414 protein-coding genes, 5 tRNA genes and 3 pseudogenes (2 of these 422 running past the window's edge) are annotated in these 461,373 nt (G+C 31.4%); 194 read left to right on the forward strand and 228 right to left on the reverse strand.

What is annotated here, in order from left to right; translation table 11 throughout:
• The 4 genes in view from MHM83_RS00555 to truB are tightly spaced (at most 7 nt apart) and all read left to right on the forward strand, a layout consistent with a single transcriptional unit that may run on beyond the window.
• Window positions 1-743, forward strand: the 3' portion of a protein-coding gene (locus tag MHM83_RS00555; protein ID WP_073182105.1) for a cell division protein FtsX. The gene continues 136 nt to the left of window position 1, outside the view; only the last 743 of its 879 coding nucleotides appear in the window; its start codon lies beyond the left edge, outside the window; the stop codon is at window positions 741-743.
• Window positions 744-750: 7 nt separating this feature from the next.
• Window positions 751-993 carry a DUF3098 domain-containing protein gene (locus MHM83_RS00560; RefSeq protein WP_047789969.1) on the forward strand — a complete coding sequence of 81 codons (243 nt, stop codon included), beginning with the start codon at window positions 751-753 and terminating at the stop codon, window positions 991-993.
• Between the two features lie 2 nt (window positions 994-995).
• The gene (locus tag MHM83_RS00565) at window positions 996-1,790 is read left to right on the forward strand and encodes an undecaprenyl-diphosphate phosphatase (RefSeq protein WP_239178112.1); all 795 of its coding nucleotides are present in this window, start codon (window positions 996-998) and stop codon (window positions 1,788-1,790) included.
• Window positions 1,791-2,474: a tRNA pseudouridine(55) synthase TruB gene (gene truB / locus MHM83_RS00570; protein ID WP_239178113.1), complete on the forward strand. Its 684-nt coding sequence runs from the start codon at window positions 1,791-1,793 to the stop codon at window positions 2,472-2,474.
• On the opposite strand, the gene MHM83_RS00575 is transcribed toward truB, so the two are convergent.
• The 3 genes from MHM83_RS00575 to MHM83_RS00585 all read right to left on the reverse strand — a co-directional run bounded on the left by MHM83_RS00575 (window position 2,469) and on the right by MHM83_RS00585 (window position 4,708).
• On the reverse strand, window positions 2,469-2,948 hold the full coding sequence (locus MHM83_RS00575; RefSeq protein ID WP_159493499.1) for an ABC transporter ATPase: 480 nt from the start codon (window positions 2,946-2,948) through the stop codon (window positions 2,469-2,471). The genes truB and MHM83_RS00575 overlap by 6 nt on opposite strands.
• A 92-nt stretch (window positions 2,949-3,040) precedes the next feature.
• Window positions 3,041-3,631, reverse strand: a complete 591-nt coding sequence (locus tag MHM83_RS00580; protein ID WP_047789965.1) for a thioredoxin family protein — start codon at window positions 3,629-3,631, stop codon at window positions 3,041-3,043.
• A 111-nt stretch (window positions 3,632-3,742) separates the two neighbouring features.
• Entirely contained in the window at window positions 3,743-4,708 is a 966-nt protein-coding gene (locus MHM83_RS00585; protein ID WP_167712971.1) for an NAD-dependent epimerase/dehydratase family protein, read from the reverse strand.
• A gap of 183 nt (window positions 4,709-4,891) precedes the next feature.
• Between MHM83_RS00585 and MHM83_RS00590 the strand changes: the two genes are divergently transcribed.
• Entirely contained in the window at window positions 4,892-5,416 is a 525-nt protein-coding gene (locus tag MHM83_RS00590) for a hypothetical protein (protein ID WP_239178114.1), read from the forward strand.
• Here the strand turns inward: MHM83_RS00590 and MHM83_RS00595 are convergent.
• The 5 genes from MHM83_RS00595 to MHM83_RS00615 all read right to left on the reverse strand — a co-directional run bounded on the left by MHM83_RS00595 (window position 5,403) and on the right by MHM83_RS00615 (window position 12,656).
• Window positions 5,403-5,873 carry a regulatory protein RecX gene (locus tag MHM83_RS00595; RefSeq protein WP_047789963.1) on the reverse strand — a complete coding sequence of 157 codons (471 nt, stop codon included), beginning with the start codon at window positions 5,871-5,873 and terminating at the stop codon, window positions 5,403-5,405. The genes MHM83_RS00590 and MHM83_RS00595 overlap by 14 nt on opposite strands.
• A 70-nt stretch (window positions 5,874-5,943) precedes the next feature.
• Window positions 5,944-9,411 carry an efflux RND transporter permease subunit gene (locus MHM83_RS00600; RefSeq protein ID WP_239178115.1) on the reverse strand — a complete coding sequence of 1,156 codons (3,468 nt, stop codon included), beginning with the start codon at window positions 9,409-9,411 and terminating at the stop codon, window positions 5,944-5,946.
• A gap of 22 nt (window positions 9,412-9,433) precedes the next feature.
• Window positions 9,434-10,618, reverse strand: coding sequence for an efflux RND transporter periplasmic adaptor subunit (locus MHM83_RS00605; RefSeq protein WP_047789961.1), 1,185 nt, complete (start codon window positions 10,616-10,618; stop codon window positions 9,434-9,436).
• Window positions 10,619-10,629: 11 nt separating this feature from the next.
• Window positions 10,630-12,042, reverse strand: coding sequence for a TolC family protein (locus MHM83_RS00610; protein ID WP_159493496.1), 1,413 nt, complete (start codon window positions 12,040-12,042; stop codon window positions 10,630-10,632).
• 5 nt (window positions 12,043-12,047) lie between these two features.
• Window positions 12,048-12,656 (reverse strand): TetR/AcrR family transcriptional regulator, encoded by a 609-nt coding sequence (locus MHM83_RS00615; RefSeq protein ID WP_047789959.1) that lies wholly within the window; start codon window positions 12,654-12,656, stop codon window positions 12,048-12,050.
• Between the two features lie 126 nt (window positions 12,657-12,782).
• Between MHM83_RS00615 and MHM83_RS00620 the strand changes: the two genes are divergently transcribed.
• The 9 genes and pseudogenes from MHM83_RS00620 (at window position 12,783) to MHM83_RS00650 (ending at window position 18,034) form a co-directional block, all read left to right on the forward strand.
• Window positions 12,783-13,754 (forward strand): polyprenyl synthetase family protein, encoded by a 972-nt coding sequence (locus tag MHM83_RS00620; protein ID WP_082118667.1) that lies wholly within the window; start codon window positions 12,783-12,785, stop codon window positions 13,752-13,754.
• Between the two features lie 53 nt (window positions 13,755-13,807).
• A tRNA-Ile gene (locus MHM83_RS00625) sits at window positions 13,808-13,881 on the forward strand.
• A 98-nt stretch (window positions 13,882-13,979) separates the two neighbouring features.
• Window positions 13,980-14,843: a hypothetical protein gene (locus MHM83_RS00630; RefSeq protein WP_239178116.1), complete on the forward strand. Its 864-nt coding sequence runs from the start codon at window positions 13,980-13,982 to the stop codon at window positions 14,841-14,843.
• Between the two features lie 104 nt (window positions 14,844-14,947).
• Window positions 14,948-15,241 carry a helix-turn-helix transcriptional regulator gene (locus MHM83_RS00635; RefSeq protein WP_239178117.1) on the forward strand — a complete coding sequence of 98 codons (294 nt, stop codon included), beginning with the start codon at window positions 14,948-14,950 and terminating at the stop codon, window positions 15,239-15,241.
• A 3-nt stretch (window positions 15,242-15,244) separates the two neighbouring features.
• A complete protein-coding gene (locus MHM83_RS00640; protein WP_239178118.1) occupies window positions 15,245-16,138 on the forward strand; it encodes a hypothetical protein in 894 nt (297 codons plus the stop codon).
• Window positions 16,139-16,204: 66 nt separating this feature from the next.
• Window positions 16,205-16,465: pseudogene (locus tag MHM83_RS16200) on the forward strand (Arm DNA-binding domain-containing protein); the annotation flags it as partial.
• 69 nt (window positions 16,466-16,534) lie between these two features.
• Window positions 16,535-16,801, forward strand: a pseudogene (locus MHM83_RS16205) (phage integrase SAM-like domain-containing protein); the annotation flags it as partial.
• Window positions 16,802-16,861: 60 nt separating this feature from the next.
• A pseudogene (locus tag MHM83_RS16210) lies at window positions 16,862-17,443 on the forward strand (tyrosine-type recombinase/integrase); the annotation flags it as partial.
• 105 nt (window positions 17,444-17,548) lie between these two features.
• Window positions 17,549-18,034 (forward strand): HAD domain-containing protein, encoded by a 486-nt coding sequence (locus tag MHM83_RS00650; protein WP_239178120.1) that lies wholly within the window; start codon window positions 17,549-17,551, stop codon window positions 18,032-18,034.
• A gap of 338 nt (window positions 18,035-18,372) precedes the next feature.
• Here the strand turns inward: MHM83_RS00650 and MHM83_RS00655 are convergent, their stop codons facing one another.
• Genes MHM83_RS00655 through MHM83_RS00670 form a run of 4 tightly spaced genes read right to left on the reverse strand, consistent with a single transcriptional unit; the run spans window position 18,373 to window position 27,822 of the window.
• On the reverse strand, window positions 18,373-19,809 hold the full coding sequence (locus MHM83_RS00655; protein ID WP_239178121.1) for a hypothetical protein: 1,437 nt from the start codon (window positions 19,807-19,809) through the stop codon (window positions 18,373-18,375).
• Entirely contained in the window at window positions 19,806-21,461 is a 1,656-nt protein-coding gene (locus tag MHM83_RS00660; RefSeq protein ID WP_239178122.1) for a DUF6035 family protein, read from the reverse strand. Before MHM83_RS00660 ends, MHM83_RS00655 begins: the two co-directional genes overlap by 4 nt.
• On the reverse strand, window positions 21,451-24,240 hold the full coding sequence (locus MHM83_RS00665; protein ID WP_239178123.1) for a TrlF family AAA-like ATPase: 2,790 nt from the start codon (window positions 24,238-24,240) through the stop codon (window positions 21,451-21,453). Before MHM83_RS00665 ends, MHM83_RS00660 begins: the two co-directional genes overlap by 11 nt.
• Before the next feature lie 3 nt (window positions 24,241-24,243).
• Window positions 24,244-27,822, reverse strand: coding sequence for an AAA domain-containing protein (locus MHM83_RS00670; protein WP_239178124.1), 3,579 nt, complete (start codon window positions 27,820-27,822; stop codon window positions 24,244-24,246).
• A gap of 310 nt (window positions 27,823-28,132) precedes the next feature.
• Between MHM83_RS00670 and MHM83_RS00675 the strand changes: the two genes are divergently transcribed.
• Both MHM83_RS00675 and MHM83_RS00680 read left to right on the forward strand, forming a co-directional pair.
• Complete coding sequence (locus MHM83_RS00675) at window positions 28,133-28,510, forward strand: hypothetical protein (protein WP_239178125.1); 378 nt, start codon at window positions 28,133-28,135, stop codon at window positions 28,508-28,510.
• Between the two features lie 111 nt (window positions 28,511-28,621).
• Complete coding sequence (locus MHM83_RS00680) at window positions 28,622-29,056, forward strand: JAB domain-containing protein (protein ID WP_239178126.1); 435 nt, start codon at window positions 28,622-28,624, stop codon at window positions 29,054-29,056.
• A 76-nt stretch (window positions 29,057-29,132) separates the two neighbouring features.
• On the opposite strand, the gene MHM83_RS00685 is transcribed toward MHM83_RS00680, so the two are convergent.
• Window positions 29,133-29,375: a helix-turn-helix domain-containing protein gene (locus tag MHM83_RS00685; RefSeq protein WP_239178127.1), complete on the reverse strand. Its 243-nt coding sequence runs from the start codon at window positions 29,373-29,375 to the stop codon at window positions 29,133-29,135.
• 95 nt (window positions 29,376-29,470) lie between these two features.
• On the opposite strand from MHM83_RS00685, the gene MHM83_RS00690 reads away from it, so the two are divergent.
• From MHM83_RS00690 to MHM83_RS00715, 6 genes are all read left to right on the forward strand, one after another.
• Window positions 29,471-30,049 (forward strand): hypothetical protein, encoded by a 579-nt coding sequence (locus MHM83_RS00690; protein WP_239178128.1) that lies wholly within the window; start codon window positions 29,471-29,473, stop codon window positions 30,047-30,049.
• A gap of 512 nt (window positions 30,050-30,561) precedes the next feature.
• Window positions 30,562-31,719, forward strand: coding sequence for an OprO/OprP family phosphate-selective porin (locus MHM83_RS00695; protein ID WP_239178129.1), 1,158 nt, complete (start codon window positions 30,562-30,564; stop codon window positions 31,717-31,719).
• 19 nt (window positions 31,720-31,738) lie between these two features.
• A complete protein-coding gene (locus MHM83_RS00700; protein ID WP_239178130.1) occupies window positions 31,739-33,355 on the forward strand; it encodes a BCCT family transporter in 1,617 nt (538 codons plus the stop codon).
• Window positions 33,356-33,358: 3 nt separating this feature from the next.
• The gene (locus tag MHM83_RS00705) at window positions 33,359-34,228 is read left to right on the forward strand and encodes a universal stress protein (RefSeq protein WP_239178131.1); all 870 of its coding nucleotides are present in this window, start codon (window positions 33,359-33,361) and stop codon (window positions 34,226-34,228) included.
• A 156-nt stretch (window positions 34,229-34,384) separates the two neighbouring features.
• Window positions 34,385-34,846 (forward strand): hypothetical protein, encoded by a 462-nt coding sequence (locus MHM83_RS00710; RefSeq protein ID WP_159614306.1) that lies wholly within the window; start codon window positions 34,385-34,387, stop codon window positions 34,844-34,846.
• Between the two features lie 6 nt (window positions 34,847-34,852).
• Window positions 34,853-35,176 (forward strand): hypothetical protein, encoded by a 324-nt coding sequence (locus tag MHM83_RS00715; protein ID WP_073182128.1) that lies wholly within the window; start codon window positions 34,853-34,855, stop codon window positions 35,174-35,176.
• A gap of 20 nt (window positions 35,177-35,196) precedes the next feature.
• Here MHM83_RS00715 and MHM83_RS00720 read toward each other — a convergent pair whose 3' ends face one another.
• Together MHM83_RS00720 and MHM83_RS00725 are read right to left on the reverse strand one after the other, a co-directional pair.
• Window positions 35,197-36,741 carry a patatin-like phospholipase family protein gene (locus MHM83_RS00720; RefSeq protein ID WP_239178132.1) on the reverse strand — a complete coding sequence of 515 codons (1,545 nt, stop codon included), beginning with the start codon at window positions 36,739-36,741 and terminating at the stop codon, window positions 35,197-35,199.
• Window positions 36,742-36,770: 29 nt separating this feature from the next.
• Window positions 36,771-37,361: a riboflavin synthase gene (locus MHM83_RS00725; protein ID WP_159614310.1), complete on the reverse strand. Its 591-nt coding sequence runs from the start codon at window positions 37,359-37,361 to the stop codon at window positions 36,771-36,773.
• A 63-nt stretch (window positions 37,362-37,424) separates the two neighbouring features.
• On the opposite strand from MHM83_RS00725, the gene pdxA reads away from it, so the two are divergent.
• The 9 genes from pdxA to MHM83_RS00770 all read left to right on the forward strand — a co-directional run bounded on the left by pdxA (window position 37,425) and on the right by MHM83_RS00770 (window position 44,637).
• The gene (gene pdxA, locus MHM83_RS00730; RefSeq protein WP_159614312.1) at window positions 37,425-38,459 is read left to right on the forward strand and encodes a 4-hydroxythreonine-4-phosphate dehydrogenase PdxA; all 1,035 of its coding nucleotides are present in this window, start codon (window positions 37,425-37,427) and stop codon (window positions 38,457-38,459) included.
• Window positions 38,460-38,533: 74 nt separating this feature from the next.
• On the forward strand, window positions 38,534-39,070 hold the full coding sequence (locus MHM83_RS00735) for a YceD family protein (RefSeq protein ID WP_159493489.1): 537 nt from the start codon (window positions 38,534-38,536) through the stop codon (window positions 39,068-39,070).
• Between the two features lie 8 nt (window positions 39,071-39,078).
• Window positions 39,079-39,273, forward strand: a complete 195-nt coding sequence (gene rpmF, locus MHM83_RS00740) for a 50S ribosomal protein L32 (protein WP_047789948.1) — start codon at window positions 39,079-39,081, stop codon at window positions 39,271-39,273.
• A gap of 150 nt (window positions 39,274-39,423) precedes the next feature.
• Entirely contained in the window at window positions 39,424-40,419 is a 996-nt protein-coding gene (locus MHM83_RS00745) for a beta-ketoacyl-ACP synthase III (protein ID WP_239178133.1), read from the forward strand.
• 24 nt (window positions 40,420-40,443) lie between these two features.
• Window positions 40,444-40,926, forward strand: coding sequence for an acetyl-CoA carboxylase biotin carboxyl carrier protein (gene accB / locus MHM83_RS00750; protein ID WP_047789946.1), 483 nt, complete (start codon window positions 40,444-40,446; stop codon window positions 40,924-40,926).
• Window positions 40,927-41,013: 87 nt separating this feature from the next.
• Complete coding sequence (accC, locus tag MHM83_RS00755; protein WP_239178134.1) at window positions 41,014-42,354, forward strand: acetyl-CoA carboxylase biotin carboxylase subunit; 1,341 nt, start codon at window positions 41,014-41,016, stop codon at window positions 42,352-42,354.
• Window positions 42,355-42,423: 69 nt separating this feature from the next.
• Window positions 42,424-43,662, forward strand: a complete 1,239-nt coding sequence (locus MHM83_RS00760; RefSeq protein ID WP_239178135.1) for a 3-deoxy-D-manno-octulosonic acid transferase — start codon at window positions 42,424-42,426, stop codon at window positions 43,660-43,662.
• Window positions 43,662-44,222 (forward strand): YeeE/YedE family protein, encoded by a 561-nt coding sequence (locus MHM83_RS00765; RefSeq protein ID WP_239178136.1) that lies wholly within the window; start codon window positions 43,662-43,664, stop codon window positions 44,220-44,222. Before MHM83_RS00760 ends, MHM83_RS00765 begins: the two co-directional genes overlap by 1 nt.
• Window position 44,223: 1 nt before the next feature.
• Window positions 44,224-44,637 carry a DUF6691 family protein gene (locus MHM83_RS00770; protein WP_167712919.1) on the forward strand — a complete coding sequence of 138 codons (414 nt, stop codon included), beginning with the start codon at window positions 44,224-44,226 and terminating at the stop codon, window positions 44,635-44,637.
• Window positions 44,638-44,675: 38 nt separating this feature from the next.
• Here the strand turns inward: MHM83_RS00770 and MHM83_RS00775 are convergent, their stop codons facing one another.
• The 10 genes from MHM83_RS00775 to MHM83_RS00820 form a co-directional block, all read right to left on the reverse strand.
• The gene (locus tag MHM83_RS00775) at window positions 44,676-45,983 is read right to left on the reverse strand and encodes a hypothetical protein (protein WP_239178137.1); all 1,308 of its coding nucleotides are present in this window, start codon (window positions 45,981-45,983) and stop codon (window positions 44,676-44,678) included.
• Between the two features lie 68 nt (window positions 45,984-46,051).
• Window positions 46,052-46,852, reverse strand: coding sequence for a helix-turn-helix domain-containing protein (locus MHM83_RS00780; protein WP_239178138.1), 801 nt, complete (start codon window positions 46,850-46,852; stop codon window positions 46,052-46,054).
• 26 nt (window positions 46,853-46,878) lie between these two features.
• Window positions 46,879-47,481: a DUF4230 domain-containing protein gene (locus tag MHM83_RS00785; protein ID WP_239178139.1), complete on the reverse strand. Its 603-nt coding sequence runs from the start codon at window positions 47,479-47,481 to the stop codon at window positions 46,879-46,881.
• A gap of 44 nt (window positions 47,482-47,525) precedes the next feature.
• Window positions 47,526-48,116 (reverse strand): lipoprotein signal peptidase, encoded by a 591-nt coding sequence (locus tag MHM83_RS00790; protein ID WP_047789939.1) that lies wholly within the window; start codon window positions 48,114-48,116, stop codon window positions 47,526-47,528.
• A 124-nt stretch (window positions 48,117-48,240) separates the two neighbouring features.
• Window positions 48,241-50,136 (reverse strand): M61 family metallopeptidase, encoded by a 1,896-nt coding sequence (locus tag MHM83_RS00795; protein WP_239178140.1) that lies wholly within the window; start codon window positions 50,134-50,136, stop codon window positions 48,241-48,243.
• Window positions 50,137-50,211: 75 nt separating this feature from the next.
• Window positions 50,212-50,793: a DUF4097 family beta strand repeat-containing protein gene (locus MHM83_RS00800; protein ID WP_239178141.1), complete on the reverse strand. Its 582-nt coding sequence runs from the start codon at window positions 50,791-50,793 to the stop codon at window positions 50,212-50,214.
• 113 nt (window positions 50,794-50,906) lie between these two features.
• On the reverse strand, window positions 50,907-51,284 hold the full coding sequence (locus MHM83_RS00805) for a TraR/DksA family transcriptional regulator (protein WP_047790047.1): 378 nt from the start codon (window positions 51,282-51,284) through the stop codon (window positions 50,907-50,909).
• A gap of 4 nt (window positions 51,285-51,288) precedes the next feature.
• Window positions 51,289-54,696, reverse strand: a complete 3,408-nt coding sequence (gene ileS / locus MHM83_RS00810) for an isoleucine--tRNA ligase (protein ID WP_239178142.1) — start codon at window positions 54,694-54,696, stop codon at window positions 51,289-51,291.
• Window positions 54,697-54,814: 118 nt separating this feature from the next.
• Window positions 54,815-56,728 carry an OmpA family protein gene (locus tag MHM83_RS00815; protein WP_239178143.1) on the reverse strand — a complete coding sequence of 638 codons (1,914 nt, stop codon included), beginning with the start codon at window positions 56,726-56,728 and terminating at the stop codon, window positions 54,815-54,817.
• 52 nt (window positions 56,729-56,780) lie between these two features.
• Window positions 56,781-57,542, reverse strand: coding sequence for a TerB family tellurite resistance protein (locus MHM83_RS00820; RefSeq protein WP_073182153.1), 762 nt, complete (start codon window positions 57,540-57,542; stop codon window positions 56,781-56,783).
• A gap of 117 nt (window positions 57,543-57,659) precedes the next feature.
• On the opposite strand from MHM83_RS00820, the gene MHM83_RS00825 reads away from it, so the two are divergent.
• Complete coding sequence (locus tag MHM83_RS00825) at window positions 57,660-58,070, forward strand: BrxA/BrxB family bacilliredoxin (RefSeq protein ID WP_073182156.1); 411 nt, start codon at window positions 57,660-57,662, stop codon at window positions 58,068-58,070.
• Between the two features lie 66 nt (window positions 58,071-58,136).
• Here the strand turns inward: MHM83_RS00825 and MHM83_RS00830 are convergent, their stop codons facing one another.
• From MHM83_RS00830 to MHM83_RS00850, 5 genes are read right to left on the reverse strand one after another with little or no spacing between them, the layout of a single operon-like run.
• Window positions 58,137-58,595 carry a LexA family protein gene (locus MHM83_RS00830; RefSeq protein ID WP_073182158.1) on the reverse strand — a complete coding sequence of 153 codons (459 nt, stop codon included), beginning with the start codon at window positions 58,593-58,595 and terminating at the stop codon, window positions 58,137-58,139.
• A gap of 25 nt (window positions 58,596-58,620) precedes the next feature.
• Entirely contained in the window at window positions 58,621-59,877 is a 1,257-nt protein-coding gene (locus MHM83_RS00835; protein WP_239178144.1) for a Y-family DNA polymerase, read from the reverse strand.
• Between the two features lie 28 nt (window positions 59,878-59,905).
• Window positions 59,906-60,112, reverse strand: coding sequence for a helix-turn-helix domain-containing protein (locus tag MHM83_RS00840; protein ID WP_047789930.1), 207 nt, complete (start codon window positions 60,110-60,112; stop codon window positions 59,906-59,908).
• A 2-nt stretch (window positions 60,113-60,114) separates the two neighbouring features.
• Window positions 60,115-60,618: a DUF2975 domain-containing protein gene (locus MHM83_RS00845; RefSeq protein ID WP_047789929.1), complete on the reverse strand. Its 504-nt coding sequence runs from the start codon at window positions 60,616-60,618 to the stop codon at window positions 60,115-60,117.
• Between the two features lie 9 nt (window positions 60,619-60,627).
• A complete protein-coding gene (locus tag MHM83_RS00850) occupies window positions 60,628-61,188 on the reverse strand; it encodes a DUF2975 domain-containing protein (RefSeq protein WP_239178145.1) in 561 nt (186 codons plus the stop codon).
• A gap of 104 nt (window positions 61,189-61,292) precedes the next feature.
• Here MHM83_RS00850 and MHM83_RS00855 point away from each other — a divergent pair, with 104 nt between their 5' ends.
• From MHM83_RS00855 to MHM83_RS00880, 6 genes are all read left to right on the forward strand, one after another.
• Window positions 61,293-61,754, forward strand: a complete 462-nt coding sequence (locus MHM83_RS00855) for an Lrp/AsnC ligand binding domain-containing protein (protein ID WP_047789927.1) — start codon at window positions 61,293-61,295, stop codon at window positions 61,752-61,754.
• A 9-nt stretch (window positions 61,755-61,763) separates the two neighbouring features.
• Entirely contained in the window at window positions 61,764-62,345 is a 582-nt protein-coding gene (locus MHM83_RS00860; RefSeq protein WP_047789926.1) for a HupE/UreJ family protein, read from the forward strand.
• Window positions 62,346-62,410: 65 nt separating this feature from the next.
• Window positions 62,411-62,842, forward strand: coding sequence for a deoxycytidylate deaminase (locus MHM83_RS00865; protein WP_047789925.1), 432 nt, complete (start codon window positions 62,411-62,413; stop codon window positions 62,840-62,842).
• Window positions 62,829-64,400: a S41 family peptidase gene (locus MHM83_RS00870; RefSeq protein ID WP_239178146.1), complete on the forward strand. Its 1,572-nt coding sequence runs from the start codon at window positions 62,829-62,831 to the stop codon at window positions 64,398-64,400. The genes MHM83_RS00865 and MHM83_RS00870 overlap by 14 nt, the downstream gene beginning before the upstream one ends.
• Before the next feature lie 207 nt (window positions 64,401-64,607).
• Entirely contained in the window at window positions 64,608-65,198 is a 591-nt protein-coding gene (locus MHM83_RS00875; RefSeq protein ID WP_239178147.1) for a TetR/AcrR family transcriptional regulator, read from the forward strand.
• Window positions 65,199-65,268: 70 nt separating this feature from the next.
• Window positions 65,269-66,024, forward strand: coding sequence for a nitrile hydratase (locus MHM83_RS00880; protein ID WP_239178148.1), 756 nt, complete (start codon window positions 65,269-65,271; stop codon window positions 66,022-66,024).
• 13 nt (window positions 66,025-66,037) lie between these two features.
• Here the strand turns inward: MHM83_RS00880 and MHM83_RS00885 are convergent, their stop codons facing one another.
• The 9 genes from MHM83_RS00885 to thiL all read right to left on the reverse strand — a co-directional run bounded on the left by MHM83_RS00885 (window position 66,038) and on the right by thiL (window position 73,854).
• Window positions 66,038-66,580 (reverse strand): MOSC domain-containing protein, encoded by a 543-nt coding sequence (locus MHM83_RS00885; protein WP_239178149.1) that lies wholly within the window; start codon window positions 66,578-66,580, stop codon window positions 66,038-66,040.
• A 9-nt stretch (window positions 66,581-66,589) separates the two neighbouring features.
• Window positions 66,590-68,086, reverse strand: a complete 1,497-nt coding sequence (locus tag MHM83_RS00890) for a GH3 auxin-responsive promoter family protein (RefSeq protein WP_239178150.1) — start codon at window positions 68,084-68,086, stop codon at window positions 66,590-66,592.
• A 13-nt stretch (window positions 68,087-68,099) separates the two neighbouring features.
• A complete protein-coding gene (locus MHM83_RS00895; RefSeq protein WP_047789919.1) occupies window positions 68,100-68,963 on the reverse strand; it encodes a M23 family metallopeptidase in 864 nt (287 codons plus the stop codon).
• A gap of 48 nt (window positions 68,964-69,011) precedes the next feature.
• Window positions 69,012-69,596: a nicotinate (nicotinamide) nucleotide adenylyltransferase gene (gene nadD, locus MHM83_RS00900; protein WP_239178151.1), complete on the reverse strand. Its 585-nt coding sequence runs from the start codon at window positions 69,594-69,596 to the stop codon at window positions 69,012-69,014.
• A 24-nt stretch (window positions 69,597-69,620) separates the two neighbouring features.
• Window positions 69,621-70,223, reverse strand: a complete 603-nt coding sequence (gene gmk, locus MHM83_RS00905) for a guanylate kinase (protein ID WP_047789917.1) — start codon at window positions 70,221-70,223, stop codon at window positions 69,621-69,623.
• Between the two features lie 2 nt (window positions 70,224-70,225).
• Window positions 70,226-71,092 carry a YicC/YloC family endoribonuclease gene (locus MHM83_RS00910; protein ID WP_231128374.1) on the reverse strand — a complete coding sequence of 289 codons (867 nt, stop codon included), beginning with the start codon at window positions 71,090-71,092 and terminating at the stop codon, window positions 70,226-70,228.
• A 31-nt stretch (window positions 71,093-71,123) separates the two neighbouring features.
• On the reverse strand, window positions 71,124-72,023 hold the full coding sequence (locus tag MHM83_RS00915) for a DMT family transporter (RefSeq protein ID WP_073182167.1): 900 nt from the start codon (window positions 72,021-72,023) through the stop codon (window positions 71,124-71,126).
• A gap of 153 nt (window positions 72,024-72,176) precedes the next feature.
• Entirely contained in the window at window positions 72,177-72,647 is a 471-nt protein-coding gene (gene lysM / locus MHM83_RS00920; RefSeq protein ID WP_047789914.1) for a peptidoglycan-binding protein LysM, read from the reverse strand.
• A 157-nt stretch (window positions 72,648-72,804) separates the two neighbouring features.
• Complete coding sequence (gene thiL / locus MHM83_RS00925; protein ID WP_047789913.1) at window positions 72,805-73,854, reverse strand: thiamine-phosphate kinase; 1,050 nt, start codon at window positions 73,852-73,854, stop codon at window positions 72,805-72,807.
• A 139-nt stretch (window positions 73,855-73,993) separates the two neighbouring features.
• Here thiL and MHM83_RS00930 point away from each other — a divergent pair, with 139 nt between their 5' ends.
• From MHM83_RS00930 to MHM83_RS00970, 9 genes are all read left to right on the forward strand, one after another.
• On the forward strand, window positions 73,994-75,202 hold the full coding sequence (locus MHM83_RS00930) for a choice-of-anchor B family protein (RefSeq protein ID WP_082118666.1): 1,209 nt from the start codon (window positions 73,994-73,996) through the stop codon (window positions 75,200-75,202).
• Window positions 75,203-76,528 (forward strand): hypothetical protein, encoded by a 1,326-nt coding sequence (locus MHM83_RS00935; RefSeq protein WP_167712892.1) that lies wholly within the window; start codon window positions 75,203-75,205, stop codon window positions 76,526-76,528.
• Window positions 76,529-76,531: 3 nt separating this feature from the next.
• Window positions 76,532-77,290, forward strand: coding sequence for an MbnP family protein (locus MHM83_RS00940; protein WP_073182169.1), 759 nt, complete (start codon window positions 76,532-76,534; stop codon window positions 77,288-77,290).
• Between the two features lie 2 nt (window positions 77,291-77,292).
• Complete coding sequence (locus tag MHM83_RS00945; protein ID WP_239178152.1) at window positions 77,293-78,360, forward strand: cytochrome-c peroxidase; 1,068 nt, start codon at window positions 77,293-77,295, stop codon at window positions 78,358-78,360.
• 136 nt (window positions 78,361-78,496) lie between these two features.
• Window positions 78,497-78,826, forward strand: a complete 330-nt coding sequence (locus MHM83_RS00950) for a HesB/IscA family protein (protein ID WP_047789909.1) — start codon at window positions 78,497-78,499, stop codon at window positions 78,824-78,826.
• Between the two features lie 33 nt (window positions 78,827-78,859).
• Window positions 78,860-80,308: a Fe-S cluster assembly protein SufB gene (sufB, locus tag MHM83_RS00955; protein WP_073182171.1), complete on the forward strand. Its 1,449-nt coding sequence runs from the start codon at window positions 78,860-78,862 to the stop codon at window positions 80,306-80,308.
• Between the two features lie 91 nt (window positions 80,309-80,399).
• Entirely contained in the window at window positions 80,400-81,152 is a 753-nt protein-coding gene (sufC, locus tag MHM83_RS00960; RefSeq protein WP_047789907.1) for a Fe-S cluster assembly ATPase SufC, read from the forward strand.
• Between the two features lie 96 nt (window positions 81,153-81,248).
• Window positions 81,249-82,562 carry a Fe-S cluster assembly protein SufD gene (sufD, locus tag MHM83_RS00965; RefSeq protein WP_073182172.1) on the forward strand — a complete coding sequence of 438 codons (1,314 nt, stop codon included), beginning with the start codon at window positions 81,249-81,251 and terminating at the stop codon, window positions 82,560-82,562.
• A 232-nt stretch (window positions 82,563-82,794) separates the two neighbouring features.
• Window positions 82,795-83,487: a LytTR family DNA-binding domain-containing protein gene (locus MHM83_RS00970; RefSeq protein WP_239178153.1), complete on the forward strand. Its 693-nt coding sequence runs from the start codon at window positions 82,795-82,797 to the stop codon at window positions 83,485-83,487.
• A gap of 3 nt (window positions 83,488-83,490) precedes the next feature.
• On the opposite strand, the gene MHM83_RS00975 is transcribed toward MHM83_RS00970, so the two are convergent.
• Entirely contained in the window at window positions 83,491-84,093 is a 603-nt protein-coding gene (locus MHM83_RS00975; protein ID WP_239178154.1) for a hypothetical protein, read from the reverse strand.
• A gap of 6 nt (window positions 84,094-84,099) precedes the next feature.
• Window positions 84,100-84,909, reverse strand: a complete 810-nt coding sequence (locus MHM83_RS00980) for an alpha/beta hydrolase (protein ID WP_239178155.1) — start codon at window positions 84,907-84,909, stop codon at window positions 84,100-84,102.
• 227 nt (window positions 84,910-85,136) lie between these two features.
• Here MHM83_RS00980 and MHM83_RS00985 point away from each other — a divergent pair, with 227 nt between their 5' ends.
• Both MHM83_RS00985 and MHM83_RS00990 read left to right on the forward strand, forming a co-directional pair.
• Window positions 85,137-85,340, forward strand: coding sequence for a hypothetical protein (locus MHM83_RS00985; protein ID WP_239178156.1), 204 nt, complete (start codon window positions 85,137-85,139; stop codon window positions 85,338-85,340).
• A gap of 131 nt (window positions 85,341-85,471) precedes the next feature.
• A complete protein-coding gene (locus MHM83_RS00990) occupies window positions 85,472-86,191 on the forward strand; it encodes a DUF547 domain-containing protein (protein ID WP_239178157.1) in 720 nt (239 codons plus the stop codon).
• A 42-nt stretch (window positions 86,192-86,233) separates the two neighbouring features.
• Here MHM83_RS00990 and MHM83_RS00995 read toward each other — a convergent pair whose 3' ends face one another.
• The 3 genes from MHM83_RS00995 to MHM83_RS01005 form a co-directional block, all read right to left on the reverse strand.
• Window positions 86,234-86,605, reverse strand: coding sequence for a VOC family protein (locus MHM83_RS00995; RefSeq protein WP_047789902.1), 372 nt, complete (start codon window positions 86,603-86,605; stop codon window positions 86,234-86,236).
• Between the two features lie 203 nt (window positions 86,606-86,808).
• Window positions 86,809-88,017, reverse strand: coding sequence for a 2-oxoglutarate dehydrogenase complex dihydrolipoyllysine-residue succinyltransferase (gene odhB, locus MHM83_RS01000; protein WP_206337263.1), 1,209 nt, complete (start codon window positions 88,015-88,017; stop codon window positions 86,809-86,811).
• A gap of 117 nt (window positions 88,018-88,134) precedes the next feature.
• Window positions 88,135-90,861: a 2-oxoglutarate dehydrogenase E1 component gene (locus tag MHM83_RS01005; RefSeq protein ID WP_173358896.1), complete on the reverse strand. Its 2,727-nt coding sequence runs from the start codon at window positions 90,859-90,861 to the stop codon at window positions 88,135-88,137.
• 272 nt (window positions 90,862-91,133) lie between these two features.
• Between MHM83_RS01005 and MHM83_RS01010 the strand changes: the two genes are divergently transcribed.
• Both MHM83_RS01010 and MHM83_RS01015 read left to right on the forward strand, forming a co-directional pair.
• Window positions 91,134-91,207, forward strand: a tRNA-Asn gene (locus MHM83_RS01010).
• Window positions 91,208-91,267: 60 nt separating this feature from the next.
• Window positions 91,268-91,341, forward strand: a tRNA-Asn gene (locus MHM83_RS01015).
• 114 nt (window positions 91,342-91,455) lie between these two features.
• Here the strand turns inward: MHM83_RS01015 and MHM83_RS16215 are convergent.
• The 16 genes from MHM83_RS16215 to tssD (MHM83_RS01095) all read right to left on the reverse strand — a co-directional run bounded on the left by MHM83_RS16215 (window position 91,456) and on the right by tssD (MHM83_RS01095) (window position 104,928).
• Window positions 91,456-91,584, reverse strand: a complete 129-nt coding sequence (locus MHM83_RS16215; RefSeq protein WP_196781615.1) for an RHS repeat-associated core domain-containing protein — start codon at window positions 91,582-91,584, stop codon at window positions 91,456-91,458.
• Between the two features lie 475 nt (window positions 91,585-92,059).
• Window positions 92,060-92,563 (reverse strand): SMI1/KNR4 family protein, encoded by a 504-nt coding sequence (locus tag MHM83_RS01020; RefSeq protein ID WP_239178158.1) that lies wholly within the window; start codon window positions 92,561-92,563, stop codon window positions 92,060-92,062.
• A gap of 10 nt (window positions 92,564-92,573) precedes the next feature.
• Entirely contained in the window at window positions 92,574-93,320 is a 747-nt protein-coding gene (locus MHM83_RS01025; RefSeq protein WP_370641864.1) for an RHS repeat-associated core domain-containing protein, read from the reverse strand.
• A 124-nt stretch (window positions 93,321-93,444) separates the two neighbouring features.
• On the reverse strand, window positions 93,445-93,966 hold the full coding sequence (locus MHM83_RS01035; protein ID WP_239178159.1) for a hypothetical protein: 522 nt from the start codon (window positions 93,964-93,966) through the stop codon (window positions 93,445-93,447).
• A gap of 41 nt (window positions 93,967-94,007) precedes the next feature.
• Window positions 94,008-94,202 (reverse strand): hypothetical protein, encoded by a 195-nt coding sequence (locus MHM83_RS01040; protein WP_073182181.1) that lies wholly within the window; start codon window positions 94,200-94,202, stop codon window positions 94,008-94,010.
• A 43-nt stretch (window positions 94,203-94,245) separates the two neighbouring features.
• Complete coding sequence (locus tag MHM83_RS01045; protein WP_073182182.1) at window positions 94,246-94,443, reverse strand: hypothetical protein; 198 nt, start codon at window positions 94,441-94,443, stop codon at window positions 94,246-94,248.
• 48 nt (window positions 94,444-94,491) lie between these two features.
• On the reverse strand, window positions 94,492-94,872 hold the full coding sequence (locus tag MHM83_RS01050; protein WP_073182183.1) for an immunity 22 family protein: 381 nt from the start codon (window positions 94,870-94,872) through the stop codon (window positions 94,492-94,494).
• Window positions 94,873-94,874: 2 nt separating this feature from the next.
• Window positions 94,875-95,348 (reverse strand): hypothetical protein, encoded by a 474-nt coding sequence (locus tag MHM83_RS01055; protein ID WP_239178160.1) that lies wholly within the window; start codon window positions 95,346-95,348, stop codon window positions 94,875-94,877.
• 315 nt (window positions 95,349-95,663) lie between these two features.
• Window positions 95,664-96,284, reverse strand: coding sequence for a hypothetical protein (locus tag MHM83_RS01060; RefSeq protein WP_239178161.1), 621 nt, complete (start codon window positions 96,282-96,284; stop codon window positions 95,664-95,666).
• A gap of 1 nt (window position 96,285) precedes the next feature.
• The gene (locus MHM83_RS01065) at window positions 96,286-99,639 is read right to left on the reverse strand and encodes an RHS repeat-associated core domain-containing protein (RefSeq protein WP_304650996.1); all 3,354 of its coding nucleotides are present in this window, start codon (window positions 99,637-99,639) and stop codon (window positions 96,286-96,288) included.
• Window positions 99,640-99,660: 21 nt separating this feature from the next.
• A complete protein-coding gene (locus tag MHM83_RS01070; protein WP_047790812.1) occupies window positions 99,661-100,248 on the reverse strand; it encodes a hypothetical protein in 588 nt (195 codons plus the stop codon).
• A gap of 6 nt (window positions 100,249-100,254) precedes the next feature.
• Complete coding sequence (locus tag MHM83_RS01075; protein ID WP_239178162.1) at window positions 100,255-101,583, reverse strand: hypothetical protein; 1,329 nt, start codon at window positions 101,581-101,583, stop codon at window positions 100,255-100,257.
• 11 nt (window positions 101,584-101,594) lie between these two features.
• Window positions 101,595-103,355 (reverse strand): type VI secretion system Vgr family protein, encoded by a 1,761-nt coding sequence (locus MHM83_RS01080; RefSeq protein WP_053056793.1) that lies wholly within the window; start codon window positions 103,353-103,355, stop codon window positions 101,595-101,597.
• Window positions 103,356-103,367: 12 nt separating this feature from the next.
• Window positions 103,368-103,970, reverse strand: coding sequence for a hypothetical protein (locus tag MHM83_RS01085; protein ID WP_239178163.1), 603 nt, complete (start codon window positions 103,968-103,970; stop codon window positions 103,368-103,370).
• Between the two features lie 3 nt (window positions 103,971-103,973).
• On the reverse strand, window positions 103,974-104,471 hold the full coding sequence (locus MHM83_RS01090) for a hypothetical protein (RefSeq protein WP_047790808.1): 498 nt from the start codon (window positions 104,469-104,471) through the stop codon (window positions 103,974-103,976).
• Window positions 104,472-104,529: 58 nt separating this feature from the next.
• Entirely contained in the window at window positions 104,530-104,928 is a 399-nt protein-coding gene (tssD, locus tag MHM83_RS01095) for a type VI secretion system tube protein TssD (RefSeq protein ID WP_073182189.1), read from the reverse strand.
• A gap of 280 nt (window positions 104,929-105,208) precedes the next feature.
• Here tssD (MHM83_RS01095) and MHM83_RS01100 point away from each other — a divergent pair, with 280 nt between their 5' ends.
• Genes MHM83_RS01100 through bioA form a run of 5 tightly spaced genes read left to right on the forward strand, consistent with a single transcriptional unit; the run spans window position 105,209 to window position 109,722 of the window.
• Window positions 105,209-106,336, forward strand: coding sequence for an aminotransferase class I/II-fold pyridoxal phosphate-dependent enzyme (locus tag MHM83_RS01100; protein WP_239178164.1), 1,128 nt, complete (start codon window positions 105,209-105,211; stop codon window positions 106,334-106,336).
• A gap of 8 nt (window positions 106,337-106,344) precedes the next feature.
• Window positions 106,345-106,725: a putative signal transducing protein gene (locus MHM83_RS01105; protein WP_047790664.1), complete on the forward strand. Its 381-nt coding sequence runs from the start codon at window positions 106,345-106,347 to the stop codon at window positions 106,723-106,725.
• Complete coding sequence (gene bioD, locus MHM83_RS01110) at window positions 106,722-107,330, forward strand: dethiobiotin synthase (protein ID WP_047790665.1); 609 nt, start codon at window positions 106,722-106,724, stop codon at window positions 107,328-107,330. The genes MHM83_RS01105 and bioD overlap by 4 nt, the downstream gene beginning before the upstream one ends.
• A complete protein-coding gene (locus MHM83_RS01115) occupies window positions 107,331-108,479 on the forward strand; it encodes a hypothetical protein (RefSeq protein ID WP_239178165.1) in 1,149 nt (382 codons plus the stop codon).
• The gene (gene bioA, locus MHM83_RS01120; RefSeq protein WP_239178166.1) at window positions 108,457-109,722 is read left to right on the forward strand and encodes an adenosylmethionine--8-amino-7-oxononanoate transaminase; all 1,266 of its coding nucleotides are present in this window, start codon (window positions 108,457-108,459) and stop codon (window positions 109,720-109,722) included. Before MHM83_RS01115 ends, bioA begins: the two co-directional genes overlap by 23 nt.
• Here bioA and MHM83_RS01125 read toward each other — a convergent pair.
• Window positions 109,708-110,145, reverse strand: coding sequence for a cytochrome c oxidase assembly factor Coa1 family protein (locus MHM83_RS01125; RefSeq protein ID WP_047790668.1), 438 nt, complete (start codon window positions 110,143-110,145; stop codon window positions 109,708-109,710). The two genes, bioA and MHM83_RS01125, sit on opposite strands and share 15 nt — an antisense overlap.
• 88 nt (window positions 110,146-110,233) lie before the next feature.
• Between MHM83_RS01125 and MHM83_RS01130 the strand changes: the two genes are divergently transcribed.
• Together MHM83_RS01130 and bioB are read left to right on the forward strand one after the other, a co-directional pair.
• Window positions 110,234-111,397 (forward strand): beta-ketoacyl synthase N-terminal-like domain-containing protein, encoded by a 1,164-nt coding sequence (locus MHM83_RS01130; RefSeq protein ID WP_239178167.1) that lies wholly within the window; start codon window positions 110,234-110,236, stop codon window positions 111,395-111,397.
• 106 nt (window positions 111,398-111,503) lie between these two features.
• The gene (bioB, locus tag MHM83_RS01135; protein WP_073182195.1) at window positions 111,504-112,601 is read left to right on the forward strand and encodes a biotin synthase BioB; all 1,098 of its coding nucleotides are present in this window, start codon (window positions 111,504-111,506) and stop codon (window positions 112,599-112,601) included.
• Window positions 112,602-112,639: 38 nt separating this feature from the next.
• On the opposite strand, the gene MHM83_RS01140 is transcribed toward bioB, so the two are convergent.
• From MHM83_RS01140 to MHM83_RS01155, 4 genes are all read right to left on the reverse strand, one after another.
• Entirely contained in the window at window positions 112,640-113,221 is a 582-nt protein-coding gene (locus MHM83_RS01140) for an SAM-dependent methyltransferase (protein ID WP_125064421.1), read from the reverse strand.
• A 111-nt stretch (window positions 113,222-113,332) separates the two neighbouring features.
• Window positions 113,333-113,920, reverse strand: a complete 588-nt coding sequence (locus tag MHM83_RS01145) for a porin family protein (protein ID WP_239178168.1) — start codon at window positions 113,918-113,920, stop codon at window positions 113,333-113,335.
• Window positions 113,921-113,944: 24 nt separating this feature from the next.
• A complete protein-coding gene (locus tag MHM83_RS01150) occupies window positions 113,945-114,718 on the reverse strand; it encodes a membrane metalloprotease (protein ID WP_239178169.1) in 774 nt (257 codons plus the stop codon).
• A gap of 115 nt (window positions 114,719-114,833) precedes the next feature.
• Entirely contained in the window at window positions 114,834-115,886 is a 1,053-nt protein-coding gene (locus MHM83_RS01155) for a hypothetical protein (protein ID WP_159610950.1), read from the reverse strand.
• A gap of 128 nt (window positions 115,887-116,014) precedes the next feature.
• On the opposite strand from MHM83_RS01155, the gene MHM83_RS01160 reads away from it, so the two are divergent.
• The 4 genes from MHM83_RS01160 (at window position 116,015) to MHM83_RS01175 (ending at window position 120,969) form a co-directional block, all read left to right on the forward strand.
• Window positions 116,015-116,524, forward strand: a complete 510-nt coding sequence (locus MHM83_RS01160) for an RNA polymerase sigma factor (RefSeq protein WP_047790673.1) — start codon at window positions 116,015-116,017, stop codon at window positions 116,522-116,524.
• A 49-nt stretch (window positions 116,525-116,573) separates the two neighbouring features.
• On the forward strand, window positions 116,574-117,485 hold the full coding sequence (locus tag MHM83_RS01165) for a FecR family protein (protein WP_173358910.1): 912 nt from the start codon (window positions 116,574-116,576) through the stop codon (window positions 117,483-117,485).
• Window positions 117,475-120,003: a TonB-dependent receptor gene (locus tag MHM83_RS01170; RefSeq protein ID WP_239178170.1), complete on the forward strand. Its 2,529-nt coding sequence runs from the start codon at window positions 117,475-117,477 to the stop codon at window positions 120,001-120,003. The genes MHM83_RS01165 and MHM83_RS01170 overlap by 11 nt, the downstream gene beginning before the upstream one ends.
• A 96-nt stretch (window positions 120,004-120,099) precedes the next feature.
• The gene (locus tag MHM83_RS01175) at window positions 120,100-120,969 is read left to right on the forward strand and encodes a cupin-like domain-containing protein (protein ID WP_239178171.1); all 870 of its coding nucleotides are present in this window, start codon (window positions 120,100-120,102) and stop codon (window positions 120,967-120,969) included.
• A gap of 502 nt (window positions 120,970-121,471) precedes the next feature.
• Here MHM83_RS01175 and MHM83_RS01180 read toward each other — a convergent pair.
• From MHM83_RS01180 to MHM83_RS01215, 8 genes are all read right to left on the reverse strand, one after another.
• Window positions 121,472-121,753 (reverse strand): Sec-independent protein translocase subunit TatA/TatB, encoded by a 282-nt coding sequence (locus MHM83_RS01180; RefSeq protein WP_047790677.1) that lies wholly within the window; start codon window positions 121,751-121,753, stop codon window positions 121,472-121,474.
• A 102-nt stretch (window positions 121,754-121,855) separates the two neighbouring features.
• Window positions 121,856-122,149, reverse strand: a complete 294-nt coding sequence (locus MHM83_RS01185) for a F0F1 ATP synthase subunit epsilon (RefSeq protein ID WP_047790678.1) — start codon at window positions 122,147-122,149, stop codon at window positions 121,856-121,858.
• Window positions 122,150-122,192: 43 nt separating this feature from the next.
• Entirely contained in the window at window positions 122,193-123,704 is a 1,512-nt protein-coding gene (gene atpD / locus MHM83_RS01190) for a F0F1 ATP synthase subunit beta (protein WP_047790679.1), read from the reverse strand.
• Window positions 123,705-123,874: 170 nt separating this feature from the next.
• Window positions 123,875-125,230, reverse strand: coding sequence for an OmpA family protein (locus tag MHM83_RS01195; RefSeq protein WP_047790680.1), 1,356 nt, complete (start codon window positions 125,228-125,230; stop codon window positions 123,875-123,877).
• A gap of 119 nt (window positions 125,231-125,349) precedes the next feature.
• Window positions 125,350-126,543 (reverse strand): glycine C-acetyltransferase, encoded by a 1,194-nt coding sequence (gene kbl / locus MHM83_RS01200; RefSeq protein ID WP_047790681.1) that lies wholly within the window; start codon window positions 126,541-126,543, stop codon window positions 125,350-125,352.
• Window positions 126,544-126,589: 46 nt separating this feature from the next.
• Complete coding sequence (locus MHM83_RS01205) at window positions 126,590-129,718, reverse strand: UvrD-helicase domain-containing protein (protein WP_159610924.1); 3,129 nt, start codon at window positions 129,716-129,718, stop codon at window positions 126,590-126,592.
• 89 nt (window positions 129,719-129,807) lie between these two features.
• Complete coding sequence (locus tag MHM83_RS01210; protein ID WP_073182202.1) at window positions 129,808-130,644, reverse strand: ZIP family metal transporter; 837 nt, start codon at window positions 130,642-130,644, stop codon at window positions 129,808-129,810.
• A 26-nt stretch (window positions 130,645-130,670) separates the two neighbouring features.
• A complete protein-coding gene (locus MHM83_RS01215; protein WP_239178172.1) occupies window positions 130,671-131,330 on the reverse strand; it encodes a metal-dependent transcriptional regulator in 660 nt (219 codons plus the stop codon).
• A 133-nt stretch (window positions 131,331-131,463) separates the two neighbouring features.
• On the opposite strand from MHM83_RS01215, the gene MHM83_RS16140 reads away from it, so the two are divergent.
• From MHM83_RS16140 to MHM83_RS01245, 4 genes are all read left to right on the forward strand, one after another.
• Window positions 131,464-133,794: a TonB-dependent receptor gene (locus tag MHM83_RS16140; protein WP_255724748.1), complete on the forward strand. Its 2,331-nt coding sequence runs from the start codon at window positions 131,464-131,466 to the stop codon at window positions 133,792-133,794.
• A 134-nt stretch (window positions 133,795-133,928) separates the two neighbouring features.
• Window positions 133,929-136,745: a TonB-dependent receptor gene (locus tag MHM83_RS01235; protein ID WP_239178173.1), complete on the forward strand. Its 2,817-nt coding sequence runs from the start codon at window positions 133,929-133,931 to the stop codon at window positions 136,743-136,745.
• Window positions 136,746-136,788: 43 nt separating this feature from the next.
• Window positions 136,789-137,988, forward strand: a complete 1,200-nt coding sequence (locus tag MHM83_RS01240) for a multidrug transporter (RefSeq protein ID WP_239178174.1) — start codon at window positions 136,789-136,791, stop codon at window positions 137,986-137,988.
• A 150-nt stretch (window positions 137,989-138,138) separates the two neighbouring features.
• A complete protein-coding gene (locus tag MHM83_RS01245; protein ID WP_239178175.1) occupies window positions 138,139-139,515 on the forward strand; it encodes a thrombospondin type 3 repeat-containing protein in 1,377 nt (458 codons plus the stop codon).
• A gap of 111 nt (window positions 139,516-139,626) precedes the next feature.
• On the opposite strand, the gene MHM83_RS01250 is transcribed toward MHM83_RS01245, so the two are convergent.
• The 5 genes from MHM83_RS01250 to MHM83_RS01270 all read right to left on the reverse strand — a co-directional run bounded on the left by MHM83_RS01250 (window position 139,627) and on the right by MHM83_RS01270 (window position 142,631).
• On the reverse strand, window positions 139,627-140,268 hold the full coding sequence (locus tag MHM83_RS01250) for an O-methyltransferase (RefSeq protein WP_159610934.1): 642 nt from the start codon (window positions 140,266-140,268) through the stop codon (window positions 139,627-139,629).
• A 111-nt stretch (window positions 140,269-140,379) separates the two neighbouring features.
• On the reverse strand, window positions 140,380-140,640 hold the full coding sequence (locus MHM83_RS01255; RefSeq protein ID WP_047790690.1) for a hypothetical protein: 261 nt from the start codon (window positions 140,638-140,640) through the stop codon (window positions 140,380-140,382).
• A 4-nt stretch (window positions 140,641-140,644) separates the two neighbouring features.
• Entirely contained in the window at window positions 140,645-141,217 is a 573-nt protein-coding gene (locus MHM83_RS01260; RefSeq protein WP_047790691.1) for a sigma-70 family RNA polymerase sigma factor, read from the reverse strand.
• A 15-nt stretch (window positions 141,218-141,232) separates the two neighbouring features.
• Window positions 141,233-142,153, reverse strand: coding sequence for a TolB family protein (locus MHM83_RS01265; RefSeq protein WP_239178176.1), 921 nt, complete (start codon window positions 142,151-142,153; stop codon window positions 141,233-141,235).
• 4 nt (window positions 142,154-142,157) lie between these two features.
• Window positions 142,158-142,631: a nuclear transport factor 2 family protein gene (locus MHM83_RS01270; protein ID WP_167712830.1), complete on the reverse strand. Its 474-nt coding sequence runs from the start codon at window positions 142,629-142,631 to the stop codon at window positions 142,158-142,160.
• A 168-nt stretch (window positions 142,632-142,799) separates the two neighbouring features.
• Between MHM83_RS01270 and panB the strand changes: the two genes are divergently transcribed.
• Genes panB through MHM83_RS01295 form a run of 5 tightly spaced genes read left to right on the forward strand, consistent with a single transcriptional unit; the run spans window position 142,800 to window position 145,803 of the window.
• Entirely contained in the window at window positions 142,800-143,618 is an 819-nt protein-coding gene (gene panB, locus MHM83_RS01275) for a 3-methyl-2-oxobutanoate hydroxymethyltransferase (RefSeq protein WP_159488605.1), read from the forward strand.
• 52 nt (window positions 143,619-143,670) lie between these two features.
• Window positions 143,671-144,609 carry a 2-hydroxyacid dehydrogenase gene (locus MHM83_RS01280; protein WP_239178177.1) on the forward strand — a complete coding sequence of 313 codons (939 nt, stop codon included), beginning with the start codon at window positions 143,671-143,673 and terminating at the stop codon, window positions 144,607-144,609.
• A 24-nt stretch (window positions 144,610-144,633) separates the two neighbouring features.
• On the forward strand, window positions 144,634-145,092 hold the full coding sequence (locus tag MHM83_RS01285) for a DUF1801 domain-containing protein (RefSeq protein ID WP_239178178.1): 459 nt from the start codon (window positions 144,634-144,636) through the stop codon (window positions 145,090-145,092).
• A gap of 1 nt (window position 145,093) precedes the next feature.
• Window positions 145,094-145,486, forward strand: a complete 393-nt coding sequence (locus MHM83_RS01290) for a VOC family protein (protein WP_239178179.1) — start codon at window positions 145,094-145,096, stop codon at window positions 145,484-145,486.
• A gap of 35 nt (window positions 145,487-145,521) precedes the next feature.
• Window positions 145,522-145,803, forward strand: a complete 282-nt coding sequence (locus MHM83_RS01295) for a TM2 domain-containing protein (protein WP_159488561.1) — start codon at window positions 145,522-145,524, stop codon at window positions 145,801-145,803.
• 34 nt (window positions 145,804-145,837) lie between these two features.
• On the opposite strand, the gene MHM83_RS01300 is transcribed toward MHM83_RS01295, so the two are convergent.
• The 4 genes from MHM83_RS01300 to rimP form a co-directional block, all read right to left on the reverse strand.
• Entirely contained in the window at window positions 145,838-146,260 is a 423-nt protein-coding gene (locus MHM83_RS01300) for a hypothetical protein (RefSeq protein ID WP_239178180.1), read from the reverse strand.
• A gap of 364 nt (window positions 146,261-146,624) precedes the next feature.
• Complete coding sequence (gene infB / locus MHM83_RS01305; protein WP_047790700.1) at window positions 146,625-149,480, reverse strand: translation initiation factor IF-2; 2,856 nt, start codon at window positions 149,478-149,480, stop codon at window positions 146,625-146,627.
• Window positions 149,481-149,617: 137 nt separating this feature from the next.
• On the reverse strand, window positions 149,618-150,874 hold the full coding sequence (nusA, locus tag MHM83_RS01310; protein ID WP_047790701.1) for a transcription termination factor NusA: 1,257 nt from the start codon (window positions 150,872-150,874) through the stop codon (window positions 149,618-149,620).
• 12 nt (window positions 150,875-150,886) lie between these two features.
• Window positions 150,887-151,348 (reverse strand): ribosome assembly cofactor RimP, encoded by a 462-nt coding sequence (rimP, locus tag MHM83_RS01315; RefSeq protein ID WP_239178181.1) that lies wholly within the window; start codon window positions 151,346-151,348, stop codon window positions 150,887-150,889.
• Window positions 151,349-151,512: 164 nt separating this feature from the next.
• Here rimP and MHM83_RS01320 point away from each other — a divergent pair, with 164 nt between their 5' ends.
• Window positions 151,513-152,340, forward strand: a complete 828-nt coding sequence (locus MHM83_RS01320) for a universal stress protein (RefSeq protein WP_159610954.1) — start codon at window positions 151,513-151,515, stop codon at window positions 152,338-152,340.
• 38 nt (window positions 152,341-152,378) lie between these two features.
• Here the strand turns inward: MHM83_RS01320 and MHM83_RS01325 are convergent, their stop codons facing one another.
• On the reverse strand, window positions 152,379-153,371 hold the full coding sequence (locus MHM83_RS01325) for a glycosyltransferase family 4 protein (protein ID WP_239178182.1): 993 nt from the start codon (window positions 153,369-153,371) through the stop codon (window positions 152,379-152,381).
• Window positions 153,372-154,310, reverse strand: a complete 939-nt coding sequence (locus MHM83_RS01330; protein WP_167712822.1) for a hypothetical protein — start codon at window positions 154,308-154,310, stop codon at window positions 153,372-153,374.
• Window positions 154,311-154,411: 101 nt separating this feature from the next.
• Between MHM83_RS01330 and MHM83_RS01335 the strand changes: the two genes are divergently transcribed.
• The 3 genes from MHM83_RS01335 to mscL are packed head-to-tail and all read left to right on the forward strand — an operon-like array spanning window position 154,412 to window position 156,575.
• The gene (locus MHM83_RS01335) at window positions 154,412-155,026 is read left to right on the forward strand and encodes a thymidine kinase (protein ID WP_073182215.1); all 615 of its coding nucleotides are present in this window, start codon (window positions 154,412-154,414) and stop codon (window positions 155,024-155,026) included.
• Window positions 155,019-156,122 carry an alanine racemase gene (gene alr, locus MHM83_RS01340; RefSeq protein ID WP_239178183.1) on the forward strand — a complete coding sequence of 368 codons (1,104 nt, stop codon included), beginning with the start codon at window positions 155,019-155,021 and terminating at the stop codon, window positions 156,120-156,122. The genes MHM83_RS01335 and alr overlap by 8 nt, the downstream gene beginning before the upstream one ends.
• A gap of 51 nt (window positions 156,123-156,173) precedes the next feature.
• Entirely contained in the window at window positions 156,174-156,575 is a 402-nt protein-coding gene (mscL, locus tag MHM83_RS01345) for a large-conductance mechanosensitive channel protein MscL (RefSeq protein ID WP_196781614.1), read from the forward strand.
• A 69-nt stretch (window positions 156,576-156,644) separates the two neighbouring features.
• Here mscL and MHM83_RS01350 read toward each other — a convergent pair whose 3' ends face one another.
• Window positions 156,645-157,235 carry a carboxymuconolactone decarboxylase family protein gene (locus MHM83_RS01350; RefSeq protein ID WP_239178184.1) on the reverse strand — a complete coding sequence of 197 codons (591 nt, stop codon included), beginning with the start codon at window positions 157,233-157,235 and terminating at the stop codon, window positions 156,645-156,647.
• A gap of 120 nt (window positions 157,236-157,355) precedes the next feature.
• On the opposite strand from MHM83_RS01350, the gene MHM83_RS01355 reads away from it, so the two are divergent.
• From MHM83_RS01355 to MHM83_RS01365, 3 genes are all read left to right on the forward strand, one after another.
• The gene (locus MHM83_RS01355; protein ID WP_120186037.1) at window positions 157,356-157,781 is read left to right on the forward strand and encodes an OsmC family protein; all 426 of its coding nucleotides are present in this window, start codon (window positions 157,356-157,358) and stop codon (window positions 157,779-157,781) included.
• Window positions 157,782-157,802: 21 nt separating this feature from the next.
• On the forward strand, window positions 157,803-159,488 hold the full coding sequence (recJ, locus tag MHM83_RS01360; RefSeq protein WP_239178185.1) for a single-stranded-DNA-specific exonuclease RecJ: 1,686 nt from the start codon (window positions 157,803-157,805) through the stop codon (window positions 159,486-159,488).
• 66 nt (window positions 159,489-159,554) lie between these two features.
• On the forward strand, window positions 159,555-159,899 hold the full coding sequence (locus MHM83_RS01365) for a hypothetical protein (protein ID WP_047790766.1): 345 nt from the start codon (window positions 159,555-159,557) through the stop codon (window positions 159,897-159,899).
• A 32-nt stretch (window positions 159,900-159,931) separates the two neighbouring features.
• Here MHM83_RS01365 and MHM83_RS01370 read toward each other — a convergent pair whose 3' ends face one another.
• On the reverse strand, window positions 159,932-160,984 hold the full coding sequence (locus tag MHM83_RS01370) for an endonuclease/exonuclease/phosphatase family protein (protein WP_239178186.1): 1,053 nt from the start codon (window positions 160,982-160,984) through the stop codon (window positions 159,932-159,934).
• Between the two features lie 188 nt (window positions 160,985-161,172).
• On the opposite strand from MHM83_RS01370, the gene MHM83_RS01375 reads away from it, so the two are divergent.
• On the forward strand, window positions 161,173-163,923 hold the full coding sequence (locus MHM83_RS01375; protein ID WP_239178187.1) for a TonB-dependent receptor: 2,751 nt from the start codon (window positions 161,173-161,175) through the stop codon (window positions 163,921-163,923).
• 13 nt (window positions 163,924-163,936) lie between these two features.
• Window positions 163,937-165,904 (forward strand): DUF5689 domain-containing protein, encoded by a 1,968-nt coding sequence (locus tag MHM83_RS01380; protein WP_239178188.1) that lies wholly within the window; start codon window positions 163,937-163,939, stop codon window positions 165,902-165,904.
• Between the two features lie 106 nt (window positions 165,905-166,010).
• Here the strand turns inward: MHM83_RS01380 and MHM83_RS01385 are convergent, their stop codons facing one another.
• The 6 genes from MHM83_RS01385 to tssD (MHM83_RS01410) all read right to left on the reverse strand — a co-directional run bounded on the left by MHM83_RS01385 (window position 166,011) and on the right by tssD (MHM83_RS01410) (window position 171,163).
• Window positions 166,011-166,595 (reverse strand): hypothetical protein, encoded by a 585-nt coding sequence (locus MHM83_RS01385; RefSeq protein WP_239178189.1) that lies wholly within the window; start codon window positions 166,593-166,595, stop codon window positions 166,011-166,013.
• A 102-nt stretch (window positions 166,596-166,697) separates the two neighbouring features.
• Complete coding sequence (locus tag MHM83_RS01390) at window positions 166,698-167,255, reverse strand: hypothetical protein (RefSeq protein WP_239178190.1); 558 nt, start codon at window positions 167,253-167,255, stop codon at window positions 166,698-166,700.
• A 71-nt stretch (window positions 167,256-167,326) separates the two neighbouring features.
• The gene (locus MHM83_RS01395) at window positions 167,327-167,488 is read right to left on the reverse strand and encodes a hypothetical protein (protein ID WP_239178191.1); all 162 of its coding nucleotides are present in this window, start codon (window positions 167,486-167,488) and stop codon (window positions 167,327-167,329) included.
• Between the two features lie 60 nt (window positions 167,489-167,548).
• On the reverse strand, window positions 167,549-168,112 hold the full coding sequence (locus tag MHM83_RS01400; protein WP_239178192.1) for a hypothetical protein: 564 nt from the start codon (window positions 168,110-168,112) through the stop codon (window positions 167,549-167,551).
• 297 nt (window positions 168,113-168,409) lie between these two features.
• Window positions 168,410-168,982 (reverse strand): hypothetical protein, encoded by a 573-nt coding sequence (locus MHM83_RS01405; RefSeq protein ID WP_239178193.1) that lies wholly within the window; start codon window positions 168,980-168,982, stop codon window positions 168,410-168,412.
• A gap of 72 nt (window positions 168,983-169,054) precedes the next feature.
• Window positions 169,055-171,163: a type VI secretion system tube protein TssD gene (gene tssD / locus MHM83_RS01410; RefSeq protein ID WP_239178194.1), complete on the reverse strand. Its 2,109-nt coding sequence runs from the start codon at window positions 171,161-171,163 to the stop codon at window positions 169,055-169,057.
• Window positions 171,164-171,435: 272 nt separating this feature from the next.
• Here tssD (MHM83_RS01410) and MHM83_RS01415 point away from each other — a divergent pair, with 272 nt between their 5' ends.
• Entirely contained in the window at window positions 171,436-172,170 is a 735-nt protein-coding gene (locus tag MHM83_RS01415) for a hypothetical protein (RefSeq protein WP_047787857.1), read from the forward strand.
• A 267-nt stretch (window positions 172,171-172,437) separates the two neighbouring features.
• Here the strand turns inward: MHM83_RS01415 and MHM83_RS01420 are convergent, their stop codons facing one another.
• Window positions 172,438-174,444, reverse strand: coding sequence for a M20/M25/M40 family metallo-hydrolase (locus tag MHM83_RS01420; protein WP_239178195.1), 2,007 nt, complete (start codon window positions 174,442-174,444; stop codon window positions 172,438-172,440).
• A 269-nt stretch (window positions 174,445-174,713) separates the two neighbouring features.
• Between MHM83_RS01420 and MHM83_RS01425 the strand changes: the two genes are divergently transcribed.
• The 3 genes from MHM83_RS01425 (at window position 174,714) to MHM83_RS01435 (ending at window position 179,404) form a co-directional block, all read left to right on the forward strand.
• The gene (locus MHM83_RS01425; RefSeq protein ID WP_239178196.1) at window positions 174,714-175,598 is read left to right on the forward strand and encodes a metallophosphoesterase; all 885 of its coding nucleotides are present in this window, start codon (window positions 174,714-174,716) and stop codon (window positions 175,596-175,598) included.
• A gap of 269 nt (window positions 175,599-175,867) precedes the next feature.
• Window positions 175,868-177,070, forward strand: coding sequence for a porin (locus tag MHM83_RS01430; RefSeq protein ID WP_159488587.1), 1,203 nt, complete (start codon window positions 175,868-175,870; stop codon window positions 177,068-177,070).
• Between the two features lie 72 nt (window positions 177,071-177,142).
• On the forward strand, window positions 177,143-179,404 hold the full coding sequence (locus MHM83_RS01435) for an inorganic phosphate transporter (protein WP_167712808.1): 2,262 nt from the start codon (window positions 177,143-177,145) through the stop codon (window positions 179,402-179,404).
• 63 nt (window positions 179,405-179,467) lie between these two features.
• On the opposite strand, the gene MHM83_RS01440 is transcribed toward MHM83_RS01435, so the two are convergent.
• The 7 genes from MHM83_RS01440 to MHM83_RS01470 form a co-directional block, all read right to left on the reverse strand.
• Window positions 179,468-180,337, reverse strand: a complete 870-nt coding sequence (locus MHM83_RS01440; protein ID WP_239178197.1) for an acyl-CoA thioesterase — start codon at window positions 180,335-180,337, stop codon at window positions 179,468-179,470.
• Window positions 180,338-180,366: 29 nt separating this feature from the next.
• Window positions 180,367-181,335, reverse strand: coding sequence for a peptidogalycan biosysnthesis protein (locus MHM83_RS01445; protein WP_239178198.1), 969 nt, complete (start codon window positions 181,333-181,335; stop codon window positions 180,367-180,369).
• Window positions 181,336-181,619: 284 nt separating this feature from the next.
• Window positions 181,620-182,576 (reverse strand): hypothetical protein, encoded by a 957-nt coding sequence (locus MHM83_RS01450; RefSeq protein WP_239178199.1) that lies wholly within the window; start codon window positions 182,574-182,576, stop codon window positions 181,620-181,622.
• A gap of 106 nt (window positions 182,577-182,682) precedes the next feature.
• Complete coding sequence (locus MHM83_RS01455) at window positions 182,683-183,150, reverse strand: hypothetical protein (protein WP_047787864.1); 468 nt, start codon at window positions 183,148-183,150, stop codon at window positions 182,683-182,685.
• A gap of 82 nt (window positions 183,151-183,232) precedes the next feature.
• Complete coding sequence (locus MHM83_RS01460) at window positions 183,233-183,685, reverse strand: hypothetical protein (RefSeq protein WP_125064420.1); 453 nt, start codon at window positions 183,683-183,685, stop codon at window positions 183,233-183,235.
• Between the two features lie 107 nt (window positions 183,686-183,792).
• The gene (locus tag MHM83_RS01465) at window positions 183,793-186,849 is read right to left on the reverse strand and encodes a leucine--tRNA ligase (RefSeq protein ID WP_239178200.1); all 3,057 of its coding nucleotides are present in this window, start codon (window positions 186,847-186,849) and stop codon (window positions 183,793-183,795) included.
• A gap of 163 nt (window positions 186,850-187,012) precedes the next feature.
• The gene (locus tag MHM83_RS01470) at window positions 187,013-187,663 is read right to left on the reverse strand and encodes a hypothetical protein (RefSeq protein WP_047787867.1); all 651 of its coding nucleotides are present in this window, start codon (window positions 187,661-187,663) and stop codon (window positions 187,013-187,015) included.
• A gap of 205 nt (window positions 187,664-187,868) precedes the next feature.
• Here MHM83_RS01470 and MHM83_RS01475 point away from each other — a divergent pair, with 205 nt between their 5' ends.
• Complete coding sequence (locus tag MHM83_RS01475; protein WP_239178201.1) at window positions 187,869-188,867, forward strand: phytanoyl-CoA dioxygenase; 999 nt, start codon at window positions 187,869-187,871, stop codon at window positions 188,865-188,867.
• A 77-nt stretch (window positions 188,868-188,944) separates the two neighbouring features.
• Here the strand turns inward: MHM83_RS01475 and MHM83_RS01480 are convergent, their stop codons facing one another.
• The 6 genes from MHM83_RS01480 to tyrS form a co-directional block, all read right to left on the reverse strand.
• Window positions 188,945-189,487, reverse strand: a complete 543-nt coding sequence (locus MHM83_RS01480) for a DUF2911 domain-containing protein (RefSeq protein WP_073182232.1) — start codon at window positions 189,485-189,487, stop codon at window positions 188,945-188,947.
• Between the two features lie 122 nt (window positions 189,488-189,609).
• Window positions 189,610-190,596, reverse strand: coding sequence for a transporter (locus MHM83_RS01485; RefSeq protein ID WP_239178202.1), 987 nt, complete (start codon window positions 190,594-190,596; stop codon window positions 189,610-189,612).
• Window positions 190,559-191,590, reverse strand: a complete 1,032-nt coding sequence (locus tag MHM83_RS01490; RefSeq protein WP_239178203.1) for a cytochrome-c peroxidase — start codon at window positions 191,588-191,590, stop codon at window positions 190,559-190,561. Before MHM83_RS01490 ends, MHM83_RS01485 begins: the two co-directional genes overlap by 38 nt.
• Window positions 191,591-191,688: 98 nt before the next feature.
• Complete coding sequence (locus MHM83_RS01495) at window positions 191,689-192,483, reverse strand: MbnP family protein (RefSeq protein ID WP_239178204.1); 795 nt, start codon at window positions 192,481-192,483, stop codon at window positions 191,689-191,691.
• 163 nt (window positions 192,484-192,646) lie between these two features.
• Window positions 192,647-193,015, reverse strand: coding sequence for a hypothetical protein (locus MHM83_RS01500; protein ID WP_239178205.1), 369 nt, complete (start codon window positions 193,013-193,015; stop codon window positions 192,647-192,649).
• A 431-nt stretch (window positions 193,016-193,446) separates the two neighbouring features.
• A complete protein-coding gene (gene tyrS, locus MHM83_RS01505; protein WP_073182235.1) occupies window positions 193,447-194,751 on the reverse strand; it encodes a tyrosine--tRNA ligase in 1,305 nt (434 codons plus the stop codon).
• A gap of 62 nt (window positions 194,752-194,813) precedes the next feature.
• Here tyrS and MHM83_RS01510 point away from each other — a divergent pair, with 62 nt between their 5' ends.
• The gene (locus tag MHM83_RS01510; protein ID WP_239178206.1) at window positions 194,814-195,815 is read left to right on the forward strand and encodes an SDR family oxidoreductase; all 1,002 of its coding nucleotides are present in this window, start codon (window positions 194,814-194,816) and stop codon (window positions 195,813-195,815) included.
• Between the two features lies 1 nt (window position 195,816).
• Here the strand turns inward: MHM83_RS01510 and MHM83_RS01515 are convergent, their stop codons facing one another.
• From MHM83_RS01515 to MHM83_RS01530, 4 genes are read right to left on the reverse strand one after another with little or no spacing between them, the layout of a single operon-like run.
• Window positions 195,817-196,308 (reverse strand): DUF4296 domain-containing protein, encoded by a 492-nt coding sequence (locus MHM83_RS01515; protein WP_239178207.1) that lies wholly within the window; start codon window positions 196,306-196,308, stop codon window positions 195,817-195,819.
• On the reverse strand, window positions 196,309-197,649 hold the full coding sequence (locus tag MHM83_RS01520) for a dihydroorotase (RefSeq protein WP_239178208.1): 1,341 nt from the start codon (window positions 197,647-197,649) through the stop codon (window positions 196,309-196,311).
• 6 nt (window positions 197,650-197,655) lie between these two features.
• Window positions 197,656-198,117, reverse strand: coding sequence for a GNAT family N-acetyltransferase (locus MHM83_RS01525; protein ID WP_159610994.1), 462 nt, complete (start codon window positions 198,115-198,117; stop codon window positions 197,656-197,658).
• 4 nt (window positions 198,118-198,121) lie between these two features.
• Complete coding sequence (locus MHM83_RS01530) at window positions 198,122-198,877, reverse strand: polyprenol monophosphomannose synthase (protein WP_231128370.1); 756 nt, start codon at window positions 198,875-198,877, stop codon at window positions 198,122-198,124.
• A 45-nt stretch (window positions 198,878-198,922) separates the two neighbouring features.
• Here MHM83_RS01530 and MHM83_RS16220 point away from each other — a divergent pair, with 45 nt between their 5' ends.
• The 9 genes from MHM83_RS16220 (at window position 198,923) to MHM83_RS01570 (ending at window position 211,189) form a co-directional block, all read left to right on the forward strand.
• Window positions 198,923-199,561, forward strand: coding sequence for a DUF4271 domain-containing protein (locus tag MHM83_RS16220; protein ID WP_047787880.1), 639 nt, complete (start codon window positions 198,923-198,925; stop codon window positions 199,559-199,561).
• A 14-nt stretch (window positions 199,562-199,575) separates the two neighbouring features.
• A complete protein-coding gene (locus MHM83_RS01535; RefSeq protein WP_047787881.1) occupies window positions 199,576-200,322 on the forward strand; it encodes a uroporphyrinogen-III synthase in 747 nt (248 codons plus the stop codon).
• Window positions 200,323-200,432: 110 nt separating this feature from the next.
• Complete coding sequence (locus MHM83_RS01540; protein WP_239178209.1) at window positions 200,433-201,134, forward strand: TIGR04282 family arsenosugar biosynthesis glycosyltransferase; 702 nt, start codon at window positions 200,433-200,435, stop codon at window positions 201,132-201,134.
• Window positions 201,135-201,234: 100 nt separating this feature from the next.
• Window positions 201,235-204,450: a SusC/RagA family TonB-linked outer membrane protein gene (locus tag MHM83_RS01545; RefSeq protein ID WP_239178210.1), complete on the forward strand. Its 3,216-nt coding sequence runs from the start codon at window positions 201,235-201,237 to the stop codon at window positions 204,448-204,450.
• Between the two features lie 11 nt (window positions 204,451-204,461).
• Window positions 204,462-205,886, forward strand: a complete 1,425-nt coding sequence (locus tag MHM83_RS01550) for a SusD/RagB family nutrient-binding outer membrane lipoprotein (protein WP_173358943.1) — start codon at window positions 204,462-204,464, stop codon at window positions 205,884-205,886.
• A gap of 38 nt (window positions 205,887-205,924) precedes the next feature.
• Window positions 205,925-207,274, forward strand: a complete 1,350-nt coding sequence (locus MHM83_RS01555; protein WP_159611001.1) for a sodium:solute symporter family transporter — start codon at window positions 205,925-205,927, stop codon at window positions 207,272-207,274.
• The gene (locus MHM83_RS01560) at window positions 207,250-208,086 is read left to right on the forward strand and encodes a metallophosphoesterase family protein (protein WP_159611003.1); all 837 of its coding nucleotides are present in this window, start codon (window positions 207,250-207,252) and stop codon (window positions 208,084-208,086) included. The genes MHM83_RS01555 and MHM83_RS01560 overlap by 25 nt, the downstream gene beginning before the upstream one ends.
• A 34-nt stretch (window positions 208,087-208,120) precedes the next feature.
• The gene (locus tag MHM83_RS01565; RefSeq protein WP_167712784.1) at window positions 208,121-209,005 is read left to right on the forward strand and encodes a sterol desaturase family protein; all 885 of its coding nucleotides are present in this window, start codon (window positions 208,121-208,123) and stop codon (window positions 209,003-209,005) included.
• A gap of 90 nt (window positions 209,006-209,095) precedes the next feature.
• Window positions 209,096-211,189 (forward strand): S46 family peptidase, encoded by a 2,094-nt coding sequence (locus MHM83_RS01570; protein WP_073182248.1) that lies wholly within the window; start codon window positions 209,096-209,098, stop codon window positions 211,187-211,189.
• Between the two features lie 112 nt (window positions 211,190-211,301).
• On the opposite strand, the gene MHM83_RS01575 is transcribed toward MHM83_RS01570, so the two are convergent.
• From MHM83_RS01575 to MHM83_RS01585, 3 genes are read right to left on the reverse strand one after another with little or no spacing between them, the layout of a single operon-like run.
• The gene (locus MHM83_RS01575) at window positions 211,302-212,600 is read right to left on the reverse strand and encodes a POTRA domain-containing protein (protein WP_083574778.1); all 1,299 of its coding nucleotides are present in this window, start codon (window positions 212,598-212,600) and stop codon (window positions 211,302-211,304) included.
• A complete protein-coding gene (locus MHM83_RS01580) occupies window positions 212,584-213,594 on the reverse strand; it encodes a glycoside hydrolase family 113 (protein ID WP_073182249.1) in 1,011 nt (336 codons plus the stop codon). The genes MHM83_RS01575 and MHM83_RS01580 overlap by 17 nt, the downstream gene beginning before the upstream one ends.
• A 21-nt stretch (window positions 213,595-213,615) precedes the next feature.
• Window positions 213,616-214,485 carry a transporter gene (locus MHM83_RS01585; protein ID WP_167712782.1) on the reverse strand — a complete coding sequence of 290 codons (870 nt, stop codon included), beginning with the start codon at window positions 214,483-214,485 and terminating at the stop codon, window positions 213,616-213,618.
• Between the two features lie 140 nt (window positions 214,486-214,625).
• Here MHM83_RS01585 and MHM83_RS01590 point away from each other — a divergent pair, with 140 nt between their 5' ends.
• The 6 genes from MHM83_RS01590 to MHM83_RS01615 are packed head-to-tail and all read left to right on the forward strand — an operon-like array spanning window position 214,626 to window position 221,598.
• Entirely contained in the window at window positions 214,626-215,969 is a 1,344-nt protein-coding gene (locus MHM83_RS01590; RefSeq protein ID WP_167712781.1) for an NAD(P)/FAD-dependent oxidoreductase, read from the forward strand.
• A 1-nt stretch (window position 215,970) separates the two neighbouring features.
• Entirely contained in the window at window positions 215,971-217,593 is a 1,623-nt protein-coding gene (locus tag MHM83_RS01595; protein ID WP_159611011.1) for a 4Fe-4S binding protein, read from the forward strand.
• Entirely contained in the window at window positions 217,583-218,059 is a 477-nt protein-coding gene (locus MHM83_RS01600) for a toxin-antitoxin system YwqK family antitoxin (protein ID WP_047787893.1), read from the forward strand. Before MHM83_RS01595 ends, MHM83_RS01600 begins: the two co-directional genes overlap by 11 nt.
• 3 nt (window positions 218,060-218,062) lie before the next feature.
• Complete coding sequence (locus MHM83_RS01605) at window positions 218,063-218,755, forward strand: glycosyltransferase family 2 protein (RefSeq protein ID WP_239178211.1); 693 nt, start codon at window positions 218,063-218,065, stop codon at window positions 218,753-218,755.
• Window positions 218,755-220,245, forward strand: coding sequence for a cellulose synthase family protein (locus tag MHM83_RS01610; RefSeq protein WP_167712775.1), 1,491 nt, complete (start codon window positions 218,755-218,757; stop codon window positions 220,243-220,245). The genes MHM83_RS01605 and MHM83_RS01610 overlap by 1 nt, the downstream gene beginning before the upstream one ends.
• Window positions 220,246-221,598 (forward strand): mannosyltransferase, encoded by a 1,353-nt coding sequence (locus MHM83_RS01615; protein ID WP_239178212.1) that lies wholly within the window; start codon window positions 220,246-220,248, stop codon window positions 221,596-221,598.
• A 123-nt stretch (window positions 221,599-221,721) separates the two neighbouring features.
• Here the strand turns inward: MHM83_RS01615 and MHM83_RS01620 are convergent, their stop codons facing one another.
• The 8 genes from MHM83_RS01620 to MHM83_RS01655 all read right to left on the reverse strand — a co-directional run bounded on the left by MHM83_RS01620 (window position 221,722) and on the right by MHM83_RS01655 (window position 234,783).
• Window positions 221,722-222,303, reverse strand: a complete 582-nt coding sequence (locus tag MHM83_RS01620) for an acyltransferase (RefSeq protein WP_073182254.1) — start codon at window positions 222,301-222,303, stop codon at window positions 221,722-221,724.
• Between the two features lie 48 nt (window positions 222,304-222,351).
• Entirely contained in the window at window positions 222,352-223,095 is a 744-nt protein-coding gene (locus MHM83_RS01625; RefSeq protein WP_159611017.1) for an energy transducer TonB, read from the reverse strand.
• A 105-nt stretch (window positions 223,096-223,200) separates the two neighbouring features.
• On the reverse strand, window positions 223,201-223,923 hold the full coding sequence (locus MHM83_RS01630; protein WP_047787899.1) for an energy transducer TonB: 723 nt from the start codon (window positions 223,921-223,923) through the stop codon (window positions 223,201-223,203).
• A gap of 56 nt (window positions 223,924-223,979) precedes the next feature.
• Window positions 223,980-224,363: a VanZ family protein gene (locus MHM83_RS16145; RefSeq protein WP_082118582.1), complete on the reverse strand. Its 384-nt coding sequence runs from the start codon at window positions 224,361-224,363 to the stop codon at window positions 223,980-223,982.
• Window positions 224,329-224,709 (reverse strand): glycine cleavage system protein GcvH, encoded by a 381-nt coding sequence (gcvH, locus tag MHM83_RS01640; RefSeq protein ID WP_047787900.1) that lies wholly within the window; start codon window positions 224,707-224,709, stop codon window positions 224,329-224,331. Before gcvH ends, MHM83_RS16145 begins: the two co-directional genes overlap by 35 nt.
• Before the next feature lie 26 nt (window positions 224,710-224,735).
• Window positions 224,736-231,836 carry a T9SS outer membrane translocon Sov/SprA gene (sprA, locus tag MHM83_RS01645; RefSeq protein WP_239178213.1) on the reverse strand — a complete coding sequence of 2,367 codons (7,101 nt, stop codon included), beginning with the start codon at window positions 231,834-231,836 and terminating at the stop codon, window positions 224,736-224,738.
• Window positions 231,837-231,842: 6 nt separating this feature from the next.
• Window positions 231,843-232,424, reverse strand: coding sequence for a Holliday junction branch migration protein RuvA (gene ruvA / locus MHM83_RS01650; RefSeq protein WP_047787902.1), 582 nt, complete (start codon window positions 232,422-232,424; stop codon window positions 231,843-231,845).
• Window positions 232,425-232,488: 64 nt separating this feature from the next.
• Window positions 232,489-234,783, reverse strand: a complete 2,295-nt coding sequence (locus MHM83_RS01655; protein ID WP_047787903.1) for an NADP-dependent malic enzyme — start codon at window positions 234,781-234,783, stop codon at window positions 232,489-232,491.
• Between the two features lie 237 nt (window positions 234,784-235,020).
• On the opposite strand from MHM83_RS01655, the gene MHM83_RS01660 reads away from it, so the two are divergent.
• A complete protein-coding gene (locus MHM83_RS01660) occupies window positions 235,021-235,638 on the forward strand; it encodes a PAS domain-containing protein (protein WP_047787904.1) in 618 nt (205 codons plus the stop codon).
• A gap of 299 nt (window positions 235,639-235,937) precedes the next feature.
• Entirely contained in the window at window positions 235,938-236,576 is a 639-nt protein-coding gene (locus MHM83_RS01665; RefSeq protein ID WP_047788346.1) for a PAS domain-containing protein, read from the forward strand.
• Between the two features lie 41 nt (window positions 236,577-236,617).
• Here the strand turns inward: MHM83_RS01665 and queG are convergent, their stop codons facing one another.
• Window positions 236,618-237,541 (reverse strand): tRNA epoxyqueuosine(34) reductase QueG, encoded by a 924-nt coding sequence (gene queG / locus MHM83_RS01670; protein ID WP_239178214.1) that lies wholly within the window; start codon window positions 237,539-237,541, stop codon window positions 236,618-236,620.
• Window positions 237,542-237,660: 119 nt separating this feature from the next.
• Between queG and MHM83_RS01675 the strand changes: the two genes are divergently transcribed.
• The 3 genes from MHM83_RS01675 to MHM83_RS01685 all read left to right on the forward strand — a co-directional run bounded on the left by MHM83_RS01675 (window position 237,661) and on the right by MHM83_RS01685 (window position 243,107).
• Window positions 237,661-240,258: an AsmA-like C-terminal region-containing protein gene (locus MHM83_RS01675; protein WP_239178215.1), complete on the forward strand. Its 2,598-nt coding sequence runs from the start codon at window positions 237,661-237,663 to the stop codon at window positions 240,256-240,258.
• A 131-nt stretch (window positions 240,259-240,389) separates the two neighbouring features.
• Window positions 240,390-242,855 (forward strand): DUF5686 and carboxypeptidase regulatory-like domain-containing protein, encoded by a 2,466-nt coding sequence (locus MHM83_RS01680; protein WP_239178216.1) that lies wholly within the window; start codon window positions 240,390-240,392, stop codon window positions 242,853-242,855.
• Window positions 242,856-242,891: 36 nt separating this feature from the next.
• On the forward strand, window positions 242,892-243,107 hold the full coding sequence (locus tag MHM83_RS01685) for a MoaD/ThiS family protein (RefSeq protein WP_239178217.1): 216 nt from the start codon (window positions 242,892-242,894) through the stop codon (window positions 243,105-243,107).
• 27 nt (window positions 243,108-243,134) lie between these two features.
• Here the strand turns inward: MHM83_RS01685 and MHM83_RS01690 are convergent, their stop codons facing one another.
• The 3 genes from MHM83_RS01690 to recO are packed head-to-tail and all read right to left on the reverse strand — an operon-like array spanning window position 243,135 to window position 246,618.
• Window positions 243,135-243,416, reverse strand: coding sequence for a DUF3817 domain-containing protein (locus MHM83_RS01690; protein ID WP_047787909.1), 282 nt, complete (start codon window positions 243,414-243,416; stop codon window positions 243,135-243,137).
• A gap of 12 nt (window positions 243,417-243,428) precedes the next feature.
• Window positions 243,429-245,894 carry a TonB-dependent receptor gene (locus MHM83_RS01695; protein ID WP_239178218.1) on the reverse strand — a complete coding sequence of 822 codons (2,466 nt, stop codon included), beginning with the start codon at window positions 245,892-245,894 and terminating at the stop codon, window positions 243,429-243,431.
• 1 nt (window position 245,895) lies between these two features.
• Complete coding sequence (gene recO, locus MHM83_RS01700; RefSeq protein WP_239178219.1) at window positions 245,896-246,618, reverse strand: DNA repair protein RecO; 723 nt, start codon at window positions 246,616-246,618, stop codon at window positions 245,896-245,898.
• Between the two features lie 92 nt (window positions 246,619-246,710).
• Here recO and MHM83_RS01705 point away from each other — a divergent pair, with 92 nt between their 5' ends.
• Entirely contained in the window at window positions 246,711-247,181 is a 471-nt protein-coding gene (locus MHM83_RS01705) for a CYTH domain-containing protein (RefSeq protein WP_047787912.1), read from the forward strand.
• A gap of 49 nt (window positions 247,182-247,230) precedes the next feature.
• Here the strand turns inward: MHM83_RS01705 and MHM83_RS01710 are convergent, their stop codons facing one another.
• The 3 genes from MHM83_RS01710 to MHM83_RS01720 form a co-directional block, all read right to left on the reverse strand.
• On the reverse strand, window positions 247,231-250,377 hold the full coding sequence (locus tag MHM83_RS01710) for a M43 family zinc metalloprotease (protein WP_239178220.1): 3,147 nt from the start codon (window positions 250,375-250,377) through the stop codon (window positions 247,231-247,233).
• A gap of 146 nt (window positions 250,378-250,523) precedes the next feature.
• Window positions 250,524-251,165 carry a PAQR family membrane homeostasis protein TrhA gene (gene trhA / locus MHM83_RS01715; RefSeq protein WP_159509159.1) on the reverse strand — a complete coding sequence of 214 codons (642 nt, stop codon included), beginning with the start codon at window positions 251,163-251,165 and terminating at the stop codon, window positions 250,524-250,526.
• Entirely contained in the window at window positions 251,146-251,928 is a 783-nt protein-coding gene (locus MHM83_RS01720) for a lysophospholipid acyltransferase family protein (protein WP_370641868.1), read from the reverse strand. Before MHM83_RS01720 ends, trhA begins: the two co-directional genes overlap by 20 nt.
• 177 nt (window positions 251,929-252,105) lie before the next feature.
• Here MHM83_RS01720 and trpS point away from each other — a divergent pair, with 177 nt between their 5' ends.
• Complete coding sequence (gene trpS, locus MHM83_RS01725; RefSeq protein ID WP_159611041.1) at window positions 252,106-253,074, forward strand: tryptophan--tRNA ligase; 969 nt, start codon at window positions 252,106-252,108, stop codon at window positions 253,072-253,074.
• A 139-nt stretch (window positions 253,075-253,213) separates the two neighbouring features.
• The gene (locus tag MHM83_RS01730) at window positions 253,214-253,468 is read left to right on the forward strand and encodes a hypothetical protein (protein WP_047787916.1); all 255 of its coding nucleotides are present in this window, start codon (window positions 253,214-253,216) and stop codon (window positions 253,466-253,468) included.
• 182 nt (window positions 253,469-253,650) lie between these two features.
• Here the strand turns inward: MHM83_RS01730 and MHM83_RS01735 are convergent, their stop codons facing one another.
• Both MHM83_RS01735 and metG read right to left on the reverse strand, forming a co-directional pair.
• Window positions 253,651-255,102, reverse strand: a complete 1,452-nt coding sequence (locus MHM83_RS01735; RefSeq protein WP_239178221.1) for a hypothetical protein — start codon at window positions 255,100-255,102, stop codon at window positions 253,651-253,653.
• Between the two features lie 74 nt (window positions 255,103-255,176).
• A complete protein-coding gene (gene metG, locus MHM83_RS01740) occupies window positions 255,177-257,231 on the reverse strand; it encodes a methionine--tRNA ligase (protein ID WP_239178222.1) in 2,055 nt (684 codons plus the stop codon).
• 115 nt (window positions 257,232-257,346) lie between these two features.
• Here metG and MHM83_RS01745 point away from each other — a divergent pair, with 115 nt between their 5' ends.
• Window positions 257,347-258,333, forward strand: coding sequence for a S66 peptidase family protein (locus MHM83_RS01745; RefSeq protein ID WP_159611049.1), 987 nt, complete (start codon window positions 257,347-257,349; stop codon window positions 258,331-258,333).
• Here the strand turns inward: MHM83_RS01745 and MHM83_RS01750 are convergent.
• A complete protein-coding gene (locus MHM83_RS01750) occupies window positions 258,330-258,539 on the reverse strand; it encodes a YgaP family membrane protein (protein WP_159611051.1) in 210 nt (69 codons plus the stop codon). The two genes, MHM83_RS01745 and MHM83_RS01750, sit on opposite strands and share 4 nt — an antisense overlap.
• A gap of 39 nt (window positions 258,540-258,578) precedes the next feature.
• On the opposite strand from MHM83_RS01750, the gene MHM83_RS01755 reads away from it, so the two are divergent.
• Window positions 258,579-258,938: a YraN family protein gene (locus MHM83_RS01755; protein WP_159611053.1), complete on the forward strand. Its 360-nt coding sequence runs from the start codon at window positions 258,579-258,581 to the stop codon at window positions 258,936-258,938.
• A gap of 54 nt (window positions 258,939-258,992) precedes the next feature.
• On the opposite strand, the gene MHM83_RS01760 is transcribed toward MHM83_RS01755, so the two are convergent.
• A complete protein-coding gene (locus MHM83_RS01760; protein WP_082118598.1) occupies window positions 258,993-260,375 on the reverse strand; it encodes a TlpA disulfide reductase family protein in 1,383 nt (460 codons plus the stop codon).
• Between the two features lie 124 nt (window positions 260,376-260,499).
• Here MHM83_RS01760 and MHM83_RS01765 point away from each other — a divergent pair, with 124 nt between their 5' ends.
• Window positions 260,500-261,294, forward strand: coding sequence for an SDR family oxidoreductase (locus MHM83_RS01765; protein WP_159509225.1), 795 nt, complete (start codon window positions 260,500-260,502; stop codon window positions 261,292-261,294).
• Here MHM83_RS01765 and MHM83_RS01770 read toward each other — a convergent pair.
• Complete coding sequence (locus tag MHM83_RS01770; protein WP_159611055.1) at window positions 261,291-261,647, reverse strand: hypothetical protein; 357 nt, start codon at window positions 261,645-261,647, stop codon at window positions 261,291-261,293. The genes MHM83_RS01765 and MHM83_RS01770 overlap by 4 nt on opposite strands.
• Window positions 261,648-261,728: 81 nt before the next feature.
• On the opposite strand from MHM83_RS01770, the gene MHM83_RS01775 reads away from it, so the two are divergent.
• On the forward strand, window positions 261,729-262,259 hold the full coding sequence (locus tag MHM83_RS01775) for a CvpA family protein (RefSeq protein WP_159611057.1): 531 nt from the start codon (window positions 261,729-261,731) through the stop codon (window positions 262,257-262,259).
• 195 nt (window positions 262,260-262,454) lie between these two features.
• Here MHM83_RS01775 and MHM83_RS01780 read toward each other — a convergent pair whose 3' ends face one another.
• Together MHM83_RS01780 and MHM83_RS01785 are read right to left on the reverse strand one after the other, a co-directional pair.
• Window positions 262,455-263,495 (reverse strand): NADP(H)-dependent aldo-keto reductase, encoded by a 1,041-nt coding sequence (locus tag MHM83_RS01780; RefSeq protein WP_159611059.1) that lies wholly within the window; start codon window positions 263,493-263,495, stop codon window positions 262,455-262,457.
• 126 nt (window positions 263,496-263,621) lie between these two features.
• A complete protein-coding gene (locus MHM83_RS01785; protein ID WP_239178223.1) occupies window positions 263,622-264,809 on the reverse strand; it encodes a phosphoglycerate kinase in 1,188 nt (395 codons plus the stop codon).
• Between the two features lie 112 nt (window positions 264,810-264,921).
• Between MHM83_RS01785 and MHM83_RS01790 the strand changes: the two genes are divergently transcribed.
• On the forward strand, window positions 264,922-265,344 hold the full coding sequence (locus tag MHM83_RS01790) for a molybdenum cofactor biosynthesis protein MoaE (RefSeq protein ID WP_239178224.1): 423 nt from the start codon (window positions 264,922-264,924) through the stop codon (window positions 265,342-265,344).
• A 218-nt stretch (window positions 265,345-265,562) separates the two neighbouring features.
• Here the strand turns inward: MHM83_RS01790 and MHM83_RS01795 are convergent, their stop codons facing one another.
• The 4 genes from MHM83_RS01795 to MHM83_RS01810 form a co-directional block, all read right to left on the reverse strand.
• Window positions 265,563-266,822 carry a tyrosine-type recombinase/integrase gene (locus MHM83_RS01795; RefSeq protein WP_239178225.1) on the reverse strand — a complete coding sequence of 420 codons (1,260 nt, stop codon included), beginning with the start codon at window positions 266,820-266,822 and terminating at the stop codon, window positions 265,563-265,565.
• The gene (locus MHM83_RS01800; RefSeq protein WP_239178226.1) at window positions 266,819-267,154 is read right to left on the reverse strand and encodes a helix-turn-helix domain-containing protein; all 336 of its coding nucleotides are present in this window, start codon (window positions 267,152-267,154) and stop codon (window positions 266,819-266,821) included. The genes MHM83_RS01795 and MHM83_RS01800 overlap by 4 nt, the downstream gene beginning before the upstream one ends.
• A 65-nt stretch (window positions 267,155-267,219) precedes the next feature.
• A complete protein-coding gene (locus MHM83_RS01805) occupies window positions 267,220-267,942 on the reverse strand; it encodes a DUF5131 family protein (protein ID WP_239178227.1) in 723 nt (240 codons plus the stop codon).
• A 341-nt stretch (window positions 267,943-268,283) separates the two neighbouring features.
• Window positions 268,284-268,985, reverse strand: coding sequence for a recombinase family protein (locus MHM83_RS01810; protein ID WP_239178228.1), 702 nt, complete (start codon window positions 268,983-268,985; stop codon window positions 268,284-268,286).
• Between the two features lie 245 nt (window positions 268,986-269,230).
• Here MHM83_RS01810 and MHM83_RS01815 point away from each other — a divergent pair, with 245 nt between their 5' ends.
• Together MHM83_RS01815 and MHM83_RS01820 are read left to right on the forward strand one after the other, a co-directional pair.
• Window positions 269,231-270,133 carry a DNA cytosine methyltransferase gene (locus MHM83_RS01815; RefSeq protein WP_239178229.1) on the forward strand — a complete coding sequence of 301 codons (903 nt, stop codon included), beginning with the start codon at window positions 269,231-269,233 and terminating at the stop codon, window positions 270,131-270,133.
• A 728-nt stretch (window positions 270,134-270,861) separates the two neighbouring features.
• Complete coding sequence (locus MHM83_RS01820; RefSeq protein ID WP_239178230.1) at window positions 270,862-272,076, forward strand: BT4734/BF3469 family protein; 1,215 nt, start codon at window positions 270,862-270,864, stop codon at window positions 272,074-272,076.
• A gap of 63 nt (window positions 272,077-272,139) precedes the next feature.
• Here MHM83_RS01820 and MHM83_RS01825 read toward each other — a convergent pair whose 3' ends face one another.
• Both MHM83_RS01825 and MHM83_RS01830 read right to left on the reverse strand, forming a co-directional pair.
• Window positions 272,140-273,486, reverse strand: a complete 1,347-nt coding sequence (locus tag MHM83_RS01825; protein WP_239178231.1) for a hypothetical protein — start codon at window positions 273,484-273,486, stop codon at window positions 272,140-272,142.
• Between the two features lie 20 nt (window positions 273,487-273,506).
• Window positions 273,507-273,971 (reverse strand): hypothetical protein, encoded by a 465-nt coding sequence (locus MHM83_RS01830; protein ID WP_239178232.1) that lies wholly within the window; start codon window positions 273,969-273,971, stop codon window positions 273,507-273,509.
• 92 nt (window positions 273,972-274,063) lie between these two features.
• Between MHM83_RS01830 and MHM83_RS01835 the strand changes: the two genes are divergently transcribed.
• The 3 genes from MHM83_RS01835 to MHM83_RS01845 all read left to right on the forward strand — a co-directional run bounded on the left by MHM83_RS01835 (window position 274,064) and on the right by MHM83_RS01845 (window position 275,923).
• Entirely contained in the window at window positions 274,064-274,306 is a 243-nt protein-coding gene (locus tag MHM83_RS01835) for a helix-turn-helix domain-containing protein (RefSeq protein WP_239178233.1), read from the forward strand.
• Between the two features lie 21 nt (window positions 274,307-274,327).
• Window positions 274,328-274,732 (forward strand): hypothetical protein, encoded by a 405-nt coding sequence (locus MHM83_RS01840; protein WP_239178234.1) that lies wholly within the window; start codon window positions 274,328-274,330, stop codon window positions 274,730-274,732.
• A gap of 87 nt (window positions 274,733-274,819) precedes the next feature.
• Window positions 274,820-275,923: a hypothetical protein gene (locus tag MHM83_RS01845; RefSeq protein WP_239178235.1), complete on the forward strand. Its 1,104-nt coding sequence runs from the start codon at window positions 274,820-274,822 to the stop codon at window positions 275,921-275,923.
• Between the two features lie 137 nt (window positions 275,924-276,060).
• Here the strand turns inward: MHM83_RS01845 and MHM83_RS01850 are convergent, their stop codons facing one another.
• Window positions 276,061-276,258 (reverse strand): hypothetical protein, encoded by a 198-nt coding sequence (locus MHM83_RS01850; protein ID WP_239178236.1) that lies wholly within the window; start codon window positions 276,256-276,258, stop codon window positions 276,061-276,063.
• A 488-nt stretch (window positions 276,259-276,746) separates the two neighbouring features.
• On the opposite strand from MHM83_RS01850, the gene MHM83_RS01855 reads away from it, so the two are divergent.
• Window positions 276,747-277,067, forward strand: coding sequence for a hypothetical protein (locus MHM83_RS01855; protein ID WP_239178237.1), 321 nt, complete (start codon window positions 276,747-276,749; stop codon window positions 277,065-277,067).
• A gap of 67 nt (window positions 277,068-277,134) precedes the next feature.
• Here the strand turns inward: MHM83_RS01855 and MHM83_RS01860 are convergent, their stop codons facing one another.
• Window positions 277,135-277,464: a YegP family protein gene (locus MHM83_RS01860; RefSeq protein ID WP_239178238.1), complete on the reverse strand. Its 330-nt coding sequence runs from the start codon at window positions 277,462-277,464 to the stop codon at window positions 277,135-277,137.
• A gap of 312 nt (window positions 277,465-277,776) precedes the next feature.
• On the opposite strand from MHM83_RS01860, the gene MHM83_RS01865 reads away from it, so the two are divergent.
• Window positions 277,777-278,778, forward strand: a complete 1,002-nt coding sequence (locus tag MHM83_RS01865) for an AAA family ATPase (RefSeq protein WP_239178239.1) — start codon at window positions 277,777-277,779, stop codon at window positions 278,776-278,778.
• Here MHM83_RS01865 and MHM83_RS01870 read toward each other — a convergent pair.
• A complete protein-coding gene (locus MHM83_RS01870) occupies window positions 278,775-281,198 on the reverse strand; it encodes a S8 family peptidase (RefSeq protein ID WP_239178240.1) in 2,424 nt (807 codons plus the stop codon). The genes MHM83_RS01865 and MHM83_RS01870 overlap by 4 nt on opposite strands.
• A 278-nt stretch (window positions 281,199-281,476) precedes the next feature.
• Between MHM83_RS01870 and MHM83_RS01875 the strand changes: the two genes are divergently transcribed.
• Together MHM83_RS01875 and MHM83_RS01880 are read left to right on the forward strand one after the other, a co-directional pair.
• Window positions 281,477-281,550, forward strand: a tRNA-Ala gene (locus MHM83_RS01875).
• Window positions 281,551-281,633: 83 nt separating this feature from the next.
• Window positions 281,634-282,098, forward strand: a complete 465-nt coding sequence (locus tag MHM83_RS01880) for a GNAT family N-acetyltransferase (RefSeq protein ID WP_239178241.1) — start codon at window positions 281,634-281,636, stop codon at window positions 282,096-282,098.
• Here MHM83_RS01880 and MHM83_RS01885 read toward each other — a convergent pair.
• Window positions 282,095-284,851 carry a PD-(D/E)XK nuclease family protein gene (locus tag MHM83_RS01885; RefSeq protein ID WP_239178242.1) on the reverse strand — a complete coding sequence of 919 codons (2,757 nt, stop codon included), beginning with the start codon at window positions 284,849-284,851 and terminating at the stop codon, window positions 282,095-282,097. The two genes, MHM83_RS01880 and MHM83_RS01885, sit on opposite strands and share 4 nt — an antisense overlap.
• Before the next feature lie 68 nt (window positions 284,852-284,919).
• Between MHM83_RS01885 and MHM83_RS01890 the strand changes: the two genes are divergently transcribed.
• On the forward strand, window positions 284,920-285,708 hold the full coding sequence (locus MHM83_RS01890; RefSeq protein ID WP_239178243.1) for an amidohydrolase: 789 nt from the start codon (window positions 284,920-284,922) through the stop codon (window positions 285,706-285,708).
• Between the two features lie 100 nt (window positions 285,709-285,808).
• Here MHM83_RS01890 and MHM83_RS01895 read toward each other — a convergent pair whose 3' ends face one another.
• The 10 genes from MHM83_RS01895 to MHM83_RS01940 form a co-directional block, all read right to left on the reverse strand.
• Entirely contained in the window at window positions 285,809-286,789 is a 981-nt protein-coding gene (locus tag MHM83_RS01895; protein WP_239178244.1) for an acyl-ACP desaturase, read from the reverse strand.
• 37 nt (window positions 286,790-286,826) lie between these two features.
• On the reverse strand, window positions 286,827-287,555 hold the full coding sequence (locus MHM83_RS01900; RefSeq protein ID WP_239178245.1) for a lysophospholipid acyltransferase family protein: 729 nt from the start codon (window positions 287,553-287,555) through the stop codon (window positions 286,827-286,829).
• A gap of 139 nt (window positions 287,556-287,694) precedes the next feature.
• Window positions 287,695-288,117, reverse strand: a complete 423-nt coding sequence (locus tag MHM83_RS01905) for a hypothetical protein (protein WP_239178790.1) — start codon at window positions 288,115-288,117, stop codon at window positions 287,695-287,697.
• A 102-nt stretch (window positions 288,118-288,219) separates the two neighbouring features.
• The gene (locus MHM83_RS01910) at window positions 288,220-290,985 is read right to left on the reverse strand and encodes a TonB-dependent receptor (protein WP_159611069.1); all 2,766 of its coding nucleotides are present in this window, start codon (window positions 290,983-290,985) and stop codon (window positions 288,220-288,222) included.
• A 206-nt stretch (window positions 290,986-291,191) separates the two neighbouring features.
• Window positions 291,192-292,775, reverse strand: coding sequence for a glucose-6-phosphate isomerase (gene pgi / locus MHM83_RS01915; protein ID WP_239178246.1), 1,584 nt, complete (start codon window positions 292,773-292,775; stop codon window positions 291,192-291,194).
• Window positions 292,776-292,777: 2 nt separating this feature from the next.
• Window positions 292,778-294,058, reverse strand: coding sequence for a peptidoglycan DD-metalloendopeptidase family protein (locus MHM83_RS01920; protein WP_239178247.1), 1,281 nt, complete (start codon window positions 294,056-294,058; stop codon window positions 292,778-292,780).
• A 94-nt stretch (window positions 294,059-294,152) separates the two neighbouring features.
• Complete coding sequence (locus MHM83_RS01925; RefSeq protein ID WP_073182275.1) at window positions 294,153-294,929, reverse strand: DUF3108 domain-containing protein; 777 nt, start codon at window positions 294,927-294,929, stop codon at window positions 294,153-294,155.
• A gap of 102 nt (window positions 294,930-295,031) precedes the next feature.
• On the reverse strand, window positions 295,032-295,949 hold the full coding sequence (locus tag MHM83_RS01930) for a tryptophan 2,3-dioxygenase family protein (RefSeq protein ID WP_239178248.1): 918 nt from the start codon (window positions 295,947-295,949) through the stop codon (window positions 295,032-295,034).
• A 96-nt stretch (window positions 295,950-296,045) separates the two neighbouring features.
• On the reverse strand, window positions 296,046-297,206 hold the full coding sequence (gene hppD / locus MHM83_RS01935; RefSeq protein WP_047787932.1) for a 4-hydroxyphenylpyruvate dioxygenase: 1,161 nt from the start codon (window positions 297,204-297,206) through the stop codon (window positions 296,046-296,048).
• A gap of 84 nt (window positions 297,207-297,290) precedes the next feature.
• The gene (locus tag MHM83_RS01940; RefSeq protein ID WP_047787933.1) at window positions 297,291-298,448 is read right to left on the reverse strand and encodes a homogentisate 1,2-dioxygenase; all 1,158 of its coding nucleotides are present in this window, start codon (window positions 298,446-298,448) and stop codon (window positions 297,291-297,293) included.
• Window positions 298,449-298,807: 359 nt separating this feature from the next.
• On the opposite strand from MHM83_RS01940, the gene MHM83_RS01945 reads away from it, so the two are divergent.
• The 7 genes from MHM83_RS01945 (at window position 298,808) to MHM83_RS01975 (ending at window position 308,247) form a co-directional block, all read left to right on the forward strand.
• Complete coding sequence (locus MHM83_RS01945) at window positions 298,808-301,165, forward strand: TonB-dependent receptor domain-containing protein (RefSeq protein WP_239178249.1); 2,358 nt, start codon at window positions 298,808-298,810, stop codon at window positions 301,163-301,165.
• Between the two features lie 50 nt (window positions 301,166-301,215).
• Window positions 301,216-301,944: a DUF4198 domain-containing protein gene (locus MHM83_RS01950; protein ID WP_239178250.1), complete on the forward strand. Its 729-nt coding sequence runs from the start codon at window positions 301,216-301,218 to the stop codon at window positions 301,942-301,944.
• A gap of 100 nt (window positions 301,945-302,044) precedes the next feature.
• Window positions 302,045-304,450 carry a TonB-dependent receptor gene (locus tag MHM83_RS01955; protein WP_073182277.1) on the forward strand — a complete coding sequence of 802 codons (2,406 nt, stop codon included), beginning with the start codon at window positions 302,045-302,047 and terminating at the stop codon, window positions 304,448-304,450.
• Between the two features lie 88 nt (window positions 304,451-304,538).
• Window positions 304,539-304,868 carry a hypothetical protein gene (locus tag MHM83_RS01960; RefSeq protein ID WP_047787937.1) on the forward strand — a complete coding sequence of 110 codons (330 nt, stop codon included), beginning with the start codon at window positions 304,539-304,541 and terminating at the stop codon, window positions 304,866-304,868.
• Between the two features lies 1 nt (window position 304,869).
• A complete protein-coding gene (locus tag MHM83_RS01965; protein WP_047787938.1) occupies window positions 304,870-305,172 on the forward strand; it encodes a hypothetical protein in 303 nt (100 codons plus the stop codon).
• A complete protein-coding gene (locus MHM83_RS01970) occupies window positions 305,172-307,235 on the forward strand; it encodes a PepSY-associated TM helix domain-containing protein (protein ID WP_073182279.1) in 2,064 nt (687 codons plus the stop codon). Before MHM83_RS01965 ends, MHM83_RS01970 begins: the two co-directional genes overlap by 1 nt.
• Before the next feature lie 49 nt (window positions 307,236-307,284).
• The gene (locus MHM83_RS01975; protein ID WP_239178251.1) at window positions 307,285-308,247 is read left to right on the forward strand and encodes a helix-turn-helix domain-containing protein; all 963 of its coding nucleotides are present in this window, start codon (window positions 307,285-307,287) and stop codon (window positions 308,245-308,247) included.
• Window position 308,248: 1 nt separating this feature from the next.
• On the opposite strand, the gene MHM83_RS01980 is transcribed toward MHM83_RS01975, so the two are convergent.
• The 20 genes from MHM83_RS01980 to MHM83_RS02075 form a co-directional block, all read right to left on the reverse strand.
• The gene (locus MHM83_RS01980) at window positions 308,249-309,079 is read right to left on the reverse strand and encodes a crotonase/enoyl-CoA hydratase family protein (RefSeq protein WP_239178252.1); all 831 of its coding nucleotides are present in this window, start codon (window positions 309,077-309,079) and stop codon (window positions 308,249-308,251) included.
• 12 nt (window positions 309,080-309,091) lie between these two features.
• The gene (locus tag MHM83_RS01985) at window positions 309,092-310,021 is read right to left on the reverse strand and encodes a sterol desaturase family protein (RefSeq protein WP_196781600.1); all 930 of its coding nucleotides are present in this window, start codon (window positions 310,019-310,021) and stop codon (window positions 309,092-309,094) included.
• Window positions 310,022-310,028: 7 nt separating this feature from the next.
• The gene (locus MHM83_RS01990) at window positions 310,029-311,054 is read right to left on the reverse strand and encodes an alpha/beta hydrolase (protein ID WP_239178253.1); all 1,026 of its coding nucleotides are present in this window, start codon (window positions 311,052-311,054) and stop codon (window positions 310,029-310,031) included.
• A 2-nt stretch (window positions 311,055-311,056) separates the two neighbouring features.
• Window positions 311,057-312,166 carry a heparan-alpha-glucosaminide N-acetyltransferase domain-containing protein gene (locus tag MHM83_RS01995; RefSeq protein ID WP_047787941.1) on the reverse strand — a complete coding sequence of 370 codons (1,110 nt, stop codon included), beginning with the start codon at window positions 312,164-312,166 and terminating at the stop codon, window positions 311,057-311,059.
• A gap of 3 nt (window positions 312,167-312,169) precedes the next feature.
• Window positions 312,170-312,754 (reverse strand): nitroreductase family protein, encoded by a 585-nt coding sequence (locus MHM83_RS02000; protein WP_159508839.1) that lies wholly within the window; start codon window positions 312,752-312,754, stop codon window positions 312,170-312,172.
• 1 nt (window position 312,755) lies between these two features.
• Complete coding sequence (locus tag MHM83_RS02005) at window positions 312,756-314,576, reverse strand: IucA/IucC family protein (RefSeq protein ID WP_159611087.1); 1,821 nt, start codon at window positions 314,574-314,576, stop codon at window positions 312,756-312,758.
• Window positions 314,566-315,156 carry a GNAT family N-acetyltransferase gene (locus MHM83_RS02010; protein ID WP_159611090.1) on the reverse strand — a complete coding sequence of 197 codons (591 nt, stop codon included), beginning with the start codon at window positions 315,154-315,156 and terminating at the stop codon, window positions 314,566-314,568. The genes MHM83_RS02005 and MHM83_RS02010 overlap by 11 nt, the downstream gene beginning before the upstream one ends.
• A gap of 2 nt (window positions 315,157-315,158) precedes the next feature.
• A complete protein-coding gene (locus tag MHM83_RS02015; protein WP_239178254.1) occupies window positions 315,159-317,576 on the reverse strand; it encodes a GNAT family N-acetyltransferase in 2,418 nt (805 codons plus the stop codon).
• Between the two features lie 3 nt (window positions 317,577-317,579).
• On the reverse strand, window positions 317,580-318,773 hold the full coding sequence (locus MHM83_RS02020) for an MFS transporter (protein WP_239178255.1): 1,194 nt from the start codon (window positions 318,771-318,773) through the stop codon (window positions 317,580-317,582).
• Window positions 318,760-320,082, reverse strand: a complete 1,323-nt coding sequence (locus MHM83_RS02025; RefSeq protein WP_239178256.1) for a lysine N(6)-hydroxylase/L-ornithine N(5)-oxygenase family protein — start codon at window positions 320,080-320,082, stop codon at window positions 318,760-318,762. The genes MHM83_RS02020 and MHM83_RS02025 overlap by 14 nt, the downstream gene beginning before the upstream one ends.
• Window positions 320,083-320,087: 5 nt before the next feature.
• Window positions 320,088-321,596 carry a pyridoxal phosphate-dependent decarboxylase family protein gene (locus tag MHM83_RS02030; protein WP_239178257.1) on the reverse strand — a complete coding sequence of 503 codons (1,509 nt, stop codon included), beginning with the start codon at window positions 321,594-321,596 and terminating at the stop codon, window positions 320,088-320,090.
• Window positions 321,597-321,764: 168 nt separating this feature from the next.
• On the reverse strand, window positions 321,765-322,097 hold the full coding sequence (locus tag MHM83_RS02035) for a 2Fe-2S iron-sulfur cluster-binding protein (RefSeq protein WP_073182284.1): 333 nt from the start codon (window positions 322,095-322,097) through the stop codon (window positions 321,765-321,767).
• A gap of 6 nt (window positions 322,098-322,103) precedes the next feature.
• Entirely contained in the window at window positions 322,104-323,000 is an 897-nt protein-coding gene (locus MHM83_RS02040; protein WP_239178258.1) for a sterol desaturase family protein, read from the reverse strand.
• A gap of 2 nt (window positions 323,001-323,002) precedes the next feature.
• Window positions 323,003-324,058, reverse strand: a complete 1,056-nt coding sequence (locus MHM83_RS02045) for an NAD(P)/FAD-dependent oxidoreductase (RefSeq protein WP_239178259.1) — start codon at window positions 324,056-324,058, stop codon at window positions 323,003-323,005.
• Between the two features lie 182 nt (window positions 324,059-324,240).
• The gene (locus MHM83_RS02050; protein ID WP_047787951.1) at window positions 324,241-324,477 is read right to left on the reverse strand and encodes a NifU family protein; all 237 of its coding nucleotides are present in this window, start codon (window positions 324,475-324,477) and stop codon (window positions 324,241-324,243) included.
• Between the two features lie 6 nt (window positions 324,478-324,483).
• Window positions 324,484-325,614 (reverse strand): Mrp/NBP35 family ATP-binding protein, encoded by a 1,131-nt coding sequence (locus tag MHM83_RS02055; RefSeq protein WP_239178260.1) that lies wholly within the window; start codon window positions 325,612-325,614, stop codon window positions 324,484-324,486.
• Window positions 325,615-325,789: 175 nt separating this feature from the next.
• The gene (locus MHM83_RS02060; protein ID WP_239178261.1) at window positions 325,790-326,335 is read right to left on the reverse strand and encodes a DUF4269 domain-containing protein; all 546 of its coding nucleotides are present in this window, start codon (window positions 326,333-326,335) and stop codon (window positions 325,790-325,792) included.
• Window positions 326,332-326,655: an MGMT family protein gene (locus MHM83_RS02065; RefSeq protein WP_239178262.1), complete on the reverse strand. Its 324-nt coding sequence runs from the start codon at window positions 326,653-326,655 to the stop codon at window positions 326,332-326,334. The genes MHM83_RS02060 and MHM83_RS02065 overlap by 4 nt, the downstream gene beginning before the upstream one ends.
• Before the next feature lie 200 nt (window positions 326,656-326,855).
• Window positions 326,856-327,527 (reverse strand): tRNA (guanosine(46)-N7)-methyltransferase TrmB, encoded by a 672-nt coding sequence (trmB, locus tag MHM83_RS02070; RefSeq protein WP_173358985.1) that lies wholly within the window; start codon window positions 327,525-327,527, stop codon window positions 326,856-326,858.
• Between the two features lie 12 nt (window positions 327,528-327,539).
• Window positions 327,540-327,761, reverse strand: coding sequence for a DUF6341 family protein (locus tag MHM83_RS02075; protein ID WP_047787956.1), 222 nt, complete (start codon window positions 327,759-327,761; stop codon window positions 327,540-327,542).
• A gap of 42 nt (window positions 327,762-327,803) precedes the next feature.
• Between MHM83_RS02075 and MHM83_RS02080 the strand changes: the two genes are divergently transcribed.
• Window positions 327,804-328,709 (forward strand): DUF6427 family protein, encoded by a 906-nt coding sequence (locus tag MHM83_RS02080; protein WP_167712710.1) that lies wholly within the window; start codon window positions 327,804-327,806, stop codon window positions 328,707-328,709.
• 1 nt (window position 328,710) lies between these two features.
• Here the strand turns inward: MHM83_RS02080 and upp are convergent, their stop codons facing one another.
• Together upp and MHM83_RS02090 are read right to left on the reverse strand one after the other, a co-directional pair.
• Window positions 328,711-329,364 carry a uracil phosphoribosyltransferase gene (upp, locus tag MHM83_RS02085; RefSeq protein ID WP_073182290.1) on the reverse strand — a complete coding sequence of 218 codons (654 nt, stop codon included), beginning with the start codon at window positions 329,362-329,364 and terminating at the stop codon, window positions 328,711-328,713.
• 42 nt (window positions 329,365-329,406) lie between these two features.
• Entirely contained in the window at window positions 329,407-330,180 is a 774-nt protein-coding gene (locus MHM83_RS02090) for an alpha/beta fold hydrolase (RefSeq protein WP_167712706.1), read from the reverse strand.
• A 39-nt stretch (window positions 330,181-330,219) separates the two neighbouring features.
• Here MHM83_RS02090 and brnQ point away from each other — a divergent pair, with 39 nt between their 5' ends.
• Window positions 330,220-331,506, forward strand: a complete 1,287-nt coding sequence (brnQ, locus tag MHM83_RS02095; protein ID WP_239178263.1) for a branched-chain amino acid transport system II carrier protein — start codon at window positions 330,220-330,222, stop codon at window positions 331,504-331,506.
• 81 nt (window positions 331,507-331,587) lie between these two features.
• On the opposite strand, the gene MHM83_RS02100 is transcribed toward brnQ, so the two are convergent.
• From MHM83_RS02100 to MHM83_RS02115, 3 genes are all read right to left on the reverse strand, one after another.
• Window positions 331,588-332,091 carry a DUF3575 domain-containing protein gene (locus MHM83_RS02100; RefSeq protein ID WP_047787961.1) on the reverse strand — a complete coding sequence of 168 codons (504 nt, stop codon included), beginning with the start codon at window positions 332,089-332,091 and terminating at the stop codon, window positions 331,588-331,590.
• Window positions 332,092-332,309: 218 nt separating this feature from the next.
• Window positions 332,310-334,415 carry a ferrous iron transport protein B gene (gene feoB / locus MHM83_RS02110; protein ID WP_047787962.1) on the reverse strand — a complete coding sequence of 702 codons (2,106 nt, stop codon included), beginning with the start codon at window positions 334,413-334,415 and terminating at the stop codon, window positions 332,310-332,312.
• Between the two features lie 3 nt (window positions 334,416-334,418).
• Window positions 334,419-334,643 carry a FeoA family protein gene (locus tag MHM83_RS02115; protein WP_047787963.1) on the reverse strand — a complete coding sequence of 75 codons (225 nt, stop codon included), beginning with the start codon at window positions 334,641-334,643 and terminating at the stop codon, window positions 334,419-334,421.
• 119 nt (window positions 334,644-334,762) lie between these two features.
• Here MHM83_RS02115 and MHM83_RS02120 point away from each other — a divergent pair, with 119 nt between their 5' ends.
• The 4 genes from MHM83_RS02120 to MHM83_RS02135 are packed head-to-tail and all read left to right on the forward strand — an operon-like array spanning window position 334,763 to window position 338,640.
• Window positions 334,763-335,914 carry a DNA polymerase III subunit gene (locus MHM83_RS02120; protein ID WP_047787964.1) on the forward strand — a complete coding sequence of 384 codons (1,152 nt, stop codon included), beginning with the start codon at window positions 334,763-334,765 and terminating at the stop codon, window positions 335,912-335,914.
• 2 nt (window positions 335,915-335,916) lie between these two features.
• A complete protein-coding gene (locus MHM83_RS02125) occupies window positions 335,917-336,387 on the forward strand; it encodes a hypothetical protein (RefSeq protein ID WP_047787965.1) in 471 nt (156 codons plus the stop codon).
• Window positions 336,388-336,437: 50 nt separating this feature from the next.
• The gene (locus MHM83_RS02130) at window positions 336,438-337,850 is read left to right on the forward strand and encodes a sensor histidine kinase (RefSeq protein WP_073182294.1); all 1,413 of its coding nucleotides are present in this window, start codon (window positions 336,438-336,440) and stop codon (window positions 337,848-337,850) included.
• A 7-nt stretch (window positions 337,851-337,857) separates the two neighbouring features.
• Window positions 337,858-338,640 carry an enoyl-CoA hydratase/isomerase family protein gene (locus MHM83_RS02135; protein WP_073182295.1) on the forward strand — a complete coding sequence of 261 codons (783 nt, stop codon included), beginning with the start codon at window positions 337,858-337,860 and terminating at the stop codon, window positions 338,638-338,640.
• Window positions 338,641-338,839: 199 nt separating this feature from the next.
• On the opposite strand, the gene MHM83_RS02140 is transcribed toward MHM83_RS02135, so the two are convergent.
• Window positions 338,840-339,493 (reverse strand): HD domain-containing protein, encoded by a 654-nt coding sequence (locus tag MHM83_RS02140; RefSeq protein ID WP_173358989.1) that lies wholly within the window; start codon window positions 339,491-339,493, stop codon window positions 338,840-338,842.
• A 66-nt stretch (window positions 339,494-339,559) separates the two neighbouring features.
• Window positions 339,560-340,567: an aspartate-semialdehyde dehydrogenase gene (locus MHM83_RS02145; protein WP_239178264.1), complete on the reverse strand. Its 1,008-nt coding sequence runs from the start codon at window positions 340,565-340,567 to the stop codon at window positions 339,560-339,562.
• Window positions 340,568-340,793: 226 nt separating this feature from the next.
• Here MHM83_RS02145 and trhO point away from each other — a divergent pair, with 226 nt between their 5' ends.
• From trhO to dinB, 4 genes are all read left to right on the forward strand, one after another.
• The gene (gene trhO / locus MHM83_RS02150; RefSeq protein WP_159611113.1) at window positions 340,794-341,825 is read left to right on the forward strand and encodes an oxygen-dependent tRNA uridine(34) hydroxylase TrhO; all 1,032 of its coding nucleotides are present in this window, start codon (window positions 340,794-340,796) and stop codon (window positions 341,823-341,825) included.
• On the forward strand, window positions 341,825-343,072 hold the full coding sequence (locus MHM83_RS02155; RefSeq protein ID WP_173358990.1) for a peptidase U32 family protein: 1,248 nt from the start codon (window positions 341,825-341,827) through the stop codon (window positions 343,070-343,072). The genes trhO and MHM83_RS02155 overlap by 1 nt, the downstream gene beginning before the upstream one ends.
• A complete protein-coding gene (locus tag MHM83_RS02160) occupies window positions 343,072-343,302 on the forward strand; it encodes a ferredoxin (protein ID WP_047787972.1) in 231 nt (76 codons plus the stop codon). Before MHM83_RS02155 ends, MHM83_RS02160 begins: the two co-directional genes overlap by 1 nt.
• 73 nt (window positions 343,303-343,375) lie before the next feature.
• Window positions 343,376-344,458 carry a DNA polymerase IV gene (gene dinB, locus MHM83_RS02165; protein WP_159611115.1) on the forward strand — a complete coding sequence of 361 codons (1,083 nt, stop codon included), beginning with the start codon at window positions 343,376-343,378 and terminating at the stop codon, window positions 344,456-344,458.
• Here the strand turns inward: dinB and MHM83_RS02170 are convergent.
• From MHM83_RS02170 to rplU, 4 genes are all read right to left on the reverse strand, one after another.
• On the reverse strand, window positions 344,455-346,377 hold the full coding sequence (locus MHM83_RS02170) for a tetratricopeptide repeat-containing sensor histidine kinase (RefSeq protein ID WP_239178265.1): 1,923 nt from the start codon (window positions 346,375-346,377) through the stop codon (window positions 344,455-344,457). The two genes, dinB and MHM83_RS02170, sit on opposite strands and share 4 nt — an antisense overlap.
• Complete coding sequence (locus MHM83_RS02175) at window positions 346,378-347,115, reverse strand: LytR/AlgR family response regulator transcription factor (RefSeq protein ID WP_239178266.1); 738 nt, start codon at window positions 347,113-347,115, stop codon at window positions 346,378-346,380.
• Between the two features lie 377 nt (window positions 347,116-347,492).
• On the reverse strand, window positions 347,493-347,753 hold the full coding sequence (gene rpmA / locus MHM83_RS02180; RefSeq protein WP_028891690.1) for a 50S ribosomal protein L27: 261 nt from the start codon (window positions 347,751-347,753) through the stop codon (window positions 347,493-347,495).
• A gap of 22 nt (window positions 347,754-347,775) precedes the next feature.
• The gene (rplU, locus tag MHM83_RS02185) at window positions 347,776-348,261 is read right to left on the reverse strand and encodes a 50S ribosomal protein L21 (RefSeq protein ID WP_047787976.1); all 486 of its coding nucleotides are present in this window, start codon (window positions 348,259-348,261) and stop codon (window positions 347,776-347,778) included.
• 206 nt (window positions 348,262-348,467) lie between these two features.
• Here rplU and MHM83_RS02190 point away from each other — a divergent pair, with 206 nt between their 5' ends.
• Window positions 348,468-349,784: a M16 family metallopeptidase gene (locus tag MHM83_RS02190; RefSeq protein ID WP_073182303.1), complete on the forward strand. Its 1,317-nt coding sequence runs from the start codon at window positions 348,468-348,470 to the stop codon at window positions 349,782-349,784.
• 21 nt (window positions 349,785-349,805) lie between these two features.
• Window positions 349,806-351,860, forward strand: a complete 2,055-nt coding sequence (locus tag MHM83_RS02195) for an insulinase family protein (protein ID WP_239178267.1) — start codon at window positions 349,806-349,808, stop codon at window positions 351,858-351,860.
• A gap of 82 nt (window positions 351,861-351,942) precedes the next feature.
• Here MHM83_RS02195 and MHM83_RS02200 read toward each other — a convergent pair whose 3' ends face one another.
• The gene (locus MHM83_RS02200; RefSeq protein WP_239178268.1) at window positions 351,943-352,815 is read right to left on the reverse strand and encodes a DMT family transporter; all 873 of its coding nucleotides are present in this window, start codon (window positions 352,813-352,815) and stop codon (window positions 351,943-351,945) included.
• Window positions 352,816-352,904: 89 nt separating this feature from the next.
• Between MHM83_RS02200 and MHM83_RS02205 the strand changes: the two genes are divergently transcribed.
• Complete coding sequence (locus MHM83_RS02205; protein ID WP_231128367.1) at window positions 352,905-353,273, forward strand: cation transporter; 369 nt, start codon at window positions 352,905-352,907, stop codon at window positions 353,271-353,273.
• A 115-nt stretch (window positions 353,274-353,388) separates the two neighbouring features.
• Window positions 353,389-354,408, forward strand: coding sequence for a COX15/CtaA family protein (locus MHM83_RS02210; RefSeq protein ID WP_239178269.1), 1,020 nt, complete (start codon window positions 353,389-353,391; stop codon window positions 354,406-354,408).
• Window positions 354,409-354,430: 22 nt separating this feature from the next.
• On the opposite strand, the gene MHM83_RS02215 is transcribed toward MHM83_RS02210, so the two are convergent.
• The 5 genes from MHM83_RS02215 to mutY are packed head-to-tail and all read right to left on the reverse strand — an operon-like array spanning window position 354,431 to window position 358,318.
• Window positions 354,431-354,907: a hypothetical protein gene (locus tag MHM83_RS02215; protein ID WP_239178270.1), complete on the reverse strand. Its 477-nt coding sequence runs from the start codon at window positions 354,905-354,907 to the stop codon at window positions 354,431-354,433.
• Between the two features lie 27 nt (window positions 354,908-354,934).
• Window positions 354,935-355,489: a gliding motility lipoprotein GldD gene (gene gldD / locus MHM83_RS02220; RefSeq protein ID WP_073182305.1), complete on the reverse strand. Its 555-nt coding sequence runs from the start codon at window positions 355,487-355,489 to the stop codon at window positions 354,935-354,937.
• Window positions 355,482-356,783: a gliding motility-associated protein GldE gene (gene gldE / locus MHM83_RS02225; RefSeq protein ID WP_047787983.1), complete on the reverse strand. Its 1,302-nt coding sequence runs from the start codon at window positions 356,781-356,783 to the stop codon at window positions 355,482-355,484. The genes gldD and gldE overlap by 8 nt, the downstream gene beginning before the upstream one ends.
• Window positions 356,784-356,802: 19 nt before the next feature.
• Complete coding sequence (locus MHM83_RS02230) at window positions 356,803-357,240, reverse strand: single-stranded DNA-binding protein (RefSeq protein ID WP_047787984.1); 438 nt, start codon at window positions 357,238-357,240, stop codon at window positions 356,803-356,805.
• 37 nt (window positions 357,241-357,277) lie between these two features.
• Window positions 357,278-358,318, reverse strand: a complete 1,041-nt coding sequence (gene mutY / locus MHM83_RS02235) for an A/G-specific adenine glycosylase (protein ID WP_159611119.1) — start codon at window positions 358,316-358,318, stop codon at window positions 357,278-357,280.
• 211 nt (window positions 358,319-358,529) lie between these two features.
• Between mutY and MHM83_RS02240 the strand changes: the two genes are divergently transcribed.
• The 6 genes from MHM83_RS02240 to MHM83_RS02265 all read left to right on the forward strand — a co-directional run bounded on the left by MHM83_RS02240 (window position 358,530) and on the right by MHM83_RS02265 (window position 367,745).
• Window positions 358,530-361,865 carry a SusC/RagA family TonB-linked outer membrane protein gene (locus MHM83_RS02240; RefSeq protein ID WP_239178271.1) on the forward strand — a complete coding sequence of 1,112 codons (3,336 nt, stop codon included), beginning with the start codon at window positions 358,530-358,532 and terminating at the stop codon, window positions 361,863-361,865.
• Window positions 361,866-361,877: 12 nt separating this feature from the next.
• Window positions 361,878-363,365: a RagB/SusD family nutrient uptake outer membrane protein gene (locus MHM83_RS02245; RefSeq protein WP_159611121.1), complete on the forward strand. Its 1,488-nt coding sequence runs from the start codon at window positions 361,878-361,880 to the stop codon at window positions 363,363-363,365.
• A 10-nt stretch (window positions 363,366-363,375) separates the two neighbouring features.
• The gene (locus tag MHM83_RS02250) at window positions 363,376-364,236 is read left to right on the forward strand and encodes a substrate import-associated zinc metallohydrolase lipoprotein (RefSeq protein ID WP_239178272.1); all 861 of its coding nucleotides are present in this window, start codon (window positions 363,376-363,378) and stop codon (window positions 364,234-364,236) included.
• Between the two features lie 5 nt (window positions 364,237-364,241).
• The gene (locus MHM83_RS02255; RefSeq protein ID WP_239178273.1) at window positions 364,242-365,480 is read left to right on the forward strand and encodes a DUF4302 domain-containing protein; all 1,239 of its coding nucleotides are present in this window, start codon (window positions 364,242-364,244) and stop codon (window positions 365,478-365,480) included.
• A gap of 136 nt (window positions 365,481-365,616) precedes the next feature.
• Window positions 365,617-365,907: an HU family DNA-binding protein gene (locus MHM83_RS02260; protein WP_047787990.1), complete on the forward strand. Its 291-nt coding sequence runs from the start codon at window positions 365,617-365,619 to the stop codon at window positions 365,905-365,907.
• A 293-nt stretch (window positions 365,908-366,200) separates the two neighbouring features.
• Entirely contained in the window at window positions 366,201-367,745 is a 1,545-nt protein-coding gene (locus tag MHM83_RS02265) for an Rne/Rng family ribonuclease (RefSeq protein ID WP_047787991.1), read from the forward strand.
• A gap of 58 nt (window positions 367,746-367,803) precedes the next feature.
• Here the strand turns inward: MHM83_RS02265 and MHM83_RS02270 are convergent, their stop codons facing one another.
• A complete protein-coding gene (locus tag MHM83_RS02270; RefSeq protein WP_047787992.1) occupies window positions 367,804-369,993 on the reverse strand; it encodes a patatin-like phospholipase family protein in 2,190 nt (729 codons plus the stop codon).
• The gene (gene uvrC, locus MHM83_RS02275) at window positions 369,990-371,786 is read right to left on the reverse strand and encodes an excinuclease ABC subunit UvrC (protein ID WP_239178274.1); all 1,797 of its coding nucleotides are present in this window, start codon (window positions 371,784-371,786) and stop codon (window positions 369,990-369,992) included. The genes MHM83_RS02270 and uvrC overlap by 4 nt, the downstream gene beginning before the upstream one ends.
• Window positions 371,787-371,852: 66 nt before the next feature.
• Here uvrC and moaA point away from each other — a divergent pair, with 66 nt between their 5' ends.
• The 5 genes from moaA to MHM83_RS02300 all read left to right on the forward strand — a co-directional run bounded on the left by moaA (window position 371,853) and on the right by MHM83_RS02300 (window position 376,113).
• Window positions 371,853-372,842 carry a GTP 3',8-cyclase MoaA gene (gene moaA, locus MHM83_RS02280; protein ID WP_159488617.1) on the forward strand — a complete coding sequence of 330 codons (990 nt, stop codon included), beginning with the start codon at window positions 371,853-371,855 and terminating at the stop codon, window positions 372,840-372,842.
• 69 nt (window positions 372,843-372,911) lie between these two features.
• Complete coding sequence (locus MHM83_RS02285; protein WP_239178275.1) at window positions 372,912-374,108, forward strand: molybdopterin molybdotransferase MoeA; 1,197 nt, start codon at window positions 372,912-372,914, stop codon at window positions 374,106-374,108.
• A gap of 34 nt (window positions 374,109-374,142) precedes the next feature.
• Window positions 374,143-374,382: a four helix bundle protein gene (locus MHM83_RS02290; RefSeq protein ID WP_370641873.1), complete on the forward strand. Its 240-nt coding sequence runs from the start codon at window positions 374,143-374,145 to the stop codon at window positions 374,380-374,382.
• A gap of 143 nt (window positions 374,383-374,525) precedes the next feature.
• On the forward strand, window positions 374,526-375,002 hold the full coding sequence (moaC, locus tag MHM83_RS02295; RefSeq protein WP_239178276.1) for a cyclic pyranopterin monophosphate synthase MoaC: 477 nt from the start codon (window positions 374,526-374,528) through the stop codon (window positions 375,000-375,002).
• Window positions 374,995-376,113 carry an NTP transferase domain-containing protein gene (locus MHM83_RS02300; RefSeq protein ID WP_239178277.1) on the forward strand — a complete coding sequence of 373 codons (1,119 nt, stop codon included), beginning with the start codon at window positions 374,995-374,997 and terminating at the stop codon, window positions 376,111-376,113. Before moaC ends, MHM83_RS02300 begins: the two co-directional genes overlap by 8 nt.
• Before the next feature lie 99 nt (window positions 376,114-376,212).
• Here MHM83_RS02300 and katG read toward each other — a convergent pair whose 3' ends face one another.
• Window positions 376,213-378,495, reverse strand: coding sequence for a catalase/peroxidase HPI (gene katG / locus MHM83_RS02305; protein ID WP_173359004.1), 2,283 nt, complete (start codon window positions 378,493-378,495; stop codon window positions 376,213-376,215).
• 183 nt (window positions 378,496-378,678) lie between these two features.
• A tRNA-Leu gene (locus MHM83_RS02310) sits at window positions 378,679-378,762 on the reverse strand.
• A 111-nt stretch (window positions 378,763-378,873) separates the two neighbouring features.
• Between MHM83_RS02310 and MHM83_RS02315 the strand changes: the two genes are divergently transcribed.
• The 3 genes from MHM83_RS02315 to pth all read left to right on the forward strand — a co-directional run bounded on the left by MHM83_RS02315 (window position 378,874) and on the right by pth (window position 381,116).
• Window positions 378,874-379,815, forward strand: coding sequence for a ribose-phosphate pyrophosphokinase (locus tag MHM83_RS02315; RefSeq protein ID WP_047787999.1), 942 nt, complete (start codon window positions 378,874-378,876; stop codon window positions 379,813-379,815).
• A 21-nt stretch (window positions 379,816-379,836) separates the two neighbouring features.
• On the forward strand, window positions 379,837-380,412 hold the full coding sequence (locus MHM83_RS02320) for a 50S ribosomal protein L25/general stress protein Ctc (protein WP_047788000.1): 576 nt from the start codon (window positions 379,837-379,839) through the stop codon (window positions 380,410-380,412).
• 137 nt (window positions 380,413-380,549) lie between these two features.
• Window positions 380,550-381,116, forward strand: coding sequence for an aminoacyl-tRNA hydrolase (gene pth / locus MHM83_RS02325; RefSeq protein WP_082118604.1), 567 nt, complete (start codon window positions 380,550-380,552; stop codon window positions 381,114-381,116).
• 31 nt (window positions 381,117-381,147) lie between these two features.
• Here the strand turns inward: pth and MHM83_RS02330 are convergent, their stop codons facing one another.
• The 3 genes from MHM83_RS02330 to MHM83_RS02340 form a co-directional block, all read right to left on the reverse strand.
• Complete coding sequence (locus tag MHM83_RS02330) at window positions 381,148-381,597, reverse strand: 6-pyruvoyl trahydropterin synthase family protein (RefSeq protein ID WP_047788002.1); 450 nt, start codon at window positions 381,595-381,597, stop codon at window positions 381,148-381,150.
• A 267-nt stretch (window positions 381,598-381,864) separates the two neighbouring features.
• Window positions 381,865-382,410 (reverse strand): hypothetical protein, encoded by a 546-nt coding sequence (locus tag MHM83_RS02335; protein ID WP_073182319.1) that lies wholly within the window; start codon window positions 382,408-382,410, stop codon window positions 381,865-381,867.
• Between the two features lie 3 nt (window positions 382,411-382,413).
• Window positions 382,414-382,788, reverse strand: coding sequence for a lipocalin family protein (locus tag MHM83_RS02340; RefSeq protein WP_167712632.1), 375 nt, complete (start codon window positions 382,786-382,788; stop codon window positions 382,414-382,416).
• 155 nt (window positions 382,789-382,943) lie between these two features.
• On the opposite strand from MHM83_RS02340, the gene MHM83_RS02345 reads away from it, so the two are divergent.
• Complete coding sequence (locus tag MHM83_RS02345; protein WP_239178278.1) at window positions 382,944-383,813, forward strand: AraC family transcriptional regulator; 870 nt, start codon at window positions 382,944-382,946, stop codon at window positions 383,811-383,813.
• 266 nt (window positions 383,814-384,079) lie between these two features.
• Complete coding sequence (locus tag MHM83_RS02350) at window positions 384,080-384,949, forward strand: sterol desaturase family protein (protein ID WP_047788005.1); 870 nt, start codon at window positions 384,080-384,082, stop codon at window positions 384,947-384,949.
• Between the two features lie 73 nt (window positions 384,950-385,022).
• On the opposite strand, the gene MHM83_RS02355 is transcribed toward MHM83_RS02350, so the two are convergent.
• From MHM83_RS02355 to MHM83_RS02365, 3 genes are all read right to left on the reverse strand, one after another.
• Entirely contained in the window at window positions 385,023-385,790 is a 768-nt protein-coding gene (locus MHM83_RS02355) for an enoyl-CoA hydratase/isomerase family protein (protein ID WP_159488631.1), read from the reverse strand.
• Between the two features lie 24 nt (window positions 385,791-385,814).
• Window positions 385,815-387,149: an MATE family efflux transporter gene (locus tag MHM83_RS02360; protein ID WP_073182322.1), complete on the reverse strand. Its 1,335-nt coding sequence runs from the start codon at window positions 387,147-387,149 to the stop codon at window positions 385,815-385,817.
• A gap of 71 nt (window positions 387,150-387,220) precedes the next feature.
• The gene (locus MHM83_RS02365) at window positions 387,221-387,598 is read right to left on the reverse strand and encodes a Fur family transcriptional regulator (RefSeq protein WP_159488636.1); all 378 of its coding nucleotides are present in this window, start codon (window positions 387,596-387,598) and stop codon (window positions 387,221-387,223) included.
• A 79-nt stretch (window positions 387,599-387,677) separates the two neighbouring features.
• Between MHM83_RS02365 and MHM83_RS02370 the strand changes: the two genes are divergently transcribed.
• Together MHM83_RS02370 and folE are read left to right on the forward strand one after the other, a co-directional pair.
• Complete coding sequence (locus MHM83_RS02370) at window positions 387,678-388,079, forward strand: MerC domain-containing protein (protein WP_159488638.1); 402 nt, start codon at window positions 387,678-387,680, stop codon at window positions 388,077-388,079.
• A gap of 12 nt (window positions 388,080-388,091) precedes the next feature.
• Window positions 388,092-388,751 carry a GTP cyclohydrolase I FolE gene (folE, locus tag MHM83_RS02375; protein ID WP_239178279.1) on the forward strand — a complete coding sequence of 220 codons (660 nt, stop codon included), beginning with the start codon at window positions 388,092-388,094 and terminating at the stop codon, window positions 388,749-388,751.
• Window positions 388,752-388,759: 8 nt separating this feature from the next.
• On the opposite strand, the gene mutS is transcribed toward folE, so the two are convergent.
• Window positions 388,760-391,369: a DNA mismatch repair protein MutS gene (gene mutS / locus MHM83_RS02380; protein WP_239178280.1), complete on the reverse strand. Its 2,610-nt coding sequence runs from the start codon at window positions 391,367-391,369 to the stop codon at window positions 388,760-388,762.
• 104 nt (window positions 391,370-391,473) lie between these two features.
• On the opposite strand from mutS, the gene MHM83_RS02385 reads away from it, so the two are divergent.
• The 8 genes from MHM83_RS02385 (at window position 391,474) to MHM83_RS16150 (ending at window position 398,299) form a co-directional block, all read left to right on the forward strand.
• Window positions 391,474-392,004, forward strand: coding sequence for an RNA methyltransferase (locus tag MHM83_RS02385; protein WP_159488644.1), 531 nt, complete (start codon window positions 391,474-391,476; stop codon window positions 392,002-392,004).
• A gap of 74 nt (window positions 392,005-392,078) precedes the next feature.
• The gene (locus MHM83_RS02390; RefSeq protein ID WP_239178281.1) at window positions 392,079-392,270 is read left to right on the forward strand and encodes a hypothetical protein; all 192 of its coding nucleotides are present in this window, start codon (window positions 392,079-392,081) and stop codon (window positions 392,268-392,270) included.
• Between the two features lie 288 nt (window positions 392,271-392,558).
• Window positions 392,559-392,702: a hypothetical protein gene (locus MHM83_RS02395; RefSeq protein WP_159611142.1), complete on the forward strand. Its 144-nt coding sequence runs from the start codon at window positions 392,559-392,561 to the stop codon at window positions 392,700-392,702.
• Window positions 392,703-392,932: 230 nt separating this feature from the next.
• Complete coding sequence (locus MHM83_RS02400) at window positions 392,933-394,657, forward strand: tetratricopeptide repeat-containing sensor histidine kinase (protein ID WP_239178282.1); 1,725 nt, start codon at window positions 392,933-392,935, stop codon at window positions 394,655-394,657.
• Window positions 394,626-395,303: a response regulator gene (locus tag MHM83_RS02405; protein WP_159488648.1), complete on the forward strand. Its 678-nt coding sequence runs from the start codon at window positions 394,626-394,628 to the stop codon at window positions 395,301-395,303. The genes MHM83_RS02400 and MHM83_RS02405 overlap by 32 nt, the downstream gene beginning before the upstream one ends.
• A gap of 710 nt (window positions 395,304-396,013) precedes the next feature.
• Window positions 396,014-397,498, forward strand: coding sequence for a glycerol kinase GlpK (glpK, locus tag MHM83_RS02410; protein ID WP_159611146.1), 1,485 nt, complete (start codon window positions 396,014-396,016; stop codon window positions 397,496-397,498).
• Between the two features lie 11 nt (window positions 397,499-397,509).
• The gene (locus MHM83_RS02415) at window positions 397,510-398,064 is read left to right on the forward strand and encodes a pyridoxamine 5'-phosphate oxidase family protein (RefSeq protein ID WP_159611148.1); all 555 of its coding nucleotides are present in this window, start codon (window positions 397,510-397,512) and stop codon (window positions 398,062-398,064) included.
• A gap of 100 nt (window positions 398,065-398,164) precedes the next feature.
• Window positions 398,165-398,299 (forward strand): hypothetical protein, encoded by a 135-nt coding sequence (locus MHM83_RS16150; protein WP_255724753.1) that lies wholly within the window; start codon window positions 398,165-398,167, stop codon window positions 398,297-398,299.
• Between the two features lie 84 nt (window positions 398,300-398,383).
• Here MHM83_RS16150 and MHM83_RS02420 read toward each other — a convergent pair whose 3' ends face one another.
• Window positions 398,384-399,562, reverse strand: a complete 1,179-nt coding sequence (locus MHM83_RS02420) for an acyl-CoA dehydrogenase family protein (protein ID WP_047788017.1) — start codon at window positions 399,560-399,562, stop codon at window positions 398,384-398,386.
• 111 nt (window positions 399,563-399,673) lie between these two features.
• Between MHM83_RS02420 and rnpA the strand changes: the two genes are divergently transcribed.
• From rnpA to purD, 4 genes are all read left to right on the forward strand, one after another.
• Complete coding sequence (rnpA, locus tag MHM83_RS02425) at window positions 399,674-400,093, forward strand: ribonuclease P protein component (protein WP_239178283.1); 420 nt, start codon at window positions 399,674-399,676, stop codon at window positions 400,091-400,093.
• Window positions 400,083-401,708, forward strand: coding sequence for a S41 family peptidase (locus MHM83_RS02430; RefSeq protein WP_239178284.1), 1,626 nt, complete (start codon window positions 400,083-400,085; stop codon window positions 401,706-401,708). Before rnpA ends, MHM83_RS02430 begins: the two co-directional genes overlap by 11 nt.
• 40 nt (window positions 401,709-401,748) lie before the next feature.
• Window positions 401,749-403,428, forward strand: a complete 1,680-nt coding sequence (locus MHM83_RS02435) for a DUF6909 family protein (protein WP_239178285.1) — start codon at window positions 401,749-401,751, stop codon at window positions 403,426-403,428.
• 160 nt (window positions 403,429-403,588) lie between these two features.
• Complete coding sequence (gene purD / locus MHM83_RS02440; protein WP_239178286.1) at window positions 403,589-404,863, forward strand: phosphoribosylamine--glycine ligase; 1,275 nt, start codon at window positions 403,589-403,591, stop codon at window positions 404,861-404,863.
• A gap of 39 nt (window positions 404,864-404,902) precedes the next feature.
• Here purD and MHM83_RS02445 read toward each other — a convergent pair whose 3' ends face one another.
• Window positions 404,903-405,949, reverse strand: a complete 1,047-nt coding sequence (locus tag MHM83_RS02445; protein WP_073182334.1) for a sensor histidine kinase — start codon at window positions 405,947-405,949, stop codon at window positions 404,903-404,905.
• Between the two features lie 145 nt (window positions 405,950-406,094).
• Window positions 406,095-406,793, reverse strand: coding sequence for a response regulator transcription factor (locus MHM83_RS02450; protein ID WP_047788022.1), 699 nt, complete (start codon window positions 406,791-406,793; stop codon window positions 406,095-406,097).
• Window positions 406,794-406,965: 172 nt separating this feature from the next.
• Between MHM83_RS02450 and MHM83_RS02455 the strand changes: the two genes are divergently transcribed.
• The 3 genes from MHM83_RS02455 (at window position 406,966) to MHM83_RS02465 (ending at window position 409,702) form a co-directional block, all read left to right on the forward strand.
• Complete coding sequence (locus tag MHM83_RS02455; protein WP_239178287.1) at window positions 406,966-408,735, forward strand: DUF4153 domain-containing protein; 1,770 nt, start codon at window positions 406,966-406,968, stop codon at window positions 408,733-408,735.
• Window positions 408,725-409,441, forward strand: a complete 717-nt coding sequence (locus MHM83_RS02460) for a 3'-5' exonuclease (protein WP_239178288.1) — start codon at window positions 408,725-408,727, stop codon at window positions 409,439-409,441. The genes MHM83_RS02455 and MHM83_RS02460 overlap by 11 nt, the downstream gene beginning before the upstream one ends.
• 63 nt (window positions 409,442-409,504) lie before the next feature.
• Window positions 409,505-409,702, forward strand: a complete 198-nt coding sequence (locus MHM83_RS02465; protein ID WP_125066290.1) for a hypothetical protein — start codon at window positions 409,505-409,507, stop codon at window positions 409,700-409,702.
• A 66-nt stretch (window positions 409,703-409,768) separates the two neighbouring features.
• Here the strand turns inward: MHM83_RS02465 and MHM83_RS02470 are convergent, their stop codons facing one another.
• From MHM83_RS02470 to MHM83_RS02490, 4 genes are all read right to left on the reverse strand, one after another.
• Window positions 409,769-411,631: an ABC-F family ATP-binding cassette domain-containing protein gene (locus tag MHM83_RS02470; RefSeq protein WP_239178289.1), complete on the reverse strand. Its 1,863-nt coding sequence runs from the start codon at window positions 411,629-411,631 to the stop codon at window positions 409,769-409,771.
• 75 nt (window positions 411,632-411,706) lie between these two features.
• Window positions 411,707-415,954: a GEVED domain-containing protein gene (locus tag MHM83_RS02475; protein ID WP_239178290.1), complete on the reverse strand. Its 4,248-nt coding sequence runs from the start codon at window positions 415,952-415,954 to the stop codon at window positions 411,707-411,709.
• Between the two features lie 240 nt (window positions 415,955-416,194).
• Window positions 416,195-419,680, reverse strand: coding sequence for a M4 family metallopeptidase (locus MHM83_RS02480; RefSeq protein WP_239178291.1), 3,486 nt, complete (start codon window positions 419,678-419,680; stop codon window positions 416,195-416,197).
• 67 nt (window positions 419,681-419,747) lie between these two features.
• The gene (locus MHM83_RS02490) at window positions 419,748-422,444 is read right to left on the reverse strand and encodes a GEVED domain-containing protein (protein WP_304650997.1); all 2,697 of its coding nucleotides are present in this window, start codon (window positions 422,442-422,444) and stop codon (window positions 419,748-419,750) included.
• A 305-nt stretch (window positions 422,445-422,749) separates the two neighbouring features.
• Here MHM83_RS02490 and MHM83_RS02495 point away from each other — a divergent pair, with 305 nt between their 5' ends.
• From MHM83_RS02495 to MHM83_RS02520, 6 genes are read left to right on the forward strand one after another with little or no spacing between them, the layout of a single operon-like run.
• Window positions 422,750-424,411, forward strand: a complete 1,662-nt coding sequence (locus tag MHM83_RS02495) for an ABC transporter ATP-binding protein (RefSeq protein WP_073182340.1) — start codon at window positions 422,750-422,752, stop codon at window positions 424,409-424,411.
• 57 nt (window positions 424,412-424,468) lie between these two features.
• Window positions 424,469-425,485, forward strand: a complete 1,017-nt coding sequence (locus MHM83_RS02500) for a sugar phosphate nucleotidyltransferase (protein WP_239178292.1) — start codon at window positions 424,469-424,471, stop codon at window positions 425,483-425,485.
• Window positions 425,463-426,461 (forward strand): tetratricopeptide repeat protein, encoded by a 999-nt coding sequence (locus tag MHM83_RS02505; RefSeq protein ID WP_239178293.1) that lies wholly within the window; start codon window positions 425,463-425,465, stop codon window positions 426,459-426,461. The genes MHM83_RS02500 and MHM83_RS02505 overlap by 23 nt, the downstream gene beginning before the upstream one ends.
• A gap of 20 nt (window positions 426,462-426,481) precedes the next feature.
• Window positions 426,482-427,249: a DUF4292 domain-containing protein gene (locus MHM83_RS02510; protein ID WP_047788031.1), complete on the forward strand. Its 768-nt coding sequence runs from the start codon at window positions 426,482-426,484 to the stop codon at window positions 427,247-427,249.
• Window positions 427,250-427,251: 2 nt separating this feature from the next.
• On the forward strand, window positions 427,252-428,469 hold the full coding sequence (locus MHM83_RS02515; protein WP_239178294.1) for a murein hydrolase activator EnvC family protein: 1,218 nt from the start codon (window positions 427,252-427,254) through the stop codon (window positions 428,467-428,469).
• Between the two features lie 54 nt (window positions 428,470-428,523).
• Window positions 428,524-429,558, forward strand: coding sequence for an AI-2E family transporter (locus tag MHM83_RS02520; protein ID WP_073182341.1), 1,035 nt, complete (start codon window positions 428,524-428,526; stop codon window positions 429,556-429,558).
• Between the two features lie 6 nt (window positions 429,559-429,564).
• Here the strand turns inward: MHM83_RS02520 and MHM83_RS02525 are convergent, their stop codons facing one another.
• Entirely contained in the window at window positions 429,565-430,077 is a 513-nt protein-coding gene (locus tag MHM83_RS02525; RefSeq protein ID WP_047788033.1) for an acyl-CoA thioesterase, read from the reverse strand.
• A gap of 59 nt (window positions 430,078-430,136) precedes the next feature.
• Window positions 430,137-431,027: an SPOR domain-containing protein gene (locus tag MHM83_RS02530; RefSeq protein ID WP_047788034.1), complete on the reverse strand. Its 891-nt coding sequence runs from the start codon at window positions 431,025-431,027 to the stop codon at window positions 430,137-430,139.
• A 95-nt stretch (window positions 431,028-431,122) separates the two neighbouring features.
• Between MHM83_RS02530 and dprA the strand changes: the two genes are divergently transcribed.
• Together dprA and MHM83_RS02540 are read left to right on the forward strand one after the other, a co-directional pair.
• Window positions 431,123-432,220, forward strand: coding sequence for a DNA-processing protein DprA (dprA, locus tag MHM83_RS02535; RefSeq protein WP_239178295.1), 1,098 nt, complete (start codon window positions 431,123-431,125; stop codon window positions 432,218-432,220).
• 12 nt (window positions 432,221-432,232) lie between these two features.
• Window positions 432,233-433,318, forward strand: coding sequence for a hypothetical protein (locus MHM83_RS02540; RefSeq protein WP_047788036.1), 1,086 nt, complete (start codon window positions 432,233-432,235; stop codon window positions 433,316-433,318).
• Here MHM83_RS02540 and MHM83_RS02545 read toward each other — a convergent pair.
• The 9 genes from MHM83_RS02545 to MHM83_RS02585 form a co-directional block, all read right to left on the reverse strand.
• Window positions 433,315-434,175, reverse strand: a complete 861-nt coding sequence (locus MHM83_RS02545; RefSeq protein WP_239178296.1) for a DMT family transporter — start codon at window positions 434,173-434,175, stop codon at window positions 433,315-433,317. The genes MHM83_RS02540 and MHM83_RS02545 overlap by 4 nt on opposite strands.
• Window positions 434,176-434,454: 279 nt before the next feature.
• Window positions 434,455-434,748, reverse strand: a complete 294-nt coding sequence (locus tag MHM83_RS02550) for a GIY-YIG nuclease family protein (protein ID WP_239178297.1) — start codon at window positions 434,746-434,748, stop codon at window positions 434,455-434,457.
• A gap of 346 nt (window positions 434,749-435,094) precedes the next feature.
• The gene (gene mfd, locus MHM83_RS02555; RefSeq protein WP_239178298.1) at window positions 435,095-438,469 is read right to left on the reverse strand and encodes a transcription-repair coupling factor; all 3,375 of its coding nucleotides are present in this window, start codon (window positions 438,467-438,469) and stop codon (window positions 435,095-435,097) included.
• A gap of 99 nt (window positions 438,470-438,568) precedes the next feature.
• On the reverse strand, window positions 438,569-438,979 hold the full coding sequence (locus MHM83_RS02560) for a hypothetical protein (RefSeq protein ID WP_239178299.1): 411 nt from the start codon (window positions 438,977-438,979) through the stop codon (window positions 438,569-438,571).
• A 461-nt stretch (window positions 438,980-439,440) separates the two neighbouring features.
• Window positions 439,441-440,358: a hypothetical protein gene (locus MHM83_RS02565; RefSeq protein WP_239178300.1), complete on the reverse strand. Its 918-nt coding sequence runs from the start codon at window positions 440,356-440,358 to the stop codon at window positions 439,441-439,443.
• Window positions 440,359-440,878: 520 nt separating this feature from the next.
• Entirely contained in the window at window positions 440,879-441,127 is a 249-nt protein-coding gene (locus MHM83_RS02570) for a GIY-YIG nuclease family protein (protein ID WP_370641874.1), read from the reverse strand.
• Window positions 441,128-441,276: 149 nt separating this feature from the next.
• The gene (locus MHM83_RS02575) at window positions 441,277-442,506 is read right to left on the reverse strand and encodes an RNA methylase (RefSeq protein ID WP_239178301.1); all 1,230 of its coding nucleotides are present in this window, start codon (window positions 442,504-442,506) and stop codon (window positions 441,277-441,279) included.
• A 244-nt stretch (window positions 442,507-442,750) separates the two neighbouring features.
• The gene (locus MHM83_RS02580; protein ID WP_239178302.1) at window positions 442,751-446,320 is read right to left on the reverse strand and encodes a hypothetical protein; all 3,570 of its coding nucleotides are present in this window, start codon (window positions 446,318-446,320) and stop codon (window positions 442,751-442,753) included.
• 367 nt (window positions 446,321-446,687) lie between these two features.
• A complete protein-coding gene (locus tag MHM83_RS02585; RefSeq protein WP_173359039.1) occupies window positions 446,688-447,185 on the reverse strand; it encodes a nuclear transport factor 2 family protein in 498 nt (165 codons plus the stop codon).
• A gap of 404 nt (window positions 447,186-447,589) precedes the next feature.
• Here MHM83_RS02585 and MHM83_RS02590 point away from each other — a divergent pair, with 404 nt between their 5' ends.
• Window positions 447,590-448,024, forward strand: a complete 435-nt coding sequence (locus tag MHM83_RS02590; protein WP_047788045.1) for a hypothetical protein — start codon at window positions 447,590-447,592, stop codon at window positions 448,022-448,024.
• Window positions 448,025-448,080: 56 nt separating this feature from the next.
• The gene (locus tag MHM83_RS02595) at window positions 448,081-448,674 is read left to right on the forward strand and encodes an outer membrane beta-barrel protein (protein WP_047788046.1); all 594 of its coding nucleotides are present in this window, start codon (window positions 448,081-448,083) and stop codon (window positions 448,672-448,674) included.
• Window positions 448,675-448,726: 52 nt separating this feature from the next.
• Here the strand turns inward: MHM83_RS02595 and gltX are convergent, their stop codons facing one another.
• The 4 genes from gltX to MHM83_RS02615 all read right to left on the reverse strand — a co-directional run bounded on the left by gltX (window position 448,727) and on the right by MHM83_RS02615 (window position 451,807).
• Complete coding sequence (gltX, locus tag MHM83_RS02600) at window positions 448,727-450,244, reverse strand: glutamate--tRNA ligase (RefSeq protein ID WP_073182349.1); 1,518 nt, start codon at window positions 450,242-450,244, stop codon at window positions 448,727-448,729.
• A gap of 104 nt (window positions 450,245-450,348) precedes the next feature.
• Complete coding sequence (locus MHM83_RS02605) at window positions 450,349-450,501, reverse strand: hypothetical protein (protein ID WP_167712604.1); 153 nt, start codon at window positions 450,499-450,501, stop codon at window positions 450,349-450,351.
• A 97-nt stretch (window positions 450,502-450,598) separates the two neighbouring features.
• Window positions 450,599-451,444 (reverse strand): hypothetical protein, encoded by an 846-nt coding sequence (locus MHM83_RS02610; RefSeq protein ID WP_159488689.1) that lies wholly within the window; start codon window positions 451,442-451,444, stop codon window positions 450,599-450,601.
• 129 nt (window positions 451,445-451,573) lie between these two features.
• Window positions 451,574-451,807 carry a hypothetical protein gene (locus tag MHM83_RS02615; RefSeq protein WP_073182351.1) on the reverse strand — a complete coding sequence of 78 codons (234 nt, stop codon included), beginning with the start codon at window positions 451,805-451,807 and terminating at the stop codon, window positions 451,574-451,576.
• Window positions 451,808-452,007: 200 nt separating this feature from the next.
• Here MHM83_RS02615 and MHM83_RS02620 point away from each other — a divergent pair, with 200 nt between their 5' ends.
• From MHM83_RS02620 to MHM83_RS02635, 4 genes are all read left to right on the forward strand, one after another.
• Complete coding sequence (locus tag MHM83_RS02620) at window positions 452,008-455,301, forward strand: DUF4175 family protein (protein ID WP_239178303.1); 3,294 nt, start codon at window positions 452,008-452,010, stop codon at window positions 455,299-455,301.
• A gap of 87 nt (window positions 455,302-455,388) precedes the next feature.
• Window positions 455,389-455,805, forward strand: a complete 417-nt coding sequence (gene ybeY, locus MHM83_RS02625; protein ID WP_159488693.1) for an rRNA maturation RNase YbeY — start codon at window positions 455,389-455,391, stop codon at window positions 455,803-455,805.
• A gap of 30 nt (window positions 455,806-455,835) precedes the next feature.
• Window positions 455,836-457,713 (forward strand): tRNA uridine-5-carboxymethylaminomethyl(34) synthesis enzyme MnmG, encoded by a 1,878-nt coding sequence (gene mnmG, locus MHM83_RS02630; protein WP_239178304.1) that lies wholly within the window; start codon window positions 455,836-455,838, stop codon window positions 457,711-457,713.
• A gap of 61 nt (window positions 457,714-457,774) precedes the next feature.
• A complete protein-coding gene (locus MHM83_RS02635; RefSeq protein ID WP_239178305.1) occupies window positions 457,775-458,668 on the forward strand; it encodes a class I SAM-dependent methyltransferase in 894 nt (297 codons plus the stop codon).
• Between the two features lie 143 nt (window positions 458,669-458,811).
• On the opposite strand, the gene MHM83_RS02640 is transcribed toward MHM83_RS02635, so the two are convergent.
• Entirely contained in the window at window positions 458,812-459,210 is a 399-nt protein-coding gene (locus MHM83_RS02640; RefSeq protein ID WP_047788053.1) for a hypothetical protein, read from the reverse strand.
• Window positions 459,211-459,341: 131 nt separating this feature from the next.
• On the opposite strand from MHM83_RS02640, the gene MHM83_RS02645 reads away from it, so the two are divergent.
• Together MHM83_RS02645 and MHM83_RS02650 are read left to right on the forward strand one after the other, a co-directional pair.
• A complete protein-coding gene (locus tag MHM83_RS02645; RefSeq protein ID WP_047788054.1) occupies window positions 459,342-460,268 on the forward strand; it encodes an SPFH domain-containing protein in 927 nt (308 codons plus the stop codon).
• Between the two features lie 2 nt (window positions 460,269-460,270).
• The gene (locus MHM83_RS02650) at window positions 460,271-460,588 is read left to right on the forward strand and encodes a heavy metal-binding domain-containing protein (protein WP_167712597.1); all 318 of its coding nucleotides are present in this window, start codon (window positions 460,271-460,273) and stop codon (window positions 460,586-460,588) included.
• A 64-nt stretch (window positions 460,589-460,652) separates the two neighbouring features.
• Here MHM83_RS02650 and MHM83_RS02655 read toward each other — a convergent pair whose 3' ends face one another.
• Together MHM83_RS02655 and MHM83_RS02660 are read right to left on the reverse strand one after the other, a co-directional pair.
• A complete protein-coding gene (locus MHM83_RS02655) occupies window positions 460,653-460,844 on the reverse strand; it encodes a Sec-independent protein translocase subunit TatA/TatB (RefSeq protein WP_047788056.1) in 192 nt (63 codons plus the stop codon).
• A 33-nt stretch (window positions 460,845-460,877) separates the two neighbouring features.
• Window positions 460,878-461,373 carry the 3' portion of a head GIN domain-containing protein gene (locus tag MHM83_RS02660; protein ID WP_239178306.1) on the reverse strand. Its footprint extends 182 nt past the window's final position, so the window shows 496 of its 678 coding nt (coding positions 183-678); the start codon falls outside the window, past its right edge; it ends in the stop codon at window positions 460,878-460,880.

The following is a 461,373-nucleotide window of genomic DNA, read 5'->3' on the forward strand; positions in this document are numbered from 1 at the left end:
ATCATTTTAAGGAAAAAGTAGTTATGACACTTTTCTTAAAAGATGAAGTTGCTGATAAAAATATTAAAAGTCTTAAAGAGTCTATTAAAAAAGAAGAATTTGTTAATAAGGTGGTTTATATTTCTAAAGAAGATGCCGCCAAAGAGTATAAAAAAGATTTAGGTGAAGATTTTTTACAATTTTTGGGAGATAATCCTTTAAAAAATGGAATAGACATTTATCTGAAAGCAGATTTTGTGACTCCTGAAAAAATGAGTGAGCTTGAAAAATCTTTTGATAAAAACAAGTTTGTAGACGAAGTAAGTTACGACAAACCGTTAGTACAATTACTTACCAAAAATATTCAACGTATTAGTTTTTGGCTCTTAGTATTAAGTGGTTTTTTCGGGTTGGTTGCTATTATTTTAATAAACAGTTCTATCCGATTATCGATTTATTCAAAACGATTCAATATAAAAACCATGCAAATGGTAGGTGCTACAAAAAGCTTTATTCGTAAACCTTTTATTTGGCAAAGTATAAAACTAGGATTACTAGGAGCTTTTATAGCAATAAGCGGGTTAGGTATTTTAATTTATTATGTAGATAAATACATACCTACATTAGAATTACTCACAGATTACGTTGCATTAGGTTATGTAGCTGGTGGAGTTATATTGGTTGCATTTTTTATTACATGGATTAGTACCTTCTTTGCTACACAACGATTCTTAAATTTACAAACTAACGATTTGTATTACTAAAATATTTATGAAAAAAGACAATTCACCAAAACAAGAATTTCTATTTGGTAAACGAAATTATATCATTATGCTTATTGGTATCGCTGTAATTGCCTTAGGATTTATTTTAATGGCAGGTGGCGGTAGTGATGATCCTAATGTGTTCAATCCAGAAATATATAGTTGGCGTAGAATTCGTTTAGCTCCTACCTTAGTAATTATCGGATTGGGTATAGAAATTTATGCTATTTTTGCCAATCCTAAAAAATAAGCATGGATTTATTAGAAGCAATTATCCTTGGAATTATCCAGGGTCTTACTGAATTTTTACCTGTATCCTCTAGTGGTCATTTAGAATTGGTAAAAGCTTTATTTGGAGACACTTCTGTACCTCAAGAGAGCTTAACTTTTACCGTCGTATTACATGCTGCAACAGCATTAAGTACTATCGTAGTGTTTAGAAAAGAAATTGCTGAAATTTTTAGAGGTTTATTTCAGTTTCAATGGAATGAGGAAATGCAGTTTTCTGTAAAAATTGTGCTGTCTATGATTCCTGCTGTGGTAATTGGTTTAGCCTTTGAAAAAGAATTGGAAAGTTTTTTTGGAGGAAAAGTTTTATTAGTAGGTTTTATGCTTTTGGTAACTGCTGTGTTACTTTTATTGGCTGATAAAGCTAAAAACACAAACAAAAGTGTTTCTTTTAAAAGCTCAGTAATTATAGGAATCTCTCAAGCTATTGCCATGTTACCTGGAATTTCACGTTCAGGAGCTACTATTTCAACATCTGTATTATTAGGTGTAGACCGAACTAAAGCTGCTCGTTTTTCTTTTTTAATGGTGGTACCTTTAATTTTAGGAAAAGTTGCTAAAGATATTTTAAGTGGAGATATTAACTTTCAAAGCTCAGAGATCGTTCCATTATCTGCTGGATTTGTTGCTGCTTTTATCTCTGGATTATTAGCGTGTACTTGGATGATAGCCTTAGTTAAAAAGAGTAAATTATCATATTTCTCATTATACTGTGCTATTGTAGGTTTAATTGCCATTGGCTATTCTTTATTTTTCTAGATGACTGCAGAAGATTACAAAAACGGACAGGTTTTACTAATTGATAAACCTTTAGAATGGACTTCCTTTCAGGTAGTGAATAAACTTCGCTGGCATATTCGTAAGCATTTTAATATCAAAAAAATTAAAGTTGGACATGCTGGAACTCTTGATCCTTTAGCTACTGGCTTGTTAATTATTTGTACTGGAAAACAAACCAAAAACATTAACGAATATCAAGGGCAAGTAAAAGAATACACAGGTACATTTATTGTGGGTGCTACCACACCTAGTTATGATTTAGAAACTGAAATTAACGAAACATTCCCTACAGAGCATATAACAGAAGAGTTACTACACAAAACTACTGAGCAGTTTATTGGTAAAATTCAGCAAAAACCACCAATTTTTTCAGCTATTAAAAAAGATGGAAAGCGTTTATATGAATTAGCTCGAAAGGGTGAAACTACTGAAATTAAGGCTCGCGAAGTGGAAATCAACGAGTTTGAAATCACCAAAATTGATTTACCTAACGTAGAATTTAGAATTATGTGCAGTAAAGGAACTTATATTCGCTCTATTGCCAACGATTATGGGGAAGCGTTAAATTCTGGAGCACATTTATCTGTATTACGAAGAACCAAAATTGGAGATTTTTCTGTTGATAACGCACAAAGTGTTGATGAGTTTATCAATAGCCTATAAAAATCTACTATACCAGCTTTCTGTAATAGGTACTTCCCAATAATTTTCTAATTCTATTTTAGTTTGCACTAAATTATCAAAAACTATTGTTTTAGCTGATACAGACTTCTTTTTAAGCAGCTTTTTAAACTCTTTGACGTCTTTGTACTGAATAAATTCTCCTTGCTTAAAACACACATTCATTTTATCTAACAACTCCACTTCATATTCCTTTTGTAGTTGTAAAATAAATGCCACTTGTTTATCAATATCTGCATTCGTTAATACTAAATCTTCTTCAACAGAAAAAATAATGAAACGATTGTATTTTAACTCAAAAGAAGCTTTGAAATCAGTATTTTCAGACTTCCACTCTTCTACAAAATGGTGTAATTTTTCTTTTAGCCCGTCAATTTCTTGTGGGTAAAATTTTCGACTTGATGGGTATACCCAAACTTTTGCCTCTTCTGATAAACTACTGAATTCTACAAACATATTTATTCATTATGAGCGCAAAGATACAGAAAACAATTCCCCTTTTTGATGAAAAACAAAAAGGGGAATTTCTAGCTTGATTATACACTTTATTACTGAAGCATTGATATAAGATCTTCTTGTGTATTTTCTCCTTTATTTTTATTGTACCAAACTTGTAAATCTGTTTTAAAATCAGCATCTAAACTACCATGTTTTTCTTTATAATCAACAACCATTTTTGTTGCTTCGGTAGGTCTTGGTCCCCAAGTATTGATTACTTCGTTCTCTTTATTTAAAGCAATTAATTTAGGAATTGATCTTCCTCCATTTGTTAAAAATTCGTCCATCAATTCTAAGTTTTCATCTCGTAAAACTAGTTTTAAATTGATGTTTGGATTTTCTTCTGCTATTTTATTTATTACCGGTAGGTTTTGTGCTGCATCACCACACCATCCTTCAGTTAACACTAACCAAGTTTGCGGTTCTTTTACATCTTTAATTTTAGCAAGTGTTTCTTCGGTTAATTTTACCGTTTTGTCTAAACGCTTCATACGTTTATCATTTAACTTACTATAGTTTAATAAATCATCTGATTGATTAGGTCCTGTAGATTTTCCTTGTGCTATTAAGTCACTTACTAAATCTCTATATTCACTATAAGAGAATGCCTTTTCTAAGCTATTTTGAATAATTTTTTTCATCGTAAATGTATTGTTATTACAAAAGTATTTTATCTATAATAAATCTTAGGTAACCTAAGTTACAATTCATTATAAAACTTGAATAACATAGACGAAAACATAAATACAACCTTACACTTTTGCTGATTCTTCAGTCTTAGCTTGTAAATTGGTAATAATATCTTTAGTCATAGAAGCTAAGTCAAACTGATGTCTCCATCCCCAATCTTTTCTTGCTGCTGAATCATCAATTACTTGAGGCCAACTATCAGCAATGGCTTGTCTAAAGTCTGGATTATAGGTGATGGTAAACTCTGGAATGTATTTTTTAATTTCTGCAGCTATTTCAGCTGGTGTAAAACTAATTGCTGCTAAGTTGTATGAAGTTCTTGTTTTAATATTTTCTTCATCTGCTTGCATTAACTGGATAGTTGCATTGATAGCATCGTCCATGTACATCATTGGTAAACGTGTATTTTCTGACAAAAAGCACTCAAAAGTTCCTTTTTTCAATGCATCAAAGTAAATATCAACAGCATAATCAGTCGTTCCTCCACCTGGTAACGTTTTCCAGCTTATAATTCCTGGGTAACGAATGCTTCGTACATCTACCCCATATTTATCGTGGTAATAATTACACCAGTGTTCTCCTGCTACTTTACTTATTCCATAAACCGTAGAAGGTTCCATAATGGTTTGCTGTGGCGTATTCATTTTTGGTGATGTTGGTCCAAAAGCAGCCATTGAACTAGGCCAGTATATTTTTTGAATATGTTTTTCTCTTGCTAACTCTAACACCGCTAATAAGGAAGTCATGTTTAAATCCCAACCTTTTAATGGGTACTTTTCAGCAGTTGCTGATAACATTGCAGCCATTAAATACACTTGGGTTACTTTATATTTTTGAACAACATTTAAAATTTGCTCTTGATTAGTAGCATCGATGATTTCAAAAGGCCCTAAGCTCATCATTTCTGCATTTCCTTCTCTAATATCGGAAGCTATTACATTATCTGCTCCATAAATAGCACGTAATTTTTGGGTTAATTCTGTTCCTATTTGCCCGCAAGCTCCTAAAATTAATATCGTTTCACTCATTTTAAATTATTCAAAAATAGATGTTTGCAAAGTTATTAAATTTAAGATTTCGCAAAAAGCATTTGCTCTTTTTTAACTATCTACAAAAGGGATAGCTAATTTACTGATTTCAAACTTCTAATTTAATTCTGTAAAGAATACCAAGTAAAATATGTACTTTTATCGCTTAATTATTTTATTAAAATGAGTCGTTTTTTATTTGTTATTACTTCATTATTAATTTCAGTTACTTCTTGTAAAAAAAAGAATGAGCAAAAAGAAGAGTTACCTACCAAAACTGAAATGAACATTTCGGTTGAGCATACTGATTACTCTAAAATAAATGAAAAGTACGTTGACGAAATTAAGCCTTGGAAAGAATATTTTATTGTTGAAGATTTTTTGCAAGAGTTGAAAAACACAACTCCCACTGAAGCTTTAAACAATGCTTTAGAGTTAAAAACACTTACAAAACAACTAAAGGACAGTTTAAATATAGAAACTCTAAAAACACCTGCCTTTAAAGCTCGTATTAATGTTTTTGAAAATGAAACTTTACGTTTAGCAGATATGACCTTTATTCCATCGATTTCTGCCAATCAGGTTAACAGTCAGGTTGAAAAAATTATGATGCTTTTTAGCAGTGTTAACGATAAGATTAATACAGTTTACACTAAGAAAAAGTTTGATAGTGAAATAAATCTTGATAGTCTATTTAAGAATCAATAGTTTTTAAGGCTTCGTATATTAAACTACTTTCAAACCCTCTGTATAAAAGGTAGTCAACAATTTTCTTTTTTCTTTTGAAGTGATTTGTTTCAGAGACTGATACATTCTTTTTTTCGACCAAATTATACAAGGTTTTGATATATTCCTCTTCGTCGATTTCTTTCAGAGCTGATTTAATATTATAAGTAGAAATATCTCTAAACTTCAATTCTCTAACTATTCGATCTTTCCCCCATTTTTTTATTCTAAATTTCCCTCTTGCAAAGCTTTTTGCAAAGCGTTCTTCATTTAAAAAATTATGCTCTAGCAAGTGTAATAAAATATGTTCTCTTGCTTCTGGAATTAACTTGTACTCTTTTAATTTCTGTTCTACTTCTTTATGACATCGGTCTTGATACACACAATACTGCTCAATCTTTCTTTTTATTTCTTCAACTGTAAAAACGGATTTATTCATAGCACGAAAATATAAAAAAGGGTTAAAAGCAACTCACTTTTAACCCTTTTTACAGTTAACAAAAAATCAATTATAAAACGCTACGTAACCACATTTTAAACTTAGTGATTAAGTAGAATAATATCGGTACAACAATTAATGTTAAGAAGGTTGCTATGAATAATCCATAAATAACTGTCCACGCTAATGGACCCCAGAAAATCACATTATCTCCTCCAACATATATATGCGGATTTAATTCACTAGCTAAAGTAAAGAAATTAATATTCAACCCTGTTGCTAATGGAATTAGTCCTAAAATAGTTGTTATTGCTGTTAATAATACTGGGCGTAAACGTGCTTTACCTCCCCTAATAACAGCTTCCCCTAAAGTATCTACATCTACAAATTCATCAGAAGATAAACCATGCTCTACTTTTTTTCTATCTATTAGTAATTGAGTATAGTCGAGCAGTACTACCCCGTTGTTTACAACAATACCCGCTAAAGATATAATTCCCATCATGGTCATCATAATTACAAACGGCTTAGCTGTTATAATTAATCCTCCAAATACACCTATTAAACTTAAGAAGATTGCTAGCATGATGATTGCTGGCTTAGAAACTGAGTTAAACTGGAAAATTAAAATCAAGAAAATTAATCCTAACCCTCCAAAAAATGCTTTCATTAAGAACGCCATTTGCTTGTTTTGTTCTTCAATTTGCCCAGTATAATCTACTTTTACTGAATCTGGTTGTTCAGTAAACGTCTTCATTTCATTTTGAATTTTTGATACAATTGCAGCTGCATCTGTATATCCTGGAGCTAAAGCTGAATATACCGTTACTACTCTTTTTACATCTTTATGTTTAATAGCGCTAAACCCAGAAGTATTTGTTTGTTCTGCTACTGCAGATACAGGAATTTCTTTAATCATCCCTGAAGACATGTCTCTAAAAGTAATTTTTTGGTTAAAAATTGCACTTTTATTATACCTGTTTTCTTTATTAAAACGAACGTAGATATCAAAATCATCACCATCTTCTTTATAAATTCCCGCTTTAGAACCAAAAATAGCATTACGCAATTGGTTTCCTACTTGCGATGAACTTACCCCTAATTCTCCTGCCTTTTTACGATCGACGTTTACTAACATTGATGGTTTAGATTTGTTTACATCAATCTTTAACTCATCAATACCTGCAATACTTTTTGAGTTGATAAAGTCTCGCATTTTTTCAGCAGTGTTGATTAATTCTGCGTAATCTTCTCCTTCCAATTCGATATTAATTGGATATCCTGCTGGTGGACCTACTGCTTCTTTTTCTACAGAAATTTCTAATCCAGGGTAAATTCCTCTTAGTGCTTCGGTTACTTTTCTTTGTAATTCTTTACTATCTGCTCCTCTACGGAATTTATATTCACGCATAGAAGCCGTAATTTTTCCTCTATGAGGCATTTCTGCGGTTGAACCTCCATCAGTTTGTGGATTTCCCGATCCCGCTCCTACCTGAGAAACAGCACTTTCTACTAAGAAATTATAACCATTATCAACATATTCTGGTGAGTTTAATACTTTATATACACGCTCTTCCAAATCTTTCATAATCAGATTTGTCTTTTCAATGTCAGTTCCTTGAGGGTACTCGATATACACGATAATCTGATTTGGTGTATTATCAGGGAAAAACTCAACTTTAGTACGTTGACTTCCTATTGAGGCTCCAAAACCTCCAAAAGCAATAAATAATAAAACTAACGTACCTAACGAAATAATGTAAGGTCTCCAACCTCTTAGAGCTCCTCTTAACATTTTTTCATAAAAACGTTCCCAACGCGGTAACACCGTATTTTGAAAACGATTTGCCCAAGGACGTAGAGCTAATCGATACACCCACAACATAATAGCTGTAAATATCATTACCGTTCCTAACGCCCTATACGTTCCTCCTAAAAGTACTATCAATAACCCTATCACCGCCATTACTGACGACAAGATTATAATACGTCTTAATGGCATATTTTTATCTTCAACACTCATAAATTGTGATACTAACACTGAGTTAAAAAATATTGCCACAAATAATGACGAACCTAATACTACAGATAATGTTACAGGGAAATAAATCATAAACTGCCCCATGGTTCCTGGCCACATTCCTAATGGAACAAAGGCTGCCACTGTAGTTAAGGTTGAGATAATAATTGGAAATGCAATTTCTCCAATTCCCTTTTTGGCAGCTTCAATTCTAGGCATCCCTTCATCCATTAAACGGTATACGTTTTCAACAACAACAATTCCGTTATCTACTAACATTCCAAGTCCCATAATTAATCCGAAAAGAATCATGGTATTCATGGTATATCCTAGCCAACTCAAAATCATTAATGACATAAACATTGACATTGGTATTGCAAATCCAACAAATAGGGCATTTTTGAACCCTAAAAAGAACATTAATACTAAAACTACTAGGATAACCCCAAAGATGATGTTATTTACCAAATCATCTACCTGACCAATAGTTTTTGAAGATTGATCGTTAGCGATGGTTACTTTTAAATTACTCGGAAATACATTGGCTTTGGTATCTTCTACTATTCTTTGAATTTTCTCAGCAGCCTCCACCATGTTTTTTCCTGAACGTTTTTTAACATCCAGCATCACTACTGCTTCTCCAAACTCTCGTGCATAGGTAGTTTTATCTTTATCTTTAAAAGAAACCTTTGCTATGTCTTTAAGGTAAATTGAGTTTCCTTTTTCTGATTTTACGACAAAGTCTTGTAATTCTTGTGGATCTTCAATCTCTCCTAAAATTCTAACAGTACGTCGCTGTCCACTAGCAATTAAATTACCGGCCGACATTGTTAAGTTACCTCCATTTATCGAATTGATAACATCTTGGAAACTTACTTGTGCTGCCATCATTTTGTAAATATCAACAGCTACCTCAACTTCTTTTTCTTCTGCACCACGGATATCTACTTTTTTTATCTCTTGTAAATCTTCAATTTCATCTTCTAAATACTCACCAAATTCTTTTAATTTATCTACTGGATAATCTCCCGAGATATTAATGTTTAAAATTGGCATTTCTTCAGAGATACTTAGCTCAAAAACATTTGGCTCTACTTTAGCTCCATTAAATGTAGGCCAATCTTCACCTGAAGTTTCTTGATCTATTTCATCTTTTACCTTTTGTTTAGCTTGATCTACTGATATGTTTTCATCAAACTCAACAATTACCATTGAGTAATCTTCTTGCGATGTAGATGTAATTTCTACTACATTACTTACCGTTTTAAGTCTATCTTCTAACGGATCAGTTATCAACTTCTCAATGTCTTCTGCTGTATTTCCTGGATAGAGAGAACTTATATAAATTTTGGTTTCTCTAATTTCTGGGAAATTTTCTCTTGGCATACTTAAAAAGGCAGAAATACCTGTTATAAGTATCATAACCATCATTACATAGATAGTTGTTTTATTATTTATTGCCCAAGAAGATAAACCAAACTCTTTATCTACTTGCTTTTTTTGTTTTTTATCAGTCATTAGACGAATAATTTTTGGTGTCTTATTTTGCTTCTTCTGAAAGAGTTAATACCTTAACCTCTTGTCCGTTTTTTACACTACGAGCTCCCTCTTCAATAATTTTTGTTCCGCTTTCAATTCCGCTTAAAACTTCAATAATATCTCCTTGCGTTTTCCCTGTAGTTATAATTGTTTGCTTAGCTGTTCCTACCTCATCTTTGATATCTTCTACCACATACACATACTGTTCTCCATTAGCATTTTCTGAAATAATACTTTGAGGAATTAAAATTGCTTTCTCATTAGAGTAATCGTTGATTTTTAACTTTGCTGTTAAGTTAGGTTTAATTTTACCCTCATGATTAGGTACACCTACTTCTACCTTGAATGTTCTATTTGCTGGATTAATAAAGTTACCTGCTTGACGAATTTTAGATGTTAACTTTTCTCCTAATACTGGGAACTCTACCTCTACATTTTTTCCTTTTTTAATAGAAGTAATATAACTTTCAGGTACATCTGTTTCGATGTACATGTTTTTTAAGTTTACAATTCTAAAGACTTCTGACCCCATTCCTGGAGCAACTACAGTTCCTTGCTCTTTAATTACATCATCAATTACTCCTGAAAAAGGTGCAGTAATTACCGATTTTGCTAATTGTCTTCTTAATTGACTAACCGCATTGGTTTGTGCTTCATAATTAGTTTTTGCCTGTAAAAACTGAATTTCAGATCCTATTTTTTGATCCCACAAACGCTTTTGGCGTTTATATGTTGTTTCCGCTAATGCTGCTTGTGCTTCAACTTGCGCTAATTGATTAGCCAAACCTCCATCGTCAATTTTTGCTAAAGCTTGTCCTTTTTTAACATACTGTCCTTCTTTCACATAAATGCGTACTAGAAGTCCAGGCATTTCTGGATAAATTAACACATTTTGTTTTGTTTGTACAGCTCCTTGCAATTCTAAATAATGATCAAAAACCTCTTCTTTTGCTGAAAGAACTGTAATTAATGGAACTTTTTTATTCGTGTCTAACTCTGAAATTTTATCATTTAAAACCTTAATTTCATCAGATAGTGTTTGCATTTGTGTATCTAACGACGCTTTTTTCTCTCTAATTTTAGCTAAATCGTTAGATGCTATTACGTCTTGTACAGATTGCTCTTTTTTACCTCCACATGAGGCTAAAAGCAATGTAATTGCGAATAGTGAATATATTTTTCTCATTATAGTTGATTTTATTTTAGTGGTATGTTTAATGCGTTTTCTAATTGTGCTTTCTTAGCAATTACGTTCAACATTGATTGTACATAATTGTTCTGTTGTGTGTATAACTGATTTTGTGCTTGTAGTAAATCGAAGCTTGAAGAAATCCCTTCAAAAAACTTTACTTGTTGCTTTTTTTCTATTCGTTCAGCTAATGCTAAGTTTTTCTTCGCTGTTTCGTAATTTTCAATTCCTAATTGATACTCGCTTTTAGCTCTTTGTACTTGTAAGTTTAACTTTTGCTTTGCTTCTTCTAATCGAATGTCTGCATTTTCCAATGCTATTTTTGCTTGCGCTGTTCTTGAACTTCTTCCCAAACTACTAAAAATAGGCACATTCAAGGTTACTCCAAATAACGAATAGTCAAACCACTTTTGATTACTCTCTAAGAAATTAAAATCGTCTGAATTGGCATTAGCTCCATAGTTTATAAACGCTGATAAGCTTGGTAAAGCTTTACTCTGCTCCAACTTCATTAGCAAACGCTTACTTTCTCTATCATTTTGAGCAATTTTAAAATCTATATGATTATCAATATTAAATTGAGTAGCTAATAAACTTAAATCGGTATTATCAATAACCAGATTATCTAAGGAAGAAGTTAGTGTTAATTTTGTTTCAATCGAGTTTCCTAAAGAAACATTCAGCATTTGGTATGCTATTTCTTTTAATCGTTCAGCGTTTCTTAAGTTACTCTCAACATTACCTAAAGTAATTTGTAATTGCTCTACGTTTTCTAATTCTGTTAACCCATTGTCATAGGTTTTTTGGGTTTCATTCAAGTTTTTCTCTAATATCTTTTTGTTATTTTCTAAGATTTCAATTGACTTTTCTGTAACTAATACATTTCCATAAGCATTAATAACAGCTTCGCGTGTTGCTAACTCTGTTTTTACCTTTGCTTGTTCTGAAATTTTCAAGTATGTTTTTGCTGATTGCAGCCCTACTAAATATGACCCGTCAAATAACAGCTGTGTTAACGTTACTGAAGCATTCATTGTTTGTTTTGTTCCAAACCTTAAAGGAACGAATCCTGTTGGAGTTACAACTTGTTTTCCGTTTCTAATTACTCCATCAAAATATTCCTCTACCACATCTATTGTGCTTTGAGTATTATCAAAAGCTGCTACTGGTAATAAAGACACCTGTTGTTTTAGCCAATTTTGATATTCTACTTTCCCGTTTATTTGTGGTAAACCAATAGTAGTAGTTTCCCATTTTTTCTTCTTAGCTGCTTCAATATCGTTTAAAGATACTTTATTATCGTAACTGTTCTTTATAGCATAATCAATTGCCTCTTGCATTGATAAACTCATTTCTTTTTCTTGAGCAATTATATACCCTGTAAAAAAGAACACAAATACACTATATATGTATTTCCTCATTATTTTTAGTTTTTGTTTATGTTTTTTAATTGTTTCTCTAATTCTTTTACTCCTTTTGGAGTCGCTATCGCTCTAATATGATATTCTAAAATTTCATATTCAATTTCCATAACCTCTTGCATATCGTTGCTGTACAATTCACTTTCAAACACACCAAAAACTAATGTAAAGTAAAAATTTACTAAAAGGTCTCCTTTTATGTTTGTTCGGTACAAACCTTGTTCAACTCCCTTTTTTAAATTATCTACGTTACAATCTCTAAACATACAAACTTCTCGTTCTATTAGTTTTGTATAGGTTTCTGGATAGTATTTTTTTAGTTGGTACATAGGGGAAGTTTTTGCATTTTTAAACATTTCTTTAAAAATTGCCTTCACAGCAAACTCCTCTTCTACAGCATTGTAATTTTGGCTTTTGACCATCTCAATCGTTTCACTTATTGTATTATGAACCGATTCTGTGCTAGCATCTACCAAAGCTGTTTTATTTGAAAAGTACTTGTATAATGTTTTTTTAGACATGCCAAGTTCTTTCGCTATATCATCCATCGTTGTGCTTTTAAACCCTAAGGTTAAAAACATTTCTCCTGCTTTATTAATTATTTTATTTCTCATAATCGGATGCAAATGTACAACAGGAAACTTCAGAAACAAAAAAAGTTTCCAAGGTTTTAAACTTTTTTAACATGTAGGTTATAGTTAAAATTTATCTTTACCTTATTTTTACAAAAATTTTCAGATTTGGACATATTATCATATCAATCAGACTTTATAACTTTTTTAGAATCTCAGAAGTTTACAAAAGAACCTAAAAATCTTTATCAACCAATAGATTACATCTTGAGATTAGGAGGAAAAAGAATTCGCCCAGTCTTAACTTTAATTGCTGCTGATATTTTTTCTAATAACTATCAAAAAGCTCTACCTGCTGCATTTGCTGTTGAAGTTTTTCATAACTTCACTTTAGTACATGATGACATAATGGATGATGCTCCTTTAAGAAGGGGAAAGGAAACTGTACACGAAAAATGGAATATAAATACAGGTATTTTATCTGGTGATGCTATGCTTATTTTAGCATACCAATATTTTGAAAATTATGAGCCTGAAGTTTTTCAAAAGCTTGCACAATTATTTAGCAAAACTGCTTTAGAGGTTTGTGACGGTCAGCAATTAGACGTTGACTTTGAAACTAGAAATGATGTAACCATTAATGAGTACATTGAAATGATTACATTAAAAACATCTGTTTTAGTTGCTGCTGCTTTAAAAATGGGCGCTATTGTTGCTAAAGCTGACGAAGAACAAGCTCAACATTTATACAATTACGGTTTAAATTTAGGAATCGCTTTTCAACTACAAGACGATTATTTAGACACCTTTGGTGATCCAGATTCTTTTGGAAAACAAGTAGGAGGAGATATTATCGAAAATAAGAAAACATATCTTTATTTAAAAGCTTTAGAAGTTGCAAATAGTTCTGACAAAGAAAATTTACTAGATCTTTACAATAGAAAGCAAAAAAATAACACTGAAAAAGTAGCTATTGTTTCATCTATTTTTAGGAAAAACAACATCCCAGAAGAAACACACAAACTTATTGAGTACTACACAGATAAGTCTTTCGAAAGCTTAAATCACCTTAACATTTCTGATCAACATAAAGAAGGGTTACGTACTTTTGGAAAAAATTTAATGAGCAGAAAAGTGTAAAAAAATAGGTGTTTATTTAAAAAAAGTTTTATTTTTGCAATCCAAATTTAACAGGTCCTATAGCTCAGTTGGTTAGAGCACCTGACTCATAATCAGGGGGTCCATGGTTCGAGCCCATGTGGGACCACCTTTATTTTCAAGCACTTACATATTATTTGTAGGTGCTTTTTTATTTTGGGTCAAACATAGGTCAAACATTTCACCTTTTTTATATTTTTATCAGCTATGAAAAGTACACTTGCAAATCCATTTATATTTTTTGACGAATACTTAGAAAAAGGAGTTTATGATGATTTAAAAAACTTCTACGATTTAAAAGATGACTTTTTAGTCCAAGACGGTTTAATATCTGTAGAGTTTGATAAGCAAAATCACATTATTACTTTTATTAATAGCGGTATGGTAGATAAGCTTCCTGATACATACATAAAAGACTTTAAGTCTATTTTAAAATCCAAGCTTGATGAAGAAACATCAATAACAATTCAATTTATAGAACAAGGATTTGAAAAAAGGTTTTCAGACAAAAAAGAAGTAAAAGCATATCAGAATTTTTTAAACATTAAACTTAATACGTTATCCGAAAAAAAAGCTTTTAATGAGTTTCCTTTACTTCAAACTCACATCAACAAGCTAACCACCATAATTAATAAGTACACTACACACACAAACAATTATCAATTTATACCTTCCTTTAATATAGTATCAGAAAATAAGGAGCAACAAATAGAACTAATTAATAAATTATTTTTATTACTCACTGAAAATCCTAGTATGATTAATTGTTCCAAAGAAGAATTTAAAAACGCTTTTACTGGGCAAGAAATTGAAAGTGGAATACATTGGCTAGTACTTGGTAAAAATAAATCATATAGCAAACCATCACTATTCTACTTAATAAATGCTCTCATTGATGCTGAATATCTTAATAAAAGTATCATTAACGACCTCAATAAGTTTGTAGCTTATGTATTTAGAGACAACAAAGGAAATTATATAAAAAACATCAAACAATCAAAAGCTTATATCTCCAAAAACCCAACCTCTAAAGACAGGATTGACGACATTATTTCTTCACTAAAAATATAGCTTTACCTATACAGTAAAGGTATAGTATACCTATGTAGGGCTTTAATGACAGTTTATTTGTTTCATTATTAATCAGGATGTGCACATCCATAACACTAAACGTTATGGAATTTATCCAAAATGAAATAAAGGAGCTTAAAAAATTAGTATTAGCCCTAAACATTCAACAAAAAGAAATTCTTACTGTAGAAGACGCTACAGTTTATTTACAATTGTCAAAATCTTGCTTGTTCAAGATGACCAGCAAAAGGGAAATCCCTTTTTACAAACCTGGTGGTAAAAAAATATTCTTCAAAAAAGAAGAATTAGACCAGTGGGTTTTTAACTCTAGAGTAGAATCTACAAGTGATATAGAAAGCGATGTTGAACACTACTTAGGTAGAAGTAAAACGCTTTAAGTCATGGTAGATTTTGTAAGAATGAATTACAATGACAAAAGTGCTATTGAAGACTTTATCTGTAATAGTAAAAACTTCCCTGAACTAAGAGTTGTCCTCGAAAAACACTCAGGTGTAATAGAATATCCATATAAAACCAAATTAGAAAGTATGGATATAACAATCACCGAAAAAAAAGTTTGCATAATGAACTCTATTCATAAACTCAACAATTACAGAAAACATAGAGTAAACAGAAACCATGATGATTTTAAATATTCTGAAATTATCGAGAATATAAATTTTATAGAGTCTAGGCTTATCAATATTGAGAAAGCTACCCTGTCAAAGTTAGAGTTTGGTTTAAACATTGAAATTGATTTCCCAGCAAAGTTCATCATCAGAAACAACATTATGATGCACAAAAAGAAAATTCATAACCATAATAAAAAGTTTGAAGGAAGAGGTGAATTAAAACAATTTGACCATTCAAATTATGACTTTAAAATATATGACAAGGCTAAACAATATAATTTACCTAAAAATGTAATACGATTTGAAATTAAACATAAAAGAAGTAAAAGTTTTAACCCTTATGGTATACACAACATTTTAGATTTAACCTCAAAAGAAAACCTGCAAATGTTATTTGAAAATCTAATGCATAGGTTTGAAGAACTAACTATCATTGATAACTATAGAGATAACCCCAACATTCCTGAAGAAGTTAAAAACGAAATAGAGCAGTATACAAGTTATAATTTTTGGGAAACACTATCAGACAGAAAATTCAGAAATAAAAAATCAGAGTTAAAGAAGAGGCTTAAACAGGTTTTAGACGAAAACAATCTACTAACAATAAAATCAGATTTAAGGAATAAACTTAAAACAAAGTTTGAATACCTAATCAATAATTAAATATAAAATGACAAAATCCTTAATCTCTATATGGGGATTTTGTCACTCTCTAAAATTTAAAGCATCATGGCAACTATCAATATAACTTTAAGAAATAAACCAAACAAACATGGAGAAAGCCCAGTAGTTTTGAGAATTACAAAAAACAGAAAGTCAAAAATAATTTCTCTTGGACTTACTTGTAAAAATAAAGATTGGGACACTAAAAAGAATGAATTTAAAAGAACATACCCTAATGCTTCTCAGAGAAATAGAGTATTATTAAAACTAAATGAAAGAGCTTTAAGAATTATAGACGAGTTCTCTCTAGAAGAGATAGACTTTACTCTTAATCAATTTGAAGAAAGATTTAGAGGTAAGTCATCAAAATCTATTTCAGCTTCAGAGTTTTGGTTAGAAAAAATAGAAGACTTAAATATTGCAGGTAGAACAGGTAATGCAAATGCTTATAAAGACGTTTATAATTCGTTTTTTAAGTTTAGAAAAGATAAATCAATTTTATTTAGAGATATCACTCCTGCCTTACTAGACAAATATGAAACTTATCTAAGAAGTAACAACAATACTGATGGCGGTATAGCTTTTAAAATGAGAGAAATTAGAGCTTTATTTAATGACGCAATTAGAAAAGGAATTGTTCAAGAAAAGTATTATCCATTTAAAAAATATAAGATATCTAAGCTTAAAGGACGAAATATAAAAAAGGCTCTCACTAGAAAAGAAATGAGATTATTAGAAACTATTGATACAAATATAAACCCTCATTTAATTGACACAAAAAACTATATGATATTTAGTTATTACACTGGTGGAATGAATTTTATTGATATGTTAAAGCTTACTTGGAATGATATTGATGATGAAAGAATTAATTATACAAGGTCAAAAACCAAAAAGAATTTTTCAATTCAAATTCTAGAACCAGTTAAACAAGTATTAGAATATTATAAAAAGCAAAATAGAGCAACTAAATATGTTTTCCCTATCTTATTAAAAGAAAACCTAACACCTAAGCAAATAGATAATCGAAAACATAAAACATTAAGGAAGTTTAATAGAGACTTAAAAGAGATTGCCTATATTCAAGGTGTAAATAAAAATGTTTCAAGCTACACCATCAGACATAGTTTTGCTACCAACTTAAAGTTTGCAGGTGTATCTACTGATGTAATTAGTGATGCCATGGGACATAGCAACAGCGAAATAACCAATGCTTATCTTAAGAGGCATACAAATGAAACTGTAGATAACGAAATGAAAAAATTATTAGAAGAACCTAATATTGAATACAAAATAGCTAGTTAAAAAGTAAGGTTAGTTGCCAAAGGCAACTAACCTTTTAAATTTACAAGTGTAATACATTCAGAGAAAAGTGAATTATAATTCATTCTTATTTTAAAACCACCAAAAATGAAAATTATATTTCTTGATATAGATGGAGTCTTAAACAATTCTACATTCTTCAAATCTGAAGAGTGTAAAGCTTGTGGTACTTCAATTAAAAGATATTTTGACCCTAAATGTGTTCAACTACTCAATAACATTACATTAGAAACTGGAGCAAAAATTGTAGTATCTTCTTCATGGAGAATAACTCGTAGTTTAGTTCAACTACAAGACCTATTTAAATTAATAGGAATTACTGGTAAAGTTTATGGAAAAACACAAGATTTATCACTTTATGAAACTGATAGTAAAAACCTAAGAGGTTTAGAAATTAAAGATTGGATTACCACCAATAAAAAAAGAATTAAAACACCTATCCAATATATTATTTTAGATGATGAAGATGATTTTTTAGCAGAACAAAAACAGTGTTTTTATAAAACTAATCCTGAAATCGGATTAGATGCTTCAGTAAGCAACAAAATAATTAATCTTTTAAAACAATTTTGACATATCTATTCCTTTTTTATTTCTTCTACTTTGTGGATGGGATTTTTAAGTCAATATAGCAAGTATGAATAAAAATGTAGACACCAAAATTAATATCCAAGTTTGGATTTTCTGAAATCCTCGAGCAAATAAAAAAACAAGAGAAATTATTAAAAACAAACTAGTCCCAATAATCCCAGTAGACAAAACTCTTTAGCAAATGAAAAAGAAGGAATACTCGCTAGAATAAAAGCAATAATCGCTGTGAACACCTCTATTATTTCAAGAGTTTTAACTTGAGTATTCTTAAGCTTCTTTTATCATGAAAAACTCCTATTCTTTATTATCTAAAAGGAAGGCTAAACTTTTCTGTAGTAATCTTCATTTACTACATAACCAGTATTTTTCTCATAAATCTTAGGAAAGTTTATAACATAATTATCATACCCGACATACTTGAGAATTAACATATTCAAAAGAGTATATATTCTTATTGAAGTATAGTACATATCTAAATCCTTATCATTTATAGACCTGTTTTTCTTTTTTCTATAATTAGGTATATCTCCATGTAAAAATATGTTTCTAGCTTTAATCACTTCCCTATCAGAACTCAATAAATTAATATTTAACTTATTAAAACATGACTTTAACTTATCATTATTTGTTCCTTGATTAAGGTTATCAATCCTATTTTTTATCGGAGATAAATCATCATCCTTTTTAATTCTTGTGTTTTCGTATTTGATGACAACATTCTGTAACCCGGTTTTTAAATATTTAAAATCCTTCTTATCTTTTATTGGCGGTATAGGTTTATCTTTAATAACGATGCCACTAAATTGCTCTAAAGCTACAAAATATGTTATGGGACTTATTAACAAACTATTCTTTCCTGTTTCAATCATCAATAATAAAATACCTAAAAACCTATCATTATTAAAACATACTTTGAATAATGAAGAGAACTCAGTTTGCGTTAATGTTCTTAACTCATGTTTATTATATATGCTCTTTGCTTTTTTTCTGTTTTGCACTGAATGTAGCCAAGCATAAGGGTTTGAGTTTACAGGTTGGTAAAAACTCTTCATATCTTTTCTTAATGTTTGATATAATACCCCAACAATTTTATTTCTTTTTTTATTCCTATATGAAAACACATAAGCTTTGTTGCCTCTAAAATCTCCTGTAATGTAACCAAGAGCAACTCTAACAGAAAACACTTTTTTGTTAAACTCTGAAAACAGTTGTTTCTTATTAGATTCAATTATTAAATAATAATAATCCTCACCTTTTAATTTTACTTTTTCTTGAAGTATGTATATATCTTCGTCTTCTAGATTAATTGAACTTGCATTTCTTGACCAACTTACATACTCACTTTTAAAATTCAGTCTTTCTAACTGATAGTGAAAATCTATTCTCTTTTTCAAAGGAATTATAAACTTAAAATATTTTCTTTTATCATTTTTAAACCCTTTGGTATAAATTAAATTAGTAAAACCAGAATAGTCCCAACTCCAACAATATAATTTTTCTACAAAAAAATCATATTTAGGAATTTTAAATGTTACATCTCTAAACACTCTATCATTCCAAACAATAGATTTCTTTGCTTTCTTATTTATAGTTTTAAAATCTAAAACTACTTCATCATTTTCTAATTTTAGGTCAACATTTTTTAAATTATTTAAATAACTTGAACGAGATTTTAAATCCCCAGAATATCCTTTTTCAAATTTTTGTATAAATTCAATAGGAGCTTTATTGTAAAAGTGCTTGTATTTAGACTTCATTCTTTATAAATTAATTCAGGATATAAGTGATTAAATAGATAAGCAAAATCTTTATTATACTCTTTTCTTTCATTTTTATGATTCTCTAACTTTTTTTGAAAAGTTTTCTTTTTATCTAATAAAATTACTTTCTCAAACAAATTAGTAGTTTTTAAGGCTAATTGAATATAACCCCAATAAGAAGAATAATGATGTATTGCATAGTTCATTAAAGCTACCCATTCTTTAAATTTGAAACCAATTATTTCATTTCCCAGGCAACTTTCTATAATACAAATAACTCTTTGTGATTTATACTCAAATAAAGTATTCATTAACCAACTAGGTAAATAACTAGCTGATTGACATACTAAAATTATTCTTTGTTGCTCATCAATTGAGTTATAATGTTTCTTTAACAATACTTCATCTTCTTTTGCAAACTTAAAATCATTTTTAAAGAATAGCTGTAAAAATTTCTCTTTGGAATAAATGGAAGCATTATTAAATAAATACCAACAAATAGAGTTTCCTTCTTCATCTTTTTTGTTAATATTTTTATTAATCTGTGTCGAAGACAATAAAAAATCAAAAAACTCATAATCAGAATCCCCTCCTTCATTTAGCCAAGAAAACAATCTACCTTTTTCATCTATTGCTAAGCTAGAATTTAACTGTTTCAATTCTTTTTCATTAAAAGAACTTAATTCATCATTCAAACTACTAAAATCTGAATTATACTTTTCTTTTTCAGACGCAATACGTTGAAAAAAATCATATATCTTATATCCAATTTTATCCTCCTCTCTTTGTTTTTTCTTCTCCTGAATACGTTTATCTATAGTTTCTTTATTCTTCTTTTGAACAGCTAGTTTTTCTTCTTTATTTTTTAAAAAATTATAAAAATATACTTCTGTACTTTCTTTATCAAACTTCAATTTATCTAATGTAATATCAACCTCTTTCCATTCATCATAAAACTGATTTTCGGTATTTAGATGAGTTTGTTTAAACTTACAGTTCAATTGAAAAATATTAGCTTCTTTAAACCTAAAGTAATTTTGATGTTTAGATAAATACTTTATATCTAACTCCATAGTTGTTTTTCCTTCTACATCAAAATTATCTAGAACCCATATTAAGTAAATACCTTGTTCTTTATAAAAATCATACCTTCCTAAAATATACTTTTGAGACAGGCTTGACAACTGTATTTCAAATACAACTTCTTTATCTAAATATTCACAATAAACATCAGGTCTCCTTTTTTCTCCATTTTCATTAAAAACCCAATAATCATCAATCTTAACATTTGAAATATTTTCAGTTTTCTTTAAAAGTTCTCCAATTTTGTTTTTAAGATAAATGTGTCTAGGAGATTCTTTAGCAATTAATATTTGGGTGTAAATTTCTTGTTCTTTACTTGACAACAACTCTTCTTTTAATTCACAGTATTTTGAATTAGGAAAATGTTTTAAATAAAAAGTGCGTTTATTACTTTTTGAAAGACTTAATTTTTGCCTACAATCTAAACAAAGAAAAGTGATATTACCTCTATTGTATTCAGTTCTTATTTCATCACCTTGTTGTTTGTTTTTTAAATATTCATCTGATTGAATAACCTCACCTGTCTCCTCAATTATAGCTGATTTTATACTTCTTTCAAAAGCCATATTTTTCTTCTCTCTTTTTAAAGGCTTCCTCTCCCCCTTCAAGCAAATCAGTAATATGTTCTCTAATTCCCATAGATTCTAGAACCCCAACTTTTTCAGACTCCTCTTTTTCTAATCTGAATGTATCCTCAATAGCTCCATTTATATACTCAAACTTATATTCTAAATTCTCTCTATCTTTATCTTGGTCTTTCTGATTTGCTATTATTATATTTTCTGAATCTGTAGCAACAACAACATTAGGGTTATGACTCACAATTAACATCTGTCTATCTACTTTCCTTCTTCTTATAAATTTCACTAAATCATTGTATATAGACCTATTATCTAAGTTATCTTCAGGTTGGTCAATAAGAATTGGGCTATTTGCTTCACTTAATTCAATTAATAATTTAAGTATTACTAAATTGGCTTTTCCTGGTGACATATTAGCCATTTCATCATTACCTACCTTTAATTCCCAATAGTCAAAAAAGTCATCCTTCAATAATGCTTTAACACAATCTTTTTTATCTTTATATTTCTTTAGGACAAATTCATCGTTTACAATTTTATTGAAAGTATTTTTAATTTCTTCAATATGTTTTTCAAATACAACATCTGGTAATCCCTCTACAGTTTCTTTGCAAATACTTAATGTTTTCAAATCTTTATTAGCTGTTGAGGATAAATTAAAAAAAGATAAATAAAAATTATTTCTAAACCTTGAATAATTAAATTTCACCGCTCCAATAAGTTCTATATCGCTAAAATCTTCCCCTCTTTTGTTTAGTGATTCAATAATTTTCACATACTCATTATATGCATCTTTATAATAAGAAAACAGTTTCTCTTTTGTTTGTATTTGTTTTTCTCTTAATTCATTTTTAATTCTAATATCTATTTTTTCAATTATAGATAATTTCTCTTTTTCTAATTTCAATGAATTTTCTATTGCTTCTATTTTTCCTCTATCCTTTATTTTTAACCTTATTGGTTTAATTAAATCTTCGTTCTGAGTAACAACATCCTTAAGTTTTTTCTCAACCTTATTCTTTTCTTTTGGTATCTCATTATATAAACCTGACAACTCTGTTTTAGCTACATTTAATATAGAGTTCATCTTATCTATTAAAGCTTTGGAAGATTTTAAATTGAAGTTTTTTCTTTTATACTTATTACTATCAATAGTATTATTTAAGTTGTAAATAAAATCATTAACATTATTTGAAATTAGATTAAGTTCTTCTGTCAAATATGATTTAATATTATTCGCTTTTTCTATCCTGGCTTTAAGATTGCCATATAATTTTAAATCTTCTTCATCTATATTTGATTTCTTCTTTAACTCCTCTATTAATTTAATCTGTGTTTTAATAAAATTCTCTATCCCTGTTTTATCTCCAATTTCTCTTTTTTTCTTATGTAATTTTATTATCTCACTTTCAATTCTAAAATATTCGTCTATTAAATTATCTCTTAAACCATCTAATTCTTTAACATTATCAATAAATTCCCCATATGAAGAATTACTTTCTGGTTCCTGTAATAAAATATCTCTTATGAACTTCCCTAAGATTTTTCTTGACTTTTTTTCAATGTTTTCAGTTAAACTCAAAATATATGACTGAGGGATATAAACTATATTCCTATCTTTAACGGTCTGTCTTTCTGAAAATTTATAAACTACACCATCATTCCATTTAATCTTAAATTCAAAATCTTCTTTTTTTGAGAATCCATATTTATCATAACAATTTAAAATGTATTCTTTTAATAGATTAGAATTAGTAAATTGTTGTTTTAAAGCATATTTATAATTAATTGTATTAGCTAAATAATGTAGCAACAATGATTTCCCAGATGATTTACCTCCAATAATTGTATTTAAATCATTACTAAAATGAATAACTTTATCTGTAAACTCACCCTCAGAGTCAATAAACTGGACACTTTCAATACATTTATGAGCTAATTTTTTATCTGGATTTTCTCCTGATATTCTACACCTTATTTCTGGTTCATAAATTATCTGCTTTAAACCTTCAAATGTTAGCTTAGCTTTAACCCATGTATAATCACCTATCTTTTCTAACTCATGAGCATCACTACATTTTATAGTTGGTTTAACTTTAGTTTCTATATAATTAATTACATTATCTTCATCATCTTTCAATTCATAAATTCTATCTTTTGAAAAAACATCCTTGGCTGAATTATTCCCTAAAATTAAATGAGTTTTTTTATCATACTTCATTTCCATTTTAATACTTCGAGGTTTATTATCCTGCCTAAAACCACCATAACCATAATAAGGAGTTGCTATTACAAAATCATCTATTTCATTAAAATCTTTATTTATTTCTGTTAATAGACTTCCAAACTCTACATAAGTAGACTCTAAACCAACAGCCTTAATGTCATCTAAATTACAATACCTAGACTCTTCATTACATAAAGCTACTCTAGCTAAAGCTTTATGTATATCAGAAATTGGAATTTTAGGATTAAAAAGGATATGAAGATTAATGTATTGTCCTTTTTTATTTTTGTCTCTTACACGAAATTCAAAATTCGGAATAACTAGGCATTCATTACCCAAGTTTTCTTTAATTTCTTTATACTCTTTTTCTAAAACAATAAAGTAATTTGTTAAACCAATAACTTTAATTTCTTTTTCTTTTATTTTCTCACAAAACTCTTTTATTGTTATCCCATTATACTTATTAGAAGTACCAAGTGAGTATGGTGAATGAATATGTAAATCCCATTTATTCCATTCAGAACCTCTTTCTTTCATAACTTATATTTTAAAACTTTCTTTTATCTTTTTTATATCTTCATTTACTTTTCCTCCTTGTAGAATTACAGAGGTCTCTTTTCTATAATAGCTACTATTCTTATCTCTCACAGCTGAAAGCCAATTAAAAGACCCTTCAACTATTACTTTATCATCTATGCAAATAGTTTTATTATGAATTCCATTAACTTCAATCAAATTTGATTTTGTAGCTTTTAAAGCTAATCTTCCTAATTCACTATTTTCTTTCAGTTTGTTTCTAACTCTATCAAGATATTTGTCAGTAAGTATAGTAACCTTAACACCTCTACTAATTGCTTCCTTTATCAAGGATATAACATTATCTTCTTCAATAGCTTTTATAGATATGAATGGAGAAAATATTATTACTTCCTTTTGTGCTATTTTAAAACACTTTTGTAAAACCTCTCTATGCTGTTCTAAAGTATCAACTCTATTTACAGTATTAGGTTTATAAAGTATTTCTGATTCATAAATGAAAGTATCATTTAGCGCATAAGATTCTTTAGCAAACAGCTTGGCTCCTAACCTTCCTGATGGAGAGCCTTCTGTAGGATTCAATATTGACATGTTGCCCACAACTATAAAAGAATGTTTAGCTCTAGTTAGAGCCACATTTAACATATTGAATTTACCCTGATAGTTAAAAAACAACATTTTATCTTTTACATCATGTACTGTAGAGAATAATATAATAGGTCTTTCAGCTCCTTGTAAAGCATGAACAGTACCGACAATTAATTTGTTTGAAATACTTTTATCAAAGTATCTCCTTAAAACTTGTTTTATAATTATTTTCTGAGCTGAAAAAGGAGTAACAATAGCAACTATTTCATCTAAAGGTTTTTCATAAGCTATTTCTAATTTTTCCTTTTGATTTATTAACCATTGAGCTATAACATTTGCTTCTTTTACATTTTTTCTACTACTTCCATTATGCTTTTCTGAACTCCCATCTATATGAATATATCCAAGAGGTGGTAAATCATGCTCTTTATTATGCTCTTTACCTACCATTAGTTTTAATGACCCTTTGTAAACATTGTCTTTTGAATACTCTATGATAGCATCCAAACATCTTCTATGCTCCAATAAATAAGCTCCTTTTTCTATTTCTCCATTCTTATGACTAAAAGAAAAAGGAGTAGACTTTTTAACTAACTTCATTAAGTTTCCATTAGAAGCCGTAAAACCTAAATCACTTATAGTCTCAAAATCTTTTTCATTATTTATTATATTATATTTATCTGCGTTTACATAATCTACACCTTTAGTTACATTCCAAACTGGCTCTATTTGATACACATCACCTACTGCTAATATTTTTTTCGCAAAAGTTATAGATGGAATTGCTACTTCAGGTGAAACCTGACCTGACTCATCGACAATCATCAAGTCAAACAGCTCTTTATAAAACTTAGTCCCTACAGGAGGTTTGTAATATGTGCTAAATTTAGGAAGAGTATGAAAAGTTGAAATAAACAGTGGTGTTATCTTAGCTAATCTTCTTAGTTTATTTACATAGGCACTTTCTCCTCTTTCCCTACTCTCTATATTTTTTGTTTTTAACTCCTGTATATATTCCCATTCTCTATAATGGACACATAACCAAAACAATTCATTTCTATAAGAAATATCTAATTTTACAGCTGTATCTTCTAACACATCTAAGTTATCATATTCCTCACCTGTGTTCTTAATAAGTCTTATCCACTTTTTCGAATAGATTTTATTCCAATCAAAAACTAAATTATTATACTCATTAGTTCTAAAATCTATCTCTTTCCTTAATACTTTTAAATTACCTAAGTTTTCTTTTAATTTTTTCTGTTGGTTAATAGTTTCAAACAACAACTTTTCTAATTTTGAATAAACTAAAGAGTATTTATAAAATTTATAATCACTAGGGTATTCTTCAAAAAAAGGTTCAACAACCAATTTATATGCATTTTCTCTAATTCTTTTAAAGCTTTTAAAAGGTAAGAGCTTCACATAAAATGGAATTATCTTATTCCTTTCTATCAAGCTTTTTTGTGTTTGTTTTAAAAGATTTTGCCTTAATGTATTTTCTTTAATCTTTTTTTCATTTATCTCTATTGCTAGAACAAGATTAGCATAAGAACTAAATCCTTTTACCCTAAGAATCTCAGTAGTTTCATACTTTTTTAAAGCTACTCTTAAAGTATTTTGAATAGTCGATTTTAATTTTTCTATTTTTTCAAATAGAAAACCTTTAACATCTAAACCCTCTAAGATTATATCATCTTTAAAAAAGCTTTTTAGTTTATCTAAAAAGAAATCCTCATAATCCTCTATTTTAGAAGTATCATCTAAATCTCTAATAAACCCATCATTTAAAAAACTAGTAGATGTAATCTGATATTTTTTTGATGCTTCATTTTTTTTAGAAGATGAGGCTAAATACAATCCAAAAGATTTAACATTAGGTAGCCATCTACTTGGTAATAATTCATCTGTCTCTTCCAAGTTCATACTATCTAAAATATTAGTAATAGCTTGATTATTAGTAGAACATCCTATAATCAATGGTGTTGGTTTCCTCTCTAATACAGATTGGGCTATTATATTTGCTATAAAACTCTGAAGAATCGTTGTCTTTCCAGTACCAGGAGGACCATTTATAGCGAAAGCTTGTTTATTATATTCTGAATTAAATTGAGCAAAAGCTTCTCTTTGAGACAATGATAAAGGAAATGCTCCATTCATTTGCCCAAAATGATTAGAGTTTAGGAAAACACTAACTTTATCTAATCTATGGTTTTGAAATTCAACACTCTCATCCAGTATCTTATCAAGTAATGAATAATCTTGTTTTTTAGCATTCTTACTAAATATTAATTCATTATACAATGCTAAAATATTTCTTGTTGCATTACTTTCTTCTAACCTACTAAGAGTAAATTGATGATACTCATCGTCTTGATAATAGGCAAAAGCTTTCCCTGTAACTTCTGTAAAAAAATGTTCACAGTCATTCCAATACTGTTTCCAATTATTTTTCTTGAAGTCTCTATTAGACATTTTTTCATCTAAAACTTCCATACTTGCTACAGTAGGTAAGTTACTTGGGTTAGGAGCCAGATAATTCCTTACAAACAATGGTAATTCACCTTCTTTGGGAGGATATAGATTTCCATATTTATCTACATAAGCTGGTATCCAAAAAGGATAATGAAGTTTTGTGTCAGCTATTTTCCCTCCATGCTCTACAACTGAAGTAATATACAAAGGTGCTATTTCTATTTTATTGACCTCAGTTAAAACCAACTCTTCTTCCTCCTTATCACTATTTTCTATACCAAGTAGAAAATCATCATATGCTTTTTCATTATCAATTTTAACAGGTAATCTCTGAGATGAAAAGTTAAACTTAAATATCTTTTCATTATCCCAAATTTTGACTACCTCTTCTTTAGTCAAGGAAGATATATGACTATAATTTCTTATTAATACTTCAGGAAAAACATTACTCTTTTCTCCTCTACTTCCATCAATTAATGAAGCTCTATAATACTTCAACCAATCTAAAACTTTAGGCATTTTGATTGTATTTAGTATTAATACTTCTTTCTGTGAACTTAATCATTTACATTTTTTAGATTTCGGGGTTATAAGCTTTAAATGTAGGAGTAAAATTTTTTATAAAAAAATTTTTCACTACTTCTATAATGAGTATGCTGAGTACCCTATACAACACCCCCACCTATTTCTTGGGAGAAAAACTCCCCCTCCCTTTTATATGTGTAATAAAATTTAAAGCAGTATTATAAATACAAGTTGATAGCTGTATTTTCTACTTCTCGATTTATTGTTTCACAAAGGGATACTTCAACTTAAAAATTCAAAAAGAATGGTAACAATTATCAACTACAAGGAAAGACAAAAAGAAGATGGAACTACATTTTATGTTTTGGAAGTGCAAGGAGGCATTGAAATGATTAGGTCAAAATCTACAGGGAATTTCTACGCTACAGCAAAAAAGGCTTATGTTCCTTCAACATTTGATGAAGCTATTTGCAAAGGTTTAATTGGCACTCAAATGGATGGCACTATAAAAAAGCAAGAGTGTGAACCTTATCAGTATACTATTAAGGACACAGGAGAGGTTATTGAACTAGCTCACACTTTTGTGTTCTTACCTCCTAAAGAAGTAGAACATATTCCTCAAGAAACATTTAAAGCCGAAAACATTTTCAGTCAGAATGGAATACTAGAACCAACCATGTAACATTTTATCTTACCACCAGAAAAATAAATTATAATAATCTTAGCCTTTTTCTACGAGCTTGGGTAATGAATATATTATTTGTTTTGGTGGTATTACAAATCTCTTACAATTATGAATATAGCAGAAGTAAAAGTATCATATACTACCAATAACACAGAAAAACTTAGAGTAACTAACAGTAAAACTTCCTATGATGTTTTATTAGCTTGTTGGAACAAAAACACATTGGAATTGCAAGAAGAATTTAAAGTTTTATTACTTAATAGAAATAATCAAGTATTAGGTATTTATCCTTTATCCAAAGGAGGCACAACAAGTTCAATTGTCGATGTTAAATTGTTATTTTCAGTAGCATTAAAATGTAACGCTCATGGAATTATATTAGCTCATAATCACCCCTCAGGTAATTTAAACCCCAGTAATCCTGACAAAAGCATTACCACCAAAATAATAAATGCTAGTAAACTATTAGACGTTAAAATATTAGACCATATAATAGTATCAAAACAGAGTTACTATAGTTTTGCAGACAATAACCTCATGTAGACTTACTTAAATTACACTAAAAAATATTAGTTTGAAAAAATTATTTTAGAGTAAGATAGGTATTAATAGCGAAAATTTAAGAAAGCATCATAATTTCAGATAAAGGGACTTCGAGTGCTTCACTAATTCTATATAAAGTAAATAATGTTGGATTTGTTCTACCAGACTCAATTCTTGAAATATTTGTAGTATCAAATTTACCCATCATTTTACCTGCCAAATCCACCTGTGACAAGCCCTTTTTTTCTCTGGTGGTCTGAATATTTTCACCTATTTTCTTCTGAATAGAAACCTGAATTTTTTTTAATTCTTCACTCATTTTTAACTTGCCTTATTTGACAAGTCAAGAAAAGAGTTATATTTACCGTAATTAATGCCATATATGACAAGTTTGAATAAATTAAAATTATACCTATGAAAAACAAACTCTTAATACTTTTGATTTTAACATTTAGCTTAAATGCTTGTAGCCAAAAAAAGACAAATAATAAAGATTATAATCCCTTGGATTATATAAACATGGATGCATATCTAGAAAACGAATACAAAAAATATTACGACATCTGTAATACACAAAAAACAATTCAAAGCTTTAAAGAAAATAAAAATGTACTTGTCACTGACCATGAAAAGTTTATAATATCTATAATTGATTTCTCATCTAAAAAAGGAAGAAAAACTACAAGTGACCTTATAAAAAGACAATTCGAATATCATCTTACTTTCTTAAATAAGGTCAGTGAAGATAGAGATAATAAGGACATTGATTTAAAATTCCTTTCAATAAATAATAGAAACGCTACAGTTGTAGATTACTATAAAGTAATAGACGGTATAATATTCTATCACAAAAACATCAACCTATTTGAAAGAGGTGATTTTAATGGCAAGGATAAACTATATAAAATATCTTTTATGAATACTAATCTAGATAAATTAAACGAGGATTATAACTATTTTAAAAAATGCTTTAGAATAATAAAACCTATCTAGGTCAAACATAGGTCAAACATTTTTTCTTTTAAATGAAATCAAAAACAATAAAATGAAACATCAAATAGTGTCAAAATACACTTCAAGTAAGAAAAAACAAACAAAAGAAATCAAAGGAAAATATACTACCATAGACTCATAATCAGGGGGTCCATGGTTCGAGCCCATGTGGGACCACCTTTAAAGCTTCACTTTTTGTGAAGCTTTTTTTGTTTACACAAAACACATAAACAAGCACTTACACATCATTTGCAAGTGCTTTTTATAAAATTTTTCTTTTACCTCCCCTTTTTAATCAGTACCTTTGCGGCCTTATGATAAAAAAACTCAAAGACAAAAAGAACAAACGAGTATTCAGTTTTAACTTTTTAGTTTTTAGGAATCAATCAGACAAATTCATTCCCCCTTCAAGATAACCATCATTCTTTTAAGCTAAAAGAGAACTCTCTTCTCCTTTCACTTGAGCATGTACTTTTACAAGTACACTTCCTTTACATTTATCAATATTAATAATGAATTTCACAAAAAAAAGCCTAATCTTGGTTGCTTTTTCTTTTGTTACAGTTATGTTTTCACAAGAAAAGCCTGAGGTTAAAATTGGCGGAGCACTACGATTTAACTATAACCTATCTTCTTGGAAAGATGGTCAAAAAAAACGCGGAGGCGATTTCGGTTTCGACGTCTTCAGAATTAACGCTAAAGCAAAATACAAAGGAATAAAACTTAATGCTGAGTACCGTTTTTATTCTCAAAGTTTTGGAGGAGGTATGCTCAAACAAGGTTGGCTAGGGTATGATTTTAATAAAAAAAACAACATTCAATTAGGATTAACGCAAGTACCTTTTGGTATTACTCAATACAATTCTCATAGTTGGTTTTTTGGTATTAACTATTACCTTGGTTTAGAAGACGACCATGATATGGGTTTAAAATTCACACACAAAGGCGAAAAATGGGAATATGCTTTAGCTTTTTTTAAAAACGCTGAAGAACTTAATTTTGGAAGCAACTCTGATGTTTCTAATAGTCGATACTCATACGATGTTGCCTCTATAGACATTAATGGAGACGGCACTTTAGACTTAAGATATAAAGAAACAAATCAATTAAATGGTAAAGTAAATTATCACTTCAGAAATAAAAACACACAACACAAAATAGGTTTTTCTGCACAATATGGCGGTCTCTATAATTTAGACACCGAAGACACCTCTAGTCATCATGCCTTTGCCTTACACTATCAATTAAACGTGAAAAACTTTGATGCTAAAGCACAAGTATCTACTTATAAATACAACACAAAGAATACTACTTATAAAGATCTTATAGCCTTAACTGCTTATGGAGCTCCTTACCTTACTGCAACAGAAGCAACAACATATACTTTAGGCGCTGCTTATACTTTCCCTGTAAAATGGAAGCCTATTTCTAGTATACAAGTTTATAATGACTTTGGTTATATGGATAAAACAGCTGAGAATTTTGAAGACAGTATTATGAATGTTTTTGGGCTCTTGGTAACAGCTGGTAATGTTTATACCTATATAGACTTTGCAGCAGGAAAAGATCATCCTTGGTTAGGACCTGTATGGACAAATGCTTTAGCCAACGGAACTCCTAATGCTAATTGGGGCATGAGATTTAACATAAATATTGGATATTATTTTTAATAGAACAAAACATTAACACATGAAGAAAGCAAAAAAAATAATTAGAAGTGACGAACGGAAATCAATTTTTGGACTCAATGTTAACGGACCTGTATTCTTCACATCTTCAATTGTAATTATACTTAGTGTAGCTTTAACTTTGCTTTTTAAAGAAAGAGCTCAATCATATTTTGATATAACACAAAATTTTATAGCTAACAAAACTGGTTGGCTATTTATCTTGGCGGTAAATATTTTTGTTGCGTTTATGCTTTACTTAGCTTTTAGTAAATACGGAAGCTTACGTATTGGTGGAGCAAAAGCTAAACCAGAGTTCTCAACCACTTCTTGGTTCTCAATGCTCTTTAGTGCTGGTATGGGTATTGGATTACTCTTTTGGAGTATTGCTGAACCTGTTTATCATTTTTCTTCTCCTCCTTTAGCTGACCCTAATACAGCTGCTGCTGCAAAAGAAGCCATGAATGTTACTTTTTTACATTGGGGATTACATGCTTGGGGTATTTACGCTTTGGTGGGGTTATCTTTAGCTTATTTTACGTATTCCAGAGGACTTCCTTTAACAATCCGCTCTGTTTTCTACCCATTTTTAGGAGATAGAATTCATGGTAGAATTGGTGATATTATAGACATTTTTGCTGTTTTAGCTACTGTTTTTGGTTTGGCAACCTCTCTTGGCCTAGGTGTTAAACAAGTTGCCGCTGGTTTAGAGCATGTTTTTGGTTTAGATTCAGGAATTTCGCTACAAATATGGTTAATAGTTGGAATTACATTAATTGCTACCATTTCTGTAATCTCAGGAGTTGATAAAGGTGTTAAATTTTTAAGTGAAATGAATATGCGTATTGCAGTACTTTTATTACTTGCTGTAGTAATTCTAGGGCCTACTATTTTCATTTTAAAGTCATTTGTACAAAATACAGGTAGTTATGCAAATGATTTAATTAGCCTTTCCACATGGGCTGAAGCTTATACTGGAACAGAATGGCAAAACTCATGGACTATTTTTTATTGGGGATGGTGGATTGCTTGGTCTCCTTTCGTAGGTATGTTTATTGCCCGTGTTTCTAAAGGAAGGACTATTAGAGAGTTTATTCTTGGAGTATTGATTGTTCCTACATTGATTACCTTATTTTGGATTACGGCTTTTGGAGCAACCTCGTTACATGAGATTTTAGGTGGAGATACAACTATTGCAGACGGTGTAAATGACAATGTTGCTACCGCTCTTTTTGTCTTCTTAGAAGATTTCCCTTTTTCCATGGCACTAAATATTATCGCTATTGTACTTATTGCTAGTTTCTTTGTTACCTCATCAGATTCTGGTTCTTTAGTGGTAGATAGTTTAACTTCTGGAGGAAAAATTGACGCCCCAGTAGGTCAACGAATATTTTGGGCACTTGCAGAAGGTGCTGTGGCTGCCGTTTTATTATTAGGAGGTGGCTTAAAAGCTCTTCAAACAGCATCTATTGCAACCGGACTTCCTTTTACCTTACTTTTGTTATTAATGTGCTATTCTCTTTTTAAAGGATTAAAAGAAGATTATAAAGAACATCTCAAACGTCTAAACCAAAAAGAAAAGGAAGAATACCAGGAAACTGTGAAAAGATTAATAGATTCGAAAAAACAAAAATCTTAAATTATGAAAATTAAAAATATACTAGTTGCCTTAGATCTTTCCGTACTAGATGTTACACTTATTAAGTATTGTAGCATGCTTGCAAAAAACCATGAAACAGAGAATGTATATTTTATTCATAATGTAAAAAAGTATGAAATAAGCAACTTATTTTCTGAACAGTTAGAAAACATTAGTATTGAAGATATTATTGAAGAGGAGTTAGACAACAGCATCAACAAACATTTTGATGCCGATTGTAATTATGAGTTATTAGTTTCTGACGATGCTTATACAGAGAGCTTAATTAGCTATGTTGCTAATAAATATCATGCTGATTTAATTATTCTAGGTAATAAAAACACCTACAAAGGATCTGGATCGGTTTCAGGAAAACTATTACGAATGGCAAAATGCAATATTCTTTCCATTCCTAAAGAAGCCAATCTAAATCCAGAAAACCTAATGATTGCAACCGATTTTTCTTCGGCCTCTCTTAAAGCTTTCAACACCGCTTCTTCCATTAACAAAAAGAAAGAGCAACCTACATTAAAAGTATTAAATGTTTTTAAAATCCCTCAGTTATTTTTTCCTTACATTAAAATAGATAAAGCTCGCGAAAAAGTGGAAAAACACGTTAGCTTGCAATTTGAGAAACTACTTAATAAAACAAAAGCTTCAAACGTAGAAACAATAAAAGCTTCTGCTGGTGATGACAGTATTCCTGAAAAAATAAGAGCTATTGCAGAAAAAGACAAAACTGATATTTTATTTGTAGCAGATAAAGGGCATAATAACTTCACTTCTCTTTTAGTAGGAAGTGTAACAGAAGAGTTATTTACACAAGATTTACATATTCCTTTATGGGTTGTAAAACACTATATTGCCTCATAAAAAAGGGAGTTGAAAATTCAACTCCCTTTTTTATAATACTATTCAAGTTTATTTTTAAAAACATCTACCATTAAAACCCTATGAAATTTTCAGGGTTTTATCTCTAATTCTTTTTTTATAAATTATTAAATTTATTCGGTAAAAATTAACTTAACTATGAAAACTAACAAACTCTTCTTTATTTTAATCCTCATTACTGCTTTTCTTTCTTCTTGTAGTATTCTTAAAACAGCTCCATACGATCAATACTCATTTCAAAAAACTATTGAAATAAAAATAGATGCCACTCAACTTATAGATAAAGCTGAAAACTCTTATAAAGAAAACAGTAAAGAAATTGAAAAACTACAAAATGAAATTGCTAAAATTGTTGAATACGAGAAATACAAGCCCAACAACGAGATAACCTATAAAATGTGGTTGTTATTAGCTGACCAAGACAAAAACTTACTTGCTGGTTTTTTAAAACGATGGAAAGAAAAGGATAAGCTTTCTCCTTTTTTTATCACGGAAGCTAAAGGGCAAATAACTGAGGCATTTAATCTGTTACTTGAATACGAAAGTAAAAAAGAACCTGCTACAAAAAACAAATTACTACAACTTCTTTCAAACAATTAATACGCTATGGATTTCGAAAAAATATTACAAGAATTAAAAAAATCACTAATCTCTTTATTTAGTGATAAGTTTAGTGAATTTTCACAAGAATCTAAAAAAGACATTGAACTATTCTTGAATGATTCAAAAGACAAACTAGAAAGATGGACGTCTTTATTAGCACAAGGAAAACTTACCGTAGAAGATTTTGAATGGCTTGTAAAAAGCCAGAAAGACTTATTTCAAATGAAAGCTTTACAAGCCGCAGGTATTTCAAAAATAAGCTTAGGTCATTTTAAAAATAAAGTTCTTAATACTATCGTAAGCACAATAAAAACTTTAATTTTTTAAAACTAGAAAACGATGAATATTTACCCTTTCATCGTTTTTAATTTTTCTTGACGCTCCTCTACTAAAAAATGGGGGTTTTCTTGAAATTTCTTCCAAAGAGATAATAATTTTTTAAAAATTAGCATTTCAGTAGCTCTGTCACCATATTGAATAATTAGATATGATAACAAATTATAACAAGCAGTATACTCCCCACATGCAATAACACTGTTTAACATACCATTTGCCTTATCTTTTTTCGTGAACCATAAAGTTGTGCCAAACGATGCGCTTTTATTTGAATTTTTAATAATTGCTTCGCTTATACCCCCTGTATATTTCTTTATTTCCTCCCAACCTCTCTCGTTCTCTGGTCGGGTTGTTTGATTTCCTGAAGCATCTTTACATCGTAGCTCATACACTGTAGATGTAATTATTTTATTTGGAAAAGTACTATAAATCGCATTTGCATGTTGCCTCCTATCATTTTTAAGAAAAACTACACTTGCCATGCGAACCAACGATTTTGCTCTGTTAAGTATATAAAAACCAACTCTTCTTGGCGGTAAATATAACCTTTGATCTACACCTGTTTCATTTTGCATTAATTTAGATAATGAAAAAAACAGAAAGTGAATAAACACCAAAAAAGCTAATATTACAACACTCACTGTGTACCAAACCATCATCTTTTGTACTCCAAAAAACACGGTAACTATCAACATAAACAATAAGGTAAAAGCGCTAGACACATAGGACACATACTTACTAAACCAAGAATCAGAAGCAAATTTAAAACCCTCTCCTGGATATGGTGATGAAACATCACACAAAAAATATAAGTCATGAAGTTCAGGTTTTCCTTCACATTGATTTTGCGCTTCAGACACAAAAACAGAAGCACCTTGATTATCTACAATACCTCCATCCATCAATCCTATTTCCTCTAAATCATTATGCTTCGGAGTAAAATCGTACGGAAAACCTATAGGCTCAAATCCTCCCGGAAATGCTGTAGAAGCAGCTATTACATCTCCTAATTTTATATCATTAATAACTCCTTTATATTTGCTATGTGCTTTTCCATTTCCAAACCTTTTTTGATTTCCTTTTATATTTTGAAACCTAAACTGATGTGTACTATCAAAATCTGTAGCATTAAAAATCACCCTTTCTAAATGCGTTTTTCCTTCGCTAATTGCATCTTGAACCTCTCCCAAAGTTGCATTATTTGTTAGCTTATTATACTCTATAGCAAAAGCATTAATCGGATTTTTTCGCTTGTGCTTATTTTCGGGCTGATTCCAAATTAAAGGCCATCTCAAGTGACTAAGTGCATTACTTGTTAACTCATCCTTTGCTAACCACGCATAATACTCATCAAAAAAAGTTTGAAACTCTTTTCCTTCAATTTGAGATTGTGCATACTTAACTCCGGTAATTGTTCCTCCAGAAACGGTAGAAATTGCTTTTACATTTTCTAGTAAACCTACTTTTTCTAATAAAGACAATGTTCCTAATGAAAAACAAGCAGCTCTATATCCTCCTCCAGAAAAACATAAGGCAATAGACTTAAATAGTTCCATGGTTTTCATGCAATTTTTATAATTTTATCTTATCCTCTTAAAGCATGTAATCTAGCCACATATTTCCCAATCACATCAAATTCTAAATTCACTTTGGTACCTATTTTAAAGTTTTTAAAGGTTGTATGCTCGTAAGTGTATGGAATAATAGCCACGCTAAATTCATCTTTTTTTGAGTTAACCACCGTTAAACTTACACCGTTTATAGTAATTGAACCTTTTTCAATAGTGATATTTGTTCCATCAAAATCATATGAAAGAGTAAAAACTGTACTCCCTTCAGCATCTTCTATATTTTTACAAACCCCTGTTCCATCTACATGTCCCTGTACTATGTGCCCATCTAATCGAGCCCCTAACTTCATTGCTCTTTCAAGGTTTACCTCATCTCCTACCTGTAAATCACCTATATTCGTTTTATCTAGTGTTTCTTTTATAGCTGTAACTGTATACTCATCCTTATCAATTGCAACAACTGTTAAGCAAACACCATTATGTGCTACACTCTGATCTATTTTTAATTCATTGGTTATTGTACTTTTTATTGTAAGGTGTAAATTCTCTTTTTCACGCTCAATGCCTTTTACAATTCCAAGAGTTTCTATTATTCCGGTAAACATTCTATAAAAATTTAGTTACTTTTGTTAGCATCAAAAATACAACTTTACCTACGAAAGTAAACTATGGATAAAGCAAACAAAATTATTGTCGGAATTTCGGTTGGGGACATTAATGGAATTGGTATCGAAATTATTTTAAAAACATTTGAAGACAAACGAATGCTTGATTTTTGCACTCCAGTTTTATTTGCTTCAAACAAATTGATTTCATATCATAAAAAGACTTTAAGACTTAACACCAGTATTCATGGAATTACTTCTTTAGATAAACTTGTTCATGGTAAAGTTAATTTATTAAACAGTTGGAAAGAAGAGGTTAAGGTAGACTTAGGTAAAACTACTGAAGAAGGTGGTAAATTTGCCTTAAAATCATTACAAGCAGCTGTTGGGGCTTTAAAAAAGAATCAAATAGATCTTATTGTTACAGCTCCTATTAACAAAGAAAATATTCAATCTGAAGAATTTAAGTTCCCAGGGCATACAGAATACTTAGAAGAAAACTTTGATGGAAGAAGTTTAATGATTTTAATGACAAATGAATTACGTATTGGTTTAATAACTGGTCATATTCCTGTTTCTAAAGTTTCTGAAGCCATTACTCCTGAGCTTATAAAATCTAAAGTTGAAATTATGTACAACTCTTTAAAACAAGATTTTAATATTAGCAAACCTAAAATAGCAGTATTAGGGCTAAATCCACATTGTGGCGACAATGGAATTATTGGCACTGAAGATGACGAAATTATTCGCCCAACTATTACTGAAATAAAAGAGACTGGTAAATTAGTTTTTGGCCCGTATGCAGCCGACGGTTTCTTTGGTTCAAAAACCTATGAACAATTTGACGGAGTTTTAGCCATGTATCACGACCAAGGTTTGGCTCCATTCAAAGCTTTATCGTTTGGAAATGGTGTAAATTTCACTGCTGGTTTGAGCAAGGTAAGAACCTCTCCAGACCATGGAACTGGATTTGATATTGCTGGTAAAAATAATGCTAATCCCACATCTTTTAAAGAAGCCTTATTTACCTCATTACAAATATTTAAGAACCGAAAAGAGTATCAAGAACTTACAAAAAACGCATTAAAAGCAAAATAGTTCATTTTTTTTACTCAAAACATAAAAGTAAAAACATTTTTTATATCTTTGCACGCTCAAATTGATAGTTGTAGATGAAAGACTTAAAACAATTCAACATACCTTTTGTAGGTTTAAAAGAAGGAAGTCATTTGTTTGAATATCAAATTGACAAAACGTTCTTTGAAGCATTTCAGTTTGACGAGTTTAACAACGCTAACATAAAAGCTGATGTTACATTTGTTAAAAAAAGCACTTTATTAGAGCTTGCTTTTAACATAAGCGGAACAGTTAATGTTCCTTGTGACATTACTAATGAATTATTTGATTTACCAATCAATGGTAATTTAGATTTAGTTGTTAAGTTTGGACCTGAGTTTAATGATGAACACGATGAAATCTTGATACTTCCACATGAAGCTTATCAAGTAAATGTTTCTCAATATATATATGAGTTAATTGTGTTATCAGTACCGAGCAAAAGAGTACACCCAAATGTTGTTGATGGTACTATGCAATCAGATGCTTTAAGAAAATTAGAGGAATTAAAAATAAACGAAGAAAAAACTGTTGAAGAAACATCAACAGACCCTAGATGGGATAAATTAAAGGATTTACTAACAGATAAATAAGACATAAAATGGCACATCCAAAGAGAAAAATATCTAAAACTAGAAGAGATAAAAGAAGAACTCACTATAAAGCTTCTGTACCTCAAATAGCTGTTGATCCTACAACTGGAGAAGCTCATTTATACCACAGAGCTCACTGGCATGAAGGAAAACTTTATTACAGAGGTCAAGTAGTATTAGAAAGTGCTGCTGCTGAGGCTTAAAAACTAGTTTAAAAAATAAAAAAACCCTCTACTTTGAGGGTTTTTTTATGTTTTTACATCAAAAAATACTCTTTTTGATGTTTTTTTCTATAAAAAAGTGAAATAATTTTCATTACTTTGAAAACTCGTTTTACTACAAAACAAACAACTATGACTAAAATAACTGCAGCTATAACAGCGGTAGGAAAATATATTCCAGAACATGCTCTAACTAATAAGGAGCTAGAAACAATGGTAGACACCAATGATGAGTGGATTACTACGAGAACAGGAATCAAAGAAAGAAGAATTTTAAAAGGCGAAGGTCTTGGAACTTCTTTCATGGCAATAAAAGCAGCAGAAGATTTACTTCAAAAATCAAATACAAACCCTGAAGATATCGACATGGTTATTGTAGCGACTGCTACTCCAGATATGCCCGTAGCTTCAACAGCAGCTTATACAGCTTCTAAAATAGGAGCCATAAATGCTTTTTCTTATGATTTACAAGCGGCTTGCTCTAGTTTTTTATACGGTATGTCAACTGCCTCTAGTTATATTGAAAGTGGGAGATATAAAAAAGTATTGTTAATTGGTGCCGATAAAATGTCATCAATTATTGATTATAGCGATAGAGCTACTTGTATCATCTTTGGAGATGGGGCAGGTGCTGTTTTATTTGAACCTAATAACGACGGTTTAGGGTTACAAGATGAGTATTTAAGAAGCGACGGAATTGGTCGAGAATTCTTAAAAATCGATGCAGGTGGATCAATTTTACCAGCATCAGAAGACACTGTTAAAAACAAGCAACATTTTGTTCATCAAGAAGGAAGAACTGTATTTAAGTTTGCTGTTTCTAACATGGCAGATGTTTCTGAAAAAATGTTAACCAGAAACAACTTAACAAAAGATGACATTCAGTGGTTAGTACCACACCAAGCTAATAAAAGAATCATCGAAGCTACTGCTAATAGAGTAGGCTTAGAAGATGATAAAGTAATGATGAACATTCATAAGTATGGAAATACAACGTCTGCTACTTTACCGTTGTTACTTGCTGACTATGAAAAAGAGTTGAAAAAAGGAGATAATTTAATTTTTGCCGCATTTGGTGGAGGCTTCACATGGGGAGCTATCTATTTAAAATGGGCCTATAACTCATAAACTAAACAACTAAAATTTAGGAAAATGGACATTAAAGAAATTCAAAGTCTTATAAAGTTTGTAGCTAAGTCAGGTGCAAGTGAAGTAAAGCTAGAGATGGAAGATATTAAAATCACCATTAAAACTGGAAGTGACACTCCTGAAACTACTATTATTCAAGCCCCTGCTCCTGCAGCAGCTACACAAATGATGGCTCCTGCACCAGTAGCACAACCAGCTACACCAGCTGCAGCCCCAGTAGCAGCTGAATCTACTGACGACTCAAAATATGTAACTATAAAATCACCTATCATTGGTACTTTCTACAGAAAACCTTCTCCAGATAAACCTAATTTTGCTGAAGTAGGAACAGAAGTAAAAGTTGGTGATACTGTTTGTATCATTGAAGCAATGAAATTATTTAACGAAATTGAATCAGAAGTATCTGGTAAAATCGTTAAAGTATTAGTGGATGATTCTTCTCCAGTAGAATTTGATCAACCATTATTTTTAGTAGACCCATCATAATTTTTGGTTTAGAAGTTTTAAGTTTAGAAGTTTAGCTATGCTAAACTCTTAAACAACTAAACCCAATAAACTCATAAACTAAAAGACATGTTTAAAAAGATATTAATTGCCAATAGAGGCGAAATCGCGCTACGTGTAATTAGAACCTGTAAAGAGATGGGGATTAAAACAGTAGCTGTTTACTCAAAAGCAGATGCTGAAAGCTTGCACGTACGATTTGCTGATGAAGCTGTTTGTATTGGACCTGCTCCAAGTAGCGAGTCTTATTTAAAAATGGATCGCATCATAGCAGCTGCAGAGATTACAAACGCTGACGGAATTCACCCAGGATATGGTTTCTTAGCTGAAAACGCTAAATTCTCAAAACTATGTGAAGAGCACGAAATTAAATTTATCGGAGCTTCTCCTGAGATGATTGATAAAATGGGAGACAAAGCGAATGCTAAAGCTACCATGAAAGCTGCTGGAGTACCGTGTGTACCAGGTAGTGACGGTGTAATTACCACATTTGAAGAATGTGAAAAAGTCGCTTTAGAAACAGGATACCCTGTAATGTTAAAAGCATCTGCTGGTGGTGGTGGTAAAGGTATGCGTGCTGTTTGGAAAGCTGAAGATTTAAAAGATGCTTGGGATTCTGCAAGACAAGAATCTAAAGCTGCTTTTGGAAATGACGATATGTATATGGAGAAGTTAATTGAAGAACCTCGCCATATTGAAATCCAAGTAGTAGGTGATGCTTATGGTAAAGCTTGTCACTTATCTGAAAGAGATTGTTCAGTTCAACGTCGTCACCAAAAATTAACTGAGGAAACTCCTTCTCCATTCATGACAGAAGAATTACGTGATGCTATGGGAGCTGCTGCTGTTAAAGCTGCTGAATACATTAAATATGAAGGTGCTGGTACAGTTGAGTTCTTAGTAGACAAACACCGTAACTTCTACTTTATGGAGATGAATACTCGTATTCAGGTAGAGCATCCAATTACTGAAGAAGTTGTTGATTACGATTTAATTCGCGAGCAAATTTTAGTTGCGGCTGGTGTGCCTATTTCAGGTAAAAACTACAAGCCACAATTACACTCTATTGAATGTAGAATTAATGCAGAAGATCCTTATAACGGATTTAGACCTGCTCCAGGAAAAATAACTTCATATCACGCTCCAGGTGGTCATGGTGTTCGTATCGATACTCACGTGTATGCTGGGTACGTGATTCCACCAAACTATGACTCAATGATTTCTAAGTTAATTGTTACTGCACAAACTCGTGAAGAAGCGATTAACAAGATGAAGCGCGCATTAGATGAGTATGTTATTGAAGGTGTAAAAACAACAATTCCTTTCCACAGACAATTAATGGATCATCCAGATTACGTAGCAGGTAATTATACCACTAAGTTCATGGAAGATTTTGAAATGGAATCATAACATATTTCAACATAGAATAAAAAATCAGTGAGTAACTTCACTGATTTTTTTATTTCATAAATTCGCATAATGAATTTTTTATACAATTTACTTCTTTCTGTAATATCTATATTACTCCCATTAACAGCTTTATTCAATAAAAAAATAAAGTTATTTTATGAAGGGAGAAAAGAAACATTTTCAAGACTAAACAGTATTTCCAAAACTGATAAAGTAATTTGGTTTCATGCTGCTTCTTTAGGAGAGTTTGAACAAGGAAGACCTATTATTGAAGAGTTAAAACAGCTTTATACAGGTTATAAAATAGTTGTTACTTTTTTCTCCCCTTCTGGATATGAGATAAGAAAAAACTATCCATTTGCTGATGTTATTTGCTATTTACCATTAGACACAAAATCGAACGTTAAAAAATTCATCAAAAAAGTACATCCAGATATGGCTATTATGATAAAGTATGAGTTTTGGCCTAACCTTCTTTCAGAATTAAAAAAGCATAATGTTCCTACGATTTTAATTTCAGGAATTTTTAGAAAAAAACAATCCTTTTTTAAATGGTATGGAGGTTTTATGCGTGAAAAACTAACTGTTTTTAATCACTTTTTTGTACAAAACAAAGCTTCTAAAGACTTATTAAATTCTATTAATTTTAATAACGTAACCATTGCTGGTGATACTCGATTTGATCGCGTATACGATATTTTACAACAAAACAACTCGTTAGATTTTATTTCTGAGTTTAAAAATAATAATTACACTGTTGTTGCGGGAAGTACTTGGAAAGAAGATGAAGAACTTATTGTAGATTATTTAAATAATCACGCAACTGATGATGGAAAGTTTATTATTGCTCCACATAACATCAATAAAAAACAGATTAAAGAGTTACAAAACTCAATCAATAAAAAAACTGTTCTTTACTCTGAAAACCTAAACAAAGAGTTATCAGGATATCAAGTTTTTATAATTGACACTATTGGCTTACTTACAAAAATATATTCATACGCTGATGCTGCCTATGTAGGTGGTGGACTCGCTACTGGTTTACATAATATTTTAGAACCAGCGACATATGGTGTTCCTGTTATTTTTGGTGGTAATAAATACAGTAAGTTTCAAGAAGCAATTGATTTACTAGAAATAGGAGGTGCAAAGACCGTTACAAATACTAATGAATTTTCCAGTAATTTTGCTTTATTACAATCAGACAAAAAACTAAGAGAGCAAATGGGGAAAGTTAACCACAATTATATTTTAAAAAATGTGGGAGCAACAAAAAACATTATCACTTATTTAAAAAACACATTATAATGGATTTTATATTACAACCATGGTCGTGGTATGTATCTGGGCCACTTATCGCCTTTATACTATTTTTATTCTTTTATTTCGGTAAAAATTTTGGAGTATCAACTAATTTAGAAACCATGTGTACCATGGTTGGAGCAGGTAAAGTATCTGATTATTTTAAGAAAGATTGGAAAGAACGTGATTGGGCTATTGTTTTTTTAATTGGTTTAGTAATTGGAGGATATATAGCCATTAACTACCTCTCTGCTACACCAAAAATTGATTTAAACCCAACAACTGTAAATGAATTAGCTAATTTAGGTTTTCAAAATGCAGGAGAAACCTATGTACCTAATGAAGTTTTCAGCATTGAAAACATGTTAACCTTAAAAGGTTTTACAATTTTATTAATTGCTGGAATTTTAATTGGATTTGGAACTCGTTATGCAGGAGGATGTACCTCAGGACATGCCATTACAGGACTAAGCAGTTTTCAATTACCTTCTTTAATTGCAGTAATTGGTTTTTTTATTGGTGGTTTAATAATGACTTGGGCTCTATTCCCTTTAATATTTGGTTAAGATGAAGAATATAAAATTTTTAGTTATTGGTATAGTTTTCGGAATTATTTTATCTAAATCAGAAGCTGTTTCTTGGTATCGAATTTATGAAATGTTTAAATTTCAATCTTTTCACATGTATGGTATTATTGGTTCTGCCGTAGCTATTTCTGCAATACTTATGTATTTCTTTAAAATCGGAAAAATTAAAGATTATTTAGGGAACCAAATTAACATTAGAGAAAAGAAAAAAGGATTTATTAGAACTTTAGTTGGCGGCACTATATTTGGGTTAGGTTGGGCACTAGCAGGCGCTTGTCCTGCTCCTATTTTTGTTTTGATTGGACAAGGAATAATCCCAATGATTATTGTACTCTTAGGAGCTCTTATAGGAGCTTTTATTTATGGTTTATTGGGTAAGAAGTTACCTAATTAATATAAAAAACCTTGGATAATTTAGTCCAAGGTTTTTTGTTACTTCGTCGTTATATCTATAAGGTATGGTTGTAATGGATATCCTTCTTTAGATTGATAAAAATCAGTTACTAAAATTTGTTGTTTAAGTTTTGGTTTTAACTCAATTTCATAAAACAATTTAGTTCTATCTTCCGACCATCCTTTAAAACTTGTCACACTTAACAAATTTGATTCTCCTAACGGACCTAATCTTAGATTCATTATTTTTTCATTCATTGGTTTAGAAAATTCAATAGTTAGTGTTTTTATAGCTGGGTCTACATCAGTATCATTATTCTTAAATTCTTTTATAGAAACGACATAAGGTCTATGCTTTTCATTTTCTTTTCTTATTTCAGAAATTGGTTTATCAAAAAATTTAACTGAATCTACAAATTCAATGATGGTTTCGTTATTACCATAATCTAACTCTATAAGATTTTTTATTGCTAAATTTTTATCTTTATCAAAATCATCATAGTATTTTTCAGCAATTTTATATCCAATAAAATACCCTAAATCTCTCTGATTAAATTTATTTGACATCGAACTCCACAACCAATAAGAATAAGCTTTGTTGAACATTTCTATTTCAAATTGATCTTTAATAACTTGAGTATTTTTCTTACCGTATTCTATACCTTCCATACTAGACTTTTCTCCTAAAGCTTTTTCAGCAACAAACTCTGCTACTCCTTCATATAGGCTTGCTACTAATAAACTCTCTCTTGAAAAAGGTTTTTGTTGTGTATGAACAAACTCATGAACTCCTGTAAACTTTACATTATTGATTGGATTTGTTTTTTGAAAATTTTTTACATTATCTAGGCTTTTTTTGAACTCAGAAGTATTAATATTCTCATCCAACATTTGCATATCTACACCAAAAATCACTAAACTATCTACGGCTGTTCCTCCAGTTCTAAATGCTCCAACAGTAAAGTACACTTTTGCTGGTTTTAAATCTGGATAAAATACTTTTAACTTTTGTACCCCATTCTCTATCTCTGTACTGAAATCTTTACTTTTTAAGGTGTTTTCTCTAATGGAGTGCCAAAATTTCGGGTAATTATTAATGTTTTCTATGTACTCTTGAGGAGTGCAGTTTCTAGCTTTAAACATTGCTTTTTGCCCAATAGAAGCTTTGTTTAAAAATTCTTCTTTTAAATATTTTAATTGTAAAACTGAATCTTTGGTAGAAGTTATCTTATCGTACGCTTTCCAATAATTGTCTACATCTTGGGTATAAATTAGTTTTTCTTTTTCTTCTTTTTTACATGCCATTAATACCAAAAATAGCATAGCAATTCCATATATTTTTTTCATAACTTATTTTTAATAATTATGACAAATATATATTTTGAAAATTTATAAAAATTGTAAAAAAATTACCCTCAATCATACATCCAATTTATTTCTCTTTTCTCTTTACTAACCTTTTTAAAAAATTCTCTTGGAGTATAGCCAGATAATGAACGAAAATCTTTAATCATGTGAGATTGATCAAAAAAATTCGCTATTAAACTAAGGTTTGTTAAGTTAAAATTTATTTTTTCTTTCTTTTTAAACTCCTTTAAGGCATTATGAAATCTAACAACTTTTTTAAACTCGGCAGGAGTTCGTTTTAAATACAGTTTACTGTACTTAATAAATGTCTTTGGGCTTACTTTATTTTCTATTGAATATTCTAAAACTGTTTTATCAACCCCTTTGTATACATCCCGAACAAAACCTTCTAAAAGAGGATAATCAAATCTATTTAATTTAGAAAGTAAATATTCTTCAATATTATCTATAAAAGAATTGGAGTTTACATCAAAAAGTTTATCTAACCTAAGACTTCCATCTCTAATAAAACTTTCTAATGATGAGTCGTTATGATTTTTAAGAAAAGACTGGAAACCTAAAGGCTTAAAAACTATTGTTACCTCTTTAAAACTACCAAAACAATTTACCCTTATTGGTTTGGTATACGAAGTTGTTAAATCAAAACTTATTGTCTCTTTTAAACAAGACCTAATGTTTATATTGTTTTTTGAATACTCAAGACTTGCACCTTTTACAATAGATAGTACAGTATAAGGAAGCGGGAATATTAAATAAGAAGTTTTCTTGTTAATTTCTTTTTCTTCAAAAAAATAATAAAACTCTATGTATTCTCTTAGCTTTTCACTTTTGGGTTTAAAAATTTTCAAAACTCTTTTAACAATTTTATTTTAAATTAATCCTCAATAAATAGCTGTTCAAACATCTCTGAGTTGGTATTATCCACCACTTTCCAATTGTAAATTTTAGAAAGTTGGTAAACCTTAGACAGTTCTTCAAATAAACGTATTTTAGCGTCTTTTTGTAGTCGAGACACTGTAATTGTTGATTTAATCTTTTCAACAGCTTTAGCATTGAGCTTATTTAGTTCTTGCTTAGAAAAAGTATTAAACTGGCTTTGTTGTAAATCGAAGTATTTAATATCTGGAGAAATCAGAATTTCTTCCTCAGGAATTTTTTTAATAATAATTTGTTTATCAACACTATCTATTTGAATTTCTAATTTCGATAAGTCGTAACCAACCTCAACCTTTGCATTCACAGAAAGCATTGCTTTTTTTTCAAATGTAAGATATCCATAAAAGTATTTTTTAGCATCCGTAAAACTGTACATTTCAGAGAAATTTCCTTCTGAAACTACTAATTTACTTAGGTTTTGGATTCCGTTTAAAACCACCTGAATTTCTTCTTGCTCGTACTTTTCTTCCTTCTTTTCATACCAGAATTTTGCAATTAAAAATCCTAGTACAAAAACAGCAAGATATTTTAATAAACGCATGGTTTTCTTTTTCTATAAATATAGGAAAAGTATCTAAAGTACTTTTATGAAGCTTGTTTTGTTTCTTCTTCTTTTGGAAATGCTTGCTTATTAAATAAAAATAGTAAAGCTACTCCAATCGTTATCCAAGAATCTGCACCATTAAAAATAGCATTAAAAAAGGTAAAGTTTTCTCCTTCGTAAATAGGAAAGTATAACATATCTACTACTTTTCCATGAAATAATTCTCCGTAAGGATTATCTGAAAAAAGTGTAGCAACATTATGGTAAGAAGAGTCGAAAATTACACCATAAAAAACAGAATCGATGATATTGCCTACTGCTCCTGCTAAAATTAATGCAATAGCGACAATAACAGCGGTATGTGCCTTTCGTTTTATTGTTTGCCATAACCAATACACAATACCTGTAACTGCAACAACTCTAAATAAAGTTAAAAACAACTTCCCTGTTTTCCCTCCAAATTCAAAGCCCCATGCCATACCATTATTCTCGGTAAAATGGATTCTAAACCAATCATTAAAAACAACTACTTCTTCTCCTAGCTGAAAATGTGTTTTGATGTAAATTTTACTAATTTGATCAATTAAAATTGCCAGAATTACGGTAAGTATTGCGATGTGTTTTTTAGACATTTTTTTTATTTAATGGAAACAAAAATAAGAAAACTATTTTTATGTTTTTCTTCTGATTTATAGAAAGAAAAAGACCAATAGACTTTTAGTCATACTGGTCTTAATTTATATTAATAAAAAGAAACTATCCTTTTAACCAAGCTTTTCTTAGTTCTTTTTGCTTTTGTGTTGCATTAGGATCATCTTTTAAACTAGTTCCTTTTGTATATGATTGAGTTAAAGTTGTTTTAATAACCACCTCTTTACCATCTCTTTCTAATTTTACTTCAACTTCGTTTCCTGGTTGCCACATAAACATTTTCGTAAAAATTTGATTTGCACTTTCCTTTGTCACAGCCACTCCATCAACTTCTTTGATTGCATCATTAGGTTGTGCTCCATTTTCAGCCCAAAAGCTGTTGTCTTTTACAGCTTCTGTAAATCGGATAGTTTGTGTCGCTTTATCTGGTCTAACAATCATAGCTCCATCATTTTGGATATAATTTGTTTTCACTTTTGATTCATCTAACACTAATCCTGCTTTAGCAAAAAACTCATTATAATTAATTGGTGTACCTCCTACTACGTGTGTGTTTAAAAATGCTCCTATTGATGGATAGGTCATTTCAGTAATTTCTCCAATTAACTTATCATCTTCAAATGGTTTGTTTTTCCCATATTTTAATGACAACTCTTTCATTAATGATAACACACCTCTATTTCCATTACTTTCTTCACGCATTAAAATATCAATACACATACCTATTAAAGCTCCTTTTTGGTAAACATTGTAATACTGAGAAGCATAAGGCTCGTCTAATACATTTTCACTCATTTTAGTAAAACTCATAGCATCATTCATAGAAGATGCAGTTTTAATTTTACCCATAATTTTACTGTAAAATTCATCTTCTGTTACCAAACCTTGGTTTACTTGAAATAATGTAGCAAAGTATTCTGTAATTCCTTCATACATCCATAAATGTTTAGAGAATGTTGGTTGGTTGTAATCGAAGTAATGTACATCTTCTGAATGTACACTTAACGGAGTTACAATATGAAAAAACTCATGAGATACTACATCTATCATGCTTTTTGCTAATGCTTCATCTGGCATTGCTTCTGGTAATACTACTACTGTTGATGTATGATGTTCTAAAGCTCCAAATCCTTTAGGTGCTTTTTCAGTTCCGTCAGATAAGTATAAATAAATATCATAACGTGCCGTACTATTAATGCTTCCTAAATATGCTTTTTGCGCTTGCATCATTTTTTCCATTACAGCTTTAATTTTTTCAGCTGAGTGTTTTTTGTTTGGAGAATATACACTTAATACAATTTTAATATCACCAACCTTGAACTCTTCTACATCTAATTCTCCATAAAACATAGGGTTATCTGTAATATCAAAATAACGTGGAGCAAAATAGCTCGACGTTAAAGTTGAACCGTCTTCACTTGTTTTTGTTCCAACTTCTTGTAAAGCGGAAGTTCTTTTAAAATTGGTAGGCGAAACAACATCTAACTTATATTGATTGTTTTTTAAAGAATCAAAATACCCCACAAATCCGTGAAGGTTAAGCACATAATTTGTAGACTCTATATTTGTTCCTGCTGGTGAAAATGGGGTTTCTCCTCCAATTCCTCCTGAAACTTCCATATCAAAAGTATCGTTTACTAAATACGTTACTTTATCTAATTTTTCAGCATTTGTAATTTCCCAAGTATTCGTATCAACTTTTGTTACCTCTAGTTCATTTCCTTCATAATCTAAAGCCTTAAAGCTGTCTACATATTTACCAAAATCACTCACAGAATAGGTTCCTTGGACAACTCTTGGCAATCTATATGTTACTTTTTCAATTGTAAACCTGCCTGGATTAACAGTTACTGGTACTTTATCATTGTCAACTTTTGTTAAATCTAAAGTCGTTACAATGGGGGTTTGAACAGCTAAATCATTTGTTGTTTTTTTAGTAGAATTACAGCTTGTTAATAATAATGCTGCAATGGTTGCTGTGGTTAGTATGCTTTTATTCATTTCTTAGTTTTTAATTAACCATTAGACAAAATGAAACTTCTTTTGTTACGTCTAATTTTTATAATTTTTTGTTAATTACTTTAATTCAATATTAATATTCGCATGAATAGAATTTATAGTAAGTATTTTAGAAACAGGTGTCACTTCTTTAGAAAATGGAGATATTTTTCTTTTTCCATTTATAAGGATTGTTCCGTTGTTAGTTTTTAAACCCAAACCTGTTTGTTTATCAATATTAGCAAAAACATTGCCTTGGAAAAGATCTATATTTGAGTTTCCTTTAACTGTATTTAACTTTATATTTCCTCTTTCTATATAAATATTTACATCTCCTTTATAACTTTTTGAAGTTATTCCGATAGTTTTTCCATGAATGCTTATATGTTTGTTTTTGGGAACTTTTATAACTGCCCTGGCTCTTTCTAGCCTCCTCGTTATATATTTTCGAAAGACTTCGTTTTTTAATGTTGGAATATTTAATTCAAATGCTATTGTAAAGACTTCACCTTCTTTTTTGAATAGGATATTGTGTGTATGTGGATTTTCATCTAATAAAACTACTTCGAGTTGTTCATCTTTTGAATTTTCAATTACAATATCGTCCAAGCCGAAAGTAATGACTTCGAGTTCGTTTACTAACATTTTTCTTTTCTGCATTACTTTTTCTTGACAGTAAAGAAATTGGATGCTTAGCATAAGTAATAACAATAGATATTTTTTCATACAAAAAAAGCCTCTAAAAGAGGCTCTATTTATTTTAACTTTAAAAGTTATTGTTTTCGTTTTGCTTCGATACTTAAAGTAGCATGTGGTACTAACTTTAAACGTTCTTTTTGAATTAGCTTACCAGTAACTCTACAAATACCATAGGTTTTATTTTCAATACGAACTAAGGCATTTTTTAAATCGCGAATAAACTTTTCTTGACGAATAGCTAACTGCATGTTTGCCTCTTTAGCCATTGTATCAGATCCTTCTTCAAAAGATTTAAATGTTGGCGACGTATCATCGGTTCCGTTATCTGAACCGTTTTTATATGATGCTTGTAGCAACCTTAAATCTTCTTCTGCTTTTTCAATTTTCTTTTGAATGATTTCCTTAAACTCTTGTAAATCACTGTCTGAATATCTTATTTTAACATCATCCATAATGCTATATTTTTTCAATTAACATTCTACTTTTAATGGTATCAAACTCAATTTCTGTACCATTACTTAAAACATCAACAAAAACTAATTCGTTTGTTAATGTTTCTGCTTTAATGTAGTTTTCATTTGCCAATACCGATTCTTTTAAATCATCAGCGTGCAAAATGGTTAATTTTATTTTATCGGTTACTTCTAAACCTGTGTCTTTTCGTGCGTTTTGAATTCTATTAACTAATTCTCTTGCCACACCTTCTTTGCGTAATTCGTCGTTTATTGTAACATCTAAAGCTACAGTTAACCCTTCTGCGTTGGCTACCAACCACCCTTCGATATCTTTCGATGAAATCTCCACATCAGCGGTTCCTAAAGTAATCATTTTATCGTTAATTTCCACAGAAATTTCACCTTCTTTTTCTATTTTAATGATATCTTCTTGTGTAAATCCTTGTATCTTATTAGCTATCAACTTCATTTCCTTACCAAATTTAGGCCCTAATGCTTTAAAATTTGGTTTGATTTGTTTTACTAAAATTCCTGAAGCATCGTCCAATAATTCGATCTCTTTAACGTTTACTTCTGACTTGATTAAGTCTGCAACTGCTAAAATTTCTTCCTTCTGAACTGCATCTAATACAGGAATCATTATTTTTTGTAACGGCTGGCGCACTTTAATTTTCTCTTTAGCCCTTAGAGATAGAACTAATGACGAAATTGTTTGTGCATTTTCCATTTTACGCTCTAACGACTTATCAACTAGATCAGCATTGTATTTTGGAAACTCTGCTATATGTACACTTTCAAAACTTTCTTTTCCTGTAGCATTCACTAAATCTTTATATAAACGATCCATAAAGAAAGGAGCTACTGGAGATCCTAATTTAGCTACCGTTAACATACAGGTGTATAACGTTTGGTATGCAGAGATTTTATCTTGTGCATACTCTCCTTTCCAGAAACGTCTTCTACATAAACGCACATACCAGTTACTTAGGTGATCTTGCACAAAATCGGAAATAGCTCTGGTTGCCTTAGTAGGCTCATATTCAGCATAGAATTTATCTACTTTTTGAACTAAGGTATTTAATTCAGATAAAATCCAACGATCAATCTCTGGTCGTTCATTAATAGCTATTTCAGCTTCACTATACGTAAAGTTGTCAATATTTGCATATAAAGAGAAGAATGAATAGGTGTTATATAAAGTTCCGAAGAATTTACGTTTTACCTCTTCTATTCCTGCAATATCAAATTTTAAGTTATCCCATGGGTTCGCATTCGAAATCATATACCAACGCGTAGCATCTGGACCGAACTCTGACAATGTTGTAAACGGATCTACCGCATTTCCTAAACGCTTTGACATTTTTTGCCCGTTCTTATCTAACACCAATCCGTTAGATACAACATTTTTATAAGCTACAGAATCAAACACCATCGTTCCAATTGCATGTAACGTATAGAACCATCCACGAGTTTGATCTACTCCTTCTGCAATAAAGTTTGCAGGGTAACTTTCTTTATCTTCTATTAATTCTTTATTTTCAAACGGATAATGCCACTGTGCATAAGGCATAGAACCAGAATCGAACCAAACATCAATTAAATCACTTTCGCGCTTCATTGGTTTTCCTGATGCCGAAACTAACGTGATTTTATCGACTACATTTTTATGTAAATCGATTTTATCGTAGTTATCTTCAGACATATTTCCTACTTCAAAATCAGCAAAAATATCTTCAGACATTACGCCTGCATCAACTGACTTTTGAATCTCTTCTTTTAATTCAGCTACAGAACCAATACAGATTTGTTCTGTTCCGTCTTCTGTTCGCCAAATAGGTAATGGAATTCCCCAAAAACGAGAACGTGATAAGTTCCAGTCATTCGCATTTTTTAACCAGTTACCAAAACGTCCTTCTCCTGTTGATTTTGGTTTCCAGTTTATCGTTTCATTTAAATCGAACATCTTATCCTTTACATCGGTTACCTTGATAAACCAAGAATCTAATGGATAGTATAAAATTGGTTTATCGGTACGCCAACAATTCGGATAACTGTGTACATATTTTTCAACCTTAAAGGCTTTATTTTCTTCTTTTAATTGAATCGCTAACTCAACATCTACTGATCTTTCAGGAGCTTCTCCATCAGCATAGTACTCGTTCTTCACATATTTACCTGCAAATTCTCCCATTTCTGGACGGAACTTCCCTTGTAAATCTACTAAAGGAACTGGATTTTCATTTTCATCTAACACTAACATTGGCGGCACTTCTGGGGTTGCTTGTTTTGCAACTAACGCATCATCAGCTCCAAAGGTAGGTGCTGTGTGTACGATACCAGTACCATCTTCGGTAGTAACAAAATCTCCTGAAATTACCCTAAAAGCATTTTCTGGATTTTGATATGGTAAAGTAAATGGTAATAACTGTTCATATTTGATACCTACTAGGTCCTTTCCTACAAATTCTTTTACAACTGTGTAAGGAATTTGCTTGTCTCCTTCAGCGTAGTTTGCCAATTCAGCTACATCTTCAACTTCATTAAACTTCTTCCCTACAAATTGTTTTGATACTAAGTTTTTAGCTAATACCACTTGAATTGGTTCAAAGGTGTATTGATTGAATGTTTTTACTAAAACATACTCAATCTTTGGGCCAACCGTTAATGCTGTATTTGATGGGAGTGTCCATGGAGTTGTTGTCCAAGCTAAAAAATGTACATCTCCTTCAACTTGTAAAAACTCTGGTAACGTTTCTTTGATTGTTTTAAACTGAGCTACTACTGTAGTATCTGTAACATCTTGATACGTTCCTGGTTGATTTAACTCATGCGAGCTTAATCCTGTTCCTGCTTTTGGTGAATACGGTTGAATAGTATATCCTTTGTACAGTAAATCTTTATCATAAATTTGCTTTAACAACCACCAAACCGACTCCATATATTTTGGTTTATAAGTAATATATGGATCTTCCATATCTACCCAATACCCCATTTTTTGAGTTAAGTCATTCCAAATATCAGTGTAACGCATTACAGCTTTTTTACAAGCTTCATTGTATTCTTCAACCGTAATTTTTGTTCCAATATCTTCTTTGGTGATTCCTAATTCTTTTTCAACCCCTAATTCTACAGGTAAACCGTGTGTATCCCAACCTGCTTTACGCTTAACTTGGTATCCTTTTTGGGTTTTATAACGACAAAAAATATCTTTAATGGCACGTGCCATTACGTGGTGAATTCCTGGCAAACCGTTTGCTGAAGGTGGCCCTTCAAAAAACACAAATGGTTCGTTTCCTTCACGTGTAGTAATACTTTTTTCAAAGATGTTGTTTTCTTCCCAATAGTTTAATATTTCTTCAGCTACTTTTGGTAAATCCAATCCTTTGTATTCAGTAAACTTCTTACTCATTTTGTCGGTTTATTAATTGAATGTGCGAAATTACGTATTTTCTTGTAATTGTTGAATTTGAGATATAAAAAAACACCTCAAAATTGAGGTGTTTTTGATACTTTATAGGTTATAATTGTTATTTTTTAACTATATAAAAATAAGATCTTCTATTTTTTTGATGCTCTTTTGTAGAGCAGCTTGTTGTATCGTCACAATTATTTAATAGTTTTTCTTCCCCATAACCTACTGCTTTTTCTATTCTTTCTGAAGAAATCCCTCTAGAAACAATGTAAGCTTTTGTTGATTTTGCTCTTTTATCAGATAGCTTTTTATTGTATTCTTTCGATCCTCTACTATCTGTGTGTGATTCTATTCTAATTATCATTTCTGGGTGATTTTTCATTACCGAAACAATATGTTCTAACTCATATTCTGCATCTTTTCTTATTGTATGTTTATCAAAATCAAAATAAATAGGACTAATCACAATTTGATCTTCTATAATCAATGGTTTTAACGATAAATTTACTGTAACAAGCTGTTTATTTACATCAAGAGTTTGTAATTGTTTTGGGTAAGCTTTATAATCTTCTTTTTCTGCTATAACTGTAAATTTTTTCTCACAATCAACTTCAACAAACCTATAGTCTCCATTTTTTCCCGTTACTTGTTGTGCTTGAACCTTACCATTAGAATCAATTAATTTAACTGTTGCTCCTAATATTGGTTTATTGCTTTTTTCTTCTGATACTACACCTGTTATATCTTCTTTACAGTTATATAAAATAAAGCTATAAATGTCATCGTCTCCTTTTCCTCCTTTTCTATTAGAAGAGAAGAAACCTTTGTTCTTTTCATCGTCTATCACAAAAGCAAAATCGTCATACGATCCATTTATTGGAGCACCTAAATTATTTGGTTTTTGATAAGTACCTGAATTATTTTTTGATTCAAAAATATCAAGGGCACCTAAACCTAGATGTCCGTCTGAAGCAAAATACAAGGTATTATCTTTAGCGACGAAAGGAAACATTTCTCTTCCTTCAGTATTTATTTCTTTTCCCAAATTTACTGGTTCTCCGTAAGTGCTATTTTCTAAAAGTGCAACCTTGTATATATCTGTTTTCCCAAAACCATTTGGCATATCTGAAATAAAATACAATGTTTTCTCATCTGCGCTTAAAGTTGGATGTCCCGCAGAATAATTATCATTATTAAATGGAAGTTCCTTTATATTTCTCCACTCTCCATTTTCAAACTCTGCTTTATATATTTTAAGATATGCTATTTGATTATCTCCTCCTTCTAATTTCTTTCCATTGAAATTTGTTCTGGTAAAGTACATTGTTTTACCATCTGAAGTAATTACAGCATTGGATTCGTGATATTGTGAACTTAATGATGAAATTATTTCTTCTTTTTCTAAATCTATTAATTGTTTTTCTTCATTATAAACTTCATTTGCTTTGTAGATATTTAAATGCGGTTGATTGTTCCATTTATATAGTTTGTCATTTTCTCCAACAGGTTTTGTAGAGGCAAAATAAAGTTTATTATCATAGGTAAACCCACCAAAATCAGAATACTGAGTATTGACTGAGAGATTGGTTATATTTATAAATGTTTTCTTTTTTCCATTACTATATTTATTAAAATAACCTTCATTTTTCTCTAAAGCTTGCCCTCTTGAGTCATTCTCTTTAATTTCACTAAACTTTAAAAGCCATTTATCAGACTCTTTAATTTTTCCATTACTTTTTAAAGATTGTGCATATCTAAAAAAATATTCTGGCTCTGTAATACTCTCATAGTTTTCCATTAAAATTTTATACCATTTCTCTGCTTCTAAAAACTCTGAGTTATAATAATGAGAGTCTCCTAAACGACTAACAATTTCGTACGAATTATTTCCTTTATCATAAATTTTCTCATATAGTTCTGCTGCCTTTTTATAAGCAAAAACTTCAAAATATTTGTCGGCTGTGTATTTTCTTTGCCCTAAGCAAATTCCACTAAGAAAAATAAATATTACTACTAACTGTTTCCCCATGTCTCTTATCTTTTGTAGTTAAATAACACTAAAATAATTATCTTTTTTTATTCTAGCTTATTCCTCGCTCTTTTTTTATCTGTTCATAAGCTGCTTGTATTTTTTGGAATTTTTCTTTAGCTCCTTTTTTATGTTCTTCTCCTAAATTTTGAAGTTTATCTGGATGGTATTTTTTTGCCATTCTTCGATATGCTTTCTTTACCTCATCGTTAGTGGATTCTTTTGTTATTTCAAGCATTTTATAAGCACTATCAGATTCGTCATAAAACATTGCCTTTATTGAAGAATAATCATATTCGTTAATATACAAGTAACTTGCTATCTTTCTAATCTCTTCTTCCTCTACACTAGTTACTTGTCCATCTGCTTTTGCTATTCCGAATAAAAAATGTAGTAACTGTAATCGTGTAGCATGTGACATATACTGACGTATTTGTAAACAAACTTGTCGCGTAGATACTTGTTTCTTAATAATACCGTTGAATAATTTAAACGCATGATTTGCTCGTTCTTTACCATACATTTTCACAAAATACATACGAACATAGTCCAGTTCACGCCTATCTATTTTTCCGTCAGATTTAATAACTACCGAAGCTAATATTAACAAGCTTATTTCAAAATCTCCTGATGTAGCTCTTCCTCTTCTTGGTTGTCCCCCTGTCTTTTTTTGATATTCTTGCTGTTCTTGTACAAAATCTTCTACAGAAATTCCATCAATAAGACTTCCTACAGCAAACCCTATAATAGCTCCTATTGGACCTCCTAATGTAAAACCGGCTCCTGCTCCAAGCCATTTTGCAAATTTTCCCATTGTTTGTTTTTTAGAGGCCACAAAGATAAAACATTACCAATCTATCTACCATACTTATTTCGGGTTGATTGTTGGCACTAAAAGAAGTATCTTTGCCTTAAATTTTAATTCAAAAATATGTATCCAGAAGAATTAGTAAAACCAATGCGCGATCAATTAATTGATGCTGGTTTTGAAGCTTTATATACTGCTGAAGATGTTGACAATGCTTTAGCCAAAGAAGGAACTACGTTAGTAATGGTAAACTCTGTTTGTGGATGTGCTGCTGGTACAGCAAGACCAGGTGCTATCGCTTCTTTAGGAGCAGATAAGACTCCTACTAACTTAACTACTGTATTTGCAGGTGTAGAAAAAGAATCTACAGCGAAGGCAAGAGAATACATGATTCCTTTCCCTCCATCATCACCTGCAATTGCTTTGTTTAAAGATGGTAATTTAGTGCACATGTTAGAACGTCATCATATCGAGGGGCGCTCTGCACAAGCTATTGCTCAAAATTTAGCAGCTGCTTATGACGAATTTTGTTAATCTTTTTAAACAAAAGGTTTCAAAACAAAAAACAACTAAAAAATCCAGTAATTTTACTGGATTTTTTTATACTTTCTTAATTACATTAGTTACAACTCCCCAAATAATAAAATTATTTTCTTCTGTAATTTTTATGATTGGGTAGTCTGGATTTTCAGGCTGCAACCAAACTTCACTTCCTTCAACTCTTAATCGTTTTACCGTAAACTCTCCATCTAAAAAGCAAACCGCTATCTTATTATTTGTTGGCGGAATACTTCTATCAATTACCAGTAAATCATTATCATCTAAACCTGCACCAATCATCGACTGACCACTTACTCGTGCAAAAAAAGTGGCTTCTTTATTTCTAATAAGTTCTTCATCTAATGAAATACGCGTTTCCCTGAAATCATCAGCAGGAGAAGGAAAGCCCGCAGAAATACCTGTATCCATAAAGATAGCTCCCTCGCTTTCATTTAACTCTTTTGGTAAGAAAAAAGTCAATGCTTCTGATGCTTTTACTGGTTTTAATTTTCGTAACATCTTATTATTTGTTATTTAACTAAGCTTATTTTACTTTAATAATATCGTTAATATTTGTAGTATATTTTGGTGATAATCGCTCTTGACGCATCTTCCAAGTACGTTGTAAATCTTGGTTTGCTAATTTAACCTTATCTGCTTTATAAGTCTGATTAATTTTATCTATTACACTCATTAAAGAAGCATGCTTCGGGTCTTCCTTTGCAAACATATCTAATTGATAATTGTCTGAAGGCACCAACCCTGTTACAATTACTCCTGCTCTTTTATACTTTATTCCCTCCTTAAAAATAGTAGTTACAGCTTGTACTGCACTTTTACTTATTGTTAATGTAGAGTTTGTCGGATATGGAAGTACAATAGTTTTACTTGCTCGATGTTGTTTAGTCTCTTTTTTATGATAATCACTACGCAATAATACTATTACCATATGGCAACTTGAGTTTTGCTTACGTAATTTTTCTGCACAACTTACAGCAAACGTTGAGATTCTTTCTTTAATATTATCTAGATCCGAAAATGTATATTCAAAACTTCGGGTTGTTGCTATTGCTTTTTTGTTAGTAGGCTCATCTAGTTGTATTTTAGGATCTCCTTCTAAATCTTTTTTCAACTTCCAACCTGTAATCGATAAATTTTTCAGCACCCAATCGTCATTTAACTGTGTAAAATCATACGCTTTTATACATCCTTTAGCTTGTAGTCTTTTTTGTATACCTCTTCCAATTCCCCAAACACTTTCTATAGAAGTCCATTTTAATGCTTTAACCCTTTTTTCTTCGGAATCAATCACACACACTCCACCTGTTTCTTTCAAGAATTTTCGAGCAATTTTATTAGCTACTTTACTCAATGCTTTTGTTGGTGCAATTCCTACACAAGTTGGAATACCCGTCCATTGTAAAATTCTACTTCTTATTTCAGTTCCGTAAGAATTAAAATTATATTCATTAAAACCTTTGAATTGTAAAAATGCTTCATCAATAGAGTATACTTCCACATCTGGAGAAAATTGTTCTAAAATTTTCATCACTCTAGCGCTCATATCACCATACAACGGATAATTTGACGATAGCACTGAGATATTATTGTTTTTACAAAACTGATCCCACTTAAAAATTGGAGCTCCAAATGGAAGTTGCAAGTCTTTTGCTTCGTCACTCATTGAAATAACACACCCATCGTTATTACTTAAAATAGCCACAGGTTTTCCTTGCAAATTCGGATTAAAAACCCGTTCGCAAGAAGCATAAAAGTTATTACAATCTACCAACGCATACATAACTGTAAAGGTACAGAATCTTCTGTTTTTACTCCTCTACAAATTCTAAAATATCTGCGGGTTGACAATCTAATGCTTTACAAATAGCTTCTAATGTTGAAAAACGAATCGCTTTAGCTTTTCCTGATTTTAAGATGGACAGGTTTGCAGTAGTAATTCCTACAATTTCTGCCAATTCTTTACTTTTCATCTTTCGTTTGGCAAGCATTACATCTAGGTTTACAATAATTGGCATACTTATATGGTTAAATCGTTTTCTTGTTTTAATTCTTTTGAAACTCTAAATACCTCTGAAAGCACCAAAAAGAAAAGTCCAAAACAGATACTTAAATAATGAGCTCCAATTCCAAAATCAAAATTTATAGTTGATGTTGTTGTTAGCTTTAAACCAATTCTAGCAACAATCATCAAAATACCTGAGATAAGTAATAAATTTCCTGTTCCCTTTAAGTTTGTAATTACTTTATCTGAAAACATCTTAGTTCTAACAAATTCTGTTAACACTACTCTAAATTTATAAATTGCATTATAAACTAGTACATACACCAATAAAAAAATCGCTACAAATACTTTTGAAATTATACTTGTGCCTACATTAAAGTCTAACCCCATAATTTTAAAATTGCCTTGTTCTGTTACAAAAAATATAAGAGGAATACCTATAGCAAGAAAAGGAACCATAAGACTATATACAATAAAAATCAAGTCTATTAAGCTTTTTAAAATTTTTAATTTTCTCATAATTATTTTTTAGATGGTTAAATCGTTTTCTTCTTTCAGTACATTTCCTTTTCCCACAATGAAAGAAATAAATTGCACAAATAATGCTATAACAAATATTGGTAGTACTTTATTTATTGAAGCCCCTACCGTATACCCAAATATATATCCACTACTATAAGCTGGGTCTGAACCTGAGCTTAAAGTTGAACCACCTTCAATTATTAAACCTAGTACTGTTGTAAAACACAAGACTATAATTCCGTAAATAATTAACCCTTTTCCCACTTTTCGTAGTCGGTCACTATTCTCCTTTGTAAAAACACTATTTTTTGAAAAATTAAAAATTACTTTTCTAAATTCAACAAGTAAAAACATCACATACCCCATTAATACTAAAGCTGTCAGAGACAAAAAATAATAATATTCATCGCTCCAGTTTTCTGGAATTGTCAATTTAAATATCTTCGTTTTACTTCCTCCATAAATGGTATAATGAACTATCTTATAAAATATTTCAAAAAGTTTTACACCTACACTAATTACCAATAGTGTACAAAATACTTTTAAAATGTTTAATGTTGATTTCATATTCAATTTTGTTATTTTGATGATGGTTCAAATATAATAAAATTACCGAAAAACAATAATTTATTATTTTTTATTGGTAATTAAACTTTCCTTATTTTTGTTTTATGGTTAGAAAATTAAAAATTGACGGAATTGATAAAATAATTATTAAACGTCTTGTAAAAGATGCTCGTACACCTATTTTAAGTATTGCCCGAGAAGTAGGTATATCTGGTGCTGCCATTCATCAACGATTAAGAAAGTTAGACGAATCGGATTTAATTGATGGTTACAAAATGATATTAAATCCAAAAGCATTAGGCTATACCACTACCGCTTTTGTTGGTGTATTTTTAGATTCTTCTAGCCTATACTCTTCTGCAATTAAACGTTTAAAAGAAATTCCTGAGATCGTAGAAAGTCATTACACTACAGGTAACTATGCTATTTTCATTAAAATACTGTGTAAAAACAACGAAGACTTAATGCATTTGTTAAATAAGGATATTCAAACCATAAAAGGAGTTTCAAGAACCGAAACTTTTATATCTTTAGACCAACAAATAGATCGACAAATAAAAATTTAAAAACCCCTAATGAACGATTTTATCTTCTACTTTAAAATGGGCTTGTTTCATGTATTAGACTTTAAAGCCTATGACCATATTTTATTCTTAATTGTATTAGCTGTTGTGTATCAATTTAAACAGTGGACAAAAGTTTTATGGTTAATTACTTTGTTTACTATTGGACACTCAATAACTCTAGCGCTTTCAGCATACGGAATTTTAAATGTACGAGCAGATTTAATTGAGTTTTTAATTCCGTTAACTATTTTTATTACGGGATTAATGAATGTATTAACCGCAAAAAAAGCATCGGTAGGAAAAGAAAACCAAAATTTATTTTTTGCTTTGTTTTTCGGGTTAATTCACGGACTTGGTTTTTCTAACTATTTTAAAATTATGATTGGAAAAACTTCTGATAAATTTTTACCTTTATTAGAATTTGCCTTAGGTGTAGAAGTAGCACAAATTATTATTGTATTAGGTATTTTACTAATTGGAGCACTAGTGCAATCAATCTTTAGTGTAAATCGTCGTGATTGGATTTTAATCATGTCATCAATCGTAATTGGTTTTGCTTTACAAATGATGTTTGACCGTGTTTTTTGGTAAAAAATTAACGCCTAACTAACACAAATCTAACTACCTTAGCTTATCTAAGAAAAATCGTACTGAAAATTTTGAAGAAAAAACAATTAAAATATGACATTGCCTATTTAAAAATGGCAAATGAATGGGGACAACTTTCACACTGTATTCGTAAAAAAGTAGGCGCCTTAATTGTTAAAGATCGAATGATTATTTCTGATGGTTATAATGGTACTCCTTCTGGTTTTGAAAATTATTGTGAAGACGAAGAAGGGTACACCAAATGGTATGTGTTGCATGCCGAAGCCAATGCTATTTTAAAAGTAGCTTCTTCTACACAATCATGCAAAGGAGCTACTTTATATATTACACTTTCTCCTTGCCAACAATGCAGTAAATTAATACATCAAGCAGGAATAAAACGTGTAGTATATGCACAAGCATACAAAGACCGATCAGGATTAGATTTTTTAGAGAAAGCGGGTGTTGAACTGACTTATTTACCTTATGAACAAGAATAATTTACCTATATATTTATCTATTGCAGTTATTTTCGGTATTCTTATTGGGACCTTTTTTAGCAACGGAAAATCAAGCAATCTTATTGGGAAAAGCTCATCAAGTGAACGAAAAATAAAGCGTTTAATTGACTACATTCAAAGTGATTATGTTGATGCTGTTAACACAGATGATTTATTAGATGGAGCCATTGCAGAGATGTTAGGTAAATTAGATCCTCATTCAGTATACATTCCTAAAGAAAACTTACAATTGGTTACCGAAAACATGCAAGGTAATTTTGTAGGAATAGGTGTTCAATTTCGTATGATTGGTGATACTATTACCGTTATAGAACCTATTAAAGGAGGACCAAGTATTGAAGCAGGAATTAAAGCAGGTGATAGAATTTTACTTGCAGACAAGGATACACTCTATGGGAAAAAACTGCAAACTTCCCAAATAATGAAAGCTTTAAAAGGAAAGCCAAACACTAAAGTTGATTTGCAAATTTATAGAAAGACCAATGATAGTATTTTTAACATTACTATTAATCGTGGTAAAGTAAATATTAAAAGTGTTGATATTGCTTACATGTTAAACGATAGTATTGGCTATATAAAACTAGATCGTTTTGCACGTAACACCTATATTGAGTTTAAATCTTCTCTAAACAAATTACTTACAAAAGGAATGACTGATTTGGTCTTAGATCTTCGCGGAAATGGTGGTGGTTTTATTGATATTGCTAATGATATTGTTGACGAATTCTTAGAAGATGAAAAACTGATTGTATTTACAAAAAATAACAAAGGTGATATTGTAAAATCTTTCGCTACTGATAAAGGTGATTTTGAGCACGGTGGGTTATATGTACTAATTGATGAAAACTCCGCTTCTGCTTCTGAAATTGTAGCTGGTGCCTTGCAAGATAATGATAAAGGTATTATTATTGGACGTCGTTCTTTTGGAAAAGGGCTAGTACAGCAAGAAATGGACTTAGGAGATGGTTCTGCGGTTCGATTAACTACGGCTAGGTATTATACTCCAACAGGGCGTTCTATTCAAAAGCCTTATAAAAAAGACGCAGATTCTGAAGAATATAGTCATGATTTTGAACATCGACTAGAAAATGGGGAGTTATTTACCAAAGACAGTATTAAAACTATTGATAGTTTGAAGTATACGACTCCTAAAGGTAAAGTAGTATATGGTGGCGGTGGAATTATTCCTGATTATTTTGTAGCGGTAGATACCTCAGCTTATATTCCTACAATTTTCTTCCGTCCTTTAAATGATTTCGCTTTTTCATATGTAGATGATAATCGTAAAAAACTCGCTTCATTAACCGTTGAGGATTTTATTAATGATTTTGATAAAGACAATAAGATTTCTAATAAATTCTTAGCAGAACTCAAAGATTTTAGACTTCCTGAAAGAACAAAAAATCAACTTCGCAATAACTTAAAAGTATTGATAGCTCGTGAACTTTTTAGTGACGAAGGTTTATACAAAGTAGATCAGCGAGATGATAAAATGCTGCAAAAAGTATTTGAGTTAGAACAAAAGCAAAATGAATAAGAAAATATTTAAAGTAATCATAACGCTTTTTATAATAGTGTTGACTTTTAAATTCTTCAGTTTTATTACTGAGAACTTCATACACGGATGGAATACTCCTAACTAAAACTTCTTTTTAACCTAAATTGTAGTCTTTACACTACTTTGTTATATACATAATAGTAAATTTGTGCTGTATGTAAATTAATAAAGAGCAAGCTACAACAAATGAAGAAATCTGCGAACACCAGAGCAACTATTTTACAACAAGCTTTTGAACTTATTTATAAGAAAGGATATCAATCTACAAGTATTGATGAAATTATAGCGAATACTAAAGTAACAAAAGGTGCTTTTTATTATCATTTTAAAAATAAAAAGCAAATGGGAATTGCTGTTATTAAAGAGGTAATACAATCCAAAACCATTGATTTTTCTGTAAGTTTTCTTTCTTCTTCTACCAGTTTACATGATTCTTTATATACAATGATTGAAGAATTACTTTTACAAAATTCTTTTTTAACCATAGAATATGGTTGTCCTCTAGCTAACTTAATTCAAGAAATGTCGCCTTTAGACAATGATTTTAAAGAAGCTCTTGATGAAGCAAAGTCATTATGGACAAATGCTATTGCTACTTCTATTACCAAAGAACAGCAAAATAATACTTTTAACTCAAGTATTAATGCTGAAGAAGTTGCTGATTTTATTATAGCTAGCTATTGGGGAGCTAGAGCTTTAGGAAAATTAAGTAACAAGACAGATACTTACACCCATCATTTAAATCAATTAAAACTTTACTTAACTACTTTAAAATAATCTTAAGCTTAAAAAACATACCAGTTAGTATGTTTTTGTTTTATCTTTGCTTTGTTCTAAAAAACAAGCAATGCAAATACATAATAATTATAGTCCATCTGTACTCAACAGAAAAGAAATCCAACAGTTTAAAAAGCTTTTAATTACCTCAAAATTAAAAGAGAGTTTCACTAAAACATTATATAAAATCGGTATTAAATCTAAAATAAAGTTTGATCTTGATACTATAAAAATTCCTGACTCTAAGCTATCTAAACTAGCTTTAGAAGAAGCAAATGATTTATGTAACCCTATATTACTTTACCATTCTTATAGAACCTTTTTTTGGTCTGCTGGTATTGCTCTTTCAGAAAAACTACACTATGATGAAGAGTCACTATTTGTTTCCTCAATACTACATGATATTGGTTTAACAGATACCCACAACCATGTGTGCAGTAAACAATGTTTTGCCAATTACGGAGGCTCTTTCGCAAATGAATTTGTGAAGAAAAACGATAGTGAAGATAAAGCTTCCACTATTAAAACTGCTATTGATATGCACTTATACCCTACTGTCGACAAGAAGAAGTTTGGTAACGAAGCTTACCTACTTTCAAAAGGTACAGCTATGGATGTAATTGGTTCACACTATTTTCAAGTTCCAACTTCTTTTATTAAAGAAGTTCATAAAACATATCATAGAAATGGTTTTAAGGAAGATATTATTGAAACTATGGAAACATTAAACCATAAAGAAAATACTAGAGCCGATATTTTATATAAAATGGGATTTGCCTCTATGGCTTCAAAAAATATTTTAGATTCTAAAAAATTTATTTTTTAGAGGTAAACTTAGCTTACCTCTTAGTCTTATATACCTCTTCGATGGTTGGATTTTGAGGGCAGCTTTTTATTTGCTCAAACTTATCACCTGACTTTACATAACCTGTTTGCAATATTTTAAAGTAAACTCCTGGTATGTTTTGTTGCCAAAATTGTTTTACGATTTTCATATCATTAAAACGCACTCCTAGCTTCATGCATGGTTGACGTGGTTTAGTTACTTCAATAATAACCTCTCCTACTTTAAAAGTATCTCCCACGTGCAATTGACTTTCCTCTAAATCTGAAACAGTCAGATTTTCACCAAACATTCCATGTTTCCAATCTAAACTTGGGTATAACTCTTTCCAATATGCATAATGCTTCTCTGAATAGGCATAAACTGCTTGATCTATTCCTCCATGATGTTCTCTATCACAAATAGCATCATCTTTTACTTTTTCAACATCTAAAAAGATAGGTTTCTCAACAGGAAACTTAAAAATACCTGTAGTAACAGTTTTTCCTTTCCAATCGATTTCTTTTCTTTCTCCAATGTTAGTGGCTACAATTTTCATTTTACTTTTTTATTCAATTAAAAAATTCTGCAATACATCCGCAATTTTTCGGTTGTCTGATAATTGTGGAATCTTATTCTGACCTCCAAACTTTCCTATGGATTTCATATATTCATGGAAACCTCCTTTTTTCACTTTTCTAATGATAAGAGGACGTAAAATTTTACCTTCAATTAAATCGAAATAATATACATTCTGCTCTTGCATCGATGTATCTATTTTAGATGCTAACTCATCCAAATTCTCAGGTTCATTTTCAAACTCAATAAACCACTCATGATATGGTAATCCACTTTCAGGATTTACTTGCGGTGCTACTGTAAACTCGCTTACATTCACATCAGTTCCTTTTATAGCATCATTCAACGCTTTTTCTACCTCTTTCCCTATTACATGCTCACCAAAAGCAGAAATAAAGTGTTTTATACGTCCTGTTACTTTTATTCTGTAGGGTTTTAAAGAAGTAAATTCTACAGTATCGCCAATATTATACCCCCATAAACCCGCCGAGGTGTTTAAAATAATAACATAATTCACCCCTAATTGAACGTTTTTTAATGATATTCTTTTTGGATTCTCATCAAAAAATTCATTTGCTGGAATAAATTCATAAAACATTCCTGAGTTTAACTGCAACAACATTCCTTTTTCGGTTTGTGAATCTTGATATGCAATAAACCCCTCAGATGCTGGATACAATTCTACATAGTCTATTTTTTTCCCAATTAACGCTTCAAACTTGTTCTTGTATGGTTCAAAATTCACACCTCCATACACAAAGAAATTGAAGTTTGGGAAAATTTCGGAAACTGTCTTTCCAGTTTTCTCTATCAATCGTTCAAAATACATTTGTACCCATGATGGAATTCCGCTAATTACCGTCATGTTTTCTGGTAAGGTTTCTTCAACTACTTTATCTACTTTGGTATCCCAATCTTCAATACAGTTGGTTTCCCAACTTGGTAAACGATTTTTTAAGAGATAATTTGGAACATAATGCGCTGCTATTCCACTTAACCGCCCTAGTTTCACGCCGTTTTTATCTTCTAAAACTGGACTTCCCTGTAAAAAAATCATCTTCCCATCAACAAAGCTAGCATCGTTTATTTCTGTGATATAAAACAACAAAGCATTTCGAGCTGCTTTAATATGTGTGGGCATAGATTCTTTACTTATAGGAATATATTTGGCTCCTGAAGTAGTTCCTGAAGTTTTGGCAAAATACAAGGGCTTTCCTTTCCACAAAACATTCTCTTCTCCTGCTACAACTCTATCTACATAACTACGTAAACCTTCATAGTCGTTAATAGGCACTCTTTTTTTAAAGTCTTCGTAATTGTTGATTGATACAAAATCATGATCTTTTCCAAATGCTGTTTTACATCCTTCTGTAACCAAATATTGAAAAACTTTTTCTTGTGTTTTATGTGGGTTGTTTGCCCATTTATATACTTGTTTACGGACAATTTTTGCAAATGGAATTGCTAATATTGATTTTATACTCATGTTCTTTTTCTATTTACTGAAAATCTATATAGTTTGTTGGGTTAACAGGAAATCCATTATTCCACAACTCAAAATGTAAATGAGGTCCGGTAGTTAATTCTCCTGTGGAACCTACACTTGCTATTGCTTCTCCAGACTTTACGACGTCTCCTTGTTGTTTTAACAAAGTTCCGTTATGTTTATATACTGATATAAATTCGTTAGAATGTTGTATCGTTATTACATACCCTGTTTCTGCTGTCCATTCTGCTAAAATAACTGTACCGTCGGCTACGGCTTTTACAGGCGTGCCAGTTTTAGCTACAATATCGATCGCATAATGTTTGTCATTAACGTCGAATGGTTGTGATATGTTTCCTGTTAAAGGTGAAAAGAATACATTTTTAACTCTATTTGCCCCTCCGTTATGCAAAGGAAATAAGTCTTTGCTCTCTACTTTTTCTCTAAATAAAGAATCCTCCTTTGATGCTTGTAATTTACTTTCATCAAAAGCTATTGTTTTCATTTCTTTTGTTATAGAGTCTATCTTTTCAGGCTCAATTTGACCTGTTAAAACTGGCTTTAAAGCTTTAGTGTAACTTTCAATAACTGACAATCTAGTTTTTAAAGAATCTGCTTCATATGTTAATCTGGTAGCTTTTCTTTTTAAGGCTGTTGATGAATACCCTGGTATATATTCACGTATACCCGTAAAAGCAATTAACAAAGTGGTGAGTACTATAAGAAGTATAGAAAACACTCCTCCAAATACAAAAACATTTAATCGTGATAGCTTTAAAGAAAATCGTTCTTGAAACGTATCTTCATTAATTATTACTAGACGATACTTATCGGTAAGTTTCTGTTTAAGTTTTCGTTTTTTTTTATTTTTTGCCACGTTTTATACTTGTTTGGATTTCAAATATACAACGAAAAAACGGCGAAACTATTTTTTATAAAAATTCATCTCATCAATATACTTCCAAACCTTTTGAGACAACAAAGGTTTACAGTTTTTTTCTTCTTTTATGGCTTTGCGAATTATGGTTGAAGAAATTTCTATTATTGGAGCTTCAACTCTATGAATTTTTTTGTGATTTTTAAACTGGCTTTCAACAATTCCTTCAGAAACCCTAGGATAAACATAAATATTATAATCTTCTAAAATTGCCTCATAGTTTTTCCATTTATGCAAACTTTTCAGGTTGTCTTCTCCCATAATTAGGCTAAAGTTATAACTAGGGTGTTTTTCAGAAATATGTGCTAAGGTATTTATAGTATAATTTGGTTGAGGAAGCCTAAACTCTATATCTGATGGTTGAATCTTCTCATATTCTTCTGTAGCCAAATATACCATATCTAAACGATGATGGTTATCTAACAGTGAGCTTTTCTTTTTAAAAGGGTTATGAGGCGTAACCACCATCCAAATTTCATCTAAATCAGAATACTCAACCATATGATTGGCTATAATTAAATGCCCAATATGAATTGGATTAAAAGTTCCGAAGTATAATCCGATATTTTTCATATTTATAGATACTAGACTTATTCTTTATCCGTTTTTCACTTTCTTTTTTATTCCTAAAAAATCATCTACTAAATCTTCCGCTTCTTGTAATGCTACAGGTAAGTCGTAGTTTTTAATGATTTTATCAAACTGTGGTGCTGTTGCTAATTCTACCGAAGCTTTAGCAATACGCATGTTAATCTTGTCTTCGCTTTCGGTACTTCTTTTCTTTAAACGAATTTTTAGCTCATCAACACTTGGTGGCTTTACAAACACAGCTAAGGTTTCTTCTGGAAATTTCTTCTTAATACGTAAACCTCCAACAACATCAATATCAAAAATTACATGTTTTCCTTGCGCCCAAATTCGTTCAACTTCTGTTTTTAACGTTCCATAAAAGTTATCACGATACACTTCTTCCCACTCTAAAAACTCGTCATTTTTTATTTTTTGCTTGAATTCTTTTGCAGAGATAAAATAATAATCTTTTCCATCAACTTCTTCTCCTCTTGGAGCTCTTGAAGTAGCTGAGATTGAAAACTCCAAATTAAAACGTTCTTTTGCCAACAAATGACGTACAATAGTAGTTTTACCTGAACCTGATGGTGCTGAAAACACAAATAATTTCCCTTTAAACTCTTTCGACATTTTTATAAAACGTTTAAAATTTGTTCTTTTATTTTTTCTAACTCGTCTTTCATTTGGATGACTAATTTTTGCATTGGTGCAAAATTAGCTTTTGATCCTGTTGTGTTGATTTCTCTTCCGATTTCTTGTACGATAAATCCTAATTTTTTTCCATTGGAATCTTCTGTTGCTAATTGCTGTAAAAAATACTCTAAGTGATTAGCTAAACGTACTTTTTCTTCGTTAATATCTAACTTTTCTAAATAATAAATCAGCTCTTGTTCAAAACGATTTTCATCAACCTCAACTTTTAAATCTGTTAATGCTTTTTGTAAGCGTTCTTTAACATGCTCTATTCTATCACCATCTAACTTTTTAACTTCTTCTAAAGCAGATTGAATATTTAGTATTCTTGTTTTAAAATCTTCTTCTAACGATTTTGCTTCGTCAGTTCTATATTGAATAATTTCTTTTAAAGCTTCGTCAATATGAGTATCTATTTGCTTCCACTCTTCTTCATCTAACTCTTCACGCTCTGTTTTTAAAGCATCTGGCATTCTAACAGCCATTTTCATTAACTCAACATCATCTGAAGTTCCTACTTGAGTTACATTTCTTAATTGCTGCATGTACTCTCGTACCACACCTGTATTCACCGTAGTTGAAGTTTCATCTGCAGTCATTTCCACATAAATAGAAAAATCCACTTTACCTCTTACCAAGTTACTTGCTAGTTTTTTTCGAACATTGAGTTCTTTTTCTCTGTAATATGAAGGAATTCTAGTATTTAAATCTAAGTTTTTACTGTTTAAAGATTTAATTTCGATTGTTACTTTTTTAGAGGGTAAATGTAGTACGGATTTACCGTAACCCGTCATTGACTGTATCATAACTTCGGTTTAATAATCCGCAAAGATACGTTTATTTATTGGGAGTTTCTGTTGGACGTTTGGTTACCAAAAATACTCCTAAAAAGATTAATAATGCAGCTCCTATTTTAACCAAATCTAAATGATCACTACCTACAATCAATGCGTAAATAGCTGCTACCACAGGTTGTAAATACATAAAAACACTTACTGTGGTTGGTTTTAATTTTGATAATGCAAATAAGTTAAACAAGTAAGTAATACAAGTAGTGAATAATACTACAAAACCTACTTTTAAGAAAATTGAAACAGGCATTGTTTGCCACTGTACCTCTAACAGTTCAGAAAAACCAAAAGGTAGTACCATTATCAATCCAAAAAGATATAACCACTTAACAAAAACAATAGGGTTGTATTTTGCTATTAGTTTTTTTACAACCACCAAATACATACCATACGATGCTGCATTAATGAATACTAAAAAGTTTCCTAGCACCATATTAGTTGCATCTCCTTTAAGTGGATTCCCGTAAGCTATTAAAATTATGGCTCCTACCATACCAACTATAACTCCTGCTATTTTTCTTAAAACTAATTTCTCTTTTAAAAGAATACTAGCAAAAATTAATACTAAAATAGGAGTAGTTACCATCATAACTGATGCATTGATTGGTGTGGTATAACTTAACCCTTTAAAAAACGTAAGCATATTGAAAGCAATGCCAAAAAAAGCTGCCATCGCTACTTTTTTATAATCTGCTTTCTCAATAGATGGTGCTTTTACAAAAAGTCCTAACAGCCAAAAAATCATAGTAGCCCCACCAACACGAAGCAATATAAAACCAAATGGTTGAATATATCCCTCCATCACTTCTTTAGCTACTGTAAATGTAACCCCGTAAATAAGTGTTGCGATTGAAGCTGCTGTAAGTGCTAACGCTCTTTGATTCATTTTTATGGTTTTAAAAACAGGTGCAAATATGATGATAATTTTATTCTTTTTTACTACTATTTTACCTCATACCAATCTTTAAATATCACTTTTACTTAAACTAAAAAAGCACTGCAAATGCAGTGCTTTTCCCTTTGGCTGATTAACTTTTGATTAGTCCACTAAAGGTGGTATTCTTAATACTTGTCCTGGATAAATTTTATCAGGGTGTGTTAACATTGGTTTATTTGCTTCGAAAATTACTGGATACTTCATAGCATCTCCATAAAATTCTTTTGCAATTTTACTTAATGAGTCTCCACTTACTACAGTGTGAAATTGTGCCATAGCAGCTTCTTCGATAACTTCAACTTCTTTAACGGTCATATTGTCTTCTACAGAAGCAATCCCCTCCGTATTACCCACTACTAAAACTACTTTTTCTTTAGTAGCTAAATCTGCTGCTTCTCCTGTTACTGTGGCCTTATCATCTTCCACATTAACAGCTAAGTTTTCAACAGAAAGCTCTAATTTATTTACTGCATCTACTAATTTTGCAGCTTTCTCTGTAGCTTCTTCTTCAGTTGTTTTCCCGATACCGAATACTTTTGCCCCGGCATTTTTAATAAATGAAAAAATTCCCATTCTCTTTTTTGATTTTTTGTTAATATTCTTTTTACTGTCTGACTAATATACAATTTTTATACCAAAACTCGTATTCCAAAATAATTAAAAAAAAGCCTCTTTAAAACTAAAAAAGCACCCAAACATGGATGCTTAACCTATTATATCTTGTTCTCCTCTACTCTTTATTAAAAGAATTCCAACCTTGTGCTTTTAATTCAATTTCTTGGTTTGCACGTGTTACTAAGTTTATCCCTTCATTTTCTTCAGTAATATGACCTATAACTGTTAAATTAGGATTTCCTTTTATTTTATCATAATCAGCAATAGAAACCGTAAATAACAACTCATAATCTTCTCCTCCACTTAAAGCTATCATCGTACTATCCATATTAAATTCTTCAGAAGTAGAAATAACCTGTGGGTCTAATGGTAATTTATCTTCATATATTTTACATCCTGTTTTACTTTGCGTACAGATATGCATAATTTCAGAAGATAATCCATCAGAAATATCAATCATCGAAGTTGGCTTTACCTCTAATTCTTCTAATAACTTAGGAATGTCTTTACGTGCTTCTGGTTTTAATTGACGTTCGATTATATAAGTATACTTATCCAAATCTGGCTGATTTTGAGGATTCACTTGAAACACTTGTTTTTCACGTTCTAATACTTGTAACCCTAAATATGCTCCTCCTAAATCTCCCGAAACTACAATTAAGTCAGTAGGTTTAGCCCCATTTCTATAAACAATTTTCTCTTTATTAGCAGTACCAATAGCTGTAACAGAAATTAATATTCCTCTTGTTGAAGATGTAGTATCTCCTCCCACTAAGTCTACCTTATATGTATCGCATGCTAGTTGTATTCCTGCATATAATTCCTCAATAGCTTCTAACGGAAAACGATTAGATACAGCGATAGATACGGTTATTTGTTCCGCATTAGCATTCATTGCATAAACATCTGATAAATTAACCATTACCGCTTTGTACCCTAAATGCTTTAAAGGCATGTAACTCAAGTCAAAATGCACTCCTTCAACCAATAAATCAGTTGTAATTACAGTTTCTTTATCCGATGTATTAATCACAGCTGCATCATCTCCAACCCCTTTCACAGTTGAAGAATGATACATTTTAAAATGTTTTGTTAAATGGTTTATTAACCCAAACTCTCCTAGCTCAGCTAACGAAGTTCTTTCTTGATTTTTATCTTCTAACATGCTGCAAAGATAACGACTAACAAACAAAAAGAAGTATTCTGCTTAAGCTAATCTATACAAAATAAAAATAGGGTTTTGCTATTTTTATATGTTATATAAATAGTTAATTACTTAATTTAGTGATTTTAAACCCCAATTTATGGAAAACTTTAAAACCTTATTCGTTTTAGTTGGAATGCTGTTTTTAGCTTCTTGCACATCCTCTTCTAGCGAAACTCCAATAAAAACCAATAAAACTGCGTGCTCTAATGGAAAAGCAGGAATTTATTCTTGTGATGGCTATGATTTACTATTAAACATACCTCTAAGCACATTTGATGCTGTTAGCGGAAGTGACTGTTGGGGATGGACAGATCCAACAACCAACAAAGAATACGCTATTATGTGTGTAGATAATGGAACTACTTTTGTTGATATTACCGATACAGAAAACCCTATTTATTTAGGCAAACTTCCAACTGCAACTACGAGTAAAAGTTGGTGGGATGTGAAGGTATATAACAACCATGCTTTTATTGTTAGTGAGGCTACAAATCATGGTATGCAAGTATTTGACTTAACAAAACTTAGAAATATTACAAACCCTCCAAAAACGTTTGTAGCTGACAAGCATTTTACTGGTTTTGGTAGCGCACACAACATTGTTATTAATGAAAATTCAGGATACGCATACCCTGTGGGTACAAATAGATCTGGAACATATAGAGGAGGTCCTTTATTTATCAATATACAAAATCCTCTAAATCCAATAAATGAAGGTGGATGGGGAATGGACAATTATAGTCATGATGCACAAGTGGTAACCTACAATGGACCAGACACAAATTACATAGGTAAAGAAATACTAATAGGAAGTAATGAAAATGAGGTCGTAATTGTTGACATTACTGATAAAGCAAACCCTGTAAACATTTCTAAAGTTTCATATGCAAACGTTGGTTATACACATCAAGGTTGGTTTACTGAAAATCAAAAATATTTTATTTTAGGAGACGAGTTAGATGAACAAAATTTCGGTCACAATACAAGGACTATTGTTTTTGATTTTTCTGATTTAGAGAACCCTAAACAACACTTTATATACACAGGACCTACTTCGGCAATTGATCATAATGGATATATTAAAGGAAGTACTTTTTATTTAGCAAACTATAATGCTGGTGTACGTTTTATTGACATTTCAAATATAGAGAGTAAAACTATTACCGAAACAAATTTCTTTGATACACACCCTGAAAATGATAATGCTGATTTTAATGGTGTTTGGAGCGTATACCCCTACTTTAAAAGCGGAAAAATTGTGGTAAGCGACATTAATAGAGGTTTATTTATCCTTAAAAAACAATAAATGCTTAAAAAACTCCCATTATTAATTTTCTTATTAATTATTTACAGCTGTAATAAAGATGATGGTATACAACTTAATTCTACAACCAAAATCCCTAAAGTTAGTTTGGTTCAAACTTTGGGCGGTTCTATAAATGAAAGCGGTAGAAGTGTAATTAGCACTACTGATGGAGGCTATATTATAGCTGGTTATACTCAAAGTATTGATGGAGATATAGAAACCACTAAAAATATAATTCAATACGACTTTTGGATTTTAAAGTTTGACTCCAATGATAACCTTATATGGCAAAAAACCTATGGCGGTTCAAAAGATGACAAAGCATCTAAAATTATTAAAACAAAAGATAATGGTTTTGCTATTGTAGGTTACGGAAAAAGTGATGATGGAGATGTAAATACAAACGAAGGGTTTGATGACGTTTGGGTATTAAAACTAGACAACAACGGCACAATAGTATGGAAAAAAACTACTGGTTTTTCTGGAGCTGACCAAGGTTTTTCAATTATTCAAACTTCTGACGGAGGTTATTTTGTTGGAAGTATTCTAGATGTTACAGCATCTGGAGGCTTAGGTAATTCAAAACAAGCAGCCAAACATGCCGGTGGAGACTATTGGGGAGTTAAACTCAATATTAACGGAGATATTGAATGGAGAAAATACTTTGGAGGCACAAATACTGATACTTGTTACGACGTAGCAGAAGCAGCTGACGGCTATTTATTAATTGGTTCTTCAGACAGTAATGATGTAGATATAAAAAACAACAAGGGCTCTTATGACTTTTGGGTTGTTAAGATTAATAAAAGTGGAAATTTACTTTGGGAAAAATCTTTTGGTGGTACAGAAATTGATGAAGCTAGAGCAATAACAAAAACCAATGATGGAAACTTCATTATAGTAGGAGATACACGTAGCTCTAATCAAGACATTTCTCAAAATAATGGTGGTGCCGATTTATGGGTTGTAAAAATAACAAGTCAAGGAGCATTGCTTTGGCAAAAGAACTATGGCGGTTCGAGTTTTGATGTTGGCAGATCGATTAAAAAAACATTGAACGGAGATTTTTTAATCTCTGGAAGTTCAAGAAGCGCTGACAACAATTTCATCAATAAAGGTCAAAATGACGCATTGATTATGAAAATTGATACAGATGGAAATCTATTATGGCAAAAAACCGTTGGAGGAACAGAAATAGATTTTTGCTACGATGCTGTAGAATTAACAAATGGTAGTATTATAGCTGTAGGCGATAGTAGCAGCAATAACCAAGATATAACAACAAACAAGGGGTTTTCAGACCTACTAATTATCAAACTAAAATAATAAATGAAATACTTTTTAACTTTTTCCCTTAGTCTATTACTATTTTCTTGTAGCTCAGATAATGATGAACCTATCAAAGAAGTTTCAGTAAAACTAAAATTTAGTCAAAATTGGGATGGTACTTTAATTGAAAAATCTGACTTAGAAAGCACTGAATTCACTAATAAAAAAGGAAGTAAACTCTCTATAAGCAGATTACGCTATTTAATCTCACGTATTAGCCTTGTTAATGGTGCAGGAGATACAACTAAATTTGACAGTTACAAACTAATTGACCTAAGTAAACCAGACAGTTTAACCTACGCTCTTTCTAAAAAAATATCAGAAGGAAGCTATAAACTACTTTTTACCTTCGGTTTTAATAATAGTAACAATTTAAGTGGAACATATCCAGATTTAAACTCTGCTGATTGGAATGTACCAGATATGATGGGAGGAGGATACCACTTTATGCAATTAGACGGTAAATACAAAGACACCTTAGGGGTAGAAAACCCATATAATTTTCATGCTGTAAGAGCTTATGACAAAGAAAAAGATTCTATTTTAGATACTTCTTTTGGAATTGAAACTGGCTCTATCCTCTTAAAAAACAATGCTACAATAGAAATTAAAATGAATGTAGCTGGATGGTTTAAAAGTCCTAATGACTGGGATTTAACCAAAAAAAGTGTTGACTTAATGATGGATTTTGAAGCTCAGAAAGAAATTTCTGAAAATGGGAAAAGTGGTGTATTTAGTTTAGGAAATATTTCTCAATAATAATGATGCTAAAAAGTATATATCTTTCTTTTCTACTGTTTCTTTTACTTAGTTGTTCTTCTAAAGGAGAAGAAGAAAGTATATATACTCCTGTTCCTACTAGTTTAGAAATCCCTAAATTATTTCAACAAAAATTAATAGCTCCTGTTATTCCAGCTAACAATCCTCTAACAAAAGAAGGAATAGCTTTGGGTAAAAAATTGTTTTTTGACCCTATTTTATCAAAAGACAACACACAATCTTGCGCTAGTTGTCACGACCCTAAAAACGCTTTTACCGATGACACTCGTTTTAGTGAAGGAGTCGATGGTAAATTCGGAACGCGAAACTCAATGCCGCTTTTTAATTTAGCTTGGAATTTTGATGAACGTTTTATGTGGGACGGAAAAGAACTCAGTATTGAACGTCAAGCATTCTCTCCTGTTCGTAATCCAATTGAAATGCACAGTGACTGGAAAAATGTATCTAAAAAACTACAAGAACACGCTGAATACCCGACCCTTTTTCAACGAGCTTTTGGAGCATCAAAAATAGACTCAACATTAGTTACCAAGGCAATCGCTCAGTTTGAAAGAACTCTAATTTCTGGAAATTCAAAATTTGACCAACACCTTTTAGGTAAAGTAGAGTTAACTCCTGAAGAACAAAATGGGTTTAATGTGTTTATGGACGAAACTAGAGGAGACTGTTTTCATTGTCATGGAAGCGACAACAACCCTTTATGGACAGATAACAAATTCCACAACAACGGTTTAGATGAAAATTTTACCGATTTAGGATTAGGCACCGTTACAGGTGACCCTAATGATAACGGAAAGTTTAGAAGCCCCTCTCTACGAAATTTAAAATTTTCCGCTCCTTACATGCACGATGGACGGTTTACTACTTTAGAAGAAGTTATAAACCATTATTCTGAAGGTTTAAAATTATCTTCTACAATAGATCCCTTAATGAAGAAAGCCAATCAAGGAGGAGTACAACTCTCAGATAAAGATAAAGCAGACTTAAAAGCTTTTTTGCTAACCCTTTCTGATGATGATTTTGTAAACAATACTGATTTCAAACAATAATCTTCTAACAATCAACCTGTAGATTTAAAGTATAAACAATTTTTATTGCTTAATAACTATATTCATTTCAAAAAATGATATAAATCATATTTTGTCATTATCTTTGCAGTCACTTAGATTTAATCTATTTAAAACGATGATAAAAGTTTCAGACACAGCAAAAAAGAAAGTCATTGAACTAATGACTGATGACGGATTTGACACTACAACTGACTTTGTTCGTGTTGGGGTAAAAAGTGGCGGTTGTTCAGGATTATCATACGACTTAACTTTTGACAAAACCCAACAGGAAAACGACAAGGTTTTTGAAGACAACGATGTAAAAATTATTGTTGATAAAAAGAGTTTTTTATACCTAGTTGGAACAACTTTAGAATATTCTGGAGGTTTAAACGGTAAAGGATTCGTATTTAACAATCCTAATGCTAACAGAACTTGTGGTTGCGGAGAGAGTTTCTCTTTATAAACCTATACATCACAAAAAGAATACAAAAAACTGATGAGTAAATACACCGAGGACGATTTAAGAGAAGAATTAAAAACCAAAGAGTACGAATATGGTTTTTATACTGATATTGAAAGTGAAAAGTTTCCTAATGGAATAAACGAAGATATCGTTCGTGCCATTTCTAAAAAGAAAAATGAGCCAGAATGGATGACTGAATGGCGTTTAGAAGCTTTTAGAATTTGGGAACAAATGGAAGAACCAGAGTGGGCTAATGTTACCTACAAAAAACCAAGTTTTCAAGATATTTCTTACTACTCAGCTCCTAAACAAAAACCTAAATTAAATAGTTTAGATGAGGTAGACCCTGATTTATTAGCAACTTTTGAAAAATTAGGAATTTCTTTAGAAGAACAAAAAAGGTTAGCAAATGTAGCTGTTGATATTGTAATGGATTCTGTTTCTGTTGCTACTACTTTTAAAGAAACCTTAGCTGAAAAAGGAATTATTTTTATGCCAATTTCTGAAGCTATTCAAGAGCATCCAGAATTAGTACGAAAATATATTGGTTCTGTTGTACCACCAACTGACAACTTTTACGCTGCGTTAAACTCGGCAGTATTTTCAGATGGATCTTTTTGTTATATTCCAAAAGGAGTTCGTTGTCCAATGGAATTATCTACTTACTTCCGTATTAACGAAGGAGGAACAGGACAGTTTGAGCGTACGTTAGTAGTTGCAGATGAAAGTAGTTACGTTTCTTACTTAGAAGGATGTACTGCTCCACAACGTGATGAAAATCAATTACACGCAGCAGTTGTTGAGCTTATTGCTTTAGACGATGCTGAAATAAAATATTCAACAGTTCAAAACTGGTTTCCTGGAGACTCAGAAGGTAAAGGAGGAGTATATAACTTTGTTACCAAAAGAGGTTTGTGCGAAACCAATGCTAAAATTTCTTGGACGCAAGTTGAAACAGGGTCAGCAATTACATGGAAGTACCCAAGTTGTATTTTAAAAGGAAATAATTCTGTAGGTGAATTTTATTCAATTGCTGTAACAAACAATCATCAACAAGCCGATACGGGTACTAAGATGATTCACTTAGGAAAGAATACCAAATCAACTATTATATCAAAAGGAATTTCAGCAGGTAAGTCGCAAAACAGTTATCGTGGTTTAGTTCAAATAAATTCAAGAGCAGAAAATGCACGTAACTTCTCTCAATGTGATTCTTTATTAATGGGTAATGAGTGTGGTGCTCATACTTTTCCTTATATCGAAGCTAAAAATAAATCGGCTCAAATAGAACACGAAGCTACTACTAGTAAAATTGGTGAAGATCAATTATTTTACTGTAATCAACGTGGTATTGATACTGAAAAAGCTATTGCATTAATTGTTAATGGGTTTAGTAAAGAAGTATTAAATAAGCTTCCAATGGAATTTGCTGTAGAAGCTCAAAAATTATTAGAAATTTCGTTAGAAGGTTCTGTAGGATAATTAACCTAATGTGTTAATTATAAACACAACAATTATTAAAAATTAAACGTACGCTTATAGTCAACAGCTTAAAGCCAATAGTATAAGAACAATGTTAAAAATAGAAAACTTACACGCACAGGTAGAAGACAAAGATATTCTTAAAGGAATTAACTTAGAAGTAAAAGCAGGAGAGGTTCATGCAATTATGGGACCAAACGGTGCAGGTAAAAGTACCTTATCATCTGTAATTGCCGGTAATGAAACTTACGAAGTAACTTCTGGTTCTATTGAATTAGAAGGAGAAGATATTAGCGAATTAGCTCCTGAAGAAAGAGCCCATGCTGGTGTATTCTTATCATTCCAATACCCTGTAGAAATACCTGGTGTTACTGTTACAAACTTTATTAAAACAGCCATTAACGAATCTCGAAAAGCCCAAGGTTTAGAAGAAATGCCTGCTAAAGATATGCTTAAAAAGATTCGTGAGAAATCAGAATTATTAGAAATCGATCGTAAATTCTTATCTCGTTCTTTAAACGAAGGATTTTCAGGAGGTGAGAAAAAACGTAATGAGATTTTCCAAATGGCTATGTTAGAACCTAAATTAGCTATTTTAGATGAAACTGATTCTGGTTTAGATATTGATGCTTTACGTATTGTGGCTAATGGAGTTAATAAGTTAAAATCTAAAGATAACGCTGTAGTAGTTATTACCCACTATCAACGTTTATTAGAATATATCGTTCCTGATTATGTACACGTTTTACATGATGGAAAAATTGTTAAAACTGGAGATGCTTCTCTTGCTTTAGAGCTTGAAGAAAAAGGATACGATTGGATTAAAGCAGAGGTAAATAGTTAAAAAGTTGAAAAGTAAAAAGCGAAAATTTGCTCATAAGATAAGCCATTTTTCAGTTTTACAAACTTTTATACTTTATAAACTTTACAACTAAAAACAATGGAGTTGAGAGAAAAAATATTATCATCATACGTAGCTTTTGAAGACAATGTAAATATTAATTCAGATTTACATGAAATAAGAACAAAAGCACTACAAAATTTTGAAAAATTAGGCTTTCCTACAAAAAAATTAGAAGCTTGGAAATACACTTCTTTAAATTCAGTTTTAAAAGAAGATTATAGTATTTTTCCTGATAGAGATGCTTCTGTAGAGTTTGCTGATGTAAAAAAATACTTCATTCATGAAATAGATAGCTATAAAATAGTTTTTGTGGATGGTAAATACAGTTCTTTTTTATCAACTACTACTCATGATGGAAAAGATATTTGTTTATTATCTGCTGCTTTTTCTAAAGAAAAGTATAAGCCTATTATTGAAAAATATTTTAACAAAATTGCTAAACAAGACAATTTAACGTCTTTAAATACAGCTTTTGCTACAGAAGGTGCATTCATTCACATCCCAAAGAATGTTGAAGTTGAAAAACCTATTCAGATAATTAATTTTACTACAGGTAAAGAACATGCAACCATGTTACAGCCTCGTAACTTAATTATTGTAGAGCAAAATGCACATGTTCAAATTATAGAACGTCATCAAAACCTTAACAATAATGCTGTATTAACAAATGCCGTAACTGAGATTTATACAGATACACATGCTACAGTAGATTATTACAAGATTCAGAATGACAATAATGATGCTTCTTTAGTTGATAATACATATATCGAGCAACAGAAAGAAAGTACATGCTCTGTACATACTTTTTCTTTTGGTGGCAATATTACTAGAAACAACTTAAACTTCTACCAAAAAGGAGAATATATTAACTCTATTTTAAAAGGAATTACCATTATTGAGGGGAAACAACACGTTGACCATCATACTTTGGTAAACCATATAGAGCCTAACTGTGAAAGTCACCAAGACTATAAAGGTATTTATACCGATCGTTCTACTGGTGTGTTTAATGGTAAAGTTATTGTTGAAAAAGAAGCTCAAAAAACAAATGCTTACCAACAAAACAACAATGTTTTAATAAGTGATAAAGCAACTATAAATGCTAAACCTCAATTAGAAATTTTTGCTGATGATGTAAAATGCTCTCATGGTTGTACCATAGGTCAATTAGACGATCAAGCTTTATTTTATATGCAGCAAAGAGGTATTCCAAAGAAAGAAGCAAAAGCTTTACTTATGTACGCCTTTGCAAATACTGTTTTAGAGAGTGTTAAAATACCAGAGGTTAAAAAAAGAATTACCAAATTAATTGCCAACAAATTAGGGGTTAATATTGGTTTTGAACTATAAAACAAACAAAAGGCATTATATTTAATAATGCCTTTTTAATTCTTTAAATGTTATGAAATATAAGTTTTTAAAAAGCTTATCAACCCCTTACCCATATTTATTTCATACCAAAAGAAATCTTATCATTGCTTGTATACTAAGTATTGTAATATTCTTAGTTAACTATTACTTTTCTCAAAATACTGTTACAAACAATTTTTATCCTTGTCTAACGGCTAGTATAGTTACTTTTTTGAGCATCTTATTTTTTACTGAATTGGTGCCCAACGTTTTTTTCACTTCTGAAATTAAAGAAAATTGGAATACTTTAAGAGAATTTTTCTTTACTCTTGGTATTCTTATTTCAATAGCTCTTTTTCAAAATAGTTTTCTGTACCCTATTAAAAATAGTGTTAATAGTAATTTTTTTTTAAGTTTTATTAATACTTTCTCTTATGTTATTTTAATCGGTACTACACCTATACTCATTATTATTTGGATAAACTATGTGGTTATTTTAAAAGAAAATTTAAGAAGTGTTAAAGCGTACAATAAAGAGCTCGAGAAAGAATTAAAACAAAAAAACAAAGAGATTGTTTTATCTATAAAAACGAATAATATAAATGAGACATTAATTCTTGATTTGGCTACTTTTTTATTCGCTAAATCCGAAGGGAATTATGTAGACATATACACTAAGACTCTTAACTCTGTAGACATTAAACCATACAGAATATCTATTCAAAAATTACTTAATAATTTATCTGATTACCCCTTTATTTTAAGTACACATCGTTCTTATATAATTAATATTAAAAATATTAGAAGAACCTCAGGAAATGCGAGGAACTATAAAATTTCATTTCCTAATGTTTCCCATGAGGTTCCTGTATCTAGAAATAAATTTAAATTATTTAAAGAGAAGTTTGACAAGTTTTATAAATAGAATTTATAATGTATATCCTACTCCCATTCCAAAAAACAATCTTGAATCAAAATCACCTGGTCTAAACCTTCCGCTATCAACAATTCCTTTTAATGAACTCCAAACATCAAAGGTTATAGTTATTCTATTAAAAGTATAACCTAGAGAATTTATCATTCCGTAATTAAAGTAAGAATGTGAGTTTTTATACTTTTCATATACACCTAAGTGATCTATATATAAACTTCCTTTTGATTTTAAGTTAGTATAGCCAAGAAAAGGTTGAATTGACATGTAAAATCTTCTTTTATTAAAAGGATAAAAACTAAAATCTACCAAACCAACAACAGATAAGTCTCTTGTGTAGCCATCAACAAAACCTGTAAACATATTTTCGTCTTCATTAATAAAACTGTTTTGATAGGCTGCTCCTACCATTAAGGTAATCTTCTTACTTTCCAACAATTTCCTTTTCGCTTTAAAAACAAAACCATAATGCTTTCCAAAACTTGTATTAATTATATCAGTCGTATAGCCCAATTCTAATTTCCACTTTCTTGTAGTATCATGTTCTTGAGCATTCATAAAAAAACTACTTAACAATACTATATATAAAATTTTCTTCATTTTTTCTTATTCAATAATTTGTAATCCTTTTTTAAACCCTTTAATTGGACTATTTCTATGAGAGGTGTTTTCTAATCTTTCGTAACTGAAATTAAAATCATTATAGTTACTCAATTTTAGTCGTTTAACCATTGCATCAAATGATGCGTTCATACCAACTCCCTCTATGTCTCCCATAGCCATGTAAAAAGATTTGCCATCTAACAAACTTAATTCCTTAGCTTCTTCCTCTAAATCGAAAATAAATGAGTTATACCACATTAAATTAGGGCTTACCACAATTGCATTATCAAAAGGGTTTTCTTGTTCTTCTTGCATCATAACATATAAAGCAAAATAACCTCCAAGTGAATGTCCATAAATTGTTTTTGTTAAACTCTTTATTTGATAATCTTCTTCAATCACAGGGATTAACTCAGAATTTAAAAAGCTAATAAACTTCTTTGCTCCTCCTGAATCTCCATCAAAATCTCTGTCATATGGGTAAGAATAATCTGTACCTCTTTCATTATCGCCCGCATAACCTATGCTCACTATAATGGTATTTTCTTTTTTTTCTAAACTTAACATTTGCATACATTCATTATAATAGTCGTCACCATCTAATAAATAAATCACGTGATAATCTTTAGTTACATCAACTTCTTCAATACTCCCTATTTTAATAGTATACTTAAAATTTGTTGAGTTCGATTTTAGAGTAAATTTTTGCTGTTTAATGTTAGAAGGTAAATCTTCTTCAGTACAACTCATAAAGAAAAAGAGTATAAAACTTAAAAATACAAAAGGGCTTTTTGTGTAAGAATGCGTAATCATTTTTTATGTTTTTTATTAATCCGCATCAAAAATATCTCTCTCACTTGCCTTTAAATATTGTAAAAAGATATATGGTATGAAATGTTCTTTATTTGTGACAAATGGACTCTTCATAATATCGTTTAAATAGTAACACCCCTTTAATAAATACTCTTTAAACCTGATGGAAGAACCTTCTTTATTAAAACTGAAATATTATTTTTCTATATTTATAAAAACTCTTTATTATGAATAAACCTATTAAATCGGTATTACTAATCGCTGGTATTGTAATTCTTGTGTATGGAATTTATACACTTATTCAACCAGAAACACAAACTTCTATTGGTGATATAGACTTGGTCAAAGCACAAAACAACACTAATTCTTACCTTAGCATTACTATAGGTATTGTTGCTATTGTTATAAGCTCATTTGCTGGTAAAAAATAATAATCTCTATTTCTCAGTTTAAAAACCACCCTAACAGGTGGTATTTTACTTCTATAAAATTTTATGTAATGAATTAAATTTATCTACGTCAAAAGTATCGTAAACTAATTTATTTACTTAAAATTTAAAAAATGCGAAAAACAATTACTCTCACCTTTACCTATTTACTAATTTTTGTGAGTGTTCAAACACAGGCACAAACTGATGTATATGATGCTTTATTAAAAACCTATGTTGATTCTCAAGGTAATGTGGATTATAAAGGGCTAAGAAAAAATCGGGCGGTTTTAGATATATATATAAAGCATTTGAATAACACCATACCTAGTAATAAATGGTCGCAAAATAAAGCAAAAGCTTTTTGGATTAACGCTTACAATGCTTATACAATCAAATTAATTTTAGATAGTTATCCTTTAAAAAAAATTACCGACATTAAACGTAAAGGAAGAAATGCTTGGAAGATTCCTTTTGCTTCTGTTGGTAAAAAACTATACTCGCTAGATTATATTGAGCATAAAATACTTCGTAGATGGCATGATGACCCTAGAATTCATGTTGCCTTAAATGCAGCATCTAAATCTGGACCTCGATTTGTAAATTTTGCTTTTACTAAAGAGAATATAGAAGAAGCGTTGGAAAACTTAATGAAAGCTTTTATAAACGACTCCACAAAAAATAAGATTACGTTAACTAAAGTTGAAGTTTCAAAAATATTTCAATGGTACCAAGAAGACTTTACCTCTCGTAATACTTTAGTAGATTATATAAATAAGTACTCTCACATTAAAGCTAATGATAATGCCGAAGTGCTATATTTGGACTACGATTGGAGCTTAAACAACAAATAGATTACGTTTAAAAGATGAAAGACACATCTTGTTTTTCATCTTTTAAACATGCTGGTCTATTAAAATCATGTTTCCATCAGGATCAAAGAAAACGATGCTAGAAGGGCCCGAAGTCTCTTCATCTGCCTCACTTTTCAATTTGATGTGATTTTCTTTTAAATGTTGTTGAATGGTTCTTACATCGTCAAAGTCATCTAACTCATTGGCATTTTCATCCCAACCTGGATTAAAAGTAAGAATATTATTTTCAAACATACCTTGAAACAACCCAATTAACGAATTACCATTTTTCATAATCAAATAATTGCTTTCTATTTGACCTGCAAAAACAGTGAATCCCAACGTTTCATAAAATTCTTTCGACTTATTAATATTTTTCACTGATAAACTAATTGAAAAGGCTCCTAGTTTCATAATTTTATAGCTTTAATTTTTTTCTTCAAAAAATATAATACTCCCTTTTTACAAATAAATTTTTAGTCTGTTTAATAACAATTTATGACAGTAAGAAGAGTGTATAAGATAATCATTTTATTCAATTCATCCTTTTAAAAATAAATAAAAAAATCCCACACAAGTTGTGTGGGATTTTTTTATTTATCTGTATAAACTTTATACTACATTTCTAAAGCTTTGGTAGGGTTATTATTCATTAATAGCTCTACAGGATTTTCTAACGCTTCTTTTACAGCTACTAAGAATCCAACAGACTCACGACCATCAATAATTCTGTGATCGTATGATAATGCTACATACATAATTGGTTGAATCACTACTTCGCCATTAACTGCCATTGGGCGATTTACAATATTATGCATTCCTAAAATCCCACTTTGTGGAGGGTTGATAATTGGTGTAGATAACATAGAACCAAATACACCACCATTCGTGATAGTAAACGTACCTCCTGTCATTTCATCAACTGTAATTTGTCCGTCACGTGCACGTAATGCTAAACGCTTTACTTCGCTCTCAACTCCTCTAAACGTTAAATTTTCAGCGTTTCTTATTACTGGCACCATTAATCCTTTAGGACCTGATACTGCAATAGAAATATCTTGGAAATCGTGACTTACTTTGTAATCTCCATCAATCATAGAATTTACATCTGGATACATTTTTAAAGCTCTTACTACTGCTAAAGTAAAGAATGACATAAATCCTAAACCTACACCGTGTTTTGCTTTAAACGCTTCTTTATATTCGTTACGTAAGTCGAAAATTGGTTGCATATTAACCTCATTAAAAGTAGTTAACATCGCTGTTTCGTTCTTTACAGAAACTAAACGTTGCGCTACTTTACGACGTAACATTGATAACTTTTTACGCTCTGTACCACGAGATCCCATTCCTGGAGTTCCCATTGAAGGCACTGCTTTTACAGCATCTTCTTTTGTTACACGACCGTCTTTACCAGTTCCTTTAACATCAGATGGATTCATCCCTTTTTCAGCTAATACTTTCTTAGCTGCTGGAGATGCTGTACCAGTTGCATATGTTTCTTTTGCTGGTTCAGCCTTAGGTGCTTCTTTTTTCTCCTCAGTTTTTGGTGCAGCTGCTTTTGGTGCTCCAGCTTCATCTGGCTTTGCAGCATCCATATCAATATGACAAACTACTGCTCCTACTGCTACTGCATCACCCTCTTCAGCTTTTAAAGTGATTATTCCGCTTTCTTCCGCAGGTAATTCTAACGTTGCTTTGTCAGAATCTACTTCGGCAATTGGTTGATCTTTCTCAACGTAATCACCATCTTCAACTAACCAAGTTGCGATTTCTACTTCTGTAATTGATTCCCCCGGAGAAGGAACTTTCATTTCTAAAACCATCAGTTCTAAATTTTATATATCTGAATTATTTTATTTCTTTTATTTGGGCGTTTCCCTATCGGGTCGGGCTTTTCGCACTACACGGTAGTTTGCTTCTATCCCTAACGCATTTATTTTTTAATCAAAAACCTTATCTATAATAGCTTGATGACGTCTTTTAAAACGTGCACTTGAACCTGCTGCTGGCGCCGAACGGTACTCTTCCGAGGCACATTCTAACCTAGCTAATTCAAAACGTTCTAACATATAACTCCAAGCTCCCATATTTTTAGGTTCTTCTTGCGCCCAAACATAACGTTCTACATTTGGATACTTGTCCATTACTTCTTTAATTTTATCATTATGTAATGGGAACAATTGCTCTATACGAACTAAAGCTACATCTTCTCTTTCTAACTTTTCACGTTCTGCTAATAAGTCATAATAAAATTTACCTGTACAGAACACCATTTTCTTAACTTTTGATGTATCGATAGTATCATCAATCACTTCTTGGAAAGTTCCGTTTGCTAAATCTTCAATAGGGTTTACTGCTTTTGGTAAACGTAATAAACTTTTTGGTGTGAAAACAATTAATGGTTTTCTAAAATCACGCTTCATCTGACGACGCAAAATATGATACATATTTGCTGGTGTAGAACAGTTTGCTATTGTCCAGTTATCAGTTGATGACGATTGTAAGAAACGTTCAATTCTACCTGATGAATGCTCTGGTCCTTGACCTTCATACCCGTGAGGTAGTAACATTACCAATCCGTTTTGTAACTTCCATTTATCTTCTGCTGAAGAAATATACTGGTCGAACATAATTTGTGCTCCGTTGGCAAAATCACCAAACTGAGCTTCCCAAATGGTTAGGGTATTTGGAGCTGCCATTGCATATCCATAATCAAAACCTAACACTCCATATTCTGATAAGTGAGAGTTGTAAATAGTCATCTCTCCTTTATTCTTAGGGTTTGTGTTTAATAAATTTACACGCTCTAAAGTTTCTTCATCACGCATAATTGCATGACGGTGAGAGAATGTTCCTCTTTCTACATCTTCTCCTGAAATACGAACATCGTATCCTTCTTCTAACAACGTACCGTATGCTAAGTTTTCAGCTGTACCCCAATCTAATAAGTTATCTTCAAAAACCATTTTTTCACGACCTTTTAAGATACGTTCTGCTTTACGAACAAACTTGTGTCCTTCTGGTGTTTTTGAAATAACTCTTGCAATGCCTTTTAAACCATCTACTGAATAGGTTGTATCTACAGGCTGTAACATATCTTGTAATTGCTTACGTACAAACCCATCCCATACATCAGGCATGAACTCTTGAATTTTAGACGTTTCTTTCTTTTTAGATTCTGTAAATTCAGCCTCTAAATGCGCCTTAAATTCATCTGTTATTTTCTGTAAGTAGTCCGTTGTTATACTTCCTTCTTCTATTAATTTATTAGCATAAATTTCTCTTGCATTTTTATGCTTAGAAATTGCCTTATATAATTTTGGCTGAGTAAAACGTGGTTCATCTCCTTCGTTATGACCGTATTTACGGTATCCTAATAAGTCAATAAAAATGTCTTTGTTGAATTTCATACGATATTCAACAGCCATTTCCATAGCGTGACAAACAGCCTCAGCATCATCAGCGTTTACGTGTAATACTGGAGATAACGTTACTTTAGCTACATCAGTACAATACGTACTTGAACGAGCATCTAAATAATTGGTTGTAAAACCAACTTGATTATTTACTACAATGTGTATAGTACCTCCTGTTTTGTATCCGTTTAATTGTGCCATTTGCACAACTTCATACACAATACCCTGAGCCGCAACGGCCGCATCACCATGTACTAGAATTGGGAGTATCTTATTTTCGTTTCCTTCGTAGTCTTTATCAATTTTAGCTCTAACTATTCCTTCAGCAACTGCATCAACAGTTTCTAAGTGAGATGGATTTGGAACTAAATTCATCTTCATTTTTTGTCCACCTTGATACGCTTTGCTTAAGGTTAAACCTAAATGATACTTAACATCTCCATCTATATCTTGATCTTCAAAATCTTTTCCTTCAAACTCACTAAATAAATCGCGAATAGGTTTTTTAAAGATGTTTACCAAAGTGTTTAAGCGTCCACGATGTGCCATTCCTAACACGCATTCTTCCACTCCATACAATTCAGCCGCGTCTCTAAGCGCTACACTTACCCCTGGAATTAATGTTTCTCCTCCTTCAACAGAGAATCGTTTTTGACCTACATACTTTGTTTGCAAAAAGCTTTCGAAAGTTGATGCTTGATTTAGCTTCGTAAGAATATACTTCTTAGACTCTACATCATAACTTGGATGGTTAGCATTCTTATTCAAACGCTCATTCCACCACTTTAACTCCTCAGGGTTGCGTACATACATATACTCAACTCCAATGCTTTCGCAGAAAACAGACTTTAAATAGTTTATAATTTCTGCTAAACTTTTAGGTCCTATTCCTAAAATCTCTCCTGCATTGAAAACAGTGGATAAATCTGATTGATTTAATCCAAAATTTTCAATATCTAATGTTGGAGTATATGTTCTTCTATTTCGTACTGGGTTTGTTTTGGTAAACAAATGGCCACGGGTACGGTAACCGTTAATTAAATCGATTACTAAAAATTCTTTACGTACTTCTTCAGGGACTTCTACCGAAACTTCTTCATCTGTTAATGAGTATTTCTCGTTAGCCAAATCATATCCTTGAAAAAAACTTCTCCAACTTGGTTCTATCGCATCAGGATTTTTTTGATATTGTTCATACAAATCACCTATAAAACCTGCATGTGCTGCGTTTAAGAACGAAAACTTGTCCATATATTTTGTTATACTTTTCTATCAATAAGAATAATGGAGACAAAAGTACAACTTTTACGAAAAATACCATTCCTTTTTAGTCTAATTTTAAACTCTTTAACGAGTATTAGCTTTTTGTTAAATTTCAGTTAAAAACATAATTCCCTTAAAAAATAAACAACTGAAATCCAGAGATAAGTAATTTTAATCTTACTTTTTTTAAAAAATAATTTGCAGATATAAAAAATCCCCTTAAATTTGCACTCGCATTTTAAGACAAGTATGTTTTAAATTCCTCCTTAGCTCAGTTGGTTAGAGCATCTGACTGTTAATCAGAGGGTCCTTGGTTCGAGCCCAAGAGGGGGAGCAAAGGCAAGGTAGAAGCCGATAATTTCTACAGTACATATATATTGTTCTACATGAACATTCCTCCTTAGCTCAGTTGGTTAGAGCATCTGACTGTTAATCAGAGGGTCCTTGGTTCGAGCCCAAGAGGGGGAGCAAAACAAAAAAAATCAATCTTTTTTAGATTGATTTTTTTGTTTTAATGATTTTCACCAACTGCTCTATTCATTACATCTTTTTTTATATTTATCTTCTCTATAAATGTCTTTTTCACCTCAAAATACACAACATTGTAATACAATCTAAGAATACTATAGTATCAGATAAATAACACCTAAACCTATTGTAATATAATCCCGTTTCTTCATCTTCATACTGCCCTTGGTAACGAAATAGGATAAAAGAACGTTTTTTCTACCTTAAAACTACGAGCTTTTCCGTATATATCCAACTCACATTCCCATACTTTTTTACCACTACTATGATATGCTTGTATAGGTGTACCTATAAGTTTTTTTGAAATTTTATAAGCGAAGCAGATAGCATAATGCGAAAAAACTACAGCATCGCTGCTGTGCTTTATATTTTCTTGCCCCTTTGCCGCTTACTCATACACGACACGAGCGTGACGCTCGCGCTAGCGGGGGGAGATATCTAACTATAATAAAGCTGTTTTGCAACGCATTAACGATATAGAAAAATTAGATAATAGCACTAAAAGTATCTTATTTAACCTTATTGATACCCACATACAAAACTTTAAAACTAAACAAGCATTTGCGCAATAAAAAACCACAGCTTAAAACTGTGGTTTTGATTTTTTGAATGTTTTTTATTAAAAAATGAAAAGTGCCAATTTAGGACACTACCGATTCTAATCATAAGCATCACCATAATTAGAAAAACTTTGTAGAGTCCAATACCATTCTTTTCCTTTTGACTCATATATTCTTTCTAATAACTCTGTAAAACTTTTAGCTATAATCATACTGTCTTCAGGATGCGAATGAGTTTCAATAAAACTATCATAACAATAACCTTTTTTTTCACCCTGAGACAAATCAATACTAATATACTGCCCTAATCCTTCTGACGATGCTATTAGATACCAATTATTACTTATATCACCCTCTAATTCTTCCCAAATTATATCATCTTCTGGAAATAATACAGTGTTTGTAACTTTAAATTCCTGATAAGACACTATTTTTATTCCAAATGATTCATTCTTATAGAAGTCTATCCCATCGTAATTTTGATAAAAATACTTTAAGTCTTCAGGCAGTAGAATCTCCTTATCCAATTCTTTTCGATTAACGCGAATCAATTCACAGTTTGAATCTCTCTCAATCAATTCTAAAATATTGACTATACTCATAATAGTTTGATTATGTACAACTCTTAATTGCTTTAGCTAAATTGTCTTTTACAGCTTCAGTAATATTTTTATTTGTATAAATATACTTATGAAATTCTTTATAGAATTCTCTTCTTACTGATTTTGGTACTTTGGCTGCATCAAACATAGTTTCTGAAAGTTCTTGCATTTGTTTAGCTGAAATATTTTTCCAATTACCTCTTACTTTTCCAAAGTTATCCTTCATCCATTGTCTTTCAGCCCTATGTGCAGCATCATGTAAATCCTTTGTTAATTGAATTGTAGGTTGAGAAGATTGTCTACTTACATAGCCTGGAATATTATGTTTAGCCCAAGCATCCATAATATTATGATGATTAAAAAGTCCTGGACTTTTATTTCCATAATTAACTATATCATACAAATTCCCTGCCAACCCGAGTGAGTCTATCCACATATTGCTATCGTGAACATAAGCATAAAAATTAGGCTCTCCAGAAAGTAACCCAATGGGATCTTTACTTATGTAAGTTCCTGACTCTGGAGAGTAGTATCTAAACCTATTGTAATACAACCCCGTTTCAGCATCTTCATACTGCCCTTGGTAACGAAAAGGAATGAACGTTTTTTCTCCCGTAAAACTACGAGCTTTTCCGTATATATCCAACTCACATTCCCATACTTTTTTACCACTATTATGATATGCCTGTATATGTGTACCTATAAGTTTTTTTGAAATTTTATAAGCGAAGTGGATAGCATGATGCGAAAAAACCACAGCATCGTTGCTGTGCTTTATATTTTCCTGACTCTTTGCCGCTTACTCATACACGGTACGAGCGTGACGCTCGCGCTAGCGGGGAGGATATGCAATAAGTTACAAATTAGTTCCAGCGGAATATTTATACCACCTTTATAATAGGCGATTTATCTTTATATAAATCAACTTTAAACATCTTACTACCCACTAAATCTTTTTGATAGAAAAAATTTTTATGTAATGAAGAACTCCCTTTTACTCCTACACCTACTGACTCATCACTCTTTAACTTACTCTTAATTTTATTAAAAACTCTTTTTATTGACTTATCGGGTGTTTTTGATATAACTCTTAAAGAGATTCTCTCTATAATTTCTTCTGTTTCTCTTCCTCCAGTGCCCTCTATTACATAATTACAAATAGTCTCATCATACAAACTACCGTTCTCATTATCTATTTTTTTGGTAGAAAGATAAAAATTCAAATTCCTACCTCTTTTATTAGCTATGACAGTAGATAAATTATTAGAGCCTATTTCAACTTTAACTATTGAATTATCATCAACTCTTTTTTCTAAATAAAATACACAATCTTCCTTTTCTATAACTTCTAAAATAAAAGAATAAAAATTCGACAACGACATTACTAAATTTATTCGAGACATTAATTACAACTTGTTTTTACTTTTGAACGATAATCAGAATCTTAACCATAAGCTTCAAAACTAACATCTTCACCTACATCCAAAACGTCCTTTAAAACTTCTCTTTCTCTTATTGTACCAGTTTTACCATCTGCAAGACTCCTTCCTACGTTTATGTGATATACACTACCATCTGCCCTTTTAAAAGAAGCATCCATACGTCTAATATCTTTTAAACCTCCCGTAGTGTCAATCATAACTTCTGTTTTTGAGCCACCTCCAATGCGTTCAATACCTGGTTTAGCTTTTTTCTCTAGCTATAATCTCATCTATTTTAGCATTGTGGTCTCCCGTTCCTTTAGCTTTAGGACCTGGTTTTCTATAAGGTGTTCCATCACTTTTTGTCTTACTCATCCACCTTTGACTAGCTAAACCTAAAACATCAACATAACTATTGCTATCGTGAACATATGCATAGAAGTTATCACCACCAGCCAATCCAATGGGGTCTTGATATTGGTCAGGTTAAAGTATACTGTAATTAAATCAATCCCAATCAAACACCCCTAAATATTTCAACCCTTTAAAACTATCATCTAAATCATTAACACTTAAATCTTCATCTCCATAATACAAAATAGCATTAGGTTTTAAAATATTTTCTTCTTCACATTTTCTCAAAACTTTTTCTGCTAAATCAGAATCTGGCAACGTATTAAATAACAACTCTTTAATTCCAATATCCCCTATTTCAAAACCAATAAAATCATTATCATAGGAGTCATCATCTATGTATTTACAAAATTCACAACGCTCAAAATTATTTCCTGACTCATAATTGTTATAAAAATCTGTTAAGTCAAAAAATTTCTCAAATGTTTCTAGTGAGCCCTCAAAACTACCAACCCACACATGTAATTCATCCATAGTTATTTACAGTTTATTTTTTTTAATTTCTTCACATATTTACCATGCATTTCAGATATAATATTCTTTGCCTCTTGCTTACTTGTTGCTGCCTTCAACTTGGTTATTAATTCCTTATGAAAACGAGCAGAAGCTGGAGAATTATTAACTCCTGATGAAACATGAGGCCCTGAGAGCAAACTTCCTTTCCCATCAGGTACATTTTCAAAGAACACATCTGAAGTTTTGATTGTCCTTTCTGACAACTCATCATAAGAAAATCCTAGTTTTTTTGCTTTCACCGCCTGAGAAACAGGAAACATTTCATGATTTCCACCACCATGCATTGCTCTCATTGCATTTTTAACAGATTTCAAATTATCTTTCACATCACTTTCTGATGCTGTATCCCACCACTTTTTAAACCCTCCTCTCTCCCAAGGAGCTAATCCAAAAACATCAACCCAAGAGTTAGAATCACCAACATAAGCATACATATTAGGATTGTTCCCTAATAGTCCAATGGGGTCTTGATTTACATAAAGCTTCTAATTGTGCTGCGGTGGGTTGCCCGCCAAAATCTTATTGTGCCACTGTACAAACTCCTACCATGACTATCGGGAGAGCCTTTACTGCCTGTGTGTTTAGGATGCTATTTCTCGGCACTTTTACTACCCGCTGCTTCTAACAGCGTCTTGGCTTTGTTGTAATCTCTGTCTTTGATTGGCATATCTTTGGTTTTAAGGTTGTTTTGTTTTTTATACCATGCTTACTCTTTGACGGCACGAGCGAGACGCTCGCGCTAGCAGGGGCTACCACTCTCTTTCCATACTACTAAGTACTTCTTTTTTTTGTTCCTCGGTTTCAAGTTGAGAATTGCTAAACCATGAGATAGCATATTCTTTGCCTTTTTCTATACAATAAATAGCCGCTAGCCTTATAGATTTTCTAAAATCCAAAAACTTCGAATAATCTTTCAGCCATTCATCGTTTTTTTCTATACCAGAAATAATACTTTTTAAATCAGGGTAAGTATTAAAGAGATTAAATGCACCTTGTTCAATGTTTGCAATGATAATTTCAGAAACTTCATCTGTTTGCTCAAAAGAATTCATAGGAATAGATATAAAACCCGAATCTGAATCTTTGTAATACCCAATTGACCCTGAAATAATCGGATAAGAATTTAAAAAATCTTTGATAATCTTTTTATCTAATGCATTAACTTTTCTATAGTAAATACTCGATGTTACTCCAATATAGACATAATTAGAAAAGTTTCCTCTACCTTTTCTTTCAGAAAAAGTAATTATCTCTTCTCTACCATTTTCTTTAGCCTTTTTGATAAAACTATCTTTCCCTTTTTTTGAATATTCTTTATCCAAGAGGAATATACCTACTTGCTCTATTACTGATTTTAATAATTCACTCATGTTAAGTACATCTTATAACTCTTACATTATCAATTTTAGTTACCCCTGCTGCTTTTGCCTTTCCTCCCGTAGGATTAATCTTGTGATTCCCACTATTTACTTTAGCATCAAAAGCTTTTTGTTTTTTACCATAACTAGCAGTTTGGGAGTTTTTCACTTCTATTCCTGTTACCTTTCCTGTTTCAACATCTTGTGTAACAATATCATACCTTCTGATTTGTCCAGTTTCTGAATCTTTGAATGAGATTTCCTCTCCTAACACTTTTGTTTTAGGGTCAGATTCTAACTGGTTTAAAACATCACTTACAGCATCACTACCAGGAACTGAATCACCAGGATTCTTAGGTAAAAATTTCCCTAGAGCATCTCTACCTTGTTCTACCCATCCAAATGGGTCTATCCAACTATTGGAATCATGAACATAGGAATATAAACTCATACCCCCCTTTAACCCAATGGGGTCTTGGGAAATGTAAGTTCCTGTATCAGGTGAATAGTATCTAAATCTATTGTAATACAAGCCCGTTTCCTCATCTTCATACTGCCCCTGATATCTAAAAGGAATGAACGTTTTTTCTCCCGTAAAACTACGAGCTTTTCCGTATATATCCAACTCACATTCCCATACTTTTTTACCACTACTATGATATGCTTGTATAGGTGTACCTAAATGATCGGTAATAATAGAATAAGTTTCATTGTTTTGTATTTTTGCTTGTGGTACAAAGCTATCTTCTTCAAAAATCCAAGTAACTAAATCTTCCTTTTCCGACAGACTCCATTCGTGTAAAGGCACATTTTTATCGTACACCCAATAGGTTATTTTTTGGTCGTTGTATTGTTTACTTATACGCCTGCCTAAAGCATCATACGTAAATGAAATAACATCTTTATTAGGTTGTATTACCTGAGAGAGCATTCCGTTTTCTTCCCATGTATAACGCCAAACCTCAACACTTTTTTTAGCTCTTTTTTCTACTAAATTACCATTAGCATCATAGTTATATTCAAAATCTGGGCACGATAGTAACTGACCTGCTTTACCATAGGTTCGTTCGTTTTGGGCTTCGGTTTGGTATAAATTACCTACTGCATCGGGTAGTTTATAGTCAAAACTACCATCTGAATACCCTGCTTTGGCTAAGTTATTAAAAGCGTCATAACTAAAAGCAACTCCTTTGTTTGCTATATTATCAAAAATTCGGGTAAGCTTGTCGTTTATATCCCAACTATAGCGCCTATGTGTGGTTTGTTTTTCATTTACTGAAACCGCATGTACTTCAGGTTTTCCGTCGGGTCTTCTTTGCCAAGTATTGGTTACTCCTCCTGGTAAGTTACGTTCTATTTCTAAACCTAAAGCATCATAGGTATATTGTGCTTGCCAACTCGCTTCTTCTGTTTTGGCTAATGTATTGGCTATTGAGTTGTCTTTATTACGAGTAATAACTATGTTTGCTCCTAAACTACTTTCTAAATGGGTACGATAACCCATGGCGTTATAGGTGCTTTTTACCTCAATACCGTTTTGGGTTTCGGTTATTATATTTCCTGTTTCATCTCGTTTAAAAACAACAGTAGCGTTTTTATTTATAGCCTGAACTAAAAGTCCGTTTTTATCGTATTGATAAGTTTCTTTATCTCCGCTTGGGTAAACTACTTCGCTTACTTTTCCTAAACGATCGTATGTTATTTTGGTACTTACTCCTAAAGGGTCTATTTTTTCAACTACATTTCCTACTGGATTTGTTAAATAACGTTGAGTTTTTCCATCAAACCCTATTTCTTTAACAATGTGTCCTGCTGCATTGCGCTTAAAGCTATATACGTTTTTTTCTTCGTTAACTATGGCTTTTAAGTTATCGGCTCTGTCGTATTTAAAAAGTATTTCTGTATTGTTTTGTTTGCGACTTAAGAGTTTGCCTGCAGAATTGTATTTAAAATTTATATTATGTTGAGCGTCTTTTAGTTGTATTAAATTACCTAGGGCATCATATTTTAAGTTAATACGGTTGGCTTCCATAGTAACAATGCTTGTTACGCGCCCTAAACTATCGTATCGATAATTTTCTGCTATATTTTCGCTGTTTTTTATCGTTAGTACTCTACCTAACTCATCATATTTCCACTCGGTTACTACTTTATTATGATCGGTTATGGTATTTAATTGATAGTTTTTAGTATATGAGATATAGGTTCGTAAACCATTGGGGTTAATAACCGTGGTTAGTAAATTGTTTTCGTATTCGTAACGTGTTATATCGTTAGTATATCCTATTTGTGTTACAAGTTGCCCAATTTCGTTATATTCTAACAACATAACAGCTCCCATGGCATTGGTTACGCTTGTTAGTTTATTGTTTTCATAAGTATATAAGAGTTCTGCTCCATTTGGTAACCGAATATGAGTTTGGTTTCCGTATACATCGTAACCGTAATAGGTGTTTTGCCCAAGAGCATCTGTATAACAAATTAGGTTATCGTTTAAATCATACTCCCAATATTCGCTGTGCCCTAAGGGGTTTTGTACTTCTACTATTTTTTCGTCATTAATATAATACGTAGTCGTGTTTCCTTTTCCATCTGTTATTTTAGTAATGCCTTTTTCGTATGTAAACTTTTCTACACTTGTACCATCTGTAAATCCTCGTTTGATACATTTTGGTTCGTCTGTTTTATTTTCATATTGCCAATAAAATACGCTTCCATTACCATCTATTTTTTTCGTTAAAAAGTTGTTATTGTATTCGTATTGCTCTGTAATGCCTTCACTATTTGTTACCGAAGTTAATCTATTTTCTTCATCGTATTCATAGCTCACCAACGTATGCATTTTTCCTTCTGCCAGCACTTGCACCTGTACTATAAGATTATTTTCGTTACGTAAAAAGGTAATTTCACGATTGGCGGTATCGGTAATAAGCGTTAACATTCCGTTTGTATAATTCAAATCAATACTAAATTGATATTTTTGAACATTCGTTAGCTTATAATGGTTGTTTCCTAAAAAATTATCTTTGGTAAACACATACCATAAGTCTTCTTCGTAATTTTCTAGAATAATTTGATTTCCTTTACGTTGATAACTAATTTTTTCGTCTTTAAATACGTTTTCTTCTCCGTCTTCTACATAAGGTATGGATACAATGCTTCCATTGTTTTTTTTCCAGTTAATATATTGTTCGTGAACAACTAACTCTAAATATTGGTCAAAATTATGTGTCCAAATAGTACCTAAATCACTTTTATTATAGGTTACCCAAGATTGGTTATTTCGTTTCCATTCAAACGGAATAATTCCTGGCAATTCAAAATCGGTATTTTGGATGTTTAACTGTCCGGTTGGGATGTGTAACATAGCTTTTTTCTTTTTTAGGTTTTATGATGGGCAATTACAACCTTTCTTTAATTTTTTAGCAAGTTTTTTAAAGGTTTTACCTCCAAATTTCATTAAAAACTTTAGGCCTCCTAGCATTGCGAGTTTCATAACAACTCCCATTAAATCGGGTACTTGAGGTCCACCTACAATAACAGGAGGTCCTGCTGGAATAGGTATTGTGGTAGTGGTAGGTGTGTACATATTTGGCGATCCTAAAGGAATCCCTATACAACTACAAGTCATCATATTATAACTTGCAACACTAAAATAAGAGCTATCTACTTCTACTGTTTTACTACCAAAAAAGTGCAATCCTTCATGGTCTATTAACGGCATAGTAGCAGGATAAAATCCGGCTCCTAAAGGAAAGTGTTTTATGGTTCCTAAAGTAGCCATGGTACCTGCATTTGCTCGTTTTTGATTGTTTACATACACATTGGTTCCTATAACAGGAATATAATCCATTGGGTCGAAAATCATTCCTATAAAAGGGTGTGGTATAGGAATTGGTGCTGGTGATGGTGGTATAGTTACAAAATGAATATCTATACCCATTGCTATATTTGTATGTTTTGATGCTGGTTGCATATTCTTTTAGGTATTTGTTATCATACTAACTGGTTGTATCATTTCTTCTGGCTTAGGTTTTTTCCAATGTTCTCCCCAAATACTCTTTGCCAAATTTTCAACTGTTATTACTGCATCTTTCTCATTGTTTACATGGTATTTATCATACAGTTTTTCGCACACTAAAAAAAAAGTTGTGTAACGTAACATTGTTTTATCCAATTCTTTTACCGTTTCAAAACAGTTGTTAAGTAACTTGTAGGCTTCTTTACTGTTAAATTGTTTTACAGATAATTCGGAAGCTAACCTGATTGATTCTATATAAGTTGGATATACTTGATAGCTTTTAGCTGTTTCTGCTGTTTTTAAATAGTATTCAATAGCTTCACTTTTATTTCTTTTTACATGGTAAGTGGCTGCTGTAAAATTGTATCCTTGAATTAATAAACTCTCACAAACTGTATCGTCTTGAGCAATTCCATCATAGCAAACTGTTAAAGCGTTTTTAAATTTAACCAATGCTTTATCGTACTTTTTAAGCTGAAAGTATGCACTACCATAAGTAATAAGCACCGTTGCCTCTAAACTTTTATTGGCTGCTTCTTTAGCTACTTCAATACCTTTATTTCCCCACAATTCAACTCCACGTATGTTTTCTTTTTGAAGCTCTTCAAATATGTTTAAAAGACAGGTATTTATAGCTATTCCTGGTTCATGAGCATCTCCAGAAGAAGCTACTATTTCTTTCATAGCCTGAAACATCTTTAAATTGGCTTCTATACTTACTTCTTTTACCTCGTTTGGTATATACCTAAAAGCTTTACTATCTTTATAATCTACAACCATTATTTGTAAATTATCTGGAAGCTTTTCAGTTAAAGACAACACCCAATTTCCCCATTGTTTTCCTAATTGTTTTAAATTTTGAGGTAATAAAACTAGCACCAACCTAGCATTATTAGAAATAGCTTGTGCAAAAGAACTCATACACTCCAAGAACTCTTGTTCTCTATTCTTTACAGCTGTATTCTCATAAGGCTGACTTTGCCATTGTGGTAAAAGTTTTTTAGGAACTTCATCTCTATACTGTTTATTATTCCATGTGTCAATCCAAGCATTTTTTAGGTTTAAAGCAAAAGATTCCTCTTTATTATCGAAAAAAGGTATTGTAAACGGGAAAAAGAATTCTGACAAAACTCCATGTTCTCCCGATTCTAACAACACAAAAGCTTCTAACATTCTATACTCATTTTCTTCAATAAGCCATCTTACCAGTTTTGTGTCTTCTTTTACTTTTCTATACCATTTTGTTTGTAGTTGTGTAATTCTATGTGTTATAGCATTATTCTCCTGCATAGCTAATTAATTTAGTTTAAGCTTAGCTTAACATTTCCTTTTACACTAGTATTCATTCCTTGAATATCTACACTTTTCCCTTCTACACTATATTTACTCGACTTAGTTTCTTGTGTTTTAGATTCTATTTTAAGGTTCGATTTTGTTTTTATTTCTACTAAATCACTTCCCTCTTGTACTATTTTCTTAGAGTTTACAGAAACTTCGTCTTTACCATCTATAGTTACAGATTTACTAGCTTCTATTTTAATTTCTTCTGAACTTAACGTTATACTTTTAGGTGCACTAATGCTAATGGTTTCATCTCCATTCAATGTAACCGTGCTTCCACTTGGATCACTAACTGTTATTTTTCCTTTTCCTTCATCATCATCAAACGTTATGGTACTTCCACTACGAGTTGTAATGCTTTTTATTTTATTGTTATCACTTCCTCCTGCTCCTGTTTTTCCATTAAAAAAACTTCCCATTACAAATGGACGATTAGGAGTATTATACCTAAACCCTATCATTACTTGATCTCCTTCTTCTGGTACAAAAACAAACCCTCTATTAACATTCACTTGATCACTTTTACCACCATCGGGAGTTAGTACTGGTATCCAACTAGATTTCATATTATCTACTTGCCACTGGAATTTTACTTGAACTCTTCCTTTATTTTCTGGATCTTTGTTGGATACGACTGTAGCTAGCTGTGGTTCAGCAATTGGGAAATTAACTTCAAAATTGGTAGGTAAAACTTCTACACTAGAAGCTATTGCGGTAAAGCTATTTTCATATCCATCTTTAAAGGCTTCATGCTCTATTTCAGTTATAATATACTCTCCATAAGGCTTCTGCTCTTTTGCTCCCTCTCCATCTTTAAACCCTGTTGCTAAAACTTTAATTATAGATCCTACAGTTAAACTTTGTTTGTTTGATTTACCTTTAATTACATGACTATTTGCCATTTTTGACGATCGTAAAGCTTCTATCGCTTTTTCTATTTTAGATTTGTCGTTAAAAACACCATTTAAATGTTGATTAGACGCTAATTTAAACACGTCTTTAGACGCTTTAAATGAATGAGCTCCTAATTCGTTAAGACCTTTTACATTTCCTTTTACTTTTTCTGAATGTTTTTCATCTAATAAACTGTTATAGGAAAATGCACTAAAATTATTTGGTTTTGTTTCAATACCTATATGTAAAGAAGGTAAATCTTTTCCATAAATAAGCTCTATAGCTGCTTTTTGAGAAGAAGGCTTGCCAAATAATAGTTTTTGACCATCGTAATATAACCATTCATTATATTGTTTTGCTAAACGTTTAATTAGTGTATAATGACTTTCGTTATATTGACATTCATATTCTATCTCTTCTTTAAAAACTGGGGTTACCTCAGCTTTAACACTAGCTTGCTCTGTTACATCTTTTATTATGGTAGATAACTCTTTTTTTAACCAAGACTGCAAGTGTTTACCTGCCTCTAACAAAATGGTTTTTGAATAGCCTGATACATGCAACCTACTCTCAAACCCGTTGTTATGTACTAACTCTATATTAGTTATTACTCCTGAAAAGCTATAATCTTCAAAAACAATCATCATATCTTTTCCTAGCCATTTTTTAGAAGCATCTATTGTATGTGTTCCTAACTTTTCAATAACTTGATAATCTAATTCAACACAGAAAAAGTGATGATTATATATTTGTTGCGCCAAGCTTATTGATTCATAATAATCAATAAACTGCCCGTCTATACTAATTTTAGTATCAAATTTTTTCATAATTTATTTTTTTTATTCGTAAAAGGCAAAATCTTTAACATTACCTTTCTTTTTTAATAAAGACGTTAAACTTTTTTTTACTCTAACCATCTCCTCATTAGTAACACTATGATTATCTGAACTAATCCTATAAATACGATTATCATAAGTTACCCATATCCAATTTATTGTATTGAATTTTATTTCTTTTTCTCTGTACTTTTTTAGATTATTAAAAACTGTGTGTGCATCGCTAATTTTATCAAAATCCCATTCTTCAATACTTATACACAAATCATTGTATTCTTGTTTTTCTTTTAACGATAAAACAGAAAGCGTTTTTAAACTTTTAACTTTTAAAAAAGACGTGTTTTCAAAACTTCGTGCTAATTCTTCTAAAAAAACTTTAGGATATTTTTTATAAATCTTTTTTTGAGATTCAGTAACCTCACAAAGATTAAAATCATCTTTTAGCTCCTTAAACAATTCATTAAGATAGCTATTGTCTTCTTTCAATTCAGAAAACACTGTATAATACTTGTTGTCTTTCTTTTGACCTAACAATGATGTACTTTTACATGCAAACAAGAAAAACAATAAGATATATATGTAACTATATGATTTTTGAAAAATCATTTATTAAGGTATTAGTTTTAGTATCGGTCTAGTAGCTTTTTTATAAATAACTTTTGCCAATTTATTCAAACTAACTTCTTCTTCACTACTACACTTTGTAATTTGCTTAATTAAAGTATTGAATCTTTCCCATTCTCCAACTCCACATATTTCAACACAACCTATTGAACCAAAACCCGCTAAAGGGTTAGCAGGACCTCTATGTATAAAAAAGCCTGAATAAACTCTCCAAGCCATTTCTCGCATTGTAGTTATATAACTCCACTGCAGTGTATATTCTTGATTATCTTGAAGACCTACAACATGCGCTGCTTTAAGTTTTGTACGTTTTACACCAAACCTAATAGCTTTAAATTCATGTGTTTTTTGAGTTTCAAGATTTTTTACATACACTTTATATAAAGGAACCTCATATCTTTTTTTATCAGGACGATAAGGATAACTAGTGATTCTAGCTAATCCTTCTTTTTCATTTGTAACAACTATCTCTACCTTTTTCATATAGCTTAGGTATTAAAAAAGGCAATACCTAAGTTTAAAACTTAGGCATTGTTTTATATTAAGCTACTGGCCAACGATTGTCTAAGTTAGCGTTACCAATTAATAATTCTTCAGCTGAGAAAGTAACTGTTAATTTCATTGGAATTTCGTTGTTTACATCTAAATCTTCTTTGAAATAAACGATATAAGCGTTTTTAAACTCCACTTCTTTCATTTTTGAATCTTCTTCTGTTTTCTTGAAAACAATTTTTCCATCTACAGACTTAAATTGGCTATTCACCATTGCCTCGATAACAGAAGTATCTGATGTAGATTCAATAGTTAAAGTAACTCTTCCTCCGTTTACACTTGAAGATGGCTTACCTTTTGTGTCTGTGTTTCTGTTTAAGCTGTACTCAGCTTGTAATACGTCGAATTCTTTTCCTGCGAATTCGAAACTTGCTCTAAATGATCCCATAGTTTCTTTTTTTTGGGTTGAATAATTAATTTAAAACACTTTTAGAGCTTTCTCAATAAAAAAAGAGAAAGCTTTAAACAATATAAAACCTTCTCTTTTTTTATTTTTTGGCGCCATTCTATAAGAAGAAAGAAGATAACAAATATTGCCTTGTGTCGTAACAAATATAAAACTAAATAACTAACTTCCAAACGTTTCATTTAAAAAAATAATTGTTTTTTAGTAATTTTAATATAAAAACTAGTTTTAAAGACATATTATTTTCCTCTATTTTTGCACTATGCAGCTCCCTAATAAACTTAATAAAAAACTCAATCAACGAAAAATAAATAACGCTTTAAGAAACCTCGGTAAAGAGAATTCTTTTGTCGATTTTTCTTCCAATGATTATTTAGGATTTGCTAAATCAGAGATGATCTTTGATAAAACACATCGGTTTTTAGTTGATAACAATCATAAGGTTAACGGAGCTACAGGATCTCGCTTACTTTCTGGAAATCACAAACTATATACAATAGTTGAAAAACAGCTAGCTAAACTTCATAATTCTGAAACTGCTTTAGTTTTCAACTCTGGTTACGATGCTAACATCGGTTTTTTTGCTTCGGTACCTCAACGTGGTGATATTATTTTATTTGATGAACTTATTCATGCTTCTATAAGAGATGGAATTCAATTATCTAATGCTAAATCTTTTAAGTTCAAACATAATGACACAAAAGATTTAGAAGAAAAAATACTTCGGTTTACTCAGAATAACGATTCAGAAATTTATGTGATTACCGAATCTATTTTTTCTATGGATGGAGACTCTCCTGACTTGACAGCAATGTCACAAATTATCAAAAAATATAGAAATGTACATTTTGTTGTAGATGAAGCACATGCTTTGGGGGTATTTGATTTTGGGCTCATTCAAAAATTACATTTAGAAGATGTGGTTTTTGCCCGAATTATTACCTTCGGAAAAGGTTTAGGCTGTCATGGAGCAGCCATTTTGGGAAGCAAGCAACTACAACAGTATCTTATTAATTTTTCTCGTAGTTTTATTTACACTACTGGTTTACCGCCACATGCCCTAGCTACAATAAAAATTGCTTACGACGAATTAATTATTAGCGATTCTAAAGCACAACTTCAACAAAATATTCAACATTTTATTTCAGAATCCAATAGGTTGCGATTAAACTTCATTCAAAGTACTTCTGCCATTCATTGCTGTATTATCTCTGGCAATGAACATGTAAAAAATATGGCTTTGCAATTACAACAACATGGTTTTGAAGTAAAGCCTATTCTATCCCCAACCGTTCCTACAAACCAAGAACGATTACGTTTTTGTTTACACGCTTATAATTCTAAAGAAGAAATTACAAATGTTTTAGAGAACCTTGCTACTTTTGTTTAAAAAATACAATGCAAGATAATTATACCATTTTAGCTGTGTTTGAATACTCTACTGAAGCACAAGTTGTAAAGGCTAAATTAGATTCAGAAGATATTAGAACCATGTTAATGGATGAAAAAACAATTGATTCTGATCCTTTAATTAGTCAAGCCATTGGTGGAGTTAAGCTATTGGTACACAATAATGATTTAGAAAAAGCTGCTACTGTTTATAACGAAATAAGAACTTACGTAAAGGATGAAGAAGGAAACGACATTCATTGTCCAAAATGTAATTCTACAAAAATATTAGTTGCCGATTTACAACGTAAAAACATCTTTTTTATGCTCTTTCCTTTTTTTGAAAGTAAGAAATTCATCTGCAACGATTGTAAAACAATTTTTAAATGAAAAAATATTTTATTACTGGAATCTCTACAGAAGTAGGAAAAACCGTTGCTGCTGCTATTGTCACAGAAGCTTTGCAAGCAGATTACTGGAAACCTATTCAGTCAGGTGACCTAGAACATTCTGATACTCATAAGGTAGAAAAACTAATTTCTAACTCAACCACTGTTTTTCATCCAAACGCATATGCGCTACAAACACCAATGAGTCCACACGCATCCGCAGAAATTGATGGAGTGACTATTGAAATTGACAACATAAAAGAACCTTCGACTAAAAATAATTTAGTTATTGAAGGGGCTGGTGGATTGTTAGTGCCTCTTAATGATAAAAACACCTTGTTAGACATTATCAAACCTGATTATAAAGTTGTTGTTGTGTCTCGTCATTATTTGGGAAGTATCAATCACACCCTATTAACAGTTAACTTATTAAAAGAAAAAGGATTTGAAGTATCGTTGATTTTTTCAGGAAACGAACATAAAACAACGGAAGACATTATCAAAAAAATGACAGATGTTCCTGTAATTGGACGGATTGAAGAAGAACCTTATTTCGATAAGAATGTGATTAAAGAATACGCTGAATTATTTAAAAGTAATTTATAAATGAAACCTGTTACCGCAAAACATCTTTGGTCTTTTCCTTTAATTTTTGGTTTTTTAGGAGGAGTTATAGGGCTGGTTTTGCGTTATGCTTTTACAGGAAGCATTGCTAACTTTCCGTTTAAGTTTGTATTGCACTCCCATTCTCACATTATGTTATTGGGTTTTGTTTTCAATGCTTTAATTCTACTCCTTTTTACAAGGTTTACGAATGGAATTGATAACACTTCTTATCGATTATATCTTGCTTTACAGGTTTGTGTTGCCATTTTGTTAGTAGGGTTTATCATTCAAGGGTATGCATTGGTTACTATTACATTCTCTACCTTACACTTGTGGATTAGTTACTGGTTGGTAATTAGACTATGGAAACGATTAATTGGTAAAAAATCAACTTTAACATTAATAAAAGTAGGAATTATCTTTCATTTTATTTCTTCCATTGGTCCGTATGCACTTGGACCTTTAATGGCAATGAAAATGCAAAGTTCCCCTTGGTATCAACAAGCTATTTTTTTCTACTTACACTTTCAGTATTTCGGTTCCTTTTTTCTTTGGATGCTTGCCATTCTTTTTCAAAGAACAACTGTTGAGCTATCAAAAAAACAAATCATCTTAATTATTAGTGCTCTTGTACTATTATATACACACTCATTAAAATATAGTTTTAATCATCTGGCTATTCAAATTATAGGAGGTATTAGCTCAATAATTTTGACACTATTTTTCCTAAAACTAAAGAAATCATTTTCAAAACAAAAGCTTACATACCAATTGTTTTTTGGGATACTACTATTTATCGGAATTATAAATTGCTTTGGCAGTATTCCTTACTTTTCTAACTTAGTTATAACGAACAGGTTTATGCTCATAGCTTGGTTACATTTACTATTTTTAGGAATGTACCTGCCTTTTATTTGGATGGAATTGGAGACAAAAACCCATACAAGTACCTGGATTGCTTATACCTTTTTCTTACTCACTTCAGAAGCTTTTTTAGTTTTTCCTGCATTTTTTTCTGAATTGTTTTCGGCCTCAATTATGTGGCTATTGTTTATTGCCTATTTCGGAGTGGTTTTATGTATTTCTATTGTACATTTGACAGCTCTTTTTCAAAAGAACGAAACCTATGAACTTACAAGAACGCGATAAAAAACATTTGTGGCATCCGCTAAAACAACATCAAACACATCCAAATAGTTTAGGAATTGTAAAAGCAAAAGGATGCATACTAACCGACGAACACGGTAACGAATATATTGATGCTATTTCATCTTGGTATACCTGTATGTTTGGGCATTGTAATGATTACATTACAAGTCGCGTATATGAACAAATGCAAACATTAGATCAAATAATGTTTAGTGATTTCACCCACGAACCCGCCGTAAAATTATCAGAAGAATTGATTAAAATTCTTCCTGAAAATCAAAATAGAATCTTTTTTAATGATAATGGATCTACTGCTGTAGAAGCGGGAATTAAAATGGCTTTACAATACTATTTTAACAAAGGGGAAAAACGTAACACGTTTATTGCTTTTGAGGATGGTTTTCATGGAGATACCTTCGGAGCGATGTCTGTTTCTGGATTATCAGTATACAATGGCCCATTTGAAGATTTTTTAATGGATATTCAACGTATTCCTGTGCCAAACGGTGAAAATAATGAAACTATCGCACAAAAATTGCAACAGATTATTTCAGAACATAATGTTGCCGGATTCATATACGAGCCTTTAGTTCAAGGAGCAGCTGGAATGAAAATTCATAAAGCAGAAGATTTAAATAACATCTTAGCAATTTGCAAAGAAAATAACATTTTAACTATTGCTGATGAAGTAATGACTGGTTTTGGAAAAACTGGTAATCATTTTGCTTCTGATGAAGTCGCTACCAAACCAGACATCATATGCTTAAGTAAAGCATTGACAGCTGGATTGGTTCCTATGTCAATTACTTCATGTACCGAAGAAATTTATAGGGCTTTTTTAGATAATGATATTGCCAAAGGTTTTTTCCACTGCCATACCTATTCTGCAAATCCAATAGCTTGTAGTGCTGCATTGGCTAGTATTGAGTTATTACAAACCAAAGAGATTCAGGACAACATCCAATTTATTGAAAACTCTAATATATCTTTTTCCGAAAAGATAGAAAATCACCCAAAAGTAAACACCACAAGATGTAAAGGTGTCATTTTAGCGATTGATTTAAACACCAATTCTGGTCGTTATGGAACGCTTCGAGACCAACTTTTAAAGTCTTTTATGGATGAAGGCGTTTTCTTACGTCCGTTAGGAAACACTATTTACATTCAACCACCTTATGTAATTACGAAAGAGCAACTTGAAAAAATATATACAACTATTGAAAAAGTTCTAGATAGTCTCTAGAACTTTTTCCTTTTCTAATAAATTAATCTCTTCTTGAGTTTCTTTAATATGAACGTATAAATCTTCGTAAACCCATTCTCCATCTATCTTAATTCCTCTAACAATAAGAGTTCCTTCTCCTTTATCTCCTCTTATCGGAATAGAAAAATCTACATTTCCATCGTCATTGGTAAGAGAAATATTTCCTGATGGAATTCCATATTTTTCAATAGGTTGTCCCAAGTTTTCAATAACCAACTCGTTTTTAGATGCCTGCTCAATAGCATATTCAACAGGAGTAGAACTTGTCATTATTTTCGACACTCCAAAAAATGCTGCACCTACACCTAAAACAATTAATAAAATAAACCCTAAACATCCTGTTAATGGTATAAACCACAACCAATTTCTTCCAAACCAACTTTTTTGACGTTGCTCACTCATAACTTCAATAATTTTATCCCAAGATAAATATTTTTATTTTCTTTAGAATACTTGATTTTACTTTTATTTTTGCTGAAATTTTATCGTGTTGAAAGAACTTATCTCTATAACATCATTTGCATCTGTTTCAGCCTTAGGAAGCACTACTGAAAAAATTTGGAAAAACTACCTAAATAAGCAACATTTTTTAAGCTCTAAAGAGTTTGAAGATTCTAAAGCATGGGTAGCACAATTGACTGATGAGGATATACACGCTATTGAGGAGGTTCAAAATTCAGATAATAAATATAAAAATTTAGATCCATCTGTTTTATACACGCTCTTTGTTGCTAGAAAAGCAATGGAACAAACAGACTGGAAATCTTCGGATAACTTTGGAATTAACATTGGTTCTTCTCGCGGTGCTACTTCTTTGTTTGAAAAATATCACAAAGAGTTTTTAGCTACAGGAAAATCATCTACCTTAAGCTCTCCAACTACTACTTTAGGAAATATTTCTTCTTGGATTGCGCATGATTTACAGAGTAACGGACCAGAGATTTCACATTCTATTACTTGTTCTACTGGCTTGCATTCGTTACTTAATGGTGTAGCTTGGTTACAATCGGGAATGTCAGAGAAATTTATGATTGGCGCTAGCGAAGCTTCACTAACTGATTTTACCATCGCTCAAATGCAGGCATTAAAAGTATATTCTAAAGAAAATGATGAATATCCATGTAAGGCTTTTGACCTCAACAAAACCAAAAACACCATGGTATTGGGAGAAGGTGCTTCTGTATTTTGTTTAGAGAGTGGAAGTAAAGAAAATGCTATCGCTTTTATTGAAGGGGTTGGATATGCTACTGAAGTTTTGAAACACAATACTTCTGTAACAACAGATGCAGAGTGTTTTCAAAAATCAATGAAAATGGCATTGGGTACTATTTCACCAAATGAAATTGACGCTATTGTAATGCATGCTCCTGGAACTATTAAAGGAGATCAATCGGAAATTAATGCGATTCAAAAAGTATTTTCTAACAAAGTACCTTTTTTAACTACCAATAAATGGAAAATCGGTCATACGTTTGGTGCTTCTGGCTTGTTAAGTTTAGAATTAGCCGTACTAATGCTACAACACCAACAAGTTATTGAAGTTCCCTTTGCTGAACCTCAACACACTCCAAAAAAACTCAATAAAATACTGGTAAACGCTGTTGGTTTTGGAGGAAATGCGGTTTCTGTTTTAATCATAACGAAGAACACTTAAAAACAATCGATAAGAGAGATTCTCTTGACAAAGAAAAATAAGAGTCATAAAATTCCGCTTTCGAAGCGGAATTTTTTATTTTTACCTCCACAAACAACTCGAATTTATGACTGAAATTAGACACGATTGGACGAAAGAGGAAATTCTAGAAGTATACAATAAGCCTTTAATGGAGCTTTTGTACGAGGCTTCAACTATGCATAGAAAATATCACGACCCAAATACAGTACAGGTAAGTACCTTAATTTCTATAAAAACTGGTGGGTGTTCTGAGGACTGCGGGTATTGTCCGCAGGCAGCACGTTATCATACCAATGTTGAGGGAAATGATTTGATGACTGTAAACCAAGTTAAGGCACAAGCTTTACGTGCCAAAGAAGGTGGATCATCAAGAGTTTGTATGGGTGCAGCTTGGAGAAACGTAAAAGACGGACCAGAATTTGACCAAGTGTTAGAAATGGTACGTACTATTAACAAACTAGACATGGAGGTTTGCTGTACCTTAGGTATGGTTACCGAAAATCAAGCAAAACGTTTAGCGGAAGCTGGTTTGTATGCTTATAACCACAATATTGATACTTCAGAAGATTATTACGATGATGTAATTTCTACACGTGCTTTTAAAGATAGAGTAGACACTATTGAAAATGTACGTAAAACAAATGTAACTGTTTGCTCAGGAGGTATTATTGGTATGGGAGAATCTTTAGAAGACAGAGCTGGAATGCTTGAAACTTTAACTCGCTTCTCTCCACACCCAGAATCTGTACCTATCAATGCATTAGTTGCAGTTGAGGGAACTCCGTTAGAAGAGCAACCTCCTGTAAACATTTTTGAAATGGTTCGTATGGTAGCTACTGCTCGTATTGTATTACCAGATTCACAAGTACGTTTATCAGCAGGTAGAACGCAAATGAGTAGAGAAGGTCAAGCAATGTGTTTCTTTGCTGGTGCAAACTCAATTTTTGCAGGAGACAAATTATTAACTACTCCAAATCCTGATATTAATGAAGACATGAAAATGTTTGAAGATTTAGGTTTAAATACACAAAAGCCTTTCTTTAAGCATGAACAAAGAGAATCTGTTGAAGCAGAAAACTCACAATACCAATCGTTAGGTGAAAAACCAAAATGGACAAGACCAGACCATAAAATTGAGCGTAACGAACAAAAGAAGCAAGAGGCTAAAGAAATAAGAGCCTAATATCAAATAAGAAATAACCGTTGAATTAAATTTAACGGTTATTTTTTTATCATTTTCACAAACAGCTCCATACCTTTTCTTCCTCCTGATGAATTGTAACAAGGTTCCATACTTCCTGTAAAATAGGGTGCGAAGTATTTTTCATATTCATTTTTATTCCCTCCAAAAGGTGGATGGTCTTCATTTAGTACTGCATCAAACAGCAAACCAACTAGTTTACCTTTATTAGTTAGTAATTCATGTGCTTTTTGTGCATACTTTAGTCTTAACCCTGGATTGATAGCGCAGAAAAAAGTCTGTTCTATAATCAAATCAAAAGTGCCTTTTAATTCAAAAAAATCAGCATGAATTAAATTTTCCTTTGGGAAGTTAGGAACTCTTTTTTGAATTCTTTTTAACGGTGTTGAAGCAATATCTACTACAAAAACATTCTTAAATCCTTTATTAAATAAACACTCCGCCTCGTATGAGTTTCCTCCTCCAGGTATTAAAACCTGAATACTTTTATCTTCTAATTGATCAACATATTCTTTTAACGGGTTGGATATCTTTCCTAAATCCCATCCTGTTTTATTATGTAAGTACTTATTATTCCAAAATGTTTCTGACAACTCTATCATTTCTTCTTACTTTTATTTTTACAAATTTAAAAATAAAGCTTATTTAATTTAACTACTGTTAAGATGATAACTTAATATCAAAAAAAGCGATGCTTAAACATCGCTTTTTTACTAGAAGTCAAACCCTATGTAAAATTGCCAGACTCTATTTTTGGGTTTGTCTTCATCATAAATATCATTCAATCCTAGATGGTACCTTACTCCTAAACTTACTCCACTATTTGTTTTAAAACCTCCACCAAAATTTAATCCCCAATCAAAATTCCTAGGATCAAACTCTTTTGAGGTATCATACAGAATAAAGCCACTATCAAAGGTTTCTTTATGTGCTATTGAAAGTCCTATTTGAGGCCCTGCCTCTAAAAAAAAGTTTTCAGAAGGATACAGTTTTACCATTAAAGGAAGATTTATATAATCTAGCTCTTGCTTATAAGTACCTCCTCCATCTATAATTTTATACCCTTGTTGTGAGTATAATAGTTCCAATTGAAGTGAAACACTATTTCCTATAAATGACTCTCCATAAAAACCTATATGAAATCCATGTAGCTGCTCTGTTTCCGAACCTCCATTAAAACTCACTGCAGACAAGTTATATCCTCCTTTAATACCAGCTTTGGACTTTTTACTACTATCTTGTGCAACTATAGATGCACTAATCATTGTTATAAATACTATTACTAACTGAATTTTTTTCATCTTTTATTGATTTAATTTTACGATCTACTTTCCACCATTAGCTTGTAAATCTGCTATACATTGGCTATCTAATGTTGGAATTTTATTTGATGAGAATACGTTTCCAATACCATGACTAGTTTCTGCTGCCCAATACATTAAACAACTTTCTTCGTTACAATGTTTTGGATGATCTACATCTTCATGGTCTATTTGTAAAGGGGTTCCTAAATTTGTAAGTCCTAAAATATGTCCGAATTCATGATGGATTACACTAGACTCTAATAAGCTTCTTTCTGGCTCAAATGTTCCATTGCTTAGTTCTCTAATAGTTTCTTCAAAAATTACAAACGATGTATTATAATATGCAGTGCCTAAAACAAAAGAAGAATCGGAATCTTTTGAAGATTTACCATTTATAAACAATGCCCAAACCGCTATGGTATTTTGTGTGTTATAATAAGTTCTATGCTCGTTTTCAATCGTTACAATATCATTGATTGTATATACTTCTTTTCCTATAGTAGGTATTGATTTCGTATATAATTCTACACCGTTTGGTTTGAAAGTTCTTTCTTCAATAAAGTTTTTAAAGTTATTCTTTGCCTCTTCAGTTGGTTCAAATCCTTCAACATAAGCTAACTCTACAATCATTTTTTTATAAACATTGTCTGATAATAACTCATTTGCTGATGCTCCCGTAGGTTTTCTATTCTCTTTTGCAACCTCAACACCATCATTAATTATTGGTTCACTTTCTTTGGAACATCCCCAAATCAAAACACTGAATAGTAAAACTGTAAAAAACTTTTTTCTCATTATTCTTTCTTTATCTTACTTACGTAATTTGAATATCATTGGTTTTTTAAAACTTTAGGCTACTACTAGCGTAGCCATAAAGTTCCAAAATCAACTAGCTTAAAAGATTTTTTCTTTATATCTTTTTAAATGTTAATGTTATTGAAGTATCTGTTGTACTTTGTAATGTAAGTAAAGTGCTTGTATAAGTAGTTACAACCCATTCATTACCTAAAGCGCTTACAACAGTTCCCGCTTCAAACTCAACTTCTAAAAGGACTCTTGTATCTGATTCTACATCATATTCTCCTTCGATATTTTCTAAAGTTGTGTTTACTATATTTCTTGCTATTAATTTCCCTTCATTTGTAAATTCTATAGTATATGCAGCATATTCGTCAGCTTTTTCTACTCCTGCCTGAATAAAGCTTTCTACCTTAAATTTAGCTTTACTGATAATGGTTTCTAACTCGTCGGCTGCTACTTCTGCTGCTTCCTCTTCTTCTTCATAAGAGGTACACTCTTCAATAGCGTCTTCAAATTCAGAATCACTATTAACTTTCACAGAACTGCCGTTATTTAAAGTTATAGTTATTGGATACTTAACAGAGAATAATTCGCTTGAATCTAAGCTATCTACAAAGTTGTACAACTGTTTTTCCGATTCGATTACAACAGTACCTGTTTGTTCTAAATTAACATCATAAGTGAGCATTGATATTGGATATTCTATTTTTGCACAAGAGATAGCATCCTCCATTTCATCTGATGCTTCATCACATTTTCTATTTAATTCTTCCAATTCTGTTTGCGAAGTTATAGTTACTTCTGTATAGTTATTTAACTTTACTGTTATTGGAAAATTAAAAACTACGGTATCATCATCATCATTAAACTCATCCATTATTTCAAGAACTAAACTATAGTCTAATTCATTTATAATAGTCACTTCTTTACCGTTTATAGTTGCTGTTATTGGAAACAATAACTCAGCACATGAATTTCCATCCAAAAAATCATCTTCTGATCCATCGTTCATACCTGTTCTTTTATACTTCTTTGCCGTTTCAGAAGTTGGGGTATTTGCATTTGGATTTGTACCTACTTGTTCATTTTCTTCTGATTGACATGAGGTAAAAATTGTCAAAGTAGCTAATGCAAGTATGGTTATTAATTTTATCGTTTTCATCTTAATAAATTTTAATTTTTTAAACATTTGTTTTTTGAGCTCTTTCTGTCCTTTAGAAAACTATAAATCGTTTTACCCTACCTTTGTTTTCGATTTTTTTTCTATTTTAACTCTATAAAAGCATTCATATGACTAAAAAATCACTGTGTAATGAGGAAGACTTTAATGCGTTTTACAAATCTAATATTCAATTCGTTACTAACTTCTCATCTTATAAATCTAACGATAAAGATACTGCCCTAGATTTAATACAAGAAGCTTTTTTAAAAATGTGGGAAAAATGTTCAGAAATATCATATGAAAAGGCAAAATCGTACTTATTTACTAGTGTAAACAACCTTTTTTTAAACAAATTAAAGCATGAAAAAGTTGTTTTAAACTATGCTAAAAGCGCTCCGTATTTGGATATAAATAATCAAAGTCCGGAATATTTATTAGAAGAAGAAGAGTTTAAAAACAAACTAAAAAATGCTATTGAAAATTTAACAGAGGCTGAACGAGAGGTTTTTTTAATGAATAGAATAGACGGTAAAAAATATCGAGAAATTGCTGAGTTACTAAATATCTCGCAAAAAGCTGTTGAAAAAAGGATGTCTTCAGCATTAAAAAAATTGAGATCAAAAATAGAATTATTGTAAGGGTAGGGAAATTTACTTCTTTATTGTCTAAAAGTTAGTTAAGCACAAAATGAAAGATGAACAATACATATTAAAATGGTTAAACGGAGAAATCTCCGATGAAGAACTGTTTCTATTAAAACAAGATAAAAACTTTAAAAATCTTGAAAAAATAGCGCATTATTCTTCTCACATAGAAACTCCTAAAGTGGATATTGAAAAGGCTTTTAAAGAATTTGAATTGAAAAAAGCTACTACTAAAAAAAGTAAGGTTGTTCCATTAAACTACAAGAACTTTTATAAATATGCTGCCGCAGTTATTGTTTTACTAGTTTCTTCTTATTTCTTACTTTTCAATAATTCAGTAAACTTTAGTACCCAATATGCAGAAACAAAAACCTTTAACTTACCAGATGAATCTGAAGTGATTTTAAATGCAAATTCCACTGTATCTTTCAACAAAAAGGATTGGAAAAATAGTAGAGATATACAACTTAAGGGAGAAGCTTTTTTTAAAGTCAAAAAAGGAAAATCTTTTACCGTAAATACTTCTATTGGAAAAGTTACTGTTTTAGGAACCCAATTTAACGTTAAAGAAAGAAAGAATTATTTTGAAGTAAAAACTTACGAAGGTTTAGTTAGTGTAGACTATAACAACTCATTAATTAAATTAGCTAAGGGAAAAATATTTAAAGTTGTAAATGGTAAAATTGACACTTTAAATACTTTTAATATTAATAATAAATCTTGGTTACAAGATGAGTCTAATTTTAAAAGTACTCCTTTACAATTTGTATTAGACGACTTACAAAACCAATATGGTTATGTTATAAAAACTAAGGATGTTAATTTAGAACAGCTTTATACTGGTGGTTTTACCCACAAAGACATAAATGTAGCTTTGCAAGCAGTTACAATTCCTTTACAATTATCATATAAAATAGAAGAAAAAAGCATTACTATTTACAAGAATGGTCAATAAAAAAACTACTTTTTTATTTCTCTTCCTATTTTCCTTTGCTATCAAAGCACAGGACATTATTACCAAAAATTTACTGAAAGATGTCTTGGTTGAAATTGAAAAAAAACATCAGGTAACTTTTACGTATTCTGATAAGGATTTAGAAAGTGTATACATTGACAAACCTGATGATAGTTTATCATTATCTGAAACTATAAACTACTTAGAATCTGTTACTATCTTTAATTTTAAAATTTTAGATAATCGGTTTATTACTGTATCGTACTTAAAAAAGAAAATTCCTATTTGTGGAACAATAGTAAACAGTAATACACTTGAACCATTGGTTTTAGCTACCATCTTAGTTAATAATACTAGTAATGGAACTACATCTAATACTAACGGTGAATTCAACATCAACTCAGTTCCTGCAAATGCAAACATTACTATTTCTTACATTGGATACAAACCTATTATACTACCAGCCAAAGATTTATTCTCTCAAAACTTGTGTAAAGAAATATATCTAGAAAGTTTGTCAGAAGAGTTATCAGAAGTAATTATTCCTAACTTTTTAACTACTGGTCTCCAAAAGAACATCGATGGAGGTACCGTTTTAAAAACTAAAAATTTCGGAATTCTTCCAGGGTTAATAGAACCAGACATTTTAAAAACGATTAAAGTACTTCCTGGTGTAGAAAGTGTGAATGAAAGTGTATCGAACATTAATGTGCGAGGCGGAACAAACGATCAAAACTTAATGCTTTGGGATGGAATTAAGATGTACCACACTAGTCATTTTTTTGGTTTAATTTCTGCATATAATCCATATTTAACAGAAAAAGCTACAGTGACCAAAAATGGTACTAGTACAAAGTTTAGCGATGGTGTTTCCAGTACCGTAAACATGCAAACCAACAACAAAATTACTGACACATTCTCTGGAGGTGCTGGTTTTAATTTGCTAAGTGCAGACGCTTTTTTACAGGCTCCTATAACTAAAAAACTCGAAATTCATGCTTCAGCAAGGAGGTCTTATACCGATTTTTTTGATACCCCAACCTACGACAAATATTTTAGTAGAAGCTTTCAAGAAAACTCTATAGCTTCCAATAAAGAAAGTGAAGCCTCTACTGATTTCTACTTCTATGATTACTCTTTTAAAGTGTTATATGACATCAATAAAAATCATTCATTAAGAGCTAATTTAATAAGTATAAAAAACAACTTAGAATACACAGAAGAATATACAAACAATGGTTCAACAGTAGAAGAAAACAGTAATTTAAAACAAGAGAATCTTGGAGCTAATATTAGTTGGAATGCCAATTGGTCGCCCAAATTTTCTACAGAACTCTCTACTTTTATTTCTGATTATACAATAAATTCATCAGACTTTAACAGAGAAACTGATCAATTTCAAACTCAATTTAACAAGGTTTTAGAGTCTGAAATTAGGCTTATTACTAATCATCATTTTTCAGATGTTTTTCAACTTACAAACGGTGCTGTTTTTAATGAAATAGGTGTTTCTAACAAAACAACAGTTAATGCTCCTACATTTTCTAAATCTGTAAAAGAAGTTTTACTTAAATCTGCTCTTTTTTCTGAGGTAGTTTATCGTAAGAATAACACTTATGCTAGAGTAGGTTTTCGTGCTAATTATTTTCACGATTTTAATAAACTTATCATAGAACCAAGGATTAACTTAAGACAACAACTTTATAATAGTCTATTTTTAAAATTAAAAGGAGAGTTTAAAAATCAAACAACTGCACAGAAGATAGATTTTCAAGACAACTTTTTAGGTATAGAAAAAAGAAGATGGATTTTGGCTGACAATGATAAAACGCCTATTATTAAAAGTAAACAAGTATCTTTTGGAGCAGAGTATTCAAAAAATAACTTACAAATAGATCTTACTGGTTTTTATAAATTTGTTGATGGTATAACTGTTGCCAATCAAGGTTTTTATAACAATGTTCAAACACTAAATTCTATAGGAAACTATAAGGTAAAAGGTATTGAATTTTTAATTAATAAAAGAACTAAAAAACTTAGTAGTTGGTTAAGCTACTCCTTTACGGAAAATAATTATACATTTGAAACTTTTACTCCTGATACTTTTCCTAGTAGTTTAGATATCACACACTCTTTTAGTAGTGCCATTAACTATAACATTACCAATAATTTTAAGCTCTCTTTAGGTGCTATTCTACGTTCGGGAACCCCATACACAAAACCTGTAAAAGACAATGAAACCATTCAAGACGGTAATAGAGTTATTGTAAATTATGATACTCCAAATAAAGAAAGGCATTCTAATTTCTTCAGAATTAATGCTTCTGGAAGCTATAACTTTAATTTCACAAAAAATCTAAAATCAACTATAAGAGTTGGTTTCACAAATATTAGCAACAGAAACAATATAATAAACACCTATTATATTGTTGATGAAAATAATACAGATAATGTAAAAGAAATAAATACGTATTCTTTACCATTCACCCCCAACCTTAGCTTTAGAATTAACTTCTAAGATTATTAATTATAAACTTCATTTAATTTTTAACATTATTCACTTCAAAAAACATCGTAACATTTTCTTAACTTTGCTCCTCTAAAAATTGAATGTATGGGATTACAGTTGCAACAAATAGACAGAGTAGAAACCATTACTAAAGAAGACTTTATTAAAAATTACTTCAAGCCTCAAAAACCTGTGGTTATTGAGCGTTTTATTGAAGATTGGCCAGCTTATAATAAATGGTCTTTAGATTATATGAAGCAGATAGCAGGAGATAAGACTGTTCCGTTATATGATGACAGGCCTGTAGATTATAAAGATGGTTTTAATGAACCTCACGCAACAATGAAAATGAGTGAATATGTAGATTTACTAAAACGCGAACCTACTAAGTTTAGAATTTTCTTATGGAATATTTTAAAGGAAGTACCTCAGTTACAAAAAGATTTTACCTTTCCTGATTTTGGTTTACGTTTAATGAAAGGCTTACCAATGCTGTTTTTTGGTGGGCGTGATTCGTATACATTCATGCATTATGATATTGATTTAGCCAATATCTTTCACTTTCATTTTGAAGGAAAAAAGAAATGTATTTTGTTTGATCAAAAGCAAAATAAATTCCTGTATAAGATTCCTCACTCATTAATAACCCGTGAAGATATTGATTTTAACGAACCAGATTTTGAAAAATGGCCTGCGCTTAAAAATGCCAAAGGACATGTTACAGAACTTGAGCACGGGAACGTTTTGTATATGCCTGAAGGATATTGGCATTATATGCGTTATGTAACACCTGGTTTTTCAATGAGTTTACGTGCTATTGCTCGTAATCCTAAAAACTTAGGAAAAGCTATTTATAATGTTTTTGTTATGCGTACTATAGATAATATTATGCGCCGTATTAAAGGACAAAAATGGATTGATTGGAAAAATGAGCAAGCTATAATTAGAACAAATAAAGCTAATAAGATTGTATAAATCTCTTATAAACTATGTAAACTTTTACATGCGTTTATCTATATATATCAATTTAGTTTTACAAAAAATTTATTGAAGAGTTATTTCTACAGCTTAAATACTCTAAAAATGATATTTTTAGTAAAAATCATAAAACTTACTTAAAAAAATAGAAACATAGACATCAAGAGGGCTTAATAGCTTCACTACATCTTTTTATACTTACTCGTATTTAAATAGTTCCAAATTGAATGTTATTGTGTTTTTTATTGTATTGGATGTTATTTGGTTAAACACACCTTGATATTTTGTCATCCCAAAACTTAATTAAAAAAACTTAAAGAGAGCCTTAAAGGAATAAGCTCTCATTTTTCACAAATGATGTAGTAATAAGAAAATCTAAGCTGTTAATAAAACACTAAAAACAATGTTTAACGTATTATACGCTGTGGAACTAAACTAAGTAAGTTAACTAACCATTATGCCTATTTAAATAACCCTTTAAAAGGGCTATAAAGCAGTTTTAACGACTTCTTTTTATTGGCCCTGTAAAATCGTCAATATTATCTTTTACTTCGTTTACTTCTCTATTTATATCTTTAACAAAGTCTGTATCTATACCTTGTTTTTTGGCACTGTCATTAATCTCTCTTTTTATATCATTCGTAGCGTCTTTAATTTGACGCATACCCTTTCCTAACCCTCTGGCTATTTCAGGAATTTTATCTGCACCAAATAACATAACCACTATTAATAAGATTACAAAAATCTCAGGTCCACCAATAAATAAAAATATTCCATTCATTACTGCAAAGATAATTAATTTAAGCTTCTTATATTTTTTTGAATTAAAAAAAAGCAACCAAAACTTGGTTGCTTTTAATTGTATAATGATAAAAGTATTTTTTTAGTCTGCTAAAATAATTACTTTATTATCTTTCATTTCAATAGTACCAGATTTTATTTTCATAATTAAAATCTTATCATCTTCTGGTAGTCTTTCTATACTTCCATGTAAATCATCAAAAACTAGGTGCTCTTGAGTATGGACGTGCACTTTAATTTTACCTTGACTTAAAATAGATACTACTGGTGCGTGGTTATCTAATATTTGGAACTCTCCATTTATACCCGGAACTGCTACAGAATCAACTTCTGATGAAAATAAGATAGCTTCTGGTGTTACAATTTCTAAATACATATTTTAATGCTTTAGGCTTTAAGCTTTTGCTTAAAGCAATTAATTATGCTTCTGCTAACATTTTTTCTCCAGCATCAATTGCTTCTTGAATTGATCCTTTTAAGTTGAATGCTGCTTCAGGATATTTATCTAATTCACCATCCATAATCATGTTGAATCCCTTAATAGTGTCTTTAATATCTACTAATACACCTGGAATTCCTGTGAATTGCTCAGCTACGTGGAATGGTTGAGATAAGAAACGCTGTACACGACGTGCTCTATGAACTACCAACTTATCTTCTTCAGATAATTCTTCCATACCTAAGATTGCAATAATATCTTGTAATTCTTTATAACGTTGTAGTATTTCTTTTACTCTTTGTGCACAGTTATAGTGCTCATCTCCTAAAACATCAGCAGTTAAAATTCTTGATGTAGAATCTAATGGGTCTACCGCTGGATAAATACCTAACTCAGCAATTTTACGAGATAATACTGTAGTAGCATCTAAGTGAGCAAACGTTGTTGCTGGTGCTGGATCCGTTAAATCATCCGCAGGTACATAAACCGCTTGTACAGATGTAATAGATCCTTTCTTAGTAGAAGTAATACGCTCTTGCATTGCTCCCATCTCTGTTGCTAATGTTGGTTGATATCCTACCGCTGATGGCATACGTCCTAATAAAGCCGACACCTCTGAACCTGCTTGTGTAAAACGGAAAATATTATCTACGAAAAATAATACATCTTTCCCTTGTGCTTCACCAGCTCCGTCACGGAAATACTCAGCAATTGTTAATCCAGATAAAGCTACACGAGCACGTGCTCCTGGTGGCTCATTCATCTGACCGAATACGAAAGTTGCTTTAGAATCTCTCATTCCTGGTTTATCAACTTTAGATAAATCCCATCCTCCATCTTCCATAGAGTGCATAAAATCATCACCATATTTGATAATTCCAGACTCTAACATTTCACGTAATAAATCATTACCTTCACGAGTTCTTTCACCTACACCTGCAAATACAGATAAACCTCCGTGTCCTTTTGCAATATTGTTAATTAACTCCTGAATTAAAACTGTTTTTCCTACTCCTGCTCCTCCAAATAATCCAATTTTACCTCCTTTTGCATAAGGTTCAATTAAATCAATTACTTTAATCCCTGTAAATAGTACTTCGGTAGAAGTTGATAATTCTTCAAATTTTGGTGCTTGACGGTGAATCGGTAAACCAGCTTCACCTTCTTTAGGTAAATCTCCTAATCCATCAATTGCATCTCCTGTTACATTAAATAAACGACCGTAGATATCATTACCTATTGGCATTTGAATTGGGTTACCTGTAGCAATTACTTCTTGCCCCCTTTGTAAACCATCAGTTGCATCCATAGAAATGGTACGAACTGTATCTTCACCAATGTGTTGTTGAACTTCTAAAACTAAAGTTGAACCGTCTGCTTTTTTAATTTCTAACGAGTCATAGATCTTTGGTAATTCAGCATTTTCTGTATTAAACTCAACATCGATTACTGGACCAATAATTTGAGAAACTTTACCTGTTATTGTAGACATTACTATATGTAATTAAAGTTATTTTATTTACTATATGAGTTTTAACTCATTTTTTCAAGGTGCAAAGGTAATTTTTTTAGTGGAATTTAAAAAACCTTTCGTAAGTATTTTTACATAAAAAAAAGCCTCACATTTGTGAGGCTTTTATTGATATTGTGATTGTAATTAAATTACTTTACTAATTTAATCTCAACACGTCTGTTTTCAGCTCTACCAGCTCTTGTTTTGTTATCAGCGATTGGATAATCTTCACCAAAACCTGCAGAAGTTAATCTTTTTGAATCAATTCCACCTTTAGTGATTAAGTAATCTAAAACAGCCTTAGCTCTTTTTTCTGATAATCTTTGGTTTAACTTGTTTGACCCTGAACTATCAGTGTGACCTTGAATGCTAAAGTTAGCTTTTGGGTACTCCTTCATAATTCCTGCGATTAAATCTAATTTACCAGTAGTACCAGTTCTAAAAGAAGTTTTTCCTGAATTAAAATAGATAGCTCTTGCAAACTCGTTTAATTTCTTAACAGCTTCTTCCTTAATTACTACTTCAGGACATCCGTTGTTAGATGCTACACCTGCTTCATTTGGACATTTATCGTCTTTGTCTAATACTCCGTCTCCATCAGTATCTGGCCAAGGACAACCATTGTTTGCAGCTGGACCAGCAGTATTTGGACACTTATCTTTTCCGTCTACAACACCGTCTCCATCAGCATCTGGACATCCGTTGTTAGCTTTAGTTCCTTTTTCAGTTGGACAAGCATCATCTTTATCAGCGATACCATCTCCATCAGCATCAGGACAACCATTTAAAGCAGCTAAACCAGCAACTTCTGGACATGCATCGTCAGAATCTTTAATTCCGTCTCCGTCAGTATCAGGACACCCGTTGAATTCTTTTAATCCAGCAACTTCTGGACATGCATCATCCTTGTCATATACACCATCTCCGTCAGTATCTTTTCCTCCGAATTTAAATACTAAACCAATAGAGTGTTGGAAGTGATCTTGCACCTTATCAGCAAATTCTTTTTTCCCTCCAGATTGGAAGTTTAACCCTAAGTTATCGTTAAACCAAGTATTAAATCCTAAACCAGCATTTAACATTCCTTCTCCTTCGTCAGCTAAAGAAGTATAACCTCCACCAACATATACATAAGGATCGAACCATCCTGTTTCACCGAATAAGTTGTTTAAGTCATACTTTACGTTAGCATCGATAGCCCAGTAAAGCTCATCCATATCATCCTCCTCACGGAAAGTTTCAATTTTATTTAATGATCCTGCTAATTGTAATGTAAACCCATCGTTTAAGTATCTATCAACAGTTACTCTTGAAATTGATGGTAAGATATTCCAGTCACTAGTACCGATGTAATCTTTAGCATAATCTCCAAATTTCGTAGGAATCCTAACGTCTACTGCGTTAACTCCGAAACCAACCGCCCAAGGGTTGTCTGAATCCTGTGCGCTAACGTTTACAGCAGCAAACGCAAATAAAGCCATCACAGCTAATTTTAATTGTTTCATTATTAAAAATTTAAATTAAAAGTTCGTTTATATATTACGCAAATGTAAGTTGTTCAAACTTATTTACAAAAACAAATCTACAAAAACTTACAATAAATACAAGTTTTTGAAGGACTAATTTATATCACTTTCAGCTCTTTCCCAACCTTTACAAATGCTTTTATAGCCTTGTCTAGATGGTCTTTATCATGAGCTGCAGACAACTGTACTCTAATTCTTGCTTGTTCTTTTGGAACTACTGGATAAAAGAAGCCAATGACATAAATGCCTTCTTCTAACAACCTATTTGCCATTACTTGTGATAATTTAGCATCGTACAACATAACTGGAACAATTGCAGCATCAGCTCCTACTAAATCAAACCCTGCTTTTTCCATTTCAGTACGGAAATAGTTAGTATTCCACTCTAGTTTATCACGCAATGTAGTATCATTAGCTAATAAATCAAATACTTTTAAAGATGCTCCTACAATAGCAGGTGCTAATGAGTTTGAAAATAAATATGGACGTGAACGTTGGCGTAAAATTTCTATAATTTCTTTCTTTCCTGTGGTATATCCTCCCATGGCTCCACCAAGTGCTTTCCCTAAGGTTCCTGTAACAATATCAACACGATCCATTACATTTTTTAACTCTACAGTTCCTCTACCTGTTTTTCCAATAAACCCAGCTGCATGACATTCATCTACCATTACCATAGCATCGTACTTATCTGCTAAATCACAAATTTCATCTAACTTCGCTACGATTCCGTCCATAGAAAAAACTCCATCAGTTACAATAATTTTAAAACGATGTCCTTGCTTATTTGCCTCAATTAATTGCTCTTCTAATGATGCCATATCGTTATTATCATAACGATAACGTGCTGCCTTACACAAACGCACTCCATCAATAATAGATGCATGGTTTAAACTATCAGAAATAATAGCATCTTCTTTGGTTAATAATGGCTCGAAAACACCTCCATTGGCATCAAAAGCTGCTGCATATAAAATAGTGTCCTCAGTAGTATAAAAATCAGCAATCTTTTTTTCTAGTCGCTTGTGAATATCTTGCGTTCCACAAATAAAACGTACGGATGACATTCCAAAACCATGCGTATCCATTGTGTCTTTTGCTGCTTGAATTACTTCTGGATGATTTGACAACCCTAAGTAGTTATTAGCACAAAAGTTAATCACTTCTTCTCCTGTAGATATTTTTATCACTGCGTCTTGTGATGAAGTAATAATTCGTTCTGACTTATATAATCCAGCATCTTTTATATCCTGAATTTCTTGTTGTAATTGTTCTTTTATTTTTCCGTACATAATTTATGTTTGAAAGTTGTTTGCTATAATGGGTCAAAGTTAGTTGTTAAACTTCTTCAACCAAAATTTCTTCGTCAATATATACAAGTAGTTTTTTCAACACCTTAAAATTCAATGCTTGTAATACTCTTCCATATCGCAATAATTGCTGATGATATGCTTTAGAGGGCTTCCCTGTTTTGTAATCTATAATCACGACTTCGTCTTTCGAATAAAAAACTAACCTATCTGGAATTACTATTTGCCCATCAATATCTACAATTTCTCTCTCGTTAAACACTACAACTTCTTCAGAAAAATATTCTTTTAACTCAGAGTGATTTGCTATTTGTTGTATATTTTTTATTACTTCAGATGATTTTTCTCGTGGCAATACTCCTTGCTGTTCATAACGATAAACCACTTTCTCAACATCTTCTTTCGTCTTTATTTCTGCCATCATTTCATGAACCAAATTACCAAACTCAATAGCTTTTCCTTGTTCTGTATCCCATAATTTTGATGCACTTGCCAGCATATGTATATTATGTTCTTTCCAAGGTGTAGATATAAAGCACTCTTGTATTTGAACTCCTGATGCTTTCTCTTTTAAAATACTTACCCTTTCTTTATTTCCAAAGGAATACTCCAAAACTTCATCATTCCATTCACCTACCTTTTTTAGGTAGTTAATAAATACTCCCGAGTAAAAATTCGTATTTTCTTCTCCTTTGGATGAAATTTTATTTTCTGTTACAATATATAATTGCTCAACAGCCCTAGTGAGTGCTACATATAATAAATTGAAATTATCTAATTCCAGCTCTTCTCTTTGTTGTTCATAAATCTCAAAACCTCTATCATTCACATAATTCAACTCTTTATTAAAAGGAACGAGTAATTCTTTAAACTTGTCGTAATTCTCTGGTAATTCATTTAACCAAACCTTAGGATTTACTTGTCGGTAAATGTCCAAATCGTATGGAAAAATAACTACTGGAAATTCTAAACCTTTTGATTTATGAATTGTCATAACCTGTACCGCATTTCCACTCTCAGGAGCTACAATGCTCAGCTTATCTTTTTTTTCCGACCAATAATCTAAAAATTCTTGAATACTTGTTCCTTTTCGTTGTTGTTCTAAAACCACATCTAAAAAGAATTGCACATAGGCATCTGATGAAGCTATTAGCTGAAAACTTCTAATAATTTCCTCTATTTTCTCGTAAAAAGGTAACTGATGAAATGTAGATAAATCAAAAGATGTTCCATATTCTTTTAACTCTAAAAAGAGTTTTTCATTTGGTTGATGTATTAAACTATCGATAAACAAGTGCTTATCTTTAGCTACTTTTAAATGTTCTTGCAAAAAATAAAGCATTTCCAGACAGGTTTCCTTATCATTTGGATGCTGAATTACTTGCAAAACATTTACTATAAAATTGACTTTAGAACTATTTTCTAACAGTAATGTTTCCGAGGAAACTATATCAATTCCGTTTTCAGATAAGTAATTTGCTACTGCAATTCCATCTTTCTTTTTACGAACTAAAATACAAATCTCATTCAGCGTAAAGTCAGCTTCTAAATTTTTAACAAGCTCTAAAACTTTCTTTGGATACTTAATTCCTTCCTCTTCTTTATTTTCTTCTTTCCTTAAAAAAGAAAGCGAGACATATCCCCCTTTTTTAGCAGTTGTTAATTGTTTATTTCCTTCAATAAATAATTGTTTATATGATTCGTTTTGAAGAAAATTTGCTGTATGTTGAAAGAACTGATTATTAAAATTAATCACCTCAGCATAACTTCTAAAATTAGTTTCTAAAGTCCTTACTTCTTTAGAAATTTGAAACGGATTATCTTTTTCTGAACCCAATCCTATAAATTGTTCTGATTTACCTCCACGCCAACGATAAATTGCTTGTTTTCCATCACCTACCAACAACAAATTACTATTTTCTTGTGCTAGCGCATTATCTATTAACGGTATTAAATTTTGCCATTGTAAGGTTGATGTATCTTGCATTTCATCAATAAAATAATGCATAAATCGTTGCCCGATTCGCTCGTAAATAAACGGAGCAGGTTGGTCTTTGATGTTTTCAGAAATTAAATGATTGAACTCTGCATTCAATCGTAAATTATTTTCTTCTTTTAAGTGTGTTAATTCTTGATTGATATTGTTTAAAACTGCTAATGGAATAATACTTTTCAACGCTAGCTTATTCATTGAAAACTGTTGATATAACTTTTCCGATTCAGTGTACAAACTCAATAACTTTGGCAAAACCCCCTCAATTGCAGATTTTATATCCTCTGATTTTGATTTTGAATAAAAGTTACCCTCCTCAATTCGTTCCCTTAATTTACTTTGATCAAAAAACTTTGCTTTTTCAGGATTTTTAGACAGTGCTACAAAATGATTTGGCAACATTGATCGGTAAAAATCTTTATGATCTAGCTGTACTGATTGAATAGCTTGCAAAGCTTCTTCTCCAATTTCTTTCCAACGTTTTTTTATTTGCGTTTGATGTTTTGACAACTTTGTTTTTAGATTAGTAAAATCGGCAAGTTCGTTATCAGCTAGGTTTTTAAAATGCTTGGTATCATCTTCATTCAACAAAATTTTAGCAAACTCATTTAATTCACGAGAGATATCCCATGATTTATCATCATCTGCTTTATCTAGAGAAAAATCAATAAGTAATTTAGTCAACGCTTCATCACTTCCTATTTTTGAAATCAGTACATCTACTGCTTCATTTAGCAAAGAAACAGCATCCATTTCCACTTCAAAATTAAGTGGTAGCCCTAAATCATAAGCAAAACTCTTAATAATTTTATGTGTAAAACTATCAATCGTAGTAATTGAAAAAGCAGAATAATTTCGAAGAATTTCATTTAATATTTTTTTACTTCGGTCTTTTACAACACTTCTATCAAGTGAAGTTTCTTCTATTATAATTTCTAGTAAGTCATTTGCTTCTCCTTCTGCAAAAGCTTGTAAGTTATTTAATACACGCTCTTTCATTTCACCAGCCGCCTTGTTGGTAAACGTAATTGCTAATATTTTTTGAAAGCGAAAAATATCTTCAGATTGGAGTAACACCTTGAGGTATTCTTTTACTAATGTAAAAGTTTTACCACTACCAGCAGAGGCATTGTATACTTGAAAAGTTGACGGGTTTTCTAACAAAGTAAAATATAATTAGGTAAGCAATTTAACCAAAAAAAGATTCCCGCTTTTGCGGGAATTGTACTTTTATGTTTCATACGAGGTTTTTTCTATCCTAAACCAACATCTAACGACATCATTACTATAAACCCACCAATAAAACCTAAGGTAGCAATATCAGTATATTTATCTCGTTGGGTTTCAGGAATTACTTCTTCAACTACTACAAAAATCATCGCTCCTGCAGCAAATGCTAATGCATAAGGTAAAATTGGCGTAAAAAAAGATACCGCTACTGCACCTAGAACTGCTGCCATAGGCTCAACGATAGCTGATAATTGTCCGTACCAAAAACTTTTAAAACGACTTACGCCTTGTCTTCTTAATGGCATTGCAACTGCAAATCCTTCTGGGAAATTTTGAATTCCAATACCAATAGCTAGCGAAATAGCAGCAATTATCATTTCGGTTTGCTCTACCCCAACCATGGTTGAAGCTGCTCCAAACAACACTCCTACTGCCAAACCTTCTGGAATATTGTGTAAGGTAATTGCCAAAACCAACAAAGTTGTTTTATGCCAATTTGTTTTAACTCCTTCAACTTCGTCTTCTTTAAAATTAATATGCAAATGTGGCAACCATTTATCCATTCCAAAAAGCGCCAAAGCCCCCAGAGCAAACCCTATTGCCGAAGGAAGTACTTTTACAAATCCTTCACCCGGACTGTTATCAATTGCAGGTGATAGCAAACTCCAAAAACTTGCTGCCACCATTACTCCTCCTGTAAAACCAAGCATTCCATCTAAAACAGCTCTATTCATTTTTTTAAAAAAGAATACTAAACTTGCTCCTAAAGCAGTTAAGCCCCAAGTAAATAACGAGGCATACAATGCTGCTTGAATTGGGTGTTCTTTACCAAAACTTACTAGTTGATTAAATAAATCCATTTATAAAATTATTTCTTATTATTTGCTTAACGTGGTTTTTGAATATATAGATTGCTTGCTATTTTATTAGATACTGTAAGAGTTTTCCCATCCATTTCTATGACTAAAGAACCATCAAAAGGCTCTTTTTCTACCACTTTTATTTGTTTCCCTAATGCTATTTCTTGCTTATCTAAAAATCGTAAAAACTCTGAAGAACTATCATCAACACCAACGCAAACACCTATTTCATTTTTCTTTAAAGTAGACAACAAACTTTTTTCTATTATTTGCAAGTTTCCTTCTTTGTCTGGAATAGGGTCTCCATGCGGATCTCTTTTTGGATAATCTAAAAAAGCATCTAATTCGTTAATTAATTTTGGAGATTTAATATGCTCTAACTGTTCTGCTACTTCATGCACTTCATCCCAAGAAAAATTAAGCTTATCTACCAAGAAAACTTCCCATAACCTATGTTTACGAACAATATTTACTGCTATTTTCTTTCCAAAATCAGTTAATGTTACTCCTTGGTATTTTTTATAGCTAACTACGTTTTTTTCTGATAATTTTTTAACCATATCAGTTACTGAAGAAGCTTTTGTATCTAACTTCTTTGCAATCGCATTCGTGCTAATTCCTTTTTTGTAATCAGCAGCTAAATGATACATTGTTTTTATATAGTTTTCTTCAGATTGACTAAACATTATATTTTTTTTAGGTATGCAAATATATAGTTTTTGATTTAATTAAACATATTTTTAGCCAAGACTAAAAATTAATTTATATTTGCAAAAATATTTAATTTCAAAAACTGTTTAACAGTAAACTATTTTCAACATGAAAAATCATATTACCTTAGTAATTATATTATTATCAACTATTGTAAGCGGACAAACAATTAAAGGGAAAGTCACTTCATCTTCAGGAGAAACTATACCTTTCGCTAATGTATTTATAAAGGGAACAGAAAACGGAACAACTACAGATGAATCTGGAAACTACACATTAAAAACAGCTAAAAACAAATTTGTTTTAGTTGCTTCATCTATTGGTTTTTTATCAGAAAGAAAGACTATTACAATAAACTCTAACGAAGAGAAAACTGTAAATTTCATACTGACTGAAACTGCAGAAATTCTAGATCAAGTTACTGTTACTGGAACACGTACTGATAAACGCAGAACTAACAGCCCAGTTATAGTTAATGTTATCAATAGTCAAACCTTATCAGATGTACAAGCTTGTAACTTATCTGAAGGGTTAAAATTCCAAACTGGTTTACGTGTAGAAACAGATTGCCAAACTTGTAACTATACCCAACTTCGTATGAATGGTTTAGCTGGCGGGTATTCACAAATTTTAATTAATGGTCGTCCTATTTTTAGTCCGTTAACTGGGTTATATGGTCTAGAGCAAGTACCTACTAATATGATTGAACGTATAGAAGTAGTCCGCGGTGGTGGCTCTGCCTTATATGGTTCAAGTGCCATAGGAGGAACTGTAAATGTAATTACAAAAATTCCGAAGAAAAATAATTACAGCATTGGTTATACTTATCAAAATATTAAAGGAGTTTCAGATCACATAATTGCTGGAAATGCTACAATAGTAAATGAAGACAGAAATGCTGGTGCTTCGTTTTTTATCAATAATAGAAAAAGAGACCTGTATGATGCTAATGGTGATAATTTTTCTGAATTACCTGAATTGAAAAATAATTCCTTTGGAACTAATTTATTCTTCCTTCCAACAGATAATCAAAAAATAGAGGTTAACTTTAGTAAAATGAATGAATATCGTTATGGTGGTGAAATGGTAGATAAAGCTCCTCATTTTGCGCTACAATCAGAAGAACGTGTGCATGATGTTTATGTAGGAAATATTGATTATCAAATTAATTTTAATGATGACAAAAGCTCTATAATTTCCTATTTAGCTACACAATATACCGATAGAGAACACTACACAGGAATTCGCCCTGACACAAACACTCCTGAAGACACAGAACATTTAGCTAAACCACCATATGGTAACTCTACGACAACGACTTTTCAAGGAGGTTTACAATTCAATCATAAATTAGAGAAATTTTTAGGTGGAAATAATGTACTGACTTTAGGTGGTGAATTTGTACAAGATGATGTTTTTGATGTTATAGAAGCATACGAGTACAAAGTAGATCAATTAACACAAAACTTCGGATTCTTTTTTCAAAGCGATTGGGAAATCAACAAGCAATTAAATTTACTAACAGGTATTCGTTACGACAACCATAAATTAAACGCTTTAAAGCAAGACGGAACAGAAAAAACTATTGTAAACAACGTAGCTAGTCCACGAGTATCTTTACTATACAAGCCTTTTGAAAACACACAAATTAGAGGAACTTGGGGAACTGGTTTTAGAGCTCCACAAGCTTTTGACACCGATTTACACATAGCTTTTGCTGGTGGTGGAATTTCTCGAGTATTATTAGCAGATGATTTAAAAAGAGAACGCTCTAACAGCTACACACTTTCATTCAACTACGACAAGCCTACTGAAAATTATATTTACGGATTTACTTTTGAGAGTTTTTACACTAACTTAAAAGATGCTTTTTATTTAGAGTCTATTGGAGAAGATGAGTTTGGTGAAGTTTTTGAAAAAAGAAATGGTGATGGTGCCGTAGTAAAAGGAATTACTTTAGAAACACGATTAAACTACGATGGAATTCTACAGCTAGATGCTGGGTTCACCTACCAATCTAGTAAATACAACTCAGCTGTAAACAACTCAGACGAACTACCCTTAAAAAAAGAATTTTTACGTACACCAAACACTTACGGATATGCTACTGCGACTTATACTCCAAACCAAAAATTTAAAACAGCTCTAAATTTAGTATATACTGGAAGTATGGAAGTACTACATTTAGCTTCTCCCAAAAATTTAACAGAAGACGAATACTTTAGTTCTCCTTCTTTTTTTAATTTAGGGGTTAACGCTAGCTATACATTTAATTTAGAAAAACTAAACACGAACCTAGAATTTACTACTGGAATCAAAAATATTTTTGATGAATACCAGTCAAAGTTTGATATAGGTAAAGAGCGTGACAGTAATTTCATTTACGGTCCAGCTACACCGAGAACCTTTGTTTTTGGTATAAAAATCTCTAGTAATTAATATTAAGATAACATATTGCTTTTGAGTTAACATTTAAGAAACATTCTAATAATAGAATAGTAATTTCTAACTAACATTAGGTTTACAATACCACATCACTTTTGCAGGGTATTTAAGAACACAAGTTAGTTAGAATGAAAAAAATAATAATTATTACTCTTTTAAGCCTTTGCAACTTTGCTTTTTCGCAAAATAAAGGTACTGTAACAGGAACTGTAACAGATAAAGAGATGAGTGGTGAAGCATTACCTTTTGCTAATGTCTTTATTAAGGGAACTTCAATCGGGGGGACAACCGATATGGACGGTAAGTACACCCTTAGTGTACCTGCAGGAAACCAAACTATTGTTTTTAGTTTTGTTGGTTATCAAACAATTGAAAAACCAATATTAGTAAAAGCAAATGAAACAACAACAGTTAATCAAGAATTAGGCGCAAATGAAGGGGTTGCGTTAGATGAAGTTGAAATTAAAGCTTCTACGAGTAAGGATAAAGCAAGTGCTTTATTATTAGAACAAAAAAAGGCAACAGTTATTAAAGAAAGTATCGGAGCAGAAGAGCTTTCTTCTAAGGGTATCTCTGATGCTGCAGGTGCTGTCTCAAAAATATCTGGTGTTTCTAAACAGGAAGGATCAAGTAATGTATATGTACGTGGTTTAGGTGATAGATATTTAAACACGACTATGAACGGTCTTTCATTACCTTCTAATGATATTGCCAAGAAAAATATAGACCTAAATTTATTCCCTTCTGATATAATTCAAAATGTATCAATTAGCAAAGCGTATTCATCAAACTTTTACGGAGACTTTGCTGCTGGTAATATTGACATCTCTTCTAAAGAATATAGAGGAAATGGTTTTGTAGAAGTAAGTATTGGTTCTGGTGTTAATTCTAGAGCTATGGGAGAAGACTTCAGAAAAAGTGAAGGGACAGGAAATTTTGGTTACTACAATCGCTTTAAACACAACCCATATGCTATAGTTCTTTCTCATGGAGTTGACCCTGTAAACGCAGGAAGTCCAATTAATAACTCTATTGGTTTAAACACTGGTAAATCATTCGATTTTGAAAATGGTAGTAGGTTAAGTCTTTTCGGTACAGCATCATTTAGCAGAGCTTTTGAATACAGAGAAGGACCTGTTGTAGACTTTACAAACGTATTTAAGAAAGAATACCCTAACGCAAAAGAATATGAGTACTCTACTTCAACAACCGCAATGTTAAGTGCTCTATATAGAATTGATGATAGCAACAAAGTTAAGTTTACATCTTTATTTTTAAATAACTCTGGTGACGAGGTAGGTTACTATGGTTTTAAAGGATTAGGTAAAAACAGAGATGCTTTAAATAATACTGATGAAGGTTTTTATCAAATGAACGTTCAATACAACCAGGATTTAGTATTTGTTAACCAATTAACTGGAGAGCATAATTTTGAGGATAATAAATTAAAAGTAAGCTGGGGAATTGGTTATAACAATGTATTTGCTCATGAACCAGATAGAAAGAGAATAAGCTTAGAAAATTTTCAAAATACTTTAGATAACGATCCTAATACAAATGCCATATTTTATACAAATAACTCATTTGACAACCAACGTTATTTCCAAAAAATTATTGATGAAGAATTAAACAGTCGAGTTAATTTAGCTTACCAAGCTACTGACAACCTAACTTTAAATTTTGGTTATAATGGTAGAATTAAAGAAAGAGACTTTAATAATATTAGGTATGGTTATGATATTTTAGATTCAAAATATGAAGTTTCTGATGTAAATAATTTTAACAGTATTTTCAATATTAATAATGCTCAAATTTTTAAAAACCAAACAGGAAAAATATTTAAACTAGATGTTTTCAGAAAGTTACCTGGTTTTGAAAACAGCAACATCGCTAGTTTACCTGGTTTATATGAAAACACTTACAATGGTACATTAAAAATACATGCAGGATATGTTTCAGGAGAAATTAAGTCTGGTGAAAAATGGGTGTTTGTTCCTGGTATTAGAATAGAGTCATTCAACCAAGAAGTTACCTACGACGTAATCAACATTAACCCTAATGACCCTGGTTTTAGAAATGCATCAGAAACATTTTTCTTACCTAGCTTAAACATAAAATATGCTGTAAACGAAGATCAAAACTTACGTTTCAATTTCAGTCAAACTGTATCTGTACCAGAATTTAAAGAAGTTGCTCCTTTTATTTACGAAGGAATTGGACAAAGAATTGGAGGTAATCCAGATTTATTAGATAACCCTTCATTTTCAAAAATCTTCAACTTAGATTTAAAATACGAATGGTTTATTTCAAGAGATGAATTATTATCTATCGGAGCTTTCGGTAAACAAATCAACGACCCAGTAAACTTAGTAATTGCAAATAGTGCCGCTGGTAACCAACGTTACTTCAGAACTGGAGATAAGGCTACTGTAGCGGGTATTGAAATTGAAATGCGTAAAAACTTAGTTAAAGACGAAGATGATGATACTGTAATGTCTGCAGGTGTTAACTTTACTTATATGCATACTGATCAGGACTTAAAAAAAGAAATTAAAGGAGTATCAGGATACGCTACAACATTTAACAGAGATAGTGATGAACTACAAGGAGCCTCTCCTTTCTTAGTTAATGCTAACTTAAACTACACTCCAACTCAGTTTAAAAACTACAAGCCTATCACATCATTAGTGTTTTCTTACTTCTCAGATAGAATTCATGCTTTAGGAGCTGGTGAATTAGGGAATATCATTGAAAAAGGAGTGCCTACAGTGGATTTTGTTTGGAAAAACAAATTCGGTGAAAACTGGGAAGTTGACTTAAAGGCTAAAAACTTACTAGACCCATCTATAAAAAGAGTTAGAGAAAATACTTCAATTGGAGACGTAACTCTATCTGAATACAAAAGAGGAACTAATATAAGCTTAGGACTTAAATACAAATTTTAACAAAAATAAACTCAATAAAAGAATACAATTAAACTTTAAAACAATGAAAAATAATTTTTTATTAGGATTAGCTTTAGCAGCTACGTTATTTGCTTCATGTGGGGATGATGATACAGCAGATATTATTATTAATGATAATAGTGTTACAAATAACACAAATAACAGTGGAGGTGACTCAGACAATGATAATGTTGTTGAATTAAAAGGAAACTATACTACTGATTTAACATTAGATGCTTCTAAATCATACACAATAACAGGACCAACTATATTTGAAGATGGTACTACTTTAACAATTCCTGCCGGAACAGTTATAAAAGCTGCAGCTACTGGTGCAGATGTTTATTTAGCTATTTCTCAAGGAGCAAAGATTATAGCTGATGGAACTTCTAGCCAACCAATTATCTTTACTTCTAGTGCTACTACTCCTAATGCAGGTGACTGGGGAGGGTTAATCTTATTAGGTAAAGCTCCTATTAACTCTGTAGCTGGTGGTACTGCTACTTCAACTTCTGAAATCGCAAGTTTACCTTACGGTGGTGATGCAGCTGATGACAATTCTGGAACTTTACGTTATGTAAGAGTTGAATATTCAGGAGGAAAAGCTGATGGACAATCAGAAAACAATGGATTCTCTTTCTACGGAGTTGGTAATGGTACAACTGTAGAGTACATCCAAATGTTTGAAGGAAAAGATGATGGTGTAGAGTTCTTTGGAGGAACTGTAAATGTGAACAATGTATCTGTTGTTAATGCTGAAGATGATTCTATCGACTGGACTGAAGGATACTCTGGTACTATTACAGACGCCTATGTAAAGCATGGTACTGACCACGATAAAGGAATTGAAGCTGATGGTTACAATACTGATATAGGAAACTTATCTAACCCTAAGTTTTTCTCTAAGCCAACAGTAACTAACTTAACTATTGAAGGATTAGGTTCTGGAACTGCAAATGAAGCTATCCGTTTAAGAGCAGGTACTCAAGGTATTTTTAACAATATTTTATTAATCGGTTTTGCTGAAGGATTTGATTTAGATGGTGATGCTGCTGACAACCCAACTGGTAATGGTGTTACTTCTGGTGACTTAAAAGCTACTGATGTAAAATTTGAAGATGTTACTGTTAAAGTAAAAAATGATACAGGTGTTACTTTTACTGATGCTGATTTTGTTACTGAAAACGCTACTGCAACTGGCACAGACTATGCTACCTGGGGGGCTGGATGGACTAGACAATAAAACTTACATCCCCTAACAATAAAAAAAACCGAGCAAATTGCTCGGTTTTTTTGTTTTATAGTTTATTTACTTTTTAGTAATCTGTTGTTAACTCATAAACAAGAAAAAATCTTGATTTTTATAAGTGATTAATTATAAAATATATAAACTATGAAAAAAAAATTATTCCTTTTAGCATGCCTATTGTCACTACAAGCTTTTTCTCAATCTTATAATTCTCACGTTTTCTATTCAAGCTCTAAAGCTTTAGGTACTTTCAATAAAGAAATGGTTGAAAACATTCCTTGTGAAGAGACATTTGATTTTCAAGATTTAATTGGTAGGTTTTATGTGAACATTCAAGACTCAACACCTTTAGAACCAAACAAGTTCTACTTTTTAGATTTTGGTCAGGGCTTCAATTACTATTATTTAACATCTTCAAGAGTTGGTGAACATTCAGATGAAGATTACAGATTAAGCCTTCCTCATTCAATAACTCAAATATCATGTAGAAGCACTCCTTTACCAAAACAAATAAAAAGTTTTAAAGTAAATCAAGCATACTATAAAAATTTTTCAAGAAATACTACTTTTGAATACGAATACGAAATTCAAGGTGATTATAGAAGTAAAAATAATAGTGGTAATAATGATATTACTATCTCTATATACTACAACAGTATCAATCAAAGTAACCTGATAACAAAAACTGTATGGGAAATGGATGAAGAGTTCTTCCCCATTTTAACCAAAAGAGAACCATGGGGAACTAGCTTTATTGACTATGACACCGACCCTAAAAGAAAATTTTATTTGAAATTTGAATATGCTGGTAATTCAGAGATACTTACTTATACGGTTCCTAAAGATACTAGAGATTTTGATGGTGATGGGGTACAAAACTGGCAAGACAACTGCCCCAACCAAGCAGGTCCTTCTTCTAACAATGGATGTCCTGTTGGCAATCCTGATTTTGTAATTGTAAGCATATCTATTGATGCAGGTGGTTTAACCACAAATACGAACGATGATAATTCATTAACTCTTAGAGAAAATCAAGACCATAAATTCTGTGTGAATATTAAAAACACAGGTGCTGTAACTGGCACAATCAACAATACAGCTTTAATCTTAACAAATAATTCCGACTTAAGTAAAGCTAGTATTGTATCAAACCTTCCATATCCTAAGTCATCTTTAACTATCTCTCCTAACCAAACAGGAAAAATGTGTTCAGAAACACATATAACAGATACTTATTTAGGAAATAATCTCACCAATTTTTATTATTTACATGCTATAGCTGACTATGATAATAACACCTCTGAATCTAATGAGAATAACAATCAGGCTTACACTAGTGTTAACTCCTCTTCTTCAAAAACACCTACTCAGTTGACTATTCATGATGTAAACGGGAATAAGGTTAAAGATACTACTATCAACAATGAAACAGAAGAAACTGACGTTATTAAAAGCCTGCCCAAAGGTTTCTATTTTATTAATAAAGACGGTAAAAAAAGTAAAATTTATAAAAAGAATTAATATCCTTTCTTTAAACAAAAAACCGAGCAAATTGCTCGGTTTTTTTATTTATTCTTTTGGTGGGTTCCCTGCATCAAATGTACTTGAGCTATATTCCTTATCAACTATTTTTTAAACAATTCTACTAATAGTTAATCCATCTCTTATAGGCAGTAATACAGTTTCTAAACGACTATCTTCATTTAAAAGTCTATTATACTCTAAAAGAACTTTAGTGTCTATATCTTTAGGATTTAACTTCTCAACTACCTTTCCGCTCCAAAGTACATTATCAGATAAAATAACACCTCCTTTATTCATTTTTTCAATAATCAAGCGAAAATAGTTTACATAGTTAGATTTATCTGCATCGATAAATACTAAATCAAATTTGGAATTTATAGTTGGAATTATATCTAAAGCATTACCAACATATTGAGTTATTTGGTTTTTATGGTCAGATTGCTGAAAGTATTTATGTTGGAGCTCCTCTAACTCTTCATTTTTATCAATCGTATGAATCATTCCATCTTTTGAAAGTCCTTCAGCCAAGCATAAAGCAGAATACCCTGTGTATGTACCAATCTCTAAAATTGATTTAGGTTGAATTAATTTTGAAATCATAGATAAAACTCTTCCTTGAAAAGCTCCACTTAACATGCGAGGGTTTAAAACCTTTTGCCAAGTTTCTCTACTTAGTTCTTGTAGTATTTTTGGTTCAGCTTGAGAATGTTTAACAACATAATTATCTAATTCTTCAGGTAAAAAGTTCATGTAGGTTGTTTTTAATGGGCAAAATTAAAAAAACGGAATTTATCACTATAATAAATTCCGTTTCAATCTAACAAAAAATCAAAAAATGGTTCTTTAAAAAACCAAAATTGTCTAATTAAATTTACTTAACTGTTCTTTTAATTTTTCTTTGTCTTTACTTGATAAACAAGCGGTATGTTTTTTACAATCTTCTGATTTTAACTTGAAGATATCAGACATTTTTCTATTTTGTTTTGTATACAAGGCACAAATCTTACAAGTTAATAAATGCCAAGTAAGTTGCATTCTTTCATATATAGAAGCTTCTCCATATTGACTTTTGTCACAAATGGTAGTAGCTTCATCACATGTAATTTTTAAAAATTTAAACATTTTTTTACTTATTAAACCAGTTCTTTTCCATACAGCTTCTTAACTGTGTTCTTGCTCTATGTATTATAACCCATAAATTGGACGGAGAAATATCTAACTCCTTACAAATATCTTCAGTTTCAAATTGTTGAATTGTTTTCATTTTAAAAACCATGGCATATTTTTCAGGAAGGCCATCAATACATTTATCTAATTGATTTTTTAACTCTTCATTTTCAATATTCCTATCAGCATCATTATCCCATGTTTGTGGTACTCGCTCCTCAATCCAGTTTCCTTCATTTTCTCCGCTATCATAAAAACTCATTCTAACTTCAGCTTGTCCTTTTTTAGAATTTATTTTTCGATAATAATCGATTATTTTTCTCTTTAAGATTGAAACTAGCCATGTTCGTTCTGTAGACTTTCCTTCAAAGTTTTTAGCAGATTTTAATCCTGCAAAAAAAGTTTCTTGCACTAAATCTTTAGCTATGTTTGAATTATTTACACGAACAACAGCATAATTGAATAAATAATCTGCATAATTGTCTACCCATTTATCAGGAGATAAAGTATTTGAAGGATTTGTTAGATTCATTAAATCAAAGATAAGTTATTTTTTGTGGAAATAAGTAACATAAATTCTACTTAGTCCATTAGGAGTATTTTTAATAAAATTAATTATTTCATCTAAACTTTTCTTTTTACTTAACTTATTTGAAATTTTACTTTTATTTGTTGTATAATAAATTTTATTACTTGAAAGGTCTACAAAAGGGCAATAATCTAATTTGTTAGAGTTAATATTTGTTAAATGCCTAGAAGCTAACCATTCGTTATTTCTTCCTTTTTTACTTATGTATAGGTCACCTCTACCTAAATCATCTTTTCTTCCATACGAAGTGAAAATGATAAAACTTTCATCTGGAGCAACAAAGGCATTAAACTCGTATTTTTCAGAATTTACTCCAGGACCAAGAGAAACAGGTTTGGAGTAAACACCATTAATAAGTCTACTTACATAAATATCTTCTTTACCTTTAGAGTTTTCATATTCTGCAGTAAAAAATAAGTCTCCTTTTTTTGTCACTGACGGATAAAATTCATCCGCAGGAGTATTAACTAGCGACCCAATATTTATAGGCTTAGACCAATCATGAGAAAAAGACTCACGTGTTACATACCAAATATCCATGTCTTTCTTTACCTCACCAGAGGTATTATTCTTTCTGTTAGAAGCAAAGAAAAGCTTCAATCCGTCAGGAGACAAAAAGGGCTCTAAGTCTTTATGCCTACCAGAAAAGTTAACAACTTCAGGTTTCTGCCATTTTCCATTTACTTTTTTTGAAAAAGCTATAAACGAATATTCTTTCAAGTAGCTTTCAACAGTGAAATAAAATTCATCTTGATTTTTGCTTATTGAAAAATCTCTGACGTTTGGTAAATCACTAAATAACTCTGGATGAAATAATTCAGGCTCTTGAGCAAAACTAAAGCAAGAAACAAATAAAAAAAGAAATCCAATTTTTTTCATAAAACTATTGTTTAAGGGCTTTACAATTGTTTCTACGTCTCATATCAACTAAGTATATAATCTCCCATTTTCCATTATTATTAAAAAGTTGGAAAGAATTTGCTCCACAATGACTAAACTTATCATTTAGGTAAAATTCGTATAGAGTCCATACAGAAGCTAAATTACCATCCACTTTAATATCCCATGATACTAATCTTTCTAAATAAGTATGTTCTGGTTTTTTATTAGCAATATTAGCAAGCAGTTTAGATTTACTTTCTGTAACTAAAACTTTTTTACCTTCCTTATTAGTAAAAGTAGTTTGAATGTTAATTGTAGAATTAAGAGTTGAGCTTACTAATGTACTATCACCTTTATGAAGTCCTTCAAAAAAAGTTTCAATAGTTTTTTTAATGACTTTTTTTTCTGAGCTTTCTTGTGCACTTATCACAGTTGTAAGAGCAAAAACAATTAATAAAGTAAAAACCTTTTGCACGTTAGTTTGATTTAGTTAGGTAAAGCTATTAAAAAAATAAAAGGCTAAAATTTAATTAACAGAAGATTAACGGCATTAAAAAAAGTAAATTAAAGAGATTATGAAAATATAATAAATAAAACAAGTGAATAATAATTATGTATTTTTACAATCCATAAAAAAAAAGAAATGTCAGTAGCAAAAAAACAATATAAAAGAATTACCACTAAATCTCTTGTTGAGATGAAAGCAAATGGAGAAAAAATCTCAATGCTTACGGCTTACGATTATACTATGGCAAAAATTGTTGATGGTGCAGGAATAGACGTAATCTTAGTGGGAGATTCAGCATCAAATGTAATGGCTGGTCATGAAACTACATTGCCTATTACATTAGATCAAATGATATATCATGCAAGCTCTGTAGTAAGAGGAATAGATCGTTGTTTAGTAGTGGTTGACTTGCCTTTTGGAAGTTACCAATCAGATCCTAAAGAAGCATTACGTTCGGCTATTCGAATTATGAAAGAAAGTGGAGCACACTCAATAAAACTAGAAGGAGGAAAAGAAATAAAAGACTCTATTAAACGAATTTTAAATGCAGGTATTCCTGTAATGGGTCACTTAGGGTTAACTCCTCAATCTATTTATAAGTTCGGAACTTATACAGTAAGAGCAAAAGAAGAAGCTGAGGCAGAAAAGTTAATGACAGATGCTTTAATGTTGGAAAGATTAGGTTGTTTTGCTATTGTGTTAGAAAAAGTTCCTGCTAAGTTAGCACAAAAAGTTGCTGAAGCTTTAACAATTCCAGTTATAGGAATTGGAGCAGGTGCAGGTGTAGATGGACAAGTATTAGTAACTCACGATATGTTAGGAATGACACATGAGTTTAATCCTCGTTTCTTACGTAGGTACTTAGATTTATATACAGGAATGACAAATGCATTTGAACAGTACATTACAGATGTTAAAAGTCAAGACTTTCCAAACGAAGAAGAACAGTATTAATGTAAAAGTCTTCCTTTTGGGAGACTTTTTTGTTTAAGATTATATTTTTAAAATGAAAATACTTCATTTAGACACTAATCACTCTCTGTTAATAAATAAATTAAAGAATTTAGGTTTTGAAAACTATGAAGATTATATCTCTTCAAAATCAGAAATTGAAGCTAAAATTCATTTGTATGATGGAGTTATTATTCGTAGTCGATTTACCATTGATAAACAATTTTTAGATAAAGCAACAAGCCTTAAATTTATAGGACGAGTAGGAGCTGGATTAGAAAACATTGATTGTGATTATGCTGAAAAGAAAGGAGTACACTTAATATCAGCACCAGAAGGAAATCGAAATGCAGTAGGAGAGCATACGTTAGGAATGTTACTTTCTTTGTTTAACAAGCTTAATAAAGCAGATAAAGAGGTACGAGAAGGTAAATGGTTACGAGAAGAAAATAGAGGTGTAGAATTGGATGGAAAAACTGTTGGAATCATCGGTTATGGTAATATGGGGAAAGCCTTTGCTAAAAAACTCCGTGGTTTCGATGTGGAAGTAATATGTTACGATATTAAGCCGAATGTTGGTGATAATAATTGTAAACAAGTTTCTTTAGAAGAACTTCAAAAAAGAACTGATGTTTTAAGTTTACATACTCCACAAACAGAATTAACGATGAATATGGTTAATTCAGACTTTATTAATGGTTTTTCAAAACCATTTTGGTTGTTAAATACTGCCAGAGGAAAATCAGTAGTAACAAAAGATTTAGTAGTCGCTTTACAATCAGGAAAAGTTTTAGGAGCAGGATTGGATGTATTAGAGTATGAAAAAAAATCGTTTGAAAACCTATTTACAAACCAAGAAATGCCCGAGGCATTTCAGTATTTAATAAAAGCAGAAAATGTGTTGCTTTCTCCTCATGTTGCTGGTTGGACCATAGAAAGTAAAGAAAATTTAGCGCAGACTATTGTAGATAAAATTAAAGAAAAATTTTGTTAACTTAATGCTTCAAAATCATGTAACATGAAATATGAAGCAGCTACAGTAGAAGAATATATTTCTCAAGTCCCAGAAGAACGACAAGAAGTTTTACAAAAGCTTCGTAACCTTATTAAGGAAAACCTACCTAAAGGATTTGAAGAAGGAATCAATTATAATATGATTGGGTATTATGTTCCACATTCAAAATATCCCGATGGTTATCATTGTAATCCAAAATTACCACTTCCTTTTATGAATTTAGCTTCACAAAAAAACTCAATAAATCTATATCATAGCGGAATTTATGCTAAAAAGGAACTACACGATTGGTTTATAGCTGAATACCATAAATACTGTAAAAGAAAGCTAGACATGGGTAAAAGCTGTATTCGTTTTAAAAAGCTGGATGATATTCCGTATGAATTAATTACTGAATTATGTACAAAAATGACTGTAGATGAATGGATTTCTATCTACGAATCAGCTGTAAAAAAGAAATAAAATGAAGAAAAAAGGTAAAGTAATAGGAATAGGAGGAGTTTTTTTTAAAACAGAAGACCCTAGAGCAACGAAAGACTGGTATAAAAATAACTTAGGTTTTAATACTGATGATTGGGGATGTACGTTTTGGTGGAAGGATAACGAAGGTAAGAAGGCATCAACACAATGGAGTCCGTTTGCGAATGATACAAACTATTTTGAACCGTCTAAAAAAGATTTTATGTTTAACTATCGAGTTGAAAATTTAGTAGAGTTATTAGAAGAGTTAAAAGAAAAAGGAGTTACCGTGATGGATAAAATAGAGGAGTATGATTATGGTAAATTTGGATGGGTTGTAGATTTAGATGGAAATAAAATTGAATTATGGGAGCCAAAAGACGAAGCTTTTTTATAAATTTAGCACCGTCTAATAAATAAAAAAATAAAAAAATGGATGTAATTGATGAAAACGGGAATACTGTTCCTAATCAAGAAAGTAAACGTGTATTAGCTGGTATTTTAGGAATAATCATAGGGGTATTTGGAATTCACAAATTTGTGTTAGGATATACAAAAGAAGGAATAATAATGCTATTGGTAACTGTGTTAACTTGTGGTTTTGGTGGCTTTGTAAGTAGTATTATTGGTTTAATTGAAGGAATTATTTATCTAACAAAATCAGATGAAGAATTTGTTGAAACCTATCAAGTAAATAAGAAAGGATGGTTCTAATCATCATATAAAAAAGCGCCTTGAGGCGCTTTTTTTATTTCAATTCAGAAAGGTTGTATAAAAAACCTTCCAGCTTTTTTAATTCTTTTGGTGGGTTACCTGCATCAAATGTACTTGACCTATATTCCTTATTAGCTATTTTAATAGTAAACTTCGCATGCAAAGCTGCGTCTGTTATTCTTTTTTCACTTGGTACTTCTAAATCGCTTATTTGTTTTAAATTCAACTCATTTACTATAGTGTTTAATTCTTCTAATTGTTCTTTAGTTACTTTTTTAATCCCTTCTTTTTGATTTATTTTGTACGATAAGTTATTTCCTTCAATAGTTAACTGCACTATACTTCCTCTTGTTTGAGCTTCATAAGCTATTTTATCAAACTCTTTTATTTTATTTTGTGCTGCACAGTTCATCATTAATAAAAATACTACAGGAGTTATTATTTTTAGGTATTTCATCTATTCTTACTTTCTAGTTAATCATAATAAAAAGACGCTCTTTTAAATAAAGAACGTCTTAATATATGAATTTCGCATTAAAATAAAGTTAGTCTGTTATAGTAGACTCTAAATTCTACTGGAACAAATACTACACACCTATTCTAGTTTTTTATCTTCTGTAAACACATATATACAGGTATCATTAAAATAATAATCCACAGAGGGTTTATAATCTTTGCAAACATTTTAAAAACATTAATTATGAATAATAATTAACACTTTAAAAACAACTAGTGATAAACAAGTAAAATATCTGCTTAATTACCAAATATAAAAAGACACCTAAATTAGGTGTCTTTTTATACTATGTTATATTAAATAACTATTTAAGCTTTTTCTTAACTGCTACTTCAGTATATGCTTCTAATGTATCTCCTTCTTTAATATCGTTATATCCTTTAATTTGAAGACCACAATCGTATCCTTTAGTTACTTCCTTAACATCGTCTTTAAAACGTTTTAACGAAGCTAACACACCATCATGAACTACAATTCCATCTCTAATTACACGAACTTTAGAGTCTCTTGTAATTTTCCCTGTCATCACCATACATCCTGCAATGTTACCAATCTTAGAAATTTTATAAACTTCTCTAATTTCAACATTACCAAGAACTTCTTCTTTCATTTCAGGAGACAACATTCCTTCCATTGCATCTTTCAGGTCGTTGATAGCGTCATAAATGATTGAGTAAGTTCTGATATCAACTTCTTCTCTATCTGCTACCGAACGCGCATTTCCTTGCGGACGTACGTTAAATCCAACGATAATTGCATCTGAAGCTGTTGCTAATAATACGTCAGATTCTGTAATTGCTCCAACTCCTTTGTGAATAATATTCACTTGGATTTCTTCTGTAGATAGCTTTTGGAACGAATCTGTTAACGCTTCAACCGAACCATCAACATCTCCTTTTAAGATGATATTTAACTCTTTGAAGTCTCCTAATGCAATACGACGACCAATTTCTGCAAGTGTTAATGTTTTTTGTGTTCTAACAGATTGTTCACGTTGTAATTGAGAACGTTTTGCTGCTATTTGCTTAGCTTCACGCTCATCTTCAAATACATTGAACTTATCACCTGCTTGTGGTGCACCATCTAAACCTAAAATTGATACTGGCGTAGAAGGTCCTGCCTCTTTTACTTTCCTTCCTTTATCATCAAACATAGCTCTTACTTTACCACTATGCTTTCCGGCTAAGATATAATCTCCAATTTTTAATGTACCTGCTTGTACCAATATTGTAGATACATATCCTCTACCTTTATCTAATAAAGCTTCTACTACAGCTCCGTTTGCGTTTTTATTAGGGTTTGCTTTTAACTCTAATACTTCCGCTTCTAATAATACTTTTTCTAATAACTCATCAACCCCTTGTCCTGTTTTAGCAGAAATTTCTTGCGACTGAATGTTACCTCCCCAATCTTCTACTAATAAATTCATAGAAGAAAGTTGTGTTTTAATATTATCTGGATTCGCGTTAGGCTTATCTATCTTGTTTATTGCGAAGATAATTGGCACTCCTGCTGCTTGTGCGTGAGAAATCGCCTCTTTTGTTTGTGGCATTACATCATCATCTGCAGCTACTACAATAATAACTAAATCCGTTACTTGAGCACCACGAGCACGCATTGCTGTAAAGGCTTCGTGACCTGGAGTATCTAAGAAAGCTATTTTATGTTCTCCTACCTTCACTGCGTAAGCACCAATGTGTTGTGTGATACCTCCTGATTCACCTTCAATAACATTCGCGTTACGGATGTAATCTAACAACGATGTTTTACCGTGATCTACGTGTCCCATCACTGTGATAATAGGTGCACGAGTTATTAAATCTTCTGGCTTGTCTTCAACTTCTTCTATAGATTCCTCAACTTCAGCTCCAACAAACTCTACAGTATAGTTAAATTCTTCTGCTACAATTTGTAATGTTTCAGCATCTAATCGTTGATTCATCGTTACCATCATTCCTAACATCATACATGTAGAAATAATTTGGGTAACGGGAACATCCATCATAGTTGCTACTTCACTAACCGTAACAAATTCTGTTACTTTCAACACCTTACTCTCTGCTTGTGCTGCCTGTAATTCAGCTTCACTTTGCTGGCGGTGGGCATCTCTTTTATCTCTACGGTATTTTGCTCCTTTTCCTTTTTTAGATTTACCCTGAAGTTTTTCTAAAGTTTCTCTAACTTGTTTTTGGATTTGTGCTTCTGTTAGTTCTTCTTTTGGAGCAGCTGCTGGTCTTCTACCTCTTTGACCTCCTCGGTTACCACCTCTCTGGCCTCCTCGGTTTTGACCTCCTCGGTTATTTCCTTGAGGTTTAGCGCCTGTTCCAGGACTTCCTGGTTTGCTAATTCTTTTACGCTTCTTTTTATCTCCATCAGCCTTATTAGCTTCAGGTTTCTTCTTTTTTGGTCTTTCAAATTGTTTTAAGTCAATTTTTTGACCTGTAAAATTAGGACCTTCTAATTTTTTGTACTGAGTTTTAATTTTCTCAGCATTTTCTGGAGTTATTTCTACCTCCTTTACTGGTTGCTTCACCTCTTTAACCTTATTTTCAACAGTCTTTTTAACTTCTTTAGGCTGTTCTTTCTTCACTTCCTTTTTAGGAGTATTAACTGTTTGTTCCTTTGGTTTTTCAGTTTTAGGAGGCTCTGGCTTTTTCTCTTCGACCTTAACTGGTTCTTCAACTTTTTTAGTTTCTTGAACTGGTTTAATAGGCTCTTCTTTCTTTGGTTCCTCTATTTTCTCCTCTTTTTTAGTAGGCTCCGGTTTTACCTCTTCAGCTACTTCTTCAATAGCCTTACCAGTTTCAACATCTATTTTACCTACTGTTTTAAGTTCTAACTTTTCAGCTTTGGCTTTTAAAACTTCTTGTTTTTTAGCTTCCTCTTCTAATCTCTTTCTTTCTTGCTCTTGTTCTAATTGCTGACGAATTGCCTCTTTCTCTTTTTTCTTTTCTTCGCTCACTTCCTTAGAGGCCACCTTTTTAGATTTATCAGTTTGGAAACCATCAAATAAAATTTGATATTCTGCATCTGATATTTTGGTAGTAGGGCGAGCTTCAATCTCATAGCCATTTTTAGCTAGGTGTTCAACAGCTCTATCTAAAGAAATGTTTAGTTCTCTTAAAACCTTATTTAGTCTTAATTTTTTGCCTTCAGCCATATATTATTTTATACTTTTTATTGAAAAAACACACTTTACACGTCTCTAGTACGTATAGTTATGCTCTTTTTCTTCTTTTTGCTAGATTTTATACAGTTTCCTATATTAGGACACTAGCTTCCTTTTTTGTGTTATATTTAGTCTTCGAATTCTTCTCTTAAAATTCGTTGAACATCTAAAATTGTTTCTTCCTCTAAATCTGTTCTTTGTACTAACATTGATACATCTTTTTCCAAGACACTCTTTGCTGTATCTAAACCTATTTTCTTGAATTCTTCAATTACCCAAGCTTCAATTTCATCAGAGAATTCTGTTAATTCAACATCTTCTTCTTCAATACCTTCTCTTTGAACGTCAATTTCGTAACCTGTCAACTCACTTGCTAAACGAATATTTACACCAGCTCTACCAATTGCTTTTGATACTTCTTCTGGTTTCAGCAAAACATTAACACGTCCTTTCTTACCATTCTTTTCTTCATCAAACATTTCAATGTCTACTGAAGTTACTTTTGCAGGACTTAAGGCTCTTGCTACAAATAACTGTTCGTTCTTTGTATAGTTAATTACATCAATATTTTCGTTTCCTAATTCACGAACAATACCATGAATACGAGATCCTTTTACACCAACACAAGCTCCAACAGGGTCTATTCTATCATCGTAAGAATCTACTGCTATTTTTGCTTTATCTCCAGGAATCCTTGCTACGCCTTCAATAGTAATTAAACCATCGAAAACTTCAGGAATTTCTTGTTCAAATAATTTCACTAAGAACGCTGGTGAAGTTCTTGATAAAATAATAGCGGGTTTATTACCTCGTAACTCTACAGATTTTATCACTCCTCTAACTGCATCTCCTTTTCTAAAGAAGTCTGAACGAATTTGTTCACTCTTTGGTAAAACAATCTCATTTCCTTCATCATCCAACAAAATTACAGCATTATGACGAATATGGTGTACTTCTGCACTATAAATTTCTCCTTCTAAATCTTTAAATTGTTTAAAAACGTTTGTACTATCGTGCTCGTGAATTTTAGAAATTAAGTTTTGGCGTAATGCTAAAATAGCACGTCTACCTAAATCTACTAGCTTTACTTCTTCAGAAACATCTTCTCCAATTTCAAAATCTGGTTCAATTTTCCTTGCTTCTGCAAGTTCTATTTCCTCATTATCATCTTCAGACATTCCATCTGCCACCACCACTCGATTTCTCCAAATCTCTAAATCTCCTTTATCAGGGTTTATAATGATATCAAAATTCTCATCTGACCCAAATCTACGCTTTAAGGCTGCACGAAATACTTCTTCTAAGATAGACATTAATGTTACTCTGTCTATACTTTTATTATCTTTAAACTCCGAAAATGATTCTATTAACGCAATATTTTCCATTTCATTCTCTAATTAAAATATGATCTTCACTTTTGCTTCTTTAATATCCTGATACGCTAGTATTTTTGTTTTTTCTACCGTATGCTTTCCTTTACCTATTAGCTTAGGCTCTCTTGCCTTCCAAAATAGAGTAATGGTATCTTCTGTTACCTCAGTTAACGTTCCTTCAAATTCTTCTGTTGCTGTTTTAACTTTTAGAATTCGGTTGATATTCTTTTTATACTGACGTTTTACAGCTATTGGATGTGCAATATCTGGTGTTGTCACTTCTAACGAAAAATCTTCTTCTTCTCTATCTAAATTATGCTCTATATTCCTACTAATACGAATACATTCACTTAGTGGCACACCTGAATCTCCATCTACTATTACCTTTATTTTGTTATCCGACAAGAATTGTAAATCTATTAAATATAAAGATTTGTTTTCTTCCAAGGCTTCTTGTAATAATTCTCTAACTCGTTCTTGATTCATCTTAGGTATAAAAAGAGGGGACTAACGTCCCCTTCATCTATCTGATTAATAAATTTGGTGCAAATATAGTAAGTTATTCATTAACACACAAATATCAACCCTCTTTCTTTATAACATTGTTTTTTGTATCTTTAAGAAACTATCTCTCTTAAAACTTTCTTATTATGAAAAAAATATTAGTACCTACTGATTTTTCGAAGTCTTCTGAATATGCTTCGAAACTAGCTTCAAAAATAGCTAGCAAAGCCAACAGTGAAGTACACTTACTTCATATGGTTGAACTTCCTACAGGAATCGTTGACATGGGGGCTGGAACTAACTTTAGTATTCCAGAAAGCATGTTATACATTAGAAAGGTTCGTGACAGACTCCTGGATTACAAAAAGGATTTTTTTCCTAAAATTAAAAATGTTAAACATGCTATCAGATTTCAAAGTCCATTTGAAGGTATTAGAGATTATTCTAAAAAAAACAGTACAGATTTAATCATTATGGGATCTAAAGGGCATACAAACCTTGAAGAAATCTTAATTGGGTCTAACACTGAAAAAGTTGTACGAAACTCTGAAATACCTGTCATTGTTACAAAAAAGAATAACGACAGTTTTACACCAAAAGATATCGTCTTTGCATCTAGCTTTAAACCTAAAAAAAATAAGGCTTTTGAACGATTTCTTGATTTTAGTAATAATTTTGATTGTACAATACATTTACTAAAAATAAACACTCCCCAGAAATTTGAAAACTCTCAAGACACTAACGAAAGAATTAAAAAAATTATAGACACATATGGTTTAGAAAATTACACTATTAATATTTACAATGACTCTTCTGTTGAGAAAGGAATTCTTCATTTTGCTAATAAAATTAACGCAGATATAATTGCTTTAGCTACGCATGGAAGAAGTGGCTTATCTCATATTTTTAATGGCAGCATTACTAAAAGTCTCTCTAAAAGTGCTATGCGACCAATGCTAACATTTAAAATTTAACAAAAAGGTCAAGGTTTTCCCTTGACCTTTTTTTTTCATTAATTATTTTCATATACCTTTAGCAAATTTATAGCTTCCTTTTTTGCACTCCAATTTTCTAGAATTTCTTTCCGAGCACTACTTCCTAAATAAGCATTTTTTTTACTCATTAGATTTACCATTATTTTTTGAAGTTCTGGTACACTTCCTGATGTAAATAAATATCCTGACTTCAAATGTGTTACTAGTTCAGAGTGAACTCCAACATCTTTTGTTGCTACTACTGTATTTCCACACGCCATTGCTTCTGCACAAACTAAAGAAAAGCCTTCTGTAAAAGATGGTACTACTGAAATTTTAGCTGCTTGGTAATAAGAAACAATATCTGAGGTTTCATCAATAAAATAAATCTGGTTTTCTACTTTATTTTTTTCCACTATTGCTTTTAATTCTTCTAAAAACAATGGTTTATCTACTTTACCAACAACAACCAGCGCCCAATCTTTATTTTCTTTTAATTTAGGAGCTACAGCTTCTAACAATATTTTTTGTCCTTTTGCTTTTCTTACTCTACCTGCACAAAGAATAATATTCTTTTGAGCAATATTACTTAACTTTTTTTCTGGATTAGGAATAAAAAGGCTTGTATTTACACCATGAGGTACTTTAACGTTTGAAACACCTAGTTTTTTATGCATTGAACTTGTTAACGTAATAACTTCATCTGATTTTCTTAGTAAAAATCGTGTAAAATTAGAAGGATCTGTTTCTGCATGTCGCGTAGTTATTAATTTAAATTTTGCTCCTAAAAAACGATACCATAACATTTTTAAAACTTCATTATTTCGATGACAATGAACAACAATACTCTTTTTTGAGAACAACAACTTTTTTAACTCAGAAGTTGTCATTTTTTCACCTTTGATACCATAACCATAAAGATATGTTGTACACAGTTTTTTTAACTGAGGTAATACATTTTCAATACTTCTTGTAACACCTGTTCTTCGTTTATGAAAGTGAGTATGTATAACTATAAGATCAGAACTCATCTAAGCAAATCTTCTTTCTATGATTTGAAATAATCTATTTTCATATTCTTCTTTATCAGACCAATCATAATCTGGTTTAATCATTTTATTAATAAATTTTTTTGCTTCTTTTTCTGTTTTAAAAGTATTTAATTGAGAAATAACCCTATTAAAATCATTTTGATTTCCTTCAAAAAGGTGTTTTACAAAAGCAATTCTATCGTTTAAATCAATTTGAATTGTATTTAGAAAGTGATCATTAATTGTTTTCTTAGGTGCCGCCTTAGTAAATAAATCTGTAATTACATCAACTGATATAGTATCTTGCAACTCATCTTCTAAAGTAGGAGTTTTCCTATCCCCAACATCTTTTACATCATTTTTTACGTCCTCTCCATCACTATGTAACAGTTCTTCTAATTCATCAAAAGGCTGTTCAATGATTTCATTAGTAATTATTTCTTCATTAATTCCTTCTATTACTTTTTCAACTATTTCATCTGCTTCTTGCTCAAAACCTTCTTTTAAGTCTTCTTCTAAGTGATGTACTTCCCTACTTTCTATAGACTCTTGTTCCTCCTTTTGTATCTTTTCTTCTGTAGACTTCTCTACTTTTACCTCTTCTTGAATTGGTTCTTTCTTTTTTTCAACCTCAGCATCCAAATCATCTACAACTTCTTTCTTTGTCTCTAAACTTACCTCTTCTATCTTAGGTAAAATTTCTTCAACAGCTTCAGCTTGCTTTTTTTCTTCGGCAAGTAAAACATCTTTTAACAGTTCCTCTTTAGTTTTTGTAGGATTAGGAGTATTATTTATGTATTCTTCTACATACGCTAAAACCGAAAGTTTTTCGTAAACCTCATATGCCTTTTGCTTTAACTCAAACACATCTTCTCTATTTTTCATCTGTAAAATACTGTGTGCTAAACTGGTTAAATCTGATGCTAGTTTTTTGTGCATAAGTTGTTGTTTGATATTAATTTTTGCTCTTAAATTTTAATAAATTTGTTCCTCATTCGAAAGTAATACAAAAATCAATAATTAGAGCTTAAAATTACAAAATGTTTCTTGAAAATACAGTAAATCACACAGAACAATTTGGTTGGATTGAGGTAATTTGTGGCTCAATGTTTTCGGGGAAAACCGAAGAATTAATTCGTAGACTTAAACGTGCTCAGTTTGCTAAACAACGTGTTGAAATTTTCAAACCTGCAGTTGACACAAGATACGATGAGGAGGAAGTAGTTTCCCACAATAAAAACAGTATTCGTTCAACACCTGTTCCTGCATCTTCTAATATTAGATTATTAGCCAATGATGTTGATGTTATTGGAATAGACGAAGCCCAATTTTTTGACGACGAAATTGTAGCTGTTTGTAACGACTTAGCAAATAGAGGAGTTCGTGTTATCGTTGCAGGTTTGGACATGGATTTTAAGGGTAAACCTTTTGGACCAATGCCTGCGTTAATGGCTACTGCAGAATATGTTACTAAAGTACATGCCGTATGCACTCGTACAGGAAACTTAGCCCATTATAGTTATAGAAAAGCACAAAGTGAAGATCTAGTTTTTTTGGGCGAAACTCAAGAGTATGAACCACTAAGCAGAGCTGCTTATTACAAAGCCATGAAGGAACACGAAACACAAAATAAAAAAGAAAGCACTAATGAATAACAATCATGTTACCGTATTAGAAATTAATACTAAAGCTGTACTACACAATTTAGCTTATTTTAAACAGAAGCTACAACCTACTACAAAAATTTTAGTTGTTGTCAAGGCTTTTGGTTACGGAAGTGAGTCTACTGAAATTGCTAAAATTGCACAAGACTATGTTGATTATTTTGCTGTTGCTTATTCTAATGAGGGAATGGCATTACGTGAGGCTGGAATTACAAAGCCTATCTTGGTTTTAAACCCTCAAATTCAAAACTTAAAAGATATTGTTAAATATCGCTTAGAGCCTAATCTATATAATTTTAAAATCTTCGATGCTTTTTTAAAACTTGCGGATGAAGAGCCTTTAATGAATTACCCTATTCATTTAAAATTTAACACAGGATTAAATAGAGTAGGCTTTTGGCATACTGACGTTCCAACTATTGTAGCAGAGCTAAAAAAATCAAACAATGTAAAAGTTGAATCTATATTTTCTCATTTAGCAGCTAGTGAAGATTTAAACGAACAAGAATTCACCATAGGTCAAATAAATAACTTTGCTTACATAGTAAAACAAGTTTATGAGCACTTAGGATACCAACCTATGATACATATCTTAAATACATCTGGTATTATCAATTATCCACAAGCTCAATTTGACATGGTTCGCCTAGGCATAGGCTTATATGGTTTCGGAAATGATGAACAAGAAACAGCTCAACTTAAAAACACACATACGCTTAAATCTATAATTTCTCAAATTAATATAGTTCAACCAGGTGAAACTGTTGGATACAATAGAGCTTTTGTTGCTAGTCAACCTACAAGAAGCGCTACCATTCCTATAGGACATGCAGATGGTATATCAAGAAAACTAGGAAATAAAAATGGATTTGTGTTCATTAATAATCAACCAGCTCCTATCATTGGAAATGTTTGTATGGATATGATAATGGTTGATGTTACTAAAATTGATTGTAATGAAGGTGACGAGGTCATTATTTTCAACCATCAACAACACGTAGAATATATGGCTCATAAGTGTGAAACTATTCCGTATGAAATACTTACTGCCTTATCTCAACGTATAAAAAGATTGGTTAAAAGCTAATTTTTTTATATTTTTCAGTTCAATTAACTATTAAAAATCAAAAATATGGGAATGCTCAAAGAGTTTAAAGACTTTGCAATGAAAGGAAATTTAGTAGACATTGCAGTAGGTTTTGTAATGGGTGCTGCTTTCAAACAAGTAGTAACCTCTTTCACTGGAGGAATTGTTTCTCCTTTAATTGGACTTATTTTTAAAGCTGATTTTAAGGACATAAAGTATGTAATTAAAGAAGGAGTAACTGATGAAGCTGGTAAAGTAACAGGCGAAGTTGCTATAATGTATGGTGAATTTTTAACCAATGTTATTGATTTTATTATTGTAGCTTTTGTTATGTTTATGGTGGTAAAAGCAGTAAATGCTATGAAGAAAAAAGAAGAACCTGCTCCAGAAGCTCCAAAGGGACCTAGTCAAGAAGAACTATTAGCAGAAATTAGAGATTTACTAAAAAAGTAATCCGATTAAATATTAAATAGAAAAGCTCGCAATTGCGAGCTTTTCTATTTTCTAATAGTTCTATCTAATTTACACATGCTTTCCTTTCTCCCAACCATGTTTTCCTAAATACTGTTCACCACTTTCAACCGCACCATCTTCAATACTTGTTCCCATAGAATCATTCCAACGATTTAAATACCCGAAGAGGGAAATTACTCCTAACATTTCAACTATTTCTCCTTCATTCCAATATTTATATAATTCCTCTTTAATCTTTTCATCCACCATATTTGGAATCATTGAAGCTGCCAATGAAAAATCTAACGCAGCACGTTCAGCATCAGAAAAGGCAGAGTGTGTTTTATATTCCCATATATTATCTAATTGTTCTTGTTCTGCACCATAACGCTCAGCAGCACGAATTGCATGTGCTTGACAATAACGACAACCTGTAGCATTGCTACTTACCCAAGCAATCATCCGTTTTAAAGCAGAAGTTACACGACCGTGATTAGCCATTACTGCTTTGTTTAAATTGATAAATGCTTTGGAAATTTCTGGTCGTCGTTGCATGGTTAACACTGAATTCGGACAAAAACCTAAGGTTTCATTATAAAAATCAGATAATTGTTTCGTTTCCGCATCATGATTCGGATCTAAAGGAGTTACTAAAGGCATAGATTTATTTTTTAAGTTTTTAATACTAACTTTTTACTGTAAGTTTGTGTTACTATTTAAATGTACTAAGTCGAAATACACACAGACTTACTTACGCAATAAACAAAAAATTATCAAGATATGGCAACAAACACAGTTACAACCGTTTGGAAAGAAAACATGCAATTTGAAAGTGACAACCCTAGTGGACACTCAATAGTTATTGATACTTCTGAAGAGCATGGAGGAAATAATACTGGTTTACGACCTAAAGCTATGATGCTTTCATCGTTAGCAGGCTGTTCTGGTTTAGATATCGTACCTATGCTAGAAAAAATGCGTGTAAAAATTGATGATTTTAAAATTGTTGTTACTGGTGAATTAACTGAAGAGCACCCAAAATATTACCATAAAGTTTTAGTGGATTATCATTTTTACGGTAGTGATTTAGACGAAAAAAAAATTAACAAAGCAGTAGATTTATCGATAGAAAAATACTGTGGTGTTATGGAAATGTTTAGAAAATTTGCTGATGTAACTACTGCTATTCACTTACATAATAACTAATCTATTTTCGATAAAATTGCTATGCGCTGGACATTAAAACCGCAACCAGACACCTTTAAAGTAAAACAGTTAGCCAAAGAATTATCTATCGATACAACCTTGGCTAAAATTTTAGTACAACGTGGAATAGAAACCTTTGATGATGCAAAACATTTTTTTCGTCCTTCGTTAAGTGATTTACATGATCCTTTTTTAATGAAGGATATGGAAATCGCTGTGCAACGTATAGAAAAAGCTATAATAAACAACGAGAATATCTTAGTTTTTGGCGATTACGATGTTGACGGAACTACAGCTGTTTCTTTACTATCTTCTTACCTAAAAACAATACATCCTAATATTGCAACCTACATTCCTGATCGTTATGAAGAAGGATATGGTGTTTCTTTTCAAGGAATTGATTTTGCTGAAGACAATGGGTTTTCTCTCATCGTAGCTTTAGACTGCGGAATTAAAGCTATTGATAAAGTTGCCTATGCTACTGAAAAAGGAATTGATTTTATTATTTGCGATCACCACAAACCTGGAAGTGAAATTCCAAAGGCAGTTGCTATTTTAAATCCTAAGCAAATGGATTGTAACTATCCATATGATGAACTGTGTGGCTGTGGTGTTGGTTTTAAATTAATTCAAGCATTAGCTTCAAAAAGAAATCAAACAATTGAAGACTTACTTCCGTATTTAGATTTAGTAGCTACTGCAATTGCAGCTGATATTGTTCCGATGACTGGGGAAAATAGAGTTCTAGCTTATCATGGATTACAAGTCATTAATTCACAACCTAGAAATGGTATTAAGGCTATTATTCATCAATTGCAAAAAAAAGAACTTACCATTACAGACGTAGTTTTTATCATTGCTCCGCGGATAAATGCTGCTGGACGAATGAAACATGGAAACTATGCTGTCGAATTATTAACCGAAATGGATTTTGATTCAGCAGTTGAGTTTGCTGCTGCAATTGAAAAGTTCAATTCTGACAGAAAGGAGCTGGACAAAGCAATTACACAAGAAGCCTTACTTCAAATTGAAAATAACAACGAGCAAGAGAAATACACCACAGTAGTTTTTGATGAAAATTGGCACAAAGGAGTCATTGGTATTGTAGCTTCTCGTTTAACAGAAACTTACTACAGACCTACCTTGGTTTTTACTAAAAGTGGTGAAAAATTGGCTGCCTCAGCTCGTTCAGTAAAAGGATTTGATGTATATAATGCTTTAGAAGAATGCTCAGAATTTATTGAACAGTTTGGTGGACATAAATATGCAGCGGGTTTAACTTTATTACCCAAGCAATATCAAAATTTTAAAAATAAGTTTGAAGAAGTAGTGAAAGCCACTATTGATAAAGACTTGTTAACTCCAGAAATCACTATTGATGCTGAGCTTGACCTATCAGAAATTACACCTAAGTTTTTCCGTATAGTCCAACAAATGGTACCTTTTGGTCCGCTAAACATGAAACCAATTTTTACTACTTCAGCAGTAAGAGATAATGGATATGGTAAACAAGTTGGCGCAGACAAAAGTCATTTAAAACTAAACCTTATTTATGGTTCAGACCAAAAAACATATAATGCCATAGGTTTTGGTCTAGGAAATAAAATAGCCATCGCTCAAAACGATTTTGACATTGTATATACTTTAGATGAAAACACATGGAACGGACACACAACTATACAATTGATTTTAAAAGACTTAAAATAGCCGCTACTTTTATTTAGAATAATTCCAAATAATCTTATATATTTGTTACGGTAATAAAATATAGTTATGGACGGAATTACTAAAATATACGACAACAACATAGGTATTTCATTTCACTGGAAAGATAACAACTCTAAGCTAGTTCAATTAATATTTAGAGATACAGGGTTTCATTTAACTGAAGAAGAAATTGAATTATTTTTAGAAAAAGTTACTGATTCAAAACTTCAAAAAAACTGCGCTACTTGTAGTAAAGGTAAAGACTGTAGATCCATTCTACTACAAACACCTTCTAATAAAGTTAGCATGGCAGTTTCTTCAGTCGAACTGTGGCAGATAGACGACCTTTTAAAAGGCACACTATTTCAACTAAGAATGAATAATTATCTAAATGAGCTATGTAGAAATTAAGAAGGCTTGCAAAATTAGCAAGCCTTCTATAATTATTTATCTTCTTTAATTAAGTACATATATACCGGATAGTGATCACTATATCCTCCTGTATACTTTCCATAAGAGAAACTTCTGAAAGGATACCCTTTATAACGACCACTTTTTTGTGTTAAAAAACGTTTATTAAAGATTCCTGATTTAAACATTTTATAGGTTAAAAAATCTTTTTCTCCCTTATCTAATAGTGGAGAAGTAAACATAATTTGATCAAATAAATTAATATTATCTCTATACCCTAATGTATTAAATCCACGACGGAACATATCTTCATAAGGATTATAAATATCTCCCTCTTTAACGTTTTTCTTCTTACTTTTAGTTTGCAAAACAGATTTAAAGCTAGAGTTAATAGGATCATCGTTAAAATCACCCATAATTAACACTTTTGGATTTGGGTCGTTCAGCTTAATTTTTTCTATAATTTGCTTCACTTTATAAGCGGCTTTTTCACGCAATGGTCTACTCTTCGCTTCCCCTCCTCTTCGAGATGGCCAGTGATTTACAATAACATGTATTAATTCGTCATCTAAATAACCCGATACTAATAAAATATCGCGTGTATATACCTTTCTGTTTTGACTGTAAATATTAGGATTAAATACCTCAAAATGAATTGGCTTAAAATAACGTGGTTGATACAACAACCCAACATCAATCCCTCTTTTATCAGGAGAGTCAAAATGAATAATACTATAACGCTTCTTTTTTAACCTTTCCGATGCTACTAAATCTTCTAAAACTTTCTTGTTTTCAACCTCAGCAACGCCTAAAATTACTGGACTCGTTTTTGTCTTTTCAGCTCCTAACTGTGAGATAACTTCTCCAAGTTTATCTATTTTATCTATATATACCTCTTCTTTATCTCCTTTCATTTCCATGATGGGACTTGCTTCATCATTCTTTTCAAGATCATTTTCGGTATCAAAAAGGTTTTCTAAATTATAAAAACCAACAGTTCTTATTTTATATTTTTTTGCTCCTTGTTGCGCATATGAAGAAAAAACAACAAGAGTTAAGACTAAAAATAAAGCTATATTTCTCATTTAATAAATTTTACGCAACAAAAGTAAAAACAATTTTCAAGCCAAAATCTATAATTTACATAAAACCATTTTTAGTAACTTTAACTTAATATTAACACAATTAGAATTTTCGTAGTTTTGCCTCCCTTTCGCTTTATTTTTTAGCTATGGGAAACAAATGTATTTAAATATTTTACAAACAATCATTTATGAAAAATTTTACGATAACAATGTTATTGCTTTTTTCAGGTTTATTTGGCTTGAATGCACAGAACATTGTAAAGGGGATTGTAATAAACGGCGATTCTGAAAATCCTATGCAAGGTGTTTCTGTAAGTATAAAAGAAGTAAGCGTCTCGAGTACTACAGACGCCAGCGGGGCTTTTACACTAAATGGTTTACCAAACGGAAGACAAATTGTAACGGTATCATTAAACGGGTATGAAACCCAAAATTTTCCAGTTGAACTATCTGGAAAAACAGTAAATTTAGGCACAATCTTTATGTATGAAGATTTATCTGAAGATCAAGATTTAAGCACCATCACTATTACAGATGATGAGTTAAATGATGATACTAGTGCTGCTGATAACATTTCTGGTTTACTACAAGCCTCTAGAGATGTATATTTACGTACTGCCGCTTTTGAATGGAGTGGCTCTTTTTACAGAGTACGTGGTTTAGATTCTGAAAATGGTAAAGTTTTGATTAATGGAATTGAAATGAACAAACTATACAACGGAAGACCTCAATGGAGTAACTGGGGAGGTTTAAACGATGTATTGCGTAACCAAGAGTTTAGTAATGGACTAACTCCTTCAAACTATGCTTTTGGTGGTGTTTTAGGTTCTACAAATATTAACACAAGAGCTTCTGAATATAGTGAAGGTGGACGTATTTCTTATGCTTCTTCTAATAGAAGTTACAACCACCGTCTAATGGCAACATATTCTTCAGGTTTATTAGCTAATGGATGGGCAATAACTGTTTCTGGTAGTAGAAGAGCTGGTAACGAAGGGTATGTTGATGGTACTTTTTACGATGCCAACTCCATCTTTTTGTCACTTGAAAAGCAAATTAACGATGCTCATAGCTTAAACTTAACTGTGATTGCTGCAGAGAACGAAAGAGGAAAATCTTCACCAAATACTCAAGAGGTTTTTGATATTAAAGGAATTCGTTATAACTCATATTGGGGAAAACAAGGAGACAAAAACAGAAACTCAAGAGTTAAGAGATTATACGAACCAATTGTTATGTTGAACCACTATTGGAACCTTTCTGAAAACACTACATTAAACACTAATATTGGTTTTCAGTTTGGAGAAATAGGTAACAGTCGTTTAGATTATAACGGTGCTAACAATCCTGATCCTACGTATTATAGAAAGTTACCAAGCTGGTATTTATCAGATCCTAATGGACCAGATTATGAAAATGCATACAAATCATTAACTGGTTTCCAAAATGATGGACAAATTGATTGGGATGAATTGTATATTGGAAACGAAGGTAGTCCAGAAAATGCTCGTGTAATTTTATATGAAGATAGAAACGATGATCAGCAATTAACAGCTAATATGATTTTATCTTCAGAGTTAAATGAAAATATTACACTAACTGCAAGTGGTGAGTATAGAAAGTTAAAGTCTGAAAACTTTGCTTCTCCAATAGACATGCTTGGAGCTGTAGGTTATTTAGATGTAAATACTTTTGGTGATAATTTTAACCAACAACAAAGCAATCTTTTAACTCCTAATAGAACAATTGGACTAGGAGACCGCTTTAAATACAACTATATCTTCAATTCTGAAGTATATGGCGGTTTTGCTCAGTTACAGTTCAAATACAACAAAGTTGATTTTTATATAGCAGGACAAGCGAACAATACTACACACCAAAGAGAAGGTTTATTCCAAAACGGATACTTTCCAACTAACTCTTACGGAAAATCAGATAAGTTAGATTTCTTTAACTATGGAGCTAAAGGAGGATTAACCTATAAAATTTCTGGTCGTCACTTAATTGATGTAAACGGAGGTTATATTACAAAAGCACCTTCTCTGCGTAACTCTTTTGCCAACTCAAGAGCTAACAATGTTACAGTTGCTGATGTTGCTGAATTAAATAGTGAAAAAATATTATCTGGAGATGTTAGCTATGTTTTTAGAAGCCCTTTAATTACTTCAAGAATCACAGGTTATTATACAGACATTAAAGATGCTACAGAAATTTCATTCTACTTTGCTGACGGTATTGGAGGAGATATTCAAGATAATTCTTATTTTATCCAAGAAATCTTAACCGGTATTGATAAAAGACACTTTGGGGTTGAGTTGGGTATCGAAGCACAAGTTACTCCTACAATTAAATTAAAAGGGGCCGCAAACATTGGTCAATACACATATAATAATAATCCTGATATCGTCTTAAAATCTGACGATCCTTCGTTCAGTTTTGAAAGTAGGAAATCTAATTTAAAAAATTATAAACTAGCTGCAGGACCTCAAAAAGCATACTCTTTTGGTTTTGAATATAGAGACCCAGATTATTGGTGGTTTGGTGCCACTTTAAATTATTTAGATGAGGCTTATATTGATGTAGCTCCACTTACAAGATCATCTAACTTTATTGAAGATGTAGACGGTGCTGCTTTTGCAGATTATGACCCAATATTAGCTAGACAACTATTACAACAAGAACAATTTGACGACTACGTTGTAGTAAATATTATTGGAGGAAAATCATGGAAAGTAGGTGATGGTAAATATATCGGCTTATTTGCAAGTGTAAATAACCTATTCAACCAAGAATATAAAACAGGAGGTTTCGAACAAGGAAGAAATGCAAATTACCGCGAACTACGTAATGATAAATCTCGTGAAAAACCTATTTTCGGGAGTAAATATTGGTACGGTAGAGGCACTACTTATTTCTTAAACTTAAATTATAGATTCTAAAAAAACACTTAAAATGAAAAAAATAAATTTATACAAGATTTTTGCAATACTTTTTATTGCAATTTCTGCTTCATGTGTTGACAATAATGATTTTGAATTACCAACTATTGGACCAGATAAACAATACGAGAACTTAAAGTCTTTAGACGAAGTCATAGCACAATATAACGGTAATATAGTTGAATTTAATGACGACACCACTATCTTTGGTTATGTTGTTTCTGACGACAGAGAAGGAAATTTCTATAAAGAATTAGTTATTCAAGACAAGCCTGAAAATCCCACAGTAGGAGTTGTAATTAAAATTGATGATGCTAACTTAGGTGCTAGATATAATATAGGAAGAAAAATATATGTAAAACTAAAAGGTTTAGCCTTAAGCAAACCATATTCAGCTTTTGAAATAGGTATCAAAGGTACTGGTAATCGTACTGATAGAATAAGCGCTAACGATTATATAAGTAAAATAGATAGGTCTTCTGAAATCGTTGATATTATACCAACTACTTTAACAATTGGTGAGTTAACTGAAAATCACATCAATACCTTAGTTAAAATTGAAAACCTCCAATCTGAAACAAAAGGATTACAATATGCTTACCCTGAAGACAATAGTTATATTACAAGAACCATGACTTCTTGTGAAACTTTTGAAAAAATTGATATTTCAACAAGTAAATTTGTTAGCTTCAAAGAATACTATATCCCTGATAACAAAGGTAGCATTACTGCTATTTTAGATGAATTTGCTGGTAACTATCAATTAATTCTTAGAAACACTAATGATATTAACTTTACTGATGAATATGGTTGTAACGCACCTCCTATTGACGCTACTTTAAATGAAGTTAAAGCCTTTTATAAAGGTAGTGGAGAAGCAACAATTACAAAAAACTTAAAAATAAAAGTAGTTATTACTTCTGATTTAGCTGCTGGTAACTTACACCCCTTAAGTGCATTTGCTCAAGATCCTACTGCTGGTATTGCTTTACGTTTTAGTGGAGATCATAACTTAAACTTAGGAGACGAAGTAGAAATCGCTGTTGGAGGAACTAAACTAAGTGAATATAACGATTTATTACAATTAAACATTTCTCCTTCTAGTATTATTAAATCTACAGCAGGTACTTTGCCAACCCCTGAAACTATCACTTTCGCTCAGGCTTTAACCGGTGATTACGAAAGTAAATTAGTACAAATTAATGGAGTACAGTTTAAAGACAATACCAAAATTTATAATGGAAATAACGAGTTAATCACTGAATGTGATGGTACTCCTTTAACCACTTATGTTAGAAAAGAGGCAACTTTTGCTAACAATAATGTAAATGATAAAAAAGGGGCTATAACAGGTATTATGACTGTTTTTGAAGGTACTCCTCAAATCTATTTAAGAAACGAAACTGATCTTAATTTTACAGAAGACTATGTTACATGTGGAGGTACTACTACTAATGCTATTTTCTTTTCTGAATTAGCAGACCCTAACAATAATGCTAATGCTAGATTTATAGAGTTATATAATTCTGGAACAGATCCAATAGACTTAACAGGTTGGACAATTAGAAGATATACAAATGATGCTACTTCATCAACATCTTCAATTGACTTATCTGGTAAAACCATAGCTGGAACTAGTACTTTTGTAATTGCCAAAAATGCTGCAGAACTCTCAAGTATATATGGTGTTACTGCTGATATGGAGTCTACTTCTGCAGCAGCAGATTCTAACGGAGACGACCAATTAGAGCTAGTAGATCCAAGCGGAACTGTAATCGATATCTTTGGAGTTATTGGGGAAGATGGATCTGGTACAAATCACGAATTTGAAGATGGTAGAGCTTACCGCAAAGCTTCAGTAACACAAGGAAACCCAACATATACATTTGCAGAATGGGATATTTGGAATGACACAGGAGATGCAGGTACTACAAATGCACCTCAAGATGCTCCTGGTGCTTTTACACCTGGAGTAAGATAATCTCTTTTTTGATATAAACAACCCAAGGCTTAAACCTTGGGTTGTTTTTTTTAGCTAAGTGACACTAGATTCATGCTCTTAGTTTTTAATAAACACAAAATATTTATCAAAATGTAAGTAGACGGGTTTTCCACACGCTTTTCTTTTGATTATAGTTATGTAACGTTAAAAACACCTTTTCTTCCTTTCCATTTATTAATCGACCATTATTCCCTTTAAAGTTTTTCCCTAGAAAACTATAATAATCCTCTTGCGTTAATTCATCTATAGGCTTTTTTAATTCAACTGAAAACATACTACTATTAAACAAACTAGTCCCCATAAGCTCTTTGCTATAACAATATAGTTTATTACTATTTGAGTCTTCTATATATAAATAGTCATATATACTCATAAAAAAAGGTTTTGGCTTGTTTTCTAGCCTTAACCCTTTTGCTGTTTTTACAATTGTATTAACCCCATTATTTATCTTAATTCGTAATTCTTCATTAAAATATATATTCCCAACAGAATCTTTTATATGATAAGAGGGGTTCAAATCTTTATTATAAAGACTTTCCCATATACAAAGTAGTAAAGTGCTAAAAAAATATAAATCATACTCAGGGTTTGATTTACTTAAACCATCTATTCTTAAAACCACGGATGGATTAATAAGTTTCTCTATTTGTCTATCTATATTCTTTTTCACAGAGATGTGTTATATTTTTAGGTTAAATATTTAATCAATTTGATAAAAGCACATTTAAGTATTACATTTTTCGTTTCAATGCTTCTCTTCTATTAATATTACTTAATTACCTATAAACTCTAAATCTCTTCGTTTAATTTCTTTTCCTGTTTTCCCATCAAGTGTAACTTCTATATACTCATCCGTTTTAGGTTTGTAATAGCTTATTGTCCATACCTTTTTACCTTCTTCTTCATTCTTGTAAATTTCAGTTTTAATACCACCTCGTTTAGGATACCCCTTTTCTAATTGAATATCTTTTTTATGGCAATATTTTATAACATCTAACCAACCAAAATCGTAACCTTCATCTATATTTTCTTCTTCAGTTAAATTTCCTTTTTCATCGTAATGATACCATGTTCCATATTCTGAACCATTATTAAATCGAACCCCTTTAATTTCAATATTACCATTTAAGTAGTAATTATTCACCACACTAAATGCGTTTTTGTCATAATACACTGATTTACTATAACCATTTGAATAATCAAGAAGAATTATTAATTTATCATCTTCTTTTTTACGAACTTCTTCATTTAGTTTTTTGGTATTAAATTCTTTAATATCAAAAGTTTCAAACTCTTTAGTTATTTCTGGTATAATAATTTCTTGTTCCATTTTTAAGTTTTTTTGAGCTATACAGCTAGTGAAGCTTAGTATTATAAATATAAATACGAGTTTTTTCATTTTTAAATAGAATTATTAGCTTTAATCCATTGCCAATGAAATAGGCTACAACGATTATTGTTATTTCTTGGATTATGATGTGAATAGTCTAACAGATTATCTGTTTTACTATATTGATAGGTAAATTCTGCATTAGTAGAAATACTATTTGTAAAAGTATGCACTAAATTTAATGAATGTGAAAATTCAAAATAAGACTCAGTTGATAGCAGAAAACATATTACTTAATTGCCTATAAACTCTAAATCTCTTCGCTTAACTTCTTTTCCTGTTTTTCCATCAAGTGTAACTTCCATATACTCATCTGTTTTAGGTTTGTAATAGCTTATTATCCAAACCTTTTTACCTTCTTCTTCATTCTTGTAAATTTCGGTTTTAATACCACCTCGTTTAGGATAACCCTTTTCTAACTGAATATCGTTTTTATGGCAATATTTTATAATATCTAACCAACCAAAATCATAGCCTTCATCGGTATTAATTTCATTAATTAGTTTTCCTTTTTTGTTAAACTTATAAATAAAACCTATAGGGTAACCATTATTAAATGAAATCCCTTTTTGTTTAATATTTCCATTTTCAAAGTATTTTTTAGAAACCATAAAATAAGAGTTATTTAAATAAATTCTACGTATGTAACCATAACTTTGAGATTCTTCTTCTAAGTATTCTTTTTTAGTTACAATAATTCTTTTACCTGAAATACTATCTAATTCTCTATTAAAAAGATTTATATTGAAAGTTTCTGACTTTTTAGTTATTTCAGGTATGATAATTTCTTGTTCCATTTTTAAAGATTTTTGAGCCATACAGCTAGTGAGGCTTAATATTGTAAATATAAATATGAGTTTTTTCATTTGTTAAATAGAATTATTAGCTTTTATCCATTGCCAATGAAATAGGCTACAACGATTATTGTTATTTCTTGGATTATGATGTGAATAGTCTAACAGATTATCTGTTTTACTATATTGATAGGTAAATTCTGCATTAGCAGAAGCTTCTATATTCGTAAAAGTATGCGCTAAATTTAATGAATGTAAAAACTCAAAATAAGACTAAGTTGATAGCAGAAAATATATAACTTAATTACCTATAAACTCTAAATCTCTTCGTTTAATTTCTTTTCCTGTTTTCCCATCAAGTGTAACTTCTATATACTCATCTGTTTTAGGCTTGTAATAGCTTATTGTCCATACCTTTTTACCTTCTTCTTCATTCTTGTAAATTTCAGTTTTAATACCACCTCGTTTAGGATACCCCTTTTCTAATTGAATATCTTTTTTATGGCAATATTTTATAACATCTAACCAACCAAAATCGTAGCCTTCATCTGTATTAATTTCATTAATTAGATTCCCTTCTTTGTTAAACTCATACCATGTTCCAAATTCTGAACCATTATTAAATGAAATTCCTTTAATCTCAAGCCCTCCATTTGGGTAAAAGTTTTTAGTTATAGAAAAATAGCTGTCTTTTAAATAAATCCCCTTACTATATCCAGATTTAACTTTTGTTTTTTTTGTATCTCCTGTATAAACTATATGCCCTTCATCAGCTTCTTCCACTACTTTAGAAAGGTTTTTAATTTGGAATTTTTCTATATTGAACTTCTCAAATTTTTTAGTTATTTCTGGTATGATAATTTCTTGTTCCATTTTTAAGTTTTTTTGAGCTATACAGCTAGTGAAGCTTAGTATTGTAAATACAATTAAGAGTTTTTTCATTTTTTAAATTGAATTATTAGCTTTTATCCATTGCCAATGAAATAGGCTACAACGATTATTGTTATTTCTTGGATTATGATGTGAATAGTCTAACAGATTATCTGTTTTACTATATTGATAGGTAAATTCTGCATTAGCAGAAGCTTCGATATTGGTAAAAGTATGTGCTAAATTTAATGAATGTAAAAACTCATGCGCAGCCGTTTGGTCGTTAGCCGACTTAAATACTACGACATAGTCTGCATTAGCAGCAGAGAAGCCACTTAAATTACCGTTGGGATGGTAACCATGCTCAGCAAAATAAAAAGCTTTAAAAAAGTCAGGGTTATCATATTTAGCATCTATACTTTTTAGTTTCTTTTTTAAATAACTAACAATACTTTCTCTAGGAATCGCAGGCTTTGCAGGAGTGGTAGCTGTTGCAGGTATTGCAGCTACTGGAGTACTTACATTTTGAATTTTATTGTTTTTAATAAACCTTGAAAAATCAGGATCAGACCTTAAGTCTATGTCAACTATTACAGAATCTGGATGTAATTGTATATAAGCTTGTTCTAAATATTTATTAATTCTACCTTTTTCTCTTGAAGCATCTGATGTATTAACTCTTGAATTTCTATTTAATTTTGTTGTTATCTGTACAAACACCACTTTTTTCTGTTTGTGTTTAGACGCATCGTTCGCCCATACATTAATTTTACCTGTCACAACACCTTCTTGCTGGTTTTCTTTATACGCTTTTATAATTATTTCTTGGCTGGTTGTAAACTCCTTATCGCATTTTATGGTAACAATATCGCTTAGCTTTTTCTTTCCGCCTTTATTTTTAATATCTACTTTTTTAGGAGTAATGGTAAAATGTTCATTGTCTTCAAATAGTAAATAATCTCCTTTTTCGGTAACATCTATATGAATTTTAACCTTAGCTTCTTTACCTTTTTTTAAACTCATCCATTCTGTATAGTGCGTATAGTCAACTTGCTTACCACTAGCATCTGTAACCTTCTTCCATGGTACTTTGACAGAACCGTAATTTTTCTCTTTTAATTTTTTAAACTGATTGGGGTCTTTTTTAAAGTGTCCCTTGTATTGGTTTGGATTTTTCTCTAAAATAGTGTGTGCACTATCCTTATATTGTTTAGATATAATATCTTCAAATTTAGTATCTCTAAATAAACTAGTATCATTTTTTCTAATCCAATCAAACCCAAACTCTCCTTTCCAATTATCATTTGGTCTAAAGCTTACTAATATTTTAGGTTTTGGTTCTATCTTTAATTGTGTACTTTCTTTAGTACTATTAAAATAGGTTGCAGTAGCAACCAGTTCATCTATCTCTACATTTTTAAAATCTTCCCACTCTTTCTTTATTTTAAAGTCGGTTATAGTTACTTTATTACCAGTAACATGTTCTTCTAAAACTATTTCTTTAGTATTATTATCAAAATTGGTATTATCTTTTTTTGCAATACTAATTTTTATCTTTCCTCCATTAGGATTATTTAAATCTATTTCAAGACCCAAGTTTTCTTCGTAATGACTACTATTTACAACTTCATTACTCTTATTAATCCAGTTTACTTTTACAACACGAGGTGTTGTCTCTTCTTGTGCCTTATAAGGAGTATCTTCTATAGGCGGTATAAAACTCTCTTGCCATGGTTTTATATAACGAGTTGGGCTTTTTCTACGCCAATCGGTACTATTATTAAAAAAACGATAATCTTGCATTGCAGGCGATATGGTTAAGGTAACCTGCATACCTTTTTGATTATCAAAAACCTCATGGTAGTTTATAAGTACACCGTCTTGAAAGTTGTATTGGAATAGTTCTACTCCGTCAAAATCATCTTCATAAAAAACTACTTTACCATCTCTTAATAGATAAAGATTAAAAGGATGACGTATTTTTTTATTGTCTTTTCTATCCGCTATGATCCATTCAATAAAGGTATCATCGTACATTTCTGGTTTAAAAGTAACGGTAAAAGCACCTCCCATTAGGGCTGATGTAGGTTTGCCGTTCCAATCGGTAAGACGAATGTAATTTAAACTAGTAGAGATTAATTCTCGTTCCTCTCCACACACAAAGAGTTTGGCTTTTATATTCATAGTAATTTTCTTTATAGCTAAACACTGTTATACAGAAACTTAACAGCTTCTACATAAAAACATTGATAACAAATTTAATAGAAATAAAATAAGAGCAAAAAAATAGATAGAAAAATAATTTTAAAAAAACTACTATATTTAAAGCGCTTAACAAAAAGAAGTTATAAAAATTGCTTTTGTATTTAAATTGCTGTATACAATAAAAAATTAACATCCTTTATAACCCATAAGGTTAAGCAAAAAACAATACAATAACTTAAAATTACAATCTTATGGCATCAATTTCAGAAACAGGTCATGCAAAAAATGTAGCTAACTTTCAAGAACTAATATCTTTTTGTAAAGGATATGCAGAAACGTATAACCCTGTAAATACACGGTTAACTATTACTGAATTAGAAAAACTATATACCACTGCCTCAGAAAAATTAGAAGAAGTAGCCACTGCAAAAGCAGCGTATAGTAACGCAGTGAACAATCGTAAAAATGCTTTTGCAAACTTAAAATCACTAGCAACAAAAACACTTAATAGTTTTATAGTATCTGGCGCAGATGCGTTAGCTATTCAAAATGCAAAAACAATTAACAGAAAACTACAAGGGTCGTCAAAAAAAACAACTGTAGAAAAAGAAAAAACAATAGAAGAGTCAACAAACAAAACAATTTCCACCTCACAACAATCTTACGATCAGTTAATCAACCACTTTGCAAACCTCATACAAGTTTTAGTACAAAATACCATTTACAACCCAAACGAAGAAGAACTAAAAACAACTTCGTTACAGGCTAAACTTAACCAATTACAAGAAAACAACACAAAGCTAATTAATGCCTATACACAGTACAGCAATGCTATGATTCAAAGAAACAATACACTATACAATCCATTAACAGGCTTAGTACAAACATCAAAAGAAGTAAAACTTTACGTAAAAAGTATATTCGGTACCAAAAGCCCTAAATACAAACAAATAAGTGGGTTAGAATTTAAAGTTATAAGAAAATAACTAATAGCTTTATTATTAAAGCAAACTGCAGTTACACTTTGTGTAACTGCAGTATTTTTTTTTATAAATGGTAAAAATAGTTAAGCTAACTGAATTTATTATTTTATATACTTCAATTATACTTTTTATAACTTCTTTAATATTTTTACTTACTGCAATATTATTTTTATCATAAACATTTATAAAACTATAAACTCAAATAACATATAAAGAAGTTGCAATAATAATTCTACTAACTTAAAGTTTTATTTTTACACTTTGTAAAACCTACTTTTTAACCAATTGTTTAGTATACCTTTTCCCTGTATCATCTAAAGACACAAAATAAATTCCTGCTGATAGTTTTGAAACATCTATATTACTATTTCTAGAACTCATTTTTACTTTTGTAAGCAACCTTCCGTTAGCATTATAAATAGCAACTTCTCTATTTTTCCACAACTCATTATTTACTTGTAAAACTATAGAATTTCCTTCAATAGGGTTAGGTGAAAAGACAATTACATCTTTATCATTTACTAAAACTTGCCTTACATTTAAATTATCGGTTTTAGCACTACCACAATTTCCTATATTATTCCATCCATTTGAAGTTCTCTCATACAAAACATTAAAATAAACAACCTTATCACCAACCTGATAGTTTTGGGAAGGATCATATTGAGGCACACCATCACAAATATTAGTATTAGTACCTCCATCACCCTCAATAATAGTTATAGTATAATCTTCAACCTCACCATAATCAAACGAACCACAAGAAGAAGGAGTATTATTGTATCGCATAGACACTCTCATTCTTGTAACACCTAATTTTGCAGTAGTAGGTACAGTAAAGCTTCCATTAACTGAATTATCAGTAGAAGCACTTTTAACCCACACTTGCTCTCCGTTATCTTCAAAATCAGAATCCTGATTATAATCAATCCAAACAGTATATCCTTCTTTATAAACTGTACCTGTCCATTTTGGAGTAACGGTAATTGTGTTGGAACTCCCTTGTTCTAAATCAGTAGAAATACTAGTAAAATCTTGATATCCATTTGTAGCTCCTGAATTATTATTAATTGACCCAAGTGTTACATTCTGAATATATTCATCATTTACATTATTTCCTTTTGATTCACAATACGTTGGTACACTAACGCTTCCTTTACTTTTAGCTACTTCAATTAAATACTCCAAACCAAGTTTCGCAAATTTTGCCGCATGCGTAGCATTTGCAGTTGGAAATCGGTCAGACGTATCGTTCACTGTATGAATATATGGACTCGAACCATTAAATGAAGCTTCAAAAGGAAAAGCTGCATCATACCCTTGTTGTGCCCAACTATAATGATCTGAACAACCATAATTACATCGTGTATAATCGTAAGTAAATTGATGACTTCCTGAAGCATTGTAATGATCCATAAGGCTAGCTAAAAAAGCATTAAGGGTACTGCTATTATAACTATCATCAGAAATATAAACATCCTTTGGTGACCCTTTGTAATTCGTCATATCAAACTGCACATACGACAACACATTAACATTTCTATTTTTATAATCCTGAGCAATTTCTTTTGAACCTCTTAAGCCAACTTCTTCAGCAGCAAATGCCATAAACTCTATAGTTCTTTTTGGTTCAAAATTCATTTCAAAAAGTACTCTTGCCATTTCAGTAATCGTAGCAATACCAGAAGCATTATCATCAGCACCAGGAGCATTCGTTTCTCTTTCTGGACTAACAGAATCAATATGACCACCTATTATTACGTATTCATTTGGAAGATCACTTCCTTGAATAGTCATAACAACCGAAGGCATTGTGGTACTATTGTGATTAACTATTCTCACACTAACATCAGACCTGCCACTAGCCATGGTTTCCCATTTCTGTTTTAAATCCAGAACAGCATCTTTTGCCTTTTGTGTAGTATGATATCTAGTACCATAGTTTTCAAGCTCTACTATTTGATTCGCAATATTTGTATTATTCACCAAACCCAAACTTTGATTTACAAGTTGGTCTTCACTAATAGTGTAAGAAGCTCTTTTATAATGCGATTTTTTACTTTGTAACTTTTGAATAGTTTGTAAAGCATCTTTTTCAGAAGACTCATAAATAAACCCAGGACCATGAGTTAAAATCATATGGTGTAACTTTTCTGCCGCATAATCACTTAACTTAACAGCACTGAAGCCATTAGCAGAGGAAATAATTTTAATATCAGAAGGAGCAACTTCTTGCAGTTTTAAGGCGTCTTTAGTTTCAATGGTACCATAAAACATCTTTTTTTGGCTGTAAATAGTAGAAAAACTAAGGCACAGCAATAGTAGCGAAAGTAGAAAATACTTTTTTTTCATTTTTGAAGGGTATTAATATTAATTTAAAATTTTACGTAAGTTATTAAAAATTAACATTATAGAGTAATAATTGTTTTTTTAATTATCTTTTAGTTATAAACTTAATTCTAAAATTTATTCATTCTATCGCTCAACCAGTTTTGCAGTATATTCCTTTTTTTGCATCTTTATATACACACAAATTTTTGCTACAAATGTTTTCAAAACATAGAATAACCAGAGCTTTTAAAGAAGCAAAAGAACTACCTTTAAACAAGTATTCTAAATACATTTTATTTTCTGATTGCCATAGAGGTGATAACAGTTTTGCTGATGATTTTGCTCATAATAGAAAAATATATCATTATGCCTTATCTCAATATTTACAAAAAGAATTTACTTATATAGAATTAGGAGATGGTGATGAGCTTTGGGAAAATAAATTTGCAAATATTTTCAATGCAAATAAAAACATCTACTTATTACTTCAAAAGTTTCATCAACAAAACAAACTACATTTTATTTGGGGGAATCATGATATGAATTACAGAAAACCTAAAAACGTTGCTAAAAACTTTAACTCTTATTACGATACCATTGACGGAAAAAAGAAAGAATTAATGCCCAATGCTTCCTTTTCAGAAGCAATTAAATTGATACAAGAAAATGGGAAATCTATTTTTTTACTTCACGGTCATCAAGCAGATTGGTTTAACTATACTTTTTGGAAATTAAGTAGGTTTTTAGTTCGTTTACTATGGCGACCACTACAAATACATGGAATTAAAGATCCTACAAGTCCCGCTCAAAACTTTAAAGAGCTCATAAAGGTAGAGAAACGTTTGGAAAAATGGATTAAAAACAATAATAACCAAATGATTGTTACAGGACACACACACCGTCCTCGATTTCCATCAGAAAACGAGCTTCCACATTTTAACGATGGTAGTTGTGTACACCCAAGATGCATTACTGGTTTAGAAATTGAAAACAATGAAATAACTCTTATTAAATGGCATGTAATTACTAATAAAGATGGTACCATGCAGATAACAAGAACAGTTCTTGAAGGGCCTAAAAAAATAACTAACTACATTTAAAGCCTTAACTCTTTCTTAACTTCAGGTATTACATCTTATAACAATTTATTAAATTACACTTAATATTTACATTAAAAAAGAGAAATACTTTTGAATTACCTCTAACTTGAGGTGTATGGTCAATATAAATTTATTAGTTTTTGTCGACTATTTATTTGACTTACCATATACTGCCTTGAAAACAAGGCAGTTTTTTTAATATTTGCTTAACTTTAAGTTAACATTAGGGTTAGTAATTTGTCTCGACAAAAACTAATAAATTATCCTTAATGTATTACAAAAAAATACTTACAGCTGTAAGTATATTTATGTTGACGCATATATATGCACAACAAGGAAAAGACTCAAAATTTGGTAATGGCTTATTTAATATCATAGGGAAAGATAGTACTTGGTCTATGAAAATGAGTGCCAGAATGCAATTCTTAGCAACTGCCGAATGGGATTCTAACAAAGATGGTTTATACAACCCAACATCTTCAATGTTAGTAAGAAGAGCTCGTTTAAAATTTAAAGGATTTGCTTTTTCCCCTAAATTAAAATATAAAATGGAGCTTGGGTTATCTAATAGAGATATTAGTGGCGCTTCTGAACATACAGGAAACGCACCAAGATATATTTTAGATGCTGTTATAAAGTGGAATTTCTTTCAAAATTTTGAATTATGGTTTGGGCAAACCAAACTACCTGGCAACCGTGAGCGTATTATTTCTTCAGGTGATATGCAATTAGTAGATCGCTCTCTATTAAACAGCCGTTTTAATATTGATAGAGATATGGGAGTACAATTAAAACACCATTTTAATTTATCTGACAAGTTTATTGTAAAAGAAGCACTAGCCTTTTCTCAAGGTGAAGGAAGAAATGTTACTGTAGGCAACCTAGGAGGACATCAATATACCGCTCATCTAGAACTTTTACCTTTTGGAAAGTTTGAAGGTAAAGGAGATTATGTAGGTGGTGACTTAAAAAGAGAACAAACACCTAAACTTGCTATTGGTATGAGTTACGACTTTAATAACAATGCCGTAAAAACTAGAAGTAACCAAGGTACTTATATGGTTAATGATGAAGGATACTATCAAACAAACATATCAACCTTTTTTATGGATGCTATGTTCAAGTATAAAGGATTCTCTTTTATGGGAGAATATTCATACCGAGACGCCGAAGATCCTTTCGCAAAAAACTCAGACGGCACACTTACTGGAGAAATTGTACAAGTAGGAAGTGGTTTAAACCTTCAATCAGGATATTTGTTTTCTAAAAACTGGGAAATATCTGGTCGTTTTACTAATATTTCTTTAGATAAAAAAATCACAGGAAAAGGAACTGAAAATCAATATACAATAGGATTATCAAAGTATATTGTTGGTCATAAATTAAAAGTACAAACCGACATTAGTTACTTAGATATAGCGACAGCTACTAATCAATTAATGTATAGATTACAGGTCGACATACACCTTTAAATGATAACATAAACATAACATGAGAGCATTCTTGTGTAACTAAATTTGCAAAACTTAATTAAAAACTAAAAAATGGGAGATCCATATATTTTGATGCTAGTCGCTTTGGCTGTTTTAGCTATTGTAGACTTGGTTGTTGGAGTTAGTAACGATGCTGTAAACTTTTTAAATTCAGCAATCGGTTCTAAAGCAATTAAAGTAAGAAATATTATGATAATTGCGAGTGTTGGAGTATTTTTTGGAGCAGTTACTTCAAGCGGAATGATGGAAGTTGCGCGTAAGGGGATATTTAATCCTAACATGTTTATGTTTCAAGACATCATGTTTATTTTTATGGCAGTTATGATTACTGATATTTTACTATTAGATATCTTTAATTCATTGGGTATGCCTACATCAACTACTGTTTCTATTGTATTTGAATTATTAGGAGCCGCAGTTTGCATTTCGTTAATTAAAATATCTGCTAATGATTCACACTCAATTTCTGATATATGGAATTATATAAATCATAAAAAAGCAGTTCAAATTATAAATGGTATACTACTCTCTGTTGTAGTAGCATTTTCTGTTGGTGCTATAGTACAGTTTTTTTCTCGTTTAATTTATTCATTTAACTTTGAGAAAAGACCTACCTATATCAACTCTTTATTTGGTGGTTTTGCTATTACTGCAATTACTTATTTCATAATTATAAAAGGGATGAAAGGAACACCTTTTTATAGTGATGTTAAACATTTAATTGAAGGAAATACATTGCTCATTATTACTGGAAGCTTTATTTTTTGGAGTGTAATATCTCATATATTAATACAGTTTTTAAAAGTTAATATTTTAAAATTAATTATTGGTATTGGTACTTTCTCTTTAGCTATGGCTTTCTCTGGTAACGATTTAGTAAACTTTATTGGTGTACCAATTGCTGCTTGGAACTCATACCAAGCTTGGGAAGTATCTGGTGTTGCTCCTGATGCTTTTTCTATGGGGATTTTAGCTAAAAAAGTACCTTCTAACGTATGGTTATTATTGTTAGCTGGAGCTATTATGGTGGTTACTTTGTGGACTTCTAGTAAAGCGAGAAATGTTATTAAAACTGGTATCGATTTATCACGTCAAGGAGATGGGCATGAAAAGTTTCAACCAAATCCATTATCAAGAATTGTAGTACGAAGTGCTATGGGAATTAATGCGGTTGTTAGTTTTATTGTACCTAAGAAAACTTTAAACTTTATAGATTCTAAGTTTCAAAAACCTGTAATTGAGTTACCTAAAGACAAAACGTATGAAATGCCTGCTTTCGATTTAGTAAGAGCATCTGTAAACTTAATTGTTGCTGGTATTTTAATTTCTATTGCAACCTCTATGAAGTTACCTTTATCAACTACTTATGTAACGTTTATGGTAGCAATGGGTACTTCTTTAGCTGATAGAGCTTGGGGGCGTGAAAGTGCCGTTTATAGAGTTGCTGGTGTAATTAATGTTATTGGAGGATGGTTCTTAACAGCCATTACAGCTTTCTTAACTGCTGCTTTAGTAGCTTATTTAATTAGCTGGGATATGGTAATGATTCCTGTATTGTTATTGGTGGTTGCTCTTTTAATTGCAAGAAACACATTACAACACAGAAAGAAATCTAAAGAAGAAAAGAAACAAGTACATATGGAAAGAGCAGAATTAATCACTATTAACGGAGTGATTGAAGAAAGCTCAGATCATATTGCTGGTGTTGCTCATCGTATTAACAAATTATACTCAAGCGTTGTAAAAGATCTTGCTACTCACGATTTAATAAAATTACGTAAAACTGATAAGCACGTTACTAAGTTAAACGATGAAATCGATAACTTAAAAGACGGAGTTTTCTATTTTATTAAGTCGTTAGACGATACTTCAGTACAAGCAAGTAGGTTTTATATTTTAATTTTAGGGTATTTGCAAGACGTTGCTCAGTCTATTAGTTATATATCTAGAGCTACTTATAAGCACGTTAACAACAATCACAAACACCTTAAAAAAGGGCAAATTAAAGATCTTAAGAGTATTGATAATACACTTTCTAAGTTATTAACTGATATTGGAGATACTTTTGAAAATAGAAGCTTTGATAATTTAGAGCATATTATTAATGAAAAGAAAGAATTATTAAAGGATGTATCTAAATCTATTGAAAAACAAGTAGATCGTATTAGAACAGACGAAACAAGTCCAAAAAATACTACATTATACTTTAGTATTTTAATAGAGACACAAGATTTGGTTTCTGGATTAATGAGTTTACTAGAAACCTACGAAGAGTTTCATATTAGTACAAAATCAGCAGAAATAGAAGCTTAATCAAACAAAAGTCGAGGGATCACCTCGGCTTTTTTATTTCTCTATTTTTATAAACTATAATTATTACTTCTTCTTCATGGGGCGCATTAAACCTTCTTGTGCTACCGAAGCAATCAGTTTACCTTCCCTTGTATAAATATTTCCACAAGCAAAACCTCTTGCTCCATTTGTATTAGGGCTTTCTACCGAGAACAACATCCAATCGTTAAAATCAAAATCGCGGTAAAACCACATCGAATGATCTAAACTTGCCATTTGTGTGTTTCCGAAATTAGCTACACTTGCATTTGGGTTTAAACAAGCCGTTAAAATATTATAGTCTGATATATACGTTAATATTTGTTGTTTAATTCCTAACGATAAATCAGAAGCTTCTCCTTTTAATTTAAACCAAACATCTACTACTGGAGGTAAATCTTTTCGGTCTAACGGATTTACGATCTGCACTGGTTTAAAATCAATAGGTCGCTCAATACTTAAAAAATCTTTCATTTTCTTTGGTAAAAAAGCTCCAAATTGATCTAACATATCTGTCCAACTCAACAACTCTTCAGGTTGTTTTAAGTCTTTTTTTATAGGCATTTGATGCTCATATCCTTCTTCTTCTTTATGAAAAGAACAAGACAGTATAAAAATCGTTTTATCTTTTTGATGTGCTGTAACTCTACGTGTAGAGAAACTACCTCCATCACGAATAGTTTGCACGTTGTAAGTTATAGGCAACTCTAAATTTCCTGCCTCTAAAAAATACGAGTGTAGCGAATGTAATATACGTTCTTTAGGTGTCGTTCTATACGCTGCATTTAGTGCTTGTGCTAATACTTGGCCTCCAAAAACATTTGGACTTCCTATATCTCTACTTACTCCATTAAAATTCCCTTCACCTAAATCGTCAAGGGTAAGTATATTTAATAATTCTTGTGTGTTTTTCATTTGTTAATACAGTAAAAAGGGTTAATTCTTTATACTTGTTTTGTTTTAAAAGGCTTTATTAACCTAAATTCTGTTGGTTGAATTCTGTTCAAAAATAAGCTTAAAATACGATTTGGAATGCTTTTTCTATGTCGTAAATAAATTGTTAAGTCCTGTGGTGTTGCTCCTACTGAACTTTTTATTTCGCTAGCTGTTCTTCCAAAATTTATCGTTTTTATATTATAGTCTATACCCAATAATATATAATCATATAGCATTCGTTGGTAAATAGCATAGGTTTTATTTACGGAATAATCAATTCCTACAAAATGGGCATCTAATGAGTTTTTATTTTTTATTCCTGACAAAAAACCAACTAACTTGGTTCCTAACCAATATACTTTAATAACATAGTTATCTTTTAAATTTTCTTTTAAAGATATATACGTTTCTATATTAAAATACCCTAAATTAAAGCTTGCCTTGTTTGATACATTTTTATACAATGACGTCACACTTGGCAATAATTGTTTCAAAACATCAATACTTACTTCTTCCGTTCGTAAGTCTTTACTCTTCTGTAACGCTTTTTTTGCTTTTACTCTATACTTTGTTTTTAATGCTGCTAAATAATCATCAAAAGTATTCCAATTATCATCTAACGTTAACATCATATTTGGATCTACATTAAACGAATTATATCCTACACTATGTAAAGCATCAGTAATAAAAAGCGATTCGTTTACAAAATCTTTCAACATAAAAGCATCAATTGTTTCTTTTGAAATGTCTTTTTCAAAGGCTACAATAGCTTTAGCTAGCTGTTTTACAATTCGCTTTTTATCTTTATTTGGTTTAATAAATATTCCGTGCTCTCCACTTACAAAAGTATTACCGCATGTAAGTATTTTAAATGGTTTTTGAGGAGACAACAAATGTAGTTTCCTCCCTATACATCGTATCCATTCTACAACCGATTGTAAATTATTTTGAACACTTTCTAAATAAAAATCTACCAATTGAATAGTAGCAAAGGCTATTGATTCTTTGTTTTCATCAAATAATAAAATATAAGAAAACTGTATTTGTTGATTGTTCTTTTCTAAAGCTTCTAAATACGCTGGCTGAAGGTATAAATTATCTACACAGTCAAGCTCTTTCCAAACATTTTCAGGTATTTCCCTTACTGAAGAAAAGTAGCGTATGTTGGATGATTTTTTTTTACAGGATAAAATAATAGTGTTCTTTACGGTTTCTATTCGTGTAAATTAGTAAAAGTTTACTAATTATTCTATTAATTGTTTTAAACGACACCATTATTCCAAACAGGCACTTTTAAAAATCTACTTATTTTTACCATATCGCTCAACAAGTATTCTTTATCTCCATGATTTAACAAGTTATAACGTTCTCCACTTTGAGTAACTAAATTCACCTCGTAACAATGGTAGCCTCCAGACTTGTTTCCTTGAATAAATTTTGATAAAACTTGTAAAGCATATACTTGCTGAAAAGGTATAATTTCACCATCTACCAATACCTTTCTTTTTTGTGAGTTTAAAAAAGCTTTAGCTCCAAATGAAAACAATAAAAAAACTCCTATTAATACAAAGGGACCTCCTGAGATGAAAAACATTTTTCCTCCTTGCATAAAGGTTAATGGCTCTTTTGAAAACTCAAAAAACTCTATATAAGACCAAGCCACATAATTTAATCCCATCAAAAAGAAACTCCAAGCCATAAATTTCATATAAGTACTCGAAGTAATTTTATATCCAGAACTCGTTTTTCGTAAACGTTCGCTTAGAAAATTACTCCCTGACCCTTTAACTGGATCCCAAGAAATGTATTGCCCTATAGCGTCTGTTGTAAAATCTTCAAAAGAAAATTCTATCTGTTTATTATTTGACGAGTTTTTCTTTCTTTTTGCCCAGTAACTAGAACCAAACATACCAATAAACATAAAAGCTAATACTGCCAGCATTCCGCCTGTTTTATAATAGGTGTACCGTTGTTTATCTATACTCAACTGATGAATTGGAACTGTAATTTCTAGACGTTTTATATTGTTTAAATCTTCTCTTGTAGGTTTAGTAAGTTGTTGTAATGAGTCCAGTTTTCGTGCACTTTGTTGTACTTCAATTTCTCTCTTATGAAATGATTCATACATGTTTTGTAACTGAGGAAATACTACAAAAAAGAAAATTCCGATTGGAATTATTGCAAAAACCCAAGAGCTGGTGAGAGATACTTTTTTCATGTTTTATTTTTTGGAAAGCAAATTTGAGAAAAGTTTTTGGTTTTGTCGTATAAAAAAAGACCTTTACATAAATGTAAAAGTCTTTCTAAATTATATTTTAAAAACTCTATTTGCAGTATTCTACTTCAAATGAACCAGATACTTTATTTTGTTTATCGATTGATTTAGCTTCTATTTTTAAATTAATTTTAGAATCTGAAATACTTACAACTTCAACATTTGATCCCAAAACATTAACTAAGTTTCCTTCTCCATCTTTGAAAACAACATTTACATCATTATACGTTCCTACTTTACCTTCTACTAATAAAGAAACTTCTAACTTATAATCAAAAATATCTGAATCACAACCTACCTCTTCGTTTGTAATATTAATTGAAACTTCTCCATCTTTTCCTGATGCAAATGACTTCCCTCCTTTAGCAGTAAAATCTTTTCCATATACCTTTCCTTTTAAAATAGTACTGGGTATTGGAGTACCTATGTTGTCCGTATTATCATCATCTGAACAACCAGTCATTACCAATGTTAAACATACTAAAGTTACATAACTAATTTTGAAAAAATTTTTCATTTATTGAATATTTATTATTTTTTAATAAGCGCTAATATAACCTAAAATAAAAAAGCACTAAATAAATAGTTTATTGTTATTGTTACTCACAAAAAGGAACCGTAAAAAAGCCTTCTATTGAATTATCTGAACTTGAATTTGCTTTTATTTTTAAGGTAACTTCATTACTTGTTAACCTTACAACCTCAACAGCTCCTTGAAGGTAATTTAAAGGATTCGCTCCTTTCTTATTAAAAACTACATTCACGTTATTATAAGTTCCTAACTCTGCTTTCACATAAGTTGTAATTTTTAATTCGTAGTTGAGAACATCAGAAGTGCAATCTGCTTGAATGTTGGTTACATTTACTGAAAGTTCATTATTTCCAGACATAAATGCTTTACCTCCTTTGGCCGTAAAACTTGTTCCTAATACTTTTCCTGATAATTTTGTGTTTGCGATTCCTTCTGGATCATTATCGCTATCAGAACAACTACTCATTACTAAAGTAAGACACATCAAAACTGCATAGCTAATTTTAAAAATCTTTTTCATTTGTTTAAATTTTAATTTGTTTTTATAGGTTGCGAATTTAGCTTAAAAATAAAAACCCACAAACAAATTAATTGCTTGTGGGCTTTCTATATTTATTTAAGGTTAACTTACCCTACAATGTTGATAATTTTTCCTGGAACAATAATTACTTTTTTAGGCTCTCTTCCTTGTAATTGTTGTTGTGTTTTTTCATGTGCCATGACTGTTTTCTCAATTTCATCTTTGCTCATGTCTAACGGTAATTCTAAAGTAAAACGCATTTTTCCATTGAAAGAAACTGGATAGTTCTTTGAGCTTTCAACTAAATGTTTTTCTTCAAATTTCGGAAAAGCTACAGTTGCAATAGACTCATTGTGCCCTAACTGACTCCATAATTCTTCTGCAATATGCGGAGCATACGGAGAAATTAGCACTAATAAAGGTTCTAATATTTGTCTCTTATTACACTTTTGAGCAGTTAACTCGTTTACCGCAATCATAAAGGTAGAAACTGACGTATTGAACGAGAAGTTCTCAATATCTTCTTCTACTTTTTTAATGGTTTTATGTAAGGTTTTTAACTCGTCTTTAGTCGGTTCTGCATCAGAAACATTGATACCGTTTTCATCAGTAAATAATTTCCATAATTTCTTTAGGAAAGAATACACTCCTGAAATACCAGATGTTTTCCAGGGTTTGGTTTGCTCTAACGGCCCTAAGAACATTTCAAATAAACGTAAACTATCCGCACCGTATTCTTCACAAATCAAATCTGGATTTACCACATTGTATTTCGATTTCGACATTTTTTCTACCTCACGACCTACAATATATTTCCAAGTATTATCAATTATATCTTCACTTAAATCAACAACAAATCCATCTTCTAATATAAGAAACGCTTTATTAAATTCTTCATACTTTTTATCTTCAATAAACTTTTCTATATCTAATTCATCTGAAGTTCCTTTAAGTAAAGAAACATCAACGTGAATAGGAAGACACCTCCTAAGGTTAATTTTTAAATCAATCTTCTCAATATCAATGCTATTATTCAAAAATCTAGAATCTAATTCATCAGAAAGTTTATCTTTAATAAAATTATAATACTTTTTAGTATAATCTTCTGATTTATTTAATAACTCCACTTCTGATTTAGAAACTAAAATAGGTCTTTTAGAAACATAATCATAAATTTCTTTTACCTCTACTTCTTTATCTGCATAAATAATAGGTTTAACATCCACTCGATATACAAAAGCAGAAGTTCCTAAAATCATACCTTGGTTAATCAGTTTTTTAGCAAATTCATCCACAGGTAACAATCCTCTATCAAATAAGAATTTTTGCCAAAAACGTGCATATAATAAATGCCCTGTAGCATGTTCAGAACCTCCAATATATAAATCTATTTGTTTCCAATAGTCAACCGCTTCTTTGCTTACAAACTCTCCTTCGTTATTCGAATCCATATAACGGTTAAAATACCAAGAACTTCCTGCCCACCCTGGCATTGTGTTTAACTCTAATGGGAAAACAGTTTCGTTGTCTATCAACTCATTACTCACTACTCTATTCTCAATACTATTCCACGCCCAAACCTCAGCATTTCCTAACGGTGGTTTTCCGTCTTCAGTAGGTAAATATTTCTCTACTTCCGGTAATACGATTGGCAAATGCTTTGCATCAATCATTTGTGGCATTCCGTCTTTGTAGTATACTGGGAACGGTTCACCCCAATAACGCTGACGGCTAAATACTGCGTCTCGTAAACGATAGTTTATCTTTCCGTAACCAAATCCACGTTTTTCCAATTCATAGATTACGGTTTTCATTCCTTTTTTATAGTTTAAACCGTCTAAAAAATCAGAATTGGCTAATTTGATTCCATCTTTAGCATCGTTTGCTTTTTCAGAAATATCAACATCTGCAAAAATATTCGGAATCTCTAATCCAAAGTGTTTTGCAAAATCATAATCACGTTGGTCACCACATGGTACCGCCATAACAGCCCCTGTTCCGTAGCTTGCTAATACATAATCACCAATCCAAATTGGCACTTGTTTTCCTGTAAACGGGTGCAACGCATACGCACCAGTAAACACTCCTGAAATAGTTTTTACATCTGCCATACGATCACGCTCTGAACGTTTTGCTGTAGCTTCTACGTAAGCTTCTACAGCCTCTTTTTGTTCTGCAGTGGTAATTTTCGCTACTAAATCGTGCTCTGGAGCTAAGGTCATAAAAGACACTCCAAAAATAGTATCAGGACGTGTTGTAAATACATCTATTTTAGCATCGTGACCATCCACATCAAAAGCAACCATCGCTCCTTGCGAACGACCAATCCAGTTGGTTTGAGAATCTTTTAATGGTTGTGGCCAATCAATATTTTGTAATCCGTCTAACAAACGTTCTGCATAGGCAGAAATTCGCATAGACCATTGGGTCATTTTTTTACGAACTACTGGATGTCCACCACGTTCTGAAACTCCGTTTACGATTTCATCATTAGCTAGTACTGTTCCTAAAGCTGGACACCAGTTTACTTCGGTATCAGATAAGAATGTTAAACGGTATTGTAATAGTATTTCTTGTTGTTCTTTGTCAGAGAAGCTTTTCCACTCTTCCGCAGAAAAAATAGTAATATCTTCATCAGAAACGGCATTTACATTCGCGTTTCCTTCTGCTTCAAACTTAGCTACTAAGGTTGCAATATCTTCTGCTTTATCAGTGTCTTTATTATACCAAGAATTAAATAGTTGAATAAAAATCCACTGTGTCCATTTGTAGTACTTAGGATTTGAAGTACGAACTTCGCGAGACCAATCAAATGAAAACCCAATGTTATCTAACTGACGACGGTAAGTTTTAATATTCGTTTCGGTAGTAATTGCTGGATGTTGTCCTGTTTGAATCGCATATTGTTCAGCAGGCAACCCGAAAGAGTCATATCCTTGTGGATGCAATACATTAAACCCTTTATGACGCTTGTAACGTGCATAAATATCAGATGCGATATATCCTAACGGATGCCCAACGTGTAATCCTGCTCCTGATGGATAAGGAAACATATCTAACACATAATATTTTGGTTTATCAGAATTATTTTCAGCTTTAAATGTACCTTGATTTGCCCAGTACTTTTGCCACTTTTTTTCTATCTCTTGGTGATTGTATTGCATTTGTAATCGCTTGTTTTAAAGGATGCAAATTTACAGTTATTGTTGATAAGTAAAAAGTTTAGTTCTTTTAATACAGCATGAAAACTTAAATAAATACAAAAAACCTCACAAGCCTTATAAGGTTTGCAAGGTTTAAAATTGAAATAAGAGAGAGTTTATTATATTATCCTAATGATGTATCTGTTAAAATTACTTTTAATGTTCCCCCACGTTCCGATCGCTGAATGTTACATATCCTTTCTTTTTGAGGTGGTCCATAAGGTAATGTAGGGCATGGTTTATCGCCTTTTAATTGAATACAATCGGTGCAGTTTACAGGAAACACTCCTGGATTACCTGAATTTTTCTGTAACTTTTTATTATAAATTCTACTAATAGGTGTTTTATTTGGTCCGTAATTCCACCCCCCATCCTTGTCTACCTCCATGGCAATAAAGCTATTTATTCCATTAACACAGCTTATATCAAAAGCTTCAGCACATGAGGTATTTGGGTTTAATGTAAACTCTGCAATACTCGTTCCTTGTGCTCCGTGGTTAAAGTCTGCTCCTTTTACAGGACACTGTGGTTCTATATAAAAACAAATATTTCCACTAAAACATTCTCCTTTCGGATCAAACTCTTTAGTATCCTTAGCTCCTAATTCAAATTTTCCCATGAGTTTATTCACTTTGGTTAAAAAACTAAAATCTGACACTCCAACAGGAGATGGACAGCATTTATTAGCAGCATTTGATGCTGCAAAAGTTACGTAAACCTCTACTGGTTTTGAGGTTTGATTTGTAACGGATAGCGTTGTGTAATTTGTAGACATTTTTTAAAGTTTAAAGTTAATTGTAAACGTATTGGTAAAATACTTTCTGGAAGATATTAATTGTATGTTTATAAACATTTTAAAATGTCTTTACTGATTGTTTTTGAGTAATGAGCGATTTAATTTAAGTTTCAAAAAAGCTTGGTGTAGCTAGCCTTACTTGGCTATATTTTTATAATTTAGGAAACTTAACAACTAACCTACTATGAACGAAAATATAACGGCTTTAGATATTAAAGAAAAAGTATCTACTTTACTTAAAGACTCTATTGAACAATCTGAAATTGAAAATTTAATAAACGAAATACATACTTACTTTAAAGAATTAACTCAGCTCACTGGATTTGACAATCATATAGAGCACTTAGCAGCTATAACAACTTCAAAAGGAAAGGCTTTAGGATTAAACCATGCTGCACAGTGTTTGTTAGATTATAAACGAACTGTGAAGTTTTTAAAAGCTATGGTGATGGCGATTAAAGAAAAACAACAAGACCATCCTAATGAAACAATTCATATTTTTTATGCTGGTTGTGGACCTTATGCTCCGTTTGTTACTCTAATTGCTCCGCTTTTTAGTCCTGAAGAAATACAGTTTTCTTTACTAGAAATTAATGATAAGTCTTTAAAATATGCGAAAATCCTTATTCAAAAATTAGAACTTACCAATTATGTAACGAACTATTATACTGCAGACGCTGTTACTTTTAAAATACCTGAACCTGAAAAGTTTCATATACTCTTTAGTGAAACATTGGATGCTTTGTTGTACAGAGAGTGTTATGTTCCTATTTTATTTAATCTACTACCTCAACTATCAGAAGATATTGCTGTAATTCCAGAAAATGTTTTGATAAAAATGAGCTTATCGGTTAATTCAATTACAGATTCTAAACATATAACTGAAGAAATTGACACCATTATAAATGTTAGAGAGGTTATTTCATTAAACAAATCTGATATTATTTCTACTCAACTACCCGATAAAAAAGTAGCTGTAAAATCATTAAATATAGAACAGTACAATTACTTACTATTAGACACATTGGTGCATATTTATGATAATATCTGGCTAACAAGAAACGAGTCTTCTTTAACAATTCCTCTTGAAATGGGAATTGAACATCCTTTCCTATTTAATTCAATTGTTTACACTTACCAAATGCATCCAGATATTGAGCTAAAATACAAACTAGAGCAATAATATTTCTTAGATTATTTTAAACAAAAAAAGCATAACCAAATTAGTTATGCTTTTCTTATTTCTGAAATTTCTTTTGCTTATCCTTTTATAGGAACAGTAACAATAATGTTGTCCCAACCAATGTACATGTTAAATGTATCATCTTCTCCTTCAAAAACAATTGAAAAAGCTTCAATTGTTTCGTCCGACTTAGAAGTAGGAGCAGTAACTCTAGCTACATCTTCACTTTCGTTATAAAAGTAAGACCCCCAAACATTTTTAGCTGTATTTAAAATAAGAGTCCATTCTTTTTCCCCTGGAATTGTAAATAAGGTATAGGTTCCTGCTTTTACTTTTTTACCTCCAAAAGTTATATCTTTATAAAATGTAATTTCAGCTGCTTCATTCGCTCCTGTTCTCCATACTTTTCCCATAGGAGCTAGTTTTGCTAACGATCTTCCTTTTAATTGTGGACGGCTATAAACAACTTTTACTTTTTTATCTGAAATTCTATAACTACTAGGAAAAGCAGCTGCATCCATTGGACTTTTATCTAAATTCGCAAATTTTTGAGCTGTTACTTCGTTTGAAAAAACTAAAGCTACAGCGAGCACGATAATTGATAAAATTGATTTTTTCATGTTCTTATTTTTAATTATTAATTGAGGGTTTTGTCATCAAATTTAAGAATCCTTACGTAAAATTCACTCTTTTTTTAAAACAATCCTATTTTTTGACTCTAAACAAGCAAAGAATAATTTTCTTAAAAATTGTAATTCAAGTAAATAGATGTTCTATATTCTACTTCTATAGTTCCTTGTGCTAAATTTTGCTGTATTGGATACATTGCTAAGGCTCCTACTGTTAATTTTTTTGCATTATACTCGGCACCTAAGCTAGAAAACAATGCATGACCTTCAGTATTTTTAACTTTTAATCCAATCATTTTATTACTTTCATAGAATTCTCCTGAAACTCCTATTGAAGGCACAAAACTATTTTGCTTACTATCTTTAAAAGCATAAAAGAAAGTACTATTGAAATTAAATTGATTTCCAAATCGATATTCTTCTTTATTTGTAGTTTTTATGTAATAATTAAGATAATTTGTAACTCCAAAATTATTTCTCTTAAATACGTACTGAAGGTTCGTTATTACATCAACACTTCCTGTTCCTAATTGAAAACTAGGGTTTATTGAATTATTAATTGCTTCGTTGTAAGTTCCTGTTGGTAACTTTAACCCTCCACCAACTTTTAATAAATGATTAGAAGATATAACCTTATCTTTTTCTTCTTTATAACTTCCTGTATTTTTATTTAAAACGGTATAATTAATTAAAAAAGATATATCTCCTAAACCTTCAATAGCCGTTGTTTTATCAACATAGTCTCTTGAATGAAAATGAAAAGGAACAAAAACTTGGGCTTCTAAATACTCTTTAATAATTGGAATTCGAGACCAAACTTGTACTGTATTAAAATACTCATTTATAATTGGAGAGTTATTAAAAATCCCATCTTTTGATTGGTATTTTTGGTGTAAATAACGTACACCAACAAAATTATTATCTATTATTCCTCCCATTCCTAAACTACCTCCGCTGTTACTACAACCACAAGCATCGCAGTCTAAAAATAGCTCATATCGCTTAGGGAATGTGTCCGCTTGTATTTGTCCTGAAATTAATAATACTAATATGAGTAGTACTTTATTCGGTAAATCTTTTATCTGTGATAAATTCTTCATCTGTTAATGTTTTTAAAAAGGCTATAATGTTTTCTTTTTCTTGCTCGTTTAATGCTATTCCGATTGTTCCATTCTCATTTTTAAGAATTGGATCTAGGTTTTGGGTTTCTTGAACTCCTGTTGCATAAAAATTCAATACCGATTTTAAAGACCCAAATCGACCGTCATGCATATACGGAGCAGTAAGTTCAATATTTCTTAGACTAGGCACTTTAAACTTGTATTTATCTTCTTCTAATAAGGTAACCGTCATTCTTCCTAAATCGTTAATTTCTGGGTTTATTGGTAAACCATTATTTCTAAAAGCATCATCTGTAAACAAGTCAGATGTATGACAAGAAGCACATTTTGATTTAAAAAGCTCTAATCCTTTTTTTTCTTGCTCAGAAAACTCTCCTCCTTTTTCCACTCGAACATATTTATCGTACTTTGAATTGGCTGAAACCATCATTAACATAAATTGAGACATCGCCTTAAACGTGTTGTCAGCATTGATTTCTCCATCTTCAAAAGCTTGACTAAACAACTTTCGGTAAGCTGTATCTTGTTGTAGTTTTTCCAAAATATTGGTTACTGTTTCGTCCATTTCAACGGGATTGGTAATTGGTATTATTGGAAATATATCTAAGTGAAAAGCAGCTCCATCCCATGAAAACTGTTTTTGGAAAGCCATATTTTGAATTGGAGGCGTATTTCTAGTCCCTACTCTATCTTCTACACCGTGACTTAATTGATGTCCATGGTGTGTAAATGCAAACTTTTGCTGATGACAAAAAGCACAAGAAACTACTCCGTCTGATGATAGTTTTCCTTCATAAAAAAGCTTTTTCCCTAACTCAAATCCCTTTTCTGTAATTGGGTTTGAGCTTAAATTATAATGAGGTTCAGGAAAGTTGCTCGGTTGTTCAAAAGCTAATTCAACATTAGTATACACATCTTCCTGCTTACAACTAAAAAAAGAACATACTAGCAAGACAATCATTATTTTTTTCATTACATACGGTATTAATAGCTAATTTTTTTCAATTAGCCTATTACACTTAAAAGAATAGAGTGAACTTTCACCCTATTCTTTTTGATTAGATGTGTTAATTAATGATGGTTTGTATGATGTACATGGTGAACCATGAACATCTCAGTATAGTTTTCTGCTATGGTAGCTGCTTTATCTCCCCCCATAATAGTTGCACCTTCTGAAAGTTTAATTTTAGATTTACCGTCTAACATTGTATTGGCATCTACTTTAATATGCAACTGTGGTGATTGTTCTTTACTCACAATAGCAGCATCCATAGGTAATTCTACTTCCTTATATAAATCTACTGTTGTTCCTCTACTTGCAATATGAAGCATATATTGTTTTTCATCACTAGTAGTGTTTTCTTTGTAATTTCCTTCTAAAACCACAAACTTATAACCCGCTTGCCAACTCCAAGTTAAATTGTATTTTTCTGCTAAAGTCCAGAAATCTTGCTGAACAGCTTGTCCTTCTTTAAATCGTTCTTGATCTACACCAATTCCGAATTTAACTTTTGTATACTTTCCTGCTGGTACGTCTTTAAGTGATATTTGAATTTTCTTAGGTTTGTCTCCTCCTCCTTCACTAATTATAAAGTAACTTTCTTCTTTAGGGTATACAAATTCTTCTCCTTCTTCTGTTACAAGCACAAAGTTACTTACGATATAATCGAAAGAATTTACAGTTAATACTTCTCCATTTCCGTTCGTGTATATTGAAGTCCCTAATAAAAGCTTGTCTTCAGCAAAACCGTTATCGAATTCTATTACTACTTCGTTTTTTCCTTCTAATTTATCATTAATTATTTCATCGTCACTACATGAAGTGAACACCATAGCAAAAGCTATGATAGCTAATATTTTTTTCATCTTTTAATTTTTATATACTACAGTACTTCTTTAACAATGCTGAGCATCATTAAAGTTTTTGCCTGTAAATTGTGTTTTAATCTTGTTTTTATTTTACAATAGTCTACTCTTTTGATTACGTTATTTGTAACCAATTAGTAGTAATTTTAGCCAATTATGAAGATTAAATAATAGGAGGATGAAATACTTCTTTATTAAATAAGTAGTGATAGTTTTTTTTATAAGAAAATGTTCCTTTCTCTTTTACAAACTGTTTTTCTTCTAAATTTATATTAAGAATAGAAACAAACCCAATAGGATATTCTTCCATCGAGATTCGTAGCGATTTAAAGTCGTCGTCTTGTTGTTTTTCAAGCTCCATCATTAACTGACACTTACCGTTACAGTTTAATTCTGGCTTATCTTTATTAATACATAAAACTTTTGATATATAATCATAATTTATTGCATACTCAACAAAAGGAGCTATTGGGCGCAACATGGCTATCATGTAGAGTGCAACAAAAAAATATATGCTTAGTTTTTTTATCAAAAAAAGGACTTTTTTCTCACGCAAAGATACGATTATCCCTACTTATAATCAATAATAAAAATACATGTTTTTTGTTTTATTTTAATTTGTTCTAAATAAAAAACTTATCTTTGCAAAGATTTTATTGAAGAATAATGATTGTTTTTTATACTGAAACCAAGAAAGTTACCTCTAAAACTTCTATTAAGAGACTAGAAAAAGTTACTTTTTGCAGCTCCGCATGTACAAGTAATTGTATTAAGCCTAAAAGTAAATGCTGTAACAAATATCAAAAGAAAGGTGTTAATTGTAAAAGGTGTCCTTTAACATTTGATTTAAAAGCAGTTTCGTAATTAATAACTATTTTCTCACGTTTGTTTATATATTATAAACAAAAGCCCTTAAAAGAAATTTCTTTTAAGGGCTTTTTTAGTTTTTGCCTACGATTTTCTTTATGCTACCTTTAATAAAAAGTAATTTTTCTTACCTCTTTGTAATAACACGTATTTATCAGCAATAAGGTCTTTTGAAGTGATAACAAAGTCTTCACTTACTTTTTCTTTATTTACTGATATTGAATTCTCTTTTAAAGCTCTTCTTGCATCACCGTTTGATTTTAAGAATCCAGTTTTAGCGGCTAAGGCTGCAATCATATCTAAGCCTTCAGCTATGTCTTCCGATGTTACCTCAGCTTGCGGTACACCATCAAACACATCTAAAAAGGTTTGTTCATCTAAATTCTTTAAGTCGTCAGCTGTTGACTTTCCAAATAAAATATTTGAAGCAGCAATCGCTTTATCTAACTCTTCTTTAGAATGTACGAAAATTGTTACTTCTTCAGCTAACTTCTTTTGTAATGCTCTTTGGTGTGGTGCTTCTTTATGTTCAGTAATTAAAGCATCAATAGTTTCTTTATCTAAAAACGTAAATATTTTAATATACTTTTCAGCATCTTCATCCGAAGTATTTAGCCAAAATTGGTAAAACTTGTAAACTGACGTTTTATCTGCATCTAACCAAACATTTCCTCCTTCAGACTTTCCAAATTTAGAACCGTCAGCTTTTGTTATTAATGGGCAAGTAGCTGCAAATGCTTTTGCATCCTCTCCTGGTGTCATTCTACGGACTAGTTCAGTACCTGTGGTAATATTACCCCATTGGTCAGAACCTCCCATTTGTAATTTACAGTTTAAGGTTTTATATAAGTGATAGAAATCATACCCTTGAATTAATTGATACGTAAACTCTGTAAAACTCATCCCGTTACCCGCTTCTCCTGTAATACGTTTTTTTACAGAATCTTTTGCCATCATGTAGTTCACAGTGATTCTCTTACCAACATCACGTACAAATTCGATAAATGAAAAGTCCTTCATCCAATCGTAATTGTTTACTAATAAAGGAGAATTTTTAGTTCCGTTATCAAAGTCTAAAAAGCGACCTAATGTTCTTTTTAAACCTGCTACGTTTTTAGCTAAAGCCTCTTCATTTAATAAATTACGCTCATCTGATTTTCCTGTTGGATCACCGATCATACCTGTTGCACCTCCTACTAAAGCTACTGGCTGATGCCCTGCTTTTTCAATGTGAACTAGTAAAATAATTGGAACTAAACTACCAATGTGTAACGAATCTGCAGTTGGATCAAAGCCAATATAAACCGACGTCATTTCTTTTTGAAGTTGTTCTTCGGTTCCTGGCATAATGTCGTGAATCATTCCACGCCATTGTAATTCTTCTACTAAATTCTTGGTCATTTTATTCTATTTTTAAAGAAGCAAAGATAAGTTTATCAACCAAAATAAACTAAATTCGCTTTATGATTTTAGTTACAGGAGGAACAGGTTTAGTAGGCTCACATTTATTATATCATTTAAGCCAAAAAAACGACAAGATTCGAGCTATTTTTAGAACTGAAGAAAAGCGTGAATATGTTAAGAAAATCTTTTCTTTTTATACAGATAATGTGCAACAGTATTTTTCTAAAATTGAGTGGATACAAGCTGACATTACTGATATTCCTTCCCTAGAACCTGTATTTGATAACATCACACAGGTTTATCATTGTGCTGCATTGGTTTCTTTTAACCCAAAAGATTATAGAAAAATGCGTCAGGTAAACATTGAAGGAACTGCCAACTTAATCAACTTTGCTATTGATGCTAACGTAGATAAATTCTGTTTTGTAAGTTCCATCGCTGCGGTTGGTAACGCTATTAATGGAAAACCGATTAACGAAGAAAACGAATGGCTTGATACTGATGAAAATCATGGGTATGCAATTACCAAGTATGGTGCTGAAATGGAAGTTTGGAGAGGTAGCCAAGAAGATTTAAGTGTAGTAATTGTGAATCCTGGTGTAATTTTAGGAGGAGGTTTTTGGAATGAAGGCTCTGGTAAAATGTTTACTCAAATAAGTAATGGATTTAACTTTTACACTGAAGGTGTTACTGGCTTTGTTGGAGTAAATGATGTGGTGAAGGCTATGATAGATCTAATGAATTCTAACATAAAAAATGAACGTTTTATTCTTGTTTCAGAAAACAAATCGTTTAAAGATGTTTTATTTAGTATTGCTGATAACCTAAATAAAAAAAGACCTTCAAAAAAAGTAGGACAGTTTGTTACCTCAATATTTTGGAAAATCGACTGGCTTTTAACAAAGCTTACTGGTAAGGAACCTTTACTAACTAAAAACTCTGCAAAATCTGCTCACAACAAATCGTTCTATACTTCTAAAAAAATTATAGAACAACTTGATTTTGATTTTGAACCTGTTAATGATGTAATTGCTAGAGTTTCTAAAGAGTTTAAAAAGTAAGTTACTTAATTTTCTTTAAGTCCTTTTTTTCAAACTCTCTATCTGCTCTTTTTATTAATTCTTTAGGAAGGTCATTCAATAATAGTTCTTTATCTAAAACTGTATCTCTTTTTAATTTTCCTTCCTTTTTAATTCCTTTTATTGAATCTTGAACCTCTTGCTTTTTTCTATATAAAACGTCTAATGAATCAATGTTCTTTTTTACTTTATTTAAAATTTCAGTATACTCATCAACCATAGAAGTGTAATATGTATTACTAGCATCAAAGCGAGTACTATCAATTCTATACTTTTCGTATACCAAAAACATATAGTTTTTTTCTCTCTTTAAAAACTTATTTTTTTGATTTTTGGCAGAAGAAGCAATATACATATCGGTTAATAACGAAATCATAGAATCTTTCGGAATTAAATTATCAGGCTTTTTGTATATCGTATTACTTGTACACGACACCAAAAACAAACCAATACATATGTAAAAAAAAGACTTCATTTATCTGTTAAATAATAATCGTTTCCCTTTAATTTCTTCGTTAAAAATTCCCTCGTTATACATTAAGTTACCATTTACAAAAGTGTGCGTTATTTGATTTGAAAACTCAACACCTTCAAACGGAGACCATCCGCATTTATATAACACATTTTCTTTATCAACAGTCCATTTCTTATCTGCATCAATTAAAACCAAGTCAGCATAAAAACCTTCTTTTATAAATCCTCTTTTTTCAACTTTGAAAATTTTTGCGGGATTGTGGCTTATCTTTTCTACTGCTTTTTCTATTGACAGCACTCCTTCTTTAACCTTTTCTAGAATAGCTGGAACTGCATGCTGTACTAATGGACCTCCACTAGGTGCCTTTGTATACACATTATCCTTTTCTTCTAAGGTATGCGGTGCATGGTCGGTTGCAATGATATCAATCCTATCATCTAACAACGCCTTCCATAATCCATCTTTATCTTTTTGTGTTTTCACAGCAGGATTCCACTTAATGTGTGTTCCTTTTTTATCATAATCTGCATCGGTAAACCATAAGTGATGTACACAAACCTCTGCCGTAATTTGTTTTTCCTCTAACGGAATATCATTTCGAAATAAGTGCGTTTCTTTTTCTGTAGATAAGTGGAAAATATGTAAACGTGCTCCTGTTTTCTTTGCTAATTCAATTGCTTTTGAAGATGATAAATAACAAGCTTCTTCACTACGAATTAACGGATGGTATTTTACAGGAATATCATCACCATATTTTGCTTTGTACTCTTCTGTATTTTTCCTAATGGTTGCTTCATCTTCACAATGCACGGAAATTAACATCTTAGTTGATGAAAATATTTTTTCTAATACTTCTTCATTATCAACTAACATGTTTCCTGTTGAAGAGCCTAAGAATAGTTTAATTCCCGCAACGTCTTTTGGATTCGTTTTTAACAATTCTTCTAAGTTGTCATTAGTTCCACCAAACATAAACGAATAGTTAGCATACGATGTTTTACTTGCAATTTCAAACTTGTCTGCTAATAATTCTTGAGTTGTTGCTTGAGGTACTGTATTTGGCATTTCAATAAAAGAAGTAATTCCTCCTGCAATTGCTGCCTTACTTTCTGTAGCTATATTTGCTTTGTGTGTTAAACCTGGCTCACGAAAATGTACTTGATCGTCAATCATACCAGGAATTAAAAACTTTCCTTCTGCATCTACCATTAATACATCACCTGTAGGAATTATGTTTTCTCCTATTTCCTTAATAAATTCTCCTTCTATTAAAACATCGCCTTTAAAAACCTTGTTTTCGTTAACGATTTGTGCGTTTTTAATTAAATATGATTGTTTCATTTTCTACTAAATTTCCATTTTCATGTTAATCAAACTTTTGTTAAAACCAAAGCGTTCGTACGCCTTTATTGCTGATAAATTGTCGTTGTAAACATCAAGTCTTAACTCTCGTATTTCTTTGCTTTTTGCCCAATTTTTTAACGAATTCAAAATTAAAGCACTTATTTTTTTACCTCTAAAATTAGGTTTTACATATATAAAACCAATATATCCATTATGTTCATTTTTACGATAACTTCTAGATTTTTCTATTCTGAGATAACCTGACCCCACAATTTCATCTCCAGATACTGCCACAATTAAATGTACATTGTCAGCAAAAATCATTTCTTTCAGATTATAGTAACTAATTTTTCCTTCCTTCAGTGATGAATCAAAAGGTCTTTCAGCTTCTATTACACCCTGTTCAAACCCTAACAAGATTTCTAAATCTTCTTTTTTTGCTTCTCTTGTCGTAATTGTGGTCATTCTCCTATTTCGGTAATCCGTTAATTCTCATTTTTATCACTCCAAAAACAGCTTCTTTGATTATGCCTTTACTTAATTTAGACTTTCCTAAGACTCTATCAGTAAAAATAACTGAGACTTCTTTGATATTGAATTTGTGCTTCCATGCCTTGTATTTCATTTCAATTTGAAAAGCATATCCTACAAATTTAACTTTATCTAACTTAATTGTCTCTAAAACTTTTCTTTTATAGCATACAAAACCAGCTGTCGTATCATGAATAGGCATTCTGGTTATTAACCGTACGTATTTTGATGCAAAATAAGACAATAACACTCTGCTCATTGGCCAATTAACAACATTTACCCCTACTGAATATCTTGAACCAATAGCTACATCTGCTCCATTATTAACACATTCATTGTATAATTTGATAAGATCTTTTGGATTATGTGAAAAATCAGCATCCATTTCTATAATATAATTGTATTTTTTGGAAATTGCCCATTTAAAACCATGAATATACGCAGTTCCCAATCCACTTTTCCCTTTTCTTTTTTCAATAAAAAGCTGATTAGGAAATTCTTTTTGTAACTTTTCTACAATTATTGCAGTTCCATCAGGGGAACTATCATCTACAACCAACACATGAAACACCTTTTCTTGACTAAAGGCTGCTCGAATAATAGCTTCAATGTTTTCTTTTTCATTATACGTAGGAATTATGATTAAAGCGTCTGACTTCATGTAATTTTCATATAAATCTGGGCAAAGATACATTTATTTATTACTAATTTTGTGTTAATTAAAAAAGTATAAAAACAATTGAAAGCAATAGAAAGAGTTATATATAATGATAATTGGATTACTTTAGTTATCATACTAGCTATTGTATTATTGGCTATGATGAAGCTACTAAAACCTACTAAGTTATATGGATATACTATTGCTTTTGTAACTCCTGGTTTTTTTCATAAAAGAATGGAAGAAGGTGTTTCTTTTTTCACACCTTTTAAATTGTTACTGTTTTCTTTTTCTATAATTGTTATTTCTTTATTTTTATTTTTCACTTTAGTATCAGAAATATATTCTCATAGTTTTCTAGCTTTTTTAGGACTCTTCTTGTTTGTTTCTGTATATTTTTCTGTTCGTTTTTTTTTAGATTATGCATTGGCAAATATTCTTGGTTTATCTAAAACCGTAAGCTATTTTTTATATACAAAATCGGGTTATTTATATGTTCTTAGCATTTGGTTATTTCCCATTATCATACTGTATCAATACACTTTTACAAATAAACTTTTCTTAATTTATTCTTTCTGTATCTTGCTTGTTTTTAGGGTCTTTTTAATTTTAACAAATAATAAAAAACTTGTAATTAGTAAGTTGTTTTATTTTATTTTGTACTTTTGCACCCTTGAAATAGCACCGCTATTAATTCTTTATAAAACAACAACTACGTAATAAAGAGAAAGTTTATGAAAGTTAAAACTATTTTAGTCTCTCAACCAAAACCAAAAACAGAAACATCGCCATATTTTGACTTGGCAGAAAAGCAAAAGGTTAAGGTTGACTTTCGATCGTTTATTCATGTCGAGGGAATACCTGTAAAGGAAGTAAGAGCTCAAAAAGTTGATTTAAACAATTACACAGCCATTATACTTACCAGTAGAAATGCTGTTGATCATTTTTTTAGAATCGCTGAAGAAATGCGTTTTACTGTCCCTGATGATATGAAGTACTTCTGTCAATCTGAAGCTGTAGCCTATTATTTACAGAAATACGTTGTGTACCGTAAACGTAAAATTTATGTTGGTAATAGAACATTTCCTGAGTTAACTAAATTAATCAAGAAACATAAAGACGAGAAGTTTTTACTTCCTTCTTCTGATAAATTAAAATCTTTAATTCCTGAAGAATTAGATAAATTGGGAGTTAACTGGAAACGTGCGGATTTATATAGAACTGTAGTCAGTGACTTATCTGATTTAGAAAATGTTTTTTATGATATTTTGGTATTCTTTAGTCCATCAGGGATTGATAGTTTATTTGAAAACTTTCCTGATTTCAAACAAAACAATACTCGAATAGCTGTTTTTGGAAACACTACTATTAAAGCTGTTGAAGATAGAGGTTTACGTGTAGATATTGCTGCTCCGACACCAGAAACACCTTCAATGACTATGGCTTTAGAAAAATATATTAAAGAAGCTAATAAAAAATAAATAGCCTACTTGCTTTAAAAAGCCGCTAATTAAATTAGCGGCTTTTTTTGTAATGCAAATATATTTCTTTCGACTTTTCCATTTTATTCTAATTAATGGAAAGTCCATAAATGTCAAAACAACCCAATATAGCTATTCTTATTTTTGCAAACTCTTCTAAAAGAGAGGCTGAAAATAAGTTTTTAGAAAAAGGGGAACAGTTATTTGACTATTTAAATAAAAAGATTGTTTTTGAAGCTTCAAAAACAAACGCTCAAATATGTATTTGTAATGAAACTCACCAAATAGGAGCTACTTTTGGTCAGCGTTTTACAAACGCTATAGAAAACACTTTTGCCAAAGGGTTTCATAACATAATTGTTGTAGGAAATGACAGTCCAAATTTAAACGCTTCCCACTTACAAAAGGCTATTGACCATCTTCAAAACGACCTTCCTGTTTTAGGTCCTTCAATAGATGGAGGCATTTATTTACTCGCCATTAATCAAAAACATTTTAACAAGAAAAGTTTTGCAACACTTCCTTGGAAAACTCCCGATTTATTTAGTACGCTAAAAAAAATACTTGAAAAAAACGAACATTCTGTATCACAACTCGCATACTTAAAAGATATTGATTCAGAAAACGATTTAATCTATTTTTTAAATCGTTATTCAACGAACAGTTTCCTAAAATACCTAATTAATAAGATACTTCTCTTATTGAGAAAAAGTTTTTACAACACCTCATACACATACAGATATCAATACACCTCAGTACTTTACAACAAAGGTTCTCCTACAACTTCACAAAGAACTTCCATTTTTTCTTAAGTACAACAATATCATAACAATCATTCATTTAGTAGTAAAATGCTTCGCTTTTTATTTACTCTTTGATGATTCTCAATATGAAACAAAATTTATAAAATACATGAAACAAATCTTACTGGGGTTGTTATTATGCCTAACCACCTTTGCGAATGCTCAATATACAATTAGAGGAAAAGTAACCTCAAAAAACAATGGAACTCCCATTCCTTTTGTTAACGTAACTATCAAAAACACCACGAAAGGAACGGTTACAGATAATAGCGGCAATTACTCTTTAAAAATAAAGAGCAAAAACGATATACTAATTTTTTCTTCTATAGGCTATAAAACAGCAGAAATTAAAGTTGGGAATCAAAAGAGTATATCTATTTATTTGCAAGAAGAAAATACAGGGTTAGACGAAATAATTATTACTGCTTTAAATAAAAAAAGAGAGTCTAAAGAGCTAGGATATGCTATTCAAAGCATCCAACAGAAAGATATTTCAGAAGTTAAATCGGTAAATTTTTTAGATAATTTATCAGGAAAATTAGCGGGTATTAACATTACCAGTGGTGGGGCTACTGGCGTTGGCTCATCTTCAAAAATCGTTATACGAGGCGAACAATCTTTCACCAATAACAATCCACTTTTTATTGTAGACGGTACCCCCATAAACAATAATACTATTTTTAATAATACTAATGAGGCAGCTGCAGGTTTTCAAGAAGCTGATTTTGGTAACGGTGCTATGGAAGTTAACACCGATGATATTGCCTCTGTTTCTGTATTAAAAGGAGCTAGTGCTGCTGCTTTATATGGTACTAGAGCTTCTAATGGAGTTATTATCATCAACACAAAAAAAGGAAGCAATGCTTTTCAAATGAGTGTTAATTCTTCTTTATTTATTGACACAGCTTTCCAACTTCCTCAGTTTCAAAACGAATACGGACAAGGAAATTCTGGACGTTTTGAATTTGTTAATGGGTTAGGTGGAGGAACTAACGACAATATTTCCTACAGTTGGGGACCAAGATTAAACCAAGGTACTTTAATTCCTCAATTTGACAGTCCAGTATCTCTACCCGATGGGACTACCGTTAGAGGAGGTGATACTGCTTTGTACAATGGATTTCCTATCACCCCCACTCCATTTATAGCACACCCTAACAACTTAATAAATTTTTATAAAACAGGTATTACAGCGATTAATAACATTGCCATAGCATCGGGATTTAACAAAGGGAATTATCGTTTGTCATTGACCGATGTTAACAGTGAATCAATTATACCAGGTGTTAATTTACATCGTAAAACAATTGCTACTAATTTGCAATTCATCCCTTCAAAAAACACTACCATTACTTCGCATGTTAATTATGTAAATAGCAATAGTGATAACAGACCTTCTAATGGATACGGATCTGAAAACGTAAATTATTCATTAGTAGCTTGGGGGCCTCGATCGTTAAACATTAACAGTTTAAAAAATTATTGGCAACCAGGATTGGAGGGTAAACAACAATATTCGTTCAACTATACTTTTTTTGACAACCCATATTTCATATTACACGAAAATAGAAATGAATTTAACAGAGACCGTGTTTTTGGTAATATTTCAGCAAAACAACAAATTACCAATAACCTAAACCTAACACTAAGAACAGGAATGGATTACTCTAGTGAAAACAGGCGTTTTTTAAGAAACTTTAGTTCCAATCGGTTTAGGAATGGTGCATATGCTGAACACAAAGTAACCTATAGAGAAATTAACACCGATTTTTTAATTAATTATACCCCTAAAGTTAATAATATTACTCTTGACATTTCCTTAGGAGGAAATCGTCTTGATCAAAAAGCTAGTACACAACAAACACAAACTACACAATTAGCACAACCCGGTATTTTTAGCTTTAACAACGCTGCTTCTCCCATTGAAACTTTTAATTTTTTATCAGAAAAAAGAATCAACAGTTTATATGGCTTAATAAAATTAGGGTATAAAAATATTTTCTTTTTAGACATTACAGGTAGAAATGATTGGTCTAGCGCGCTTGCTACTCCAATTACCACCACTAATACTTCTTTCTTTTATCCTTCGGTTTCTACCAGCGTCATTTTAAGCAAATTATTTCCCCTTCCTACAACGGTTTCATTTGCAAAAGTTCGTGCAAGCATTGCTCAGGTTGGTAACGACACCAATCCATATCAAACTTCAAGAACCTTTATCCCCACAACAAATGTACATGCACAACCCGCATTTACAAGTCAAGATTTTATTGCCAATCCTAACTTACGCCCAGAAAAAACAACTTCTTTTGAAATAGGGGCTGATCTTCGTTTTTTTAATGATCGCTTAACTTTTGATATTACTTATTACAACGCACTTACCAAAGATCAAATTTTATCACTTCCAATTCCTATTTCATCAGGTTTTAAACAACAAGTAGTTAATGGCGGAAAAGTACGTTCTGAAGGGGTAGAACTTGTTATAAATGCCACTCCTTTTAAAACCAATAACTTCAAATGGAATACTACTGTGAACTTTAGTAAAAATGTTGCCACCATTGAATCGTTACCTCAAAACAGTGGACGAATTACATTGGCGTATTCAAGAGTATACAACAATCCAGATCAAACAGTTTGGTTTCAAGTAGAAGAAGGCGGACGCATCGGTGATTTTTACGGAACTGGTTACTTAAAAAATGAAAAAGGTGATTTTGTCTTAACATCAGAAGGAAATTTTATTGCAGACCCTACACTTAAAAAACTAGGAAATTACAATCCTGACTTTACAATGGGACTCAACAATAGTTTTTCGTACAAAAACTGGAATTTAAACTTCCTTTTTGATTGGCGACAAGGGGGAGAATTAGTTTCAAGAACCTTAGCTTTAGCAGGAGTTGCTGGTCAGTTAAAAGAAACAACTTACCGACCAACATCGGGTATTATTCCACAAGGGGTTGTAAATACTGGTACTCCAGAAAACCCAATATACACCCCAAATACAACTGCAATAACTCCCGAAAGTTATTACAGACAATTTTACGACAGAAATCATGAAGAAAACAATGTCTATGACGCCTCTTATTTAAAGTTACGACAATTTGCCTTCAGTTATACCTTCAATTTAAAAAACAATGCCTTTGGTTTCGTTAAAAATGGAGCTGATGTAACTCTTTCTTTTATAGGTAAAAATGTATTTGCAATTAGTAACATTCCTCATTTTGATCCAGAGCAACTAGCAGTGCAAGGAAATAGAATTGTTAGTGGTGTCGAAGATATGTCGTATGCTACCACCAAAAGCTTCGGATTTAAACTAGGTGTAAACTTCTAAAAAACAATATCATGAAAAATTACATATCTCTCTTCCTATTAGCACTTATAACAAGTTGTACTAGTGATTTTGAAAAAATAAATACAAACCCTAACTTTCCTGTTGATGTAGAACCCAGTTTATTATTTCGTAAAGTTATTTACAATTATGGAGAGGCAATGTCGTATGAAGGTTTTGTTGCAGGTAATTTATTAAGTCAACAACTTACTGCTTTAGATTTTAATTTATTTGATCGTCATGCTTTAAAATCACCACAATTAGGAGGGAATCCATGGCCTGTATTTTACACTAATTTAAGGGACAATGAAATTATCCTAAACAAAGCCAAAAATAATCCAACATTTAAAGTGTATGAAGGCCCTGCTTTAATTTTTAAGGCATATATGGCTATGGCTTTGACAGATCTTTTTGGAGATGTTCCCTATAGTGATGCTTTTAATGGAGATAACAAAACTGTTACTCCCAAATACGACACACAAGAAGCTATTTACTTAGCAGATGGAGGTATTTTAGATAGTTTAAAAAAGGGAATAATAGCAATTAAAAATTACACGGGTAATTTACCGCTAACAGGCGATGTTTTATACAACGGAAATCTAGATAGCTGGATTTTATTTGCCAACTCATTACGAATAAAAGCACTCATCCGTATTTCATCAAAACAAGATACAAGAAAAGAACTTCAAGAAATTGTAACCGATGGCAACTACATTGCCAACAATGCTCAAAATGCTGTTTTTAATTTTACAGACGGAGAGCCTAATAACTTTAGAATGGCGCGTTTACGAGTAGGAGATTTTAACAACTTTGTAATGTCTAAAACTATTGAAGAAATTTTAAAAGAGCTAAATGACCCTAGAATTCAAACTTTTTTTAGACCTTCCAGTACTCCTCCCAACAATTACAACGGGTTAATTAACGGAATAGATGCTTCAAAAACCACTATTTCATTGGGAAATTATTCATTAGCTGGCTTCATTTTTAGAGAACATTCCGGAAATTTGCAAGCCAATTATATGACCGCTTGGGAAACTAATTTTTTATTAGCAGAAGCAGCTCATAAAGGTCTTATTACCCACGATGCCAAATTACTATACGAATTAGCTACCGAACAAGCCTTTAGTTACTGGAACACCAACATACCTAATGATTACCTTACAACAACTGCTAGTTTTGACGACGCAAAAGCCCTTGAGCAAATTATTACACAAAAATGGATTGCTAATATTATTAACGGCTATGAAGGGTGGATAGAATATCGTAGAACTGGGTTTCCTAATCTGAACCCTATTTCAGCAAGTTTAAATAACAATTTAATTCCTGTAAGAATGCCCTATCCTGCAGAAGAAGCCTCTTTAAATAAGATAAATTACGAATTAGCTGCTCAAGCTACTAATGGTAATAGTATTAATTTTGGTGTTTGGTGGAATAACTAAAGTAAGAAATTAAAATTTTCTCAGAACATGTACAACCAATGAAAGAAATAATATACATTTGGCAATGGGGTTTGCTACTTAGTACCAGCTTAGTATTTTTAATATTAGCACCTTTTGCCCAAACCAATCAAACTTTCTTTAAAGCTACACACAATAAAAAAGCACCTAATACATTATTACTCACAGGTAGCTTAGTCATCTCTTGGATTTTTGCTAAAAGTATTACCAATGCCGCTAATTTAGGCTTACAGTTTGGACTTGTAGGAGGGGTTGCGTATGCACTGTATTACCTTTCGTTTGCCGTTGCTGGAATAATTATATATCAACTACGTACCAAAGGAGGTTTTAAAAGCATTCATGACTTTTTAGGTATTCGATTTGGTAATACCGCTATTCTTGTATTTTCAATTTTAATTCTCATTAGACTATTTAACGAAGTTTGGTCAAACACCATGGTTATTGGTTCTTATTTTGGAGCTGTAGGTAGCTCTTCATACTACACTTCTATTGTGGTTTTTACACTTTTAACCTTGACTTACGCTTTAAAAGGAGGTTTGAGTAGTAGTATTTTTACCGATGCAATTCAAATGTTATTTTTCTCTGTACTTTTGGCAATTATTCTTTGGAATATTTACTCTACTAAAGGTATAAATTACGAAACCGTTTCAAATTCTGGTAAGTGGACGATGGCTTTAGGAGGGAACTTAGCTATCGCTGCTTTTTTACAATCGTTTAGCTATCCTTTTCACGACCCAGTGTTAACCGATCGTGGTTTTATAAGTAATCCGAAAACAACCCTAAAAAGCTTTCTTTGGGCTACTGTTATTGGGTTTTTATGTATTGTTTTATTTAGTTTTGTAGGTATCTTTGGAAAAATCAATGGCCTTAATGGTCAAGCAGCTGTTGCTTTTAGTAAAACCTTAGGTGTTGGAATGTTATTAGTTGTTAATTTTATTATGATTACCTCAGCTGCATCTACCTTAGATTCTACATTTTCATCAACAGCTAAGCTTTTTGCTATTGATTTAAACATTAACCCCTCTGTTTCATTTGGTAGAATAATAATGCTACTCATTGCTATTATAGGAACTCTTCCTGTGTTCTTAAACGCTTCAATTTTATCAGCAACCACTATTAGCGGTACTATGGTTATTGGACTAGCTCCAGTTTTTATATTATGGAAGTTAAAACCTCCTAAAATTAGTTACTACTTATCTGTAGGCACTGGTATTATCATTGGATTTTTATTAGTTTTTGATGCCTTTCCTTCTTTGTTAATTTTTACTTCTGGCAAGTATGCCAATTTACTTTGGAGCAATGTTTGGGGAAGTATTCTTTGTTTTACTCTTTATTTAATTCCGTTATGGATACAAAAACAACATACATAAATACCGTTAAAGGAAAAGTACTTTTGTTTGGGGGTATTTACAGTAATCTACAAGCTTTAGAAGCTTTAATTAAAGTCGCTGAAAAGGAAAATATAGCACCTGAAAACTGTTTTTGCACAGGTGATATTGTTGGCTATTGTGCACAACCAGAAGAAACAGTACAAACCTTTATAAACTGGGGAGCACATAGTATTATTGGAAATGTAGAACAACAGTTACGAAATAGAGAGGTTAATTGTGGTTGTGATTTTACAGAAGGTTCTCGTTGTGATGTTTTTTCAAAAGCGTGGTATCCTTTTGCTCAAAACCAACTTTCGGAAGCTTCAATTAATTGGATGCAAACCCTACCCAATTATATCTCTTTTACTTATGCAAATAAAAAGATTTTCATGGTACATGGTTCATACCATTATATTTCTGAATTTATTTTTAAATCTACTCCATGGAAAAATAAAATTTCATCATTCAATGAAACTAATTGCGATGTAATTGTTGCTGGACATTCCGGACTTCCTTTTACAGATGAAAAAGACTCGCTTCTTTGGTTAAACCCAGGAGTTATTGGCATGCCTGCTAACAATGCAAAACCACATGTTTGGTATGCCATTTTAAATGACACTAATGGTTTTTCATACTCTTTTCATACTCTTTCTTATAATTATAAAAAAGCAAATACATTAATGACTGAACAACAGCTACCTCCTGCTTATGCACAAACATTACTTACAGGTTTTTGGGACAATATGGAAATTTTGCCCCAAGAAGAACGACTATGGAAAGGACGAGATTTATTTAAAATTATAAATCATTAATTCATTATTTTTATTGCTGAAATTTATAGCTCCTATGGAAAGATACCTAGAAATCGTAAAAAACTCCTACACTGGTTATTGGAACTACTTAAAACAATCTGTTTTGTTTGAAATTCAATGGGAAAATTATTTTTATGGTTTAATTATAATTTCTCTTATTGTTTGGGGATTAGAAATTATCTTTCCTTGGCGCAAAAACCAACCTTTATTTCGTAAAGATTTTTGGCTAGATACTTTTTACATGTTTTTCAATTTCTTTTTACTAAACCTCATCGTTCTTATTGCCTTATCAAATACAGCAGAGCAGTTTTTTAATGATATTTTAGGTTTGGTTGGATTATCGGTTGCTAATTTTCAATTATTCGACATCAACACATTTCCTTATTGGGCGAGACTCTTAGTATTTTTTATTAGTATTGATTTTGTACAGTGGTTCACTCATACATTATTACATCGATATGAATTTTTATGGAACTTTCATAAAGTGCACCATTCCGTAAAACAAATGGGGTTTGCTGCCCACTTACGTTACCATTGGATGGAACCCGTAGTATATAACTCTATGAAGTATATTCCGCTTGCTATTATGGGCGGATTTACAGCACAAGACGTTGCTATTGTTCATTTTTTCAACATTACTATTGGTCATCTTAATCATGCCAATATTAACTGGGATTACGGTTGGTTAAAATATATTCTGAACAATCCAAAAATGCATATTTGGCATCATGCAAAAGAGCTTCCTGAAGGCAGAAAAATGGGAGTAAACTTTGGAATTACGCTAAGCATATGGGATTACATTTTTAAAACTGACTACATTCCTTACAATGGGCGTGATATTGAATTAGGTTTTGACGGGGATGAAAAATTCCCTAAAGACTTTATTCACCAAGAAATATATCCAATAGGAAAAAAATAACATTTTAAGTCTTTTTTAACCTATTACTTAATACTTTCAATTAGCTGTTTTGCTGCCAATTTGTATCTTTAGCTTTTTAAAAATAAACAGATGAAGTATATAAAAATTCTATTCTTATTTATTGTCGTTCAAGTTACTGCACAGCAAGGAGGTATGTGGATTCCTTCTCTTTTAGAAGGAATGAATGAACAAGAAATGACCTCTTTAGGAAGTAAACTTACCGCTAAAGACATTTATGATGTAAATAACTCAAGTTTAAAAGATGCTATTGGGCATTTTAACGGAGGTTGTACTAGCGAAGTGATTTCTCCTGAAGGATTAATTTTAACCAATCACCACTGTGGTTTTGGGCAAATTCAATCACACTCTTCTTTAGAAAATGATTACCTAAAAGATGGTTTTTGGGCGATGAATAAAAAAGAAGAATTACCTAATAAAGGGCTATATGTTGAATTTATTGTTCGTATTGATGATGTAACTACCAAAGCATTGAATGGGGTTACTGATACTATGACTGAACGTGAAAAACAATCGACTATTGATAAAAACATCAACGAAATTCAAAAAACAGTACAAAAAGAAACATGGCAAGGTGTTAAAATAAAGCCATTTTACAAAGGCAATCAATATTTCTTATTTGTTACAGAAAAATTTGAAGACGTTCGTTTAGTAGGTGCACCACCAAGTAGTATTGGAAAATTTGGTAGTGATACCGATAACTGGGTTTTCCCTCGTCATACAGGAGATTTTTCATTATTCAGAATTTATGCTGATAAAAACAATCGTCCTGCTAAATACAGCAAAGACAACGTTCCTTACAAACCAAAGCACTTTTTACCAGTTTCTTTAGATGGAATTGAAGAAGGTGATTTTACTATGGTTTTTGGTTTCCCAGGTCGTACTAATGAATATTTACCCGCTGTTGCTATTAAACATATTACACAAGAGTTTAATCCGAGTAACATTGCTATTCGTGAAGCTGCATTAAAAGAAATTGATGCACAAATGAAAGCTAGTGATGCTGTTCGTATTAAATATGCTTCAAAACAAGCACGTATTGCAAATGCTTGGAAAAAATGGATTGGTGAAAACCTAGGAATTAAAAAGAGTAATGCTATCGCAGAGCGTCAAGCTTTTGAAGCTACTTTCAAAAAAGCATTAAAAGAAAAAGGATTAGAAAAAACCTACGGAAATATTCTTCCTGAGTTTGAAAAATTATATATAGACTTTGCTGATATTAATATTAAAAGAAGAAACTTTATTGAAGTTTTCTTAGTTACCAACGAGTTGATGCAAATGACTTTTAGAGCGTATCAGTTAGAACAAGTAGCTTTAAATAAACCTAAAAAGTTTGAAGAAGCTAGAACTTCTTTGGTAAATCGAATTAAAGGAATTCATAAAAACTTTGATGTAAATGTTGATAAAGGAGTGTTTAAAAATGTAATGCCTTTATACAATCCTACTAATGTAGATGCTTCTATTTATGACAAAACAAATTTTACTGATTTAAATAAAGCTTTACAATTATTAGAAGGAGACGCTAAAAAGGTGGTAAAAAACTTAAACAAAGATGCTGCTTACCAATATGCTAAGCCTATGATTGAAGAGTTTTACACAAAAATAAATCCTGAGTTTCAACAGAAAAACCAGCCAATTACAGCGTTACAAAAAACATACATGAAAGCATTAATGGAAGCATTACCAAATACACGCTATTTTCCTGATGCTAACAGCACTTTACGTGTTACTTACGGTCAAGTTCGTGGATACTCTCCTAGAGATGCTGTATACTACAATCCTGTAAGTTATTTAGATGGTGTTATTGAAAAATACGTTCCTGGTGATTATGAATTTGATGTACCTCAAAAGTTACGCGATTTATACGACGCTAAAGATTTTGGACAATACACTGATAAAAACGGAAAAGTTCCTGTTTGTTTCTTAGGAACCAATCATACCACAGGTGGTAACTCTGGTAGTCCTGCTATTGATGCACACGGAAACTTAATTGGATTAAACTTCGACCGTGTATGGGAAGGAACGATGAGTGATATGAATTACGACCCTGAAATTTGTAGAAATATTATGGTTGATGTTCGCTATGTATTATTTATTGTAGATAAATATGCAGGAGCAAAACACTTAATTGAAGAAATGAAGTTAGTACACCCAAAGAAAAAATAAAACGTTTTTCTACATAAGAATAGCTTAAAAAGCGAGGTTTGTATTTCACAACCTCGTTTTTTTTTATGCAAATAAACAACTCATTCGAGATTAAACTCTAGGCTATCTGTGATTAAAAATATTGACCTATACCAAACACAAATCCTTTTGATCCATTCTTTGTAAGCCCATGCCCATAATCAATTCTAAAAATTGCATTGAATATTTTTTTATTAATGAAACGTAAACCTATACCTGAATAAACTTTCATATTATCACTATTGATAAAATCATCAAAACTTCCTCCTGGATTACGCCATGTTCCAGCGTCTACAAACACATTACTTTGAATAACAAACCATTTTTTTTCATACAGCGTATGCCTATATTCGGTATTCCAAACAATACTTCCAGTACCTCGATCAACTAAAATACCAACTCCTCGTAAATTCAAATTATTATCTAAAGCAAATGGAGCAAATGGAGTATCATCATTAGATGACAAACCAAAACGCAATCTGTTTGCCCAATTTCCTTTTTCACCTATTCTTTTAAAGTAAAAAAAGTCATTCCAAAAAATTAAAAAATCATTCTGATATTCATTTTCAGAAGTTACATATTGTCCATGAAACTCATTTTTTATTCCGTTAATGTATTGATAATTATAATCTAGATTATCAAAAACATAAATTAGCTTCAGTAGCTTTTTATCTACATTTAACTCAGTAGGAACATCCGATGAAGTACTTCCTCTTAAATAATTATACTTTTCCTCAAAAAAATTAATTCCAAATTGAAACTGATTTTTAAAATTGTGTTGGTATAAAGCCAAAGCTTCATAAGAGATATTCTGATACTTATAATTGGCTGATTCACTACCAAAATAAAGTGGTTCTTCACTCGTCCAGTTTTGATGACTTAATGACACTCCCCATTTTGCTGAAAATAACGTAGGAGCCCTAAAGTTAATTCCATAAGAATCAAAACCATTGTATTGGTAAAACGCACCTAAGGTCATGTTCCTTCCCAAAAAGTTATACTCACCCACTCCTATTCTGTAGGCTAATTTTTGATTGATCGTTTTGTGAAAATTAACTTCTGGAATTATTGTAAAGTTCTCTTCTACAGTTACAACAACATTACATTTACCCTCAGAACATGATGCTTTAAAATACGCATTAGAAATTGCTGGTAAGCGCTTCAAACGAATCATATCTTCTTTTAATACCATTGAATCAAGCACTTTATTTTCTTTTGATTTCAGTATTTTCTTTAAAACATGTGCTTTCGTTTTTTTAGCTCCTGAAAAAGTAATTTTTTCTATACTTTTTTCTTGTGAATAACAGTTTACAGACAACCAAAATGTTGCAAGAATTATTGTCTTCAAGAAAAATAGATACTTATTTTTATATTTTTCATTTACTATTTTCATACATCTTTTTTATAGTCAATTCTGCTGGTTTGTTTTGAGGTGTAAACCTATTGTTATCTTCCCCTCCAACTTCTTTATGATTATGAAACCATTTCCAAACAAAACCACCAGCAAACCAATCTTCTTTCCAAAATTGATTATACAAAGCTTGTAATGCTTTTTGTTGGTTTTCTAAATTGATATCTCCTTCTATTCTATCTGATTTCCATGGCTCTTTTCCAGTAAAATTTACACTTCTGTACCCATACTCGGTAAATAAAACAGGCTTATTAAACTTACTTTGAACCTGAATAATTTCATTTTTGTGAGGTTGCCAACCTTTTTCAAAATCTTTAAGAGTTGGGGATTTTTGATCACTTAACGGAAAATAAGCATCAATTCCTATAAAGTCTAAATCCTCCCAAAAGTCTACTCGCTTAAATTCGTCCCAATTTGCTGCATAGGTCAATTTTCCAGAGTATACCTTTCTAATTTTTTTAATGAGTTTTTTCCAGTATTCTGGTCTGTTTATTACAAACTGCTCCAATTCTGTTCCAATACAAAAAATTTCTGCATTAATTTCTTCTGCTACTTTGGCAAAAACGAGGATAAAATCTTCATACGATTGTTCTAACTCTCTCCATTCATCTTCAGATTTCATTTTTATAGTTCCTGTATACACCCCATTCCAAACCCAAATTTGTGGTTTCAACATAATCTTTATTTTACTTTGTTGAAACTCTTTGGCATATTGTTTTACACCTTCTTTTGTCTCTCCAAACCATTGCTTTTTGGAGTCATAAATTACATTTGGAGAAGACAAGCTTTTAACAAAAGCAAAAGGCATCAACGTTACATAATTTGCTGATACCTTTTTTACATCATTAATATGTTTACTTGTTATCTTCTTTGAAGAAGCAACAAAACTAACACCGTTTATCTTTTTTGATTGGCTCGTACAAGAGCTTACCAAAAAAACACAACTTATTATAAAAAGGAGTTTTAGAGTTTTCATTACTCCTCTAATTTACTATTTTTAAAATAATGCCCTTAATCCTACATTAAAACTTTGTCCTAGCCCATTGTTGTTTCCTCTAACAAAGTTACTGTACAAAACCTCCAAGTTTAAAACACTGGTTAATTGATATTTTCCTCCCAAACCTAAAGCTGTATAATCTTGTGTAAAATCTCCAAATCTTTGTGAATGTTGAGAAAACACTAATACGGTAGACTTTTCGTTGGGAAAATAACTAAAGAAAACACCAGGAGTTAACAAAAAAGTATTGTTCGCAAAGCTATCCTCATCACCAAAATTGTACTCCGTATTTAACTCTGTAAATAACTGCCATTTTCCACTAGAAAAAGTATAATCGTAAAAAAATCGATTCTGAAAAGTCCACGCTGTTTGGTCTAAAAAGACACCATTTTCTGTTTCATTACTCACCAAAGGAATATGTATTGCTGATTGAACGGAAAAATTTCCTACATTTTTTAATGGTTGAAACTTAATAGCTGGTGCAATTGATGTAATTCCTTTTCTTTCAGAGTTTGGATTATCTTCTAAACTAAATACTGATAATGCTTGACGTCCTCCAATTGTGTTGGAACGAAACTCTACAATTGCTCCTACGTTAATACGGTTATTTTTAGAAATTCCAGTGAAAGCTTCCAACGTTGAAGTAAAGTAATTCTCTCTTGCTTTCGATTTGGTATTACCATCTGCATCGGCAAATTTTGTTTCTGTATATAGGTTATTAAACCATTTAATATCCCACTGACCATTATTTAAAAGCTTAGATGGTGTATATGTTTGAATATTTGATTTTTCTGCTTTATCATCTTGAGCATTTGAAAGTTGCACTACAAAAAACAGTAAAACTGTAAGGCTTACTAATTGTCGTTTCATAAGGTTAATTTTTTATATAGATCTTAAGTCGCTTAAAAAAAACTTCTCTTACAAAGCCCTTTTATTTAAAATCATTCTAAATTCAATTCCTTTATTAAGTTCTTAACTTTAGCAACGACCTAAACAGCAAATCAACATTTATGGAGCACGTTGTTATTATTGGTAATGGAATTTCTGGAGTTACAGCCGCAAGGCATATCAGAAAATTATCAGACAAAAAAATCACCCTTATTTCTTCTGAAACTGATGAGTTCTTTTCAAGAACAGCTTTAATGTATGTGTACATGGGACACATGAAATTTGAACATACACAACCTTACGAATCTTGGTTTTGGAAAAAAAACAGAATCAATCTCAAAAAAGGTTTTGTTTCAAAAGTACATTCATCAGAAAAAGAAATAGCCTTTAGCACTGGAGAAAAACTGTCTTACGATAAGTTAATTATAGCCACTGGCTCTAAACCTAACAAGTTTGGTTGGCCTGGACAAAACTTAAAAGGTGTTATGGGAATGTATCATAAACAAGATTTAGAGGCTCTTGAACAATATGCTCCAAACAACAAAGTATGTAAAAGAGCTGTTATTGTTGGTGGAGGTTTAATTGGAATTGAACTTGCCGAAATGCTTCATAGCAGAAATATCCCTGTTACCTTTTTAGTTCGTGAAAATAGTTTTTGGGACAAAGTGTTACCCAAGGGAGAATCTGCCATGATAAATCGTGAAATTATAGAAAATCATATCGATTTACGCTTAGGTGTAAACCTAAAAGAAATAAAATCAGATAAAAACGGGCAAGTTACATCTGTAATTGTTGAAGAGACTGGTGAAGAAATACCGTGTAATGTTGTTGGTTTGACTGCTGGTGTTTCTCCTAATATTGACTTTTTAAAAGGCTCTGAAATTGAACTTGGTAGAGGAATTAAAGTCAATCGTTTTTTAGAAACCAATATCAAAGATGTGTATGCAATTGGAGATTGTGCAGAACAACATGAAGCAATTGGTTTACGTCGTCCTATTGAAGCTGTTTGGTACACTGGTAGAATGATGGGAGAAACTGTTGCACAAACTATTTGTGGCAATCGAATTCAATACAAACCAGGGCACTGGTTTAACTCAGCAAAATTTATTGATATTGAATACCAAACTTATGGTTGGGTATGGCCGCAACCTAAAGCAAATGAAGCTCATTTTTACTGGGAGCACGAAAGTGGTAAAAAATGTATTCGAATTAACTATGATAAAAACACGCAAGAATTCCTTGGTATAAATACATTAGGGATACGAATGCGTCATGAGTTTTTTGACAAAATTTTGAATAAAAAGCAGTCTGTAACTTATACTTTAGAACATTTAGCAGATGCAAACTTCGACCCAGAATTCTATAAACTTCACGAATCAGAAATTGTAGCAAAATTCAACAAAGAAAACAACACCAATATTCAATTAAAAAAGAAAAGCTGGAAACGAATTTTCAGCAGAGTTTAGGATGAAAATAATAAAACAAACAGGTCTACTTCTATTCTTAATAGGGTTAATCATTTTTTCAGGAGTAATTTTTACGGGTTCTTTTAATTTAAATCAATCAGAACTAGATTCATTTATTACTGAAAAAGGATATAAAAGTGAAATCATAAAAGAGAAACTCAGTAAAGCTATTGTTACCGATGAAAGCTTTAATATTTTTGAATTTTCTAGTCGGGTTAGAAATGCTTATGAAGCATCTAACAATCATTATAATACTCTAATTGCTAAATACGACGCTGAAAAAAATTGGGATAAAAAAGGTGAACAATACCAATATTTAATTTATGGGAAACCCCATACCTTAAGTTATGAGTTAGCTAAAAAAGCTGGAAATGGTTTTGTTAGAAACAACTCAAGTTTGCTATGGTTACTCACTTTTGGTTTAGGTATTTTGGGAGCACTGTTATTTATACTTCCTAATTTTATTTTACTTGGTCCAAAAGGAATAAAGAACAATGGTATTTATTTAGAAGCTAGTACAAACCGAGGATGGATAGCTTGGTTAGTTTTAATTTACTTAGTTGTTTTTTACTTGTTGCTTTATTTTTTTCCTGATTATGTGGTTAACTGGACTTTTATATTAGATCCTATCAGCAAATTTTTAAACGGTGGCGAAGCAAGTCAGTGGTTCGTATATGGTTTTTTATACTGTGTAATTATGCTTACAATGGGAGTAAGAATGTATATAAAATACAGACATAACAAATACCAAGTTATAAGGACAACTTCTGTTTTATTTTTTCAGATTGTATTTGCCTTCCTTATTCCAGAAATCATGACCAGTTTAAATATGCCTGGGTATGATTTTAAAAATGCTTTTCCGTTAGACTATGATTTCTTTTTTGAATGGAATTTAGATAGTTTAAGAAATAGCGGAGCTATTGGTTTATTTATTTTAGTTTGGGGTATTGTGCTTACGCTTATCATTGTTCCTGTAATGGTATATTTCTTTGGAAAAAGATGGTATTGCTCTTGGGTTTGTGGTTGTGGTGGTTTAGCTGAAACTTTAGGTGATCCATACCGTCAGCATTCTAACAAAAGTATGAATGCATGGAAACTAGAGCGCTGGTTAATACATAGTGTTTTGGTATTTTCGTTAATAATGACCGTTGTAACGTTATACTGTTACTTTACTGGAGCTCAATCTTTCCTAGGAATCAACTCTCAATGGATTAAAGATACTTACAGCTTTTTAATAGGAGCTTGGTTTGCAGGAGTTATTGGTACCGGGTTTTATCCAATTTTTGGAAACCGTGTTTGGTGTCGTTTCGGTTGTCCGTTAGCCGCTTATTTAGGAATTGTACAACGTTTTAAATCTCGATTTAGAATTACTACCAATGGCGGACAATGTATTTCTTGTGGAAATTGTTCTACATATTGTGAACAAGGTATTGATGTACGTGCATATGCCCAAAAAGGAGAAAATATAGTGCGTGCAAGTTGTGTTGGTTGTGGTATTTGTTCGGCAGTATGCCCTAGAGGAGTATTGAAGTTGGAAAATGGTCCGGAAAAAGGACGTATCAACCCAACAGAGGTTTTATTAGGTAACGATGTTGATTTAATGAAATTGGTAAATGAAAAATAATGTTTTCATACTATGCTTTTTTATTACTTTCTCTTTAGTTGGGCAAAAAACATATCATAAATCATTTTATGAAGAAGGAACATTAAAAGAAGAAGGCTGGCTTGAAAATAATAAAAAAACCGATTATTGGATTTTTTATTACAAAAATGGAAACATTAAAAAAGAAGGAAGTTTTAAAAATAACCTTCCTGTTAAGTATTGGCATTTTTATTATGAAAACTCTTTTAAAAAAAAGGAAGGACATTTTATTAATGGATTACCAAACAAATGGTGGGTCTTTTACAATAATAAAGGAGGTATTTATCAAAAATGTCAAATCAAAAACAATAAAAAAAACGGTTACTGTTTATTATACAAAAAACATAAGGTAACAAAAGCTATAAAGTTTAAAGAAGGACTAAAGCTAAAAGAATGGAATAATTTGTCTTCTTTTGCAAAAGAAAACAATCTCAACGACTTAAAATAATTAATGAATCCACTTATAAAAGTTATCATCCCCGCATATAACGAACAAGATTCCATTGCCCATGTAATCAATGACATTCCTTCCATAGTAGACGAGGTAATTGTTATTAGTAACAATTCAACAGATAATACTGAAACCATTGCTAAAAACGCAGGAGCAACAGTACTTTCTGAAAATAGAAAAGGTTACGGATATGCTTGTTTGAAAGGGATGGAATATATTTCTATTAAAAACGAAAAGCCAGATATCGTTGTTTTTTTAGACGGAGATTATTCTGATTATCCTGAACAACTTACTGAGCTTGTTGCTCCAATAATGAATGATAACATTGATTTTGTAATTGGTGCTCGTGTACAACGACTACGTGAAAAGGGCTCTATGACTCCTCAACAAGTTTTTGGTAATTGGCTAGCAACTACTTTAATGAAGTTGTTTTTTGGTGCAAAATTCACTGATTTAGGCCCTTTCAGAGCAATAAAATATGATAAACTACTAGCTTTAAACATGAAAGACAAAACGTATGGTTGGACAGTAGAAATGCAATTAAAGGCTTTGAAACAAAAATTAACTTATACAGAAATTCCTATGAAATATAGAAATAGAATTGGCGTTTCAAAGGTTTCAGGAACTGTAAAAGGTAGTATATTAGCCGGCATAAAAATTTTAGGTTGGATCTTTAAATATAGCTTTAAATAATGGTTTTAGAATATATAATAATTACGCTATACACTATATCATTAGTACTTATATTGTTATACGCTATAGCTCAGTTAAACCTGCTTATCAACTATTTGAAAGCTCAGAAAAAAAAGGAAAGCACACCCAAATTAGATTTATCTGACATTAACAAAGTTCCGTATGTAACAATACAGCTACCTGTTTATAATGAGCTATATGTAATGGAGCGTTTATTACACAACATTGCTCAATTAGAATATCCACGCGAAAAGTTAGAAATTCAAGTATTAGATGATTCTACCGATGAATCAATTGAGAGCACAGCTAAACAAATTAAAGAGCTTCAAAAAACAGGTTTAGACATTCAACATATTAGACGTGAAAACCGTCAAGGATTTAAGGCTGGCGCCCTAAAGGAAGGACTTAAAACGGCCAAAGGTGAGTTTATTGCTATTTTTGACGCCGATTTCTTACCTAAGGAAAATTGGTTATTGGAAACCGTTCCGTATTTTAAAGATCCTGAAATAGGGGTAGTTCAAACTCGTTGGGGACATATTAATAGAAATTATTCAACTTTAACAAAAATTCAAGCGTTTGCTTTAGATGCTCATTTTACGTTAGAACAAGTAGGCAGAAATAGCCAAGGACATTTTATTAATTTTAATGGTACTGCAGGTATTTGGCGTAAAGAGTGTATTTACGATGCTGGAAACTGGGAGGGAGATACTTTAACAGAAGACTTAGATTTAAGCTACCGTGCACAATTAAAGAATTGGAAATTCAAATATTTAGAAAATGTTGTTACTCCTGCTGAATTACCTGTAGTTATTAGCGCTGCTCGTTCGCAACAATTTAGATGGAACAAAGGAGGAGCAGAGAATTTTCAAAAAATGTTGAAGAGAATTATTACAAGTTCTACTATTCCCTTTAAAACAAAACTTCATGGAACGCTACACTTACTAAATAGTTCAATGTTTACTTGTATCTTTTTAGTAGCTGTTTTAAGTATACCTATGTTGTATATTAAAAATGAATATGCTCATTTAAAAATTTATTTTATAGTCATGAGCTTTTTTATTGTAAGCACCTTTATTTTCTTTATCTGCTACTGGTTTATGTATAAAAGGACTTACGGAGGAGGTTTCTGGAATTTTATCAAATATATTGGCGCCTTTTTCGCTTTTTTCTCTATTGCCATGGGCTTCTCTTTACACAATACAATTGCTGTTTTAGAAGGTCATTTAGGTAAAAAAAGTGAATTTGTAAGAACCCCTAAATTCAATATTAAGTCGTTAAAAGATAGTTGGAAAAACAATAAATATATTCGTAAAAGACCCTCTTTACATGTAATCATAGAAGGTTTATTAGCTTTATACTTTGCTTTTGGTATGTATAGTGCTTTTACTGTTGGTGATCAGGGTGGAGACTTTGGTTTGTTTCCTTTTCATTTAATGTTATTTGTTGGTTTTGGATATGTCTTTTTTAAATCGATTTTCTCAAAAGCTTAAATGTCTTTTTTTAAAAAATATAGCTCAATTATACTAACCTTTGTTAGTGTTCTTCTTTATTTTTTATTTGCTTATACAATTGAACGTACCGAATTTAACAAGTTACTTTTTCTCTGGATTAGCCTATTTACTTGTTATTTTGCTCTTTTACGAGATAAAGAATTATCGTTTGCTCATTTAGCTGGAATTTCGGTCTTATTTCGATTGGTTTTCTTTTTTTCTATTCCTAATCTATCTCAAGATTTCTATCGTTTTATTTGGGATGGACGTATGATTTTAGAAGGAATAAATCCTTATTTATCATTACCTCAAACATTTATTGAGCAGCATAACTACCCTATTAACCAAGCTAAGGATTTGTATGAAGGAATGGGAGCCTTAAATGGTAGTCATTACACCAACTATCCTCCAGTTAATCAACTTTGCTTTTTAATAGCCGCCTTGTTTGCTAAAAACAGCATTATTTGGAGCGTTATTGTAATGCGAACACTTATTATCTTGGCTGATGTTGGTATTTTATACTTTGGTAAAAAGCTTTTAGAAAGATTACAATTACCCGTTAAAAACATTTTTCTATATGTTTTAAACCCATTTATTATAATTGAACTTACTGGAAACTTACATTTTGAACCTGTTATGTTATTCTTTCTGGTTTGGAGTATTTATACACTACATAAACAGAAGTGGTTTTTAGCAGCTATACTAATGGCTTGTTCAGTTTCTGTAAAACTCATTCCTTTACTCTTTTTACCTTTATTTTTTCAATGGTTTGTAAAAAATGATTTTTCACTCCTTAAAGGATTACAAAAATTAGCATTTTTTTACGGAACTGTAGTTCTAACAATTGTGTTACTTTTTCTTCCTTTCTATTCTCCAGAGTTAATTTCAAACTATACTAACTCTGTTGGTTTATGGTTTAGAAGCTTTGAGTTTAATGCTAGTTTTTACTATTTAGCTAGAGAAATTGGTTATCAATTTAGAGGCTATAATGAGATTGCCATTATTGGTAAAATAATACCTATTCTTACCGTTTGCTTTTTATTAATTCTTACTTTTTTCAAAAAGAACAAGTCAACAAAACAATTAATTCTAAGTATGCTATTTGCTTTGTCGTTCTACTATTTTTCAACAACAACAATGCATCCTTGGTATATAGCAACGCTTTTAATTTTATCTGTATTTACTCAATATCGTTATGCTATTTTGTGGAGTTTAGTTATTATTCTAAGTTATCAGGCATATGCTAATTCTCCATGGAAAGAAAATCTTTGGTTAATTACTTTAGAATACATTATTCTATACAGTTACTTTATTTGGGAAGTTTTTATAAAAAGAAAACCCACTCAAAATTGAGTGGGAAAAATTGCTATGAAAAAGAAAAAGAAAGTGGTTTAAAAACCACTGTTCAAATATAAATAAGATTTTTCTTTTCACAAATATTTTTTTTAAGTTTTTTCACTTTTTTTAAACTTTAACTTAAAGTTTTCTTAACTCATTGTTTTTCAAGATATATTTATCTCCACTTTCTGAGCAAGTAGCCAAACCTTCATCATCAAAATTTAACCGATGTCCGTACTCACTAATCCACCCTATTTGTTTTGATGGGTTTCCTACAACTAACGCATAAGGTTTAACTTCTTTAGTTACCACTGCTCCTGCTCCTATAAAAGCGTATTCTCCAATATTGTTACCGCATACAATTGTTGCATTTGCTCCTATACTCGCTCCTTTTTTAACAATTGTTTCTAAATACTGATCTTGTCTTTTTATGGCGCTACGTGGATTAATTACATTGGTAAAAACCATAGAGGGTCCTAAAAAGACATCATCTTCGCATCTAACACCCGTATATATAGAAACATTATTTTGAACCTTTACATTATTCCCTAAAACAACCTGAGGCGACACTACTACGTTTTGTCCAATATTACAATTATTACCAATGTTACAATTAGGCATAATATGGCTAAAGTGCCATATTTTAGTTCCTTCTCCAATTATGCAACCATCATCAATAACTGCTGTCTCATGTGCAAAAAACATTTTATCTGTATCCATATATAACAAAAATAAAAAAACTCAACCAGTTGGCTGAGTTTTTACTTTTTATTCCACTCTAAAAGTAATTGGTAGCGTATATTTTACTTTTACTTCTTTATTATTCTGTTTTCCTGGAGTAAATTTTGGAATTTTATTTACTACTCTGTTTGTTTCCTTTTTTAATTTAGTATGTGGTGCCCTAATTTGAATATCCGTAACATTACCTAACTTATCAATAACAAACTGTGTCAATATTTTATATTTACCAGAATTTAATTCTACATCTTGCGCCAATTCAGAATTAAAATTACGTTGTATATGCTGTTGTATTTTTCTTTCAAAACATTTTATGTTTTCTTCTTCTGAGAGTCCTTCACAACCTTTAAAAACCGGAGTGTTTTGGACATTCTTAATTGAAATTGGATCATCACTATCTTCTATAGTTTCAGTTTCTTTTAACTCTGGAATTTGATTTAAATCAATAGGTGCTTCATCTACAGGTAAATCTATTACAGTGGTATTTTCTGTATTATTATCTACTACTTCGGGTTTAAATATTTCTTTAATTACACGCTTCTTCTTTGGTTTTACAATTTCTTTTACTCTGCTTCTTATAATAACAGGGGTATCAAAAGTGTAAACTTTCTCATAATCTTGTACATTAGTAGGTTCAACTACCGCTGTATCTTTAACTGTTTCGTGCTCTAAAACAAGAAAAACGACAAACAAAGTTAGCACTAAGCCTAATTGTGTAAAAATAGTTGAAAATTTTTCTAATTGCTTTTTAGCATGCTTCTTAGGTGTTTTCATAGTATTTGTTTTTTGTGTTAATACTATGTTAAAAACAAGAAACGTGCCAATAAAAAAAGACAATCCGTTTTGGATTGTCTTTTTTTATCTTTTAGTAAGTTTCTACTACTCTACATTAAATGTAATAGGTAACGTATAACCTACTCTTACTGGTCTACCTCTTTGTCTACCTGGTTTCATTTTAGGTATTTTCTTAGCAACTCTTTCTGCCTCTTTTTTTAATCTTGGATGAGGAGCTCTTGCCGCTACACTAGTAATAGTACCGTCCTTATCAATTTTAAACTGTACATAAATTCTTTTCTTACCTGGAGATAAACCTAATTCATTTGCTAGTTCTGCATTAAAGTTACGTTGAATATGCTTCTGTAACTTTTTATTCAAACATGCTTTCTTTTGAGCTTTTGTTCCACTACAACCAGGAAATACAGGAACTTCCTCAATAATAGCGAATGGTACATCTTCTACCACTTCTTCAACCTCTTCAACCTCTTGAATATCTTCTACCTCTACAGCTTCAGATTCATCAGTTTCAGTTGATTCGATAACTGTTTCTTCAATCTCTTCTTCGTCTTCTACTACTTCAATTTTTTCAGGAGCTGGTGGTGGAGGTGTATTTGGTTTTGGCTTTGGTGGCTCAATTTGAAGCTCAATAGTTTCTTCTTCAATATCAGTAGCCATGTTAGCCATACCTAACTCTCCATACTCTTTATCATATGTCTTATTCTCAATAGCAACATACGTTACAAATAAAGCTAAAACCAAACCTATTTGCATAAATAGTTTACTATAGTTCTCTAAGTTTGATTTTGGATTTTTCTTGATTTCCATCCTAAATGTTTTTAATAGTTCGCTAATTTAATTAATTTATTTCAACTTTTACAAGCTTAATCTTTAAATAGCTTTATTTTTCTTAAAAAAAAGTTATAAACTATGAAAGCTATTAAAATACCCGTCGTGTTTGCCATTATATCTAAAACCTCTCCTGATCTATATGACGTTGTTGTAACTTGTAGAACCTCAATAATTATGCCGTAAAAAAAACAACAAAAAACAGTAATATATTTATTAATTTTTGTTGTTTTTAAAGCTAACAACCATACCAAACTTAACACGAAATAAGCAAAGGTATGTTCTAGCTTATCTATATGGTTAATTTGTATAGGAGCTTTTTCTATTTTTACTAAACTAATAATAGCAATACTTAAAGTTATTAGTATTGCTATTATGGTTAGTTTATCCTTTAATAAGTTCTTGATATGCTTCAGCACTTAATAAATCTGCTACTTGTGAATCGTCAGATAATTTTACTTTTATCATCCACCCGTTTCCATAAGGGTCAGAGTTTACTAATTCTGGTTCATCTTCTAAAGCTTCATTAAACTCTACTACTTCTCCTGATAAAGGCATAAAAAGGTCTGAAACTGTTTTTACTGCTTCTACAGAACCGAAAACTTCTTCAGCATCTAATTCCTCATCTAATGTATCTACGTCAACGTATACGATATCTCCTAACTCTCCTTGTGCAAAATCAGTAATACCAATAGTTGCTACACCATTTTCTACTTTAACCCACTCGTGGTCTTTGGTGTACTTTAATTCTGATGGAATGTTCATTGTAATGATTTTTTATTGTGTTTGTTTTAATTTCCTAAGTTGTATACTAAATTAATTCCTGCATTAATAGATTGTCTTGGAAAAGTGGTAGAAACTGCATATTCAAATGTTTGGTGATTGTAATAAAAAGATGCTGTTAAATTGCTGCTTAAATTATAGTCGGCAATAAATTTTAATCCAAATAATTTCTCCCCTCCTGTAATCTGACTATTTTCTTCATCTACACTTCTTATCAATGTTAAGTTATCTCTTAACGATATATCAGCTCTTAAATTTATATCTCCTTTTAAAGTTTCTTTTTTTCCTGTAAATCTAGTGACAAATTTAACATCTCTTATCTTGTATCCAAACCCTAAAACATATTCTGTTCCTTTAACATCTGTTAAAGTATTATTATTAAAGTTTAATGTTAAAGATCTGTCTCTTCTTATCTCTCCTTTGAATGAAACTGAATTCTTCATTCTAAAATCTACTTTTATTAATGGTGAAAACTCATCAATTAAAGTTGCGGACGAAATTAAGAGTTCTGGTTGATAATTACCAGAAGTATTTGTATTTGTTTCTCTATTATTTGAATCATACTGTAAATTATTAGAATAGTTACCTATTGTATACGATGATTTGTAACCATGTGATAGAGTAAACGAAGAAAAGTTTTTCTTAAACCATTTATATTTCATAAAACCATTATAACGTAATGTCCAGTTAGGAATCGGAATATTTTTAAAGATTCCTGTACTTACCGAATTCGGACTATTACCAGAATATGCAGCAATAAATGCTGGAAGCATTGCTTGCTGTCCGTTTGTTTGATACGCTGCTGTACCTGTATTAGGCAAGCCTGTTTCTGCCGATAGTCTATTTGAAATAGTGCTTCTATAATCTAAGAAGTTTTGATATAATGTTTCATTATCAGTAAAAATAGTTCCTAACATAAAATGGCTAATACTATAATTACCTGTTTCAAAGGGCTTTATATTCGGATCTTGCTCAAAACCTCCACTACCATTTGAAACAACATCTAACTGCTGTGTTAAGTTACTTGTTTGAATTCTGTTCCCTCGTAAATCAATAGTTAAATCTCTAAAAGGTTTTACAGACACATTATAATCTAGTTTTTTATATCTTGTTTTAGAGTAATTCTTACTGTAATACTCATCTCCAGCGTTTCTAGTAATTAACCATCCATTTTCAATTGCTGTATTTAAAATATCTGTTTGACTACCAAATACAAATCCTAAAGTTGGAGCTAAGCCTCCATCAAAACCATTTCTTCCTAAAAATCCAACTGAAGGCTTATATCCTTGTAGTAAAGTTCCATTATTTTGAGAGTAACTAATTTTTGCTCTTTTTACCGATGTTAACACATCATATACTCCCTTTCCTAATTTTTGACCAAAAGTAGCTTTCTTTTTAAGCTTTGGCTTTTGGGCTACTTGATTTCCTCCTAATGTAGCTGTTCCTTTTTGAGTTGGTTGCTTTTTTGTTCCTTTTAACAATAGTTTATCTACACCAACAATTTTATAAAAACGACCGAAATCTATATTTGTGTTTAAGTTATGTGTATTGGCATTCTGAATCATGTTTCCAACTTGCTCAATATAACTTTGTGAACCTGCTTTCCAATCAAAATCAGCTGTATATCCGTAATCTGCATTGATAAAATTCAAGAATGGAAACTTATTTAATGGTAATTTATAAGTTGTATTTAACTTTTGATGGTAATTATCTGGTCTTCCTATACTGAAAAATTGATCGTAAACTTCTAATTGTTCATCTTCTCCGAAACTATCGTATATATAATTGTTTGTCGCATTAAAGTTTAATTGTAATGACTTAGTTAAGTCGAAACCGATTGTATAATCCCAATTAAATAAAAATCTTCTTTGTATGAGTTCTGGTTGAGCAGGTAAAGGATTCACTGGGTCAATAATCAAGTTTCTTGACTGTTGACTATTATAGTTTCTGTTAATTCTTGAGTTTAATGCTATTGTTTTAGGTACTGGGTTAAAGTTTAAATCTTTTATAAATTGTAAGTACCTACTTTTAAATCCTTCTGATTTTTTAAATGGCTCTATACTAAAAGGAACAAAAGTGAAATTATAACTAGCACCAGCCATTACATTTTTGTTTACATAACTTTCAATATTGTAATCTTTATGAAACTCCTCGCTATGTGAATATGAGGCTGAAAAATTCTCTACATCATAAAATTTAGGTTTCTTCTTACTTTCTGGGTTTCTATTCTTTTTTACATTAATGAAACTAATACTTTTCCTTCTTGTATAATCTTGAGCATTTTTACTATTTGGGTTTTTATCAATTGCGTCTTCTAATTCTACATCTTGAAATTGTGGATCGTATTTTGGGTCTCTAAACTCTTCTCCATAACTATAATTCATAGGTACTTGCATGTTCCATTTTTTTGGCATCATTTTACCTAACTGAATATTGGTAGCTACACTATATTGTTTTATTTCTTCAATACTTCTTTGTTGTACACGATCTTCTACATTACCAAAACCTATGGTTGACATTCTTCCAGCTAAAGAGACATCCATTACATCAGCCATATTAGCATCTGCATTTACAACTGCTGCCCATCCTCCTTTGTTATCAAAGCCTACTGCACGTAATTCATTAAACCAAACTTCAACAGTTTTATTATCGCTAACTGTATTTTTAACCCCTAACATCACCGTTCTTACTTGAGCTAAGGTTGGGTTTCCTCTCACAGAAATTTTTAATCCATTAGAGCTTATCGACGAATACACATCAGTAAGATTGCTTCCTGTTGGTCTTTCAATTTTTAGGTTAGCTAACTCTTCTAATGGAATATCTAAATTATTTTCCTGAGGCCAAACATCTAAAGATGAAGCGTTTGATGTAGATATTTTTAATGGCTTTTCTACTTGGTAATAGTTATCGTTTAAATCGGTACCTAAACGTATAATTGCTACCATTTCATCATCATTTGCGCCTGTAACGCTATTTTGATTTTCAGCATGTAAAAACATACGCAGCTTTTTATACCTACGCATATCAATACTAATATTTTTATAAATAGTTCTAACCTCGTCAGCTTCTAAGTCAGTTACCTTTAACGTTACAGATTGCTCGTTTTGACGTTGAATTCTATTGGTTCCTTGCAAACGTTCTCTTTGAATTCCTGGTGGCAGTTTATAACGGTCTTGATTTTGTTCAATGCTAACTACTCCTACTTCAAACTTGTTTAATTTATTTGAATCTAAATCCTCAGGAGGAGTGTTTGTATCTGGTAATGTTTTTGTATAACGTCTCCAATCTCCTCTTACCAATTCTAATTCTCCAAAACGTAATACTACTGGCATTTTGAATTGCGTTAAAAACATTCGTATAAAACGAATGCTATTAAAATCAGTAATTCCATTAATTTTTTGAGCATCGGTAACATTTCTAACAGGTATTCTAAATTGATACCATTTAGTGGTTCTTGTTGCTCCGTTTAAAAGTGTTACATTTTGTGTTTTTACATCAATAATATTATTTTGACCTAATACTAAATCTGTTTTATTTAGAGAAACCTCATACTCAAAATAACTATTCACAGGATTCATTGTTTGATCCTTATTGATGTCTTCTGTATCTGGGTAGGTGGTTGATGATGTTGGATATGATTCGTTTGACTGACTCGCTGTTGGTGAGTTACCTTCTGTACCGTTAAAGTTTTTATATCTGGATAAAACTGATGGATTGGTGTTTTCTATTTCTCCTCCTCTAAAAAACTGGAAATTATCTCCCGCTGGGTCATCTAGTCCAGCAAATGCAGGGAATTTTATTCTTTCTTCTTCATCACTTAAACCGTCTAAACCAATATCTTGATTCGTTCTTGCATCATTACTAGAGTCAAAAGCATATAAAATAGAAGGATTTATAGGGGTATCTCCCCAAATAGAAGTTTGGATATTACCTCCGTCAGCTTTTTGTCCATCGGCAGGGAGCCCATTTTCATATTGCTTTCTTCCATCTTTTAATATATCTTCAGAAACATTACCTAAGTTTATAAATAATTTCCCTACTTGATTTGTTGGGTCATTTGGGTTAATTCCTGCAGGCAAACCTTCTTCAGTTGTAATTGAATAGTTTTCATACGGATCCATTAACCAAAATTGAATATACTCAACATTTGCTTGCTCAAAATTATTCGTGGTTAATGCTCTCATAATACCTCCCCAGCGCTCTTCAGCTGTTACACTGCTTGCATTTTCATTATAGTTATATGGTCCTCTTTCTGCAGGGTAATAAGCTAAATCTAAGGTTCTAACTAAGTTTTGTTGTGTAATATCTAAATCTGTGTTAGGAAATAATTCATTATATCGAATTTGACGTACCTCATCTCTAGACAATTCATTCTCATCAATATTACTTGGTCTGTTTCCACTTCCGTAGAATAGTTGATCAATATTGTACCAAGCTAATTTCCCTCTTTTGTAATTGTATTCTAAACCAAAAGTTCCTCCATCAAAACCTTGAGATTCTGGCGTACTCGCTAAAAACCATTGCTGTGGTGAGTTTAAGTTAATTGGTATTTGTGAAGCTTCAAAATCATCTAAATATGAAGTTGCAGTACCATCTACATTAATTCCACTAGGAGATCCTGGTAACAAATATGCCATGTCAGCTCTAACCGAAACATTTGACGGAGCTTCAGTTTCAACGAAAGGCAATTTGTTTGCTAGTTTTGTTAAATAGGGTACTTCTGAAGAATAGTCTAAGTTCAAACCTAACATAATATTATCTATAGGCTCTCCTCCTAAATTTACCTTAGGTGTAATTGGCTTTTCACTAACATTTAAAAAAGTTCCCCCTAAAATAAAATCTTCAGAAAAACGATGTTCAACATCAATTCCTATAAATGTTTTTCGTTGCTGATTAAAAAATGTATTATTTTCTACAGATGCGTTAATTGGAATTCCTGAAGCTTCTAAACCTGGGTCTAAAATTTGCACACGACCTAATTGATAATCTACCACATAATCTATCCCTTCAACCAATTGTCTTCCTCCAGCTGTAACGCGAACTGACCCTCTTGGAACATTGAAAGCCCCCAAAGAGATCCCTCTACTTGTTTCTGATTTAAAATATCCTTTTAAGAAGAATTTATCTAAGTTCTGATACTCGTTTTTAGCTTGAATTTTAGTAGTTAAATATAATTCTTCGAAACCGTATTTTGTTTGATCTGTTGGATTGGTTAATTTCAGTAATAAATCTTCACCAAATGGTTCTGGCTCAGGAAACAAAATGTATCCTCTTTCAGAATTTACCGTAATTCCTTCTATATAATCAAAAAAACCATCTCCATTTGTAACTGCATATTCACTTTGGTCTAATTTATCTAAATTCAGCAACCTTAATAATGGTTCATTCTTTAACGCTGTATTTGCTGCATTTTGTAAAGTGTTTTGTAAGGTTCCTGTTTCATCATCACGATACAATAACTCAAAACGAAAACCTTCACGTTGTAATGGAAATGCTCCTAAAGCATATACGTTTTTCATCATTAAGCGCCACGTAGGAAAAGGCTCACCGGGACTATTTGCTGTAGCTGTTCCTGGTCGAACTGTATTTAAAATTTCACTACGTAATAATTTTACTGCTAGGTTTGCTGGTGCAACAACTCCATCGTTTGAAAACTCTCCTACTCTAAAAACTGTTTCACTATTAGAGGCTCCTACCACAGTATATTCAAAAGCTACTGCTAAAACTTCTCCGTCATTTAATCGTCTATTTAACGAGATAAACCCTAACTGTGGATGTAGTTTGAATTCATTAGGTTGTAACTTACGAGCATTTTGTAAGTATGTATAGTTAAAGCCTTGTCTCGCTGGAACACCAATACCATTAATTGCAGCATCAATAGTTGCAACATCTCTAATCCCACCTGAATTTGCTGTTAATAAAGAACTTAAATTATTCACTCCATTATAAGGTATAATTTCAGAATTAACTGATATAGCTCCAGGTGTTGTTGTTATTTCAGCTGGATTCACTTCATTTGCATCATCAGATTCTCCTAAATCGGCAAAAGCTACAATACTACGATAATCGGTTACGTTTTGATTTCTATTAGTTACCCAAACCTCAACTCTAGTAATATTTATAGGACTGTTAATTAAAGGATAATTCTCTAAAGCTTCTTTGTAATTTTCTCTAAAATATTGTGATAAAAAGAAATGTCGATCATTATCATAGTCAGATGCTCGTAATTCAAATGGTTCTATGGTTGCTCCACCTTCAGCAACTACTGTTTTAGATTGTGAATTTTGCTGTGAGAATGCAGCTGTAACATATGTTTTACCAAACTGTAATTCTGTTTTTACCCCAAATAACGATTGTGCTCCATTAATAAGTGAGTTTTTAATCGGCATACTAATATTACCCGCCTCGATATTCCTAATAATATCATCTTCGGTTGGAGTATATTCTAATTTAATAATATTTTGAAAATCAAAAGTAGATTGGGTATCATAATTTGCCGTTACCGTTAATCGTTTACCTACTTTTGCTTGTAAACTCGCACTAATTTGTTGATCAAAATCAAATGTAAAGCTGCTTTGATTTTCAACAGAGATTTGAGGGTTTTCATTGTTTTGATATACACCTCCAAGTTTAATATTTATTTGTCCTGTTGGGTTTACCTCAACAGTGTTACCTCCAAAAACAGATTCGAAAAACTTAGAATTTACATAGTATTTAGGTAATAAGTTTTTACGAGCAGCCTCACTGCCCTTCTTTTTAGGATTAGTAGCGTCTACTTTTTCTTTAAAATAATCTTTTAAATCATTTTTTAAGCGGTATTCATTATACTCTTTAGGTGTCATAAAAATAGGGGTACCTACATAGTAATCTCCTATTTTTTCAACAATCATAAACTTATTCAACACCTTATCATAAGTTACTACTTTTTGAGAAGGGTTGTTTAAATAAAGTGTTCCGTTTTGGTTATATTTAAAATTATACTTAAGGGGAATAACAGTATCCTGTTTAGCATTACTTGTCTTATTTTTTTGAGTATTTTGTGAAAACGAAACAACACTTACTAAAATAGCAAGTGCTGTAAGTAGTCTATTAATAACTGCTTTTTCCAACCTTTTTTATAAGTTTTTTAACGCCTGTTTTATAAGTTTTTCAACACTAGCATCAGGTGTTTCTTTTAATATATTCCCTATTACCTTGTCAGCTTGTTTTCGTGCAAACCCAAGAACTTCTAAAGCAGATAACGCTTCTTCTTTATTTGTATTGTTCTGTACCACAGAAACTTCATCTATATCAAAAGTTTTTAAGACTTTGTCTTTTAAATCAACAATAACTCGTTGTGCAGTTTTAGCTCCAATACCTTTAACCGTTTGAATTAATTTTACATCTCCAGAAGCTATTGCCTGTGAAACCTCTTGTGAAGTCATAGAAGACAACATGGTTCGTGCAGTACTTGGTCCTACTCCTGAAACCGAAGTTAGCAACCTAAAAACTTCTCGCTCTGTTTTTGTTGAAAATCCATATAACGTATGAGCATCTTCTCTAATGGATAAGTGTGTATATAACAACACATATTCATCGTTTGGTAATAATGAATATGTGTTTAAAGAAATATGCATTAAATATCCTACTCCATTGCAATCTACAACAGCGTATGTAGGATTTTTTTCCACAAGTTTTCCCCTTATTTGTGTTATCATCTAGCTATTTTTTTCTATTGGTCTAAAATAGAAAAAATTATCTTTTAAAAAAATTTCTCTTATCTTATTGAGAAACTTTGTTTTTTGCTTTCATTTCCTTGTTTTGAGCATCTACAACTGCTACTGCAGCCATATTTACCATTTCATCTACACTTGCCCCCAATTGCAAAATGTGTACTGGCTTACTCATTCCAAGTAAAATTGGCCCTATAGTTTCTACTTCATCAACAGCTTTCATTAACTTATAGGTAATATTAGCCGATTCTAAATTTGGAAAAATTAATACGTTTGCTCTTTTTCCATTTAGTTTAGAGAAAGGAAACTCTTTTGCTAATAGTTCTGGATTTAAAGCAAAATCTGCTTGCAACTCACCATCAACTACAACATTTGGATAATGACGGTGGATGTAAGAAACTGCTTCTCTAATCTTAGTTGAACTTTCAGATTTTGATGATCCAAAATTTGAAAATCCTAACATTGCAACGTTTGGTTTCATCCCAAACATTTTAGCCAACACAGATGTTAACTGTGTAATTTTAGCTAAATCTTTTGCTGTTGGATTGATATTAATTGTGGTATCTGCTAAGAACATAGGCCCTTGCTTCGTTAACATCATATTTGTTGCTGCAACTCTTGTTACTCCATGATCCTTTTCAATCAATTCTAACATAGGTTTCACTACTGAAGGATAAGGTCTTGAATATCCTGTAATCAATGCATCTGCCTCCCCAGAATTCACCATCATTGCTGCAAAATAGTTGCGTTCACGCATCCATTTTTGTGCCTCTAAAAACGTAACTCCTTTACGTTGTCTTGATTTCCAAAATATTTCAGCATATCGGTTTCTTCTTTCTTCTTCCTCATCTGTTTTAGGATCAATAATTGGCACATCAGCATCAAATCCTAACTCAGTTTTCAGTTCTAAAATAATTTCTCTTCTTCCTAATAAAATCGGTTTTCCAATTTTTTCTTCATAAACTCTCTGTGCTGCTTTTAAAACATCTAAATGATCTGCTTCAGCAAACACTAATCTCTTAGGATTCTTTTTAGCTCTGTTGTGTAATAAGCGTACTTCTTTACTTCCTGTTCCTGAACGATCCATCAACTCCTCTCTATACCTATCCCAATCATCGATAGGTTCTTGAGCAACTCCTGAGTCCATCGCTGCTTTTGCTATTGCTGGTGGAATTTCATAAATTAACCTTGGGTCAAATGGTTTGGGTATAATATATTCTTTTCCAAAAGAAAGGCTTACTTCATCATATACAATATTTACCTGTTCTGGCACTGATTGTTTTGCTAAATCTGCTAATGCATGTACAGCAGCCATCTTCATTTCTTCGTTAATTTTTTTTGCGCGTACATCTAATGCTCCACGGAAAATAAAAGGAAAACCTAATACATTGTTCACCTGATTAGGGTGATCTGACCTTCCTGTTGCCATGATAATATCGTCTCTTGTCGCTATAGCTAAATCGTACTCAATTTCTGGTTCTGGATTTGCCATTGCAAAAACAATTGGGTTTTTCGCCATTGACAAAAGCATTTCAGGAGATACCACATTTCCTTTTGACAAACCAATAAACACGTCGGCATTTAACATTGCTTCCTCTAAAGTATTTACATCTTGATCTGTAGCAAATTCCGCTTTTTGTGATGTTAGATTATCTCTATCTTTTCTGATAACCCCTTTACTATCACACATAATTACGTTTTCACGACTCGCACCTAAAGCTAGATACAAACGCGTGCATGATATTGCTGCGGCTCCGGCTCCGTTCACAACAATTTTTACATCCTTAATATCCTTTTCATTAATCTCTAATGCATTTTTTAAGGCTGCGGCTGAAATAATTGCTGTACCGTGCTGATCATCGTGCATTACAGGAATATCCAACTCCTCTTTTAATCTTCTTTCAATTTCAAAAGCTTCAGGAGCTTTAATATCTTCTAAATTAATTCCTCCAAAAGTAGGAGCTATAGCTTTTACTGTTTCAACAAATTTATCAACATCAGTAGCATCTACTTCAATATCAAAAACATCAATATCAGCAAAAATTTTAAAAAGTAACCCTTTTCCTTCCATTACTGGCTTGGATGCTTCAGGACCAATATTACCTAACCCTAAAACTGCTGTTCCGTTTGAAATAACAGCCACTAAATTGCTCTTTGAAGTATATTTATAAACGTTGTTTTTATCTTTCGCTATTTCTAAACAAGGTTCAGCAACACCTGGTGAATACGCTAATGATAAATCGTGTTGTGTTGCGTATTTTTTGGTAGGTACTACTGCTATTTTTCCTGGCTTCGGTTTGGCATGATAAAGTAAAGCTTCATGCCTTTTTCTAGAATCTCTCATAGGTTCGTTCTTGTTTGTTTGAACTTACAAATATACATTTTGTTTGTTAAGTAAAAGTAACTTGCTTACCTATAAAAGTTATATTATCTCATTAAACTCCTTTGGCTATTAACCCTAACTTTTGAGAATTATAAACATCATGAATAAAATTATTAAAAAATAATTAACAACCTGATAAAAGTCATATTTAGTCTTTCTTTTTCTTCTCAAATTTGCCCTAACCTTAAACCAATAGAAATGGAAACTACACAAAGACACATTATTAACGAAGAAGTACAATGGGATAAAACAAAAACCATTGTAAGCAAAACTGATGTTTACGGAACTATTTTATATGCTAACGATGTTTTTTCTAACACCTGTGAATACAGTACGATTGAGTTAGTTGGCGAACCTCATAATATTATCCGTCACCCAGATATGCCCAAGGTAGCTTTTAAAGTTTTATGGGACGCTCTTAAGAAAGGTGAAAACTTTCATGCAATTGTTAAAAACCTAACAAGAACCGGCAGATATTACTGGGTTATTACTGACTTTACCATTGATAAAGATGAAGAGGGTAAAATTGTAGGGTATACCGCTAGAAGGAAAGCCGTTCCTGATGGAGTTGTAAAAAAAATTGAACCTATATATAAAACACTTTTAGACATTGAAAAACTTAAAGGTGAAAAAGCTAGTGAAATGTATTTTGATGCCTACTTAAAAGAAGAAGTTGGTAAAACATATAATGAATTCGTAGTTGATTTGTTTAACGAAGAGCTTTCTAAAGAAGAAGCTGAAAAAATTAAGAATGAAACAAACCCTTTAAAGAAAGGATTAAATTGGTTTTTCTTTGGAGAAACAAACCCAACATAAATTTACTACCCCTAAATAATCCCTCTTAAAATGTTTTTTAAAAGGATTGAAACAATTGTTTCAATCCTTTTTTTTTCACATTTACTCCTTATTGTTAGTTAATAATACAATTCTATTATCAAAAAATAAAAAACTAACATAATTCTATTATTATATAACTAATATTTTAGACCAAATAAAAATTACATTCTCTTACCGTAACTAAAAATCCTTTCAAAGCAAACTCCTACTTCAAAAACCTTATATTTGTTGATTATTTTTTGAGTAAACCACCCCGAATAACTATTAAAACAAAAAAAATGCACACAAACAATTCTCTTAGACCTTCTAAAGTTATAGATGAGGAAATAAAATGGGACAAATCAAAAACAATTATTAGTAAAACAGATCCCGCAGGGACTATTTTATATATGAATGACACCTTTGAAGAGGCTTCGGAGTATAATAAAGTAGAACTCATTGGAGAACCTCATAACGTTATTAGGCATCCTGACATGCCTAAGGTAGTCTTTAAAATTTTATGGGATAACCTAAAGCAAGGAAATAATTTCCATGCTATTGTTAAAAACTTAACAAGAACAGGTAGGTACTACTGGGTTATTACTGATTTTGATGTAGAAAAAGATGATAACGGAAAAATCACTGGATATACTGGAAGGAGAAAATCTTTACCTGAAAACGTTATAAAAAAAATTGAACCTTTATACAAAACGCTATTAGAAATTGAAAAAGTTAAAGGTGAAAAAGCAAGTGAATTATATTTTAATTCTTTCTTACAAGAAGAGGTTAACGCATCTTATGAAGATTTTGTTGTAAAATTATTTGAAGGAGAAACTGTCAACGCAAAAGAAACAGAAAAACAAACTCCTGTAAAAGAAAGTGGAATGCTAAAAAAAGGACTTAATTGGTTTTTCTTTGGAGAGACGAATCCTAAATAATCTTTAAAACATAAATAAAACCGCTTTTCTAAGCGGTTTTATTATTTTATAAAGTCAATATTTCTTAATAACCCTGAAAACTTAGTACGCTTTACTGCCGATTTTTTAAACACTTTACTAAAGGTTTCTTGTGTTAACTCTTGCCAATCACGTTTTGTCATTTGCAGTAAGTTTTCTTGAGGCGTAAATAGACTTTCTTCGTGCGGTTGTGAAAAACGATTCCATGGGCATACATCTTGGCACACATCGCAACCAAACATCCAATCTTGCATTTCTCCTTTAAATCCTGACGGAATTGCATCCTTTAGCTCAATTGTTAAATATGAAATACATTTACTTCCATCAACTGTATTATTAGGCAAAATAGCTTGAGTTGGGCATGCATCAACACAACGAGTACAACTACCACAATGATCTGTTTTAAAAGGGTCGTCGTATTCGAGTTCTAAATCAATAATTAATTCCGCTAAAAAGAAAAACGACCCTTGTTGTTTTTGAATTAACAACGAGTGTTTCCCGTTCCAACCCAACCCTGATTTTTTTGCCCAAGCTCGTTCTAACACAGGAGCAGAATCAACAAAACAACGACCAGAAACTTCTCCTATTTCATCATTAATCAACTGTAATAATTCTCGTAATTTATCTTTGATAATGTGATGATAGTCTTGTCCGTAAGCATATTTAGAAATCTTATAACTCCCTTCTTGCTGAACTTCCGAAGGAAAATAGTTGTACGACAAGGAAATTACTGATTTTGCACCATCTACCAGCAGTCGTGGATCTAAACGTTTATCAAAGTGATTTTCCATATAATGCATTTCACCGTGATATCCATTTTGCAACCATTGCTCTAAACGAGGTGCTTCTTCTTCTAAAAAATCAGCTTTTGCAATACCACAACCTAAAAAACCCAAGCGTTTTGCTTGTGCTTTTATAAAATTTGAGTATTGCTGTTTCTTATTCAAAATACATGGTTTTATCGCCACAAAATTACCAAAAGAAAAATTATAATTTTATTCACTTTCTATTTACAAATAAATGTTGAAATTTGTTCGTTAGTATTACATGACAAACTTTATTCATAATGAAAAAGATATATAAAATAGTATTAGGTATTATAGTTTTTTTCTTCATCCTTTTGGTTAGTATTCCCCTACTATTTCAAGATAAAGTGATGAACTTGGTAAAAACTACTATTAACAACAACGTAAACGCCAAAGTTGATTTTAGCGATTCTAGCTTAAGCCTACTTAGAAATTTCCCAAATGCATCAGTTCAATTATCTAACCTAACAGTTATTAACAACACTCCTTTTGAAGGTGATACTTTAGTATATGCTAAAGAAGTAAACTTAGCATTAAAACTTACAGAACTTTTTAAAGCTTCATCTGAGCAGCTAAACATTAAATCATTTACTATTGATGATGCTCTAGTAAACGTATTGGTTGATAAAAAAGGAAATGCTAACTACGATATTGCAAAACCTTCTGAGACAGAAGAGACAAAAGATGAAGAACCATCTACTTTTGGACTGTCTATTAATTCATATGCTATTAATAATGCTACGATAAAATACAATGACGAGCAAGGTAAACTAAACCTTGAACTAACCGAGTTAAATCATAGTGGAAGTGGTGACTTTTCTCAATCAAACACAGAACTAGATACCCAAACATCTACTTTAGTATCTTTTGGAATGGACGGTAATTCATATGCCAAGAACCAAAAAATAGAATTAGATGCTATTTTAGGAATGGATTTAACTAATATGAAGTTTTCTTTCTTAAAAAATGAAGCTAAACTAAATAGTCTTCCATTGGTTTTTGACGGTTTTGTTCAAGTTAACGATAAAAACCAAGAGGTTGATATCAACTTCAAAACTCCGTCTTCTGACTTTAAAAACTTTTTAGGTTTAATTCCAGAAGCCTATACCAAAAGTATTGCTGGCGTAAGCACTACGGGTAACTTTAGTGTAAATGGAAAGGTAAACGGAATTATTGACGATAAACATATTCCGAAGTTAGATATATCTATGAAGTCAAATAATGCTTCATTTAAATATCCTGATTTGCCTAAAAGTGTTCAAAACATTAATATTGATGCGCAAATAAAAAACACTACTGGTAAAACCGAAAATACGTTTGTTACTATTAATGGTCTTTCTTTTAAGATTGATCAGGATACTTTTTCTGGAAAAGGAAATATTTATAATCTAACTACCAATCCAAAGATAAATGCTAGTTTAAAAGGTGTTTTAAACCTTGCTAATATTAATAAAGCATATCCTATTGATTTAGAAAATGATTTGAGCGGAATTTTAAAGGCTGATTTGCATACGGAGTTCGACATGAAAGCGATTGAAAACAACACTTTAAGTCGTATTAAAAATAATGGAAAAATGGAGGTGAGCGACTTTATTTTTTCTTCAAAAGATGTTGTAAATCCACTTCATATTAAAAATACAGTGGTTAATTTTACACCTGGTACCATTACCTTAAGTAAGTTTGATGCTACCTCAGGAAAAAGTGATTTAAATGCTACAGGAACAATTAAAAACCTGTTAGGCTTTTTACTTTCTGACAAAAAACTACAAGGAAACTTCAAGCTAAACTCAAACAATTTTTATGTTAGCGATTTTATGCAAGAAAGCCCTGAAGCTATTGAAAAAAAAGAGGAAACATCTAAAAAAGACACACCTAAAGAGTCTTTAAAAATTCCTGCATTTTTAGACTGTGCCGTTTCTGCAAACGCTCAAACTGTATATTACGATAATTTGACTTTGAAAAATGTAAGAGGAACATTGCTTTTAAAAGACGAAAAAGCCATTTTACAAAACATGAATGCCGGTATTTTTAATGGTCAAATTGCTTTAAACGGAGAAGTTAACACAAAGCAAAAGAAACCTACATTCGATATGAAGTTAGGCATCAAATCTTTTGACATTGCTCAATCATTTACTAGCTTAGACTTATTACAATCATTAAGCCCTATTGCCGGAGCTATGAATGGTAAATTAAATTCTGACATTGATTTAATGGGAAGTTTGAATGACGATTTTACTCCAAACCTTACCTCAATTTCTGGTAATGCTTTAGCTGAACTATTGACAACTAGCATTAATCCTGAAAAAACAAAAGCACTTAGTTTATTAAACAATAAATTGTCTTTTATTGATTTAAAAAAACTAGATTTATCTGATATTAAGACATATTTATCTTTTAAAGAAGGTAATGTAATTGTAAAACCATTTGATTTAAAGTATAAAGATATTGGTATTACTGTAGGAGGTAACCATGGATTTGATAAAACAATGAACTACAACGTTACACTTAATGTTCCTGCTAAATATTTAGGTAATGAAGCACAAGGATTACTTGCAAAATTAAGCGCGAAAGAACAACAAAACATAACAGTTCCTATTACTGCTAATATTACAGGTAACATGACAAGTCCTTCTGTAAAAACAGATTTATCTTCATCGGTTACTAAGTTAAGTCAGAAGTTGGTTCAGCAGCAAAAAGACAAGTTAGTAAACAACGCTATAGGTGGTTTATTCGGAAACAAAAAGAAAGATAGCACTAGTACAACCAACAAAAAAGAAGAAACCGTTAAAAAAGTAACAGATGTTTTAGGTGGTTTGTTCGGAAAGAAGAAGAAAAAACAAAAAGATACTGTTAAGTAATCTTTTGTAACATTATTTCTTTTTCATAGTCTTACATTATATATTAAGAGAACTTTGTAAGTTATTTAACACTTCTTAAATACAATTTACAAAGTTCTTCTTTTATGTTTGTCACCAACAACTAACTGACTATGAAAACCATAACTACATTTTTATTTTTAGCATTCTCTTCAATTGTTTTTTCTCAAATTACAGGAAAGGTTACCGATATTAAAAACCAACCTATCTCTTTTGTAAGTGTATATTTAGAAAATACTATTACAGGTGCTACAACCAACACAAACGGCAACTATGAATTAGCTTTTAACTCAACAGGACAGCACACTCTAGTATTTCAAATGTTAGGTTATAAAACTGTTAAAAAAACAGTTGAAATTAACTCTTTTCCTTTTATCTTAAATATTGTTTTAGCTGAAGAAGAAGTTTCCTTAGATGAAGTCTTAGTATCTTCTAAAGAAAACCCTGCTAACAAAATTATTAGAAATGCTATTGCTAGTAAAGCAAAAAATACTGATAAATTTGCTGAGTATACTGCCGATTTTTATTCTCGTGGTTTATTTAAAGTAAAAGATTTACCGAAGAAGTTTTTAGGACAAGATATTGGTGACATGGGTGGTGGATTGGATTCTACTAGAACAGGCATCGTTTACCTGTCTGAAACCGTATCTAAAATCTCATTTCAAAAAAGACCTAAAAACTTTAAAGAACATATTATAGCTTCAAAAGTTAGTGGACAAGACAACGGAATTAGTTTTAATCAAGCAGAAGAAGTAAATTTTAACTTCTATGAAAATTCTTTTGATTTAGCTGATGTTAAAGTTATTTCTCCTATTGCTAATGGTGCTTTTGGATACTACAACTATAAACTCACTGGTGTTTTTTATGATAAAAACGGAAAACTCATTAACAAAATTCAACTTTTACCAAAACGTAAAAACGATCGTGTTTTTAGTGGCTTCATCTATATAGTTGAAGATGATTGGGCTATTTATGGTGCCGATGTTATTGTCACTGGTGCACAAATAAGCCTACCAATTGTAGATTCACTACACATTAAACAAAACTATAATTTCTCTACTAAAAACAAAGCTTGGGTACCTGTTACTCAAACTATAGATTTTAAAGCTGGTTTATTTGGATTTCATTTTAATGGACGTTTTTCTGCTGCTTATTCTAACTATAATTTCAACCCTAACTTTACCGAAGATACTTTTGGTAACGAAGTACTTTCGTTTGCTGAAAATGCTACAGAAAAAGATTCGGTATATTGGAATGAAATTCGTCCCGTGACTTTAACTTCTGAAGAAATATCAGATTACAAATTAAAAGACAGCATAAAAACTATTCGAAAATCGAAGAAATATTTAGACTCTATAGACACTAAAAATAATAAGTTTAAACCGTTAGATATTCTTTCTGGGTACACTTACCGAGATTCTTACAACAAGTGGTCGTTAAGCACTTCTTCCCCCATTGAAAGCCTTAACTTTAATACGGTGCAAGGGTGGAATTCTTCTTTAGGTGTTAACTATCGAAAATCACTTAACAAAAAAGGAAAACGTTTTAGTATTGGGGCTAATGTTAATTATGGTTTTTCAGAGAAAAAAGTGCGTCCTACAGCCAACTTCAACTATCGTTGGAATAACACTACACGACCTATTTTAACAATTTCTGGAGGAGTTGCCACACCACAATTCAACTCTAAACAACCCATTTCTAAATTTTGGAACACAATAAGTTCTATTGGTTTTGAACGAAACTATTTAAAAATTTATGAAAAAACATTTGCTAAAGGAATCTTTTCACAAGAAGTAACTAACGGAATACGCATGTTCTCTTCTTTAGAATTTGCAGACAGAAAGCCACTATTTAATACAACCGATTATGTAATGTTTCCGCAAGACGATGTAGACTACACTTCTAATAATCCGCAAGATCCTACTGATTTCTCAACAGGTTTTACACCGCATCAAATGTGGACTTTTTCTTTAGGAGCAAATATTAGTTTTGGTCAAAAGTACTTATCATATCCTGGTGGAAAATATAATATCCCAAGTCGTAAGTATCCATCGCTATATATTGGTTATCAAAAAAACTTTGGGTCAGGAAACTCTGAATGGAACTCTGATGTGGTTTTTTCTCAATTGTATCAACAAATAAATTTAAGTAATTGGGGTGAGTTTGCTTACAAAGCAAAAGGAGGTGTGTTTTTAGAGAAAAAAGATATTCCGTTTATAGATTATGCTCATTTTAACGGAAATCGCTTGTTAATAGCTCCAAAAGACAACTATTTGAACAACTTTTATATGCTTCCGTATTATAAGTTAAGCTCTAATGATAAATATGCTGAACTTCATGGTGAATATAACTTTAAAGGAGCATTATTAAGCAAAGTTCCTTTGTTAAATAAACTTAACTTTCATTTAGTTACTGGTGCAAAAGGATTATTTACAGCGGGTAACAAACCTTATTCTGAGTTTGCTATTGGTTTAGATAATGTTGGTATTGGAAAATGGCGCTTTTTACGTGTAGATTTTGCTCGCTCTTACTTTAATGGAAAATCTGAAAATAGAGTTGTTTTCGGGATAAAATTGTAGATTTGTTATATGAAAATAACTCTACTATTTTTCGGTATGTCAACAGATTTAGTTGATAATTCTTCATTAGAAATTGAACTACCTAACAAAATTACGGTTGCTAGTTTTAAAAAATTTCTTATGGCAGAATTCCCTGAACTACAAAAAATGAGTTCGTATGCGGTAGCTATTAACGAAAGTTACGCTACTGACAACATACTAATAAAAGAGAATGATGTAATCGCTATTATTCCTCCAGTAAGTGGAGGATAATTATTTTCTTCCTAATAAAAGAAACTATTAAGCCTTAACCTTTTTTAAGTATTTTCCAACGAAAAATGTTCCGAAAGGTAGAATAGACAGTAAACAAACGATTCCGAAAGTTTTACCATTCCAATTTAGCTCGTACTTTAACATAATAGCTAATACAATATAGCCAACAAATAGTAATCCATGAGGCATACCAAGCATTTTAACATACTCTGGATTTCCTTGTAAATATTTAATTGGCACAGCAATAAAAAGTAATAAAATATAAGATATCCCTTCTAATAAACTTACTAATCTGAAAAAATTAATCATTTGGATTTTCACTTAAAAATTGGTTAGCAAAGATACTGAAATATTACGTCCTGCAGCTGAAACCCCTGAAGCAAATTCTTTATAATGTTCATCAAACAAATTAGACAATTGCGCTTGCAAAGCAATGTTTTTTGTGAACTGATATTTCCCATACAACCCAACAGTCATCCAACTAGGGCTTCCGTAGTATTTATCAATATCCTCAGTCGCATCTGCATTTACAATTGGTGTTTGTTCATGGTTATCAATACCCTCAGTTATATTATAATCTGAAATATCTTTTTTTGCATTAAAAACTAAGTTGGCTCCACCTTCTAACTTCTTGCTTACATAACTTACATCAAAACGACCAAATAATGGAGGAATAGACGACATTGGCTCGTTGGTATCATAAGTTTTTCCATACGTATAAGTAACAAATCCTGAAGTATTCCAATTTCTATGTAACTTTCCTTGATAACTAACTGTAGCACCCGTAACATAAGCTGTTCCTTTATTAACATTAGCTACAATAGCTCCGTCTTCTTCGTCATACTCAATAGTTGAACTTCCATTTAGTTCAAAATTTTCTCTATAAATGTAATTATTCAACAAAGTGTAATACACATTTGCCCCAACCCTAAATTTTCTATTGTTAAAATATTTTTGAGCTCCAATTTCAGCATTGTATGCATGTTCTGGTTTTAAACTTGTATTCGGTATAGTTACCTTACCGTTCTTCTCTCTTATTTTTCCTACATCATCAATATTTGGTGATCTAAATCCAGAGGATAACACCGTGTTTAATTGCCAAGTTTTATTTGGCTTATATACATACCCTATCGTTGCTGTTAGCGATTGATTATCTAGCCTTATATCATTTTGAGGAATATCTATAAACGTTTCATCTAACCATTTTGCTTTCAATATTGTATTAGTGCCTCTAATTCCTGTATTTAATGTTGATTTATCATTGATATCTTGACGATAATCTACATAAAAAGCTGAACTTAAGTAACTGCTTCCTCCATCAGGATATCGAGATTGTACAGTAAAGTCATTATCAAAACCAACAATTTTATTACCATTAACACGTAATGTTTTTCCGTAAGAGTTTGATGCTACATCATTGTAAGTAACTTCTACTCCATACCCTAAATTCCTTCTTTTAGCTAAGGGTATTGTAAAGTCTCCATTTAAACTAAAAACATCAACTTTTTCTTCTCTGTAAGACCTATCTAAGCTTCCAAACTTTCTTTGTATGCGACTTTCTTTTATATTTTGGTATGCTAAAGTAATAGTTCCATTATCCATCCATTTTTTCTTAGGATTTATAATTAACTGTGGAGATACTAACAAACGTTCTTGTGGACCATAATACCATTCAGCAAACTTTAAATTTCCATTTTTTAACTCTGTTAACTTATCAAAACGAGGAATGTTTGAAGAGGTTGAATACTGTAAGTTTAGTTTAAAGTCTGTGTTTTTTGAAAAAGGAACATAAAACTTTTGTAATACATCTGTTTGACTATAGCCTGTATTTCTTTGTAAGTTTTGATTAGAATTAACAACCGGTGTCTCGTTATAAAAAGTATTAGTATTGTTAGAGTAAAAAGGCAATTTACCCCAATTTTCAAAACCATGAGAACGGTTTTCTCCCATCTTTAAATCTCCAAAATTACTATGAGCTACACTTGTAAAAGACGCCCATTTTTTAAATCTTAATTCAGCAGAAGCTACATTAGTTATTTCATTGTTTGCTGAACTATATCTTAAAAATGTATTTCCTTTAATTTCACTTCCTTTTTCTGATAACTTCGGGGTTTTAGTATAGTAGTGAATTACACCACCTAATGCATCTGAACCATAAATTACTGATGACGGACCAAAAACAACCTCTGTTCTATCTAATAAGTTTGGAGCTACTGTAATTGAGTTTTGTAAGTGTCCTTTTCTATAAATTGCATTATTCATACGAACACCGTCAACCACCAAAAGAACTCGATTACTTTCCATTCCACGTAAAACAGGACTCCCTCCTCCAAATTGTGATTTTTGAACTTTAATTCCAGGTACACTCGCTAATAAATCTGCTGAAGTCTGTGGAGATAGTTTTTCTATTTCTTTTGAAGACACCATTGCTATTTGCTCTGCTATACGGTTGGTTTTTTCTCTGTTCTTAAAAACAGAAACAACTACCTCATCTAACTGTTCTGAGTTTTTTGATAAATATACGTGGTAATTATTCTTTTTTATTACAGATATTTTTTCTTGGTACCCTGCATAAGATACATGAGCAAACGTAAGCAATTCATTTTTTTTAAAATTAGAAACATCAATTTTACCTAATTCATTACTTATTGCAGATGTTGTTTTGTTTTTATTAAAAACTGCCACAGCTTCTACAGGTTTTCCTGTTTCAGCATCAATTACAGTAATAGTTTGAGAAAAGATTGTAACAGTTAAAAGTAAAAAAAATACAGTAATTATGTTTTTCATATTAATTAAACACGGTTTCTAAAACATCTAATGATTTAGGTTTTCTAAATCCTTCCAAATGTAATTCATAATATTGAACTATAATTCGGAGAATAATTTGTCTTTCTTTTTTTGAATAAGAAATTGAATTTATTGCATCAAAATTTATGCCTAATATACCTTTAAAAAGAAGTAATTTTTTTCCCGATAGAGTTAGATTTTCATATTCCGTATCGGTAAAACCTCCTTCTAACAAATTAAATGCTGTTTTATCAATATTGGTTGTATCTGGATAAAAACCTAAATACCTAGATAAATTTAATAAAAATAGTAAATGAAAGTTTGCAACCTCATTATGTGTATCTAACCAAATTATAGAAGTTTCAATATAACTGTATAAAGGATTATTTTCTTCCTCTTCTTGTAGAATATATGATAACACTTCAGATAAAAATAATACAATTGTTTGCTTAACAACAGAAGTATAAATAGTTTCATAAGGATGAATCACTTGCACTTCTTTAATAGAATGCAATGAGCTTTTATTACTATGGTTTGCCGTAAGGTTTAGCTGTGTTAATGGTTGAAAGTGCGCAGGTTTTAACTTTCCTTTTTTTGATTTTAGCACTCCTTTTATCATGTACGATTTTACTCCTTCTTGTAAAGTAAAACATTTTACTATCAAACTAGTATCTCCATATTTAAGAGAACTCAAAACAATGGCTTTTGTAGTAACTACTGCCATTTAACCAAGTTTAACTATTAAAATCATTAATCAAAGATATACCAATAATACCAACAAAAATAGTACATTCGTATAAAATTGATTCCTTTAGTATGGCAACAGAGATAGAGCGAAAATTCTTGGTAAAATCTACAGACTTTAAACAAGAAGCTTTTCAAAAAAACTACATAAAACAAGGTTTTTTAAATTCAGATAAAAAAAGAGTAGTACGAGTTCGCTTAAAAGATAATACTGGTTTTTTAACTATCAAAGGGGCATCAAGTGCTAATGGAACTACTCGATTTGAATGGGAAAAAGAAATTGATAAGAAAGAAGCTGAGAGTCTTTTTGATTTATGTGAAAAAGGTAGTATTGAGAAATATAGATATTTAGTAAAAATTAACAATCATATTTTTGAAGTAGATGAATTTTTAGGGGATAATGATGGATTGCTTATTGCTGAAGTTGAGTTAGAAAATGAAAATGAAAGTTTTACAAAACCTGAGTGGTTAGGTAAGGAAGTTACTGGAGATGCTAAATACTATAATTCTAACCTAAGTAAATTACCGTATAAAAAATGGTAAAACCATCTAAAAATAGATGGTTTTACCATTTTTTATTTTAATAATCTTTTTATTTTTTTAAAATACTAAGTGTTTTTATTTCTTCTCCTGATTGTATTTTCAACAAATACATCCCCTCTTTTTTTAAGATGCTTTCATCAATCACTACATATGTTGAGGAGGAATTAACCTTTTCAGTATAAATATGTCTCCCCAATAAATCGTATACATGTAATTGTATATCCTCTTTTTTAGAAAAACCTGAAAGGTTAATTTTTGTTTGTGATTCAAAAGGGTTTGGTGCAGCATAAAGCGTAACATTTTTACTTAACTCATTATAACGAGCTCCAACAGCTCCAATTCTATTTACGGTTGTAATTGGCAAGTTTGCCGCTTTATTATAGGCATAATCTGTTAGTGTGTAAGATTGCCCATTACTTGCTACTGAAACATGAAACCATCCATAATGTGTATTTCCATTTATTTTAAAAGAAAAACCTATAAATCCTGTTTTTCCATTCCATAGAGTATAATCAGAAGAACTAACTAAAAAACTATGTGAATCTGTTACGAAATTACTTGAACTTCCAATTACTACTCCTTCTTCTAAATACGACACTTCATTACTCACTCCATTACATACCAATTCTTTACCGTAAGTTACTAATCGTAAAGTATTACCTGTATACCAAGCACCATAATCTGTATCATCACCTGATTCGATTCTAAAAAATTTCCAAGTATCATTTGATCTGACTGTAAGGTCATCTATATCAACATATACAATATTATCTGTGGTATCACAAGGCAAACATGAACCTCCACAATCAACACCAGTTTCATCACCGTTTTGAACACCATCATTACATGTTGGCAAAGAATTCTCAGATATTATTATTTTATAATCCTCAACCTCTCCATAACTAAAAGACTCACAAGATGTTGCTATACCATTATACTTCATTGAGACCCTCATTCTAGTATCTCCTAATACTGCCGAGTTAGGCACAGTAAATTGTCCAGAAACTATATTATCTTTAGACGCTGATTTACTCCAAACCAGTTCACCTGGATCTGTAAAATCTCCATTTTTATTATAATCAATCCAAACACTATAACCTTCAGAATATTTTGTTGTTCTCCAACTCGGAGTTATTGTTACTGAATAACTATCTCCCCTTAATAAATTAGTAGATATAGAAGCTGTATAATCAGCATACCCATTGCTTGAACTAGAAGAACTATTATCTATTGTATGTAATTGTACTCTACTAATAAATTCATCGTTAGCATTTTTACCATTAGAATCACAGTAAGTAATAGCTACGTTACATGGCTCACAAGTACCACCACAATCAACACCAGTTTCATCTCCATTTTGAACACCATCATTACACGTTGGTTGACCTCCATAAACTTTACTTCCTGCTTTAATTTCTCCATAGGGTTCTGTACTATACGCATAATCTAGAAGTGAATAGGAAGAACCATTATTATTCACTTGTACTCTAAACCATCCATAATTTAACTTTCCTGGATATAGTTGAAATTGAAACCCTATATATGCCGTTTTACCATCCCAAGCTGTATAATTTACATCTCTAATCACATGCAAATCGGGGTAAGCCCCTCCTGACACCCATGAACTTTGCTGGTTAATTTCAGTATTGAGTGTTAATGGTATTGGGTTTCTTGTTCCTGGTTGACATACCAACGCTTTTTGATACGTTTCCAATTTTAGTGCGTTGTTTTCAAAAAAAGTTCCGAAAGCATTATCATTTTCTGCTCCTTCTATCCTAAAAAACGTCCAAGTACTACCTGAGTTCGCGGTATAATCCTGGTTATCTACATATACTATTTTGTAAGGGTCATAAAAACTAAACTCAAAAGCTACTTTATTTGAGTTTAAGGCTGTTGTACCTCCCGAAATTGCAGCATCTTTAAATGTTATAATTCCGGTTGAATTATTTGCTTTTACATGGTTCAGAGCTTTACCTGTAAAATTTACACTTAACTTTCTGTTATTAACTACCGAAATTTGTGCTGATATTCCTTGTGGAAGATTTAAGTCAAAATGAGTACCAAGAGACAGGTTTCCAGATCCAACAGCAAATGTTCCTCCCTCTAATGTAATGTGCTTTGCTTCATTAACAATTGTACCGTTATTTGTTAGTGCTTCTTCAACTTTATTATTATCTACCACAAGTGAACCTCCTGACAAATTAACTCCTGTAGCTACTAAGTTAGATGGTTGCCATAAGGGTTTACGAGCTGGATGATCTAATGCTACTAACATTCTATTTATTTGCCCTTGTGTAAACATTTTTGCACAACCTGATGCGGAATCATAGCCCATATAGTTTTCATAGTTAATTAAATTACCACAATCACTCGCACCAACATTACAACCATCATCTCCTGAGTTAGTGTCTTCTTTTGGAGTATCATCTACATAATCTCCATTGGGATCATTACAACCCCCTTCAAATGTATGAATAAGATTTAACCAGTGACCAAACTCATGGGTTAATACTGATGCAAACTCTTTATTGGTATTTCCATGAATATAACGTCCATTATAAACTACTCTTGCTGTATTATTATTAGACATTGCTGTGTTAGGATACCATGCAACTCCTGAGTTTGTCGAACTTCCATCTGCATATAAGTCTCCCATAATATATACATTCATGTACTTATAATTATCCCATGCATCTGCAGCTATTTGAGCATCATAACCACCTCCATTCCCATAACCAGCCTTTTCTGGGTGGAATACAACACCATTAGTACTCCCTCCATTAGGATCTATCTTAGCTAATGCAAACCGTATACTAAGTGTACCTCTTCTACCAGAAAAAACAGGGTCTACTGTATTAAAGTCATCATTTAGTCCATTAAAATCTTCATTTAACTTATCTAATGCTACTTTTATCTTATCGTAAGTTACAGTTAATCCATGCTGAGTAGCACCATAAACATGTACTACTACTGGAATGATGTACGTTTCTCCCGCTCTATTTGATTGCGAAATTTGCTTTTTACTAACTACTTTTTTTGTGTAGTGATTGAACCTCTCAAACTCTTTCTTTGATTCAGGGTATTTTGAAAATACCTTTTGATTTTCAATTGTAACTTTACAGTCTTGAGCCAACATAACCTCAACACAGAAAAACAACAAAAAGAAGAAGGGGAACAAAATATTTTTTTGTTTCATAATTGATTGATTTTAAATTACTTAACAAACCTACAACTACAAAACAAATTAAATTAATACAATAGTAACCAATATAAATAATAAATTACCAATTAATATAAATTTAACTTTAAAATGATTTTTTATTTATTTTTTTAACATTAAAACTAAACAAAAAACAAAACGCATATGAAATGAGATAAACTTCCAAGCAAAACAAAAACATGAAATGTTGCGTGATTATAGCTCAATTTTTTTATAGAATAGAAGATAGCTCCAACGGTATAAAAAACACCTCCAAGAAAAAGATACATTACCCCATCTTCATGCAACCTTTCCATTAATGGTTTTATCAAAAAAACTACTTGCCAACCCATTAATAAATACAATGCTGTAGAAAGCCTATCAAACTTCCCTGTAAAAAAGAATTTTAATATAACACCTATAAATGCAAACACCCAAACAAAGATAAACATATACCAACCTAATTCTCCTGACAAAGTAACCAGACAAAAGGGAGTATAAGTTCCTGCTATTAACACATAAATAGCTGCATGATCAAAAATATTTAGTTTTCGTCTTAGCTTAGGTTTTTTAGCTGCATGATAAAAGGTAGATGCTGCATATAGAATTATTAAACTAAATCCATAAATTAAAAAACTGACCATCTGCCATAAGCCATCGTAATTGAATGATTTATGTACCAGAAAAGGTAAGGCTATAATACTTAACAATAGCCCAAAACCATGAGTAAGTATATTTAATCTTTCCTCTTTTTGGCTGTAATGGTTATTTAAACTTTCTTTCATGAATGGAACGATTTGTGTCTTTCATATACAACTCATCATTAATTAATTCATTGTATATTATATTATAAGTCTGCTCCCTTAACTTGTTCTTATCTTGAGCAATTAAATTTTTTGTCTCTATGAATTTACATTGTTTTACTCTTAGTACACCTGGTGACCCTTTAAAGAAATCCCATGAAAATAAACGCTTCCCGTCATAATAAACTTGGGGCACAATAGGTATTTGATGCTCAATAGCCAAACTGAATGCTCCATTTTTAAAAGGCGCTAAAACTACATCTTCTGTTGGCACTAAACCTTCAGGAAAAATAGCAATACTTGTTCCATTTTTTAATCTCTTATGGGCTTCTTCATATACTTTTTTTCTACTTTCTAAATCACTCCTATCAACTACAATAACGACTTTTTTATAAAAAAAACCAAAAATTGGAAATTTTGCTAATTCTTTCTTCCCTACAAAAACTATTGGATTTTTACTCATTGCTATTAACACCCACGGATCAATAAATGATGCATGATTACTACAAAACATGTAACTCTCATTACAGTTTATTTCCTGTTCTCTTTCTATATTTAATCGAAATCCCATTCCATAAATTAAAAAGAAAGCCCAAACTCTAACCATTTTCCAAAAAGCAGGGTAATACTTCTCATCTGAAGTTAAGACTAGTAAGAAAGGTAACATTATTAGTATGGAAACTACTATTAACGTGTAAAACCAAACACGCCAAATAAAACGAATAGGAAAATATATGTATTTCAAATTTTTAAAATTTATAATTAACCAACTAACTTTATTTTTCTTTTTCTTTTTTTGAGGAATTTAAAAACCTAAACTCGTTTAAAATGCGAAAGTAGTAATTTCTTTTGTTTGATAAATTTTAAGCTTATTTTTGTTGACTTAAGCAAGCACTTATTAATAATATTTCAAAACAGACTTATGTCAAGAATTTTAACAGGAGTACAAAGTACAGGAACCCCACATTTAGGAAATTTATTAGGAGCAATTTTACCTGCAATTGAAATGGCTAATGATTCTAAAAACGAATCATTTATATTTATTGCAGATATGCACTCTTTAACCCAAATTAAAGATGGGAATGAATTACGCGAAAACACTTATAGTGTTGCAGCTACTTGGCTTGCTTGTGGTATTGATATTAATAAAACCGTATTTTATCGTCAAAGTGACATTCCTGAGGTTACTGAATTAACTTGGTATTTAAGCTGTTTTTTTCCATACCAACGTTTAACCTTAGCACATGGTTTTAAAGACAAAGCTGATCGTTTAGCAGACGTTAATGCTGGTTTATTTACCTACCCTATGTTAATGGCTGCAGATATTTTGCTGTACGATGCTGAAGTTGTTCCTGTAGGAAAGGATCAGTTACAGCATTTAGAAATGACACGTGATGTAGCTAATAGATTCAATAATATTGTTGGTGAAACTTTGGTTCCACCTCAAGCCAAGATAAATGAAAACACAAAACTAGTACCTGGTGCTGATGGTGAAAAAATGAGTAAATCTCGAAATAACTTTATCAATATTTTCTTACCAGACAAAAAGTTACGTAAGCAAATTATGTCTATTCAAACGGATAGTAAAGCGTTAGAAGATCCAAAAGATCCAGATAGTGACAATGTTTTTGCTATATATAGATTGTTAGCTTCAGAGAAGCAAATTAGCGAAATGCGTGCTAATTATGAAAATGGAGGTTATGGATACGGACATGCAAAACAAGCTCTTTATGAATTAATTGTAGAAAAATTTGCTGATGTACGTACTAAATATAGCCACTATATGGAAAACCGTCATGAAATTGATGAAGCTTTAGCTGTAGGAGCAGAAAAAGCTCGTTTAATTGCCAAAGATGTGCTACAAAGAGTTAGAGGAAAAATAGGATACTAATTATATCATCTAGTAAATAAGTCATTTTATCCTTAAAAAATTAGGAGTATATCCCCTATGAAAAACGGGGAATAGGTAACCTTTGTTAGTTGTGTTTTTTGATAGTTTTACACTACTATTAACCTCAAACTAACATATTATGCCACATTATGCACAAGGAACAACAGGATGGACAAAACTAAAAGAATATCAAGCTTTATGGGATCCTAAAATTGATTTGGGTAAGTTTTACTTTACGACATTTCAGGGAAAAAGACAGGAAACTCCATATATGACTGCAGATAATTTTGCTAGAGTAATTGACATTTTAAGAAATGAAACTCCTGTATATGGAAACGCAACTACTGGCTCTGTAACCACACAAGGAGAACTTGTAGGCGAAGAAGAAAGCTAGGAAATTCAAATATAATAACTAAACCCAGAATATATATTCTGGGTTTTTAATATAGGATATCAATAAAAAATATTCATATAAAATTTACAAAAGTACTGTAATCTTTTTTTTTACTTTTACTTCTCAAAAGGTATTAAAACCTCGCATGAATAGCAAGGTTACAAATATAGTAAAAGGTTAATTTATCTTGTGAATTTTCTTAAGTGATATGTTTTGTCGCTAGGGGTATAATCACTTCTAATATAAAAATCTTTATATTTGAAAATAGTGTAGGCAATATCGCTTTTTCTAGGGGTACTTTTTATTTTATCAAAAATATTCCTAGGTATTTTGGTGTCTTTAATGTGCTCAAAACCTGTATCAAATAAACATTCAATTTGAGTTGATTTTGTATTGGTGAAAGAATTATATGCAAACATGGTAGGGTTAAAGAAAAGGTTCACATTTACACTTCCTAGGCTAGCTATTGGTCCACCTATTCCTCCAAAACCTGCCATCATCATTGGAGCAGCAGACCTTTGTTCAACATACCCCCCTATAGTAAACAAGTAACTGTTTTTATTTTTAATGACTGAAACACCAATTTTACCAGTAGTTATTTTACGTAAAAATTTCTTAGTTTTTTCTAGCTCTCTATAACCGTTATAAAAGCCTCCTTTTTGAATGATTGGAGAGTTTTTAAAGAGTATTTCCTCATCTTTACTAGCAGCATATTCTTTTATAAAATTCCCAGTTGCTAAGTCTAAGATGTACATTGATAAAACATCCTTCGTAGCTGCTACTATTGCTACTTTATTATCAAAAATAAAAGAATTAGTTTTTTTTCTTCCTGATTTAATATTAGAAAGAGGTTTGTTGAAAGTTGCTGTTGAAACTTTATAGTTTGTTAAGTTTACAGTAAATAATTGAGTTATATTTTTATTATTATCAAAAGAAATAATAAAGTTATTACCTTTTAAATACATTTTGGCAGTCTCAGAAACTGATTCAATTGAGTTAGGTGTATTTTCTTCAAACTTTTTGATAGGTGAGTAGTTAAAAGGTAACAAAAGATCTACAATTCTTACTTTTTTATTCTTTTCGTTAAGAAGTCTTAGCTCAGAAATGTCTAGTGGAATATATTGTAAGTTACCATCTTCATTAAGGTAGTTTAAATATATACTACCATCTACTTTATTTCCAGAAATAATATAAAATTTGTTTTTTAAAGAGACTGTTTGGATAAAAGTTTGTCCAGAAGGAAGTAAAAACTCTTTTACTGTGTTTTTTTTATTATCAAAAGAAAAACTTACAGCAGCAAATTGTGTGTTACTTTTATTGGTTAAAAATATTTTATATTCATTATTGTAAATACTGCTTCCCAAAAGTATTTTATACTTCCTTTTCTTAGTTTCAGATGAAAGTTGACCGGTTAATTTAAAATCGTCATTAAATTTATATGCGTACACATTTTTAGCATCAGCAATTAAAATAGCCAAGTCATTATTTTCAGTATTTACAACAGGAATTACATCTTTAATGTCTGTTGAGTTTTCTTTTAAAAAGTTTTTAAAACTAGCAATTTCTGTTTGAGCAAATAAAGAATTACACATAAATCCTATTAAAAACAGGATGTTGATACAATTTTTTTTCATTTTTAGTTATTAAGAGGTATAAAAAACCTCGCATTTAAGCGAGGTTGCGAATATAATAAAAGCTTGTTTTTTGTTTAGGCTATAAACTCTCCGTTATTTACCTTTTTAGAAGGTTGAACAAAAGCTAATTTACCCTCAGGAGTATCTGTCATTAAAATCATTCCTTGGCTTTCTACACCACGTAATTTTCTTGGAGCTAAATTACACAATACAGATACTTGCTGACCAACGATATCTTCTGGTTTAAAGCTTTCTGCAATACCAGAAACAATCGTACGTGTATCAATACCAACATCGACGGTAAGCTTCAGTAGCTTTTTTGTTTTAGCTACTTTTTCAGCAGCAACAATAGTCCCTATTCGAATATCCATTTTTGTGAAATCATCAAATTGAATAGTTTCTTTTTGAGGCTCAACTACTTTGTTAGCAGCTTCATTTGCTTTCTTGGTAGCTTCTAACTTGTCTAACTGTGTTTGAATTGTAGTATCTTCAATTTTAGAAAATAATAATTCAGCTTTGTTTACTTGATGGCCTTCAGGTAATAAAACATCTTTTTCAGCTACATCATTCCAAGCAAGCATAGTATCAATATTTAAAATTGACTTTAATTTACTTGAAGTAAACGGTAAAAAAGGTTCTGATAACACTGCTAAACCTGTTGCGATTTGCAAGGCAACGTTCATAATAGTTTTGGTGCGCTCTTCGTCAACTTTAATTACTTTCCATGGCTCTTCGTCAGCTAAGTACTTATTACCTAAACGCGCTAAATTCATCATTTCTTGAGAAGCTTCTCTAAAACGATAACGTTCTATAGACTTTGCAATAATATCTGGAAATTGCTGTAATTGCTCTAAAGTGTCTTTGTCAATTTCTAATAATTCCCCCGCAGGTGGTACCTGTCCGTTGTAGTATTTGTTTGTTAACACTACAACACGGTTAATAAAGTTTCCGAAAATAGCAACTAACTCGTTATTGTTCTTTGCTTGAAAATCTTTCCAAGTAAAATCATTATCTTTATTTTCAGGAGCGTTAGCTGTTAAGGTATAACGTAACACATCTTGTTGGTCAGGAAATTCCTCTAAGTACTCATGTAACCAAACAGCCCAATTTTTAGAAGTTGATAGTTTATTTCCTTCTAAATTTAAAAATTCGTTAGCTGGTACATTTTCAGGTAAAATAAAATCACCATGAGCTTTTAACATAGCAGGGAAAATAATACAATGAAATACAATATTATCTTTACCAATAAAGTGTACTAATTTGGTATCGTCTTTTTTCCAATAATCTTCCCAGTTTTTACCTTCACGAGCAGCCCATTCTTTAGTAGAAGAGATATAACCAATAGGCGCATCAAACCAAACATATAAAACTTTTCCGTCAGCACCTTCAACAGGAACAGGAATTCCCCAATCTAAATCACGGGTTACTGCACGAGGACGTAGTCCGTCATCAATCCATGATTTACATTGCCCTAATACGTTAGGTTTCCAATCATTTTTATGTCCTTCTAAAATCCATTCGCGTAAGAAAGCTTCGTGTTTATCTAAAGGTAAAAACCAATGTTTAGTTTCTTTTAAGGTAGGAACATTTCCAGTAATAGCTGATTTAGGATTAATTAAATCTGTAGCATTATGACTTGTCCCACATTTTTCACATTGGTCTCCATAACTTTCTTCGTTTCCACATTTAGGGCATGTACCAATAACAAAACGATCTGCTAAAAATTGATTAGCTTCTTCATCATACAATTGTTGCGTAACTTCTTCAACAAATTCACCATCATTGTATAATTTGATAAAGAAATCTGAAGCTGTTTTATGATGAATTTCAGCCGAGGTACGCGAGTAATTATCAAAAGAAATACCGAAATCTTCAAACGATTTTTTAATGATTCCGTTGTACTTATCAATAATAGCTTGTGGAGTAACACCTTCTTTTTTAGCACGCATTGGTATCGCAACTCCGTGTTCATCAGAACCACAAATATAGGCTACGTCTTTTCCTTTTTGACGCAGATAACGGGCATAAATATCTCCAGGAACATACACTCCTGCCAAATGACCAATATGGATTGGTCCATTTGTATAAGGTAATGCTGCTGTAATTGTATATCTTTTTGGTGTACTCATGTTTTTCTACTAAAATTAAAGCGCAAAAGTACGAAAAAGCAATTTTTTATACTGTTATAAATTAGGTACATTTGATGGACTTTAGACTTTTAAAGTCAAGAAAAGAGACTTGTTTATGGAAAAAAGAATTTTTACCTTATTTTTTATACTGATAATTATATCAGGTTATGCACAAAATAAAACAATGAAGTTAACCACACCACCCTATTTGCAAAAAGGAGATACGATTGCAATTGTTGCTCCTGCTGGAATTTTAAAGAACCGTAAGCATACTATTGATAAGGCTAAAAGTTTAGTAGAAAGCTGGGGGTTAAAGGTAGTGTATGGTAAGTATGTGTTTAATCAGAATGATCATTTTGCTGGTACCGATGAAGAGCGTTGTCAAGATTTTCAAGACGCGTTAGACAATCCTAATATTAAGGCTATTTGGAGTGCACGCGGAGGATATGGTTCTGTGAGGATTTTAGATAGATTAGATTTTACTAAGTTTAAAAAACATCCAAAATGGATTATTGGATATTCTGATGTTACAGCATTTCATAATCATATTCATAATTTAGGTATTGAAACAATGCATGCGATGATGGGAACAAGTATGGAAGAAGATCCAAATGATCTTGTGCAAACAATCGCTACTTTTAAGAAAGCATTATTTGGAGAAAAATTACGCTATGAAGTTCCTGCTTCACAAGAGAATAAAGTAGGTGAGGTTTCAGGAGAATTAGTGGGTGGTAATATTGCTATTTTGGCTTCGATGTTAGGGTCGGACAGTCAAATTTCTACAGATGGAAAAGTTTTGTTTATTGAAGAAATAGGAGAATATAAGTACTCGATAGATAGAATGTTACAAAGTTTAAGGCGAGCAGGGTATTTTACTAAAGTTAAAGCGATTATTGTGGGAGATATGACTAAGATTAAGAGAAATACCACTCCTTGGGGAAGTTCAATAGAACAATTAATTTTGGACGTTGTTCCTAAAGATATCCCTATATTATTTAATTTTCCTGCAGGTCATGAACCAGATAATAGAGCATTGATAATGGGTAGAGAAGTTAAATTATCGATAAGTAAGAATAAGCAGTGTTTGGTAGAATTTAATTAACTGTTTTTTGTTCTACATGTGTTTATTCCTAACAACTTGTATAATGGGCAAAAATTTATTAAACTAGTAACCAAAAGTATAATTGCTAATACAAGTAAGATATTACCAAAAATTCCTGTAATAAATTCAAAGTAAGATAGCATAGCTATTATAAGAGCAATGAAAGTTCTAATAGCTTTATCAATGTTTCCTATGTTTTTTTTCATGATAAAAAGACTTACGGTTACTCAAATATAAGTTTTTAAATGGCACAACACAATGAACTTGGTAAGAAGGGAGAGCAACTAGCAATAGATTATCTTGTTAAAAATGGGTACACTATTGTTGAAAAAAATTACTATTTCCAAAAAGCAGAGGTTGATATTATTGCTCAAAAAAAAGATGTATTGGTTGTTATTGAGGTTAAAACAAGATCTACATCTTATTTTGGAAATCCACAAGACTTTGTGAACTCAAAGAAAATAAAGCTATTAGTTACTGCTATTGATAATTATGTAAATGAACGAGGGTTAGATGTTGAAATACGGTTTGATATCATTGCTATCATTAAACAACGAAATGAGTTTGTAATAGAGCATATTGAAGATGCATTTTTATATTTTTAAAAAAGAAAAAGCTCAACAAATTTGTTGAGCTTTTTCTTTACGTTATATTGATATTTATTTCTTATCGCTATTGAAGTATTTTTCTACATCTTCAACATGATCAGGCATGGCGATAATATTCTTGTCTTTGTCTAATACGAAGTAAGATGGAGTACCAAGTAGATTGTACTTTTTTACGGTTTCGTTGTCAAATTTATATTCAGGATGTGTTCCAATAGCATTGTGCCATCCTGGTAAATTCTTAACAAACTCGTCCCATTCATTTTCTTCATTTTCAATACCAAAAGAAACTACCGATACTTCTTTATGAGTTTGCATAAACTTATAAAGTTCTGGAATTTCTTTTATACAGTGTGGGCAACCAGTACTCCAGAATACTAACAAATACTTGTTTCCATCATTTAATGTTGATAATTTATATTCTTTATCTCCTTCTTTCCAAGAAAAATCAGGTGCCACTCTACCTACTGTTGCAAGTAAGATGTCTAGTTTTTCCTTTTTAAAATCAACATCTTGATCTTCAGCAGGAAGTTTGTCATAATATTCAGCAAACATCCAGTCTACTGCAGGCCCGTTACGTTTTTCAGTAAGAGCACTAATTAAATAATCGATAACTGCTTTTTCTAACTTGTCAGAAGAAATTTTCTTCATAACATTGGTAATAGATTCCTTTATTAATTTTTGTTGAACATCCTTATCTTCAGAATAATTTAGGTAAAAAACATAATCGTTAATTCGGTCAATCAAAAAAGAAGAATTGTATAGTTTGTCACTTTTAAAATCTACATACTCAAAAAAGTTTTCACTAGTAGCAGATAAATAATCTTGAACATTATCATGAGGGTTAGATGAATTATAACGGCGAGAGGCTTTTATAAAACTATTTACTAACATTCCTTCAGACTTATTTTCATACATTTCTTGAACATCTTCTAACTCTTTAAGCTCTTTTTTGTATGCTTTTTTTGTGTCTTTTGATTTAGTTTCAATATAAGAAGCTTGTAATGAATCTATCTTTTTTTGAACAGCATTATATGCTTGTAAGTATTCATTGTATAATTTGTTTTCTCTAGAGCTAGTAAATAAAACCGATTGGTCCGGATATTTTGGATTAAAAACAAATTCAACATTTTCTTTATTAAAGAAAAAATCAACAAAACCTGCACCAGAATTTCTATAAGTAGCTCTGTAAGCACCTGGAGTTGCTGTATTAGGTAGTTCAAAACTAAATTTACCTAAAACTTGTTTTTCACCGCTTATAGCTACAGTATCAAATTTAATGGTGGCATTGGCAAGAAACTTTTGTTTTGCTCCCTCAATTTTATATAAAATAACCCAATCTCCTTTGTCTGGAGGGGTCATGGTACCTTTAACAGTATACTGTGCATTTGCAAGTGATGTGGTGAATATTAATAGAGCCAGTAATTTTTTCATCATAATATTTAAAAAGGGTTATTAATAAGGTTTTAAAACTAGTCATTTACGAACTTCTATCCAAGAAGTGTACCACTTTTATTTTATCTTGTGTATTTTAGAAACGTTTTTTTAATCATTTGAAAACATGAACTTTAAAGAACAAATATTTTGGGTAACAGGTGCGTCTTCAGGAATCGGTAAATCTCTAGTCATTGAGTTATCTAATTATGAAGCAAAATTAATTATATCATCAAGAAATGAAAGCATTTTAAGAGAAGTGAAAAAGAGTTGTAAATTTCCTGAAAAAGTTATGATTTTGCCTTTAGATTTAGAAGATTATGAAAACCTTCATGAGAGGGTAATCAAAGCAATTTCATTTTTTGGAAGAGTAGATGTTTTAGTGAACAACGGAGGAATAAGTCAACGATCGCTAGTGAAAAATACTTCAATAAAAGTTGATAAACGTTTGATGGATGTTAATTATTTAGGAACTGTGGCGCTTACAAAAGCCTTGTTACCTCATTTTATTGAAAATAAATCAGGGCATTTTGTTGTAACTACGAGTATTGTTGGTAAAATAGGAACTCCATTACGTTCTACGTACGCTGCTACGAAACATGCTTTACATGGTTTTTTTGATAGTTTGAGAGCAGAACATTATAAAGACAACATTGCTGTTACTTTAATTTGTCCAGGATTTGTAACTACCAATGTGTCGAAAAATGCATTAACAGGAAATGGTACCCCGCAAAGTACAATGGACATAGCGACAGCAAATGGTATAGATCCAGATAGATTTGCTAGAATGATGTTAAAAGCTATAAAGAATAAAAAAGAAGAAGTTTATATAGCAGGTGTGAAGGAAAAGTTAGGTGTATATACGAAACGTTTTTTCCCTAAGTTATTATCAAAAATGATTCGGAAATTAAGTGTTACTTAATCAAAAAAATTAATTAGTTCAAAATAATTAATGATGGCTTCTTTCATTAAAACCGATTGTTCACCTGGTTTTAAGTTGGGTAATTCGGTTACAGTTTTATAGTGAGGCCATCCATCATCGTCAAAAAAATCGAATTCATAGTATCCGTAAGGTTCTAACAACTTACAAATAGCAATATGCATAAGGTTTACCTTTTCATCTTTTTTAAACTTACGATGCCCTTGTCCCAATTCTTGAACGCCAATTAGGTAGATAACTCCATCTATATTAAGCTCATCACCGTCAGCAAATTGTTGTGATAATTGAGTTATTACAAAATCCCACTTTTCTTTTAAATTGATTTCTTTTGCCATTTGTGCTTTTTGAAAAAGCAAAGATACAAATGAGTTATGTATATTTGAGCATAGATTTTATAGTAGAAGGCTTTTATATTTATGAATACTTTTGATATTATTATTGCAGCATTACTACTTTTTGGCTTTGTAAGAGGTTTAATGAAAGGGTTGTTTGTAGAGGTTGCTTCACTAGTTGCTTTGGTTGCAGGAGTTTATGGGGCTATCCATTTTTCATACTTTATTGGAGATTGGTTGAAAACTAGTGTTACTTGGGATGAAAAGTATATTTCTTTGGCGGCTTTTGCTGGAACTTTTGTGGTCATAATTGTAGCTATAGCACTATTAGGAAAAATTTTAACCAAAATAGCTGATTTTGCAGCTTTAGGAATTTTGAACAAAATTTTAGGTGGTGTTTTCGGTGCTTTAAAAATTGGATTAATTTTAAGTGTAGTTTTTATTTTCTTCGGAAAAATGAATGATACTATTCCGTTTGTAAAAGAGAAAAGCCTAGAAGAGTCTATTTTATTTAAACCAGTAAAGAAGATTGCTCCAACGATTTTTCCTTCGATTATAAAAGACCAAGAAACACAAGAAAATAAAGATAATAAAGAGCTAGAAATAACAATATAAGTGCTGAGCCTCTTTAATTTGTTAAAATCTATCGGGTGTCATCTCTTAATATACTAAGACCAACTTCTCTTTTTAAACCCTTCCTCTGTATACTTTTTGTACTGTAACAGTTTTATAATTAGGTTTACACATTAAATCTATCAAAAAGTCAATATAAAATTTATATTGACTTTCTATTTTATTTCTTTTGCCCAACTATGGAGCTGGATTAGGAATCATTGTATGCACCGCTTCAATCTCTGCTAAAATATCTTCAGACAGTTCAATATTGATAGAATTGATATTCTCTTTTAGCTGACTCATTTTTGTAGCTCCAATAATATTACTAGTTACAAATGGTAACTGATTAATATACGCCAACGATAATTCCGTTAACGTCAACCCATATTTATTGGCTATTTTTTGATACTCTAAAACCGCTTTTTCTGAACCTTCATTTTTATATCTAGCGATAAACCTTGGAAATAAGGTTCCTCTCGCTCCCTCTGGAGTTTTTCCATCAATATATTTTCCTGTTAATACTCCTTGTGCTAAAGGAGAGTAAGCCAGTAAGCCAATATTTTCTCTCATAGAAACCTCAGACATTCCCACTTCATATCCTCTATGAATTAATGAATATGAGTTTTGAATCGTAACCATTCTTGGTAAACCATGCTGTTCTGCTGTTTGCAGATATTTCATCGTTCCCCAAGGAGTTTCGTTAGACAAACCTACATGTTTTATCTTTCCTTGTTTTACGAAGTCATTCAAAGTTTCTAAAATCTCTAAATGCTTTTCAGCTTCTTCTGCAGAAGTTTTATACGGATAATCACGTACTCCAAAACAGTTTACTCCACGATCTGGCCAATGCAATTGATATAAATCGATGTAATCTGTTTGTAACCGTTTCAAGCTACCTTCTATAGCTTCTGATATATTTTTTCTATTAAAGCCACCTGTCCTAATATGAGCTGTATAATCGCCTCCTCCAGCAATTTTAGACGCTAACACTACTTTTTCTCTGTTTCCTGTTTTCTTAAACCAAGAACCAATAATTTTTTCTGTTGCTCCGTATGTTTCTGGTGTTGCTGGTACAGAATACAATTCTGCGGTATCAAAAAAGTTTACCCCTTTCTCTAAGGCGTAATCCATTTGTTCATGACCTTCTGCTTCAGTATTCTGTCGACCCCATGTCATTGTTCCTAAACAAATTTTAGAAACTTTTACATCGGTATTGGGTAGTGTTGTGTATTTCATTTATTCTGTAATTATTAAAGATTTACTGTAAACCAATGATCATTTCGAAAGAGGTACAATTGAGAAATCTTTAATTTAAAAAGTTACTCCTTTATGAGATTTCTCGCTACCACTCGAAATGACGAATTATTTTAAAATAGCTTCAATTCCTGGTAAGGTTTGTCCTTCTAACATTTCTAACATTGCTCCTCCACCTGTAGATACATAACTCACTTTATCAGCAAATCCGAATTGTTTTACCGCAGCAACCGAATCTCCACCACCTACAAGTGAGAACGCTCCATTTTTAGTTGCTTCTTCAATAGCATGTCCTAAACCAATGGTTCCTTGCGCAAACTTTTCCATTTCAAAAACTCCTAAAGGACCATTCCATAAAATTGTTTTTGATTTTGCGATAACTTCAGCAAACTTTTCAACGGTTTTAGATCCACAATCTAATCCCATCCACCCATCAGGAATTTCGTTTGTATCTACTACTTGCGTATTCGCATCGTTTGAAAAAGCATCTGCAATAACAGCATCTATTGGTAAATGGATTTCTGTATTATTCTCTTTTGCTTTCGCTAAAATTTCTAATGCCAACTCTAATTTATCCTCTTCAACTAATGAGTTTCCTATCTTACCTCCTAAAGCTTTGATAAACGTAAACGTCATACCACCACCAACAATAATGTGATCTACTTTTTCAATAATATTTTCAATCACACCAATTTTAGACGACACTTTCGCCCCTCCTAAAATAGCGGTCACTGGTTTCTCTGAATTGTTTAATACCTTATCGATGCTTTCAATCTCAGTTGCTAATAAATTTCCGAAGCATTTATTTTCTGGAAAAAATTGTGCGATAATCGCAGTAGATGCATGTGCTCTGTGTGCTGTACCAAAAGCATCATTTACATACGCATCTCCCCATTTAGCTAATTGTTCAGCAAAAGCAACATCTCCCGCTTTTTCTTCTGTATAAAAACGTAAGTTTTCTAACAATAAAACTTCTCCGCTTTTTAAATTAGTTACTGCTTCTTCAACTACTGAACCAATACAATCATCAACAAACTTCACTTGTACACCTAACACTTCTGTTACCTTGCTAACAATATGACGTAACGAAAATTGATCTTCTTTTCCTTTCGGACGCCCTAAATGCGACATTAACACACAGCTACCACCATCTTCTAATATTTTAATAATCGTTGGTTTTGCTGCTTGGATTCTTGTATCGTCTGTTACTTCAAAACTATCGTTTAAAGGCACATTAAAATCTACGCGAATTAATGCTTTTTTATTTTCGAAATTGAAATCGTTCAATGTTTTCATTTTAAGTTGTGTTCTGTTTCAGCAAACAAAAATAATTATTTAAATCTGATTGGTTTCTATTCTTTTTGAGCTTTCAATCTTATATCTTTGTTAAACTTACATGCTTATTAATATGAACACAACATCTATAAAAATAACTTCTGAAAAACTTAATTTACAAGAATGTTACGATTTTGTAGCTGATCCTTCTTGTGGTGGAATCGCTGTTTTTGTAGGTACTGTAAGAAATGCTACACAAAACAAAAAAGTAACTCAACTAGATTTTTCTACCTACAAGCCCATGGCAATTAAGGAAATGCAAAAAATTGCGGATGCAGTTTTGGGAAAGTTTAGTGTAACAAAAATTGCTATTCACCATGCGGAAGGCTTGTTAACGATTGGTGATGTTCCTGTAATTATTACTGTTTCTTCTCCACATAGAAAAGCGGCTTTTGAAGCTTGCCAATATGCTATAGATACCTTAAAAGAAGCAGTTCCTATTTGGAAAAAAGAATTTTTTGAAGATGGTGAAGTTTGGGTGAATGCGCACCCTTAAAAACACTATATTTGGTAATAAGTCATTTCTAATAATGTAAATGCATAACAATCTTTATTGGGGCATTAGCTCAGTTGGCTAGAGCGTTTGACTGGCAGTAAATTATGGAGAAAAACCAAACCGTCGTAACTGCTTAAAAAACAACCACATAAAACAAAACCCACAAATCAACAATATGATGGTGGGCTTTGGTAGTGCAGTCTTATAAGTGTATAACATTATTCAAATATTCTCATATTTAATCCTCTAGTAGCTATTTCCTCATCAATATAATGTTTTTGTAAAGTTTTCATACTTCCATGAGAACTTAATTCAATCATATTTTTCCCTACTTCTTTATTTAGATAAGTTAAATAAGTCTTTCTTAAAACTTTAAATTTCATTCCTTCTCTATTAGGGTAGGCTTGCTTATAATAATGACTAAATCCTTTTGACAGGTTAGCCATCATTGTTTTATAACTAATCGTCCTTTTAGGTTCCAGAACATACAATTCACTCTCTTTCAAATCTTCAAACCCTAATTCTTGTAGTAACTCAAATAAATCTTCACCAACAGGAATATACTTCTTTTTAAACTTTTTACCTGTTATACGCTCTACTTTTAAATTATCAATTACAAACATGTAACAATTGTTCTTTCTACTAAAAAACAAGTCATTCCATGTCAACGTTACAAGCTCCTCATGCCTTAATCCAGTGTGTAAAGCTAATTTAAAACCATTAACTAGATAAGGTTTATAACGATTCTTTCGTTCCTTACGATTACCCCCTAGTTGCTGAAATGGAGTTTTATTTTCAACTGCATCTATTACATTGAAAAACTCTTCTTTTGTTATTGAATTGACATTACAAAGTACCTCATCAAGAATAACTTTTTTAAAAGGATTCTTCATAACAACACCAACCTCTTCAATCATATGATTAATAAATGATTTAATTATTTTCAGCTTTGTACTTAAACTTCCTATTGAATATTTCTCAGTTACATATTCATACCAGTAACCAACATGTTTATCACTAATGGAATCAATAGTCATCATTTCAATATTTATTTTCTTGTCTCTAAGTATATTAATAAACAGTTGAACATTGTTTTTAATTTCGTTTAAATGCTTTTTAGAAATTTCTTTTTTTAAATGCAACGGTACATCTATTCCATGTTTATACTCTAAAAACATATTGGCTGCATCAATAATTGATATGTTATTTAAATTTATCATATCTTTTATGGAATCCTCATTTAACACACCATTTTTTACGTCCTTCTTAAATTGAATTGCTGAAATTAATGCCTCATCATACTTTTTCGTTTTATACATTTTAGCCTTTCTTCCATTACTATAAGAAACAATTGATTTATAATGTTGGTATTCTTCATGTTTACACTGGTTAATGTTATGATGATAATACTGTTTTTTACATTTCGTACAATAAACTCGTAGACCATAATTATTTTTTTCAATTTTTAACCTCATCATTTTATAAATTTTCTTTTTTTGTTAGTAATTACACTATTCGCTTTAGGTCTTGGTTGAAACAACTTAAATATTGCTTGCACCATTAACTTATCTGTAGTTGTTACATCATATATCTCAAACCATTGGTTAGGGTATAGTTTCATTAGTTTTTCTACAACCAACTGTTGTCGCTTAAACTCAAATTGAAATTCATCAACATGAAGTCTATTTCCTATTTTATAAAAAGGAATATTATTCTCTTTTAACCATCTATTGACAGTCCTTTTGTCTTTTAAACTAAGTCTATCTGCTACTTCATTTAGACTTAAATTCTTTACTTTATATAAAAACATTCTTTCTTCTTCTCGTTTTATAATATTTCAGCTCTGTCCGAAAACAGAGCCTATATATTTTGTTATTATTTGTTCAGTTTTAAATTATTTGGAAATGCTTCATATTTCTGTCCATCTAATAGATTTCCAGCTTTCTTTTTATTTTCTCCTCCCCATTGTTTAAAGAAAAATGTAACATTCTGTTCATCACATTGATTTTTTATATCAATAACCCAATCTTTTTCCATTGGTCTTGCTTTAAAACCAGATTCACCACCTACAATTACCCAATGAATTCCAGATAAATCCATATTGTTTAGCGCTCCTAAAAGTGGTTCTGCTGATATGAATTTGGTTTTTGCTCCACACTTTTTTAAATCATCCATTCTATTTAACACTTCGGCATCTTCCACAGAAACCCCCATCCAAATGTTATCCGTCCAGTTTAGTTTATGACTTATCTCTGCTAGTCGTTCACTTCGCTTTGTCAAAATTTGATAAATATGTTGCGGAGTTTCATTCATTGTCTTGAATACTTTCTGAATGAATTCTAGCGGCACATCTTTATGAAATAAGTCGCTCATACTATTTACAAAAACAACTCTACCTTTTCTCCAACGCCTAGGTTCATCAATCTTATCTTCATGGAGCGTTAGTTTAAATCCGTTTAAATACCTAGGGTTTTTCATTGCTTTTAATCGTTTTGCCATTACTTCTGCATAACAAAACTTGCATCCTTTTGATACTTTATCACATCCTGTTACTGGATTCCACGTTTTTTCTGTCCATTCAATTTTACTTTTACTCATAATTTTTTCTTTTTTTTGCTATTTATCTCATAGCTAAACATTAATACTTTATTTTTTTGGTAACTATTGGACATAGTTATCCTAGTTCGATTTCACGTTAGTAAAATCAAGACATAATTCGTCCTATAGCCTTATTGGCTACTTTAAAAATCTATAGATGAAATTTGCTGAACTATTCTTTAGTTAACAGAATAGTTTTAAAATAGAATTGGCTAATTAACCAATCTTATACAAAGATACCCCTAAAAAATTGGAGATGCACGGATTTTTGAAAATAAATTTGTTTTTTATCAAAAAAAACACTATAGAATATTTTAAATAAAAATTACTCTTCCATCAAATTAAGCTGCTAATTCTATATCTTCAAAGACTAATTTTCTAATTTTAGCAACAGTTCCAAGTGACACTGAGTATAATTGTACACATTCCCTAACGCTAAAACCTCTTTTTAAACCTCCTACGACTTTAGAATATTTTGCTAAAAATTTTTCTTTATCCTCTTTTGTCCCTTTTGGTCTCCCACAATGAACACCATTAATTTTGGCTTGTTTCATACCAGAACGAATTCTAGCAATTGAAGTTCTTCGTTCATTTTTAGCGAATAGGGATAACATATGCAACATCATTTCTGTTTGCATATTCATCTCACCGTTTTCATTTAATGTTTCTGCATTCAAATCTTGTAAATAGATACTGATATTTAATTGGTGAAGTTCTTCAACAAGTTTTAGTGTTTCTAATGTTGAACGTCCAAGTCGTGAAACTTCTGTAACTAACACTTTTTGAAATTTACCCGCTCTGGCTTCTTCTAATAATTGTTGAATTCCAGCTCGTTCTTCATTTTTTTTAGCTCCACTTATTTTTTCAGTTATAATACTTACTACTTCATAATTAAATCTATCTGCTATTTTTTGCATATCCACAACTTGACGTTGATAATCCTGTTCCTGTGTTGAAGTTCTTCCGAAGATTGCTACTTGTACCATAATGATTAAAATTGATGTTAAACTTGTTTTACCGTTATAAAAAAAGGTTGACATCATTTTCAAGGTCATTTTGCTTGGTTTTCACCCTTTATTAGGGAGCCCCAGCCGTTATGGGAAATCGTACACCTTTTTTTATAACATGATTCAAGGATACAAGGAAAAACATTCCCGTGCCAGTATTTTTATAATTTTTTATTCACGGGAGACCCCGTCGTTACTAGTGTTGTTGTTTTTTGTTATACCTAAAACATCCAACCAAGGACTTTTAGTGATTTCAAAACTATTTATAGATAAAACAATCTATGAATACAGAAAATGGAATCAACGTGCTGTCGCTTTTCGACGGTATATCTGTGGCGCAATTAGCCCTAAAACAACTAAACATCCCAATCAATAATTACTATGCTTCTGAAATTGACAAGAATCCAATTAAAGTAACCCAGCATCATTTCCCAGGGACAATTCAGCTTGGTGATGTCCGTAGCATTGATACCTCTGAATTACTTCCAATCGACTTGATGGTATTTGGTAGCCCTTGTCAAGATTTAAGCTCATTACGTAAAAACCGTTCGGGATTAGCTGGTGAGAAATCTAGTCTATTCTATGAGGCGTTGCGTATCCTTCAAGAAGTAAAACCGAAATACTACCTAATGGAAAACGTTGGAAGTATGAGTAAACGGGACCGCAAAATAATTAGTGACTTACTCGGAGTTGAACCGATTCAAATAAACAGTTCGCTTGTTGGTCCCGCACTAAGAAATCGCTTGTATTGGACTAATATTCCTAATGTGAGTATACCAACCGACAACAAAATAATATTGCAGAAAAGCGTTGAAAATGGGTGGGTGGATAAACGTAAAGCGAATGCGATTTTGACAAAAAACGTTCCGTACACACGTAATGGATTGATACGTTATCTAACACGTAGCATTGGACAAGTAGTATTCTTGGATAAAGATTTCTGCTACGAGTCCAAGGAGCGAAAACTAGAACTAATTGAAGATATGAACGATGAAGAAGTAAAAAAACTCTTCAGACCGTTTACAATATCTGAGCTAGAAAATATGCAGACACTTCCATATGGTTATGTTTCTAGTATTTTAAAACCTACACCGGGTCGAAAATCAATCGGAAACAGTTTCACTTTGGATTCGGTAAAACACATTCTATCTCACGCAGATTTTAATACAACAATGGATGAGTAAACAACAAATACAAGACAAACTACAGGACCTAACCAACAGAATGCAGTTAAAAGATTTGGAGCTGAAGCAGTCTCAGTCCGAGGATAGGAAGAAGTTGCTTAGAAACGAAATTTTGATACTTCAGAATCAAATGGCGTTGGAACGCATACGATTGAAGATTCAACAACTACGGGACAACCGACCTTCCTAAATACCTTGATGAAAATTTTACCAAAATTTTTTCGAAGCAATGCGAACTGTGTTTTTTTCGCTTCGCTAATTGGTATAAGTAAGAAGGGTTACAGCATGTGAAAATCTTTATGAATACTAGGGGAGGGAGGTGTTTTTAGGGGTTTTAAAACTGGGTTGGTGATTTGTTTATACGTTGATGTGGAATCGCCCCTATGAGCATTACACGTTGTTTTAGTTGCTCAATACCCCTCGTTTTACGTGCTAATAAAGTTAACTTGGGTGACGTAGTTTTCCTTGATAAATAAAAACTAAAAAAGTAAGTTTAAATCCTTGACTTTTTAAAAATTGGTTAGTATAATAACCTTAATCATCTGGCATTTATACATTAAAATATCACTTTACATAACCTAGAATTAGGTATAAATAAGTTTGTTTTGAAATACTTGTCAGATGGTATGGATAAGCAAACTTTTTTATTTGACTTATCTACACACATTGATAAACCAGTTGTTTATTAATGTTTTTTAAATAACAAAAAAATAAAGTGATATGAGAAAATGTTTAACGTACAAGTGTTTCAAAATTGTAAAACACCAAAAGTTTTAAATGAGTATGATGTTAATCAAATACTAGACATCATCAAAAAAGGTAATGATAAATTACCTCTAATAAAAGTAGCTAGAGCTTATGGAAAATCTAGCACCAATTATAATAAGATAAAAACTGAATTACTTCCAACATTTAGATTTAATTTCAATTTTAAAGATTCAGCTGCTAATAAGAATATTACTTCTTCAACCAACTTAATTTATATAGATGTTGATGATTTAAGTGATATACCTAACAATGATTTAATTTATGCAAAATGGAAATCATTATCTACTAGTGGTTATGGTATATTAGTTAAAACTAGTAATGTTACTTGTGATAATTTCAATACTACTTATAAGGAAATAGGAGAATGTTTAGGAGTTGATGTAGATAATAATGCAGCTAAAGCAACACAACAAACAGTTTTAAGTTATGACCCAAATTTATATTTCAATCCTAACTCTATAACATATACGGCTAGTTCAATAAGTAATTCTACTAATATAAAAAAGGTGCCGTCCACCCACATAATAAAAAAAGAGAAGGGATGTATACGAGGGGATGGCACCTTTTCTGAGAGTACAAATACTAAGTTGAGATTCAATAATATCTCGGATTACTTTAATGATATTGATGATGATTACCTAGTATTTGAAGATAAGATAAACATATGTGAACCATACTTACCAATTATAGTACATGAAGGAAAAAGGAATAATACTATGTTTTATCACCTTAGCCAACATAAGATGTTAAATCCACATTTAGAATTTAATTCTTTAAAAGGTCTATCATATAGTATCAATAATAGAATGGTACCAAAGTTATCAGATAATGAAGTAGACTTAATTATTAATAGCGTATTACGAGGCTATGAAAATGATTCATTATATATGATACTTAATAAAGAACGTAAGTTTCTGTTTAATCCAGAATCTAATCTAACATTTAATGATAAAATGAATATCGTTAATAAAAAGAATGCTCAATTGAAAGTTGATAAAACCAAACAGAAAATATATGATGTAATTGAAAGTTGGGATTTTAAAACAAATGGTAAAATAACTCAAAAGAAAGTAGCTGAATTAAGTGAATTATCTATTAGAACCGTAAAAAGATATTGGTCTGACTTTAAAGAATATGCTATAGAACTTAATAGTGAATATAAATCTAAATTGTAATTATAAAGTGAAATCCGCACGATCGTGCGGATTTTATCTTTATAACATTATGTAAACTATATATTATTTCATAAATAAATTATTCTTCAATTTTCCATTAACATCAATTTCATCAATAATTATTTTTGAGATTCGTTTAATGTCAGAATTCTTTTGATAACCTAAATATGGACTTGATATGTCTACCAATATTTGACCAGTTTTATTATATCCTATATAGTCTACAGTTCCATTTTTTTGGGGTATAACGATTGTTTGAGTTACTTGCATTGTTGACTTATTAATTATCTGTAGAATTGGATTTTGATAGCCCATATAGCCTTTAGACTTGGTGTAACCACCAATAACTAAGTAATCTTTTGACTCTGCGACATGATGAATATAATAGAAATCCCTAAGTGTTTTTTGTTTGACCAACTTTAGGTTTTCATCGTATAATTTCAATTCATACAAATAAGGTTTGTTTGCTCCTTGAGGTCTTAAATCACTATAGGTGTTTACAAAACCACCAGAAAAAGGCAAGTAAAATACGTCTCCGCTACTCTCGGTCATATACCTATGCTCTCTGAAAAATTCACCTTCTGATAATATTGAGCTCTTAATTACTTTTTGCTTTGATGTTTTCAAATCTATTTGAACTGGTAGTAAATTGTTTTTTACTAGTAAGAATACCGTTACAATATTATCATGCTCAAATACTCCTTTAATTCCCCAATCTGTACTTATTTTTTGTACGCCATTAGAAGTTTGTAACAGTCCGCTAAAAATATTCTGATTATTAAATGAGGTGCTAATTTTGGATAAATTCACTTCTATTAATTTGCCGTCTTGTGTTTTTGAAATGAATAAATGACGTTTTTTATCAAACTTAGACCTTGTTTTAATAGCGATGAATCCACAACCTAACTTATACCTTTCAATTTCATGCGTATCAATGCTTCCATCGCTACTTAATTCAAAATTATTTTTATAGAACTTTTCATTTAAATAGTTTCGACTATTGGACATATAATTTCTAAAAACCGTAATTCCCTTATTAGTGAATTTAGCAGAATATATCTTATCGTAGTCTTTCAAAGAATTATTATTTCTAAATACTGTAATGTTTTCTATACTTTGAGAAGTATTTAAAGCGATAATATTATTTCTTTCTTTGGTTATAATAGAGAACTCATTTTTTGGAACACTCTTGCTTCTAGCATAGTATTTTGCCACAGCTCGTAGCGATAGAATGTCACCTTCTTTATTTATAACTGTTTTGTGCGTTCTATTTGAAACTAAAGTGTATGGAATATGGCTTCTTATTTTTCCACTTGTAATAATTTCTTCTAGTTTAACTGTGTTTTTTTGGCTTACTAGTGTGTTACTGATACCGAGTAATCCAATCAGTAACATTGCTTTAATTTTCATATTAATTATTGTTTTATTTTTTATGGAAGTTTAATTTTTGATGTACCTACTCTGAAATAAGAATTAGGACTAACGCACTTTACTTTGGTAACTTTTGAATTCAAGCGATTATCTCGTTCAATCCAAACTGCTAGATGTTTAATTCTATCATTATCAAACTCATCACGTACTTTTCTATAGTAGATTAGCACCGACCAATTGGAATACATTTGTGAAGACAGCACCTTATTAGGCTTTCCTAATAACTTTTGCACAGTATATTTACTTTCTCCAAAGATTCGTGTTTTAACTGTATTAAAAGGTTTGATATTGGAGTTATACGACTTCTTTGGTGTTTCTTTTTCATTCATATCACCACTTAAATCTAGCGGAATATCTGGTGGTGGTTTTGGTACGTGATTTCCAAAAATTTCATCACGAAAGAGATATGATGAAGCTATTATTACAAAACCAATAGTTATTACTAGAATCTTTTTTGTTTTCATTTTAATTATTATTTCCTTCAAATATCATTAAAAAAACCAAATACCCCAAATCTGGGTCACTCTATTTTTTAAGATACTTGGAAATTTACTTTATGTTAACAAAAAAGCAAGAGCAAGAAATCTTAGTATCGATAGGAAAAAAAATACGAGAAGTCAGAGAAGAACGAGGGCTTACGCAGTTCAATCTTGCTTATGATGCCGATTTATCAAAAAATCAAATTGGAAGAGTAGAAAGAGGAGAAAATAAATTATCTATAATTGCTATTATCAAAATAGCTAAAGCTCTTAATGTCCATATATCTGAACTATTATCATTTGATATTATAAAAGAATAAACTTCAAAAAAAGCTTAAAAATTGGAACAGAATAAAAGTTCAATTGATTTACCAAAGTCAATAACAGATTCAGCAAAACTAATTTACGTATCAGCTTTATTTGGAATTATAAATCCAATAATAGTTGAATTAACCACAAAGATTAAAAATTTCTCAAATCCAATAAATCTAGCTATAATTCTAATTAGCACAGGAGTTTTAGTATTATTTGCATATAATATTAACAAAGGAAAGAACTGGGCAAGAATTATTTTTACTGTATTATGCGGTTTAGGTTTATTAATGTCTCCGTTTGTTATTTCTGATAGTTTTAAACTAAATCCAATAATAGGTGTTTTATCTCTTGCTCAAGCAATTTTACAAATATTAGCAGTAGTTTTAATGTTTAAAAGAGACTCAAGAAAATGGTATAGAATGAAAAAATAATTTTTTAAAATTAGACAAAGAAATAGAAAAAAGGGTCATTAAGATATATCTGATTAAAAACAAAAAGATGAACCTAATGCTTATTTAATGAAAAAAAAACATATGAAAAAGAGGGGAAATGATGATATACATCCTAGATTTTTAGTAGAAAATCAAATATATTTCGACACATCTTCAATCAATGAAATAATAAGCAATCCTATAGAAGATTGTATTGCTACTCAACACTTATGGGCTAAAAAAGGCAGACGTATGTGTATTTCTGCATTAAATCTTTATGAAATTTTTAAGACCTCAAACGAACAAAAGAGAGAAGAAATCATATATAAAATAGGAGTTTTATTCTACGGTAGTTCTGGCTATATGGACACTCCTACAAGAATTCTTTTCGGTGAAATATTGGAATATGGAACAGGTGAGCTTACAGATTTTGAGAAAGCACTTAGGGATAGTTGGTTTAATGTTAAAAGAAACCCCAAAAATGTTGGGTTTAATTTGGACTTTGAAGATTTTAACGAAAGAAGAAATCAGCAAAAATTTTTATTTAAAACTCTTAAAATTGTTTTAAAAAAAGAGTATGAGCAAATGGGAGAAGAAGAAGTTTTTACACTTAGAAATGATATCGACCCTGTATCATTTATGGCTATTATGGGAATAAAAAAAATAATTAATAAGTTCCCGAAAATTGAAGCTAATAACCGTAACCATGTAACCTTAGTTCTAATATATTTTATTTTTTGCTTTGGAATTGAACCTCAAAACGATTTTATTGAGGACTACTGGAAATCAAAAAATAATGATAAATTAGAAAGCATACTTGCTAGAGCATTTTATTTGATAGAAAATTATTATGAAAGCTTGTTTAATTCTCCCTTTCTTAAAATGATGACTGATTTTATTATTCATGAATCTTCTAATAAAGGAATAGGTAGAGGTACAATGTCTGATGCTCTACATTTAATCTACTCATTTTATTGTTTGTTTTTCATAACTGACGATAGAGGCATTATAGAATATGCAAAAACTGAAAACTTTTTAAAACCTAGAGTTTTTTCTGTTAAAGAAGATTTTTCAAAAGTAAAAGAAAAAAACTCTGATAAAACAATATTAAGTAATATAACACAATATTTGTTTAGGTTAATTACAAGTTTACATGAGAGAATATTAGTTTATTTCAAAATACAGCAATAGAATTTCAATATTTCACTAAAAACTTTGAGTGAAATATGTAAATCTAGAGAAGTTAGTTTAGCTGGTTTCTTTAAAAACATAGACATTTATTGAATATAATAATACTAGAATAATGTTGATCGCTAAGCGAATCAACATTATTTGTTTTTAACTTTTTCATTAATAGAATTTTTCTTTGTACCAACAAACGAACTTATTATTTTAGATATTGGGAGTATTTTAAGTAGTTTACTCCAAGAGTTTGTTACTCTTTTTGCTTGTTTATCATTCATTATCCAAAATAAAATGGTTAATACAAAAATAAACGTAAGCACTATTACTAAATTTATACTCATAATTGTTATTGTTTTTTACTTTTTATTTACCAAAATTACAGGTGCTTAATTCTTTCCAGAAGATTATAAGCAAGGTTTGCAACTATCTTTTTTTACTTAATATTATTTCCTTATGTCCTCGACAGGATTCATAACTGTGACCTTATGCTTAGAAGACAGATGCTCTATCGTGACATGTTTTAATTGATTTTCAAAAGTGAGTTTTAAAACTTTCAAAAAAAAGGACATCATTTTTTAGTCCTTTAACAGCAAGGTATGTAAGTGGCTTAAAAAATAAAAGGACAACTACTTTTGCGTTCCGTAGTTTCATTCATTTCCTTTAAAAACAAAGTTAATTAGGTGTTTTTTTACCCATCGCGGACAATTACGACAATTAAGTTTTAGAAGTATGAATGTCAAAACTTCGCAGTCAATTAAATTGAAAATAGATATTAATTCATTTAGTTTTATACTAAGACAAATTATTAACAACATTAAAATCAATTATTATGAATAATTTTTTATCTCTTTTTTCAATTCTATTAGCAGTTTTATTAACAATTTTAAAAAAGAAAGACAAAAAAAGATTAAGAAAAACTTTTATAAGTTTAGGTCAATCTAATGCATTAAAAAACTTTAATTTCGGAATGGTATATCTACTAGTAGCTTTATCTATACCCTATGCTTGCTGTGTTGTTATCATATTATTATCCAAAGGATATGACATATACAGCTCGTTAGTTATATCTTCAATATTTCCGCTATCCGCTTTACATATTGTTTATAGAACACATAAATTATATGAAGACACAAGAGTTAAAAAAGAATAATTATAACAACAAAGACCACACTAAAAAAGTGTGGTCTTTTTACTTATTTTAATTATGTTACTTCACTCTAAGAATTATCTTCTACAGTAGCATTTGGTGCATTCTTTTTTACTGAAGCTATACCATTTTCCATGGCATCCTTACTTGAATACATCTCACTTGTTCCGATGATTTGTCCGTTAGCTGCTTTTAGATTAAAGTATGGACTTCCATCTTTAGCAGTTAATCTATCATACTTGTTATCATCTTGTGAATTTGTTTTAACAGATTCTATTCCGTTATTACAAGCTGCCTTAGTTGTATAAGCTTCACTAACTAGAATAGTTTGTCCATTTCCAGCTTTTAAGTTAAATCTAAATTGCCCAGATTTATCGGTTTTGATTTCAAATTTTGACATAGTATTTTTATTTTATTTCTTATTTTTTTAAAAATAATGAGATACTCTCACAAAAACAAAAGAAGGATTGTTTTTTGTTTGTTTTAAATTATAGTCCTTTAACCTTAAGTTTACTCAATAAATTAGAATCATATTATTTTTTATTATATTTATAGTGAAGAATATTTAAGTTAAAGTCGACTAATTTTTTTGCCTTGAAGAGTATAATCTAAATATAGATTATCTTAACAATCAATTAAATCCATGATAAACTTTAACTCATTTTATATAACAAGAAACTTATTAATTCGTTAATTTGCAAAAAAATTACAATTGTCACAAGCCGACTACATAAAGGATATAGCTAAGTTCGGGTTAGAAAATAACCGTGAAGAACTTTTACGTGCACTAAATGAATATATTGAACATTCACGAAAAACACGTAAAGTTAATTTTGCTTTACAGCTTCAATCCTTAATAAAAGACAGTTTAAAAGCTGAATCTAGTAGTGGCTTATTTAAAGTAGGACCTCAAAAATTTAGAGCAAAAAGAAATGATTCTCTTGATGATTTAATTTTAGAGAAAGTAACTTCTGATTATACTTTAAATGATTTAATAGCTCCAGACAAAGTTAAGGAAGAATTAGAATATTTTATAAAGGAACATAAGGCCATCGATTTACTTAAAAATTATCAATTACCTGTTTCTAATAAATTATTGTTTCATGGTCCTTCTGGTTGTGGTAAAACTTTATCTTCTTATATATTAGCGGGGGAATTAGATAAAATGTTAATGGTCGTTAACTTAGGTTCTATCGTTTCTTCTAAACTTGGTGAGACTAGTAAGAATTTATCTAATCTTTTTAGAAATGCTGCTGCTGAAGATTGTATTATCTTCTTTGATGAGTTTGATTCATTAGGGAAAGTCAGAGACTATAATCAAGACCATGGAGAAATGAAAAGAGTTGTAAATACAATTCTCCAATTGTTCGACTATTTACCTCAAGATACAGTAGTTATTGCAGCAACAAATCAACTTGATATGATTGATGACGCTTTACTAAGAAGATTTGATTTAAAAGTAGAATTAAGTCAACCTAATAAAACTCAAATAAAGGAATTAATTGAAAAAACTTTAAAGAAATCTCCTTTTAAAATAAAGTACAAAAAAGACTTAAATGAAATAGTCAATTTAAGTCTTGGTAAGTCTTTTTACGTTATTCAAAAAAACCTAATTACTGCAATTAAGCGTTCTCTTTTCGACATGAATGAAAATAATAAAAATCTTTTTATAGATATTCCTCTATGGAAAAAACTTCTAAAAAAAGAAGTTTAAGCTTCAGCTTCTAGTTCAATATCTCCTATATTATCTAATGTATTAATAGCTAACATTTCATTGTATAGCCTACCTGAGAGTTTATTTTGCGCTGCGTTTTCCCTTATAGATATTGCTATCGAAAACTCATGTTCTTTATTGTAATCAGCATCATCAAATAATACTTTTCTAATCATTTTATGATACATACAATTAACTCCTAAAACAAATGTATTATCATTAGCTATAATAACAGCTCTAGAAACAGTATATCTTACTTTTTGACTATTATTGAGAATTCTTCTTTTATAATAAGCATCTTGAGACCAGTTATTGGAGCTTTTTATCAATACGGCTTCATCAAATGTAGTTTCAGCAGATAAGGCTCTATTTAATTCATCATCAGTTATATTTTTAAATAAATTAAAAGCCATATGAATTGGATTGTAAGCTAGATGATTATTTTTTTTGGGTAACACTTTATAACATAGAGTTATATTAATTTCAAGCAAAGCGTTATTGTTTGGATGTACATTTAAATACTCTGGTATTTTTATTCGATAATACTTTACATTTCCATTTTTTATATCACCTGGGGAGATTTCATCTTCTAATACCATAACTATTCTATTATCATTAGAATAAGTGAGATTTTCTTCAAGAGGGATACCGTTTCCAACTATATATTTAGACTGTGATTCGGAAAAAGTATTAAAAGCTGCATATTTCTTATAAACTTCAGTACTATTAATTAATAATGCCTTATATGATTGGGTATTTAAATTTGGGTATAACTTCATAATCTTTGCTACTAAATTAGCTGCTAAAGGAGTTGAGAAACTTGTGCCGACATTTTTGTAAAAAAATTCGACTGAACCAGAATCATCATAAGGCTGACATAAAGCTTGTAATGAAGATGCTCCTCCTGTCAAAGGAAGACCGTATATGTCATCATCATAATTTCCTCCACCAAGTACCAAATCTGGCTTAAAAGTTTTATGCTTACTTGAATTTTCAAAACCTAAGTGATAAGTTCTAGTATAAATAGTTGGGTGGTTCTTATCTGTAAAAGCTGTAGGGGCTGATTCAATATAATTGTCTCCAACAGAACCGATAGTAATATTATTTATACTTTCTGCTGGTGTTTGAATATTAGTTTTCTCACTTAAAAAACTTGATGGATATTCTGAGAAATCTTGTTGGTTACGAGGCTCATAGTTACCTGTCGAAATAAAAATAAGTATATCTAAATCATATGCCAGTTTATCTAGAGCAAAAGCATAAGCCGAAAAACCAGAATTTATTTTTTTAGGTATCTCAAAATTTATTGTCAAAACAAATACTCTAACATCTTCTTCAAGACTAGCTTTAGTTATTAGTTCTTCAACCGTTGAAATAGGTAAATCCCCTGCTCTGTCATCTAATACCTTTATAGATAATAATTTCGCATCAGCATTAATTGTTCCGTTCGGGTTTTCTGCTATAGTTCTACCTAATGTAGCAAATGCACCTATGGAAGTACCGTGTCCAACATTATCTATTAAAGGATTATCTCCATATCTGCTGAAACTATTATCACTATTTATTATAATATCTCTAAGAGGAGTTAGATTACTTATCCCCGTATCAATCACTCCAATGATTGGAATTTCATCATCAAAATCTATTGAAAAAGGGTAATCTCTTTCAGATTCCCCATAAAGCCCTGGTCCAATTTTCGCTGTTGATGAACTATTGACAGATAAAATTATATCAAAGTTATCACATATCTCAGTTATGTCTCCTAAAGAAACATTATTGACTTCTATTGTATTATTAAACTCATTCCAATAATAAGGTATTTGTTTAACGTTTAAAAAATTAACTAAATCATTTCTAATAGAAGAATAATTAAATATTCCTGTTTCATCAACCAAATCAAATATATGTATACCCGAATCTTTGTTGTACCTAGAAACCATTTCATCAGTAGTTAAAAGGTCAAATTGTTCTATATATCTAATTATAGTGTCATATTTAGGTGAATTATGATTTTCTTCAATTAGATAAAGGTTAATTTGATGAATGAAATTATCAAAAGAAGATTCATTTACAATAGCAAAAATCACCTTTGTATTTAGGTCGTCAAATTTTATTCCAGATAATCCAAAATTGTTTAAATATTTAAAGCCAAAACTATCTTCGTCAAAACTCCCATAGAAAAAAATTTCAATATAATTTATGTGATTTGATACCTTTAGAGCAGCTTGCCTTTTGTTAATCCTTTCTTGTAAATTAGTTTTAAAATTATTTAATGATTTTGTGAAAGAAACTGCTGCTGGTTCAAAATATTCTGGAGGCTTTATTTCATCTTCTTGTTTATTTGCTCTAGCTCTATACTTAAATCCTTTAAAATCTTTAGAAGGATTCTTAAACAATAGGTGTGGGTATTTTTCACTCAATTTTATTCTACTTTAAATAATATCAACTTTACATTAAAAACATAAGTTAACATTATGGTTTTCCATATTTTTCATAATTATTTAAGGAGAGAAGTAAATATACAATTAACTATCTAAAATAAAAACAACCATTATTTTAGTTTTTTTGACCTTAATGATAGTGGAGTTTTGTGGTGGGTTTCTCACTCAAAGTGTACCATTTTGCATATATTTGTTACTATCCTTTGTCATAAGGAATTACTTAAAAACATCAGTAAATATAGTATTTACAAGACATTGGGGCATTAGCTCAGTTGGCTAGAGCGTTTGACTGGCAGTCAAAAGGTCATCGGTTCGACTCCGATATGCTCCACTATTTTTAAAATTATGATTGAGTTTACCACAGCTTCTAATCAAACAGAATTGCTTCAAATATTGAAGTTGCAATAACAGAACTTGCCTGGTAATTTATCAGAAATAGACAAAAAAGAACAAGGTTTTGTTACCGTTCATCATGATTTGGAATTACTGCAAAAAATGAATGATGTACATCCGCATATTATTTCAAAAAGTAACGGACTTGTTGTTGGTTATGCTTTATCCATGTCTAAAATTTTCAGAAATGACATCCCTATTCTCATTCCTATGTTTGATGAAATAGACACTACTTCAGAGGGTGCTAAACCTTATATTTTAATGGGGCAAGTTTGTATAGACAAACATTACCGAGGAAAGGGAATTTTTAGAGGTTTATATACTAAAATGAAAGAAGAACTCTCTGAAATATACGATTCTATCATTACTGAAATTGATAAAAAAAACACTCGATCTATCAATGCACATAAAGCGATTGGTTTTAGAACTTTAAAAACCTACACAAGTAACGACCAAGATTGGGAAATTGTTTATTTAAAGATTTAATAAGGTAAATCGGTAGGCTCAATAAAATTGATTGTCGGTTCGTATAATTCCGTTAACAGATTCTTTATTTCAGCTATAAATTCTTCTAATCTTTCTTCTGTAATAGCGTTATCAGGTTTTCGATAATTAGATGAGAAATTCATCTGTAAAAAGCCACTTTTTAAGTTTTTGAAGGAGATAATTCCTGCTGTCAATCGTTTCTCAAAATTAAATTGTGTGTGTTGAGTATATAAAAACGCATATAACATTACCTGAATGGCTTTGTGGTATTTTAAATCGCGTATCACTTCAAAGTCGAGTACTTTTAAGTTCGTGCTATCAACCATTCCTGTTTTATAATCAATAATTCTAGTAACACCGTTGAGTTCATCAATTCGATCGACAATTCCTTTTATTTTTATCGGAAAATTAATTCCTTCAACCATAATTTCTGAAGACAGTTCTTGCTCAGTAGCAATTATTTTTAGTTGGTTATTCTCATCTTTCAGCAATTGTTTTTCCTTTAGTAAAAAATTCTCTACAAAACGATTTGCAACTTCAAAAATTAATCGATTCTTTCCTGTAGTTAAATCTCCGTTTTTAAAATGTTTTGAAAAATAAAAAGTTACGAGTTCTTTGGTTTTCTTCTGCATATTTTCAACATCTCCTAATTGCAAATATTTTCCTTCAAAGGGTTTATATAATTCTTCTAAGATATCATGCACAACAGTTCCCATCGTATTTGCAGCAACTGTTTCTTCAACGTCGTCTAGTTCATTAATTTTTAAAATTTTCTGTTTGTAAAAGGCAATCGGATTGTACAAATAATTGGTTAATGCTGATGGAGAAATCCCTTTTTGAGCTAATTCTTGTAAGCGTTCAAGAACTTTTTCATCCTTCTGAATTTCTTTTAATTGAACAGGCGATGTTACTACTTTAGGACTAACTATTTTTTCGGTAATATCGTCTCGCATCATTTCTAACTGCGTTACAAAACGACTTTTTTCTCCGCTTCCAAATACATCATGCTCTGTATTGTACAAAATGTAAATGTTTTTAGCACGTTGTAACAATCGGAAAAAATGGTAGGAGAATAGAGCATCTTTTTCTCTGTAGGTTGGCAACCCAAATTCAATCTTTACATCAAAAGGAATAAACGTGTTTTGTTGCTGATTGGCAGGCAAAACTCCTTCATTCACAGAAGTTATAATAACATTTTCAAAATCTAATACACGTGTTTCTAATACTCCCATTAACTGCAACCCTTGTAAAGGTTCTCCTTGAAATGATAAACTTTCCGATTGTATTAGTTGTCTAAAAAACTGATGTAAGGTTTTTAAATCTTGTACATAACCAAACTCATTATGCAAGTTTTGTAACTGAGTAAATGCAGTATAAAATCGGAATAAGTACTCTTTTTCTAACTCGTTAGTATTTTCCTTCAACAAGTTAATTAACTCTATAATTCTGTTTAAAAACTCACTAATTGATACTAACGGATTAAAAATTGTCGTTATAGTTTTCTTTATTTCTTCACTTACAACAGACAAAAATGTTACAACCTCTTCTTGACCAACAAACGTATTGTTTTCTTTAGCAATAGCTTCTGAAAGTGTATCGGCTATATTAGTTTGCTCATCAATCTGTAATAATCGATAAATGGTGGTATCTTTTACTAATCGAATTACATCTTTATGATAAAAAAGATTTTCTTTCTTCTTTTCTAACTTTTCTTGATTTATAAATAGATGGAAAATAGCAAATACTAAACTTGTCGTAGGGACATCTTTTAAAGGATACCCCATTGTAATGTTAACTGCATTAACAGTTGCAGGTAATGAGTTTAAAGTAATTGGTAACAAAGTTTCATCTGATAAAACCAATGCTGTATTGTTGTAATTAGGAAGTTTAGCTAAAATCTCCCCTGCATATTTTATCTGCGTGATGTTTTTTGAAGCTCCGATAACCTCAATATGTTTCTTTTCAGAAAAATATTCTTTAATCGTTTGAATTGGGTGCTGCTGATAATACTTCCATCGAGTTTTGTACTTCCTTAAAAAGCTTCCTGCTTGGTGTTGACTTTCGTAAAACGTTTTGTCAATATCCCAATAAGCTTCTGCATTTCCATTCAACAAAAATTGTTCAAACAAGAATTCTTCCGCTGCATTTAATGCATTGAACCCGATAAAAAAGTATTTTTTCTGTTGATTTCTATGGATAAAATCCGTTACTTTTTTAGTTGATTCTCTATATAAAACCCCTTGGTATCCGATATTATTTTCAAGTAAAAACTGATAAAAAGTATCGTAATATTTATTCAACTTTTCCATGAAAGCAAAATGATCTTTCATTAATTCAGTTTCTTGAAACTCTCCCTTTACTGACCATTTTCGTAAGCGATGAATGTCTCGCAAATACACAAATATTTCTCGTGTGTTAATCAAATGCTGATCGATCTCATTAAAATCTTGCAATACTGTAAATGCCCATGATGAAAACACATCAAAAGAATCTGGGGTTTCTTCTTGTTTTTTATAAATTGTATAAAAATGAAAAAGGAGCTGGACGGAGTCTACCTTTTTCATTTTTGAAATTTCTTCAACAAAATCACCAATATTGATAATCTCTGGTAAAAAACCTGCCGAAATTTTCTTTTTAAACGTTTCTTTTACAAAAACTCCTGCCCTTTGTGAAGGCAATATAAACACAACATTTTCAAACGATTTGGTGTTTTGTAAAATAATATCTAATGTTTCTGAGATAAAAGACTGCATACCTTGGTTTTCTTGTAAGCAAAGTACAATTTTTATCCTACTTTTGATAGTACAGACAATATATGATTATGAACACAACGAATACTTTAAAAGTAGCTTTGATTCAATCGGATTTGGTTTGGGAAAATCCAACAGAAAATAGAAAACGATTTGAAAAAAAAATCAATGGTTTATCAGACGAGATCGATTTAATCGTTTTACCTGAAATGTTTACTACAGGTTTTACCATGAATGCTTCAGCAGTTGCTGAAATTATGGAAGGAGAAACAGTACAATGGTTGCAAAATTTAGCACAAGAAAAGAGCATTGCTATTACTGGAAGTATAATTATTAGTGAAAATAATAATTTTTACAATCGTTTATTATTTGTGCATCCTTCAGGAAAAATAGATTCGTATAACAAAAAACATACGTTTACGCTAGCAGGCGAACATGAAGTATTTTCTGCAGGAACTGAAAGAATTATAATTGACTATAAAGGATGGAGAATTTGTCCGTTGATATGTTATGATTTACGTTTTCCTGTATGGGCCAGAAATACTGAAAATTACGATTTATTACTCTATGTGGCAAGTTGGCCTAAACCGCGTATTGAAGCATGGGACAGCTTATTAAAAGCGCGTGCTATTGAAAATATGAGTTATACGATTGGAGTAAATAGAGTAGGTGTAGACGCTAACGGTTATGAATATATTGGAAATACGGTTTGTTACGATACTCTAGGCAATTGTTTAGTCAAAAATAATCTAGGAACTGAGGAAATATTGATTATTGAACTAAACAAACAAGAGCAAGCAAAAATTCGTGATCGATTTTGTTTTTTAGATGACAGAGATGCCTTTGTTATTAAAAAATAACGTCATTACGAGGAATTTATGACGAAGTAATCTGTTTGTAGAATAACCATAAACCAGAAGATTACTTCACTACCGTTCGTAATGACGCTACTTAATCAGTTTATGCAGGAATCATCCATTTAAAATTGAACTTAGTATCTGGTACTACAATACGTTCTGTGATTCGATACATTCTATCTGGTAACTTCATTAAGAAATCTCGTGCTTTTTCTGCTTCTGAAGTTAAATTAGTAATCTTATCTATTTCCCAAGCTTCATTTAGTTTTCTCACAATATCAACATAGTCAAAGCCGGTGTATACACCTATTCGTTGCGCAACGGTTGAAAAATCGTCAAACAGACTTCCTTTCTCCCCAAATGATTCTCTTAAATGCATTGCAGGCATAACTATTTTGTGTTTCATCATGTGTTGAAATGCCAACATCATTTCACTTGGGTCAATCTTGAAGATTTCCTTTACAAACTCTGTATACGCTAGGTGATGACGCATTTCATCTCCCGCAATAATTCGAGACATTTTTGCCAAAGCTTTGTGCCCTTTCTTTTTCGCTATTTTTGCTACATTTAAGTGCGAAATATACGTTGCTAGCTCTTGAAAACTAGTGTAGACAAAGTTTTTATACGGATCTGTTGCTGTACCGATATCAAATCCATCAGCAATTAAATGCTGTGTAGATACTTCTACCTCACGCATATTTACTCTTCCTGAAAGATATAAATACTTATTTAACACATCTCCATGACGATTTTCTTCAGCTGTCCAAGCACGAATCCATTTTGCCCAACCATTGTCTGGTTGTTGTGTTACTCCATCTAAATCTAACAACCATGATTCATAGGTTGGTAAAGCTTCTTCAGTGATTGTGTCACCTACTAAAACCACCCAAAAATCATCGTTAAGCTCCTTTGAAATTTCTTGAATTTCTTTTACTTCATCGATAAAAGAATCTTTTTGAGAATTAGGTAAAAAATCGGTTGGTTGCCAAATTTTTTCAATTGGCATTAAGAATTTGTCTACAAAACTGTCTATATTTTTTTCCAGCGTTTGCATTACTTCCTTTCGTATGTTTTGTAATGACATAATAAAATTTAAGGGTTATATTTATTGTTGTTTGTTTTTAGTGTATTCCAGATTTAACTGTTGCTTCCACTTTGGTAATTAACTCATCAAACGGTAAGCTATCTACTTTTATAGGTTCGTGAGTCTGGATCTTTATAGGACTTCCTATTCCTAATGGAAATTTTCCGTATTTAAATACTTTCCACGAATTATTTATTGATAACGGAACGATATAAGCTTGTGGATTGTATTTAGCTATCATTTTAAGCCCGTTTACAGAGAATACCTTTGGTTTTCCTGTTCTACTTCTTGTTCCTTCCGGAAAAATTGCGGCAGACCATTTATTTTTATTAATTCGTTTGGCGAACTTACCTAATTCAGATAAGGCTTGCTTAGGATCTTTCCTATCAATTAAAGCAGCTCCACCATATTTTAAATTGAAAGAGATACTGGGAATTCCTTTCCCTAGCTCTTTTTTTGATACAAATTTTGGGTAGTGTTTTCTAAGGTACCAAATTATTGGCGGAATATCAAATGTACTTTGATGATTTGCTACAAAAATCAACGTTGTGTTTTTTGGCAACTTGTGTTTATTTTCAAATTGAACGCGAATTCCTAAAATCAATAAAGATTTTATTAGGAACCAATTCATAATATTTACTACATTTTGGTGTCCTTCTTGACCAAAGAGTTTTAACCCTAACCATTGTATTGGATGGAAAATTAATAGTAAAGAGAAAAACACCAATGCAAAGATTGATGATAAAATATAACTTAAAACCTTCATTCTATTTAGTTGTTTTGTTGTTTACTAGTTTCTTTTTTAACTAACTAAAACCGTTACAAAAACATACCGATTTCATTATTAAAACTTTACTAGTCCGCAAAAATAGAAAATCCCGCGGAAGCGGGACTATAATTTTATCTTAAAACCAATTATTCCAAGGAATTCTTGAGAGAATTAATAACAACGCTAATCCGTAAAAGATAGCAAAGGATTTAAACTTGGCTTCGCTTTTTACTTGTTTTTTATGTTTAGACCATCCTATCGTAATTAACACTATAGCAATAATCATAGTTAATGGGTGTTCAATTGCCAATAATCTTGCTGCTGGTTCTTTCATCACCTCTCCTCCATTAGCTTTTAATGCTTGATACCAAGGAGACATAAAATACCATCCTAAGCCTATTAATAATTGAATATGAGTTGTGATTAAAGTAAATAAACCTAAACGGAACTCTTTATGGGTAAATTCTTTTTTTTGTACTAAGCCTATAATAGCATTTACTACCGTAAATATTAAAACTGCTAATACAATATATGCCCAATAAGAGTGCAAATTTTTCATCATGATTTGTTAATTTTTTGTACTTGTAAAAGTACTGAATTTTCTGCATAAAAAAACCACCTCTTTTGAGGTGGTTTTCAATTTATTTCTAATTTGAAATAATTAGAAGTTATATCTTACTGAGAAGTTCCATGTAGTTCCAAAACCGAAAAACACTTTGTTCCCCGTGTCTATACCTCTAAAATCAACTCCTGTAGCATCTCTCTCGTCACCAAAGTAGTTAGTAGCAGATTCTGCAATGTACTCTTCATCGAATAAGTTATTTACGTTAAGTCTGAAGTTTAAAGATTGATTCTTCTCTTCGCTTAATATCCACTTATATGACATACCTAAGTCAGACAAAGAGTATCCTGGTAATTGTAAAGAACCATTATGATCAACCTCATCAAAATCATCAGCATTAATTCTTGAATATAATCTATCAACAAAACGTTGATTATAATCAATCTTGAAGTTCTTGAAAGGTTTAACCTCAATTCCTAATCTAGCTGTAGTTTGTGCAGCATCACCAACTTTAACACCATCTAAATATAATGTTTCAGTTTCTGGGTTACCATTAATATCTAAGATAGGGTTATTATCATTGTCTAAATAAGTAGCAGAAACAGTTGATCCATATTCCCAGTCTCCATAAGAAAACATACCTAATAATCTTACATCTTCAGTAATATCGTATGTAAAATCTAATTCTGCTCCCATATGAATTTGCTCTACTCCTTGAATATCAGCATTGGCATTTTCTCCATTAAATCTAGAAGATATAGAAATAAACCTATCTTTCCATTGAGTTCTATATAAATTTATATTAGTTCTAAAACGCTCAGTTCTGTATCCATATCCTAATTCAAAACCTAAAACTTTTTCATTCCTAGGGTTAGGATTTACATTATTCGTGTTATTTAAGAAAATAGCATCAAATTTAGGCTGTTGAGAATAATAACCAGCGTTAGCAAATACGTTATGTTGCTCATTAACATTCCAGTTAATTCCACCTTTAATATTTCCACCCCAAATAGTTTCCCAATCTGTTTTTTGATCTGGATCAGAATCTAAAAAGTTAAAATAATCAACTCTTTGAAACCCTTGATTAGAGACAGCACCTTGAATAAATGCAGATATATTATCATTTTTATACTCTAATTGAGTAAATGCTCCTAACCATCTGACGTTGCCATCATTGTAATAAGCAATTTTATCTTCTTTATCTGTACTTTTGAAAACGTTCCATAAAGCACCTAAATCAGAACTATATTCCGTATTATAAACTGCTCCTACATTATTATCATCTCCATTTTCTTGAAAACCGTTTGCTCCTAATAAATTATCAACTCTTCTATAATGAATCCCTGTATAAGATCTAATATCAATTCCAAAATCAAGAGTTAAGTTTTCATTTAATTCAGTATTAAAATTAGATAATAACCCAAACCAATTATGTGAATTAACAGAAGCCCTTCTTGTTAAACCATTACCTCCAGAGTCGTTAACACCTCCATTGTTTGCCCTTGTATATAATCCTCCATCTGCAAAAGTAACTGTATTACCTTGGTTATAACTAGATATTTTATCCCACATTACTAGACCATTAGATGGATCTCTAAATATTTTACTTGAAGCATATTCTCTAACATTTCTACCTCTACTATCCAGTACATCATTTCCAGAAGCATCTTTTTTATTCAAATAACCTATATCACCTGTTCCTCCTCCACGCCCAAAAGAGACATAAGCAGAAGTAGATAATGTAGATGAATCATTAATATCCCAATTCCAGTTTAAGGAAGCTACTGGTTTATGATAGAAATTTCTTCTCCAATTAAACTCTTCACCATTTAAATAACCATGATTGTAATTATATTTTTTACCATATTGTAAATAATCTCCTAAAGTAGCCATGTTAAAGAAACTCCCTGTTCTTTGATTATGAGCTTGAGGAGCTCCCGTTAACATAAATTGTAAGTCATGAGCATTGTTAAGTTCCCATCCAAGTCCTATAAAATAATTATACCCTTCGAATTCTGTTCCGTCAACATAGCCGTCACCTGCTGTTCTGCTCATTAAGAAAGATGCAGCAAAACCATTTTCATTTTTACCTGTAGAGTAAGTAGCTAATGTTTTTAAGTAATTATCATTACCATAGGAAGCTAAAATAGAACCTCCTTCTTTTTTATCAGTTGTTTTTGTTACAATATTAATAGTCCCTCCAACAGAAGATATTGCTAACTTTGAAGAACCTAAACCTCTTTGTACTTGCATTGCCGTTGTTACATCTGACAAACCTGCCCAGTTAGACCAGTATACTGCTCCATTCTCCATATCATTAACAGGAACTCCATTAATTAAAACTGCTACGTTTTCTTGTGAGAAACCACGAATATTAATACGTGCATCTCCAAAACCACCACCAGATTTAGTTGCATATACAGATGGTGTACTGTTTAAAATTTCAGGAAACTCTTGAGACCCTAACTTCTCTTGAATTTCTGAAGCTTTAATTGTAGATACTGCTACAGGCGTTTCTCTATCCTTAGCTACATCTATTAAACCTGTTATAACAACCTCACCTAAAATATTAGATGGTTCTAAAGCGATAGTTCCTAAATCAGATGGTCCTGAAAAAGAAACAGTTTTGTTAGTATACCCAACAAATGATACTATAACTGCTCCAGACTCTGAACTAGCGTTTAGTATAAACTTTCCATCAAAATCAGTCGCAGATCCGTTAGTAGTCCCCTTTACTACAACGTTAGCTCCTGGTAATGGTTCCCCCATTTCGTCAACTACTGTACCAGTAATTTTTGTTTGACCTAAAACCGTAGCTGTTATAAAGAACAAAGCTACAAGTAATACATTTTTAAATGTTTTCATTTTTTAATCTAATTGTTATTAAATGCAGGTGCAAATATCCTGCTTTTCATTAGTGCTAATATTAACTTAATGTTAAGTTTTAACAAGAAATTAAGACCTTGCCATATCTAAAAAAAGATTTTAGACACTGAACAACAAAAACTTAACCCCTAGAGCTATCGTTAACAAAATCTATATATAAGTTAAAAAAAGTATAAGAGATACGATTAACTAGAGCTTAATCGTTTGTAAGTTTTTTTTTGAGCTAGTTCTTTTCCTAATTCTACACCAAATTGATCGTATGAAAATATATTCCATATAACTCCTTGAGTAAAAATTTTGTGTTCATATATAGCTAAAAGCATTCCTAAAGAATAAGGTGTTAGTTTTTTTAAAACTATTGAGTTACTAGGATGGTTACCTTTAAACACCTTATATGGTAAGAGCTTATTTATTTGACTTAATTGATTATTAATTTTTAAATCTAAATGAGCCTCTTCTTTTGTTCTTCCAAAAGCTAAAGCTTCTTGTTGCGCAAAATAATTTGCGAGCAATTTTTCATGATGATCCTCTAGATTATGTAACGATTCTTTAAACCCTATAAAGTCAACAGGTATTAACTTTGTTCCATGATGTAATAATTGCATAAATGCATGTTGAGAATTTACACCTGTTCCTCCCCAAACAATTGTTCCTGTTTGATAATCAACTTTATTTCCGTTTCTATCAACATCTTTACCATTACTTTCCATCACCGCTTGTTGTAAATATGGTGGAAGTTTTTCTAAGTATTCACTATATGGCAATACCATTTCGGTTTCAGAATCGAAGAAATTATTATACCAAATACTTAAAAGAGCTAAAACAACTGGTATATTTTTATTAAAGTCAGCTGTTTTAAAATGGTCATCCATTTTTTCGGCTCCTTTTAATAATTCTTTAAAATTTTCAAACCCTATAGACAGAGAGATTGATAAACCTACGGTTGACCAGAGAGAAAAGCGTCCGCCAACCCAATCCCACATTGGAAATATATTTTTTTTATCAATTCCAAAACTATCAACAGCTTCAGTATTACAAGAGACTGCAACGAAATGTTTAGAAACATCAAAAACAGTTGCATGTTTTAAAAACCAATCTCTTATTGTATTAGCATTATTAATTGTTTCCTGTGTTGTAAAACTTTTGGAAACTATTATAAAAAGTGTTGTTTCTGGGTTTATTTTTTTAAGAATTTCTGAGACATGGTCTCCATCAATGTTTGACACAAAATGTATGTTCAGTTTATTCTTGTAAAACTGCAATGCTTCTGTAACCATTTTTGGACCTAAGTCAGATCCTCCAATACCTATATTAACAACATCTGTTATTGACTTACCTGTGTACCCTTTCCATTTTCCTGAAATAACTTTATTACTAAAAGCTTTCATTTTTCGTAAAGCTGTTTTAATTTTAGGCTTTACATCTTTTCCTCCTACAAAAACGGGTAGGTCTGTACTACTTCTTAAAGCTGTATGCAATACTGCTCTGTTTTCCGTAGCATTAATTTTGTCTCCTGAAAAATATTTTTCAATAGCATCTTTTAATTCGACTTCTTCTGCTAAAGAAATTAATAAGTCGATTGTTTCTTGAGTTATTCTATTTTTAGAATAATCAACACTTAATTCATCTAACAAAATAGAAAAATTATCTTTTCTGTTTTTATTCTTACGAAACAGTTCTTTTAGCTCATAATTTTTCGCTTCATTAAAATGTTTTATTAACTTCTCCCAAGCATTTGTCTTTGTCGGGTTTATATTTTGTAAGGGCATAATTAATTAGTAGCTAAAATTTCTTTTTCTTTAAATGAAAGTGGTTCAGGTTGTGGTAATTTTATATTATCTAACTGTCTTTTAAGTGGTTTTATATACTCTAAATACGTTGGTTTTATTTTAGGGTCTAAAGGTTCTGCTGATGGTAATTTTTCACGAAATGGATCTACTTGTCGTCCATTTTTCCAAAAACGATAACAAACATGCGGACCACTTGTGTTACCTGTCATACCAACCCAACCTATAATATCTCCTTGCTTCACATAATCTCCTACTCTAACATTACGTCTTTTCATGTGTAAATATTGTGTCGTATAGGTACTATTATGTTTTACTTTCACATAATTACCATTTCCTCCTCTTCTTGTTGATTCTACAACAGTTCCACTTGCTGTAGTCATAATTGGAGTTCCATACCTAGCTGCGAAATCAGTTCCTTTATGTGGTCTTACTCTATTGCCATATAACTTAATTCGTCTTCTTAAATTGTATCTTGAAGAAATTCGATATTGGAATTTAATTGGTGATTTTAAAAATGCTCTTCGTAACATATTTCCTTCCTGATCGTAATACTCTGGAATTTTTTTTATTGAATCGGCTACATATCTGTAAGCATACAAATCTTCTCCGTTATGTTTAAAAATAGCTGCTTTGACTTTACCATAGCCAACAAAGGTAGTATCATTAATAAACTTTTCTTCATATATCAACTTAAATGTATCTCCTTTTTGCAAACGATAAAAATCTAAGGTCCAAGCATAAATATCTGCTACAGTATTCGTTAACGTTGGTTTTAACTGTAGACTATCCATTGTTACAGATAAATTAGAGTAAATTTCACCAGCTATTTCTTTTTCAACAGTTTTTATCTTTTTTCTATGTTTATATGCAGATATTATTGAGTCTTTAAAATCTATAACTGTAGCTTCTACTTTATTATGTTTGTAAATAAAAACTTGAGCCTGATCTAAACTATCTTTTGAAGCTAAAATTGTGTACGCCTTTCCAGATCGTATTCTCCTTACATCAAAAGTATCTTTAATTTTAGTCGCTATCTCATTAATTTTTGGGTACATTACGTGGTGTCTATCCATAATAACGCCAAAACTTTCTCCATTATTTATAGTATCGTTAATAACCTTATAGTTATCTAAATTAAACCCGTAAGCTATAACAGGTTTAGGTTTTTCTATTTTAACGGGCTCTTGCACGACTACTTTCTTTTCTTTTTTACACGAAAAGAACAGACATAAAAGAATAAATGTAAAAATGATTTTTTTCAAAAAAAGCTGCTTTAAATTTGGGTTTATGCGCAAAAGTACAAATAAATAGTATTTTTTCTCTCACTTTAACAATTCTTAAACAGCTTATATTTTTTTAATCAACAATTATTTCAAAAGGATTTGCTAATCCTTTATAAGCATCTAATTCTGCTCGTAAAGAACCTACGGCTAAGGAAGCTTTCATTTTTATTGGTATTTTATTATCATCTGCCGAAATCCAAATGGTAACACTTTCTTTAGCTTTAAAAACTCTACCTGCTTGTACTAATGGTCTAAATTTTTGTGTTTTTACTTTACCAAATTTTGTTTTTAATGTTTCATAGCCTAAAAAACGCAATTTAAAAGGGTAACTTTTATTATCAAAAAACATATCAAGCTTAATTTCATCTCCTTTTCTTAATTTTTTTGTGTTCTGACTTCTTAAAAAATAGAACGTAGAAATCATATCTTGAGGAGACTTAATAGAAATTAACGTATCTTTTTGTTTACGGAAATCCTGTACGTACGCTGTTTTTTTCTTGTGATTAAAGGTTATATGTCGATTTTTCTTATGTCCGCCCTCATCTATTTTTCTTTTGAATAAGTAGGGCTCAACTTTATCAATTCCAAAGTAACTTTCATATCTATCATCAACTTTAAAGAACCAACTAATAACACCAGTTGTTTTACCTGTTCCTATAGCATGTAGTACTTTTTGGTTATTTAGGTTCTTCTCTTTTAGTTGTAAAACAGCTGTTCCTGCTTTTAAAAAACCACTATAACTCATATCAAACCGAAGCCACTCTCCGCTTTTGTATGCTTTTGGTTGACTTTGTGCAAAAAAACTTTGTGCAACGATTAAAAATGTAAAAAACAATATTCTTTTTCTCATAATGTTCAAACTTATGAAAATTGATAGACAATTACCATTCCAAAAATTAAAAAAACTGTTTAACAGAACATTATGCTTCTTTTATCTTCTTGTTACTAGAATTTAAAAAGTTCCCCAATTTTTTAATTCTTCTTCGCTCCATAAGTATGGAAAGAAAATTCTTCTTTGGTACTTTGGATGTAAATACTTTCTCCAATTACTTCCTCCTGTGGCTTCCAAATCCCCATCAGTTCCTCCTAAATATTTTCCTGCTGCATTGTAATGAGCCATTACCCATTTTACATTTACTGTATAATCGTAGTGACGCATTGCTTTTATTAGTTCTTCATTTGCTTGAACTTCTTCAGGTAATTGTTTGAATTTTTTTGAAAGGTTACAGTCATTATAATCTTCCATAAAATCTATAAATTCACCCATATACTTTTTCTCAAACAAATTTAATAATGTTGTTTTTTGACCCGTTGTATAATTTTTACCTGCTGCTTGCCAATATAAGTGATCATAGGCATTTTTAAATGATGAATTTCTATCAATTGTATCTCGATAACGAGAATCTATCAAATTAATAAGATCGGTAGACGCAAATTCAATCTTACGATATTGTGCACTTTGAAAACCACTTGCTGGTGTTAATGTGTTTCTGAATTTTAAGTATTGATCTACATCCATTCCATCACCCATAACTGTAAAAGAACTACATAACATATCAAAATAACGACTTATACGCATTAAATGCTTTGAGAATTTATCTGGTGTAATTTCTTCTGCTTTTGCTACTTGGTCAATTTCCCACAAAATCATTTTAAACAACAGTTCATTTACTTGATGATACATGATAAAAACCATTTCATCTGGTAACGTAGTTCTAGGAATTTGCAATCCTAAAAGTGCATCTGTTTGTATGTAATCCCAATAAGTTATTGGCTCACTCCATAGCAGTCCTTCTAACATTGCTTCTACAGGAACTCCTAACTTATCGTATTTTTCTTCTATTGCCTTTAATATTTCTTCTTTACTCATTTTCTTGTTTTTTTGAGAAAAAAGAAAAGAGAAAAGAGAAAACAGACAGTCTAACTATCTATTTTCATTTCTCTTTTTTCTATTATCTATCTTAGTCTATAAAGTTCCTCTTAATTGTTGTTCTCTTTCAATTGATTCGAACAATGCTTTAAAGTTTCCAGCTCCAAAACCACGGGCTCCCATTCTTTGAATAATTTCAAAAAATAAAGTTGGACGATCTTCTACTGGTTTTGTGAAAATTTGTAATAAATATCCTTCTTCATCAGCATCAATCATAATTCCTAAAGATTTTAGCTTTTCAATATCTTCTCTTAGCTCGTGACTAAATTCTTCTAATCTTCCTGGGACTGCTTTATAATATTCTTCTGGTGGTGTTGATAAGAACTCTACTCCTTGAGACCTTAATTGGCTTACTGTTTTTATAATATCATCAGTAGCAACCGCAATGTGTTGTACTCCTGCTCCTTCATAAAAATCTAAATACTCTTCAATTTGAGAACGTTTTTTTCCTTCAGCTGGTTCATTTATTGGAAATTTAATTCTTCCATTTCCGTTAGACATTACTTTACTCATTAACGCTGAATATTCTGTATGAATTTGCTTATCATCAAATGATAAAAAGTTTTCAAACCCCATTACATCTTCATACCATTTTACCCAAACATCCATTTGATTCCAACCAACATTACCTACCATGTGGTCGATATATTTTAATCCTGCTGCTGGTGGATTATAATCTGATTCCCATTTTTGGAAACCTGGTAAAAATGTTCCGTTATAGTTTTTACGCTCAACAAACATATGAACTGTTTCTCCGTACGTATAAATCCCTGCTCTTACAACTTCTCCGTGCTCATCTTTTTCTACAGTAGGCTCCATGTACGATTTCGCACCACGTGAAGTTGTTTCTTCGTACGCTTTTCTTGCATCTTCTACCCAAAGCGCTACCACTTTAACTCCATCACCATGTTTTACAATATGATCATTAATTGGAGATTTACTGTTTAATGGTGTTGTTAAAACCAGCTTAATTTTGTCTTGCTTAATAACATAACTTACTTCTTCTGTAGACCCTGTTTCTAACCCTTTATAAGCATATGATTGAAAACCAAAAGCCGTCTTATAAAAGTGTGCTGCTTGCTTTGCATTACCAACATAAAACTCTACATAATCTGTTCCTAAAAGTGGTAAGAAGTCTTGCGCTCCTTCAAATATTTTTTCTAAACCGTAGTTTACTGATTTTATTTCTTTTGACATTTTTCTCTATTTTGAAAATTTGATAATTAGTTAATTTGAAAATTGAATTGAAACATTTTCAAATTGTCACATTAATATACTGAATTACTCTAGCCAAGATTTATAATAATCTTCATCTGCTATTTTCATAGCTTCTTCAGTTACTTTTAAAGGTTTAAAAGTATCTACCATTACTGCTAGTTCTTCAGTTACTTTTTCTCCGATACTTCTTTCTGTGGCTCCTGGATGTGGCCCATGAGGAATACCTGCTGGATGTAAAGAAATATGACCTGCATCTATATCATTTCTACTCATAAAATCTCCATCAACATAATACAATACTTCGTCAGAGTCAATATTACTATGATTGTATGGTGCAGGAATAGCCTCTGGATGATAATCATACAGCCTCGGAACAAAACTACAAATTACAAAAGCATCCGTTTCAAATGTTTGGTGTACTGGTGGCGGTTGGTGTATACGCCCTGTTATTGGTTCAAAATCATGAATTGAAAAAGCATAAGGATAGTTATATCCATCATAACCAACAACATCAAAAGGATGTGTTGCGTATACCATTTCAATAATTTCGTTTTGTTTCTTTACATTGATAATGAAATCTCCTTTTTCGTTATGTGTTTCTAACTCTTCTGGTCTGCGAATATCACGCTCACAAAATGGCGAGTGCTCTAATAATTGACCAAACCAGTTACGGTATCTTTTTGGGGTGTAAACTGGACGATACGATTCTACAATAAACAACCTGTTGTCTTCTGTATCAAAATCCAATTTATAAATAACTCCGCGAGGAATTACTAAATAGTCTCCATACTTGAAATCTAAGTTCCCAAGCATTGTACGTAATTTTCCTGTCCCTCTATGAATAAAAATTACCTCATCTGCATCCGTATTTTTATAAAAATAGTCTTTAGTAGATTCTTTTGGAGCCGATAAGATGATGTTACAGTCAGAATTGGTAAGTACTACTTTTCTACTTTGTAAGTAATCATTTTCTTGCGGAACTTGAAAACCTCTAAAACGATACGATTGGATATTATTTTCTTTTGCTACTTTCGGAGCAATAGAGTATTGCTTACGAATTTCTTTAACCATTGTTGGTCTATATTCATGATAACTATTGGTTGACATTCCGTCAAAACCAATTGTACCAAATAATTGTTCGTAATATAAACTTCCGTCTTCTTTACGAAACTGGATATGTCGCTTATGTGGAATTTTTCCTAATTTATGATAAAAAGGCATCTTTAATTAATTTGATTATTCAACAATTTGTTAATTATATAATTAACTCTCTTTCTTTATTTAGCCTATCATTTATATTAATAGTAGCTAAACTTCAAAACCAAACAACAATAGCTATTCCGGGTTCCTTTTTATCATGAACTTTAAATGCGCTAAAAGGTCTTTCCAATGCATTTTAAATAGGTTTTTAGTTGTGCTTTACAAATATACCAAAATTAAAAAGATGTTGATATCTCATTAAATTTCAAAATTTTAGATTTTTTTATTTAAAATTAATCTAAATAAGTTTTGACATTAAGTTTTGTTAAAATATTTTTGCCTCATAAAATAACTTTATTAAATCTAAATAATAATAAAAAATGAAAAAAATCATACCCATATTGTTGGTATTGTTTTTATTTATTACAACATCAATAGTCGCTCAAAACAGCTCTGTTAAGGGTTTTATTGTATCAGAAAACAATAACTTCCTCTCTTCTGTGAATATAACTTTAAGTTCTACAAATCATGGAATTATTAGTAATGAAAAAGGAGAGTTTGAGTTTAAAAACTTAAAAAAAGGTAAGTATGTAATTAATTTATCAATGGTTGGTTTTGAGAAAAAATCAATTACAGTAAGACTTAAAAATAATGAATCTAAAAATCTTGGTAGGATTCTTCTTAAAGAAGCTATCGATGAGTTAGACGAAATCACCATTAATGGAGTAAAAAACAGATACGCTAAGAAGAAGGTCTCTAATTCTTTACGCTTACAAACACCTATTAAACAACTACCTCAAAACATTCAGGTAGTTGGCTCAGAGGTTTTACAAGATCAACTTGTTACAAATATGCTCGAAGGAGCTTTTAGGAATGTAAGTGGGGTTAGTAACATAGAACATTGGGGGAATTTCGCACGTATTAACATGCGTGGGTTTAGATTACCAGCTTTTAGGAATGGTGTAAATATTCAAGACTCTTGGGGGCCTTTGTCTGAAGATACTTTTATGATAGATCGTATAGAATTTGTCAAGGGACCTTCAGGCTTTATGATGGCTGCGGGTGAACCTGGTGGTTTTTATAATGTGGTTACAAAAAAACCTACCGAAGAAAAAATAGGGTCTATAAACTTAATGGCAGGCAGTTTTGATACATATCGAGCTGCGGCAGATTTTGGTGGATCTTTAACAAGTGATAAGCGTTTACTAGCTCGTTTGAACGTTTTATATCAAAACACTGGAAGTCATAGAAAGTTTGAGGATAGTGAACGTATTGGTGTTGCTCCTTCATTATCATATAAAATAAGTGATAAAACAGACTTCTTAACTGAGTTTTCTTTTCAAAAACTAAACACTCTTTTAGGAGCTGCTTACATTTTTGCTCCTTTAGATAAAGGATTTGGGAGTCTTCCTAAGAACTTTTCTATGGTTGACAGTAATTTTCCTGATACTGATATTAAAGAAGTTAGTTTATTAAACCAAGTAACACATCGCTTTAATAATAACTGGTCTGTAGAAGCAAAATATGTTACAATGTTGTATACTCAACAAGGCGCTTCTGCATGGATAGATACGAAAAGTGGTGTACAAGATAATGGTGATGTTATTAGAACTATAAGTGTTTGGGATGCTATTTCTGAAAGTGAATATTTTCAATTATATGCTAACGGAAAGTTTAATACCGGAGCAGTAACCCATAAAGTTATGGGAGGGTTTGATTATACGGATAAAGAGTATTTTGCTGATTTTTATCAAGGTGGTGCAGTAGACACTCCTACAACCCCTTTTAATATATACAATCCAACTTACGGAGATCGTATTTTTCCTGTATTTGATAGAAGTACACCTTTAAAAGACCGTACACCTTCTTACTCTTATGGAACAAAAATAAACTCTATATATGCTCAAGACGAAATAGGATTTTTAGAGAATAAAATACGTTTAACATTAGCGGGTAGATACACTCAGTTAACTCCTAAAGGAGATATTACAACTAAAAAGTTTACTCCTAGAATTGGTTTGAGTGCTGATATAACTCCACAAATTACTGCGTACGGTTTATATGATCAATCATTCTTAGCAAATGATGCCATAGATAATATAGGAAACAGATTTGACCCTATTGAAGGAACTATTTACGAAGCTGGTTTAAAAACCAATTGGTTAAATGGAAAAATAAACGCCTCTTTAAGTGCTTACATTATTAATAAGAATAACATGACTACCAGTGATCCTACTGACACAACTCGTCGTTTTAGTATTTTACTTGGTGAGGTAGAATCAAAAGGTTTTGAGTTTGATATGCAAGCGCACATTACAAGTGAATTAGACTTATTATTAAATTACGCTAACACAGATGTGGAAATCGCAAAATCAAACATATCAAACGCAGTAGGAACTCGAATTGCAGGACACGCTAAACATATTACCAATGGTTGGTTAAACTATAATTTTAATCAAAATTCTGCCTTAAAAGGCTTTGGTATTTCTTTAGGATATCAATACTTAGTAGATAGAACTTCATGGACAATAGGGGCCAATAATAAGGCAGAACTTCCTGACTATTTTAGAATGGATGGTGGAGTGCATTGGAAAAATAATAAACTTCGTATTGCTTTAAATATTAATAATATTTTAAATAAACATTTATATTCTGGCACCAAAAACGATAAATTTCTTTATTGGCAATCTGAACCAGGAATCAATGGTAGGATTTCTATTACCTATAACTTATTCTAACAACCCAAAAACCACCTAAAATTTAGGTGGTTTTTATAAATTATTAAAAAATGAAAAAATCAATTCTTACTTTATTATTCTTAGCTGTATTTAGCAATTCTTTTGCTCATTATATTTGGATTGAAACTAGCTCTACAGGAACATTAAACAACGAACACGAAGTAAAAGTTCGTTTTGGAGAGTTTTCGGAAGGTGTAATTGAAAAAGTAGGCGGAGAAAACTATAACAATGTAAAAAACTTTACTATTTGGTTAATCGCTCCTGATGGAACTAAAACAACTTTACAAACAATAGCTAAAGACGATTATTATAGTACCTCTTTCGTTCCTAAACAAAAAGGAACATATACCATTGCACTTGACAATAAAAATATAAAAGTGTTTGATTTTACAAAATACGATTACACAACCTTTAAACCCGAATATCATGCTAAAGCTAGAGTTGTCGTAGGTACATCAATAACAGAATTAAAAAGTACAAACCCAGAAGGAATTGAAATTATTGATATTACTCCAAAACACCATACAAATGCTGATGAAGTTATCTTAAAAGTATTGTACAAAGGCACTGCCCTTAAAAAAGGAGAAATTACTTTATTCACTCAAGGAAAATGGTCGGTAAAAGAAAAAACCAATGAAAAAGGATTAGTAACATTTAAACTACCTAAAAAGACTACTTATACCGTAGAAGCTACACATGAAGAAAAGACACCTGGTACGTACAACAATGTTAACTATAACATTATTTGGCATTGTGCGACTTATTGTATAAAAAACTAGTGTTAAAATTTATTTAAAATAATTCTAAATAAATTTTGGTGTTAATTTTTCTTAAAATACATTTGCTTAATTATATTTATTAAATCTAAATAAGAAAAAAATGAAGGGCTTATTAACTACCATTCTATTATTTTTAGTAATGGTAAACACAGTAGCACAAGAGGGAAATATTAGTGGTACTGTACTAGACAACAACAATGAACCTTTGGTAGGGGTTAATATTATTGTTAAAGGGACAAAAAATGGAGTACAAACTGACATTGATGGTAACTTTACATTATCTAATACAAAGGGAGAAACAACATTAATAGTGTCTTATGTTGGCTTTAAAACGAAAAACATAAGTACTAATAGTGGTACAAAAAACTTAGTAATTACCTTATATGAGGGTAACGAGATACTTAATGAAGTTACTATTGACACTCATAGAAAAAATAAATTCTCAAGAAAGAAAACAGCTTATGTAGCTAAATTACCTTTGAAAAATATTGAAAATGCTCAGGTATATAGTACAGTTACCAATCAACTACTAGTATCACAGTCTGTTACTAGTTTTGAAGAAGCTTTAAAAAATACAACAGGTGTTGAAAAATTATGGTCATCTACTGGTAGAGGTGGTGATGGAGCAGGTTTTTACTCTATCCGCGGTTTTTCTGTTCAACCACAATTAGTAAACGGTGTTCCTGGAATTACAAATGGGTTTATAAACCCAGACAATGTTGAAAGAATTGAAGTTGTAAAGGGGCCTTCTGCTACCTTATACGGGAGTACTGTAACATCTTACGGTGGTTTAATTAATATTGTCACTAAAAAACCATACAAAGGAACAGGAGGAAATATTACCGTTGGTGGAGGTTCTTTCGGGTTTAAAAAACTAACAGTAGATCTTAACACAAACTTAGAAGATAATGAAAACATTTCATTACGATTAAACGCTGGATATCAAACACAAGATAGCTTTCAAGATGCTGGGTTTAGAAAAGCATTATTTTTAGCCCCATCTGTTTCTTACAAAGTAAATAATAGGTTAACTTTAAACTTTAATTATGAACTTTCTTCAACAGATCAAACAAATCAAGCTTTCTTATTTTTAAACAGGTCAGCCCCGCTTACCTATAAAAATTTAGAAGAATTAAACTACGATAGAAATAAATCATTTACAAATAATGATATCTCTATTAAAAATCCAACGCAAAACTACAGAGGGGAAATAGCTTATAAAATTACTGACAATTGGTCTTCTCAAACAATTATAGCTGGCGGTAATGCTAAATCTAAAGGATACTATACATATTTGTACAATGTTCAAAATGATTTGTTTGGAACGTATGCTATAAAATCAGATGCAGAAACAAATACACTTACATTACAACAAAACTTTACTGGTGATTTTAAATTAGGTTCTTTAAGAAACAGGTTAGTTATTGGTGTCGATTATTTAGACTCTCAAGTTTTAGACAATAGTACAGATCCAAAAGGGATTAATGTTGTAAACCCTCAAGGGCAATTAATTCCTGTACCACCTGCTTTTGGTTTTCCTAATTTACCAACTACAAGAGCAAATATTGATACTGTTTTAGCCAACTCTTCAAGAGCTAATTCTGATATCAATCAAAATATTCTTAGCGGTTATATTTCTGATGTTATAAACATTTTACCAGAACTATCGGTAATGGCAGGGGTTCGTTATGATAGATTTAATTATAAAGGTGATGCAAACGACCCAAGTGACGATGAAAAAGAATATACTAAGTCTACTTTTTCTCCTAAATTCGGAATTGTTTACCAACCAATTTTAGATCAACTATCTGTTTTTGCTAATTATCAAAATGGTTTTTCTTATGTTAATCCAGAAAGAGTTCCTGTTGATATCGCCAACCCTGACGGAGATTCTAAGTTACAATCTTATGATTTAGAACAAGCAAACCAATTAGAATTTGGTATAAAAACAAATTTATTTAATAATAAACTGGAAACTACTTTAAGTTATTATGACATAACAGTTAAAGATAAAGTTATGGGTTTCGGTGCTAATAAACAACAAGACGCTACTGTTAAAAGTAAAGGTTTTGAGCTAGAAATGAATGCTAACCCTGTTGACGGATTAAACTTACGTGGTGGTATTAGCTATAATGATGCTAAAGTAACAAAATCAAAATCTAGACCTGATTTAGTTGATAAACGTTTAGCTGAAGCAGGCCCTGAAACTTCTTATAATTTTTGGGCTGATTATAAATTCCAAGAAGGAGCTATTAAAAATGTAGGATTAGGTTTTGGGTTAAACGGTGCAAGTAAATATAATACTATGGTAGGTTATCCTGCTGCAGGTGATTTTTACCTGCCTGCCTATACTATTTTTAATGCCTCAATTTATTATGAAGTTGATAAATTTAGAATTAGTGTAAAAGGAAATAATTTAGCAAACGAAGAATATTATACAGGATGGAGTACTATTACTCCTCAAAATCCAAGAGCCTTCCTTGGAACTATAAGTTATAAGTTTTAAATATGAATATCTATTTGAATTATTAAATGTTGCAAACACAAAACTCTGAACTTTTATGTTCAGGGTTTTGTTATTTCATTGAACTACTATGAAAACAGTTACTCTTTTCCTTATTTTCATCGGATGTTATGCCTTATACAGCACTTCTGAAAAAGCATTGTTAATTAAGAACACCCGCTTACAAAAATGGTTTCATAATAATAAACGTAATACCAAGATAATTGGAACAATTACATTATTGATAAGTTTGCTCTTATCAATAACCTTTTTTGGTCTTTCTGCTGGAATTATTACATGGATTGTAGCTGCCTCTTTATTTTTAAGCCTTATCGTACTCATCACTCCATTAAGAGTGATAAACTACGCTTTTCTAACTGCTTTATTTATGTTAACTTTTTTAATAGAACTCATTTTTTAATATGCCTGCTAATTCCAAATATTTAAACCAATCCCCTTGGCAACAATTTGCAAAAATATCTGCAGGTCTCATTGGTGGATACGTAATAAGTGCCTTACTACATATGTGCTTAGTTTTATGGCTACCAAACCCAAAAGGAATACTAATCACATCTATCTACACCATTTTTATTGTTTGGGGTGCTTTACTAATTGTTCCTTACCTATTTAAAAATGGATGGAAAGCTTGGGTTATATATCTCATAATTTCAATAATCTTATATGTAATTTATTATTTAGGAAACCAACAAAATCCGTTTATATAATGAGTAATAGAAATTACAATGTGTTCTTTAACACACATACAGTTAGCGGTATTGTTATAAGTGTAGCCTTGTATATTATCTTTTTTACAGGCGCATTTGCCCTTTTTAAAGATGAAATTGCTTCTTGGGAAGAAGGTAAGCACTCAAAAAATATTGCTCGTGAACATATAGATTATGATTTTTTATTAAAAAAACTCTCTAAAAACTATCATTTAACTAGTAGAGATATTCGTTTTTATTTAGGAGATAAAAACGATGAAATATATGTATTAACTTATCCTGCAAAAGACACAGTAAATATCCCTAATGAGGCTAAGTATCAAAATTATCAAGCAATAAATATTCATACTGGAGAAACTGCTTCTTATGTAGAAAAATATAGCTTAGGAGAGTTTTTATATCGTCTACATTTCTTTACTCAAATACCTACTATTGGAATTTACCTTGCTGGTTTTGTTTCTTTATTCTTTTTGTTTGCTATTGTTACCGGAGTCATCGTTCACTGGAAAAAAATAATTTCAAACTTTTATCAGTTCAATCCCAAAATTGCTTTAAAAAGAGTGTGGACAGATGCACACACTGCATTAGGTATTATTGGACTTCCCTTTCAGTTTATGTATGCTGTTACTGCAACTTATTTTTGTCTTAGTCTTTTTGTTTTACTTCCTGCTAATTTTTTATACGGTGGTGATCAAACAAAATTAATGAATGATTTACGTCCCGACCGCAAAACTTATGAATGGGCTGCTGAAACTAACAAAACGCTTCCTAGTGTAAATGAATTTGTAAAAGAAAACACCAACCGCTGGTCTCATTTTAACCCTACCTATGTTTTAATTAAAAATTATGGAGGTACCAACATGAAATACTTTCTTATTGGAGAGTTGGATCATAAAGAACGTTTTTTAAGTTCGGGAATGGTAATTTATGATTTAGAAACCAATAAAACTTCAGTAATAAGAAATCCCAATGAAAGTAAATATACCGACGATGTGCAGCTTTCTTTAGGGCGTCTTCATTATGGAAATTTTGGAGGAATTGCTGTAAAAGTTATTTATTTTGTATTAGCTCTTATTACATGCTTTGTTATTATAACTGGTGTGTTGATTTGGATTGAAGCTCGTAATAAGAAAAGTATGACCTTAAAACAACGTTTATATACTGCGAAAATAGGGCACATTTATCTTGCTATTTGCTTGTCTTTGTATCCTGTAACAGCCTTATTTTTCTTGATTGTTAAGCTACTACCCGAAGCATATCAAACTCAAAAAATGAGTATTTTATACACTTGGTTTTTTGTTGTTTGGTTATTAGCAACCCTCTTTTTTAGATTTAAACGAGATAATTATTTCACAAATAAAACTACTTTGTTAGCAGGCGCTATCCTTGGATTTTTAATTCCTATTGTTAATGGTGTTGTTTCTAACAACTGGGTTTGGAACACCTACAAAGCTAAGCAGTTTGACATTCTTACAGTTGATTTATTATGGATAGCCATCTCAATTACTGCATTATTTATATACCTTAAAATTAAACCTGAAGTAAAGACTAAAAGTGCTTTTACAAAACATCCTATAGATTATAAAAACCGTAAAAAACTGTTAGCTGAGGAGGCTAAAAAAACGGCTCAAACTACAGAAAAAAATAAATTATTAAAAGATAAAAACCACATACCGATGAGAACAAAAATTAGTATCCTTTGGATATTTTTAGCAATTGGCTGGATAGTTCACCATATATATGGGCTATTCAATATATACTACAATGAAACTTTAGTAATGGAGGGTGCAACAGGTGAAGCTCCTATTGTACATCACTTATATCGTATTTTATTTGAAGGAATGTGCTTACTTTTTGGTTTGCTAACTATTGAGCTTTCTAAAAAATGGTTCAAGATAACTTCACTGGTTTGGGCGAGTATTGCCGGTTTATATAATGTGTACCATTTCTTTGAAGCTATTCTTCATGAAGCTAATAATATATCTGAGATATTTATGCTTCTTTTGGTAGCAATAGCTAGTATATTTTTAATTATTAATATTTATAAGTGGATTAAAGATTAATTCCTTCTTAGTATAGGCTCATTCCCCATTTCCTATATCCCCCGTATTTATGGAAATAGTTACTGCCAACAATAAAAAGTCACAGTTAAAAAAATTTCTGTGCCTTAAAATAAAAAGTATGGACTGTGGTATAAAAACTTCAGTCTATACTATTAATTCTCTTTATGGTAAAGGGACGATAATAAGTTATTATTTTGATGGCTTATTAATCAATTTGATTAACGCTAAACTCAAAGAAGATTTTCTTTTTATCTCTGGCAACAATAATAATCGTTTTAATACTTTAGAACTTTCTGTTTTAATAGATGGAGAAAAAATTATTCGTTTTTCTAATCTAGAAAATGATCTTATTATCGAAAAAAGTGAAAGTTATTTATTACATGATAATGGTGATGATAAAATTGTTTTTTACAGAAATAAGCATATAAATGAAGTTAAAATTAAGATGCATGATTCGTTTATTAAAAAACATAAAATGCAAGCGCTTTTTTCTAGTAATGAAATTTCTAGCTTAAGTACTACACAGCAGCTAACTTCAAATATGGAAAGGATAGTTAATGATATGCTCACTAACTCGCAAAAAGGCCTGTTAAAACGTCTTTTTTTAGAGTCAAAAGTGTTAGAATTAATGCATTTACAACTAAATATTCATTCTAAAAAAGGAAATAGTTCTAATGAAAAAGTTCTTAAAAAAATATATAAAGTAGAAGCTATACTCCAAACCAATATTCATGAGCAAATATCAATTCAGCAACTTGCTCGTAAAGTACTATTGAATCAAAATGTTTTAAAAAATGAATTTAAGAAATTGTTTGGTGAAACTATTTTTAATTACACCAAAAATTTAAGAATGAATAAGGCAAAAAACTTATTAGCCTATACTCAAAAACCTATTTATGAGATAGCTGACATAGTAGGATATAAAAACCCTACACATTTTACAGCTGCTTTTAAAAAATTTGAAAAAACAACTCCAAAAGAATTTCGGAAAAATTATACTTACAAATCCTAAATTAGGGTTTTAACTCATACTTTAACTTTCTTAATTGTGCATTTATAACTAATTCCATTCTACGTAAACTCTTACTTTCTAAATTCAAACAAGCATCTACCCACATGGCAGTAATGTCTTTCAACTCTTTCTTTTGTAAAGGAAAAACTCTTTTTATACATTTATAGTGATTGTATTGAAAGCTAAAGTTTGATTTTTTCATATAATTTATAACCGATGATATTCCCGTTTCTTTATTAAAAACACAATCTACCAAACCCATTTCTTCTAATTCTTCGGCCTTGTATATGTTTCCTGTGTATAACACTTTAAGAGCTGCTTTTATATTTAGTTTTCTACATAAAAAACTATAAGCTCCCATACCTGGAAAAAGATGAAACTTGTTTTCTGGTAAACAAAATTTAGCTGACCTATGAGATAGTATAATATCATGTGCCATTACACATTCAAAACCTCCTCCGTAAGCATTTCCCTCAACCAAAGCAATACTTAGTACAGGCAGCCCAAAAGTATTATAGATGTTGTAAATAGCGTCTATACATAAATTAGCATATTCTGATAATACTTCTTTATTTTCAGATTTGATGTTTTTTAAAAAATAGGGTAAATCTCCTCCTAAATTATATATCTCTTTATGTGTAGAGGCAGATACAATATATTTTAATGGATAAACCTTGTCTGCAAACATCATTTTTAAATCTTTAGCAAAGTCTTTAAATTCCCATAATATTTCTGGTGAAAAATTAGGAACACCTTTTGACTTAATACTCCAAACAATCATCTCATGTTCTGGATAATAGTCTACTTTAAAATTTTCATATTGCTTTATCATCCTTTTTTATTTTTAGCGTGTACTTAATGAGTTCTTTTTAATCCTAAATTTCCATGCTTCGTCTCTATATTCTTTTGCTTTTTTTCCTCCATCAATGTGATTCCAGCCTGGGGGCATAAAAAGGTATTTTACTTTATCTAGTAAGGTAGGAGCTTTTTTTATATCCAACCATAATTCTTTCCATAGTAAAAACTGCACATGCCATAAGTTCTCACTATTAAGTTTCTCATGCATGATTCCGTAGACTATTTTTTCATTATCCAATTCTTTTTGAAACGTTTTGAATAAACGATCCCAAATACTAAAGGTTTCACCATAATTTCTATCTAAATAAATATGATTTTTTGCATGATGTACTCTATGGACTGAAGGTGTTATTAATAGTTTATCTAACCATTTTTGCTTTCCTATAACTTTTTCATTTACATGTGTTAGTGTTGCATAAAGGCGTGCAATGGGTTCAATTACAAAAATCATTAATGGGTGAAAACCTAATATTGGAAGCCATATAAAGTTGAACGGAGTGAAAAACACATCAAAAATTGATCCTCTAGCAACCACGGTTAAATTCATTTCTTCAGCCGTATGGTGTACTCCATGAATACACCATAAAACTCGAACTTTATGTCCTAAAAAATGAATAAAAAACACTGTAAAATCATACAACAAATATGCGACAATCCATATATACCATTGAAAACCTAGAGTAAAAATTCTGTTTTCATATAACCAAAACATAGTGCCAACAATAAATATTTTTGATAATAAGAAGTAAGGAATACTTTGTATTAGATACGAAACAATACTTACAACTCCTTCTTTATTTTTTTCAACATAACTTGTTACAATTAGTATTCCCCATTCAACAAGCATTAAAACGAGTACTATTAGACTCATATGTTCTAGTTTTCCTGCAAGTATTTCTATAGATGATAAATTCATATTTAAACTATTTCTTAGAAAAATTCTTTTTTAAAAACGTAACTATTTGTGCTACTGCTGCCTTTGATGCTACTGTTTCTCGCAAGGAGTTCAGTACAATAAAATCATGTATTGTTCCCCCATATCTAGTTGAAACTACTGGTACACCTGCCATTCTTAATTTTCTTGCATAGGCTTCTCCTTCATCTCTTAAAACATCATATTCTGCAGTTATTAAAAGTGTTTTAGGTAAATTTTTAAGCTCTTCTAAAGTTGCTTTTAACGGAGCTACAGTTGCTAATGAGTATAATTTTTTTTCTGGTACGTAAACATTCCAAAACCATTTCATTGTTGCTCTCGTTAAATAATGCCCTTTTGAGAATTGTTCATACGACTTCGTATTTAAATTGGTATCGGTAACTGGGTACAATAATAGTTGTCCTAGCAACTTAGGAGTTCCTTTTTGTTTTGCCATCATAGCTACAACTGTTGCCATATTTCCTCCCACACTATCTCCACCAACAATAATTCTATTTGTATCTAACCCATATTGTTTTCCATATTTTGAAATGAACAAAGTTGCCGCATATCCTTCTTCATTTGCTATGGGGTATTTAACCTCTGGTGCTCTTGAATACTCTACAAAAACAATTGCTACATTTGCTTTTAAAGCTAAGTCTCGCATTAATCGTTTATGCGTTTTAAAACTATTAAACACCCATCCACCTCCATGAAAATAAAGTAATACAGGTAATAATTTTTTTGTTTTTTTTGGCTTTACAATTACTGTATTTACTTGTTTATCTTGTTTTTTAAAAGAAACCTTAGTAAAAGTTACTTTATCGTAGGTTAATGTGGAATCTTTTTGCATGTTTTCCATGGCATTCCTTCCTATCTCTAAAGATAAGTCATGCAACGGTGGACCTTGATAAGAATGAATAACTTCTAAAAATTTCTGAACATATAAATCTAAGCCATCGCTTCCTGCTAAGTTTACTTGTGTATATGTTTTTACTCCTATAAACAAGCTTAGTATCATAATTATTTTTTTCATAACTATGTAATTGCTTGTTTTACTCTTTTTGTAGATGAAGATTGTTTTTGCTTTGCTATTAGTTTAATTGCTCTTTTCTTTGTCCAAAGAACACCAAATGTTAGTAATGTAATTCCTATAATAATTGCTAATAGTTTTAACTGACTTGTTTGTGATGAATATCCAAAAAACAATACTCCCCAGTATATAAGTACCCACTGTACTAAATAAAATGTTGTTACATTTTTACTTGAGTAATAAATTACATCGTACAGTTTATTGTGTGGAATACAGGTTACTAATATATGCCCAAACCAAACTAAAAATAAATTCACTCCAATAAAAGCTATGGTTCCTCCTGGCCCTAAATGATAGTAATCACCAAAATGATATTCATAATTATAATAGCATAATACTACACCTATACACATAAATAAAACACCTGAAACTAGCATTCTTTTATATGTTAAAACAATATTATTATTACTTTCTTGATACCACATTCCAAAGAATAATCCTATTAAAATAAACGACATCCATGGAAATACAGGAAAGTAAACATTGTAGGTTTTTCCCCATAATAAATCACATATATAATCTACCCCAACAATGTTAGGTTTATAACCACTTAATTCTCCTGTGAAAAAAACAATAAGTAATGCTAAGGTTAAAGCTGCATACTTGTTTTTAATAAACTTGATTATAACTCCCATTATAATCAAGGAAATCCCAGCTAACTGCAAGATATCTCCCAATAAAATAAAAAACAGATAATTATATGAATCTCCTAGAGTTAGCCCATTACCTTCTATAAAAGCTCTAGGGAATCCTCCAAACAACAACATGGGTACTGCAAATCTTAAAATATTAAGTAAATACCCTTTTGCTAAAATGTTTATTCCTCTTTTAAAGATTTTAAACATGCTTAACTTACTTGAAAACACAAAAGAAAACCCCATCACGACTAAAAACATAGGAGTTCCTTTTTCTAATACTTGAGCTACCTTCCCTAAAAAAGAATTGTTCCAAGTATCCATTGTCGAATATATAATCATGGAATGAACAGGTATCATAGATAAAACACTAATTCCTCTTGCCATATCTATGGCTAATACTCTCTTTTTTTGTTCCATTTTTTATTCTTTAAAATGCCAGCTTAATTTTTTAGATAGTGGCTTTCGTTTTCTATTTACTTTAGGAAGATTTTCTTTTACATGTCCTATAAAAAAAACACCTAAAAATTGTTCATTTTCTTCTAAACTAATTTCTTTTTCACCATACTTTATAGTTGCTATACTGGTATCCCAATAGCTTCCTAAATTTAGACTTGTACAGCTTAACCACATGTTTTGTACTGCGCTTGAAATAGCTGCAATTTCTTCCCATTCCGGGAGTTGTGCTCTTTTACTAGGTTTAAAAATCACTCCTATCATGCTGGCTTTACTGGCATACCTTTTTGTTTCTTTATAACGTTCGTTAGAAAATTCTTCTTCTGAATATATTTTTCGATAATAATTAGCCATAAACTCACCTAATGCTTCTCTATGTTTTCCTTCTAACACTACAAACCTCCAGGGTTGGGTTAATTTATGAGTTGGTGCCCATAGCGCATTGGTTACAATTGCTTCAATCGTTTCCTTCTCTATTTTTCTATCCGAAAAATCATACGCGTAGGTGGTTTTTCGTTCTTGTATAATTTTAGTTATCTGTTTAAAACTCATATTAAATACTTTCTAAAGATTGTACCGTTTTTACTGTTTCTTTTTTAAACCTTGCAAGTGGGTTTTTTAATACTCCTTCTAACTTTAGACTTTCTATCGGATTAGCTAAACTGAGCATTTGCTTGGTATTACTTAACTGCAACCTGTTCAAACAACAGCGATCAAATTCTTTAACAAATAAATCGTATTGCTTATATTTTTCTGAAAACTCAGGATGTTGTTCTTGATATTCATACACACAATCTGCCACTAATTGCCAAAAATTATCCTCTGAAAAACTTGAATAACAATCTAACTGTTGAGCCATAAAACGGAAGAAGCAATCAAACACATCAGTAAAAATTGAAAGCACTTTCATTTTATCTGAAGTCTTAACAAACAGTCTTTTAGCATGCTCAGGTAAGTACATTGTTTCGTTAAAAACAATAACCTCTTCTGTAATATCTTTCATTAACACATGCACTGGTGTATTTTCTTCTAGCACTAGAATTAGGTTTTCTCCATGTGGCATAAACACAAATTCGTACTTATAAAAACAGTGTAATAAAGGTGCTAAATAGGCTTTTAAATAACGTTGAATCCAGGTAGTTGTGTCATAAGGTGAAGCTTCTATTAAAGCCGCTAACAATGATTTGTCTTGGTAATCTATATGCAATAAAGCAGCCATCGTAAACACGCGTTGATTAGAGCTTATTTTTGTAAACGGGCTCTCACGCCACAAAGCTGATAACATTTTGTTATGCGGATTCGTTTTTCCTAAAGTTTCATAATAATGATTGTGATACCCCGCTGTTGCCACTTCTCCTAACATGGTAAACCCATTGTTTTGTAGGTAAATGTCATCTGCTAACAAATCTGTTATCCATTGAGTAATATGCGGCGTACTTTGCATGTAATATGGAGAAAGTCCACGCATAAAGCCCATGTTTAAAATAGACAGAGCTGTTTTTGTGTATAACTTTTCTGGATGTGACGCATTAAAAAGTGTTCTAATAGATTGCTGCGCAGAGAATTCATCATCACTTTCTCCTACTAAGATGATATTTTTTTGAGCAATATCTGCTCCAAAAACAGCTACAATTTTGTTTTTCCATTGCCATGGATGCACAGGCATAAAAATGTAATTTTCAGTAGCTACATTTTGCTTCTTTACAACTTCTTTAAATGATGCTAATTTTTCTTTTCCTAATTCGCTCTCTAAAAGTTTTTCATACTCATAATTTTTAACAGCCGTGTAGGTAGCATATTTTTTATGAGCTGCTATCCATAAAAGTTTAAACGGTTGATTGCTTTCTGGTGCATATTTTTGATAATCTTTAATATTGAATCCTATTCTCCCATTGTTCGCTACAAAACAGGGGTGACCTTCAGTCATCGCGTGTTCAATTTCTTGAAAGGTTTTTTCAGCTAATTCATTGGCTGAAAATTTCTCGTTAACATACTTATATGCTGCTCCTGAAAGTGTACTTGTTATTTCCTCTAAATAAGTTGCTAAAAACTCATCAGGAATACCAAGAGTATTTTGAAACTCTGTTATAAAATGTAGTGCATCTAAATAAACTTCATTCGATATATTATTTTTTTTAATAATGCTTTTTTCATCAACCAACCAATGATCGAGAGCATACTTTTTTGCTTTAAATTGATACGTGAACTCATTATTATCTGAGGTAATCAGGTATATACAGCCATCTGTTTCTTCTAAAATAAACTCAGGAGTTAAAATAAGCTCATGTGAAAATTCACTGATTGCTTTTTTTATTAATTGACGATTTACAAAACTCCATACCTTTGGTTGTAAATGGGCTATATTATTTGTCATGTTGTTCTAGTTTAATTAAAGCTGATTGATACGTCTCTCTTGTACAAAAAGCTAAGGCTGCTTTTTTATGAGGTAACTCAATTTCTTTTTGGTATTTAAAACCAGCTTTTTTATTTAGCGTATGAATTTTTTCATTATTCACATCGGGTTCTACAACAATTCTTTCCACTTGTGGTAAACTGAAAAAATAATCGATAATAGTTGAAAACACATGCCATGTAAACTGTGGTATTCTTTTTTCTACAGGCGCTACTAAAACATGCATACCATAATCATTTTCTTGTACATCGTAATAGTCTGCTATGTTATCTTTTGAAGCTTTGTAACGCTCCATTAAAAACACTGGGGTACTCCCTATCATTCCTACATAACTATAATGATGCGGATTATTTTCTATTTCTTGGTATTCAGCATGTACTTCTTCTACAGACTTATTTAACATTCCCCAGTATTTTGCATAGGGTTGAGTTACCCAACGATGTAACATTGGTGTATCTGTTTCTAATTGAAATGGACGAATGTTGATTACCCCCAATCCAATAATTTCTTTACTAAATATTTTTTGATACGTTTGAACCATAATTATACTTCTTGGTTTTTAAATACCGCTATTGGGTTTTTTAACTTTCCTGCAAATTGGAGTAGGGCAACAGGGTCATCTAAATCAATCATTTGTTTATGATTATTTAATTGCAACCTATTTAAACACGAAAGTTTAAAATCTTCAGCAAATAAATCATACTGTTTAAACTTGCCTGACAGTTCAGGAAACTGCTCTTGATATTCATGAATATTTTCTGCTACGAGTTCCCAAAAACGATGCTCTCCATAATTCGCATGTTTTTCTAAAATTGGGGCTAAAAAGCGAAAGAACCCATCAAACATATCTGTAAATATGGATAGTAACTTGACATCTTCTGGTACTGGCGCATACATTCTTTTTAACTCTTCTGGTAGCTCAACTTCAGGATTTAAAATACATGCTTCTTCTGTAATATCCTTTAGTAAAGCATATACAGGAATGTTATTTTCTAATACCAAAATAATGTTTTCCCCATGTGGCATAAACACTAAATCGTAATAGTAAAAACAGTGTAACATTGGGCTTAAGTACGCTTTTAAATAGCTACGTAACCAATTATCTATTGAAATACCTGAGTCTTTAATCATTTCCGGCAACAATGCTTTTCCATAATGATCTATATGTAATAATGCTGCCATCGTTAGTGGTTTTTGGTTTTCTTTAACCACAGAATATGGACTTTCTCTCCATAATGAAGCTAGCATTTTATTGTAATCGTTATGTGGTCCAAACTCTTCAAAATATGGATTCACATAGCTAACCGAACCTATTTCACTTAACATTCTAAATCCGTTTGTCTTTATATAAGCATCGTTATATAATAGGTTTTCTAACCAAACTGCCATTTTTGGAGCTGTTCCTAAGTAGTATAAAGGCAATCCTCTCATAAAGCCCATGTTTAAAATAGATAATGCCGATTTGGTATAAAATTTCTGCGGATTGCTTATATTGAATAACGTTCTAATTGATTGTTGTGCTAAGTATTGATCTGGTCCGTATCCTAAGCAAATTAAATCTCCTTTGGCTACTTCTGAAGCAAAAATTGTAGCTAGTTTGTTAAACCATTGCCATGGATGAACAGGTATAAACAAGTAGTCTTTTGGACTGAAGCCTTTTTCTTCAATTATTTTGTTGAATTGTGCTATGGTATCAACATCTAATTCCTGATGTATTAGGCTTTCATAAGGCAATGCTTCTATCGCTGAAAAAACTGCTTTTAACTTATGTCCTGCCAACCATAATAACGAAAAAGAATTTCCCGCTTCTGGTGCATAAGAACGATAATCGCTGCTGTCAAACCCTATTCTACCATTATTTGCTACAAACCCCGGATGCCCTTCGGTCATAGATTGTTCTATCGTTTGAAAATCGGCCGTTGCTAATTCTTCTACAGTAGGGTTTCCTTTGGTAATTTTAAATGCACTTCCGTATAGTGTACTTATAACTTCTTCTAAATACACAGGCATTTTTTCATCAGCAATCCCTAACGCTTTTCTAAATTCTTTTATAAATGTAATTGCATCAATTTCTTCTTCAACTTCTTTTATATATTTTCTTATGGAGTTTTCATCAATCATCAAATGATTCAAAGCCATTGGTTTTGCTTTAAACTCATATTGAATTTCTGTGTCATCTGCATAAACTTTATACAGTTTATATCCGTTATCTACTTCTTGAATTATTACTGGTTGTATTAATAGTTCATGCGAAAACTCACACAATGCTTTTTTCACTAGTAATAAGTTGGCTTTTTGCCACACTTTTGGTTGTATATGTTGTGTTGATTGTTGTGGAGAAACCACATTATCTAAGGTATTCATGGCACTTCTTTTAAATGGTGAAAAGGATTGGATTTTTTGTTGGTAATTGGTCTTGGTTAAAAATGCTAATTGTGCTGTTTTGTTAGGAAGTTCTATCACCTTTCCCAGTTGAAAACCTATGCGTTGACACAGCGCAAACATTTTTTTGTTTCGAATATCTGGCTCTACTACTATTCTGTTAATAGTTGGGTTTGTAAAAACAAAATCCATAATTGCTCGAAACATAAACCACGTAAAGTTTGGTGTTTTAGTGATTTTTGGCGGTGCTACAATAATATGTACACCACAATCGGATATTTTAGCTTTATAAAAACCATTAATAATATCTAATTGCGGGTTGTAACGTTCTACTATAAATGCCGGTTCGCCATTAAACATTCCTACAAAAACATCGTAATGTTCTGGGGCTATGAGTTGGGTATATTCTTCTTCAACTTCTTTTACTGTTGCGTTTTGCATCCCCCAAAAAACAGCATATTCTTGAGTTACCCATTGCTGTAAAAAAACACTGTCTTTTTTTATTTGAAAAGGACGAATGGTTATTGTTCCTAAACCTTTATACTCTTTTGAAAAAACTATGGCATCAGTTGTTATCATAATTTAGGTTTTAGCTAGTTGTTTATGTACTTTTCTTACCGATTTAAATACAATAAAGTACAAGACCAATGTGAGTGTAAATCCGCCTAATGCAATAATAAAAGGCATTCGTAAATCGAAACTATCGACTATAACTCCTACATTTAAAGAAGCTAGTAATACGCCTAAGTTTTGGAAGAAATGTATTTTACTATAATCAACCGAGTATGATTCTGGCGTGCTTAATTCAAATAATAAAATGTCGAATTTCACAACTCCTTGAAAAATTGCCCAGCCATAAATAATTCGCCCTAAAACAACCACTGATTCATTGGGTATTCCTTGTAGCGTAAGTCCAATTAACCCTATAAACAAGGCATTTATAATTCCTTCATGCCCTTTTGATTTTCGCTTATTATTAATCCACAAGGCTACTAAGGCTACAAAGCCCGGGATAGCGTATATAGTACCTGAAACCAATTTGCTTTTGTACGTTGAAAAACTTTCCCAATATGATGAAAAGAAAGGCCTAATTAAAAAGTCGCTGAAGTATAATATCAACGTAATTAGTCCTAATTTCAAGATAAATCCTTTCGGAATTATCTTTTTATCAGTAGCGGTAGATTCTTCTGAAATGATTAAATCGGTAGCATACTTTTTACTTTTTAATAAATAACCACTCATAACCATTTGAATAAAATCTCCTGCTGCCATTATTAAAAAAATGCTACTTGGGTTTATATAATCTACCGTTATACCTCCAAGCACAGCTCCTAAAATACCTCCTAAATGTACCACTACTGAAAGCAATCCGATTGTACTTGGATGTTCTTCTTTTGTAATGATTTTTAAAATGTACGGATATACCAGTAAATAACTTCCTTTAAATAGTACCATGATAAGAGATACTACCCAAAAATTAATGTACGATGTAGTGTAGTAACAATACAATGCTAATACGCCTGCAACTGCTTGGGTGTACACTAGAATATTTAATTCTGATATTTTTTTAGAAATATATGCCCAAAATGGAAATGCAATCATTACCATAAAACAGATGGCTGCAAAGTAATATCCTACATTTTTAGGGTTTGTCATTCCAAAACGAAGCTCAAAAAATTGTGGATAAAATGGATGCAGTAAATAATCACTTACTACTGCAACCAACGTCATTACTATTAAAAATGTTTTTAACTTCATACCTTTATGCAAAGACATTGAGTTCTATTTCTTCCTCTTGTGTAACCTCAAACTGCTGAAATGCTATCTTTTGCTCAATAGGATAATGCTCTACTCCTGTTATTTCTTTGATTATATAAGAATTTCTGTAAGCAGCCATCCCTAAATCTGGTGTAACAAATCCATGTGTATATAATTCTACATTTTGAACAAAAATTTCATTATGATTTTCATCAATTGAATAGTTACGCTGTACATCAAATCGATTTTTAACATCCCATAGAATTCTATTTGAAATTCCTTCAATAAACTCTGGTAATTTATATTCATATCCTGTAGCAAGGACAAGTCCATCTGTTTCATGTTCAAAATATTTGTCTTGTTCTACTTGGTGAAGTTCTAGTTTAATGCCTTCATCTGATACCTTGGTAGTTTTCAATTCAGAGTTAGTACGTAATGAAACTTTTAATGGTTCTTTTGATAGGACTCTTTTTGCGTATAATGTATCGTGAATAGCTCCTATTAAATCTTGATTTATCCCTTTGTATAAATGCTTTTGATTTTTAATGAGTGCATCTCTTTTGGATGCTGGTAAGTTGTAAAAGTAATCTACATACTCTGGAGAAGTCATTTCTAATGTTAGCTTAGCATACTCTAAAGGAAAGAAACGTGGTGAGCGGGTAATCCAATTCAATTCATATCCTTTAGTATCTATTTCTTGTAATAAATCAAAAAATATTTCAGCAGCACTTTGTCCGCTTCCCAATACTGTTATCCTTTTTTTATTTTGTAGTTGCTCTTTGTTAGGTAAGTATTGTGATGAATGAACAGCAGCATCTTTTAGCTTTTTACAACAAGCAGGAATGTAAGGTTGTGTTCCTGTTCCTAGAACCAGTTTTTTTGCTTTATAAATTTTAATTTCTTGTGTTTTTGTGCAAACACTAGTAACTACATAAATGCCGTCTTTTTGATCGTAGTCTATATTCGTTACTTCTGTATTAAAATATATATTAGAAAGTTTACTAATTACCCACTGACAATAATGATTGTATTCGTTTCTAAGTAATAAGAAATTTTCTCGTATGTAAAAAGAATATATTCTGCCCTGTTCTTTAATATAATTTAAAAAACTAAAAGGATTTGTAGGATCAGCAAGAGTTACTAGATCTGCCATGAAAGGAACTTGTAAAGTTGTATCTTCTAATAACATTCCTGGATGCCAATCAAATTTTTCTTTTTTATCAAGAAACACTCCATTTAAATCTTCAATTGGTTCTGATAAGCAAGCTAAACCTAAGTTAAAAGGTCCTACACCTATGGCTATAAAATCAACTGTATTATTCTTCATTTTTTCTAGTTTGTTATTTTGTATTGTTCTCCTGTAGTTTGAATCATTTCTATAATGTATAGGAGATTGTTAATTGTATTTTTAGGGTTTAGTAGCGTAAATTTTAGATATATGTTACCATTTAATTTGGTACTTGCTATGGATGCTTTTCCTGCTTTGTATAAAGTGTTCTTTATATATAAATTTATAGCATCATGAATCCTGTTCTCTTTAATACCTTGTGCTTTATACCTAAATACTAGTGTGCTTAATTCTGGTTCATGTACAGTTTCAAAACAGTCTTTATCTTTAATTTCTAAGTATACATTTTTAGCTAGGTAATGTACTTCTTCTAAGTAGTTAGCAATTGTTTTTGTTCCTAGAGTTTTTAAAGTTAACCAAACTTTTAAGGCATCGAAACGACGTGTCGTTTGAATAGATTTTTCTATAAGATTTGGTCTTTGAGAATCTTTCTCTTCAATAGGGTTTAAATAATCTGCATAATATGATACGTACTTAAAATATTGTTTATTATTTACCAAAAAAGCACTACAACTTACTGGTTGAAACAGAGTTTTATGAAAATCAACCGTTATTGAATTAACCATTTCAATACCATTAAAATATTCTTTATGCGTGTTCGTTAGTGCATAGGCTCCTCCATATGCTCCATCTGCATGTAGCCACATTTGATTTTCTTTAGCAATTTTCCCTATGATTTTAATTGAATCAAAACTACCGTAATCGGTAGTTCCTAATGTAGCTACTATTGCAATTGGAATATTATCTTCTTGTTTTGTTTTTTCTATAGCCAAGACTAACTCGTTAGTATCCATTTGCATTCTTTCATCTACTCTTACTGGAATAACAGAATCATATCCCATACCTAAAAGAGCTGCACTCTTTTGAATACTAAAGTGGGCTTTTTCAGAACAAAAAATTCTAAACTTACTTATTTCATTACTCCACCCATGTTGCTTAATGTTTATGCCAAAATGTTTGAAAGCATAATCGTCTCTGGCCATTAACATTGCCATAAAGTTAGACTGTGTTCCTCCACTTGTGAATACTCCATCTGAATTATCAGACATATTAAATACTTTTGAAGTCCATTGAATTACTTCTTCTTCTATAAAAGTTGCCGAAGTACTCTGATCCCATGTTTCAACGGCTGTATTAATTGTAGTTGCAATCATTTCTGCTACAATAGAAGGGAGTGTAATTGGACAATTTAGGTGTGCTACATAAGTTGGATTGTGAAAAGCAATAGCATTTTTTATATATAAATTGTTTAGCTCTTCTAAAACACTATCTATCGCTTGTGTTTCCTCAATATTTATTAGCTTAGCTTGTTCTTTGTTTTTTAGAATTTCTGCAAGCTCATCTCCTTTATAAAAAGTTCTGTTAGATAAAAACCGCTCTATATAAGAAAATGTTTTTTGAATGTATTCTTCATATAACTTTACAGACTCATCACTAAACAAATAACTATTTAATGACAATTCTTTTAATGAAGGGGGAGTTTTTAGAATCATTTATTTTTATTTAGTCTTAATAATTTGAAGCAAAAATATATTTAGACCAAACAAATTAAATGACGCAAATGGAATTTAAAATGACGTAAGTGGTATATTTTATAAAAAGAAAGCGCAGTATTTAGTGTACACTAAATACTGCGCTTTAAAAATTTTATTCTTTTGTTCTTAACTCTCTGGAGCTAACTCAACTTCTAAACCATCTAAATCTGGGGTCATTTGTATTTGACACCCTAATCGGCTATTATCTTCTACATAAAAAGCCTCTGCTAACATTGCTTCTTCATCATCTCCCATTTCTGGCAATTCATGATCTGATTTTACATAGCATTGACAAGAAGCACACATTGCCATTCCACCACAAATTCCAATAGTTCCTTCAGGAGCTAATTCGTACGAACGAACCACTTCCATCAAATTCATTGCCATATCTGTGGGTGCTTGTATCTCATGCGTTACCCCGTCACGATCAGTAATTTTTATAGTAATATCTTGTTCCATTTTATTTTACAGGTTCATTTTTTTTCGAAGTGTTTTTGCTCTTTTATCTTCTCCATCATGTGTCCAACCGGGTGAGTTAAAGATATAATTTAGCTTATCACTCCATGTATCAGCTCTTTTAACATCCTTCCAAATTGCAGCATATTCATGAGTAGCCACTTTTACTGGATTAAACGTTTCAATATTTACGGTTAATCCATATACTGGTTTATCAATTTCTTTTAATTCTTCAGAGAAAGTACCAAAGATACGATCCCAAATAATTAAAATTCCTGCATGATTACAATCTAAATAACGAATATTAGATGCGTGATGTACTCTATGATGTGATGGTGTATTGAAAATTAATTCAATAGGCTTCGGAAGTTTATCTACCAATTCTGTATGCACAAAAAACTGATAAATTAAACTGATTCCCATCATAGTAAACATCATTAATGGATCAAATCCTAATAAAGGAATCCACATCCAAAAGAAAAATTTATGGATACGTTCACCGACTCCTTGACGCAATGCTGTTCCTAAATTCATATGCACCGATGAATGATGTGGTACATGACCTGCCCAAAACAAACGTACTTCGTGATTTAATCGGTGAAACCAGTAATAAGCAAAATCATCAGCCAATAACAATAAAATCCATGCCCACCATTGACGTTGAGCTATACCTTTTAACGGACTCATCTCATACAAATAGAAAAACGCTATGAAGGCTAAAATTTTCGGAATAAACTCAACAATAGCAGAAAATACCATCATTAGCATTGATACTCCAGTGTCTTTACCATGGTATTTTTCTTTTGCTATTCGGTATTCTACCAACATGCAAATGAAAAATACAGGTAAGGCGAAATACAATAATTTATCTTCTGATAACTGCTGTATATATTCAGTTAATGTCATGCTTAATTAATCGCTTTAACTACTGCTTTTGGGGCTTCTTTTCTAGTACCATCAAATCCATCAACACCACCTACCGTCGTATACTTCATCACATATTTTTTATCTGGATGAATACGTTTGTAAGCACTCTGGCACATTAAGGTTGCTTCATGGAATCCGCATAGAATTAATTTTAACTTTCCTGGATATGTATTTACATCTCCAATTGCATAAATTCCTTCTACATTTGTTTGATAGTCTAATGCATTATTTACTTTTATGGCATTCTTCTCAATTTCTAATCCCCAATTTGCAATAGGGCCTAATTTTGGAGACAATCCAAATAACGGAATAAAATGTTCACAAGGTAATGTAAATGGTTCTTTATCTTTTTGCTCTACTACTACGCCTTCTACCTTTTCTTCTCCTACAATACCTTTAACTTCTGCTGGTGTAATTAACATTAGTTTACCTTCATTTTTTAACTCTTGTACTTTATCAACAGAGTCTAAAGCTCCACGGAATTCATTTCTTCTGTGAATTAACGTTACAGATTTTGCCACATCTGTTAAGAAGATAGACCAATCTAAAGCAGAGTCTCCTCCTCCAGCAATTACCACGTTTTTGTCACGATAAATTTCTGGTTCTTTAATCATGTATTCTACTCCTTTGTCTTCAAAATCTGCAATATTAGGAATCGGTGGTTTACGTGGTTCAAAGCTTCCTAAGCCTCCTGCAATTGCTACTACGGGTGCTTGGTGCTTTGTTCCTTTATTGGTAGTTACAATAAACGTTCCGTCTTCTTGCTTTTCAATAGTATCAGCACGTTCACCTAGTGTAAAACCTGGTTCAAATTGTTTAATTTGTTCCATTAATTTATCGGTTAAATCACCTGCTAAAATTTCTGGATATGCTGGAATATCGTAAATTGGCTTTTTGGGATAAATTTCTGAACATTGCCCTCCTGGTTGCGGTAAGGCATCAATTAAATGGCAACGTAATTTTAACAACCCTGCTTCAAAAACAGTAAAAAGCCCAGTAGGCCCTGCTCCAATAATAAGTATATCTGTATTTATCATTTTGTAACAAAATTTTCTTTTTATATTGAGATTCCCACCTTAAAAATAAGGCAGGAATTGTATGTGTTAATAATTGAAAGGCCTGTTTAAGTGTTACTTATTGTATAAAAAAATAAGTAAAGGAAACGCTTAAAACTCAAAAATATGATACTTTTGTTAATCAAAACCTGATATAAATCAGGTTATTCAACATTAATTACCTCTTTAATTTCTGGTGCGTATTTTTTTATTGTTGCCTCTACTCCATTTTTCAGAGTCATTTGATTAACAGAACATCCACTACAAGCTCCTTCTAATTGTACTTTTACTGTACTGTTTTCTATAGATAATAATTTTATATTACCTCCATCACTTACTAAAAAAGGGCGGATTTCTTCCAACGCTTTTTCTACGTTATTTCTTATGTCTTCTGTTGCCATAACTGCTTATTTTGAGCTACAACCACTCATAGTAGTAATTCGTACTACTTCTGTTGGTGGTAAGTTTGCATTTCTTTTTAATAGTTGCGAAACCATTTCTTTAGTTACCTCTGTAAAAGCTTCTGCTAGTGGTGTATTTTCTTGTAACGCTACTGGGTGTCCAACATCACCTGCTTCTCGTATGCTTTGTACTAATGGTATTTCTCCTAAGAAACTAGTTTCAATATCTTCTGCTAAATTTTTAGCACCTCCTTCTCCAAAAATATAATATTTATTGTTAGGAAGTTCTGCTGGTGTAAAATACGCCATATTTTCAACGATACCTAATACTGGTACGTTAATACTTTCTTGTTTAAACATTGCCACTCCTTTTTTAGCATCTGCTAAGGCAATGTTTTGAGGTGTACTTACCACGACCGCACCGTTAATTGGTACTGCTTGCACTATTGATAAATGTACATCTCCTGTTCCTGGAGGTAAATCTATTAATAAGAAATCTAACTCTCCCCAATCTGCATCAAAAATTAATTGATTTAACGCTTTTGAAGCCATTGGTCCACGCCAAATCACTGCCTGACTTGGATCTGTAAAGAAACCTAATGATAATAGTTTTACTCCATAACTTTCAATCGGCTTCATTTTTGAACGCCCATTTACGTTTACCGCTAATGGTTTTTCTCTTTCTACATCAAACATTAAGTGCTGTGATGGTCCATAAACATCGGCATCTAACACTCCTACTTTAAAGCCCATTTTTGCTAATGAAACTGCCATGTTTGAGGTAATGGTAGATTTTCCTACTCCACCTTTACCTGAAGCTATAGCTATGATATTTTGAATATTGGGAATTTCTTTCCCTCTAATTTGATTTGGATTTTCTTTTTGTTGAACTTCCACCTTCACATTCACTTTTACATCGATTTTTTGATCAACGTGTTGGTGAATTGCTTTCATTATCTCAACTTCTACCTTCTTTTTTGCTTGTAATGATGGATTTGAAATAGTAACATCTACAATAACCTCATTTCCAAATGTAACTACATTTGTTATTTTTTCGTTTTCTACTAAACTTTTACCTTCTCCTGGTGCCGTTATGGTTTCTAACGCTTTGTATATATCTTGTTTTTTAAAACTCATGTTTTATGCTATATGCTTTAAACAGCAAGCGACAAGCTTGTTGCTTATTTTTATTTAATCTTAACTGCAAAGATACGTTTTAGCCCTCAGAAAATAAAGTCTTTAGATTGGTAATATTTATAGGTTGATAAGTTGGTTTTATAGATGATTTTAAACTTGATTTTTTTAGAAAAAATCAAGAAATATAACCTTTCTCAAACCCGTATGTTAATAACACTTCATACGGATTACCCTCTAGACCTAAAAGTTGTGCAAACGCTGGTTCAGTTTTAAATCCTTGTTGTTTTAGAGCTATAATTTTAGACCTAAATTCTTTTCCTTTTTTTAACAATACTTGATATTCAATAAGCATGTGTAGATATGAGTCTTGCTCTTCTGATAGTTTATTTTGTACAAAAATCTCTATTGGAAAAGCCTTGTACTCAAATGTAATAATTGTTGTTTTTAAGTTTTTGTATGATGGAATCGTCTTTATTTCAAACCTTGAAAACTCTCCATAGTTTTCGCTCACAACTTTTACAAACTCTTCATGATTATCACTTTGACAAATAATATCTAAATCACTTGAGTCTACATCAATATTGATGGGTATAGTACCCACTAAAATAGGGTTGAAGTGTTTTAATAGTTTAAAAATATTCAGCTCTAATAATACTTTATGAGCTTCTTTTTGACGGACAGTTCCTTCTTTTAAGTATGTTATATCTCTGAAGTTTATCACAATTCTTCACTTGGATTCCAAAATACCTTTTCAAAATCTTGAATTTGATTCTCAACCACCTCTATTCCTTCACTTTCTAACAATTGTTTCATAAGATTTGTCCCATCAAAATGGTGTTTTCCTGTTAACAATCCTTTTCTATTTACTACTCGATGCGCTGGTACTTCTTTTTCTGAAGAGTTATTCATTGCCCAACCAACCATTCTTGCTGAACGAGCTGCTCCTAAATAGGTTGCTATAGCTCCGTAACTTGTAACTCTTCCATGTGGTATTAAACGTGCTACTTCGTACACTTTTTCGAAGAAATTTTTATCTGCCATGTGGTAAAGATAGGATTCTTTTAAAAAATATACGAATATGGTTCTCGATACAATTTTCACTCATTTCAATCTTGAAAATCACTCGAACGAACATTTATCAAAAAACCAATACGTTAGCGGTTACAGCAAGCTACCATGTAACTCGGAAAGCACGACCCAAAAGGAAACGTCCGAGGCAAAAAATCCTGCAAAAAGCAGGATTAGTAATTAAGTTTAAATTTTATATAAGTAATCGGTTTTCCGATTTCTAAATATTGTTTTTCGTAGAATGTTTGCGTACTGGTTACCTCTTCTGGACTGTACACATTTTTATACACATCATGATTAGAGTGCAAAATTTCGTGACCTTCTCCATGCAATAAACCTAAAGTGTAACCATGCATGAATTCACTATCAGTTTTTAGATTAACTGTTCCTTCTGAATTTAAAATACCATGGTATTTCTTTAAAAACTCAGAATTCGTCATACGATGTTTAGTACGCTTATATTTTATTTGAGGATCTGGGAAAGTAATCCAAATTTCAGAAACTTCATTTTCAGCAAAAATATAATCTACTAACTCTATTTGAGTTCTAATAAAAGCTACATTTTCCATGTTATTTTCTAGTGCTGTTTTAGCTCCTCGCCAAAATCGTGCACCTTTAATATCAATTCCAATAAAGTTTTTATCAGGATTTTTTTCTGCTAAAGCAATCGTGTACTCACCTTTACCACAACCTAGCTCTAAAACTATTGGATTGTCGTTTTTAAAAAAAGTATTCCATTTTCCTTTATAAGAAAAATCGTTAATTACTTCTTCGCGTGTTGGTTGAATAACGTTAGCAAACGTTTCATTTTCTTTGAAACGTTTTAATTTATTTTTGCTTCCCAAAGTGTGTAGAAATTAGGCTCTATCTTCTGTTCCTTCTCTTTTAAAACGAGCAGCTTCTTTCATCCAATATGCAAATAACACTAATAACACTAATAAAAAGAACCAGTTTACAGCGTTTGAAGTCCACCAACCTGCATCTGATTTAGCTAACGTTAAGCGTAACCAATTGAATGGTGCAAATAAAAAGTCGGTAAATAAACTACCAATCCATCTAAAAATATTGCCTGCTATCATATCTTAAGTATCTTTACAGCTGCAAAAATATAAAAAGAAACAATGTTAGCCAATTTTTTCGGTAAATCTAAGCCTATAAATTTTATTGTACTGTTTGTACTGTTTTTAGGGTATTTTGTTTTAAGTATTTTTTCTAAGCAATTATCTTTTAATTTAATTAAAGAACTTGGTTGGTTTTTAGTTGTTTTTTCTGTATACAACTTTATTCTTGCCAAGAATTTATTGACTTATGATAATTCTTTTGCTTTTTTGTTTTTTGTTATACTAATAGGTTTTTTTCCTGATACTATACAGATAAATAAAACTTTTTATGCTAACTTAACTATACTTCTTTTTTTACGAAAAGTATACAGTTTACAGTCTTCAAAAAACATGCTGCATAAATTGTTTGATGGTGGTTTATGGCTTGGAGTATCGTTTTTAATAGAACCTTATGCTCCTTTATTATTAATATTACTTTACCTATCTATATTTTTGCATCAACGATTTACTTATCAAACATTATTAACTCCTATAATTGCTTTTTGCTCTCCTGTTTTTTTATACTTCACCTACTATTTTTGGTATGATAACCTTGAAAAATTTTGGTTACTTTTTGATTGGGATTTTTACCCTGATTTAAGCTTTTATTCTCATGAAAAGTATTTGTTCCCTATTCTTTTCATAAGCTTTTTTTTAATAGCTTCTATTTTTTTAAAAAGCCCAAAGGCACTTGCTATTAAAAATAAATTTAGAAAAAACTGGATATTAATTCTTACTCATCTTGTAATAACTACAGCTATTTTACTTTTAGTTCAAGACGGTTCTGGAAGTGAGTTTTTATATGTATTATTCCCTGTTTCTGTTATTTTAGCTAATGGAATTGAGTTTTTTCAAAAAAAATGGTATGCTGATGTTATTATTCTCTTATTCTTAATAGTGTCTTTTACAATGAGTGCTATTGCATAAACTACATTTTTGCTCCATAAGCTAAATCACCTGCATCTCCTAAACCTGGCACTATATAGCCTTTATCATTTAGTTTTTCATCAATATCACCAATCCATAAAGTAGTGCTCTCTGGTAAGTGTTTAGCTACATATTCTACACCTTGAACTGAACCAATAACCGAAGCTATTATTATTTCTTTTGGAGTTCCATACTTTTTTATGCCCTCATAAACCTCAACCATTGAACGGCCTGTTGCCAACATAGGATCTATAAGTAATAATGTTTTTCCATCTATTGAAGGCGAAGCAAAATACCCTACCACGATTTCAAACTCTTCGTCATTGTTTGGGTGATGGCGATATGCTGATATAAATGCATTCTCTGCATCATCAAAATAGTTTAAAACTCCATTGTGTAGTGGTAACCCTGCTCTAAGAATAGAACACAATACTATATCATTTTCTGGCAATTCTACCTTTTTTGTTCCTAAAGGCGTTGTTATTTCTTTAACCTTATAGTTTAACTCTTTACTTAACTCGTATCCTATCACTTCACCTATTCGTTCGATATTTCTACGAAAACGCATTGAATCTTTTTGAACTGATGTGTCTCTGAGTTCAGCTAGGAATTTATTAAGAATAGAATTTTGTTTGGCTAAATGATGAGTTTTCATGAGGTGTATTCTTTTTGTACGCTACAAAAGTAACAGATTTTATCAAGCTTTTATAAAGTTGGTTAGTGCTTTTAATAGTTCTTCTTTTGCTTCAACATGACTCATATGTCCGTTTGGTATTGCAATTAATGAGGTATTAGTTCTCTTTGCTTCTTCTTCAACAGTAGTATAATTTAATATTGGGTCATTTTTTCCTGCTATCATCAATCTCTTTTCTATTGTTTGTAAAACAACTTCCTTGTTTTCTCGCAAACGCATTCCCTCTGTTGCTGCAATATATCCTCTAACATGTGTTTTTAAGGCTTCTTCTCTTATTTTTTCTATTTCTTCGGATAACTGTAAACGCATATTCTCTGCAAACAAGTTGCTAATTGACATTTTTACCAATGTTTCGTAATTTTCCTTAGCCATTTCAACAGCTCTGAGTCGTAACTTTTTTCGTTCTTCACTATCTGCTTGAGAGGTAGAGTTCATCAAACAAATTCCTTTTACATTTTTTTGATATTTTTCTGTAAATGCCAAAGCAACATATCCCCCCATGGAATGTCCAATAAAGGTAGCTCGACGAATTTTTAATTCTCTTAAAACAGATTTTACTGCTTCTGCCATTTCTTCCATCGTATGAATATACCCAACACATCCTGTTTTTCCATGCCCTAATAAGTCAATACAAATCACGCGATTTTTTCTGGATAACTCATCAACTACCTCATTCCACATAGTCCTATTTTCTAAAAACCCGTGTAATAAAACAATACTACTTCCCTTACCAGTATCTGTATAAAAAACAGTGGTTTCTTTAAATTTTGCAATCATTTTTTAATGTATATTCGTCGCTTACTAATTTGTTAAGCAATGCACAAAACTAAGGAGATATTTATAAACGGATTTGCTTTATTTTCAATGTTTTTTGGAGCTGGTAATTTAATTTTACCTCCATTTTTAGGAAAAAATGCTGGAAGCTTATGGTTTTGGGTAACTATTGGCTTTTTTATTACTGCTGTTATTATTCCTATGATAGGTATTTTAGCCCATGCCAAACTACAGGGTACTATGTATGATTTTGGCAAAAAAGTCTCTCCAATTTTTAGTCTTATATATTGCTTTGTTGTATACACTATTTGTATTGCTTTACCTGCACCTAGAACTGCTTCGGTTACTCATGAAATGGCCATTGCTCCTTACTTTAGCAACAGTAGTTCTTTAGTTACTAGTACAATTTATTTCGGACTTGTTTTTCTTTTTACCATGAACCGGTCAAAAGTGTTAAACCTACTAGGCAAGTTTTTAACACCTCTTATTATAATCATTTTATTAGCTATTATTTTCGTTGGTTTTTTTACAGCTCCTGATATGATTGCTCCAACTACCCTTAAAGCTCCATTTGTTGATGGTTTGTTAGAAGGATATCAAACTTTTGATGCCATTGCTTCCATAGTTGTTGGTGGTGTCTTAGTCATTTCAATGAATTTTAACACGAATACAACTTTTGAAGAGAAAAAAGAGCTTATTACCAAAGCAGGTTTTATTGCTGGTATAGGCTTATTAATTATTTATGCTGGCCTTATTTACAACGGTGTTTTATTTAGTTCTACCTTTTCTGAAAGTGCTAATAGAACAGAAATCTTAAACTCTCTGAGCAATCAAACTTTAGGGAATATTGGAAGTATTTTTCTTAGTGTTTTAGTTGCTTTGGCTTGTTTTACAACAGCGGTTGGAATTATTACTGGAACTGCCGATTATTTTAAAGGAATTAACAATAACTCTCAAAAGGTCTTTACAATTACTGCTATTATTAGCTGTTTATTAGGAATTGCTGTTGGCCAATTTGATGTGAAATATATTATCAATATTGCACTACCTGCTTTGATGTTTATTTATCCTATTACTATTGTTTTAATTGTACTAAATGTACTACCTGAAAAATATACTTCAACTTTAGTTTTTAAAAGTGTAGTAGCAGTAACCTTTTTATTTAGCATTCCAGATTTTTTAGGTTTTATTATCAACCCTAATTACTTAGTTGAAATAAAAAACAACATTCCCTTTGCTAATCATAATTTAGGGTGGATATTACCTGCTATATTAAGTTTTGTCTTTTCTAATTTGATTAAAAGCAAAAAGCAAATTTCAACCGAATAAGTTACTTAATGAATGATATAATATATAAACTAAAAAAAGCTCGTAATAACGAGCTTTTTATTTTTATTTAAGTTGAGCACCTTAAAAACGATACCCTAAATTTATTCCTACTCTTGGCACAATTGATCGAGCTTCTGAAGTAAATAGGTTCCTCCCTAAACCTCCATATACATCAAGTACAAATCCTCCAGACGATACGTATTTTGAACCAAAGGCTAAACCTAAAGCTCCGTCAGTATATTCCTTATATTTTTTTATTGTACTCCCTTGAACTTCAACTTTTCTTTCTCCTGTATTTATTCCCATAAAAACTTCTCCAAAATAGTTCCAATTGCTATTGTTTGTAAAGTAATGACGAAAAAAAGGAGTAAACATTCGTTCTTCATTGTATCTAAAATCTGCTGATTTTTTTTCAAAGTTAAACAAAGCTGAAATACCAACCGAAGAACGATCAGTTGTATAATACTCATAAGACACCTCTAACGTTTTAAAAGCCAATGCGTCTAGTAAATCTACTTTTACTTCTTGCTGTGCATACGTGAGAGAACTGACAAAAACTACAGCTGCTAATACTATTTTTTTCATTTTAGTTTTTTACTAATTATAATTTATCTACTTCCTACAAGGATGATACCACAAACATACATCTTTTGTAAAAAAACAGTTTGGTTATTTATCATTTCTTGCTTAAGAACAGTTACAGTTTGTATCACAGCTGCTATTTTTTTTAGGCTTAAAAAAGAACTTTTTCACTAAAAAAATAACGGCTCCACAAACGACTAGATATGTTAAAACTTCTTGCATTAACTTAAAAATTGATAGGCTATAAATGCTGATAAATAAGCCAAAACTCCCATACTTGCTAGTTGAACCATTGGCCACTTCCAACTTTTTGTTTCCCTTTTTACTATTGCTAGTGTCGCCATACATTGCATTGCAAATGCATAGAATAACAATAAAGAAATTCCCGTAGCAAGGTTGAATCTTTTTTCTCCTGTTTCCGGGTTTATTTCTGACCTCATTTTTTGTTTTATAGTCGTTGTATCTTCTCCATCGTCTTCTACGCTATAGATAGTAGCTAATGTTCCTATAAACACTTCTCTTGCTGCAAAAGAACTAATTAGTCCAATACCTATTTTCCAGTCATAACCTAATGGTTTAACAACTGGTTCTATTGTTTTTCCTGCAATTCCTATATATGAGTTTGCTAACTTAGCAGATGCTATTTTTTTAGCTAAATCTTCTTCTGAAAGATTTTTATTTGCAGTATTCTCTATAACACTTTTCTCAGCATTTTCATAAGATGATGGTCCATGAGACGCTAAAAACCAAAGTACTATTGAAATTGCTAAAATGATTTTTCCTGCTCCAAAAACAAATGCTTTTGTTTTATCTAAGACATCAAAAAACACATTTTTTACTGATGGTATCTTATAATTAGGCATTTCAACCACAAAAAGTGAGTTGTTTTTTATTTTCAATGTTTTATGCAAAATATATGCTGCGATAATTGCTGCAGCAAAACCTAAAATATATAATGCTAATAAAGTAAACCCTTGTAAACTTAAAAAACCAAACAACTTAGTATCAGGAATAATTAATGCTATTAAAATTGCATACACCGGTAATCGTGCTGAACAGGTTGTAAAGGGTGTTACCAAAATAGTGATTAATCGTTCTTTCCAACTAGCAATAGTTCTAGTTGCCATAATTGCTGGAATAGCACATGCAGTACCTGAAATTAATGGAATTACACTTTTACCACTCATTCCAAAGCGACGCATAATTTTATCCATTAAAAATACTACTCTACTCATATAACCTGTTTCTTCAAGAATAGATATAAACAAGAATAAAATAGCTATTTGAGGTATAAAGATTACTACACCACCTACTCCAGGAATAATTCCGTCAGTTAATAAATCGGTGAACATTCCTGCAGGTAGTTGCGCTTTAGTAAACTCTGCGATATCAGCAAATAAACCATCAATAAGATCCATGGGAGTAGAAGCCCAATCGAAAATAGATTGAAATATCAATAATAACAATCCAAAGAAAATAACATACCCAAATATTTTATGAGTAAAAACTCTATCTAGTTTACTACGTACATCCGTAGCTTTAGAAGCATCTACCTTGTAGGTTTTATTTAAAACAGCATTTATTTGCTGATATCTATATATAGTTTCTTTATGTTGATACTTTTTTTGCTTTGTAATTTCTCCTTCAAATTCTTTTATTGCTTCTTTTTCTGAGGAAGAAAGTAATGGTTTATGATTTTTTGTAAGCATCATCCACAACTCATAAGCTGTAAATTCATTACTTACTTTAGCTAACTTTTCAAAGTAAGCACTATCTATCTTTTGAGATAATTCGTTGAAAGTTGAGTGTACTTTTAACGAATTATAATTAGCTACTTCTTTTTTTAAGTCATCAACTCCCTCGTTAGTCCTTGCCGACATTAACACTACTTTGGTATGTAGTTCTTTTTCTAAGGCTGGCACATCTATAGAAATCCCTTTTCGCTTTAGTTGATCAGCCATGTTTAACGCTAAAATCGTCGGAACTTCTAAATCTTGAATTTGCGAAAAGAGTAATAAATTCCTTTTTAAATTTTCAATATCAGCAACTACAACAATTACATCTGGTTTTTCTTCTTGATGCGTAGTCATCAAAGTTTTTAAAACAATGCTTTCATCTATAGAGGTAGGATTAATACTGTAAGTACCAGGTAAATCAGTAATCGTTGCATTTTTATCATTAGGCAATTTACAAACTCCTTGTTTTTTGTCAACCGTAACACCAGGGTAATTTCCTACTTTTTGGTTTAACCCTGTTAACTGATTAAACAATGATGTTTTACCTGTATTAGGATTTCCAATTAAGGCTACATTAATACGATTACTCATCAGCTATAGTTTTATAATTGAAATTTGACAAGCTGTTTCTTTTCGAATCGCTAAATGACTTCCGTTTACACATATATACATTGGGTCTTTTAATGGAGCTATTTGAAGCAACTCTACTTCACTTCCGGGTAAACACCCCATTTCTAATAATTTCAACGGAATTTTATCCAAGCACTCTTCAGATATAATTCCTTTTTCCCCTAAATGTAACGATGCGATAGTACTCAAAAGATATATTTTTAGCTTGCAAATATACTAAAATAGAATCGTTCTAAACAGTATACCAACACAATATTATGATTTATTTAATAGGTTGCTCTCTCTATTTGATGTCTTATATTTGTAGTATGACTTTCGACGATATTCTTGGGCAAGAACATATAAAAAACCACCTACAGCAATCGGCTGAAAATAACAGAATTCCGCATGCACAACTCTTTGTTGGTAAAGAAGGTAGTGGTACTTTACCAATGGCAATTGCCTACGCTCAATTCTTATTATGTAACTTCTCCGACAATATAGAAGCTTGTAATATTAAATGTAGCAAACTACAACACCCTGATTTACATTTTGCGTTTCCTGTAACTACAAATGATTCTGTTAAAAAGCACCCAGTTAGTAATTTATTTTTAGATGATTGGAGGTCTTTTATAGAGGAGCAACCTTATGGAAGTTTGTTTAATTGGTTACAACATATTGGTGTTGAAAATAAACAAGGACAAATTGGTGTTGATGAAGCGGAAGACATTGTAAAAAAATTACAGTTAAAATCATACGAAGGTGGTTTTAAAGTAATGATTATTTGGATGGCAGAAAAGATGAACATTGCCGCCTCTAACAAATTATTAAAACTGATTGAAGAGCCACCTAGTAAAACTATTTTCATCCTTATTACTGAAGATGAAGAGCAAATTATTAATACCATAAAATCTCGATGTCAGGCATTGCACTTCCCAGCACTAAGTGAAAGTGACATAGCCAATGCTCTAACACAACAAAAAGAAATATCGGAGAACGAAGCAATAAAGATTGCTCATCAATCAGAAGGGAATTATAACAAGGCTCTACACATTTTAAACAACAATTCAAACGATTTAGTTTTTGAACAATGGTTTATTACTTGGATTAGGGCTGCATTTAGAGCCAAAGGAAATGCCGCTGTTATTCAAGATTTAATTGGTTGGTCTGAAGAAATTGCTAAATCTGGTAGAGAAACTCAAAAACAATTCTTACAGTATTGTTTGCAATTTTTTAGGCAAGCTTTACTTCTAAATTACGGAACGCCAGATTTAGTTTTTTTAGAAACTCAGTCTGCAAACTTCGAACTCGCAAAATTTGCTCCGTTTATTCATAGTGCTAATATCTTAATCATAGAAAAAGAAGTAAGTGACGCACAGTATCATATTGAAAGAAACGGAAATGCTAAAATTATTTTGTTAGATTTATCTATTAAACTAACGCGTCTTCTACACACCAAAGAAGAAAAAATCCAATCTTAATCATGAAAACAAAACACATAATTACCGCACTTATTTTCGGAATACTTTTTGTTGCTTGTAAACAAGAAAAAAAAGGACCGCAATTACAAGAATATTTGGTTGGAAATTGGGAAACAACATATTTGAAAATTGAATATTTAACTGCCAACGAAACCGATAGCACTTCTGTTTTTGAAGACGATTTTAGCAAACCTAATTCAGGAAAAGCACAATCTACCTATAACAGCGATGGTACTTTTTCTGCATGGTTTGTACAAGCCGATGGGAAAAAAGTTGGTGAAACTAACGGTAAGTGGAAAACTAGTGGAGATAGTTTATTTGTTGATTATCCGTATTTAGGAAAGCAAGTACAAGCTTGGTATAAAATTACACAAACTAACAATGGTTTTAGCGCTACCTCTACTTATGACTGGGATAATGATGGAGAAACAGATGATACTTTGCTTATGAGAACTAAAAAAATTGAATTATAAAATTGCGTATTTTCAATAACATATCACTTCGAATTAGAATTTTCCTGTCAATGATACTTTTAGTGCTATTGGCATCAATTTTAATTGTAATGGTTACCATATACCAATACGATGAGCAAACAAAAGATTATAATACTGCACGTTTTGAACGTAAAGAGTTTTCTACAAAACAAGACATTGAAATAGAACTCAAACGCAGAACCACATATCCAGTAACTACTGAGAATTTAGCTAAAATTTTTCAAGATAGAATTTACGATATAGCATACGTTCATAAACTTACAATTTCTATGTATGATATGGATGGAAAGTTGCTAAAATCTTCCATTCCTTATAATTTTGATAAAAAAGAAGGACAAGATCTTCCTAATGAAACTGTTAAAGATTTAGCCAACAACTCAAATCATAAAATTTTAAAAAGTAGAACTGAAAAAGGTATCACTTACCAATCTTCATACACTTACTTAAACGACCCTCGTTTTAAAAGGATTGGAATTTTAGAATTACAAATTGCACAAGATAATGAAGAGCAAAAACATGAACTACGAGAGTTTATTTCTCGTCTATCATTAGTTTATTTGCTAATGCTCATTATTGCCATTGTTTTAGCTTACTTTTTATCAACTTATATTACTAGATCCATTCAAACTATCTCGCAAAAAATAAACGAGACCCGTTTAAATAAGCGTAACGAAAAAATTACTTTAAACTCTGCTAGTTCAGAAATCAATTCGCTGGTTGCCGCTTATAACAACATGATTGACCAGTTAGAAGAAAGTGCTGTAAAACTAGCGCAAAGTGAGCGAGAACAAGCCTGGAGAGAAATGGCCAAACAGGTAGCTCACGAGATTAAAAATCCGTTAACACCTATGCGCTTATCAGTACAAAGTTTTGAAAGAAAATTCAATCCAGAAGATCCTAATATCAAAGAAAAAATGTCTGAATACAGCGAAACACTTATTCAGCAAATTGATGTAATGAGTTCTATTGCTTCAGCTTTTTCTGATTTTGCTAAAATGCCTACACAACGTAGAGAAAAGTTAAATGTAGTTGATATCGTTAAACATTCTTTAGATATTTTTACTGAAGATTACATACATTATTTCCCCCAAGAAAAAGAGTTGTATGCCAGTTTAGACAAAACACAGTTGATACGAATTGTCACGAACTTAGTTAAAAACTCAATTCAAGCAATAAAAGACACTGATAAAAACCCTAAAATAGAAGTTAAAGTTGCTTCTGAAGGAAATAGTGTTAAAATAACAGTTTCTGATAACGGAAAAGGTATTAGCGAAGAAAATAAGGAGTTAATTTTCGAGCCTAAATTTACTACTAAAACTAGTGGAATGGGCTTAGGACTATCTATCATAAAAAATATAATTGAAGCGTATGACGGTACAATATCCTTTACTTCAACTAAAGGGGTTGGAACTGTTTTTACTGTAATATTACCTAAAACATAAACATAATATGAATTTTGAAAATATTTTAGTTGAACAAACTAATGCATTAGCAACTATTACCATTAACCGACCAAAAAAATTAAACGCTTTAAACAAAGCTACTATTGAAGAGCTTCATAATGCTTTTAAAGCCTTGGAAGAAGACGCTACTATTAAAGTAATTATTATCACAGGTAGTGGAGAAAAAGCATTTGTTGCTGGGGCAGACATCTCTGAATTTGCACATTTCTCTGTTGAAGAAGGAGGAATGTTAGCAAGAAAAGGACAGGAAATCTTATTTGACTTTGTTGAAAATTTATCAACTCCTGTTATTGCTGCTGTAAATGGTTTTGCTTTAGGTGGCGGACTAGAATTAGCAATGGCTTGTCATTTTAGAGTAGCTTCAGACAATGCTAAAATGGGGCTACCTGAAGTTTCTTTAGGAGTTATCCCTGGTTATGGCGGAACACAACGCTTGCCTCAATTAGTAGGTAAAGGAAAAGCCATGGAGTTAATTATGACAGCAGGTATGATTTCTGCTGATGAAGCTAAAGAAACTGGATTGATAAACCATGTAACTTCGCAAGAAGAATTATTACCTTTAGCTCAAAAAATAGCTTCAAAAATTATGCGTAACTCTTCTGTTGCCATTAGTGCGGCAATTAAAGCTGTAAATGATAATTTTAAAGACGGTGTGAATGGTTTTGAAAGCGAAATTACAGAGTTTGGAAACTGTTTTGGAACTGAAGATTTTAAAGAAGGGACTACTGCTTTTTTAGAAAAACGTAAACCTGAATTTCCAGGAAAGTAATTTTTTTACTAAAGAAACAACTACAAAAAAATAGCATCTAAATTAAAACTTAGATGCTATTTTTACAATAAGGGGATTACATTAATAAAATGGGGGTTATTAACTGAAGCAAATATATACTAAATTCAACAACATCCAAATTTTAACATAAAATTTTTATTAAAATAACATATATTTTACATTCTAAACACAATAAATACTAAATAATTCCATTCCATTCTTTATAGAATTGTTCTAAAAAACCTTCCATATAAGCATGTCTTTGCTCCGCGATTGCTTTTCCTGTTGTAGTATTCATTTTATCTTTTAACAACAATAATTTCTCATAAAAATGATTAATAGTAGGCGCTGTTGATTTTTTATATTCTTCTTTTGTCATTTTTAAATTAGGAGGAACTTCTGGATTGTATAATTCTCTATTTTTAAATCCACCATAATTAAAACAACGAGCTATTCCAACAGCCCCTACGGCATCTAATCGGTCTGCATCTTGGATAACATTTAACTCAGGAGAAGTGAAACTTTGTTTAAAGTTTCCTCCTTTAAAAGAGATATTGGTGATAATTTTTTCTATATGAGTAATTATTTCTTCTAATACTTGTTGACTTTCAAGAAAAACTCTTGCTTTTTGCGGACCAACAGTTTCATCACCATTATGAAATTTACTATCCGCTATATCATGCAACAATGCACCTAAAGAAACCACAAACTCATCAACATTTTCATTTTTTGCAATTAATAAGGCGTTTTTATATACACGTTCAATATGAAAAAAATCATGTCCTCCTTCTGCTCCTTTCAAGGTCTCTTTTACAAACTCAATAGTATTCTGTATTATTTGTTCTCTGTTCATATTTCAAAAATAAAAATCCTGCACATACAAGCACAGGATTTTAAACGTATTATTATAATTCATTAACTAAGCAGTAACCGATGGCTTAACTAAGTTGTTAGCTACTAAATATTCTGCTATTTGAATTGTATTAGTTGCCGCTCCTTTACGTAAGTTATCAGCAACAATCCACATGTTTAACGTGTTTGGCTGAGATTCATCTCTTCTAATTCTACCTACAAAAACCTCATCTTTATTATTTGCTAGAATAGGCATTGGATATACATTATTTTGTACATCGTCTTGTACAATAACACCTTCGGTTTGCGTAAGTAACTTACGTACTTTATCTAATTCAAAATCGTTTTCAAACTGAACATTTACAGCCTCAGAATGTCCTCCTGCTGTTGGTATTCTAACCGCTGTAGCTGTTACTGCAAAAGAATCGTCTCGTAAAATCTTTTTAGGTTCTTTTACCAGCTTCATTTCTTCTTTAGTATATCCATTTTCTAAAAATACATCACAGTGTGGTAATGCATTTCTTCCAATAGGGTGCGGATATGCCATTTCGCCTTCAACTCCCGCTTCTTCATTATCTAATTGACGAACCGCTTTAACACCAGTTCCCGAAACTGATTGATACGTTGAAATTACCACACGTTTCATTTTATACTCTTTGTGTAACGGAGCTAATGCCATTACCAATTGAATCGTAGAACAATTTGGGTTTGCAATGATTTTATCTTCACTGGTTAATACATCTCCGTTAATTTCTGGAACAACTAATTTCTTCGTTGGATCCATTCTCCAAGCAGATGAGTTATCAATTACCGTTGTACCAACAGCTGCAAATTTAGGAGCCCATTCTAAAGAGGTATCTCCACCTGCTGAAAACAATGCAATGTCTGGTTGCATAGCTACTGCCGTTTGTAAACCTACTACTGTATAATTTGTTCCTTGAAACTCAATTTGATTTCCTACTGAACGCTCTGACGCAACAGGAATTAATTCTGTTACTGGAAAATTACGTTCTGCCAATACTTGTAACATTACATTACCTACCATTCCGGTAGCTCCTACCACTGCTACTCTCATTTTTTTGATTTTTGAGTATAAAATTTATTGTTTGTATGCTACAAAGGTTTAAAAAAAACAAATTGGTTGTATCTCTTTTGTTAGAAAAAATACGTTAAAATTTAAAAAATATACCATTTAGGCTTAAATAGTATTGTTTTAAACAGTAAAAATCAAAAAATCAGTACATTTGCACCGGTTTTCTAGAAAAACCACAACATTTTTGTTTAACTTAAAAAAGTATAGCATGCAACTGTACAACAAGTTAAGCGCAGAAGAACGCGCTAAATTAATTGATGATGCGGGTAAAGACCGTATTACTATCTCATTCTATCAATATCATAAGATAGAAAACCCAACTTTATTTAGAAATAAATTATTCCTTGAATGGAACGAACTAGATGTTTTAGGAAGAACATACGTTTCATACGAAGGAATCAATGCTCAAATATCTGTTCCCTCAGAAAACTTTCTAGCGTTAAAAAAACAACTAGATAGTATTTCTTTTTTAAATGGAATTCGTTTAAACGTAGCTATTGAGCACGATAATAAATCGTTTTTAAAACTAAAAGTAAAAGTTCGTAACAAAATTGTTGCTGACGGATTAAACGATGACACTTTTGACGTTACTAACAAAGGAGTTCATTTAAATGCAAAAGAGTTTAATGAAATGCTAGCAGATCCAAATACGGTTTGTGTAGATATGCGTAACCATTACGAAAGTGAAATTGGACATTTTGATGGTGCAGTAACCCCAGATGTTGATACGTTTAGAGACTCGTTAGATATTATTGAAGAAGATTTAAAAGACCATAAAGAAGATAAAAACTTATTAATGTATTGTACAGGTGGAATTCGATGCGAAAAAGCTTCTGCCTACTACAAACATAAAGGCTTTAAAAATGTTTTCCAACTTGAAGGTGGAATTATTGAATATACTCGTCAGGTAAAATCAGAAGGTTTAGAAAACAAATTTTTAGGTAAGAATTTTGTTTTTGACCACCGAAGAGCTGAAAAAGTTTCTGATGATGTAATTGCCAATTGTCATCAATGTGGAAAACCTTGCGACACACATACCAATTGTGCTAACGAAGGTTGTCACTTATTATTCATTCAATGTGATGAATGTGCTGAGAAAATGGAAAACACCTGTTCTCCTGAATGTCAAGACATCATTCATTTACCATACGAAGAGCAAAAAGAATTGCGTAAAGGGAAACACGCAAGCAATAAGATATTTAAAAAAGGACGTTCAGAAGCTTTAAAATTTAAAAAGTAATGCAAAAGATTGAGTTAATGGCTCCTGCTGGTAATTTTGAATCGTTACAGGCAGCTTTAGACAATGGATGTGATTCTATATATTTTGGTGTAGAGCAATTAAATATGCGTGCTCGAGCATCTATTAATTTTACCTTAGATGATTTAGAAGAAATATCACGTAGGTGTTCAGAAAAAAATATTCGTACCTATTTGACTTTAAATACGATTGTTTATGATCATGATTTATCGATTGTAAAAACTTTAATCAAAAGAGCCAAAGAAGCTAATATTACTGCGGTAATTGCAATGGATCAAGCTGTAATTGCAATGGCTAGAGCAGAAGGTATGGAAGTCCACATTTCTACTCAAATTAACATTACCAATATAGAAACGGTTAAGTTTTATGCCATGTTTGCTGACACTGTGGTATTGAGTAGAGAATTGAGTTTACGTCAAGTAAAAAAGATTACCGAACAAATTGAAAAAGAAGAAATCAAAGGACCTTCTGGTCGTTTGTTAGAAATTGAAATTTTTGGTCACGGAGCACTTTGTATGGCTGTTTCTGGGAAATGTTATATGAGTTTGCATTCACACAACTCATCTGCAAATAGAGGAGCCTGCAAACAAAATTGTCGTAAAAAATATACAGTGATTGATCAAGAATCTGGTTTTGAAATGGAATTAGATAATGAGTACATCATGTCTCCAAAAGATTTATGTACGATTGATTTCTTAGATCAGGTTGCTGATGCTGGAATTAAAGTATTAAAGATTGAAGGTCGTGGTCGTGCTCCTGAATATGTTGCCAAAGTAATTAAATGTTACCGTGATGCCATTGACAGTTTATATAATGGAACTTACGATAAAGAGAAGGTGATTAGCTGGATGCAAGAATTGGAAAAAGTGTACAATCGTGGTTTCTGGAACGGGTATTACTTGGGGCAAAAATTAGGAGAATGGAGTAAAGAACCTGGTTCACACGCTACTCAAAAGAAAGTATACTTAGGAAAGGGAATGCATTATTTTCCTAAAGCAGAAGTTGGAGAGTTTAAGATTGAAGCCTACGATTTAGCAATTGGCGATACTATTCTAATCACAGGACCTACTACAGGTGCTCAAGAAATGGAATTAAAAAGCATGTTTGTAAATGATAAGGAAGCACAAACTGCTACCAAGGGTGATGAAGTTACTATGAAACTAGACTTCAGAATTCGCCCATCAGACAAGTTATACAAAATTGTAAAAACCGAATTTGCTAAAAACTAATGGTTGTAATTACGTTACAAAGAAATAAATGTATTGGTTGTAATTATTGTGTAGAGTTAGCTCCCGCACAATTTCAAATGTCTAAAAAAGACGGAAAATCTGTTTTACTGCATTCAACTGAGAAAAAGGGTTTCTTTACCATAAAATCACACGACGATAGTATTTTTGAAGCTTCACACGAAGCCAAGAAAGCATGTCCAGTTAAAATTATTGAGGTAAAACAAGTATAACTTTATACCAAAAGAACAAAGACATCTTATAAAGCTCTCTTAATCTTAAGAGGGCTTTTATTATTTTTACAGAATGGAATTACAACCTCCTTTTCGTAAAATTATTCATGTAGATATGGATGCCTTCTATGCATCTGTTGAGCAATTGGATAATCCTGAATTACGAGGAAAACCTGTTGCTGTTGGTGGTAGCGAAGTTCGCGGTGTGGTTTCTGCTGCCAGTTACGAAGCTAGAAAATTTGGAGTTCGTTCTGCCATGAGTGGTGTGTTGGCTAAACAAAAATGTCCGCATATCATTTTTGTCCCTCCAAGATTTGATCGTTACAAAGAAATTTCTTCTAAAATTAGGAAGATATTTTACGATTATACCGATTTGGTAGAACCTCTATCGCTAGACGAAGCCTATTTAGATGTTACTGAAAACAAAAAAGGAAATCCGTCGGCTAGCATGATTGCCCAAGAAATTCGACAACGAATTTGGGAAGAATTAGAACTACGAGCGTCGGCAGGAGTTTCCATTAATAAATTTATAGCCAAAGTAGCTTCTGATATTAATAAACCTAACGGACAAAAAACTATCAACCCAGAAGAGGTTCTTGAATTTTTAGAGCAACTTCCTGTAAATAAGTTTTATGGAGTAGGTAAAGTTACCGCTGCAAAAATGCATAACCTTGGTATTTTTACAGGCCTAGATTTAAAGCAAAAATCATTGGAAGAGCTTTCTAAATTATTTGGAAAGTCTGGAGTACATTATTACAATATTGTTAGAGGCATTCATAATTCAGCAGTAAAACCTAATCGAATTCGAAAGTCAATCGCTGCTGAAACTACTTTTAGAGAAAATCTATCTTCAGAGGTTTTTATGTTAGAACGTCTTGATAAAATTGCTGACGAATTAGAACGTCGAATGAAAAAATCAAATACTAAGGGAAAAACCGTAACTCTTAAAATTAAATACAGCGATTTTACGCAACAAACACGTAGTAAAACTACCAACCATTACCTACAATTAAAAAAAGAGTTCTACCCTATTGTAAAAGAGTTATTGTACCAAGATACACTTAATAACTCTGTTAGGTTATTAGGAATTTCTTTTAGTAATTTAAACACAGAGAAAACTGAACCTGTTTGGGTACAGTTACGATTTGATTTTTAAAGTATTGGTATTTTCAACGAAACTTTGGTGCCTTTAGGGTTTCCTTCTTTGTCAATTATATCTGTATAAATTAATGAATAATTATTAGCATATTCGTTGGCAAAGTTTCGTAATCGTTCTTTGGTTAAATCTATACCTATAGATCTGCGATTAAGCGACTTGTTTTTTCTAATTTTCATAGCCGCATCCCTACCAATTCCATTATCTACAATATCAATTTGTATAAATTCGTCTGATATTTTTGTAACTGACAACGAAACTTCTTTTTTTCCTTTCTTAGATGAAAGTCCATGCCAAATAGAATTTTCTAAGAAAGGTTGCAATATAAGTGGTGGAACTTTTATTCTTTCAATATTTACACCTTCATCTACTTTTTCTATATAGTTTACTTCGTTAGATAATCGAATATTTTCAATACTCATATATAAATTCATTGTTTTTAGTTCTTCACTTAATGTTACCTCCTTTACAGATGAAGATTCTAAAATACTTCGAATTAGTTTTGAAAACTTATTTAAGTAATATACAGCATTTTTCTGCTCATTATTAATAACGTATAGTTTTATTGAATTTAATGCGTTAAACACAAAGTGTGGATTCATTTGAATTCTTAGAGCTTCTTGCTCTAACATTAGTATTTTCTTATCATTATTCAATAAGCGTTGCCTGTAAATTGAGTATAATAACACCCCTAATAAAGCTATTGAAACTAATGCTATAATTAAAACATTTCTATTTCTTAATAGTTTTAATTTAGCTATTTCATTCTCTTTTGCTAGACTCTTTATTTTATTATTACTTACTTCATTATCATACTTATTAATAAGGTTATTAACGTATAAAATGTTCTTATCGTTAAATGTTTTTCTCTCTCCTTCTATAGCTTTTTTATAAAAGCTATATGCTTTTTCATAATTCTTCTTTTTTTCATATAATTCAGATAAATATAGATTAGAATGGTTTACTCCTGATGGAATTTTATGTTTATTAGCAACTTCTAAACTTTCTTCTAAGTATACTTTTGCTTTATCTAAACTATCTAATTTTAATAATACGCTTCCAAATGTAACATAGACATCTGAAGTATAATAATGATTACCAATACCTTCAGAAACAGATACTACTTCGTTTATGTATTTGTATGCCTCCTTATATTTACCCTGTAATAATAAAACCTTGCTAATACTAGTATGACAAATTACCTTACCTATACTCGAATTATTTTCAATATTATATTGTAATGATTTATTATAATGTTCCAAAGCAGCATCTATATCACCAAGGTTTTGGAAAGCAAGCCCTATATTTTGATGATTAATAGCTAAACCTCTTTTATCATTTGTTTTTTCTTGAATTAAAATTGATTTTTTAAACTTTTCTAATGCTAATTGATATTGTTTAAGAGCTAAGTATATATTACCAATACTATTATTTGATATACTAATACTAATTTTAGTATCAACATCAGGAAACTCAATCTTATCAGCTAACTCCAGTGCCATTTGATGATAATTCAATGCACTCCTAATCTTATCTTGTCGTCGATATACTACGCCTATTTGATTTAAGGTAACAATTTCTGCGTTTACATCCTTAATTTCTTTTGATAAATCAAGTGCTCTAATATGGCTTTTTATAGAACTATCAAAAAAAGAATTATTTCGATAATATTTACCTAACAAGTTATAGGCATGTATTTCCCCTAATTTATAACCTACTTTTTTACTTTTATTTAAAAGAAAAGTTATTTCTTCTTCCTCAAAGTTTTTACGTTTAAAAAGGCGCTGTAAGTCATAATAATTATCTATTTTTTTTTCAGTAGCTAATTTAATTAAACTATCTATTGTGTTTTTGTCTCTTTGTGAAAACCCCAAAAAAACAATGAAAAATAAAAAGGTTGTAATTATTAATTTTTTCATTTAAAACTTCTCAAGAAAATCAGATTTTCTCTGTCTAGAAACAGGAATCTTATGGTTATTTTCTAACACAACATAGCCGTCAGACTTCAAAAATTCTTTTATTTTATTCAAGTTAATAATATATGAGTTGTGTATTCTAAAAAAATGATCTTCGGGGAGTAATTGATTTATTTCTTTTAGTTTTTTTGTTACTACTATTTTTTTATTAGTTCCTGTAGTATATATTGTTGAATAATTACCGTCAGATTCTACAAATAAAATCTCATCTTGAGCTAGAAAAACTAATTTTCCATCAGTATTAATGGTAATCTTTCTTCTATTAAATTTTTTATTAAAACTTGATAATATTTTTTCTACCTTTTCAGTATTATTATTCTTCTTATAATATTGTTTAATTCTTCCTATTGTTTCTTCCAAATCATCGGAATCAATAGGTTTCAGCAAATAATCTATAGCTTGGTTTTTTAAAGCCTTTATAGCATACTCATTATATGCTGTAGTAATGATTATAGCAAAATTTTTATTCTCTAATTTTTCTAGTAATTGAAACCCATCCATCGTAGGCATTTCAATATCTAAAAAAAGACAATCGATAGTATTCTCGTTAATAAATTTAATTGCTTTTTCTGCTATTGTAAATGTTTCTATGATTTCTATATCATTTTCAAAGGTTGACAATTCCCAAGAAAGTCCTTGTATTGCTTTAGGTTCATCATCAACTATAACTGCTCTCAACATTTTATATACATTTGTACCAAATGTAACAGATAATATTTTAAAAAAGAAATGTCAAGCATAGCTTTTGTTACAAAAAATTAAAGCTAAATGATTTCTGTATATATTTTTTACCATTTACACATAAAAGCACACCATTTATACATCCTTTACTCTAAAAAAGATTCTTTTATATGATATTTGTAGTGTAATACACAAGGGGAATCATATTGATAAATTGGGGGATTAATCAATAATGATATTAAGTTATAAAAACACCACTTTAAAGTGGTGTTTTTTTATATATAAATTTCAATGTTCGTTTAATTTATATGCACAAAAAAAGCTCAACTAAATTTAATTTAGTTGAGCTTTTTATCTTATCCTAATCAGTTAGTTTCCTAAGCCTCAAATGGAGTAACAGAAACGTATGATTTATTATCTCTTTTCTTTTGGAATTTTACAACACCATCAACTTTAGCATGTAAAGTATGATCTTTTCCCATGTAAACATTTTCACCTGGATTGTGTTGAGTTCCTCTTTGACGAACAATAATGTTACCTGCAATAGCAGCCTGTCCTCCAAAAATCTTTACTCCTAATCGTTTCGATTCTGATTCACGACCGTTCTTCGAACTACCGACACCTTTCTTATGAGCCATCTTTGTAAGTTTTTAAAGTTAATTATTTACTTAATGCTTCAATTAATTCTGCTTTCTTTAAAGAAGTGTATCCTGAAATACCTTTTTCTTTAGCTAAAGCTTTTAATTCTGCAACAGTCATTGAACTTAAATCTGTCGATTCTTCTTTAACCTCTGTTTTAGGAGTTTCTTTTTTAGCTGCTGCCTTTTTAACTCCTGATGCAGAAATTCCTTCGATTTGGATTTCAGTTAAATACTGTCTGTGTCCATTTTTCTTTTTGTAACCTTTTCTTCTTTTCTTTTTGAAAACGATTACCTTATCACCTTTTAGGTGACCTAAAATCTTTGCAGTTACTCCTGCACCTTCTATAGCTGGGGCGCCAATAGTTACGTTTCCTTTATCTTCAATAAGCATTACATTATCAAAAGTTACTTTTGATCCTTCTGCTTCTGGTAAACGGTGTACGTATACTTTTTGGTCTTTTGCTACTTTAAATTGCTGCCCTGCTATCTCTACGATTGCGTACATACTATTTGTTTTGCGTTTATACTTTATTCACACTTTCTTAATAAAAATGCGGGTGCAAATATACATTTTTTACTTCAAAAAAAAATGTATTACTCAGAAAATTACTCTTTTAAGATAAAAAAGTTTAATTTTTATTGTTTTGAATGTAACAATTACTATAACTTCACGTCACATACACGAAAATATTAAAAATTAAACTTTAATCAATGAGAAAAAGAGTTATCACTCTAGCTTCAGCTTTTATAGCATTTCATTTTACGTATGCTCAAAAAGTTGATTTTGAAGAGTATGATTTAAGCAATGGAATGCATGTTATTTTACATCAAGATAATACAGCACCAGTAGTAACAACATCTGTTATGTACCATGTAGGCGCGAAAGATGAGCAACCAAATAGGACAGGAATGGCTCACTTTTTTGAGCATTTATTATTTGAGGGTACAAAAAACATAAAAAAAGGAGAGTGGTTTAAAATAGTTTCCTCTAATGGAGGTACTAATAATGCTAACACTACCGATGATAGAACTTATTATTACGAGGTTTTTCCTTCTAATAATTTAGAATTAGGCTTATGGATGGAGTCTGAACGCTTATTACACCCAATTATTGGTCAAGAGGGTGTAGATACACAAAATGAGGTTGTAAAAGAAGAGAAACGCTTACGTGTAGACAACCAACCTTACTCTCGTTTTTTAGAAAATGTTAAGAAAAACATGTTTAAAAAACATCCATATAAGGGAACTACTATAGGTAAGATGGAACATTTAGATGCTGCTACCTTAGAGGAATTCTTAGCATTTAATAAAAAATATTATGTTCCAAACAATGCTACTTTGGTAGTTGCAGGAGATTTTGAGCTTAAAGAAGCTAAACGACTTATAAAAGATTATTTTGAGCCTATACCTAGAGGTAAAGATATAGTAAGAAATTTTCCGAAAGAAGACCCTATTACAAAAGAGTTTTTTGCCAAAGCTTACGACCCTAACATTCAAATACCTGCAATTATGGCTGCTTATAGAACTCCTTCTATGAAAACCAGAGATGCTAGAGTCTTAGATATGATTTCTACTTACTTAAGTGGTGGAAAAAGCTCTGTACTTTATAAAAAATTAGTTGATACTAAAAAAATGGCTTTACAGGCTGGTGCAATAAACCTAAGTCAAGAAGATTATGGGACCTATATTTTATTTGCACTTCCGCTAGGAAATAACTCTTTACAAAGTTTAGTAAAAGAAATTGATGAAGAGGTTGTAAAACTTCAAACAAATTTAATTTCAGAAAAAGATTATCAAAAGCTACAAAATAAATTTGAAAACAACTTTGTGAATGCAAACTCAAGTGTAGAAGGTATTGCTAATTCATTAGCTCGCTACAATGTATTGTATGGTGATACTAATTTAATAAATACTGAAATTGATATTTATAGATCAATTACACGTGAGGAAATTAGAGACGTAGCAAAAAAATACTTAAACACTAACCAACGTTTGGTAATGGAATATTTACCAGAATCAAAAAAATAATTCAGTAATAAGACATTCAGTATGAAAAAAATAATAATAGCAGCATTAGCAGTTGTAAGCATGTCTTTTGCTGTAAATGCTCAAATAGATAGAAGTGTACAACCAAAGCCAGGGCCAGCTCCTAAAATTAAGTTAGGGAAAGCCGAAAAGTTCAAATTAAACAATGGTTTACAAGTAATTATGGTTGAAAACCATAAATTACCAAGGGTTTCTGCTTCATTAACAATTGATAACCCTATTTATTTAGAAGGTGATAAAACAGGTGTTTCTCAGGTTATGGGAGACATGCTAGGTAACGGCACAACAAATATGCCTAAAGATGAGTTTAATGAAAGGGTTGATTACCTTGGAGCAAATGTTTCTTTTAGAAGCAATGGAGCCTCAGTAAGATCATTAACAAAGTATTTTGGAGAGGTTTTAGGCTTAATGGCTGACGGGGTTAAAAACCCTAAATTTACACAAGAAGAATTCGATAAAGTAATTGAACGTACTTTAGAAGGAATTAAATCTAACGAAAAAAGTGTAGAAGCTGTTGCTAGAAGGGTTGAAGATGCTTTAGTATATGGTAAAAATCATCCGTATGGCGAGTTCATAACTAAAGAAAGTATTAAAAATATTACACTACAAGATGCAAAAAACAATTATAACACCTACTACAAGCCAAATAACGCATACCTTGTAATAGTTGGAGATATTAACCCTACTGAGACTAAAAAATTAGTTAAGAATTTATTCAGCGATTGGAAAAAAGGAACCATACCTACCACTAGCTACAATGTACCTACCAATGTTGAAACTACTGAAATTAATTTTATAAACATGCCAAATGCAGTACAATCTCAAGTAGCTGTAATTAACACAGTTGATTTAACATTAGGTGATAAAGATTATTACGCAGCTCTATTAGCAAATAATATTTTAGGAGGCGGTGGTACTGCTCGTTTATTCATGAACTTACGTGAAGATAAAGGCTATACATACGGGTCTTATTCGAATCTTTCACAAGATAAAAATAAAAATGCTGGTGTTTTTAAAGCAAGTGCAGCTGTAAGAAATATAGTTACAGATAGTGCTGTTGTAGAAATTCAAAAAGAAATTAATAAAATTCGTTATCAAAAAGTAACACCTGAAGAATTAAAAAATTCAAAAGCTGAATATATAGGTAGTTTTGTACGTAATGTTCAAAAACCATCTGTAGCAGCGAATTTTGCATTAAATATTGCTCGTTATAATTTGCCAAACAATTTTTATGAAAAATATTTAGAAAATATCAACTCTGTTACTTTAGACGATGTACAAAACGCAGCAATTAAACATTTCAGAGGAGATAAAGCTCGTATAATTATTACAGGTAAAGGAATTGATGTTTTAAAGAACTTAGAAAAAACATCAGAATATAAAATAAATTATTTTGATGCGTATGCTAACCCTACTAAAAAACCTGAAATGAGCTTACCTATTCCTGAAGGAACTACAGCAAGTTCAGTTATTAACAATTACTTTAAGGCTATTGGAGGATTAGATAAAGTAGGAAACGTGAATTCTTTAATGATTTCTTCTGAAGCAAAAGTTCAAGGAATGCAATTAAGTTTAGTCCAAAAAAGCGCTACTCCTAATAAATCTTCTGTAGTTATTTCTATGATGGGCAACGTAATGCAAAAAGTAATTTTTGACGGAACTAAAGGATATCAAGAAGTTCAAGGTCAGAAAAAAGAAATGACAGGTGAAGATTTAGAAGAAGTTAAAAACACTGCTGCTCCTTTTGCTGACAAAGCTTATAAAACAGGCACTTTGGACAGAATTGAGCCTATAGACGGAAACAATGCTTATGTGATTAAACATGGTAAAAAAGAAATCTTTTATGATGTAAAATCTGGGTTAAAGGTTAAAGAGGTTAAAACCGCTAAAGGACCACAAGGAGAAATGAAAGTACCTGTTGTTTTTTCAGATTACAAAGAAGTAAATGGAATTAAATTCCCTCATAAAATGATTCAAAAGAATGGACCAATGACTTTTGAGTTCATCACGAAAGAAATTAAAATTAATGAAGGGGTTTCTGACGCTGATTTTAAATAATAGTTAGACCTAAATCTATAAAAACTAAAAAAAGAGCCAAAATATAATATTTTGGCTCTTTTTATTTAAGTCATTTTTAAAATTATCTTGCTTTATTTACCAACCAAACTCCAAGCAGAATAATTCCTCCCGCTAACAACTGAATTAAACTTAATTTTTCTCCATCAATAATTCCCCACATTACAGCAACTGCTGGAATTAAATATGTTACAGAAGCTGCAAAAACAGGAGATGATAAATGCACCATTTTATTAAATAACACTTTTGCTACTCCTGTACCTACAACAGCTAATATTGCTACATAACCCAATGCAGAAGTTGTTTCTGCTGTTATTGCAAAAGTTGAAAAAAAGCCAGAAAACGCTAAAACCATAAATGCTGGAACAGTAAGCACTACAAAATGTCCAACTGTTATTGCTAAAGCATCCAAATCAAATAAGTATTTTTTTATTGTATTAACGTTAAAAGCATAACCTATTGACGCAACTACTACTAATAATGCATACCAGTAATTTTGGTTAGGATTTAACTCTGCTCCTTTTAAAATTAAAATTAAAGTACCTATTAAACCTATTAAAATTCCAACTAATTGTTTCTTTTTAAAAGAAAACCCAAAAACTAATGCTCCAAAAACAAAAGTGTTAAAAGGGGTAAGCGAATTTAAAATAGCAGCTATTGAGCTATCTATTCCCTGTATTGCAAATGCGAATAGAAATACAGGAAAAAAAGTTCCTAAACCAGCCGTAATTATCACATACTTCCAGTGTTTTTTTTGAATTCTTTTTAAACTCTTAAACCCAACTAACAATAAAAAAAATGCCGTAATTAACATTCGTAAAGCACCTACCTGAATTGGAGTTAATCCTATCAAGGCTTTTTTCATTAAAATAAAAGAACTTCCCCAAACTAGCGAAAGCACAATTAAAAACAACCATTTTTGTTGTTGATTATTCATTTTCAATAATTTTAAGCACAAAAGTCGTTTATTTCTATTTTTAATTTTGATTTTATTGATAAATTTGCTGAATAACTCAATAAATAAAAATGATGAAAATTCAGAAAATACTATTTGCTTTAGTTATCGTAAGTTTTTTAGCTGTTGGATGTAAAAATGAAGCTAAAAAAGAGGAGGTTACTCAAGAACAAAAAACTGAAATTGCTGCTAATGCTAAAGAACTTTCTTTAAGTATTTCAGGAATGACTTGTGAAATAGGATGTGCTAGAAAAATAGCTTCTGACTTAAGTAAGAAAGAAGGCGTTTTAGAAGCAAACGTTGTTTTTAATGATAGTATTGCAACTATTAAATATGATGCTAACAAAACAAACAAAACTAATTTAATTGCTTTTGTTGAAGGAATTGGTAGCGGTGACATGTACAAGGCTTCAGAGATTACAAAAAAAGAAGAAGAATAACCTTGCTACATCTTAATTTGGCGTAAATAAGATTCAATTTAAACAATATCGAAAGCTCCTTATTAAGGAGCTTTTTTTATGCCTTTTAAGTATCTTTGCTAAAACTTTTCGTCAGATGAAGAAATATTTTCCTCTCATTGTAAAAATCTCGTTGATTGCTGTATATGTTATTTTTTTAGCTGGTTCTGTTGTTCGTATGACAGGTTCAGGAATGGGTTGTCCAGATTGGCCAAAATGTTTTGGATATTATATTCCACCAACTTCTGAAGAACAAATTACTTGGCAACCTAACTCTGAGTATAAAAAAGGGATGATTATCGTAAAAGATGAAGCCTTATTTGTCGCAGACCATAATATTAAAACTACTGATGAGTTTAACGCTAACAACTGGGAAAAGTACACCAAACACGATTACGCTAAATTCAACAAATTTCATACTTGGACAGAGTATATTAACCGATTAAGTTCTGCTTTGGCAGGAATTCCTTTTTTGTTTTTAATTTTTGTTTCTGTTAAGTTTTGGAAAGAAAACAAACAAATAACTCTTTTATCATTCGGAGCTTTCTTTTTAATGTTGTTTGAAGCTTGGTTAGGAAAAACTGTTGTAGACTCAAACCTAAAACCAACAATTATCACCATTCATATGGTTGGAGGTTTAGTTATTGTTGCTTTATTATTATGGCTGCTTTACATCGTTTCCGATCGAAAGAAAACATCTTACAAATACAATTCATTATTTAGTAAGTTAGTAATTCTTTCAGCTATATTTTCGCTAATACAAATTGCTTTAGGAACACAAGTACGCCAATTTATTGACGAACAAGTAAAACTACACGGATTTGAAAACAAGCACTACAGCTTAATGGATCCTAACCTTAAATTTTATATTCATCGTTCGTTTACTATTGCTATTGTATTGGTAAATCTTGGATTATTCTACTTAAATCAAATAAAAAATTTAGGATATAAACTAGTAAATTGGATAGTTTTCTTAATCTTTTTAGAAACGATTACAGGTATTTTAATGTACTATGCAGAATTCCCTTTAGGCACGCAAGCTGTACACTTATTATCAGGTGCTATTTTATTCGGATTACAATTTTATTTGTGGTTACAATCGAGGAATAACAAGTAAGATATTGTAACAATTTTAGGTATTAAGCTTCTCCGTTAGGCATTATATAAGAGACTGTTTTTGTTGATAAATTTATATTTAACCTTATTAATGAGTTTCCTCCATCCATAACCCCATACCACTCCTCCAGCGACCCTAACTCAGGGCATTCATCATCATTCCAAGAAGCATTTATTTGCACTCTTTTGCCCCCTAACTTATCAATATAAGGAGATAAAATATATCCATACTCTTTGAAACTTGGAAGTTTTTTCAATCTATATCCTCCTCTATTTAAATTACTATTGAACTCAATAAAAGCTTTTTTAATTAACTCATCAATCAAGTCAATATCTTCTTTAGTTAGTTTATATTCTTTCAAAGAATTATAATATTCATTATTTAAAGTATCTTTTGAAAAGATATTTTTTAACTCATTAATTGACCTCTCTTCAAAACATGTCTTACTATTACAATTAAAGAGAAGAAGTACAAAAAACATAAAACCAACTTTTCTCATCAATAAGCAATTTTAAAATTTAACATATTAATCCTTCCACTCCAAGGTTTCCATCATATGAATCATATCTTTTTTGATGTATTCAACTGCTGGTAAAATAGAATCATAATTTGGTTTAGTATAAAAGAATAAAGACCCTTTTAAAAAGTGTTTAGAGCTATCTGTTGCATGAAACTGCACTTGTGAAGCAGCATTCCCCAAAATTTGGTATAAACTTCCGTAAACTTTTGTATTTGGATTTGCATATTCTACTGGAGCAGTAATTTGATCTGCTTTAATAGCATGTTCAAATACTAGTTTTTCAGATTCTATTAATAATTCTCTTAAATTTCCTTCAATAGGGCGATATGTGATATCTACCGATGCTTTTAAACTTGGATACTCAATTTTTATCCAGCCTTTCGGTAAATCTTTGGTTTGAGCTATTTGAGCTATTTCAAACGCATATGGTTTATTTAAATTTTCTTTTTTATAAACCTTATCAGGATACTCTAAACTTAGATAACCTTTTGGCTTAGGTAAGGTTTCCTCACCACAACTTATTAAAAATATTGCTGATATCAGCAAAGAGAGTTTACGCATTTCGGGTAACTTTTACTTGTTTTATACGTTTTTTAGCCAACGCTTCAATAGTAAACGTATAATTACTAAAGTTTATTTTTTCACCTTTTTTTGGAAATTTACCTGAGACTTCTAAAATAAAACCTGCTATAGTTTCACTTTCTCCTTTAGCCTCTTCAAATTTTTCCTCATCTTCATCTTCTAAGACACGGCAAAAATCTTTAATAGTTATTTTTCCTTCAAAAATATAATTATTTTCATCAAGTTTTGAGTAAGTGAGGTCTTCATCGTCAAATTCATCATTGATATCACCTACTATTTCTTCTATTACATCTTCTAATGTTACAATTCCGCTTGTACCACCGTACTCATCGACTACAATTGCCAAATGTTTTTTCTTTTCTTGAAACTCTACTAGCAAATCATCTAGTTTTTTATTTTCTGGCACAAAAAATGGTTCTCTCAACAACTTTTGCCACTTAAACGTTTTCTTACTCAAGTGCTCTAATAAATCTTTAGCATATAAAACTCCAGTAATATTATCAATACTTTCATGATATACTGGATTTCTTGAATATCCGTTTTTTAAAATAGTTTGTAACACCTCTTCGTAACTAGTATCATCTGCTATTGCACACACATCTGTTCGAGGCTTCATAATTTGTACCGTTTCAGTATTCCCAAAACTTACAATCCCTTCTAAAATCTTTTGTTCTTCTTTAGTCGTTGCGTCATCAGATGTTAACTCCAATGCTTGTGACAAACGCTCTACAGAAAGGTTATTATTCTTATTGCCAAGCTTGTTTTCAACAACACTTGTTAATCTAATAAGCGGTAAACTTAAAGGTGTAAGTAAAGTGTTTAATGCTAAAATAGGTTTTGACATAAACTCTGCAAACTGTAATGATTTTCTACTAGCATATACTTTAGGTAACACTTCACCAAATAATAAAATTAAGAAAGTAACAAGAATCACTTCTACCAAAAACCTCAAAACATCTGATAAACCAATAAAAAACACTCTACCAATACTTGCAAAGAGTAATACAATAAGAATATTAATAAAGTTATTTGTTATTAAAATGGTCCCTAATAACTTTTTAGGATCTTGAAGCAGTTTTACTACGGTATTTTCTTCTTTGGTGTTTGTTGACAACTCATCTAATTCTGTTTGTGAAATTGAAAAGAAAGCAACTTCAGTTCCTGAAACTAATGCAGAACAAATCAATAATAAAAGTAACAACAAACAGTTGATAGCAGTCAACCAATCAAAACTTGATAATACTAAAAGTAAAGGTTCGGGTTCTGGGTCCAATTTTTAAAATTTAATTAAACTAAAACGGTAAATCATCATCTTCTTCATTACCTACATTTGGTGGTGTATGATTAGGAGCTCCTTGAGTAGGCACCACATTTGGTTGTGCATTGTTTGGATCTTTTTTCGTTGATAAAAACGTCATGTCTTGTACATGAATTTCGGTTGTATACCTTTTTTGTCCATCAACTTCATACTGTCGTGTTTTTATACGCCCTTCACAATACACTCGATCTCCTTTAGTTAAGTATTTTTCACAAATTTCTGCTAGTTTATTACGTACAACTACATTATGCCATTCAACATTTGTTATTCTTTCTCCTGTTTGTCGGTTGGTGTAGGTTTCATTGGTTGCTAAAGGAAATCGCCCTATTGAGTTTCCTCCTTCAAAATAATGCATTTTTACCTCATCACCTAAATGCCCTATTAAAATGACTTTATTTATTGTTCCTGCCATAGCATTATAATTTTGCGTAAAATCAAATATACAAATTTTAAGATTCTTTGCTTAAATATTCCTCTAAAAACTTATCAATTAACACTGGTACTGGATATTTTTTTACTACAGCCCAATCCATCGTTTGTTCATTAACTTTCCTAGTTTTTATTATCCAAAACTTAGTAATTAAGTGTTGATGCGATAGTTTATGAATAATATCTTCAGTATTAAAAAGAGAAATTGTAGTTTCTTCTGGGAAAAGCATTGTAAACTGTTTATTTTTCACTAATTCTTCTTCGCTTGTTTTCTTTTGTGTCTCCACTAAAGGAAATTGATACAATCCTTGCCATATACCTTTACCCTTTCGTTCTTCTAAAACAGTTTCATTTTCTTCTGTTATTGGAACCAAATAATTAAAATATCTTTTTTTAATTTTTGTTTTTTTCTCTTTTACTGGAAGCTCTTTTATTTGATTTTTTGCTAAAGCCACACAGCCATTAGCTAATGGACATTTATTACACAGAGGATTTTGAGGTTTACAATGCATCGCTCCAAAATCCATTATAGCTTGATTATACACATCCGGTTGTGAGGTATCAATAAGTGTTTGCGCCAACTCCTTAAACTCTTTAATTCCCTTAGTTGAATTTATTGGGGTACTTATGCCGAAATAACGAGAAAGAACTCTGTACACATTACCATCAACAACAGCAACTGGTTCTTTAAAGCAAATGGAAGCAATAGCTGAAGCCGTATAATCTCCCACGCCTTTTAACTTAATCAACTCTTTGTACGAACTAGGAAACATACCTTTTAATTCATTTGCCACGAATTTAGCTGTAAAATGTAAATTTCTCGCCCTAGAGTAGTAACCTAAACCTTGCCATAATTTTAACACTTCACTTTCATCTGCTTTTGCTAAATCAAACACTGTTGGAAATGCCTTTGTAAACTTTAAGTAATAAGGCAAACCTTGTTCTACTCTGGTTTGTTGTAGCATTATTTCACTCAACCAAATAAAATAAGGATTCTTTGTCTCTCTCCAAGGAAGACTCCTTTTATTCTCACCATACCAACAAATCAATTTAAAAACCAAAAAAAAACACTATTTAAATTAAAAAAAACACAACAAACAAAAACACAATTACATTATAACCACTTAAAACAACAAAAAACAAACAAAAACATAATTTAGTTAGTTTTTTTTTACAAAAAAGTAGGGTAAAAATACTTTAAACTGTTATTACTTCTGATAATGAAGGGGAAAATTTATTTTTTTCCGGGTACTAATTTAAATAATTTAATTAATGAAATCTAAATTCATGCTAACACTATTTATAGTGTTACTTGGGCGAATAACATACGCTCAAGAAAAAAGTATTTCTGGTACAATTTCCGACACAACTGGACCTCTTCCTGGTGTTACTGTTTTAATTAAAAACACAACCAAAGGAACAGAAACAGATTTTGATGGAAATTATACCATTAGAGTAAATCAAGGAGATGTACTTGTTTTCAGTTTTATTGGAAAAAAGACTACTGAAGTAAAAGTACTAAACCAATCCGTAATTAATTTAGTATTAGAAGATGACGCTAACATTCTTAATGAAGTAGAAGTTATCGCTACTGGTTACGACAAAATAAACAAAAAAACCTTTACGGGTTCCGCCGTCTCTGTAGGGATAGATGATCTTAAATTAGATGGAGTTGTAGATGTAACTCGCATGTTAGAAGGTAGAGTTGCAGGGGTTAACATTCAAAACCTTTCAGGAACATTCGGTACTGCTCCAAACATTACCATTAGAGGGTCTTCTTCTATTTTTGGAAACAACACACCTTTGTATGTAATTGATGGTGTGGTACAAGAAGATGTTATTGAACAAAACCTAGATCAATTAACATCTGGTGACCCTTCAACCTTAATCAGCTCATCTATAGCAGGTATAAATGCCAATGATATTAAAAAAATAGATATTTTAAAAGATGCTTCAGCTACATCTATTTATGGTGCTAGAGCAAGAAATGGTGTAGTAGTAATAACTACTAAGTCTGGTAGAAAAGATTCTCCTTTAAAACTTAATTATAACCTAGAACAAACAATACGCGACATACCTTCGTATAATAATTTTGATTTATTAAACTCTAAAGAAAGTATGGCTATTTTTAGAGAAAATGAAAGTAGGGGGTTTTTCCAATTACCTAGCGTTTCTAGAGGCAGATATGGTGGTGTTTATTATATTAGAGCTACTGCTTTAGATAATTACAATGAATCTACTGGAATGTTTGAACTAGGAAATACTCCTGAAGCTAGAGAAGCTTTTTTACGTAAGTATGAGCTAGCTAATACTGACTGGTTTAAAACATTATTTAGAAATAGCTCTTTAATGCAGAACCACTCTTTAAGTCTTTCTGGTGGTAGTGAAAGTAATTCTTACTATGCTTCTGTGAGTCTTTTGCATGATCCGGGATGGACGATTGCTGACAAGGTAACTCGTTTTACAACTAACTTAAAAAATACGTTCTATTTTTCTGATAAGTTTAATGCTACTCTTGCTGTTAACGCATCCATAAGAAAACAAAAAGCACCAGGTACATTCAGCAGAGAATCAGATCCAGTAACAGGAGACATATCTCGTGAATTTGATATCAACCCTTTTAGTTACGCTCTTAATACCTCCAGAACATTAAGACCATATAACGATACTGGAGGTTATGAGTATTATAGAAACAACTGGGCTGACTTTAATATATTAGAAGAGTTAGCTAACAACTCTATTGACATCAACCAAAGAGATATTCGATTCCAATTAGATGCATCTTATAAAATAACAGACAACATCACTTACGATTTTAATGGTGCTGGTCGTTTTGTTAATACCGTAAGAGAACATAACGTTAGAGAAAATTCAAATGTTGTAAGAGCTTATAATGCTGATTCTTCAACTGTTTTAAGAGATGATAATATATTCTTATATCAAGACCCTACAGATCCTGATGCTTTACCTGTTGCGGTTTTACCAAACGGTGGTATCTATTTTAAAAACGACGACTACTTAACGACTTTTTATGCTAGAAATAGTTTTAAGTACGACAATACGTTTAATGAAAAACATAATTTTAATGCATTGTTAGGTCAAGAGATAAGATTTGTAAATAGAAATTCAGACAGGTTTACAGGATATGGATTACAATACGACAATGGTTTAACAGCATTCACAGACCCTAGAATTCTTGAAAAACTGATAAATGGAGGCGAAGCTTATTTTGGATTAACTAAAGAAAGAGAAAGAACAGTAGCTTTCTTTGGTAAGGCAACTTATTCTTATGACGATAAATATGTTTTCTCTTTAACAGGAAGATATGACGGGTCTAACAGACAAGGGCGCAGTAGTAGCTCAAGGTGGTTACCAACAGGAACTGTTAGTGCTAAATGGAACGCTAGTAAAGAGTCTTTCTTAGAAAACTCTAACACTTTTAGTAACTTACAGTTTAGAACTTCATATGGTTTAGTGGCAACTCCTGGTAACGCAACAAATGCATTAGCTATATTTACAAGTCAAATAGCAGACAGACTTTTACCAGCAGATAGAGAAAACTTCTTAAATATAACTGCATTACAAAATTCTGAGTTAACATGGGAAAAGCAATATGAATTAAACTTTGGTGTCGACTTAGGCTTATTCAACAATAGAATTAATTTAATAACAGATGTTTACAAAAGAGATATATTTGATAATATTGATTTTGTAAGAACTTCTGGTATCGGTGGGCAATTTATAAAACAAGGAAATAACGCAGATGTTGAAACTTATGGTATAGAATTTACTTTAGACACTAAAAACATAGTAACAGATAACTTTACATGGTCTTCTAACATTAATTTCTCATATTTTGATCAAGAAATTACAAAATTAGACAATACACCTATTGCCTTTGATTTAGTAGATCAAACTGGAGGTAATGTTGTAGGGTACCCTATCAACTCAATGTTTTCTTTTCAATTTGCAGGTTTAAATAACGAAGGATTACCACAGTTTATAAATAAAGATGGTGAAGTAGCTTCTGTTTTAGACTTTCAAAACAACGAAAACTTAACTGACTACTTAAAACACGAAGGTTCTGTAAACCCTAATATATCAGTTGGTTTTTCTAACAATTTCACTTACAAAAACTGGGATTTAGGAGTATTGATAACTGGTAGCGGAGGAAATAAAGTAAGGTTAAACCCTGTATTTAGCTCTACTTATTCTGATACAAGCATTTTTTCTAAGAGCCATGTAAACAGATGGCTTAACCCTGGAGATGAGAATATAACCAACATCCCTGTATTACCAGACCCTTCTGCTTTTCAAAGAAACTCAAACTTAAGAACGGTTTATAATGCTTACAACTATTCTACTGAGCGAGTAGCAGATGGGGATTTTTTACGTATGAAAAACATTTCATTAGGATATAAGTTTAATAATGAACTAGTTGAAAAACTAGGCCTTTCACATTTAAAAGTTAAATTTCAAGGAACAAACTTGTTTTTATTATACTCTGACTCTAAACTTAACGGTCAAGATCCAGAATTCTATCAAACAGGTGGAGTTGCATTACCAATTACTAGGCAATATACTTTTTCATTAAATTTAGGATTTTAACAAAATAATAGTATGATTAAAAATAAAATAAACAAAGTTATACTATATGCTACATTAGCCTTTACTTTTGTAGGATGTAGTGAATACTTATCTGAATTACCAGATAACAGAACATTAATTGATTCTCCTGATAAAGTTTCTCAATTAATTACAGCAGCATATCCAGATCAAGATTATGCACTAATGGCAGAAATAATGTCTGACAATGCTGATGATAAAGGTAATGTTTCAAATGTTGAACAATTAGATCTACAACTATATCAATGGCAAGACTCTAATTTAGAAGAAAGAGGCTCTCCTGTTAACTATTGGAATTCTTGTTATGAAGCAATTTCACAAGCAAACCAAGCATTAGCTTCTATTGAAGAATTAAAAAATAAGTTTGACTTAAATGCTCAAAAAGGTGAAGCTTTAATTGCTAGAGCTTATGCTCATTTTATGTTAGTTAATTTTTGGGCAAAACACTATGATGCTAATACAGCTTCTACCGACCTAGGAATTCCTTACGTATTAGAACCTGAAACTGTTCTTTTTAAAACCTACAAAAGAAATACAGTTCAAGAAGTATACGATCTTATTGAGAAAGATTTAATTAAAGGACTTTCAATGGTTGGTGATAATTATAACTCTCCTAAGTTTCATTTCACTAAAGATGCTGCTAATGCCTTTGCTGCTAGATTTTATTTATACAAAGGTCAATGGGATAAAGTAATTGAGCATGCAGATAAAGTAGTTACCAATCCTGTTTCTGAAGCTAGAAATATGGTTGCTTATGGAAATATGAATTTAACAGGAATAAGAATGTTATATAATAGTGTTGACGAGCCTGCCAATTTATTAATCATTTCTACAAACTCAATATGGGCAAGAAGACATAGATCTTCACGATTTGGGTTATCGGTAGACAAAATAAGACCTCAATTATTTACAGGATCATCAAACCCATTTAAAAAGAATTGGGCTTATGACACATATAGATCTAATCAGTACACTTATTTTACTCCAAAATATAACGAATATTTCAAGTATACAAATGAAAGTGCTGGTATAGGCTTACCTTATTTAGCACAAACAATGTTTGATAAAGACGAAGTAATACTAAATAGAGCAGAAGCATCTGTTATGTTAGAAAATTATAATGAAGCCTTAAATTACTTAAACGCTTACATAGGAAACAAAACAGAAACCTATGATCCTAAAACCGATATACTAACAGAAAGCTTAATTCAATCAGAATATCCTGTTATTGCTAATGAGTACACACCAGCTTATGGCTTAAATGATAAGCAAACCTCTTTCATTAAAGCTATAGCTGAGTTTAAAAGAAGACAGTTTTACCACGAAGGCTTCCGTTGGTTCGATGTAAGACGTTTTAACCTAAGTATTACACACGAACTAGATAATGGTTCAAATGTTGTGCTTGAAAAACAGGATTTAAGAAAACAATTACAAATACCTTTAACAGCTCAAAACGGAGGTTTACAGCAAAATCCAAGATAAAACAAACAGTATGAAAAAAATAAACAAATTATTATTAGGTATTGGCGTGCTGGGATTAATTTGCTCATCATGCACAACAAAGGAGGAAGATTTAGGTTCAAGTAATATAAATATCTCTACACCTGTACTGAATGAAACCGACAAGTGGTTACGAGATAATTATACTACACCCTATAACATAGAGGTTTCTTACAAATGGGGACCAGGGAAAGTTGATTTAAACAGATATTTACACCCACCTAAGATAGAGAATGTTAGACCTGCAATGGAGGCTATTAAAGCAGTTTGGGTTGAACCTTACTCACAATTAGGAGGTGAAAACTTTATTAAAAATATAGCACCTAGAGAAATTCTTTTAGTGGGTGGACAAAACATAAACCCAGGTGGAGCAACTTCTGTTTTAGGTTTAGCCGAAAGTGGAATGCGAATCGTGTTTTTTGAAGTAGATAATCAAGACTATAAAAACAAAGATCAATTAATACAATTCATTGGAACAATTCAACATGAATATATACATATTTTAAACCAAAGAATTCCCTTTGATGAGATAGCTTATAGAAACATTACTCCGTCTGATTACACAGGGCAATGGTTCGAGATATCTGATGCTGAGGCTAGAGAATTAGGGTTTATTTCTGCTTATGCAAGAGCAAACGAACATGAAGATTTTGCTGAAATGATAAACGCTATGCTATCTTCAAACAAAGCAGATTATGATGCAAAAGTAAACGGTATTACAAGCACTAAAGCAAAAGAAGATATCAGAAAAAAGGAAGCTGTTGTAGTTAAATACTACAAAGATAATTTTAATATAGACTTGTATGAACTACAAGAGTTAGTAGCAAAAAATGTTGATGAATTCACTAAATAATTAAAATGATAAAAAAACATATAACTAAAATACGTGTGCTTTTGGCTTTATTTACTCTATCTCTTTTTATTACATCTTGTAATGAAAATAAAGAAGAGGAGTTATTTAATCAATCGCCAACCGAACGTATGAATCAAAGAGAGAAAGAATTAAGAGATTTACTTCTTTCTTCAGAACACGGATGGAAAACAGTATACTTTACTGATAATAATAACCTAGGAGGATATACTTTCTTATTTGATTTTTTAGATGAATCTAGAGTTAGAACAATAGGTAACTTTAATAATAATATTTCACCAGTTGAAAGTGAATATACCATAGGTTTAAACACTACAACAACTTTAATTTTCACAACAAAAAGTGAACTTCATGAATTATCAGATTCTGGTAACTCAGCTCCATTGCCTAATTTTGGCGGTAGTGGATATAAAGGTGATTTTAACTTTATGTACTACGGTGTTGAAAACGATGAAATTGTTTTTAGAACTTCTAGAGATTTTGTTGAGGTGAGATTTAAAAAAGCTACAGCAGAAGATTGGACAGATTTTCAAAAGTACCAAGACATGAAAGATTTTCTTAATAGTTCTTCTGGTCATTTAGCTTATGAAAATAATGGAACTGTTCACAATTTTTCTTATATCGGAAACGATGAAATAAGGTTTGCTACAAACCTTGAAGGTAATTCTTCGTTGAACTTCGGAGTAGGCTTCACGTCTAGTGGCATCGAAATTTCACCGGCGATTGATGTTAACGGAACAAAATATTCTGAGTTTACATTAAATGAAACGGAAAATAAATACACTTCGGCTGATGGAAACCTTTCTATTTCTATAGTGTCTAGTCCTATCGACATGACTGTTACTTGGACTACAGCTGCTAGACCTGCATTTAGTAATCAAGAATTTATTGATACTTTTAACACAGTAAAACCTATCCACGACTCGTTATTTCCATCTTTCCCTTTAAATGACATATATCTTCTTGGTGAAGGTGAGATTACATTTTTAATAGGCTCTACTTCTGGTGTACATGGCATGTCTTTTTCTGGTGTCTTAGGCAATAAAGATTTATTAGCTATAGGTAAATTAGCCCCTGGTAGAAACTGGAGTTTACTACCACATTTAAATCCTCTAGTTGATTTATTAGTGAATAAATCTCCTTATAAAGTGCAGTTAATAAACCCTGATACAGCCATTTTAACAAGTGATGGCGACCCTAACTTTGTGTTTACAATAGTTAAATAAAAGCTTGTTCTCATTAAACTTACCCAAAAAACAATTGTTTTTTGGGTTTTTTATTCTTATTTTTTCCGGAATGAATTAATTATCATATATTTGCACCCTCAATTTTTTAAAAGAAAACAAACAAAATATATTTATAATGACAAAAGCAGATATCGTATCTAAGATTTCAGATAAGAGCGGAATTGAAAAAGCAGATGTTTTAGCCACTGTTGAAGCATTTATGGAAGAGGTAAAAGATGCATTAGAGAATGGTGACAATGTATATTTAAGAGGTTTTGGTAGCTTCATTATTAAAACTAGAGCAGAAAAAACTGGTAGAAACATTTCTAAAAATACAACTATCAAAATTCCTGCACACAACATACCTGCTTTTAAGCCTTCTAAAGTATTTACCGAAGGGGTAAAAACAAAAGTAGCTGTAAAATAATTAAAAAAGTATTAACCCAAAACCTTCAATAAAAAGGTTTTACAAAACATTTTAACTATGCCAAGTGGTAAAAAAAGAAAGAGAGCTAAAATCTCTACACACAAAAGAAAGAAAAGAGCAAGAGCAAATCGCCATAAGAAAAAGTAAGCAGTAGCTTACTTTTTCGTTGCTTTTATAAATTACGTTCATTGACATTAAGGTTTTAACACCTTAAATGGTATAAACAACATACCTGTTTACAAATTTTAATCCGTCTTCGTAAAAATTTACGATGGCACAAAACCATATTCAGAATGAAAACAGAATTAATAATTCGTTCCAATTCTTCTGATATTGATTTCGCCTTACTTAGAGATGGTAAACTTATTGAGTTAAACAAAGAAACGAGCGATCATAATTTTTCAGTCGGTGATATTTTCCTTGCTAAAATAGGAAAGGTAATGACTGGTTTAAATGCCGCTTTTGTAAATGTTGGTTATCCTAAAGATGGTTTTTTACACTATCACGATTTAGGTCCACAAGTACAATCTTTAAATAAATTCATTAAAAAAGTAAGCACAGGTAATTACAAAGAATTCACTTTAAAAAACTTTCGTTTTGAAGAAGATATCAATAAAGACGGAAGTATTAACGATGTACTAAAATCAGGTCAAAATTTATTAGTACAAATTGTAAAAGAACCAATATCTACCAAAGGTCCGCGTATTAGCTCGGAACTTTCTATTGCAGGTAGGTTTTTAGTTTTAGTTCCTTTTTCTAACCGCATATCGGTATCACAGAAAATAGCAGATCCGAAAGAAAAGGAACGTTTAAAAAAATTAGCAAAAAGTATCAGACCAAAAGGGTTTGGACTTATTTTACGTACTGTTGCCGAAGGTAAAAAGGTAGCAGAACTTGACAAAGATTTACAAAACTCACTTGATAGATGGAAAACTATGTGCAAACGCATAGCTAATAATAATACTCCTACAAAAATATTAAGCGAATTAAACAGAGCATCTTCTATTTTAAGAGATGTTATGAACGATTCTTTTACAAGTATTGTAACCAACGATGAAACCTTAAAAGTTGAAATTAAAGAGTACTTACAAGAAATATATCCTGAAAAGGAAAATATTGTAAGACATCATCGTTCTGATGTTCCTATTTTTGAAAAATATGGTATTGAACGACAAATTAAAACATCGTTTGGAAAAACAGTTTCAATGAGTAAAGGAGCTTATTTAGTTATTGAGCATACAGAAGCTTTACATGTTATAGATGTAAATAGCGGTAATCGCTCTAACAAATCCTTAAACCAAGAAGAAACTGCTTTAGAAGTCAATTTAATTGCTGCCAGTGAAATAGCTCGTCAATTACAATTACGAGACATGGGTGGAATTATTGTTGTTGACTTTATTGATATGAAGTCTGCAGAAAATAGACAAAAACTATATCAACATTTAAAAGATGCAATGTCTTTAGACCGTACTAAACATAAAATTTTACCTCCAAGTAAGTTTGGCTTAGTACAAATTACAAGACAACGTGTACGACCTGAATTAGAAATAAAAACACGTGAACCAAACCCTAATAAAAACGGAGAAGTTGAAGCTCCTATTGTTTTATTAGATAAAATAGAATCAGAATTAGAACGTATACTTAATAGCGGCAAAAAATATAAAGAAATCACATTAAATGTGCATCCGTTTATAGCTGCCTATTTAACAAAAGGCGTTAATTCAATTCGTTTTAAATGGTTTATTCAACACAAAAAGTGGATTAAAATATTACCTCGAGATGCTTACCAATACTTACAGTATAAGTTTTATTTGAAAAAAAACAAAAAAAGTAAGTAAGGCAATCTTATTATGAAATAAAAATCCCATATCGTTTTGATATGGGATTTTTTTATTTTTAGAACCAAAAACCTAAATTAAACAACCAATAATGATCTGAATGATCAGGAGACCATGTGTATTTTAATTCTATAGGACCTAAAAATGTTTCTACACTGTACCCTATAGCATATCCTGATTTGGTGTTTTTAAACAAATCTCCATCCTCAAATATATCTTCTTCAACACGAGCATAATTTGCTATAAACATTGCATAATGTTTTTTATAAACCTCATAGCGTAAGTTAAATTCAGATCTTAAATAAGACTGATTGTTTAGCCCACCTGTATCGTATCCATACATTGGAATAAAATTATTAATATAATTTTGATTATATCCGCCCAAACGATAGTCAAATATTTCAAACGATTTTTTTCCGAGCGTATATCCTGCTTGTGAAGTATATTGAAATGTCAATTTATCATAAAAAGTAGTTGCAAACCCCAACGTACCACCCAATTGTGAAAACTGATGGAAAGGTTCACTACCTTGTATTAATTCATCCAGTCTATTATCTCTATCAGACCATATAAACCACTTAAAACCTATATCTGCATAAAACCCTTTTGTTGGAAACATCTCTTTGTTATAGGTGTCTAATTTTAAAAAAGCGAAAGTGTTTATATAATTGCTTTTATCAAAAAAATCTTCTTTTCCTTCAGTAGAAATGTTTTTTGTTCTTGCATTAATGTTTTTATGTTCTGTTCCTACACCTATTGCAAACTTTTTATCAAATGTTGTTTGCAAATATAAAGAGGTTGAAAAATCTCTATACTTTCCATTTATAATCCCTTTATTATATAAAAAATCACTATTAAAAGTATTATACCTTGTTCTTATTCCATAACTTGGAGATAACCCATTATCAATGAAATACTCTAAATTATACCTTATTTTATCACCAACTCCTACATCTAATGAAAGTTCATCATTCTGGAAAAGCAGCTTTTTATGATTATAATTAAGTAGTACTGCTGATTTGTATAGTAAATCATAATGTAAACCTAGTCTTAAAAAAGATTGTATTTTTTCTTCCTTTACAGTTATCTCTAATTTTTTTCCTTGAAAAGATTTTTCAAAATGATAATCTATTCTTTTAAAGTTTTTTGAAGCTGTTAATGTGTTTATTTTTTTAGAAATTTCTTTGTAAGACACACTATCTCCTTCACGTAGCTGTAGCTTTCCTAAAATATAATTATTAGTATAGTTTTTATTACCCTTTATAATAATTCTATCAACTAAAAACCTTTTTCTTTTTGGTGATATTTTTAGTCTTCTATTCTTTTTAGTTTGCATCTTAGCAATACTATCAAAAACCACTCTATACATTTTAGCTGTTTTTTCTCCTTCTTCTAAAATTTCTTTCTTAGCATCAAACGAAATAACACTGTAGTCAATTACATTTGGTTTTATGTAAACATCTAACAATTCAACCTGTTGGTCTGATTTCTGATACATTTGAAAATTAATTATTTGCATTAACAGAGAGGCCACAGAAGTTAATTCTTCTCTTTTCAATAATTCTCCTTGTACACTAACTCCAATAATTATATCAACACCTTTCTTTTTCATTACATCAACAGGAAAGTTATTAACTACACCGCCATCAACCAATAATTTATTGTCTATATCTACTGGATTTAACAACGAAGGAAAAGCAGCACTTGCTCTTAAAGCCAACGGTAATGAACCATTCTCTAACACTTCTTCTTCACCTGTTTCTATATTTGTTCCTATACAATAAAAAGGTATTGGTAGTTTAGAAAAATCTGTAATATCATCAACTGGCGCTAATAACTCTGTTAAAAAATTCAACACGTTTTGCCCTTTTGACAAACCCAAAGGCAAGCCTAAACTTCCTTTTTTTATAGGTAATGAAACAGCATATTTTTCTCCATGTTCTTTATTAAAAAAAGGCTTTTGTCTTCTAGAAACTTTATCTTGTAATAAATCTATAAAATTAGTTTCTAAGACAGCCTCTTCTATTTGTTTGGCTGTATAACCAGAAGCATATAAGCCTCCTACTATAGACCCCATACTTGTACCACCTATATAATCTATTTGTACACCTGCTTTTTCAAGCTCTTTTAAAATCCCTATGTGCGCAATCCCTTTTGCACCTCCACCACTTAATACCAGTCCTACTTTAGGTTGGTTTTGCGCCAACATAAATGTTGGTAGCAGTAATAAAATTAATAACTTTTTCATTCCCCTTTTTTATGATAGTGTTTGTATATTTTTTGAGCCCTAGCATTCCCAACCACTTCTTTTAATTCTTCAAAAGTAGCTGATTTTACTCTTTTAGCTGATTTAAACTTACGTAGTAAGTTTGTAATAGTTTGCTTTCCTACATCTGGAATTTGCTCTAATTCTGATTGTATAGCACTTTTACTTCTTTTGTTTCTATGGAAAGTAATTCCAAAACGGTGAGCTTCGTTACGTAGGTACTGAATTATTTTAAGTGTTTCTGATTTTTTATCTAGATATAGCGGAATAGGGTCTCCAGGGTAAAAAATTTCTTCTAATCTTTTTGCAATACCAATTATAGCTATTTTACCCCTTAAACCTAAAGCATCTAAACTCTTTAAGGCTGAAGATAACTGTCCTTTACCCCCATCAATTACTATTAACTGTGGTAGTGGCTGATCTTCATCTAATAATCGTTTATATCTTCGATATACGACTTCTTCCATAGAAGCAAAATCATCAGGGCCTTCAACTGTTTTAATATTAAAATGACGATAGTCTTTTTTACTCGGTTTTCCATCTTTAAAAACCACACACGCAGCAACAGGGTTTGTTCCTTGTATGTTTGAGTTATCAAAACATTCAATATGACGTGGTTCTTTTCTTAGTCTTAAATCTTTTTGCATTTGTGCCATGATTCTTTTTACATGACGATCAGGGTCTACAATCTTTATTTGCTTAAACTGTTCTTGACGATAAAACTTTGCATTACGTTCAGACAATTCAACAATACGCTTTTTGTCTCCTAATTTAGGTATGGTTACTTTAATATCTTTACCAACATTTACTTTAAAAGGAACAAAAATTTCTCTTGATAACGAGTTAAATCGTTGACGAGTTTCAATAATAAACAACTCTAAAAGTTCTTTATCTGTCTCTTCTAATTTTTTCTTAATTTCTGTGGTATAGGATTGTACAATTGAACCGTTCATTATCTTGAAAAAGTTTGCATATCCATGCGATTCATCAGAAATAATAGAAAACACATCCACGTTATTAATTGATGGATTCACTATTGTTGATTTGGCTTGATAGTTTTGTAAAGAAGCTAACTTTTCTTTGATTTTTTGTGCTTCTTCAAATCGCATATCTGCAGCTAAATCAAACATTATTTTTTCAAACTGCTGTAAACTTTCTTTAAAATTTCCTTTTATGATATTTCGAATTGCTCTGATGTCCTCTAAATAATCCTCTTCACTTTGGTATGCTTCACAAGGGCCTTTACAATTACCTAAATGATATTCTAAACAAACTTTATACTTATCAGCATCAATCTTTTCTTGACTTAAATCATAATTACAAGTGCGTAGCGGATATAGTTCTTTAATCAAGTCTAACAATGCATATACAGTTCGTACATTAGTATAAGGTCCAAAATACTCCGATCCATCTTTAACAACTCTTCTTGTAGAAAATATACGAGGAAATCGCTCTTTCTTTATACAAATCCACGGATATGTTTTATCATCTTTTAACAAAACATTGTATCTAGGTTTATACTTCTTTATAAGATTATTTTCAAGAAGTAGCGCATCTGTTTCAGTATCAACCACCACATGCTCTATTCTAACAATTTTTTTTACTAGAACTCGTGTTTTACCATTCTCATGATTTTTAGTAAAGTACGATGAAACTCGTTTCTTTAAATTCTTCGCTTTTCCAACATAAATAATTGTATCATCTTTATCAAAATATTGATAAACTCCTGGTGAGTTCGGTAGTGTTTGTACTTGAAGTTCGAGTGACGTTGGCATACTACGAAAATACGATTTTTTACCCTTTTAAAAGGGTATGATTTTTAGTTTTACTACCTTTACAATATGAGCAAACTCATAGATAATTTTGGAAGACAAATTAGCTACGTTCGTTTAGCAGTAACCGACCGCTGTAACTTACGTTGTCAATATTGTATGCCTGCTCAAGGAATTGATATTGTTCCAAGAAAAGAGCTACTTACCTACAAAGAAATGTACCGAATAATTCGAGTACTTACTGAGTTGGGTGTAAACAAAGTTCGTTTAACAGGAGGAGAGCCTTTTGTAAGAAAAGATTTTGTTTCTTTTTTGGAGATGTTATCGTATAATGATTTGTTAGAGGATATTAATATCACGACCAACGGAGCGCTTATTTCCAAACACATCAAAACGATAGAAAACCTTAAAAAGGTAAAGAATATCAATTTAAGCATTGATAGTTTACACCCTGAAAAGTTTGCTAAAATTACCCGTAGAGATGTTTTCCCAGAAGTATATAAAACCTTTGAGTTATTAGAAAAAAGTTCGTTGAATTTAAAACTGAATGTAGTTGTTCAGTCTGGATTTAACACTGATGAAATTAACAATTTTGTGCAGCTTACTAAAGACAAGGGTATTGCAGTTCGTTTTATTGAAGAAATGCCTTTTAATGGTAGAGGACAACGAAATGCAGAAGAGGTTTGGAACTACCATAAAATCTTAGATAAAATCCAGTCTCAGTTCACTGTAACTAAGCTCCCCTCAAAAAAATCATCTACTTCTAGAAACTTTTCTATAGAGAATCATAAGGGAACTATAGGGATAATCCCTGCATTCACTCGTACTATTTGTAATGATTGCAACCGAATTAGGATTACCTCAACAGGAACTTTTAAAAATTGCCTGTTTGATGATGGTGTTTTTAACCTACGTGACTTTATTAGAAATGGTGCAAGCAATGAAGATTTAAAAACTTTGTTTTTATCATTGATAAAAGAAAAACCTGAAAATGGTTTTGTGGCTGAAGCAAATAGAAAAGGAAACGTAACCGAAAGTATGAGTACCATTGGGGGGTAAATTTCAATGTATCAATTATATAATTTGAAAATGTAACAATTAAACTTTTTAACAGTTACACTTTAACATATGATTACAGTAAAAGAAGCCAAACATATAATTTTAGAAAACACACAAGATTTCGGAATTGAAGAAATTCCTTTTTTAGAAGCTGTCGGAAGAGTTTTAAAGGAAGATATTGTTGCCGACAGAGATTTTCCTCCATTCAACCGAGTGGCAATGGATGGTATTGCTATCAATTATCGTTTTTTTGAGCACGGTGTTCGCGATTTTAAAATTGAAGGAATCCAAGCTGCTGGAAGTCCACAACAAACACTGGATAATGCCGCCAACTGTTATGAGGTTATGACAGGAGCTGTATTACCTAACAATACTGACACGGTAATTCGCTATGAAGATGTTGATATTAATACGTTAGTAGCCACTATTACTATTGATGAAATTAAAGAAGGACAGAACATTCACACACAAGGTTCTGATAAAAGTAAAGGTACAGTTCTAATAAAAAAGAACACTATAATTTCTGCTGCTGAAATTGGAGTATTAGCTACTGTAGGTAAAGCCACTGTTAAAGTTGCCAAGCAACCTAAAGTAATGATTGTTTCTACAGGTGATGAATTGGTTGATGTAAATGAATATCCGTTAGACCACCAAATTCGTAGAAGCAATGTATACACATTAGTTTCCTTATTGAACGATTTAAAAATCCCAGCAGATACAGCTCATATTACTGATGAAAAACAAATTTTAAAAGAAAATATAGCGTCTTTTCTACAAGAATATGACGTGCTTTTATTTAGTGGTGCTGTTAGTAAAGGTAAGTTTGATTTTTTACCTGAAGTTTTAGATGGATTGGGTGTTAAAAAATTATTCCACAGAGTTTCGCAACGACCAGGGAAGCCATTTTGGTTCGGCACTACAGACAACTGCAACGTGTTTGCTTTTCCTGGAAATCCAGTTTCAACCTTTGTAAATTGTTTGGTCTATTTTTATCCTTGGTATAAAAAGTCTATTGGCGTTTCTTCCGAAGAAAAAACAGCAATTTTAGTAAAAGACATTACTTTTAAACCTAATCTAAGCTGTTTTTTACAAGTAAAATTAACTTCTGAAAACGGGCAAGTATATGCAACTCCAATACAAGGAAATGGTTCTGGTGATTTAGCTAGTTTGGTTGAAGCTGATAGTTTTATTGAACTTCCAAAAACTGAAGAGATAGAATTTAAAAAAGGAAGTGTTTTTCCGATACTAACGTATCGGGGTTTTTAATTATTAATGTTTAGTTTTGAGTTAAAAATTTAAAATGAAGGAAAGTATTGTTCAAGGCAAGAGTTTTCAATTCTCTTTAAAAATAATTTCTCTGTACAAAAAACTACAACAAGAAAAAGAGTTTATATTTTCAAAACAGCTTTTAAGAAGTGGAACTTCAATAGAAGCAAATATAGAAGAGGCTTTAGCTGGTCAAAGTAAGAGAGACTTTATTTCTAAAATGTCTATTTCTTCAAAAGAAGCTAGAGAAACTAATATTGGTTACGTTTATTAAAAGAAAGTGACTTAACAAATATTGATATTACAGATATACTTTCGGACATTCACGAGCTAATTAGGCTATTAACAGCAATTGTAAAAACATCACAACAGAGTTTAACTAAAAATTAAAAACTCAACATTTAAAATTTATACAGAGTGAGCAACTTTTCCCACATAAACGAACAAAATCAACCTAAGATGGTAAATGTTTCTGATAAAAAAATCACGAAACGTATAGCCATTGCTAAAGCTACTATGTTTTTAGGTTCAGAAATTGTGAGTCATTTTAAAAATGATGAACTCATCACTAAAAAAGGACCTGTTTTTCAAACCGCTATCATTGCTGGAATTCAAGCAGTAAAAAAAACCTCTGATATTATTCCAATGTGTCATCCTTTATTAATCAATGGAGTGGATATTGACATCAATATTGTAGACGATGAGTATGTAGTGGTTTTTTGTAAAGTAACCATTGAAGGAAAAACAGGAGTAGAAATGGAAGCGCTTACAGGAGCTTCTGCAACTTGTTTAACCATTTACGATATGTGTAAAGCTATTAGTCAAAAAATGGTGATTCAAGAAGTGAAATTGGTAGAGAAAACTGGTGGTAAATCGGATATTAAAAATGGATAAAAAACATACTAAACATACAAATCTAGTTAAGAAGTATAATGATAATTTTGCGCCTAATGAAGTAGCTATCTTAGGAACCAAATGTAGAATTATTGCTGATTTAGTTCATGAAGTCTCAAAAAAATTATCACAATACAATTTAGGATATTTCGACGCTTCACATGCTAAAGATGTCGAACAAAATACGTTAGCTGAATATACCTTTCATCATGAAGGAAATTTACAAATAAACACTTCTTCACCTGTAAACAAGTACGAACAACGTTTACAGTTTTACAATCACGATTTTGTCTTTATTAATGGAAATCATTACCAAGGGGCGAAACAAATTTTGATTTTAGATGATGAGAAAGAAGCTTCTGTAAAAAAAAGGTTAGATCAATTAACAAACATTCAGTTTATAGTTAAGTTGAATAAAAACTCAAGATATTTTGATTGTTTGTTAGAACGTTTTCCAAACATCAAAAATAGCACCTCTTATACGATTAATGAGATTGATAAAATATCTAATCATATACATAATCTCATTAAAGAAAATATTGCTCCTGTAAAAGGGTTGGTTTTAATAGGCGGGAAAAGTACTCGAATGGGTCGTGACAAATCGGAATTATTGTACTATAAAAAGCCTCAAAAAGAACATGTAAAAGAGTTACTAGAAAACAACAATTTAGAAACTTTTTACTCTGTAAGAGATTTATCTACCTCTCCAGAAACGACAAATGAAATTCACGATACCTTTTTAAACCTAGGACCTTTTGGAGGTATTTGTTCTGCTTTTCAAAAAGATCCAAACTCAGCATGGTTGGTAATGGCTACAGATATTCCATTTGTAAATAATGAGCTTATTCAATTATTATTACAAAAAAGAAATCCATCTAAAATTGCAACTACAGTTAAAGGAAAAAACAAAGAATTTCCTGAACCTTTAATCACAATATACGAACCAAAAGCTTACGGAAAATTATTAGCCTATTTAGCACAAGGTTATTCGTGTCCTCGTAAAATGTTAATTAATTCTGATGTTGAAATTATTGAGGTTGATGATAATTTAATTAGAAACATCAACACTCCAGAAGATTATAAAAAAGCTATAAAAGAGGTTAACTCTTAAAAGCTACAAACAAAATTAGATTTAATAAGAAAACCTATACCAGAAACATCTTGGTATAGGTTTATATATTTATAATATTTCCTTCTTGTACTGTATTATTTAAGACTTCAAATCGAACCTATCTAGGTTCATCACCTTAACCCAAGCTGCAATAAAATCTTTTGCAAACTTTTCTTTTGCATCATTACTCGCATATACCTCAGCTAAAGCTCTTAATTCAGAATTAGATCCAAAAATTAAATCTGCTCTAGTTGCTGTCCATTTTACCTCATTTGTAACTCTATCTTTTCCTTCAAAAATTAATTGTTCTTCAGAGATAGGCTCCCAATACGTATTCATATCCAACAGATTTATAAAGAAGTCGTTTGTCAACACTCCTAGTTGGGTTGTAAAAACTCCTTTTTTTGAACTATCATAATTTGCATTTAAAGCTCGCATACCACCAACCAACACCGTCATTTCAGGAGCTGTTAGAGTTAATAATTGTGCTTTATCAACTAACAATTCTTCTGGTTTAAGTGTGTATTTCTTTTTTTGATAGTTTCTAAAACCATCAGCCATTGGTTCTAAAACAGCAAAAGATTTTACATCGGTTTGTTCTTGCGTAGCATCCATTCTACCAGGATTAAAAGGAACTTTTATTGAAAATCCTGCTCTTTCTACTGCCTTTTCTACTGCTGCGGATCCTCCTAAAACAATTAGATCAGCCATGGAAACTTTTTTCTCCTTTAACGATTCATTGAATTTATTTTGAATTTTCTCATAAACTGCCAACACCTTTTTTAATTGCGCTGGATTATTACTTTCCCAATTAACTTGTGGTTCTAAACGAATACGAGCTCCATTTGCTCCTCCTCTTCTGTCTGAACCTCTATAAGAAGACGCTGAAGCCCAAGCTGTTTCTATTAACTGATTATAAGGAATTCCCGAATTTAAAATTTCTTTTTTAAGAGAATTGATATCTGCTTCGGTTATCAGTTTATGAGTACGTATAGGAATAGGATCTTGCCAAATAAATTCTTCTTGTGGAATATCTGATCCTAAGTATGTTGTTTTAGGCCCCATATCTCTGTGGGTTAATTTAAACCATGCACGAGCAAAGGCTTTATCAAAAGATAATGGGTCTTCTAAAAACTTCTCACAAACTTTCTTATATTCAGAATCAAACTTTAAAGCTAAATCTGAAGTTAACATCGTAGGTCTATGTCTCTTATTTTTATCAAAAGCATCTGGAAAAACCTCTCCAACGTCTTTTGCTACCCATTGATGTGCTCCTGCAGGACTCTTGGTTAGTTCCCATTCATTATCAAATAACGTATTTAAAAAAGCATGACTCCAACGAGTAGGCGTAGGCGTCCAAATAACTTCTAACCCAGAAGTAATAGCGTCTTTCCCTTTTCCTGATTTGTAGCTACTTTTCCATCCTAATCCTTGTTCTTCAATGCCAGCAGCCTCTGGTGAAGGTCCTACGTTATCAGCTGGTCCTGCTCCGTGAGTTTTTCCGAAGGTATGTCCCCCTGCTATTAAAGCAACTGTTTCTTCATCATTCATTCCCATTCTACCAAATGAAATACGTATGTTTTTTGCTGATGCTACTGGGTCTGGGTTTCCATCTGGACCTTCAGGGTTTACATAAATCAATCCCATTTGTACAGCTGCTAGAGGGTTTTCTACTTCTAAATCTAGCTCTCCATCCTCATTTAACCTTCTGCTTTCTAACCAGCCTGATTCAGAACCCCAATACACATCCTCTTGTGGTACCCAAACATCTTCTCTTCCCCCTGCAAATCCTATAGTTTTTAATCCCATAGACTCTATAGCTACATTTCCTGTTAAAATCATCAAATCAGCCCAAGAAATTTTCTTGCCGTACTTTTGTTTAATAGGCCATAACAATCTTCTAGCTTTATCTAGGTTAGCATTATCTGGCCAACTATTTTGTGGAGCAAAACGCTGAATTCCCATACGGGTTCCTCCTCTACCATCTCCTGTACGGTATGTTCCGGCGCTATGCCACGCCATACGAATAAATAAAGGTCCGTAGTGTCCGTAATCAGCAGGCCACCAATCTTGAGAATCTGTCATTAGCTTAGTTAGGTCTGCCTTTAACGCTACATAATCTAGCTTATTGAATTCATCAGCATAATTAAATTCTTCACCCATCGGATTCGATAATTCCGAGTTTTGTGCAAGTACATCTAAATCTAACTTATTGGGCCACCAATCTTTGTTTGACTTAGTTTCTTTTAACTGTTCTTTTTTGTGTCCTTTGTCAAAACCAAAAGGACATCCTCCCTTTTCTTTTTCTTCTCCATGGTTTTGTTTACCACTGCAAGAAAAAAGCAAAGAAGCTGTTACTACGCTTAAGATTATTTTTTTCATTATAAATTATTAATTGATTTTCAGCAAATCTATATTTGAAATAATTATGTTTTTTAAATTTTAAATAGAAATAACTTATATTAATGTAGTTTAGATTTATTTTTGAGCAAGTGGTAATTCTCTACTTTTAAATTAGGCGCATAAAAAAAGCACACTATTTTTTTAAAAAATAGTGTGCTTTTGTACCAAAGGTGGGACTCGAACCCACACACCCTTGCGAGCATCGGATTTTGAATCCGACGTGTCTACCAATTCCACCACTTTGGCTTTTGGTGAGTGCAAATCTATAAAATATTTCATTTAAAATATCTTTTAAACTCTTAAAATAGTTTTATTTTTGCCCCAACAACAACACTAACTAAAAATATTTTTTTGTAAATGGCTACAAATCAATTAAGCCCAAAAATCTTTGCGTGTTCACAAAGTATTGAACTAGCAGAGGAAATTGCCAGTGCCTACGGAACCAAACTAGGAAATGTAATTACCACACATTTTAGTGATGGTGAATTCCAACCAGCTTTTGAAGAATCAATCAGAGGAAGAAGAGTTTTCATCGTTGGATCAACCTTTCCTTCTACTGATAACTTAATGGAAATGTTATTAATGTGTGATGCTGCAAAACGTGCATCGGCAAGACATATTACCGCTGTAATGCCTTATTTTGGTTGGGCTCGTCAAGACAGAAAAGACAAGCCTCGTGTAGCAATTGGCGCTAAATTAGTGGCTAAATTATTAGAAACTGCAGGTGCAACTAGAATTATGACCATGGATTTACATGCTGATCAAATTCAAGGTTTCTTTGAAAAGCCAGTAGATCATTTATATGCTTCTACAATTTTTTTACCATATGTTAAAAGTTTAAAGCTTGATAATTTAACGATTGCTTCTCCTGATATGGGAGGTTCAAAAAGAGCTTATGCTTATTCCAAATACTTGGAAAGTGATGTTGTTATTTGCTACAAGCAGCGTCAAAAAGCCAATGTAATTGCTCATATGGAACTCATTGGTGAAGTAGAAGGTAAAAATGTAATTCTTGTTGATGACATGATTGATACAGGAGGAACACTTACAAAGGCAGCCGATTTAATGATGGAACGTGGTGCAAAAAGTGTACGTGCTATTTGTACACACCCAATTCTTTCAGGAAATGCCTACGAAAGAATTCAAAATTCACAGTTGACAGAGCTAATCGTTTCAGATACAATTCCTTTAAAAAAGAGTATTTCTAAAATAAAAGTTGTATCTTGCGCCGCTTTATTTGCTGATGTGATGCATAAAGTTCAAGACAATACATCTATTAGCGATAAGTTTTTAATGTAAATAAATTTAATAAACAAAGTAATGAAATCAATTACAATCAAAGGATCTCAAAGAGAAAGCGTAGGTAAAAAAGCAACAAAAGCCTTACGTAATGCTGGAAAGGTTCCTTGCGTATTATACGGAGGAGACAAGCCTGTTCACTTTTCAGCTGAAGAAAAATCGTTCAAGCCATTAGTATATACTCCAGACGTATTTACTGCTACGATTGAATTAGATGGTGTAACATATAGCGCTGTATTACAAGACATACAGTTTCACCCAGTAAATGATAGCATTTTACACGTAGACTTTTACCAATTATTTGAAGACAAGGCTGTGACTATGGATATTCCTGTACGTTTAGTAGGATCTTCTAAAGGTGTTATGGTAGGTGGTGCTTTACGTCACAACTTACGTAAATTAAAAGTAAAAGCATTACCAGCTAACTTACCAGATTTTATTGAAGCTAATATTACTGAGTTAGAAATTGGTAATAAATTATATGTTACTGAGTTAAAGAATGACAACTATACGTTATTACACCCAGATAACACAGTGGTTGCTCAAGTTCGTATGTCTCGTAACGCCGCTAAAGCAGCAGCTGAGGCTGAAGCATAGACTGCAAAACAATAATCATACAAAAGCGTTACCATGTGTAGCGCTTTTTTTATTTTTGATGTATGATTATTACACCTTTTTTTAAACAATTATTTGGTTTTTCTACAAAACAATTAACAGATAAAGAAGACGATTCTATGAAGAAATTTTTAATTGTAGGCTTAGGTAATATTGGCGAAAAATATGACAATACACGTCACAATATAGGTTTTAAAATCGCAGATGCTTTTGTTAAAGAGCATGAAGGCTCTTTTGAAACCGAAAAGTTAGGAGATATAGCTAAACTTAAAATTAAGGGTAAAACAGTACTTGTTTTAAAACCTAATACTTATATGAATTTAAGTGGTAAAGCGGTTAAATACTGGATGCAAAAAGAAAACATTCAAGTTGAAAACTTGTTAATTATTACTGATGACCTAAATATTGATTTTGGAAAAATTCGTATCAAAGGAAAAGGAAGTTCTGGCGGACATAACGGTCTAAAAGACATCCAAGATAAGTTTAATACAGGTGCTTATCCTCGTTTTCGCTTCGGTGTAGGAGCTGAATATAGTAAAGGTCGTCAAGTAGATTACGTTTTAGGCAAATGGAATCCTGATGAGGAAAGCGCAATGATTGAGCGTATTCCTTTTTCTGTAAAAGCGGTTACTTCTTTTATTACAGCTGGTTTAGCTAATACCATGAATGAGTTTAACGGAAAATAATTACGTTTTACACCGTTAACTTATTCAAAAATTAATTATCAGAAGCATACCACTCAGCAAAACTAGTATCTGTTTCTTGTAGCTTAATGCCGTGTAATTTTATGTTTTCTGGAAGCCTTTTTTGAATTTTCTTAGCAAAATCAATCACCATCATTTCGCTTGTTGGTTGATAGTCTACTAAAATAACATGATGTCCACGGTCTTTTAACTCTTTAGCTAACTCTACATGGGGAGTATTCTTATTGAATACCGTAGCATGGTCAAATACATCTACAATCTCTTCTTTTACAATCTTCTTTAAATCTCCAAAATCAATTACCATTCCGTACTTCACATTGGATGTATCAGTAATTGGAGAGCCTATCACAGTAACCGAAAGCTTGTAACTATGCCCATGAACATTTTTACATTTTCCATCATAACCATACAACGCATGTCCAGTTTCAAAAGTAAACTGCTTGGTAATTCGAATCTTACTCATAAATATCTATCTCTAAAGTGAAATAAACTTAAAAAATTACTTCTCTTTTAACCTGCCTTAAATGACAACTAAAGATGTGTATTGACTCTTATTTTCTTTTAAACTTTTTGTTTGCTCTGTATTTATTAAAGAAATAAACTACAGCTACACCCGCCGCTAAAATGGCAAATAAATAATCTCCACCCATAATATTTTACTTTTATTCGCCGAAAGTACGAATTTGATTTTAAATGTTATTATTTTTTCACTCTCTAGAGAATAAAATCTTTAAAAATTAACACCTAACTCCAATTCAAGGTTAAATTCTTTATTTAATACATTAGAATTGATAAAATGCTGTTTGTAATTTATACCTAAAACTATACCTAGCTCTTCCCAAGGAATTAACCTTATTCCTTGTTTAGATTCAAGCCCAATTAAGAGTTTGGATTTTTTTTCGTTATTCAGACCCCTAGTTGTTTCATATCCAAAAGGAACATTTATACCAACACCTACATAAATACCTTTGTAAAATTTAATAAACCCATCTAAACCAGCTCCTAATAAAAACTGATTAAAACTTTTATACCCCTTACTCTTTAAAAGGTTGGGTTTTAATTGATAGTTATTGAATGAAAATACAGTTGGAATTATAAAATCCTCCTCTGTATCTGAAAACTCAGAGTATTTTATTTTAAATCCTTTATAGTGTTTACTAAAAACAGTATTGTAAGAAAGTATATGAATAGTTCTTGGAGCTTTTTTATTACTTATGCTAGGGTTTTGAGCATGAACGAAGCTAACAAAAAAAATTAACCAAAATAAGCAACGCATATTTTATTGTTTTTTATAGTGAAAAATAATGTAGTTTAATTCTTTAGTGTTGTACTTTATAGTTAAAAAATCTGAGGTAATTTGTAATACAGTAGCATCTAAAATTTCATTATTGTCTACTATCAGAGATATTTTAGTCTCCCCGTTTAGTCTCCAAGTTCCTTTATCATGATATCCTTCAGAGAAGGCTTCAAAAAACATGTTAGTTTTAAATAAGATATAATCATTACTCTCTTTTAAAGAAGGTTGATGCACTTCACCAAATACCTCATAGTTTTGAATGCGCCATTTTCCAATTAATTTAGATTTTAGACTTTTTTGAGAAAAAAGAGATAGAGATATTAAAAACAAGAAGACAAGTAAAACAATTCGATACATATTACAAGTGGTTATTAAATTCCAGGTAAAAGTATAAGGCAAGTAAAATGTGAGTTTGTTTATTTAAGACAATGATTATTTTATTACCTTTTGTCGTAAATAGACAAACTATAAAGTAAGAACCTATTGTAATTTTGATGGATAAAGCATCACAAATGAAAAACTCAACACAAATAGAGCGATATAATAAGTTGTTAGATTTTTTAGAAAAGCGTTTTAAAACATCAATTCACACACATGAAATAGAAGATGTTTCCTTTTACTCTTATCGAAATATCAATAGAATATTTTTAGCGTTACAACATGAAACTATTGGTCAATTTCTTAAAAGAAGAAAACTAGAAAAAGCTGCACAGTATTTAAAATTTTCAGATATTGAAATTTCAGATATTGCCCTAGAAGTTGGGTATAGTGATGTGGCAGCTTTTAGTAAAGCTTTTAAAAAACATTTTCGCTGTACACCTTCTAGCTTTAAAAGCTCTTATACATTTCAACAAAAAATTACGAATCAAATTTTAGAAGAACCTAATAAAAAAAATGATTCTTTATTACAATTTGAAATTGAAATTATACCATCATTTCAAATGTTGTATTTACAATATCAAGGAACTTATGAAGATATAAAAGGGATTGAAAGAACATGGAAACAGCTTTTAAAGTATGCTGATAAGCATGATTTATTAACTGATAAAACTATTATTGTTGGTGAAATTTTGGATGATGATGAAATAACAGAATTTGTTAATTGTAGGTATAATGCAGGGATTATGCTTACAGAAGTACAAAAAATTGAAGTTAAAGGAATGTTTAAAGTTAAAGAAGTTATCTCTCAAAAATATGCCAAGTTTATTCATAAAGGAAGTCATGAAAGCTGTTTTGAAACATACAATACAATTTATTCACATTGGATGTATGATATACAATTAGAGTTTGCGGACGCACCAATTTTAGAGTTTTATTTAAATGACGATAAAAATACTCCTCAAGAAGAATTAATAACAGAAATTTACATTCCTATTGTTTAACGCAAAACCAACAAATAAAAATTAATATTTTTTCTTTGAAATTTATACTTCCTCTTTGTCCTAAATAAACAAACACACCTACATTTTCCAGCCTACTTTTGTGTTATTAAACAAATAAAACACATGAAAAGTTACAAATTACAAAAGTATTGGCACATAGATTCTTACCTTCTTCTGGGATTGTATAATTGGCTTTTCTCAAGGAAACAATTCTATTTTGGTTTTCTTGTCCTATTCCTAAATACATAATTAAAAAAAGTTACGAAATGAGTTTTGCTAAATTAATATCACTTTTTGAAGAGTCTACAATCATGTTGTATATCGGTTACTTTTTTTTATTTAATACAAGTTTAATAGTATTAGAAATAATTATTGATGTGCTGTTTAGAAAAAAGAGAAAATGGAAAGATACCTTAGCCAATATATCTATTTTTTTTATGAATCAACTTATAGAAAAAACAATTATAGGATCGATTGGTGTAATTTGTTTAATGCCTTTTCATTGGATAACACCAATAACGATTCCTAGTAATGTATATACATGGATCCTGGCTTTTATTATAGCAGATGTAACGTATTATTGGATGCATCGTTTAGAGCATGAACATCGAATATTATGGGCTAGCCATAGTGTTCACCATTCTTCAGAAGATTATAACTTAACTATTTCTATGCGATTAAGTATTGTAGAAGGATTGTTTGAATGGGCTTTTTTAATACCGATGGTACTAATAGGTTTTTCACCATTTCAGGCTATTGTAGGATTAATATTAGTCGCACAATTTCAAACATGGATTCATACGGAGCGAATTGGTAAGTTAGGGTGGTTAGATGAAATATTCAACACACCATCCAATCATAGAGTACATCATGGATCTAACCGAAAATATTTAGATAAAAATTATGGAGGTGTTTTTATTATATGGGATAAACTTTTTGGAACATTTCAAAGAGAACAAGAAAAAGTAGTTTATGGGCTTACAAAGAACATAAAAACTAACAACCCTATTAAAATTAATTTTATAGAATATATTAATATTTACAAAGAAGTAAAAAGATGTAAAACATTAAAACATAAGCTAAAAATAATTTTTGGAAACCTAATTTGGAAGCCTGATTATTTTAAAAGTAAATAAGTTCAGCTTAAGCTTACTATATATTTGGAACGGTATTAGTTAGTTTAAAGTTTATACCTAATACCGTACTTTTTTACTTCTTAAATTTTTCTAAGGCTTTTTTGGTAAACTCGGATAAAACAAGCTTTCCAGAAGTCTCTGCACGTTCTATTAACAGTTCTTCCCAGTGTTCCGTTCCAATCCACAACGCTCTTTTCATTTCAACCAATGCTTCTGGGTTATACGAAGCTAATTTTTCTGATAAGATTTCAACCTCTTTATCTAATTCACTTTGTGTTTCAAAAACACGCGCATACAACCCTTTTTCTTTCGCCCAATACGCATTTTTCCAGCTCGTTGCATCTAAGGTTAACTCTGCCAATCCGCTTACGCTTATTTTGCGTTCTACGGCAGGAGCAATTACAAACGGACCAATACCTATCGTAAACTCAGAAAGTTTAATAGAAGCGTGCTCTGTAGCTAATACATAATCACAAGCAGCTGCTAATCCAACTCCACCACCCACAGTTTTTCCTTGTACTCTACCAACAATTAACTTTGAACAACGACGCATCGCATTAATTACATTGGCAAACCCTGAGAAAAAAGCTTTCCCATCTTCTAAATTATCAATTGCTACCAATTCATCAAAAGAAGCTCCAGCACAAAAAGCTCGTTCTCCTTCTGATTTTAGTACAATTACTGAAACTTCATTATTAATTGAAAGCTTATCAAATTCATTTGCTAAACGTTCTAATAACACACTTGGAAAGGAGTTACTTGCTGGATGCCCAAATTCAACCGTAGCAATCTTATTTTCAATATGTGTATATAAACTTCCGTTTTCTCTAGTTGTAGTCATTTGTTTATTGTTGTTTGCTCAAAATTACGTTTTTTGAGCAAGTGGTAAAAACTTTCTTCTAAACTTTATAATTAATGGAGTTCCTCTAGCAATCATCCACAGGAAAAAAGCAATCCAAATAGCATACAGTTTATAATCTAGTGAATCAAAAAATAATAAGGTTGGGACAAATACGAATCCTGTTGCTAATAATAAAACGTTTCGTAAGTACTTCATTTCTCCCATACCTTTAAACATTCCGTCATAAATAAAAGCGATAGAACATACAGGTTGCATGAGTAAAATAATCCAAAAAGTATTGTAAAATTGTTTTAAAACCTCAGGTTCTTTCGTGAATATTTTTCCTATAAATTGATATAAAACAAAACCTACAACTGTGAGTAAGAGTCCGAAAAGGAATCCGTATGTAATTAATCGATTTCCTAACATGACTAAGGTTTTATATGCTTTTGCTCCTAATAATTTTCCTGATAATATATTTCCTGCAGAAGAGTAGCCGTCAATCATAAAAGCGCCCATAAGCCATAAATTGAAACCAATCGTATAAGCTGCGATATAAGCGTCGCCATAATCAGTAGCATAGGAAGTACCAAAATATAAAGCAACATTTAACGCTATAGTTCGCACAAATAAATTTAAAACCATGTTTATAAACTTTGGTATTTCAGCATTAAGAGGCAGGCTGAACCTTAATGGAATATCTGTCTTCTTTAACAATAATACCGCCGAAATTATTGCCATAGTAGCTTGTGCTACAACACTTGCATAGGCTGCACCTTGAATATGCATTGCAGGAATCAAGCCTTCTATTCCATATACCAATACAACATCCAACCCTATATTAATAAACGTACCTATGAGTGCTATTACCATCGGATAATACGTGTTTTGCAACCCTCTAAACGTACCAAAAACAGCAATCGTAAAAAGCGTAAACGGGAATCCGAAAACACGAATTTTGTAATACGAAACAGAATAGTCTAAAATGGTTCCTGAAGCATTATACAACTCAAAAATTTCTTTTGCAAAAGGGTAACTGATTCCTAAAATAAGCGCACTTACCCCTAACACAATAACAATAGCTTGTGCTGGTAGGTTTTTTATTTCGTCAAGTTTATCAGCTCCTAAATATTGAGAAACGATAGAAGAAATTCCGCTACGTGTTTGCCCAAATACCCAAATTAACATGGATAAAAAAGCCCCTACAATACCAATCGCAGCAATACTTTCGGTAGCATTGTGCTCAATGTTACCTACGATGGCTAAATCTGTGGTAGAAAGTAACGGTTCAGCAACACCTGCAATTAATGCAGGCATTGCTAATTTATTTATGTGTTTAAAACTAATGTTGTGTTGCATAATAGTTAACAAAAATAACTATTATTGAAGTTGGAAAATGAAATTGCAGTGTATTGTTTTATTAATGTTATTTAAGAGCAAATCTCACATTTACCTGTTAAAAAAACAGTAGCACTCTCTATGATATGATTTTCAACCTGAGGAATTGAAATATCAACTGATAAACATGTTACTTTTTTGCAGTCAGTACATTGAAAATGAGGATGTATATCATTATGATGATGCGAAGAACAACTAGTACATTTAGCATACCATTTTACACCTTCTTTCCCCATAAAAGAATGTATAACGCCATCGTTTTCCAGACGATCCAAAACTCTATAAACCGTAGTTTTATTCATTTCGTCATTTAATTTGCTTACTAAATCAACAGCAGCAATTGCTGAGACTCCAGACTCAAATAAGCTTAATAATTTTTTTACTGCTTTTGTTTTCCTAATAACTCCCATAAAACTAATTAATGCAACATTGTTGCAATTAAAAAAATAATGTACTTTTGCTTTTCAAAATACTAAATTAAGAAAATCAATGGTACTCAAACAAAAATCAGATACATTAGGAGCTTTGTCGAGCGGTCTATGTTTGGTACATTGCGTATTTACACCTTTTCTGTTTGTTATACAATCTCATGCTGCTTGTTGTAGTCATGAAGCAGTTCCTTTTTGGTGGAAAAGTATAGACGTTTTATTTCTAGTCATTTCATTTTTTGCTATTCAAAAATCCGTTCAAACTACTTCAAAAAAATGGATGCAGTATGCTCTTTGGATTACGTTTTTGATTTTGTTTATAATCATTTTAAACGAATATACACAAGCCATGAAATTACCTGAAGAAAGTATTTATGTACCATCATTAGGTTTAGTGTTTCTACATATATATAATAGAAAGTATTGTCAATGTGCAAACAACACTTGTTGCGCTAATAATTAAATAGTTTAAGTAATGAACAAGCATGATTACATAGGTGATAATCACATTTTAACAAATATTAAAACACCTTTAACACCAAACGCTTTTGATAAATCAGACGAAGAAAAGATTGTAAATATTCAAGGTCATTTTGCAAAAATAATGGAGGAGCTCGGTTTGGATTTAACAGATGATAGTTTGTCTGGGACACCTTATCGTTTTGCTAAAATGTATGTTAAAGAGTTGTTTTATGGATTGAACCCAGCTAATAAACCCAAAGCTTCTACTTTTGATAATAAATACGGTTATAGTAAAATGTTAGTGGAACAAAACATTACTATCGATTCTTCATGTGAACACCATTTTCTTCCTATTAGTGGCTATGCACATATTGGTTATATTCCAAAAAATAGGGTTATCGGGTTTTCGAAAATTAATCGTTTAGTAGATTATTATTCACACAGACCACAGGTACAAGAGCGATTATGTTTACAAATCTTAACAGATTTACAAGAAACTTTGGAAACAGAAGATGTAATTGTACTGGTGAATGCAAAGCACCTATGTGTTTCTTCTCGCGGAATTAAAGACAAGAATAGTTACACAACAACTATTGAGTACGGAGGAAGTTTTAATGATTTAGCTGTTCGTAATGAGTTTTTTAAAATTTGTGAGTTTGAAAATAGAGAATAATTAACCAATTACTTCTTCGTTAACATTCGTTTTATTTCATTCAGCTTCATTAAAGCTTCAATAGGTGTTAGTGTATCGATGTTTGTAGTTAAAATTTCTTCTCGAATATCTTCTAACAACGGATCATCTAACTGAAAAAAGCTCATTTGCATATCTTCATGCTGTGCTTCTTTCAAGGTTTCTTTTACCTCCTTGTGTGAATGTGAGTTTTCTAACTCTTTTAGAATTTTGTTTGCTCTATGAATTACCATACTTGGCATTCCTGCTAATTTCGCCACGTGAATTCCAAAACTATGATTACTTCCTCCAGCTACTAACTTACGTAAGAAAATAATACTATTATCTAGCTCTTTTACCGATACATTAAAGTTCTTGATACGTTCAAACGTGGAAGTCATTTCGTTTAACTCGTGATAATGCGTTGCAAATAGTGTTTTTGCTTTCGATGGGTGTTCGTGTAAGTATTCCGAAATTGCCCAAGCAATAGAAATTCCGTCATAGGTAGATGTTCCACGTCCAATTTCATCTAACAACACCAAACTACGATCAGAAATGTTATTTAAGATCGATGCGGTTTCATTCATTTCAACCATGAATGTCGACTCTCCCATCGAAATATTATCACTCGCACCTACTCTTGTAAAAATCTTATCCACCATACCTATTCGAGCATTTTGAGCAGGAACGTAACTTCCCATTTGTGCCAATAATACAATCAATGCTGTTTGACGTAAAATTGCTGATTTACCCGACATGTTAGGACCTGTGATCATGATAATTTGTTGCTGATTACGGTTCAGCACCACATCGTTCGCTATGTATTCTTCGCCTATTGGTAATTGTTTTTCAATAACCGGGTGGCGACCATTTTTGATTTCAATATCGGTACTATCGTCCATTAAAGCGCGCACATAATTATTCTCGGTAGCTAAGGTTGCGAAAGATTGCAATACATCAATCTTAGCTACATTTTGTGCATTTTGTTGTACTGGTTGTACAAAGCCTATAATGTACTGTACTAACTTGGCAAAAATCTCCGTTTCTAATTGCTGAATTTTCTCTTCTGCTCCTAAAATTTTTGCTTCATATTCTTTTAATTCTTCGGTAATGTAACGCTCTGCATTCACTAAAGTTTGCTTACGAATCCATTCTTCAGGAACTTTATCTTTATGCGTATTTCTAACTTCAATATAGTATCCAAAAACATTATTAAACGCAATTTTTAAACTCGGAATCCCTGTACGTTCCGTTTCACGAGCTAGCATCGTATCTAAATACTCTTTTCCAGAGTTTGAAATGTTACGCAATTCATCCAACTCTTCTGAAACTCCGTTTGCAATCGCATTTCCTTTATTGATGTTTACAGGGGCTTCTTCTAAAACAGTCTCGGTAATTTTATCAATTAATTCATCACAAGTATTAATTTTTTCTCCTAATAACCTAACGGCAGCGTTTTCGCTGCTTTCTGCGGATTCTTTTATCGGAAGAATCGCTTTTAACGAATTTTTTAACAAGATGACTTCTCTTGGAGATACTTTTCCTGTCGCAACTTTCGATATCAATCGTTCGATATCAGAAATTTGTTTTAATTGGTAGGTTACAGTTTCAGAAAAAGTATCGTTATCAATTAAAAACTTCACTAATTCGTGTCGCTGCTGAATTTGGTCTAAATCTTTTAACGGAAGGGCTAACCAACGTTTTAACAATCTCCCTCCCATTGGAGAAATCGTTTTATCGATTACATCTAATAATGAAACAGAGTTCACCGAGTTTCCTCCGTATAATTCTAAGTTTTTTACGGTAAAACGATCCATCCACACATACTTATCCTCAGCAATTCTGCTAATTGATTGTATATGTTCAATTTTGTTATGTTGCGTTTCAGATAAATAGTACATGGCTGCACCTCCCGCTACAATTCCGTATTCTAACTCTTCAACTCCAAATCCTTTTAACGTTTTTACCTTAAAGTGATTTCGAAGTAATTCATCTCCATAATCTTTTTGAAACACCCAATCATCCAAATAAAAAGCATGAAAACGATTGGTAAAAGCTTCTAAAAATCGCTGCTTATACTTCTTTTCTACCAAAACTTCACTTGGTGTAAAGTTTTGTAAAAGCTTATCTATGTATTCTTCATTTCCTTGTGCTATGAGGAATTCTCCAGTAGACACATCTAAAAACGAAACCCCTAATAGCTTTTTCCCAAAATGAACTGCTGCTAAAAAGTTATTCGACTTCGATTGTAATACCTCATCGTTCAACGCAACTCCAGGAGTTACCAATTCCGTCACTCCCCGTTTCACAATCTTCTTAGTCATTTTTGGATCTTCTAACTGATCACAAATAGCAACACGTAATCCAGATTTTACTAACTTAGGCAAATACGTATTTAAAGAATGGTGCGGAAACCCTGCCAATGCTGTTTCACTTTCGCTGCCACTTCCTCTTTTGGTTAAAATAATACCTAAAACTTCTGACGCTTTTACAGCATCTTCTCCAAAGGTTTCATAAAAATCGCCTACTCTAAATAATAACATCGCATCCGGATATTTTGCCTTGATTCCGTTATACTGCTGCATTAATGGAGTTACCTTTTTTGCCTTTGTTTTTGCCAAGTTTCTAGATTTTTTGGGTTAGTTTTGCGAAGATAGAAAAGTTTAGAGTTTCTTTTGTTTCAAGTTATCCACAACTTTAAACTTTTGAACCTGAAAACCACTTTATGAGAAAATTAAAAAACAGCGAACTAGGCAGGAAAACAGTTGAAGAGTTTAAGCAAACTAACAAAACTCCCATCATTGTAGTATTGGATAATATTCGTAGTTTGAATAACGTAGGTTCTGTTTTTAGAACTTCGGATGCTTTTTTGATTGAAAAAATTTACTTGTGTGGTATCACTGCTACGCCCCCTAACAAAGAAATTCATAAAACTGCTTTAGGTGCCACTGAATCTGTAGATTGGGAATATGTTGAAAATACTATAGACTTGGTTGAAAAATTACAAGCAGAAAACGTAAAGGTCTTATCTATAGAACAAGCAGAAAATAGTACAATGTTAGATACTTTTACTCCTGAAATTGACCAAAAATACGCAGTAGTGTTTGGAAATGAAGTAAAAGGTGTACAACAAAAGGTTGTTTCTGCTTCTGATGTTTGTATTGAAATTCCGCAATTAGGAACCAAACACTCATTAAATATTTCTGTGAGTTGTGGTGTGGTTTTATGGGATTTGTTTACTAAAATGAAAAAGTAACGTCATTACTATCTCTTTTGATAATCTCTTTTTTTATAAAAAACATTATATTCGCCTATATAAACAAATTAATTATGTTAAAGAACATTTCAAATTTAGGAACAGTTTTGGATAAAACTGAGCAAAAACATATTCAAGGAGGAGGATGCGGTTCTGGTTGGACTTATATACCTGCCTTAGACCTATGCCTTATAGACGATGATTATTATGGCGGAACCGACAACCCAAAAACTGGTGGTGGTGGTGGTAATACAGGAGGAGATTAAATCTTTTAACCTTCACGTATAACGAATAATAATAACCATTACTTTTGGAAAAGTAATGGTTTTGTTTCCTAAAAATAAATCTGAAGTAATTTACTTATTTAGAGTTCATAATTCAAAGATTGCTTCACTTTAGCCTGTCTTTAGCGACAGTCGAAAGATTCGTAATGACAATATCATTCTTTTAAAGTAGAGTGTTAAATTTTTGAATTTATCCTAAAAACCTACTATATTAGGCACTTGATTACCCCATCCCCAAGAGTTATTTTGTAATTAAAAACCCTATTTAATATGGAAAACAAGTACTTAAAAGAAACAGCAATGAGTTTAAACCCTGATGGAGATACTGAAACTACAACCGATAATAGTGGAACAGACAATCCTAAAACTGTTACTGATACTGGTGGTAGTGGTGGTAGTGATGGTGGTGATTAAGTTTAAAATTACTTAGTCAACTAATTAATCTTACATACAACTTAAAAATAAAACCATTACTTTTGAAAAGTAATGGTTTTATTTTATGACTAGTGATGAAACGTTTCCTCTATATTCTTCTATTTTGCTCTTCTTTTCTGTTTTCTCAAGAAAACAAGGACTATTTCTCTAAAAGAGACTCACTAATAGAAGCTGGAAGACAGGCTTACTTTAGTAAAAAGCTTCCTCTATTGAAAACAATCACTACACAAGTTGATTCTTTTTATAAAAAAACAAAGGACTCTATTTTATTGGCTAAGTATTATCATTTTAAAGCTCTGCAAAATAAGCTTACTTATACTAACGACAGCTCTTTTTACTATTACCACCTTTCAAAAGATATCTCTAAAAAAATAAATGATTCTTTAGCAGTTGGAAGACGTTTGTTAAGTTTAGCTATATTACAAAGAGAAGCCAAAGATTATCGTGGTGGTGAAATAAGTTTAATTGAAGCTTTGCAATATTTAGAACCCATACAAACTTCTATTTATTTAGAACGTGTATATACTAACTTAGGGCTTATTTCTGAAGAATTAGATCAAAAAGACGATGCCATACAGTACTATGCAAAAACATTAAATATTAATAAAAGAACTAAAGACAAACGAAGCTACACATTCACTAATAACAACTTAGGCTTGCTTTACCAAAAAAGAAACAACCATAAAAAAGCTATCTCCTATTTTAATAAAGGTTTATCTCAAGACAGTATCAAAGAAAAGTACCCTACTCAATATGCTTTATTATTAGAAAATTTGGCTGCTAGTAATTTTTTGTTAGGTAAAAAAGAAAATGTACTGAGACAATATAATAAAGTTCTAAGGATAAGGGAAAGAGAAAAGGATTTTACAGAATTAAGCACAACTCATATAAACTTGGCAGATTATTACAAAAACCTTAATCAAACTAAAAAAGCTTTGTTTCACTCTAATGAAGCTTTACAATATGCAAAACAAACCCATAACAATAAGCGTTGGTTAGAAGCTTTAAAAAACCTTTCAGATTTAACTAGTGGTGAACAATCTAAACAATATTTAAAAGAATATATAGCTTTAAATGATAGTTTGTTTCAAAATGAACGTAGGTTAAAGAATCAATTTGCTAAAATTAGATATGAAACGGATAAAAAAGAAAAAGAAAATACTGTTTTAAAAACTGAAAACGAGAAAAAACAGGCAGAAATACTTCAACACAAACAACAAAAAACAATAGGTTGGTTATTGTTCGTTCTTAGTTTATTGTTATTTGGTGTAGGAGTATTGTTTTATTTTAACAGAAAAAGAAAACTACTCTATCAAGCCCAATTAGAAAGAATACAGGCAAGAGAACATGAACGTAAACAAATAGCAAAATCCTTGCACGATGAAGTTGCTGGTGATTTACGCTTACTACATCGTAAATTAGAGAAATCTAACTTATTAGAGGAAGCTCAAAAGTTAGATGCAGTAAAAGAAAATGTTCGTAATTTATCACATCAATTAAGCAGTGTTAGTTTTGATAAAGTACCTTTTAAAGATCAAATTATCAATTTAGTAAGTGATTATTTTGAGTTAGATTTTAAAATAAAAGTCTACGGTATTCGAGATTATGATTGGACTACCCTTGACAACTCTATAAAACGACTACTTTATTTAAGTACTCGTGAAAGTATACAAAACTGTAAAAAACACGCAAAAGCGAGTAAAATAACTATCAATTTTTCTGTACGTAAAAAATACGTACATTTGGGTATTATTGATAATGGTATTGGCTTTAATACCACCGTTAATAAAAAAGGAATTGGTTTACAAAACCTACAAGAACGCATTGAAGAGTTAAATGGTAAATTAACTATTAGTAGTGAAGTAGGTAAAGGAACCCAAACCAGTATTCAAATACCCTTAAATGGCTGGACAAACAAAAATACTTTTAGTTGATGATCATCAATTGATTTTGGAAGGAATTCTTTCATATCTAAAAGATATAGATAACTTAGAAATTGAAACAGCTAATTCATGCGATGAAGCTTTTTCTAAAATAAAATCAAGTTTAAGCGAAAATCCATTTCATATCGTTTTTACCGACTTGAGTTTTGACAACCAAAACAAAAATGTTATTTTAGATGGAGGAGAAGCTTTTATAAAATCTATACTTAAAGAAGCAATTCCTATTAAAGTAGGTGTAATTACAGGACACTCTGAAACAAACAGAATTTTTAATGTTATACATAATTTAAACCCTTCTGCCTATATTTTAAAGGGAAAGTGTAGTACAGATGAACTAACCTTTGCTATTCAAAAAATGTTAAAAGGTGAAATATACTATACGCACGAAATTCACCAAAAACTCTTAAAAAGGGCTTTAGTTGAAATACAAATGGATGATATTGCCATCCAAATTTTAAAAGAGCTACCTAAACATGCTAAAATTTCTAACTTAGAAGGCTTAATTAAAAAGGACGATGGATCATTAATAAAAGTCAGATCCATAGAAAGCAAACTATCTAAACTAAGAACAGACTTACAAGCCAATAATAATACAGACCTGGTATTAAAAGCAAAAGAATTAGGAATTATAGATTAAGCTTAACCTCTTTTGCGGAAATACACATTTATTTTTGCGGTTATCCCATTTTACAAATTACAACTAAACAGTAATTTCGCAATGGAATTCAAACCATTGTTGGGAAGAATCTTGAAAAGAGAGAGAATGTAAAAAAAGCCTTTAAATATTTAAAGGCTTTTTTATGCTATCTATCTCGTCCTAAAATATGCTATTGTAAAATTGACTTATTTTTTCTCTTGCGGAAAACCACACATTTTTTTGCGGAAATACCCTTTTTTAACCTTTAATCTCTCTTTACATTTGTGACATCTTCTTTTCAAGATTAATTGGAAAAAGACATTTAAGGGGAATAATGAACCTTCTAGAAATTCTAGAAGGTTTTTTTTATGCTATTTCGGAAAATTGCACTTTTAACTTCGGAAATCCCTTTTTACACTCCTGATTATCAGCATATATTTGACATGTTCATTATTTAATGACAATTAATTAAAGGGGAATTAATTAAATCATTTTAAAAATGGGGAAACTACTATTACGTAAAATGAGCAGAGGTTTTAACACTTTACTTTCAGTTCTAGCCGAATTCGGTAAAGGTGCTGGATATGCTCTAAGACACTAAAAGTTAATTAACCAAACTTAAACGTGTAAACCTTCTAGAATTTCTAGAAGGTTTTTTTTATTACCATTACTAAAATTGTAAATTAGGCGTTCAATCATTTTATGCCTAAATGACTCAAAAATATATTATTGCTCTAGACCAAGGAACAACTAGTTGTCGTACCGTAATTCTTAATAAAGAGGAAAAGATTATAGCAAAAACTCAACAAGAGTTTCAACAAATATTTCCACAACCTGGTTGGGTAGAACATGATGCTAATGAAATTTTACAAACTCAGTTAAAAACCTTACAACAAGCTATTGAGCAGGCTCAAATATCACCTTCACAAATAGCAGGAATAGGTATTACTAATCAGCGTGAAACAACTGTAGTTTGGAATAAAAACACAGGTAAACCAATATACAATGCTATTGTTTGGCAAGATAAAAGAACAGCTGATACTTGTGAGTTACTCAAAGAAACTGGACTCGAAAACTATGTACGTAAAACTACTGGACTGGTAATTGACAGTTATTTTTCTGCAACTAAAATTCATTGGATCTTAAATCATGTAAAGGGAGCTCAAAAAGAAGCTGAAAAAGGAAATTTGTTATTTGGAACTATTGATTCTTGGCTTTTATGGAACTTAACCAATAAAAAAGTTCATGCAACAGACTATAGTAATGCCTCACGTACCATGCTATACGACATAAAAAACTTGTGTTGGGATGAAACTTTAGTAAAAGAACTAAACATTCCAATTTCAATGTTACCTGAAGTAAAACCCTCATCTTTTCATTTTGGAAACTACGAATTAGAGGGAGTTCAAATTCCAATTGCTGGAATAGCAGGAGATCAGCAATCTGCTTTATTTGGACAAGCATGTTTTAAAAAAGGAGAAGCAAAAAACACCTACGGAACAGGGTGTTTTATGTTAATGAACACAGGTGAAAACTTAGAATATTCTGAAAATGGTTTAATTTCTACAATTGCTTGGGGAATTAACAACAAAGTGTATTACGCTCTTGAAGGAAGTGTTTTTGTTGCTGGTTCAGCAATTCAATGGTTACGAGATGGACTACAAATTATCAATAATGCAGAGGAAAGTGAACTTTTTGCTGAAGAAGTTACCGAAGAAAACCCTGTTTACGTAGTTCCTGCTTTTGCTGGCTTGGGCGCTCCGTATTGGGATATGTACGCTAGAGGTGCTGTTTTTGGTTTGACTCGTGATACAGGAAAAAATCACTTAATTAAAGCCACATTACAATCATTAGCTTATCAAACCAAAGATATTTTAGATGTTATGCAAAAAGATAGCATGCTTCAACTCTCTTCTTTAAAAGTAGATGGCGGAGCATGTGCTAATAATTTACTGATGCAATTTCAGGCAGACATCTTAAATGTAGCAGTAGAGCGTCCTGAAGAAATTGAGACCACCGTAATGGGAGCTGCTTATTTGGCTGGATTCTGTGTTGGTTTTTGGCAACAAAACGATATTGTTAACAAAAGAAAAATAGATAAAACATTTACTCCTTCTTTCTCTAAACAGAAAAGAGAAAAATTATACCGTACTTGGCAAAAAGCTGTTGAACGTACTAAAGATTGGATTGATTAAAAATAAAAATCATGGCAAAGTTTTACGATAAAATAACAACTAGAATTCAACAGTTTATTGAAGCACAAAAGCTCTTTTTTGTTGCTACAGCAGCAAAAGAAGGACGAATTAATCTTTCTCCTAAAGGAATGGATACCTTTAGGATACTTAACGAAAATACAGTAGCTTGGTTAAGTGTTACAGGAAGCGGTAATGAAACCTCTGCACATTTGTTAGCTGATAACCGAATAACAATTATGTTTTGTGCTTTTGAAGGAGCTCCAAACATACTAAGACTATACGGAAGGGCAGAAGAAATTCTTCCAACTTATAATAAATGGGAGAATTATGTCAAGTTGTTTCCTAATCTTCCAGGTACTCGACAAATATTTATTGTTTCTGTTGAAAGTGTACAAACCTCTTGTGGAATGTCTATTCCTTTTTATGAATACCAAGGAGAACGAAATCAATTAAATGATTGGGCTATTGAAAAAGGTGAAGAAGGAATTAAACAATATTGGAATGACAGAAACCAAACTAGTATCGATGGCTTTGATTCTTTATTAAAAGAAGAAACATCTTCTTAAATTATTTAAAAAAATATCTTCTTTTTTCAAAATCCTGATAAAAATCATGTTTTTACTTAAACTATGCTTGTACTTTTGAGACAGTAAAGTATAAGAAGAAATGGTACAATTAATGAACATCCCAATGGTATCTTGGACAAACGGAACCATTATGATGGTTATTTTCGGTTTGGTTTGTATAGGTTTAATAACCGCTCTTTTAATTCTTGTTAATGGTGGCAAGAAGAAAGAGTAGGTAAATTTAGTTTTAATAGTTGATTGAAGAAGCACTCTTTAATAATGTGTTAGTGGTTTAACGTTTGAGTGCTTCTTCTTCTTTTTATTTGAATGCGTTTAATCCTGTGATATCCAATCCTGTGATTAATAAATGTACATCGTGCGTTCCTTCGTAGGTTATTACACTTTCTAAATTCATTGCATGTCTCATAATTGAGTATTCTCCAGAAATACCCATTGCACCTAACACTTGTCTTGCTTCACGTGCTATTTTTAATGCCATGTCCACATTGTTTCGTTTCGCCATAGATATTTGAGCAGATGTTGCACGACCCTCATTTTTTAATACTCCCAATCGCCATGTTAACAACTGTGCTTTGGTAATTTCGGTAATCATTTCCGCTAGCTTTTTTTGTTGTAACTGAAACTGTCCTATTGGTTTTCCAAATTGTGTACGTTCTTTCGCATAACGTAACGCTGTATCGTAACAATCCATTGCAGCACCAATAGCCCCCCAAGCAATACCATAACGTGCAGAATCAAGACACAACAATGGTGCTCCTAACCCAGATTTATTAGGTAATAAGTTTTCTTTTGGAACTTTTACATTATCAAAAATTAACTCCCCAGTAATGGAGGCTCTTAACGACCACTTGTTGTGAGTTTCTGGTGTAGAAAAACCTTCCATACCACGTTCTACTATCAAACCATGAATACGTCCTTCTTCATTTTTTGCCCATACAACTGCTACATCACAAATTGGTGCATTTGAAATCCACATCTTTGCTCCATTTAACAAGTAATGGTCTCCCATGTCTTTAAACTTAGTCTCCATTCCTCCAGGGTTACTACCATGATTAGGTTCTGTTAACCCAAAACTCCCCATCCATTCACCAGAAGCTAATTTTGGTAAATATTTTTGTCGTTGAGCTTCCGTTCCGTAGTTATAAATAGGCCCCATAACAAGAGAAGACTGTACTGAAGCAGTAGATCGAATTCCACTATCACCTCTTTCTAGCTCTTGCATAATTAACCCGTAAGAAATTTGGTCTAACCCAGCACCACCGTACTCTTCAGGAATATAAGATCCAAAAGCTCCCACTTCTGCCAATCCGTTAATTAATTCCTTTGGAAACTCAGCACGTTGTGCATATTCTTCTATAATTGGAGACAAGTTTTTCTTAACCCATTCACGAGCTGTATCACGAATAAGTTTATGTTCATCAGTTAATAAATCGTCTACTTGATAATAATCTGGCGCTTGAAATAAATCAGACTTCATAAATATGTTTTTAAATTAATTTTTACTAATTGTATAAGAGAAGTGTAAAATTAATCGCGGTTTGATTTTATGTGATTTCTTAAAAGAATTGTTTCAAAAATACTTAAAAAAATGGTTATTCGTGCAGGTTTGCGTATGTTTGTACTAATGAGATTTACTTTAGGAAAAGAGGAGCGCTTAAAAAGCAAAAAGCTCATAGGAAGACTATATGAAGAGGGAAAAGTGATAAAAGTTTTTCCACTAAGAATGGTATATGTACAAACCGAACATACCTCTAAGTTTCCTGCACAAGTTGGAGTTTCTGTACCTAAACGTAATTTTAAAAAAGCGGTGGATAGAAATCGTATTAAACGATTACTTCGTGAAACTTACCGTAAAGAAAAGCATACTATTTATGAGACTGTAGATAAACCGTATGTGTTTATGATTTCTTATCTTGCAAGAGATGAATGGAAATATGCCGATATTGAGCATAAAATGAAGAAATTATTAACACAATTTATTACAGAAGTTACTCAAGATGAAAAATAAAAAACTCTTTTTTTTTGGTTCACTTATAGTCATCTCCCTTTTCTTTTCTTTTCAATCTCGTTTTTTTGAGATTGCTAAACAAATAGAAATCTATAACAACCTTTTTAAAGAGTTGAACATTAACTATATTGATGAAATCAACCCTGGTGATTTAACTGACAAAGCGATAAAAAACACCCTTAAAAATTTAGATCCATATACTAATTTTTACAACGAACAAGATGTTGAAGATGCACGTATTCGTCGTGAAGGTGAATATGGAGGTATTGGTATTTCTACATTTTACACCAAAAGAGGAATTGTGGTTTCTGAAATTTATAAAGGTTTTTCGGCAGATAAAGCTGGCTTAAAAGCAGGTGATATTATTACCAATGTAAACGGACAAGAATTAGCTTCTTTGGAAAGAAGTCAATTTTCACAAATGCTAAAAGGTGTACCAGGAAAAGAGCTTTCTTTACAAGTAGAAAGAAACGGTCAAACAAAAAGTGTGTCAGTTAAACTTGACAAAGTTATTTTAGACCCTGTCCCTTTTTACGATATGATTGATAACGAAACTGGGTATATTGTTTTAACACGATTTATCAGTCAAAAAGCTACCGAAAGCGTTGTCAACGCGTTTAGTGATCTTAAAAAAAGAGGGATGAAAAAATTGGTTTTTGACTTAAGGTACAATCCTGGTGGCTCTTTATTTGATGCAGTAAACATTACCAATTTATTTATTCCTAAAGGCTTGAAAGTTGTAGATACTCGTGGAAAAACTCAAAAAAACAGTAGAACCTATAAAACAAATAAAGCTCCTTTAGATGCTGAAATTCCTATTGTAGTTTTAATTAATGGTCGATCGGCTTCTGCTTCAGAAATTGTTTCAGGTGCTTTGCAAGACTATGACCGAGCTGTAATTATGGGGGAGCGTTCTTTTGGAAAAGGACTGGTGCAACGTTACTTTGATTTGAGTTACGGAACACAAATGAAAATAACAATTTCTAAATATTACACCCCAAGCGGACGTTGTATTCAAGAATTAGATTATGCCAATAGAGATCCAAAAACAGGTGAAGTACCTAAGTTTTCTGATACTATTCTTAATGAGTTCACAACTCAAAACGGACGAAAAGTATATGATGGTGGAGGGGTAACTCCAGATATAACAAGTGAGTTTTCTAAAAAAACAGAAGAAACAGATGATTTACTAAAATCAAGAGCAATATTCAATTTTGTAACAGATTTCACATATCAAAATCCTAATTTATCTACTGAAAACTATACTTTTTCTTCTTCTGATTTCAATAACTTTAAAGAATATTTACTTCGTAAAGACACTGCTTTTGTATCTAAAGAAGAAAAGCTTTTCCAAGAAGCATATGAATCAGTAGAAAACAACAAAAAAATCACTTCTGAATATAACGCGATTATCCAACAATTAAAAGCAGCTAAAGTTGCTAAAGTTTTGGTAAATGAAGATCTTTTATCAAAAGAAATTGAAAATGAAATTATTGAGCGTTATGCGTACAAAGAAGGAATGTATAAGCATTTATTTAAAAATGATATAACTATAAAAAATGCTGTTAACTTGCTAAATAATCCTAAAAAATATAGCAGTATTTTAAAAAAATAGCTTCTTTAACATAATTTGTATATTTGTACTTTAAAAACATATGTCAAAACCTATCCTAAAAGAACGTACAAGAGCCCAAGAATCTACAAATGCTATTGAGCGTTTATACATTTCAATGCGACACTTATTTAGTCGCGGTTTTTACAAACCAATGGGTGTTTCTGGTGAAACCTTACGAAAATCACTATTATCTTTACGACCAGAAATTTATGGTTCTATTGCAGAAAATAAAACTGAGTTAAACGGACTGGTATACGTTATTGAACGCTTACCTGAAGGAATTGAAGAATGTCAGTTTATATATTTAACCGCAGATGAGGGATATCGTAACTCAAAATTTAAGGCTATCGTTCCTCCTAAAAGAAGGAGAAATTGCTATCGCATTGATAAAGATCAAATGAATATTGAAATTACTAGAGGACGCTCAGAAATTTACGATATTCTTACACACTTAACTTTTTTATTTATTGAATCTCACAAAATTAAAGACCGTGTAGTTTTTAATAATGGAGAAAGCTTTATTCGTGAATGGCTATTATTAGAAGATATTGTAATACACAATAAAACACTTACGGATGAAGAAAAAGATGTAATTGTTGTACATCTTGGTAATATTTTAGGAAGAACTTACGATGAGGTATATGATGCTTATAACACATTTTCAACAAAAGAGAACCCTAACAGGTTTTTCCATCTAATTTACTGGTTAGGTAAATTAGCTATTAATGAAACACTGTATGACCAAAAACGTTCTATTAAATTCAGTTCTGTTCTAACTCAAGAAATAGGACACCATTATTATGGAGAAATGTGGGCTAACAATATTAAAAAAGTATTGTTAGGCAACGAGTTAATAGAACGTCCTATCCATATCATTAGTGCAAACATGCACAGTGTAATGAATAGTATTTACGCTCAAAATGCTTTACCAAAAGAAGCTAAAAAACATAAAGATTTTCAACTTTTTGAAGTATTGAGTAATGCTAATAGCAGTACTTTACAGTCTGCCGTTAAAAATTATGCTTCCGAAAACGGACTGATATATATCAAAGATACATCTGGGACTAACATTAATGTTCAGGTAATTGATACCCAAAAAATTAATTTTGAAACGAACTCTTTTAACAAAGTTAATTCTATTGGAAAAGACCCTGTAATTATTGTGATGGACTATGCCTTTGGTGAACAGGCTTTTGAAACTATGGATGAATTGTTAAAGCCTTATAAAACAAAAGGAGAAAAAATTCATTTAGATGTTCAATCTGTTTCTATCATGGGAAAAGCAGGTATTTTAGAAGGTGGCAAAGGAGATATTATGATTCCTTCTTCACATATTTTTGAGGGAACTGCTGATAACTATCCATTTAAAAACGAATTATCAAAAGAAGATTTAGAAGGTTTTGGTGTTCAGGTTTTTGATGGCACAATGATTACTGTGTTAGGAACTTCATTACAAAACAAAGATTTACTACGATTCTTCCACGATTCAACTTGGAATGTAATCGGACTAGAAATGGAGGGAGCGCACTATCAAAAAGCCATTCAATCAGCCTCGAAAATTAGAGGTAATATTTCAGAAAATGTAAAGGTTCGTTATGCATATTACGCTTCAGACAACCCCCTAGAAACAGGAGCTACGCTTGCCTCTGGAGGACTTGGAATGAGTGGAGTAACACCAACTTATGCTATTACACAAAAGATACTAGAACAAATATTTTAGTTGCAGGACGACTATCAAAAACCTAATTACACTGTAAAAAGGCATTATTTCAGTTGAAATAATGCCTTTTTACTTTTTTTATGCAATTTTAAAGACTGGTTTTGTTCATAGCCTTTTTTCTTATTTTATATTTGCACTCACAATACAACAACACACAACAATGAATATTCTAATTTTAGGATCGGGCGGTAGAGAACACGCCTTTGCTAAAAAACTTTCAGAAAGCACAAAAATAAATAATCTTTTTGTAGCTCCTGGTAACGCAGGAACTGATGCAATCGCTAAAAATATAGCTATCAATCCAACTGATTTTGCACAGGTAAAAGAAACCGTTTTACAACACAATATTAATATGGTAGTTGTGGGTCCTGAAGCACCTTTAGTTGAAGGAGTTCACGACTTTTTCTTAGCAGATGAAGAGTTAAAAAACATTCCTGTAATTGGACCTAAAAAAGATGGTGCTTTATTAGAGGGAAGTAAAGATTTTTCAAAGCAATTTATGGAAAAACACAACATTCCTACAGCTCGTTACCAATCTTTTACTACTGAAACCTTAGCTGAAGGAAAAAAATTCTTAGAAAGCTTAGGCGCTCCTTATGTATTAAAAGCGGATGGATTAGCTGCTGGAAAAGGAGTTTTAATCTTAAATAATTTAGACGAAGCCAAAGCTGAATTAGAAGAAATGCTTTCTAATCAAAAATTTGGAAGCGCTTCATCAACAGTCGTTATTGAAGAATTTTTAAAGGGAATTGAATTATCTGTTTTCGTTTTAACTGACGGAAAGAATTATAAAATCTTACCTTCTGCTAAAGATTACAAACGTATTGGAGAAGGCGATACAGGGCTAAATACAGGCGGTATGGGTGCTATTTCTCCTGTTCCTTTTGCAACGGGTGATTTTTTAACGAAAGTGGAAGAATTAATCGTTAAACCAACGATAAACGGTTTGCAAAAAGACGGAATTGATTACAGAGGGTTTATTTTTATCGGATTGATGAATGATAACGGAAATCCATCTGTTGTTGAATACAACGTTCGTATGGGAGATCCTGAAACAGAAGTAGTATTACCTCGTATACAATCAGATTTAGTCGATTTATTTGAAGGAGTTGCAACGCAAACTTTAGGAGAAAAATCATATGAGGTTACTCCACAAACAGCAACTACCGTTATGTTAGTTTCTGGTGGATATCCTGAAGCTTACGAAAAAGGAAAAGAAATTACAGGTTTTAATACTGTGGAAGATTCTATTGTTTTTCATGCAGGAACTACTTTAAAAGATGGTAAAGTAGTTACTAGTGGTGGACGTGTTATGGCAATTACTTCTTTTGGAGATTCTATGGAAGAAGCCTTAGAAAAATCATACAAAAACATTGATAAAATAACTTTTGATAAAATGAATTATCGAAAAGATATTGGGTTCGATTTAAAATAAATAACAATAAAAAAAGGAGTTGATAGTCAACTCCTTTTTTTATTTCATTGCTTTTTCTAGCGTAAACGAGAATTCAGAACCTTGACCATGTACACTCTTTAAAAGAATTGTTTCATTATGTGCTTCAATAATATGCTTAACAATAGAAAGTCCTAATCCAGACCCTCCTTGTTCACGAGACCTGCTTTGATCTACACGATAAAAACGCTCAAATAAACGTGAAAGGTGTTCTTGCTTTATTCCTTCACCATTATCATTTATTTTAATGATAAGCTTATGCTGGTTATAGGGTTCAACACTTACAGTAGTAATTCCTCCCACTCTACCATATTTAATAGAATTTACAACAAGGTTAATTAACACTTGTTCTATTCGCTCAACATCACCTTTTACCAAATGCGGAAAGTCATACACACGGTCAAAACGTAATGTAATATTTCTCTTTTTTGCTTTCATTTCAAACAAGTCAAATACGTTTTGAATTAGCTCAATAATGTTAAAAGTTTGCATATTCATTTTCATTCCCTCTGTTTCTAACTTAGCAATCATATCTAAATCTTTCACAATTGAGGTTAATCTTTCCACTCCTTTATTAGCTCTTTCTAAATATTTTTCAAGAATTTCTTTGTCTTCAGCAGCTCCTTCAATAAGGGTTAAAATATAGCCTTGTACGGTAAAAAGTGGCGTTTTTAACTCATGAGCAACATTACCTAAGAAGTCTCGACGAAATGAATCTCGTTGTGTTAAACTAGCAATTTCTTCACTCTTACCTTCTACATATTCTTGTACACTTTTGGTTAACGCTTCTATATCTGTAGTTACTTTATTTCTTTTTAAGTCATTCACATCTAAAATAGAAATATCTTCATACATCTTTTTTACTCGTTGGTAAATAAAGTGTTCTGCTCTATATTGAATTACGAAAAAAGAGATGATAAACATTGCAATACCAAAAATTACAATAGTTATTACTCCTAAGCTATTTAATAAAAATAAATACGATAATACTGCTATAATTATAGATAATAATGTTGAGTATAAAGCCGACCAAAGTGCGTAGTTATATGTTTTTTTTATTTTTTTCATCTGTTTATTTTCTATTGTTTTTAAATATCAGATGTAATTCGCTAATAGTTATCTTGCATAATATCAAGAATTATTATAGCTCATTTCATGATAAAAAAATAGATTGCTAGCTAGCAATCTACTTATTAATTTTTGAGTTTAAAAATTATTTGTCTGTTTCGTCTAGCACAAACTTGTATCCAACTCCTTTTACTGTTTTAAAATAGTGATCTCCTATTTTCTCTCGGAGTTTACGTATGTGTACATCTATAGTTCTACCTCCTACAACTACTTCATTTCCCCAAACGCTGTCTAAAATAACTTCTCTTTTAAATACTTTTCCAGGTTTTGAAGTTAATAAAGAGAATAGTTCAAATTCTTTTCTTGGTAAAGATATTTTTTCTTCTCCTTTAAAAACTACATATTCATCTCTATTGATGACTATATCTCCAATTTTTGTAGTAGTATCTGCTTTTTCTTCTGTCTTTAAACGACGTAATAACGATTTAACCTTACTTATCAGCACTTTTGGCTTTACTGGTTTAGTTATGTAGTCGTCTGCTCCAGCGTCAAAACCTGCTACTTGTGAGTAGTCTTCTCCCCTAGCGGTTAAAAAAGAAATTATAACGTCTTCGAGAGATTTTACGTTTCTAATTTTTTCACACGCTTCGATACCATCCATCTCAGGCATCATAATATCTAATAAAATTAAATGTGGAGTTACTTTTTTTGCTGTTTTAACAGCTTCTGCACCATTGTTTGCAGTAAAAACCTGATATCCTTCTGATTTTAAATTGTATCCTACAATTTCTAAGATATCTGGTTCATCATCAACTAGTAAAATTTTAATGTCGCTAGTGTTCATTATTCATTTTTATTGTGTTACTCAAAAGTAATCATAAAAAAATAAACCCTTTATATGCATGCTTAACTTAACGTTCATTTAATATTTACTAAACTTTTGCTTAAAAGAAATACAAGAAATCTTTTGTTTTTCATTTTTTGTCGTTTTTGTATCTTTATACAAATTGTTTACTATGAAAATCATTTCTTCTCTTGGGGAAATTACTTCCAGAGCTAAAAATACCTTTAAGCGATTCCCTATAACATTGTTCTGGGCAATTGTAGGTACCTTATTTACTTTATTTACAATTGAAACTAATACTTTTGATAGTGCTTTTTACGGCAAGGTTATTTTAATTTTTATCTTAGGAATTAGTTGGTTGATTGCAACTCGTTTTTTTGAAGAACAATTTAAAAAAGATAAAACTTGGATATTCTTACTAACTTTAGGTTTTCTAAGCCTGTTCTATATTAGTATTGAGGTTGATGGTTTTGAAATTCATCAAAACTCAATCATTCGTTTTGTTCTTTACTTCATAACTGGGCACTTACTTGTAATGGTAGCTCCTTTTATCTTCAGTTGGAATAAATCTGCGTATTTTAATTATTTAAAATCCCTTTTTATAGCCTTAGTTAGAAGTCTTTTTTTCTCTCTGGTTTTATATTTAGGAATTGTATTAGCACTTCTGGCTATTAAACATTTGTTTGCTATTGATTTTAAAGGAGAACGTTTTTTTCAGGTTTTTGTGTTTTGCATAGGAATTATAAATACCTGGATTTATCTTTCTGATTTTCCAAAAGTTGTTCATAATCAACTTGCTATTAACTACACCAAAGTTTTAGAGGTATTGGTTAAGTACATCTTAATTCCGCTAGTAATTTTATACCTCATCATTTTATATGCTTATAGCTTAAAAATAGTAATCAACTGGAACTTGCCTAAAGGATGGGTTTCTTATTTAGTTATTGCTCTTTCTTTCTTAGGGTTTATTGTTCAAATACTTATCAATCCTATTCAAAAAACTATAGATTCTCGCACAATTAAAAAGTTTTATCCATGGTTTTATTATTTATTATTACCGTTAATTGTTTTACTTTTTATTGCCATTTTTAGGCGTATTAATGAATATGGTGTCACCGAAAACCGTTATTTCGTATTTGTTTTAGCTTGTTGGATTTTGGCTATGTGCCTCTACATACTTTTTAGCAAACGTAAAAAAATTAAGATATTTCCTTTTAGTTTGGCTCTTATTACTTTTCTAGTTTCTTTTGGGTTTTGGGGCGTTTTTTCGGTATCAACAAAGAGTCAACTTCTTCGATTTGAAAAGGTATATGCTGACATTAAAAAAGATAACTTTTCTACCACGTTTGAAAAGAAAAATCAACTTCGTTCTATTATTAGATACTTAAACAATAAACATGAATTGCATAAAGTAAAGAACATCTTAGGTTATAACCCAAAAACAACTTTTAAAACTGATAGTCGTTGGCAATTACAAAATAGATTAATGGATAGTTTAGATATAAAAGTAACTGATAATTCTAATGATATAAATAATTTACTTTTTGAAGGTTATTATAATATTGATGAGAAAAACCTAACTATTAATACCCAAAAATACGATGTATTAAAAAGGTTGTACCTCAATAGCTATGATAATGAAAATAAAATTCAGGGATATCGTTTTTATTTAAGTGAAAAAACAAACACCATCAGAATCTCAAAAGGTAATGCTTCTATAGGCGAAATTGATTGTTCTGAAATGATAAAAAAACTTAAGGCTCAACAAAAAAACTATAATATATCACCTAATTTAATGACTATTGAACAGCATTTTGAAATATTGAATGTAAAACTTATTTTTCAAAGTGTTAGTTTATCTAAAATAGATGATGACGCTCTAGAAAGTTACTTATCTGATGCTACTTTTTATGTTTTAATTAAAGAAAAAAATGCTGAATAAAATCAACTTACAAAACATCTTGTTTTTAGATATTGAAACCGTTCCTGAAGTAGAATTGTTTGCTGATTTATCTCCTGAAATGCAAGAGTTGTATGCTTTAAAAACACAATATCAGCGTAAAGATGAATTTACTCCTGAAGAATTTTATCATAGAGCTGGTATTTGGGCTGAGTTTGGGAAAATAATCTGTATTTCAGTAGGGTATTTTGTAGAACGCAAGGGGATAAACCAACTTCGGGTTACTTCTTTTTATGGTGATAACGAGCATAAACTTTTGGTTGATTTTAAAAATTTGTTAGATACACATTTTAACCATCCAAACCACCTTTTATGTGCACACAACGGTAAAGAATTTGACTTTCCGTATATCGCACGACGTATGATTATCAATCAAATTGAATTGCCTAATAAACTCAATTTATTTGGTAAAAAACCTTGGGAAGTTCCGCATTTAGATACAATGGATTTATGGAAATTTGGCGATTATAAGCACTACACTTCTTTAAAATTACTGACTGCTATTTTAGGAATTCCATCACCCAAACAAGATATTGATGGAAGTGAAGTTGCTAATGTATATTACCAAGAAAAAAATCTATCACGTATTGTTGAATATTGTGAACGAGATACTGTAGCGGTAGCTCAACTTTTATTGCGGTTTTTAAATAAGCCTTTGATTGAAGAACAGAATATAGTTAATGTTTAAAAAAAATCATTCTAAATCAACTTTAAATAACTTACCTTTAAAAGATTAACCTAAAAACAAATTATGGAAAAAATTAATTTAAAAAACTGGAGAGCTTTAAGTAAGGTAGAACAAAAATCAATTAATGGAGGTAATTATGGCAACAATTGTGAAACAGCAGATGATTGTTATGATTTTACCGTAGAAGATGATGGTTCTGGTTGCTTTCGAGAATACAGCTGCCAGCAATCTGTATGTGTTCCAGAAGAATTAATATGTTAGTAAACATTATTAAAAGTAGTAGTTTCTAAATGCTTCTCAGAAACTACTATTTTAACGTAAATTTTATTAATTTCCTTCCAGTTTCATCGAAAGTTCAAACCAGCGTTCTTCTTTTTCCTCTAAACTCTCTATAACCTCTTGTAGCTCTAGGGATTTTTCATTGATATCATCCATCGCTATTTCTCCATTCGTAAATTGCGATTCTAATTTTACTTTCTTTTTTTGCAACTTTTCAATATCTACTTCTAATTGACCAAACTCTCGTTTTTCGTTATAACTTAACTTCCCTTTCTGTGGTATTTTTTCTTGCTTTTCAGCTACTTTCTTCTCCTCCTTAGGTTCTGGTGGTAAAGAGCTTTCATATGCTCTGTAATCAGAGTAGTTTCCTGGAAAGTTTTCTAATTCTCCATTTCCTTTAAAAACAAATAAGCCATCAACTATCTTATCCATAAAATAACGGTCGTGCGATACTACCATTAAGTTTCCGGGATAATCCAATAAGAAGCTTTCTAACACATTTAAAGTTACTACATCTAAATCGTTGGTAGGCTCATCAAGAATTAAAAAGTTAGGGTTTTGAATTAACACCGCACATAAATACAAACGCTTTTGCTCTCCTCCACTTAACTTTTCAACAAAATCGTGTTGTTTTTTTCGGTCGAATAAAAAACGTTCTAATAATTGAGCTGCAGAAATTCTTCTTCCTTTAGTTAACGGAATTTCTTCTCCAAATTCTTTGATGACTTCTATTACTTTTTGCCCTTCTTTTATTTGGATTCCTTTTTGAGTGTAGTACCCAAATTTTACCGTTTCACCTACAATTACCTTACCTCCATCTACAGGAATTTTACCTGTTAATATATTTAAGAAAGAGGATTTTCCCGTCCCATTTTTTCCGATGATTCCTATGCGTTCTCCTCGTTTAAAAACGTAATCAAATCCATCTAAAATAACCTTATCTCCAAAGTTCTTTTTTAATTTATGAAGCTCTACAATTTTGCTTCCTAAACGCTCCATGTTAATTTCTAACTGAACTTCGTGTTCTTTTCTACGTTGATGCGCTTTCTTTTTTATTTCAAAAAAGTCGTCAATACGTGATTTAGATTTGGTTGTACGGGCTTTTGGTTGACGACGCATCCAATCTAATTCTTTTTTAAATAAGCTTTTAGCTTTACTTAAATTTGTGGCTTCTAAAGCCATTCGTTCTTCTTTATTTTGAAGATAGTACGAATAGTTTCCTTTATATTTATATAGTTTTCCGTTGTCTAATTCAATAATCTCATTACACACACGCTCTAAAAAATAACGGTCGTGCGTAACCATAAACAACGTAATTTTTTCTTTCGCAAAAAAAGCTTCTAACCATTCAATCATTTCCAAATCTAAATGGTTTGTTGGCTCATCTAATATTAATAAATCTGGTTTATTAATTAGAATAATAGCTAACGACAATCGCTTCTTTTGTCCTCCAGAAAGATTTCCTACTTTTTGTGATAAATCATCAAGTTTTAACTTGAATAAAATTTGTTTGTATTGTGTTTCGAAATCCCATGCATTGTGTTGCTCCATCAATTCAAATGCCTTTTGATATGCTTCTGCATCATCAGGATTTTGTAATGCTTTTTCGTATTGCTGAATAATTGGAAGAATAGTGTTTTCAGTAGAAAAAATAGTTTCTTCAATGGTTAAATCTGGGTTCAAGTCATCGTCTTGCGCCAAATAAGCAATATTAATTCCTTTTCTGCTTATAACTTGTCCTTCATCTGGTGTATCCTTTCCAGCAATAATGTTTAAAATAGAGGTTTTTCCGCTACCATTTTTAGCAACAAAGGCTATTTTTTGATCTTTATTAATTCCAAAAGAAATATCTTCAAACAAGACCTTTTCACCATACGATTTTGCTATGTTTTCTACTGATAGGTAATTCATTCTCTATAATTTTATGCAAAGAAACAAAAAACCCGAGCAATTGCTCGGGTTTTATTATAATTAAAAGAAATACTTTTATTTCTTCATTAACTTAATGGTTTCTGATTTTTTACCATCATTTGCTTCTAATAAATATATTCCTGTTTTTAAGTTAGAAACATTTACAGTACCATTAACTGTTTTTCCTGTTAACACAACTCTACCAATGGTATTTGTTATTTTATAACTTACATTTTCGTTGCTTCCAAATTTTACAGTAACGTTACTTACAGCTGGGTTTGGATATGCTATTAAGCTTGATTTTGCTTCTTTGTCTAATGGCTCAGCAAACTCATCACTTGTACCTGAGACTGCTACTGAAGATGATGAATTAACAATATTCACTGTATAATCTTCTACCTCTCCATCTGCAAAAGTTTCACAAGCTGTTGATGCTCCGTTATATTTCATAGAAACACGCATTCTTGTTTGTCCTAATAACGCATCTGCTGGAATAGAGATATTAGCTGATCTGTTTGCCGCTGTACCAGACGAACCTAAAGAAGTTTGTTCACTAGCCTCAAAAGTTCCATTACGGTTGTAGTCAATCCAAACGGTAAAATACTCAGTATATGAAGAACCACTAAATCCTGCACTTACAATAATTTGATTGGTTGTTCCTTGAGTAACTGTTGCTATTTTGTTTGTAAAATCACCATATCCTCCATTTGCAGCAGTTGTATTGGTCATTCCTCCAAAAGAAACATAATCTATCCATTCATAAGTAACTCTATTTCCTTTTGAAGCACAATAAGTAACAACATTATCTAATGTAGTAACATTTACTGTATTGCTTGCTGCAGAAATATTCCCTGCTGCATCTGTTGCTTTTACAGAGAATGTATAAGCTGTATTAGCGGTTAATCCTGTTACGTTGTAAGATGTTGTTGTAACAGTTGTTAACTTAGTTGCTCCTTGATATACATCATATCCTGTAACACCTACATTATCTGTTGATCCTGTCCAAGATAAAGTTAGTGTAGTTTGTGCAACGTTTGATGAAGCTAAACTACTAGGTGCAGTTGGTGCTTGAGTATCTGCTACAGCAGCTGTAATATTTACTGTATAATCTTCTACTTCACCGTAAGAGAATGATGCCTCACAAGCTGTTGGTGTTGCATTATACTTCATAACGATTCTCATTCTTGTAGCTCCATCTACCGCTGAACTAGGCACTGTAAATGATGTACTTACAGGAGTATCTTTCGATTTAGCTTTTGTCCAAACCGTTTCTCCGGCATCAGAAAAATCTCCATCTTGGTTATAATCAATCCAAACTCCATACCCCTCGTCATAACTATTTCCTGTCCATTTTGGAGTAATTGTAATTGTGTTTGATTTTCCTTTTTCTAAATCGGTAGAAATTGAAGTATGGTCAGAGTATCCGTTTCCTCCTCCTGAAGAATTATCGATACTTCCTAACTGAACTCTCCCAATATACTCATCTGAAACGCTATTTCCTTTAGAGGTACAATACGTAATTGTTGCTGCTGTAGTAGTAGCATTTGCTGTATTACTCACTGCTGAAATATTTCCTACAGCATCTTTTGCTTTTACAGTAAATGTATATGCTGTACTTGCTGTTAAACCTGTTACATTATATGTAGTTGTTGTTGAGCTTCCTATTTTAGTTGCTCCTTGGTACACATCATACCCTGTAACACCTACGTTATCTGTTGATGCTGTCCAATTTAACGTTAAACTTGTTGCTGTTATAGAACTCGCAGCTAAATTAGTTGGAGCAGAAGGTGCTTCTGTATCGGCAGCTGCATTACTTGTAAATGAACCTGTAAACACTCCTCTACCGTAGGTAGATGCAATTACTTTGTTAGTAACATGATCTCCACTTACGTTCCAATAATCAAATGAAGTAACACTAACATCACTCATTCCATTATACGCTTGACTCCAATTAGGATTTGCATCATTAAAGTTAGATGTAGACCAAACTCCTAGTTGTGTTGCTAAAATAGCTTCTGTTCTATCTAATGGGTTCTGTAAAATATCTCTTACAGGAATATTTGGTAGGTTTCCCTCTTTGCTTACCCAATTTGCTCCTCCATCTGAAGTAGCCCAAACACTCGTTACACCATAGTTATGTATTGTTACGAAAATATCATCTTCAGTAGCTCCGAATCTTACTGAAGATACTGAACCAACAAAAGGAGTATTGATATTTGACCATGTTGCGTTAGAATTTGTAACATTCGTTAACTTTAATAGTTTACCGTTCGCTAATCCTACAAACCATGTATTATTTGTAAAAGGAGATGCTTGAAAAGCAGTTGGGCTTGCATCTAATAATGCATTTGTAATATTTCCTTTTGAATTTGATGCTACATTAATACTCAAAATTGATCTAGCCGAACTTGTTGATGCGTTCGATAATAGACGATTTGCATCATTATCATACCCCATTGGGTTTACAAAATCTCCTGTGTTTTGATCACTTGATAATGTTGTTGCTCCTCCTTGTCGTCTACCTAATCCATTCCAAGGTAAGTTAAACCTATATATTACGTTGTTTACATATGTAGCAATCATATAGTCTCCATCTTTATCAACGAAAGTATAGAATCCATCACCATCACTTAATTCAGTTGAACTATTAATTCCTGCTACTGCATTTCTAAATGCTTGTGTACCATTATCTTGAGCACCCGCACTAAAAATTCCATTAACATCTCCTGCGCCATCTGGACCAATTCCTGCTTTTACAAACTGAGTTACATTATAACCTTTGTTTCTTACGCTAATTGTGCTTCCAGAATTTCCTGAATAATAGATTCCTCCATCATTTCCGAATAATATTTTAGAAGAGTCATTATTTCCAAAAGCCATTGAATGTTGATCTGCATGAACACTTTGATAACCAAATCCTCCATACCAGTGTGATAATTGTGACCATGAAGAGCCTCCGTTTGTCGTTTTAAATAAATCAATACCTCCAACATATACTATGTTGTCATTTGTTGGATCTGCTTCAATTACTAAATCATAAAATGCTTGTCCACGACAAAAATCGTTCGCTGCAATTCCAGTATCAGCATCATTTGGTAATGATGTTGCACTTGCTGTTGAAAAAGCATTGGTTGTTTTATAAATATGAACAGGCGCTGTACTTGTTGTACCTTGTGTTAATGCGTAAATTTTATTTGCATCGGTAGCAGAAGGTTCAATTTCTACTCTATTAGATTCAGTTAATGGAGATGCAGCTGCTTCTGTCCAAGTACCTCCATTTGTAGAGCTAAACACTCTACCTCCGCCTTGACCTAAAGCAGAACCGATAGTTCCCATCCATAGTGTATTATTTGCACTTACTTCTAAATCATTAGCTATGTAATAGTAATCTTTTCCACCGAAGGTATACTTCATGTTAGCAGATTCTATTCTGTTCCATGTAGCCCCATTATCTGTAGATCGGTACAATCCTGCAGACTGTAAACCTAACCAATTTCTAGGACTAGAAGAATCTCCATACACATGTGCTCCTACTGCAACAAATAATTCTGTTGAAGCTCCATTATCCCATGCTAATACATCGTTAACATAATGAATTCCTGATAAGAAAACATTACTTGCATTGTGATTAATAATTGCTTCTCCAGCTGCTGGTATATTAACTGCATTCCATGTTGTACCTCCATCGGTAGTTACATAAACTCCATTTCCTACTACGTCTCCTGCTGTATATTGTTCTCCTGTACCTACATACCATCTGTTAGAGTTTCTTGGATCTACTGTGATAGACGTAACAGATAAGTTTCCTGGTACGTTTAGTACTCTTGTCCATTGCGAATTCGCATTACTGATGTCTGTATTTTTCCATAAACCACCACTTACTCCACCAGCATATACAGTATTGTTTGTAGCATCATTTGGGTCAAATAAAACGACTCTTGTACGGCCTCCTACATTATTAGGCCCTCTTTCTGTCCAAGAGTTTCCATTGTCTCCTGGGTTTTTTTGTTGTGCTCGTTTTTTTAACAGATCTTCTCTCAATCCTGCTAGACTTCCATCTTCCATTTTTCCTGTAGCTGGGTTCATGGTAAGTAATTGCATTTGATCGAAATACCTATTGGGTGGTAATCCTCTAAGTTTTCTTTCTTTTTTCCCCCATTTTAACGATTCATTCAAAGGACTTTCCTTTAAAAAAGTACTATGTACTTTACGTTGTTCGGCCAGTTTATCAGCAACATCTTGCTTTTTAAGATAATCTGAACCAATAATTGAAACTGCTGCAACAGACAGCCCTCCAATCAGAAATTTAAACTTTTTGTTCATTTGAATTAATTTAATTAAATAATTAAGTTTTTATTTCCTAGCTCTTTTATAATACTACCTTTTCTTCGTCTCTTACCTTTTTGAATAGACTCATTTTTTAACCCTTTATAAACCAACTTTAATAGTTCAGCCACCCCTAGCTAAGTCAAAGATTTTATTCTCAATGGTATTTACAATTTAAAACAAGCAAAAGCCTGAGTAAAAACTCAGACTTTTGTTTTTCTTTAATGTTTTTAAAACTTACTTTTTAAACAGTTTTGTTGTGAGTAGTTTTTGTCCGTCATTTATTTCTAAAATGTACATTCCAGTATTTAATTTTGAAACGTCTAGATTAGAAGATTTTAAACGACCTTCTTTTATTACTTTACCCACAGTATTTATAAGTTTATAATGTATTTTTTCTGCTTTTGAAGCTAGTTTTACTTGTACAAAATCTGCTGCTGGATTAGGATATGTTAGTAAGTCTAAACTTTCTTCATTTCCTATTGCTTCTCCATTAATGTTTGCTGCAAAACCAGCTATTGTATTTACTGAAGAGCCAGAAGAAATGTTAACAGTATAATCTTCTACCTCACCGTAAGTAAATGTTTCACATGCCGTTTGAGCACTATTGTACTTCATAGAAACTCTGAGTCTTGTAGTTCCTGAAACATTCGATGGTATTGTAAAGTCTTCATAAATATCTCCTGCACTTGATGAAGAACCACTTAACACAACTTCTGTATCTTCAAAAATACCATCTTTATCGTAGTCAATCCATGCTTTCCAGTACTCGGTATAAGAAGAGCTATTAAATCCAGCACTCACATATAATCGATTAGCTCCTTGGGCTACATTCATAGTTAAGTTTGTATAATCTTTATAACCACCATCATTTCCTGTAGTGTTATCAACTCCTCCCATAGAAACTCTGTCAATCCATTCGTAAGAAGAATTGTTTCCTTGAGAAGTACAATATTCTACTACAGATACATCTTTGGTTGTAAAAGTGGCTGTATTACTTGCTGCTGAAACATTTCCTGCAGAATCTTTAGCTTTTACTGTAAAGTTATATGTAGTATTTGCAGTTAACCCAGTTAAATTCATTGATGTACCACTAACAGTTCCTGTACTTGTAGTTCCATTAAATACTTCGTAACTAGCTACTCCTACATTATCTGTTGATGCTGTCCAACTTAATGTTGCTGTTGTTTCTTCAATATTAGATGCTGTTACTGAAGAAGGCGCTGTTGGTGCTTCTGTATCTGGTGTAGCATTTGTAATATTAACTGTATAATCTTCTACTTCACCATAAGAAAATGTTACTTCACAAGCCGTTGGTGTAGCATTGTATTTTAATACAATTCTCATTCTAGTAGTTCCTTCGGTTGCTGAAGCTGGCACTGTAAATGATGTACTTACAGGAGTATCTTTTGATGCTGCTTTTGTCCAAACTGTTTCTCCAGCATCAGAAAAATCTCCATCTTGATTATAATCAATCCATACTCCATAACCTTCACTGTAAACAGTACCTGTCCATTTAGGAGTAATAGTTATTGTATTAGAATCACCAATAGATAAATCTGTTGAAATTGTAGTGAAATCAGAGTACCCACCACCACCGTCAGAAGTGTTATCTATGCTTCCTAATTGAACTCTTTCTATATATTCATCAGCAACACTATTTCCTTTTGAAGAACAATAATTAAGTGGTGGTGTACCTGTTGTCGTTACATTTAATGTTGCTGGTGTTCCTGTTCCACCTGCTGTACATTTAGCAGCTACAGATACAATATATTCTGTTCCGCTTAATAACCCTGTAGCATTAAATGTTGTTCCTGCTACATTTGTTGTATTTCCTCCAGTGGTTACATCGTAAGAAGCTGCTCCTGAAACTGCCGTCCAAGTTACTGTAAATCCATTATCACCAATATTTGATGAATTTAAGTTTGTTGGTGCTGCTAAAGCACAAGTTTGTACAAATTCTTCTCCTACATTTACTGCATAAAAAGCATTTGTTGTTGAAATTACTTCTTGAGAGTTTGCTCCGTATAAATCGGTAGCTGCTTGAATTGCTGCTGTTCTTGCGTCAGCATATGTTGAATTAGCTGATAAGTAATTAGCTTCGGTACGATACGCTATTTTTGCAGCTTTTGCCATACCAATTCCAGTAACATTGTATGTATCAGACGCATCATTTGTTCCTGATCCTCCAACAGTTAATAAATAAAACCATTTATTTAAAACTCCTGAGTTTGTATGAACTCCACAGTAGTCATTAAATCTTGTAGGTGTTCCACAGTTAGGGTTCTTCCAATAAGTTCCTCCGTAAGTATCTGGTTGCCCTTGTGATTTTGGGTCATTCATAGAACGTAAAGCAGCAGAACCACTACGTCTGTCTATTTCGTCTCCTATTAACCAAACTGAAAGGTCTGGGTTTAAATCATTTCCATTTCCTTTTGCAAAATGTTCAACAGCTGCCCCCCAAATATCTGAAAAAGCTTCGTTTAAAGCTCCTGACTCTCTTTGATATGCTAAGTTTGCTGTATAAGTACAAACGGCATGTCCTATTTCATGAGCAGCTACATCAATAGAAGTTAAAGCATCAAAGTTTCCGTTTCCTTCCTGCCCATTAGAAGAACCGTCTCCATAAGACATTACAGAACCATTCCAAAAGGCATTATCATAGTTAGTATCAACATGTACATAACTTCTAATTTGAGCTCCACTGTTATCGTAACTATTTCTATTATGCTTTTGTAAAAAATACTCATAGGTCATCATTGCTCCCCAATGAGCATCTAATGCTGCATCATCTTTGTTAGCACTATGTTCTGCTGTGGTCCAATTATTATCATTATCAGTAAATTGATCGTAATTTGTAACATATGGATATGTAGAACCTGGTGCTTGGTTTTTTGCATCTCTGGTGTAAATTTTTCTTCCAGAATCACTTAAAATGTAGTTACCTCCACTTAGTGATGTTTCTATTGTTCTAGTTCCGCTGTAACGAGTTTGTGCAGTACCTGATGCTAATGTGGTAGTAATAGCTTCTGCTACTTTTTTACTTTTTTTAGCATGCTTAGTAAGCTCTCCTACATGACCAAATTTATCTGCATGTTTAATTATAGCGTTATAAAATAACGTTTCTCCTGTATGAGCATCTATGTATAAATACCCTCTGCTTAGCGGTTTTGTAGCAAAAATGTCGAATTTATAAGCTAGCCTTGCTTCTTTTTTCCCTATAACTTCTCTTGGAAGAATTAATAGTTCTCCTTTAGGTTTCTCATAATTATCCATTTCTTTAGCTGCTTCAGGAAATTCCCATAAATACTTTTCTGCTCCTGTGTGTGATAAAGCTTTTCGAAATGCTTGATCTTTAGATAATTTTGGACTTATATTAACCTTTCCAACATCGTAAAACTCACCATTCATGCTCATTAAAGCACCGTTTTTTGCGTGGGCTGTATAAGTGGCAAATTCTACTTTTACTCCTTTAAATTTTTGTTGAAATTTCTCGTGTGTAAAACCTAAATCATCTCTATTTGATTGGATTTTTTGTAAGCCATCATTTTTAAATAGCTTTAATTTTTTTCTAATTAAATCTGGTGCCTTTTGTAAAGACAGTTTTGAAGATTTGTTGAACTTAAGGTGTTTTAACTCTCTATTTTCTTGGGCATTTATTGTATAAACTCCTGCGAATAGAAAAGCAGATAAAAACACAGTTCTTGCATAATTGTGTTTCATTTTTGAAGGGTTTAGTTAATTGATTTTAATTAAAAAGCCTGAGTTATTTCTCAGGCTTTTGTAAGATTTATTTTTTAAATACCTTAGTAGTTAGTAGTTTTTGACCATCATTAACTTCTAAGATATACATACCTGTATTTAGTTTAGAAACGTCGATGTTTGATGAATTTAAACGACCTGATTTCATTACTCTACCAATTGTATTTACAATTTTATAAGTCATATTATCAGCCCTAGAAGCTAATTTTACTTGTATAAAGTCTACTGCTGGATTAGGGTATGCCATGAAGTCTAAACTGTTTTCATTGCCCAGTCTTTCTCCACTCACACTAGCTGAATGGTTTTGTCTTGTACTAGAAACAATATTTACAGTGTAGTCTTCAACTTCTCCATAAGTAAATGTTTCACACGCTGTTTGAGCAGAGTTATACTTCATAGAAACACGCATTCTTGTTGTTCCTAAAGCGGCTCCTGCAGGAACATCAACCGTAGATGTTAAGTTATTAGCACTTGATGAAGATCCTGTTACGACTTTTTCACTGTTCTCAAATGTTCCGTTTTGATTAAAATCAATCCAAACAGCCCAATGTTCTGTATATGAAGAGCTATTAAATCCTGCGCTAACAGTCATTTGGTTTGAACTGCCAACTGCCAATGTTGCTGTTTTAGAGGTAAAGTCTGCATACCCTCCATTATTTCCAGTTGCATTCGTCATTCCTCCTAACTCAACGTTATCAATCCACTCATACGAAGAATTATTTCCTTTTGAGTCACAGTATGAAACGGAGTTTGATAAAGTTGTTACGTTTATTGCACTACTAGAAGCAGAAACATTTCCTGCTGCATCTTTTGCTCTTACTGAGAAAGTATAGGCAGTAGCAGCTGATAATCCTGTTACATTCATTGTAGTTGCTGTTACAGATCCTATGTTTGTTGTTCCTTGATAAACATCATAACCTGTTACCCCAACGTTATCTGTTGAAGCAGACCAATTTAGTGTTAATGATGTTTGTGTTACACTAGAAGCTGCTAAGTTTGTTGGTACAGTTGGTGCTGTTGTATCTGCTGTTCCTGCTCCTATTACTACTGTATAATCTTCTACTTCACCGTAAGAAAATGAAGCTTCACATGCCGTTGGAGTTGCATTATATTTTAAAACTATACGCATTCTTGTTGCTCCATCTGTAGCTGTAGCTGGCACTGTAAAAGATGTACTAACTGGTGTGTCTTTTGATGGTGCCTTTGTCCAAACTGTTTCTCCGGCATCAGCAAAATCACCATCTTGGTTATAATCTATCCAAATACCATATCCTTCATTGTACACTGTTCCTGTCCAAGTTGGTGTAATAGTAATTGTATGAGAAGTTCCTTTTGCTAAATTTGTTGAAATGGCTGTATGATCTGAATATCCATTTCCTCCTCCTGTGCTATTATCAATAGTTCCTAATTGTACTCTTCCAATATACTCATCAGAAACACTGTTTCCTTTTGAGGAGCAATAAGAAAGTGTAACTTCAGGAGTAGTAAAAGTTGAAGATGCACTATACGCTGAGTTTGATCCATCAGAACACTTACTACGCACCTGTACTTCATATTGAGTTAAAGCTGATAATCCGCTTAAAGATGTTGATGTTCCTGAAACTGCATTAGTTGTCCAAGATGATGTTCCTGTTTGGCGGTATCTTACATCATAAGTAGCTCCTGAAACTACTGTCCAAGAAACTGATGCTTCAGATGAAGTTACACCAGATACTGTTACTCCTGTTGGTACAGTTGCTGTACATGAAGTAGAACCTCCTGTTTTATCAGATAATGCTAAGCTCCTACGTACGCCACCAGATTCTAAAACAGCACGCATTCTGTTTTTTTGTCCAAGTGTATATAAATTCATACAAGAGTCATCTGAGTAATCCATATAATTTTCAACCATATCCTCTGAACCACAAGATGTGTGTCCTGTTGAGCATCCATAATTTGCAGCGTCAGACTCTGGAGTATCAGAAACAAAATCATCAACACCACAGCCTCCATCACCCCAAATATGTCTTAGGTTTAAAAAGTGACCTACTTCATGCGTAGTTGTTCTTCCTTTGTCAAAAGGAGCTGATAAGTAAAAACCTGATCCTTTATCTGAACTACCAAAATATTGTGGACTCATTACAACTCCATCGGTAGATGCACTACCTCCTGGAAACTGTGCATATCCTAAAATTCCACCACCAATATTACATACCCACATATTAAGATACTCAGAAGTATCCCATGGATCTACTCCTCCTTGTGAAGATTTTTTCATTGCATCATTAGTTCCCCATGAAGTTCTAGTAGAAGACTTTCTTGTTATTCCATTTGTTGGATTACCACTTGGATCAACTTGAGCTAAATAAAACTCTATCTCTGTATCTGCTGCTTGTGACCATTTGTTTGTTTTATCTGAATTAGTTCTTCTGAAGTCTTCATTTAAAACATCCATTTGTGATTGAATTTGTGCCACACTAATATTCTCTTGAGAATTGTTATAAATTACATGGACAACTACAGGAATTTGAATTATATTTCCTACTATTTTTCCTTGTTGATTCTTCTTTTCAGCTAGTCTCCTCTGGGTAAAGGATTCTATTTCTTGCATTTTACTTTTTAAAGAAGGATTGAGGGATTGTCTGTACTCAAGGTTTTCCATTGAGTGGCAGTTTCTTTTTTCTTGGGCATACAAAGCACCAACAAAAAATAAGCACATAAGTGCTAGAGTAATTTTGTTTTTCATTTTGAAGGGTTTTTAATTGAGTTAATAAAATTTAAGAGCTTTTTTATTTCTACTCTTAATTATTTGTTAAAACATTGACAAATATATAAAAAAAGATAAAAAAATATAAATTTAAAATAGTTAATTAACTGTTTATATTCACTTTACAAAACAAAAACATTGTTTTACACCAATTAAACACTAGGTTTTATAGGATATAGAGAAAGTTTTTTATTATTACTCACTATCAAATAGTTATAGCAAAATCTTCTTTCAAGGAAAGAAAATGGAAATATTAATCGTATTTTTATTAAAATTTATAATTAATGCTTCAAGTTAAAGATTTAGAAATATCCTTTAAAAACTCTCTACCCATAGTTCAACAAGTTTCTTTTAGCCTTCAAAAAAACAAAATACTAGGAATTGTTGGTGAAAGCGGTAGTGGAAAATCAATAAGTTCTTTAGCTATTTTAGGATTACTTCCTAAAACTGCTTCCATAAGAGGGGAGATACTTTTTAACAAACAATCTTTGTTGAGTTTTAATGAGCAAGATTTTCAAAAAATACGTGGTAACCAAATAGCCATGATTTTTCAAGAACCTATGAGTTCTCTGAACCCTACATTAACTTGTGGTGTTCAAGTTGCTGAAATGCTACAACAGCATACACAATTATCTAATCAAGAAATTAAGGAGGAAGTTATTTCCTTATTCTCAAAGGTAAAACTTCCCAGACCTGAAACTATTTACGATTCGTATCCTCATCAAATAAGTGGCGGGCAAAAGCAACGTGTGATGATTGCTATGGCAATTGCCTGCAAGCCACAATTACTTATTGCTGATGAGCCTACAACAGCATTGGATGTAACCGTACAAAAAGAAATTATTTTACTTTTGAAAGAACTACAACAAGAGTTTGAAATGGGAATTATTTTTATTTCACACGATTTAGCATTGGTTTCTGAAATTGCAGATTCTGTTGTGGTAATGCATAAAGGAAAAATAGTAGAAAAGGGAAGTGCTAATCATGTTTTTTTACACCCAAAAGAAAGTTATACAAAAGCTTTAATCAACTCAAAACCAAATACAGAAAAACGATTAAAAACTTTACCTACAGTTAACGATTTTATTAATGAAACTATAAACTCTACAGTGTATACAAATGAGGAGCGCACTGCTTTTCATCAAACAATATATAATAAACCTCCGTTGTTAGAAATTATTGATTTGCATAAAGATTTTATCAGCAATGCTTCATGGTTTTCAAAACCAACTGTTGTAAAAGCCGTCAATGACGTTTCTTTTAAGATTTATAAAGGTGAAACTTTAGGACTAGTAGGAGAGAGTGGTTGTGGAAAAACCACTTTAAGTAGGACTATTTTACAACTAGAAAAAGCCACTTCGGGAAGTATTCTATATAACGGAAAAGATATTACTAAACTCTCGAGAAAAGACTTTAAAAAACTTCGAAAAGAAATTCAGATTATATTTCAAGATCCGTTTTCTTCATTGAATCCAAGAATTACTGTTGGTGATGCTATTTTAGAACCGATGAAAGTTCATAACATTTTAAATTCTAATAAAGAGCGAAAAGAATATGTCTGCAACTTATTAGAAAAAGTAGGTTTAGAAGCAACTCACTTTAATCGTTACCCACATGAATTTTCTGGCGGACAGCGCCAACGTATAGGAATTGCTCGTGCTATAGCTCTACAACCAAAACTAATTATTTGTGACGAATCGGTTTCTGCACTCGATGTATCAGTGCAAGCACAAGTATTAAACTTATTGAATCAATTAAAAACAGAATTTAATTTTACTTATATATTTATTTCTCATGATTTATCTGTGGTAAAATACATGGCAGATCAATTAGTTGTAATGAACAAGGGTAGAATTGAAGAAATAGCTGATGCTGACGAAATTTACCAACATCCAAAGACAAAATACACCCAAACTTTAATAGAAGCCATCCCAAAAGGGCTGTAACTTTTTTCACTGCGTTATTAATGGTATATTGCACCGTTAAAAACGAAAAGAAAGAATATGAAGATTATAGTACCAATGGCAGGAATTGGGTCTCGTTTAAGACCTCATACATTAACAACTCCTAAGCCATTAACAGTTATTGCTGGTAAATCAATTGTACAACGATTAGTGGAAGATATCACTTCTGTTGTAGATCAACCTATAGAGGAAATTGCTTTTATAATTGGACCTGCTTCTAAAGGGTTTCCTGCAGATACAAAAGATAAATTAATAAAAATAGCCGAAAACTTAGGAGCAAAAGGTTCTGTATACGTGCAAGAAGAAGCATTAGGAACTGCTCACGCTATTTATTGTGCTAAAGAATCATTAGGAGGTTCTTGTGTGGTGGCTTTTGCCGATACTTTATTTAAGGCTGATTTTACATTAGATGCTAACGCTGATGGGGCTATTTGGGTGAAGCAAGTAGAAGATCCTAGTGCTTTTGGTGTAGTAAAATTAAAAGACGGATTTATTACTGATTTTGTTGAAAAACCAAAAGAATTTGTCTCTGATTTAGCTATTATTGGTATTTATTATTTTAAAGATGCCGATAAATTATTAGAAGAGATAAAATATTTAATTGATAATGATATCAGACCTTCTGGTGAATATCAACTAACAGAAGCTCTAGAAGCTTTAAAAGTAAAAGGAGCCAAGTTTATTCCTGGAAAAGTAAATACTTGGATGGATTGCGGTAAGAAAGACCCTACAGTAGATACCAACAAACAAGTTTTAGGCTTTGAACAAGCAGACGGCAACAATTTAGTATCTGAAGACGTTGTATTAGAGAACGCTGAAATTATTCAACCTTGTTATGTTGGAAAAAATGTAGTGTTAAAAAACACCAAAATAGGTCCTTTTGTTTCAATTGGTGAAAACAGTGTTGTTGAAAACTCAACAATTACTAACTCTTTAATTCAAACAAACGTGCATATTTCAAATGCCAATTTAGATAATGCTATGGTTGGTAACCATGCAAAATACAATGCTAATCATACATCGGTAAGTATAGGTGATTATACAGAACTTACATAAAAACTCAATAGAAAAGAGAAGAGAGAAGAGAGACAAAAAGTTTTTTTCTAAAGCAATACTGTCTTTTTTCTTTCTCTTCTTTTCATACTTTCTAAACGCTCAAGATAGCATTCCAGCATCAATTAACATTGCTGAAAAAAACAATATTGAATTTCAACAATATTTTTTTAAAGCGCTTTCAAACAAAGCTATTTTTAATTACCAAAAAGCTATACAAAATTTAGAAGAGTGTAACAGAATACTTCCAAATAATAAAGCTGTTTTATTTGAACTTTCTAAAAACTATGAAAAATTAGGTAGAAATCCTGAAGCTCTATCTTACATTGATTTAGCTTTAGAAACAGAACCTAATAATGTTTGGATGCTTGAACACAAAGTGTTTATTTTAAGAAAGTTAGCTGATTTTGAGGACGCTATTATTACGCAACAAAAAATAGCTACAACAAACCCAAAGAAAAAACAGTTACTTGTTTTCTTACATCTCCAAAACAAAGATGTTACCTCTGCTAAAAAAGTATTAACAGAGTTAAAAGAAGCTAAATTATTAAATGCCAGACTTCGCTCTATTGAAAGAAAAATAAATGCTCGAAAAACAACCGAGGCACAACCAAAAAAAATCACTGAAAACCTTGATCCAAAATCACTTTTTGAGAAAGAAAAATCTTATACCAATTTAAAAACGTTACTAGATAAGTTGGCCGCAAACAATGATACTGACTTATTAAAATACAGTGAACAAGGTTTAGTTCTTTTTCCTGCGCAACCTTTTGTATATTTAATGAACGGAAAAGCGTTTAATAACAATAAAGATTATAAAAAAGCAATAGAAACCTTACAGAACGGCATTGATTTTGTTATTGACAATAATGAAATAGAAGCTAAATTTTACTTAGAAATATCTAAAGCTTACCAAGGATTGAATGATGTTAAAAAAGCCAATTCTTATAAAAACAAAGCTGAAAAAATTTTAAAATAGGTTTCGTTAGTATAAAATTTATGAAATACACCACTTTATTACTTATATTATTTTTAGGTTTAACTTCATGTAAATCTACCAAAAACGTTACTGGTGATGTCGTTATTAAAGAATTATCGGCACGCAAAGTAGCTAAAAAACACATTGCCTCAAATTTTGACAAAAAAACGGTAGATGCTCGTTTAAAAGTTAATTACAAAAACAATAAAGAAAGTTTAGGCTTTTCAGTAAGAATGAAGATTAAAAAAGACGAAGTTATTTGGTTGAAAGGAACCAAAATCATCTCTATTTTTAAAGCTAAAATCACTCCTACCAAAGTGCAATTTTACTCTCCATATGAAAAAAGCTACTTTGATGGAGATTTTATGATGCTAAAAAAATTATTAGGAACCGATATTAATTTTAAACAGTTACAAAGCATGTTATTAGGTGAGGCGTTGATGGATGTAAAATCTGAACGTCAAGAAGTTCAAATTCAAGAAAAATCATATCAATTGTCTCCTAAAAAACAACCTACTTTATTCGACTTATTTTTTTATGTAAACCCTAAACACTTTAAACTAAACAAGCAATTAATAGTAAACTCGTTAAAAGACCAACGTTTAGACATTAGTTATCCAAAATATCATAAGAAAAACACTACCTTTTTTCCTGAAAAAATTAACATAAGAGCTAAAGAAAAAAATAAGTTTACTATTATTGATATTACAACTCGTTCAGTAGAATATAACACTAAGTTAAATGTAAGTTTTAATATACCTAACGGTTATAAAGAAATTCAATTATAATTATGAAGTACCCTGTTTTTTACATCTCTTTTTTATGCCTATTTTTTGTAGGAATTTCTTCTTTTGCTCAAAGTAGGAAAGAGCTTGAAAATAGGCGAAAGAAACTTAAAAATGAAATAGAGCTAGTTAATAATCTTTTGTTCACAACAAAGAAAAAAAAGACTAGTGCTTTAGACGATTTAAAAGACTTAAACCAAAAAATAAGTGTTAGAGAGCGTTTAATTGAAACTATTGAGTTAGAGACAAAATTACTTTCTAAAGAGATCAATACAAACGAGCAGCAATTAAAAAAATATAATGACGAGCTAGAAAAATTAAAAAATGACTATCGAGATATGGTCGTTAAATCTTACAAAAGTAAATCGCAACAAAGTAAAACCATGTTTTTATTGTCTTCAGAAAGCTTTTATCAAGCTTATAAGAGATTAAAATACATGCAACAATATAAAGACTACAGAAAAAAACAAGGAGAAGAAATTATAGTTAAAGCGAAAGAAGTAGAACAACTAAACGACTCGTTAGCTGCGCAAAAAAAATCAAAAGAAGCGTTACTTTCTGACGAGAAAAGTCAGAAAAAAGAAATTGAAGACGAGAAGAAAAATCAAGAGCAATTAATTTCAAAAATTAAAAAGGAAGAGAAAAAATACAAAAGCGATTTACAAAAGAAACAACGAGAAGAAAAAAGAATTGCTGCCAGAATTGATAAGTTAATTAGAGATGCTATTGCTAAAGCAAACAAAGGCAAAAAAACTACAAAAGGTAAAACCAAAAGCTCTGGTTTTATTTTAAATGCCGAAGAAAAAGCTTTACTTGCTAACTTTGAGCAAAATAGAGGTAATTTACCTTGGCCAGTTAAAGGTGTTATTACACGAAAATATGGAGTTCAACCACACCCTACATTTCCTGGAATTACTATCAATAGCCACGGGTTATACATTGCAACCAAAGCAAATACCGATGTAAAGAGTATTTTTAACGGAAAAGTTTTAGTTATTCAATTACATCCTGATGGAAGAAAATCAGTTTTAGTACAACATGGTAACTATATTTCTGCATACAATAAGTTAAAAGAAGTTTATGTAAAAAAAGGTGATGCTGTTAAAACTGGCGACAAACTAGGAAAAGTATTCACTAACAAAGTAACAGGTAAAACACAACTTAGTTTTATGTTGTATAAAGACCGAAACCGATTGAACCCTGCACAATGGATTCGTTCTTAACACCATTAAAACAGTTATAAATTTTATTTTTAAATTGTAACCAAATTTAAACGTGTGAAAAACGCATCAAACTTTATTATTGTAACTGTAGCAATTATTGCAACATTAGTCATTGGCAAAGGGATTTTAATTCCTTTTATTTTTGCTATTATTTTTTGGTTTTTAACACGTGAAATCCGAAAAACAATATATAGAATACCTTTTGCAAAACGATTTATTCCATTTTGGTTAAGTAATGTTTTTGTATTTACATTAATTATACTTGGTTTTGGTTTTATTTCTGAAATTATAACAAATAGTATTTCAAACTTAACCACATCATATTCAAAATATGAACCAAATATTGATGCTATTATAAAGCGTTTTAATGCTTACTTTCATATAGATATTGTTACATCACTTAAATCTGTTATTGGAGATTTTGACTATGGCTCTGTTTTAGGTGATATCGCAAACGGAATCAGCAGCTTGCTCGGTGATACCTTTATGATAATAATTTATGCTTTATTTATCTTTTTAGAGGAAAGTAACTTTAAAAAAAAGTTACAAAAGGTTTTTTTAGATACCTCAGAGAATTCAAAAGGTTTTCAAGCAATTTTAAAAAAAGTAGAAACCTCTATTTCTAATTACTTACGATTAAAAACATATGTAAGCCTACTAACAGGTGTTTTAAGCTACTTTATTTTATTAATGGTTGGAGTAGATGGCGCTCCTTTTTGGGCTTTCTTAATCTTCCTTTTAAATTATATACCAACTATTGGTTCATTGGTAGCTACAGCTTTTCCTGCTATTTTTTGCCTAATACAATTTGGAGAGTTTGCTCCTTTTTTAATTGTTGCTATAGCAGTAGGAGCCGTTCAAGTTATTGTTGGTAATGTTGTAGAACCAAAAGTTTTTGGAAGGTCGCTAAACTTAAGCCCACTTGTAACAATACTTTCTTTAGCTGTTTGGGGAGAAATTTGGGGAATAACTGGTATGATATTATCGGTACCAATTACAGTAATTATGATTATTATTTTCTCTCAGTTTGAAAAAACAAAAAACATTGCCATCTTTCTATCAGAAAATGGCAATGTTGATGACATATAAACGATTTTAATCCATAAAAATAGATTTCAACTCCAAAGCCTCCTTAGGATCCATTTTACCTGCTAAAACTAAGCTTAATTGCTTTCTACGTAATGCAGCTTCATAACGTTGTTTCTCTAATTCGGTTTCTGGTTCAATTTGAGGAATTGGTACTGGTTTTCCTGTTTCATCAACAGCAACAAACGTATAAATTCCTTCATTTACCTTCGTTTTTTCACCCGATTGACGATCTTCAATCCAAACATCTACATAAATCTCCATTGATGATTTAAAAGCACGTGAAACCTTTGCTTCTAAAGTTACCACACTTCCTACAGGTACCGATTTGGTAAAGGCTACGTGATTTACAGAGGCTGTTACTACAATTCTTCTCGAATGACGGCGTGCAGCAATACTACAAGCTCTATCCATACGAGCTAATAACTCTCCTCCAAAAAGGTTATCTAAATAATTTGTTTCTCCTGGTAAAACTAAATCGGTAAGTACAGTTAACGATTCTCTTGGTGATTTTGCTCTCATCAATTAAATTTTGATGCAAAGATACAGCAACAAAAAAATCTACCTAAAATAAATGTAGTTTATTTAACCAATAACCAAGCGTCTTCGCTAACAGATTCTTTAATAATTTCTAGAGCTTTTCTAGCTTCTTCTTTAGTTGCATAGCTTGCAAAAGCTACTTGAGTTAAGCCTAATCTGTTCTTTCCAACAATAGAAGCATCATAGCCCTTATCTTCTAACTCTGTTAATTTGTTTTCAGCATTATGCTCTTCTTGAAAAGCTCCAGCTATGATATGAAAGTTTCTATCTTCTTTACTAACGTTTAAGTTAATTGTTGGTAACGGATTCTCTATTACAAAAGTTGCTGATTGAATTTTCTTCTCAACAGCTTCTTCTTGATTTGCTAATACTTGTTGTTGATTTTGAACACCATTCCAACCCACATAGGCAATTCCTACAAAAACAGCTGCAGCGGCAGTCCTTTTTAAATACAACGGAATTGTTTTTCTGTTTTCTTTAGTAGTAGGTAATGACTTAATTGTTACTTCTTTTACTCTTTCTACAGAAGGTGTTGAAACCTCAGCTAATCCAAAAGATTCTTTTAAAAAGTTACTTGATGGATTTGGTTCAAAAATAATTTGTTTTGCCTCGTTTAATGACAAGCTTCCTACAGAAGCAACAGTAACAGTTGCTGTTGCTAACTTTTCTTTCCATTGTGCAACTTCCTCTGCAATAAAAGCAGTAGCTTCTTCAAAAGAAATATTTTTACTCGAAGCTATATAATTTGCCAATAAACCGTCATTATGCTGTAAATATGCATTAAACGTGAGTTGTTTTTTTGGCGGATAAAAAGTGTGAGTAGTTGTATTTACTCTAGCACCAATTTTATTGGTTACAAATCCTCCAAAATTAGGAACAATTACGCAATCGTATCTATATAATAAATCGTTAATGTAGTTGGCTAATGTCATAATAACAAATATAGTTTTTTAGTGAATTACTTTCAAGTAATCTTGTAATTTTTATCAACAGTTTTTTGTATATTGATACTCAAATTATTGCTATCATGAATACAAAAAAATTACTTGCTATTTTACGTTTACAAGCAACTAAAAACATAGGTGATATTTTGGCAAAAAGGCTAATTACCTCTGTAGGAAGTGTTGAACAAGTATTTTTAGAGAAGAAAAATGTACTCCATAAAATTAACGGAATAGGAACTCATGTAACTCAATATCTTTTTGATGAAAGTAACCTGAAAAGAGCAGAGGAGGAGCTGTATTATATTCAACAAAACAACACTACTTTTTCTTATTTTTTAGATGACAATTATCCGCAACAGCTAAAACATTGTATTGATGCTCCAATCTTACTTTTTAAAGACGGCAACCTCAACTTAAACAATGATAAAATTATTTCGATTGTAGGAACTCGGAAAATGAGTTCGTACGGACGCGATTTCTGCAATCAACTTATTAAAGACTTAAAAGAATACAATCCTATAATTGTAAGTGGTTTTGCTTATGGAGTAGATATTTGCGCACACAAAGCTGCAATAAAAAACAACCTGCAAACTATTGCTGTCTTAGCACACGGATTGGATGAAGTATACCCAAAAACACATAAAAAATATATTCATCAAGTAAATGAGAATGGTGGTTTTATTACCGAGTTTTGGCACGATGAGCAACCTATGAGAGAAAACTTTTTAAAACGAAATCGCATTGTAGCTGGGCTATCTAAAGCAACCATTATTATTGAATCTGCTAAAAAAGGAGGGTCGTTAGTTACTGCTGATATTGCCAATTCGTACAATCGTGATGTGTTTTCGCTACCGGGTAGAGCAACCGATATATATAGCAAAGGTTGTAACAACCTCATTAAAAACAATCAAGCACATTTATTAACCTCTGCTGAAGATATTGTAAAAATGCTTAATTGGGATCTGCCGAGAGCCTCGGCACCTATTCAAAACAAGCTTTTTGTTGATTTGAATGAAACCGAACAAAAAATACACAATTACTTACAACAAAATGGTAAACAGTTGTTAGATGTTATTGCGTTAGATTGTAATCTTCCTACTTATCAACTATCCTCTATTTTGGTTCAAATGGAATTAAAAGGGGTTATAAAACCTTTACCCGGAAAAATGTTTGAAGTTTAGTACCTTTGAAGCATGTCAGAATATAAACTCATATCACAAAAAAAACCAGCTTTTCCTGTTACTAAAAAACTAGGAAACTACTTAAAAAGACATAACAGAACTATAAAAATTCCTATTTTTTATGATGATTTGTTGCGTTTTCAAGGTTCGGTTGCTGTGTATGATAAACACGATAATGATACCTTATGGATACGTGTTTTTTATAATGAGTTTGAGCGGGCTGAAATTGATTTATACCTAAAAAAAGTATATAATATCTTACACTCTAACGGTTCTGATGCTAGTATTAAGCATTTAAATGTTGATGCTATCGATTTTTGTACGTTTGGTAACTCTAAACCTTTTCGTATAAAAATTCGAAATATTTTAAATGATAACTACACCTATTTTTACGTAAAGAAAACCGATGCTTCTCGTATTTACGGACTAGAGTTAGAGGATATTTTATCTCCTTACAACCTAAACTTTTTGGTATATGAAGACACGTTGATAGAAGAGCATATATCAGGAATTCCAGGAGATGTTTTTATCAATGATTATTTAGATGATTGTTTAGACATTGAAAAAGCACAACTGGCTAAAGAGTTTGTTAAATTTAACGAGCGTTGTATGATTCGTTTGTTGGGCGATATGCGTTCGTATAACTACGTAGTAGTACCTACACACGATTTTGAAAATGTTGTGTATAAAATTCGTCCGATAGATTTTGACCAGCAATGTTACGAAGGTAAATTTAAAGTGTATTATCCACAGTTTTTTAAAGAAAATTTAAAGCTCGTTCAACTAGTAGGAGATAAGCTTACTTCAGAATCTATTGAGCAATATCAAATAGAAGAGCGATCAATTGTTGCTAAAAGAATTTTAGGTTCTCGTTCTCGATTGAATCGTTTGCTTTCCGCTATGAAATCAGATAATATTTCTATACCAAAAAATATCGAACAATTAAAATCAGAAATTTTTGAATTTACAGGAGATATTAATTTTAGAGATAGTGATGGTATGGGTGAAGTTTTAGACAGTGCATTAACTTTTGTTCGTAGAAATTACGAAGATGTGAGTATGAAAACCATTATTCAACAACAGCAAAGATTACACTAGCCTTTTCTACTTCGAATACTTTCAATAATCACTGTTGCTAAAATTAAGCTTCCACCAATAAACGTGTTCCACGTAGGAATTTCGTTTAAGAAAATAAACGCTAACAAAATTCCAAAAACAGGTTGAATGCTACTAATTATACTTGCGGTTGATGCCGAAAAAAACTGTAGTGAATGTACCATTAAACTATGTCCGATAGCCGTAGTTAACAAGGCTAATAATAGTAAATAGGGGAGTTGCTCTTGAAATCCTGAAACATCCATAAAAAATAAAACGGGAACTAAAGTTATGGTAATTATTACCACTTGATAAAACATTAACATTACTCCATTGTATTGCTGTACATACTGCTTTAAAATCAAAATTCTAACAGAATAACACAATGCAGAAAGCAAGCCAAATAACACGCCTTGTACTTGTGTATTTTTAATATCAAAATCAGGAGCTAGAATGTATAAACCTAGCAACACCATCAACCCTAAAACAATATGAATCGGGTTGAATTTTATTTTTAAAAACAGGGGTTCTAAAAAGGCAATCATGACCGGAAAGGTGTACAATGACAACATTCCAATAGCTACATTGGACAGTTTTAACGCATAGAAATAAGTAATCCAATGTGCACCCATAAAAATTCCCCCCATTAAAAAAGGAAACAAATGTTTTTTTGATTGTATGGTTAAATCAATCTTTTTGAATCGGCAAAAGACATACAAAATCACCATAGCAATCACCGAACGAAACCACACAATAACTTCTGAAGGCATTGCAATATACTTACCTAACACACCCGATGTACTGATGAATAAGGTAGCTAATAATAGCCCTGAAAGGTTTTTAATATGTTTAGTTTGCATGAGGGTAAATGTATGTCATTTCAACCAGAGGAAGAAATCTTAAGAAGATGAGTTACTCAATTGAATGAGATTTCTCGCTACCGCTCGAAATGACGTTTTGTTTGTTCTCGTCATTGCGAGCGGAGCGCGGTAACCTTTCGGTTATGAGCTTACATTGTCACATCGAGTGAATTTCTTTTTTCGATAGAGGAAAGAAATTTGTATCGAGATGCATATAAGCTGGTTCTCGATACAATTTTCACTCATTCTAATCGTGAAAACCACTCGAACAGACAGAGCTTAATTATTAAACTTCTTCTTTGCTAAGTTCGGTAGTTTTTCAAACTCATTATTTATAAGAGCTTCTTTTTTTGCTCTAGACCATTTTTTAATTTGTTTTTCTTTTTCAATAGCCATTTCTACGTTAGTAAACTCACAATAAAAAACCAATTCAACAGGTCTTCTTTTTGAAGTATAACTATCTTTAAAAGTTCCATTTTGGTGCTGAAATATTCGTTGAGATAGGTTTGAAGTTACTCCTGTGTAATAGGTTTTGTCTGAACATTGTAATATGTAAACAAAGTATATTTTCATTTTAAAATTTATCAACAAACTAATTACTTTTTACAAAAATGACAATTCTTTATTCCGTCATTGCTAAGTGAGCATACCCATATTTTGGTTGTGAGCTTAATTGTCACATCGAGTGAATTTCTTTTTCGATAGAAGGAAGAAATTTGTATCGAGATGTATACAAACTAGTTCTCGATACAATTTTCACTCATTCTAATCGTGAAAACCACTCGAACAGACAACTTCTTTGTACCGTCATTGCGAATCTTTCGACTGTCGCTCAAGACAGACTAAAGTGAAGCAATCTCTAAGTCGTGAGTTCTTAATAAACAGATTACTTCGCTCGTTCCTCGCTCGCAATGACGTTTTATACTTTCTGTAAGGTTTCTAACGCCTTGTGTACACTATCAATTTTAATAAATGTGATGAGTAAGCGCAATCCGTTTTTGGTTTTCTTTTCTTTCATTACACAACTCTTCGGGTTTTGCTGTACATACCTCAACATTTTGGTAAATGCTTCGGTTTGATAAAAAGCACTTTGCTGATCGGATACAAAATAACCTAACATGCGTTTTTGCTTTAAAATTACCTTTTCTAAACCTAATTCTTTCGCCAACCATTTAATACGAACACTGTCTAATAAATCGGCTACTTGAGTTGGATATTCTCCAAAACGATCGATAATTTCGGTCTCAAAGGTTTGTAATTCTTCTTCCGTAGTTAAGGTTCCTAATTTGTTGTACAAACTCAAACGTTCGGTTACTGAGTTTACATAATCATCTGGGAACAGAATTTCAAAATCGGTATCAATTTGCACCTCTTTTACATATTCTTTTGGTGCACTTTCATCTGTAGGGTATAAGTCTTTGAATTCATTTTCCTTCAGTTCTTCAATGGCCTCATGTAAGATTTTCTGATAGGTATCAAAACCTATATCATTAATAAATCCACTTTGTTCTCCACCTAATAAATCTCCAGCACCACGAATTTCCAAGTCTTTCATGGCAATGTTCAATCCGCTTCCTAAATCAGAAAACAGTTCTAATGCCTGAATTCGTTTACGTGCATCATCGGTCATGTGATGATACGGTGGTGTGATAAAATAACAGAAGGCTTTTTTGTTTGAACGCCCTACACGACCACGCATTTGGTGTAAATCCGACAGTCCGAAATTATTCGCATTGTTGATGAAAATCGTATTCGCATTCGGTACATCCAATCCACTTTCAATAATCGTGGTAGACACCAACACATCAAACTCATTGTTCATAAAACCAAGCATGAGTTCTTCTAACTTTTTTCCTTCCATTTGTCCGTGTCCAATGCCAATTTTTGCACTTGGCACCAAACGTTGTAACAATCCTGCTACTTCTTTGATGTTTTCAATACGGTTATGGATAAAAAACACCTGTCCACCACGAGAAATCTCATACGAAATCGCATCGCGAATGGTTTCTTCACTAAAGCGAATTACATTGGTTTCTATGGGATGACGGTTAGGTGGTGGCGTTTTAATCACCGATAAATCTCGCGCCGCCATTAAACTGAATTGTAAAGTACGCGGAATTGGCGTTGCCGTTAAAGTCAACGTATCTACGTTTTCTTTAATGGTTTTTAGTTTGTCTTTCGCTGCTACCCCAAACTTTTGTTCCTCATCAATAATCAACAATCCTAAATCTTTAAACTGAACTGCTTTATTGGTTAACTGGTGCGTTCCTATTACAATATCTACACTTCCATCAGCAACCCCTTCTAACACGCCTTTGCGCTGTTTTGTGGTTCTAAAACGGTTTAGGTAGTCAATCGTAACCGGAAAGTCTTTTAATCGCTTAGAAAAGGTTTTAAAGTGCTGAAATGCTAAAACTGTAGTTGGTACAAGCACCGCAACCTGTTTTCCGTTATCTACCGCTTTAAAAGCCGCTCTAATGGCAATTTCTGTTTTTCCAAAACCAACATCACCACATACCAAACGATCCATTGGTTGTTCTTTTTCCATATCAGTTTTTACCTCTTGGGTAGAAGAGAACTGATCAGGTGTGTCTTCGTATAAGAAACTCGCTTCCAGCTCGTGCTGCATATGCGTATCGGGTCCGAAAGCAAATCCTTTTTGTAGTTTTCGTTTTGCGTATAACTGAATTAAGTTGAACGCAATATGTTTTACACGGGCTTTAGTTTTTTGCTTGACTTTTTTCCAAGCATTCGACCCTAGTTTGTATACTTTAGGTGGTTTTCCGTCTTTTCCGTTGAATTTGGAAATTTTGTGTAGCGAATGAATACTTACGTATAAAATATCACGATCGCCATAAATTAACTTAATGGCTTCCTGTTTTTTGCCTTCTACATCTATTTTTTGAAGTCCGCCAAACTTTCCAATACCGTGGTCGATATGCGTTACATAGTCGCCTACGTCTAATTTGGTGAGCTCTTGTAGGGTGATGGATTGCTTTTTCGCATATCCATTTTTGAGTCGGAATTTGTAATAACGCTCAAAGATTTGATGATCGGTATAACAAACAATTTTGCTATCAATATCCACAAATCCTTGATACAACGGAAACACAATGGTTTCATAAGAAACCTCTTCTTCATGGTCGTCAAAAATATCGTGGAAACGTTGTGCTTGCTGTTCGTTAGAACATAAAATATAATTGGTGAATCCTTTAGCCGAAAACTCGTTGAAATTCTGAATTAACAGGTCGAATTTTTTGTTGAAAGAGGGTTGTGGGTGAGTATCGAAGTTGATGCTTACGTTAGTGAGATTTAGCTCCGCTGAACCTTGCGGTTTCTCACTTCGTTCGGAATGACGGTTTTTACCAATGTCAACCGTTGTAAAATCTTGTAGTTGATTTCGAATGAGCTCACCGTTACAAAACAGTTCTTCGGGTTTTGCATGTTTGATTTCGGTAGATAATTCGTTAAACGATAGTTCTGCTTTTCGGTAAAATTTATCCAACGAATCGCTTAATAAATCTACATTCTTCACAAAAACCGCGGTTTTTGCTGATATGTATTTTAAAAAGCTTTCTCGCGATTCCTGCAATGTTTTGTTTTCTACGTTGGGCATAATGCTCACTTTCTTCAGTTTTTCTTTAGAAAGTTGCGTTTCTACATCAAAGGTTCGGATGCTGTCTACCTCATCACCAAAAAACTCAATACGATAGGGTTCGTCGTGAGAAAACGAAAACACGTCGATAATTCCACCACGTACCGAAAACTCTCCTGGTTCGGTTACAAAATCGACACGTTTAAAATGGTATTCAAACAGTACTTCGTTGACAAAATCGAGCGATACTTGTTCACCCACTACCACTTTAAGCGTGTTTTTTTCTAGCTCTTTTTTGGTGACTACTTTTTCGAACAGCGCAGTAGGATAGGTAACAATAATCGCAGGTTTTTTACGCGAATTGATACGGTTTAACACCTCTGAACGTAGCAGTACATTGGCATTGTCGGTTTCTTCAATCTGGTACGGTCTGCGATACGAACCCGGATAAAACAACACGTTTTTATCGCCCAATAACTGTTCTAAATCGTTTAGATAATAAGCAGCTTCTTCCTTGTCGTTAAAAATTAACAAGTAGGGTTTATCGGCTTGTTTAAAAGTTTCGGAAATGACAAAAGACAACGAAGAACCGACCAAATTCGTTAGTTGAAAATGGTGTGGATCTTGTTGAAGCTGATTAACAATCTGTTTTACATTCTCAGATTGTTGATAGTGATTTACAATTGCTTGCTTGCTCAACGTACAAAAATTTTACGCAAATGTACGAGGTTTATTTTTTATTGAAAGGGTTGTTTTTTAACTCTTACTTATATTATTTAGTGCAGTGGAAAATGCTTTTTATTCAAATATTTTCTCTCTAATATACTCTTTAAAGGATTTTCCTGTTTCGTGAATAGTTTCATCGCCTCCTGGAGAATATTCAATAACTAAACAATCTTTAGTTTTTAAATCAAACCCAAAATATTCATCTTCATAATCATCTCCAAAGAACTTTATCTTGTTATTCACATCAATCGAGGGATAAATACCCAATTCTTCTAGATAAAATAACCCTTCATATATTCTGAATGCTTTTTCTCTAAAACTTCCAGCACCAATATTTTTTAAAAAATCAATATAATCTACGGACAAATTCTCATGGTACATTCTAAGTTTACGAATTTCTTTTTTACCAAGTTGTTGTCTATTATTCTCTTTTTCTTCTACTCTTTTAAGGTGACTTATTTCTTCGTGAAAATTAGTTTTCATGGTTCGTAATATAGAGTGATTACTATTTTAGAAAAGTAAATAATTACCAAAACTGTTTTAGCAAGTGTCTTTTTGAAACAGACTCACAATAGATTGTTTGCTCGACGTATAAAATTTTACGTAAATGTCTGAGGATTTTTTTTGTGTGTGAGAAGTTTTGTTTTGATATTTTTTAATCTAAATAACCTTTATCTTTTAATATTTCTGAGTACCTTTCTTTTGATAAAGGACAATTTACCAAATCGGCAAATTCATTTTTGGAAATTTTACACTGTTTAGACATTTGACTTATTAAATAATTGTCAAGATCTTTCTTACTACCATTACTTAGTTTGGTGAAGAAACATATTTTTCCATTGTGTATGAACTCAAGATATTTATGATCGCCACTATGGTTTATTGAGTCTACAAATCCTTTCTTTTTTAAATTTTTATACGCTTTTTTCTTATTCAATACCATATTAGACAATCTCTTTTATATAACTATTAATCATTACTTTAATCCCTATTAATCGATTTGTTAATTTTTCATCATCTATTTGATTTAATCTAGTAAACAAGAAGTCAAACTCTTCATTAAAATTGTTTTCAGCTTCCTCTTGAGTTAACCCAGTTCCAATAATATCTAATGCTTCATGTTCAATTAAATAATAATCTTCTTCTTTTTCAAATAGGCATCTTAGAGGAAATTTTAAAATATATTGCTTCTCATTTATGTTTATAATTTCTGGTGAGTAAGATAAAGAGTGGTTTTTTGATAAAATCACTTCATGTACCTTTGTCTTCGTGGTTTTTTCTCCTTTTTTAAAAATTTTAACTCTAGCCAATCCTTCTTCAACCGTTTTGTTTTCTTCAAGCTGCTTCACTTCTACAAGTAAATTTTTTTTTACTGTACTTTTAAACTTTTGAAGTTTATAAAATGACCCTTCTTTGTCTTTTTCATAAATTGAAACCGGTGAGTCTTTAAAGCTATTATTAAAGTTGTATAACTTTTCTACGAATTGATTTCTTTTTGTGGGCTCAGGATACAGCTCTTTTAAATCATAGTATGTTCCTTTATCGGATATATGTAATAATGAGTTTAATTTTTCACTTACAACTTCTCTTTGTTTATAAACGTCCGATGTTGTAATTAATGTAGGGTTTGAAGAAAGAGCAAAAGATGGAATTGAGCTTCCTTTTGAGTAATCTATTAACTCAATTTTAAAATTGTTTAAGTCAATCGCTTCATCAGCTGGTAAATCATATTTTGCTATTGTAATAATTAAATCTTGTAAATTTTGAGCTATTTTTATCAAAGCATCTACAGAAAGAGTTTGGTTTTTACCAAGCTCTCCTTCTATTTTAAGACTAACGCCATTTTCAAGATTTAAATTCATTTATTAAAAGTGTTTTTTTGTAAAAACAAATCATCATATACCTTTATTTCAGTATATAAAAGCTTTTTTAATACAACAAAGGTAGATATATTCAATTACAATTCTTTACGGTAATCCATAAAGAAGTATGTTTTTACTTTTTTAAGAAAAAATAGTTGAGATAAGGGGTAGTACTACTTTTTACTTTTTTAGCGTGTTAAACATAGTAAAAAAAAGAGGAGGGAGGCAAGGGTTATTTATTTGTGTGTGAGTTTGTAAGGGTGTTTGTAGCTTTTAAGAGTATTTGTAACTCTCTTTAAAAAGATTTCTCCCTGCGGTCGAAATGACAGGACACCATGCAACTTCAACGTCATTTCGAACTGGAGTGCAACGGAAGTGAGAAATCTTATAATTGTGTATTGAACACTTTCAAGTGTATTTGTAACTCCCGTGAGTGAGATTTCTCCCTGCGGTCGAAATGACAGTATTAATTAAAACACTTCATTATTCAAAAAACGCCACTCAGGATTGAAACTGTTAATCAAGTTTTCTTTTTTTCTCTACTCCATTTTTTTAATTCTTTTTCTCTGTGAATTGCTTCGTTTATCGTTTCAAAAGCTTCATAATAAATCAAATAATAGCAATTATATTTTCCTGCAAATGATTTTTTAGCATGCTCGCTATCAAAATAATGTTGAGATAATCGTTTTTGAAGATTGTTGGTAACACCAATATACAATGTGGTTTTATTCTTGTTTGTAATGATGTATACAACGTATTTGTTTAGCATTTTTCTTTTAAAGATAGAATAATTTTTTTAGTGTCATTTCGAAGGAGGTGACGACTGAGAAATCTTAAAATTGCGTGTTAGGTACTTTCACAGGTATTTCTGACTCCCTTGAGAGAGATTTCTCGCTATCGCTCGAAATGACAGTAAGGTTATCCCTTATGAATAACAATCGCTTCAACTCGTGCTAACTGACTTACAAAATCAAATACATCCATCAATTCCCAAGTAGGAGTGAGGTGGTTTTGTAATTCTTCAAAGCTTATGGTTTCTCCTATGTTTAGCTTTTCTATAATTGTGTTTAGTTGTGAGTTATTACTAACAACAACTTCATTTCCTCTTGCCATTATACAGGTTTTCTCTGTGTTTTCTGTATGTATTAACAACGGAAAAATTGTCTTTCCCTTAATTTGAAATGGCGGGTTGGGTAAACTTTCTTTGTTCTCAACTATTGAAGGTTGTAAAACTCCTGCGTTACTTTTTAGCCTAGTAATATATTTTGAAAGTGTTTTTTTGTATTGCTGTTCCCACGTTTTACGGTTTAATAAGCTATTCCAATCCAATTCTTCGGTGGTTACATCTACTGGTGGTAAATACCCTACATTCGGATTTTTTTGTAGCTCTTTTGAGGCTATTTGTGTGGCAATTGTTTTTTCTAAATAATCTCTGGACGGATTTATATAATCCATTACCACACTCAACGAAAACTCATCAGTTTTTGCAATATGATATACATGATGCGGAATAAACATGGCCGATTTTGCTTTTAACGGATATGTTGTAGATGTTGGCAGCATTGTATCTACCTCGTGGAACACCTGAGTATTGTGTTCTATTTGGTTGTATTCTTCAATATCCCAAGTGTAAAAATCTTTATGGTTGGGGCCTAAATGAAACAAAAAACCTTCTTCTCCTTTGGCTTCTTTATGAATTCCGAAAGGTGTAAAACCATAGTTTCCCATAAAAAACAAAAAAGAGAGTCCGCCTAAAGGCATTCCTGCTTTTTGAAGTAAGGGAGCTACAATGTGACACATTCTCTCGGTAAATTTATTACTAAAGCTTTCCAAGCTATTAAAAACAACTCCGAATTTTTGATCTTCGAAGAGCTTCTTACACCATTGCTCAATAGTTTCCTCTTCTTTTGGTCTATTGGCTACCATTTCTTCTGCTATTCCGTTTTGAAGTTCGTGGTTTATGTATACTTTGATGCCTTTGTGCAATTCTCCTTTGTCTAAAAACCGATTGATGATGTTTTTTAATTCTTGTTTTAAAAAGATTACATCGTCATCAGAAAGTATGTTATCTACAGAGGTTGGTTTGGTGAGTTCTTGTGAGTTTTGATAGAGTTTTTTCCAAGTTTCAGAATTCTTCTCGTTGTTCATAGGTTGGTTTTAAAGCTTATGTTGATAAAAATAAGGTATTTTGAAAATTATTTTTACGCTTTTATTCCTTTATTTTAATCAGTTATACCTGCTCTATGTTATTATGATGTAGGTGAGGGGTGAAGTAATTTGTTTGTTGGGAACAAACGACTGAAAGATTGCTTCGTTAGCACTCGCAATGACGGTTTAAATGACAATAAAGGTATGAATAAAAAAGCTGTCTAAAATAGACAGCTTTTTGTTTTTACATCGTTTCTGAAGTGTTTAAGACACTTTCTGCAGCATCTCTTACCATTCTGGATACATCTTCTAAAAAAGGTTTTAAAACATTTGTAGCTTCTTCAGATTCGGAAAGCATTTCTATTAGTTCTACACGTTTGTCAACTGAAAAGTTTTGTGATAAATCAAACAGTTTTTCTGCTCCTAAAGCAATAAACCAATGTTTTGAGGCTTCATTATATTCATCAAGTGCTATATCTGCAATGTATAATGGATTAACTTCTAAACTATCCAAAAGGTTTAGTAGGTATGTAAATGCTGCTTCTTTGTACTCTTCTTCTTCTGATTTTTCTCTTATTTCTTCTAAACTAACTTCTTTTTCACGTACTTTCATTCGTAAAAATGCTTTGGTAAAGTCTCTCGTCAACATTTTGGTTCCTTCGAGGCTGTGATTTGCAAAAAGTTTGATAAAACGATGTTGTTTTTCCTCAGATAGCATCCAAATAAATTGCTGAATTGTCATCGCTGAATAATTTCTATCATAGGCGTTGAAATCTTCTTTTTTGAGCATTTTATTACATAATGATGCCATATCTGCATAACTCACCTCATCATCTAAATATTCTTGTAATTTGGTAACTAACATTTCAACATCTTCTGCATCGGTAGTTTGGTTACGAATGGCGTTTAAAATTGCTTCTGTATCTATTTCTTCTGGAAATAACACAAACTGACCGTATGGTAATGATACTTTTTTTGATGTTATTTGTGAGTCTTCAAGCCTATGGTCATTATACGATTTATCTAACTGTAAAATAACGAGTTCTTCTCCTTTCTTTTGAAGTAATTGAACTTGGTTATAGTCGTTAATTTTTGTGGAAAGGTTGGTAACTGCGTTTGGATGAAATGATATTGATAATTTTTCTAAAGCAGAAGTTTCTTTATTTTCATAGTTGTAGTAATTATAAAAACTTTTGCATACACTGGCATTGTATGTAGCCAATCTTTTATACCACGGTACTAAGTTTTCTTGAAATAATTTACTTACTGTTTCTTTAAATGCTTCTGGTTGATTGAAAGGAAAACGTTCATTTTGTAACGATAAATCGATAAAATATTCAATTCGTCTATATGCATCAATGCAGTGCATTCCTTCATCTAAGGCTAGTGCACGCTTTTTATCTATTACATCAAACATACCTGTTGCAGTACTGTCTATTTCATTATATTTATCTAACCATACTAAATATGGGGCTTTATCTCCTTCCCAACTATTATGAAACATTTTTTGAGCTACTACCATTTGAAAAGCAATACTTTGTGATTTTGGTACTCCATTTTTTTCAATTCTGTCGTAAAAATCAATTTCTTTTAATGGGTTTTCAAACGAATAGTCGTATTCATCGTCTGCTGTTATTTTTGCTAATAATTGTATTACTTTTTGTGGAGCTAAAGCAACCCATAGTTTCCACAATCGCTTTGCTTGATGCTGACTTGGTAATGGCATTTGTGATAACCAATAACAAATAAGTACTGTACGTTGATTGTCTTCGTAGGCATTATCGAATAAATCGTACTTTTTTTGTTTAGTACTTGCTTCTTCTTTTTTGTCTACTCGTAAGACTTTTTTGAATATTTCTAGTGCTTCTTCTTCCGTTAACGTGCTGTTTACCTCAGTAATATATCCTAAAGCTTGCTCTTTAATAGGATCTAAGTCTTTATTTTTTTCATCAATAGGATTTATCAATGATTCTTCTACCATTTTAGCTATCAACGTCCAAACATTTTCATTAACGTATTTAAAAAGTCTTTGTGTATAATCATCTCCAACACGTTGTTGAAAGTCTTGAAAAAGTAGGTGCGTTGCTAAAGCACAACATCCTAAATTGTCTTTTGGCCACCAAGAGCAATCGCGTCGTTCTCTTTTTTCTTCAAAAACAAAAGCTGCATCGTCAAAATTCTTTTTAGAAAGTTTTGTATCAAGATCTGCAAACTCTCGTAATACTTCTATTATGATATTTTTTTCATGCTTTTCTTTCTCTTCTGGTGTTGCTCCTTTTGAAAGCTGCGGATGATAACGTTGCTGATATTCTTCAACACTTAATAAAGGATCGTTTTTAGTTACAACATCTTTAATATCGTCATCAAACGGTTTTTTACCAAAGGCGTAATAAAACACATCTAGTATACGTAAATACATAGCGTTACGTTCTTGTTGTCTTTGTGCTACTTCTGTATCTTCTGGTGTACCTGTAGGTCGTGTTTTAATGGTAAGAATTAGACCGTTTTGATAGATTTTTTCAACATCATCTTCTTCTAATGACAGCAATTCTGCTGTAACATCACTAATAATATTTTCTAGAGATTCACGAACTTCATTTTCATCACGATAACCACCTGTGAAATACAGCATTCGTAAGTACATAACACGAGCATGCTCTTTAGCTAAGGGTAATAAATCTGTCTGTGGTAAATCGTTTAAAGCTTCTTTATGTTGACCTGTTTGTACATATTTCCAAAGATCTGCACCACGATGTAAATGTAAGATTAACTCTTTTACACTTTTTAAACCGTCTCCATATTCATAATTATCAAAATAGGCTTCTCTTTCTTCGTCTTCGTCCTTTTCTCTTTGCGCCTCTTCATTAATTTTACTTAAAGGTTTTTGAAGTGTATTTTTAATCTTTTTTTCTAAATCAAATGCCTCATTTTCTAAGGTGTCTTCAATAAAATGTTCTTGTAATACCTCTTCATTATCCTCTATCGACTCAGCCCATTCTTCAGCAACAACTACTAAACTGAAGTAAATATCTAATACAGGATGCGTTTCTTCTGGGTCATCATCACCGTAAGGTAATAGTACTGGTTCTTCTACAAATCGCTCTTGAAGCGCTCGTTTAAAATAGGTATATTCTTCTGGATTTGCTTTTAAATAATTTCCTAATGATTTTTCTTGTGATGTTACAATTGCTTGTCTAAAATAACTATTATCACACCAAATAAAAGCTTTAATCATAGGTCTATTCCATCCATTTTTTTGGAATAAATCGCGTAAATACTCTTCGTAACCTACAGCGTGTTCATCATCCCAATAAGGAATTAAAAATTGCGATAATAAGTAGGTATAATTAGCATCTGTTAGCGCTAGCATATACAACGCCTCGATACCAAAAACACGCATATCGTCTATCCATAAATTCCAAGTATCATTAAAACGCCTACTGTGTGCTACTATTGCTTTTGCGGTGGTAACTACCGCTTCTTTTAATGAAGGATACTCTAGTGCAATGGCAAAAAAGAGTACTTCTGAAATATAAATTTCATCAGTATCTCCAATATGGTTTGGGTAATAGCTTGAACCTCCATCTGGTCCCATGTTCAGTGCATTTTTTACCAACTTTTGATTGTTGGTATCTGCTACTTGAATACGACGTTGAGTATCGTTTTCAATAATTTTAAACTCTACATCAAACACCTGGTTTACGACTGCTTTATTGCTGTCTAATAGTTCTTTGTACTTTACTAGAGCTTCTTTAATAGAGGTTTCGTTTCCTAAATAAAAAGGAATGATTTGATGCTTATCAAATTGATTCATTTACAATAAAATTTTTAGTTTTCTTTTCAATTTTTTTGAGAAGAGTGACTGAATAGAAACTACAGCAATGTTTTTGCTATTCTTTTTTTAAGCTGAAGTAATTAACAATCGTGGGGAACTCTGCGCAAAACTCTACACAAATTTACGTTTTCGTTCAGGTTTTACACTTAATAAAATTCAAATTTTACAATACTTTAACAGATGAAAAAAAGGTGTTTTTCTTAGTTATTTAGTTTTGAATTAGATACATTTTTTTAAGCCAGCTTCAGTTTTCATAGGATGTTTGCTACTAAAAATTAAAACAGACTTCTCTTTAAAGTCGAAATAAAAAATGTAGAATAAGAGAACTTAAAAGTTATTATCTAATTCACAAACATTTACCTGACTCAAAATCTTCTTTGGTAATTGATTTTCCATTTATAGTGTCAGTATCCCAATCTTGTGCAATTAACCAAGTATTTTCCTTTTTTTTTAGTACCACGTGGAACCTACCATATACTGTGCGAGGTTCTTTATATTTTTCAGTATATATGACCCGATAATACCCTACTTCATAACCTGTGTTTTCTTTATAGATTCTTTGATTAAAACAAAAATCTATTTGTCTTTTTTTTGTTGTTGGTTTTTGATAGGATGTTTGTATTGAATTCTTGTATTCCTCTCCTATACGAATTCCATACTTATTTACTCTTAACACATCGTTAGTATGTAAATTATTAAATGATTCCCAATCTCTAGCTTCAAAAGATTTTTTAAATGGTTGCCATATTTGTTGATTAACTTCTTTTTCTATTATTCCATTGTTTTGTGAAAAACTCAACGCAACCGAAACTAATAAAATTAAAATAGTATATACCGTTTTCATTTTTGATAAGATTAGAATTTCATTTGTTAACAAGTTAGTGATTTTTAAAGAGTGAAAACTACTTTAAGTTTTATCAATTGTTATTTTTAGTTTTATAAGTATTATTTATTCTTTTATTTTTTCTCTATCTTTTTTATTTAAACTAACGTAATCGGTGTTTTAAAGGGTTTAAAAAAGCTGCCCTAAGGATTTGTATTAGCTAAGAATAAAAAGCCTTTAAATCAGATAAAAAAACACTGTTTTAAATTAACATATCTTATGTATTTATAAATTACGATAAGAAAAAATAATACTTCGTTTTTGACTAGAATTGTTAACTTTCGGCGATATTTTTGTGACTTTATTTAAAACTTGTTTTTAAATAAATACACTTTACTTTCAATTAAAAAAATTTAAAAAAAATTATGTCAATATCAGATTTATATTCAAGTGGAAAACATAAACAAGAAATAGGACACTTTGCTAGTATAGTTAAAATTGCTAAAACTGATGGAGTAATTTCTGAAGGAGAACAATTACTATTGGACAGAGCTGCAAAAAAATTAAATATTAACGAGGAAGAATATAAAGGTATTTTAAAAAATCCTGAGAAGTATCCAATAAATGCACCTATTAGTTACGAAGAGCGTATTGAACGTTTATTTCATTTAACAAAAATGATTTTTGCTGATGAAAATGTAGCCAAAGAAGAAGTTGGTATACTACGTAAAATAGCTATAGCTTTACATTTCTCTACTGATAATGCTGAAAAAGTTTGCGATGAAGCCGTTCATTTAGTTTTAAACAATAACGACTTAGATAATTTTACCGAAGCTATTAAAAAGGTAAATGCCAATTAAAATAATTATACTAAAAACTTATTAAACCAGTTATTACTCTAAACACTTATCTCCCGATGAAACATAAAATTTTATTCATAGCAATACTTACCTGTTTAACAACGTCTGTTTTTTCACAAAATTTAAACGACTCTTGGCAAATAGGTGTAGGTTTTGGAATAACAAAATTTAGTGAAAGTGACGCCGCTTTTATTGGTGATCAATATTTATTTCAAGTGCCTACTGTAAGTTTAACCATGCCTATTGGCGATCGTTTTTCTTTAGATGGTGCTGTATCTTTTAATACTATTGATGACGTTGGTTTTATCAAAAACTCTGCAAAGTATTTTTCTATGGATGCTTCATTTCGTTATAACTTAAATGCTATTTTTAACAAGTTTGCTCCGTATGTTTTTATAGGAGGTAGTGTAGTAGATTCTGAACGTAAAATGACACCTACACTTAATGTTGGTGCTGGTGGAATTTATTGGGTTAGTGATAATATTGGTATTAACCCACAGCTATACTACAAACATTCTTTTGAAGGTTATGAAAGTATGCGTTCACATATTCAAGGAACTCTGGGTGTTGTATTTAAACTAAATTGGAACAATGGAGGTGATAACAATGCTCGTAATGCTGCAAAACATTTAGGAGGTTGTATGTTTTAATCTTCTAATTTAATATACAAAAAAGCCGCTTTAAAAGCGGCTTTTTTTTGCTTTATGATAACGCGTTAATCGCGTTTTGTATTCTGGTAATAGTAGTTTCTTTGCCTATCATTGTCATGATATCAAACAAATCTGGACCTGCTAGTTTTCCTACCAAACTTAAACGAAGTGGTTGCATTACTTTACCAAATCCTATTTCTTTAGAAGTAATCCATCCTTTGATTTCTGTTTGAGTATTTTCAATTGAAAAATCTTCTATTTTAGAAATTACTTCTACTAATTCTTGCATTAATTCACTCGTAGTATCTTTCCATTGTTTTTTAACCGCTTTTTCATCATATTCTGAAGGGTTTTCAAAGAAAAAGTTAGATAACTCCCAAAAATCAGCTACAAACGTCGCACGCTCTTTTATTAAAGAAACTACTTTTTCTGCCTGATCTTTATCTTTTGTTATGCCTTTTTCTTCAAGAATAGGTATGAATAAGGCTGTAAGCTCTTTGTTAGACTTTTGTTGTAAATACTGTTGGTTAAACCATTTTGTTTTATCTGGACTAAACTTAGCTCCTGATTTACTTACACGCGCTAAATCGAACGCTTCTGTTAATTCCTCTAAACTAAAAATTTCTTGTTCTGTTCCTGGGTTCCATCCTAAGAATGCTAACATATTTATAAATGCATCAGCAAAATAACCGTCTTCTTTGTATCCACGTGAAACATCACCTGTTTGCTCATTGGTATATTCTAACGGAAATACTGGAAAACCTAGTTTATCGCCATCACGCTTACTTAATTTTCCTTTTCCTACTGGTTTTAAAATTAATGGTAAGTGTGCAAATTTTGGTGCTTTCCAATCAAATGCACGATATAATAACTCATGAAGTGGGAGAGAAGGTAACCACTCTTCACCACGAATTACATGTGAAATTTCCATTAAATGGTCATCTACAATATTTGCTAAATGATATGTTGGCATACCATCAGATTTAAACAATACTTTATCATCTAAGGTGTTTGTTTCCACTTTAATCGTACCACGGATTTCATCTTGTAAAATTAAGGTCTCGTCTTGTGGAGTTTTAAAACGGATCACATACTTTTCTCCTGCATTTATTTTTTCTGAAACTTCATTAGCAGAAAGAGCCAACGAATTGTTTAACTTTAAACGATTATGCCAATTATAAATAAAGGTTTTTCCTTTTTCTTCATGATCTTTACGGTGTGCATCTAATTCTTCAGCTGTATCAAAAGCATAATATGCCCAACCAGATTCAATTAACTGATCTGCGTATTTTTTATACAAATCTTTACGTTCTGACTGACGATAGGGTCCGAATTTTTCGTTTTTACCTGGACCTTCATCAAACGGAATGTTACACCATTCTAAAGAATCGATTATGTATTTTTCTGCATTAGCTACATAACGTGTTTGATCGGTATCTTCAATACGTAAAACAAAGGTTCCGTTATGTTTTTTAGCAAATAAATAATTGAATAAAGCAGTTCTTACACCACCTATGTGTAATGGTCCTGTCGGACTCGGAGCAAAGCGTACTCTTACGTTCTCAGTCATTTTTTTATTGATTTGAAAGCGCAAAGATAGTTTTATGTTGATAGAAAAGAAAAGGGAGGTAAGAGAAAAAAAGAAAAAAGCGAGTTAAACTCGCTTTTAAAATTTTATTTATACTGGCAGTAGCCATGAAAACAATACATATCTCTTCTTGGACAGTCTTGATCATATTTACACCTGGTAAGTCCGAAACCTCCATTAATATTTTTCTGCTCTGTCTTTTTTAAGGTAGTACCTAAATTTGAAATGTGTTTTAACATCTTTAAAGTTTTTAAAATTAGTAGTAGCAATTTAATTTAACTTTAAAAATTCTTCGTTTATTTTACCTTACAAAATGTAAGGAAAAGCCTTACTTTTTTAAAACTTATGATACAATCCAAAACTCAATGCTGGAGCTTTAGCTACATTTCTTCCCGCAAAAGCACCTCCGAAACCAACATTAGCTCCAAAAGATTTATTGAACTCACCTATAAACTTAAGTCCAAAGGCAGCATAGCTTTGATCGTTTACATACAAACCTGTAGCTAAATTTTCTTGAGGTAGTATTACATCACCATTTTTTAAAGAAGCAACACCGTCTAAAAATCCTGCTACCCATAACCAATTTAGTGCTTTGTAACCAACTTCTCCTCCTAATTTATAGTTAGAGCTATAGTCGTTTGTTCTAATATCAAATCCTGTAAATGCTTGTATATACCATGAATCAAAACCTCTTCCTGTTAAAAACAACGGTGTGAATGTCCACGCATCATAGCCTGTTCGTATTCCTGAATTTTCTTTATAACTGCTTGTATTCGCTTCAATAGAAAGTTGTCCTGATAACAACCATTTATTATTAGAAAAGTTGTGTTTTATTCCTAATTGAATATTTCCTAATAAAGTTTCAGAAGTTTCTTCAATAGTAAAAGAAGGAAAAATTACAGACATATCTTCAGTAAAGTCACCTGTTTTAACCATTTTCAAAGGAATGTTAGCAAATAGTGTTGTTTTGTCTGTTACACCATATTCTCCGTACAGTTGTACTGTATTGTCGGTGATTTCTCGTTGGGGTTTGTAGTCTGGATTACCATAGATTTTATCATAACTTCCAATAGTAGTAAATGAAGCTTGAAGATATCCTTCATTTTTATTTTTTGTCCATGGACTTTGAGAAAAAGCATTAAATGTAATTAAAAATAATGCTGGTAAAATTAGTTGTTTCATGCTTAAAAGATTTTATAATTAGTTTACAAAAGCTTTCATTCCTTACAAAAGGATATTATTTTTTATAATACCTTTCTAAAAAATAAAGTAGTATTTTAATTAACACTACTTTCATACATTTTCTGGATCTTAGCTTATACAACATAAATGATTTTGTATAATCCCTGTACAACTTATTCCTGTCGGTGTATCAAACGCACATGGATTACCTTCTCCAAAACCTACATATCCATTTCCTCCCGGATACCTTTCATGACAACCTGTAATATCACATCCATTATTTCCTGAAAAGAAACCTCCTTTTATGTTTTTTTGTGCTACCTTATTAAGTAAAACACCTAAGCTTGAAATGTTTTTTAACATCTTTAAAGTTTTTAAAATTAGTACCAGCAATTTAATTCAACTTTAAAAACTCTTCGTCTTTTTTCCCTTATAAAAGGTATGGTAAATCCTTATTTTTTCTTCAAATAACATATTTAAAGGGGATTATTAATGAAAAATAGGGGTTTAAATAAATCTTTAACTAAAATTCTCTCTTAAAACACGTATTTTTATACTTAGATATGGAAGATTTTAATAAAATACAGCAAAAGCTAAAGCAGTTTAGTAAGAAGTTTTATACAAATGAATTGATAAAAGGAAGCATTTTATTTGTTTCTTTAGGATTAATTTATTTGCTCTTTACTCTGTTTATTGAATACTTTTTGTGGTTAAAACCAACCGCCAGAACTTTTTTATTTTGGTTATTTATTATAGTAGAAGTGTTCTTATTTTTCCGTTTTATTTGTTTTCCTATTTTTAAAATTGCAGGTTTACAAAAAGGAATTTCTTTTGAAGAAGCTTCTAAAATTATCGGAAATCACTTTCCTAAAGTAAAAGATAAATTATTAAATGTTTTACAGCTACAACAAAACAATCAGCAGTCTGATTTATTAGCTGCTAGTATTGAACAAAAATCGAAAGAATTACAACCTGTTTCTTTTAATAAGGCCATTGACTTTAGTAGAAATAGAAAGTATGTAAAATATGTTTTAATTCCTTTCTTAATTTGGGGAATTTCATTACTTACAGGAACCTCTAAAAAGCTCTCACAAAGTTTTAATCGTGTAGTAAATCATTCAGTAGCATATAATCCTCCAGCTCCTTTTTATTTTAATTTAACCTCAAAAGATTTACGTGTTATTAAAGGAAAAGATATAACTGTATATATACAAACAGAAGGGGAGGTAATACCTCAGGAAACCAAAATTCATTTTAATAATCAACAATACTTTATGGAAAGTGAAGGAAATGGTTTGTTTTCATATACGTTTTCTGAAGTTCAAAATCCTATTTTATTTTATGCAAGTGCCAACGGAATTGAATCTAATGAGTATACTATAACGATTATTAAAACTCCATCGATTCAAAATATTTCATTAAATCTAACCTATCCATCATACATAGGAAAAGCTTCTGAAACAATTAACAACACCGGAAACTTAAATGTTCCACAAGGAACAATTATAAAATGGGATATTAAAACTTCTGAAACCGATACAGTTACCTTTATAGAAAAAGAAAAAAGAACAATTTTTAAACAAAAAGAAAATAACGAATTTGAGTTTTCTAAACGTGTACTGAATAATACTAATTATCAAATTACAACATCTAACAAAAATCTAACAGATTACGAACAGCTACAGTTTTCTATTAATGTAACTAAAGATGAATATCCAACTATCAATGTAAATTCAAATATTGATAGTATTTCACGTGGAAATGCCCAGTTTGTTGGTCAAATTGCTGATGATTATGGTTTTAAGAGGTTAGAATTGGTTTATTACGATAAAAAAAATAATCAAAACACTAATAATCAAGTAATTAAAATAAATAAAGAGAACATTCAAACCTTTTATTTTGAATTTCCTGGAAGTTTGGATTTAAAAGAGGGAATAGACTATGAAATGTACTTTCAAGTATACGATAATGATCTTGTAAATGGTAGTAAAAAAACCATGAGTAGAAAGTTTAGATACCAACAAAAAACAAAAGAAGAAATAGAGGAAGAGCTATTACAAGAACAAAAAAACTACATAGAAAACATAACTAACTCACTAGATCAACAACAAAAAAGTAAGAAAGATTTAGAGAAAATACAGTTTGATTTACAAAACAAAAAGAATATTAACTGGAACGATCAAAAGAAAATTCAGAATTTAATAAAGCGTCAGGAGCAATACAAGCAAATGATGCAACGTCAAACACAAAAATTACAAGAGAATTTTTCTGAAAAGAAAGAGGAAAATGAAACTCTTGAGCAGAAAAAAGAAAATCTTAAAAAGCGTATTGAAGAACTTAAAAAGTTAGAAAAGCAACAAAAATTACTAGATGAATTACACAAGCTTGCTGATAAACTTAAGAAAGAAGATTTAATTAAAAAGACAAAAGAACTAACTGAACAAAACAAACAACAAGAACGTAGTTTGGAACGTATTTTAGAAATGACTAAGCGCTTTTATGTAGAACAAAAGATGAATCAATTAGCAAACAAACTAGAAGATTTGTCAAAAAAACAAGAAGAGTTAAGTGACAAAGAATCTAGTAAAGAAGAACAGCAACAAATTAATGAAGAGTTTCAAAAGGCAAAGAAAGAGTTAGATGATTTAGAAAAAGATAATCAAGGTTTAAAACAACCCATGGAAATGCCTTCTATGGAAGATTTAGAAAAACAAACTCAAGAAGAGCTTAATAAAGCTGAAGAAAATTTAGATAAAAATAACGCTTCTGAAACAAAGAAAAATCAAAAAGAGGCTGCTAAAAAAATGCAGCAAATGAGTCAGAAAATGCAACAATCAATGCAATCGATGAGTGCTGAAATGGAAGAAGAAAACATGGAAGATTTGCGTCAAATATTAGAAAACCTTATTACTTTTTCATTTGATCAGGAAGCTTTAATGAATGAATTTTCTTCCTCAAATTCATCACATCCAAACTTTGGTAAAAACCTTCAAAAGCAACACCAACTTAAAACCTATTTTGAACATATTGATGATAGCTTATTTGTGCTTTCTATGAGAGTTCCTAGTATATCTTCAAAAATTCAAGATCACTTAGCACAAGCACATTATAACTTAGATCAATCTTTAGAAAATTTTGCAGATAATTATTTTCAAAACGGAATCTCTAATCAACAGTATGTAATGACTTCAGCAAATACATTAGCGGATATGTTGAGTAATACTTTAGATGCTATGCAAAATCCTAAACCTGGAAATGGAAAAGGGAAGGGAAAAGGTAAATCGTTTAGCTTGCCAGACATCATTCAAAAGCAAAGTGAATTAATGGAAAAGATGAAACAAGGCATGCAAAAGAAAAATCAAGGAAACCCAAAGGATGGAAAGGACGGTAAAAATAAAGGTGAAAAAGAAGGGCAAAACGGTGAACAAAGTGATGATTTAGATGGTGAATTATATCAAATTTACAAAGAACAATCACAACTTAGAGAACAGTTAAAAAATGCTATTAACGAAGGAAATGCAGGGAATAAAGAAGCTAAAAAAGCTTTAAAAAAGATGGAGGAGTTAGAAAATCAAATTTTGGAAAAAGGTTTTACACAAGAGAGTATTAATAGAATGCAGCAATTAAACTACGAGCTACTTAAATTAGACAAAGCTACATTCGAACAAAACAGAGATAAACAACGTAAATCAAACACCAATTTACAAGAGTTTAATAACAATACAACTAAGGAATTGAAGTTTAAAAAGTTGTTTTATAACCAAACTGAGATATTAAACAGACAATCACTACCTTTGCGCCAAAATTACAAAAAGAAGGTGCAAGAGTACTTTAGCCTTCCAAAGGATAGAAAATAACGTATTAAAAAGCCTTTAGATTATAAAAAATACTATTGCTTTTTAATTATGTTTTTAAATAATAACAATAGTATTTGATATAAAAAAATGATCGCATTTAATTACGAAACCGAGTTTCAATTAAACAATGAAGAAAATACTTCTAAATGGATACAAGAATGTATCGAAAGAGAAGGTTTTGAATTGGGAGAAATCAACTATATTTTTTGTGATGACGCTTATTTACATAAAATAAATGTTGAGTTTTTACAACACGATACATTAACTGATATTATTAGTTTTGATTACACGTTAGGTAAGTTAGTTGGAGGTGATATTTTTATTTCAGTAGAAAGAGTAGAAGAGAATGCAAAGGAGTTTAATACTTCTTTTGAAAATGAATTACACCGCGTAATAATTCATGGTATTTTACATTACATGAAATACAAAGATAAGACGGATGAAGAGAAGCAAATTATGCGCTCTAAAGAAAATGAATGTTTAGAAATTTTAGATAAAAAATAAAAGAGTTCCACGTGGAACTGATTATAAAGAATGAGTTTATTTAATACAACATACGATGTAATTGTAGTAGGAGGTGGACATGCTGGTAGCGAAGCTGCAGCAGCAAGTGCAAACATGGGAGCACACACTTTGTTAATTACAATGAACCTACAAAACATTGCTCAAATGAGTTGTAATCCTGCTATGGGTGGAATTGCAAAAGGGCAAATAGTTCGTGAAATTGATGCACTTGGTGGTTACAGTGGTATTGTAACTGACAAGACTGCGATTCAATTTAAAATGCTAAATAAATCTAAAGGACCAGCTATGTGGAGCCCAAGAGCTCAATCGGACAGAATGCAATTTGCAGAGTGCTGGAGAACCATGTTAGAACAAACTGAAAACCTAGATTTTTATCAAGACTCTGTTAATGGATTATTATTTGATGGCGATACAATTATTGGTGTTAAAACTGCCTTAGGTTTAGAAATAAAAGCTAAAACAGTAATTGTTACAGCAGGTACTTTTTTAAACGGATTGATTCATATTGGTGAAAAAACGTTTGGTGGTGGTAGAGCAGGAGAAGGAGCTTCAACTGGTATTACTGAAGATTTAGTAGCTAAAGGTTTTGAAGCTGGCAGAATGAAAACAGGAACTCCTCCTCGTGTAGACGGTCGCTCTTTAGATTACTCTAAAATGACCGAACAACCTGGTGACGATGCTCCAGAAAAATTCTCTTATTTACCAATAACAAAAACATTAACAAAACAACGTTCTTGTTATCTTACTTACACCAATCCTGAAGTACACGATTTACTTCGTGAGGGTTTTGAACGCTCACCAATGTTTAATGGTAGAATTAAATCTACAGGACCACGTTATTGTCCATCTGTAGAAGACAAAATCAATCGTTTTGCAGAGAAAGAACGTCATCAAATTTTTGTTGAACCAGAAGGGTGGAACACTGTTGAGATTTATGTAAATGGATTCTCAACATCACTTCCTGAAGATATTCAAGACAAAGCCATTCGTTCTATTCCTGGATTTGAAAACGTAAAATTCTTTAGATACGGTTATGCAATTGAGTACGATTATTTTCCACCAACACAATTAAAACACAACTTAGAAACTAAATTAATTGAGAACTTATTTTTTGCTGGTCAAATTAATGGTACAACAGGTTATGAAGAAGCAGCTGCTCAAGGTTTAATGGCAGGTGTAAATGCAGCATTAAAAACTCAAAATAAAGAACCTTTTATTCTAAAAAGAAGCGAAGCCTATATAGGTGTTTTAATTGATGATTTAATCACAAAAGGAACCGAGGAGCCTTATCGTATGTTTACTTCTCGTGCAGAATATAGAACTCTTTTACGACAAGATAATGCAGATTTACGCTTAACAGAAAAATCTTATAAATTAGGATTGGCTTCTCAAGAAAGAATGGATAGAGTAGAAGAGAAGAAAAATAAGACTCAAAACTTAATCGATTACATTAAAGGATTGAGTGTAACAAAAGAGGATATCAACCCTATTCTAGAAGAGAAAAATTTAGCAACAATTAATCAATCTATGAAATTGTATAAAATTGCTGCTAGACCTCAATTAACGTTTTCTGATTTTAGATCTATTGATAAGCTTGAAAATTATATTCAGGAAAACGAAATTGATAATGAAATTATAGAGCAAGTTGAAATCCACTTAAAATACTCTGGTTATATTGAAAAAGAAAAGAATAATGCAGACAAATTAAATAGATTAGAAAACGTGCCTATTCCCGCTACTTTTGATTATAGTAAAGTGAAATCTTTATCATATGAAGCTAGAGAAAAATTATCTAAAATACAACCTACTTCAATATCACAAGCAAGTAGAATAAGTGGAGTATCACCAAGTGATATATCTGTATTACTTGTATATATGGGTAGATAAAAATAAAACGTTCCATGTGGAACGTTTTATTTTTTTATGTATAATTGTTCGATTAAAACTAATGTTCCACAAGGAACACTCAACACAACATATTAATTTGATTACAGAAAAAAAGTTATATAAAGACTTAAAACCTTTTTTAAATTGTATCGATCATACAGTATCTAAAGAAAGTTATGAGGTAATGAAAAATGAAGAATACGATATATTAGTAACTTCACCTGTACCTAATAATTTAGATAAATATTATGCTAGTGAAGATTATATTTCACATACAGATAGTAAAACATCTCTTTTTGATAAAACATATCAGTTTGTAAAAAACTATACTTTAAAAAAGAAACTAAAATTAATTAACTCTTTTAACACAGAAGATAAATTAATTTTAGATGTTGGTGCTGGTACTGGTGATTTTTTAAAAGTATGTGAAAATGGTGGTTGGAAAATTGCTGGTGTTGAACCTTCTGAAAAAGCAAGAAGTTTTGCTAAAAATAAAAACATAAATCTTTTAAAAGATCTTTCAAAAATAGAAGGCAAACAATTTGATGTTATTACTCTTTGGCATGTCCTAGAACATATTCCTAATTTAACAGAATACATACAGCAATTAAAATCACTTTTAAAAACAAATGGTGTTTTAATTATTGCTGTTCCTAATCATAAAAGCTTTGATGCAAAATACTACAAAGAATTTTGGGCAGCTTATGATGTTCCAAGACACTTGTGGCATTTTTCAAGAATATCAATATCAAAAATATTTTCATTAGTTGAAATGAAAGTAGAAAAAACACTTCCAATGAAATTTGATTCTTTTTATGTTTCTTTATTATCTGAAAAATATAAAACAAAAAAATCAAGACCAATTCGTGCTTTTTTAACTGGATTGAAATCAAATTTTAAAGCAAATCGTTCTGGTGAGTATTCTTCTTTGATTTACATCTTAAAAAACAAGTAAAACTTAATTTAATATTGTTTTTAACTACTTTTAAAAATAAAACATACAAATACCTTACTAAAATTTAAAAACCTCTTAAAAAGCACTTTTTAAGAGGTTTTTAAATAATCAAAAATTATATTAAATATAAATATATATAATTTTTATCTATTTAATAAATAAACAGCTAAAATTGCAATTATAAAGTAAACTGCTAATGTCATAGCTCCTGCATAGTCTTTTGCTAATCGCTGACCAACTAATAAAAAGATTAAAGTTACTGCTGATAACTCAGCACCAATTAAAGCTATATTGTGGTTACCTGTTGTTGATAAATGAAAAATTCCAACAAACATTAATGCACCAGCTAATAATTCCATTACTAAAATTATAGCAAGTAAAAGAGGTACCGAATTTTTTAAGGGAGAGTCTTTAAAGTGCCCTCTGATAAAAGATAAATTTCCTTTCCAGTCTGTTACCTTATCTATTCCAGATTGTAAAAAAGTAACGATTAAAAAAAGTAAAAGTAAGATTTCTGTTATGCTTTGTTGTATAAGTTCCATATAATTGATTTTTTACAAATATAAATTTTAAATAAGAATTGTAACAATTCAAATAAAATTCGTCTAATAATTATCTACTATTAAATAGTATCTTTATCAAAAAAATTACTAACATTTAAAAATTAAAAACTATGTCAATTTATATGTATCCGGTTATTGTTATCGGGATTCTAGTATTTTTATCATTATTCTTTATTGTTAAGCAACAAACAGCAGCTATTATTGAGCGTTTTGGTCGCTTTCAAAGCATTCGTCATTCTGGTTTACAATTAAAAATTCCTATTGTGGATAGAATTGCTGGTAAGTTGAGTTTAAAAATTCAACAACTAGATGTAATTGTGGAAACAAAAACCTTAGACGATGTATTTGTTAAGTTAAAAGTTTCTGTACAATACAAAGTAATTCGTGATAAGGTGTACGATGCTTTTTATAAGCTAGATTATCCGCACGATCAAATTACATCTTATGTATTTGATGTGGTGCGTGCAGAAGTACCTAAAATGAAGTTAGATGATGTATTTGTTAAAAAAGATGATATTGCAATCGCTGTAAAAACTGAATTAAACGATGCCATGGCTGATTATGGTTATGACATTATAAAAACTTTAGTAACTGATATTGATCCTGATGCTCAAGTAAAAGCAGCAATGAACCGTATTAATGCTTCTGAACGTGAAAAAATAGCAGCTCAATTTGAAGGAGACGCACAACGTATATTAATTGTTGAAAAAGCTAAAGCAGAAGCTGAAAGCAAACGTTTGCAAGGACAAGGTATAGCCGATCAACGTAGAGAAATTGCTCGTGGTTTAGAAGAATCTGTTGAAGTTTTAAATAAAGTAGGAATTAACAGTCAAGAAGCATCAGCTTTAATTGTTGTTACACAACACTACGATACTTTACAATCAATTGGTGAAGAAACTAACAGTAACTTAATTTTACTACCAAATTCACCACAAGCAGGTAGTAATATGTTAAATGATATGGTAGCTAGCTTTACAGCAAGTAATCAAATAGGTGAGGCAATGAAGAAAGCACAAGAAAATAAAGACAAAGAATAATTATGATACTATCAACTACACCTTCAATAGAAAATAAACCAGCTAAAGAATATCTAGGTATTGTTACTGGTGAGACAATTATAGGTGCAAACATTTTTAAGGACTTCTTTGCCGGTATTAGAGATATAGTAGGAGGTAGGTCTGGTTCTTATGAAAAAGTTCTAAGAGAAGCTAAAGAAATAGCTTTGAAAGAGATGGAAGAGAGAGCTCTAAGATTGGGAGCTGATGCAGTTATAGGAATCGACTTAGATTATGAAACCGTTGGCGCCAATGGAGGCATGTTAATGGTTACTGCTTCTGGAACAGCGGTAAAACTTTAATTAAATAAAAAACCGAAACATTAAATGTTTCGGTTTTCTTTTTATTGTTAATAAGATAATGATCTTATTTCTTTTCTTCTACTTTATCAGTATTCTCTTCATCTTTAGTGGCATCTTTGAATTCTTTAATACCAGTACCTAAACCTCTCATTAATTCAGGAATTTTTTTTCCTCCGAATAATAATAGTACTAATGCAACGACTATAGCTATTTGCCATGGTCCAATAATTCCTAAAAATATAGTAAGTAAATTCATTTTTATTAAATTTTGCGCTACAAAGATACAAAATTAACTTCGGTGTTCTATTACTCCGCCAATTACTTTTTTGTCTCTAAATACTTCTGGTTTTCCTTTGTAAAAAATAGAGCCTCCAAACGATACTTTAGCATCTAAGGTTTCTCCAGCTTGTACTTCAACCTTAGAACCAGATCCTGCTTTTACAGCTGTCATTTCTTCTACCGATAATTTGTAACCGTGATACATTCCTCCTAGATCAGCATTTACATTTTGATTCTTTGTTACTCCAGAAAGCCTAATAACCGCTCCTGAAGAACTTTTTACATTCAAATGCTTAACATTCACCACAAGGTTGATAAAAGCTCCTTCTTGAGCTCTAATTTCGACTTTTTGTTGGTTAATGTCTTTACCTGTAATCGTTGCTCCTTCATTTGCATCAATAATTGATAAAGTTTTATTGTAATATAACGTTGCTTTAACTTTACCATCGGCAGTAGTTTCTGGGAACCTTAATAATACTTTTAAGGTCGTTCCATCCAACTTAATT

Source organism: Tenacibaculum sp. Mcav3-52 (assembly GCF_022347665.1).
Taxonomy (GTDB): domain Bacteria; phylum Bacteroidota; class Bacteroidia; order Flavobacteriales; family Flavobacteriaceae; genus Polaribacter; species Polaribacter mesophilus.

What these genes read in the sequence shown, in the direction of transcription:
- MHM83_RS01605 (WP_239178211.1), top strand. Translation starts at nt 218,063, where the DNA reads ATGAATCCACTTATAAAAGTTATCATCCCCGCATATAACGAACAAGAT.
- MHM83_RS01705 (WP_047787912.1), top strand. Translation starts at nt 246,711, where the DNA reads ATGGCAACAGAGATAGAGCGAAAATTCTTGGTAAAATCTACAGACTTT.
- MHM83_RS01825 (WP_239178231.1), bottom strand. Translation starts at nt 273,486, where the DNA reads ATGAAAATTAAAGCAATGTTACTGATTGGATTACTCGGTATCAGTAAC.
- MHM83_RS02445 (WP_073182334.1), bottom strand. Translation starts at nt 405,949, where the DNA reads ATGAAAAAAATAAAAAAAACATATAACTACGCACTTTGGTCGGCTTTA.
- MHM83_RS02475 (WP_239178290.1), bottom strand. Translation starts at nt 415,954, where the DNA reads ATGAACAAAAAGTTTAAATTTCTGATTGGAGGGCTGTCTGTTGCAGCA.
- ileS (WP_239178142.1), bottom strand. Translation starts at nt 54,696, where the DNA reads ATGAGTAAGAAGTTTACTGAATACAAAGGATTGGATTTACCAAAAGTA.
- MHM83_RS02335 (WP_073182319.1), bottom strand. Translation starts at nt 382,410, where the DNA reads ATGCGTTGCTTATTTTGGTTAATTTTTTTTGTTAGCTTCGTTCATGCT.
- MHM83_RS01185 (WP_047790678.1), bottom strand. Translation starts at nt 122,149, where the DNA reads ATGTATTTAGAAATTGTAACACCAGAAGCTATCTTATTTTCATCAGAA.
- MHM83_RS01535 (WP_047787881.1), top strand. Translation starts at nt 199,576, where the DNA reads ATGAAAGTTAAAACTATTTTAGTCTCTCAACCAAAACCAAAAACAGAA.
- MHM83_RS01675 (WP_239178215.1), top strand. Translation starts at nt 237,661, where the DNA reads ATGAAAAAGATATATAAAATAGTATTAGGTATTATAGTTTTTTTCTTC.
- MHM83_RS02650 (WP_167712597.1), top strand. Translation starts at nt 460,271, where the DNA reads ATGATACTATCAACTACACCTTCAATAGAAAATAAACCAGCTAAAGAA.
- MHM83_RS02255 (WP_239178273.1), top strand. Translation starts at nt 364,242, where the DNA reads ATGATAAAAAAACATATAACTAAAATACGTGTGCTTTTGGCTTTATTT.
- MHM83_RS01330 (WP_167712822.1), bottom strand. Translation starts at nt 154,310, where the DNA reads ATGCACAAAAAACTAGCATCAGATTTAACCAGTTTAGCACACAGTATT.
- MHM83_RS01830 (WP_239178232.1), bottom strand. Translation starts at nt 273,971, where the DNA reads ATGAAAACAAAAAAGATTCTAGTAATAACTATTGGTTTTGTAATAATA.
- MHM83_RS01050 (WP_073182183.1), bottom strand. Translation starts at nt 94,872, where the DNA reads ATGGATGAATTACATGTGTGGGTTGGTAGTTTTGAGGGCTCACTAGAA.
- MHM83_RS00945 (WP_239178152.1), top strand. Translation starts at nt 77,293, where the DNA reads ATGATGCTAAAAAGTATATATCTTTCTTTTCTACTGTTTCTTTTACTT.
- MHM83_RS02615 (WP_073182351.1), bottom strand. Translation starts at nt 451,807, where the DNA reads ATGTTAAAAAACATTTCAAGCTTAGGTGTTTTACTTAATAAGGTAGCA.
- MHM83_RS01495 (WP_239178204.1), bottom strand. Translation starts at nt 192,483, where the DNA reads ATGAAAAAAATATTAGCTATCATAGCTTTTGCTATGGTGTTCACTTCA.
- tssD (WP_239178194.1), bottom strand. Translation starts at nt 171,163, where the DNA reads ATGAATATAAAAGCCAAACTCTTTGTGTGTGGAGAGGAACGAGAATTA.
- MHM83_RS02460 (WP_239178288.1), top strand. Translation starts at nt 408,725, where the DNA reads ATGCTGAATAAAATCAACTTACAAAACATCTTGTTTTTAGATATTGAA.
- MHM83_RS02530 (WP_047788034.1), bottom strand. Translation starts at nt 431,027, where the DNA reads ATGACATTAGCCAACTACATTAACGATTTATTATATAGATACGATTGC.
- MHM83_RS01325 (WP_239178182.1), bottom strand. Translation starts at nt 153,371, where the DNA reads ATGAGTTCTGATCTTATAGTTATACATACTCACTTTCATAAACGAAGA.
- MHM83_RS02565 (WP_239178300.1), bottom strand. Translation starts at nt 440,358, where the DNA reads ATGAATTTAAATCTTGAAAATGGCGTTAGTCTTAAAATAGAAGGAGAG.
- MHM83_RS01895 (WP_239178244.1), bottom strand. Translation starts at nt 286,789, where the DNA reads ATGTCATTACAAAACATACGAAAGGAAGTAATGCAAACGCTGGAAAAA.
- pgi (WP_239178246.1), bottom strand. Translation starts at nt 292,775, where the DNA reads ATGCCCTTACAAAATATAAACCCGACAAAGACAAATGCTTGGGAGAAG.
- MHM83_RS00590 (WP_239178114.1), top strand. Translation starts at nt 4,892, where the DNA reads ATGAGTCGTTTTTTATTTGTTATTACTTCATTATTAATTTCAGTTACT.
- accC (WP_239178134.1), top strand. Translation starts at nt 41,014, where the DNA reads ATGTTTAAAAAGATATTAATTGCCAATAGAGGCGAAATCGCGCTACGT.
- MHM83_RS00700 (WP_239178130.1), top strand. Translation starts at nt 31,739, where the DNA reads ATGAAGAAAGCAAAAAAAATAATTAGAAGTGACGAACGGAAATCAATT.
- MHM83_RS02570 (WP_370641874.1), bottom strand. Translation starts at nt 441,127, where the DNA reads ATGCTAAACAAATACGTTGTATACATCATTACAAACAAGAATAAAACC.
- MHM83_RS01750 (WP_159611051.1), bottom strand. Translation starts at nt 258,539, where the DNA reads ATGAAAAAAAACATAGGAAACATTGATAAAGCTATTAGAACTTTCATT.
- MHM83_RS00790 (WP_047789939.1), bottom strand. Translation starts at nt 48,116, where the DNA reads ATGTCTAAAAAACACATCGCAATACTTACCGTAATTCTGGCAATTTTA.
- MHM83_RS01390 (WP_239178190.1), bottom strand. Translation starts at nt 167,255, where the DNA reads ATGGAACAAGAAATTATTATACCAGAAATAACTAAAGAGTTTGAAACT.
- MHM83_RS02240 (WP_239178271.1), top strand. Translation starts at nt 358,530, where the DNA reads ATGAAATCTAAATTCATGCTAACACTATTTATAGTGTTACTTGGGCGA.
- MHM83_RS01795 (WP_239178225.1), bottom strand. Translation starts at nt 266,822, where the DNA reads ATGATGAGGTTAAAAATTGAAAAAAATAATTATGGTCTACGAGTTTAT.
- MHM83_RS02435 (WP_239178285.1), top strand. Translation starts at nt 401,749, where the DNA reads ATGTCAAAACCTATCCTAAAAGAACGTACAAGAGCCCAAGAATCTACA.
- upp (WP_073182290.1), bottom strand. Translation starts at nt 329,364, where the DNA reads ATGAAAACTCATCATTTAGCCAAACAAAATTCTATTCTTAATAAATTC.
- MHM83_RS02360 (WP_073182322.1), bottom strand. Translation starts at nt 387,149, where the DNA reads ATGCAACACAACATTAGTTTTAAACACATAAATAAATTAGCAATGCCT.
- MHM83_RS01940 (WP_047787933.1), bottom strand. Translation starts at nt 298,448, where the DNA reads ATGCCTTTTTATCATAAATTAGGAAAAATTCCACATAAGCGACATATC.
- MHM83_RS02635 (WP_239178305.1), top strand. Translation starts at nt 457,775, where the DNA reads ATGTTCCACAAGGAACACTCAACACAACATATTAATTTGATTACAGAA.
- MHM83_RS02515 (WP_239178294.1), top strand. Translation starts at nt 427,252, where the DNA reads ATGAAGTACCCTGTTTTTTACATCTCTTTTTTATGCCTATTTTTTGTA.
- MHM83_RS02200 (WP_239178268.1), bottom strand. Translation starts at nt 352,815, where the DNA reads ATGAATAATCAACAACAAAAATGGTTGTTTTTAATTGTGCTTTCGCTA.
- MHM83_RS01160 (WP_047790673.1), top strand. Translation starts at nt 116,015, where the DNA reads ATGACTAAAAAATCACTGTGTAATGAGGAAGACTTTAATGCGTTTTAC.
- MHM83_RS02430 (WP_239178284.1), top strand. Translation starts at nt 400,083, where the DNA reads ATGAAAAATAAAAAACTCTTTTTTTTTGGTTCACTTATAGTCATCTCC.
- brnQ (WP_239178263.1), top strand. Translation starts at nt 330,220, where the DNA reads ATGCACAAAACTAAGGAGATATTTATAAACGGATTTGCTTTATTTTCA.
- MHM83_RS01580 (WP_073182249.1), bottom strand. Translation starts at nt 213,594, where the DNA reads ATGAAAACTCTAAAACTCCTTTTTATAATAAGTTGTGTTTTTTTGGTA.
- MHM83_RS00775 (WP_239178137.1), bottom strand. Translation starts at nt 45,983, where the DNA reads ATGAAAAAAATATATGGAATTGCTATGCTATTTTTGGTATTAATGGCA.
- MHM83_RS02605 (WP_167712604.1), bottom strand. Translation starts at nt 450,501, where the DNA reads ATGTTAAAACACATTTCAAATTTAGGTACTACCTTAAAAAAGACAGAG.
- MHM83_RS02130 (WP_073182294.1), top strand. Translation starts at nt 336,438, where the DNA reads ATGATACTTTTAGTGCTATTGGCATCAATTTTAATTGTAATGGTTACC.
- sufB (WP_073182171.1), top strand. Translation starts at nt 78,860, where the DNA reads ATGAGTAAATACACCGAGGACGATTTAAGAGAAGAATTAAAAACCAAA.
- MHM83_RS01450 (WP_239178199.1), bottom strand. Translation starts at nt 182,576, where the DNA reads ATGAAAAAAGTATCTCTCACCAGCTCTTGGGTTTTTGCAATAATTCCA.
- MHM83_RS01745 (WP_159611049.1), top strand. Translation starts at nt 257,347, where the DNA reads ATGGAAAAAAGAATTTTTACCTTATTTTTTATACTGATAATTATATCA.
- MHM83_RS00665 (WP_239178123.1), bottom strand. Translation starts at nt 24,240, where the DNA reads ATGAAAGAAAGAGGTTCTGAATGGAATAAATGGGATTTACATATTCAT.
- MHM83_RS02120 (WP_047787964.1), top strand. Translation starts at nt 334,763, where the DNA reads ATGACTTTCGACGATATTCTTGGGCAAGAACATATAAAAAACCACCTA.
- MHM83_RS00770 (WP_167712919.1), top strand. Translation starts at nt 44,224, where the DNA reads ATGAAGAATATAAAATTTTTAGTTATTGGTATAGTTTTCGGAATTATT.
- MHM83_RS01290 (WP_239178179.1), top strand. Translation starts at nt 145,094, where the DNA reads ATGAAGAAAAAAGGTAAAGTAATAGGAATAGGAGGAGTTTTTTTTAAA.
- MHM83_RS00885 (WP_239178149.1), bottom strand. Translation starts at nt 66,580, where the DNA reads ATGAAAATTGTAGCCACTAACATTGGAGAAAGAAAAGAAATCGATTGG.
- MHM83_RS01180 (WP_047790677.1), bottom strand. Translation starts at nt 121,753, where the DNA reads ATGAATGGAATATTTTTATTTATTGGTGGACCTGAGATTTTTGTAATC.
- MHM83_RS00565 (WP_239178112.1), top strand. Translation starts at nt 996, where the DNA reads ATGGATTTATTAGAAGCAATTATCCTTGGAATTATCCAGGGTCTTACT.
- purD (WP_239178286.1), top strand. Translation starts at nt 403,589, where the DNA reads ATGAATATTCTAATTTTAGGATCGGGCGGTAGAGAACACGCCTTTGCT.
- MHM83_RS01350 (WP_239178184.1), bottom strand. Translation starts at nt 157,235, where the DNA reads ATGCCTTTAGTAACTCCTTTAGATCCGAATCATGATGCGGAAACGAAA.
- MHM83_RS02170 (WP_239178265.1), bottom strand. Translation starts at nt 346,377, where the DNA reads ATGAAAAAATTAATAATTACAACCTTTTTATTTTTCATTGTTTTTTTG.
- MHM83_RS02250 (WP_239178272.1), top strand. Translation starts at nt 363,376, where the DNA reads ATGAAAAAAATAAACAAATTATTATTAGGTATTGGCGTGCTGGGATTA.
- MHM83_RS02420 (WP_047788017.1), bottom strand. Translation starts at nt 399,562, where the DNA reads ATGAAGTCTGATTTATTTCAAGCGCCAGATTATTATCAAGTAGACGAT.
- MHM83_RS00640 (WP_239178118.1), top strand. Translation starts at nt 15,245, where the DNA reads ATGGTAGATTTTGTAAGAATGAATTACAATGACAAAAGTGCTATTGAA.
- MHM83_RS02340 (WP_167712632.1), bottom strand. Translation starts at nt 382,788, where the DNA reads ATGTATCGAATTGTTTTACTTGTCTTCTTGTTTTTAATATCTCTATCT.
- MHM83_RS01280 (WP_239178177.1), top strand. Translation starts at nt 143,671, where the DNA reads ATGAAAATACTTCATTTAGACACTAATCACTCTCTGTTAATAAATAAA.
- MHM83_RS01600 (WP_047787893.1), top strand. Translation starts at nt 217,583, where the DNA reads ATGAAAAATAATGTTTTCATACTATGCTTTTTTATTACTTTCTCTTTA.
- MHM83_RS02395 (WP_159611142.1), top strand. Translation starts at nt 392,559, where the DNA reads ATGGAAAACAAGTACTTAAAAGAAACAGCAATGAGTTTAAACCCTGAT.
- MHM83_RS02470 (WP_239178289.1), bottom strand. Translation starts at nt 411,631, where the DNA reads ATGAATTACCTATCAGTAGAAAACATAGCAAAATCGTATGGTGAAAAG.
- MHM83_RS01835 (WP_239178233.1), top strand. Translation starts at nt 274,064, where the DNA reads ATGTTAACAAAAAAGCAAGAGCAAGAAATCTTAGTATCGATAGGAAAA.
- MHM83_RS01985 (WP_196781600.1), bottom strand. Translation starts at nt 310,021, where the DNA reads ATGAATTTATCATCTATAGAAATACTTGCAGGAAAACTAGAACATATG.
- MHM83_RS01490 (WP_239178203.1), bottom strand. Translation starts at nt 191,590, where the DNA reads ATGAAAAAAATAATGATTGTCTTGCTAGTATGTTCTTTTTTTAGTTGT.
- MHM83_RS00980 (WP_239178155.1), bottom strand. Translation starts at nt 84,909, where the DNA reads ATGATTACGCATTCTTACACAAAAAGCCCTTTTGTATTTTTAAGTTTT.
- MHM83_RS01975 (WP_239178251.1), top strand. Translation starts at nt 307,285, where the DNA reads ATGGAAATAGTTACTGCCAACAATAAAAAGTCACAGTTAAAAAAATTT.
- MHM83_RS01555 (WP_159611001.1), top strand. Translation starts at nt 205,925, where the DNA reads ATGAAAGAAATAATATACATTTGGCAATGGGGTTTGCTACTTAGTACC.
- MHM83_RS00690 (WP_239178128.1), top strand. Translation starts at nt 29,471, where the DNA reads ATGAAAAACAAACTCTTAATACTTTTGATTTTAACATTTAGCTTAAAT.
- MHM83_RS01425 (WP_239178196.1), top strand. Translation starts at nt 174,714, where the DNA reads ATGTTTTCAAAACATAGAATAACCAGAGCTTTTAAAGAAGCAAAAGAA.
- panB (WP_159488605.1), top strand. Translation starts at nt 142,800, where the DNA reads ATGTCAGTAGCAAAAAAACAATATAAAAGAATTACCACTAAATCTCTT.
- MHM83_RS01295 (WP_159488561.1), top strand. Translation starts at nt 145,522, where the DNA reads ATGGATGTAATTGATGAAAACGGGAATACTGTTCCTAATCAAGAAAGT.
- MHM83_RS01430 (WP_159488587.1), top strand. Translation starts at nt 175,868, where the DNA reads ATGTATTACAAAAAAATACTTACAGCTGTAAGTATATTTATGTTGACG.
- MHM83_RS01335 (WP_073182215.1), top strand. Translation starts at nt 154,412, where the DNA reads ATGTTTCTTGAAAATACAGTAAATCACACAGAACAATTTGGTTGGATT.
- MHM83_RS02465 (WP_125066290.1), top strand. Translation starts at nt 409,505, where the DNA reads ATGGAAAAAATTAATTTAAAAAACTGGAGAGCTTTAAGTAAGGTAGAA.
- trhO (WP_159611113.1), top strand. Translation starts at nt 340,794, where the DNA reads ATGCAACTGTACAACAAGTTAAGCGCAGAAGAACGCGCTAAATTAATT.
- MHM83_RS01455 (WP_047787864.1), bottom strand. Translation starts at nt 183,150, where the DNA reads ATGAAAAATTTTTTCAAAATTAGTTATGTAACTTTAGTATGTTTAACA.
- bioB (WP_073182195.1), top strand. Translation starts at nt 111,504, where the DNA reads ATGACTGAAATTAGACACGATTGGACGAAAGAGGAAATTCTAGAAGTA.
- MHM83_RS00580 (WP_047789965.1), bottom strand. Translation starts at nt 3,631, where the DNA reads ATGAAAAAAATTATTCAAAATAGCTTAGAAAAGGCATTCTCTTATAGT.
- MHM83_RS00560 (WP_047789969.1), top strand. Translation starts at nt 751, where the DNA reads ATGAAAAAAGACAATTCACCAAAACAAGAATTTCTATTTGGTAAACGA.
- MHM83_RS00585 (WP_167712971.1), bottom strand. Translation starts at nt 4,708, where the DNA reads ATGAGTGAAACGATATTAATTTTAGGAGCTTGCGGGCAAATAGGAACA.
- MHM83_RS02545 (WP_239178296.1), bottom strand. Translation starts at nt 434,175, where the DNA reads ATGCAAACTAAACATATTAAAAACCTTTCAGGGCTATTATTAGCTACC.
- MHM83_RS02265 (WP_047787991.1), top strand. Translation starts at nt 366,201, where the DNA reads ATGAAAACAGAATTAATAATTCGTTCCAATTCTTCTGATATTGATTTC.
- MHM83_RS00950 (WP_047789909.1), top strand. Translation starts at nt 78,497, where the DNA reads ATGATAAAAGTTTCAGACACAGCAAAAAAGAAAGTCATTGAACTAATG.
- MHM83_RS02030 (WP_239178257.1), bottom strand. Translation starts at nt 321,596, where the DNA reads ATGATTCTAAAAACTCCCCCTTCATTAAAAGAATTGTCATTAAATAGT.
- MHM83_RS01250 (WP_159610934.1), bottom strand. Translation starts at nt 140,268, where the DNA reads ATGAACTTTTTACCTGAAGAATTAGATAATTATGTTGTTAAACATTCT.
- MHM83_RS01695 (WP_239178218.1), bottom strand. Translation starts at nt 245,894, where the DNA reads ATGAAAAACATAATTACTGTATTTTTTTTACTTTTAACTGTTACAATC.
- MHM83_RS01175 (WP_239178171.1), top strand. Translation starts at nt 120,100, where the DNA reads ATGGGATTACAGTTGCAACAAATAGACAGAGTAGAAACCATTACTAAA.
- MHM83_RS02390 (WP_239178281.1), top strand. Translation starts at nt 392,079, where the DNA reads ATGTTAAAGAACATTTCAAATTTAGGAACAGTTTTGGATAAAACTGAG.
- MHM83_RS01215 (WP_239178172.1), bottom strand. Translation starts at nt 131,330, where the DNA reads ATGTTTAGTCAATCTGAAGAAAACTATATAAAAACAATGTATCATTTA.
- MHM83_RS00670 (WP_239178124.1), bottom strand. Translation starts at nt 27,822, where the DNA reads ATGCCTAAAGTTTTAGATTGGTTGAAGTATTATAGAGCTTCATTAATT.
- odhB (WP_206337263.1), bottom strand. Translation starts at nt 88,017, where the DNA reads ATGGTTTTAGAAATGAAAGTTCCTTCTCCGGGGGAATCAATTACAGAA.
- MHM83_RS01630 (WP_047787899.1), bottom strand. Translation starts at nt 223,923, where the DNA reads ATGGAAATCAAGAAAAATCCAAAATCAAACTTAGAGAACTATAGTAAA.
- MHM83_RS00800 (WP_239178141.1), bottom strand. Translation starts at nt 50,793, where the DNA reads ATGCAGAAAAGAAAAATGTTAGTAAACGAACTCGAAGTCATTACTTTC.
- MHM83_RS02345 (WP_239178278.1), top strand. Translation starts at nt 382,944, where the DNA reads ATGAAAAACTCAACACAAATAGAGCGATATAATAAGTTGTTAGATTTT.
- MHM83_RS01355 (WP_120186037.1), top strand. Translation starts at nt 157,356, where the DNA reads ATGGCAACAAACACAGTTACAACCGTTTGGAAAGAAAACATGCAATTT.
- MHM83_RS00990 (WP_239178157.1), top strand. Translation starts at nt 85,472, where the DNA reads ATGCGAAAAACAATTACTCTCACCTTTACCTATTTACTAATTTTTGTG.
- rpmA (WP_028891690.1), bottom strand. Translation starts at nt 347,753, where the DNA reads ATGGCTCATAAGAAAGGTGTCGGTAGTTCGAAGAACGGTCGTGAATCA.
- metG (WP_239178222.1), bottom strand. Translation starts at nt 257,231, where the DNA reads ATGAGTACACCAAAAAGATATACAATTACAGCAGCATTACCTTATACA.
- MHM83_RS02125 (WP_047787965.1), top strand. Translation starts at nt 335,917, where the DNA reads ATGAAAACAAAACACATAATTACCGCACTTATTTTCGGAATACTTTTT.
- MHM83_RS01945 (WP_239178249.1), top strand. Translation starts at nt 298,808, where the DNA reads ATGAAAAAAATCATACCCATATTGTTGGTATTGTTTTTATTTATTACA.
- MHM83_RS02365 (WP_159488636.1), bottom strand. Translation starts at nt 387,598, where the DNA reads ATGGGAGTTATTAGGAAAACAAAAGCAGTAAAAAAATTATTAAGCTTA.
- truB (WP_239178113.1), top strand. Translation starts at nt 1,791, where the DNA reads ATGACTGCAGAAGATTACAAAAACGGACAGGTTTTACTAATTGATAAA.
- MHM83_RS01690 (WP_047787909.1), bottom strand. Translation starts at nt 243,416, where the DNA reads ATGATTAATTTTTTCAGATTAGTAAGTTTATTAGAAGGGATATCTTAT.
- MHM83_RS01105 (WP_047790664.1), top strand. Translation starts at nt 106,345, where the DNA reads ATGCAAGATAATTATACCATTTTAGCTGTGTTTGAATACTCTACTGAA.
- mscL (WP_196781614.1), top strand. Translation starts at nt 156,174, where the DNA reads ATGCTCAAAGAGTTTAAAGACTTTGCAATGAAAGGAAATTTAGTAGAC.
- infB (WP_047790700.1), bottom strand. Translation starts at nt 149,480, where the DNA reads ATGGCTGAAGGCAAAAAATTAAGACTAAATAAGGTTTTAAGAGAACTA.
- MHM83_RS00815 (WP_239178143.1), bottom strand. Translation starts at nt 56,728, where the DNA reads ATGGGGAAACAGTTAGTAGTAATATTTATTTTTCTTAGTGGAATTTGC.
- MHM83_RS02640 (WP_047788053.1), bottom strand. Translation starts at nt 459,210, where the DNA reads ATGGAACTTATACAACAAAGCATAACAGAAATCTTACTTTTACTTTTT.
- ruvA (WP_047787902.1), bottom strand. Translation starts at nt 232,424, where the DNA reads ATGATAACACAAATAAGGGGAAAACTTGTGGAAAAAAATCCTACATAC.
- MHM83_RS00675 (WP_239178125.1), top strand. Translation starts at nt 28,133, where the DNA reads ATGGTAACAATTATCAACTACAAGGAAAGACAAAAAGAAGATGGAACT.
- sufC (WP_047789907.1), top strand. Translation starts at nt 80,400, where the DNA reads ATGTTAAAAATAGAAAACTTACACGCACAGGTAGAAGACAAAGATATT.
- MHM83_RS00765 (WP_239178136.1), top strand. Translation starts at nt 43,662, where the DNA reads ATGGATTTTATATTACAACCATGGTCGTGGTATGTATCTGGGCCACTT.
- MHM83_RS01550 (WP_173358943.1), top strand. Translation starts at nt 204,462, where the DNA reads ATGAAAAATTACATATCTCTCTTCCTATTAGCACTTATAACAAGTTGT.
- MHM83_RS01075 (WP_239178162.1), bottom strand. Translation starts at nt 101,583, where the DNA reads ATGCAGGAGAATAATGCTATAACACATAGAATTACACAACTACAAACA.
- MHM83_RS01575 (WP_083574778.1), bottom strand. Translation starts at nt 212,600, where the DNA reads ATGAAAATAGTAAATGAAAAATATAAAAATAAGTATCTATTTTTCTTG.
- MHM83_RS01300 (WP_239178180.1), bottom strand. Translation starts at nt 146,260, where the DNA reads ATGAAATACCTAAAAATAATAACTCCTGTAGTATTTTTATTAATGATG.
- MHM83_RS02080 (WP_167712710.1), top strand. Translation starts at nt 327,804, where the DNA reads ATGTTAGCCAATTTTTTCGGTAAATCTAAGCCTATAAATTTTATTGTA.
- MHM83_RS00840 (WP_047789930.1), bottom strand. Translation starts at nt 60,112, where the DNA reads ATGCCAATTATTGTAAACCTAGATGTAATGCTTGCCAAACGAAAGATG.
- MHM83_RS02580 (WP_239178302.1), bottom strand. Translation starts at nt 446,320, where the DNA reads ATGAATCAATTTGATAAGCATCAAATCATTCCTTTTTATTTAGGAAAC.
- MHM83_RS02595 (WP_047788046.1), top strand. Translation starts at nt 448,081, where the DNA reads ATGAAACATAAAATTTTATTCATAGCAATACTTACCTGTTTAACAACG.
- MHM83_RS00930 (WP_082118666.1), top strand. Translation starts at nt 73,994, where the DNA reads ATGGAAAACTTTAAAACCTTATTCGTTTTAGTTGGAATGCTGTTTTTA.
- MHM83_RS02450 (WP_047788022.1), bottom strand. Translation starts at nt 406,793, where the DNA reads ATGAACACTAGCGACATTAAAATTTTACTAGTTGATGATGAACCAGAT.
- MHM83_RS00660 (WP_239178122.1), bottom strand. Translation starts at nt 21,461, where the DNA reads ATGGCTTTTGAAAGAAGTATAAAATCAGCTATAATTGAGGAGACAGGT.
- MHM83_RS01415 (WP_047787857.1), top strand. Translation starts at nt 171,436, where the DNA reads ATGGCATCAATTTCAGAAACAGGTCATGCAAAAAATGTAGCTAACTTT.
- MHM83_RS01530 (WP_231128370.1), bottom strand. Translation starts at nt 198,877, where the DNA reads ATGTATCTTTGCCCAGATTTATATGAAAATTACATGAAGTCAGACGCT.
- sufD (WP_073182172.1), top strand. Translation starts at nt 81,249, where the DNA reads ATGGAGTTGAGAGAAAAAATATTATCATCATACGTAGCTTTTGAAGAC.
- MHM83_RS00725 (WP_159614310.1), bottom strand. Translation starts at nt 37,361, where the DNA reads ATGTTTACCGGAATAATAGAAACTCTTGGAATTGTAAAAGGCATTGAG.
- lysM (WP_047789914.1), bottom strand. Translation starts at nt 72,647, where the DNA reads ATGGGAATTTTTTCATTTATTAAAAATGCCGGGGCAAAAGTATTCGGT.
- MHM83_RS01910 (WP_159611069.1), bottom strand. Translation starts at nt 290,985, where the DNA reads ATGAAAACATTTAAAAATGTATTACTTGTAGCTTTGTTCTTTATAACA.
- MHM83_RS02025 (WP_239178256.1), bottom strand. Translation starts at nt 320,082, where the DNA reads ATGAAGAATAATACAGTTGATTTTATAGCCATAGGTGTAGGACCTTTT.
- MHM83_RS01805 (WP_239178227.1), bottom strand. Translation starts at nt 267,942, where the DNA reads ATGAGTAAAAGTAAAATTGAATGGACAGAAAAAACGTGGAATCCAGTA.
- MHM83_RS01680 (WP_239178216.1), top strand. Translation starts at nt 240,390, where the DNA reads ATGAAAACCATAACTACATTTTTATTTTTAGCATTCTCTTCAATTGTT.
- MHM83_RS00935 (WP_167712892.1), top strand. Translation starts at nt 75,203, where the DNA reads ATGCTTAAAAAACTCCCATTATTAATTTTCTTATTAATTATTTACAGC.
- MHM83_RS00695 (WP_239178129.1), top strand. Translation starts at nt 30,562, where the DNA reads ATGAATTTCACAAAAAAAAGCCTAATCTTGGTTGCTTTTTCTTTTGTT.
- MHM83_RS01545 (WP_239178210.1), top strand. Translation starts at nt 201,235, where the DNA reads ATGAAACAAATCTTACTGGGGTTGTTATTATGCCTAACCACCTTTGCG.
- accB (WP_047789946.1), top strand. Translation starts at nt 40,444, where the DNA reads ATGGACATTAAAGAAATTCAAAGTCTTATAAAGTTTGTAGCTAAGTCA.
- MHM83_RS00850 (WP_239178145.1), bottom strand. Translation starts at nt 61,188, where the DNA reads ATGAAATCAACATTAAACATTTTAAAAGTATTTTGTACACTATTGGTA.
- ybeY (WP_159488693.1), top strand. Translation starts at nt 455,389, where the DNA reads ATGATCGCATTTAATTACGAAACCGAGTTTCAATTAAACAATGAAGAA.
- MHM83_RS02510 (WP_047788031.1), top strand. Translation starts at nt 426,482, where the DNA reads ATGAAATACACCACTTTATTACTTATATTATTTTTAGGTTTAACTTCA.
- MHM83_RS01515 (WP_239178207.1), bottom strand. Translation starts at nt 196,308, where the DNA reads ATGAAGTCTTTTTTTTACATATGTATTGGTTTGTTTTTGGTGTCGTGT.
- MHM83_RS02215 (WP_239178270.1), bottom strand. Translation starts at nt 354,907, where the DNA reads ATGAGAAAAGTTGGTTTTATGTTTTTTGTACTTCTTCTCTTTAATTGT.
- MHM83_RS01380 (WP_239178188.1), top strand. Translation starts at nt 163,937, where the DNA reads ATGAAAAAAATAAATTTATACAAGATTTTTGCAATACTTTTTATTGCA.
- MHM83_RS00975 (WP_239178154.1), bottom strand. Translation starts at nt 84,093, where the DNA reads ATGAAGAAAATTTTATATATAGTATTGTTAAGTAGTTTTTTTATGAAT.
- MHM83_RS01760 (WP_082118598.1), bottom strand. Translation starts at nt 260,375, where the DNA reads ATGATGAAAAAATTACTGGCTCTATTAATATTCACCACATCACTTGCA.
- MHM83_RS00855 (WP_047789927.1), top strand. Translation starts at nt 61,293, where the DNA reads ATGGTTAGAAAATTAAAAATTGACGGAATTGATAAAATAATTATTAAA.
- MHM83_RS01765 (WP_159509225.1), top strand. Translation starts at nt 260,500, where the DNA reads ATGAACTTTAAAGAACAAATATTTTGGGTAACAGGTGCGTCTTCAGGA.
- MHM83_RS00835 (WP_239178144.1), bottom strand. Translation starts at nt 59,877, where the DNA reads ATGTATGCGTTGGTAGATTGTAATAACTTTTATGCTTCTTGCGAACGG.
- MHM83_RS02610 (WP_159488689.1), bottom strand. Translation starts at nt 451,444, where the DNA reads ATGAAACAACTAATTTTACCAGCATTATTTTTAATTACATTTAATGCT.
- MHM83_RS01845 (WP_239178235.1), top strand. Translation starts at nt 274,820, where the DNA reads ATGAAAAAAAAACATATGAAAAAGAGGGGAAATGATGATATACATCCT.
- MHM83_RS02290 (WP_370641873.1), top strand. Translation starts at nt 374,143, where the DNA reads ATGAAGGAAAGTATTGTTCAAGGCAAGAGTTTTCAATTCTCTTTAAAA.
- MHM83_RS16150 (WP_255724753.1), top strand. Translation starts at nt 398,165, where the DNA reads ATGGTACAATTAATGAACATCCCAATGGTATCTTGGACAAACGGAACC.
- MHM83_RS01660 (WP_047787904.1), top strand. Translation starts at nt 235,021, where the DNA reads ATGGAAACTACACAAAGACACATTATTAACGAAGAAGTACAATGGGAT.
- nadD (WP_239178151.1), bottom strand. Translation starts at nt 69,596, where the DNA reads ATGAAAAATATCGGATTATACTTCGGAACTTTTAATCCAATTCATATT.
- MHM83_RS02585 (WP_173359039.1), bottom strand. Translation starts at nt 447,185, where the DNA reads ATGAAAACGGTATATACTATTTTAATTTTATTAGTTTCGGTTGCGTTG.
- MHM83_RS00605 (WP_047789961.1), bottom strand. Translation starts at nt 10,618, where the DNA reads ATGAGAAAAATATATTCACTATTCGCAATTACATTGCTTTTAGCCTCA.
- gcvH (WP_047787900.1), bottom strand. Translation starts at nt 224,709, where the DNA reads ATGAACATTCCATCAGAATTAAAGTACACCAAAGACCACGAGTGGGTT.
- MHM83_RS02245 (WP_159611121.1), top strand. Translation starts at nt 361,878, where the DNA reads ATGATTAAAAATAAAATAAACAAAGTTATACTATATGCTACATTAGCC.
- MHM83_RS01235 (WP_239178173.1), top strand. Translation starts at nt 133,929, where the DNA reads ATGAAAAAAATAATAATTATTACTCTTTTAAGCCTTTGCAACTTTGCT.
- MHM83_RS02315 (WP_047787999.1), top strand. Translation starts at nt 378,874, where the DNA reads ATGGCTACAAATCAATTAAGCCCAAAAATCTTTGCGTGTTCACAAAGT.
- MHM83_RS01370 (WP_239178186.1), bottom strand. Translation starts at nt 160,984, where the DNA reads ATGAGAAATATAGCTTTATTTTTAGTCTTAACTCTTGTTGTTTTTTCT.
- MHM83_RS16140 (WP_255724748.1), top strand. Translation starts at nt 131,464, where the DNA reads ATGAAAAATCATATTACCTTAGTAATTATATTATTATCAACTATTGTA.
- MHM83_RS01540 (WP_239178209.1), top strand. Translation starts at nt 200,433, where the DNA reads ATGTCAAAACAACCCAATATAGCTATTCTTATTTTTGCAAACTCTTCT.
- MHM83_RS01730 (WP_047787916.1), top strand. Translation starts at nt 253,214, where the DNA reads ATGCCACATTATGCACAAGGAACAACAGGATGGACAAAACTAAAAGAA.
- nusA (WP_047790701.1), bottom strand. Translation starts at nt 150,874, where the DNA reads ATGGAAAATATTGCGTTAATAGAATCATTTTCGGAGTTTAAAGATAAT.
- MHM83_RS02495 (WP_073182340.1), top strand. Translation starts at nt 422,750, where the DNA reads ATGCTTCAAGTTAAAGATTTAGAAATATCCTTTAAAAACTCTCTACCC.
- MHM83_RS02205 (WP_231128367.1), top strand. Translation starts at nt 352,905, where the DNA reads ATGATGAAAATTCAGAAAATACTATTTGCTTTAGTTATCGTAAGTTTT.
- MHM83_RS02075 (WP_047787956.1), bottom strand. Translation starts at nt 327,761, where the DNA reads ATGATAGCAGGCAATATTTTTAGATGGATTGGTAGTTTATTTACCGAC.
- MHM83_RS02260 (WP_047787990.1), top strand. Translation starts at nt 365,617, where the DNA reads ATGACAAAAGCAGATATCGTATCTAAGATTTCAGATAAGAGCGGAATT.
- MHM83_RS01400 (WP_239178192.1), bottom strand. Translation starts at nt 168,112, where the DNA reads ATGGAACAAGAAATTATCATACCTGAAATAACTAAAAAGTCAGAAACT.
- MHM83_RS01685 (WP_239178217.1), top strand. Translation starts at nt 242,892, where the DNA reads ATGTCAACAGATTTAGTTGATAATTCTTCATTAGAAATTGAACTACCT.
- MHM83_RS01980 (WP_239178252.1), bottom strand. Translation starts at nt 309,079, where the DNA reads ATGATAAAGCAATATGAAAATTTTAAAGTAGACTATTATCCAGAACAT.
- MHM83_RS01265 (WP_239178176.1), bottom strand. Translation starts at nt 142,153, where the DNA reads ATGAAAAAAATTGGATTTCTTTTTTTATTTGTTTCTTGCTTTAGTTTT.
- MHM83_RS02195 (WP_239178267.1), top strand. Translation starts at nt 349,806, where the DNA reads ATGAAAAAAATAATAATAGCAGCATTAGCAGTTGTAAGCATGTCTTTT.
- MHM83_RS01970 (WP_073182279.1), top strand. Translation starts at nt 305,172, where the DNA reads ATGAGTAATAGAAATTACAATGTGTTCTTTAACACACATACAGTTAGC.
- MHM83_RS02190 (WP_073182303.1), top strand. Translation starts at nt 348,468, where the DNA reads ATGAGAAAAAGAGTTATCACTCTAGCTTCAGCTTTTATAGCATTTCAT.
- MHM83_RS01775 (WP_159611057.1), top strand. Translation starts at nt 261,729, where the DNA reads ATGAATACTTTTGATATTATTATTGCAGCATTACTACTTTTTGGCTTT.
- MHM83_RS01770 (WP_159611055.1), bottom strand. Translation starts at nt 261,647, where the DNA reads ATGGCAAAAGAAATCAATTTAAAAGAAAAGTGGGATTTTGTAATAACT.
- MHM83_RS01285 (WP_239178178.1), top strand. Translation starts at nt 144,634, where the DNA reads ATGAAATATGAAGCAGCTACAGTAGAAGAATATATTTCTCAAGTCCCA.
- MHM83_RS01525 (WP_159610994.1), bottom strand. Translation starts at nt 198,117, where the DNA reads ATGACCACAATTACGACAAGAGAAGCAAAAAAAGAAGATTTAGAAATC.
- MHM83_RS01965 (WP_047787938.1), top strand. Translation starts at nt 304,870, where the DNA reads ATGCCTGCTAATTCCAAATATTTAAACCAATCCCCTTGGCAACAATTT.
- moaA (WP_159488617.1), top strand. Translation starts at nt 371,853, where the DNA reads ATGAGCAAACTCATAGATAATTTTGGAAGACAAATTAGCTACGTTCGT.
- MHM83_RS02455 (WP_239178287.1), top strand. Translation starts at nt 406,966, where the DNA reads ATGAAAATCATTTCTTCTCTTGGGGAAATTACTTCCAGAGCTAAAAAT.
- alr (WP_239178183.1), top strand. Translation starts at nt 155,019, where the DNA reads ATGAATAACAATCATGTTACCGTATTAGAAATTAATACTAAAGCTGTA.
- MHM83_RS02285 (WP_239178275.1), top strand. Translation starts at nt 372,912, where the DNA reads ATGATTACAGTAAAAGAAGCCAAACATATAATTTTAGAAAACACACAA.
- MHM83_RS01460 (WP_125064420.1), bottom strand. Translation starts at nt 183,685, where the DNA reads ATGAAAAAGATTTTTAAAATTAGCTATGCAGTTTTGATGTGTCTTACT.
- MHM83_RS00820 (WP_073182153.1), bottom strand. Translation starts at nt 57,542, where the DNA reads ATGGGAAAATTTGCAAAATGGCTTGGAGCAGGAGCCGGTTTTACATTA.
- MHM83_RS02490 (WP_304650997.1), bottom strand. Translation starts at nt 422,444, where the DNA reads ATGAAAAACAAAATTACTCTAGCACTTATGTGCTTATTTTTTGTTGGT.
- MHM83_RS02040 (WP_239178258.1), bottom strand. Translation starts at nt 323,000, where the DNA reads ATGACATTAACTGAATATATACAGCAGTTATCAGAAGATAAATTATTG.
- MHM83_RS01060 (WP_239178161.1), bottom strand. Translation starts at nt 96,284, where the DNA reads ATGAGTGAATTATTAAAATCAGTAATAGAGCAAGTAGGTATATTCCTC.
- MHM83_RS00630 (WP_239178116.1), top strand. Translation starts at nt 13,980, where the DNA reads ATGAAAAGTACACTTGCAAATCCATTTATATTTTTTGACGAATACTTA.
- MHM83_RS02415 (WP_159611148.1), top strand. Translation starts at nt 397,510, where the DNA reads ATGGCAAAGTTTTACGATAAAATAACAACTAGAATTCAACAGTTTATT.
- MHM83_RS01955 (WP_073182277.1), top strand. Translation starts at nt 302,045, where the DNA reads ATGAAGGGCTTATTAACTACCATTCTATTATTTTTAGTAATGGTAAAC.
- MHM83_RS01485 (WP_239178202.1), bottom strand. Translation starts at nt 190,596, where the DNA reads ATGAAGAATTTATCACAGATAAAAGATTTACCGAATAAAGTACTACTC.
- MHM83_RS01855 (WP_239178237.1), top strand. Translation starts at nt 276,747, where the DNA reads ATGAATAATTTTTTATCTCTTTTTTCAATTCTATTAGCAGTTTTATTA.
- MHM83_RS01195 (WP_047790680.1), bottom strand. Translation starts at nt 125,230, where the DNA reads ATGAAACAATTAAAATTAGCTGTGATGGCTTTATTTGCGTTTGCTGCT.
- MHM83_RS01480 (WP_073182232.1), bottom strand. Translation starts at nt 189,487, where the DNA reads ATGAAAAAATCAATTTTATCAATTATCGTGCTCGCTGTAGCTTTAGTT.
- MHM83_RS01665 (WP_047788346.1), top strand. Translation starts at nt 235,938, where the DNA reads ATGCACACAAACAATTCTCTTAGACCTTCTAAAGTTATAGATGAGGAA.
- MHM83_RS01620 (WP_073182254.1), bottom strand. Translation starts at nt 222,303, where the DNA reads ATGGATACAGATAAAATGTTTTTTGCACATGAGACAGCAGTTATTGAT.
- katG (WP_173359004.1), bottom strand. Translation starts at nt 378,495, where the DNA reads ATGAAAAAAATAATCTTAAGCGTAGTAACAGCTTCTTTGCTTTTTTCT.
- MHM83_RS00650 (WP_239178120.1), top strand. Translation starts at nt 17,549, where the DNA reads ATGAAAATTATATTTCTTGATATAGATGGAGTCTTAAACAATTCTACA.
- MHM83_RS01930 (WP_239178248.1), bottom strand. Translation starts at nt 295,949, where the DNA reads ATGAGTAAAGAAGAAATATTAAAGGCAATAGAAGAAAAATACGATAAG.
- MHM83_RS01710 (WP_239178220.1), bottom strand. Translation starts at nt 250,377, where the DNA reads ATGAAACAAAAAAATATTTTGTTCCCCTTCTTCTTTTTGTTGTTTTTC.
- MHM83_RS00575 (WP_159493499.1), bottom strand. Translation starts at nt 2,948, where the DNA reads ATGTTTGTAGAATTCAGTAGTTTATCAGAAGAGGCAAAAGTTTGGGTA.
- MHM83_RS02320 (WP_047788000.1), top strand. Translation starts at nt 379,837, where the DNA reads ATGAAATCAATTACAATCAAAGGATCTCAAAGAGAAAGCGTAGGTAAA.
- folE (WP_239178279.1), top strand. Translation starts at nt 388,092, where the DNA reads ATGAACAAGCATGATTACATAGGTGATAATCACATTTTAACAAATATT.
- MHM83_RS02055 (WP_239178260.1), bottom strand. Translation starts at nt 325,614, where the DNA reads ATGAGTTTTAAAAAACAAGATATATACAAAGCGTTAGAAACCATAACG.
- MHM83_RS00610 (WP_159493496.1), bottom strand. Translation starts at nt 12,042, where the DNA reads ATGAGGAAATACATATATAGTGTATTTGTGTTCTTTTTTACAGGGTAT.
- MHM83_RS01365 (WP_047790766.1), top strand. Translation starts at nt 159,555, where the DNA reads ATGGACGGAATTACTAAAATATACGACAACAACATAGGTATTTCATTT.
- trpS (WP_159611041.1), top strand. Translation starts at nt 252,106, where the DNA reads ATGTCAAGAATTTTAACAGGAGTACAAAGTACAGGAACCCCACATTTA.
- atpD (WP_047790679.1), bottom strand. Translation starts at nt 123,704, where the DNA reads ATGTCTACAATAACAGGTAAAGTTTCTCAAATTATTGGTCCAGTAATC.
- MHM83_RS02140 (WP_173358989.1), bottom strand. Translation starts at nt 339,493, where the DNA reads ATGAACAGAGAACAAATAATACAGAATACTATTGAGTTTGTAAAAGAG.
- MHM83_RS01005 (WP_173358896.1), bottom strand. Translation starts at nt 90,861, where the DNA reads ATGGACAAGTTTTCGTTCTTAAACGCAGCACATGCAGGTTTTATAGGT.
- MHM83_RS01065 (WP_304650996.1), bottom strand. Translation starts at nt 99,639, where the DNA reads ATGTTACACATCCCAACCGGACAGTTAAACATCCAAAATACCGATTTT.
- MHM83_RS01990 (WP_239178253.1), bottom strand. Translation starts at nt 311,054, where the DNA reads ATGAAAAAAATAATTATGATACTAAGCTTGTTTATAGGAGTAAAAACA.
- MHM83_RS02500 (WP_239178292.1), top strand. Translation starts at nt 424,469, where the DNA reads ATGAAGATTATAGTACCAATGGCAGGAATTGGGTCTCGTTTAAGACCT.
- MHM83_RS01810 (WP_239178228.1), bottom strand. Translation starts at nt 268,985, where the DNA reads ATGATGTCAACCTTTTTTTATAACGGTAAAACAAGTTTAACATCAATT.
- MHM83_RS01755 (WP_159611053.1), top strand. Translation starts at nt 258,579, where the DNA reads ATGGCACAACACAATGAACTTGGTAAGAAGGGAGAGCAACTAGCAATA.
- MHM83_RS02590 (WP_047788045.1), top strand. Translation starts at nt 447,590, where the DNA reads ATGTCAATATCAGATTTATATTCAAGTGGAAAACATAAACAAGAAATA.
- dprA (WP_239178295.1), top strand. Translation starts at nt 431,123, where the DNA reads ATGAATACAAAAAAATTACTTGCTATTTTACGTTTACAAGCAACTAAA.
- MHM83_RS01085 (WP_239178163.1), bottom strand. Translation starts at nt 103,970, where the DNA reads ATGATTTTTCAAAAATCATATAGTTACATATATATCTTATTGTTTTTC.
- MHM83_RS01585 (WP_167712782.1), bottom strand. Translation starts at nt 214,485, where the DNA reads ATGAAACGACAATTAGTAAGCCTTACAGTTTTACTGTTTTTTGTAGTG.
- MHM83_RS02145 (WP_239178264.1), bottom strand. Translation starts at nt 340,567, where the DNA reads ATGAGAGTAGCAGTGGTAGGAGCTACCGGAATGGTAGGTAATGTAATG.
- MHM83_RS00745 (WP_239178133.1), top strand. Translation starts at nt 39,424, where the DNA reads ATGACTAAAATAACTGCAGCTATAACAGCGGTAGGAAAATATATTCCA.
- MHM83_RS01950 (WP_239178250.1), top strand. Translation starts at nt 301,216, where the DNA reads ATGAAAAAATCAATTCTTACTTTATTATTCTTAGCTGTATTTAGCAAT.
- MHM83_RS01960 (WP_047787937.1), top strand. Translation starts at nt 304,539, where the DNA reads ATGAAAACAGTTACTCTTTTCCTTATTTTCATCGGATGTTATGCCTTA.
- mnmG (WP_239178304.1), top strand. Translation starts at nt 455,836, where the DNA reads ATGAGTTTATTTAATACAACATACGATGTAATTGTAGTAGGAGGTGGA.
- MHM83_RS01405 (WP_239178193.1), bottom strand. Translation starts at nt 168,982, where the DNA reads ATGGAACAAGAAATTATCATACCAGAAATAACTAAAAAATTTGAGAAG.
- MHM83_RS01560 (WP_159611003.1), top strand. Translation starts at nt 207,250, where the DNA reads ATGGATACAAAAACAACATACATAAATACCGTTAAAGGAAAAGTACTT.
- MHM83_RS01440 (WP_239178197.1), bottom strand. Translation starts at nt 180,337, where the DNA reads ATGAAAAACACACAAGAATTATTAAATATACTTACCCTTGACGATTTA.
- MHM83_RS00805 (WP_047790047.1), bottom strand. Translation starts at nt 51,284, where the DNA reads ATGGATGATGTTAAAATAAGATATTCAGACAGTGATTTACAAGAGTTT.
- MHM83_RS01735 (WP_239178221.1), bottom strand. Translation starts at nt 255,102, where the DNA reads ATGAAAAAAAATTGTATCAACATCCTGTTTTTAATAGGATTTATGTGT.
- dinB (WP_159611115.1), top strand. Translation starts at nt 343,376, where the DNA reads ATGGAATTACAACCTCCTTTTCGTAAAATTATTCATGTAGATATGGAT.
- MHM83_RS02175 (WP_239178266.1), bottom strand. Translation starts at nt 347,115, where the DNA reads ATGTTGAGAGCAGTTATAGTTGATGATGAACCTAAAGCAATACAAGGA.
- MHM83_RS01590 (WP_167712781.1), top strand. Translation starts at nt 214,626, where the DNA reads ATGGAGCACGTTGTTATTATTGGTAATGGAATTTCTGGAGTTACAGCC.
- MHM83_RS01070 (WP_047790812.1), bottom strand. Translation starts at nt 100,248, where the DNA reads ATGCAACCAGCATCAAAACATACAAATATAGCAATGGGTATAGATATT.
- thiL (WP_047789913.1), bottom strand. Translation starts at nt 73,854, where the DNA reads ATGTTAGAAGATAAAAATCAAGAAAGAACTTCGTTAGCTGAGCTAGGA.
- MHM83_RS02355 (WP_159488631.1), bottom strand. Translation starts at nt 385,790, where the DNA reads ATGACTACAACTAGAGAAAACGGAAGTTTATATACACATATTGAAAAT.
- MHM83_RS00705 (WP_239178131.1), top strand. Translation starts at nt 33,359, where the DNA reads ATGAAAATTAAAAATATACTAGTTGCCTTAGATCTTTCCGTACTAGAT.
- trhA (WP_159509159.1), bottom strand. Translation starts at nt 251,165, where the DNA reads ATGAAAGAAAGTTTAAATAACCATTACAGCCAAAAAGAGGAAAGATTA.
- pdxA (WP_159614312.1), top strand. Translation starts at nt 37,425, where the DNA reads ATGGATAAAGCAAACAAAATTATTGTCGGAATTTCGGTTGGGGACATT.
- MHM83_RS02210 (WP_239178269.1), top strand. Translation starts at nt 353,389, where the DNA reads ATGAAGAAATATTTTCCTCTCATTGTAAAAATCTCGTTGATTGCTGTA.
- MHM83_RS01520 (WP_239178208.1), bottom strand. Translation starts at nt 197,649, where the DNA reads ATGAAACAATCATATTTAATTAAAAACGCACAAATCGTTAACGAAAAC.
- MHM83_RS02020 (WP_239178255.1), bottom strand. Translation starts at nt 318,773, where the DNA reads ATGTCTTTGCATAAAGGTATGAAGTTAAAAACATTTTTAATAGTAATG.
- pth (WP_082118604.1), top strand. Translation starts at nt 380,550, where the DNA reads ATGAAGAAATTTTTAATTGTAGGCTTAGGTAATATTGGCGAAAAATAT.
- tyrS (WP_073182235.1), bottom strand. Translation starts at nt 194,751, where the DNA reads ATGACCAAGAATTTAGTAGAAGAATTACAATGGCGTGGAATGATTCAC.
- MHM83_RS01925 (WP_073182275.1), bottom strand. Translation starts at nt 294,929, where the DNA reads ATGAGAAAAAGAATATTGTTTTTTACATTTTTAATCGTTGCACAAAGT.
- recO (WP_239178219.1), bottom strand. Translation starts at nt 246,618, where the DNA reads ATGGCAGTAGTTACTACAAAAGCCATTGTTTTGAGTTCTCTTAAATAT.
- MHM83_RS00860 (WP_047789926.1), top strand. Translation starts at nt 61,764, where the DNA reads ATGAACGATTTTATCTTCTACTTTAAAATGGGCTTGTTTCATGTATTA.
- MHM83_RS02575 (WP_239178301.1), bottom strand. Translation starts at nt 442,506, where the DNA reads ATGAACAACGAGAAGAATTCTGAAACTTGGAAAAAACTCTATCAAAAC.
- MHM83_RS01140 (WP_125064421.1), bottom strand. Translation starts at nt 113,221, where the DNA reads ATGATAGAGTTGTCAGAAACATTTTGGAATAATAAGTACTTACATAAT.
- MHM83_RS02620 (WP_239178303.1), top strand. Translation starts at nt 452,008, where the DNA reads ATGGAAGATTTTAATAAAATACAGCAAAAGCTAAAGCAGTTTAGTAAG.
- MHM83_RS01255 (WP_047790690.1), bottom strand. Translation starts at nt 140,640, where the DNA reads ATGTTTAAATTTTTAAAAATTACATGTGATGAAGCTACTACCATTTGT.
- MHM83_RS01815 (WP_239178229.1), top strand. Translation starts at nt 269,231, where the DNA reads ATGAATACAGAAAATGGAATCAACGTGCTGTCGCTTTTCGACGGTATA.
- MHM83_RS00985 (WP_239178156.1), top strand. Translation starts at nt 85,137, where the DNA reads ATGAATAAACCTATTAAATCGGTATTACTAATCGCTGGTATTGTAATT.
- MHM83_RS01780 (WP_159611059.1), bottom strand. Translation starts at nt 263,495, where the DNA reads ATGAAATACACAACACTACCCAATACCGATGTAAAAGTTTCTAAAATT.
- hppD (WP_047787932.1), bottom strand. Translation starts at nt 297,206, where the DNA reads ATGTCAAAAGAAATAAAATCAGTAAACTACGGTTTAGAAAAAATATTT.
- MHM83_RS00880 (WP_239178148.1), top strand. Translation starts at nt 65,269, where the DNA reads ATGCAAATACATAATAATTATAGTCCATCTGTACTCAACAGAAAAGAA.
- MHM83_RS02100 (WP_047787961.1), bottom strand. Translation starts at nt 332,091, where the DNA reads ATGAAAAAAATAGTATTAGCAGCTGTAGTTTTTGTCAGTTCTCTCACG.
- MHM83_RS00825 (WP_073182156.1), top strand. Translation starts at nt 57,660, where the DNA reads ATGTATCCAGAAGAATTAGTAAAACCAATGCGCGATCAATTAATTGAT.
- rplU (WP_047787976.1), bottom strand. Translation starts at nt 348,261, where the DNA reads ATGTACGCAATCGTAGAGATAGCAGGGCAGCAATTTAAAGTAGCAAAA.
- MHM83_RS00785 (WP_239178139.1), bottom strand. Translation starts at nt 47,481, where the DNA reads ATGCGTTTATTAAAATATCTTGCTGTTTTTGTACTAGGATTTTTAATT.
- rnpA (WP_239178283.1), top strand. Translation starts at nt 399,674, where the DNA reads ATGGTTATTCGTGCAGGTTTGCGTATGTTTGTACTAATGAGATTTACT.
- MHM83_RS01375 (WP_239178187.1), top strand. Translation starts at nt 161,173, where the DNA reads ATGAAAAATTTTACGATAACAATGTTATTGCTTTTTTCAGGTTTATTT.
- MHM83_RS02300 (WP_239178277.1), top strand. Translation starts at nt 374,995, where the DNA reads ATGGATAAAAAACATACTAAACATACAAATCTAGTTAAGAAGTATAAT.
- MHM83_RS01905 (WP_239178790.1), bottom strand. Translation starts at nt 288,117, where the DNA reads ATGAAAAATTTGCACTCTTATTGGGCATATATTGTATTAGCAGTTTTA.
- MHM83_RS01040 (WP_073182181.1), bottom strand. Translation starts at nt 94,202, where the DNA reads ATGATTGACACTACGGGAGGTTTAAAAGATATTAGACGTATGGATGCT.
- MHM83_RS01615 (WP_239178212.1), top strand. Translation starts at nt 220,246, where the DNA reads ATGTCTTTTTTTAAAAAATATAGCTCAATTATACTAACCTTTGTTAGT.
- MHM83_RS00845 (WP_047789929.1), bottom strand. Translation starts at nt 60,618, where the DNA reads ATGAGAAAATTAAAAATTTTAAAAAGCTTAATAGACTTGATTTTTATT.
- MHM83_RS00870 (WP_239178146.1), top strand. Translation starts at nt 62,829, where the DNA reads ATGAACAAGAATAATTTACCTATATATTTATCTATTGCAGTTATTTTC.
- MHM83_RS02090 (WP_167712706.1), bottom strand. Translation starts at nt 330,180, where the DNA reads ATGATTGCAAAATTTAAAGAAACCACTGTTTTTTATACAGATACTGGT.
- MHM83_RS01790 (WP_239178224.1), top strand. Translation starts at nt 264,922, where the DNA reads ATGAACACAACATCTATAAAAATAACTTCTGAAAAACTTAATTTACAA.
- MHM83_RS02050 (WP_047787951.1), bottom strand. Translation starts at nt 324,477, where the DNA reads ATGGCAACAGAAGACATAAGAAATAACGTAGAAAAAGCGTTGGAAGAA.
- MHM83_RS02560 (WP_239178299.1), bottom strand. Translation starts at nt 438,979, where the DNA reads ATGAAAACTAATTTTCACGAAGAAATAAGTCACCTTAAAAGAGTAGAA.
- MHM83_RS01035 (WP_239178159.1), bottom strand. Translation starts at nt 93,966, where the DNA reads ATGTCTCGAATAAATTTAGTAATGTCGTTGTCGAATTTTTATTCTTTT.
- glpK (WP_159611146.1), top strand. Translation starts at nt 396,014, where the DNA reads ATGACTCAAAAATATATTATTGCTCTAGACCAAGGAACAACTAGTTGT.
- MHM83_RS00875 (WP_239178147.1), top strand. Translation starts at nt 64,608, where the DNA reads ATGAAGAAATCTGCGAACACCAGAGCAACTATTTTACAACAAGCTTTT.
- MHM83_RS00735 (WP_159493489.1), top strand. Translation starts at nt 38,534, where the DNA reads ATGAAAGACTTAAAACAATTCAACATACCTTTTGTAGGTTTAAAAGAA.
- kbl (WP_047790681.1), bottom strand. Translation starts at nt 126,543, where the DNA reads ATGTACGGAAAAATAAAAGAACAATTACAACAAGAAATTCAGGATATA.
- MHM83_RS00940 (WP_073182169.1), top strand. Translation starts at nt 76,532, where the DNA reads ATGAAATACTTTTTAACTTTTTCCCTTAGTCTATTACTATTTTCTTGT.
- MHM83_RS01465 (WP_239178200.1), bottom strand. Translation starts at nt 186,849, where the DNA reads ATGCAATACAATCACCAAGAGATAGAAAAAAAGTGGCAAAAGTACTGG.
- MHM83_RS02480 (WP_239178291.1), bottom strand. Translation starts at nt 419,680, where the DNA reads ATGAAACACAATTATGCAAGAACTGTGTTTTTATCTGCTTTTCTATTC.
- MHM83_RS01210 (WP_073182202.1), bottom strand. Translation starts at nt 130,644, where the DNA reads ATGGATTTATTTAATCAACTAGTAAGTTTTGGTAAAGAACACCCAATT.
- MHM83_RS02385 (WP_159488644.1), top strand. Translation starts at nt 391,474, where the DNA reads ATGAGAAAATTAAAAAACAGCGAACTAGGCAGGAAAACAGTTGAAGAG.
- tssD (WP_073182189.1), bottom strand. Translation starts at nt 104,928, where the DNA reads ATGGGATCATTTAGAGCAAGTTTCGAATTCGCAGGAAAAGAATTCGAC.
- MHM83_RS01320 (WP_159610954.1), top strand. Translation starts at nt 151,513, where the DNA reads ATGAAAAAAATATTAGTACCTACTGATTTTTCGAAGTCTTCTGAATAT.
- MHM83_RS02330 (WP_047788002.1), bottom strand. Translation starts at nt 381,597, where the DNA reads ATGAGTAAGATTCGAATTACCAAGCAGTTTACTTTTGAAACTGGACAT.
- MHM83_RS02010 (WP_159611090.1), bottom strand. Translation starts at nt 315,156, where the DNA reads ATGGTTCAAACGTATCAAAAAATATTTAGTAAAGAAATTATTGGATTG.
- MHM83_RS01885 (WP_239178242.1), bottom strand. Translation starts at nt 284,851, where the DNA reads ATGCAGTCTTTTATCTCAGAAACATTAGATATTATTTTACAAAACACC.
- MHM83_RS01170 (WP_239178170.1), top strand. Translation starts at nt 117,475, where the DNA reads ATGGTCAATAAAAAAACTACTTTTTTATTTCTCTTCCTATTTTCCTTT.
- MHM83_RS01565 (WP_167712784.1), top strand. Translation starts at nt 208,121, where the DNA reads ATGGAAAGATACCTAGAAATCGTAAAAAACTCCTACACTGGTTATTGG.
- MHM83_RS01020 (WP_239178158.1), bottom strand. Translation starts at nt 92,563, where the DNA reads ATGAGTATAGTCAATATTTTAGAATTGATTGAGAGAGATTCAAACTGT.
- MHM83_RS01625 (WP_159611017.1), bottom strand. Translation starts at nt 223,095, where the DNA reads ATGAAAACACCTAAGAAGCATGCTAAAAAGCAATTAGAAAAATTTTCA.
- MHM83_RS01145 (WP_239178168.1), bottom strand. Translation starts at nt 113,920, where the DNA reads ATGAAAAAAATTCAGTTAGTAATAGTATTTATAACAATGATTAGTGCA.
- MHM83_RS00655 (WP_239178121.1), bottom strand. Translation starts at nt 19,809, where the DNA reads ATGAAGTCTAAATACAAGCACTTTTACAATAAAGCTCCTATTGAATTT.
- MHM83_RS00600 (WP_239178115.1), bottom strand. Translation starts at nt 9,411, where the DNA reads ATGACTGATAAAAAACAAAAAAAGCAAGTAGATAAAGAGTTTGGTTTA.
- MHM83_RS00615 (WP_047789959.1), bottom strand. Translation starts at nt 12,656, where the DNA reads ATGAGAAATAAAATAATTAATAAAGCAGGAGAAATGTTTTTAACCTTA.
- recJ (WP_239178185.1), top strand. Translation starts at nt 157,803, where the DNA reads ATGCGCTGGACATTAAAACCGCAACCAGACACCTTTAAAGTAAAACAG.
- MHM83_RS02035 (WP_073182284.1), bottom strand. Translation starts at nt 322,097, where the DNA reads ATGGAACAAGATATTACTATAAAAATTACTGATCGTGACGGGGTAACG.
- MHM83_RS01125 (WP_047790668.1), bottom strand. Translation starts at nt 110,145, where the DNA reads ATGAGTGAGCAACGTCAAAAAAGTTGGTTTGGAAGAAATTGGTTGTGG.
- MHM83_RS01610 (WP_167712775.1), top strand. Translation starts at nt 218,755, where the DNA reads ATGGTTTTAGAATATATAATAATTACGCTATACACTATATCATTAGTA.
- MHM83_RS01090 (WP_047790808.1), bottom strand. Translation starts at nt 104,471, where the DNA reads ATGAAAAAGGTAGAGATAGTTGTTACAAATGAAAAAGAAGGATTAGCT.
- MHM83_RS01995 (WP_047787941.1), bottom strand. Translation starts at nt 312,166, where the DNA reads ATGGAACAAAAAAAGAGAGTATTAGCCATAGATATGGCAAGAGGAATT.
- bioD (WP_047790665.1), top strand. Translation starts at nt 106,722, where the DNA reads ATGAAAAAATATTTTATTACTGGAATCTCTACAGAAGTAGGAAAAACC.
- MHM83_RS00595 (WP_047789963.1), bottom strand. Translation starts at nt 5,873, where the DNA reads ATGAATAAATCCGTTTTTACAGTTGAAGAAATAAAAAGAAAGATTGAG.
- MHM83_RS02045 (WP_239178259.1), bottom strand. Translation starts at nt 324,058, where the DNA reads ATGATAAATACAGATATACTTATTATTGGAGCAGGGCCTACTGGGCTT.
- MHM83_RS00680 (WP_239178126.1), top strand. Translation starts at nt 28,622, where the DNA reads ATGAATATAGCAGAAGTAAAAGTATCATATACTACCAATAACACAGAA.
- MHM83_RS01890 (WP_239178243.1), top strand. Translation starts at nt 284,920, where the DNA reads ATGAACACAACGAATACTTTAAAAGTAGCTTTGATTCAATCGGATTTG.
- MHM83_RS00635 (WP_239178117.1), top strand. Translation starts at nt 14,948, where the DNA reads ATGGAATTTATCCAAAATGAAATAAAGGAGCTTAAAAAATTAGTATTA.
- MHM83_RS00710 (WP_159614306.1), top strand. Translation starts at nt 34,385, where the DNA reads ATGAAAACTAACAAACTCTTCTTTATTTTAATCCTCATTACTGCTTTT.
- MHM83_RS01240 (WP_239178174.1), top strand. Translation starts at nt 136,789, where the DNA reads ATGAAAAATAATTTTTTATTAGGATTAGCTTTAGCAGCTACGTTATTT.
- uvrC (WP_239178274.1), bottom strand. Translation starts at nt 371,786, where the DNA reads ATGCCAACGTCACTCGAACTTCAAGTACAAACACTACCGAACTCACCA.
- MHM83_RS02405 (WP_159488648.1), top strand. Translation starts at nt 394,626, where the DNA reads ATGGCTGGACAAACAAAAATACTTTTAGTTGATGATCATCAATTGATT.
- MHM83_RS00830 (WP_073182158.1), bottom strand. Translation starts at nt 58,595, where the DNA reads ATGTTACGAAAATTAAAACCAGTAAAAGCATCAGAAGCATTGACTTTT.
- bioA (WP_239178166.1), top strand. Translation starts at nt 108,457, where the DNA reads ATGAACTTACAAGAACGCGATAAAAAACATTTGTGGCATCCGCTAAAA.
- MHM83_RS02655 (WP_047788056.1), bottom strand. Translation starts at nt 460,844, where the DNA reads ATGAATTTACTTACTATATTTTTAGGAATTATTGGACCATGGCAAATA.
- MHM83_RS01470 (WP_047787867.1), bottom strand. Translation starts at nt 187,663, where the DNA reads ATGTCTACAAATTACACAACGCTATCCGTTACAAATCAAACCTCAAAA.
- rpmF (WP_047789948.1), top strand. Translation starts at nt 39,079, where the DNA reads ATGGCACATCCAAAGAGAAAAATATCTAAAACTAGAAGAGATAAAAGA.
- MHM83_RS02645 (WP_047788054.1), top strand. Translation starts at nt 459,342, where the DNA reads ATGTCAATTTATATGTATCCGGTTATTGTTATCGGGATTCTAGTATTT.
- MHM83_RS02065 (WP_239178262.1), bottom strand. Translation starts at nt 326,655, where the DNA reads ATGGCAGATAAAAATTTCTTCGAAAAAGTGTACGAAGTAGCACGTTTA.
- MHM83_RS01155 (WP_159610950.1), bottom strand. Translation starts at nt 115,886, where the DNA reads ATGAAAACGATAAAATTAATAACCATACTTGCATTAGCTACTTTGACA.
- MHM83_RS01655 (WP_047787903.1), bottom strand. Translation starts at nt 234,783, where the DNA reads ATGAGAGATTCTAGAAAAAGGCATGAAGCTTTACTTTATCATGCCAAA.
- MHM83_RS02155 (WP_173358990.1), top strand. Translation starts at nt 341,825, where the DNA reads ATGCAAAAGATTGAGTTAATGGCTCCTGCTGGTAATTTTGAATCGTTA.
- feoB (WP_047787962.1), bottom strand. Translation starts at nt 334,415, where the DNA reads ATGAGTAATCGTATTAATGTAGCCTTAATTGGAAATCCTAATACAGGT.
- MHM83_RS01820 (WP_239178230.1), top strand. Translation starts at nt 270,862, where the DNA reads ATGTTTAACGTACAAGTGTTTCAAAATTGTAAAACACCAAAAGTTTTA.
- MHM83_RS02230 (WP_047787984.1), bottom strand. Translation starts at nt 357,240, where the DNA reads ATGGCAGGAACAATAAATAAAGTCATTTTAATAGGGCATTTAGGTGAT.
- MHM83_RS01435 (WP_167712808.1), top strand. Translation starts at nt 177,143, where the DNA reads ATGGGAGATCCATATATTTTGATGCTAGTCGCTTTGGCTGTTTTAGCT.
- MHM83_RS02015 (WP_239178254.1), bottom strand. Translation starts at nt 317,576, where the DNA reads ATGATAACAACTGATGCCATAGTTTTTTCAAAAGAGTATAAAGGTTTA.
- MHM83_RS01150 (WP_239178169.1), bottom strand. Translation starts at nt 114,718, where the DNA reads ATGAGAAAAAAGTTTTTTACAGTTTTACTATTCAGTGTTTTGATTTGG.
- MHM83_RS02000 (WP_159508839.1), bottom strand. Translation starts at nt 312,754, where the DNA reads ATGAGTTTTAAACAGATAACTAAAATTATACAAGAACGAAAAACCACC.
- MHM83_RS01785 (WP_239178223.1), bottom strand. Translation starts at nt 264,809, where the DNA reads ATGAAAACATTGAACGATTTCAATTTCGAAAATAAAAAAGCATTAATT.
- MHM83_RS00795 (WP_239178140.1), bottom strand. Translation starts at nt 50,136, where the DNA reads ATGAATAAAAGCATACTAACCACAGCAACCATTGCAGCATTATTATTA.
- MHM83_RS00995 (WP_047789902.1), bottom strand. Translation starts at nt 86,605, where the DNA reads ATGAAACTAGGAGCCTTTTCAATTAGTTTATCAGTGAAAAATATTAAT.
- gmk (WP_047789917.1), bottom strand. Translation starts at nt 70,223, where the DNA reads ATGTCGAAAGAGTTTAAAGGGAAATTATTTGTGTTTTCAGCACCATCA.
- MHM83_RS01900 (WP_239178245.1), bottom strand. Translation starts at nt 287,555, where the DNA reads ATGAAGGTTTTAAGTTATATTTTATCATCAATCTTTGCATTGGTGTTT.
- MHM83_RS01860 (WP_239178238.1), bottom strand. Translation starts at nt 277,464, where the DNA reads ATGTCAAAATTTGAAATCAAAACCGATAAATCTGGGCAATTTAGATTT.
- MHM83_RS00890 (WP_239178150.1), bottom strand. Translation starts at nt 68,086, where the DNA reads ATGAGTATAAAATCAATATTAGCAATTCCATTTGCAAAAATTGTCCGT.
- MHM83_RS01165 (WP_173358910.1), top strand. Translation starts at nt 116,574, where the DNA reads ATGAAAGATGAACAATACATATTAAAATGGTTAAACGGAGAAATCTCC.
- MHM83_RS00910 (WP_231128374.1), bottom strand. Translation starts at nt 71,092, where the DNA reads ATGATACAGTCAATGACGGGTTACGGTAAATCCGTACTACATTTACCC.
- MHM83_RS01055 (WP_239178160.1), bottom strand. Translation starts at nt 95,348, where the DNA reads ATGTATGCTTATGTTGGTGATTCTAACTCTTGGGTTGATGTTTTTGGA.
- rimP (WP_239178181.1), bottom strand. Translation starts at nt 151,348, where the DNA reads ATGAATCAAGAACGAGTTAGAGAATTATTACAAGAAGCCTTGGAAGAA.
- gltX (WP_073182349.1), bottom strand. Translation starts at nt 450,244, where the DNA reads ATGACTGAGAACGTAAGAGTACGCTTTGCTCCGAGTCCGACAGGACCA.
- MHM83_RS01245 (WP_239178175.1), top strand. Translation starts at nt 138,139, where the DNA reads ATGAAAAAAAAATTATTCCTTTTAGCATGCCTATTGTCACTACAAGCT.
- MHM83_RS00685 (WP_239178127.1), bottom strand. Translation starts at nt 29,375, where the DNA reads ATGAGTGAAGAATTAAAAAAAATTCAGGTTTCTATTCAGAAGAAAATA.
- MHM83_RS00760 (WP_239178135.1), top strand. Translation starts at nt 42,424, where the DNA reads ATGAATTTTTTATACAATTTACTTCTTTCTGTAATATCTATATTACTC.
- MHM83_RS02540 (WP_047788036.1), top strand. Translation starts at nt 432,233, where the DNA reads ATGTCAGAATATAAACTCATATCACAAAAAAAACCAGCTTTTCCTGTT.
- MHM83_RS01115 (WP_239178165.1), top strand. Translation starts at nt 107,331, where the DNA reads ATGAAACCTGTTACCGCAAAACATCTTTGGTCTTTTCCTTTAATTTTT.
- MHM83_RS01570 (WP_073182248.1), top strand. Translation starts at nt 209,096, where the DNA reads ATGAAGTATATAAAAATTCTATTCTTATTTATTGTCGTTCAAGTTACT.
- MHM83_RS02135 (WP_073182295.1), top strand. Translation starts at nt 337,858, where the DNA reads ATGAATTTTGAAAATATTTTAGTTGAACAAACTAATGCATTAGCAACT.
- MHM83_RS01260 (WP_047790691.1), bottom strand. Translation starts at nt 141,217, where the DNA reads ATGAATCTAACAAATCCTTCAAATACTTTATCTCCTGATAAATGGGTA.
- MHM83_RS02005 (WP_159611087.1), bottom strand. Translation starts at nt 314,576, where the DNA reads ATGACAAATAATATAGCCCATTTACAACCAAAGGTATGGAGTTTTGTA.
- MHM83_RS01595 (WP_159611011.1), top strand. Translation starts at nt 215,971, where the DNA reads ATGAAAATAATAAAACAAACAGGTCTACTTCTATTCTTAATAGGGTTA.
- MHM83_RS02550 (WP_239178297.1), bottom strand. Translation starts at nt 434,748, where the DNA reads ATGAAAATATACTTTGTTTACATATTACAATGTTCAGACAAAACCTAT.
- MHM83_RS01800 (WP_239178226.1), bottom strand. Translation starts at nt 267,154, where the DNA reads ATGTTTTTATATAAAGTAAAGAATTTAAGTCTAAATGAAGTAGCAGAT.
- MHM83_RS02350 (WP_047788005.1), top strand. Translation starts at nt 384,080, where the DNA reads ATGAGTTTTGCTAAATTAATATCACTTTTTGAAGAGTCTACAATCATG.
- MHM83_RS02525 (WP_047788033.1), bottom strand. Translation starts at nt 430,077, where the DNA reads ATGAGAGCAAAATCACCAAGAGAATCGTTAACTGTACTTACCGATTTA.
- gldD (WP_073182305.1), bottom strand. Translation starts at nt 355,489, where the DNA reads ATGCGTAAACTCTCTTTGCTGATATCAGCAATATTTTTAATAAGTTGT.
- MHM83_RS02370 (WP_159488638.1), top strand. Translation starts at nt 387,678, where the DNA reads ATGGTACTCAAACAAAAATCAGATACATTAGGAGCTTTGTCGAGCGGT.
- MHM83_RS01420 (WP_239178195.1), bottom strand. Translation starts at nt 174,444, where the DNA reads ATGTTTTATGGTACCATTGAAACTAAAGACGCCTTAAAACTGCAAGAA.
- MHM83_RS01080 (WP_053056793.1), bottom strand. Translation starts at nt 103,355, where the DNA reads ATGAAAAAATTTGATACTAAAATTAGTATAGACGGGCAGTTTATTGAT.
- MHM83_RS02270 (WP_047787992.1), bottom strand. Translation starts at nt 369,993, where the DNA reads ATGAAAAAGTTATTAATTTTATTACTGCTACCAACATTTATGTTGGCG.
- MHM83_RS01100 (WP_239178164.1), top strand. Translation starts at nt 105,209, where the DNA reads ATGCAGCTCCCTAATAAACTTAATAAAAAACTCAATCAACGAAAAATA.
- MHM83_RS00915 (WP_073182167.1), bottom strand. Translation starts at nt 72,023, where the DNA reads ATGAATCAAAGAGCGTTAGCACTTACAGCAGCTTCAATCGCAACACTT.
- MHM83_RS02160 (WP_047787972.1), top strand. Translation starts at nt 343,072, where the DNA reads ATGGTTGTAATTACGTTACAAAGAAATAAATGTATTGGTTGTAATTAT.
- MHM83_RS00720 (WP_239178132.1), bottom strand. Translation starts at nt 36,741, where the DNA reads ATGGAACTATTTAAGTCTATTGCCTTATGTTTTTCTGGAGGAGGATAT.
- MHM83_RS01475 (WP_239178201.1), top strand. Translation starts at nt 187,869, where the DNA reads ATGAACGAAAATATAACGGCTTTAGATATTAAAGAAAAAGTATCTACT.
- MHM83_RS00715 (WP_073182128.1), top strand. Translation starts at nt 34,853, where the DNA reads ATGGATTTCGAAAAAATATTACAAGAATTAAAAAAATCACTAATCTCT.
- MHM83_RS01510 (WP_239178206.1), top strand. Translation starts at nt 194,814, where the DNA reads ATGATTTTAGTTACAGGAGGAACAGGTTTAGTAGGCTCACATTTATTA.
- MHM83_RS01850 (WP_239178236.1), bottom strand. Translation starts at nt 276,258, where the DNA reads ATGAGTATAAATTTAGTAATAGTGCTTACGTTTATTTTTGTATTAACC.